The sequence below is a fragment of the Afifella sp. H1R genome, assembly GCF_021462425.1.
GTDB lineage: Bacteria > Pseudomonadota > Alphaproteobacteria > Rhizobiales > Afifellaceae > Afifella > Afifella aestuarii.
Genome location: NZ_JAKEDY010000001.1, coordinates 1,187,505 through 1,639,784 on the forward strand (window position 1 = coordinate 1,187,505; position 452,280 = coordinate 1,639,784).

Sequence of the window (452,280 nt, forward strand, 5' to 3'; positions counted from 1 at the left end):
CAGGCGCGTAGACCGCATGCACGAGCGGTGGCCCGGCTTCTGTCCCCGCGGCATTCTCGCCATGACAGGCGACGCAGTTCTCCTCAAAAAGCGCCCTGCCCGTCTCAGCGTCGGACGAAAGCTCCGGCACTTTGACGTTCGCGACCCGAACATCACCGTCCCCCGCCACGAACGCCCGGATGGCCAGGAAAGCGGCGATCGCAAGGCTCAGAACGACAAAGGAAACCGCCTTCGGCGTCATGTCCGGTCCCCGGCCAGATCCTGCAGGATCGGGCAATCGGGCCGATGGTCGCCATGGCAGGCCTCGACGAGGTTCGACAGCGTATCGTGCATTGCCTGAAGTTCGGCGATCTTGCGCTCGATCTCACCGATATGGCGGATCGCAATCGCCTTCACGTCGCCACTCGCCCGGCAGCGGTCTCCGTAGAGAGACAGAAGCTGACGGCATTGCTCGATGGAAAACCCCAGAGAGCGGGCGCGCGCCAGGAATTGCAGATTGTGGACGTGGGTATCGGAATAGTCGCGGTAATTGTTGCCGCGCCGGTCCGGCTGTACGAGCCCGATATCCTCGTAATAGCGGATCGTTTTGGGGGGCAGGCCGGAGGCCTGCGCCGCATCGCCGATATTCATGCGCCAACTCCCACGCTTTCCTGCTGGATAAGGGTTCCAGCCACTGGAAAGTCAAGGGAGCGCCGCGTGCCCCACAATCCCTTTCGAGATTAGTTGAGCCGCCCTTCGAAGGTCGCGAGACGCCATTCCGAGGGCTTGATCAGACGCTCATGGGCAATCTCAACCGAATGGATGGCCGCATCGATCTCGCGGCGCCAGTAGTCGAGGAAGCGCTCCAGCCGCGGATGGTCAGGTGCCACATCGTAGAACTGCCAGACGAAGCTTTGAATGAGCTTCGGGCGCTCCGGCATGTAGTAGAGAACGTTGGCGGTGGTCAGGCCGTAACCGGCGAGCTGAAGGCCGAGATCACTCTCCTCGCGACTTTGCTGCATGCTCTCCTCCTGGGTCAGGAGGTGCAATGATTGCGTCTCATAGATTAAAAGTCTACTAGCCCTTGGTCGAAATCATGATATCGAACAATGGCTTAGCAGCTTTCACTCAGGAGTGCTGCCAGCAGCCGGACCGTCCTCCGACGGCTGGATCGAGGTGATATAGCCAAGAATGTCGTCGATATCGGCGGGCGGCCAGCGGAATTCCGGCATGGCCGGGTGGCCGGTCACGATACCCTCGGCAAGCGCTTCCCATAATGTGTCGATCGGATAGCGCTCGGACAGATCGCGGAAGGCTGGTGCGGGCGGCATCGGGCTCGTGCCCGTCGATCCGACGGCGTGACAGCGAGAGCAATACTCTTCGGCCAGCGCTTCGCCGCGGGCGATGTTCTGGCCCGCAGCGCCCTGCGCCGTTGCCAGCAGAAGCAGGCCCGCCAATGCGATCGATCCCCTCATGAGCGCACGATAGTCGCAGCTCCGAACCGCGCCATGACCAGGATCAACCTTCGCGTGCCGGATCGATCACGCCACCGGCAGCCTCAAGTGCCTCGGGCGTGTCGACGTCGAGCCGCGCGGCCGCGCCGATCTCGACCTCAAAGACGTCGTCGGGATAAAGCCCGATCACATGCCGACCGCCGGTGTCACCGCTCACCTGCAACAACTCGTCAAAATAGCGGCGCGCCCACAGAACCGGATTGCCGCGTTTTCCCGACGCGGTCGCAAGCACGATGCTGCGGCTGGCGTCGGGCTCGAAGGCGGCGAGCATCTGGCCAATCGCTTCGCGTGTCAGCCCCGGCATATCGGCAAGGACGATGAGCGCACCCGACACGCCCTCAGGTAAGGCGCGCAACCCGACCCGCAGAGAGCTTGCGAGCCCTTCGGCAAAATCGGGATTGTGAACGAGGCGCGCTCCGCTTCCTTCCAGCGCCTCTTCCACCGCCTCGCGCATATGGCCGGTGACCACCACGACCTCCGAGACGCCGGACGATGTGACCGTCTCCACCGTGCGACGCACGAGAGGCACGTCGTCGAACCGGGCGAGAAGCTTGTTCGGACCGCCCATACGCCGCGAACGCCCGGCCGCAAGCACAATGGCGGCCACACCGCCATCCCCCTCGGACGGCTGACGAGGTTGCGGCCGCGATACGATCTCCGACAACAGACCCCCGACGCCCATCCCCATGATGTCTTCAGGCTTGACCTCAAGTCCCGCCAGGAAGCGATTCACCACAAAGTCGAATCCGTTCTCCTTCGGGCTGCGGGCGCAACCGGGAGCCCCGATCACCGGGCGGCCGCCAAGCTCGCCAATGAGGAGAAGATTGCCTGGATCAACCGGCATGCCGAAATGCAAAACGCGACCGCCGGCCATGCGGAGCGCAGCCGGGATGATGTCGTCCTGATCGGTGATCGCGGAAGCCCCGAAGACGACGATCATATCCGCACCTTCCGACGCCGGCTGCCGCAACGCCTCCGCCAACGCCTGGGTCACATGCGCGACGCGCGTCTCGTCGGTGAGGCTCGCCCCCGCCTTCTCGAGCCGGGCTTCCAGCACGCGCCGCGTCTTGTCGAGCATCTTCGCCTGCGTCGACGGCAGGCATGTCGACACGAGGCTGACCCGGCAAGGACGGAACGCCGCCACGGATAAGGGCGGTTCATGGCTCGCGAGAAGCCTCTCGGCCGTCTCGAGAACCGCCTCGGAGAGTGCGAAAGGGATGATCTTCACCGTCGCGATCATGCGGCCCGCTTCGACCACTTCGAACGGCGCAAGCGTTGCCACCGTCAGCCCCGGATCGATCCGGTTGAGGGCGTCGATCAGATCTTTGTCGACTCTAAAGACTCCAGAGACTTCGGCGTGAAGATTGCAGCGCCCTGTGAACGGTGCCTCGATGCGGAGATGCCTGCCGGCAATCGCGCGGGCGATGCGTTCGGCGGCCTGATCTTCATGGACGTCGCCGGCATCGAGCCGCGCCGCAATGACCTCAGAGATCCCGGCAGCTTGAAGCCGCGCAACGTCCTCGGCACTCAACCGCGCGCCCTTCTTCAGCGACAGATCGCCGGCCCGGACCTTATGGGCCAGGATGGCACCTTCGGCCTCTGCGACCGCAATCGGGCCGAACTTCAAGCGGCCTCACGTACCATCGACGGGCCCTTGCGGAGCGCCGCGATCACTTCCGCAAGAACGGCGACGGCGATTTCGGCCGGCGAGGCCGCAGCGATGTCGAGACCGATCGGCGCATGAATCCGCTCGACATCGGCTGAGCCGACACCGGCTTCGAGAAGCCGCTCCACACGCTTGCCGTGCGTCTTCCGGCTGCCGAGAGCCCCGACATAGAAACAGCCGGCGGCGAGCGCCTCCCGCAGCGGGAAATCGTCGATCTTCGGATCATGGGTGAGCGCCGCGACCGCCGTATAGGCATCGAAGGGGATCTTCTTGAGCGCCTCTTCAGGCCATTCCGCGATGAGCGAAACACCCGGGAACCGCTCTTCCGTCGCAAAGGCCGTGCGCGGATCGATGATCGTGACGTCGAGGCCCGCAAGTTTCGCCATCGGTGCCAGGGCCTGGCTGATATGCACGGCCCCGATCGCGACGAGCCGTGGTGGCGGCACCGCGACGGTCAGAAAAGTCCGGCCATCCTCCAGCATCCCGGATCGGCCGGAGCGAAGACGCCGTGAAATCTCCCCCGCGAGCGGATCTCCCGCAGCCTCGCTCTCTTTGACGAGACGTGCCTCGCCGCTTGCCGTGTCGGTGACGAGGATGGCGGCGCGGCGGGCTGCGCGCTCTTCGTTGAGCGCCTTGAGAAGCGACAGCTCCATCACGCCACCGGTTCGACGAAGACGCGGATGCGGCCTCCGCAGGAGAGACCGACCCGCCAGGCCGTCTCATCGGCGACGCCGAATTCGAGCATTTTCGTCGCCCCGCTCTCCAGAAGCTCGAGCGCTTCGCCGACGACGGCGCCTTCGACGCAACCTCCCGAAACCGAGCCTTCGAAATTGCCCTCTTCGTCGATGACGAGGTGACTGCCGACAGGCCGCGGCGCCGAACCCCAGGTCTCGACGACGGTGGCGAGCGCCACCTTCCGTCCGGCCGCGCGCCAGGCTTCAGCTGTGGCAAGCGCGTCGTGTTCCAACATCTCTGCCATGGTCCTCTCCCTCAGGCGGCTCGGCTCAATGCCGGGCGCGGCCTCTTGGCCGGTGTCGACAAGGCCTTCACCAGATCCTCAATCGCCTCCAACGAATGCACCGGCCGAAAGTCATCGACATGGGGCAGGATCGCTCGAATGCCACGGGCCTTGGCCTCGAATTGCTCAAAACGCAGGAGCGGATTGAGCCAGATCAGACGACGGCAGGAGCGGCCGAGCCTCGCAGCCTCCGCCGCGAGATCCGCCCCCTCTTCGCGCTCCAGCCCATCGGTGATCAAAAGCACCGTCGCGCCCTGCCCCAGCACCCGCCTGGACCAGTCGCGGTTGAAGACGTGCAACGCATCGGCGATGCGCGTGCCGCCCGACCAGTCGACGACCGCGTCGGAGCAGCCCGCAAGCGCCTCGTCGGGATCCTTGTAGCGCAGCTGCCGCGTCACGTTGCTGAGCCGTGTGCCGAAGAGGAACGAGTGAACCTTCCGGCGCGACGACAGCGCATGCAGGAAATGCAGCATCACACGGGAGTATTCGCTCATCGAACCGGAAATGTCGGCAAGCGCCACGAGCGGCGGCTCCTGCACCTTGCGCTTGCGCGCCTGCGGCAGGATCAGATCGCCCGCCGAGCGCATGGTGGCACGGACCGTGCGGCGCGGATCGACCTTGCCCCGTGTCGCAGCGACAAGCCGCCGGGTTACGATCTGATCGTCGGGAAACTGCAGAGAGGCGAGCGCACGCATCGCGGAGGCGATCTCCTCGGCGCTCATCTGCGCGAAATCCTTGCGGCGCAAAATCTCCTTCTCGCTCACCGTCATGCGTGCATCGATCTCGATTTCGGGAAAGACCTCTTCCTCGCGACGCTCTTTCAGCGCCTGCATCGCCTCCTCGACGCGCTGCTGCCCAGGCTTCGGCTTTTCGGTCTCCGCGGGCCGTGGCGGGGCCACCGGCGACAAGAGCTCGAGCATCTTCTCCACGAGCCCGCGCTCGCGCCAGAAAAGCTCGAACGCTTCATGGAAGACCGGGCGATCGGCACGCTTGTTCACGAAAACCGCATGCAGGGTCCAATAAAAGTCGTCGCGCGAAGAAATGCCCGCGACCTCGACCGCACGGATCGCATCGACGACCGCGGCGGGGCCGACCGGCAGGCCCGCGCGCCGCAGCGCCCGTGCGAAATAGACGATGTTGTCGGCGATCTTGCCGCCTGTCTCCGTCACGGCGCTACCCGTCCCTCACTCGGCAGCGGCGAGCTCGGCCCGCGCCTCGTCCAGAAGCTGCTTCGAGCGGCTTCCCTCGATCCGGCCGATATCGTCCTGGTATTTGAGAAGCACGCCAAGCGTATCGGAAATCATCTCCGGATCGAGCGCCACCATATCGAGCTCGGTGAGCGCACTCGCCCAATCGAGCGTCTCCGCCACCCCCGGCTTCTTGAACAGATCTTCCCGACGCAGCCGCTGAACGAAGCCGACGACCTCGCGGGCAAGCCGCTCGCGAACGCCCGGCACGCGCTCGTTGACGATGCGCAATTCCCGCTCGGCGTCCGGATAATCGACCCAATGATAAAGGCAGCGCCGCTTCAAAGCGTCGTGGATCTCACGTGTGCGGTTGGTGGTGACGACGACGACCGGCGGTTCGGGTGCGCGGATCGTCCCGATCTCGGGGATCGTGACCTGATTGTCGGACAGAACTTCCAGGAGAAAGGCTTCGAATGCCTCGTCGGCACGGTCGAGTTCGTCGATGAGAAAAATCGGCGGCCCGTTCAGATCCGGTTCTAACGCCTGCAGGACCGGACGCTTGATGAGAAACCGCTCGGAGAACACATCCTCGGCAAGCATCCGCCGGTCGCTGTCGCCGGCGGCCTCCGCGAGCCTGATCTCGATCATCTGCGCCGTGTAGTTCCACTCGTAGACGGCGCTCGCGACATCGAGGCCTTCATAGCATTGCAGTCGGATCAGGCGGCGATCGAGCGTCTGCGACAAGACCTTGGCGATTTCCGTTTTGCCGACGCCTGCCTCCCCCTCCAGGAAAAGAGGCCGGCCCATCTTGAGAGACAGGAAGAGGACGGTCGCGAGCGAGCGGTCGGCGACATATCCGGCACCGTTCAAAAGCTGGAGCGTCTCGTCGATCGATTGCGGCAAGGGTCGGACGGACATGGGGCTCCTATCGGCTTGGGCTCTCGCTATCAGTATAGATCAAGCCGCTCACCAGACCATCCGCCTGATGAAAACGCCCCAGCCGCCTTTCCTCTGCCGCAGGCGAAGCCTAAGTCTGCGACCGGCCCGAGCGACGAGAGGAATCGTTTCGCCGGCGGCTGAAAGCGGAATCAAACTCTCAGACCTGCCCGCCAAACCCCTCTCGTTCCACGACAATCGCGCAAAGGAGAATCCGAATGCCGTTTTGTGAGTTAAGCGATGGAGCCCGCATCTGGTATGAGGAAGCCGGCAACCGCTCGGCGCCGCCCCTCGTCTTTTCCAATTCGCTCGGCACCAACCTCGCCATGTGGGACGCCCAGGTCGACGAGGCGGAGACCAGTTTTCGGGTCATCCGCTACGACCAGCGCGGTCACGGCCGCTCTCCCGTCCCGGCAGACGCCTTCTCCATGGAACGCCTCGGCCAGGACGTCGTCGAGCTCTTGGACTTTTTGAAGATCGACAAGACCGATTTCTGCGGCCTCTCGATGGGCGGTATGACCGGCATCGTCCTGGCGCGCGATCATCCGGCGCGATTTGGCAAACTCGCTTTGTGCAACACCTCCGCCCATATGCCGCCGGCCGACCTCTGGAACGCGCGCATCAAGGCCGTCACCGACAACGGCATGGAAGCCCTGGTCGACGGTGTCACCGAACGCTGGTTCACGGCCGCCTTCCGGCGCGACTGTCCGGATGAAGTGGAGCGTATCGCGGAACAGATCCGGGCAACCGAACCCGATGGCTATGCCGGCTGCTGCGCCGCGATCCGCGACATGGATCTGCGTCCCACCCTGTCCGCGATCGAGGCGGACGTTCTCATCCTCATCGGCGACAGTGATCCCTCGACACCTCCGCAGGACGGCGAACTTATTGCCGACAACATCGCAGGCGCTCGCAAGGAAATCGTGCACGCAGCGCATCTGTCGGCCGTCGAAGCGCCAGCGGAATTCAACCGCGCTGTCTTCTCGTATCTGCGCGGAAACTGATCGAAGGCCTCCACGAATGCGGGCGCTCCGACCTCGGGGCTGAGAAGACCGCACGCACCTCCCAGCCCTGAGGACCAGCGCCGAGGACCCGCCCGAAACATTCATCGACCGGCCTCCCCGGTTTCTATGGCCGATCGGCAACACCGTTTCGTGAACTGTGCCCTGGCAGGTCCGCTCAATTGACGCCTGGCATTTCGGGGAGATAGCTGCCCTCCATTGCGACATTCGCGGAAGCTCGAGGTGATTTGGATGCGTGGTCTTGGAACAGCCGTCTTCGGCATGGTCGTCCTCGCAAGCCCCGCTCTCGCCGCCGATCTTCCAGAAGCGCCCGCACCCTATGTTCCGGTCACATCTCCGGTGTCCGTGTCGCAATGGGAGGGCTTCTACACCGGCATGCATTTCGGCTGGTCGTCGGACAATATCGACGGTCGGACCCCCGCGGGCACCGACTTCTCCATGAGCGACCATGGCGGTTTCTCCGGCGGCGGACTGCGCGGCTACAACTGGCTCTTCGGCAATATCGTCCTCGGCCTGGAAGGTGACATCACCATCCACGAGACCAAGACGGAAAATGCGTCCGTCTCAGTGGGCAGCGATTACATCTGGGATGCCGGCGTCTATGGGCGCCTCGGCTATACGTGGGGCCGCTTCATGCCGTACGTCATGGCCGGCGGCCGCGTGGCCGAGATCCATGGCCATTCGCTCGCGCCGATGACCCAGGGCGATGTGACCCGCCATCTCGGCTGGTCGGTCGGCGCCGGTCTCGAAGTTGCGGTCTACTATCCGATCCGCGTGCGCGCAGAATACCTCTACACCCGCTTCGGCGCCGAGGATTACGTGTTCAGCGGCGGCTCGACGAAGTTCGAGCCGGAGGCCCAGCAGTTTCGTGGCGCCATCATCTTCGCTCTCGGCAACGGCTTTAAGGACTATCCCGAAAGCTTCCTGACGAAGCCCGGAAACACCTGGTCGGGCTTTTACGGCGGTGCGATGGTCAGCGCATCGATGCTCCAGGACGACGCAGAGATCGCCGGCCTGGGCAGCGATGATGCGAGCGACGGAAGCTTCGGCACGGGCATGTTCCTTGGTGCGAACTACCAGTTCGGCAATGTCGTCACGGGCCTCGATGCAGATCTCAGCCTCCGCCAGGGCGAATCGACCTCGACCATCGCGGGCGTGAGGCTCGATAAGGAGCCGATGTGGGATGCGCATGTGCGTGGCCGTATCGGCTACGCCTGGGACCGGTTCCTGCCCTACCTCGCGGGCGGTTTCGCCATCACGCAAGTCCACTTCCAGCAGGAAGGCACCTCTTCGCTCAATGTCGAGCCCGCGAAGGGCTGGACGGTCGGTGCTGGCGTCGACGTTGCGATTACCGATCACGTGTTTGGGCGGCTCGAGTATCTCCACGACGAATTCGAAGACGTGACCGGCGACGTCGTTGCAGGTGCGGCGAGCTTCGAACCCTCTGTAGACACGGTTCGCGCAGGTCTCGCCGTTCGTCTTCCGTGATGTGAATATTTCAGACTTTCGTCGAAACCGTCACACCGTCCACAGCCACATATTGTGCACAGTGTGACGGCTTGCTAAACGATTGACCTCTTTGGCGTTCGAGTGTTCCGCACTCGATCGTGTGCCAATAATAAAATAATGGCCATAAGAGGGGTACAATTAAAGAACGATGGAATATTTCGTTCAGCAGCTGATCAACGGCGTCACGCTCGGTTCGATCTACGGCCTTATCGCCATCGGCTATACGATGGTCTACGGCATCATCGGCATGATCAATTTCGCCCATGGCGATATTTTTATGGTGAGCGCCTTCATCGCTCTCACTGTTTTCTTGATTATGCTCGCAATCGGAGTGACGGCACTGCCGCTCATCCTGCTTGCAGTCCTCATCATCGCGATGATCTTCACCTCCGTCTGGGGATGGACAGTCGAGCGCCTGGCCTACCGGCCGCTTCGCGGTTCCTTCCGCCTGGCGCCGCTCATCACCGCCATCGGCATGTCGATCACGCTGCAGAACTTCGTGCAGCTGACGCAGGGCGCGCGCGTCAAGCCGCTGCCGCCGCAGATCACCGGAGGCGTCACCCTGATGCAGGGTGATGCGGAAGCCGGCAACATCGTGGTGCAGCTCTCCTACATGCAGATCATCATCATCGTCACGACCGTCGTCTTGATGGCCGGCTTCTCGATGCTGATCTCCAAGACCTCGCTCGGACGGGCTCAGCGGGCTTGCGAGCAGGATGCCAAGATGGCCTCGCTGCTCGGCGTCAACGTCGACCGGACGATCTCTTTGACCTTCGTCATGGGCGCCGCACTTGCGGCCGTCGCAGGCGTCATGTTCCTGCTCTACTACGGCGTGATCGACTTCTACATCGGCTTCATCGCCGGCGTGAAAGCCTTCACAGCGGCGGTTCTGGGCGGCATCGGCTCCCTGCCGGGCGCCATGCTCGGAGGCCTCGCCATCGGTCTCATCGAGACCTTCTGGTCCGGATACTTCTCGGTGGAGTACAAGGACGTGGCGGCGTTCTCGATCCTGGCGATCACGCTCATCTTCCTGCCCTCCGGGCTCCTCGGCAAACCGGAAGTCGAGAAAGTCTGACATGTCCAACATAAACCAGGCAGGCAGCGCCGACGAACAGCAGGCGCCAGGCGCCTTGGTGGAGTGGGAACAGCGCGTCGCCGGCTATGCCGGCGAGCCCCCCTTCGTCGAAGAACCGCAGCGTCTTTCCGCAATCGCCGCTGCTTTGAAGGATGCCGCCATCGCCGCCGCGATCGCAGCAGCTCTCTTCCTCTTTTTCATCGGCTTCCGCACCGACATCGCGATCGGTGGACTGGACCTGTCGACCCGCTGGCAAGCCTTCGGCACCGCCATCGTCGTCGTCTTCGTCGGCCGTCTCCTCTTTCGCATTCTGCTGTGGCGGCCGGCCACCAAGGCCGGAACGAGGCCGCTTCTTCTGCGCGCCTTCGGCTCCGGCGAAGGCACACCGTTATCTGAGCATTTCGCGCGCCATTCGAAGTCGGTCGGCGTCGTGGCACTGGTCGCGGCGGTCCTTTATCCGGTCATCATCCTCGCCCTCTTCCCGATGAAGGATAAGCAATTCATCGATCTGGGCGTGCTCGTTCTCACCTACATCATGCTCGGCTGGGGGCTGAACATCGTGGTGGGCCTCGCGGGCCTCCTCGATCTCGGCTACGTCGCCTTCTATGCGGTGGGCGCCTATTCGTTCGCCCTCTTCGCCCAGTTCTTCGAAGTCGGCTTCTGGTTCGCTCTTCCGATCGCGGGCATCCTGGCGGCCTGCTGGGGCCTCATTCTCGGCTTCCCGGTGCTGCGGCTTCGAGGCGATTATCTCGCCATCGTCACACTCGCGTTCGGTGAGATCATCCGCGTCGTGCTCTTGAACTGGTATACGTTCACCGGCGGGCCGAACGGCATTTCCGGCATTCCCGATCCGACATTCTTCGGGCTGGAATTCAAGCGGGGCGCGGAAAACCTGCCCGGCCTTCTCGGGATCGGCTACGATTCCGCCTACAAGCAGGCCTACTTCTTCTACATCATCCTGGCGCTCGCCATGATCACCAACCTGGTGACGCTCAGGCTCCGCAAACTGCCGCTGGGACGCGCCTGGGAAGCGCTGCGTGAAGACGAGATCGCTTGCCGGTCGCTTGGCATCAACACCACCAATACGAAGCTGACGGCCTTCGCCATCGGCGCCATGTTCGGTGGCTTCGCCGGCGCCTTCTTCGCCACGCGTCAGGGCTTCATTTCGCCGGAAAGCTTCACCTTCATGGAATCGGCACTGATCCTGGCGATCGTCGTGCTGGGCGGGCTCGGTTCGCAGATGGGCGTCGTCATCGCCTCGATCGTCATGATCGGCGGCTTCGAGCTCTTCCGTGATTTCGCCGAATACCGCATGCTGATCTTCGGTCTTCTGATGGTGATCATCATGGTCTGGCGTCCCCGCGGCCTCATCGCCACGCGCGAGCCATCCGCCATTTTGAAGGAACGTCAGACGATCAGCGCCGATATGGTCTCTCAAGGTGAGGGCCACTGATGTCTGCAGCACTCAAAGACAATGTCAGCGAGCCGGGACGCTGGGACGACAACCCGGTTCTCACGGTCGAAAACCTGACCATGCGCTTCGGTGGCCTCGTGGCCGTCGACGATCTCTCCTTCAATGTCGGTCGGGGCGATATCACCGCCCTCATCGGACCAAACGGTGCCGGCAAGACGACGGTCTTCAACTGCGTCACCGGGTTCTACAAACCGACCGAAGGGCGCATCATCATGCGCCACGGCAGCACCATCTCCGACGCGGAGGTCCGCAAGCTGACGGAAAGCGGTGAGCAATCGATGAGCACCGCCGAGGGAGCGATCTTCCTGCTGGAGCGGATGCCGGACTTCTGCATTTCACGCGATGCAAAGGTCGCCCGCACCTTCCAGAACATCCGCCTCTTCGGCGGCATGACGGTTCTGGAAAATCTGCTCGTCGCCCAGCACAACGCGCTGATGGCCGCCTCGGGATTCACCATCGGCGGGATCTTCAACCTGCCGGGGTTCCGTAAGGCAAGGCAGAAGTCGATCGACAAGGCCGTCTATTGGCTGGAGCACATTCGCCTGAAGGAGCGCGCCGACGAACCCGCGGCCGCCCTGCCCTATGGCGACCAGCGCCGGCTTGAGATCGCCCGTGCAATGTGCACCGACCCGCAGCTTCTCTGCCTCGACGAACCGGCGGCGGGACTGAACCCGCGCGAATCGAGCGAGCTCAACGAGCTTCTTCAGTTCATTCGATCGGAAGCCGGCACCTCCGTGCTCCTGATCGAACACGATATGGGCGTGGTGATGGAGATTTCCGACCATGTCGTCGTGCTCGATTACGGCGAGAAGATTTCCGACGGCTCGGCCGATTACGTCAGAAACGATCCTTCGGTGATCGCCGCCTATCTCGGCGTCGAGGACGAGGAGGTCGCCGAGGCGGAAGCCGAAGCGGCAGCCGCAGCAGCGGCCGGACAGGCGGCGTCTGCCGGAGAGCCCGCAGGCGAGCAGGAGACGAAGCCATGACGGGCCAAAATCCGCTTCTCGCCGTTGAAGGCGTCGAGACCTATTACGGCAACATCATCGCCCTGCGCGGCGTCGATATCGCCGTCTTCGAAGGCGAGATCGTCACCCTCATCGGAGCCAACGGCGCCGGCAAGTCCACCTTGATGATGACGATCTGCGGCAACCCGCAGGCCCGCAAGGGACGCATCGTCTATGATGGCGAGGACATCACCCATCTGCCGACGCATGACATCATGCAGCGCTCCATCGCACAGTCTCCGGAAGGGCGCCGCATCTTCCCGCGCATGACGGTGATGGAGAACCTGCAGATGGGCGCTCTCGTCACCGACGGCGCGAGCTTCGATGCCGATCTTCAGCGGGTGTTCGACCTTTTCCCGCGCCTCAAAGAGCGTCAGCATCAGCGCGGGGGAACGTTGTCGGGCGGCGAGCAGCAGATGCTCGCGATCGGTCGCGCCTTGATGAGCCGGCCTCGCCTGCTGCTTCTCGACGAACCCTCCCTCGGCCTCGCGCCGATGGTGGTCAAACAGATCTTCGAAGTCATCAAGGAGCTGAACCGAGAAGAGGGCCTGACCGTGTTCCTCGTCGAGCAGAACGCGTTTCACGCCCTCCGCCTCGCCCATCGCGGCTATGTCATGGTCAACGGACAGATCACGATGTCGGGCACGGGGGTAGAGCTTCTGGCAAGGCCGGAAGTTCGGGCAGCCTATCTCGAGGGCGGCAGAAAAGAGGCGGCCGAATGAACCTGATCTGGGAAGTTTCGCTCACGGAATTCGCGCTCGTCACGCTCGTGCTCGGCGGGCTCGCGGCCTGGATGACAGGGCGTGCCGTCGCGCTCACCTGGGGCTCCTGGCTGCGTCTTGCCGTCTATATCGCGCTTCTGTCTCTCGCTGTACGCTTCATCCATTATAGCCTGTTCAACGGCACGTTTCTCTTGCCGCCCGCAGGCTTTGCGACGGGTCTTCACTATTATGTCGTCGACTTCATCGCATTGATGCTGATTGCAGCCGCGGCCCGGCAGATGAATCGCTCGCACCAGATGAGCGAGCAGTATAGTTTCCTTTACCACCGTTCAGGGCCGTTTGGCTGGAAACGCAAGGTCTAGGCATAGATCCGGATGTCAGCAAAAGCCGTACCATCCGGGAGGAGAATGGGCTTAGATCGAGACAATTGAGGTTCGCCTCAATCACCCGCACGGGCACCGCGGGTCTTTTAGATCATGGTGCCATCTAAGAAAGAGGGAGAATCCATTGAAAAAAGCAATGTTGGCAGGCGTCGCTTTGAGCTTCGCAATGACGGGTGCGGCATGGGCCGACATCACGATCGCCACGGTCGGGCCGATGACCGGCCAGTACGCCTCTTTCGGCGAGCAGATGAAGGCTGGCGCCCAGCAGGCGGTGGAAGACATCAACGAGAAGGGCGGCGTCCTCGGCGAGAAACTCGTTCTTGAAATCGGCGACGACGCCTGCGACCCGAAGCAGGCTGTGGCCGTCGCCAACCAGATGGCCGGCAAGGGCGTCGTCTTCGTAGCAGGCCATTTCTGCTCGGGATCGTCGATCCCGGCTTCCGCAGTTTACGCGGAAGAAGGCATCGTCCAGATTTCCCCGGCTTCGACCAATCCGACGTTCACGGACGAGCGCCCGAACCCGGACGGCGGCACCTACCGCGTCTGCGGCCGTGACGACCAGCAGGGCAAGGTCGCGGGCGAATTCATCGCCGAGCATTATCCGGACAAGAAGGTCGCCGTCATCCACGACAAGACGGCTTACGGCAAGGGCCTCGCCGACGAGACCAAGGCGGCGATGGAAGCGGCCGGCAAGAAGGCCGACATGTACGAGGCCTACACGGCCGGTGAAAAGGACTACACGGCCCTCGTTTCCAAGCTGAAGCAGGAAGGCATCGGCGTCCTCTATGTCGGCGGCTATCACACCGAAGCCGGCCTGATGGCGCGCCAGATGAAGGATCAGGGCATGGATGTGCAGCTGATCTCCGGCGACGCCCTCGTCACCGACGAATACTGGGCGATCACCGGCGATGCCGGCGAAGGCACGATGATGACCTTCTCGCCGGATCCGCGGAAGAGCGAGACGGCCGCCCCGATCGTGAAGAAGCTGGAAGATGCCGGCAAGCCGACCGAAGGTTACGTCCTCTACACCTACGCCGCGATTCAGGCATGGGCTCAGGCAGTCGAGACGGCCGGCGCGGCCGATTATGACGAAGTCAACGAGGCTCTGAACACCGGAACCTTCGACACGGTTCTCGGCGAGCTCTCCTTCGACGACAAGGGCGACGTGTCGCTGCCGGGCTACGTCTTCTACGAATGGCACGACGGCAGCTACGATTACCTCAACGCGGGCGACGAAAAAGCTACCGAAGAGAAGAAATCGTAAGCGCGTTAACCCGCTTTTTCGATCGGCCCCGGCGGCATCTCCGCCGGGGCTTTTCTTTTGCCTGCCGCTGCGTTTTGATCCGGCATGAATCGTTATCCGGTACCCTTTTCTGGAATGCCGGCAGGTCTGCGCATTGGCCACGCTTCCGATGAAACTCTGAAATCGGGCGTCACTGTTCTCCTGCCGGATGAACCTGCGGTGATGAGCGCGCATATCGGCGGCGGCGCGCCCGGAACGCGCGAGCTCGGCCTTGCCGAGCCGGAAGCGAGCGTGTCGAAAGTCGACGCGATCGTCCTGTCAGGCGGCTCCGCCTTCGGACTTGCGGCAGCAGATGGTGCCATGTCCTTTCTTGCGGAGAACGGTCGCGGCTTCGAGGTGGCGGGGCTTCGCGTCCCGATCGTGCCGACAGCAATTTTGTTCGATCTCGCCAATGGCGGGGACAAGAGCTTTCTCCCGGCAAAAGAACGCGCCGCTGCCGCCAACCCCTACCCCGGATTGGCATATCGAGCCTGCAGCTCCGCCCTGGAAGCGATACAAGGCGGGGCGGTGGAAGTGGGAACTCTCGGAGCCGGCACGGGGGCCACGACCGCCAATCTGAAGGGCGGGTTCGGCCATGCCGGGGAGCAACTCTCCTCGGGAGCGACGATCGCCGCCTTCGTCGCGGTCAATGCCGTGGGTGCCGTGACGTTCGGCGACGGCCCTCATTTCCGCGCCGCCCCTTTCGAGGTCGACCACGAATTCGGCGGCCTCGGTTTGCCAGCCACGGCCAGTCCGGAGACGGCCGCGCGCATCACGAAATTCGATCCGGCGCCGGCCGCCAATACGACGATCGCCGTCATCGCGACCGATCAGCCTTTGACGAAGGCTGAGGCGAAGCGCCTTGCTATCGTCGCACATGACGGGTTTGCTCTGTCGATCTATCCGGCCCACACACCTTTCGACGGCGACACGGTCTTCGCATTGTCCACAGGCAAAGCTGAAACAGATCCGAACATGGAGCCCCTTTCCATGATGCTGGAGCTCTGCGCAGCAGCCCCGGGGGTCCTGGCACGGGCCGTTGCGCGCGCCGTCTACTGGGCGACAGATACACAAAGCGATCGCCTCCCGACCTGGAAAGGGCGTTTTGGCGATACGGCTTGAGCGGCCGGAGACCTGAAAATTAGCTTCCGCGGCGGGAGGAGAAAATAACGTGCAGAGGCCTCAGGAAATTGAACTTGACCCAGGCGAGATCCGCATTCTGCGGATCATGCAGCGCGATGCGTCCCTGTCGGTGGCAGATATCGCGCGCGAAGCGGGGATGAGCCAGACGCCGGCCTGGCGGCGCATCAAGCGACTGAAAGAAGAGGGCATCATCCGCGCCGTCGTGGCGCTGGTGGAGCGCAACGCGGTCGGGCTCGATTTCGTCGCTTACGCCTTCGTCAAGCTCGGCGTACCGAGCCGTCAGAACATGGAAAAATTCGACAAGCTGGTGAATTCCTGGCCGGAAGTGCTCGTCTGCGAGCGGGTGACGGGCGCGGTCGACTATCTGCTCAAGATCGTCACCAACGACATCCACACCTATGACTGGTTCCTGCGCTCCAAGCTCCTCGACAACGAACTCGTCACGGATGTCCAGTCGCGCATCGTCGTCGCCACCGTGAAAGACACCCCCTCCCTGCCGATCCGGGAGGCGTGAGGGCAACCGCCCCTGTCTTCGCGTCCAACCATTCCCTGGCTTCCATCTGAACTTCGCAGCCCTCCATCCTTCTCGACCGTCCTCGTGACAGAGCCTGGACACGGCACCGACAGATGCGCAGCTTTGAAAGCTCATCCGCTCCGAGACCGGTCTTGCCGCCACTTCGGTTGCGGCTGATCTGGCCCGACAAAGGAAGCCGGAGACCCGCGTGATCGTCCAAGCCTGTTTGAACGGAGCACGCCCCGTCGATTACCACCCCCGCCTGCCGTTATCGGCCGACGCCATGGCGCAAGATGGCGCGGCCTGCATTGCAGCCGGGGCGGCCGAACTCCACATCCACCCACGCGGGCAAGACCGCCAAGAGAGCCTCGTAGCGGTCGGCGACACCATCCGGGCGGTACGTCGCGCCTGTCCGGGCACGCTCATCGGCGTCTCGACCGGCGCGTGGATTACGGGCGATGAGAGACGGACACGAGACGAAATCGCCGCCTGGCAGGAGCTGCCCGATTATGCCTCCGTCAATCTCGCCGACCCCGACGCACCTGCGGTCATCGCGTTGCTCCAGCGCATGGGTGTGGGCGTCGAAGCGGGGCTCGCCAGTGTCGCTGATGCCGAGCGGTTTGTCGCTCTTCAGGAGCGCAAGCGGGTCTTCCGCATTCTGATCGAGATCGAGGAACAAGAGACCGAGGAGGCGGACGCTGTCGCAACCGGAATCGTGCAGGTTTTGGAAGCGGCAGATGTTCACCGACCGCTTCTGTTGCATGGCTTTGATGCCACCGTCTGGCACTTTGTCGAACGCGCCTTTGCGATGAACGTCTCGACGCGCGTTGGGCTGGAAGACGGATGCACCCTCCCGAACGGCGACATTGCCGACGGGAATGCCAGCCTGGTCTCACAAGCCATGGAGTTTCGCCGGGCTCGCTGACCGCAGGCTCAGACCTAGGCGACGCAGGCGCACTCGGCCTCAAGGAGGCCGACGAGGCTCTTGCCGCGTGTCCACTGGATCGCCATCCAGCCGGCCTCACGCGCCGCTTCGACATTTGCGCGCATATCGTCCACGAGAACGGTGTTCCGCGCGACCGACCCGCTCTGCTTCAGAGCGGCGTCAAAAAAGGCCCGGTCGGGCTTCCTGACGCCCACGGCGGCCGAGTAGACGATCCCATCCACATGTTCGCCAAGGCGAAGATGCTCCATCAGGTAGCGCGCCCGCATATGCTCCTGGTTTGTCGCAAGAAACACGAGCATGCCGTGGCGGCGCAGATTGTCCGCCTCCGACAAGAGAGCCTCGTCGAGCAGACTGTCGTGGGCAAACCAGTAATCGACGAAGTCCTGCGGTGCGAGCCAGGGCGCCACGGGCGGCAGACACCTCTCCAGCACGTCCAGAAGCTGCTTTTTGCCGACGATGACATCGGCCCAGTGTGGCTCGAAAAAGCAGGTCTCCAGGATCGCAGGCGTGACACCGAGATCGCGCTCCACGTTCTCGACCCAGGAATCTCCCTCAGGATGCCCGTGAACCAGAACGCCGTCGACGTCGAGCATGAGACACGGCTTCACACTTTTCCTCCTTCAAGCAGCCGACTTGCTGCCCGCACCTCCGCCTCTACCATCTCATGCCGTCCTCGCAAGAATCGCAGCTTTCATTTTCCCGTGCAGGCGCAATCCCATCGGTCACCCGCCCGCCCTCATACCTATTGCGAGGCCGGAAGCGCCAGCAAGCGGCGCCGTTGCCGTTGCCCCAGCCCCATACCCTCATTAAACGGAAGGGCGATTGAAGGAGCCTTCCCATGATTCCGCGCTATGCACGCCCCGAGATGGTGGCGATCTGGTCGCCCGAGACGAAATTCCGCATCTGGTTCGAGATCGAGGCGCATGCCCTCTCCGCCATGGCCGAAATGGGACGCGTGCCCAAGGACGCTGCGGAAAAAGTCTGGGAAAAGGGCGGCTCCGCCACCTTCGATGTGGAGCGCATCGACGAAATCGAGCGCGAGGTGAAGCATGACGTCATCGCCTTCCTCACGCATCTTTCGGAGATCGTCGGGCCGGAGGCGCGTTTCGTCCATCAGGGGATGACCTCGTCCGACGTTCTCGACACCTGTCTCTCGGTGCAGCTTGCGCGCGCGGCAGATCTTCTGCTCGCGGATCTCGACCGTTTGCTCGACGCTCTCAAGGCCCGCGCCTACGAGCACAAAGACACGCCGACGATCGGCCGCTCGCACGGCATCCATGCCGAGCCGACGACCTTTGGGCTGAAGCTCGCCCAGGCCTATGCGGAGTTTGCCCGCAACCGCGAGCGCCTCGTCGCCGCACGCGCGGAGATCGCCACCTGCGCCATTTCCGGCGCCGTCGGCACCTTTGCCAACATCGACCCGAAGGTGGAGGAATACGTCGCGGAGAAAATGGGGCTGAAGCCGGAGCCCGTCTCCACGCAGGTGATCCCGCGCGACCGCCACGCCGCCTTCTTCGCCACGCTTGCCGTCATCGCCTCCTCGATGGAAAGGCTCGCGACCGAAATCCGCCATCTGCAGCGCACCGAAGTGCTGGAGGCGGAGGAGTATTTCTCGCCAGGCCAGAAGGGCTCTTCGGCGATGCCGCATAAGCGCAATCCGGTTCTTTCGGAAAACCTCACGGGCCTCGCCCGCATGGTGCGTGCCTTCTCCGTGCCGGCCATGGAGAACGTGGCACTCTGGCATGAGCGCGACATCTCGCATTCTTCCGTCGAACGCATGATCGGTCCCGACGCCACGATCACGCTCGATTTTGCTCTCGCCCGCCTCGCCGGCGTCATCGAGAAGCTCGTCGTCTATCCCGAGCGCATGCAGCAGAACCTCGACAAGCTTGCCGGCCTGCACAATTCGCAGCGCGTGATGCTCGCCCTCACCCAGGCCGGCATGTCGCGAGAAGATTCCTACCGCCTCGTCCAGAAGCACGCCATGAAGACATGGGAGCGCGGCGCCGACTTCTTGTCCGAGTTGAAGGCCGACCCGGAGGTGACCCAAAAGATTCCGGTTTCCGAGCTCGAGGCGATGTTCGATCTTGGCTACCACACCAAGCATGTGGACACGATCTTTGCCCGCGTTCTCGGCGCAAACTGAGCTGCACGACGCCCTCCCACCGCTTCACCAAGTCACGAGCGCATGAAAGCCCGCGAAGCCGATATTTTGATCCATCCCGGCCTCTACGGTCCGAAGCCCGACAATTGGTATGCGCGTTGGGCGAGACAGATCGGGACTGCGGAGATGATCGAGCAGGACTGGTCGCGACCCGACCGGTCTGATTGGACCGCCAATCTGATCGCCGCGGTGAAGCTCGCCAAACGACCGGTCGTGCTCGTCGGCCATTCCGCCGGCGCGCTCACCATCGTGCATGCGGCTGCGCATCTCGCGGGTACGGCAGTGCGCGCGGCTTTTCTGGTGACCCCGCCAGACTTTGATCTCTGCGGCGACGAGCTCCCCGAGGGGCGCACGTTTCTCCCGGTTCCAAGAGAGCCAATGCCCTTCCCCACCCTGGTCGTCGCAAGCCGCAGCGATCCCTATTGCGCCTTCGAGACGTCGGAAGACTGGGCCGCTGCCTGGGGCGCTCTTTTCATCGACGGCGGCGAGTCCGGGCACATGAACTCAGATTCCGGCCACGGGCCCTGGCCGGAGGGTTTGATGGTCTTCGCCCGCATGATGGGACAGCTCTGACGACCTCCCGGTCGCAAAAACCGCGACCGGTCATTTTCTGGCAACCCGAAACGGCGAAGCTCTGCGGACGAAACGAAGCTGCGCCACCAGGGAGGCCGACATGCCCCTCCACCACCAGAAGCCTCGGCACAAAATCTCCTCGTCGGAGATCGACGACATCTATGCCTCGGCGGATTCGATCCGCGAGCTTCCAAAAATGCGGTTGCCGGAGGGCGAGCACGATCCCCGCCACATCTATGCGGCGATCCGCGACGAGCTCGTGCTCGACGGCAATTCGCGCCAGAATCTCGCGACCTTCTGCACCACCTGGATGGAGCCTGAAGTCGCCCGCCTGATGGCCGAAACGGCCGACAAGAACATCATCGATAAGGACGAGTACCCGCAGACGGCCGAAATCGAAGGTCGCTGCGTCCGCATGCTGGCCGATCTTTGGAACGCCCCGGACGGCGCCGCCGTGGGCTGCTCGACCACAGGTTCGAGCGAGGCGGCAATGCTCGCCGGCATGGCAATGAAGTGGCGCTGGCGTGAAAGACGCCGACAAGCCGGCCGGCCGACGGACCGCCCCAACCTCGTCACCGGTCCGGTGCAGGTCTGCTGGCACAAATTTGCCCGCTATTGGGATGTGGAACTGCGCGAGATCCCGATGCAGGGCGATCGCCTGATCCTCTCCCCCGACGAGGTGATCACGCGCTGCGACGAGAACACGATCGGTGTCGTTCCGACCCTCGGCGTCACCTTCACGGGCCAGTATGAGGATGTCGTCGGAGTCTGCGCAGCACTCGACGCGCTGGAGGTCAAAACCGGGCTCGATATTCCCGTGCATGTCGATGCGGCGAGCGGCGGCTTTCTCGCTCCCTTCGTGGTGCCGGGTCTCGCCTGGGACTTCCGTCTTGCGCGCGTGAAATCGATCAACGCCTCCGGCCACAAATTCGGGCTCTCCCCGCTTGGCGTCGGCTGGGCTCTCTGGCGCACGGCCGAAGACCTGCCGGAGGACCTCGTCTTCCGGGTCAACTATCTCGGCGGCGACATGCCCACCTTCGCGCTCAACTTCTCCAGGCCCGGCGGCGAGGTCATCTGCCAGTATTACAATTTCCTGCGCCTCGGCCGCGAGGGTTACCGCCGCGTGCAAGAGGCGTGTTACGCCAATGCTGCGGCTCTCGCCGAAGCGATTGCGGGCTTCGACCTCTTCGACATGATCCACAAGGGTGGCACCGACGGCATCCCGGCCGTCTCCTGGTCGATGAAGAAGGATATCAATCCCGGCTTCACGCTCTTCGATCTCGCCGATCGCCTGCGTACGCGCGGCTGGCAGGTTCCGGCCTATTCCATGCCACCCGACCGCGAAGACCTCGCTGTGCAGCGCATTCTCGTCCGCCACGGCTTCAGTGCCGATCTCGGCAGACTTCTCCTCCGCGACATCAAAGACGCGCTGGCGTTTTTCCAGAAGCATCCGGTTGCCGCTCCGATGACGGGGGCCGAGGCCGGTGGCTTCGACCACAGCGGACGCGCTGTCTCTTAAGCCGCGAAAGTATTTTCATGCGCCACATCAAATCAGACGTCACACGCATGTAATCTCCGGCCGCTTAGTCCTTTAAGCGGCGACAACTCGTGACGAATATTGGGGTATTTCTCCTCGCAAACGGTCGCCGGAAAGGCAGAGCGACCGGATGGCGACCGAGATTCACACAGGTGAGCCGCAGACCCGATTGCGCGACGAGCTTTCCTGGCTCAGCACCGTCTTCCTCGTCCTTCTCGTCGGCGTAACCGGATACTTTCTCTTCTGGGCGACAGGCTATACGGACGGCCATCGCAGCACCGTTCTCGTCGCAGCCACGCTCTTCGGCGTTTTCATGGCCTTCAATATTGGCGGCAATGACGTCGCCAATTCGTTCGGTACCAGCGTCGGCGCCGGCACTTTGACCATCCGCCAGGCGCTTGCTGTCGCTGCGATCTTCGAAGTCAGTGGCGCGGTCATCGCCGGCGGCGCCGTCACCGACACCATCCGCGACGGCATCGTCGAACTCGGCAATCTCGACGTCGCCCCATCGGACTTCGTCTTCATCATGATGTCGGCCCTGATCGCGGCCGCACTCTGGCTTCTCTTCGCCACCATGCGCGGCTATCCGGTCTCGACGACGCATTCGATCGTGGGCGCGATCGTCGGCAGTTCGATCACACTCGGCATCCTGATGAGCGGGCCCGAGGCCGCCTTCTCTCTCGTCCAATGGACGAAGGTCGGCCAGATCGTGGTCTCCTGGGTGCTCTCACCGCTTCTCGGCGGCGCGGTGGCCTATCTGCTGTTCTGGCAGATCAAGAAGCGCATCCTGTCCTTCAACGACACGATGACCGCCAAGCTCGATCAGATCCGCCAGGCAAAGATCGACCACAACAAGAAGCACAAAGAAGCCTTCGAACGCCTGTCGGAGATCCAGCAGCTCTCCTACACCCACGCTCTGACGCGCGACATGAACGTCGTCGCCGACAAGGATCTGGGGCCGGAGAACCTCGAGACCGATTATTACCGCGAGCTGCAGCGCATCGAGGAGCGGCGCGAACAGCTCCGGCCCCACCGCGCGCTCGAAAAGCTCGTCCCGCCGATCGCATCTTTCGGCGCCATGGTGATCGCCGCCGTGCTTCTCCTGAAAGGGCTGGAGAACCTGCATCTCGGCCTCAGCCTCGTCGAAGATCTCCTGATCATCGCAATGGCCGGGATCGCCGTGTGGATGGCCGTCTTCGTCGTCGCCAAACTCCTGAAAAGTCAGCCGCTCGGACGCGCGACCTTCCTCTTGTTCAGTTGGATGCAGGTCTTCACCGCCGCCGGCTTCGCCTTCAGCCACGGCTCCAACGACATCGCAAACGCCATCGGCCCCTTCGCCGCGATCCTCGACGTTTTACGCAGCGGCTCGATCGAGCAGAATGTGCCGGTGCCCGCGATTGCCATGATCACCTTCGGCGTCGCGCTCGTGGCCGGTCTCTGGTTCATCGGCAAACACGTCATTCAGACGGTCGGGCACAACCTGACGACCATGCATCCGGCTTCGGGCTTCTCCGCCGAGCTGTCCGCGTCCGCCGTCGTCCTGCTTGCCTCGATCTTCGGCCTGCCGGTGTCGAGCACGCATATCCTGATCGGTTCGGTCCTGGGGATTGGACTCGTCAACCGTCAGACGAACTGGAAGCTCATGCGGCCGATCGCCTTTGCCTGGGTCGTGACCCTGCCGGCAGCCGCGATTCTCTCGGCAATCGGATTTATCATCCTGCGTCAGGTTCTTTAGGCAGGCGTGCCCCGAAGCGGAGCCGACCCGAACGTCTCGTACGAGTCTTTAGTGGCGGGCGCCAGAGTGCCGGCGTGCCGGAGGCGAGCGGCTTTATTCCGCCTTCGCACGTTCCAGAAGCGTCGCTGCCCCCAAAACCAGACTTTCCGTATCGGACGCGGTCGCCACGAGCCGGTACCCCATCTGGCGGTAGCGCCCGGCAAGGCCGGGATCTGCCGCATAGATGGCGGCGAGCTTGCCGCTCCGATCCGCAGCCGCTGCGATCGCCTCGATCGCCGGCATCATCTCCTCGAGGCGGGGATCGACCTTGGCCCCCTCGCTCCAGGCGATGGAAAAATCCGCCGGTCCGACGAAAACGCCGTCGATCCCGTCGACGTCCAGAATGTCGTTGAGTCGGTCGAAGGCCTTGCGGGTCTCGATCATGGCGAAGGAAAGCGTCTCGCCATCCGCCGTCCGCATGAACGTCGAGACGTCCCCATGTCGCGAAAGTTGCATGGCCCGATGCGGCCCCCACGAGCGTTCGCCGAGCGGAGGAAACTTCGTCGCCGCCGCAAAGGCACGCGCATCGTCGACATCGTTGATCATCGGAGCAATCACCGCCGCAGCGCCCATATCGAGCGCGCGGCTCGCCATGTCGAAGCGGCCGACCGGGATGCGGACAATCGCAGGCTTGCCGGCGAGCGCCGCACCGGCGATTCCCCGCAGCACGCTTTCGGTCGAATGAAAGCCGTGCTGCATATCGAGCGTGACCGCATCGAAGCCGAGCCTTGCGAGCGTCTCGGCGACGAGCGGATCAGGAAGGCCGGACCAGGCGGAAACGAGTTTCTCGCCCGCCCGCAGTCGTCCCGCGAGCGTTGGCTGCCCCCTGGCGTTATTGTCCTCGCTCAGCGTGCTGCCTCGATCTGCTCGGCCGCTTCCACCAGGAAACGGCGCATGAGCTGACGCAGCTCTTCATCGGAGCAGGCCACGCCGCCCGCCTCCAGATCGGTCTTCACCTTGAGGAAGACATCTTCTTCACCAGGCTTGGCGAAATCTGCCCTCACCACCTCGCGAGCGTAAGCCTCCATATCTTCGCCATCTTTTCCGAGCTTTTCAGCAGCCCAGAGGCCCAGAAGACGGTTACGCCGCGCGATCGACTTGAACTTCAGCTCTTCGTCATACGCGAACTTATTCTCATAAGCGTTTTCGCGATCGTCGAATGTTGTCATAGCCGCTCACTCCCTCCCACGACTATGGCTCTGTTAGCGGGAGAGTATGCGCTCCGCAATGCCGCCAACCGCCGCCGTTAACACGACATTGTGCTTCCTCGAGCTTTCGGCTAGGTTCCGACAGCAAATGGCGGATCGCCGCTTCGGAGCCGACACTCGCCAGCCCATCTTTCCTCATCATGATCGTTAGACTGAAACCTATGAACCGTCGTCGCCGCATCTACGAAGGCAAGGCCAAGATCCTCTACGAGGGGCCGGAGCCGGGAACGCTCATTCAGCATTTCAAGGATGACGCGACCGCGTTCAACGCCAAGAAACATCAAATCGTCGATGGCAAGGGCGTCCTGAACAACCGCATCTCCGAGTATATCTTCAACAATCTCAATGACATGGGCATCCCGACCCATTTCATTCGGCGTCTCAACATGCGCGAGCAGTTGATTCGCGAGGTGGAGATCATCCCGCTCGAGGTCGTTGTCCGGAACGTTGCCGCAGGGTCGCTTTCGAAGCGGCTCGGCATCGACGAAGGCACGCCGCTGCCGCGCTCGATCATCGAATTCTACTATAAGAACGATGAACTCGACGATCCGATGGTGTCGGAAGAACACATCACGGCCTTCGGCTGGGCGACGCCCCAGGAGATGGACGACATCATGTCGCTCGCGATTCGTGTGAACGACTTCCTGTCGGGCCTTTTCCTCGGCGTCGGCATCCGCCTCGTCGATTTCAAGATGGAATGCGGCCGCCTCTTTGAGAACGACATGATGCGCATTGTCGTCGCCGATGAGATCTCGCCGGATTCCTGCCGTCTGTGGGACATGAGCTCCAACGAGAAGCTCGATAAGGACCGCTTCCGCCGCGATCTCGGCGGCCTCCTCGAGGCTTATCAGGAAGTCGCCCGCCGGCTCGGCCTGTTGAACTCCAACGAGCGTGTCACCGGCACGGGCCCTGTCCTGGTTCAGTAGGCTCGGCACCGTCCGTGGGCCTCAAAAAGACATGTTGATCGCGCGGCGCGCGGGCTCGCCCCGGCGCCGCGTTTTTGTTTATTCAGACGGAGCCGGCACAGTCGGCAGCACCGCAGCATAGAGGGGCCGCCCGGCCGAGCCGGCGCGGAAGATGGCATGAAAGCCCGCATTTTCGTGACGCTGAAGGACGGCGTGTTGGACCCGCAGGGCCAGGCCATTCAGGGCGCGCTCGGCGCTCTCGGTTTCTCCGGTGTCGAATCGGTGCGCCAGGGCAAGGTGATCGACATCGAACTCGCCCCGGACGGCGCCTCCGAAGAGCGCATTCGAGAAATGTGCGAGACGCTTCTCGCCAACACAGTGATCGAAAACTACCGCATCGAGATGCTGTGACGGCAGCGTAGCGGCGGCGACACGCCGCGGACGCCGTCACACGCCTGCCAGGTTGAGCTGAGACAGAGCGGGCGCCCAGTTAGGAGTTGTCCGATGACCTGTCTCATCCCCTACGAGCCGCTCAACGCTCTCAAGCCCATCGCCGAGAATGTGTGGATCGTCGACGGGCCGGAGATCGCCATGAGCTACGTGGTCGGCACATTGCCGTTCACGACCCGCATGACCGTGATCCGTCTTGCAGACGGCGCCCTTCTCCTGCACTCCCCGACGCCACTCAGCGAAGATCTCGTCGAAGCCCTCGCGGCGCTCGGAGAGATCCGCTTCCTCATCGCCCCGAACCGTCTGCATTTTTGGTGGATCGGCGAGTGGAAGGCGCGCTTCCCGAACGCGATCGCCTATGCCGCGCCTGGCGTGCGCGAGGCCGCAAAAGAGCGGTTTTCAGGCTTCGATGCGGAACTCTGCGAGGAAGCCCCGGCGGCATGGGCTGGTGAAGTCGAGCTGTTTCCGCTCATCGGCAGCTTCATGACGGAGCTCGAGCTCTTCCATGTTCCGTCAAAAACGCTCGTGCTGACCGACATGATCGAGAACTTCGAGCGCGACCGCGTCACCTGCCGCCACATGCCGCCGCTTCTGAAGATCGGCGGCGTGCTGGATCCGAACGGTTCGACGCCACGCGACGTTCGCCTCACCTTTCTCGGCCACAAAAAGAAGCTACGCCAGACCGTGAAAGAAATGCTGGAGCGCAAACCGGAACGGGTTCTTATCGCCCATGGCCGATGCTATCTAACGAACGCGGAGGCGGAGCTTCGTCGCGCCTTTCGCTGGCTTCTTTGACAAATCGGATACACGCATGAAAGCCGCCATCATCCAGTTTCCCGGGACCAACCGCGAAGGCGACATGGCGGCGGCACTCCGCCTCGTCTCCGGGCGCGATGCCGACATCGTTTGGCACGGCGAGACGAGCCTGCCTTCGGGCGTCGACCTGATCGTGCTCCCTGGCGGCTTCTCTTTCGGCGATTATCTGCGCTCGGGCGCGATCGCCGCCCATTCTCCGGTGATGCGCGACGTGGCCAAACGCGCCGATGACGGCGTCATGGTGCTCGGCGTCTGCAACGGATTTCAGGCCCTCTGCGAAGCGGGCCTTCTGCCCGGCGCATTGATGCGCAACGCCTCGCTCAAATTCGTCTGCCGCGAGGTCAAGCTCAAGGTGACGAATACGGCCACCCCCTTCACGAGCCTCTATCGCCCCGGCCAGGTGATCCGCTGCCCCGTGGCCCATGCCGACGGAAACTATTTTGCCGACGCGGAGACTCTCGATCGGCTCGAAGCCGAGGATCGGGTCGTGTTCCGCTACGCCGACGGCACAAATCCCAACGGCTCGCAGCGCGACATTGCCGGCATCACCAATGAACGCCGCAACGTGCTTGGCATGATGCCCCACCCGGAAGATCTCGTGGAAGCCGCACATGGCGGCGACGACGGGCTCGCTCTTTTCAAGGGGCTCGTGGAAGGTCTGCAGGAGAAAGCCGCTTGAGCGGCTCATCTGGCCGAAAGGCTCGGCCGTTCCGCTCCCGATTGCGCGGATTTGCTGGCATCGCCATCGCCACGCTCGTTGCGGCCGGCTGCACCCAGGCTCAAAAAGACTATCTGAGCTATTCGGCCAGCGATCGGCCGCTCGATGCATCGACGCGCATCGCCCGCGCCATGGGGCAATGCTGGTTCGCGGGCGATGCAACCTTCGCCTCCTACATCTACGCGCCGGAACTCAATTCCTATTCGGGCCAGCCGCGCATTCTCGTCCTGCCGAAGAACGAGCCCGGCGGATTACCGCGGCTCGTCGTCCAGGCGCAGGAGGACGGCCGCGGCGCCGAAGTCAAACTCTTCGGTCCGCTCCTCGCCACCGAGGCGGCCCCGAGGATACGCGCCGACATCGCCCGCTGGTCGGCCGGTTCCAGCGCCTGCACAGCCTGATTCGATATCTCAATCAAAGCGCGGAAGCCTCTCAAAAGACTCCCGGTTTCCACTGACGCGGCAGCGTGCGCCCGCCGAGCGGCGACGCGCCTACCAGGGCGCGAGCGCGACGCTTAGACGTCCCAGGGACGGCGAAGTCCCTCGCGATACGCATCGGCTCTTGAGACGCCGATATCCTTCAACTGGTCGTCGGTCAGCGACAGGAGCGCCCGCCTCGTGCGCCGCCGCTGCATGATCAGCACAAGCCGAGTCGACAGGCGCGCCACAGCAATTCGCATGCCCAGCTGCGCCTGCTGAAAGCGGGAAAGCCTGACACCGGAAAATGTAGCAATTGAACCCATCGTTCGTCTCCATCGGTACGACTTGCGACAGGCAATGTTCTGATTGACCCCGCTCAATGGTGCAATATACAACATTGACACCATGACAAGTTGGCTTCCCGATCTCTCCACCGGCCAGGGGCCGCTTTATGTCCGCCTCGCCGATCAGCTCGAGCGGGCGATCGACGCGGGTCAGCTCGCTGCGGGCACGAGGCTGCCGCCGCAGCGCAATCTCGCCTTTGATATCGGCGTGACCATCGGCACGGTGAGCCGCGCCTATTCCCTCGCCCGGGAGCGAGGCCTCGTGTCCGGTGAAGTCGGTCGCGGCACCTATGTGCAGGCCGCGCATGCGCGCCAGGCGCCTCTGCCGCCGACAATCACCTATGCCACCGGCGATCGGCCGGGGCCGGAGGGCGCCCTCAGATTCGACACGACGGCGGCGCCCGAGAACGGCGCAGCGGCTGTGATGGCACGGCTGACCGGCGAGATATGCCGGGAATACCCGAATGCGGTCTCCAACTACATTCGGGAGGTGCCGCAAAGATGGGCCGAGGCAGGGGCCCGCTGGCTCACACGACACGACTGGGAGCCGTCTCCCGAAGACGTCGTCCCGACATTCGGCGCCCATGCCGCCATCATGACCATCGTCGCCGCGGTGACGTCGCCGGGCGATCGCATCGCCTTCGAGCCCCTCACCTATGCCTCGATCGCGCGCAGCGTAGCGCTCCTTGGGCGACGCCCCGTCCAGGTGGCCGCCGACCGCGAAGGCCCGATAGCGGAGGATTTCGAGCGCCTCTGCGCACAGCAGCACCCGAAAATCCTGTTCGTCATGCCGGCCTTGCAGAACCCCACTCTCGCCGTGATGGGGGAAACACGCCGACGGGAGATCGCCGACATTGCCTATCGCCATCAGACCTACATCATCGAAGACGCGGTCTATGGGGTTCTGTCGCGCGGAGGGCCACCGCCGATTGTATCGATTGCACCCGAGCGCGTCTTCTATGTGAGCAGCCTGTCGAAGGCCGTCGCGGCCGGGCTGCGCGGCGGCTTCGTCGCCTGCCCTCCGCATTTCGCCAATCGCATCAACATCGCCCACAAGATGCTGACCGGCGGAAAGCCCTTCCTGATGGCCGAGCTCGTCGCCCGGCTGATCGCCTCCGGCGCGGCTTTCGAGTTGATGGCGAAGACCCAGGCGGAAATCGCACGGCGCGTCGGCCTGGCGCGCGAGATTTTCTCAGGCCTCGATGTCTATCTGGACGACGTGTCCCCGTTCCTGTGGCTCAATCTTCCGGAGCCGTGGCTTTCCGGCACGTTCAAGAATGCCGCGTTGGGCGAGAACATCCGCATCGACGAGGAGGACGAGTACAAGCCGGTCCGCTCCGACACCTCCTTCCATGGCGTACGCGTCGGTTTTACCACCGTGCAGGATAGCGACCGCACGGCCGAGGGTTTCCGCACGCTCCGCCGCCTTCTGGATCAGGGCCCGGCCGCCTACGACAGCTACAATTGAAACGGCGCCCCTACCTCACGTACGGTCAGGCATAGCCAACCCAGCCGCGCCAGGTGAAGGCGGCAAAAAACAGACTCACATCCCGGAAGCCGGCCGCATTGAGAATGGCAGCATCCTTGTCGGGGTTGAAAAGGTCGAGACTGGCCGCCACCGCCGCACGAGCGTTTTCAGCATCGCCAGGATCAGCCCCCGAGGCTTTGGCATAGGCCGCGTAACGCGCCAGCCAGTGATCCCTCTCGCCTTCGCCTTGCGGGAAGCTCGAATGCGCGACAACCAGCGGTGCGCCGGGCCGCAGACGTCGGCGGATCGCCTCCGCGGTCTGCTGGCGCTCCCGAGCATCGAGAAAATGCAGGGTCAAAAGGCAGGTCGCGCCATCGAAAGGCCCCTCCGGCGCATCTTCGATCGTGCCGGTCACAAATTCGACCCGGGACGCGAGGGGGCCCAGCGTCCTTTCGGCGAGATCCAGCATCTGCTGTGCCGGGTCGACACCCACGAAGCTCCAGTCGGGATATGCCTTCGCCAGCGCCCTCGTCTCCAGGCCACCGCCGGCGCCGAGAACAAGGATCTTGCCCCCTTCCCTGACGCGCTCGGCAAGGAGGATGCCCGCCATCCGGTGTAACACATCGAGAGCCGGCACGAAGCGCCGCACGCCTTCCTCGTATTGGGCCATCGCCTGCGGATCGGAGAACCGCTCGAGGAATTGCTTGGGACCCGTCTCAGACGGCATGGCACACCTCCGCGTCCCTTTTGTCCTTCGGAAGGCCGGCATGGAATTCGGCTGAAAGCATCGCGAGCGTCACCGTATCGAGGCGCGTGAGGATGAGAGCCTCGGCTTCGCTCAGGGTCTGATCGAGGGCTGCATTGACCGCCCTCTCCACGAGGCACGTCGATTCGTTGTTTCGGTTGCCCATGGCGAAAAACGACGGGCGCCCAAGAGCTTCGTAGACGTCGCGCAGCGAGATCTCCTCGAGCCGGCGGGCGAGCTCCCAGCCGCCGCGATGGCCCTTCGTGGAGCGCACGTAACCCTGCTCGCGAAGTCCCGCCATCACGCGCCGAACGACCACCGGGTTGGTCGACATCGCTTTTGCCAGCACCTCGGAGGTGACCGGCCCCTCGTGCTCCGCCATGTGCAGGAGCACATGCAAAACGCTCGACAATCTGCTATCCAATATCATGTAACTTCTAACATTACATATTCGTTGTGATGTCAAGATGACTGCCGGTCTCCGGAAATCGTGACAACGGTGCTGCCGCCGCCCCCGACCGTCAGCATGGGGCCGTCTGCATGGGGATTTTTCGTAAGGAAGGGTGTGTCGCGCGCCATCACGCGCTAAGACACGGCGGCCAGAAGCATCAGGCAGAGACATGCATCCACAGAACGCGCCCGAGATCACCGAAGACCTCATTGCCGCCCACGGGCTCAAGCCCGACGAATACGAGCGGATCCTGGAACTGATCGGGCGCACGCCGACGATCACCGAGCTCGGCATCTTCTCGGCCATGTGGAACGAGCATTGTTCCTACAAGAGCTCGAAGAAGTGGCTGAAGACGCTTCCGACGAGCGGACCGCAGGTCGTCTGTGGCCCTGGCGAGAACGCCGGCATCGTCGATATCGGCGATGGTCTCGTGGCCGTCTTCAAAATGGAAAGCCACAATCACCCCTCCTACATCGAGCCCTATCAGGGGGCTGCGACCGGCGTCGGCGGCATCCTGCGCGATGTCTTCACCATGGGCGCACGGCCCGTGGCGGCGATGAACGCGCTGCGCTTCGGCGAGCCGGACCATGAAAAGACGCGCCACGTCGTGGCGGGCGTCGTCGCCGGTGTCGGCGGCTACGGCAATTCCTTCGGCGTGCCGACGGTCGGCGGCGAGGTGAATTTCCATCCCCGCTACAACGGCAATTGCCTCGTCAACGCCTTCGCCCTCGGCATCGCCCGGAAGGACGCGATCTTCTATTCCAAGGCGGAAGGCGTCGGCCTTCCCGTCGTCTATCTCGGCGCCAAGACCGGACGCGATGGCGTCGGCGGCGCCTCGATGGCCTCCGCCGAGTTCGGCGAAGAGACGCAGTCGAAGCGCCCGACGGTCCAGGTCGGAGACCCCTTCACCGAAAAACGTCTTCTGGAAGCCTGCCTCGAATTGATGACGACGGGCGCCGTCGTTGCCATCCAGGATATGGGTGCCGCCGGCCTCACCTGTTCCGCCGTCGAAATGGGCGCGAAGGGCGATCTCGGCATCCGTCTCGACCTCGACAAAGTGCCGACCCGCGAACGCGCCATGACGGCCTATGAGATGATGCTGTCGGAAAGCCAGGAGCGCATGCTGATGGTGCTGCGCCCCGACAAACGCGACGCGGCCGAGGCGGTCTTCAAAAAATGGGGCCTCGACTTCGCCGAGGTCGGCGAAACCACCGACGATCTCCGCTTCCGTGTGTCGCGATACGGCGAGGAAGTGGCGGACCTGCCGATCAAGGATCTGGGCGACGAAGCTCCGGAATACGACCGTCCCTGGGTGGAGCCCGCCAAGGCCGCACCGCTCGACCTCGCCTCCCTTCCCGCTCCCGGCGATCTCGGCCTCGCCCTCATCCAGATGATGGGCACGCCGGACCTCGCGTCAAAACGCTGGGTGTTTGAGCAATACGACCACCTCGTCCAGGGCAACACCGTCGTGCGGCCGGGCGGCGACGCTGCCGTCGTCCGCATCGACCGGAGCTTCGGCGCGAAGGGCGACAAGGCGCTCGCCCTCTCCTCCGACGTGACGCCGCGCTATGTCGAGGCCGACCCCTTCGAGGGCGGCAAGCAGGCGGTCGCCGAATGCTGGCGCAACATCACGGCCGTCGGCGCGACACCGCTTGCCGTCACCGACAATCTGAATTTCGGCAACCCGGAAAAGCCGGAGATCATGGGCGTCTTTGTCAAGGCGCTGCAGGGGCTCGGCGAGGCCTGCAAGGCACTCGCCTTCCCGATCGTCTCCGGCAATGTCTCGCTCTACAACGAGACCTCCGGCCAGGCGATCCTGCCGACCCCGACGATCGCCGGCATCGGCCTTCTCGATGATTGGAAGAAGGCCGCCACCATCCCCTTCAAACAGGAGGGAGATACCATTCTCCTGATCGGGGGCGATGAGAAAGACTGGGGCAGCCATCTCGGCCAGTCCGTCTATCTCAGAGAAATCTTCGGCCGCGAGGAAGGTGCCCCGCCCCCCGTCGACCTGGCGAAGGAAGAACGCCACGGCGATTTCGTTCGCTCTCTCATCGATGACGGCCGCGTCACCGCCGTGCACGATTGCTCCGACGGCGGCATTGCGGTGGCGCTCGCTGAAATGGCGCTCGCCGGCAATCTCGGTGCGGAGATCGACGAGGCGCCCGGACGCGCCGATTGCGCGCTCTTCGGCGAAGACCAGGCCCGCTATCTCGTCACGACGCGCCCGGAAGATGCCGAGGCCGTCTTGAAATCGGCTGCGGAGAACGGCGTGCCGGCGGCGCAAATCGGCATCGTGACGGGCGATGCGCTCACCTTCGTCAATGCCGGTTCCGCCGCCGTCCCTGCCCTGCGCGAAGCGTTCGAGGACTGGTTTCCCAAGTATATGGCACAGGTCTGAAGCCCAGCCGTCCCAAAGGTCGGATTGACCTTTCAGGATCGATTGACCACATTCGGCGCCATAGGATGAGGAGCAGCCACGAATGCCAATGAATGCGGGGGAGATCGAGCGTTTGATACGCGAAGCGTTTCCCGATGCGAATGTGACGATCAGGGATCTCGCCGGCGACGGCGACCATTTCGCCGCAGAGGTTGTATCCGAAAGCTTTCGCGGCAAGAGCCGCGTGCAGCAGCATCAGATGGTCTATGAGGCGCTCAAGGGAGACATGGGTGGCAAATTGCACGCCCTCGCCCTGCAGACCAGCATCCCGGAATAACCGACGAGACTGCGCGGCCGCGCCCGCAGTCTGGAGGACCAGCGATCATGTCAGCGATCAACGAATGGATCGATAGCCAGGTGAAGTCCAACGATGTCGTCTTGTTCATGAAAGGCACGCCGACCTTTCCGCAATGCGGCTTCTCGGGGCAGACCGTTCAGATCCTCGATTATCTCGGCGTCGCCTATCAGGGCATCAATGTCCTGGAATCCGACGATCTGCGCCAGGGGATCAAGGACTACACCAACTGGCCGACCATCCCGCAGCTTTACGTGAAGGGCGAGTTCGTCGGCGGTGCCGATATCATCCGCGAGATGTTCCAGGCGGGCGAGCTGCAGAACCTGATGGAAGAAAAAGGCGTCGCCAAAGCGGCGTAAGGGCGAGCGGAGGTCGCACTCACACGTCTTCGATCACCGCTCAGAGATGCCTGACGGGAGCTGCGGCTGGATAAGCGAGGCTCCCGATCGCAGGCCGGATCGGGCTGCGGATTATCTCATTTGCAAAGACCGAGCCGGCCGAAAGCCGGCTCTTTCATTGTGAGGCGACCCGCTTCCCGGCGGAGGGAATGGGCATTCGGCTCATCCCGTGACCTTGCAGGGGTCCGCCGCCGGCCCTAGAACCCGGTCTCCCAACAATTCTGCCGCACTCGTTCCGCGCGGGACTGCGTCCTGCCCGGGGAGACCGTTTCAATGCCATCCTCCACGCCTGCCGCCTCCCGGCTGACAATTCCCTATGTCGAGTTCGTCGCTCTCGCCGCCTCGATGATGGCGCTCAATGCCATGGCGATCGACATCATTCTGCCCGCCCTCGACAACATCGCAGGCAGCTTTTCGATCGCGGATCAGAACTCCCGGCAATTCGTCGTCACGGCCTTCGTGGTGGGCTTTGGCATCGCCCAGCTCGTCTTCGGTCCACTGGCCGACCGCTTCGGCCGCCGTCCAATCCTGCTCGCGGGCCTGGTGATTTATGTCGTCGGGGGCACGGCCTCAGCGCTCGCGCCCGATTTCGGCATTCTGCTCGCCTGCCGGACGGTGCAGGGAATGGGCGCAGCCGCAACCCGCGTCGTCGCAATCTCCGTGGTGCGCGACACCTTCGGCGGACGGCAGATGGCGAGCCTCATGTCGCTGGTCATGATGGTCTTCATGGCCGTGCCGATCTTTGCGCCGACCCTCGGCCAGCTCGTGCTCTTCGTCGCAAGCTGGCACTGGATCTTGTTCTTCACGGCAATCTTCGGCGCCATCGTCCTGTTGTGGTCTGGAATGCGCCTGCCCGAAACGCTTGCCGACGAGAACCGCCGCCCTCTCAACGGACGCAAGGTCATCGAGGCCTTCCGCATCGTGCTCACCAACCGGCAGGCCTTCGGCTACGCCTTTGCCACGGCTCTTGCCTTCGGCGGCTTGTTCTCCTACCTCAATTCGTCGCAACAGATCTTTGTCGAGGTCTTTGGCCTAGGCCCCTGGTTTCCCGTGGCTTTCTCCGGCAGCGCCATCCTGATCGCGGGCGCCTCTTTCGCCAATTCCCGCCTTGTCGGCCGTTTCGGCATGCGCCGCCTCGCTCACACGGCGCTGATCAGCTTCTGCGTCTTGAGCTTCATCACGGCCATCCTGTCGGTCATTTATGCTGGCCCGATGCCGTTCTGGCTGTTTTTTCCGCTGATCAGCGCAGCCTTCTTTTTCTTCGGCTTCGTCGGCACCAATTTCAACGCACTCGCCATGGAGCCGCTCGGCCATGTCGCCGGAACGGCCTCCTCCGTGCTCGGCTTCATGCAGACCTTCGGCGGCGGCTTTTTCGGGGCGTTCGTGGGCTACCTTTACAATGGCAGTGTCACGCCCTTCGCCTTCGGTCTCACCATTCTTTCCGGTTTGGCGATCGCGACCGTGCTCGTCGCCGAACACGGCGTTCTGTTTCGCCAGCGCTATTCGTAACGAAAAAGCGCGCAGAACCGAGCGCGCCATGGCCTGAGCGCAAGAAGCGCCCCTCACTTACAAAGCGGAGAAATCGAAGCGGGTTGGATCGTGCAAATGCGAGGGACGCAGATGCGCGAGCGCTCGCAGCATGTTTGCCTTGGTGCCGGGCCGCTCGCGCTCCCATTCGGCCAGGATGTCTTTCACCCGCTGGCGCTCCAGCCCGTCCTGCGATCCGCAGAGATTGCATGGGATGATCGGCGCTTCGAGGCCTGCAGCGAAACGCTCCAGATCCGCCTCGGCCGAGCGAATAAGTGGCCTCAGCACCAGGAGATCGCCCGCGTCGTTCTTGAGCTTCGGTGGCATCGAGGAAAGCCGGCCGCCGTTCAGCATGTTCATGACGAAGGTTTCGAGCGCATCTTCCCGGTGATGGCCGAGAACGACCGCCTGACAGCCTTCCTCGCGCGCGATCCGGTAAAGATGACCGCGCCTGAGGCGTGAGCACAGCGCGCACATCGTCTGCCCCGGCGCGATCTTCTCCGTCACCACCGAATAGGTGTCGCGCCGCTCGATCCTGTGGGGAATGCCGTGTCCCTCGAAATAGCCGGGCAGGATTTCGGCTGGGAAACCCGGCTGGGCCTGATCGAGATTGCAGGCGAGCAGATCGACCGGCAAAAGCCCGCGCCATTTGAGGTCGAGAAGCACGGCAAGAAGCCCGTGCGAATCCTTGCCGCCGGACACGCAGACGAGCCACCGGGCGCCCTCTTCGACCATCCCGTAGGTCGAGAGCGTCTCGCGCACTTCGCGCAGGAGCCTTTTGCGCAGCTTCTTGAAGGCGACGCTGCCCGGCGCATTGCGGAACAGCGGATGTGTCGCCTCCGAAGCTTCCTCGGGCTCGGGCTGAGGCGCAGCCCCGTCCAGCACGTCGTCGATATCGTCCAGAACGTCGGTCATCGCCGCACCTTCACCGAAGCCGACCCCTCGCTCAAGCCCATGGATACAAAAAGGGCCGCCCGAAGGCGGCCCTTGAAAAACTTTGTGATCGCAACCGTTTACTGGCGCGAATAGAACTCGACCACGAGGTTCGGCTCCATCGTCACCGGATACGGCACTTCGGAGAAGGCCGGCACGCGGGTGAAGGTGGCCGTCATCTTGTTGTGGTCGGCATCGATGTAATCCGGCACGTCACGCTCGGCGAGATCGGTCGCCTCGAGCACGACGGCGATCTGCTTGGAGCGCTCGCGCACTTCGATCACGTCGCCCGGCTTGCAGCGATAGCTCGGGATGTTGACCTTCTGGCCGTTGACGCGGACATGACCGTGATTGACGAACTGGCGCGCCGCAAAGACCGTCGCCACGAACTTCGCGCGGTAGACGATCGCGTCGAGACGGCTCTCCAAAAGGCCGATCAGCTTCTCCGAGGTGTCGCCCTTCAGGCGCGCGGCCTCGTCGTAAATCTTGCGGAACTGCTTTTCACGGATCTCGCCGTAATAGCCCTTCAGCTTCTGCTTGGCGCGCAGCTGCACACCGAAGTCCGAAAGCTTCGACTTGCGGCGCTGGCCGTGCTGGCCCGGGCCGTACTCACGCTTGTTGACTGGGCTCTTCGGGCGACCCCAGATATTTTCGCCCATGCGGCGATCAAGTTTGTACTTGGCGCTCTGGCGCTTGCTCATAACGCTGATATCCTTACCGTTTCGCGTTTCGAAACGCGCCCTCCTCTGCCGCCCGTGCCGCACATGCGGACAAACGACTGACAGGGGCTCGGCGAAGCGCTCGCCGAAATTCCGATCCGAACAAGAGTTGGCGGAAGTGACCCCACGGGTGCGGGCCCCGCGCGCTGAAAGCGCCGAGCCGCGGCTCACTTATGGGTTTTATCGCCTGCTGTCAAACACCAACCGCGGCGGCGAGCCTTCCTGGGCCCTTCATCGTCGCTTCATCCGCCCGTCAACGGCCTGCAACGAAAGCCGTCTTCATGGAAGAGCCTGGCGCGCCCAGGCGCACCCGAAATGAGAGGCCACATTGATGATGCGCACATTCCTTCTGGCGGCAACCGCGTCCGCCGCCCTTCTGAGCCACGCGAACGCGCAGGAGAAGGCGTTCCCGGCCAAGCTCGAAGCGCATGCCGTGCTGCCGGCAGCCACTTTCGTCGAGCCGCCGAAGGACGCTCCGGCGAGCCTCGCCACCTCCGCAAAGTTCACCTCCTCCGATTTCCATCGCGCCGGCGACACAAAGGTCGCGGGCAAGGACGGCACGCGACCGACCGGCCTCGACATGCCGTTCGACGGCCAGCCGATCCAGGGTTTTTCCGGCATCAAGAAAATGGACGACGGCACCTTCTGGTCGCTCTCCGACAACGGTTTCGGCTCCAAGATCAATTCGGCCGATGCGGCCTTGATGATCCATCATCTGTCGTTCGACTGGGACGCGAACAAGGTGAACCGGCTCGACACCGTCTTCCTGTCCGACCCGAACGGGGTGGTGCCCTTCCCGATCGTCAACGAGGGCACGGAAACCCGCTATCTGACCGGTGCCGATTTCGACGTCGAATCAATCCAGCCGGTCGAAGACGGCTTCTGGATCGGCGAGGAATTCGGCCCCTATCTCCTCAAATTCAACACGGACGGAGAACTCGAGACGCTCGTCGAGACGAAAATCGGCGACAAACCGGTCACCTCGCCAGACAATCCCTTCCTGCGCCTGCCTGGCAATCCGGCGACCGAAATGCCGGCCTTCAATCTGAAGCGCTCCGGCGGTTACGAGGGTCTCGCCTCCTCCCCCGACAAGTCGAAGCTCTACGGCCTTCTGGAGGGCCCGATCTATGTCGACGGCGAAGTTGAAAAGGTCGACGGCCATCCGGCATTGCGCATCATCGAATTCGATGTGGCGAAGGGCGAATGGACCGGCCGCTCCTGGCTCTATCCGCTGGCCGAGGGCGGCGAGGCGATCGGCGACTTCAACATGATCGACGACACGCACGGCCTCGTCATCGAGCGCGACAACGGCGCCGGCTCAACCGACGAGGCTTGTGACGATCCGAAGTCGACGGCAACCGACTGCTTCGCCAATCCGGCCAGGCTGAAGCGCATCTACAAGATCGAGATGACCGACGAGATGGAGGGCGGGCCTGTCCGCAAGATCGGCTACATCAACCTTCTCAAGATCGACGACACCGACGGCAAGAAGGTGCAGGGCGGCGGCGAAGGCTTTTACGACATGCCTTTCGTGACGATCGAGAATGTGGATGTGGTCGACCCGACGCATATCATCGTCGGCAACGACAACAACCTGCCCTTCTCGGCGGGCCGATCCGTCAACAAGGCCGACGACAACGAATTCGTGCTCCTGGACGTCGGCGACTTCCTCAAAGCCGAATAATCCCCTTTGAAGCCGAGCAATCGGCATCGCCGGCGCGTCCGTCTCCCTGCGGGCGTGCCGGCGAAAAATGCCGCCCAGATTTAAGCTGGAGCCAATCGATACTGCCGCAGGATCTCCAATACCGGCGCCGGTACCGGTCGGCCGCTCGTAAATGCGGCACTCCCCGGCCCGCCACCCACCCGGCGGCCTTCCAGAACACTCGCCAGCCGACGCGCAATGGCCGGTGCCGGATCGATGAAACACACCGCCCACGGCGCATGCCGATCGAAAAGATCGGCCAGGAACGGATAATGCGTGCAGGCGAGGACGACCATATCGGTGCGCCGCCCCTCGAGCTCCACGAAGCATGGTTCGATCTGCTCTGCGAGCGCCCGCTCGTCGATCCCTTCGCCCCGCATCCGCGCTTCGGCGAAAGCCGCCAGCAACGGCGCGCCGACGAGCCGCACATGAACGAGCGAGGCGAATTTTCGGATGAGGTCGCGCGTATAATCGCGCCGCATCGTGCCCTGCGTTGCAAGCACCGCGATGATCCCGGTCTTGGTCTGTTCGGCGGCCGGCTTGATCGCCGGGACCGTACCGACGAACGGAATGTCGTATCGGGCCCGCAGCGCCGGCAGAACGAGCGTCGACGCCGTATTGCAGGCAATGACGACGGCCGTCGGGCGATACTGCGCGATGAGGCGCCCCATCAGCTCGACGATATGCGTGCGCAGCTGGTCGTCTTCCCAATCCCCGTAGGGAAAGGCTGCATCGTCGGCCACATAGACGAGACGGATGCGAGGTATTTGTTGGCTGATCGCCCGAACGACGGAAAGTCCGCCGAGGCCGGAATCGAACACCAGCACCGGGCCGGCGTCATGCATTCTCGTCACTCATCCTCTTCGCCGGCCGCTCTCGCGATATCGCGCTTCGTTTTGCGGCCCTCGAGCGCGGCCACCACGCCGCGCAACGCACGGATTTCGGTGGTCGTGAACCCCGGCCTCTGCAGCATGGCGCGCAGATTTCGGACCATCACCGGGCGCTTCTCTTCGGTGCGATAATAGCCCGTCGGCTCGAGCGCGCTCTCCAGATGCTCCATCAAACCGACCAGCTCCGCTTTCGGCGCCGGCATCTCATCGAGCTCCGGAAGCCCCGCCCGCGTCGGAAGCTCGCCCTCACCGAGGCCGGATTGCAGCCATTCGTAGCTCATCAGAAGCACGGATTGCGCCAGATTGAGGGAAGCGAAACTCGGATTGACGGGAAACGTCACGATCTTGTCGGCATAGGCGATCTCTTCGTTGACGAGCCCCCAGCGCTCGCGACCGAACAAGAGGCCGGTCTCCTGACCGAGGCTTTCGTGTTCGCGCAAGGCAGCTGCAGCCTCGCGCGGACCCAGGACCTCTTTTGGAATCTCGCGCGTGCGGGCTGTGGTCGCGAGCACGAAGCGAAGCTCTGCGACCGCATCGGCGACATTGTCATAGACCCGGACCGCCTCGATCACATGATCGGCCCGGCTTGCCGCGGCGCGCGCCTTTTCGTTCGGCCACCCGTCGCGTGGCGCAACGAGGCGCAGATCGGACAGGCCGAAATTCGCCATCGCCCGGGCCACCATGCCGATATTCTCACCAAGCTGCGGCTCGACGAGGATGATCGCAGGCCCAGGGACTTGGGTGATTTTTGCCCCGCTTTCGCCGCTCACGCGCCCCTCCTTTGACCCAATGGGCCAAGAAATCCGCGGAACCATGTCGCAAAGCAGGAATTGTCACCGCAAAGCTGAATTGAACGCACACTGAGAGAGGGCATGATGCGAAGCATTATCTATATCGTTGGTCTGATCGTCATCGTCGTGGCGGTTCTGTCGCTGCTCGGCCTCGCCTGAGCGGCACCTTCGACGCAACAGCGCTTATAAGCCTCAACAGCCACGGAGCCACCCGCCATGCGCAATATTGTCTACCTCGTTGGACTGATCGCCATCGTCATCATCATCCTCTCTCTTGCGGGTCTCGTATGACCTGAACGGGGCAGGCTCGCGACGAGCCTCATGAGAGAATCGATTTCTCGCCCTTCGCCGTGTTTGCGCGGCGAAGGGCGTTTGCTATACGCCCGTTGATCTGAATGTGCGGAAAAGCCGCTCCGGCCCCGCACAGCACCGAGCAACGCAGACAGGAAAATCCATGGCGAAGATCAAGGTGGAGAACCCCGTCGTCGAACTCGACGGCGACGAGATGACACGGATCATCTGGCACTACATCAAGGACAAGCTCATCCACCCCTATCTCGACCTCGATCTCCAGTACTACGATCTCGGTATCGAGAACCGTGATGCCACCGAGGATCAGGTGACGGTGGATGCGGCCGAGGCGATCAAGAAGGTCGGGGTTGGCGTCAAATGCGCCACGATCACGCCGGACGAAGCCCGTGTCGAAGAATTCGGCCTCAAGAAAATGTGGCGTTCCCCGAACGGCACGATTCGCAACATTCTGGGCGGCGTCGTCTTCCGTGAGCCGATCATCTGCTCGAACGTCCCGCGGCTCGTCCCGGGCTGGACGAAGCCGATCGTCATCGGCCGCCACGCCTTCGGCGACCAGTACAAGGCGACGGATTTCGTCGTCCCGGGCGCCGGCAAGCTCACGATGCGCTGGGAAGCCAAAGACGGGTCCGATTCGCAGGAATACGAGGTGTTCGATTTCCCCGGTGGCGGCGTCGCCATGGGCATGTACAACCTCGACGAATCGATCCGCGATTTTGCCCGTGCCTCCCTCAATTACGGTCTGATGCGCGGCTACTCGGTCTATCTTTCGACCAAGAACACGATCCTCAAGGCCTATGACGGCCGCTTCAAGGACCTCTTCCAGGAAACCTACGAGGCCGAGTTCAAGGAGAAGTACGAGGCGCGCCAGATCACCTACGAGCACCGGCTGATCGACGACATGGTCGCGGCGGCGCTGAAATGGTCCGGTGGCTTCGTCTGGGCGGCGAAGAACTACGACGGCGACGTGCAGTCCGACACCGTCGCGCAGGGCTTCGGCTCCCTCGGCCTGATGACCTCTGTGTTGATGACGCCGGATGGCAACACGGTCGAAGCGGAGGCCGCACACGGCACCGTCACCCGGCACTTCCGCCTGCATCAGCAGGGCCGCGAGACCTCGACCAATTCGACGGCTTCGATCTTCGCCTGGAGCCGCGGTCTCGCGCACCGCGCCAAGCTCGACGACAACAAGGAGCTGAAGCACTTCGCCGACACGCTCGAACGCACGGTGGTCAACACCATCGAATCGGGCGCCATGACGAAGGACCTTGCCCTGCTCGTCGGCCCCGACCAGCCGTGGCTGTCGACGACCGGCTTCCTCGACAAGATCGACGCCAATTTGCAGAAGGCCATGGGCTGACAGCCCGGTCTTTCTGACAGGTTGAAGGGCGGCGGCGAGCCGCCCTTTTTCTTTGGAGGCTCGTCAGCGCTCTGACGCGTTGGGCGAGAGGCGGGCTTCCAGACGCGCCCGGCGCCGTCCTTCCGCATCTGGCAGGAAGGCTGCAAGAAAACCCATCGCCGGCAGGAAAGCGCAGATCTTGTAGACGAACTCGATGCTCGTCCAATCGGCGAGAACACCCACCAGCGCGGCCCCGATCCCGCCCAGACCGAAGGCAAGGCCGAAGAAGAGGCCGGAGACCATCCCGACACGCCCGGGCATCAATTCCTGCGCGTAGACGACGATCGCGGAGAAGGCCGACGAGAGAATGAGGCCGATCAGAACGCTGAGGACGGCGGTGGCGGGAAGCCCGACATAGGGCAGAACGAGCGTGAAGGGCAGAACGCCGGCGATCGATGTCCAGATCACCGCCTTGCGCCCGATGCGGTCGCCCACCGGCCCGCCGATCAGCGTGCCCGCCGCCACAGACGCGAGGAACACGAACAGGTAGAGCTGCGCCTCGCCCTGCGGCAACCCGAAGCGATGCATCAGGTAGAAGACGTAATAGCTCGTGAAGCTCGCGAGATAGAAATACTTCGAGAGGATCAGACCGAAGAGGAGTGCCAGCGCACGCGCGATCTCGCGACGGCCGAGCCCGCTCTCTTCGCCACTGCCCCGCCGCGCCACCGGTCGGCGCTCGGCATGACGCTTGTACCAGCCGCCGAGCCGCGTCAGCACGATGATCCCGCACAGCGCCACGAGCGCAAACCAGGCAATGCTCTCCTGCCCGCGCGGCAGAACGAAAAACGCGACGACGATGGGGCCGAGCGAGGCGCCGGCATTGCCGCCGACCTGGAAGATCGACTGCGCGAGCCCGTGCGCACCGCCGGAGGCGAGACGCGCCAGACGCGACGATTCCGGATGAAAGATCGAGGAGCCGACGCCGAGAAGCGCGCTGCCGACGAGAAGGCCCGGATAGCTCGACGCGAAGGCGAGCGCGAGGAGGCCGCACAACGTGGAGCTCATCCCGACAGGTAGCGAATAAGGCTGCGGCCGGCGATCGGTATAGAGACCGACGAGCGGCTGCAGCATCGACGCGGTCGCCTGATAGGTGAGCGTCAAAAGGCCGAGCTGCGCAAAGCTCAAGTCGAACTCCGACTTGAAGATCGGATAGGCCGCAATCACCAGCGACTGCATCATGTCGTTGAGAAGATGGCAGAAGCTCGCCGCGCCCAGCACCGCAAAGGCGGTACCGCCGGAACCGGAACGGGAGGCAGTGACGGAGGTCATTCAAGGGGCCTTTCGAGCCTGTGCGGATTTCAGCCGGCGACTGCCGGCTTCTGGGGAGACCGCCTAGCAAGCCCCATCGACGGCGGCCCGCCACCGCATTAGGGTCATTGTCCTACGAGACTGGGCCACGATCTTGAAAAATCCTCCCCTTCTCCCTTTCGCGGATGACATTCCGCGCCGCGTGATCGCTCTCGGCACCGAGTATCGGGACGGCCAGATCATCGCGCCGCACAATCATCGCAGAGGCCAGCTCCTCTACGGCTCGACCGGCGTCGTGATGATGGTCACCCGCGACGGAGCCTGGGTGATGCCGCCCGAGCGCGGCATGTGGATCCCACCCCAGGTGGTCCATGAGGTTCACATGCTGGGTCGAGTGAAGATCCAGAGCCTCTATCTCCTCCCCGAGGCCGCCGAAGCGATGCCGGCCCGCTGTCAGGTCGTCGGCATCTCGCCCCTCATGCGCAACCTCCTCGCCGAAGCGGTGGCACTGCCGCGGCACGGCGAGCTCGACGAGCGGGACGCCGCGCTCATGCGGCTCGTCGAACACGAAATGCACCGCCTGCCGGCCTTGCCGCTGTCGCTCCCGCTGCCCAAGACCGACCCTTTGCTGCGGCTCTGCCGCACCTTCCTGCTTCATCCGACGCCGCACAGCACGATCGATGAATGGAGCGAAGCTCTCGGCCTGTCGCGGCGGAGCTTCACCCGCCTTTTTCGCCGTGAGACGAGCTTGAGTTTCGTCGCCTGGCGCCAGCAGGCCTGTCTGATGGCGGCCTTGCCGCGGTTGGCCGCCGGCGAGGCCGTGACGGCCGTCGCGATCGATCTCGGCTATGACAATCCGGCCGCCTTCACGACGATGTTCAAGCGCGTTCTCGGCACGCCGCCTCGAACCTATCTGGAGCGTCAGGCGGCTCCCGCCGAAGGAAGCCTCGGCGCGACCAACTGAGAGAGCGGCGAGAGGTCGTCGTGAGGGCTCCCTGTCCGATCCGACCTCCCCTTCCGCAATTTGCCGAAGCGCAAAGACGTTCTGTCCGCTCCCGCTAGTCTTGGCGCAAGCAAGCGAGAGACGATCATGTGCCCGATCACCGACAGGATTAACGCCACCCTCATCGACCGTTCCGTTCCGCGGCGCGAACGGGCGGGGGGCGTCAGCAACAAAGACACGCGCGGCCGCAGCCTCGACGTCGCCCCCATCCTGTCGTACGGTTTCCGGCCCTTCTTTTTCGCCGGCACCCTCTTCGCTGGCCTCGCCATCCCCTTCTGGCTGTGGATGTATTTTGCAGGCGGCAGCCCTGCCGGTCCCTTCGACGCGCTCTCCTGGCACGAGCACGAGATGATCTTCGGCTATGTCGGCGCCATCATCGCGGGCTTCATTCTGACGGCTGTGCCCAACTGGACGGGCCGCCTCCCTTTGAGCGGAAAACCGTTGCTCGGCCTCATCGCGCTTTGGCTTCTCGGGCGCATCGCCTCAGCCTTCGTGGCCATGCCTGCACTCGCGTTTGCGCTCGACCTCGCCTTTCCCCTGGCACTTGCATTTGCCATCGTCCGCGAAGTCGTTGCCGGCAAGAACTGGAAGAACATGCCGGTCGCCGTCATTCTTTCCGTGTTCGCGCTCGCCAACGCGCTTTTCCATGCAGAAACCGCAGGGTTCATCTCCTCCGGCTACGCCGTGCGTCTGGCACTCGGCCTTATCGCGCTTCTCATCGCCCTCATCGGCGGCCGCGTAACTCCGAGCTTCACCCGCAACTGGCTCGTAAAGAATGGCGACAAAAGCCTGCCCGCGCCTTTCGGCCGGATCGACAAGATCGCCCTCCTCGCAACGCTTGCGGCCATCCCCGCCTGGGTCATCTTCCCCTATGCCCTCGTGACCGGCATCCTCTGGCTCGCGGCAGGCCTCCTTCTCGGTCTGCGCCTGTCGCGCTGGCGCGGACACGCCACCTTCGGCGAGCCGATAGTCCTCGTCTTGCATCTCGGCTATCTCTGGCTCGCAATCTCGCTCGTCCTCGTCGGCGGCTCCATTCTTGCACCGACGCTCATCACGCAGAGCGCCGCCATTCATGCTTTGACGGCCGGCGCGATCGGCACCATGACGCTCGCCATCATGACGCGCGCAAGCCTCGGCCATACGGGCCGCGCGATCCACGCGGACCGCTGGACGCGGGCGCTCTATGGAGCCGTCAGCCTAGGCGCCGTCCTCCGAATCGCCGCGACCTTCGCGATCAGCCTCTATGCCGCGCTCATCACGCTCGGCGGCGTCGTCTGGAGCCTCGCCTTTCTCGCCTTCGCGCTTCGCTACGCACCGATCCTGTGGGGACGACGCCGACACGCGACACCGTGAGGCCGTCAAACGAGCTGTGTTCCCCTCGCCTGCCCCGCATTGTCTTCCGATGCGGCAGAACTTCTTCGCGAACCGCTTTTCCTCAGCCGCTCAAGCCGTTTAGAACGGAGACCGGCACTGCGTTCCGCGGTTTGCGAGGGAGACCTGTTTGCCCGCTCTCGATCGATCGCTCATCCAGGATCTGCCGCTCTTTGCAGGGCTGCAGCCGGATGATCTCGACGTCATCCTCAAAACGGCTCGCTCCGCCCGCTATCCCCGCGAGACGACGATCTTCGAGCAGGAGGCGGAGGCGCATTCCTTCCACCTTCTCCTGAACGGCCATGTGCGCGTGGTCCGCACCACGCCCGGCGGCGACCAGGTGATCACCCGCTACATCAACGACGGAGAGCTCTTCGGCATCGCGCCGGCGATTGGCCGCAAATCCTATCCCGCCAGCGCCGTGGCCGCCGTCGATTGCGTGGTGCTGACCTGGCCGACCCATCTCTGGGCCGATTTTGCGGCGCATTTTCCGGCCTTTGCCGACAACGCCTCGCGCACGGTCGGCGCCCGCCTGCAGGAAACGCAGGCCCGTGTCGTGGAGATGGCCACCCAACAGGTCGAGCAGCGCGTGGCACAGGCGCTTCTGCGCCTCACCGAACAGGCCGGACGCCCGACCAAAGACGGCGTGGAAATCGATTTCCCCATCACCCGCCAGGACATTGCGGAGATGACCGGCACCACGCTTCACACGGTCAGCCGGCTCTTGAGCTCATGGGAAGAAGCAGGCTTCGTCAAGAGCGGGCGCCAGAAGGTGACGATCGTCGATCAGGAAGGTCTTCGGCAAATCGCCGAAAACCGCCGCCACAAATAGCCTGACGACAACAGCCTGAAAGACGGGGCGGAGATCTTCAACGGCGCCGCGCCCGCCCTTTTAACAAAACAGGCCTATGCCGCGAGTTCTTCGACCCGCGCGGTGATCGCCGCGAGTGCGGCTTCGGCCTGGCCGGCATCCGGACCACCGGCCTGCGCCATATCCGGGCGCCCGCCACCGCCTTTGCCGCCCAGGGCCTCAGACCCGAGCCGCACCAGGTCGATGGCGTTGAACGTGTCCGTCAGATCGCTCGTGACGCCGACGGCGAGACCCGCTTTGCCGTCGTTGACACCCACGATGGCGACGACGCCGGATCCGACGGCCTGCTTGCCCTCATCGACGATGCCGCGCAGATCCTTGAGCGCGACGCCTTCGACGAGGCGCGCCATCAGCTTGATTGAGCCGATTTCTCTGACGGGCTCCGCGCCCGCCTTGCCGCCGCCCATGGCCAGCTGCTTCTTCGCTTCCGCGAGCTCGCGTTCGAGCCGCCTCCGCTCTTCCATGAGACCATCGACACGCTCGACAAGCTCTTCCGGGCGCACCTTGAGACGACCGGCGAGATCCTTCACGCGCCTGTCCTGCTCGGCGAGATAGCGGCGTGCCGCCTCGCCCGTCAGAGCCTCGACGCGGCGCACGCCCGCGGCGACCGCCCCCTCGCTCAACACCTTTACGAGGCCGATTTCGCCCGTCGCGCCGACATGGGTGCCGCCGCAAAGCTCCACCGAATAGGGTTTCGTCTCGTCGCCATTCTCGCCGACTTCCGTGCCCATGGAGACGACCCGCACTTCATCGCCGTATTTCTCGCCGAAGAGCGCCATGGCCCCGGCGGAAATCGCTGCTTCGCGATCCATCAGCCGCGTCGTCACCGGCGCATCCTGCAAGATGACGGCATTGGCACGGTCCTCGACGAGCCGCAGCTCCTCCTCGCTCATCGGCTTCGGATGCGAAAAATCGAACCGCAGCCGGTCAGGAGCCACGAGAGACCCCTTCTGAGCCACATGCGGACCGAGCGTGTCACGCAGCGCCTTGTGCAGAAGATGCGTCGCCGAGTGGTTGGCACGGATCGTCGTACGGCGCTTGCCTTCGATGATCATGCGGACATTGTCGCCGACGGAGAGCCTGCCCTCCTCCATCCGCCCGAAATGCACGAAAAGCCCGTCCGCCTTCTTCTGCGTATCCTCCACGCGGAAGACGCCGCCCGCCTCGCTGCGAATGACGCCGGTGTCGCCGACCTGGCCGCCCGATTCGCCATAAAACGGCGTCTGGTTGACCACCACCGCACCCGCATCGCCGGCATCGAGCTCGGACACGCGCTCACCCTCCTTGACGAAACCAAGGGTGACGGCCTCCGCCGTTTCCGTGCCGTAGCCGAGGAATTCCGTGGCGCCATGCTCTTCCTTGAGCGCCATCCAGACTTCTTCCGTCGCCGCCTCGCCGGATCCGGCCCAGCTTGCCCGGGCCTCGGCGCGCTGGCGCTCCATCGCATCGTTGAAGCCGGCGAGATCGACGCTGATGCCGCGGTTCTTGAGCGCATCCTGCGTCAGGTCGAGCGGAAATCCATACGTGTCATAGAGCTTGAAGGCGGTCCCGCCGTCGAGCATGTCGCCTTTGTGAAGCGAGCCCGCCGCCTCGTCGAGAAGGCTCAGCCCGCGCGACAGCGTACGCTGAAAACGGCTCTCCTCCAGACGGATCGTCTCGGTGATGAGAGCCTCCGCGCGCATCAGCTCCGGATAGGCGCCCCCCATCTCGCGCATGAGCGTCGGGACCAGCGAATAGATCACCGGCTCCTCGGCCCCGAGAAGATGCGCGTGCCGCATCGCCCGCCGCATGATGCGCCGCAGCACGTAGCCCCGCCCATCGTTCGACGGCAGCACACCGTCTGCGATCAAAAAGCTTGTCGCCCGCAGATGATCGGCGATCACGCGGTGGCTCGCACGGTTCTCCAACGTCGCCTTGGCGCGCGTCGCCCCTTCCACGGCCTCGATCAGATGCCGGAAGAGGTCGATATCGTAATTGTCGTGCACGCCCTGCAGAACGGCCGCGATTCGCTCGAGCCCCATGCCCGTATCGATCGACGGCCGCGGAAGGTCGTGGCGCTCTCCGCCCGCCACCTGCTCGAACTGCATGAAGACGAGGTTCCAGATTTCGATGAAGCGGTCGCCATCCTCGTCGGGCGAGCCCGGAGGCCCTCCGGGGATCTCGGCACCGTGATCGTAGAAAATCTCCGAACAGGGGCCGCAGGGTCCCGTCTCGCCCATCTGCCAGAAATTGTCCGAGGTCGCGATGCGGATGACCTTTTCTTCAGGCAGACCCGCAATCTTGCGCCACAGCGAGAACGCCTCTTCGTCGTCGGCATAGACGGTGACGAGAAGCCGCTTCGGGTCGAGCCCGAATTCCTTGGTGACGAGGTTCCAGGCAAGCTCGATCGCGCGCTCCTTAAAATAATCCCCGAAGGAAAAATTCCCGAGCATCTCGAAAAAGGTGTGATGGCGCGCCGTATACCCGACATTGTCGAGATCGTTGTGCTTGCCGCCCGCCCGCACGCATTTCTGCGAGGTGACTGCGCGCTGATACGGTGCCTTCGCCCGCCCCGTGAAGAAGTCCTTGAACGGGACCATGCCCGCATTGGTGAACATCAAGGTCGGGTCGTTGCGGGGCACGAGCGGGCCGGAAGCGACGATCTCGTGGTCGTGCTTGGAAAAATAGTCGAGGAACGCAGAGCGGATCTCGTTGACGCCGATCATCTGGCGAAACACCTGTGGTTGGACCTCATGGCCACCGAACATCTACGGCCGGCACCGAAGTAATGGAATTTCCGGGCTGTCGTCGGGTCACCACCGTCACCGGATCACCGAAAGCCCGCAGGCGGTGGTTTTAGCGATGGGCCAGAGAACTGTCCACATGGCTCGACCCGGCGCCAAACGACATCGAAACGCCGCAAGCCGTGCAACTCACGCGTCAGTCCGAGACGACGCCGCAAATGCCCGCTCTCGTCCCTTGAGAAGCCGACCAGCCGCAAACATCGGCGTCCATCGGCCGCGCCCGACCTCTCGTGACATTCCGGACGGTCCGCCCCTCGGAAGCAGCCCGAAGAGCCCGCACCCCGGGGAGAGAAACAACCGCGGCATCGCGGCCCATCACATGGGTCTAAGCCGAAACCGGAAAGACCGAAGATGCAATAGCCCAAAAACCAGAAAGCCCGCCAGAAGCGGGCTTTCCTTATGAAGACATCTTGATGAAGAGATCCCTCTCGTTCATCCCGCCGGCTCGCCGATACGGGCGAAGCCAAGAGGACGAACGGCAGACAAAACTCAGGCCTTCGCCGCCTTGCCGCCCTCGTCCTCCTGGCGCGGGCCATCCAGAAGCTCGTCTGCGATGAGACCGGCATTCTCGCGAATCGCCTTTTCAATGGCGTTGGCGACGTCCTCGTTTTCACGCAGGAAGTTCTTCGCGTTTTCCCGGCCCTGACCGAGACGCTGGCTGTCGTAAGAGAACCAGGATCCGGACTTTTCGACGATCCCGGCCTTCACCCCGAGATCGAGCAGCTCGCCAGTATGGGAAATGCCTTCGCCATACATGATGTCGAACTCAACCTCCCGGAACGGCGGCGCGAGCTTGTTCTTCACCACCTTGACCCGGGTCTGGTTGCCCACGACCTCGTCGCGGTCCTTGATGGCACCGATCCGGCGAATATCGAGGCGCACGGAGGAATAGAACTTCAAGGCATTGCCGCCCGTCGTCGTTTCCGGGCTGCCGAACATGACGCCGATCTTCATGCGGATCTGATTGATGAAAATGACCATCGTATGCGAGCGCGAGATCGAGGCCGTCAGCTTTCTGAGCGCCTGGCTCATCAGCCGCGCCTGCATGCCGGGCAACGAATCGCCCATCTCGCCTTCGAGCTCGGCCCGCGGCGTAAGGGCCGCGACCGAATCGACGACAAGCACGTCTATGGCGCCAGACCGCACCAGCGTATCGGCAATTTCGAGTGCCTGCTCGCCGGCATCCGGCTGCGAAATCAGGAGATCATCGAGTTTGACGCCGAGTTTGCGCGCATAAATCGGATCGAGCGCATGCTCGGCATCGATAAAGCCGCAGATGCCGCCCTTCTTCTGCGCCTGCGCCACGGTGTGCAGCGCCAGCGTCGTCTTGCCCGAGGATTCCGGCCCGTAGATCTCGACCACACGCCCGCGCGGCAGACCGCCGACCCCGAGCGCGATATCAAGTCCGAGCGAACCAGTCGGGATCGTGGCAACTTCCACGACCTGTCCCTCCTGGCCGAGCCGCATGATCGACCCCTTGCCGAAGGAGCGCTCGATCTGGCTGAGAGCAGCGTCCAGAGCCTTGGTTCGATCCATGGATTCTTTGCCTCCTTCGACTACGCGCAACGGATTCGCCATCGGACTATCCTCTAAAGTTCAGCGGATGACCACCCGCTCCTCAGAGAATTTCGTACTCTATTTGTTCTATAGCGTCAACACCGCCGGATCCCCTCTCGATGGGCCAAAAGAGGCGCGCCGGAAAGCCTACTTTCCCGGCGCTGCGGCACCTACGGGCTCGAAGACATCGCTGTCTGGACGCCGCACCATCAAAAGTCCGGTCGCGACGGCAAAATAGGCCGCATGGAGTTGGAGCGAGCCCTCTTCCACGCGCCGTTGCACGAACGGAAACGTCATCAGATTGTCGAGTGTCTTCACCGCCGACACCTGCTCGAGCCGCTGCAGGTAGTCGTCGAGAGGCGCCGCATCGCGCGGGCCGAGCTCTTCGGCGGCAGGTGCGATCAAAGACATCCACTTGCCGATGAAGTCGCCGGGGGAAAGCGGGCCAACCTCGTCGTCGGCGAAAGCCCGAATGCCGCCGCAGCGGGCATGTCCGAGAACGACGATGTGCTTCACCTTCAAAGCCTCGACGGCGAATTCGATCGCCGAGGAAACACCGTGCTGCGAAGCCGACGGAGAGTAAGGCGGCACGAGATTGGCCACATTGCGGACCACGAAAAGTTCGCCGGGCCGGGCATCGAAGATGACTTCCGGCGAAACCCGCGAATCGCAGCAGCCGATGACCATGATCTCCGGGCTCTGCCCAACCTCTGCGAGCTCGGCATATTGATGCTGCTCGATGGGCAGCCGGCCATCGCGGAACGATTGATAGCCCTGAAGGAGACGCTCGGGAAAACGCATGTGACACACCTCTCGGCCGGCGGATTCGCCGAAAACATATGAACAGGCAAGGGAGAACGTCAGCTCACCCTATCCGCCCCCATCCAATCGAACGGCCTCCGCCCGGCACCTTTCCGCCCGTTAAGGCTGCAGGACACGCTTCACCGTGATCGCCAGATCCTTGAGCGAGAACGGCTTCGGCAGGAAGTGGAAGTCCTCGTTCTCGGGCAGATGCCGTGCGAAAGCGTCCTCGGCATATCCGGAGACGAAGATGATCTTCAAGGCGGGATTGGTCTTGCGCAGCTCTTTCAGAAGCGTCGGCCCGTCCATCTCCGGCATGACGACGTCGGACACGACGAGATCGATGGCGCCGTCCATGTCCTTCATGATGCGAAGCGCCTCCGGTCCGGACGCGGCCTCGTGCACCTCGTAGCCGCGCGCAGCGAGCGCGCGAGAGGCGAAGGCGCGCACGGCCTCTTCGTCCTCGACGAGAAGGATCGTGGCGCTGCCGGTGAGATCGGTCGGCTCGGACTTGGGCGAGGCCACCTCCTCCTCCGCTTCCCGCTCCGCCACGTAGCGCGGGAGAAGCAGCGAAAAGGTCGTGCCTTTTCCAAGCTCGCTGTCGACGAAGATGAATCCGTCCGTCTGCTTGATGATGCCGTAGACCGTGGAAAGGCCGAGGCCGGTTCCCTTGCCGATCTCCTTCGTCGAAAAGAACGGTTCGAAGATCTTTTCCATCACCTCCGGCGTCATGCCGGTGCCGGTGTCGGTGATCTCGATCAGCACATAATCGGCGGGCCGGAATCCGTCCTGGCGGAAGCGATGGCTCTCGGCCTCCTCCAGATTGCTGGCGCGGATCGTAAGCATGCCGCCGTTCGGCATGGCGTCGCGCGCATTGACGGCGAGATTGACCACCACCTGTTCCAGCTGGTTGAGGTCCGCCTTGACGGGCCACAGCCCGCTCTTGTGATCCGTCTTGAGCTCGACGGTCTCCCCGAGGAGGCGATCCAGCAGCACGGTGAGATCCGACAACACTTCTTCGAGGCGAATGACGCGCGGCTGCAGCGTCTGCCGGCGGGAGAACGCCAAGAGCTGCCGCACCAGACCCGCGGCACGATTGGCGTTCTGCTTGATGTTCATAATGTCTTCGAACGCCGGGTCGGACGGCCGATGGTTCGACAAAAGCAGGTCGGAAAAGCCGATGATGGCGGTCAGCACATTGTTGAAGTCATGCGCGATGCCACCGGCGAGCTGTCCGACCGCCTGCATCTTCTGGCTCTGCGCGAACTGCGCCTCGAGCGCCCTCTGCTCGGTCGTCTCAAGCGCATAAACGATCGCCGCGTCCTCGCCGGGTTCGCCTTCGACGATCGGGCTGACGAAGAAGCGCGCGCTTCTTTCCTCGTCGCTCTCAAACTGCGCGTCGACCGGAGAAATATCGCTCTGCCCGTTGATCGCCGCATGGAGGGCGGCCTTGAGCGCAGGGCGGTCGGCGGCCTTCACCACGCTCGTCAGCTCGATGCGGGCGGGACCGCTCTTGCGGAAGAGTTTCAGGAACCGCGCATTCGAAAGATTGATCGCTCCGCTATGGTCGACGGAGGCGATCGCCATCGGCGTGTTGTTGAAGAAGCGCGTGAACCGCCGTTCGGCCGCAAGCCCGGCATCCCCGTCGGCAAGCCCCACTTCCAGAACGAGCGTGCGTGAGGCGCCCACTGTGCCGTCGGCCGAAACCGGCACGCGGTGCAGCAGACGCACGGGCTTGCGTGTCCCGTTCGCCCGAACGAGGTCGATTTCGAGCCGCTCCGTCGCGGTTTCGCCGCGCTGACCCGAAGCCTCCAGAACCGAGAGGCTCTCGGCCGTGACGAAATCGCCGATCTCTGCCGCCCCCGGCTCGAAATCCGCAAGATCGATGCCGAGCCACTCCGCCAGGGTGGCATTGACATATCGGATGCGGCCGTCCGGCTGCATGGAGAAGAAACCTGCGGGAGCGTGATCGAGATAATCGATCGCGTTCTGCAGTTCCTGAAAAATGTTCTCTTGATGCTCCCGCTCGCGCGTGATGTCGGAGATGAGCCACAAAGCGAGCTCCGGGCGTCCGGCAATCGGGTTCACCTTGACCCGGTACCAGCGCGCCGAGCCGGACTGCCCGCCGATCCCGCCCGGCATGCGGATCTCTTCCATCGCCCGACGGCCTTTTTCGGCGGCTCCGGAAAGCCGATAGATCGCCTCCGAAGCATCGGGGCTTTCCGCGAAAAGCCGCTCGATGGAGCGCAGATCGCCGCTCTCCTCACCATAGAGGCGATAATAGGCACGGTTGGCCTTGATGGCGCCCGCAGCGCTGTCGGCGATCAGGGCACCCTCGCCGATCGCCTCGAAGAGCTGTTCGGGAAGACCCGGCACGCGCGCGTCGGCGACCCGGGAGCGCACGAAGCGGATGAGGCCCCCGGCCGCCATGAACAGGCACATGACGCCGACGGTTGAAAGGATACCGAGGCACACGAGCACAACGGTATCGGTCCATTCCGGCGGGACGAAGAGGTAAGAGCCTGCCACGACGAGAAGTCCGAGCGACAAGAGGAAAATACGAATCATGCTGTCGCGCCGCTCTCCGGCTTCTGCAGCCTCGGTGCTCTGCCTGTCTGCCATGGGATCGCTGGTTACGGCCATTAAGTGAGATTAGCCGATTCGGCGAACCACGCCGCAGGCCTTTGCGTGACTTGTGACAGCCTTGACGAGAGCTCGCAACTGACTCGCAAGGCACAGCTTCGTTTGAAAAGCCTTAATATCCGGGCTATCGTGCCATATCGACCGCGTGGGTTGAGTGTAGCGTAAGTCAAGGAGGCGTCCATGCGCGGTTTAACCGATCTTTCAACAGGGGCATTTGCGGGCCCCATTCTCCTCGCCATAGCCGTCCTTCTCGTCATCCTGGGACTTGTCGTCTGGATCACCCGGCGCGGCATCGTTCCGGGGCGCGGCGCCGGTGCGCAGCGGGTTTCCCGGCTGCAGGTCATGGAAACGCACGCCGTCGACCAGAAGCGCCGCCTGCTGCTGATCCGGCGCGACCAGGTTGAACATCTCGTGATGATCGGCGGCCCGGCGGACATCGTCGTCGAATCGCAGATCGTGCGCGGCCGGCCGACGGCTCAGCCGACACCCCGACGGCCAGGCGGTCCTTCGGTTGCTCCGCAGATGCCAGACTACCAAGCGTCGCATCGCCCGCCCGCACCAACCAGTGGCGAATATCCCCCCACATCGAGTGCACCGCAGCCGATGGGGCAGCTTCCTGTTTCCCCGGCCGAATCCCGCGCCCCATCGCCCGCCCTCGGGCGAACCTCAGGAGATGGGCCCGGACATGGCCCCGAACACGGTCCCGGGCATGGCGTTGCGCAGGCAGCGCCGCTTGCGCCGAATCTTTCGAGGCCACGCCCAGAGGCGGCAGAGGTTCCGGAAGCTGAGACGGAACCGGTTCGCACGAGGCGTGCCGTGCCTGAGGCCTATCGCTTCGGAATGGACGAGGACGACAGCCCGGCTCCCTCCTCGGCAGAGCTTTCAAGCAGGACCGCGGACGCCAGGGCAGAGCCGCGTCATGACGCGTCCGAAGCGAAAGACCGCGAGACAAGGAATGCGCCGGCCCAGACCCTCCCGGCAGGCGCCTCGAAAGACGAAACCAAGGCCGCGCAAGAGACACCCTTCGGCGACATGCCGCCGGCACTCAGGGCGCGGATGCTTTCGGGTCTGTTCAGTCCCGCCCCGAAACCGGGACAGCCGGTGCCGGACGAGACGCCGGCGGTTCAGGCGCCCTCCAACACCCTTCCGTTTGCAAAGCGTGCTGTCCCGCAGCAGGACAAAGCTCCAGTCAGCAGAGCATCCGCCGACCTGGAACCGGCAGAGCAGGAACCGGCCGACCCGAAACCGGAGCTGGTGGCGACCCCTCAGGAAACCGCAGCGATCGAAAAGGCGACCGTCAGCTTCTTCCAGAACATCCGCCGGGTTTCGAAGGAAGCAACCGAAGAGGTCGCCCCGGCCAAGACCGAGACGTCGCAGCCCGATACCCGCTCGCTTGAAGAGGAAATCGGCGAGGCTTTCGGCGAGATCGCGGCCCAGCGCAGCGACGCGGCCGATGCGAGACCGGCTGGAGCAGACCGCTCCGCGCTCAACGTTCCCCCTGCCCTCAACGAGGATCAGGGAGAGGCACAGACGACCACCGCTCATGTGACCTGGCCGACGATTTCCTTGGCCGGAGAAAAAGGGGAAGGCACTCCTGTCGGACTGACCGAGGCCCAGAGCCCGAGAGATGCACAAAGCCCGAGAGATGCACAAAGCCCGAGAGATGCCCAAAGCCCAAGAGATGAACGTCCGCAGCCAACGACGATTGCAGACATCGCAAGTCAGCTGGAAAGCGCACTGTCCGACCATGTGACGGCGCGCATTCCCGCGAGCGAACAGGTGACGGCGGGTGCGCAACCGGAAGGCCCGGGCGTTTCACCAGCAAAACCTGAGACGGTTTCGAAGGCCGAAAGCGGCGGCGACGACATCTCGGTGACGGCAACAGCGCCGGAAATCCACCGGGACGACGATCGCATCGAAACAAGGCTCGAACCGGAAGCGCCTGCGATCGCGTCAGCCCCCCTCTCCGCCCCGTCAGAGATGCGAGAGATCCCAGGTCAGAAAAGCGACGAGAATCAGCGGGAGCGTCGCTCGACCGCCAATCTTGAAAACGACGAATCGGCGAGCGTCGTGGCCTTCGAGCCGAAGCGCAAATGGGCGTCGGAGCAGGAACAGCTCGAAGACGAGATGGCGCGCCTTTTGGGCGAGCTGACAGGCGATCTGAAGAACCGTTGAGCCCTGGACGCCCGCAAGGGTGCCCGCGCTGTCGCGCAATCCAAAACATAAACACCCGGCTGATCACTCAGCCGGGTGTTTGATTCTCATGCCTTCGAAGAAAAATCCGTCTCCGCCCAGACCTCAGTCGTCGCGGTAAACCCTTTCCCGACGCTCATGACGTTCCTGCGCTTCGACCGACAAAGTGGCGATCGGCCGGGCGTCGAGCCGCTTCAGGCTGATCGGTTCGCCGGTTTCTTCACAAAATCCGTAACTCCCATCCTCAATCCGCCGCAGCGCAGCATCGATCTTGGCGATCAACTTGCGTTGCCGGTCGCGGGCACGGAGCTCGATCGAGCGGTCCGTCTCCGACGATGCCCGATCCGCAAGATCGGGATGATTCTGGTTTTCCTGCTGCAAAGCCTGCAGAGTCTCCCGGCTCTCGGCCAGAATCTCCTCTTTCCAGGCCTGCAGCTTCTTACGGAAATATTCGCGCTGGCGCTCGTTCATGAACGGCTCATCTTCGCTTGGCGAATAGATTTTCTCTGCCTCCAACACCATCGGTCTTCCCCGCAGTGCCGCGTGTGCCATTGGCGTGCCCTATACGGTCAAGACCACTGGCGTGCAAGCGTTCGAATATGAACCTTTGATATGACGTAGGGTCAAAGCCCATGGCTAACCTGACGTTAACCGTGTCATCGGCATTCTCCCTTTATGGACAATCAGGCGAACTCTTCTGCGGCTCATTTGCACGCCATGGCTGTAGCCGAAGCGATGGTCACGGATGCGATCGCGCAGCAGCGCGCGGCCTTGCGGGCGGGAAGAAAGCTCGCAGCCAAGGCCTACGGCACGGCCCTCAACGAGGCCGCACGAACCTATATCACGACGCTTCGCGCCGTGCGGCGCATGGTGACGAGCGAAGCCGAGTTCGAACGTCTGGACGCGCAACGTCGGGCTTTCGCGAATCTCCTGCGCGTCGAGCTCGCGGCTCTCGCCACGGCCCGCTTGAGTTCCGAGGCCGGCCTCGTCTTCAAGACGCCAGCTCCGAACGGAAAAAAACTCCCGCCCCAGTCCGAGAGGCCGGCGCGCACCCAGCCGCCAAAGATCCCCGGTCAGCGCGCCCGCGCCGCCTGACATTTTCACAATCTGCCCCGGGATTCCTGCCAGCGGTCCATGAGGCGCAGCTGCCAATAGACCAATTGCGTCGCGGCCTGCCCGAAGATGTTGCGGCCACCGACGAGACGGTCGATCCAGGCCGGCAGGAACGGCTCGAACACCCGCCAGCTCTCGTCGCCTGAGGCAATCGCCGCGGCAATGAGGTTGCCGCCCGTAGCGGTCGCCCCCATGCCATGGCCACCGAATGCCGTCACGCCCCAAAGACCGGCATCGCGGGCGCCTGCCAGGAGCCCGATGACCGGCATTTTGTTGCGCTGATAGCCCATGAGGCCACCCCAGGCATATTCGATGCGGAATGCGCCGAGTTGGGGATAAATCGACAAGATGTCCCGTGTCAGCATTCGCGCAAGCTCTTTCGGCTCGCTGCGCGCCGTGGTGATGCGTCCGCCCCACAGGAGACGGCGATCGTCGCCAGAGCCGACGATTCGGTAGTAGTCGCTCGACCGGCGCGTATCGCCGATGCAGCCGGAAAAATGGATCGCCTTGTCGAGGCGGTCGCCCAGAGGTTCGCTGGTGACGACGTAGGTCGAGACCGGCAGGACGGCGTGTTCGAGCGGCGGATAGAGGCCGACCTGCGTCGCATTGCCGGCAAGCACGACGTGGCGCGCGCGAAGCGTCCCCTTGGGCGTGGTGACGCGCCAGCCGCCGTTTTCGCGCGACAGGCCGGTCGCCGGGCTCGCCTCGTAGATTCTGGCCCCGCTGTCGGCTGCGGCGACAGAGAGAGCGCGGCTGTAGGCGAGCGGGTCGAGATGAAACGGTTCCGGATCGTGAAGCGCTCCGAAATAACGGTCGGTCTCAAGCGTCTCGCGCACCGCTTCGCGCGGCCACACCTGGTAATGAACGCCATAATCCCGCGCCATCCGTTCCGCGCGCTCTTTCAGCGCGTCTTCAGCCGGATAGCGCACGCATTTGAGCCAGCCGCGACCGCCGACGAGATGCTGCAGCCCGAACTCGTCGAGCCGTTCCGCCACGAACTGCGTCCCGGCCCGCCCCATGTTGAACAGCGTTCTGGCCTTCGGAAGACCGAGCTTGGCTTCGACGGCGAAGATCGACTGGGCATAGCCTGGCGAGACAAAGCCGCCATTGCGGCCGGAGGCACCCCAGCCGACCCGGTTCGCCTCCAGAAGAGCAACGCTCTTGCCCATACGCGCAAGGCAGAACGCAGTGGTGATGCCCGCAAGACCGCCGCCGACGACCACGGTCTCGACGTCCTCTTCTCCTTCCAGGACCGGGAAGACCGGCCCTTCTTCCTTGCTGGCGTACCAGCTCTCGGCATGCGGTTGGGCACCGATCGTCATCGTCTCACCTCATCTGCGGCTGGCGCCATCGGTCTGGATTGCCTCTTTGCGCGGCAGCCGGCAGCTTTGCGTTCTTTTAAGGCAGCTCCTACTGCCGCAACCCCCTGCCTGGCAAATCGAAAGCTTGCGGCGAATGCGCTGGAGGGCGCCGATGGAGCGTTTGTTCCACCAGCTCTGGAAGCCGATCCTCTTCGGCCCCAGATAAACCGCAGCCACAGAACACGTTTCGTTCGCGTCGCACGGGCCCTCGGCCGGAATATGCGGCACCGTCTATTTTGCGACAAAGGGGAAGCCGCATGGCGCGAGCTCTGCGCGAAAGCATCGACCGCCTCGAACTCACCACCAAGGTCACCCTCGCCGTCCTGGCGCTGGCCTCCGGCGTCTACACCTATCTGGGTGTGCGCGGGCTCCTGGACGGCTCCGCCTCGATCGTCTTCTTCGGGGCGATCATCTATTCGGCGGCGGTCTCCGTCGGCATCTACGCCTTCTGGACCTATCTCATGCGCTTCCTGCCTCTCATGCGAGAACGCGGCGGCCGGCGGGCTCTATGGGCCGCGATGGGCATCGGCTCGATCATGATCGTCGCCATGTCGTCCTGGCTGAACGCCGCGGCACTCGCAGGTTCAGCGGCGCTGGAACAGCACCTCGCGAACACGGTCGAGGATTACACGCAGGATCTCGACGCGGCGCACAACAATGCGCTCGCGGCCCAATCGCTTCTGCCCGACATCCAGATGGCCGCCGAAAGGTTCTCGCGCCTCGCCGATGAAGAGCGTTCATCCGGCGCGCTCACCGGCACCTCAGGCTCCGGAACGGTGGTCCAGCTTCTCAACCAGATGTCCCAGCAATTGCGCGGCCTTGCCGATGAGGTGGCGGCGTCGCGCGAACGTGTGAAAAGCCTGTTCGATCAGGGCAGCGAGCATCTCGCCTCGATGCGCCGTCTGGTCTCGGCCTCCGGACCGATCGATCCGCGGGCGAATTCCTTCGCCGAAGAGGCCGTGTCGCTGGCCGGCGTCATCGCATCTTTGCAGCAGACCTCGGTCGCCCCCGCCGTGAAACGGGCTGCAGAGGATCTGTCGCTGTCTTTCATCGCCCCCGTGGCCGACGGCGATGATGCGGACCTTCGCCAGCGCCAGACGGCGGTCGTCGGCAATGTGGCGCAGGCCGTACAGGCGCAATCGGCGGCGCTCGCCACGGCGGCCGACAACATCCTCTCCGAGCCGCCCGTCCAGCCGAAGCGTTTCGTGCCTTTATCGACGCCTGAAGCGGTCCTGCTTTACGCGAGCGACTTCCTGCCCTCCTGGGCGGGCGCGATCTCCATCGACCTTTTGCCGGCCGTCCTCGTCCTGATGCTCGTCGCGGTGCACGGCGCAATCCGCCATCACGAAGACCCCGACGTCGACGAACACGCCATGACTGCCGGAGACATGCTCGTGGCCATGCGGCTTTACGAGCGCATGCGTGCCGCCGACCCCGCCCGAGCGGCCGAGCCGGCCGTTTTCGCACGGGCGGAAGGGAACGCTGTGCCCACCCGCGACACCGAGACGACAGAACCGCGCAACATCACCACTCTGACACCGAAAGGCGGAGCACCCTCGCAGCACGGCGGCCACGGCAATGTCACCTCCTGAGCCCTCGAACGCAGGCGAAGCCGTCGTGCCCGAGACCGGGTTTGCGGAACGCATCCGGCAATTGCCGGAAGGCACGATCCTCAAAGGCGTCTTCTTCGGCCTCGTGGCACTTTCCGTGGCAATGGTCGGCTTCGATCTGAAATCGATCGTCGAGGAACGTCGTGCCGATCCTTTCGTCAATCCGGCGAGAGAGCCGGTCACGATGCCGCGGCCCGCTCCCGGCGATCAGGTCCGCCCCTATCTGCCTCAGACGCGGCCGGTCTCCCCCGATCGCGACGGAGTACCGAGGCGGCAACCTCCCCGCAGTTTCGAGGAGGCCGAACCGGTTCGCTTCCGCGCACTCAATGACGAGACGATCTCCATGGAAGGCACGATCGTTCCCGGCAGTGCCGGAGAATTCGAGCGCTTCCTCCAGGACAATGAGTTCGCCGCAGGGACGGAGGTCTTGCTTCACTCGCCGGGCGGCTCGGTCGCCGACGCCATGTCGATGGCCCGCCAGATCCGCGAGCATGAATTCAACACCCGGATTGCCACAGAGGGGTATTGCGCCTCCTCCTGCCCCCTCGTTTTTGCATCAGGCGTTGAACGCCATGCCGGCAAGAAGGCCTGGATCGGCGTTCACCAGATCTACGCGATGAAGGGCGCAGATGCGCTCGGTTCGCTCTCCGATGGATTCGATCAGGCACAGCGGGTTTCCGCCGAAGCCCAGGCCCTCTTGATCGATTTCGGCGTCGACCCGCGCGTCTGGATCCACGCCATGGAAACGCCGAAGAACCAGCTTTATCTCTTCACTCCGGAAGAGCTCGCCGACTACCGTCTCGTCACGGATGCGCCAGATACGGACGCAAGCGAAACTGCGGCTGCGCGACAATAGACGCCGCACCATGAACGAGGTGATGCTTGCCCCTGCCTCCGCGTTTCGTCTAAGTCGCAATGATGCCGAAATTGCTCCTCCTACGTCACGCCAAGTCGGATTGGCATTCCGGCGCCCGCACGGACTTCGAGCGCCCGCTCAATGCGCGTGGCCGCGAAGCCGCCGAGGCGATGGGCGCCTTTATGGCTGCGGAGGGGTTGGCGCCTGATCTGGTGCTGTGCTCCCCGTCCAAGCGCACCCGCGAAACGCTCGAACTCGTCGCCAAAAGCCTGCAGCTTCCGGAAGACGTGCGTTTTCCGGAAATTCTCTATGAAGAGAATGGCAGCGATTATCAGGCGGTTCTCCGAGACGAGGCGGGCGAGGCCGAGTGCTGTCTCCTCGTCGGCCACAACCCGATGACCTATGAAGCGGCCTTGAGCCTTGCAGGAGATGGAGCCTCGCACGACATGGCGCGTCTTGCGGTGAAATATCCGAGCGGCACCCTCTCGATCCTGGAATTCGACGCGCCCTGGGCGGAACTGAAAACGGGCTCGGGACGCCTGACGGGATATGTCAGGCCGGCCGATCTGACGTCGTGATGGCACGCTTTGCACCAGCGACCGCCTCTGCCCATATAAAGCGCGCAAAACGAGCCTGAACCTCAGTGGCATCCATCATCACCCTCGCCGACGAAGCCAGATATGCGTTCGACAATCTCCTGGAAGGCGTGCTCGGCGGCCCGTCGACCCTGAGGCTCGGCGTCACCGGCCTGTCGCGCGCCGGCAAGACGGTCTTCATCACCGCACTCGTTCACAATCTAATCCACGGCGGCCGGCTTCCGCTCTTCGACGCCTACGCCTCTGGCAGGCTCGCCGGAGCCAAGCTGCAGCCGCAGCCCGACGACGCCGTCCCGCGTTTCGATTACGAATCGCATGTGCGCAATCTGGTCGATGCCCGCATCTGGCCGCGTTCGACGAGACGCATCAGCGAACTGCGCGTCACCCTGGAATACGAATCGGCGAGCACCTGGAAACGGACCTTCGGGCCGGGCCGTCTCGATCTCGACATCGTCGATTATCCGGGCGAATGGCTTCTCGATCTCGCTCTTCTCAACAAGAGTTACGGCGAATGGTCGGCCGAGGCTGTCGCCATGTCGCGCGAACCGCATCGCCAGGAGCTTGCGGCCGAGTGGCATCACCGTCTGCAGGGCGTCGATCCTGACGCGCCGGCCGATGAATTGAAGGCGCAGGAGCTCGCCGGCGCCTTCACCTCGTATCTGCGCGCGGCCCGTGCCGACGAATATGCGCTTTCGATGCTGCCACCCGGTCGCTTCTTGATGCCCGGCGATCTCGAAGGCTCGCCCGCCCTCACCTTTTCGCCGCTCGATATTTCGCCCGACCGCGAGCCGGTGCAGGACAGCCTCGCCGCCATGATGGCGCGTCGTTATGAATCCTACCGGACGCATGTGGTGAAGCCGTTCTTCCGGAACCATTTTGCAAGACTCGACCGGCAGATCGTGCTCGTCGACATGCTCGCCGCCCTCAATGCGGGTCCAGCGGCCTTGCGCGACCTCGAACAGGCGCTGGCGGACGTCCTCGCCTGCTTCCGGCCGGGTCGCGCGAGCTGGCTGACATCGATCTTGAGCCGCCGGATCGACAAGATCCTGTTTGCGGCGACGAAGGCCGACCATGTCCATCGCTCCGATCACGACAATCTCGGTGCCCTGCTCGCACGCCTGACGGACAAGGCTGCGAAACGCGCGGAATTTGCCGGCGCCGAAGTGCGCGTCATGCCGATGGCGGCAGTCCGCGCCACCCGCGAGGTGACGGTAACCCGTGGCGGCCGCAGGCTTCCAGCGATCGCCGGAGTCCCGCTCGAAGGTGAAGAAGTCGCCGGCGAAGTCTATGACGGCGCAAGCGAAATCGCCTTGTTTCCCGGGGACTTGCCGAAAGATCCGGAATCGATCTTCGAAGCCGCCCGGCAGTTCCAGTCGAAGCCGAGGGACCTTGCAGAGGAAGCCCACGACGACACGCTGGCGCTGCGTTATCTGCGCTTCCGCCCGCCCCGGGTGGAGCGGAGTGAAACCGGCCTGAAACTCTCACTGCCGCACATACGCCTCGATCAGGCCCTGCAATTTCTTGTCGGAGACCGGCTGCAATGACCGCCTCGGAGACCCGCCGCGCCCCGGAAGCCTTCCGCCTCGACGAGCCCGGGGAAGCCGAGATCGAAGAGGAGGTCTGGGAAGAGCTCGATCCTGAGGAAACGGATGCGGACCGGGCCGTCTCGACCATCATCGAGCCGAAGAAGAATGGCATCCGCTGGGGTCGGCTCGCAGTCGCCTCGGCGGGCGCGCTTCTGTCGCTCGCCGTCGGCATCGCCATCGACGATCTCATTCGCAGTCTTTTCACGCGCGCCGACTGGCTCGGCTGGGTCGGCCTCGTCTGTCTTGGTCTTTTTCTTCTCGCGCTCGGCGCCATCGTCGGCCGGGAGATCCTCGGGCTCGCGCGCCTCAAGGCGATCGCCCGCCTGCGCCTGACAGCAGACGCCGCCTACGAGGAAAACGATCCCGACAAGGCGCGCAAAGTCGTTAAAGAGCTGATCCATCAATATGCCGACCGGGCAGATACGGCGCAGGGTCGCCGGCAGCTCAACGAGCATCTCGGCGCGGTCATGGATGGTTCCGACCTCATTCGCCTTGCCGAGCGCGACCTCGTCGCAACGCTCGACCAGCGCGCCAAGCAGGCGATCTCGAGCGCCTCGCAGCGCGTCTCCGTGGTCACGGCCGTCAGCCCCCGTGCCCTCATCGACGTCGCCTATGTGTTGATCGCCTGTCTCGGCCTCATTCGCCGCGTCGCCGCCATTTACGGCGGCCGACCAGGAATGATCGGTCTGATGCGCCTGACGGGTGCCGTCGTCAGCCACCTCGCGGTGACGGGAACGATCGCCATCGGCGACACGCTGCTGCAGCAGGTGGTGGGCCAGGGCCTCGCGGCGCGCCTCTCCGCGCGGCTCGGAGAAGGCGTCGTCAACGGGCTCATGACGGCCCGCATCGGTCTCTCCGCGCTCGACGTTTGTCGGCCGGTGCCCTTCGTGGCGCAGCCGCGACCCCGCCTCAAGGATCTGGCGGGCGATCTGATTTCGTTTTCCGCCTCCCGCCAGGAGGTCGTGACAACATCCCCACGAAATGCTCGTAGGGTTAACGAATGATTGGCATTTGGCTCCTAGGCTGATCGTCAGTTCAGGCCACGCCACATTCGGAGCCATTGATGTTGCGCGCTTTTTTCGTTGCAGCTCTTGCAATCTGCATCCCTGCGCTTGCCCCTCAGCCGGCCGCAGCGGCCGATGAGGACGCTGTCGCCTTCATGGAGCGCTTCGGGGGTGAATGGCGCGGCAGCGGCCGTCTTTTGATCGGACCGGAAAGCGGCCTCCGCTTCCATTGCGCGCTCAACGGTGATCCGAGCCGCAGCATGATGGCCTTCGGCATGACCGGAAAATGCTGGACCGGTTCACTCTCCGCCCCGGTCTATGCAAAGCTGCGCTACAATGGCGATCAGAAGCGCTTTTTCGGCTCCTTCATGGACGGCGCGGAAGGCGACGGTGCCAATATCGTCGGCGAGCGCGACGGCGAAGGCTTCATGTTGAAGCTGATGCGCGGCGAGCTGCAAGGTCTCCTGAATGCCGAGCCGGCAGGCGACGGCAAGATGACCATCCTCCTTTCGCTCTATGATCCGAACTCGCGACGCTCTATTCCTGTCGCTGCGATGGGATTTGCGAGAGCCGGCTCCGATTCGCTGCCGATCTACGATCCGGCCATCACAGGCTCGATCGAGCCCGGTAACAAATAGCGGACCGCGAGCCCGGTTTTTCGGGAATCTTCACGTTTCACCCTCACCTTCGGGCCGTCGGAGGGGGAAGCCGTATGTCAACCGCACAATCGTTGGAACGCGTCGTTAAGTCGGAATCTGAAGACCAGGCCGAGCCTCCCGCTCCAACAACCGCGCCAGCGCTCGACGCGACGATCGTGGAAGGCGCGGCCGCGCTGCTGTCGCTCACGTCCGATTGGCAAAGACTGATCGATGCCTCTCCTCGCGGCCGCATTTTCCAAACCCCGCAGCATCTGGCGATATGGGCGGAGCATTTTGCGAGCGATCCCAAGGTCGGCTTCAAATGTGTCGTTGTTCGCCGCAACGGTAAGGTTGCGCTGATCTGGCCTCTCGCCTTCTGGAAGATCGGCCCATTGCGGCTGGCGCAGACCGCCGGCGCACCCATCGCGCAATACGAAGACATTCTGGTCGAGCACAACGACGAAGCCACCTCGCTCTTCGCTGCGGCCCTCGCCGAAGTCGAGCGAGCCGGCATCGACCTCATCCTGATGGAGCGCGTGCGGGCCGATTCCGCGCTTGCCTCGGTGCTGCCGCCTCAGACAGTCGCACTGGGTGAGGAAGACGGCGCGCCATTCGTCGACCTTACCTCAGGCGACGTCGAGACGGCGCTTGCCGGACGCAAGGGGAAAGTCAAACGCCACCAGAGACGGCGCATCGCCGCGCTCACCGAAGAAGGCGAGCTCCGCCTCGAAGTGGCACCCGACGGTCCGACGACGCGGCAATGGCTGCGCGAGGCGACAGAGATGAAGCGCGCATGGCTGACGGAGAAAGGCTTCCTAAGCCGCGCATTCCTGGACGAGCGCACCAATCAGTGCCTGGAAGCCTTCGCCGAACGCCATGGTGGAGCTGGTGTGAAAACCGGCATGACCGCCTCGCGGCTGACGGTCGGAGGCCGCCCCGTCGCCACAGAGATCGCCTACCGCCTGGGAAGCGATTACCTCCTCTTTCTCGGAGCCTTCGCGCCGGAATATGGCCGCTTCGGCCCCGGCAACGTGCTGACGGAGATGGTTCTGCGCTGGTGCGTTCAGAACGGCATCACGCGCTACGACATGCTGCCACCACGCTACCGCAACAAGCACGAATGGGAGACGGGTGAGGTCGTCGTGCACGATTTCGGCGTGCCGCTGAGCCGGCGTGGCCGGTTCTACCTGCGCGCCGTCCTGGGCTACGGCAAGCCGCGGCTGAAGCGCTTGTATTACGCCCTGCCTCTGCCGGTGCGCTCGCGCCTGGCCAATCTGATGCTGCGCCTCTAGCGGGCTTCCCACCCGGTCGGCAAGGCCACCCGGCGGAACAGAGATCAGGTCACAAAAAAGGCGGCCGAAGCCGCCGATTGTCTTCAATCAAAAAACTGCTGATCGCCGGCTCCGCAGCGGCAATCAGCAGACCGTCTCAGATGACGCCGAGCTTCTTCTGCAGTTTCGACGAAGACGTCGTGTACTGGAAGACGACGCGCTCGTCCGGGGAGATGTAGTGCTTGGCGGCCTGCGCCATCAAAGCTGCCTCGTGGAAGCCCGAGAGGATCAGCTTCAGCTTGCCCGGATAGGTGTTGATGTCGCCGATGGCAAAGATGCCCGGCTCGGAGGACTGGAACTTCTCCGTATCCACCGGGATCAGGTTTTCGTGGAGATTGAGACCCCATTCCGCGACCGGGCCGAGCTTCATCGTCAGTCCAAAGAACGGCAGCATGCGCGTGCAGGAGACCTCGATCTCCCCATCCGGCGTTTTGAGGACAGCCGCTTCCAGACTTCCCTCCCCGCCCTTGAGCGCAGTCACCTGCCCCTGCTGGAACGTCAGCTCGTGCTTTTCCTGAAGCGCGAACATCTTGTTGACGGAATCCGGCGCGGCCCGGAATTCCGGGCGCCGGTGGACGAGCGTCACGCTCTTTGCGATCGGATGCAGGTTCAAGGTCCAGTCGAGGGCCGAATCGCCACCGCCGACGATCAAGAGATCGTGGTCGCGGTAGTCCTCCATGCGCCGCACCGCGTAGAAGACGGAGCTGCCTTCATAGGCTTCGATGCCCGGGATCGGAGGACGCTTCGGCTGGAACGATCCGCCGCCGGCAGCAACGACGACGGCCTTGGCCTTGATCGTCGTCGCGGCATCGGTCCTGAGAATGAAACCGCCATCTTCGGTGCGCTCGAGTTCGGAGACCATCTCGCCGAAGTGGAATTCCGGATTGAACGGAGCGATCTGCTCCATGAGCTTTTCGATGAGGCCCTGCGCCGAAATCTCCGGCCAGCCCGGAATGTCGTAGATCGGCTTCTCAGGATAGAGCTCGGCGCACTGGCCGCCCGGACGATCGAGAATGTCGACCAGATGGCATTTCAGATCGAGCAATCCGAGCTCGAAAACGGCGAAAAGCCCGACGGGTCCCGCCCCGATGATGGCGACGTCGGTTTCAACAAGCGTTCCAGTCATGCTTGACGCTCCGGAATGGTGACGACGAGTCCGTCCAACTCGTCACGAACTCTGATCTGACAGGACAAGCGCGAGGTCGGCCGAACATCGTAAGCGAAATCCAGCATGTCCTCTTCCATCGGCTCCGGAGAGCCAGTGCGCTCGAACCATTCCTCGGCGACATAGACGTGGCAGGTCGCGCAGGCGCAGGCGCCGCCACATTCCGCTTCGATTCCGGGGAGGCCCTGCTTGAGAGCGGCTTCCATGACAGTGGAGCCATTTTCGGCTTCCACCTCGTGGCGGTCGCCGTCCAAACCGATAAAAGTGATTTTTGGCATGATCGATCCGTGTTGCGCCGCACGGGTTTAGGGACGCGGCGGGCGATGTCAAGAAGGGCACAAAACGGGTGCCCGCGTGTCGCAGGGAGCCCTGGCTCAGGTTCGGGCGAGATATCGCACAACCTCTTGCACGGCGGCTTCGAGCGGCGCAAGGTCGCAGCCCTGCGCTTTCAGCCGTTCTTCGGTGAGAGCAGCCGCCAAAGCCAGTCTTTCGGCGCCGACATTGCGGGCAAGGCCCTTGAGGGCGTGCACCCTCTCGCCGCGTGCAGAAGAGGTCTTCGCTTCCTTGACCTGATTGAAAAGCCGGTCCGCCTCGGTGACGAAAAGCGCCAGGATCTCAACCTTCAAGGCCTCGTTGTACATCGTCTGCCGGTCGAGATGGGCCTCATTGAGGATCGCAGCATCCTCCGCCATGGCCTGTTCCTTCGTGGAAGCGGATGGTTTTGCCCCTAAGGCCCCGGTGGCGTCCGCTTCCGCCACGCATGTGCCCCAAAATAGCCCGAATCTTAGCTCGCTACATGCACGACAGGCTGCAGCACATTCATATTATTCATGAAACAAGTGCACAGAAACGGGAAATCCCGTGATTCCGGCTTCTCAGGCCGTTACATAAATATTAGGATGCATTCACCCATTTTGATGGGAAGGCGCAGCTGTGTCCTGGTCGACACGGCTGCGTTCGGTATCGGGCGGCGGCGGTTCTACAGCCAAGGGGGTGGCAGGAATCGTCCAGAACGGGTGGCCCCTTTATATGTCACCCTCGCATGCCGGCAGAGACTGGCACGGCGTCCGTTGGAGTGGTTGCGTACGGACCGGAGCGAATGTCATGGGTAAAATACCAAAAGCGGAATCGACCGAAGCGGCGCTGTCGGCGGTCGAAGAAGCGCTGAGGATCGACTTCGGCGCCGCGGCGAACAGTCCTGCGAGAGCTTCCGGAGGTGCGGCGGCGGCGAAGCCCGTGCCGGCCAACAACGGCCGCTCCAAAAAGACGGAAGCGCCCACCAAGGCTGAAAAGCGTGCCGAGACGGAATCGTCCCGCAGCAGCGAGCGCAAGGCGCGTCGCGCTGCCAATGACGACGTTCGTTCCATCGGCAATCTTCTTTACGCCCTGCAGCGACGGCCTTCCTACGCGCCTTTCTGGACCGCGCTTCTCATGTCGGCCATATGGGCCGGCCTTGGCACGGCCTTCGGCATGGCGCTCTGGCGCGACCAGATTGCAGCCCTCAATTCGATCGAACAGCTCCGCGAGGCGCCGCATCTCGTCGCCCTCGGTGTCGCGATCGTCGTCCCGGTCCTCCTCTTCTGGGTGATGGCGCTGATGATCTGGCGCTCTCAGGAGATGCGCATCGTGTCGCGCACCATGACAGAGGTGGCGCTTCGCCTTGCCGAGCCTGAAAACATCGCCAAGGAATCGATCGTCACCGTCGGCCAGGCGATCCGCCGTGAAGTCGCCTCCATGGGGGACGGCATCGAGCGGGCATTGGCGCGCGCCAGCGAACTCGAAGTGCTGGTGCAAAACGAGGTCGCCTCCCTCGAGCGCTCCTATACCGACAATGAGATGCGCGTCCGCCGTCTCGTCGACGAGCTCGTCAACGAGCGCGAGGCGATCCTGCAGAACGCCGACCGCATCAAGGCGGCGATGGGCGGGGCGCACGAGACGCTGACCTCAGATCTCGCCAAGACCAGCGACCAGATTCTCTCCACCGCCGATGAAGCGGCGCGCCGCATTGCCGACCTTCTCGTCGAGCGCACCAAGAACGTGACCGTCGATCTCTCCCGCGCGGGAGACGATTTCGCTACCTCCATTTCGAGCCGTACCGAGAGCCTGCTGGAGCGCATCAATCAGGTGAGCGGCCAGATCGGCGATACGATCGACCACCGCGGCGAAGAACTCGTCGGCCGGCTGAACCGCAGCCAGTCGGAAGCCACCGAGAGCTTCACGGAACGCGGCAGCGAGCTTCTGGAGCGCATCCGTGCCGCCAGCGAAGGGCTGAACGAGCTCATCGCCTCCAAGGGCGGCGAACTCAACGACCGCATCGTCGAGGCGCAGGACCGGCTGAATTACACGCTGACGGAACGCTCCACGGCCCTTCTTGAGAATCTCGGCCAGTCGAGCCAGCGCATCGAAAACGCCATCCTGGTCGATGGGCCCGCACTTGCTGAACGTATGTCGAGCCGCGGCGAAGAGCTTGCCGAACGTATGACCTCGAGCAGCGACCGCCTCACCCGCCAGCTCACGGAGAGCGGCGAAGCGATGACCGGCCGTCTCGTCACGAGCAGCGAAGAACTGACCGGCCGCCTCCTCTCCAGCAGCGAAGAGCTGAGCGGGCGGATCACGACATCGAGCAGGCAGTTCACCGACCGGATTTCTTCAACTGGCGAAGAGCTCATCTCACGCCTGGAGACCGGTGGCGAGGATGTGGCCGCTCGCATCACGGCGAGCGCCGATGCGCTGAATGACCGGTTGGGCACCACGGGAGCCGATATCGCCGGGCGCATCACCATCCGCGGCGACGAGCTCGTCGAACAGCTCGGCGCGCGTGGCGATGCCATCGCCGACCGCATCGGAGAAAAAACCGAGGAAACGGCGAGCCGCCTGGAACGCGCGAGCGACATCGTCGTCAACACGCTCGATACCCGTTCGCGCAATGTCATCGACCAGCTCGGTCAGACCGGAAAGTCGATTTCGGTTGCCATGCACACCGAGCTCGAAGGTGTCACGCAGCGCCTGACGGATGCGGAGCGCAGGCTGTCGACGACCGGCGAACGTGTCGCCGGCACCGTGGAAGAGCAGGTTGGCCGCATCGAGACCGGCTTCGACCAGAGCGCAGATCGCCTCAAGGGACGTCTGTCGGAGATCGAGGAGACCGTCAAAGGCTCCGCCATTCGCCTGGAAGAAGCCGGCGACAATGTCGGCGAACGCCTGCGCCAGAACATCGACGTCAACGTCGAGCGTCTCGCAGGCCGCCTCTCCGAAATGGAAGATTCGGTACGCGGCTCGGCCGAGCGCCTGGTGGAAACCGGCGACGATGTCGCCCGCCGCCTCGGCGCCAGCATCGACGGCAATGCCGACCGGCTCGCCGGCCGTCTTTCGGAGATGGAGGATTCCGTCAGGAGTTCTGCCGATCGCCTGGAAGAAGCTGGCAACGGCGTGGCCGAACGCCTGCGCCAGAACATCGACGTCAATGTCGAGCGTCTCGCAGGCCGCCTCTCCGAAATGGAAGGCTCGGTCCGCGGCTCGGCCGACCGTCTGGTAGAGACCGGCGACGATGTCGCCCGCCGCCTCGGCGCGAGCCTCGACGGCAATGCCGATCGACTCGCCGGACGCGTTGCGGAGATGGAAGACGCACTGCGCAACTCCGCCGGCCGTCTCGAGCAGGCGAGCGACGGCGCGGGCCAACGTCTGCGTCAGAATATCGATGTCAACGTCGAGCACCTCGCTGGCCGTCTCTCCGAGATGGAGACGTCTGTTCTCGCCTCGGCGACCCGGCTTGAGGACGCTGGCGAGCGCGTGTCGGAGCGGCTCGGCTCAAGCCTCGACAGCAATGTCGACCGCCTGACGGGCCGCCTGTCCGACATCGAAGACACGTTGCGGGCCTCGGCCGGACGTCTCGAGGAAACTGGCGAGCACGTCTCAGAGCGTCTGCAGCGCAGCGTCGACGGCAATGTCGAACGCTTGAATGTCCTCTTCGACGATCGCGGCAACACGATTTCGGAAACGCTCGACCAGAAGACGGCGATGCTGTCGACGGTGCTCGGCGAGCGTGGCCAGGCCCTCGGCGCCATGATCGACGGTCACGTCGCTCAGGTCGGAGAGACCCTCGACGGCCGCCTCGGCGGATTCGAGACACGCCTCAAGGAAAGCGCCGAGAACGTCGCGATCCGCCTCGCCTCCTCGGCCGAGACGATCGAGATGGCCGTGTCGGCGCGACTGTCGAACTTCGAAAACCGCGTCACGGCGCGCATCGGCGAAGTCACGCAGGAATTCGGCGAACGCGCCGACGGCCTGTCTGAGACGCTCGACGACCGCCTCGGACGCATCAACACGGCGCTCGACACGCGGGCACGCCAGATCAGCGACACGCTGGTGGCGCGCACCCGCGAAATCGCCACGGCCTTCAACGAAGGCCAGTCGGAGATGACGACGAGCCTCGACGCACGCCTCGGCGAACTCGGCGAAACCCTGACCAGCAAGACGCAGGAGCTGACGGAGACGATCGCCAGCCGCATGATCGACGTCAATGCGAGCTTCGGCGAGCGCCTGATGGCCGTGGAGCACAGTTTTGCCGACCGGGCGAACTCGCTGCAGGCGACGCTCACCGGCACCAGCGACGCGCTCAACGAGAAGACCGAGACGCTGAACAACATGCTGACCCAGCGTCAGAGCGAACTCGCTTCGGTCATCGATTCGCGCTCGTCGATCCTGGTGGAGACGATCGAGAACCGCGGCCGCTTCGTCATCGACGGCCTGGAGAACCAGAACCGCATCCTCACCGACACCTTCGGCACGCAGGCGGAGAGCTTCGTGGAAGGCCTGGAGGGACGCACCCGCGACCTCACCGAGGCGCTGGACAGCCGTCGCTCCGGTCTCATGGAAGATCTCGAACGGCAGCGCGACAACCTCTTCGAGGGCATGGAGGATCGCAGCCGCAACACGGCCGATGCCATCCGCGCGACGAGCGAGGAATCGCTTGCCCGCCTGGACGACAGTGCCCGCGCGCTTCTGTCCAACCTCAGCACGCATTCCCACAACATCATCGATGCGGTCACTGGCACCAACGCCCGCTTCCGCACCGATATCGATTCGCTGCTGACGCGGATGGAAGAAACCAACGCACAGCTGACCGAAGTGCTGGGATCGAGCGGAGAGCAGCTCTCCGCGATCGAAAGCAACCTCGCCGGCCAGGCGGAGAGCTTGCGCAACGCCCTCTCGGCGGCAGCGCAGGACACCTCCACCTCGACCTCGATCCTCTCCGACCAGATCAAGACGTTGCGCGACGTGTCGACCCACGTGCTGCGTGACATCACGGCCATCGCCTCGCAGTTCGACAGCCAGTCTGAATCGCTGTCGGAAGCCGGACGCATGCTCGACGAGGCCAACCGCACGATGGAAGGCCGCATCAGCGGCTCCACCGAGGCGTTGGAAGCGATGGCGCAGGGCCTCACCGGTCAGGCCTCTTCCGTCGAAGAGCAGCTCACGCGGCTCACGGCGATGCTCTCCGATACCCTTGGATCGGCCGAAGAGCGCATCAATTCGGTCGCCGATTCCTTGAGCTCGCGGGCCTCTCTGTCCGCGCAGCGGGCGACCGAAGAGCTGGCCCAGAGCCTCGGCGCGGCGGAAGAGCGGGTGAGCGCCATCGCGAACTCTCTCACCTCCACGGCGTCCGATTCGGCTCGCCAGGCCGCAGAGGAACTCGCCGCGAGCCTCGCAGAGGCGGAGGAGCGCATCAACGCCATCTCCGGCTCGCTCAGCACGCGCGCGGCCATGTCGGCCCGTCAGGCCGTGGAGGAGCTCGCAGAGAACCTTTCGCAGGCGGAAGAGCGCATTGCCGCCCTCACCGGCTCCCTGTCGTCTGCAGCCTCCGATACGGCCCGCAGCACGTCGGAGGAACTGGATCGGGCGATCGGTTCGGCCGAAGAGCGCGTTGCCTCTCTCGCGGAATCGTTGAGCGCCAAGACCTCGATGTCGGTTCAGACCACCTCGCAGGAGCTGGAAACCACGCTGACCGCGGCCATGCAGCGGATCAACGAGGTCGCCGATGCCCTGAGCGCCCGCGCGGCCCAATCCGCCACCGGCGCTTCGGAAGAGCTGGAGCAGACCTTGAGCTCGGCCGAGCAGCGTGTGGCGCAGATCGCCCAGGCGCTTGGTCGCCGGGCCGAGGAAGCCGCCCGCGCTGCCATCAGCCAGTTCGAGACGATGCGGCTTGCCGCCATCGCCGAAGGCCAGCGGACGGTGGAAAGCGTGGAACAGGCCCGCGCCGAACTGACGGAACGCCTCGCCGACGTGACGACCGGGTCCGACGAAAAGGTCCGCGCGGCGAGCGAGCGGCTCATGTCGGAAATCTCCGAGGCCGTCGAAAGCGCCACGGAGCGCTTCGCCGAAACCGCGGAGAAAATGCGTCATGCCGCCCGCGACATGAAGAGCGAGCTTGAATCGGCACGCGAGGATCTGCGTCGCGGCGTCAAGGACATGCCGGAAGAAGCCCGTCACGCTTCGGAAGCGATGCGCCGCGCCATCACCGAGCAGATCGAGGCAATCTCGGCTCTGACCGACATCGTCTCGCGCCGCGAAGGTGCCGCAAAGCGCACCGCCCAGCCGGCAGCGGCGACGCCCCGGCGGGAAGAAGCCGTCGAGGCAGCACCGCAGCCGCGCAGCCTGCCCCGTGCGGCCAATCTGGAGACGGAAAGCGCGTCCGACCGCGCCCCGATCGCACCGCGCTCGACGGGACCGGCTCCGGCCAGCGCCCCTTCGGCACCTGCAGCAGCGCCTCAGCCTGCCCCGGCTCCGCAGCCGGCGGCTCAACAGCCCCCGGCCCAACAGCCCGCAGCACAGCAGACGCAGTGGAGCGAGCGTTTCGCCCGTCCCGCGGCACAGCCTGAGCCGAAACAGGAAGCGCGCCCGCAAGGCGAGCGTCGCGGTTGGGTGGCGGATCTCTTGCGGCGCGCCTCGAGCGACGAGAGCGAGTACGACACGGGACCGGAGCCCGCCTCCGCCCCGACACCGCAGCCCGCTCCCGCGACGCAGAATGCGACGCCGGGCCGTTCGCCCTCGCAGATGGTGGAGAGCCTCAACTCGCTGTCCGTCGACATCGCCCGGGCGATCGACCATCAGGCCGCGCTCGAGCTGTGGGAGCGCTACCGCAAGGGAGAGCGCAACGTCTTCACGCGGCGCCTCTACACGATCCAGGGCCAGAAGACGTTCGACGAGATCCGGCGCAAATACGAGCGCGACGGCGAATTCCGCCGTGCGGTCGATCATTACATCGCCGATTTCGAGAAACTTCTCGACCAGCTGGCGAAGCGTCAGAAGGACCCGGCGATGGCGCAAAGCTACCTCGCCTCGGATACGGGCAAGGTCTACACCATGCTCGCGCACGCGGCGGGCCGGCTGAGCTAAGCCAGTCGATCACGGACAAAAGAAAGGGCGGCCGCGAGCCGCCCTTTTTTGTTGTCTCCAAATGGCCATGAGAACGCTGAGGAGAGCCTCACAGGTCTCATCCCGGGCTTGAACCGCCGAGACGCAGCAGGACCGTCAGCCCGGCAGCGTCACAATGATCGGATCTCGATCAGTCGCGACGATCGTGTGCTCGTACTGCACCACGGGGGCGGAGGGCTCGCTATAGAGTGTCCATCCATCGTCACCCTCGGCCGCCCAGAGACCGCCTGTCGACAGGAACGGCTCGACGGTGAGCACGAGCCCCTTATTGATACGCCGCCGGTCGCTCAGCGTGGGCCAGGTCGCGATCTCTCCCGGATATTCGTGCAGGGAACGCCCCACCCCGTGGCTGGCAAGATTGCGGATGAGCGTGTAGCCGCGCTGCGAAGCGAAGCGCCCAATGGCAGCTCCGATGGCCGCGAGCGGCCGGTCGCTACCGACCTGTGCGATGCCGATCTGCATGGCGCGCTTACCGTCTTTGCAGAGGCGTTCCAGCGAAGGCTCGACGGGACCGACGCGAAACGTCGCCCCGGTATCGGCAAAATAGCCGTTCTTGGACGCCGAAACGTCGATATTGACCAGATCGCCTTGAGCGATCACCCGGTCGCCGGGGATCCCGTGGGCGATCTCCTCATTCACGCTGATGCAGGTGGCGCCGGGAAAGTCGTAACAGCTTTGCGGTGCGGAGACGGCGCCTTGCCGATCGAGAAACACCCGGCCGATGTCGTCCAGTTCTCTGGTCGTCATCCCGGGCTCCATCGCTTTCGCCATCAAGCGCATGGCATTGGCGACGATGCGCCCGATTTCCTTCAGCCCGTCCAGTTCGTCTTGTTTGGTGACCGTCACGCTTCGGATCTCGCAGGGAAGTAAAATCACACGGCCGCAGCACCGGCGATCTCCCGCCGGCAGGAGTGAGAGCCGCGGCGACCGCCTAAACGCTCGTCAGCGTCCAGCTGGCGATCTCGGCGAACGCCTGATCCATCGCGCGGTTCAGTCCGGCGACGATCGCGGCGTTGTCGTTGCTTCCGACCGGGCTTTCCGCATGGACGACGCGCGAGGCGACGACACGGCCGTTGCGGTCGTTGAGAAGCTTGACGCTGAAGTCTGCGACAGCGACGCCGTTCCTGAGCTCGAAGGCGCGCACGTCGAGGACGATCTGATAGTCGATCAAAAGCCCCTGCCCCGGCAGGCCGACGGCTTTCACACGCCCCGTATTCTGCAGCGTCTCCATGAGCCGCGCCTGCAGCAGCCGCGGCAGCGTGTCGGGCCAGGAAGCTCCCGGCAGGTAGGCGAGCTCGGCGGGCGTCGGACGCGCGGCAATGCGCGTCGTGTCGAGGCTTGCGAGCGCGGCAGGCACCGGAACCAGAATCTGAGCGGATGTCCCGGCGCGCACAGAAACATCCTGCGGCGCGGTCAGATCATAGATGGAATCGGGTGTCTTCGGCAGCACGGCGCAACCGCCGAGCAGCAACAGCGAGACGAGCGCCGCGGCCCCGGCCGTGCCTCCGAAGCGGCGCCGGCGCCGAGAGTGGGCCTTACCGATGTCCTTGCGCATGTTCATCCAATCGCCCTTGCGAGCTCTGCCCCAACCGGACTTTGCCATCATCGTCGCCATTACCGTCTTTGGCCGCGATAGGTGGGCGCGTTGTCTCCGCCGAAGATCAAGCGGCCCGGATTCTGTTCGAGATCGGAAATCAGCGAATCCAGCCGTGACACGGTTCGCCGACCCTCGTTCACGAACTGGCGGATATCGGCAAGCCCCCGGCTGGAAAAATCCGAAGCCCCGGAGCCGATCGTCTTCGCCTGCTCGTTGAAGGTCGCCGCGGCCGTCTGGATTTCGGCGAGCGTTGCCCGCGCCTGGGCGATCAGCCCCTGCCCCTCCTCGCTCGAGGCGGTGTCGTCGAGCGTGCCGAGAAGCCCCTCGGCCTTGGCACTCAGAATGCCGAGCCGGTCCGAGACCTGACGCGCATTGGCGAGGATGACGCGAATGTCCTCTCGCGATTCGTCGACCGTCGTCGCGACCCGGTTGATGCTGTCGACCGTGTCGGTGATCTTCTGCGGATCGACGCTCGCAACGACCTCGCTCGCATCGTTGACCATCGTCTGCACCTTTTGCGGGTCGACGGCGGCGAGCACCTTGTCGGCCTGAGTGCTGACGGAGGCCAGACGCGTCACCAGCTCGTCGATCTGTTCGCGCCGCGCCTTGAGCGTTGCGGCGAGGTCGGAGACACCTTCGACGGTGGTGCGGATACGCTCAGGATCGATGGCCGCGCTGATCCGGTCGACATTGTCCACGGTTGAGGAAATCTTCGCGGGATCGACGCTCGCCACGATCGTTTCTGCCTGATCGACGACACTGCGCACGCGCTCTGGATCGACCGCTGCCAGCACCTCGTCGAGGCGCGTGCTGACGGCGGAAAGCCGGGTGACGAACTGGTCGATATCGGCCTGTCTGGCGCTCAGCGTCGCCGCAAGATCGGACGCGCCCTTGACGGCGGTGCGCACCTCTTCCGGATCGATCGCTCCACTCACCCGGTCGATATTGTCGAGCGTGCGGGCGAGTTTTTCCGGATCGACGGCTTCGAGAATGGGGCCAGTCTTCGCCTGGACTTCGCTCACCAGGAGGTCCGCTTTCTCGCCGACATTGCGCATCCGATCGGAGAACTCGCGCACATCGTCGGAAACGCCGGAGAGATTCTCGACGAACTTGCGCACTTCCGCGCTCGTATCTCCGAGCGACTGGCTGAATTCGGCGACATTGTCGACGGTCTGCGAGACTTTGTCGGGCTGCACCGCGGCGACGATCGAGTCCGCCTTGGCGATGATGCCATCGAGCTTGCCCGACATCCCGGCCATGCCTTCGGCCGCACTGGAGACGGATTCGATCAGCCTCGAGATCTGCTGCGAGTTGTCGCTGAGCGCCCCGGAAAAGGTGTCGACATTGGAGATGATCCGATTGATGCCGTCGCGGTTGTCGGCGACGATCTTGTCGATGGCGTCGAGAGTTGATTCCGCACGTCCGGCAATCTCGCGTGCCGAGGCCATGAGATCCTGCATGTTGGACTGCTTGGCCACGAGCACGGGGACGTCACCGTCCGTCTGCTCCCACACGTCCGGCTCGTTGGCGGAGCCCCCGACCATCTCGATATAGCCGACGCCAGTCACACCCTGGAAGCCAAGCGAGACCTCGGTGTCCGACTTGATGGGCGTATTGGCGCCGACAGAAACGCGGGCATAGACGCGCGAGGGGTCCGACGGATCGATCTCCAAAGCCTTCACGTCGCCCACCTTGATGCCATTGAAGAGCACCAGTGCCCCTTTGGTGAGGCCGGTGATGGAGCCGGAGAAGACGATGCGCAGCGGCTGCTGCTCCTGCGAGCCCTCCCCGGCCGCCATCCAGTAGATGAAGCCGAAGGCCGCAACCAGGACAGCAAGGGTGAAGGCGCCGATGACGGCTGTATTGGCTTTGCTTTCCATGTTTATCGGCTCACTTCCGAAAGACCGGCCGCCCGCGCGCGCTCGCCGCTGAAGTAATCACGGACCCAGGGATGGTCGAAGCGCTCCATCGTTGCGATGTCGCCTTCGACAAGAATGCGTTTTTCACCGACCACGGCAATGCGATCGACGATGGCATGCAGAGTATCGAGATCGTGGGTTACCATGACGACGGTCAAACCCAAAGTCTCGCGAAGATCGGCAATCAGTTGATCGAAAGCTGCCGCCGAAATGGGATCGAGCCCCGACGTCGGCTCGTCCAGGAAAACGATCTCCGGGTCAAGTGCGAGCGCGCGGGCAAGAGCCGCGCGCTTGATCATGCCGCCGGAAAGTTCTGACGGATATTTGATGCCGTCGGCGGCCCGCAATCCGACGAGTTCGACCTTCATCGTCGCCAGAGATTCCATCAAAGCGTCCGGAAGATCGAGGTATTCGCGCATCGGCACCATGATGTTGTCGGCAACCGTCAACGCCGAGAACAAGGCGCCGTGCTGGAAGAGAACGCCCCACCGCCGTTCGAGCTCGGGATTCGCCCCCTGGCTCAGATCGTGTCCAAAAGCCATGATGCGGCCTTCCCGGTGCGGCAGGAGACCGAGAATGGCACGCGTCAGCACCGATTTGCCGGCGCCCGAGGCACCCACAACCGCCAGCACCTCACCGCGATAGATATCGAGGTCGAGGTTTTGAAGGATCGGCTTGTCGCCGAAGCCGACGGTCAGGCCGCGCACCGAAATGATCGGCTCTTTGCCCTTGCCGCTGGTTCGTCCGTCGGACCCGTTCCCGCTTTTGTTGGTCGTCTGCTCCATCAAGACCTCAAAAGCCGATCGCGGCGTAGAAGACGGCAAACAGACCGTCGACGACGATCACCATGAAAATCGCCTTCACCACGGAGGCGGTCGTCCGTCGACCGAGCGATTCCGCGCTGCCCCCGACCGCCATGCCTTCGGTGCAGGCGATGAGACCGATGATGAGCGCCATGAAGGGCGATTTATAAAGACCCGCCAGCAGGCTCGTCATATCGACGGCATCATGCAGGCGGGCGATGAAGGCATCAGGCGTAATACCTGAATACAGCCACAGCATCATCATGCCGCCGGCGAGCGTCGCCAGCGCGGCGATGAAGGACAGCAGCGGCAGGACGATCAAAAGCGCCAGGATGCGCGGCAATATGAGGACATTGACCGGATCCATCCCCATCACGCGCAACGCGTCGATTTCCTCGCGCATCTGCATCGAGCCGAGCTCCGCGGTGATCGCACTGCCCGAGCGGCCGGCGACCATGATGGCGGTCAACAGCAGCGAGATTTCGCGCAAAGCGAGGATGCCGAGAAGATCGACGGAGAAGACTTCGGCGCCGAAATAGCGCAGCTGGAAGGCCGATTGCTGGGCGAGGATGGCGCCGATGATGAAGGACATCAACACCACGATCGGCACCGCGCGAAGCCCGATCATCTCCATCTGGGTGATGATCGCATAAAACCGCGCCGAGCCCGGATGCAGGATGACGTGCAGGATTTCCAGGATCACCGAGCCGAGCATGGTGACGATGCGTCTCGCATCCGCGATGATCGACAGGACTGTCTGCCCGACATCGGCAAAAACGTTCGATTTCTTGGGGTGCGGCAGGCTCTCGCCGTCTTTGAGCGCCACGCGCACCCGCTCGATCAGGGTCTCGCGCCCGTCCTCTGCGCCGACATAGGTGACGTCGCGGCCAGATTCCCGCCAGGCTTTCTCCAGCCGCACGAGGAGAAAAGCGCCCGCAGTGTCGAGCGTCTCGAGATCGGACAGATCGATTTCCAGACGGCGCGCACGGCTCTCCTTATCGCCCGCCGCCTTCTGCAGCGAACGGTCGAGATTGGCGGCCTGGTCGATCGCCCACACCCCCTTGGGCCGCAGGACAAAACGCTCGCCGACCAGTTCGTAAGAGAGATCGGACGTCATAACCTCACGTGACGTAACAACAGCTGACGCTGCCCTTGCAGCGTGCTAACGGTGCGGCCTTCATGGCGCGGACTTTGCCCGCACCGACCAGGCATCACAAGCGCAACGAGGCCACACATTTCAAATGATTGAGCGTCCTTATCTTATTTTCCTCGGCGACGTTCCGGACAAGCTCGCGGCCAAGACGGCCTATGGCGTCGTCGACTGGAGCCGAGAATGGTGTGTCGGTCAGCTGCGTCTCCCCGGCTGCCAGGCCGATACGGGTCTGAAGGATATGACGATTGCCAAGGCGACCGAAGCTGGCGCCCGCACCCTCATCATCGGAGCCGTCAATCCCGGCGGAGTGCTGCCGGAGCATTGGACGTCGACGATCGTGGAGGCGATCGAAGCCGGCATGGATATCGCGAGCGGCCTGCATGTGCGGCTTGCCTCCGTCGACGCGATCCGCGAGGCGGCCGAGCGCAAGGGCGTCAAACTCCACGACACGCGCCACGCCGATCGTCGCTTTGCCACGGGCAAGGGCACGAAGCGCCCGGGCAAGCGGCTTTTGACCGTCGGCACCGACTGCTCGGTCGGCAAGAAATACGCGGCGCTCGCGATCGATCGCGAACTCAACGGACGCGGCCTCAACTCGACCTTCTGCGCGACCGGCCAGACCGGCGTCATGATTTCGGGCCGAGGCGTCGCGATCGACGCCGTCGTCGCCGACTTCATATCGGGTGCGGCTGAGTGGCTGTCACCTGCGACCGAGCCGGACCACTGGCAGATCGTCGAGGGCCAAGGCTCGCTCTTCCATCCCTCGTTTGCCGGCGTCAGCCTCGGCCTTTTGCACGGTGCCCAGCCGGACGTCTTCGTCGTCTGCCACGAGCCGACACGCACCAAGATGCGCAATGTCGAAGCCCCGATTTCGACGATCGAGGCGGTGATCGAGGAAACGATGCGGCTCGGTCGGCTCACCAATCCGGACATTGCCCCGCTCGGCATCTCGATCAACACGCAGGCACTCTCTGACGACGAGGCGAAAGCCTGTCTCGCAGAGGCGGAAGAACGCTACGGGCTGCCGGCCTGCGATCCGATCCGCACCGGTGTCGCCAAACTCGTGGACCGCCTTCTCAAAGAGTTCGTGGCATGAGCCTGTCGCTCGATCTCGCCGTCGAATCCTGGCCGATCGCCGGCAGCTTCACGATCTCACGCGGTTCGCGCACCGAGGCGAAGGTCATCGTCGCGCATCTGAAGGACGGGCCGCATACCGGCCGGGGAGAATGCGTCCCCTATCCGCGCTATGGCGAGACGGTTGAAAGCGTCGCGGAACAGATCCGCGGCGTCGACCTCGACGGGCTCGATCGCGAAACGCTGAGACAGCGGCTGCCGGCCGGTGCCGCGCGCAATGCGATCGATTGTGCCCTCTGGGACCTTGAGGCCAAGCGCGACGGCACCTCCGCCGCGGATCGCTGCGGCCACATGGTCGCCCGCCCGCTCGAAACCGCCTACACCATCTCGCTCGGCAGCCCGAGCGACATGGCAAGCGCGGCTCACCGTGCGGGTCACAATCATGTGCTCAAGCTGAAGCTCGGCGGAGAAGGCGATGCGGAGCGCGTCCGCGCCGTCCGGGCGGCCATGCCGCGCGTGCCGCTCATCGTCGACGCCAACGAATCGTGGAGCGAGCACAACATCCTCGAAAACATGCGCGCCTGCGCCGAATCTCACGTCCAGCTGATCGAGCAGCCACTGCCGGCCGGTGAAGACGAGATGCTGCGGGAGATGCCGCATGTGGCGCCCATCTGCGCCGACGAGAGCCTTCACACACTCGCCGATCTCGACGGCCTCACCGGCAAGTACGACGCCGTCAACGTCAAGCTCGACAAGGCCGGAGGCCTGACCGAAGCGCTGGAACTCGTCCGCGAGGCACGCCGGCGCGGCTATCTGATCATGATCGGCTGCATGGTGGGCACGTCGCTCGCGATGGCGCCGGCCGTCATCCTGGCCCAGGATGCCGATGTCGTCGATCTCGACGGCCCTCTCCTCCTGGCGCGGGATCGCCAGCCCGGCCTTGTTTATGTGGGCTCGCTCGTCGAACCCCCGACGCCGCAGCTCTGGGGCTGAGCCTTCAGAAAAGCCCTGAGAGACGGCTCTAGGCTTTGAGGCCACGCGGAAGGCGCCATGCAATCGCAAGTGCGCAGGCGCCGAACGCGGCCATGAGCAGGAACGGCAGAGACGGTGCAATGCCGTAAAGCATCCCGGCCGCCAGGGTGCCGCTGCCGATCACCAGCCCGGCGCTCAGCTGGTAGGCGGCCTGAAGCCTCGCCGTATGCCCTGCTTCGGCGACTGCGGCGAGCGCCATCATCGCCCCGAGATGCGTGGCCGCAAAGGTGAGCCCATGCAGGACCTGCAAGACGAAGGCCCATGACACGTCGGTCGCAAAGGCGAAGAGCGACCACCGCAGCAGCGCGCCCGTGGCACCCGCGATGAGAAAACGTCGCGCGCCCCAGCCGACGAAATGCCGTGCGAACCAGAACAGCGCGATTTCGATGACCACACCGAGCGACCACAGGGCCGCAATGACGAGGTCCGAGAAACCGAGCGAGCGCCAGTAGAGGCTGCCGAAGGCGTAGTAAGCGCCGTGGCTGCCCGTCACGAGGCTGGCCGCAGCGATGGTCAGAACGAGCCGCCGGTCCCTTGGGAAACCGATCATCCCGCCCCCCTTGGCAAGCTTTGCGGCCCGCCCGACGAGCGGCAGCGACAGCGCGGCGACAATCCCGAAGGCGAAAGCCGCGAGCTGCAGCCCGTAGACGGCATCGACCGAAACGCTCGAAATGATCTGACCGGCGGCGAAATTCCCGACGATGAACGCGACCGAACCCCACAGCCGGATGCGCCCGTAATCGTTGCCGTGCCGGCGCACCCCGGTGAGCGCCACGGCATCCCCCAGGGGGATGAGCGCGTTCCAGAAGATGAGTGCGGCAGAGGAAATCAGAAGCAGTGCCGCCGCACCGCCGGCAAAATTGAGAGCAAAGAAAACGAAAGTCGCGATGCCGGCATAAAGTGCTGCGGCGACCCGCAATTCGCCGAGACGGTCGGCAGCCGCTGCGAGCGTCCCGCTCAGGACCGCACGCACCAGCAACGGCAAAGCAACGGCCACGCCGATCTGCCCGTCGGAAAGCCCCTGCGCCTCGAGCCACACCGGGAAGAAGGGCAGATAAACGCCGAGCGCGAAGAAGACGGCTGCGAGGAAGCCTGCGCTCTTCAGTCCGAAAACGCGTCGTGCACGGCGCTTGCCGTCGCCATTAGCTCTTTCTAAGCTCTTCCGGTCCATCTTCGGACCCGTCAACGCGATCGCGTTCTGGAAGAGGAAAAGGCATGGCGCGCCTGATCGAAAAGGGCCTGACGGACATCGAGTACGAGACGATGCTGTCGGCACTGACCAGCACGTCCAAGGGACGCGCTTTCCTCGACGAATATGTGCGCCGTTCGCGGCGCACCGAAACCCGCTCGCTGATGACGGCGATGACGCGCCTTGCGATGAACGTCAGCACCCTGCGCACCCAGCTGAAGCCGAGCCAGATCGCCCGCGAATTGACGCGGATTGCCGGCGAGGTGCCGCCGGGACGCGCGCGTCAGGATCTGATGGTGCTCGCTGCGGGTTTGCACGACGCAGCACCCGATGCCGCGGCAACCGCGGGACAGACGGCCGACATTCTGGAGCGTCTGAAGCAATTCCGTCCCTTCGGCACCGCTTCGGAGGAAAGCCGGGACGACCGCGACCGGGCGTCGGAAGAAAACCACTAAGCGGCCGAGCGATAACGAGCGAGCGCCTGCGCCAGGACTGAATCGTCGACATTGCCGCCGGAGAGAACCAGAACGACCACCGTTCCGCGCACATCGACCGAACCCGACAACAGCGCAGCAAGCGCGAGCGCGCCGCCCGGCTCCAGCACCAGCCGAAAACGCTCATAGGCAAAGGCAACGGCATTGAGCGCCGCATCGTCGCTCACCGTGCGTGTTCCCGACAAACGCTCGCGATTGATGGCGAAGCCGATCTCCCCGGGTGCAGGCGCCAGCAGCGCGTCGCAAATGGAGCCGCTGGTACGCTCGTTGCTGACGATCTGGTCGGCGGCGAGCGATCGCCCATAATCGTCGAAGCCTTCAGGCTCCATCGCAAGAACGCGGCAGTTCGGGGCACGCTCGGTCACCGCGAGCGACACGCCGGCAGCGAGTCCGCCGCCGCTGCAAGGCACCATGACGATGTCTGGCACAAGCCGCATATTGGCAAGCTCAGAGGCGATCTCGAGCCCGATCGTTCCCTGCCCGGCGATGACCTTGGTGTCGTTATAGGGATGGATCAGAAAGCCGCCCTCGCGGCGGATGACGTCCGCAAGCACTTCCTCGCGGTCTTCGCGCGCACGATCATAGGTGATGATGCGGGCGCCCGCCGCGCGCGTGCGATTGACCTTCACCGCTGGCGCGTCTTCCGGCATGACGATCGTCGCCGGCACGCCTGCGAGACGCGCCGCCTCCGCCACGCCCTGGGCGTGATTGCCCGACGAACAGGCGACCACGCCGCCCGCAGCGGCGTCGCCCCCCGCCATCAGCGCATTATAGGCTCCGCGAAATTTGAAGGAGCCGGTCCGCTGCATGCATTCCGGCTTCAGGAAGACGCGGGCGGCGAATTGCTCCGACAGAGCTGGCGCAGCAATGAGAGGCGTCCGCATGGCTCGCCCTTGCAGGCGGGTGGCAGCAGCCTCGATATCGTTGAGAGAAACCGGCAGGGTCATGGATCGCCCTTAAGGCCTTTTTCATCCGCTTTGAAGAGGTAGAAAAGTATCGTATCCGCTATTCTACGACGTCACGCGGCGAGCTGGCAGTCCGGTCCCTGTGCCTTGACGAGATTCTCGCGAAATTCTTGCACGCTCGCATCCCAGCTGAAGCGCGTCGCATAGGCACGCGCCGCCTCTCTCGAAAGATCGAGGCACTGAAGAGCGGCCGCACGCAGATCCTGGCTCAAAACCCCGATCTCCGGTTCCACGATCACATCGCTCGGGCCGGTGACGGGGAATGCGGCAACCGGCAGACCGGAGGCCAGCGCCTCCAGGAGAACGTTGCCAAACGTGTCCGTCAGGCTCGGAAAGACGAAAACATCCGCAGCCGCGTAGGCATGGGCGAGCTCCTCGCCTTCCATGGCTCCAAGGAAATGCACATCCGGATGGCGCGCCTTCAGATCGGCAAGGGCCGGCCCGTCGCCGACGACGACCTTGGAGCCGGGCAGGTCGAGCGAGGTGAACGCCGCGAGGTTCTTTTCCACGGCGACACGGCCGACATTCAAGAACACCGGGCGCGGCAATCCGAGATCGGCCCCCGGGCGCGGATGGAAGAGATGGGAATCGACCCCGCGCGACCAGCGCATCAGATTGCGGAAGCCGCGTTCGGTGAGCTCGGCCTCCAGAGAAGGCGTCGCGACCATGCAGCCGGCGGCGGCATTGTGGAACCAGCGCATCATCCCGTAGAGCGCCCCGAGCGGCACCGGCGCCCGCGCACGCACATATTCGGGAAACTTGGTGTGGTAGCTCGTGGTGAAGCGCTGCCCCGTCTTCAGGCAATGGCGCCGCGCCAGAAAACCGAGCGGACCCTCGGTCGCGATGTGAATGCAATCGGGGCGCGCCGCCTCGATCATGCGGCCGACACGCGTCTTCGTCGTCACGGAAAGACGGATGTCCGGATAGGTCGGCATCGGCAACGTGGAAAAGCGCTCCGGCGCGATCACGGTGACCTCGTCCCCGCCCTCGGTCAGAATGTCGACGACCCGCTTGAGCGAGCGCACAACTCCGTTGACCTGGGGGAACCAGGCATCGGTGACAATGACAAGCCTCATCGGATCATGCTCAGGCAGCAACCGGTGTCGGAGCGTGATGCAGCTCGTTCAAAGGGGCGGCCCGCATGATCTCCGACCAGCGGATGATCTCCATCCGCCCGTCGTGATGCTCGGCCACCGCGGTGCAACTTTCGACCCAGTCGCCGCAATTGACGTATTTGATGCCATTGCTGTCGTCGCGAATGGCCGCATGGTGGATATGCCCACATACGACCCCGTCGGCGCCCTGGCGCTGCGCCTCCGCCGAGAGCGCTTCTTCGAACGCACCGATGAAGTTCACGGCGTTCTTGACCTTCAGCTTCGCCCAGGCCGACAGCGACCAGTAAGAGAAGCCGAGAGCGCGCCGCAGCTGATTGACGTAGGTATTGACGGCGAGAGCCGTGACATAGGCCCAGTCGCCCAGGAAGGCGAGCCATCTGGCGTGGCGCACGACGACGTCGAACTGGTCGCCGTGGATGATCAGGAAGCGGCGCCCGTCGGCCGTCTCGTGGATGACGCTGTCACACACTTCGATGCCACCGAAATGGCTGCCGAGATAGCCGCGCAAGAATTCGTCGTGGTTGCCCGGGATATAGACGAGCTTAGCGCCCTTGCGGCCCTTGCGCAGAAGCTTCTGCACCACATCGTTGTGGTTCTGGGGCCAGTACCAGCCCCGGCGCAGGCGCCAGCCGTCGACGATATCTCCGACGAGATAAATCGTCTCGGCGTCATGCACCTTCAGAAACTCCAACAACAGCTCGGCCTGGCATCCGCGCGTGCCGAGATGAATGTCCGACAGAAACAATGTCCGGAAATGATTTGGCGGAGCCATCGCCGTGCTTCCCATGTCTTTCAAGCATGAAAAACCCGATTCAGGTATCAGTTGTGTGACATTGGCCGCCGCAAAGCTGCGGCAGGGCGTCCCGCGCTGGAATGAAAAGCCGCCTCCCCCTAGAAAACGGCAACAAACATAGGAGAAAGCCATGGATCTCGGCATCGAAGGACGGACAGCTGTCGTATGCGCCTCAAGCCGCGGGCTGGGGAAAGGCTGCGCGGAAGCTCTCGCCAAAGCCGGCTGCCGGCTCGTCATCAATGGGCGCAACGAGGAGAGCCTGGAGGAAACGGCAAGCGACCTCCGCCGTCTGGGCGCCGACGTCACGGCGGTCGCCGCCGATATCGGCAGCCGTGAGGGGCAGACACGTGTCCTCGCCGCGGCGAAGACGGTCGATATCTTGATCAACAACAATGGCGGCCCGCCCCGCCGCGGCTTCCGCGAGCTGACGCGTGCGGACATGTTGGAGGGCGTCACCCAGAACATGGTGACACCGATCGAACTCATTCAGGCCGTCGCCGACGGCATGGTCGACCGCGGCTTCGGGAGGATCGTCAACATCACCTCCCTGTCGGTGCTGATGCCGATCCCGGGGCTCGACCTTTCCTCCGGCGCCCGGGCCGGCCTGACGGCCTTCCTCGCCGGGGTGTGCCGCGAATTCGTTCCCCACAACGTCACCATCAACAATATCCTGCCCGGCAAGATGGACACGGACCGCCTGCGCGCGGGGATCTCCTGGCAGGCAGAGAAAGCCGGCATCACCGAGGACGAGGCGGCAAAGCGCGAGGCCGCCGCAATCCCCGCCGGGCGCTTCGGAACGCCGGAAGAATTCGGCGAGCTCGCCGCCTTCCTCTGCTCGGCGCAGGCCGGCTACATCACGGGACAGAATTTCCGGGTCGACGGAGGTCTCCTCCCGATCGCCTTCTGAGCGCGACGACGCGGCCTGGCTCAAGGCGGTTTCGGGGAGGAAGGGATCGTCGGCAACGGCTGCGCTTTGGACGGCCGCCACGACGAAAGCAGCAGCCACAAAAAAGGGGCCGGTCACCCGGCCCCTTCCGAATTCCAGGACTTCGACGAAGTCTCAGTATTTGGCGACGATCGGCTCTTCCGTGCGCGGGCCGCCGAACTTCATCTTCAAAGCCGCCGACAGGATGTGCACGGAGCCATCCGAGGTACCGCTAAAGGGGCCATTCGAGAGCGGGCCTCCGGCGGCCGCCGGAACGAGATCGGTATCGTCCGCCGTGATGTAAGAATAGCCGACGTCGAAGGAGAAACGCTCGGTCGCCTGGTAGCTCGCGCCGGCGGAGAACCACCACCGATCGTTGTCCGGCAGGCGGAAGGAGCGGTTGGCATTGTCGTTCGGCGACAATTCACGCGCCACACCGGCACGCACCGTGAGGTCCGGATTGACGTCGTATTCGCCACCGAGAGCGAAATACCAGCTGTCTTCATACTCGAAGCCCAGCGGGATCGGAGCGGGCGCGCCACTCAGCGTCACAGTTTCGAAACGGCTCCAGTTCGCCCATTCGAGACCGGCCGTCAGGCGGAAACCGTCCACGATGCGCTGACGCAGACCCACACTCACTTTGTCCGGCAGGTCGAAGCCGTCTGCCTCGACATTGAACGTACCGATCTGCGTGACGAGCGGACCTTCGATGTCATGATCGATGCGGGAGCGGTAACCGATACCGATCTCCGTACCGTCCATCGGCTTCAACTGAATACCGGCGGTGATGCCGAAGCCGAAATCGTCCGCATCGTCGAGTGCGGAGACACCGAAGACCGGGAGCGCCTGTCCGGTCAGACGGACATTGGCATATTCCACGACTGCGCCGACGGCGACGGTGAGATAGTCGTTGAACTGATAGGCGACGACCGGGTTGGCCGCCATCGTGAAGACTTCCGTCGTTCCCGCGATACCGCTGGTGCGCACGAGCGAGTTGTAATCGTATTTCGTCGCAAGCCCGAACGGCGCGTTGATGCCGAGACCGAGGATGATTTTGTCGTTCACCCGGTAGCCATAATAAGAAGCAGGCACGGGCGCGTTCTCGGCAATATCCCCTTCGTTCTGCGGGAATGGCGAGAGAACATCGACATCAGAGCGCGGCGCGATATAGGAAATCACGCTCTCACTCTGGAAGCCCATGACGGCGCTCAATGTCGCCGGGTTCCAGAACATCGACGACAGGCTGCCCCCAGCGGCCATGCCGGCAAAGGCCATACCCTGGCCATAAGCACTCTGCTCACGCAGCGCGAATGCGCCTGCATGCGCCATGCTGCTCGTCGTCACCGCGATGAGTGCGGCGGCGGCCACGCTATGGCCGAGATGCCTCTTCAGTTTGTGCATTCGCTCCCTCCCCCGATTCGTTTGGCTCACATGTGGCAGCACTAAGCCATGCGTCTTTAGGACAAGCAATCGCGGAACGCTGACACCGGACCTGCTCCCCGTCTTCGGTAAGCGATTGTGACAAAACCGCCACGATTGCCGTTGCGGAAGTCTAGTGAAACAGTATTTCTTGGATATCTCCGCCTTGAGCTCCGCAGATCTCTACACCTCGACAAGAAGCTTCACACACATACAACCTGGCTTCGAAAAGCCGGAAGTGTGCCGGCGAAGCGCCCCCCGGAATGCCTCGCTGCGAGCGAGCGAATAACTTTCTCCCGATTGTCCACTCGGCAGGACAGAGATGCGCTCTGTCGCCGCAAGGCGCATCGGCATGCTTTGGGAGGAGCCTGTCTCCGCCCTACATTGAGAACCGTTCTCAGTTTCCGTCATCACAGATGACGCTGGTGGCGCCACTCTTCCCCCCGGGTCGGCGCCACGTCACATTTCGGAGGTCGCATGACCCATCATCGCCTTTTCGGCCGGCTGGTTCCCGTGGAACTGGCAGCCGCCATCATTCTCACGGCCGCAGCATGCTTCAGCTTTGTCGGCCACGCCCACGCCACCGACGTTCCCGGGCCTCTCGTGGACGTCGACTGGCTCAAGACCAATCTCGACCAGCCGGATCTCGTCGTTCTCGATACGAGGGGCGAGGCGGACGGATCCGATCCCTATGCGGAAGGCCACATTCCGGGCGCCGTCCACGCACCCTATCCGGGCGGCTGGCGCGCGACGCGTGACGGCGTTCCCGGTCAGCTTCCGGAGCTTTCGGCTCTCGAGAAACATATCGGCGGCCTGGGAATTTCCGGCGACGAGACCATCGTCATCGTCCCGGCTGCCTCGAGCTCCAGCGAGTTCGGCGGCGCGACGCGCATCTATTGGACGCTCAAGCTCGCGGGCCTCGATCACCTCGCCATTTTGAATGGCGGCTACCGCGCCTGGAATGCCGATCCGAGCACGACGCTTGCAACGAATACGCCCGAAATCGTTGCCGCCGACTTCAAGGCGCAACTGCAGCCCGAACTGCTCGTCTCGAGCGATGACGTCCGGTCGCATCTCGATGACGGCTCTACGGTTCTTCTCGACGGCCGTCCGGCCGAGCAGTTCAAGGGCAAGGAAAAGCATCCGGCTGCGAAGCGCTTCGGTCATCTTCCCGGCGCCATCAATCTTGACCAGTCGGTCTTCTTTGATCCGGAAACGGGCAAGGTCGTGCCGCAGACAGTCGCCGCATCGCTTCTGCCGGAGGCTGCGGCGCAGTCGAAAGCCGAGGTGGTGAGCTACTGCAACACCGGGCACTGGGCCTCGATGAACTGGTTCGTCCTGTCGGAAGTTCTCGGCCATAAGAACGTGACGCTCTACGACGATTCCATGGTGGGTTGGACGGAAAACCCCGACAATCCGGTCGAGAGCGAGCGCAGCCGCCTCGACGACATCAAGGCCTGGTGGAACGGCAACGGCTAAGCCCGCCGTTTCCTGTCGACATCACAACCTGAGAGATCGAATGTCCGTCTCCGCTGAAACGGCGCGGGGAAGCGGGGCTCCCGCATCCGCTGCCGAAATCGTCGCCGCGATCGACCGCTCTGCCCTCGCCTTCGCGGCAGCCGCGCTCCTGCTCGGCACGCTGATCATCGGCTACGAGGTTTCGCCAAAGATGGCCTCGCTGTTCCTGATCGGCGCAGGCCTTGGTGCGGCGCTTCTTCATGGCGCTTTCGGCTTCACCGCCGGATGGCGCAATTGCGTGACGAAGAGCGATGGGCGCGGGCTCCGAGCTCAGCTCTGGGTGATCGCCTTCACGGCACTCTTTTTCATTCCTTTGATCAACGGAATGGTGCCCGGCTTGACCGTCCAGGGCGCGATCGCACCGGTCGGCACCTCGCTCATTGTCGGCTCGTTCCTCTTCGGCCTCGGCATGCAGCTCGCCAATGGCTGCGGCTCAGGCACGCTTTTCACCCTCGGTGGGGGCTCAGGCCGGATGCTGATCACGCTGGTCGCCTTCATCATCGGCTCGGTCGTGGGCTCCATTCAGCTCCCCTGGTGGCTCGACCAGCCGGGCTTCGATCCGGTCAACCTCGCCGAGCTCCTGACCGTGCCGGGTGCGCTGATCGCAATCTTCGTCGGCCTTGCGCTCGTTGGCGCCCTCACCTTCGCCATGGAAAAGCGGGCGAACTTCATGGCCCCGGCCAGGAAGCCCGGCCATTTCTGGCGCGGACCCTGGCCGCTTTTGTGGGCTGGTGGGGCGCTCGTCGTGCTCAACCTGTTGACGCTCCTCATCGCCGGCCATCCTTGGACGATCACCTATGGTTTCGCTCTGTGGGGCGCGAAGGCGGCACAGGCGATCGGCATCGACATGTCGGCGTACGAGTTCTGGCAATGGCCGAAAGGCGATCAGGCGCTGCACACCTCGCTTCTCGCAGACGTCACCTCGGTGATGAATATCGGCCTGGTGCTGGGCGCAATGGCGGCCGCCGCACTTGCGGGATCTTTCGCCAAGGCGCCTCTGCCGAGCGCGAAATCCGCACTTGCCGCCGTCATCGGCGGCCTTTTGATGGGCTACGGCGCCCGCCTCGGCTTCGGCTGCAACATCGGAGCCTTCCTCGGCGGCATCGCCTCGGGTTCCCTGCACGGCTGGATCTGGTTCGCGTCGGCCTTTCTCGGCACTCTGATCGGGATCCGAATGAGGCCTGCCTTCGGTCTGGCGAATTGAGGCGGTGATGGCGCGTTATCTTCTTTTCGGCTTCGTGACGCTCGGGCTCCTGCTCGTTCTTGCCGACCATCTCCTGTCACCGCCTCTGCATCAGACGGGAACGAGCGACGTCGTCGCCTGCGCCCCCTGCGGCGCGCCCTGCCCTTCGACGCGTTAGGCGAGAGCGCTTAAATCAACGGCGGGCGGCGAGAAGCGCCGCCTCGCTCACTTCCGACCAGGGCTGCATCCGTGCCCGCGCCGAGCGGTAGCTTTCGACGATCTCCACCTGCACGCCGCCGGCGTCTGCAAGCTCGTCGAAGACCTCGTCGGACGCCTGACGCGCTGCAGCCAGGAAATCGTCGGGAAACCGCCGGAGCACCACGCCCTTTTCCTGCGTGAGCTGTTCCAGAGCCCGAGCATTTTCCCATTCGGCCTCGCCCAGACCGCGAATGTTCTCCACCGCAAGGACATGACGCACGATCGCCTTGAGATCGTCCGGCAGCTTCTCCCACGCGGAGATCGAGACGAGGCCCTCGCCGGTTCCGTTCGGCTCGTGGAAGCCCGGCCAGTAATAGTTCTTCGCGACCTGCCAGAATCCCATGGCGAGATCGGACCAGGGCCCCAAAAACTCCGTCGCGTCGATCGTCCCCGACTGGAGTGCCGGCAAAATCTCCGATGCCGGCAGCGAAACGGGCGTTGCCCCGAGCCGGCGCGCGACCTCACCGCCGAGGCCCGGCATGCGAATCTTGAGGCCTTTGAAATCGTCGAGCGAGGCGATCTCGCCGCGATACCAGCCGCCCATCTGAAAGCCGGTGTTTCCGGCCATGAACGGCTTCACCCCGAACGGGCGATAAAGCTCGTCCCACAGCTCCTGACCGCCGCCATGGTCGATCCAGGTAATATGCTCCAGAGGGGTCAGGCCGAAAGGCGCCGCGGTGAAGACGGGAGCGACCTTCGCCTTGCCGGCCCAGAACAGAGAGGCGGTATGCGCCATCTCGGCTGTCCCTTCCGACACCGCATCGAACACGGCAAGAGCCGGGACGATCTCACCTGCCGCATGCACCTGCACGACCATGCGCCCGCCGGACGCGGTCTCGATATCGCGTGCGATCCGTTCCGCCGAAACGCCGGGACCCGGCAGGTTCTTCGGCCACGACGTGACCATCGACCATTCGATGCGGCTTTGGGCGACTGCCGGTCGGGCAAGTGCGCCAGCACCTGCGACCGCCGCCCCTCCGGTGAGAAGGCCGCGCCGGCTGAGGCTGTGGCCGGAGCTCATCCATTCCTCCACTGCCGGTAGAAATGGTGAACCGGTCCATGCCCCTTGCCGATCTCCAGGAGGTCCGCATTGACGATGGCGTTGTGGACATAAGCTTTGGCGGCATCGACCGCCTCCGGCAGGCCGAGCCCGTTGGCAAGCCCCGCCGCAATCGCCGAGGACAGCGTGCAGCCGGTACCGTGTGTATTCTTGGTGTCGATGCGCGGCGCGCTGAACCAATGGGCCTCGCCTTCGAACCACAACAGGTCCGCGGCTTCATCGCCGTTGCCATGCCCGCCTTTGAGAAGGACCGCCCCGGCGCCGAAATCGGCAAGCGCCTGCGCCTGGCGCAGCATGGTGTCGGAATTGTCCGCAGGCTCCTCGTCGAGCAGGCGGGCCGCTTCCATCAGATTGGGCGTGATCACGGCGGAAAGCGGGAAAAGTCTCTCGCGCAGGCTCGTCACGGCCTCATCGGCAATGAGCGGATCGCCGGAGGCCGCCACCATCACCGGGTCGAGGACGACGGGACCGGGCTCCCACCGCGTCAGCCCCTCCGCCACGGTCTCGATGACCTCCGGCTTCGAGAGCATGCCGATTTTGGTCGCACCGACGGCGAGGTCGGAGAAGACCGCATCCATCTCGGCCGCCACGAAATCCGCGGGCACGTCGTGAATGGCCCTCACACCGCACGTGTTCTGGGCGACCAGCGCCGTGATCACCGTCGCGCCATAGACGCCAAGGGCGGAGAAAGTCTTGAGGTCGGCCTGGATGCCGGCGCCGCTGGTCGGGTCTGTGCCTGCAATCGAAAGTGCGATGGCCGTCATTGTGTGTCCTTCGCTGTACGAATTTCTTCAAGAAGCGCCTGGGCGGCGGCTTGTGGATCGTCCGCCCCCATGATGGCGGACACGACGGCAACGCCCTCGGCCCCGGCAGCGATGCATTCAGCGGCATTGGAAGCGCCGATGCCCCCGATGGCAACGGATCGAAGCCCGACATCCCTCGTGACCGTGGCAAGCCCCTCCAGGCCGATCGCCGCACCGGCATTGGGCTTGGTGGCCGTGGTATAGACCGGCCCGACCCCGATATAATCGGCGCCAGAAAGAGCGTCCCGGGACGCCTCGTGCTCGGTCACACTGCCGACGGAAATGCCGAGGATGCGTTCCTCGCCGATCAGCCGCCTTGCATCCGCGCCGTCCATATCGCTCTGGCCGAGATGCACGCCGTCAGCCTCGGCCGCGAGCGCCACATCGATGCGGTCATTGACGATGAGAGGCACGCCCATGGGCTCCAACAGCGCCTTCAGGCGACGCGCAATGGCAACGAGTTCGCGCGTGCCGGCGTCGGGGTCGCGCAGCTGCACCAGCGTCACGCCACCTTTGACGGCCGCAGCGACGGTCTCGAAAAAATTGCGCGGACCGCAAAGCTTCGGATCGGTGACGAGGTAGAGCGAAAGATCGAACGGATGACGCATCATTTCGCCTCCCCGCTTCCGGCGCCAATACCGGAATGAGCGGCAAGAAGATCCTTGTCCATGCGGAAAAGCGCGTCACAAAGCTCGGCCGGAAGATGGCCAGGCCCGTTGCCGCATCGCTCACCGGCGATCCGGCCGGCAGCGGCATAAACGGCAAGCCCGGCGATCGCCGCTTCGAGCGGCGGCCGCACGGCCGAGAATGCGGCGACACAGGCGGAAAGCGCACAGCCGAGGGCGGTCGAGCGCGGCATGAGATCATGCCCGCCGGTGACCGAAACGACCTCATCGCCATCTGTCGCGTAATCGGTCGCGCCAGTCACGGCAACGACACTTCCCGATGTCCGCGCCAGCGCCTTCGCCGCCGCAACGGCCTGATCGGAGGCGGCAAGAGAATCGACCCCCCTGCCGAGTGCGCCCGCCTCGCCTGCGAGACTCATGATCTCGCTCGCATTGCCGCGCACGATCGTCGGCCGCAGGGACAGGAGTGTGTTCGCGGCCTCGCTTCGGTATGGCGTCGCGCCCGTCGCCACCGGGTCGAGCACCCAGGGCTTCTGCTGCTCCCCCATGGCCTCGGCGGCTTTTTTCATGGCGCGCAGCCAGGCGGGCGACAACGTGCCGATATTGACGACGAGGGCGTCCGCGAGCTTGGCGAAATCGCCGACCTCTTCTTCCGCATGCACCATCGCGGGCGACGCGCCGAGGGCGAGAAGCGCATTCGCGGAGACGCTCATCGAAACGAAGTTGGTGATGTTTTGGACGAGAGGCTGGCGCGCCCGCAGATCCGTCAGCGCCGCAAAGACCTCGTCGATCGTCATAGGCATGAAATTCTCCCACTTCGGACCCGGCCCGAAGCGGAAGCAAATGAACGACGAGGATCTCTCGGCATCATCCCATCCCTCCGCCGGTGTTAACCGGATCAGGTTCGAGGGGTTGGCCGGATCGCCTCTCAGCCACCTACAGATTGCAGCGGCACCCCCTGAGACGTCTTCCGATCTAGTGGTCTCGGAACCGCTTTGCAAGCATCGGCCGCTTGGCCCTTGCCGCGACCGGACAGTTGCGGTTTTCTCCCGGCCAAGGAGACTGCCATGACCCCGTTTTTCGTACTCATCAAATGCCAGCTCGGCCAGGCCTACCAGGTCGCAACCGCCCTGGCCGACGCCGAGATCGCGTCTGAAATCTATTCCACAGCAGGCGATTACGACCTTCTGGCAAAGTTCTATCTGAGCCCCGACGACGACATCGGCCGCTTCGTGCAGGAAAAGGTGCACGTCATCGAAGGCATCCAGGACACCAAAACGATTCCCACCTTCAAGGCGTTCTGAGGCTCATCCGCCTCACCCCTGCGGCGTCGACAATTTGCGCATCTTTCGCCGCTCCAGCCCCAATTGATGCTCGCGGTAGATGATGAAGATGCCGGCAGCGATGACGACCGCTCCGCCCACGGCAACGTTGATCCCGGGAATTTCATTGAAGAGCAGATAGCCGGCGATCGTGCCCCAGATCATCGAGGCATACTCGAAAGGCGCGATCGTCGACGTCTCGGCATAACGATAGGCGGCGGTCAGGGAGATCTGCCCGAGACCGCCGAAGAGCCCGCACAGGGTCAGAAGGATCAACTCTTCCGTATCGGGCATGACCCATCCGAACGGGATGGTGAAAAGCGCCACGACCGTGCACGTGACGGAAAAATAGAAGACGATGGCGGAGGTCGATTCCGTCGCCGTCATCTTGCGGATGAGGATCGCGACCACCGCCGTCAGCACCATGGAGCCGAGCGCGCAGAGCGAGCCGACGAATTCCCGCCCGCCGAGTTCACCGCTTGAGAGAAGATCGAAGCGCGGCCACAGCACGATCATGATGCCGACGAAACCGACCGCAACGGCGGTCGAACGATAGATGCGCACCGTTTCGTGCAGGATCAGGGCGCCCAACACGACGATCATCAAAGGCGCGCCGTAGCTGATCGCCATGGACTCGGGCAGAGGCAGGCGCTGGACGCCGGCAAACCACAGCATCATCGTGGTCACCCCGATGAGGCCGCGACGGGCATGGCTCCAGGGATCTTTGGTGCGCACGGCCTCCTTGAGCTTGTTCTGCCAGGCGAGCATGCCGAGGAGCGGAACGAGCGCAAAGGCGGAGCGAAAGAACACGATCTCGCCGGTCGGCACACGCTCGCCGACGAGCTTGATGCAGGAAAGCATCAGCGCGAAGGCAATGGTCGAGCTGACCTTGAGAATGATGGCGCGGGTCGCTGTAGTCACGATTGCCCACCGCCTCGGCTCTGCCGCGCGTTACGCCGGCAGTCCGCTTCGTCTTTGGTCACCCTAGCCTCGTTGTTCGGGGAGCGCCGCCTTTGCGGCTTGAATGGCATTCCACACCCGCAGCGGTGTCGCCGGCAGGTCGAGATGGCGGATCCCGTACTCTCGATAAAGCGCATCGACAACGGCATTCATGACCGCGGGCGTCGCGCCGATCGTTCCCGCCTCCCCGGCACCTTTGATGCCGAGGACGTTGTGCGTCGAAGGCACGTTGCGCGTCTCGAAATGGAAGGAAACCGTGTCCCACGCGCGCGGCATGGCGTAATCGCTGAAGCTTGCGGTCAGAAGCTGCCCGTCTTCGTCATAAACCGTGTTCTCCAGAAGCACCTGGCCGATGCTCTGCGCCACACCGCCATGCACCTGACCCTCGAGCAGCAGCGGATTCACGCTCACCCCGAAATCGTCGACGATGGTGTAGCGATCGATACGCGTGCTGCCCGTCTCCGGATCGATCTCCAATTCGCAGACATGCGTGCCGTTCGGATAGGTCGCTTCCGCCTGTTTGAACTCTCCGATCGCCGTCACTTCGGCGCGGTCGCCTGCTTTGGCGGCGAGGTCGGCGAACGAAATCGCCCGGTCGGTCCCGACGATCCGCGCCTCTCCGGCGGCAAGCTCGATATCGCCCGCAGCCGCTTCCAGCGCATCGGCCGCCAGATCCTTGAGCTTTTCCGCAAGATTGTCCGATGCGATGCGCACGGACGGACCCCCGAGCGGGATGGAGCGTGAGCCGCCCGTGCCGCCGCCCGTTTCCAGCGCATCGGTATCGCCCTGATGCACCCGGATCTGATCGAGATCGAGGCCGAGCCGCTCGGCCACGAACTGGGCATAGGCCGTGCGGTGTCCCTGCCCTGTCGCCTGCGTGCCGATGAAAAGCGCGACATGGCCGTCGTCTTCGAGCACGATTTTCGCCGGTTCGGAGCCGGCAAAAGCGCAGGCCTCGACATAGCTCGCCATCCCGATGCCTCTGAGCCGTCCGCGCGCCCTGCTCTCTGCAGCGCGCGTCTCGAAACCGGCGTGGTCCGACACCTCCAGCGCCCGATCCAGGTGCCCAGCGAATTCGCCTGTATCATACAGCCGTCCGGTGACGGTCTCGTACGGCAATTGCTCCGGCCGGATAAAATTGCGCCGCCGGATTTCATCTGGAGCCAGACCCGCTACGCGCGCGGCCTCGTCGATCAGCCGCTCCAACAGGAATGCCGCTTCGGGACGCCCGGCACCACGATAGGCGTCGACCGGCACGGTGTTCGAATAGACGCCTTTGACGCTCACATGGGCGATCTCGATGTCGTAAAGACCGGTCGTCATCGAGACCCCGACCCAAGGGATATACGGCCCGAACTGCGAGAGATAGGCACCCATATTGGCCGTGAGATCGACCTTCATGGCGAGGATGCGGCCGTCTCGATCGAGCGCCATGGCCGCCTCCGCGAAGTTGTCGCGGCCTTGCACATCCGACTGAAAATGCTCGTTGCGATCGCAGACCCAGCGCACCGGCTGACCGAGCACGAAGGCCGCTTTGGCCGCGAGTGGATATTCCCGGTAAGCGAAGATTTTGGGGCCGAAGCCGCCGCCGACCTCCGGCGTGACGACACGAAGGCGCGACGGATCCACCTGCATCGCTTTGGCGACCGCCTTGCGCATGCCGTGCACGCCCTGCGAGCCGACCGTCAGCGTCCAGCGTTCTTGCCCCGGATCGTATTCGGCAACGATCGCGCGCGGCTCGATATAGTTGCAGACGAGGCGGTTGTTGACGAGGCTGAGCCGGGCGACCTTGTCGGCCCTGGCGAACGCGTCATCCGTCGCGGCCGCGTCTCCCACCTCATACTCGAAGGCGAGGTTGGTCCCGTGCTCCGGCCATACGAGCGGCGTGTCCGTCTCGAGCAGCCGATCGGTGCCGACCGCAACCGGCAGAGGTTCATAATCGATCTCGATCAATTCCGCCGCTGCGCGCGCATTCTCGATTGTATCGGCGACGACAAAAGCGACCGCATCCCCCACATGCCGAACCACGCCTTCGCAGAGAACAGGCGCCTCGGCCTTGCGCATTTCGCCCTTGGCCGGCCCCGATCCGAGACAGGGCATGGCGGCCATGTCGGCGACATCGGCTGCCGTCCACACGAGCTTCACGCCCTCCGCCTTTCGCGCCGCCTCAAGACGCGGCGTGTCGAAGCGCGCATGCGCAAGCGGCGAACGCAGGACAAAGGCGGCCAGCGTGCCGGCCGGCTTCACATCGGTCGTGTAGCGGCCCTCACCGCGAATGAGAGCCTCATCCTCGACACGGCGCACCCGTGCCCCCATGCCAAACTTTGGCGGTGCCAGATCGGTCATTAGCGCAATTATCCGTCGTGAAAGCAGGAGAGACAGGCGCGAGCGGGGAGCCTGCGCCGACGAACGAAAGACCGCCCACAGCTTGACGGAGAATGCGACGAAGCGTCAATAGACGCCATGGATGGAACGGGCCGGTTCGGCGAAACATCTGCCGGACTGACGAAACGGTTTCAGGCTCTGCCTGGCAATCTTCGTGGTGCCGCCTGGATCATCGTCGCCACCGTTCTCTTCACCATCATGATGACGCTGATCAAGCTCATCGGCACGAGGCTGCCGGTCGCTGAAATCCTGGTCGTTCGTCAGTCGGTGATGTTTCTCGCCGCCCTGCCGCTGATCATCCGGGGCTTTCCGGGTTCGCTGACGACGCGGCGCCCTCTCCTTCACGCGGGACGCATCCTCTTTGCCGTCATTGCGATGTTCTGCGGCTTCACAGCGGTTGTTCATCTGCCGCTCGCTGATGCAACCGCGATCGCCTTCGCCAAGAGCTTTTTCATCCCGCTCTTTGCCATCGTCATCCTCAAAGAGGCGGTCGGACCTCGCCGCTGGGGCGCGATCATCTTCGGCTTCATCGGCGTCATGGTGATGCTCAACCCGACCGGCGCAGGCATCGACGGCTACGGCCTTCTCGCCGTGGCGGGCGCCGCCTCGGCGGCCCTCGTCATGGTGATCATTCGGCTCCTGTCACGCTCGGATCTCGCGATCACCATCCTCGCCTATCAGACGGTCTTCGTGGGTGTTTTGCTGACACCTCTCGCCATCTGGCAATGGGTGTGGCCGACCTGGACGGAATTCGGCCTGCTCGTCGCCATAGGGCTCGTCTCGGTCACGGCACAAAGCTGCAACATACAGGCATTTCGCGCCGGCGAAGCGACCGTGCTGGCGGCGCTCGATTACGCCCGCCTCCTTTGGGCGACGATCCTCGGCATCCTGATCTTCAGCGAGATCCCCGCCATGCGCACCTTCATCGGCGCCGGCATCGTCATCGCGGCCGCACTTTACACCATCCATCGCGAAGCGAGACGTGGCCAGAGGCTGGCGCGTTCACCGGCCGGCCGCGGCTATACGAACTGAGCGAACCGGCCCAATCTTGGCAAACCTCTGATAAACATAGGGTTGCCGGCTTAGGAAGCTCTGCGCTCAGCCGAGGAACCAGGGCTCTCTCCTGCCCGTTTCGTGCCCGTCCTTTGGAGGCACGATGGCCGACACGCTTCAGGAACGAGCCGAATTGTGTGGGCTCAACTACATCTGCGCGGAAAATCTCACAATCGAGCGCCGCCGCAGCGGGCGTGGCTTCACTTATAGGCGTGCCGGCAAGACCATCCGCGATCGCCGCCTGCGCCAGCGCCTGGAAGACCTCGTCATCCCGCCAGCCTGGACCTCGGTCTGCATCGCCGAGGATCCGCATGCACATCTGCAGGCCGTCGGACGTGATCAGGAAGGTCGCCTGCAATACCGCTATCACGAGGATTGGACGGACGTCCGCAACGCCATCAAGGCCGAGCGTCTTTTGCGTTTCGGCCGGGCGCTACCGAAAATCCGTGAACGGATTGCCCGCGATCTCGCCCGCCGCCAAACAGACAGATGCTTTTCCGCCGCCGTCGCGGCACGCCTCGTCGACCGAGCCTTGTTGCGGTCGGGCCACCGAGGCGATACGGCAGATTGCGAAAGCGCCCGCGGTGCCACCACGCTTTTAAAAAAAGATGTGCGGCTGAACGGCCGCGCCGTGACGCTCGATTTCATTGGCAAATCGGGCAAGAGAATCCACAAGGTGATCCCGGACACCTGCCTTCCGTCACGACTTCGTAAGCTCAAGGCGATCGGCAAGCGCCGCCTCTTCGCCTATCGCGAGAGCGACGGTCGCCGCGCTTATCTGAACGCCCGGGACTTGAATCAATATCTGAAGAACGCCGCCGGAGCGCAGGTGACGTCGAAGGATTTCCGCACCTTCGCCGCGAGCGCGGCGGCCCTTGAGCTCTTCGTCGAAAACGAAAGACCGGAAAGCGACGCTGGGCGCAAACGTGCCATCGCATCCGTGATGCGCGAGGTCAGCGACAAGCTCGCCAATACCATGGCCGTATGTCGCTCCAGCTACGTGCACCCGCTGGTCGTCCAGGCCTTCCAGGAGGAACGCCTGCGCGCCGATCTTCTGCGCGGACCGCACCGCACACATCTCTCCGCGGCGGAGACCGCCCTCATGCGATTCTTGGAGGCCGAAGAGGCGCGCGTGAAGCGGGAACACGAGCCGGAGGCCCGGCGTTGAATCGTCCGAGAAACAAGGAGACACGCCGATGACAGATGCGCCGATCGAGGAGTTCTTCGATCTCATCGAAGACGTGACCGTCTGCATGCTGACAAGCCGAGACGGCAGCGAGCTGCGCTCTCGCCCGATGGGCTTCGATGTCGACAAGTCCACCCACGAATTCCATCTCCTGACACGGAAATCGTCGCACAAGGCCGATGCGCTGGCCGCCCATCCGGAGGTCAATCTCTCGTTCGCGCGACCCGGGCGCCGGGAATATGTTTCGGTGTCGGGCCAGGCCTACCTCACCACCGACAAGCGCCTCATCGATGCGGTCTGGTTCGACGACGCCGACAGCTGGTTTCCAGGCGGCAAGGACGACCCGGATGTCGCCGTCATCCGCGTGGTGCCCTCGAGCGGCGAATACTGGGAAGGTTTCAACTCCTTGCGCAGGCGCTGGAACCTGATCAAGGCGAAGCAGACGGGTGAAGAACCGCGTCTCGGCGAGAACCGGAAGGTCGCTCTTTAGGGGAACGTCGGTTCGCCGGAGCGTGAGATACAAAAAGGCGAGACACAAAAAAGGCCGCTCCGGTTCGGAGCGGCCTTTTTTCGTTGTCGAGACAGGATCAGCTGAAACTGCGCGTGATCACCGTTGTCGCCATCGGATCGGAGCCGTAGGTCTCCCCCTCCTCCAGAGCGAGGAGTTCGGCGAGCCGCGTGCGTGCACGGCTGACCCGGCTTTTGATCGTGCCGACCGCACAATCGCAGATCTCGGAAGCTTCCTCGTAGGAGAAACCGGATGCGCCGACGAGCACCAGGGCTTCACGCTGATCGTCGGGCAGCTGCGACAGCGCCTCGTTGAAGTCGCGAAGATCCATATGCCCGTTCTGGGCCGGCTGCGATGCGAGCTTGGCGGCATAGGCGCCTTCGGCGTCTTCGACCTCTCGACCCTTCTTGCGCACCTGCGAATAGAATTCGTTGCGCAAGATGGTGAAAAGCCAGGCCCGCAGATTGGTGCCTTCCTGGAAGGTGTGAAACTTGGCCCATGCCTTCATGAGCGTCTCTTGGACGAGGTCGTCCGCACGCTCGCCATTGCCGCAAAGCGAAACGGCAAAAGCACGAAGATTGGGAATTGCTGACAGGAGCTCCTGTCGAAGAGCCTCGGATACGGCCATATTGGGAGCGGCCTAACTGCGACGGTTCTTGGTTGTGGATTCTTCCAGCTGCTCCAGGAGATCGAGGAAGCGCTGAGGAACTGGCTCGTTCACCACATCGTCGTACACGGCGCGCAAATGCTTCCCGATCTGAGACTGAACCAGAGGGTGCATTCCATTTTCGCGGCCGTTGCTGTCCGCCAACATCATATCCTCCTGCGAGCGACCGCTGCCCTCCCGGTCAGATTGATCCATGTCACTTCAACTCCGTCACGAGGTTAATTCGGATGCTCGGGTTTTGTTCCGGCAAAGCAATTTCTGGTGCGAAACGCCGCAGCCGACGCTCGGGCCGGATGCAAGGGTGCCGGACGGCCGCGTCGCATCCCGTCGGAAAGCGACATCAACCACAGTCTTGAACCTGTAAGGCATTTACCATGATCAAGGTTAGCAGGCCGTTTATCGCCTCGGCTTCCACGACTTCACGCCGCTTGTCAAACACAAATGCGGCCGAATTTGGCGTTGCAGCAAAGGCGTCTGGCCAGAGAATGGAACCCGCAGCTTTGAGAAAAGGGAAGGCCTAAAGCCCGAACCACAGCGCAATCGCGCCCAGAGCAACGATCGCCAACAGCGTCCCCCAGACAAGGACATGGCGGTTGGTGTTTCTCTCCTCCGCCTGCGTCACTTCGACTTCATTCATGTCATCCCGGGGCATACGCGCTCCTGAAAAGTGCCGTGGGTTGCAAAGGGTCGAGCTCTCTCCGTCTGCGCCCTTTCGTACGGTGCGAAACTAGTGATTGCGGAGGGCGTCAATGAGCTCGGATTTGTCCATCTTCGAGCGCCCCTCGATGCCGAGCTCCTGCGCCCGATCGTAAAGGTCGTCCTTGCTCCACTCCTCGTAGGCGGGATTCTTTCCGCCCTTCTTGGAAGGATGCATGGACGGATTGGCACGCGCATTGGCGATCCTTACGGCTTTCTCCTTGGATTCGCCGCGCTCGCGCAGATCCTCATAAAGCTTGTCGTCTTTGACCTGGTTTCCGTGATTCTTCGCCATCGCTCCGCTCACGTTGCCGTTTGAGGACACAACGGCGAAGGCGCCCATGCGTTGCGAAAGAAATGTGACAACGTGCACCGGCGCGCCAAGGAACCCGTGATGCCCGGCGACCATTCCCCAGAAAGCTGCAACCCACAGGGAGATAACAATGAAACGCGACTGGATACGCGACCTGGCGGAGCGCACGGGCTTTCCCAAGATCAGCATCTACCTGCCGATGGAGATGCGCAGCGCCGAAACTCTGCAAAATCCGACGCGCCTCAAAAACGCTCTCGCAGAAGCACGGCGCAACCTGCACGCGGTCGACGAAGGAAAAGACGTCGACGCGCTGTTGCGACCGGCAGAAGAACGGCTGGACGATTTCGACTTCTGGCAGCACCAGGACCAGTCGCTGGCCGTCCTCATCGACGAAAGCGGCGTGCATTGGATCAAGCTGCCGGGCGAAGTCGAAGAGCTCTCGCTCGTCGGCGAGCGCTTTTATCTCCGCCCTCTGATCCGCATCTTCTCATCCGCGGGCCACGGCTACCTTCTGTGCGTCACGCGTGACGACGTACAGCTCTATAAAGTGCGCAAGCACGACCTTCGCCCTGTCGACGTTCCGAACATGCCAAAAAGCCTCGCGAAATTCCGCGGCATGACGGAGTTTGACGGCAATGTCGGCTTCCATTCGAACGCATCCGGCGGCCAGCAAGGCGGATCGGCCGGCGTACCGCAATACCATTCGCTCGGGCCGAGCCCGGACGATTACAACGAGGTCGAGCTTGACGAATATCTGGGGCAGATCGCCAAGGCCGTCGATCACAAGCTGGGAGGTGCAGGCGCGCCTCTGGTGATCGCCGCCGAGCCGCGCACCCTGGGCCACCTGCAGAACAAGCTCCACTACAAAGGCGTCTCGGAGGAGAACCTCAAGGTCGATCCAGCCTCCAAGAGCGAGCCGGAATTGCACCAGACCTCCTGGTCCTTGATGCAGCAGGAAGTCGAGGGCGATCGGCGTGATGCGCTGGAGCGTCTCAAGGCACGCCTCAAGGACAAGAGCTCCAACGGCGCGCTACGCGACATCAACGAGATCGCTCGTGCGTCGATCGAGGGGCGGCTGGAAGCGGTCTTCATCGCCCGCTCGGCCCATCTTTGGGGAACCTACAATTCCGACGAACACGCCGTGCACGTGGTCGATGAACCGGGTCCCGAACAGTCCGATCTCATTGATTTCGTGGCGGTGAGAGCGCTCCAGGCAGGCGGCTCGATCTACAGCATGGAAGGCGAGACGGCCGAAAACCTCGGCCCTGTCGCAGCGCTGACCCGCTACTGAGCCACGGAGTCCTTCGCGACATGTCCCGCGGGCGCCAGCACGGTCAGCCCGCGGGGATATTGCCGGATTTTGAGCGGCGGTCTGAGCGTCACCACTTCCCCGTCGACGGAGGCTCGCGCCTCGGAGCGCTGCATGGAAATCGTAACGGCCTGAGACCGTCGCATCGACAGAATCGGATTGTCGCTCATGCGCCCGAGCGCGAAAGCCGCTGCGAGTTCCAAAAGGTCGGTCCATTTGCGCGACGTGGCGAAATAGATGCCGAGCGTCTCGGCGCAGGGATCATCGGCGTAGGGAAGATGCCCGTCCCCAAGAGGTCCGTTGCTGACCACGAGGGCCGCAGTTTCGACGTCGATCTCCTCATCGGCGAGGGAGAGACGGGCGCGAATGATCGGTGGCCGCCGCAACGCAAGGCGGAGAGCCTTGGCGCTCGCCATGAGCTTGCCGAAACGCGATCCGTAATCGAGTTCCTGGCGCAGCCGGATCATCTTCGGATGCAGCCCGAGCGTGACATGGTGGACGAAGAGCCGCCCGTTCACATCCGCGATATCGACGCGAGAGACTTCACCCGCAGCGAGCACCCTCGCCGCCTCATACATGTCGAGCGGAACGCCCAGGGCGCGGGCGAAAAGGTTCATCGTGCCGAGCGGCAAGATGCCCAGTACTTTGCCGTTCTGGTAGGCTTGTGAGGCGGCAAACGACACGCTGCCGTCCCCGCCGCCGATGATCACCGTGTCATAAGCGTCGTCGGCAAAAGCGGCCTCGATGGCGGCAATCGCCTCCTTGCCCGCCTTCCAGTGAAGGGTCACGTCGTGCCCGGCCTGCCGGAAAATATCCGCGATCTGTTCGCCTGCAGACGGCTCGCACGTGCGCAAGGTCCCGGAATCGCTGTTGAGAACGAGAGCCAGGCGCATAGCCGCACTCGAGGGTCCGGGCTGTTCGGACGCCTCGGCGGAGTCTCTTTCATTCCCGGTCATTGCGACGCTCGCCCCCAACGCCAGCGCCTGGTGAGACGCTCAAATTGTCTCTCAGCGAAGGCCGCTCAGTTCGCAATGCGACTTCATCACCCGGCTCTCGTCGTCCTGCTCGATCAGGTAGGCCGGGTTCTCGGCATCCGCATTGCGCACGATTTCATGGCCTTCCAGGCTGCGCACGACGGGACGCGTGAAGACTTCCACGATCCGGCCTCGGCTGGTCCAGCCACCGAACCGCCACTCAACGCTCTCACCCTTGCGATAGGTTTGCGCCATTTTCTTCTTCAAAACCTCTTTCGTCTCCGCCGGCATGGCGGTCATCTTCACTCGCGTTCTGCGCCTTCTTCCTTGACCGAGTCTTGCGCCCGCTCCAAAATTTCATCCGGCTGATCTAGCCGGTCTTCCGGAGCAAAGCCAAAACCCTCTGGATCTCCAGTTTCGACAGACGAGACCGGAGAGGTTCCCCAAAGAGACTTAAGCAGATCTCGGCCGTAGGCGATGACGCCGTCGACATCGTGGGAAACATCCATGGACCGGCGTGCCTCGAGTTCATCGAGCGCTCCGCGAAGCGCTTCGCGGCGCTCCTCGACCGTTCCACGCGCAGAATGCGCAAGTGCATCGAGATCGTCCGTGGTGATCGGCTGGGCCAGGCCCGGCTCGTCCGCATCCCCGCCGACGTCGTAGTCCGACGAGAACGGCACTCCAGGCCCATCGAGACGGTTTATCATTTCGTCCTCCATGACCAGTGAATGTCCCCGAAGGCTGGTGAGTTCCCACACCGGATAGCGCGGCCCTTCGCTCGTGGTGGATTGGCCACGCCACCTTGAAGCGCGCTCTTGCAGCGCAATCTTGATCCACCGGTGACGGGATTATGGCGAGAAGCGGAATCGAGCGAAGATGAACGAGATTCAAAGCGACAGGCAGGCGAGACGCAGCGAGGAACGCGAGCACAGAGGGGCCGAGCGCGCCCAGGATTCGCGTGGCCTCACCCAGCGTGAAGCCAAGACCGTCGAGAAGAGACTTCGCCTGTCTGTGCCCGCAATCTACGAAGTGGTGCGGCAGGAAGGCGAGGAGGAGATGCAGCGCCCCACCTCCTCTCTCTGGTGGTCGGGCATCGCGGCGGGGCTGTCGATCGGTTTCTCGCTCGTGGCGGAGGCGGCCCTGCGCTACCACCTGCCCGACGCTCCCTGGCGTCCGCTGATCGACAACTTCGGCTATTGCGTCGGCTTCCTGCTCGTCATCCTGGCGCGCCAGCAACTCTTCACCGAAAACACCATCGCTCCGATCCTGCCGCTCGCAGCGGAGTTCACACGCAAAAATGTTCTGTGTGTCTTGCGGCTATGGAGCGTCGTCTTCGTCGCCAACATGGTCGGAACGCTGGGTGTCGCGCTCTTCAATGCAGCTCTTCCCGGAACTCATCCCGAAGTCTTCCAGGCAATGCTGGAGATCAGCCAGGAGATGATGGACAAGAGCTGGTTCATGATGTTCGTGCGCGCCATCGGGGCCGGCTTTCTGATCGCGGCGATCGTGTGGATCCTGCCGAGCGCGTCCGGAAGCGAGTTCCTCGTGATCGTGCTTTTCACCTATATCATCGCAATCGCCGAGTTCACTCACATTATTGCCGGTAGCGTCGAGGCATTCCTGCTCGTTGCGCATGGAGATATCAGCATCTTCACAATGTTATGGCACTTCACTGTGCCCGTATTAATTGGCAACATCCTGGGCGGTACAGCGCTTTTCGCTCTCCTTGCCTACGCGCAGGTAAAAGAGGAAATCAAATAGCGATCCTTCATTAGCCGGGGTATGAAATTTTCTTCACCAACGGCGGGCGCCGGGAACCGCGCGACATCGATCCTCGTTTTCCTGTCATCGAAATCAACAGGAGAAAGTCATGAATTGGGACCGTGTTCAGGGCAACTGGAAACAGTTTAAAGGCAACGCTCAGGCTCAGTGGGGCAAGCTCACGGATGACGAGCTCGACCAAGTCGAGGGCAACCGCGAGGTACTCGCCGGCAAGATCCAGGAACGCTATGGCGTCGCCAAGGATCAGGCCGAGCGTGAAATCGACGACTGGCTCGCCCGTCACTAAGACGGTCGAGGTATAGGACAAACAAGTCCGGGGCCGGCTTCGTGCCGGCCCTTTTTGTGTCTTTCTCGCAATTGCAATAACCGCCTCGACGTGGCTTAAGAGCCGCGTTCGCGAGGAAGACCGCCATGCGCATCACGATGATTGGGACCGGCTATGTGGGCTTGGTCTCCGGTGTCTGCTTTTCCGAGTTTGGCTTCGACGTCACCTGCGTCGACAAAGACCAGGCAAAGATCGCGGCTCTGCAACGGGGCGACGTGCCGATCTATGAACCCGGCCTCGCAGAGCTGATGGTCAAAAACGCCAGCCGGCTGACCTTCACCACCGACCTTCCGGGTGCTGTCGAGAACGCCGACGTCATCTTCATCGCGGTCGGCACACCGACCCGCCGAGGCGACGGCGAGGCCGACCTCTCCTATGTCTATGCTGCGGCTCGCGAAGTCGGCGAAGCCATGCGCTCCGGCTCCGTCGTGGTCATCAAATCGACGGTCGTCGTGGGGACCTGCCGCGAAGTCCGACGCATCATCGAAGAGACGGCCCCGGACAAGGAATTCTCCATCGCCTCCAATCCGGAATTCCTCCGCGAAGGTGCGGCGATCGAGGATTTTCTCCGCCCGGACCGTGTTGTCGTGGGCGTGGAAGACGAGCGCGGCGAGCAAATCTTGAAGGCGCTTTATCGCCCACTCAACTTGCGCCAGACGCCGATCGTCTTCACCAGCCTTGAGAACGCGGAGATCACGAAATACGCAGCGAACGCGTTCCTCGCGATGAAGATCAGCTTCATCAACGAGATCGCCGATCTTTGCGAAACCGTCGGCGGCAACGTGCAGGACATCGCCCGCGGCATTGGTCTCGACAATCGTATCGGACCGAAATTCCTGCATCCGGGGCCGGGCTATGGCGGCTCCTGCTTTCCAAAGGACACGCGGGCGCTGGCTGCCACCGCGCGCCGTCTTGGCAGTCCGATCCGGCTGGTCGAAACCACGATCGCCGTCAACGAGGAGCGCATGCGCTCGATCCCCGAACGGGTGATCGCCGCACATGGCGGCAGCGTCGAGGGCAAGACGATCGCCGTGCTCGGCATCGCCTTCAAGCCCAACACCGATGATATCCGCGAGGCTCCGAGCCTGACCGCCATTCCCGCGCTGCAGGCCGCGGGAGCCACCATTCGCGCCCACGATCCCCAGGCGGCCGAGGCGGCAAAACCGCTGCTTCCGGGCGTGACCTGGTGTGCTTCACCCTATGCCGCCGCAGAAGGGGCCGACGGCCTCGTCATCATGACGGAGTGGAACGAGTACCGTGCCCTTAATCTCGCCACGCTTTCGCGGACGATGCGGGGCGATGTGTTAATCGATCTGCGAAACATCTATCCGCCCGAAGAAGTGGCACCTCACGCCTTCAACTATCACAGCGTTGGCCGCAAACCGCGGGTTGCCGAGCCCAAGAGCCCGGCACGTCCGCGTCTTGTATCCTCCTGAGATTTCTCGAACTGTAAGACCCATGTCCGCAAATCTGTCCCACCTTGACCGGTTGGAAGCAGAAAGCCTGCACATTTTCAGGGAAGTGGCAGCCGAATGCCGCAACCCGGTGATGCTTTATTCGATCGGCAAGGATTCGTCGGTCATGCTGCATCTCGCGCGCAAGGCCTTCCATCCGGCTCCGCCTCCCTTCCCGCTTCTGCATGTCGACACGACCTGGAAGTTTCGTGACATGTACGCCTTCCGCAACCGAATGGCGGCCGAGGCGGGCATGGAGCTCATCGTCCATGTCAATCAGGAAGGCGTCGCCGCCGGCCTCAACCCGTTCGACCATGGCGCCAATTACACGCGCGTCATGAAGACGGAGGGTTTGAAGCAGGCGCTCGACAGGCATCATTTCGATGCAGCCTTCGGCGGCGCCCGCCGTGACGAGGAAAAGTCACGCGCCAAGGAGCGGATCTTCTCCTTCCGCTCCAAGAGCCATGGCTGGGATCCGCGCAATCAGCGCCCGGAGATCTGGCGGCTCTACAACACCCTCATCCATGAGGGCGAATCGATGCGCGTCTTCCCGCTCTCCAATTGGACCGAGCTCGATATCTGGACCTATATCGAGCGCGAGAACATTCCGCTCGTGCCGCTTTACTTTGCGGCCGAAAGGCCGGTCGTGAAGCGCGACGATCAATGGATCATGGTCGATGACGAGCGCATGCGGCTGATGCCGGGCGAAGTCCCGCAACAGCGGCTCATCCGTTTCCGCACGCTCGGATGCTATCCCCTGACCGGCGCCGTGGAATCGTCGGCAACCACACTTGCCGAAGTGGTCATGGAGACCATGGGCGCGACCCAGTCGGAGCGCGGCGGCCGTGCCATCGACCGGGAGGCCTCGGCTTCCATGGAGCGCAAGAAGCGGGAAGGCTATTTCTGATGGATACCGCCCACACCAATCCCGCGAGCTTGCAGACGCTCGCCGGCGCGCTTGCCGCGCCCGACACACTGCGCGTCCTGACCTGCGGCTCCGTCGATGACGGCAAGTCGACCCTGATCGGTCGCCTCCTTTACGATTCCAAACTGCTCTTGCAGGACCAGATCGCCGATCTGGAGCGCGACAGCCGCCGCCACGGCACGACCGGCGGCGACATCGACTTTGCGCTTCTCGTCGACGGGCTCGAGGCCGAGCGCGAACAAGGCATCACGATCGACGTCGCCTGGCGTTTCTTTGCGACACCACGCCGGCGTTTCATCATCGCCGACACGCCGGGCCACGAGCAGTACACCCGCAACATGGCGACCGGCGCATCGACCGCCGAGCTCGCCATTCTCCTGGTCGACGCCGAAAAAGGCCTGTCGCGACAGACACGCCGCCATGCCCTGATCTGCTCGCTGATGGGCATCAAGCAGGTCGTGCTGGCCGTCAACAAGATGGATCTCGTCGGCTACGATGAAGCCGTTTTCGAGAAGATCGCGGCAGATTTCGCAGCTTTTGCCGAGCGGACGCGCATCGAAAGCGTCACGCCGATCCCGCTCTCGGCCCGCGAAGGCGACAACGTCACGGGCCCGAGCCCCCGCCTCCCCTGGTGGAAGGGTCCGGCGCTCCTGCCGTTCCTGGAAGAAGCGCCGTCGGCTCCGGGCCTCGTCGAAACGCCGTTGCGCTTTCCGGTGCAATGGGTGTGCCGGCCCGATCATACCTTCCGCGGCTATGCGGGCACGATCTCATCCGGGCGCATCGCCGTTGGCGATGAAGTCGTGGTGGCTGCCTCCGGCAAAAAGAGCCGCGTGACGGCGATCGACATCGGCGAGAATTCACTCGAGGAGGCCGTCGCCGGCCAGTCGATCATGCTACGGCTTGCCGACGAGGTCGATATCGCCCGCGGCGACGTTCTGGTGCCGGCGGAAAATCGGCCGGAAGTGACCGATCAAATCGCCGCCCATCTCGTTTGGATGGCGGAGGAGCCGCTTCTGCCGGGCCGGCCTTATTGGCTGAAAGCCGCCAACCGCATGGTCTCGGCGCAGGTGAGCGAACTGAAGCATCACCTCTCCGTCGACACGCTTGAAGAGACGGCCGGCAAGGTCCTGGAATTGAACGAGATCGGGTTTGCCAACCTGTCGCTGGCGCATCCGATTGCATTCGATCCGTACGGCGAGAACCGCGAAACCGGCGGCTTCATCCTGATCGATCGGTTCACCCATTCGACGGTCGCCGCAGGCATGGTCGATTTCTCGCTGAGACGTGCCGCCAACATCCATTGGCAGTCGCTCGACGTCGACCGCAATGCCCGGGCGCGTCTCAAGAACCAGAAGCCGACGGTGTTGTGGTTCACCGGCCTCTCCGGCGCCGGCAAGTCGACCGTCGCCAATTGGGTCGAAAAGAAACTCTATGCGGCCGGCCGGCACACGATCACGCTCGACGGCGACAATGTCCGCCATGGTCTCAACCGCGATCTCGGTTTCACCGATGCCGACCGCGTGGAAAACATCCGCCGCGTCGCCGAGACGGCAAAACTGATGACGGACGCAGGCCTTATCGTGCTCGTCTCCTTCATCTCGCCCTTCCGCTCCGAACGGCAGATGGCGCGTCAGTTGATGATGGAGGGCGAATTCGTCGAGGTCTTCGTCGACACGCCTCTCGACATTGCCGAAAAGCGCGACCCGAAGGGGCTCTACGCAAAGGCGCGGGCCGGGCAGCTGAAGAATTTCACGGGCATCGATTCGCCCTACCAGGTGCCGGAAAACGCCGAAATCACCGTCGACACGACCTCGGCTTCCCCGGAAGAACTGGCCGACGAGATCATCGCTTACCTGCGCCAGAACGGCCGATTGAGCTGAACGGAGACTGCGGCGGCGCTCCAAAGGGCCGCACCCTGAAGGACAGAAAGAGCCGTTGACCCTAGTGTCAACGGCTCGTTACACCGGGCCAATCTTGCAATACAAATACCATCGGCGCCGCCCACAGCTCGGCGACAGCATGATGGTTATGGTCGATGCGATGACCCCGGAAAAACCGTCTCCTTTCGCCATCTGGTGGTATGCCATCCGTCCGCGCACGCTGGCGCTCTCCGTCTCGCCGGTCGTCGCCGGCCTGACGCTGGCATGGGCCGAAAACGGCGATTTTCACGTTCTTCTGGCGCTGGTGACCCTGATCTCGGCCGTGGCCATCCAGATCGGCACCAATCTCAACAACGACGCCGTCGACGCTTTGAACGGGACAGACGATTCCGGCCGCATCGGCCCGCCTCGGGTCACGCAAAAGGGATGGGCGACGGCGCGCGAGGTCTTCCACGCCACGCATCTCGCCTTTTTCATCGCAGCCCTCGGCGGCCTTTATCTCATCCAGGCCGGTGGCATTCCGATCCTCATCGTCGGCATCCTGTCGTTGATCGCAGGGTACGCCTATTCGTCCGGACCCTGGCCGATCTCGCGCAGCCCCTGGGGCGAAGCCTTCGTCATCACCTTCTTCGGTCTCGTGGCCGTCGACGGGACCTTCTATCTGCAGACGGGTTTCATCGACTTCCCCGCCATCCTTCTCGGACTGGCGATCGGATTGCCGGCAGCCGCCGTTCTCCTCGTCAACAACACGCGCGACCGCGAAACCGACACGCTGGCTGGCCGCCAGACGCTCGCGATCCGCGTCGGGCCTCTCGGTGCCGGACGCCTTTACGGCCGTCTGCTCGCCGCAAGCTTTGTGATGATCACCCTTCTGGCCCTCGTCGGCGAACACCTGACAGGCGCTCTCCTCGGCCTCGTCTGCATTCCGCTTGCCTGGAAGGCTCACGTGGCTTTCCGCAATGCGACGACGCCCGCCGATTTCAACGGCTGTCTCGGACAGACCGCCTCGGTTCAGGCCGCGCTCTGTCTCACCGTCAGCCTTGGTCTGATCTTCACCGCCGCCTGACCGCTTCGGGCTCTGCCACATCCTGCGTCTGCAGAAAGCGCCGCTCGTCCCCTTCCAGAACGAGGCAGGTCAGCCGGCCGGAGGCAAAGGCGCGCGTATCGATATCGATGCGGTTGGGGCGAATGTCGACCTCGTCGCGAGGTGTGTGCCCATGCACGACACAGAAGCCGAAATCTCGTCCGCTTGAGAGAAACGGCTCGCGGATCCACACCAGATCCTCCTCCCGCTGCGCCCGCATGGGACGTCTGGGATCGATTCCGGCATGAACGAAGAAATAATCGCCGACGCTCTCACTGAGAGCGAGCGAACGTAAAAACTGTTCGAAGCCACCGCTCAGCGCCTGCAGCAAAGCCTGATGGCAGGTGACGAGCGAGCGCTGATCTCCGCCCGAAGGAGGCGCAACGCCGAACGACCGCAACGTCGCCGATCCGCCCTGCCCGCACCAATAGGGCAGCATGCTCGGATCGGAGAGAACCTCAAGAAGCACCGCCTCATGGTTGCCCTTGAGGCAGACGCGGCGGTCGCAGAGCTTTTCGCCCGCGAACAGATATTCAAGGACCGCGCGGGAATTGGGTCCGCGATCGATGTAATCGCCGAGAAAGATCTCGACGCTCTCTTCCGGAGGGGACGCCGCGAGATCGGCTTTGATCTGCTCTTGAAGATCGAGAAGCAGATCGAACCGCCCGTGAATGTCGCCGATCGCATAGACGCGACATCCGTCTGGGACGGCGTGTTGCGGGTCAGTGCGTGCTGCGGAGAAAAAGGCCATGCCCGCGATATAGGGTGAGGGTCCGCAAAATCAGCCGCCCCACCCTCTCAGGCCCCGCCCGTGTCAGCGCCGCGCGCAGAAAAGATAGGCAGGCTGCATGTCCGGCCGAAGCCCCCTGGCACCGTCCATGACAGCCTGCCCGGCCGAGGCGAGCCTCAGCCGAACTTGAACAGGACGCCGAAACCGCCGCGCGGATAATTCCACTCGATGTCGTGCGTATCGGCGCACACGATGCGGCAGGTGCCGCATTCCATGCAGCCGTCGGGCGTCACCTCGACCTGCCCCTTGTCGTTGAGGGCATAGCAGCCCGCCGGGCAGATCTTCGTCAGCGCCAGAAGGGCCTGAGACGGCACCTCATGCGGGCGGATCTTGACGTGCGGACGGCCCGCATCCACCACGTAACGGTTGTAGTAGAGCTTCTCCTCAACCTTCACGCCATCTGTCTCCGTGCTCATCGCCAGGCCCTCGCCAGTTTGAACGCGTCACCAATCATGCCCCTCAACGTCCGCGCCTGGCGGAACGAGGAGACGATCGCTTTCTCTTTCGCCTTCTTGTCCAGGCCGTCGACGCGGAACCATGTCTGCGCCGCCTTGCTCAAGAGACGCGGATAGAGGCCGAAGAGTGTTTCCTTGTTGCCGTGCAGGAAGGCCGGGATCTTACGATATTTGCGCATATCCTTGAGGACGAAAGTCTTCTCCAGCCGCTCCTGATATTCGGCGAGATTGGTTTTCGACATCTCCTTGCGCATGCGGTGCAGCCGCACGACGGTTTCCGCGGCAACCCGGCCCGTCGTCATCGCAAGGTTGGAACCCTCCCGGTGGACGGCATTCACGAAATGCCCGGCATCGCCCACCATCAGCCAGCCATCGCCGAAGAGCGAAGGGATGGCGTTGTAGCCGCCTTCCGGGATGAGATGAGCGGCATATTCCTTCACCTCCGAGCCCGCCAGAAGCGGCGCGATCGCCGGATGCGACTTGAATCTCTCAAGGAGTTCGTAGGGCTTTGCGCCCGTCTCTTTGAAATCGGAGACGAGGCAGCCGATGCCCACGGAGATCGATTCCTCGTTGGTGTAGAGGAAAGCGGTCCCGGTCATGCCGAGCGTCACGCTGCCCATCGCCTCGATGACGACGCCTTCGTCGCCCTTGAGGTTGAACCGGCTTTCGATCACGTCGCGCGGCAGGAAGTGCATTTCTTTGACCGCAAGCGCCACGGTGTCCGGCTTCAGCTCATCGCGCAGCCCCGAACGCTGGCCAACGAGGCCGTTGACGCCTTCCGCAAGGATGACGACATCGGCCATCACCGCACCATCCTCGCGGTCGGTCTGCACGCCGATCACCTTGCCCGACGTGTTGCGAATGAGCTCCTTGACCGTCGTCTCATAAAGGACGGTCGCGCCGGCATCGCGAACCTTCTGGCTGAACCATTTGTCGAACTGCGCGCGGATGATCGTGTAGCGGTTCGGCTTCTCTTCGTTGAACTCCTCAGAGCGGTAATGCATCCCGGTGTAGGACGCGTCGTCGAGCATCCACAGACGCTGTTCGATGACATGCCGCTCGAGTGGCGCATCCTCGCGAAAGTTCGGGATGAGCTTTTCGAGCGCGTCGGAATACAGGATCGCGCCCTGAACATTCTTGGAGCCGGCATATTCCCCGCGCTCCAGCTGCAGGACGTTCAATCCCTCCTTCGCCAGGGTGTAGGCGGCGGCGTTGCCCGAGGGCCCTGCACCAACAACGATCGCATCGAAACGCTGTTCGACCATGGCTGCCTCCTTAGCCTGCCAGGCGGTTGACGGAGAGGTGCTTTGCGAATGCCCGCGTCAGCGCCGGAAGCACTTCCAGGGCATCGGCCACCACGCCGAGATGAGCAAAATCGAAAATGGGAGCATTCGGGTCGCTGTTGATGGCGACGATGAGATCCGCCCCTTCCACACCGACACGGTGTTGGATCGCGCCCGAAATGCCGGCGGCGATGTAAAGCTTCGGCCGGATGGTCTTGCCGGTCTGACCGATCTGGCGCTCGGCCGGCACCCACCCCTTCTGCACGAGCGGCCGTGAGCAGCCGTATTCGGCGCCGAGAACTTCGGCGAGATCCTTCACCAGCTGAAAATTCTCAGCCGAGCGAAGCCCGAGCCCGCCGGCCACGACGATGTCGGCGAAGGCGAGCTGCACCTTGTTGGAATCACGGTCGGCGACGAAGCGCAGAACCTTGGTGACGACATCCTCCTCCGCCATGTTGAGCGGATGCTCGATCAGGCGTCCCGTGCGTCCCGGCTCGCGTTTCGGCATGGCCATGACGCGCGGCCGCACCGTCGCCATCTGCGGGCGGAAATTCAGCGTATAGATCGTGCACAGCAACGACCCGCCGAAGGTCGGCCGCGTCGCCGCGAGCGAACGATCGTCGTCGATCGCGAGCTCCGTGCAATCGGCCGTCAGCCCCGTTGCGAGCGTCGTCGCCACAGAGCCCGCGAGATCGCGGCCGAGCGTCGTCGCCCCGAGCAGCAGGATCTCCGGCTTGTAGGTGTTGACGAGATCCGTCAGACACTTCGTGTAGGTCTCGTTGCGGTAATGCGCGAGCATCGGATCGGCGACCTGATAGAGGACGTCGGCACCGTGCTCGTAGACTTCGGCTGCAGCCGCCTCGAGCTCGCTCTTGTCGCCGCCGAGAAGAACGCCGGCGAGCTCCACATCGAGCTTCTCAGCAAGCTTTCGCCCCTCTCCCAGAAGCTCCAGCGACACGGGATGCACGTGCCCGTGCTCGTATTCGATGAAGACCCAGACATGCCGGTAGGCTTTGAAATGCTCCGGCAGTTCCTTCTTCATGCCGGCCCGACCGCCTGCGGGGCGGGCTTGCTGCTTTGGCGCGTTTGCCATCGGCTTTGCCTCCTACTGCCCGGCCGCGAAATTCATCAGATCGTCTTCGATCGTCTGATGCCGGCTGAAAATCTCGTTCATGAGCGTGTCCGCGATCTCGTCAGGGCCCTTGCCGCTGACGGGAAGCTGCTCGGCTTTCTCTTCACGCGGCGTCGGCGCGAAGACGCGCTTGACGACCGTCGGCGAGCCGCGCAGGCCGCATTTGGTGACGTCCTCGATGCCGATATCCGCGGCGTTCCACACCGTCACATCGGCCTTGGCCGCCGAGAGCGCGGCCGAAAGCGAGCCGCGCCGCATCTCGTTGGTGCCTTCGAGCATGGTGATGAGAACGGGAAGCTTGGTCTGTAGAACCTGCACACCCCCTTCCGCACGCCGCTCGACCTCGATCGTGCCGCCCTCACGGTCGATCGGCCCGATCTTCGCGACATAGGTGAGCTGATTGAGGTTGAGGCGCGTCGCAATTCCCGGCCCCACCTGAGCCGTATCCCCATCGATCGTCTGCTTGCCGGTGAACACGATCGAGGGCGCGCCCCAGACCTCGCCGATCTTCTTGATCGCCTGCGACAGGGAAAAACTCGTCGCCAAAGTGTCGGAGCCCGCAAAGAAGCGATCCGTCAGGAGCACCGCGCGATCGGCCCCGAAAGTCAGCGCCTTGCGCAGCGAATCCTCGGCCATCGGCGGGCCCATGGAGAGAACGGTCACCTCCCCGCCGGACTTGTCGCGCAGCCGCAACGCCTCTTCGAGCGCGAAAAGATCGTAAGGGTTGATGATGGTCGGCACGCCCTGGCGCATGATGGTGTTGGTGACCGGATGAACGCGGATCTGGGCGCTGTCCGGAACCTGCTTGATACACACGACGATCTGCATCGTTCCTGCCTTCCTCATGCGCACCGGAGCCAGCTTGCGTCTGGGGGCCGGTGCCGAATTCAAGACCTCATCAGGTCTTTCGCAAGCAGCGTGCCAATCTCGAAAATCTCGTAACTATATGATATTAATGTGCTTTTACGAATTGTCGGGTTTGCGCGACACGGCCAAAAGCGGACGGTAGCTGTCGCAAACCCGACAGAAGTGTCACTGGCTGGCGCGTCCTGTCAGGGTGTTGAGCGCCACGAAGGGCTTCGATTTCGGCTTCGGGCCACCCGCGGCCTGCTTCAGCACCTTGAAGACGCGCTGTTCGAGCGGCGACGACCGTGTGAAGTCCTCATAGGCCTGCGCCAGATGCGTCCGGCACGCTTCGCGCGCGGCCTCATCATCGAGGTCGTCGAGATGGTCGGCGGCGAGATATTCGCCCATGCGTCGCAGAATGTGCAGGCGCGCGACATGCACCACCTTCGGATCGTACGGCACGCCGAGACACGCGAAAAACTCTTCCGCGGCCGACAGCTCCCGCAATTCGTCCAGAACGCCCATGATATCCTCCGCAGCGGCGGCCTCAGGGCCGCGCTTTCTCTTGAGAACCGGTCAGGCCGCGAGTTCGCGTGCCGTCAGCGCCGCATGGAGGGCGGCAACTTCGTGAAGGCCGACTGCGCGCTTGGCCTTGGCGGCCTCTGCCCGCACCAGATCGAGCAGCGTGCGCGTCTGCGCGTCGTCGGCGGCGAGTCCAAGAGTCTCGAGCGCATGGCGCATCGAGGAGATGCCGGAATGCTTGCCGAGAACGATGGTGCGCGCGCGCCCGAGCCGCTCCGGATTGAGGCCCTCATAGGTTGCCGGATCGCGCAGAAGGCCGGAAACGTGGATGCCGGATTCGTGCATGAAAGCGGCGGCGCCGACGATCGGCTTCGATTCCGGGATCGGACGGCCTGCCGCCGCCGCAACGAGCTCCGCGAGCCCCGTCAGATGCGTAAGGTCGACCCGGCTCTTATGCGCACTGATATGATCGAGCGCGGTCGCCACCTCTTCGAGCGCCGCATTGCCGGCACGCTCGCCGATGCCGAGAACGCAGACGGAGGCATGCGTGGCTCCCCCGCGGATCGCGGCCAGCGTGTTGGCCGTGGCAAGGCCGAGATCGTCGTGGCCATGAAATTCCAGATCGAGATCGCTCATCGCCCGCAGCCGCTGAAAGACAGCAAAGGTCGTGAACGGGTCGAGGATACCGACCGTATCGGCGAAGCGGAATTTGACGGCGCCCGCCTCCTGCGCGACCGCAATGGCCCGACGAATGAAATCCAGATCGCCGCGGCTTGAATCCTCGCCGCCGAGCGCGACCCGGAGCCCATGCGCGCGGGCATAAGGGATGACGCTGCGAATACGGTCGAGAACGTCCGCACGATCAGTGCCGAACTTCGCCTTGATCTGCCGGTCCGACATCGGCACGGAGAGATTGACCTCTTTGAGACCGGTCTTCAGCGCGGCATCGACATCGCCCTTGGTCATCCGGCACCAGGCGATGACGCGCGAACCCGTCACCGCCTCGCCGATCGCCGCAAGGCTCTCGATCTCGGCCTCCCCCATCGCCGGCGTGCCCGCCTCGATCTCGTCGACACCGGCCGCATCGAGGGCCCGCGCAATTGCCACCTTCTCGTCGATCGAGAAGGCGACGCCCGGCGCCTGTTCACCATCGCGAAGCGTCGAATCGTTGAAGGCGATGTGGCGGGGGACGATGCGCTCCTCAAGCATAGAGACGCTCCTGTGGCTTTGCGGGCTGCCGTGCCTTTCGCCAGAACGGCGACACGGCGCGCAGTTCTTCGATGATGTCGGGAAGGATCTCGATCAGCCGATCGACATCGGCTTTCTCGTTGTCGCGCGACAGGGAGAAACGCACGGCACCATGCGCCGCCGTAAAGGGAAGACGCATCGCGCGGATCACATGCGAGGCGTCCATGCCGCCGGAGCTGCACGCCGAGCCGGACGAAACGGCGACCCCATCCCGCGACAGAAGATGCACGATCGCCTCGCCTTCGACGCCATCGAAAGCGATGTTGCTCGTATTCGGCAGGCGATTGTCCACGTCACCGGTCACGATGCATTTGTCGATCACCGACAAGACGCCGGCTTCCAGATGGTCGCGCAGCTCCCGCACGCGCGTCTGTTCGTCATAGAGATGGAAGGCGGCAAGCTCCGCGGCCTTGCCGAGGCCGACGATGGCCGGCACATTTTCCGTGCCGGCGCGGCGTCCCCGCTCCTGCCGCCCGCCGCGAATGAGCGGCTGAAACGGCACGCCGCGACGGACATAGAGCGCACCGATCCCCTTCGGTCCGTGCAGCTTGTGTCCCGAGAGCGACAGCATATCGATCGCGCCGGATTGGAGGTCCATCGCGATCTTGCCGACCGCCTGCACCGCATCGGTATGGAAGAGCGCGCCGGCCTCGTGCGCCATCGCAGCCAACCGCTCGACTGGAAAGATCGTGCCGGTCTCGTTGTTCGCCCACATGATGGAGACGAGAGCCGTCTGACGGCCGAGCACCTTCTCATAGGCATCGATATCGAGCCGGCCCCGCCCGTCGACCGGTATGACATGGACGACCACACCGGCCCGTTTCGCCAGATCCTGAGCGAGCGCGAGGACCGCCGGGTGTTCCACCGCCGAGACGATGAGTTCGTTGCGGCCCTCCTGCGTGGCGAGTGCCGACAGGATGGCGGTCGTATCGGATTCCGTCCCGCCGGAGGTGAAGGTGATTTCCTGGTCCGATTCGGCACCCAGCAGCGACTGAAGCTGCCCGCGCGCCCGCTTCACGGCCGCGGCAACCACCGAGCCGAAGCCATGCAGCGAAGAAGGATTGCCGAAATGCTCCGTGAAGAACGGCAGCATCGCCGCCAGCACGTCGGGATCGACGGGTGTGGTTGCGTTGGCATCGAGATAGACGGGCCGCATCACCGCCTCCTCAATGTCTCGGGTGAACCGGGATGACGCGGACGGGCGCGCCGAGCTTCGCCATCAGCCGCATCTGGATGCCGCCGATGGTCACGCCGGCAAGCTGGCAGCCGACGCAGGCACCGGTCAGCCGCACCATGATCTTGTTGTCTTCGATATCGACGAGCTGGCAGTCGCCGCCATCGCCCGCAATGTAGCGGCGGATATCCTCCAGCGCCTCTTCGACGAGAGCGAATTTCTCCTCACGGCTGAGACCGAGCCCAAACGCCGCCGCCTTGCGCGAGCCGGCCTCGCCCTCGGCGCTCTCAACGCGCGCCTCGGGCGACGACGCAGGCCTCTTCGGCATCTGCGTGCGGTTGAGAAGCGTCAGCCGCACCATCGGCTTCTCACCCGGGCCGGCCGCACCTTCGCAGCGTTCCTCTCGCTCTTCGGCGGCCGCCTCCAGAAGCTCATCCTGATAAAGGGGGGTAAAATCAGTCATGGGGCTCTCCATCATCCGAAGGACTTGCCGCAGGAGCAGCTCCAGGTCGCCTTCGGATTGTCGAAGGTGAACCCGGCGCCCTCCAGGCTTGTGACGAAATCGACGGTGGTGCCTTCGAGGTAGGCGATGCTCATCGGGTCGACGAAGACCTTGATGCCCGCCTGCTCCACCAGCACATCGCTCGGCTCGGCCTCGCCGACGAGGCCCATCATGTATTTGAGGCCGGCACAGCCGCCGCTCTCGACCATCAGGCGCAGGCCCTCGACCGGTTCTTCAGACCCGGCGATCGCTGTGCGCAGCGCATCCACGGCGGCCTCGGTCAGCTGGATCATGCCTTGCTCCTTCGTTGCCAGGAGCGCAGCAAGCCGCATGCCAAACCATAAGATTTTGTTTTTAAAGGATATTCAGAGATTGACGGAATGTCGCATTCCGCACCAATGTCACAAAGCCGACAGGCGCCTTCGCAACAGCGGGAAGGATCGATGCGCCCTCAGGAAGCCTTCTCGGCATCGCGCTTGACGCGGGCAAGCAGGCTTTCGCCGCTCTCATCGCCGAAGCACGTCTCGAAGTCGTCGCATTCGTTGCAGGTCGGCGCGGTGCAGATCTGATAGCCCGTGTCGCGGCAGATCATGCGGTAGAAGAACTTCTTCCACTTCATGTCCTGGCTGTTCGCCTCCGACAGCATTTCAAAGTGCCGCTCCATCAGCCAGCCGAGTTCGCGTCGGTTGCGGAGACCGAGATCCTGCCAGAGATGGTTCGGCCGCTGACAGCGCCGCGCGATGATCTCCGCAAACCGCATTTCGAGTAAGCTGTCCTCGGTCGTGCCGCTCATCAAGAGGTCGAGAAGGCAGGCCTCGTCTTCGCTTCTCGCCGGCGCGACATCGGCCGGCAGGCCGTCGAAAATCGCTGCCGCATGCGGAAAGAGCGCGCCGACGAGGTCTTTGAGATTGTCGCTGTCGAGGCCGAGCGTCTCGACGACGCTCACCTCGTCCCTGCGGCTTTCCGAAATGGCGAGCGCCAGCACGGAGGCGATGACATGCGCGTCGAACGCATTGCAGAGCGGCCGCTCGCCGCCCTCCATCAGAAAATCGTAGACCTCCGCCGCGTCCATCGTCTCAGGCCGCGAGCGCCTCGGCCCCGTGCGTCTGGCTGCCCGTCGGGCAGACCCTGGCGCAGGCGCCGCAGCCGATGCAATTGCCGGCATCGCCGAGCACCATCACCTTGCGCTCCAGCTCGTCGTCATCCTCGTCCTCGAGGTCGACGAATTCACCGTCCTCGGTGACGCCGCGAAGCGTCATCACGCTGCGCGCACAGACTTTGTAGCAGCGACCGCAGCCGATGCATTTCTTCGGATCGATCGAAAGAAGATATTCCGGCGTCCAGTCCCGGCCGTCACGTGTCACGAAGCTCATCATGTCCCCCTGGGCTCGCCCAAGCCCCTCTCATCGGCCACGCCTCAGGCGCGGGCCACGTCTGGATAGGTATCGATCGTCTCGCGCGCCTGGCGCACGACTTTCATGCCGGCCTCGGCAAGGTCACTGAGGCTTTCGAAACCGAAGCGGTGCACGTCGCGCAGCGACTTCGCGAAGATCACGAGCTTGCCGGCCGTCAGGATGACGCGCCCGAACCCTTCCCAATGCATGCTCATCATCGGCGAGGCCATGAGCCCCGTCTCACGCTCCACGGTCAGACCGACGGCGCGATAGAACTTGTCCACCCGGTCGAGAAGGTCGGGATCGGGATCGTCGATGATCGGCTTTGCCCGCCGCTCTTCGGCGGTGACGATGAACTCCTCGAGAAGCTCGGCATCGCTCTTGCTTTCCCAGGCGCCGTAGGAATCCTCCGCCCGGTAGAGCGCGACGAGCGATTTGAGGAAGGGCGAGCCCATGGCCTTCTCGTCCGCGTCGCCCGCCGACATCAAAGCTTCGGCCATGCTCAATCCTCCTCGTCGAGAAAATCCATCGACCGCGGCTGCGCCGTGCCCATGACCTTTCGCAGCCAGGGCGGCGGATTGGTCGACATCATCGTCTGCACGCGCCCGATGAGGCCGTCGATCGGCTCCGGCGCCGGCAATTTGACGGGATGGATGCGCGCATTGATGACTTTCGCGGCCGAAGGCCCACCGATCGCCAGGCAGAAAAGAAGGTGGCAGCCATTCAAGGCCTCGATCTTCGGTCCGATGCGGTCATCGCCCTCGCGGCGGTGGCTGCCGCTTTCATCGGACACGTCATCGAAGGCGGCGGCGGAGACGAAGCGCGAAGCCGTCGGCGTCACATCGTAGATCGCGAACTTGCGGGCCGAACCAAAATGCGCGTTGAGCCCCTTCATATCCTGCGTGGCGATCGCGACACGCAGCTTCGGCTCGTCGCTCTCAGCGGTCACCGACATGACTTCCTCCCGTTCAACCAATTGCAAGTGTCTGACCGACATCGCGCTTCTCCTGAACCTTGAAGGGAGGCACTTTGGCCGAGGCGAAATCCTCGGGCTTTTTCTCCTTGATGAGGCTGAGGAAGATGTTTCCGACCTCGTAGAGAAAATCGCGGCTTCCCGCATAGCCGATCATCGCGCGGTGCTGGACGCCGAGCCGGTCGAAGATTGGGAACCCGACGCGCAGATGCGGCAGGCCGAGCCGTTCCGCAGCCTGCCGTCCGTGGCTGTGCGTGACGAGGAGATCGGCCTTTGCCGCGGCCGCCCGTTCTTCGAAATCCATGAGATCGCCGACGACGACCTCCTTCGCCGGCACCTTTTCGAGAAGCGCCGAATGATTGGTGGTCGTCACCGCCGTGACGATCTCCGCGCCGAGGCTCTTGAAGAAGACGGCGAGCTGATAAACGAGGTCCGGATCGGCCGCGATCGCGATCCGCTTGCCGCCGAGATAAAAATGGCAGTCGAGCATGGCATCGACGAGTTGGCTGCGGCGCCTCTTGAGGTTTTCGGGGACCGCGACGCCCGAGATGCGCGACAGCAGCGCCACGAGGTCATCGGTCGCGGCAAGCCCGGTCAGATTTGCGAAAACCGTGCTCGGCACGCCGGTCAGCCCTTCGAGGGCCTCTGCCGCCGGGGTCATATGCTGGCCGATCGCGATGGTGGCGAGCGCCTCGCCCATGTCGGCAATATCTTCGAGCTTGGTGCCGCCGGAGGTGATCGGCGTGAACTCGGCGTTCACATGCCCGTCGAGCGAACCGGAAAGGTCCGGCAGGACGACAGCGTTGAGCCCGAAAGCCGCCGCCATATCGCGCAATTGGTCGATATCGGCCGCCGTCTGATGCACGCCTGGAAGAATGTTGATCTGCCGCAGGCTCTTCTGCCGACGTTCGCCCGGAACGACGAGGCCTTCGATGATCGCCGTCACCGCCTTCGCCCAGCCGTCTTCGAGCGCGCCGACATAATCCGGCGTCGAGGCGTAGACGATGGCCGTGCGTGCCAGTTCGTGGCGGCGCTGCATGATGGACAGGAGATCGCCGGTGATATCCTCGCCGCGCGTCTCGATGAGTGCCGTCGAGGCGATGCCGATGAACTTCGGGTTCATCCGCGACTGCAGATTGATGAGCGCCTCCTCCAGATTGTCGGCGCCCCCCAAAATCGTCTCGACCTCAGCGATCGCCGTCGTCTGCATCGGCATGTCTTCGCGGAAATGACGGACGGCGAGCGTCAGAGCGAAGGAGGTGCACCCTTGCGCACCATGAAAGAGCGGCACGGCGCCATCGACGCCGAGATAGGCAAGCGCCGCCCCGAGCGGCGCCGAGGACTTCAAAGGATTGATCGAGCCGCTTTTTTTCGGCTGCAGAAGCGTGGCCATTCAAGCCTCCCCAAGGCTGGAACGCGATTGCGGTCCGCAATCGAGCGGCACGATATCGGCGGAGATTTCCCAGGGCGCAGGCCGGCGGATCTCGTCCCAAACGGGATTGGACAAGGATTTCGCGAGCTCGGCGACGAGCGCCACGGTGCCGTCATAGCCGGCATAGGCGTAATTGCGCTCCTGGTTGATATCTAGCCAGGGCCTGCGCGCCTTCAGGCCGACATATTGCGTCTTGCCGCCCGACAGAAGAATGTCCGCCTCGTCATTGGCAAGTTTCGCATACATCTCGCGGGCCGGCACGGAGCCGACCATATGCGGATCGTCCATAATCTCCCGGATCCGCTCCTTGTCGCCTTCGGTCGATTTGCGCACCGAGGTGGCGACGATCTTCATGCCGACTTCCTGGAGCGCGGAGACGATCGACCAGGATTTGACCCCGCCCGTATAGAGGATGACGCGCTTGCCCTTGAGGATCTCGCGGTAAGGTTCGATGCGTGCCCAGGCCCGCGCCTCCTCCGCCGCGATGAGCATTTCCGTGCGCTGCAAAAGATCTTCGGGAGCTCCGCGCTCGACCAGCATCCGGGCAAGCGTGCGCAGCGCCGCCGATGTATCGGCGATGCCATAGAAAGACCCTTCGAAATACGGGATGCCCCAGCGCTCTTCCATCTGACGCGCCAGATTGATGAGGGCCGCCGAGCACATCATCATGTTGACGCGGGCGCGGTGCGCCCCGGCGAGATCGCGGTAGCGCGCATCGCCGGTGATGTTGGCGAGAAGCCGGATACCGAGTTTTTCCAGAAGCGGTTTGATCTGCCAGATCTCGCCGACGATATTGTATTCGCCGAGAATATTGACGTCCGTCGGCGTCGTATATTCAGGCTCGATGGTGCCGATGACGTGCTTAAAGAGCGCCTCACCGGCGAGCTTGTTGCCGAAATTCTTCTTGCCCGAAAATCCGGCCGACAGGACCGGGATGCAGGGCGTGCCGGTCTTCTCCGCCGCATGCCGGCAGACGGCCTCGATGTCGTCGCCGATCATCGCCGGCACGCAGGTCTGATAGACGAAGACGGCCGGCGGGTCGTATCGGGCGATCGCGTCCTTGATCGCCCGATACAGTCGCTTTTCTCCGTTGCCCATGACGATGTCGAGCTCGGAGAGATCCGTGGTGAGGCCGAGCCGATAGGTGCTCGGCCCCGAAGTGGCAGCATGGCGGTTGTCCCAGCTGTTGCCTTCGCACGCCGACGGCCCGTGCGTCAGATGCACGACGTCGACGATCGGCTCCAGCGCGATCTTGGCACCGTCGAAGGCGCAACCGCCTGCGGCGGCGCCCGGCACCAAAGGCTTGGAGCAACCCTTTTTGCGCTCCTTTTCGCTCTTGGCCTGGTTTTTCGCACAGCCCGGCTCGTTGAAGAGTTCGGCTGTTTTCGACCTCAAGACTTCGCCCATGATCGCCTCCCGGCGCCGCCCGCCTTTAGCGGGTCAAATCGAAGGAAATGTCACCGCCCGGCTCGAGCCCGGCCGCATCGAGCGTGTCGAACGCCTTGTCGAGCAGCGTCACCAGAACCCGCAATCCGCCCTGGTAGCCCCAGACGGGGAAGCGGTGGTGATGGTGCCTGTCGAAGATCGGGAAGGTCAGCCGGATGAGCGGCACGCCCGTGTCGCGCTCCAGGAACTTGCCGTGCGAATTGCCGATCAGGAAATCCGTCGGCTCGGTGGCGAGAAGCGACCGCATATGCCACAGATCGTTGCCCGGATAGGCCTTGCATTCCGCACCGAAGGGCGAGGAATCGAAGAGCGCCTGCATCTTCTTCGCCCACGGCTTGGTGCCGTTGGTCGCCAGGCAGTGGCGCGGCTCGCCGCCGAATTCCAGCACGAAGCGGGCCATCGCGTAGACGAAGTCCGGATCGCCGTAGATGGCGTAGGTCTTGCCGTGCAGGGTGGCCTGGCTGTCGGCCATCGCATCGACGAGACGGCCCCGCTCCATCCTGAGCGCTTCCGGGATCTCCTTGCCCGTGATCTCCGACACCTTCATCAGGAATTCGTCGGTCGCCGCCACGCCCATCGGGTAGTGGAAGCTCGCCGTCTCCTGATCGAAGGACTTCGCGTATTGCAGCGTCTTCGTCGAGCAGTAATGCTGCAGGCTGATCGTCGCCTTGGCATTGACCGCGTTCTTCGCCGCTTCCAGCGTCGTACCGCCGTCATACATGCGGAACTCGCCGTCTGAAGGCGTGTCGAACTGATCGGAGACGTCGGAGAGGATCGTATACTCCACGCCCATCAGGTCGAGGATGCGCTTCAGCTCGCGGTTGTTGCCGACCGCGAACCCGTCGAAGCCCGGCACGATGTTGATCGTCTCGGTCTTCGTGACCTCGGCATCCGCCCAGAAGCCCTCGAGAATGCCGCGCAGCATGTTGTCGTAGCCGGTCGTGTGGCTGCCGACAAACGCCGGAGTGTGGGCAAAGGGCACCGGGAAATCCTGCGGCACCGACTCCTTTTCTTTGGCGCCGATGATGAACGACTGCAGATCGTCGCCGATCACCTCGGCCATGCAGGTCGTCGACACCGCGATCATCTTCGGCGAGTAGAGCGCATAGGCGTTCTTCAGGCCTTCGACCATATTGTTGAGGCCACCGAACACGGCCGCATCTTCCGTCATCGACGAGGAGACCGCCGAGCACGGCTCCTTGAAGTGGCGGGAGAGATGCGAGCGGTAATACGCAACGCAGCCCTGGCTGCCGTGCACGAAGCTCAGCGTCTTCTCAAAGCCCGCCGCCGCAAAGACGGCGCCGAGCGGCTGGCAGGCCTTTGCCGGGTTGATGGAGAGGGATTCGCGGGCAAAATTCTTCTCGCGATACTCCCAGCTCTTCGTCCAGTCGGCAGTTTCCTGCACCTTCTCGGCGGCAGGCATGTTTTCCATGTCCGCACGCTTCTTGGCGAACATCTCCTTGTATTCCGGCTCCCGGAACAGAAGGCTGTGGTCGAGGACTTTCTCTGCAGATTGTGGCATGGGTCCATTCCTTCTTGAGGCTCGGCGCGCGCGCTATTCGGCGGCGACCGCCAGCGGCTCGGTCTTGGTCCAGGGAGCGTCGAACAGATCCCAGACGGGGTTGTTGATGGCGAGGTCCATGTCGCGGGCGAAAACCGCGAAACCGTCGTAGCCGTGATAGGGGCCGGAATAGTCCCAGGAATGCATCTGACGGAACGGGATGCCCATCTTCTGCACCGGGTACTTTTCCTTGATGCCGGAGCCGACGAGATTGGGCCGGATCTGCTCGATGAACTTCTCCAGCTCGTAGCCGGTCACGTCATCGTAGATGAGCGTGCCTTCTTTCACGTAATGGCCGGTGCGCTGATAATCGTCGTTGTGGGCGAATTCGTAACCCGTGCCGACGATTTCCATGCCGAGGTCGTCATAAGCATTGACGATGTGGCGCGGACGCAGGCCGCCGACATAGAGCATCACCGTCTTGCCTTCGAGGCGCGGCTTGTACTTGGCGATGACGGCATCGACGAGCGGCTGGTACTTGGCGATGACGCGCTCGGCACCTTCCTTGATGGTGTCATCGAAGTAGCTGGCGATATGGCGCAGCGATTGGGCGATCTGCGTCGGGCCGAAGAGATTGTACTCCGTCCACGGCACGCCGTGCTTCTCTTCCATGTGCCGGCAGATGTAGTTCATCGACCGGTAGCAATGGATGAGGTTGAGCTTTGCCTTCGGCGCCTGCTCGAGCTCGGCAAGCGTGCCGTCACCCGACCAGCTGCCGATGACCCTGAGGCCCATCTCTTCCAGGAGCCGGCGCGAGGCCCAGGCGTCGCCGCCGATATTGTAGTCGCCGATGATGGTGACGTCGTAATCCGTCGCCTCGAACTCGCGTTCGCTCTTGTCGAGCACCCAGTCGCGGATCGTGTCGTTGGCGATGTGGTGGCCGAGCGACTGCGACACGCCACGGAAACCCTCGCAGCGCACCGGCACGACAGTCTTGCCGGTTTCGCTCTTCTTCTTGCGTGCCACCGCCTCGATATCGTCACCGATCAGGCCGATCGGGCATTCCGACTGCACGGAGATGCCATTGGCGAGCGGGAACAGCTCGTTGATCTCGTCGATCACCTTTTCGAGCTTCTTGTCGCCGCCGAAGACGATGTCGCGCTCTTGGAAGTCGGTGGTGAACTGCATCGTCACGAAGGTGTCGACGCCCGTGGTGCCGGTGTAATAATTGCGGCGCTGGGCCCAGGAATACTGGCCGCAGCCGACCGGACCATGGCTGATATGGACCATATCCTTCACCGGGCCCCACACCACGCCCTTGGATCCGGCGTAGGAGCAGCCGCGGATCGTCATGACGCCCGGGATCGACTTGATGTTGGATTTGACGGCGCATTCCGACAGATTCTGTTCGCCACCCTCTTCAGGGGCCTCCGCGGGCTTGGCGACACTCAGATGCCGGCTCCGCTTCTTCTGGGCCTTGTCCGGATAGGCCTTCAACACCTCCTCAATGAGGCTGGCGTGGAACTCGGCGTCGTTCTTGTGGTCGAGGCTCATAGCGCTCTCCTCATCGAACAATGTTGAAGATGAGCCCGGCCACCGCCTCGCGGCGGCCGGGCGGGACAATTAGGCCGCGGCTTCGGCGGCCTTTGCGGCTTCCTTGGCCTGGAGTTCGGCGAGCGCCTGCTCCTCGGTCTTCATGATGCCGAAATCGAGCAGCATCTGCTCGAGCTCATCCATGGAGACCGGCGTCGGGATCGTGCCCTGCCCGGAATTCGCGTGGATCTTTTGAGCGAGCGTCCGGTACTCCTTCGCCTGCTGCGAATCCGGGGCGTACTGGATGACCGTCTGGCGCCGCAGTTCGGCATGCTGGACGATGTTGTTGCGCGGGACGAAGTGGATGAGCTTGGTGTTGAGCTTCTCCGCCAGCGCTTCCGACAGCTCGACTTCGCGATCGGTCTGACGCTCGTTGCAGATGAGGCCGCCGAGCCGCACGCCGCCCGAATGGGCGTACTTCAGGATGCCCTTGGCGATGTTGTTGGCGGCGTAAAGCGCCATCATCTCGCCGGACATGACGATGTAGATTTCCTGCGCCTTGTTTTCGCGGATCGGCATCGCGAAGCCGCCGCAGACGACGTCGCCGAGCACGTCGTAAGAGACGTAGTCGACATCGTCGTAGGCACCGTTTTCTTCCAGGAAGTTGATGGCGGTGATGACGCCGCGGCCGGCACAGCCGACGCCGGGCTCAGGACCACCGGATTCCGTGCACTTGATGCCCTTGTAGCCGATCTTGAGCACGTCTTCGAGCTCGAGATCTTCCACCGAGCCCGCCTCGGCCGCGAGGCTCAAGACGGTATCCTGCATCTTGGTGTTGAGGATGAGGCGGGTGGAATCCGCTTTCGGATCGCAACCCACAATCAGAATCTTCTGCCCCATTTCGACAAGTGCCGCGAGGGTGTTCTGAGAAGTGGTCGACTTGCCGATGCCGCCCTTCCCGTAGAACGCAATCTGGCGAAGTGAACTCATAGTGTCTCTCCAGGTTGTCCGGTTCAAAACTGTTCCAGCGGGCGCTCTCGGCCGCGTACCCTCAGTTACGCAAAGGGCGTGCCAACTTGGAGAAAACAAAACTTTCCTTATTTATAAGTGACTTACGTGATTTTCGGACAAGCCGAACGTCCGACAGTCGCTGTCCGATCTCCGACAAAAGACGACAGTGGGACACGGTGAGAACACCCGACAAAACCGACACGACATCGCGCATGTCGCGTTTCGCCGTGACCTGGCGCAGCGACAGCCCAAAGGTGCCGCGAGCGATCGGCCGCATGAAAATCGTGTCAGGAAAGGAAGAAGGTCAGGCGAGTTCGGTGAGGCGTTCGGCCAGTCTTGCCGGAGAAGCGGCAAGTGGCGTGATCGCTTCCGTCTCGAAGAAGCGCAGCTCGTTGCGCGTGAGCCCATCGGGCTCCACCAGGGCGAAATAAGGCCCCTTGGAACGCTTCATGATCTGCCGGGCATAGAGCCGGAGCATCTGGTCGTCGAAGCGACACCCGATGAAGAGAAACCCGCAATTCGTCCGTCGCGCGCGCACGATCTCAGGGATCGGCGTCTGGATATCGATTTCCGTCAGCACTTCGACATAGTCGGAATCGGCAATGAGATAATTGTCGGCCGGCGCCACGCCGCCATGCGGTTTGTAGAGAAGCGTCCGCCATTCATCTTGCGGCGCGCTCACCTCCCCGCCTTCGGCATCGTAAAAGCGGAACCACAAAAACTCGCCGATGCCGGCGCGGGTGATCCCCTGCACCTCGCCCCAATCAGCAGCTCGCTCAGGGCCCTGACCAGCACTCCGATTGCGGCGTTGGGCGAACGCAGACCGCATCGCCCCATCGTACCAGCTGTCGACGATCATCGGGATTTGCGGACATGAGGCGAGCGCCTCGTGAAGCGGCGTCGGTGCCACCGGTTCGGCGAACGCCGCTGCCATCAGGGCGTCGAGTGTCTTGCGATGCTTGCGCCCCTCGATGAACTGCGCGGAGGCCCAGGGATTGCCCCGGGCGCGTCTCGGCAGGGCGACTTTTGCGGAGAAGAACTCGGCCAATGCCGCATAGCTTGTCGGGACGCCCGCATCGGCGGGCAACACACCGGGACCGAGATAAGGAATGAGGCCGCCGCCCTTCAGGCGACGGACGATATCGTCAAGAATCGGCTCGGCGTTGCGGACAACCACCTCGTCCAAAGCCGCAGCAGCACTCATGAAACGCTTTCCGGACGGCGCCGCGCTTCGACCGTGATCGGGAGCTTGGTGTCGGTCTCCATCTCCGGCAGCTCGAGAATCCAGCCGTTCTTCAGCTTCACCCAGCCACCCCACAGCGCCTCGTGCTCGCATTCGATGATCGGCTCTTCGAGATCCTTCTTGGCGACATAGGCGGAAAGCCCCTTGGGCGTGCTGCGGATCATCACTTTCATGCTGCTGTCTCCTGCTCGTCCGAAATGTCGCCGACCGCTCCGTCGACCGCATCGACGGCAGTCAGCTCGCGCCCACGCATGCCGACGATCCTGCCGCAATCGAGAAACTCGACCGCGTAGATGTAAAACCGCTGCAGATAGGTGCCGACGTCGCGCACATATCCTTCGTCACCTTTGCGCACGACGATCTCGCCGATCTCGCAGCCGGGCATCGTCCCGTCGTTCTTGACGGCCTTGCGGGCACGCACCTTGGCGCCGGGCATGAAGAGAGGCTGATCGTAGATCTCCACCTCTTCTTCGCGGGCAAGTCCCATCGCAGTCTCCTTCACGACATGGCGAATGTCAGGTCGGGGGTGATCCGTCCGGGGCGCAAAAGACAGCGCCGGCGGGCCGAACCCGACCCGCCGGCGGCCAATTCAACTCAGGCCGGCACGCACGTGTCCGGGACCGGGCAGACGGCGACGCATTGCGGGGCATCGAAATGTCCCTCGCATTCCGTGCACTTGTCCTGATCGATGATGTAGGTGTCGCCCTTGAACTTGATCGCCGCGTTCGGGCATTCGAATTCACAGGCGCCGCAAACGGTGCACTGGGACTTGATGATCTTGTAGGCCATTTGATTTCTCCTCTCGGTTAGGCTGTCAGCATTGCAGGCTGGGTGCCGTATTCGGCGGCGTACCAGGCAGCAATCCCTGCCTCGATCCAGTCAAAAGCATGGGCGTCGCTCGCCTTGATGCCGACCTTCTCCAGTCGATCTTTGGGGGCTTCGCCAATCTTCGCGCACAAAACCGTGGAGACGCCTTGCAGCGTTTCGACAATGCCGTCGAAGGCCCTCTCCTCGCCGTGTCCGCCATGGCAATATTGCTCGACTTTGCGATGCCCCACGAAGGTCACGCCACCAGGTGAAACTTCGAAAACCTGGAATTCCTGTGCATGACCGAAGTGTAGATTGATACGCCCGCCACCTCTTGTTGCCACCGCGACAAGAAGCGCCGGCGCATCCCGCACTTCGGCAAGATCTGCTTTGGCCGCCTCTTTGGTCGCGGCATGCTCGCCACGCACCGTCGCGACCACGGAGCGATACTCCTCGCGTCGCGCCGGATCGTAGGACACCGTCTCGGGCAGCTGATCCATGGTGAATTCCTGGCCGCGATCCTCACCAAGGATACCGACGGCATCGGCGCGGCACTGGCGGCAATGGCGCATCAGCTTGGTGCCGCCCTCCACCTTGTCCTGCAGCGCCTTCACCTCCATCGGCGTCGGCCCGCGCTGACCCGTCAGCCCGAAATGCGTGCCGTGGGCGGGGTCGGAAATGAGCGGCATGATGTTGTGGAGGAAGGCGCCCTTCGCCTTCACCGCCTTGTTCACCTCGATCAAATGTTCGTCGTTGATCCCGGGGATCATGACGGAATTGACCTTCACCAGGATGTCGCGGGCCACGAGCATCTCCAGGCCGAGCATCTGCCGCTCCAGCAGAATCCGGGAGGCCTCCACGCCCGTCCAGCGCCGGTGATCGTAGAAGACCCAGGGATAGATCTTCGCACCGATCTCCGGATCGATCGCATTGATGGTGATCGTCACATGATCGATCGCCATCTCGGCGATCTCGTCGACGTAATCCGGAAGCGCCAGACCGTTGGTCGACAGGCAGAGCTTGAGGTCCGGAATTTCCTTGGAAACGCGCTCAAACGTCTCTTTCGTCTTGCGCCAGTCGTAGCAGGCGTCGCCGGGACCGGCGATGCCGAGGACGGAAAGCTGCGGCACCTCGTTGGCGACCGCGATGACTTTCTTGACCGCCTGATCGGGGTCGAGCCGCTCGGAGACGACGCCCGGCCGGCTTTCGTTGGCGCAATCGTACTTCCGATTGCAGTAATTGCACTGGATGTTGCAGGCAGGCGCGACGGCGACATGCATGCGCGCGAAATAATGATGCGCCTCTTCCGAATAGCAGGGGTGATCCTTCACCCGCTCCCACAATTCCGGCGACATGTCGGCGGGGCCGTCGGAGGAGCCGCAGCTCGAGGAGGCGCAGCCGGACTTGGCGAGCGATGCCCGCATTTTGGCGGCAGATGTCGGCGCCTTCAGGCTGCCAAGCGAGATGAGCTGAGCCAATCGATCCCTCCGCGACACACGTCCAAAGCGTCTTTCAGGAACCGTTGAGCAAGCCCCATGCCAGAACGAAAATGCCGTGTTTACAAGGGGTTGGTATCATCCCGGCAGAGACAAAACCCTGTCGCAGCTCCGACATCGTGTCGGGTCTCCGACATTGGCCGGCCCTGCCGTCCCGCTCAGAAGCGCTTGATCGGAATCGAATGCTTGCGAAGCGCATAGCCGATCTGGCGCGGCGTCATGCCGAGAATGCGCGCCGCCTTCGCCTGCACCCAGCCGGCCGTCTCCATCGCCTCGATCAGCCGGTCACGCTCCGAGCGCGTATCCCCTCCAGGCACTGGGCAGGCGCCGGGCGACGGGCAGGCTTGCGGCGTTGAAACAGGGCTTTCCGCCTCGGCAAAAACCGTCCCGCCCATCTGCGGCTGCGGTTGGATGACTGGCAGCGGCTGGAAGCCGGGCGAATGGGTCGCCCTCTGGCTTCCCTGCCAGAGAACGGAGGACAGGCATCCATCATTCTGGCAGGCGAGATCGTGCGCCACGATGGTCCGGTCGCGCGCCAGTGTCGCCGTGCGCCGGATGCAGTTTTCCAGTTCCCGCACATTGCCGGGGAAGTAGCAGCCGGAAAGCGCCCGAAGGGCCTCGCCCGTCAAGGTGAGATCGGTGCCATGCTCCTTGTTGAAGCGTTGCAGGATCTCCTGCGCGAGAAGCGGGATGTCCCCGGTCCGCTCGCGCAATGGCGGCAGGAAAATCGGCACGACGCTGATGCGATAATAGAGATCCGCGCGGAATTCGCCCTTGCTGACGGCGGCCTCCAGATCCCGGTTGGTGGCGCATACGAGCCGCACATCGACCTTCAGCGAGCGCGTGCCACCGACACGTTCAAACTCGCCCTCCTGCAGCACCCGCAAGAGCTTCGCCTGAAAGGCGGCGGAAATCTCGCCGATTTCGTCGAGAAAGAGCGTGCCGCCATGGGCGAGTTCGAAGCGGCCCTTGCGCTGCTGGATGGCCCCGGTGAAGGCCCCCTTCTCGTGGCCGAAGAGCTCCGATTCCAGCACGCTTTCCGGCAGCGCCGCACAATTGAGTTTGACGAAGGGGCCGGAACTGCGCGGCGACAGATCGTGGATCGCCGAGGCGAAGAGCTCTTTGCCGGTGCCCGATTCCCCACGCAGCAGCACGGTCGAACGACTGCGGGCGACGATCCGGACCTTGTCGAGGGCCGCACGCAAGGCCGGGCTCTCACCGACGATGCCTTCGATCTTGCCGGAGGCCACACCGTCGTCTCGCCCCGCCGACAATTGCTTTTCGAGCCGGCGTTGTTCGGCCATCAGCCGCTCGCGGTCGCGCGCCACCGCCTTGTGCAACCGCAACGTCTGGCCGAGAAGGTTGGCGACAAGTGTCAGAAAACGGACATCCTGATCGAACGGTGTCTGATCGGCGAATTCGTAGCTGCGGTCGATCGTCAGCGTGCCGACGACCGCCTCGCCGTTTTTGATCGGCACACCGATCAGAGAAAACGGCTTTCCGTCCTCCGGTCCCCAGCCGTCGAGATCCGTCCCGGCGAACAGCTGGTCGCTGCGCACATCCGGCACCACGAGGGGCATGCAGGTGGCCACGATCTGACCGATCGCCTGCTCGGGCAGGCGCTTGAAATAGCGCTTGGCGTTCTCCTCGCTCCATCCCGAACCGACGACGATCTCCGGCTCCCCATCGCCGTCCAGAAGAGCAATCAAACCATGGCGCATATCGAGAAAGCTGGAGAGCAGCGTGAGCACGCCAGCGAGCGTCGTCTCCAGCCGGTTCGGCGCGCTGAGGAGCTTTGAGATCTCATAGATCCCAATAAGCTCGATATCGGCGCGGCTTGTCCGCCCATGTGTACCGTTGCCGGGGCTGTGCACTGTCACGGTCTCCGCCCTCCATGACGATCTCGATGCGCATGCATCGAATACGCAGGCTGAAAGGCCCCCAAACCTTCCAAGAATCCGCCTACCTATGTTGCATCTGCTAAATAGTTAGACCAATGCGAAGGCTCGCACAGGTTCGACTTTTGTCGGACCCTAAAGAAAACTGCGAAAACAGGCTTTGCATAAGAGCCATGCGTCTTCCATAGAGCCATTCTACGGATCTTCTTTGCATATTCCGTGCCAGACGCAGGAAGACTTCGGAAGCGCCTGTAGATAGGCGTTTTTCTGCACATAGGCCGAAATGCTCGCACCGGGACGGAGGCGAAAACGATTCTTTTTCTGAAGGACGTCACTTCGTAAAAATTTTCGCCGCCGCGAGCAGAATTCCGGGCACAAGGAGAACAGATTTTTCGGAAAGCCGGCAGAATCCGGCCTAATTCGCCCCGTCGGTAGACAGCACCACATGCGCGGGTGCATGACCGCTCCTCACCGGATTTTGCTTTTAGAAGCAAGCCATTGGCAGCTCCCGCAGCATTCGCTGCCATCAGGAGGAAACAGTGAGAGCTATTGCGCTTGTGTCCGCGTTCTTTGGGCGCACCTTTGCCTTGTGGGTCATTGCCTTCGCGGTCCTCGGATTCGTCCTGCCCGACGTCTTCCGAACCCTTGTCCCCTATATCGTCCCGCTCCTCGGCATGATCATGTTCGGCATGGGGCTGACGATCTCGCTGAAGGATTTCCGCGAGGTCGTCCGTCGGCCGAAGGACGTGGCGATCGGGGTCGGCGCGCAATTCCTCATCATGCCGCTCGTTGCGGTCGCCCTCACATCGATCATTCCGATGTCGCCGGAAGTGGCGGCCGGCGTCATCCTGGTCGGCTGTTGCCCGGGCGGCACGGCCAGCAACGTGATGACGTATCTGTGCCGCGGCGACGTAGCGTTGAGCGTCGCCTGCACCAGCGTCACGACCTTGGCAGCACCGATCGTCACGCCCTTCCTCGTCTGGCTTTTCGCCAGCCAGTATCTGCCGGTCGATGCCGTGAGCATGTTCATCTCGATCGTGAAGATGATTCTTCTGCCGCTCGGTCTCGGCTTCGTCATGCAGAAGCTGGCGCCGGCACTGGTGCGCGCCGCGATTCCCGCGCTGCCGCTCGTCAGCGTCACCGGCATCGTCCTCATCATCGCGGCCGTGGTTGCGGTCAATCAGGAGAAAATCGCCACGACCGGTCTTCTCATCTTCGCGGTCGTCGCCCTCCACAACGGCATCGGACTGGCGCTCGGCTATTGGCTCGCGCGCATGAGCGGCATGCCGGTGGCCAAGCGCAAGGCGATCTCGATCGAGGTCGGCATGCAGAATTCCGGCCTGGGGGCGGCGCTCGCCAGCGCCCATTTCTCGCCCCTCGCCGCCGTGCCGAGCGCGATCTTCAGCGTCTGGCACAACATCGCCGGCGCGATCGTGGCAAATATCTATGCGAAGCTCGACGACGGACGCGCGCTGCGCAGCGAGATGGCGCCTGCCCGATCAAGCTGATCGGCGTCGAAGAAGCCCCAAAAAGCGAAAACCCGGCCGCGAGGCCGGGTTTTTTGTGCCGAGGCGCGCCAGCCGGAGAAGGCTCTCCACAGCGCGCTCTGTCGTTTTTGAAAGATTGGTGGGTGAGCAGGGACTCGAACCCTGGACCCGCTGATTAAGAGTCAGCTGCTCTACCAACTGAGCTACACACCCGAAGCGTGGGCGCTGTATAGTGGCGCCAGCCGCGCTGTGCAAGCCATCAGGCGCGGCATCGGTGCAGAATTGCACAACGCATCGATTTTCGTCAGGATATTTGTCCCCTGCCGGCACCCGCCTGAATGACGGCGACGCCGGCTCGCGCCCCTTCCACCCCCAAAGACCGTGTGATGCCGATGACCGCGCCCGATACGCTTATGCCCGACCTCGCCTCCCATATCGCCGGAGAAAAGGTGGCCGGCGGTGGCGAGAAGATCGCCACGATCAATCCTGCGAACGGCACGATCCTCGCCCGCTTCGCGGCCGCCGACAGCGCGACAATCGACCGCGCCGTCGCCGCAGCCCAGACCGCACAGCGCGAATGGCTGGCGATGGCGCCGGCCGAACGCGGCCGCGTCCTCAACCGCGTCGCCCATCTCCTGCGCGCCCGCACGGACGAACTCGCGCGTCTCGAAGTCCTCGACACCGGCAAGCCCATCCAGGAAGCCCCGGAGGCCGATATCGGCTCGGCCGCCGATTGTTTCGAGTTCTTCGCCGGCCTGACGCAGATCGTCCATGGCGAGCACATGCCGCTCGGCGAGGACGCCTTCGCCTATACGCGCCGCGAACCGCTCGGCGTCTGCGCCGGCATCGGAGCCTGGAATTATCCGATCCAGATCGCCTCCTGGAAGACAGCGCCGGCGCTTGCCGCCGGCAATGCCATGATCTTCAAGCCGAGCGAATTGACGCCGATCACCGCGCTCAAGCTGGCCGAGATCGTCGAAGAGGCCGGTGCCCCGAAAGGTCTCTTCAATGTCGTCCTCGGCGCCGGCGAAACGGGCGCCGCCATGACGGCCCATCCCGGCATCGCAAAAGTGTCGCTGACCGGCTCCGTGCCGACGGGAAAGCGCATCATGGCGGCCGCGGCCGAGACGCTCAAACACGTCACGATGGAGCTCGGCGGCAAGTCGGCACTCATCGTCTTCGAGGACGCCGACATCGATGATTCGGTTTCTGCGGCGCTCCTTGCAAACTTCTATACGCAGGGCGAAATCTGCTCCAATGGCACGCGTGTCTTCGTGCATGAATCAGTTCGCGAGGAATTCCTCGCAAGGCTCACGGAGCGCACGGAAAAAATCCGTCTCGGCGATCCGCTCGATCCGGACACACAGATGGGCCCGCTCATCTCCGAAGCGCATCTGCAAAAGGTCCTCGCCTATGTCGAAAAAGGCGTCGCGGAAGGCGCGAAGCTCGTCACCGGCGGCGAGCGGCTGACGACGGGCGAGTTCGAAAACGGCTTCTTCATGCGCCCGGCGATCTTCGCCGAGACACGCGACGACATGACGATCGTCTGCGAAGAGATTTTCGGCCCCGTCATGAGCGTCCTCTCCTTTTCCGAGGAGGAAGAGGTCGTCGCCCGCGCCAATGCGACGCCCTTCGGTCTCGCGGCCGGGCTGATGACGCAGAACCTCGCCCGCGCCCACCGCGTCGCGGCGGCGCTGCAGGCGGGCACGATCTGGGTCAATTCTTACAATCTGACGCCGATCGCCATGCCCTTCGGCGGCACCAAGCAATCCGGCATCGGCCGCGAGAACGGCCTCGCCGCGCTCGATTTCTACACCGAGCGGAAGAGCGTCTACGTCAATCTCGGAAAGGTCGAAGCGCCCTACTGAGAGGACCGTAGGCGACCGGAGAAATCAGGCTGCACCTGCGGGTTTGCGCCAGCCCTTCAGAGCGGATGGCGCAGGCCCTCCACGCCTTCGCCGGCAAAGGGGAGCGCTGCCTCACCCAGCATCGGCAGAACCTCGCGAATATGATCGGCGAAGGCATTCACGATCGAGGATGGCCGTTCGTCCGCGAATTCGAGGGCGATGCCGATCTCCGGCAGAGGCGGCAAGCCTTCCGTGACGATTGAGAGATCGGACGGAACGGCGGTGCGGGTCAGAACGCTGATCGCATGGCCGGACCGGGCGATGGCGATGAGGCCCGCGAGACTGTTGCTGGCATAGGCGACCCGGTAGCGGCGATCGACGGCATCCATCGCATCGCACGCTGCGCGGTAGTCGAGCGTGACCGGGGCAGACAGCGCCAGCGGCAATGTGCTGCTTTCAAGAATGGCCGGCGCTTCGGAATCCGCGACCCAGACGAAGCGCTCCTTGCGGATCACCGCGCCATTCTCCGGATCCGCAAGAGACACCATCGCCATGTCGATCTGGCGCCGACGCAGCATCGGGCGCAGCTCGAAGGTCGGCGCGCAGATCATGCGCAGTTCGACCTCGGGGTGAAGCGCGCAAAAGCCGTTGAGGAGAGCCGGCAGAAAGGCGATCGAATAATCCTCCGGGCAGCCGAAGCTCAAGCTGCCCTTCAAGGCCGTTCCGTTCATGTCGGCGAGGATCTCGTCGTGCTGCGCCAGCAGGGCTTCCGCATGCGCGAGAAGCTGCTCGCCTGCCGCCGTCAGCCGCACCCCCTGCCCCGTCCGGCGCATCAGCCTCTGCCCCAAAAACTCCTCGAGCCGGTGCATCTGCATGCTGAGGGCCGGCTGTGTGCGCCCGACCTGCTGCGATGCGAGGCTGATCGAGCCCGCACGGGCGCAGATGACGAAATTCTTCAGGAGCGCGAGGTCGAGCAAGGAGGGCATCAATCAGATTGATATCGGAATGAAATAATATCAATTCGCTGAGGCTCGCAAGCTTCTGCTAGCCTTCTCCGCAACGCTGCCGAAGGAGAGCCGCATGTCGCTCAATGACGATCCCGCCTTCTGGGCCTCCGCCCACAAGCATCTGACGCGCTACGGACCGAACTTCGAGACGATCATCGCCGAGCGCGCCGAGGGAAGCTTTGTCTATGACGCCGACGGCCGCGCCATCCTCGACTTCACCTCCGGCCAGATGAGCGCCCTCCTCGGCCACACCCATCCCGACATCGTTGCGACGGTGAACCGTCAGATGGGCGCGGTCGCGCATCTCTTCTCGGGCATGCTGTCACGCCCGGTGGTCGCGCTCGCCGAGCGTCTCGCCGCGCTTGCGCCCGGCCTCGACCGCGTGCAGCTCCTCACCACGGGAGCGGAATCGAACGAAGCGGCAATTCGCATGGCGAAGCTCGTCACCGGTGGCCACGAGATCGTCGCCTTCGCCCAGAGCTGGCACGGCATGACAGGTGCCGCGGCATCCGCCACCTACAGCGCCGGGCGCGCCGGCTACGGCCCGGCCGCGATCGGCTCCTTTGCCATCCCCGCGCCCAACGCTTACCGCCCGCGCTTTGCGAAAGCGGACGGCACGAACGACTGGCAGGCCGAGCTCGACGACGCTTTCTGGCTGATCGACCGCCAGTCGACCGGCAATCTCGCTGCTTTCATCGCCGAGCCGATCCTCTCGAGCGGCGGCATCCTCGACCTGCCCCCGGGCTATCTCGCGGCGCTCAAAAAGAAATGCGAGGAGCGCGGCATGCTCCTCATCCTCGACGAGGCGCAGACCGGCGTCGGCCGCACCGGCCACATGTTCGCCTTCCAGCGCGACGGCGTCACGCCCGACATCATGACGCTGTCGAAAACGCTCGGTGCCGGCCTGCCGCTCGCCGCCGTCATGACCACCGAGGCGATCGAGGAAAAGGCGCATGAGCGCGGCTTCCTCTTCTACACGACCCACGTCTCCGACCCGCTGCCCGCCGCCGTCGGCGTCACCGTCCTCGATGTCGTCGCCCGCGACGGCCTCGTCGAGCAGGCAAGTGTGCGCGGAAAGCGCCTCACCGATGGGCTTTTCTCGCTCAAGCAGAAATTCGAATGCGTCGGCGACGTGCGCGGCCGCGGCCTCCTTCTCGGGCTCGAAATCGTCACCGACCGGCAGACCAAGGCGCCCGGCTTCGAGCTCGGAGCGAAAATCATGGAAGAGGCGATACAGCGCGGCCTCAGCATGAACATCGTCAAACTGCCGGGCATGGGCGGCGTCTTCCGCATCGCCCCGCCGCTGACCGTCTCGGAGGCGGAGATCGATCAGGGTGTAGAGATCATGTCGGACGCGATCGCAGCCGCCGTCGAGAGACACTGATCACCAGCGAGAAGGGGTCCGGGTAGCGAAGTCGGCGGCCGTGGGCCTCGATTTCTCCACCGAGCGAGAAAGCATCTTCGTCAATCTCGGAAAGGTCGGCGCCCCACTTCGAGAAAACCGCCGCCGACACCGCCCATTGATCGTGACCCGGGCGAAGCTGCTATGGAGAACGCTCCCACGATTCTCCATGCGACCTCACATGCCCACGAAAGCCGTCGAAATCCTCAAAGCTGTCTATGGCTATGATGCGTTCCGGGGCCCGCAGGCGCGCATCATCGAGCATGTGATTGGCGGCCATAACGCCTTCGTGCTGATGCCGACCGGCGGCGGAAAATCGCTCTGCTACCAGATCCCGGCGATCGCCCGACCCGGCATGGCGCTGATCGTCTCCCCGCTTCTGGCCCTGATGGCCGATCAGGTCGCGGCCTTGCGCCAGGCGGGGGTGAAAGCCGCCGCGCTCAACTCCGATCTTCCGCCGGAAGAGCGGCGCGCCTTGTGGAGCGATATCGAGGCCGGCGCGCTCGATCTCCTCTATGTCGCGCCCGAAACGCTCCTGCGCGGTGGGGTCTTGCAGCGGCTTGGGCAGACGACCCTGTCGCTGATCGCCATCGACGAGGCCCACTGCCTGTCGCAATGGGGCCACGACTTCCGCCCCTCCTACCGCCAGCTCGACGTGCTCGTGCGCCAGTTCCCGAAGACGCCGCGCATGGCCCTGACGGCAACGGCCGATGCGCCGACGCGCGCCGAGATCCTGTCGCATCTCGAGATCGTCGAAGCCGACGCCTTCATCGCCGGCTTCGACCGCCCCAACATCCGCTACGCCATCGCCGAAAAGGACAATCCCCGCGCCCAGCTGAAGGATTTTCTCAAGCGCCATCAAGGCGAGAGCGGCATCGTCTACTGCCTCTCCAAGCGCAAGTGCGAGGAGACGGCCGCCTGGCTTCGTGGCGAGGCTTACGACGCCCTCGCCTATCACGCGGGCATGGACAAGGCCGATCGCGAGGCGAACCAGCAGCGCTTCCAGCATGGCGAGGCGGTCGTCATGGTCGCCACCATCGCTTTCGGCATGGGCATCGACAAACCGGACGTGCGCTTCGTCGCCCATATCGATCTGCCGGGAAGCCTGGAGGCCTATTACCAGGAGACCGGCCGCGCCGGGCGGGACGGCCTGCCCGCCGAGACGCTGATGCTCTACGGTCCCGAAGACGTCGCGCTGCGCAACCGCTTCATCGAGGAATCGGATGCCCCGGACGAGCGCAAGCGGACGGAGCGGCAGAAGCTCGATGCGCTCCTGGGTCTGGCCGAGACGGCGGGTTGCCGCCGCCAGGTGCTGCTCGCCTATTTCGGCGACAATTGCGAGCCTTGCGGCAATTGCGACACCTGCGCCGCGCCACCACAGCTCTTCGACGGGACGATCGCGGCGCAGAAGGCGCTCTCCTGCATCTATCGCACCGGCGAGCGCTTCGGGCAGGCCTATATCGTCGATGTTCTTCTCGGCGTGGAGAGCGAGCGCATCGCGCAGTTCGGCCATGACCGCATCTCGACCTTCGGCATCGGCAAGGAGCACGACAGCCGCCTGTGGCGGGCCATCCTGCGCCAGCTGATCGCGCTGCGCCTCGTCGACGTCGACCTTGCGGGTCACGGAGGCCTGTCGATCTCGACCGCCGGTCGCAACTTCCTGCGCGACAAGCCGACGCTCATGCTGCGCGTGCCAGCCCCTCGCCGAAGCCGGCGCGGCAAGGGCGGACAAAGCACGGCTCAGTCCGTCGTGCCGGAAGCCGATCGGGCTCTCTTTCAGATGCTCAGAGAAAAACGGCTCGAGATCGCACGGCAGCAGAACGTGCCGCCCTATGTGATCTTTCACGACAAGACCCTGATCGAGCTCGCGGCGGCGCGTCCCCGCTCACGTGCCGAGATGGCCCATGTTCCCGGTGTCGGCGAGGCCAAGCTCGATCGCTACGGCAGCGCCTTCGTGGCGGTGATCGCCGATTTTGCAGAGCGTTCTTCTTAAGCCTCGGGGCCGAAGCGCAGATAAATCCCCTTCGGCCGATGCCCGTGATGCTGCTCCCGATAGCGAAACCGAAGCGCGCCTTGGCTCCGCTTCGCGCCCAGGCTCAGGGCCCAGGGCCCAGGGCCAAGAGCTCAGCGCATCGTCACCCACGCCGCCGCATAGACGAGGCCGAACAGCACCGGCTGATGGATGAGGTAGAAGGCCAGCGAATGGCGTCCGCCGAAGGCGAGCGCCTGCGAGATCGGATCGCGCGCGGGTTTTGCCAGGAGTCTCAGAACCTGCTGATTTTTCAGAAGCAGACGCCCACCGACGAGGCCCGACAGGACGACGCCGAACCACGGAAAAAGCGGCACGTAATCGTTGGTGAACGGGCGGTAGGTCATCAGCCCGAGAAACTGCAGATAGCGGCCGTTGAAAGCGGGGCCTGCGAGGAAATCCGCCCCGAACAGGAAGAACGCTGCCGCAGCTGCGACGAGCCATAACGGCGCCCGCAGGAAGAGGAGGCCGAGCACGCTCGCCAGTGCGATCTCGTGCAGAATGCCGAAGAAGATATAGGCCTCCGGGAAGACCAGATAGGTGACGACGGTAATCGCCGCCGCGCCGCCCGCGACCATCGCAAGACGCTTGAGGAAAGGCCGAAACCGAAGCCCGGAATGATGGGCAAGCGCGAGGCTCACGCCGACGAGAAACAGAAACGATCCGGCGATCATGCGTGCGAACAGGATCCAGCCCGGCGCACTCGCCACGCCCGCATTGGAAAACCCGAAGAAGGCAAGATCCCAGGAGCAGTGGTAGACCGCCATCGCCACGAGCGCGATGCCGCGAAAGACGTCGATCCAGATGAGCCGCGGCAGCCGCGCCCCGGCGGCCGGAGGATCGAGACGCCCGGCCTTTTCGCCGAGCGAGGCGCCCGTCCCGTCCAAAACATTCCGGCCCGGCGTTTCCGCCGGCCCGGTGATGCTGTCGTGCGTGTGTTCGTGTGCCAAGGGCAGCCGCGTCAGCCGGCCTGCGCGTGCAGCCGTTCGCCGCGCGCGATCAGCTTGTTGACCGCGGCGAGATAGGCTTTTGCGGAGGCAACCAGCGTGTCGGGATCGGAGGCACGCCCGGTCACCGCCCGGCCCTCGCGGTCTTCGACGCGCACAGAAACCTCCGCCTGCGCGTCCGTGCCGCCGGTCACCGCATGCACCTGATAGAGCGCCAGGCTCGCCTCATGCGGGACGAGCGATTTGATCGCATTGAAGGTGGCATCGACCGGGCCGTTGCCCGTCGCCTGGAAGGTGCGGTGCTGGCCATCCTGACTGACCGTCAGGGTCGCGGCCTGCGGGCCCATCGTACCGGCAATGATCGTCAGCGCTTCCAGCCGGATACGATCGGCCGCATTCGCCAGCTTCTCGTCGACCAGCGCCTCGATGTCCTCGTCAAAGACATGCTTCTTGCGATCGGCCAGCGCCTTGAAGCGGTTGAAGGCATCCTCGAACGCATTGTCGCCCAGGTCGTAGCCGAGCTCCTTCAGCTTGGAGCGGAAGGCATTGCGGCCGGAATGCTTGCCCATGACGAGCGAGGTCTTCTGAACGCCGACCGATTCCGGCGTCATGATCTCGTAGGTCTGGGTATGCTTCAGCATGCCGTCCTGGTGGATGCCGCTTTCATGCGCGAAGGCATTGCGACCGACGATCGCCTTGTTGAACTGCACCGGGAAGGAGGTCGCCGACGACACCATCTTCGAGGCGCGCGTCAGCATCTTCGTATCGATACCGGTGTGATAGGGCAGAACGTCCCGGCGCGTTTCGATCGCCATGACGATTTCTTCCAGCGCCGCATTGCCGGCCCGTTCGCCGATGCCGTTGACGGTGCACTCGATCTGGCGGCAGCCACCGACGACGCCGGCGAGTGAATTCGCCACCGCCATGCCGAGATCGTTGTGGCAATGGACGGAGAAGACCGCCTGATCGGAATTGGGCACTGCCTCGCGCAGGCGGATGAAGAGATCGCGGTATTCGTCGGGCGTGGTGTAGCCGACGGTATCGGGGATGTTGATCGTCCCGGCGCCGGATCGGATCGCCGCTTCGACGCAGCGACACAGGAAATCGAATTCCGTGCGCGTCCCGTCCTCGGCCGACCATTCCACGTCGTCGACCAGATTGCGCGCTCGGGCGACGGAATCGGTGACGAGCTGCAGAACCTGCTCCGGCTCCTTCTGCAGCTTGAATTTCATATGCACCGGTGAGGTGGAGATGAAGGTATGGATCCGCCCGCGCTTCGCGTGCCGCACGGCCTCGCCGGCCCGGTCGATGTCGCCCGGATTGGCTCTCGCGAGACCGGCGATGACGGAATTCTTCGAGCGGCGGGCAATTTCCGAGACCGCCTCGAAATCACCCGGCGAGGCGATCGGAAAGCCCGCTTCGATGATGTCGACGCCCATCTGGTCGAGGAAGGCAGCGACTTCGAGCTTTTCCTCAAACGTCATGGTCGCGCCGGGACATTGCTCGCCGTCGCGCAAAGTGGTGTCGAAAATGACGACGCGGTCGCCTTCGGATCGGACTTCGTCGGTAATGGTCATTTGAATTCTCCTTGCCGGTCTCCCGGCTGGCCTCATCGAGGCGCTGAACGTTTCGGCTTGTTCGCGTCTCCCCTGAGTGCCCGCCCTGTGCGGCTCGGTCGAAACCGGCCCGGGCTGTCGACGCTCAGGGGCGCCTAAGGAGAAGAAGGTCGAGGGGAAGAAGGGTAAGCGCCAGCGCCGCGCCCGAAGGGGCACGGGAGAAGGAAATGTCGCAATGCTTCGTCGGCGAGCGCATTCGAGCGGCGTTCCACAACGTCAACACGTCAGGCCTTTTAACCTCAGCGCGCCGCAAAAGCAAATGCCGGTGACGCCGCCGGGCGCCACCCACATCAAAGCCGCGCATGTGGCCGCGCATTCGGCATGACAAGCGAAGCCTCGTCAAACCTGGAGCACACCTTCCATCACCTGCACGGCCGCACCGCCGATTCGCACCGCCGTGATGGCGGAACGCGTGATGCTGACTTCGAGGCGAATGATCGAAGGCCGGCTCATCTCGAACCCCTGCTCGATGCGCACGGCATGATCGCCATCCGGCAATTGATCGAACTTCAGAAGCTGGCCGGCGAAGGCCGCCGCGGCCGAACCGGTCGCCGGATCTTCCGCAATCCCGAGCGAGGGCGCGAGCATGCGGGCCCGAAACTGGTTGTCCCGCCCCTCCGGATCGCGACAGTAGAGATAGACGCCGTCCTGGCTGAAGGTTTCGGCCCAGGCCGGATGCGCCGGATCCACGGCAGCGAGTGCGGCACGGTCCTGCACCGGAACGAAATGAAACGGCAATCCCGCCGACCACACCATCGGCTTGTGGTTTTCGAACAGCAGTTCGCCGGTCGTCAGCCCGCAGGCCGCGGCGATTTCGTCGATCTCACGGGCAGGTCCCATTTCCACGGGAAGTTTTGGACAGTCGAACTCGGCGAAGCCTGCCTGCTCGGAAAGCTTGACGCCGCACCGCACCGGCCCGATCCCTTCTTCCAGAACCACGACGGCGTCCTGTCCGCTCGGCTGTCCGCCGAAACGCGCCGAGGCGAGGCACACGGCCGCGCCGACGGTCGGATGGCCTGCGAAGGGCAGTTCGCTGAAAGGCGTAAAAATGCGGGCCCGCGCCGAATGCGCCGGATTGTCCGCGGAGAGAATGAAGACCGTCTCCGACAAATTGAATTCACGTGCAATCGCCTGCATCTGGCTGGTCTCCAGCCCGTCTGCATCGATAACGATCGCCAGAGGATTTCCGGCCAAGGCCTTGTCGGTAAAGACGTCGTAGATCTGATAACGGCGTTCCACATCCCCTCCTAAGTGAACACGACACGACGTATGAGGCTTCTGATCGTCAGACCCTGCACCACGATGGAGAAAATCACCACCGCATAAGTGGTCAGGAGAATCGGCTGCTTGGCGGGCACGTCCGGCAATGACAGCGCAAGCGCGACGGAAATGCCCCCGCGCACCCCGCCCCAGGTGAGCACGGCGATCGACCCGGCCGTGAAGGTGCGCTTCAAGGCAAGGAGCGTGATCGGCAAAAAGACAGAGACGAGACGCGCCAGAAGGACGAGAGGGATCGTGGCCACGGCAAAAAGCGCCAGCTCCGGATCGATCGCGACGATCAGAACCTCGAGCCCGATGAGGAGGAACAGGACCGAGTTCAAAAGCTCGTCGATCACCTCCCAGAAATGAAACAGATAGGTCTTGGTCTCTTCGCTCATCGCCGTGCGCTGGCCGCGATTGCCGACGAGAAGACCGGCCACGACGACGGCGATCGGCCCCGACATGTGCAGCGCGAGCGCGACGGCATAAAGCCCGGTCACGAGCGCGAGGCTTAAAAGGATCTCGACCGGATAATGGTCGATCGACTGCATCAGCCGGACGGCGATCCATCCGCCGACGAAGCCGAGAAGCGCGCCCCCGCCCGCCTCCAGAAGGAAGATCTCGCCGATATGGAGAGGCTCGATCTCGCCTCCCCCCGCCGCGATCGCGAGAAGCACGGTAAACACGACGATGCCGACGCCGTCGTTGAAGAGGCTCTCGCCGGCGATCTTGACTTCCAGAGTCTCGGGCACCCGCACGGACTTCAACAACGACAGAACCGCGACCGGATCTGTCGGGCTGATCAAAGCGCCGAAGACCAACGCCCAGGGAAGCGAAAGGTCGACGCCAAAGAAATTCGCCCCGAAATAGAAGCCGAAGCCGATGAGGACGGTGGAGATGAGGACGCCGAGGCTCGCCATCAGGCCGACGGCCCAGCGTTCCGACTTCAAAAGCCCGAAATCGACATGCAGGGCACCGGCGAAAAGCAGGAACGCCAGCATGCCGTGCATCAGCGTATCGAAGAAATCGATTTGCCGGATCGTCTGGGTAAAGGCTTCGCGCACATGCGAGCCGGGCATCACGATGTCGAAGGCGACGATGGCGAGCGAGGCGAACAACGCCATCAGCAGCATTCCGATCGTATGCGGCAAGCGAATGAAGCGCACATTGACCCACCCGAAGAGGGCCGACAGAACGAGCAGAAGGGCAGAAATATCAAAGAGGCTGAGCATCGGCTTTCCTGGCAATCGCACACCCGATCCGGTCAGCCAGATCCCTATCCGACCGTCGCGCGAGAGGGCTTGCGTTACGCCTGATGAACGGGTGAAAGGTATTTTTGGCCGGAGAAACCCTGGGTTGACAAGGATGGAAGATCAGGAAAAGCGGTCCGAGCACCGCGCACGGGCCCTCAAATCCGCGAAAATCGTACTGAACGACCGCCACTCCACGATCGATTGTGTGGTGCGGGACCTGTCGAAAGGCGGGGCAAAACTCAAAGTGACCAACCCGGTCGCCGTCCCGGAGAGCTTCGAGCTTCTCCTGGAATCGGACAATGTGATGCTGAAGGCCGAAGTGATCTGGCGCAAGGGCGACCAGGTCGGCGTGCAGTTCATCCGCGAACAGGCCGACTGAGGCACGAGAGACCAAAGCAAAAGGGGGCCGGCATGCCGACCCCCTCGAAACCGTGACGCAAGGCGAGGAGTATCCCCCTCGCCGCAGCCTCAGTTCTTCGCCTTGTCGACGAGCTGGTTCTCTTTGATCCAGGGCATCATCTCACGCAGCTTGGCACCGGTCGCCTCGAGCTGATGCGCGTCGTTCATGCGGCGGGTGCCCTTGAAGCGGGGCTGTCCGGCGCGGCACTCCGTCATCCAATCGGAGGTGAACTTGCCGGTCTGGATGTCCTTCAGAACCGCACGCATCGCCTGACGAGATTCGTCCGTGATCACCCGAGGACCGGACATGTACTCGCCGTATTCGGCGGTGTTGGAGATCGAGTAGTTCATGTTGGCGATGCCGCCCTCATAGATGAGGTCGACGATGAGCTTCATCTCGTGGACGCATTCGAAATACGCCATCTCCGGCGCGTAGCCGGCTTCCACCAGCGTCTCGAAACCGGCACGCATCAGCTCCACGACGCCACCGCACAGAACGGCCTGCTCGCCGAAGAGGTCGGTCTCGCACTCTTCCTTGAAGGTCGTCTCGATGATGCCGGCGCGGCCGCCACCGATGGCCGACGCATAAGCGACGGCAACGTCGTGCGCATTGCCGGTCGCGTCCTGCTGAACGGCGACGAGGCAGGGAACGCCGGCGCCGCGCTGATATTCCGAACGCACCGTGTGGCCCGGGCCCTTCGGCGCAATCATGATCACGTCGAGGCTCGCCTTCGGCTCGATCAGATTGAAATGCACGTTGAGGCCGTGGGCAAAGGCGATCGCAGCACCGTCCTTGATATTGGCGGCGATGTGCTCGTTGTAGATGTCGGCCTGCAGCTCGTCGGGCGTGCACATCATGATGAGGTCGGCCCAGGCGGCGGCATCGGCAACCGACATCACCTTGAGGCCCGCGCCTTCCGCCTTCTTGGCGGACGAGGAGCCTTCGCGCAGGGCGATGGCCACGTCCTTGACGCCTGAATCGCGCAGATTGAGCGCATGGGCATGGCCCTGGCTGCCATAACCGACGACGGCGACCTTCTTGTCTTTGATGAGATTCACGTCCGCATCGCGGTCGTAGTAAACGCGCATTTCCGGCACCCTTCCTGAAGATGAGAGGGGCTCGCGTCGCGGCGAGCCTCAAAAAGATAATCGCGGCGTTCTAGCGGGCAGAAGGGCGGCGGGCAACCACGCGCGCGCCCGATGCCGGGCCTGCACCGAATAAACCGGCAGAGAGCCCCGCAGAACCAGCATTCCCTTACGTCGCAAGGGCGCTCGAGCCAAACCGAAAATGACGGAAAGAAGAGGCTTATTCGAGCCCTGCATCGTGGCCGTAGCGCACGACCTCGACCTTCTCCAGCGTGACGAGACCGCTGCCCAGCATCGGCTCCGCAGCCCGAACGAAGCTTTCGATCTTTTCAGCCGTGTCGACGATTTCGATGATGAGCGGAAGATCTTCCGAAAGGCGCAGGATCTTCGAGGTATGCAGACGGCTCGACCGGCCGAACCCCATCGGGCCGCGCAGAACCGTCGCGCCAGCGAGCCCCATCTCGCGAGCCTTCAGAACAATCGCCTCATAGAGCGGACGGCCTTCATGCTCGTCGCTTTCGCCGATGAAAAGGCGCAGGAGGCGCGCATCCTTCGTGTCAGGCATGGCTCAGCTTCCTTTCAGACGGTTGAGGCGCGTGCCGATGCGGTAGCCGACCCAAACGGCCACGAGCCAGAGAAGGACAGAGGCGGCAACATTGAGTGCGGCAGCACCGAAAGCCTGGGCCTGAAGCAGGAGGAACGTCTCCAGGCTGAAAACGGAAAACGTCGTAAAACCACCGCAAAAACCGGTGAGCACGCCCTGGCGCAGGATCGGCCCCGCCATGATGCGCCCATCGGGCTCCGTCAGCGTCGAGTAAAACCCGATCAGAACCGAGCCGACGACGTTGACGAAAAGCGTGCCCCAGGCAAAGCCGGAGCCGAGAAGCGCGAGCGCAGCCAGCGAGGCGAGATAGCGCAGGAGCGAGCCGCTGGCGGCTCCAAGCGCAACGGCCATGAGGAGGCGCGCCTGCCGCGGCATGCTCTCAAGCCCCCACGAGCGCATGCGCTGCACCGAAGCCGGAGGCGACCGCGAGAAGACAGGCGGCAAGAGATACCGCGATGTTGAGGACGGCATCGAGTGGCTCACCGGCACGCGCCAGCGCCAGCGTCTGCAGCGCGAAGGAAGAAACGGTCGTGAAGCTGCCGAGTCCGCCGGTGACGAAGAGCGCCCAGAGCGGCAGGTTCGACGGGCCCTGCGTCGCTGGATCCAACATGAGCGCGGCGAGGATGCCGATCGCCCCGCAGCCGATCACGTTGACGGTGAGCGTGCCCCACGGAAAGGTCTCGCCAAAACGGCGGGCAACGAGGCCCGACAAGAAAAAACGACCGATGCCACCGATAGCGCCCCCCAGAAAGACGAGAACGCAGGACAAGAGAAAAGTCGTCACCACCACTGCCCTCTCAGGGCAGGCAGAGACATCCGGGGGATTGGCAAAAAGGACGAAGGCAAGACGGGGCCCGGGGATGGAGTCTTGAACCGGCGACGGCCCAACGACCGCCCCCTCCCCGGATAGAACAAAGCGCCCCGAAAAAAAAGCGGCGGGCCTCCTCGGCATCGAACGACGCAGACCATGCGGATCGAAACCTTGCGGCGGCGTAAAAGGAGTTCGACGCCCAGATGCGCGGAGGACCGATCGGAGACTGCCTTTCCTCACCCCAAGGCTGGAGTTTTTCTCCTCAGCGATGGTTCCCAAAAGCGAACCAACCCAAGCACGAAGCATAGCAACAAATACAATTTCAGATCCGACAAGACGCCTCCCGGAGCCGGATTTATTTTATTCATCCTTTGACCGGAGCTTGGATAATCCTAAACTTCTCTCAGTGAACCTGTGCGCAGCAAGCGCGAGCCATGACGCAGGGGGGCAGACATGGCAGCTACGGACGAACCCGCTACGGATGGTAACTCCGTCCTCGAACTTCTGCGACCGAAGGCGACGGGCGGTCTCGTCGTCTCCTTTGCCGAGCGCGCCGGCCGCGAGGAGGTGACCGCCCTGGAGAATGCCGTCGGCTCCGGTGTGCGTTCCGTCGGGCTGTCGGAGGCAGCCGAGATCAAGGCACTCGACGGCGAGCCTGCCCTTGTCTTCGAGGAACTCGGCGTCGCCTTCGTCTCCGAGCGCTTCGGACTGGAGGCGACGAGCTCGATCCGGGCCAAGCTGATGGACACCGAATGCGTGCAGAGCGTGCGACCGGAATTCTATATGTTCGCAATCGAGAGCTTTGGGGACACGGCCGAAGCGACCTGGGGTGTTCGCGCGGTCGGTGCCCTCGACAGCCCGCAGACGGGCCAAGATGTGCGCCTCGCAATCCTCGACACCGGCCTTGATCTGACGCATCCGGACTTTGCCGGCCGCAACATCGTCCAGCGGAGTTTCGTCCCGGGACAGGACGTGCAGGACGGCCATGGCCACGGCACGCATTGCGCGGGCACGGCTGCGGGTGGTCGGGCCGCGCAGAGCCGGTTTCGCTATGGCCTTGCTTCCAATGCCGAACTCTATGTCGGCAAGGTGCTCAGCAATTCCGGGTCAGGGCGCGAACGCGACATCATCGCCGGCATGATCTGGGCCATTCAGCAGCGCTGCGCCGTCGTTTCCATGTCGCTCGGCCGTCCTGTCCAGCCCGGCGAAGAACCGGCCCCCGAATACGAACGCATCGGCCGGCTGGCACTTCAGCAGGGCTCGCTCCTCATCGCCGCGGCGGGCAATGAAAGCTCGCGCCGCTATGGCTTCATCGCACCTGTCGGCGCGCCGGCGAATGCGCCGTCGATCATGGCCGTGGCGGCCGTCGACCAGTCGTTGGACGTGGCGGAATTCTCCAGCGGCGCCATCAACCCGGGTGGCGGCGAGGTCGACATCGCTGCCCCTGGCGTCGGCATCCTGTCCGCGGCTCCACAGCCCGAGCTCTACAGGAAGATGCAGGGAACCAGCATGGCTTGCCCGCATGTGGCGGGCGTTGCAGCCCTTTGGGCCGGGACCGACCCGGAACTGCGCGGCCAGGCTTTGTGGGACAAGCTGACGATGACGGCCCGCGGGCTCGACGCTCCGGCGCGCGACGTCGGGGCGGGCCTCGTTCAAGCGCCGCAGGGCCAAGCTGGCGTCTGAGCTGCCGCCGCCCTATGTTAGCGCGTAGCGAAAGACAGGTGGCGAGACGGCCATCTGATGCGAGGTCGCCATGGCGGACATTGCCTTGAAAGTCGTTGTCGACGAGGCGCATATCGGCAAGACCGATGTGGTGAGCCGGTCGGCCGTCAAGGCGGGCATGCGCGTGGAATCGATCGTCCCTGAGATCGGCGTCATCTACGGCTCGGGCGACGAGACGCTGCTGGCGAGCCTTGCCAAGGTCGAAGGCGTCCAGAAGGTGGACAAGGAAACGAGCTTCTGTCTGCCGCCATGCTCGGAGAAAGTGCCGCAATAGCAGCGCCCCCTCGCCCTGCCGACAGCTCTCACACCGGCGGGCACCGTCCCCTTTCCGCCACCGTCACTTCACGATGGTGATCTTCTCCGCCGCGCGGGTGATCGCGGTGTAGAGCCAGCGCTCGCGCGTATCGGGAAAGGCAAAACTCTCGTCGAAGAGCACGAGCTCGTCCCATTGCGAGCCCTGCGCCTTGTGCACGGTCAGGACATAGCCGTAATCGAAATCGTCAAACCGCCGCTTCACCGGCCAGCCGGGATCGGAATCGGGATCTTCGAAGGCCGATTTCAAGACCTTGATCTTGGCCGTCGGCGAGCGCGGCACTTCATCGACCGCCTTCACCATCAATTGCAGACCGGGACCGCGCGGCGTGCCGACGGAGGCGACGTCCCACAGCGAGCCGTTCAACAGGCCCTTTTTCGGATCGTTCCTGAGACAGACGAGCCGGTCCCCCGCCTCCGGCAACGCGCCGTCAAAGCCTTTCAGCGTCCGCAGGCGCTGATTGTAGAGGCGGCGCGTACGGTTGCGCCCGACGAGCACCTGATCGGCCGACATGACGATGTCCTGATCGACATCGTTTTTGGAGATGACGCGGCTTTCGCCATAAGAGCCGTAATCGATGCGCTCGCCCTCGCGCACCCGCATCGCGAGATCGATGATCGGGTTGTCGCGAGCCTGGCGATGCACCTCGGTGAGGAGCATGTCCGGCTCCGCCTCGGTGAAGAAGCCGCCGCCCCCCTCGCCCGCCTTGACCGGCGGCAGCTGCCCCGGATCGCCGAGCACCAGGATCGGCGTGCCGAAGGAGAGAAGATCGCGGCCGAGCGCCTCGTCGACCATGGAACATTCATCGATGACGACGAGCGCCGCCTGCGCCACCGGACTGCCACGGTTCAACGAAAAGGTCGGCGAGATCTTCGTCTTGCCGCTCTCCTCGTCCTCGACCGTCTCCTCACCGCGCGGCCGATAGATGAGCGAATGGATGGTGCGCGCATTCTCCGCGCCCTTGGCGCGCAAAACCTGCGCCGCCTTGCCGGTGAAGGCGCCGAACAGCACTTCGCCATCGACGCCTTCGGCGAGATGCTGGGCGAGTGTCGTCTTGCCGGTGCCGGCATAGCCGAACAGCCGGTAAATCTGCTGGTCGGGCTTCTTCAGCCATTTCGAAACGGCCTTCAGCGCCTGTTCCTGCTGCGGGGAAAACTGCATCGTCCTTCGGGTATCGCGGCTCTCGGGGGATTCTGCCGCGGACACTCGCATGCCATCGGACAGAAAACGACCCCAACGGCGAGACGCTAGCCCGACATCAACAAGAACACAATAAGAACACGCAAGGCACGAGAAACCGGCGCCTCACTTCTCACGGACGCAACAGCCCTTGCCGGTCACCTCTCGCGGCGTCGCCGTCTGCGCCCCCTGCTTGAACGAGACCATCACGGAAAAGTCCGTCGTCTCGCCGCTCGGTTCGGTGCAACTCTGGCCGACGATGCTGGCGATGAGGTCGAGAGGCGCCTCCGTCGTCAGCTCGAAATCGTTCGGCGCGCCCTGCTCCACGCAACCTTCGATCACCAGCGGGCTCCCCTGGTCGTCCGGGTTCTCCGGATCGGAGAACCGCACCACTTCGCGCCCCTCGGCATCGATGCCCGTCGTAAAACTCCAAAAAGGCTCTGCGCCGCGGCAGGTGAAAGCGATGTCGAGGCAGGGATCGCCGGCACGCGCGGGAGCAGCAGCAACGAGGCTACCCGCCGCAACCGCGCCCGTGATCATGACCGACGAAAGGATCTTGCCGAAAGAACTGCGCATCTCATTCCCCCACAGCCACGGCCCATGTCGGGCACGCCGATCGCGGGAAGCGTGATGCCGAAGAAATCCGCTTTCAAGATGACACGTATGTGCGAGATGACGCTTACTTTCGAAATCATACCGCGGCACTCACTTCAGCATCGGCCAGAGCGAGGCGACGAGCGCGAGCCCCATCGCGATGTTGAACCATTTGATACGGACGGGATGATTGAGCCAATCCTTCAGGGCTGACCCGAAACCTGCCCAGATCGACGCCGACGGAATGCCCACGAGGCAGAAGACGGAAACGACGATCGCGAGCGTCAGCGCATAATGGTCCGGATCTGTGTACGCGGCCATGGCCGCAAGCCCCATCATCCAGGCCTTCGGATTGACCCATTGGAAGAGCGCCGCTTCGAGAAAGGTGAGAGGCCCCTGCCCGGCGCTCTCCTCGTGCAGCGCACGCGACATCGCGATCTTCCAGGCGAGATAGAGAAGGTAGGCACCGCCCACGACCTTGAGCAGCGTGTGGAGCGCGGGAAAGCGCTCCACCAGAGCGCCGACACCGAGCCCGACGGCCGTCAGGAGAATGGCAAAGCCGACGAGAACGCCGAGAAGATGCGGGAGCGTCCGGCGGAAGCCGAAATTCACACCCGAAGCCAGAAGCATCAGGTTGTTCGGCCCCGGCGTCACCGAGGCAACGAGGGCGAAGACGATGAGGGCGGAGACGACTTCCGTCGACATGGCGCAGATCCCGAGCAGATTTCAAAAGGCGCCCGGGGCCTTACGCCCGCGGGCAGTGTTAGGAGGATTCAGGTCCGCGCGACAGCGCGGCAAGCCCCGTGCGGCATACTTCGATGAGGCCCATCGGCTGCATGATGGAGATGAATTGCTCCACTTTGGCGGACCGTCCCGTCATCTGGAAGACGAAATGCTCGCGGGTCGCATCGATCACCTCGGCCTTGAAGGCATCGGCGAGGCGCAAAGCCTCCACCCGCATCTCGCCGTGACCCGCGACCTTCACCAGCGCCAGCTCGCGCTCCAGGGGCTTTTCCTGATTGCGTGCCACCGCCACTTCGGTGAGATCCGTCACCCGATGGACCGGGACGAGACGCCCGAGCTGGTTCTTGATCTGCTCGAGGACCGCGACGCTGCCGCGCGTCACGATGGTAATGCGCGACAGGTGCTTCTCATGCTCCGTCTCCGAAACAGTGAGACTTTCGATATTGTAGCCGCGCCCGGAGAAAAGCCCGATGACACGCGCCAGGACGCCCGGCTCGTTGTCGACGAGAACGGAGAGGGTATGCGCCTCCTCCGGGTCCTGGCGATCCTCGATGAAATAGGTCGAGGCCGGCGGCGTCATGGCGGGCTTGCCGGTCATGGTCGAGGAATCGTTCATTGTCCTTCGTATCCTTCATCGAACGGCGAAGGCGCTTCTCGCAAAAGCACCTGCCGAATGTCATCCGCCTGGCGGTCCGCGGACGGGCCGCCGTCACCTCAAACCAGGGGCCTCTGAAGCTGGGCCCCTCCAACCAACAGCATCAAACCAGTGCTTTGCCGCCGGCGAAAGCCTCTTCGGCTCCCTCAGATTCAGCTGGCAGGATCATCTCGTTGTGCGCCTTGCCGGAGGGAATCATCGGGAAGCAGTTTTCGAGATTGGCCACGCGACAGTCGAACAGGACGGGCCGGCGCACGGAAATCATCTCTTCGATGGCGTCGTCGAGCTCGTCAGGCTTGTCCGCGCGCAGCCCGACGCAGCCATAGGCCTCGGCGAGCTTCACGAAATCGGGCAGCGATTCATTGTACGAGTTCGACAGGCGATTGCCGTGCAGAAGCTGCTGCCACTGCCGCACCATGCCCATATAGCAATTGTTCAAGATGAAGATCTTGATCGGCAGGTCGTGCTGCACCGCCGTCGACATCTCCTGCATGGTCATCAGCACGGACGCATCGCCGGCGATATCCACGACGAGACTGTCGGGATGCGCGACCTGCACGCCGAGAGCCGCCGGCAGGCCGTAGCCCATCGTGCCGAGCCCGCCGGAGGTCATCCAGCGATTGGGTGCGTCGAAATGATAGAACTGCGCCGCCCACATCTGGTGCTGGCCGACCTCCGTCGTGATGTAGGTGTCGCGGTCCTTCGTCGCCTGATAGAGCCGCTCGATCGCATATTGCGGCATGATCACGTCACGGTTCGTCCGGTAGGCCAGCGAACGCCGCCCCTTCCAGGTTTCGATCTGCGTCCACCAGGCCTTGAGATCGGGTTCGGGCGCACGCGCCTTCCACATGGCGAGCATGTCTTTCAGAACATGGGTGACATCGCCGATGATCGGCACGTCCACGCGGATGTTCTTGTTGACCGAGGACGGATCGATATCGACATGGATCTTCTTCGAGCCGGGCGAGAAGGCGTCCGTGCGCCCGGTGATCCGGTCGTCGAAACGGGCGCCGATGCACACCATCACGTCGCAATCGTGCATCGCCATATTGGCTTCGTAGGTGCCGTGCATGCCGAGCATGCCGAGCCAGTTCCGGCCCGATGCCGGATAGGCGCCGAGCCCCATCAGGGTCGAGGTGATCGGAAAGCCCGTCGCCGCCACCAGCTCACGCAAGAGCTGGCTCGCCTCCGGACCGGAATTGATGACGCCGCCGCCCGTATAGAGGATCGGGCGCTTGGCATGCGCCATCAGTTCGACGGCATGCGCAATCGCATTCTCGTCGCCCTTCATGCGCGGCTCGTAGCCCTGATAGCTCGAGCGTCCGTCCGGATCCGGGGTGTGATAGATGCCGGTCGCGAACTGCACGTCCTTCGGGATGTCGACGACCACCGGGCCCGGACGGCCCGTCGTCGCGACGTGAAAGGCATCATGCAGGATGCGTGAGAGATCGTTCACATCGCGCACCAGCCAATTGTACTTGGTGCAAGGCCGCGTGATGCCGACAGTATCGCATTCCTGGAAACCGTCGGAGCCGATGAGATGGGTCGGAACCTGCGCCGTGATGCAGACGAGCGGGATGGAATCCATCATCGCATCGGTGAGCGCCGTCACCATATTGGTCGCCCCCGGCCCGGAGGTCACCAGAACGACGCCGGGCTTGCTGGAGGAACGCGCATAGCCTTCCGCCGCATGGCCTGCGCCCTGCTCATGGCGAACGAGGATGTGCTGGATGTCCTCCTGCTGGAAGATCTCGTCGTAGATCGGTAGCGCAGCGCCGCCGGGGTAGCCGAAGATATGCTTGACCCCGTGGTCCTTCATCGCCTGCAGGACCATCTCCGCGCCGGTCATTTCCTTGCCCATCAATCCTCTCCGCCTGGCCGCTCGGGCTCACCGTTATCTCGTTTCTTGAGGCAATAAAAAAGGCCCCCGAAGGAGCCTTGGCACGCACCACCGTAATCGCGGCGACCTAAGAGGTCGCCCCGGTGGCGCGCAACATTACGATAAGCGACGAGATATACATGACGCGGCTTCTAGGGTGATGCGACCGCAAGGTCAAGCGGAAGAATCTTATGCCACAGCCACGCCCGCCGGCGCCTCGTCCTCCCGGGCCGCGAGAAGCCCCGCCGCCGTGCGCCGGAAAACCTCAGGATCGACCGGCTTTCCAAGGCGCGGACAATTCCGAAAGCTCGCCGGCCAGATGCGCTCTTCCGCGACATGCGCCGTGACGAACATGATCGGCACGCCTGCGGCCATGAGCGCCCGCGCCAGCGGAAAGACGCGCCCGTCCGCAAGCTGAACGTCGAGAACCGCGGCATCGGGGCTCGTTTCCTCGGCGAGCCGCAGCCCTTCCGTCAGCTCCCCGACGGGTCCGAGAACCTCGTAGCCCGCGTCGCAAAGAGCGAATTCGAAATCGAGTGCCACCAGCGGCTGGTTCTCTGCGAGAAGAATACGAGCCTGTTGCACCATCATAACACCGGCGAGATTGCCTTTGCCTCCCTGCTGCGGTTAAGCATTAGGAAACAACGCAATTTGTCTCGCCCCTTCCCTGTCATCTTTCCTTGTCATTATTGCCAATGGCGCGATGCGTGATGAGTTCCGCCTCAGACAAGGATGAGGGATGGCAGGCTCGGATGAGCATCGACGGAACGATGGACGTAACCATGACGCCCGAGCGCCAATCCAAATGGCGCGCAGCACTCGGCCGAGCTCGCAACCGCATCATGCTCGCACGTATGGCGCTTTTCGGCCTGCTGCTCCTGTCGGTGGGAGCAATTCTCTTTTTGACCGTACGGGCCGACCGCACCGATGACTGGGTCGAACACACCTTGCGGGTGCGCAGCGAGATCGAATCCCTTCTCGGCTCGTTGCGGGAGGCGGAAGGCGCCCAACGCGGCTATCTCCTCACCGGCGACCAGACGTATCTGAACCCTTATCGGCCGGCCGTGGCGCTATTGCCGGATCAGGTCCAGAAACTGCACGATCTTCTCTCCGACAATCCTCCCCAGACCGCCCGTCTCGACGCCGCGAACACTCTTATCCGGCAGCGCCTCGACCAGATGGATGAGACGATCGAGCTTTTTGCGGCCGGTCAGCGGGACGCTGCCCGCGCCCAGGTCGAACAGCAGGGGCGCACCATCTCCAATGGCATCGCGCAGCAGCTGCGTGAGCTCGATGCGGAGGAAGTCCGCCATCTCGCTCAGCGACAGGCGCTGCAGCGGCGCAACCGCAATCTGCTCCTTCTCGCCATCACCGCCTCCCTGCTTGCGACCGCGGGGCTTGCCACCGCCATCCAGCGCGTCGAGCGCTTGCACATCGCCGAATTGAACCAGACCAACGCATCGCTCGAAACGCGTGTGCGTGAGCGAACGGCGGAGCTCGAAATCGAGCGCCAGCGCGCCGAAGCTTTGTTGAGCGACGTCAATCACCGCGTCGGCAACAACCTGTCGATGGTGTCCTCCATCCTCGCCTTGCAGGCCCGTCAGAGCGACAACGAGGAAGCCAAAGCGGTGCTCGACGGCGCGCGCGAGCATATCGGTGCCATCGCCTCGGCACAGCGTCGCCTGCACCTTCTCGCCGGGCGCGACTGGGTTCGCCTCGACGGCTATCTGGAGCCGCTCGTGGAAGACCTGCAGGAATTGTCGGCGGGCAAGCCGATCACGCTGAAACTCGAGGCCGAACCGTTCCAATTGCCGAGCAAGGATGCCGTGTCGATCGGCATCATCGTCAACGAACTCGTCACCAATGCCATCAAATACGCGTTTCCCGATGGCGAGCGCGGCGAAATCCTCATTCGCTCCCATGCGGTCGAAGATCCGGCCAAGGGCTGCGTGATCGAAATCGTCGACAACGGCATCGGCTATGCGCTCGACGAGACCGAGGGGCCGGGCCTCGGTCGTGTCATCGTTTCCTCGATGTCGCGCAGCCTCGGCGCCGAAATGGAGGCGACGCCGGCGGCGCCGGGGGAAGCGCGCCCGGGCGCAAAACATCGGCTGTTCGTTCCGCGGAAAGCCACACCGCCGGCGACAGCCTGAGCACCGGCTGCCACCTGAGGAGCGAGATCAGGCGTGGATCTCGCACCAGCCCTCGCCGCATTGGTGGCGCAGCCAGGTCAGCTGCCGTTTGGCATAGCGACGGCTTTCCGTTTTTCCCCGCTCGACCGCAGCCGTGAGAGCGATCTCGCCCCGCAGATAGGCGGAAAGCGGCCGCACGCCGATCGCCTTCATCGCCGGCAGATCGGCCGGGAGATCGCGCGCCATCAACGCCTGGACTTCTTCAAGCGCACCTTCGTCGATCATCACACCGAAGCGCCTGTCGATCGCCCGGTAGACCGCCTCACGCTGCGGCAGCAGGATGAAGCGTTTCGCCTCGCTCACGAGCGCCGGCTCGCGCGTCTCGTTCTGCCAATCGAGGAGCGAGCGTCCTGTCGAAAGCTTCACTTCGACCGCCCGCACGGCCCTTTGGGTGTCGCCGGGCCTGACGGTCCCCGCCGCCCGCGGGTCGAGCGTCTCGAGCCAGCGGAGCATGGCATCGCTGCCTTCCCGCTCGGCACGCGCCCGCACCTCGTCGCGAATTTCGGGTTCAATCTCCGGGATCGGAGAAAGGCCTTCCGTCAGAGCCTTCAGATAAAGGCCTGTCCCGCCCACGAATATGGCGGTCGCGCCGTCCTCCTGCACGGCAGAGAGGACGTCACCGACCTCCGACAGCCAGCGACCGACAGAATAGCGGTCCGCCGCATCGACATGCCCGAAAAGTCGATGCTCCAGATTGCGCATCTCGGAAGGCTGCGGCCGCGCCGTCAGCACCCGGAGATCCCGGTAAACCTGCATGGCATCGGCGTTGATGACCACGGCTCGGCGGCCCCGAGCGTGAAGCCCCTCGGCCAAATCGAGCGCAAGCTGTGTCTTGCCGCTCGCCGTAGGCCCCGCTATCAGCACGACCTCGCCTTCCGCCACATGTTCAGGATCAATTCTCATGCAGTCCGTCCTAACGCTGATCGGCTCGAAACGGAAAGCGCCTGTCACCGAGGAGCTGATCGTCGCAGTGACGGCCGAGCTCGGCCGGGCCGGCCTTGCGGCGGGCAACCCGAAATGGCTGTGTGAAGGCGAAGCCTGTGACCTGCCTTTTGCCGGCATGAGCGCATCGGCCCTCGTCGCGGCACGGCAGGCGATCGGTCCGGCCACCATCGACGTGGCCGCCATCCCGGCAGCGAACCGGCGCAAGCGGCTTCTGATCGCCGACATGGATTCCACGCTCATCGACCAGGAATGCATCGACGAGCTCGCGGTCGAGGCGGGCATCGGCGAACATGTGGCCGACATCACGGCGCGCTCGATGGCCGGCGAACTCGCTTTCGAGCCGGCACTCAAAGAGCGGGTCGGCCTTCTCAAAAATCTTCCGGTCGACGTGGCAGACCGCGTTCTGGCGGAACGCATCACTCTGAAAACGGGCGGGCGGACGCTGGTCGCCACCATGCGCGCCGCGGGCGCTCACACCGTTCTCGTCTCCGGCGGCTTCACCATCTTCGCCGAGAAAATCGCCAAAATGCTCGGCATCGAAGAATTCCACGCCAACCGCCTCCTCCACGAAGACGGCCGTTTCACCGGCAAGGTCGCCGAACCGATCCTCGGCCGCAACGCCAAGGTCGAAACGCTGAAGGCGACCCTCGCCCGTCACGACCTCGCGGCAGAGGATGTCATCGCCGTCGGGGACGGCGCCAACGATATCGGAATGGTCGCCCATGCGGGGCTGGGCGTCGCCCTCCACGGCAAGCCGGCTCTGGTGCGGGAAGCGGATGCCGACATTCGCCATGGCGACCTCACCGCCCTTCTTTATCTCCAGGGTTATACGCGTGAGGAATTCCACGAGACGGAGGCAGGTGAGCCATGAGCAGACTTGAAACCGAGCGTCTGATCCTGCGCCCCTGGCAAGACAGCGACCGCGATTTCTGGGCCGATCTCAACGCCGACCCGGAGGTGATGCGCTTCTTCGAGAAGACCCGCAGCCGGGCGGAATCGGACGCCATCTTCGAAAAGCTGAAGGGCCATTTTCTGGTGCACACCTTCGGCTTCTGGGTGTTGGAGCGGAAGACGGACGGCGAGCCGGTCGGCTTCGCCGGGCTGCAGCACACGGATTTCGAGGCGCCGTTCACGCCGGCCGTGGAAGTCGGCTGGCGGCTGAAACGCGCCGAATGGGGCAAGGGCTATGCCACGGAAGCGGCGACCGAAAGCCTCGCCTATGCCTTCGGTCCGCTCGCCCTCGACGAGGTGATCTCGTTCACCGTCACGGCCAATGTGAAATCGCGCCGTGTCATGGAGCGGATCGGCATGTTGCGTGACCGAGCCAAAGATTTCGACCACCCGCGTCTGCCCGAGGATTCTGCTCTCAGGCGGCACGTGGCCTATTCGATCACGCGCGAGGCGTGGCAGGCTCGGCAACGCCAAACAGCCTGAGACTATTGCTCCGGGCTCTCTTCGTCAGGCGCATCGTCTGACGGCTGATCGTCGAGCCGGATCGCGACGAAGCGCAGGTCGCCATCCGGACTGGCGATCAGAAAGAGAGCCGACTGCCGGTCCTGAGCCCGCAGCCGTTCGATGCGCGCCGTGACGTCTTCCGGCTCCGCGACGGCCTCTTGGCTCACTTCGACGATGACGTCTCCGGCTGCGATCTGGTTTTCCTCCGCGACACTTCCAGGCTCCACCGCGGAAATGAGAACGCCTTCGATATCGTCGGCAATCCCGTATTCGCTCCGCGCGTCGTCGCTCAAAACCTCGAGCGTCAGGCCGAGCGTCTGGACCGCTTCGTCGCTGTCCATATCGGAGCCGGGCGTGTCGTCGCCGGAAAGCGTCGAGACCGTCTGCTCTTCCTCGAGCCGGCCCAGGCGGGCGGTGACCGTCAGTTTCTCGCCCTTGCGCAGAAGCGTGACATCAACATCCTTGCCGACAGGCGTATCGGCCACGATGCCCGGCAGTTCGCGCATCGAGGAAACCTGGCGGCCATCGAAGGTGATGATGACGTCGCCGGGCTGAATGCCCGCTTCCGCCGCCGGCCCGCCATCGGTCACGCCGGCGATCAGCGCACCTTCGGCCTTGTCCATGCCGAGGCTTTCGGCGATCTCGTCCGTGACTTCCTGGATCCGCACGCCGAGCCAGCCGCGGCGCGTTTCGCCGAATTCGCGAAGCTGCTCGATGACCGGCATGGCGATTTCGGCAGGAACGGCAAACCCGATGCCGATCGATCCGCCGGTCGGCGAAATGATCGCCGTGTTGATGCCGACGACCCTGCCGTCGAGGTTGAACAGGGGGCCGCCCGAATTGCCGCGGTTGATCGAGGCATCGGTCTGAATGAATTTGTCGTATGGCCCTGAATTGATGTCGCGTTCGAGCGCCGAGACGATGCCGACCGTGACGGTGCCGCCGAATCCAAACGGATTGCCGATCGCCATCACCCAATCACCGATGCGCAGATGCTCCGAATCGCCGAATTCGACCGCCTTGAGCGGATGCGGCGGATTCACCTTGAGAAGCGCGAGATCGGTCTTGGTGTCGCGTCCGACGACCTCGGCTTCGAGCTTCGTGCCGTCGGCGAAGTTCGCAACGATCTCGTCGGCGTCGGCGATGACGTGGTTGTTGGTGACGATGAGCCCCGACGAATCCAGCACGAAGCCGGAGCCCAGCGACTGCACCCGTCGCGAGGGCTGCTCGCCCTCGCTCTGATTGCGATTGAAGAAATCTTCGAAGAACTCCTGGAAGGGTGAGCCTTCGGGGACCTCCGGAACCGGAATGCCGCGTGAGGCGCGCACCCGTTGCGAGGTCGATATGTTGACGACGGAATCGAGGAGGCTTTCCGCCAGATCGGCAAAACTCTCCGGCACGGGTCGGGCGGCGGCGAGGCTGGCCGTCAGCGTCACCATCGCCGCAAGGACAAGGCCGATGCCGGTCCGCGCGACCATGCTGACCGAATTGCGCTCACCCATCAAACAACCTCCTCAAGCCGACGTTATGCCCCCGCCTCGCTTGCTCAACCTCGAGCCAACCAGACGAGGGCAACTCCGAAACCCGCCGAAACCAGGCCGACGGTTCTGAGCATGTCGCTCGGACTAGCCACCGCCTGTTCGGCCACTCGCTTCATGAAGTCAGGAAATAGCGCGTATAACGCACCTTCCAGGGCAAGAACGAGGCCGAAGGCGGCGAACAGGTCGCTCATTGCGGGATGGCGGTCGGCGTCGGTTCGCCCGTCGGCACACCCGGCTCGCCGGCGTCGCCATTGGAATCAGGGCTGGCGGGGCTCGTCCCGTCGCTGCCGGACTGAGACGAAGACGCCCCATCCGCGGCACCCGCAGACGCACCCGAAGGCGAGGTGTTGCTCCCCTCGTCTCCCGGCGCGGCTTGCGCCGCACCGTCATCGCTCTGCGCACCACTCTCGTCATCAGCCGGGGCAACGCCCGAATCCTGGCTCCCGTCCGTTCCGGTCGCATCCGCCCCGCCGGCCCCATTCGGGGTGGCGGCGGGCTGCGCCGGTCCAGGCTGGGGTGCGGGCAATGAACCGCTCGGCACAGCATCCTGGAAATAGCGGAAGAACTCCGAATCCGGCTTCAAGAGCATCGTCGTGCCGGTGCCCTGGATCGCGTTCTGGTAGGCCCTCATCGAACGATAGAACTCGAAGAAGTTTTCGTCCTGACCATAGGCGTTCGCGAAGATCGAGTTGCGCTGCGCTTCGCCCTCACCGCGGAGGATGTCGGCATCGCGGCTCGCCTCGGCGACCGTCACCTGCGCCTCGCGGTCCGCCTCGGCCCTGATGCGGGCCGCCTGCTCGGTACCACGGGCACGCAGCTCCGCCGCTTCGGCAAGGCGTTCCGCCTTCATCCGATCGAAGGTCTGCTGCGACACCTCGGGAAGAAGATCGGTCCGCTTGATGCGCACGTCGACGATTTCGATACCGAGATCGACGGCGAGCGGGCGGAGCTGATCACGCACTTCCACCATCATCGCGACGCGTTCTGCCGACAGAGCAGCCTCGAAGGAGCGCTGACCGTAGACCCGCCGCAGAGAGGCATCGAGCCGTGTCTGCAGGTTCTGCTGGGCGACTTCGAGCGAGCCCGAAACGTTTTCCCGGAATTTGCGCGGATCGACGATCTTATAGGCGAGGAAGGCATCGACGAGATAACGCCGGCCGTCACGCACCTGCACGCGGATGTTTTCGAGATCGAACGACAGGAGCCGATCCTCGATGATCTGCACCGTCTCCACGAAATTGGTCGGGATCTTGAAGTAGAGCCCGGGCTCCTTGATCACCCGGTTGATCTCACCGAAGCGCAGGACCAGGGCCTGCTGCCGCTCGTTGACGACGAAGACGGAGGAATAAACCAGGATCAGGATCACGATCGCGGCGACGAGGAGAATCCACAAACGCCTCATTGATTGCTCCCCTGCTGGCTCGTGCGCGAGCTGCTTGAATTGGACGATGAGGATCTACGCGCATTGCTGTTCGGCAGATCGTTCAGCGGCAGATAAGGCACGACGCCCGAGCCGTTTCCGTCCGTTTCCATGATGACCTTGTTGGAGTCCCGCAGCACGCCCTCCAGCGTTTCCAGATAGATGCGCTTGCGCGTTACCTCCGGCGCGAGCCGGTATTCGTTGTAGACGGAGATGAAGCGCTGAGCCTCACCCTGAGCTTCGGCGATCGTCGATTCCTTGAAGGCACGGCCCGCCTCGCGGGTCTTCGACGCCTCACCACGCGCTTCACCGAGCCGCTTGTTCGCGTATTGCTCGGCCTCGCGCTGGTAGCGATCGAGATCCTGCTGCGCGCGCTGCACCTCTTCAAAGGCATCCGCGACTTCAGACGGCGGATCGGCGCGCTCCAACTGAACACCGACGATGGTGACGCCAGCGCCATAGGTGTCGAGTGTCCCCTGCAACAGGGCGCGCACCTGGTCTTCGACTTCCGCACGGCGTTCCGTGCGCACATCCTCGGCGCGCGAACGGCCCACATATTCACGCATCGCGCTCTCGGCGATGCGCCGCACGAAGCCCTCGGGATCGGCGACGTTGAAGAGGAAATCCTTGGGGCTGCTCACCCGCCAGATCACGGTGAAAACCACGTCGACGATGTTCTGATCGCCCGACAGCATGAGGCTGTTGGGATCGTTGTTGCGCGCAGAACTCGTGCCGATCGTCTCGCGGCGCTGCCGGATGGTGACGATTTCCACGGTCTCGAACGGCCACAGATGGAAATGCAGGCCCGGTTCCTCGACCTGCGGCTTCGGCTTGCCGAACACCAATTCCTGGCCGAGCTCGTCCGGCTGCACCGTGTAGATGGCGTTGGTCAGCCAGATGGCGACCAGGATGATCGCGACGACCGCTGCGATCGCGAGATTGCCGCGGCCGCCATTCGGAAACATGCCGCGCAGCTTGTCCTGGCCGCGTCGAATGAGATCTTCAAGATCCGGCTGCTGTGGGCCGGACGGCTGCGGCCCGGACCCCCAAGGTCCGCCACGGTTGCCACCGCCGGGATTACCCCACGGGCCACCACCGTTATTGTTGTTACTCCAGGGCATTTAGCCTCCTCGTTTGACCCCATCCGCGCCTTGCGCGCGGTTATAGGCGAGCCCTGCCCGCCCATCAACGCCCGCCCGTCTGCGGATGCGAACCGCCAATCCGCTGGCCACCGTCATGCTGCTAGGGCGATCGCCGAAACCGATTTGCCATAAAGAGATGCGGGTGCCGCGGGCCACATGGGATAGCGGGAAAGCCAGCGCAAGCGTCGCCGAGGCGATTGCATCATCTCCGTTCCAACAGCCGGTAGATGGCTTCCGCCGTATCGCCCTCATGCGTAGGCAGCCGATCACAGGAAATCTCGTGCCACTCGGTGCGCTCAAAAGGCGGAAACGCAACGTCTCCCTCGGGTTCTGCCGCGATTTCCGTCCAGTGGAGCAGAGAGGCGTGCGGCAGCGCCTCGGCAAAGAGCCCGGCCCCGCCGATCACGCAGATTTCATCGGCGTTGAGCCGTTCCGCCGCATCTCGGGCGAGCGCAAGCGCGTCCTCGAGGGAGCGCGCCGTCGTCGCGCCCGGCGCCTCATAACCTTCCTGGCGGGTGACGACGAGATTGCTGCGGCCCGGCAGCGGGCCTTTCAGGCTCTCCCAGGTCCGCCGCCCCATGATGATGGGCTTGCCCATGGTGACGGCGCGAAAACGCTTCATGTCACCGCGCACGCGCCAGGGCAGCCCGCCATCTCGTCCGATGATGCCGTTGCGCGCCACCGCAACGACGAGAGAGATTTTGGGCGCCGTCACACTGCCACCTTCGCCGCGATATGCGGATGCGGATCATACCCCTCCAGGCGGAAATCGTCGTAAGTGAAATCGAAGATCGAGCCGACGGCGGGATTGAGGTCCATGCGCGGCAGCGACCGCGGCGTGCGCGACAGCTGCAGCTTCGCCTGCTCCACATGGTTGGCGTAGAGATGCGCGTCGCCAAAGGTGTGGATGAAATCGCCCGGCTCGAGCCCCGTCACCTGCGCCATCATCAAGGTGAGAAGCGCATAGGACGCGATGTTGAAGGGAACGCCCAGAAACACGTCCGCCGAGCGCTGATACAGCTGACAGGAGAGCTTCCCGTCGGCGACGTAGAACTGGAACAGGCAATGACAGGGCGGCAGCGCCATCTGATCGACATCGGCCGGGTTCCAGGCCGTGACGATCATCCGGCGTGAATCAGGATTCGAACGGATCGTCTCAACCACTTGAGATATCTGATCGATCTGGCGCCCGTCGGGAGCTGCCCAGGAACGCCATTGCCGGCCGTAGACCGGTCCGAGATCGCCGTTCTCGTCGGCCCATTCGTTCCAGATCCGCACGCCGTTGTCGTTCAGATAGCGGATGTTGGTGTCGCCAGCGAGGAACCAGAGAAGTTCGTGGATGATCGACTTCAGATGCAGCTTCTTCGTCGTCAGAAGCGGAAACCCCGCCGCGAGATCGAAGCGCATCTGGTGCCCGAAGACGGAGCGCGTGCCGGTTCCGGTGCGGTCGCCCTTGACGCTGCCCTCATCGAGCACGCGCCGGAGGAGATCGAGATATTGCTGCATCAAGAATACCTAGCGTGATTCTCAGGCCCCGTCCGAGCGTCGATCTTTCACGGGCCGTCACATTGGCTCAGTTCACAAGAGAATTCAGAACATCGGCAGCTGGTCGCCGTCCTTACGCCGCTTCACCAGGTCTTCGAGCCCGGCAAGGTGGCATTGGACGAGATGCTCGATGGTCGGCCGCACGCTGTCGAGGCGGATGGCGCCGAGACGGCCGGCGGCGGAAAGGATGAGAAGCCCGTGGACGGCCGCCCACAGGCCCCGCGCCGACTGGCTGGCAAGCTTGTCGTCGATGCGCCGGTCATGTGCGCGGATCGCCCGCTCCAGCGTGGCGAAGAGACGGTCGACCGTCGGCTGATTCGGCGGCTCGGCTCCGTCGGCGGGCATTTCCGTCTCGAACACGGCGAGCCAGCGGCGCTCGTTTCGATGGACGAAGTCGGCGTAGCGATCGGCGAAATCGAGCAGCACCTCGCGCGTCGCGCGGCCTTCGACCTTCACCTCCGACATCGTCTCGGCAAGGGCCGCAAAGGTACGGGCGTTCACGGCCGCGATGAGCGCGCCGAGATTGTCGAAGACATTGTAGGTGGTGCCGACGGCAACGCCGACTTCGGAGGCGACGCGTCGGGCCGTGACGGCCGATACGCCTTCCTCGCTGACGATGCGCTCCGCCGCGTCGATCATGGCGGACCTGATGTCGGCGCTCCGCCGCCGCGTGCCAGAAACCTCGGCCAAATGCGACCCTCCTGCCCTTCCGCTTAGCGCAGTTCGCACAATGCCGCCACCAGCACTTGAACAATGTTCACAGATCGAGTAGACGTGAACATTGTTCATGAACGGTGTTCAAGAATGGAGACGAGGATGATCACACAGACCCTGAAACGGCTCACGCTCGCGGCCGGCCTGGCACTCGGCGTCGTCGCCACAGCCCCGGCCGCCGATGCGGCCGGTCTGATGACGCCGAAGGACGGGACGCCCGCCCTCGATCTGCGCGACCAGGCGGTCGATGTGGTGGTGGAAGGCGGCTATGCCGTCGTCACGGTCGAACAGACCTTTGCCAATCCGAACGCTGAAGACATGGAGGCGATCTATTCCTTCCCGGTTCCGGAACGCGCGGCCGTGTCGGAATTCACCTACTGGATCGACGGCAAGCCGGTGACGGCCGAAGTCCTGGAGAAGGAGGAGGCCCGAAAGATCTACGAGAGCGAGAAGGCGGCCGGTCGTGAAACGGCAATTGCCGAGCAGGACGCCTACAAGACCTTCGACATGACCGTCTGGCCCGTGCGGGCGGGAAATGACGTCAAGATCCGCCTCGCCTACATCCAGCCGGCGAAGCTCGACACCGGCATCGGCCGCTTCGTCTATCCGCTGGAAGAAGGCGGCGTTGACGACGACAAGCTCGCCTTCTGGACCGCGAACGAAACCGTCACGGGCCGCTTCAGCTTCGATCTCCACCTGCGCACCGACTATACGGTCGAGGCCCTGCGCCTCCCGGCCCATCCGGACGCCGCCATCTCAAAGGATCCGGATGGCAGCTGGCGCGTCCATATCGACAACGCGGCCGCCGCCCCCAAAGCCGGTTCCGAACCCGTCGACGACGCCGGCCCAGCCGATGAGGACACGCCTGCCCAGGCGCCGGCACCAGCCGGAAAAAGCTTCGAACTCGACACCGACATCGTCGTCTATTGGCGCCAGGCCGAGAACGAGCCGGCCCGCGTCGACATGCTCGCCTACAAGCCGGAGAGCGATGGCCGCGGCACCTTCATGCTGACGCTGACGCCCGGCATGGACCTGAAGCCGATCACCGAAGGCCGCGACTTCATCTTCGTGCTCGATCGCTCCGGCTCCATGGGCGGCAAGATGTCGAGCCTCACGGAAGGCGTCTCGCGCGCCCTCGGCCAGCTCAATCCCGACGACCGCTTCCGCATCGTCTATTTCAATGACAGCGCCCGCGAACTCACCCACGGCTTCATGAATGCCAATGAGGAGAGCATTTCGCAGGCTCTCGAATGGGTGCGGAACGTCGACGCTGAGGGTGGCACCAATCTCTACGACGGCCTCAAGCTCGGCCTCGACGCGGCCGACGCCGACCGCACGAGCGCCCTCGTCCTCGTCACCGACGGCGTCGCCAATGTCGGCCCCACGGAGGTGAAGGATTTTCTCGCTCTGGTGAAAGAGCAGGATGTGCGCCTCTTCACCGCCATCATGGGCAACAGCGCCAACCGCCCGCTGCTTGAGCCGATGACATTGGAATCGGGCGGCTTCGCGAGCGCGGTCTCCAATTCCGACGACATCATCGGCGTCCTCTTGCAGGCGACGGCAAAAGTGACCCACGAGGCGCTTCACGGCGTGAAGCTCGATCTCGACCCGTCCGGCAGCGGCCTCACCATCGACGATCTCCGCCGCAAAGGCATCCGCACCCTCTATCGCGGCGAACAGATGGTTCTCTTCGGTCATTACCGCGGCGCGGGCAACGCGGAGCTGACGCTCTCCGGCGAGATTTCCGGCAAGGCGGTTTCCTATGAAGCCAGCTTCGCCTTTCCTGAGACGGCGAACCTCAACCCCGAGCTGGAGCGGCTTTGGGCCTTTGCCGAAATCGAGCAGGAGCTTCGCAAGCTCGACCTCTTGGGCAGCGACGCCGACGTCAAGCAATCGGTCATCGACACCTCCAAGGAATACGGCATCCTCTCCCCCTTCACCTCCATGCTGGTGGTGCGCGACGAGCGGTTCGAGGAGCTGGCGATCGATCGCAGCAACCGCGACCGGCTCGCTGTCGAGGAGACGGCACGCGAGAAGCGCATGAGCGCGCCGGCACCGTCGACCCGGATCGATACCCAAGCCCCGATGTTCGACGCCCCGCGCCCCTCCCATTCGGGCGGTGGCTCAGGCGGCTCCGGCGCCATTGGCCTGCCGGGCCTCATCCTCGCGATCCTCGTTCTCTGCGGCACGCTCCGCCTGCGCCGGCGGGAGACCGCCTGATGCATGCGCCCGCAAACGCGTTCCACGGCAGGCCTCGCCTGCCGTGGTTCACCCTCGGCCTCGCAGCCCTGACCGCCGCTCTCTACGCCCTCGCCGGCGGCGCGCCCTCCGGCCTCGTCTATGATCGGGCCGCGATCGAAGCTGGCGAGGTCTGGCGGCTCGTCACCGGCCATCTCGTTCATCTCGACCTCCACCATCTCGGCTACAATCTGGGTGCCCTTCTGGCGCTCGGCATCGCTTACGAGCTCGCACCTTTCGGCGGCCCGCGCCGGCTCGCCCTCCACATTTTCGGCTTCGGCGCTCTGGCGGTCACGGCCACCCTCCTCGCCGTCTTCCCCGACACGCTGCGCTATTGCGGCCTCTCGGCCGTCCTCAATACGCTCTATGCGACGCTCACCCTCGGCCTGTGGAAAGAGACGCGCGAAAAAATCTGGCTTTTCGCACTGGCCGCAAACGTCGCCAAGATCGCGTGGGAGGCGGCCTTCGGCCCGATCTTCTCAGCAGGTCTCGCCTGGCCCCCGCATCTCGGCGCCCATGTGGCGGGACTTGTCGCGGGCTGTCTCGTCGCTCTTTCCGGACCGTCACGAATTTCGGATGAAGATCCTGAATCTCTTTCGCAGCCGGTAGGCGCAAACGCCTGAGAAGACTCGGCGATCCCAGGGCCGGGCTCCAGAGAAATCCTGTCGCAACTCAGAAGTCGGTGCAGGCAAGCCTTTGAAATTCGGCAGGGACCGCTTATATTGGCTCGCGTCGGCGCAAGCCGACTATGGCGATAAATGGTCTACGGAATAAGCCTATCGGACCCGGGGGCGGTACCCGGCGCCTCCACCATCAACGGCCCAGGGCAGAGTGCCTGGAAAAGCCGGATTCCCTGCAAGGGGCCGCTGTTGATGGGGGCGAAATAGGATCGACGAGGGTGTAAAGGTAGAACTTTCGCTCGGTATGGTACCACCGTTATCGGACCAAAACTTGTAGTTGCGAATGACAACTATGCTGAGGCTCGTCTCGCTGCGTAATGCAGCCTGACTGCTTCGATTCAAGCCCTGGCGGTTAGCCCCGTCAGGCGGGGTCCGGAGGCACCTGGCAACAGAAGCCTCCATTTCGTTTTCCATGCCGTTGCAAATCGGTGTCAGAGGGGCCGAAACGTCCTGGCGCATATTGCCCGTCGCGCGCGGCCAACCTAATTTTGCTCAATGGCAAGCGACCTCATTCGTTACGACATTCTCACTCAGGACGCGCTGAGGCAGGTCATCCGCAAGGTGATCGGCGAGGTGGCGCAAACCGGATTGCCCGGTGAGCACCATTTCTTCGTGACCTTCGAGACCCGTCATCCCGGCGTGCGCATCTCCTCGCGCCTCAGGGCGCAGTACCCCGAAGAGATGACCATCGTCCTCCAGCACCAGTTCTGGGACCTCAACGTCACGGAGACGACCTTCGAGGTCGGCCTCTCCTTCAACGGCGTACCGGAACGTCTTCTCGTCCCCTTCCGCGCGATCAAGGCTTTCGTCGATCCGCATGCGAGCTTCGGCCTGAAGTTCGACGTGCCGGAGACGGAGGGCGAAAATCTCGCCGCCGCGGAGGCTGAGGCGATGCCAGGGCTGCTCCCTGGCGAAGAGGAACAGCCCGGCCTGATGCCGAGCCCTCTTCCGCCGGCGGTCGTGGAGCACAAGGAAGGAAGTGCGGAGACCGCAGAGGCGTCTGCCGAAGGCGAGGATGGCAAAGAGGGCGCCGAAGTCGTCTCTCTCGACGCATTCCGCAAGAAAAACGGCTGAGCGTCCGCGTCTTTTTCTGTTCTCCGTCGGTTGAAAGCCTCTTTCCCGCCTCCGGCTCTTGCCTGCGGCGCCCGCCAATGGGAAAAGGCCGAAAAACTGGCGGACCCGACCATGACAGAGAGCACGCGTACCGAGACCGATTCCTTCGGCCCCCTGGAAGTTCCCTCCGACAAATATTGGGGCGCACAGACCGCGCGCTCGCTCAAGAATTTCGAAATCGGCCATGAGCGGATGCCCAAGCCGCTCATCCGCGCCCTCGGCCTGATCAAGAGCGCGGCCGCGCAGGTCAACAAGGACCTCGGCAACCTCGAGCCCCGCCTCGCCGACGCGATTTCCGCAGCCGGCCAGGAAGTCGCCTCTGGCAAGTTCGACGACAATTTCCCGCTCGTCATCTGGCAGACGGGCTCGGGCACCCAGACCAACATGAATGCCAACGAGGTCATCGCCAACCGTGCGATCGAGATGCTCGGCGGCACGCTCGGCTCGAAAGATCCGGTCCACCCGAACGATCACGTCAATCGCAGCCAGTCCTCCAACGACACTTTCCCGACGGCGATGCATATCGCTGCGGCGGAAGAGATCGTGCACCACCTCATTCCGGCGGTCGAACATCTGCGCGAGGCTCTGCGCGACCGCAAGCGCGCCTTCGCCGACATCATCAAGATCGGCCGCACCCATACGCAGGACGCCACGCCCGTCACGCTCGGCCAGGAATTCTCCGGCTACGTCGCCCAGCTCGATTACGGTCTGCGCCGTGTGCGCGAAGGCGTCGACTATCTCTTCGAACTCGCCCAGGGCGGGACGGCAGTCGGCACCGGGCTCAACACCAAGCCGGAATTCGCCGAGAAATTCGCAGCCGCTGTCGCCGAATCGACCGGCCTGCCCTTCCGCACGGCGCCCAACAAATTCGAGGCCCTTGCGACCCACGACGCCTATGTCTCGGCCCATGGCGCCATCAACACGCTCGCCGTGTCGCTCTTCAAGATCGCCAACGACATTCGCTTTCTGGGTTCGGGGCCGCGCTCCGGTCTCGGCGAATTGATCCTGCCGGAAAATGAGCCGGGCTCCTCGATCATGCCGGGCAAGGTCAATCCGACCCAGTGCGAAGCGATGACCATGGTCTGCGCTCAGGTGATGGGCAACAACACCACGATCGGCATTGCCGGCAGCCAGGGGCATTTCGAGCTCAACGTCTACAAGCCGGTCCTCGCCTACAACATGCTGCAGTCGATCGATCTCCTCGCCGGCGCCTGCCGGTCCTTCGCCGACAAATGCGTCGTGGGCATTCAGGCGAATGAAGAGCGCATTTCGGAATTGATGCAGCGCTCCTTGATGCTGGTGACGGCACTTGCGCCGAAGATCGGCTACGACAACGCCACCAAGGTCGCCAAGACGGCGCACAAGAACGGCACGACCTTGAAGGAAGAGGCCGTCGGCCTCGGCTTCGTCACACCGGAGGAATTCGACCAGATCGTCCGCCCGGAAAACATGATCGGGCCGCGCTGAGCAGGAGCCTATGGCCGAGATCGTCAATCTGCGCACCGCCCGCAAACGGGCGGCGCGTCAGGCCAAGGAAAAAGACGCTGCGGAAAACCGCCGGCGGCACGGGCTAAGCACGGCCGAACGGCAGAGAGAGCGTGACGAGCTCGCCCAGGAGGCGCATCGTCTGGACGGCCATTTCCGCGGCAGACCGCCTGAGGGCGAGGAGAAACCATGAGGTTGCCATGCAGATGATGTCTCGCCTTGTCGCTTTGTCGCTTCTCGCCACACCGTCGATGGCGCTCGCGCAGGATCAGGCGCCCGGCACCATCCGGCAAATCCCCATGCAGGTGCCGCCTCAGACAGAGCCTTCACCCAGCCAGCAGACACAGCAGCAGCCGCAAGCGCAACATCAGACCGGAACCCCGGATCAGAGCGGCACACAGGCGCCGACGGCATCAGAGTCCACTGAGCCGAGCGGCGATTCCTATTCCTGGCGCTCCTCCCTCACCGACAGTGGGGCCGCCGCCTTCATCGCCGGCTGCGATCAGTGCGATAACGTGCCGCTCGACATCAGCTGCACGCTTGCGGGCAGCGACATCACCGTTCGCCCGACCATCGCCGTCGAAAGCGCACTCGAAGGCGATCTCGTCGAAGTCGCGTTCGAGGTCGATCGGGATATCTTCCGCCGCGATGGGCGTCTGCACCAGAGCGAGCTCTATGGCGGCTTCGTCCCGGAAGTGACGATCAAGGAGAGCGACCCGCTGCTCTACGCGCTGTCCGTCGGCGACAGCCTCAACGTCGCGGTCGGTCAGCAGCGCCTCGATCTCACCTTGAAGGGATCGGCAGCGGCATTGCGTACGATGCGCTCGGCCTGCACGAAGCCGGCATCCACGCCTGTGCCGCCGTCCTCGGAAGAACCGGCACCCCTGCAACCCGACAGTTCGGTGGAGCCGAACCCGACGATCCGCATCACCCCGCCGCCCCCGCCTGAGGCGCTTCTGCCTCTGCCCGGCTCCGGGAACTGAACGGAGCACGGCCCTGCCCGTCGTCACGATGTGAAAAAGCGCTCCGTCGTCATCGCCGGACATCGCACGAGTGTCAGTCTGGAGGATCCCTTCTGGACCGAGCTCAAGGCGATGGCCACAACGCGCGACATGCCGCTTGCCGCTTTGATCGAGGAGATCGATGCGCGGCGGGAGACCGACAACCTCTCCTCCGCGCTGCGCATTGCCGTTCTCGAAAGTCTTCGCCGCCGCCTGGCAGAGGGCGGCTGAAGCTCATTCCGACAGCGACGGCAGGAGATCGAGCGGCGCGCCGCTGCCGCTACGCTCCGGTGTGATCACCGTGGGGGCATCCGGAACCGGCTCATCCAGAATGCGGCCGAGCCGACGCCCAAACGTTTCCTGATCTGTTTCTGAGCCCTGCGGCTGCGGCGTCGAACCTCGCGCTTCGGGCTTTTCCGGGCGATCTTGGGTTCCATCCCCTTGCGTTCCATCCCCTGATGGGGCGTCGGGCCGAGCCGCGTCCGGCCCACCTTGCTGCACGCCGGGAGCCGTCTTCTCGGCCGCGTCTTCGGCCCGCTGAGCCGCCTCCTCCGCCGCCCTTTCTGCCGCCGCCTTCTCGGCGGCCTCCTTCTCTGCAGCAGCCTGGGCCGCCTTCTCGCGCTCCTGGCGCTGTTCCTCTTCGCGCTGGCGCTTCAGTTGCCGCCGCAGCCGCTCGCCTTCGAGGATTTCCGCCTGAAGCTTCTCGACCCGTTCCACCTCCTGTTCGAAGGCGCGCACCGTCAGAAAACCGAGGAAGGGCGTGATGTCGATATGACGGCCCGGATCGGCAAGAGGCCCGGAAAAGACGATCCCGACTTCGGGCTGCGCGCCCGTCACCGCATCCTGGCCGGGATCGACCTTCAAGGACCAGTCGGAGGCGAGCTGCATCCGGTTCAAGTCGATCGAAGCGTTGCCGAGAACGGTCGCGCTTTCGCTCCCTTCCACCTGCAGCGTCGACAACCGCGCCGTCCCGGAGGTGATGGAGAACGAGCCCGTCGCCTCATCGAAGGAAAGCGTCCCGGCATCGAGATGGCCGGAAAACGCGGCCGCAACCGGCTCGCTTTCAAGCTTCAGTCCGGCATCGGAGGCGCGAATGACCGAGCCGAAGGCCTGCGGGTTCAGATACCGCAGAAGACCGTCGCGCAGGGTGAAGGACCCGCTCCCGTTCAAGGCGGAGACCATCCCGGAGAAGGACCGGCCACGCCCCATCACTTCGAGCGACGAGGAAAGCCGCCCCGCGGCGACCGGACGGCCGTCTTCGCGCCAGACGAGTTCGGCGAGAACCGCATCCTTGAGAGACAGCTGCAACGTCAGGGGCTGTGCGCCCTCACCGCCACCCGCCGACAGAGCCCCGCTGAGCTCGCCGCCGGCAAACCCGCCGCTGAGTCGATCGAGGCGCAGACGTCCCCCATCGTAACGAAGCTTGAAGGCCGGATTGCGCAGAGGCATTGCGAGCCCCGTCGCCGCCTCCTGCGCCTTGACGGCAAGATCGAGAGAAATCCCGCCGGGCAGAGCCGGGGCGAAAGCCTGGGTCGGCCATGTCCCCTCCACATAGGCCGGCATGATCCCGAATGGCGCAGCCAGGAGAAATGGCAAAGAGACGTTCTGCAGACGAAGATCGCCGCCGATCGCCAGGCCGTCCTCCGCTTGAGCGGTCAGGACACCGCCAACCGACTGCCCATCGAAAGACGCATTCTCGAGATCGAGCTCGGCCGTGCCGCCCGAGAGCTTGAACGGCCCGCTCGCCGCCAGAGCGTGGCCTTCGCCGATCCCGGGCAGCGCCACACCGGCAAGAAGGAGGGTAGGATCGACATCGTCGGCCGAAAGCGTCAGCGGACCGGCAAGAGAGGGCGTATCGCCACCGAACTCGCCGCGCCCGTCAAAGCCGAAATCGATGCCGGCGACACGTCCCCTCGCCTCGAAATCGGCACCCTCGCCGGCCGATCCATTCATTTTCAGGCTCAACCGGGCCGGGCCACTCCCGGGCAACGGCACGACGTCGAGGCCGAGCTGTGCAAGCAGAGATGCCGAATCCTGCGATTGCACAAGGAGATCGGCCTGCCCGGAAAGCTCATCCGGATCGTTGAAGCCGCCACGCCCATCGGCTGTCAGCGTCAGGCGCGTTCCGGCAAAGTTGCCGGAAAGCTCCAGCGTCTGCGCTCCATCGGTCTCCGCGGTCGCGACCAGACTGGCATCGACCGGCGACAGCGCGTCGGCGCGCGCGACCAGACGTTCCGCAAGCGGGCTCTGCGGCAGAAGCCCCTGCAGAAAAGCTGCCGCGCCTGAAAGGTTCTCAGCCACGATATCGGCCGAAAGCCGCCCTCGCGGCGCCGCGAAGAAATTTTCGATCCGCCCCGAGGCGTTGATATCGGCACCGGCGAGATCGGCGATCGACAAGGTGGCAATATCCAGACTGTCGCCGGTCAAGACCCCTTCCAGGTTGACGGAGGCCGCCTCCGCCCCGCCGACAGAAAGGTTCTGCGCCGCAAGCGACATCGCCACACGGGCAAAATTGCCCTTGCGCAGATCGTCACCGGCGAGAAGGCCCGTGACCGCCTCCGCCTCTTCGAGCGCCACATTCTCGGCGCTCAGCGTCACGTCGGCAAACGTTTCTCCTGTGCGCGCGAAACGGCGCATGGAAATCGCCCCGTCGATCGTCCCGTCGTTGATCTCCGCGACCAGATTCTGCGCCGTCTGCCGGCGCTGCGACAGATCGAGATCCGCCTCCACCCGGAACCGGTCGAGGCGCACCGCCTCCCCCGCATCGCCGCGCCACCAGGCGGCAAAGGCCGCGGGACGCTCCGAGGCGATCCGGCCATGGCCGTGGAAAGTCGGCGTCGCCGTATCGATGTCGCCGCTCACATCGATTCGGGTCGCCCCCGGCAGCACCGCGGACAGGATGTCCACTCTCCAGCCGCTCTCCGTCGGATTTACATCGGTCCCGACCGCCTGAATGACGCTGCCACCGACGACGACGCCCTGGGCATCGAGGGTCAATGTGCCGGGAACCGAGGGCCTCGGCAGATCCGTAAGCCCCGCGACGAGCCTTTCGGCCGCTTTCTCGATAGCGATCGGTTTGCCTGCACCGCCCCCGAGCGCACGATCGAGGTCGATCTGACGCGCATCGAGAGCGATGGCGAAGCGCGGTTCCGGCACGAATGCGAGTTCGCCATGACCGGCCGCCTGAACCGCGTTCGCTTCCGGCCCGTAGGCAAAGGTGAAGTCCTCCGAGGCGAGCTTTTCGCTGGTGAGCTCGAAATCGCCCTTCGTCCGCAAAAGCGTGAGCGGCGATTGCGGTTGCTCGGGCGCAGTTTCCGTGTCCGGCTTGAGACCGGAAAGATCGAAGCTGCCCTTCAAGGCGAGCCCCTCGTCGCCATCCGTGACGAGATCGCCGGCGACCGTCAGCACCAGAGGTTTCGCTGCCGGTGTCAGGCTCGCTTTCAAAGGCATGCGGCCGTCGGCCAGCCGTCCGACCCCGACATCGATGCTGTAGGCGTCGCCGCCGAGCCGGAAGCCGCCCTGCAAATGCCCGGGCCCTTCGAGCGAGCGCGCCTGCATGAGCGCATTGATCTCGCCGATGCGCCAGGAGGCGCCGCGCCGGCTGTCCCTGAGGTCGACCTCGCCGTTGCGAATGTCCATCTCGTCGAGGGAGATCTGCTCGGGCCCGAAACGCCCGATCCGCATCCGTCCCCCCGTCTGAGCGAGATCGGCGACATCGAGCGACAGGTGTGGCCGATCGAGCTGAACCGAAATGATGTTGATCTCGCCCTTGAGGAGCCCCGTGAGCTCCACCTTGGCGCGCAGGCGCCCCAGCGTCAGGATCGGCGCGTCGGAAGGTCCGATACGCACGTCCGCGAGCCGCAAGGTAGGCGTGGGCAGGATTGAAAGGTCGGCATCGCCACGCACCTTGACCGGCACGCCCAGGCTCGCCGAGGCCTTTTCCTCGAACTCCTGCCGGTAGGCGCTCCAATCAACGAGATACGGCCCGATCAGTGCGGTGAAGAGCACCGCAATGATGGCGAGGCCTATCGCGACATAAAGCCTTCCCAGAACAAATCTCCCTCTCCGCCCGCCTCCGCGACGGTCTCGATCCGGCCTAGAGACGGATGATCTTACCCGGATTCATGATGTTCTGCGGATCGATCGCGCGTTTGACGGCACGCATGACATCGAGAGCGGGGCCGAGTTCCTGCTCCAGATAGGCGCGCTTGCCCTGACCGATCCCGTGCTCACCGGTGCATGTTCCGTCCATCCCGATGGCTCGGGCGCTGATGCGCGCCGAAAGCTGCTGCGCCTTGTCGAGTTCCGCCGGATCGTCCATGTCGATCAGCGCCGAAACATGGAAATTGCCGTCGCCGACATGGCCGACGATGGGCGCGATGAGGCCGAGTTCGGCGATGTCGTCCATCGTTCCACGCACGCAATCGGCAAGTCTTGAAATCGGCACGCAGGCGTCGGTTGCGAAGGCCCTCGTCCCAGGACGCAGCGAGATCGCCGCCCAATAGGCGTCGTGTCGCGCCTGCCAGAGCCTGGCTCTGTCCTCCTGACGCGTCGTCCAGGAAAAATTGCCGCCGCCGAATTCCTCCGCGATGTCGCCGAAGAGCTCCGCCTGCTCCTTCACGCCGGCCGTCGTGCCGTGGAATTCCAGGAAGAGCGTCGGCGCCTCGGGGTAATCGAGCTTGGAATAGGCGTTGCACGCGCGCATCTGCAGCGTATCGAGGAGCTCGATCCGCGCCATGGGAATGCCGCTTTGGATGGTGGCGATGACGGTGTTGCAGGCCGATTCCACATCCGGAAAGCTGCACACGCCGGCCGAGATCGCCTCGGGGATTCCCTGCAGCCGCAACGTCAATTCCGTGATGACGCCGAGCGTGCCCTCCGCCCCCACCAGAAGCCGGGTCAGATCATAACCGGCCGAGGTCTTCTTGGCCCGCTGCGCCGTGCGCACGATTGCACCATCCGGCATGACCGCCGTGAGGTTGAGGACATTGTCCTTCATGGTACCGTAGCGAACCGCATTGGTGCCGGAGGCGCGCGTCGAGGCCATGCCGCCGAGGCTCGCATCCGCCCCCGGATCGATCGGGAAGAAAAGCCCGGTATCGCGCAAATGCTCGTTCAGCTGCTTGCGCGTGACGCCCGGCTCGACGACGCAGTCGAGATCTTCGGGATGCACGGCAAGGATTCGGTTCATCGCGGAGAGGTCGATCGAGACGCCGCCCGCCGGGGCGTTGAGATGGCCTTCGAGAGACGATCCGGTGCCGAACGGGATGATCGGCACATGATGCTCGGCGCAGACGCGCACCACTTCGGCGACTTCTTCGGTGGAATGCACGAAGACCACGCCGTCGGGGGGCTGATTGGTGATCCACGTCGTGGTGTGGCCGTGCTGCTCACGAACCGCGGCGGAGGTGGAAAAGCGCTCCCCAAAACGCTGTGCGAGAATATCAAGCGCGGTAGCAATACCGTCTTCGTTGCGAGAAAGCGCGTCTGCGATGGCCATATTCGGCTCCCGATGCCGGAGCAAATCCTCAAGCTTGTTGAAAGCATAACAAGTTGCCGCGCTGGCTCTCGGGCGGCGCGACTATCCCCTGCAATGCGAAAAAAGGTGGCTTATGTCCAGGACAATTGAGGCTCCGTTCCAGGCGACGACACAGACCGTCGAGGACGCCTGGATCGATTACAACGGCCATATGAATGTCGCGTATTACGTCCTGCTTTTCGATCGCGGCATCGACGAAGCCTTCGAAGCTCTCGGCCTCGGCCCCGATTACCGGCGGGCCCATGACGCTTCCTTCTTCGCAGTCGAAATGCATGTGCGCTATCTGCGCGAACTCAAAGCCGGCGCGAAAGTCGCCGCGACCTGGCAGCTCCTCTCCGCCGACGACAAGCGGGTGCGCAGTTACATGGAACTCCGTGATGCGGACGAGGGCTTTGTGGCCGCCACGTCGGAGCACCTGCATCTGCATGTGGATATGACCGCACGGCGGGCGGCCGCTTTCCCGCCGGACATTCGGGCAAAGATCGACGCGACCTTCGAGGCCCACCGAAAACTCCCCTGGCCGGAAAGCGCGGGCGCCGCGATCACTCTCGATAAACGCTGATGGATCAGCCCTCTGGGATCGAGGGCTGAATCAATTTGTCAGGCGATCAGGAATAGTGATTGCGGATGACCGCCCCGGCGATCTCCGGAGAATCGATGATACCGACGACATCCTCCGGACGCGGCACCACCACGCCCGCCCGCACGACGATCGCGAAGGAGCGTGCGCGCCGGTTCATGCGCGTGATGATGGAATTGAGAATGTTGTTTTCCGGCGCGACGACGAAATCGTCGGAGATGATGTCGGCGAGCGTCTGATCGGCTCGGATCGACGGCGCATAGAGAACCGAGCCGAAGCGGGCATACCCGACGATACGGCCATCTTCGCTGACGACGACATGCCTGCGCTGCCCTTCCTCGCCGACGAGCTTGATCGCATCCCGCACGCTGGTCGCCGCAGGCAGCACGACGAAATTGCGGTTCATCAGATCGCGCGCCTGCTGCACCAGATACATATTGGTGTGGCGCACCGACGGAATCGGACGGCCGCGATTGCGCAGCTTGATCGTGTAAATGTCGGCCGCAATAAACCAGCGCCGCACGCCGACCGACAGCGCCACCGCCAGCACCAGCGGGACGATGACATTATAGTCGCGCGTCATTTCGAAGATCATGACGATCGCCGTCATCGAGGCCCCGGTCGCACCGCCCACGAGCGCGCCCATGCCGACGACGGCAAACTCCGCCATGTTGAAGCCCTCGCCCGGGAAGAGCCACGCGCCGAGCGCGCCGACGGCGCCGCCGAGCGTCGCACCGATGAAGAGAGACGGAGAAAAGACACCGCCGGAGGCGCCCGCGCCGAGGCTGACGCTCGTCGCCACCAGCTTGCCGATCAACAGGGCGACGAGAAGGAAGAGCGTGTAGCTGTAATTGCTCTCGCTCACGATCGACTGGATCGTGGCATAGCCGACGCCGGCCGTATGGTACTGCCCCGTCGTGACGAAAAAGCCGTAGGCGAGCAGCCCGATCAGCGTCATGCCGATGATGTTGCGCGTGTAATCGTTGCCCGGCAGTTTCGGAAAGAAATCCTCGCAGAAGGCGAGGAAGCGGATGAACGCCCAGGAGGCGACGCCCGCAAGGAGACCGAGGACGGCAAAGCCGACGAGCTCGGCGAGATTGATCGCGTGCTGGGGATCGACGGCCGAAAGCGCCACGAAGAATGCCGGATCGAGGCCAAGCGCGATGCGTCCGATATAGGTCGCCGTCGCCGTCGCCACGACGACCGGCAGAAAGGTGCGCCCGCTCACCTCCGGCAGCAGGAGTTCCACCGCAAACAGCACGCCGCCGAGAGGCGTGTTGAACGTGGCCGCGATGCCGGCGCCGGCGCCGGCGGCAAGCATCGTGATCTTCTGCCAACGCGGCAGCTTCAACGTCCGCGCAATCGTCGAGCCGAAGGACGCACCGATCTGGATGATCGGCCCTTCGCGGCCGACCGAAGCGCCGCTGCCGATGGAGATGGCGGAAGCGATCGATTTCACGATCGCCACGACGCCGCGCACATTCCCGTTGTTGTGGTAGACGGCGTACATCACTTCCGGAACGCCGTGACCCTTGGCCTCCGGCGCAAACGTCTTCACCAGAAAGACGACGATGAGGCCGCCGATGACGGGCGCGAGAATAATGAACGGGCCCCAGACGCTCGCCGCCTCGAAATGGTTGGCATCATAGAAAAAGCCGATGCGGCCGTTGAACGCCAGATTGTGCACGAAGGCGATCATGTAGCGAAAAAGCACTGCCCCGACGGCAGCCACCACACCGATTGTGAACGCGACCACACACAATGCGGGAGCGCTCAAGACGCGTTCCTGGCTCTCTTCTTCCGTACCGGACGCGGAAACTGGCGCTGAATTTGTCGGCTTCGCCTCGGCCGGAGTGTCGGTCACGATCTCGCTTCTTTCTATCTCGGGTGCCGCTTCCGAACGGAGCGTCACACTGAGAAGAACAAGAGGTTAATCTGTCGCGGGCACCGGGAAGCCCCCGTCTCCTGCACCCAAGCAAGCCGCAAGGTCAAGGTTGCGCGCCGGCTTTCTCCCATGCGCCCTCGTCCGCGCCCCCAAAAGCGATCAGCCAACCGAGCAGACCCAGACATCCCTCTCCCTCCCATGCCCGGCACGGCGGAGCGGAAGGGGAAGCGGCCGAAAAAACGTTGACCATGTGCCGAAACGGTTCCGTCCGAAGCGATCACATTTTGCGAGCCTTTCGCAACGTTATTTGAACGAACCCTTCAGCCGCCAGGGCATTGCCCTCCCACTACACACACGGGGCGAGCCGCCACCCAGGCGAACCCCCAACAGGGAGAGTGAGAATGTTGAAGAAGCTTTTGGCAACGACGGCCATCTCGGCAATGATGGCGACCGGCGCGATGGCGCAGTCGAATGACACCGACACCACCAACCAGCCGATGGCGGAACAGCCGGCAAGCCAGGACAAGGCGCCTGCCGGCGAGATGGAAGCGCAGCCGAACGACAGCATGAGCGCCCCGGCCGGCGAGACCGCTGAAGCTCCTGCGAAGCCGATGGACTCGTCCGTCTTCCTCACCGAGCAGAGCGAAGACCAGATCCAGGCGAGCAGCTATATCGGCCAGACCGTCTACAATCAGAGCGACGAGGCGGTGGGCGACATCAACGACCTCCTCTTCACGAAGGACGGCGGAGTTGACGGCGCGATCATCGGCGTCGGCGGCTTCCTCGGCATCGGTGAGAAAGATGTCGCCGTCAAGTTCAGTGAAATCGACGTGCAGACCGATGAAGATGGCGACCTGCACCTCGTGATCGACGGCTCGAAGGAGGCGCTTGAAGCCGCTCCGGACTTCGTCGACCTCGACGACCAGAAGGCGCAGGCTGATGCCGCGGCCCAGCAGTCGCAGACTGAGAGCGGCGGCATGGGCACCAGCACCGGCGGTGCCCCGGCGACCGGCGAACCGGCTCAGTCGAACTAAGCTAAAACCCTCTTAGGGTTTGAAAGATGCCGTCCGCACTCTGCGGGCGGCATTTTTTTGGGAGCGCGGTGTTTTTGCGGAGCGTTGCGCCCGCCGAACGGCTGACGCTCAAGCTTCGTTCTATTTCTCGCTGGTCGCGCCGGACTTGTCGGTGTCGCGCGTCTCTTCATGGATGTCAGAGGCATCGCGCGCCTCTTCGCCTTCGGCGGGCTCTTCATGCTCCGCAGAGGCGTCGGCGCCCACCTCCGCTGTACCGGCTTTCCAATACTGAAAGAGCGGACCTTCCCGCCCATAGATCGGATCGGTGTCGGGAAGCGGCACGCTTGCGGCCTTCTTCCTGGCGTCCTCGAAATCGATCTCTTCGGGCTTGGTAATGTCGCCCTCCTGCCCCGGCGGATAAGCGCCGACGACCGAAAAATCCTCTGTTGCCGACAGCTTTTTGTGGCCGACGCCGGCGGGAATGACGACCACGTCGCCCGCATTGAGATCGGTTTCGATACCGTCATCGCCGCCAAGCCCGACGCGGGCCGAGCCGCACACACACGCGAGCACTTCATGCCCCTTGGTGTGGAAATGCCAGAACGGATAGATCGACCAGACCCACACGCCCTGCCACATATTTCGCTTCAGGATCGTGTCGGCCGCCCCGGCCATACGGACCGGCTCGTCGAGACCGCCGCGATAGACGAGCGTCGGCAGCTTGCTGTTGGGAATGCCGCTCGAAGGTTCAAAATCATAGGATTCGACTGCGACGCTGAGATCGAGATCGTGCGTTGCCATGCGATGTCTCCGCTCTTGGGTTTCTCAACCCCAATGCAGAGGAAGGCGGATCAGTTCGCTAGGCTGTCTTGAGAAGCGCATCTCGGCGCGCCAGGCTGGCGGTCGGCCACACCTCCTCGAGATCGTAATATTCCTCAAAAGCCGGGACACCCGCCGGCAATTCGAGCCACGGGAGCTTCGAGCGCATGTAGATGTGCACGTCCGGCACGAGCACATGCGGATTATCGAGCGTTCCGACCCGCAGGAAGCTCAAGATTCCGCGGCGTCCGTAATCGCTCCAGAGCGCAATCTGGCAGTTCGGGCAGCGATAGACGTCATGAGGAAGCCCACTCGCCGTCGGCAGCGTCACGACGACCGGCTCTGCCTTGAAAAGCTCGATCCGGTCGCGCTCGATGAGCGCGTTGAGGACGAAAGCGCTGCCCGTCTCCCGCTGGCAATCGCTGCAATGACAGCAATGCACGAACATCGGTCGCGATGTCAGCCGGTAACGCACCTCCTTGCAGGAGCATCCTCCTTCAAGTTCCACAGGCATGTCTTTCCCCCCAAGCCCTCAACCTCGCAGGAGGTGGGCCGACGAAGAAGCTCGGAAGTTTCGTCGGCTCCATCCTCACGGTTCGATCATGAGCAAGAGCTGAGGCAAGCAACACGCATTTTTTTGCACAGCCCCCTTGCGACTTGGTCGGCAGACGCAGAGAACGAGACAAGAACAGCAGTACAATCCCGCAGCCAGGCCATCGCCTCGCAAGACAGGGATCGTTGCCCTATCTTGGGCTTAAGCGAATCGAAACCTGATGACCCATTCAAACGCCGACCGACACGACGATCCCTTGTTCGACCCGCAGACGCCCGCGCCGCGGCCGGGCGGGATCGCGGCCCGCGCCCAGGCGGCGCAGGTCTCCGCTCCCGCGCGCTACCTGCAAGGCCTCAATCCCGAGCAGCGCGATGCGGTGGAGACGACGGAAGGCGCGCTTCTTGTGCTCGCCGGCGCCGGCACAGGCAAGACCCGGGTTCTGACGACGCGCATCGCGCACATCCTCGCCTCACGCCGCGCCTTTCCCTCGCAAATCCTCGCGGTCACCTTTACCAACAAGGCCGCGCGCGAGATGAAGGTGCGGATCGGCGCCTTGATCGGCGGCGAACAGACGGAAGGCATGCCGTGGCTCGGCACCTTTCACTCGATCGGCGTCAAGATCCTGCGCCGCCATGGCGAACTCGTCGGCCTGCGCTCCGATTTTACCATCCTCGATACCGACGATCAGATCCGGCTGATGAAGCAGGTGATCCAGGCCGCCGGTCTCGACGACAAGCGCTGGCCCGCGCGCCAGCTCGCCAACCTCATCGATGGCTGGAAGAACCGCGGCTTGTCGCCTGACAAGATTCCGGATTCCGACGCTTACGCTTTTGGCAACGGGCGCGGGCGCGAGCTCTACACCGCCTATCAGGAGCGTCTGAAGACGCTGAATGCGGTCGATTTCGGCGATCTTCTGACAGAATGCGTGCGGCTCTTCCGCGAGCATCCCGATGTGCTCGAAAGCTTCCAGCAGCGCTTTCGCTACATTCTCGTCGACGAGTATCAGGATACCAACGTCGCACAATATCTCTGGCTGCGCCTCCTCGCCCAGCGTCCGGAAGGCGAGCGCGCCAATATCTGCTGCGTGGGTGACGACGATCAGTCGATCTATGGCTGGCGCGGCGCCGAAGTCGCCAACATCCTGCGCTTCGATCACGATTTTCCCGGCGCCAAGGTGATCCGCCTGGAGCGCAATTACCGTTCGACGGGCCATATCCTCGCCGCCGCGTCATGCCTCATCGCCCAGAACGAGAGCCGTCTCGGCAAGACGCTGTTTCCAGCAACCGACGAGATGGGCGCGCCGGTCATGGTCGCCTCCGGCTGGGATTCCTCCGAAGAGGCCCGCTCGATCGGCGAAGACATCGAAAGGAAACAACGCCAGGGCATCTCCCTCAATGAGATCGCCATCCTGGTGCGGGCGTCCTTCCAGATGCGCGAATTCGAAGACCGCTTCGTCACGCTCGGCCTGCCCTATCGTGTCATCGGCGGCCCGCGCTTCTTCGAGCGCATGGAAATCCGCGATGCGCTCGCCTATCTGCGCGTCACGCAAAATCCGGCCGACGGGCTCGCCTTCGAGCGCATCGTCAACACGCCGAAGCGCGGCCTCGGCGCGGCCACCATACAGCTCATCCATTCTCATGCACGCAGCCGCGACATCCCGCTTCTCGCGGCGGCCGGAGAGCTGGCGGCAACCGAAGAGATCAAGCCGCGCCAGCGCCAGGCGCTCGGCGATCTCGTTCGAAATTTCGCGCGCTGGTCGGAGATGCTGGAGCACACGCCGCATCCGGAACTCGCCGAAATCATCCTGGAGGAATCCGGCTACATCGAAATGTGGCAGCGCGACCGTTCGCCGGAAGCTCCGGGCCGGCTCGAGAACCTCAAGGAACTCGTCAACAACCTCGGTGAATACGATTCCCTCGGCGGCTTCCTGGAACATGTCTCGCTCGTCATGGACACCGAGGGCGGCGAGACGGAAGAAGCCGTCTCCATTATGACGCTGCATTCGGCCAAAGGGCTCGAATTCGACGTCGTCTATCTGCCCGGCTGGGAGGAAGGCCTCTTCCCGCACCAGCGCGCCCTCGACGAGAGCGGCAAGGCCGGCCTCGAAGAGGAACGTCGCCTCGCCTATGTCGGCCTCACGCGCGCCCGCCGCCACGCCACCATCTGGTTCGTCGGCAATCGCCGCGTGCATGGCCTGTGGCAGTCCACCCTGCCCTCGCGCTTCATCGACGATCTGCCGGAAGACCACGTCGAAGTGGCCGAGCCCGCAAGCTACGGCGGCTATGGCGGTGCCGGTCATTACGGATCGGGCGGCTATGGCGGCTCACGCTTCGAGCGGATGGAGCCGTTCGATTCCGCCTATCGGACGCCGGGATGGCAGCGCGCCAAGTCGAACCGCGATCGCGCCGATCCGAGAAACCGCACCGGCCGCGGCCCGACGACACTCGAAGGAGAGCTCGTTGCGAAGTCGGTGATCGGCGGCAAGAGCCGCTATTCGGTCGGCGAGCGCGTCTTCCACCAGAAATTCGGCTACGGCACCATCCACACGATCGACGGCAACAAGCTCACGATCGACTTCGAAAAATCCGGCCGCAAGCGCGTGGTCGACAGTTTTGTCGAGGCGACCTGAGGAGGCTGGCTCACGCTGCCCGGACACCCTCTGCGCGAGTGACTTTCGACGAAAGTTGCGCAAACGGCGCTTGAAAGCAGCCGCAGCTGCTCTTTAATCCCGCTCTTCCAGCGCAGAGCCGGGTCCATGCACGACATCATCACCGAGATTGCGCTGATCGGCGCCACCGGCATTGCCGCCCAATGGTTCTCCTGGCGTTTCAGCCTGCCGGCGATCGTCGTCCTGTCGCTCGCGGGCCTTCTGATCGGCCCGGGTCTCGGCCTCATCGATCCGGAATCGGATTTCGGCGATTTTCTGCGCCCGATCATCGCGGTCGCCGTCGCCATCATTCTTTTCGAAGGCGGCCTGACGCTGCATTTCCACGAAATCCGCGAAACCTCGATGGGGGTGCGGCGGCTCGTGCTGGTCGGCGGCCCGCTGGCGTTCCTGCTGGGCACGCTCGCCGCCCATTTCGTAGGCGATCTCAGCTGGCCGACGGCAACGGTTCTGTCCGGCCTCTTCGTGGTCACGGGTCCGACCGTCATCATGCCGCTGCTGCGCCAGGCCCGGCTTGCCCAGCGGCCGGCATCCCTTCTGCGCTGGGAAGCCATCATCAACGATCCCATCGGCGCCCTGTTTGCAGTCCTGGCCTTCGAAGTCATTCTCATCAACCATCACGAGCAGGCTTTCGCCGAATTCGCCATGTCGATTGGCGCGGCGGCCGTCGTGGCGCTGGCCGGCGCTTATCTTCTCGGCCGCGTTCTCGTCACCGTCTTCTCCCGTGGCTGGGTGCCGGAATACCTGAAAGTCCCGCTCATCCTGGCGGCCGTTCTCGTCGCCTATGCCGCAACCGACCTTCTGGTGGCCGAAGCCGGCCTCGTCGCGGTGACGGTGCTCGGCATCACGCTCGGCAATTCCCGCATTGCGAGCCTCGACGAACTGAAGCGCTTCAAGGAGACGATGACGGTCCTCCTCGTCTCGGGCGTCTTCGTGCTGCTCACGGCAACGCTCACCTGGGCGGATCTCACCGCGCTCAACTGGCGCCTCGCCGCCTTCATCGTCGTTCTGCTTCTCGTCGTCCGGCCGCTCTCCGTGCTCGTGGCGACGATCGGCAGCGGGCTCAAGCTTTCCGAGCGGCTTCTCGTCGGCTGGATCGCCCCGCGCGGTATCGTGGCGGTGGCGGTCGCGGGTTTGTTCGGAACGGAGCTTGCGGCGATCGGCATCGACGATGGCCCGCTAATGGTGCCGATCACCTTCGCCCTCGTCTTCGTCACCGTCGTCGTCCACGGCTTCACACTCCCCTGGGTGGCGCGCCACCTGGGTCTTGCAGCAGACAGGCGCTCGGGAATCCTCGTCGTCGGCGCATCGAACTTCACCAAGGCGCTGACGGCCCGTCTCAAGGAGATGAAGATCCCGACGATGGTGGCCGATCGCAACTGGTCGCGCCTGCGCCTTCTGCGGCAGACGGAGACGCCGACCTATTACGGCGAGATCCTCTCAGAGCCCGCGGAATTCTCCGTCGAGTTCAACCGCTACGACTATCTCATCGCGGCGACCGACAACGATGCCTACAACGCCCTCGTCTGCACGGACTTCGGCCCGCATTTCGGCCGCACCGACGTCTTTCAGATCGGACGTCAGCGCGACGAAGACTCCGGCAGCAAGAAGAACATGGCCGTCACCGTCGGCGGCCGGCCCCTGCTTGCGTCCGGAGCGTCCTACTGGGAGCTCGAGCGGCGCCTGTCGAGCGGCTGGACGATCCAATCGACCCCGCTTACGAAGGAATACACCTTCGAGGATTATCGCAACGAGCGCGGCGACGATCTGGAGATTCTGTTGTATGTCGCAGCCGACGGCAGCCTCTTCTTCGCCGAACAGGCGCAGGAGCGTGCCGCCTCCAATGCCGGGCGCATCCTAGCGATGGTGCCGCCCGAGACAGAAAACCAGGACCGCACGACGGAAAAATCCGTGCGTCGCAAGGTCCAGCGAGAGACAGACAAAGCCAAGACATGACGGCACGTATCAGTTTCACCGGCAGCCGGGAGGAAGCGGAGCTTCTCTCGGATCGGCTCGACGCGGCGTTTGAAGAGGAAGGCGGCGTCGTCGCCTTGAGCGAGGCCGGTCCGAACTGGCAGGTCGAACTCTATCTGGAAGGAGACGAGCTCGGCCCCCTCCAAACGAGGTTGAGCGACGCGCTCGGCGCCGACGCGACGAAGTTCGACATCGAAATCCTGCCGGAGACCGACTGGGTCGCCCAATCCCTGAAAGGGCTCGCGCCCGTCCCTGCCGGGCGTTTCATCGTTCATGGCGCCCATGATCGCGGCGCCGTTCCGGCCGGGCGGACCGGCATCGAGATCGATGCCGGCCAGGCCTTCGGCACCGGTCATCATGCAACGACGCTCGGCTGCCTGGAGACGCTGGACGAACTGGTGAAAGTCCGCCGCTTCGACCGGCCTCTCGACGTCGGCACCGGCACGGGGCTCCTGGCGATCGCGCTCGCGAAACTCTTGCGTGAACCCGTTCTCGCCTCCGACATCGATCCGATCGCCGTCGAGATCGCAGCTGAAAACGCCCATCTCAACGGCGTCGGCCATCTCGTCGAGACGATGACCGCCACAGGGCTCGGCCATCCGAGGATCGCCGCCTGCGCGCCTTACGATCTGATCGTCGCCAATATTCTGGCCGCGCCTCTGATCGCGCTCGCGCCGGCAATGGGACGCGCCAGCGAAGCCGACGGTGTCATCGTGCTCTCCGGCATTCTCAACACACAGGCCTCACGCGTTATGGCGGCCTACCGCAATCAGGGCTTTGCTCTGGAGACACATCGACGCTTCGGCGAGTGGAGCGTGCTCGTCCTGTCTCACCGCATCTGATCGAGTCCGAAGGAATGGCTCGGAACGAAAATCAGAACCGCGACGCGCGGTCGCGCGTCGCCGCAAGGTCGCTGCGGCGATAACCGAGACGTGCAAGCTCGTCATCATCGAGCTTCGACAGGCAGACGTTGACCGCGTGCTGCGCTTCGGCAAGCCGTGCCGCCATCAGACGATCCAGAATACGCCGCCACAGCGCTGGTCTGGCCCGATGTGCGAGATGACCGCTCTGGTCGAAGGTGAGAGACATGGTGCACAAGTCCCGGTTGCGCTTTCGAGAGTGAGATACGCCTCGACGCGGCAATCGAAAATGCCGTCAGCCGCATGTCAGCCCCTCGCCTGTCGCAGCTCTGCGGAGAGTGGCGCGTGACGGCGCCCGCTGGTAAGGAAAGCCATGTTTCAAACCTATGACGACAAGAGCGACGCCACCCATTCGGCTGAACGGTTGGCAGCGCTGCGCACCGCTCTCAAAGAGCAGAATCTCGCGGGCTTCATCGTTCCGCGGGCCGACGAGCACCAGAGCGAATACGTGCCGCCCTCGGCCGAGCGGCTGTCCTGGCTGACGGGCTTCACCGGATCGGCCGGCACCGCCATCGTGCTGGCCGACGAGGCGGCGCTCTTCGTCGACGGCCGCTACACCGTTCAGGCGGCCGCACAGGTCGACAAGGCGGCCTTCGAGGTCGTCTTCATCGGCGACAAGAGCCCGACCGACTGGCTCGTCGAAAAGATCAAGGAAGGCGACCGCATCGGCTTCGATCCCTGGCTCACGACGCGAAGCCAGCGCCGCTCGATGGCGGCGAAGCTCGAAAACGCCGGCGCCGAACTCGTCGCCCTCTCGGAGAATCCGATCGATCTCGCCTGGAGCGATCGTCCCGACACGCCGACGGGCGCCGTCCGTCTGCACCCCGACGAACTCGCCGGACGCAGCGCGGCTGACAAGATCGCCGAGCAGAAGGAAGCGCTTGCCAAGCGCCGGGCACAGGCGGTCGTCCTGACCGATCCCTCCTCGATCGCCTGGCTGTTCAACATTCGCGGCAGCGACGTTCCGCACACGCCGCTCGCGCTTTCCTTCGCGATCGTCCACCAGGACAAGGCGCCGGATCTCTTCATCGACGGGCGCAAGCTCTCCAATGCCGTGCGTGACGCGCTGGCAGATCTCGCCGGCCTGCACGAGCCGGGCGAATTCGCCGACGCCCTGCGCGCCCTCGGCAAGGGCACGAAGGTTCTTTACGACGCGGCGGGCTCGGCCGAAGCCGTCGCGCTGCTCGTCGAGGAAGGCGGCGCCGAGATCGTCGAAGCCTCCGACCCGATCGCGCTTCCCAAGGCCCGCAAGAACGCCGCCGAAATCGCCGGCAGTCGCGCCGCGCATATTCGCGACGGCGTCGCCGTCACCCGCTTCCTTGCCTGGCTCGACGTTCAGCCGGCCGGCAGCGTGAGCGAGATCGACGCGGCGAAGAAGCTCGAAGAGATCCGCACCGAGACGGCGGAGCTCGACGGCTCCAAGCTCGAAGACGTGTCGTTCGATTCCATCTCCTCGACCGGACCGAACGCGGCGATGAACCATTACCGCGTGACCGAAAAGAGCAACCGCACGCTTGAGGCGGGAGAGCTCTATCTCATCGATTCCGGCGCCCAGTATCGCGACGGCACGACCGACATCACTCGCACCGTGCTCGTGGGCGAAGCGTCATCCGATCGCCTGACGCTCTATCGCGACCGCTTCACGCGCGTCCTCAAGGGCCATATCGCGCTTGCCATGGCGAACTTTCCGAAGGACACCTCAGGCGCCCAGCTCGACGTCCTGGCACGCACCCCTCTGTGGCAGCCCGGTCTCGATTTCGATCACGGCACCGGCCACGGCATCGGCTCCTTCCTCGCCGTCCATGAGGGCCCGCAGCGCATCGCCAAGAGCGGCCATGTGGCGCTGGAACCGGGCATGATCGTCTCCAACGAGCCGGGCTATTATCGCCCGGGCGATTTCGGCATCCGCATCGAAAACCTGATCGTGGTGCGCGAGCCAAAAGTTCCGGTCGGCGGCGACAGGCCGATGCTCTCTTTTGAGACGATTTCGTTCGCGCCGATCGACCGCCGCCTGATCTCGCCGGCACTTCTGACGGCCGCCGAGATCGCCTGGCTCGATCTGTATCACGCGCGGGTGCGGGCAAGCCTCTCCTTCTGGCCGCACTACACCGATGCGGAACGCAAGTTCCTGGAGAATTCCTGCCGCCCGATCGTCCGCTAAGCGGCGGCCGGCGCGAACATCGCCTCAGCGGCCTTCGCGCCCTTGCAGGCCGCAACGAACCAGCGTGCCACCTGGCGCGCTGGGACGCTGAGCTCGGTATCGTCGCGCCAGGCAAGATAATAGGCGTAGCCGCTTTCATCGGCCGTGCCGAAAGGCGCCTCCACCCGGCCGTCATCAATCCAGCGATCGATCATCGGCCGGCGTCCGATGCCAAGCCCGACGCCGCCCGCCACCGCCTCGATGATTTGTTCGGTGCCGTCGAAAACCATCGCATTGTCGAGTGACGGCGGCTCGATCTGACGCGCCTGCGCCCATTCCACCCATTCTTCCTTGTGGAAGGCGTTGACGATGAGGCGGACCGATCGCAGCGCCTCCTGCGGATCGGCGTTCTTCGGCAAAAGGCCGGTCTTGCAGACCGGAAAAGTCTGCTCGTTAAAAAGATGCACCGAGGCGATGCCGGGCCAGCTCCCCTTCCCGTGCCGCAGGGCGAGATCGATCTGTTCCCGCTTCAGATCGATGATGCGGTTGGACGGCGCAAGCTGCAGCTTGATCTCCGGCAGCGCCGCCTCGAGCTCCATCAGCCGTGGGATCAGCCACATCGTGACGAGCGAGGTTGGCAGGGTGAGCGTCACGCGCCCACCGGGCCCTGCAAGCCTTTCGGTCGCCCGACGGATGGCGGCAAAGGGCGGATCGATATCCTCAAAATAGCTCGCACCGGCAGCCGTGAGCTGAACCGCATTGCCCCGCCTCTCGAACAGCCGCACCCCGAGATAATCCTCGAGCTTGCGCACCTGGTGGCTGATCGCCGATTCCGTCAGCCCGAGAGCGCTCGCGGCGTCGCGAAAGCGTCCGCACTGGGCCGCCGCATGGAAGCTTCTCAAAGCGTGCAAGGGCGGCAATGCCGTGAGCCTCGTCTCATCCATAGCGCCTCACATGAATCTCATTCAGGCTGTCATGCATTCTGCGCGTTCGAATAACCGCGCCAGTCCGACTACCTTAGCCTCAGTCGATCGGCACAGCCAGAAGGCAAGGCTGATCATTGTTCATGGAGGCAATGAATGAAATTCATCCAGCACCTTCTCCGCGCCCGCCGCAAGCGGAATGCCGCGCACGAGCTTCGGGGCCTCTCGCCCGACCTTCTCAACGATATCGGCATCAATCCGGCCGACGTCGACAAGGTGGCCGCGAAAATGCTGTCGAGCGACCAGCCGGCGCCATCGCAGCCTCACGCGCTTCTCTTCAAGACGGCGCTGTTCATGCCCATCGACTGGCCGGGTCAGGTGCCGGCGAGGCAGCCGACCTGCCGGCCAGCCTGACACGACAAGACAGGCTTTGCGGGCGGCGCAGCACCTCTCCGGACGAAAATCCGGGCCGCGCCGTCCGCTGACGCTTTTATCCGCTGGCGCTCTTACTCACCGATGAGCTTGAACCAGCCATCCTCGTCGATGACTTCGACGCCGAGATCGGCGGCCTTTTTGAGCTTCGAGCCGGCGCCCGGGCCGGCGACCACGAGATCGGTCTTGCCGGAGACGGATCCCGACACCTTGGCACCAAGGCGCTCCGCCATCGCTTTGGCCTCGTCGCGGGTCATCTTTTCGAGTGAGCCCGTAAAGACGACCGTCTTGCCGGCGACGGGCGAAGCCGAGGCGACCTTCTCCGCCTCTTCCGGCGTCACCTCGCGCAGGAGCCGCTCGATCTCATCAAGATTGTGCTCTTCGCCGAAGAACTGGGCGATAGCCTCTGCCACCACCGGCCCGATGCCGTCGATGTCGTTGAGCTCCTGCCAGGCCTGACCTTCCTGATCCGTTGCCGCGCGGGCTCCCTCCAGGAAAGCCTCGACGGTCCCGTAATGGCGCGCCAGGCGTTTGGCGTTGGTTTCGCCGACATGGCGAATGCCGAGCGCATAGATGAAGCGGTTGAGCGAAATCTGCCGCCGCTCGTCGATCGCCGCAAAGAGATTGCGCACGCTCGTCTCGCCCCACCCCTCGCGATCCTTGAGCTTCTTGAGTGAGCGCTCGTCGCGCTCGGAAAGCGTGAAGATGTCGGAGGGATGCATGATGAGACCGTCCCGCCAGAACGCCTCGACCTGTTTCGAGCCGAGTCCCTCGATGTCGAAGGCCTCGCGCGAGACGAAATGTTTGAGCCGCTCCACCGCCTGCGCCGGGCAGATGAGCCCGCCCGTACACCGGCGCACGGCATCGGTGCGCCCCGTCTTGGGATCGTGCTCGCGCACCGCGTCGGAACCGCATTCCGGACATTGGGTCGGAAACTCGAAAGGCTTAGCGTCTTGCGGTCGCCTCGAAAGGTCGACGTCGAGCACCTGCGGAATGACGTCGCCGGCCCGCTGGATGGTCACCGTATCGCCGACACGGATATCCTTGCCGTCACGGATCGTCTCGCCGTCACGACCGATCCCCTTGATGTAATCTTCGTTGTGCAGCGTCGCGTTCTGAACGACGACGCCGCCGACGGTCACCGGCTTCAGCTTCGCGACGGGCGTCAGCGCCCCGGTGCGCCCGACCTGGATCTCGATGCCCTCCAGAACCGTCGTCGCCTTCTCGGCCGGGAATTTGTGCGCGATCGCCCAACGCGGCGAGCGCGACACGAAACCGAGACGCTCTTGCAAATCGAGCCGGTTCACCTTGTAGACGACGCCGTCGATGTCGTAGCCGAGCAACGCCCGCTCCGCTTCGATATGACGGTAATGCGCGAGCGCCTCTTCGACATTGGCGCAGAGCTTCATGAACGGGTTGGTCGGCAGCCCCCAGTCGCGAAACACCTCCATCACGCCCCATTGCGTGTCCGCCGGCAGCGCCGTCACCTCGCCCCAGCTATAAGCGAAGAAGCGCAGGGGCCGGCTTGCCGTCACCCTGGCATCGAGCTGGCGCAGGGAACCTGCCGCGCCGTTCCTGGGATTGGCGAAGACGCGGTCGCCCGCCTCCTCCATGCGCTGGTTGAGGGCTTCGAAATCGGCGTGGCTCATATAAACCTCGCCGCGCACTTCCATCACCTCCGGCGCGCCCTTCGGCAGCCGTTCGGGAATATCCTCGATGGTGCGGAGATTGGCGGTGACGTCCTCGCCTTCGGTACCGTCGCCACGCGTTGCCCCGCGCACCAGAACGCCGTTTTCGTAACGCAGAGAGGCCGACAGCCCGTCGATCTTCGGCTCGGCCAGAACCTCGATCGCCTCTTCCGGCTTCATCCCGAGAAACCGCCGGATCCGCGCCGCGAAATCGTGCACGTCCTCATCGTAAAAGGCGTTGTCGAGCGACAGCATCGGCACGCTGTGGCGCACCTTGGCGAAGCGGCCGGAAGGTTTTGTGCCGACCTTCTCTGAAGGAGAATCGCTGCGCTTCAGCTCTGGAAAGCGAGCCTCGAGCGCCGCATTGCGCTGCCGGAGGGCATCATAGGCCGCATCGGAAACCGAAGGCGCATCGTCTTCGTAATAGCGCCGGTCATGCTCGGCGATCTCCGCCGCCAGCCGGGCGAGTTCCGCCTGCGCCTCGTCGAGGGTGAGCTTGTCGACAGGCTCGGCGGCAAGCGCCTCTTCGCCTTCGGACGACTTTTTGGAGCGGGGTGCCATGCCGTCCTGTCGCGCAAAGCCGCGCCAAGCTCAAGAGGCTTGCGTCTCACCCACGATGAGCCGTTCGGCCGCCGCCCGCGCCTCGTCGGTAATCGTGGCGCCCGCGAGCATGCGCGCAATCTCCTCGCGCCGATCCCCAGCCTCGACGCGGGTCACGGCCGTCGCCGTCTTACGCCCTTCGTCGGTCACGCGCTTGGAGATGACGAAATGGCCGTTGGCGCGGGCCGCAACCTGCGGCGCATGCGTGACCGACATCACCTGCACGCGCTCTGAAAGCCGTGCGAGCCGCCGTCCGATCGCCTCGGCCACTGCACCGCCGACGCCCGAATCGATCTCGTCGAAGACGAGCGTCGGAGCAGACCCGCGGTCGGCGAGCGCCACCTTGAGCGCCAGAAGAAAACGGGCAAGCTCGCCCCCGGACGCAACCTTCATCAAGGGCCCGCGCGCCGTACCCGGATTGGTCTGGACCTCGAAGGACACCGTGTCGAAGCCATCCGCACTCCGCCGCGCATCGTCCCGCTGCAGATGCACGTGGAAGGACGCAGCCTCGAGTTTGAGAGCGGGCAGTTCGGCAGTCACCGCATCTTCGAGACCTCGCGCGGCCTCTTCCCGTCGCTCCGACAGAATGCGCGCCGCCGCGACATAACTTTCCTCGGCCTCGCGCACCGCGTTCTGCAGCCGCGCCAGCCGGTCGTGACCGCTTTCGAAATCTTCGAGCTTCGCCGCAAAATCCGCCGCCACGCCCGGAAGCGCGTCGGCCTCGCAGCGATATTTGCGCGCCGCCGCACGAATGGCGAAAAGCCGCTCCTCGACGCGCTCGAGCTCGCCCGCATCATGGCCGAGCTCGGTGACCGCCGCGGCAAGGCCCGAACGCGCATCTTCAAGCCGGTCGAGCGCCTGACCGATCGCTTCCACGATCGCGTCCATCACCTCCGGCATCTCGGCGCTCTTGCGTTCCAGCCGGCGCATGAGAGCGGCCAGATCCGGCACGGGCGAGACGTTGCCGCCCAGGATATCCAGCGCCTCGTTGAGGTCGCCCGCAACCTTCTCCGCCTGCATGAGAAGCCGTCGGCGATCGGCAAGCCGTTCCTCTTCGCCGGGTTCGGCCGACAACGCTTCGAGCTCTTCCACGGCAGCGCGCAGAAAATCGGCTTCCCGCTCGGCCGCCTCGATGGAGGCTTGCAGCTCTTCGGCCTGCCGCTCCGCTTCTCTCAGCACCTGGGCGTGGCCGGCCACTTCCGCCCGATCCCGTTCCAGCCCGCCGAAAGCATCGAGGAGCCTGCGGTGCTCTTCGGGGGCGACCAGCGCGCGTTCGTCGTGCTGGCCGTGAATTTCCACGAGCTGATGGCCGATCTCGCGCAAGAGCGAAACCGACACCGGCTGATCGTTGATGAAGGCGCGGCTGCGTCCGTCGCCCGACTGCAGGCGGCGAAGAACGAGGGGACCGTCGACGTCGATGCCGTTCTCCTCGCACGTCCGGATGACGGCATGCGTCGGAACGAGATCGAAGACGGCCGTCACCTGCCCCTGGTTCGCGCCGGAACGCACCAGCGCCGCGTCGCCGCGCGCGCCGAGAGCGAGCGCCAGCGAATCGAGCAGAATCGATTTGCCCGCGCCGGTCTCGCCCGTCAGGACGCTGAGACCGGCGGCAAAGTCGATCGACAGGCGTTCAATGAGAACGATGTCGCGGATGGTCAGGTTGGCCAGCATGGCCGCCGGAAGCTATCAGGTGGCCTGCCCCGAGCGGAAGGCCCGCGAGATCCAAGATCCCTTGCTTTCCGACGGTTCGACACCCTTGTCCGCCAGAAGTCGGTAGGAATCCTTGTACCAGGGGCTGTCCGGGAAGTTATGCCCAAGCACCGCGGCCGCCGTCTGCGCCTGATCGACGAGACCGAGGGCGAGATAGCACTCGACCAGACGATGCAGCGCCTCTTCGACATGACGGGTGGTCTGATAGGCTTCCACGACCGACTTGAATCGGTTCACCGCAGCCAGATACTCCCCGCGCTCCTGATAGTAGCGCCCGGTCTGCATCTCCTTGCCGGCGAGCTGATCGCGGCCGACCTCGATCTTCCGGCGCGCGTCATCGGCATATTCCGAATCGGGATATTTGCTGAGGATCTGCCCGTAAGCGAGGATCGCGCGCTGCGTCATCTCCTGATCGCGCGTCACGTCGGGGATCTGCCGGTAATATGATTCGGCGATGATGTACTGCGCATAGGCCGCATCATCGCTGGCCGGGAAGAGCGTCACGAAGCGTTTCGCCTCGGTCACCGCATCCGTGTAATTGCCGCGCTTGTAGTTGAGGTAGGCCGACAGGATCATCGAACGGCGCGCATAATCCGAATAGGGATGCTGCTTGTCGATCTCGGCGAACTTCTCCTTCGCCTTGGTCGTCTCCCCTTCCTTCATTGCTGCGAGGCCCTCGTTGTAGAGGACGTCGGCAGGAATGGTCGGTTCCTCCTCGATGATCTTCGTACGATCGCCGAAATTCGAGCAGGCCCCGAGCGAAGCGCCGATCGAGGCAATGAGGAGACTGGCGGCGACGATGCGCAGCCCGGGCTTGGTAGCTTCAGAGAAAGTCATGCATCCACACGGAGCAAAAGGGCACGGGCTGCCTCCTTATCGAAGATCAGGCCGACTGCAAAGCCGCATGCACACCGCAATCGCAAATGTCGGCCGGCTGCGATGGGCACAGCACGCAAAAATGGCTGCCATATGGTGATGGCGCCATCATCTGGTGACGGCTACGAACGGTCGGGAGCGAAGGCGGGGGCGAAATAGCCGGGCAGGCCTTCCGCCTGCTCGCTGCGACGCGGCGCGGGATCGGAGGAAACGAGCCAGCTCCACGCGGAGCGATCTTCCAGAAGCGCCGCAAGCGCCATGGCATTAACCTTGTGGCCGCCGCGATAGGAACGATAATGGCCGATGATCGGCGCCCCGGCGAGAGCGAGATCGCCGACCGCGTCGAGCAGCTTATGGCGAACGAATTCGTCCGGGTAGCGCAGGCCTTCCGGATTGACGACCTTGTCGTCGGCAATCACCACGGCGTTGTCGAGGGAAGAGCCGAGAGCCAGCCCCTTGGCCCACAAGGCCTCGACGTCCTTCATGTAACCAAAGGTCCGCGCCCGCGAGATGTCGCGGCGGAAGCTGTTCGCGGTGATGTTGGCCGCATGCTTCTGCCGGCCGATGACCGGGCAGTCGAAATCGATCTCGACGGTGAAGCGACGCCCGCTATAGGGCAGAAACTCGGCCCAGGAGGAGCCGAGGTCGATGCGGACCGGCTTCAACACCTTGATCGCGCGCGCCCGTGCAGGCTGCGCCACGATACCGGCCTCGTCGATCGCCTCCACGAAGGCCGCGGCACTTCCATCCATCATCGGGATTTCGGCGCCATCGACCTCGATCACGAGATTGTCGATGGAAAGCGCGGAAGTCGCGGCCAGAAGATGCTCGACGGTGGCGACCGAAAGTCCGGCTCCGTCGCCCAGGATCGTGCACATCTGCGTGCCGACGACGGAGGAAGACCGCGCGGGAATGGAAACATCCTCGCCCGCCTCGTTGCGGCGAACGAAGACGATACCCGTGTCCGGGTCGGCAGGAGACAGCCGCAACGTAACCGGCTTGCCGCTATGCGTGCCGATGCCCGTAAGTGTCGCATCCCTGCGGAGCGTCTTTTGGGCGCCCTGAGCGGTCTTTGTCATCAAGCCATCTTTCATGTTGTCGTGCCGGTGGCATCGCGAATCGGAGCGGACCGGCCCTCACCCGACGCGCCGGAAGCTAGCAGCAGCGGTCACAGTTTCGCCAATCAAGCTTTCTTACCTTTTGTTACCGACTTGAGATCCGGCGTTACTCGGATTTCCCTCATGAAAACATAAGCTTACAAAAAACGCGGCCCCGGCGAAAAACGCCGGGGCCGCAAGAGCGTTACAGGCTGTGGGCGCCCATCAGCTGGTCTGGCGCCGCAGGAATGCCGGAATCTCCAGCTGGTCGTCCTCGCTGTGCCCAGCCGCTGCCGGACGGCCATGCGGATCGAGACCACCACGCGCCGCCTGCTCGACAGCACGCCGCTGCTGCGGCCGGCCGAAGGTCTCGGCGGCCGACGGACGGGCCGGCGCCCGCTCGGGGGCGGCAGCGATCCGCGGCTCGATTTCCATGTCGCGAGCCTGACGCGGAGCCTGGCCTTCCTCGCCCTCGCCGTGCTTGGCGAGGCCGTGCGTCAGACGCTGCAGGAGAGAACGCGGACGGCGCTCTTCTTCCTCATTGGCGGCACCCCTGCTGGCGTGGATCTGCCGCTGTGCGATGGCCGGAAAATCCTCCACCTTCGGCATCCGCGGCTGCACGCTCTCCGGCCGTTCCGCCGCCTGCGGAACGAAAGCCTCCTGACGGCGCACCGGGGCCTCGCGCGTCTCCATCTCGTCATGCGCATCACGCGGCGCGATCAGGGACGGTTCGGGGCGAAACGGGCCGATTTTGATGCCTTTCTCCTGGCGGACTTCGGCACGCGGCTGCTGGTTCGTGTGCGGCACGGCGGCGGCTGCGGCAGCGACCTGGCGCTCGACCTGCTGCTGGCGCGGAGCAGCGAGCTCACGCTCCAGATCCTCCGCCATCGCCTCCTCGAAAGAAGGGGCCTTCGCCGCCACCTGCTCGGGAGCCTGACGGGCATGACCTGCCGGACCGCCGACGCTCTTCAGGCGCTGCTTTAACTCCTGCATGCGCTGCTCGGTGTTCTCCGACTGGCGCTGTTCCTGGTCGATGCCGGTGGCGACGACCGAAACGCGGATGACGCCTTCCAGGCTTTCGTCGAAGGTCGCGCCGAAGATGATGTTGGCATCACCGTCGACCTCTTCGCGAACCCGGCTCGCCGCCTCGTCGACCTCAAACAGCGTCATGTCCTTGCCGCCGGTGATCGAGATCAGAAGACCCTGCGCACCGCGCATGGAGACCTCGTCGAGGAGCGGGTTGGAAATCGCCTTCTCGGCGGCTTCCACGGCGCGCTTGTCGCCAGAGGCCTCGCCGGTGCCCATCATCGCCTTGCCCATCTCGCGCATGACGGAGCGGACGTCGGCGAAGTCGAGGTTGATGAGCCCGTCCTTGACCATCAGGTCGGTGATGCAGGCGACACCGGAATAGAGGACTTCGTCGGCCATGGCGAAGGCGTCCGCGAAGGTCGTCTTCTCGTTGGCGATGCGGAACAGATTCTGGTTCGGGATGACGATCAGCGTATCGACGTGCTGCGTCAGCTCGTTGATGCCGGCCTCGGCGAGGCGCATGCGGCGCTGGCCCTCGAACTGGAACGGCTTCGTGACAACACCGACGGTCAGTATACCGGCATCGCGTGCAGCGCGCGCCACCACCGGTGCGGCGCCGGTGCCGGTGCCACCGCCCATGCCGGCGGTGATGAAGACCATGTGCGCGCCGGTCAGATGGTCGTTGATCTCGTCGATCGTTTCTTCGGCAGCGGCCCGCCCGATCTCCGGCTGCGATCCGGCGCCGAGGCCTTCCGTCACCGCGACGCCCATCTGCACGACGCGGTCGGCGCGTGACATCGTCAGCGCCTGGGCGTCGGTGTTGGCGACGACGAAGTCGACGCCCTGCAGGCCTGCTTCGATCATGTTGTTGACCGCGTTGCAGCCCGCCCCGCCCACACCGAAGACGGTGATCCGGGGCTTCAGTTCGGTAAGATCCGGCATATGCAAATTGATGGCCATCTGTTGTCCTTTCGCCGCTGTCCTCGCGTCGGGCATCTGCCTTGCCCACGCCTATTCTCAATTCCCGCTCGGCCCCGCGCCGCGCGTCAGAAACTCTCCCTGATCCATCGCCCCATGCGGGCGAAGTATCCATCCGTCCCGGTCATCGCGAACTGGCTCGGACGTCTCGTCCGGAACTGCTCGATGCGGGCGACCTGGGGATAGGTGATAAGGCCGAGCGCCGCCGCGAAGGCCGGTCCTTTGACCGCTTCAGGCAACGCATTCGCACCCTGCTGCGGGCGGCCGAGACGCACATTGCGTCCAAGCACCCGCCGCGCCGTTTCCGTCAGTCCGGTGAGCTGGCTCGCCCCGCCGGTCAGAACGACGCGTTTGCCGACGATCTCGGCAAATCCCGATTCGTCGATCATCGTGCGCGCCATTTCGAGGGTTTCCTCGATGCGCGGCCGGATGATGCGCGTCAGCGTCGAGCGTGGCACCGCATTCGGTGCGTCTCGCTCGTCCTCGCCGACAGGCGGGATCGTCAAAATGTCTTTCTCGTCGGAGATCGAAGGCAGCGCCGAGCCGTGACGCGCCTTCAGGCGCTCCGCATCGGCAAGCCGGGTCGAGAGGCCGCGCGCGATATCCATGGTGACGTGGTTGCCGCCGATCGGAACGCTGGCCGCGTGAATGAACTGGCCTTCGTAAAAGATCGACAGGCTGGTGGTGCCGCCACCGAAATCGAGACAGGCGACGCCGAGCTGCGCCTCGTCCTCGACGAGGACCGAAAGCGCCGACGCATAAGGCGTCGCAACCACGGTCTCCACTTCGAGGTGGCAGCGGTTGACGGCGAGTTCGAGGTTCGTCAGCGGCGCTTCGTCGGCGGTGACGACATGCATGTCCACCCCGAGCTCGCTGCCGAGCATGCCGCGCGGATCGGCAATTCCCCTGTGCCCGTCGAGCGCATAGCCGATCGGCAGGGAATGGACGACGACGCGCCCGTCGGCGATGGAATTGGCGCAGCCCGCGCCCAGGACGCGCTGAATATCGATCTCCGACACGCCCGAACTGGACAACTCGACTGTGGCAGAAAACGTATCGCTCTTCAGACGTCCGCTCGACACGTTGACGATGACGGAGCCGATCGTCATGTCGGCCATCCGCTCGGCCTGATCGACGGCGATCCGGATCGACTTTTCCGCCTCTTCCAGATCGACGACGGCACCGGATTTGATACCGCGCGAGCGCGTCAGCCCGAAGCCGATCACCTCGGCGTGATGCGTGCGGCCCGCCTGATGATCGCCCTCGAGCGGCTTCAGGCGTGCAATGAGGCAGGTGGTCTTCGACGAGCCGACGTCGAGCACGCTCACCACGGCGGTGCGGCGTGGCGACAGCGGCTTGATGCGGGAGCCGGCATTTTCAGTGATGGCGTTCAAATCTCGCCTCCAGCTTTGGCGAGGCGACGGATCACCGATTCATTCTCCTTGATGACGGTTTCGGCCATATTGTCCGCAAGGCCGATGCGGATGCGGTCCTTGAGGCGCAGATCGATGGTGACGATCTCGCGCGACAGGACGTCGTCCTTGTCCTGCAGGGCCTTCAGGCGATCGATCGCCTCGTCGACCCCGCTCTCGGGCAGCTGAACGGTGATGCCGTTCTTCGTGACGAGATCCCAGCGGCGCTCCGAGACGAGCACCGCCGTGCGCATGCGCTCCGCCAGGAACGGGTGCCGCTGCACCATGGTCATGAATCCGTCGGCGCGGCTGTCTGCGCCCTTGCCGACGACGAACGGAAGTGCGGCGAAGCGCACATCCTTGTACGGCCCGATGACCACACCGGCGCGGTCGATGATCGAGATCACCTCGTCGTTCTGCCAGAGCGCGAAGGGCGTGCGCTCGGTGAGCGTGATGTCGAGCCGGTTCGGATAGAATTTGCGGATGTCGGCGTCTTTGACCCAGGGCAGCGCGATGAGCCGCTCGCGCGCGTCGCTCGCGTCAAATCCGAGCAGCGACCCACCACGAATGTCGAGCTGATCGACAACCGCGGATTCGGGCGTTTCGATCTCGCCCCCGATGCGGATCTCCTGAATGCCGAAAAAGGCGGCGGCAACGGTGCGGTCGAGCAGCGTCAGCATGTGACCGCCGGCGATCAGACCGTAAAGAATGGTGGCGCCCAGGAAACCGATCGCGGCGACCTGGCCGTAATGGTGCTGCCGGCCGGTCTGCATCTTTTCCACGATGCGACGCAGGCGCGGCGGCACGGCGCGATTCAGGGTATGGCCGAGACCGGCGCTCAACGCGTCGACCCGAGCCCCCTGATCTGCCAGCCACGTCCCTATCGTCGGCACGATGCATCCTCCACAAGCCACGTCACCAGATCCCCGAAACTGCGGCCTGCATGGGCCGCCATGTCCGGGACCAGGGAGGTCGGCGTCATGCCTGGCTGTGTGTTCACTTCCAGCCAGATGAGCTCATCGCTTTCCTCGCAGTACCTGAAGTCGCTGCGAGACACTCCGCGACACCCGATGGCACGATGCGCCTCCAAAGCGAACCTGCGGATATTTTGGTAAACAAATGGTTTAAGATTGGCCGGGAGAATGTGCTTAGAGCCCCCCTGAAGATATTTTGCATCAAAGTCATAGAAGCCGTGGCCAACGGGAACGATGTCGATGACGTCGAAGGCCTCCTCCTCACCCGGCCGTCCCATAACGGCACAGGTGAGCTCCTTGCCGGCGACATAGTGCTCGACCAGCACCTCCTCGCCATAGGTCCAGGCATCGCCCAAAAGTGATTGCGGCGGATGCGCCTGATCCTCAGGTACGATCGTCACGCCGAAGGACGAGCCTTCGTTGATCGGCTTCACGACATAGGGGGGCGCCATGACGTGTTCGCGCGCCGTTTCCTCGCGGGTGACGACACGCTGTTCTGCGACCGGCACGCCGACATTCGCGACGACGGTCTTCGCCTTGACCTTGTGCATGGCGAGCGCGGAGGCGAGCACTCCGGAATGCGTGTAGGGAATCTCCAGGATTTCCAGGAGGCCCTGGATCTTGCCGTCTTCGCCGAAAGGCCCGTGCAGAGCGTTGAAGGCAACGTCCGGACGCAGATCGCTGAGAACTCTTGCGATATCGCGCCCGACATCGACGCGCGTCACCCGATAGCCCCGCTCCTCCAGGGCATCGGCACAGGATTTGCCGGAGGAAAGGCTCACCGATCGCTCCGACGACCAGCCTCCCATCAAGACGGCGATATGGGTGTTGCGGGTCACGGCAGCGCCTCCCTCTGCTCCAACCGACGCGCCTGGCGCTCGGTCCGCATTCGAACGAAGCCGCAATCTCGACCCGAAAGGGTTAGAAATCGTTAACTAAGAGGTGGATCGGCGATTCTTTGAAAGGCGCCCACTCAGGCACCCAGGAACGGCTCGACCTCGCCCGTCTCGCCGAACCGGCCGAGGCGCCGGACCTCCCAGTCGAGCCGCACGCCGGAATGGGCTAGGACCCGCGCCCTCACCGTCTCGCCCAACAATTCAAGGTCGTAGGCGCTGGCGTCATCCTCGTTGATGAGGAAGTTGCAATGCATCTCGGAAACGCGCGCCCCGCCGATCTTCAGCCCTCGGCAACCGGCGGCATCGATCAGCTCCCAGGCACGCTGGCCGGGTGGATTCTTGAAGGTCGAACCGCCGGTGCGGGTCTTGATCGGCTGCGCCTCTTCCCGGTGTTTCTGCACCGCATCCATCTCGGCTCGGATCTCGTCCTCGGGCCGTTTCTCACCCCTGAAGAGCGCTTCGACGAAGATGAGATCCTTGGGCGCGTCGCTGTGGCGGTAGGAATAGCCCATCTCCGGCTGCGTCAGCACATGGCGGTTGCCCTGGCGGTCGAGCGCCACGACCTCGATCAGCCGATCGCAGGTTTCGCCGCCATTGGCGCCCGCATTCATCCTGAGCGCCCCGCCGAGCCCGCCCGGTATCCCATGATAGAATGCGAAGCCGCCGAGGCCCGCATCGAGCGCCGCCTTGGCGAAGAGCTTGTCGGGAAGTGCGGTGCCGACGCGAATGAGATCACCATCGACCTCGATCTTACCCAGCCCTTTGCCGGAGAGGCGCACGACCACGCCTTCGATCCCGCCATCACGGATGAGGAGATTGGAGCCGAGACCGATCACGGTCACCGGCACCTCTTCGGGCAGAGCTTTCAGAAGAAAGGCGAGATCGTCGGCATCGGCCGGCATGGCGAGAAGATCCGCCGGCCCGCCAGCCCGCAGCCAGACGATCGGCGCGAGCGGCTCGTTCGCCTTCAGCCTGCCGCGGAAGCCTTCGAGCAGGCCCTCGAGTTCCTGAGCGCGCATCACAATCCCTGCCGATCGAGCTTGAGGCTCACGCGGCCTCGTCTCGCGCATTGAGCTCGCCCGGCAGAGCATTGGCCCATTTCGAGATCGAGCCCGCGCCGAGGCACAAGACCATGTCGTCAGGCTTCGCGACATCGGCGATCATGCGGGCAAGCTCGGCTTCGCTCGGAAGCGGTCGCACGTCGCGATGTCCGCCGGCCCGCAACCCGTCGACGAGACTGTCGCGATCGGCCCCTTCGATCGGGTCTTCGCCTGCCGGATAAACGTCCGCCACGATGACGGTATCGGCATCGTTGAAGCAGGCGCAGAACTGATCGAAGAGATTGTGGAGGCGGCTGTAGCGGTGCGGCTGCACGACGGCGATGACGCGGCCGCGGCAGCTCGCGCGGGCAGCCTTCAAGACGGCGGAAATCTCCACCGGATGGTGGCCGTAATCGTCATAGATGGCGACGCCGTTCCAGGTGCCCGTCAGCGTGAAGCGGCGTTTGACACCGCCGAACGAGGCGAGCCCCTTGCGCACATCCGCTTCCGAGACGCCGAGCGCCCGGGCGACTGCGATCGCAGCCGTCGCGTTCGAGACGTTGTGGATGCCCGGCATCGGCAGAACGAGGTCGGAAAGCGTCTCCGTTTCACCCGTCAGCCGGTCGCGCCGCTCGATCGAAAAATGCGATTCACCCGGCACGAAGCTCACCGAGTGAAACCGAACCTCCGCCTGGAGATTGGAGCCGTAGGTGATGATGCGCCGGTCTTCGATGCGCTTCACCAGCGCCTGCACCTCGGGATGATCGAGGCACATCACGGCAAAGCCGTAGAAGGGCACGTTCTCCACGAAGGCCATGAAGGCTTCCCGCACCTTTTCGAAGGAGCCGTAATGGTCGAGATGTTCCGGATCGATATTCGTCACGACGGCGACGTCGGCCGGCAGCTTGACGAAGGTGCCGTCGCTCTCGTCCGCCTCCACCACCATCCATTCGCCGTCGCCCATGCGGGCATTGGTGCCGTAGGCATTGATGATGCCGCCATTGATGACGGTCGGATCGAGACCTCCCGCGTCGAGCAGCGCCGCCACCATGGACGTGGTCGTGGTCTTGCCGTGCGTGCCGCCGATCGCAACCGCGGATTTGAGCCGCATGAGCTCGGCCAGCATCTCCGCCCGGCGGACCACCGGCAGACCCTTGGCGCGGGCTTCCTTCAGCTCGGGATTGTCGCGCTTGATCGCCGAGGACACGACGACGACGGCGGCCTCGCCGAGGTTCTCCGCCGCATGCCCGATCATCACCTTGGCCCCCTTGGCGCGCAGGCGGGCGACATTCGGGCTGTCGGAGACATCGGAACCCTGGACCTGACAACCCTGATTGATCAGCACCTCGGCGATGCCGCTCATGCCGATGCCGCCGATCCCCACGAAATGGATCGGGCCGATGTTGTAAGGCATTTTCATTGGCGATGTCCTCGCGTCAGGCTGACGAGCTCGTCGACCTGATCGGCGAGCCTTTCGGCCGCGTCCGGCCGGCCTGCCTTTTTCGCGGCGGCGGCCGCTGCGGCCAGTTCGTCGGGATGCGCTATCAGCTCCTTCAACCGCGAGGCAAGGGCTTCGGCGGTCAAAGAGCCTTCTTCCATCATCCAGCCGCCGCCGACATCGGCGAGAAGGCGGGCATTTTCAGCCTGATCCTGATCGATCGCATGCGGGAAAGGGATGAGGATGGCCGGACGACCGATAACGGCGAGTTCCGACACGGTCGACGCCCCTGCCCGGCTGATGACGAGATGGCTTGCGCCGATCTTCGCCGGCAGATCCTGAAAGAAGGAGGCAAGTTCCGCCGAGACATCGAGACGGCCGTAGAGAAGCCGCACCGTGTCGAGATCCTCCGGCCGGCATTGCTGCACGATCTGAAGCCTTGCGCGCAGCGCTCGCGGCAGAAGCGCGATCGCCTCCGGCACCAGTGACGACAGCGCGCGCGCACCTTGACTGCCGCCGAAGACGAGAAGGCGGAAGCTGTCGTCCTCGCCGGCTGGCTCATAAGTCGTCTTGCCGGCGTCGATGACGCTTTCGCGGACCGGATTTCCGGTGAATGCAAGGCGCTTCGCAGAGGCCGCACCTTTCGGATCGGGAAACCCGGTGGCAAGTGCTGCACCGGCCTTCACCAGCAGCCTGTTGGCACGGCCAAGAACCGCGTTCTGCTCATGCACGAGGGCGGGCACACGTGCCATACGCGCGGCAAGGAGCGGAGGCACGGTCGGGTAGCCCCCGAAACCGACGCAGATATCGGCACCAAGTTGCCGCAGCAGTTTTCGCGATTGCAGGACGCCGCGAGAGAGCTTCCACATGGAGGAGACGGCGCGCACCGGATTGCCGGCCGAAAGCGTCGCCGCATCGATGGCGTGGAGTTCGTCGGCCGGCAGATCGGCCGCGTATTGCCCCGCCCGCTTGTCGGTGACGATCGCGACATCATAGCCGCGCTTTTTCAGCTCGGCCCGCAAGGAGATTGCCGGGAAGAGATGCCCGCCGGTTCCCCCGGCGGCCAGCAAGGCCAGCGGCCTGGTCTTATCGCTCATAATTGCTCAGCAAAGCTCGAATGCGGCATGACGGTCACCTTCCGCTCCGCGCGCTCGCGCGACAGGGCGAGGATGAAGCCCATGACGACGGCGCTCGAAAGCAACGCCGAGCCGCCATAGGAGATGAACGGCAAGGTCATGCCCTTGGCGGGCAGAAGCTGCAGATTCACGCCCATATTGATGAAGGCCTGCAGGCCGATCTGGATCGAGAGGCCGGCGATCGCCATGCGCTCGAACGGCTGCTTGCGCCGCAGCGCATGCATGAGCCCCCGCATGACGATGAAGCCGAAGATGCAGATGAGGGCGAGGCACAGGATGATACCGAACTCCTCGGCGATCACCGCGAAGACGAAGTCGGTATGCGAATCCGGCAGGATCCGCTTCATGACACCCTCGCCCGGTCCCGATCCGGACCAGCCGCCGCGCTCGAAGGAGCGCATGGCGATATCGACCTGATAGGTGTCGCCGCCTTCCGGATCGAGGAACCGGTCGATGCGCGAGGTGAAGTGCGGAAACATGAAATAGGCCGCAAAGAGACCGGCGACAGCCGTGCCGGCAAGCCCGCCAACCAGAGGCAGCGAGACACCGGCCAGGAAGAAGACGGCACCCCAGACGGAGAAGATCAGGATGGTCTGACCGAGATCCGGCTCGGCCACGAGCAGCGCCGCCGTGATGATGAGCAGGATGACGGCAAGAAGCTTGCCCGGCACTTCCGGATGTTTGGAGCCTTCCGCGAACAGCCACGCCACGATGACGATGAAGGCGGGCTTCAAGAACTCCGACGGCTGCAACGACATACCAGCGACATAGACCCAGCGCCGCGAGCCCTTCACTTCGTCGCCGATGAAGAGCACGGCGACCATCATCGACAGAGAGACGAGGAGGATGAGAAGCGCGAGCCGCCGCACCTGACGGGGCGTGAGCAGCGAGATGCTGAGAATGATCGCCGTCGCGGTCGGCGCGTACATCGCCTGCCTGAGCGCGAAATGATAAGTCGAGAGGCCGAGGCGTTCCGCAACCGGCGGGCTCGCCGCAAAGGACAGGACGACGCCGGCCGCGAGCAGAAGAAGCACTAGGAAGAGCGTCGTGCGATCGACGGTCCACCACCATTCGGCAATCAGGGAACGATCGCGACGACTGATCATGACGCGGTCTCCGAGAGCGCAGCCTGCTGCGCGGATGCATCGTCCAGGGCGTTGACGGCGGTGACGAAGGCTCGCCCGCGCGCCTCGAAATCGGGGAACTGATCGAAGGAAGCCGCCGCCGGCGACAGCAGGACGACAGGCTCGTCCTCGGGATCGAGCGCCGCATCTTCCGCCGCCATCCGGACGGCGCGTGCGAGCTCTCCGGCGATGACATGCGGGACCCGCGCGGCAAGCGTGGCGGAGAATTCATCCGCCGCCTCGCCGATCAGATAGGCTTTCGCAACGCGCGGGAAGAAACCGGACAAGCCGTGAATGCCGCCCGCCTTCGGGCGTCCGCCGACGATCCAGTAAACGGGCTGAAAGGTCGCCAGAGCGGGCGCGGCCGCATCGGCGTTGGTCGCTTTGGAATCGTCGACGAAAAGCACCTTGCCGCGCCGCCCGACGATCTGCATCCGGTGTTCGAGCCCCGGAAAGCTCGCCATCCCCGCGGTGATCTGAGAGACCGGCACGCCGAGCTCTCGCACCGCCGCATAGGCGCAGGCAGCATTCTGCCAGTTGTGACGCCCGCGCAACGATGGGAACGCTGAAAGATCGAGCCTCTCGCCGTTGCGCGCATCCGTCATCTGCCCGGCATCGTCGACGTGAATGTCGGCCGCGTCCCGCTCGCGCACGGTGACGCGGGCAAGGCGTGGCGCCTGGGCTCGTCCGGAAAGCGCGGCGGCGACCTCTTCCATATCGGTCTCGTCGATGCCGAGGACCGCAAGATCGTCGGCCCCCATCTTCGCAAAAATCCGCTCCTTGGCCAGACGATAGCCGGCCATGTCGCCATGGCGGTCAAGGTGATCGGGCGTCAGATTGAGCCAGACCGCGACGTTCGGCCGAAGGCGGTGGCAGAGATCGAGCTGATAGGACGAGAGCTCCAGGACATAGACAAGCTCTGGAACATGGTCACGCGCCGAAGGTGCTGCGAGATCGAGCGCGGAGCGGCCGATATTGCCCCCCACCTCGACCGCAATTCCGGCCTCGCCGAGGAGATGGCCGATGAGCGCCGTCGTCGTCGACTTGCCGTTCGTGCCGGTGATGGCGACGAAGCGGGCCTGACCTTCGAGCTCGCGAAACAGAAGCTCCGCGTCGCACAGAATTTCGACGCCTGCGCCCCGGGCCATGCCGACGATCGGATGCGGCTCGGGATGCGTGAGGGGCACGCCGGGGGCAAGCGCCAGAGCGGCAAGCTCTTCCCACGGCCATTCAGCCGGCTCTTGCAGCGTGACGCCCTCGCCCGCCGCTTTTGCCCGCGCATCTTCCCGGTTGTCCCAGGCATAGACGCGCGCCCCGCCGCTGACAGCGGCCTTGACCGTCGCAAGCCCGCTGCGGGCGAGCCCGAAAACCCCGAGACTTTTTCCTTTGAGATGGGAGAGAGGGATCGACATCGCCGGCCTAGCGGAGTTTCAGCGTGGAGAGGCCGATCAGGGCAAGAACCACGGCGACGATCCAAAACCGGATCACCACCTGCGGCTCGGTCCAGCCGATCTGCTCGAAATGATGGTGAATGGGCGCCATCTTGAAGACGCGCTTGCCCGTGAGCTTGTAAGACGTGACCTGGATGATCACCGACAGCGCTTCCATGACGAAGATGCCGCCGATGATGGCGAGCACGACCTCGTGCTTGGTGGCGACCGCGACCGCGCCGATCATGCCGCCGAGCGCCAGCGAGCCGGTGTCGCCCATGAAGATTGCGGCAGGCGGGGCGTTGAACCAGAGAAAACCGAGCCCGGCGCCGATCATGGCGCCGCAGAGAACGGCAAGCTCGCCGGTGCCGGCGACGTAATGGATCTGGAGATAATCGGCGAAGCGGATATTGCCGGCGAGATAGGCGATCAGCCCGAAGGAGGCGGCAGCGATCATCACCGGAACGATGGCGAGCCCGTCGAGACCATCGGTCAGGTTCACGGCATTGCCCGCCCCAACGATCACGAAGGCGCCGAAGACGACGAAGAAGATGCCGAGCTGGATGACGGTCTCCTTCAAGAACGGCAACGTCAGCGCCGTCGCGCTCGCACCCTCGCCCGCACGCATCATCACGTAGACGGCGGCGCCGGCGATCAAAGCCTCGAACGCGAGCCGCGCCCGCCCCGAAAAGCCCTTCGAGGACGCGCCCTTCACCTTGAGATAATCGTCGTAGAAGCCGATCGAGCCGAAACCGAGCGTCACCAGAAGCACGCACCAGACATACGGGGAGGAAAGATCCGACCACAGGAGCGCGGAGACGACGACGCCCGTCAGGATCATCAGCCCGCCCATCGTGGGTGTTCCGGCCTTCTTGAAATGCGTTTGCGGTCCGTCGGCCCGAATCGGCTGACCTTTGCCCTGCCGAAAACGCAGAACCTCGATCATCATCGGACCGAACAGAAAAACGAAGAGCAGCGCCGTCATCGTCGCCGCCCCTGTTCGGAAGGTTATGTAACGGAAGATGTTGAAGACGGAGAAGTCATCCGCGAAGTTCTGCAGATAGGCCAGCATCCGTCTCAGCTCTCTTCTTTTTCGCTTGGATCTCTTGCGGGAAACCGCTCTTTCATTGCCGCAACCACTCTGCCGAGACCGGTGAGCAGGGAGGCTTTCACCATCACCACGTCGCCCGGCCGGATCGCATCGAGAAGAATCGGCTCAATTTCGCCCGCCGTTTCGGCATAGGCTCCCTGCACCCGTTCCGGCAAGTGATTCCAAAGATGATGCATGAGCGGTCCGACCAGAAAGATTTGATCGGCGCGGGCTGTTGCAAGATTATCAACAAGCTCGGCATGAAAAGCCGGCCCATGCTCGCCGAGTTCGCCCATATCGCCGAGAACGGCGATCCGGCGACCGTTCGGACCCGGCTCGGCCGCACCCAGGAGCGCGATCGCCGCACGCATCGACGCCGGATTGGCATTGTAGCTTTCATCGATGAGGGTGAAGCTTCCCTCGCCGACGCGAAGCTGCGTGCGTGCCCCGCGTCCGACGGGGGCCGCAAACTGCGACAGCGCTTGGCCCGCAGCCGACGGGCTCTCTCCAAGGACCGCAGCCGTTGCAAGAACGGACAGGGAATTGGTCGCCAGATGGCGACCGGGCGCGCCCAGCCGATACTGCACGCTCTCCCCGAAGACATCCGCGGTCACCCGGCTGCCCGAGGCTTCTTCGATGAGACCGACGAGACTGACGTCACAATCGGGATGGCTGCCGAAGCTGACGATACGCGCGCCCCGCGCCCGGGCCGCTCCGGCCAGACGGTCGAACTGACCGTTGTCGCGATTGAGGATCGCTGTTCCGCCCTCTTCGAGCCCCTCGAAAATCTCCGCCTTGGCATCGGCAATCGCTTCGACAGTCCCGAAGAACTCGATGTGCACGGGTTCGACGGTCGTGACGATCGCAACGTCCGGTCGCACCATCCGCGTCAGCGGCCGGATCTCGCCGGCATGGTTCATGCCGATCTCGAAAATCCCGAAAGCCGCCTTTTCCGGCAGGCGCGCGAGCGTCAGGGGCACACCCCAATGATTGTTGAAGGATCCGACCGGCGCATGCGTCTCGCCGAGAAGGGAGAAGGCGAGCCGCAGCATTTCCTTCGTGCCGGTCTTGCCGACCGAGCCCGTCACCGCGACGATCTTGGCATGCGAGCGCTCGCGTGCGGCAATGCCGAGGCGTTCGAGCGCCTTCAAGGGATCGTCGGGCACGACCACGAAGGGTCCGCCGGAGAGTTCCGCAAGACGATCTTCGGAGACGACCGCGAGCGCGGCACCTTGTTTCAGCGCCGCCTCGGCAAAATCGTGACCGTCGAAGCGATCGCCTTTGATGGCAAAGAAGGCCTCACCAGGACCGACCGAGCGGCTGTCGATGGAGATGCCGGTGATGGCCATGGGCGAGATCGCGCCAGCATCCTCGTCTCCGGCCAAGGCCGGTTGAGGCGCCCCACCTTCCAGCCGCCCTTCTGTGGCGGCCAGGAACTCGGCTATCCGCCACAAAGGGTTCATAAGGGCTGTTCCTTCGCCTCTTGCGGAGTTTCGCTGCCAAGTTCCGCCAGCGCCTTGCGCACCTCCTCCTGATCGGAAAAGGGCAGAACCTGATCGCCGACCGTCTGGCCCGTCTCGTGCCCCTTGCCGGCCACGAGCAGGATGTCGCCGGCTTCGAGACCGGCAATGCCCTGCCGAATGGCCTCGCGCCGGTCGCCGATTTCACGGGCCTTCGGCACCGCGGCCATGATGGCCTGGCGGATTGACGCCGGATCTTCACTGCGCGGATTGTCGTCGGTGACGATGACGCGGTCGGCGGCCTCCCGCGCGGCCTCGCCCATCAGCTCGCGCTTGCCGGGATCGCGATCACCGCCCGCCCCGAAGATGATGACGAGACGGTTCTGCGTGTGCGGACGCAGCGCCTGAAGCGCTGCCGTGATCGCGCCCGGCTTGTGTGCGTAATCGACAAAAACCTGCGCCCCGTTCGGATGGCTCCCGACGAGCTCCAGCCGCCCCGGCGCGCCTTGAAGCTCCGGCAGGGCCGCAAGCACCTGATCGACCGAAAGCCCGGCTCCGATGGCGAGGCATGCGGCCATCAAGGCGTTGGAGACCTGAAACTCCCCGATGAGCGGCAGCGGCACGTAACGTTTCTCGCCGTTCACTTCGAGGAGCAGACGAGCCCCGTCCGGCATGCGCGTGACCGAAAGGAGCCGAAGCGTCTCGCCCGCTTTGCCGATCGACAGATAGGAGAGATTGCGACGCCGGGCGATCGCCCTCACCCGCATCGCTTCCTTCTGATCGGCATCGGCCACGGCGGCCGCACCTTCCGGCAGAAGCACCTCGAAGAGCCTGAGCTTGGCGAGAAGGTACTCTTCGAGCGTCTTGTGATAATCGAGATGATCGCGCGACAGATTGGTGAAGCCGCCCGCCGCGAGCTTGACGCCGTCGAGCCGCCGCTGGTCGAGGCCATGGCTGGAGGCTTCGAGCGCCAGATGCGTGACGCCCGACTTGGCGAGATCGGCAAGCGTGCGATGCAGATAAACCGGATCCGGCGTCGTCAGGCCGGGCTTCGTCTGGCCATCCGACGTCACGAGCCCGATCGTCCCGAGGCTCGCCGCCTTCAGCCCCGCATGAGCGAAAATCTGCCGTGTGAAGACGGCGACCGAGGTCTTGCCGCTCGTCCCGGTGATGGCGACCACACGCTCCGGCTGCCGTCCGAAGAAATTGGCGGCCGCAACTGCGAGCGCGCGGCGCGGATCGGCGGCATGGATAACGGGCACGCCGGGGTCTTCCGGGAGCCGCTTCGTGCCGGTGAGGATTGCGGCGGCACCCTTCTTCACCGCATCCGGAATGAAGGAAGCGCCATCGGATTTCGTACCGGGCAGCGCAGCGAAGAGAGTCCCCCGGACCACTTCGCGACTGTCCGCGGTCAGTCCGGAGATCCACACCTCGGCGGCATCGTCGGCAACGGAAGCTTCGTCGCCGAAGAGCTTGCCGAGCCGGCGCGGTGGGTAGGCCTTGTCGGAAGCCATCGACCTGTCACCTACTCGATGGCTGCAATCGTCGTCGCCAGATCCTCTTCAGGATCGGTGAGGAGCGGCTTGATGCCGAGCATCGGGGCGATCCGGCGGATGATGGCGGCGGTCGTGGGGGCGGCATTCATGCCGGCCGTGGCGGGCAATCCAGGCTTCTCCGGGTTCGGTTCGTCGATGACCACCAGCACGAGATAGCGGGGATCGTCGATCGGAAAAGCCGACAGGAAGGCATTGCGGCGCTTGTCGTTCGCGTACTTGCCGTTCACCACCTTTTCGGCGGTCCCCGTCTTGCCGCCGACGCGGTAGCCAGGAACGGCGGCGCGGCGGCCGGACCCCTTGAGGACGTTGAGCCGCATCAGCTTGCGCATATCGGCGCTCGTCTCAGGCTTGACCACCCGGCGCGAAAGCTCGGCTGCGGTCCGCTCGTCGCGCGGCAGGAACGTCGGCGGAATATAATAGCCGCCGTTCATCAGCGCCGCACCGGCCGCAGCCGTCTGCAGCGGCGACACCGAAATGCCGTGACCGAAGGAAATCGTGACCGAGGAGAGCTTGGTCCACTCCCGCGGCTTCAGCGGTGCGCCGGCCTCCGGCAATTCGGTGCGCAACTCGTCGAGGAGCCCGAGCTTGCCCAAAAATTCCTGTTGCATGGGGATGCCGCATGCGAGCGCCATCTTCGCCGTGCCGATGTTCGACGAATAGATGAAGATCTCCGGCACGCTCAAAGCCCGGTGCTTGCCGTGGAAATCGTGAATGGTGAAGCCCGAGATGCGCAGCGGCTTGCTCGCGTCGAACGTGTCGTTCAGGTGCACCAGCCCTGAATCGAGGGCCATGGCCGTCGTAAACGTCTTGAAGGTCGAGCCCATCTCGTAGACGCCGACGGTGGCGCGGTTGAGCCGGTCCTTGTCGAGAGCCTGGGCCGGGATATTCGGATCGAAGTCGGGCAGCGAGCTCATGCCCACGACTTCGCCGGTCTTCACGTCGAGCACGATGCCGATGGCGGCTTTGGCGGTGTACTTGTCCATCGCCGTCTCGAGCTCGCTGCGGACCGCATGCTGGACACGCAGATCGATGGAGAGCTTGACTGGTTCGAGACCGTGTTCGGTCGCAAAGCCCGCCTGATGCAGGTCGGCAAGGCCGCTGTCGTCGATATACTTTTCGATGCCGGCAATGCCCTGATTGTCGACGTTGACCGCACCCAGAATGTGGGAAACGGTCGGGCCGCCAGGGTAGAAACGGCGATTTTCAGAAACGAAGCCGATGCCCGGCAGGCCGAGCTCGTGCACACGCCGGCGCTGATCCGGCGTGATCTCGCGCTTCAGCCAAAGAAAGCCGGCATTGGTGGCGAGATCGCGCCGCAGCCGCTCGCGATCGAAGTCCGGAAAAACCAGCGACAATTGCTCGGCCGCCTCGTCGGCATCGACGATGCGGCGCGGCTCCGCGTAAAGTGACGCCGTCTTGATGTCGGTGGCGAGTATCTCGCCGTTCTCGTCGACAATGTCGGGCCGCGCGGCCGCAACCGCGCTTGCAGCACCGGCGGTGCGCATATCATCGCCGTTGGCGGCGAGACCCAGATGCACGAGCCGTCCGGCGAGCACCGCATAGAGCACGCCGAACGCGGCCATCGCGAAAACGACGCGCCAGCGCAGGCGCTCATTGTCGCCGGCTCGGGTGATCGACGGCTGGCGTGGGCGCGAAGCGAGATGCCTCCAGCTGCTCTCCCGCCATGAATTGTCCGGCTTGAAGGCTTCGGTCGTGACGCTCACTGGAGTTTCTCCACAAGGTCGCCGGCGAGGCCGGTCAGGAGGTCACGGTCCTGCTCGCTCGGAGCGATGCTTCGCATGGGTATCTGCCTTGGATCAGCAAGTTGCGCCGGCTCGACGGGTGCGAGGTCGAGAGCTTCGGCATGCCGCGAGACGAGTTCCTCGACACGTTCCGGCTGGTTGAGGACGCTCCATTCGGCGCGCAGGAGCGACAGGCTTTCCTTCTCCTGATCGACCCGCCGCTGCAGCTCCGCGACCTCTTTGGCGACGCCCTCAGCCTGGTACTTCAGATTGAAAACGGAAAAGGCCGCGATGAGCGCCGCGGCGATGGCGACGATGTTGAGAACACGCATCATGCGAAGGCCTCCGGCCCGGCGACACCGACAAGACGCGGCACGCCGAGGCGCGTGATATCGAGAGGGTGAGCGGGAGCTGCGGTGCGTTCGGCCGCACGCAGAACCGCGGAGCGAGCCCGGGGATTGCGCGCAGTTTCCGCATCATCGGCCTTGAGGCCGCGATTGAGCGCCTTGAAGCTCGGCGCCGGGCCGACGTTCAGCGGCTGATGGCGCGAACCGCGCAGCTCCTCGCTGCGCAGACGCAGGAAGCGCTTGACGATGCGATCCTCGAGCGAATGGAAGGCGACGACGACCAGCCGGCCGCCCTCGCCCAGAACCTGCTCCGCGGCCGCAAGCGCTTCGACAAGCTCGTCGAGCTCACGGTTGACGAAGATGCGCAGCGCCTGAAAGGTGCGCGTCGCGGGATGGATATGGGCACCGGGAGCCCGGCCTCCGGCCGCCTTCTCGACGATGGCGGCGAGTGTCGCGGTGCGGGTAATCGGCTCGTCCTCGCGGGCCGCGGCGATCGCACGGGCGATGCGCCCGGCACGGCGCTCCTCACCGAGATGGCCGATGATGCGCTGAAGATCGCCGATCGAGGCACGGTTGACGACGTCGGCGGCAGACGCACCGTCCGCGCCCATGCGCATATCGAGCGGGCCATCGAAACGAAATGAAAAACCGCGCTCGGCCTGGTCGAGCTGCATGGAGGACACGCCGATATCGAGAACGACGCCATCGGCTGGCGTGAAATCGTTGTCTTTGGCGATCGCCTCGAGCTCGGAGAAACGGCCTTCGACGAGACGCAGGCGCGCCCCGTATTCGTCCAGAAGAGCCGCACCGCCGGCGATCGCACTCGGATCGCGATCGATCGCCAGAACCGCGCCGCCCGCCTCGAGGATGGCGCGGCTGTAGCCGCCGGCTCCGAATGTTCCGTCGATGTAGCGCCCCTCGGCGCGCACATTGAGAGCCTCCATGACCGGCTCGAGCATCACCGGGACATGCGGGGAATTGTTCGGCAGGCTTTCCGACCCGCCCATCACGCGTCGCCCTCGGACGGCCGCTTGCCGTCGAGCGAACGGATGATGCTGCGCAGTCTGGAGCGGGCGACCTGACGGCGCGCCTGGAACTTCTCCTGCTCCCAGATCTGAAATTTGAGGCCGAGACCGGCAAACACCGCCGCATCCTTGATGCCGGCGAATTCGATGAACTCCTCGGGAAGCATGATGCGGCCGTCCTGATCGATCTTCAGGAGACGGCTGTCGGCATAGAAGGCCGTGGAAAGGGTCTCGTAATCCTCCGAGAACGTCTCGAAGGCTTGCAGGCGCTTGCTGATCTCGTCCTGAAGACGAGCGCCGCCGCAATCGATCGCGTCCTGGTCGAGTGAGGGATAACAAAACAGCCCTTCCGTCCCTTCCCGCGCAAGCACCGCACGGAACTGGGCAGGCACCGACACCCGGCCCTTCGCATCGAGCCGGTTGGTGAAGGTTGCCACGAACCCGTCCATACGCCTGCACACCCCATAGCGGTCATCGAGCCGCCCACCCCGGCAAGATCACGGCATTCCGCAAACACGAAAGACGAAGCGCGCCGAGAACCCCACGCGCATCATCCCTACCGATCCATTCCGGGTATCCATGGGATAACATGGGATACCATGGTTTGCAATGGAATCCGGCGGGCCGGAGCACCGTTCTGATGGTCTGAAAGAGATGCGCTCACAAGGTAAACAGGCGGTAAGCGGAACCTTTCGCGATTGCCTAAACCCTTTGCCGGCAAGGATTTCCGGCAGCATGAAAGAGACGCACAGAGAGAGGCCGAGGCCGGAACGCAAAGCTCCCTGCGACCGTTACAGGACGAGTGGGCAAGGGATCGGCCGCCGGCCGATCGGGTGCCGGCCTGGCGGCCCGAGGCAGCGCGACGTTCGCGTCGCGCTGCCTTGCCCGCTCACTATCGGGTGCTCAGGCTCGCGGCGGGCGATGGAGGCTCAAGGCACCACGCCGGGCCTGGAGAAGCGCTGAGGAATTCGCTTATTCTTGCCTGGACACTTTTGCCCCGCTAGGGACACAAAAGCGGTTCCGACGCCGCTGACAGTTCGCTTCACCACCTCAGCAGGACATCCATGAGCATCTGGTCGCGTCTGTCCGACTTCCTCGACCGCACGGGCGCGGCGATCGCCGGCCTGCGCGACGTGCTGCTGCAGCTCTCGGGAAGCGAAAGGCGCAAGGAGATCGCCTTCACGATCGCGATGATCGCCCTGTCTGCAAAAATGGCGAAGGCTGACGGCATCGTCTCCTTCGAGGAGATCGAGACCTTCGAAAGGCTCTTCACCGTCCCGCCCGCGGACGAGAAGAACGTCGCCCGCATCTATCGTCTGGCGAGCGCCGACATTGCAGGTTTCGAGGCCTACGCGCAGGACGCCGCCCGCCTCCTGCAGGACGATCCGGCGATGCTGGAAGACATTCTCGACGCCCTCTTCGCCATCGCCAAGGCGGACGGCGCCGTGCATCAGCGCGAGCTCTCTTATCTGGAGCGGGTCGCAGCCATCTTCGGCTTCGAAGGCCGTGATTTCGAACGCATCCGGGCCCGCCATGTGCATATGGGTGAGGCCGATCCCTGGCTGGTTCTCGGCGCGGATCCCTCATGGGACGAAAAACAGTTGCGAGATCGCTACCGACAGCTCGTCCGCGAGAACCATCCCGATCGCTTGATCGCACGCAACGTGCCCGAAGAATTCATCGCGATCGCCAATGACAGGCTGGCCGCGATCAACGCGGCCTGGGAGGAGATCGACCGCGGACGCTCCTTCGCCTCGCGAGGCTCGGCCGCCGATCAATGAGCAACACTCCCCTCGCCGAGTGGCAGCCGTCGCCCAATTTCAACTCTCGGAACGGCGAGCCGATCGATGTCCTTCTCCTGCATTATACAGGCATGGAGCATGAGGACGCGGCACTCGCTCGGCTGTGCGACCCAGACGCGCAAGTCTCCTGCCACTATCTCGTTCGCACGGACGGCACGCGCCTCCAGCTCGTCGACGAGAAAGATCGCGCCTGGCATGCCGGCCGCGCCTCATGGAACGGCGCGTGCGATATCAATGCCCGCTCGATCGGCATCGAGATCGCCAATTGGGGCCATGCGGCACTCGAAGAAGGCAAGCCATTGCCGCCGTTCGGCGCTCGACAGATCGACAGCGTCATCGCCCTGTGCCGGGATATCCTGAAACGCCACGAAATCCCGGCCCGACGTGTTCTGGGCCATTCCGACGTCGCACCCGAGCGCAAGCTCGATCCGGGCGAACTCTTTCCCTGGCACCAACTTGCGAAGGCGGGGATCGGTCATTTCGTGTCGCCGGAGCCCGCCTCCTCCGAACCGCTCTTCGCTCTCGGCGCTGAAGGCGAGCACGTCGCCGACGTCCAGAGCCTCCTCGCTCTCTATGGCTACGGGGTCACGGTCAGCGGCGTTTATGACGACCGCACCCGGACGATCGTGGCCGCCTTCCAGAGGCACTTCCGCCCCGAGCGCATCGACGGCATCGTCGACCGTTCGACGCTCCAGACACTGCGCAAGCTCCTCGCCACGATCGACGAAGCTTAGTCGGTTCAGGGACTTGCCCGCCGCTGCGTCACATGTCGTGTTCCATCAAATGACCTTGGAACCCGCACATTGTGGCCATCTGGGCTTTTTACCCGCCCCGCCCGGAAGAGACCGGCAAAGGGGTCAAAGTTGAAGAGAACGATTGCAGCGGTCCTGCTTGGAGCCGCTTTCATCCAGCCTGCTTTCGCAGATGATGCCTCCAAAGATCTGATCATCGGCGCACAGCGGCAGGCCGCATCCGAAACCACCACCGAAAAGAGCGACACCGCCGCGCGGAAGACCGCGCATACGCCCCGGGCCAGCTCAGGTGACAGCTCGAAAGCCTTCATCATCGCCCGGGCGCACGACGCAGCGCCGAAAAGCACCGGCAGCACGGACGCCGTCGCGAGCCCCGAGAAAACGGCCGAAGCGAAGAAGGACACGGCCGGCAAGACCGCAAAGCCGGCCAGCGATCTGCATGCGCTCGTCGCCAAGGCAGCCGCAAAGCATGGCGTCCCGGTGGAACTCGCAAGCGCCGTGGTGATGGTCGAAAGCCGCTTCAATCCGCGCGCCACCGGCAGCGCCGGCGAGATCGGCCTCATGCAGATCAAGCCGGCGACGGCCCGCGGCCTCGGCTATACCGGTTCGATCCAGGCGCTCTACGATCCGGAAACGAACCTCGAATGGGGCATGCGCTATCTCGCCCGCGCCTATGAGCTCGGCGGCGGCACGACCTGCGGCACGCTTCTGCGCTACAACGCCGGCCATTACGCGACGCGGATGACCTCCGGCGCCACAGCCTATTGCGGTCGCGTCAAGACGGCCTTGGCCTCCGTCGGCCCAACCGTCTGATTTTTCAGCGGAAAATATGCCAGCCGGCCTGTAAGCCGGGTTCTGTACGGCCGCGGTTGCCCGCGACGTGACGACCATTCATCTGGAGCGCCGGTTGCCCGGCGCTTCTCGCGACCTACCCGAGCGGCTGGCCTGAAAACCGGCCTGGACGCAAGCGCCCGAAGACGTTCGTCCCTGCCGCCCCTTCTCGGTCTTGCTCCCGACGGGGCTTGCCGTGCCGTCCGCATCGCTGCGTCCGCGGTGGGCTCTTACCCCACCCTTTCACCCTCACCTCTCGGCCGAAGCGGAGAGGCAGACTGCTCTCTGTGGCGCTTTCCCTGAGGTTCGTCTGCGCTTTGCAGCGCAGCTTCCCTCGCCGGGCGTTACCCGGCGTCGTGTTTCCATGGAGCCCGGACTTTCCTCTCCGCCGCCCTTTCGAGACTTGGCGAAGCGGCCGTCCGGCCGGCTGGCGCGCGACAGGTGGCATTGGCGGAAGGCGGCGTCAATGCCGCCGGCGTGACTACAATGACACGGCTGACCGCGCCGCCTGATCGTAATGGCCGGAGAGCGCCCTGAGCAGCGCGGCGAGCCGGCTCATCTCCGCTTCGTCGAGGCCGAGCGATTTCACCGCCTCCACGAGCAGCGTCTCACGGATTTCGCGGTAGCGCAGGCACGCCGCCTCGCCTTCGCGTGTGACGGCGACCGCCTTCTCCTTGCCGCGCCGGCTGGAGGAGACGAGGCCGAGCCGCTCGAGCTTCTTCAGCGTGTAGGTGACGGTGTGCGTGTCCTCGATGTTGAGAACGAGGCAGATGTCGGCAACCGTCTTCATCCGTGCGCGATGCGCGACGGTGTGAAGAACGAGAACGTCGAGCGCCGACAATCCGTCCACACCGGCGGCGGCCATGCCGCGCACCATCCAGCGCGAAAAGGCGTTGTTCGCCATCTCTAGGGCGAACTCGACTTCCGACAGCGCGGGCATCCCCCCTTCCGCGAGATGCGCGGCCGACACGATCGGGCCGATCTCCGTGCTTCGTTTAGGGGTCGCCGCCATGGATCACCTTGCGAGCATCGTGCGCGGCAGGAAGAGCGCGATATCCGGGAATGCCGCGATCAGCGCCACTGCCACCACCATGATGAGAAAGAACGGCAGCGCCATCACCGCCACTTTGAAGATGTTGTGCCCCGTAATGCCCTGCAGAACGAAGAGATTGAAACCGACCGGCGGCGTGATCTGGCTCATTTCCACGACAAGAACGAGATAGATGCCGAACCAGATGAGGTCGAAGCCCGCCGCCTCCACGATCGGCAGGATGACGGAGGTCGTCAGCACCACCACCGAAATGCCGTCGAGAAAACAGCCGAGCACGATAAAGAGGAGCGTGAGCGCCGCCAGAAGTGCGGCGGGCGACAAATCCATCGCGCCGATCGCCGAGGCGAGCTCCCGCGGGATGCCCGTAAATCCCATCGCGACCGTCAGCACCGCCGCCCCCACGAGAATGAAGGCGATCATGCAGGAGGTGCGCGTGGCGCTCATCAGCGCTTCGGCAAAGCTTGCCCTCGTCAATGTGCCCGTCACCCAGGAGAGCAGAAGCGCCAGCATGACGCCGATCGCAGCCGCCTCCGTCGGTGCCGCAAGACCCGCATAGATCGAGCCGATGACGCCGACGATGAGAAGAACGACAGGCAAAAGCCGGCGCGCCGCCGAAAACTTCTGCCGCATGCTCGTCGAGGGATCGGCCTCCGGCATGCCGGACCGGCGCACGAGCGACCAGACGACGACATAGCCCATGAAGAGACAGGCGAGCATCGCACCCGGCAGGATGCCGGCGATGAAGAGGCGCGCGATCGATTGCTCCGTCGCCGCACCATAGACGATGAGGATGATCGAGGGCGGAATCAAAAGCCCGAGCGTGCCGGACCCGGCGAGCGTCCCGATCGCCATCTTCTCGTCGTAGCCACGGCCCCGCAGCTCCGGCAGCGACATGCGCCCGATCATGGCCGTGGTGGCGGCCGAGGAGCCCGAGACGGCGGCAAAGATGGCGCAGCCGACGATATTGACGTGCAGAAGCCGCCCCGGAATGCGCCGCATGAAGGGCGAGATGCCGGCGAACATGTCCTCCGACAGGCGCGTGCGGAACAAGATCTCGCCCATCCAGATGAACATCGGCAGCGCCGTCAGATCCCAGGAATTCGACGCGCCCCAGGCCGCCGTCGCCGTCACGGCGCCGGCCGGCACGTTGGTCATCAGAAGAATGGCGACGAGCGCCACGCCGAGAAGCGACAGCGCCACCCAGAGGCCGAGAGCGAGCGCACCCAAAAGCCCGAAGGCAAGAAGCGCGGAGATTGTGGCGAGACCCATCACTCGCGTCCTTCCACCAGATCCTCGCCCTCATGCTGGGCGAAGACCGGAACCTGTCCGCGAAGCAGCACGAGGAGATCGTCGAGGAGCGCGATCGTCAGGATGACGAGGCCCGCCGCCATCGTGGTCTGCGGGATCCACAGCGGGATCGGAATGATGCCGAAAGACACCTCCCCAAACCGATAGGATTCAAGCACGAGGTTCACCCCCTGAAAGGCGAGGAAGCCGGAGAGCGCCGTGCCCGCCAGGAGGACGAGAGCATTGAGCGGCCGCTGCGCCGCCTCCGGCACCGACTGCAGGAGAAGATTGACGCGGATATGCACGCCGTGGCGAAGCGTCGAAGCGAGCGCCAGAAAGGATGCCGCCACCAACAGGAAGCCGCAGATTTCCGCCAGCGACGGGATGAGAAAGCCATAAACGGGATAGCCAAAAAGCTGCAGCGCCTTGTCGGCCACGCGCCCGAGCACCTGAACGGAAACAAGCACCGCAATGGCGACGATCGCGGCAGCCGCGGCAACCCCGGAGGCGGCATAGAGCATGTCGAGCGCCTTGCGCATCGTTGTCCTCCGCTCGAATGGAAGCGGCCGGCTCAGATCTGAGCCGGCCGTGTTGCCTCACATGCTCTTGTAGTTATCGAGCACGGCCTTGCCGGGATCGCCAGCTTCCTCGCTCCATTCCGAGGCCATCGTCTCGCCGATCTTCTTCAGGCCGCTCATCAGCTCGTCGGTCGGCTCTTCGACCGTCATGCCGTTGTCCTTGAGCTCCTGGGTCTTTTCCTCGGTCTCCGTCTTGGAGGCTTCCCAGCCGCGCGTCTCCGCGGCGGCAGCGGCTTCCATCACCGCCTTCTGATCTTCCTCCGAGAGGCTCTGGAAAGCCCGCTTGTTCACGAAGACCATGTTCTTCGGCAGCCAGGCCTGCGTGTTCGTATAGATTTTGACGTAATCCCAGGCCTTGGAATTGGCGCCCGTCGAGGGAGACGTGACCATGGCCTCCACGCGTCCGGTGGAGAAGGCGGTCGGCAGATCGGGCACTTCGACCTGCGTCGGCACTGCGCCCGCAAGCTGGGCGAGCCGCTCTGTTGCGGCATTGTAGGCACGCATCTTCAGGCCGGCGAGATCTTCGACCTTCGTCACTTCCTTGGTGGTGTAAAGCCCCTGCGGCGGCCACGGCACGGAATAGAGAAGCGTCAGGCCCTGCTGATCGAGCACCTTTTCGAGCTCCGGCTTCTGCGCGTCGTAGAGCTTCTTGGCGTCGTCATAGCTCGTCGCCACAAAGGGCACGGAATCGAGCCCGAAAATCGGATCTTCGTTGGACAGGCGCGAGACGAGCACCTCACCGATCGGCACCAGCCCCTTGCGCACCGCGTCCTTGATCTCCGGATGCTTGAACAGCGATCCGGCCGAATGGACGGTGATGGTGAGATCGCCGTCCGTCGCCTCTTTCACATCCTCGGCGAACTGGGCGATGTTCTGCGTGTGGAAATTGCTGTCGCCATAAGGTGTCGGCATGTCCCAGGCGGTCTGCGCCTGGGCACCCGTAACAGCTAAGCCATTAGCGACGAAGCCGGCGAGCGCGAGCGCCCCCAGAAATGTCTTGTACATCGATGCTCTCCCTCTTGGTTTTTCGCGAGAGCCCGAGCCGGCGTCCCGCAGCTGTGCCGAGACTGTTCGCACCCCGACGATTTGTCAACGTTGTGTTGACGTTTTCTTCCCGACATGCTTCCGATAGCCAATCGAGCGACGGGAGAGACGATCGTGGCACAATCGGAAGCCGGCGGGAAATGGGACTTCTGGATCGATAGGGGCGGCACCTTCACGGATGTCGTGGCCCGCAATCCCACGGGCGCACTCTCTGCGATGAAGCTCCTGTCGGAAAATCCCGGCGCCTATGACGACGCGGCGATCGAGGCGATCCGCCGCTTTCTCGAGGTTCCGGCTGGCGAGAAAATGCCGTCGGAGAAGATCGGCGCGGTCAAGATGGGCACGACGGTCGCCACCAACGCGCTCCTGGAACGCAAGGGCGAGCGCACGGCCCTTTTGATCACCAGAGGTTTCCGCGACGCGCTTCGCATCGGCTACCAGGCGCGCCCCGATATCTTTGCGAAGAAGATCGTCCTGCCGGACCTCCTCTATGATCGCGTCGAAGAAATCGACGAGCGCGTGCGCGCCGACGGCACGGTCGAGGCGGCACCTGATGCAGCCGCGATCCGCAAGACGCTTCAGGCCTTGAAGGACGACGGCTTCGACGCGCTCGCGATCGTCTTCATGCATGCCTGGAAATACCCCGAGCACGAGGCAACCGTCGCGGAAATCGCCCGCGACATGGGCTTCACCCAGGTCTCCGTCAGCCACGAAACCTCACCGCTCGTCAAACTCGTCGGCCGTGGCGATACGACGGTGGTCGACGCCTATCTCTCGCCGATCCTCGCTCGCTACATCGCCCGCGTCGCCCGCGATCTCGGCATCAAGGAAACGGCGGACCCGGCCGAGCCGCACGATCCCGATGCGCCCCGCCTCATGTTCATGATGTCTTCAGGAGGTCTGACGGCGGCCGAACTCTTCGCCGGCAAGGACGCGATCCTGTCAGGCCCCGCCGCCGGCGTCGTCGGCGCGACCGAGACCGCAAAGATGGCCGGTCTCGACAAGATCATCGGCTTTGACATGGGCGGCACCTCGACCGACGTCTCGCATTTTGCGGGCGACCTCGAACGCGCCTTCGAGACGGAAGTGGCAGGGGTCAGAATGCGCGCCCCGATGATGCGCATCCACACGGTGGCCGCCGGCGGCGGCTCGATCCTCTCTTACGCCTCGGGCCGCTTTCAGGTCGGCCCCGCCTCGGCCGGCGCCGATCCCGGACCGGCCGCCTACCGCCGCGGCGGTCCCCTCACCGTCACCGACGCCAACATCATGGCCGGCAAAATCCGGGCGGAGAATTTCCCGGCGATTTTTGGCCCGAACCAGGACGAGCCGCTCGATATCGCAGCGGTCAAAAAGGGCTTCGAAGCTCTCGCGGAGGAGATCGGAGCGGACGAGAACGGCAGGCACCGAACGCCTGAGGAGATCGCCGACGGCTTCCTCAAGATTGCCGTCGAAAACATGGCGAACGCCATCAAGAAGATCTCGGTCGAGCGCGGCCACGACGTCACCCATTACGCGCTCTCCTGCTTCGGCGGCGCCGGCGGCCAGCACGCCTGCCAGATCGGCGACCGGCTCGGCATGCAGAAGGTACATATCCACCCGCTTTCGGGCGTCCTCTCCGCCTACGGCATGGGCCTCGCCGATGTGCGCGCCAACAAGAGCCGCGCCACCGTCCTGCCGCTCGAAGCGGATTCTGAATCAGAACTTCAACGCGTTGAATCAGAACTTGAGGAAGAGGCCCGCAAAGAGCTTCAAGACCAGGCGATAAGCGATTCAGAGATCACGATTATCGCCAAGGCGCATCTGCGCTACGAGGGCACCGATACGCCGATCCCGGTGCCTTTCGGCAAGGCGGCTGAAATGCGATCCGCCTTCGAAGATGCCCACCGCGCCCAGTTCGGCTTCATCTACGACGACAAGCCCTTGATCGCCGAGCAGGTCGAGGTGGAAGCCGTCGGCGGCGGCGCCGACATCGACGAGCCGGAAACGGACACGATCTCTGAGGACGTGCGGCCGGAAGCGACGACCCGCTTCTTTTCGGCCGGCGACTGGCACGAGGCTGCGATCGCGCAGCGCGCCGAGCTCTCCCCCGGCGCCCGCCTCAAGGGCCCGGCGCTCATCATCGAGGACCATCAGACGATCGTCATCGAGCCCGGCTGGTCGGCGGAGATCACGGCGAAGAACCACGTCATCCTGACGCGCACCGAAGCGATGGCGCGCGACCACGCGATCGGCACCAGGGCCGATCCGGTGCTTCTCGAGATCTTCAACAACCTCTTCATGTCGATCGCCGAGCAGATGGGCGTGACGCTGCAGAACACCGCCTATTCGGTGAACATCAAGGAGCGCCTCGATTTCTCCTGCGCGGTCTTCGGGCCGAACGGCACGCTCGTCGCCAACGCCCCGCACATGCCGGTGCATTTGGGCTCCATGGACCGCTCGGTGGAGACGGTGCGCGAGAAGAACCCGGACATTCGCCCCGGCGACGTCTACGCCCTCAACGCCCCCTACAACGGCGGCACGCACCTGCCCGACATCACCGTCGTCACACCGGTTTTCGCCGAAACTGGGAAAGAGGCGGGCAACGAGATCCTCTTCTGGGTCGCCTCGCGCGGCCACCATGCCGATGTCGGCGGCGTGGCGCCGGGCTCGATGACGCCGCGGGCAACCAACGTCGACGAGGAAGGCGTCCTCATCGACAATTTCAAACTCGTCGATCAGGGCCGTTTTCGCGAAGACGCGCTCCGCGAGCTTTTGACCGACCATGCCTATCCCTGCCGCAACCCGGACCAGAACGTCGCCGATCTGAAGGCGCAGATCGCCGCCAACGAAAAGGGCGTCGCGGAGATGCGCAAGATGGTGGCGGAGTTCGGGCTCGACGTCGTGCAGGCCTATATGCGCCATGTGCGCGACAATGCGGCCGAAAGCGTCCGCCGCGTCATCGAGAGCCTGAAGGATTCGGAATTTTCCGTCGAAACCGACCAGGGCGCCGTGATCAAGGTGGCGATCACGGTCGACAAAGAGAACCGTTCCGCCAAGGTCGATTTCACCGGCACGTCGGCGGCGAAGGAGAACAACTTCAACGCCCCTGCCCCGGTGACGCGCGCCGCCGTGCTTTACGCATTCCGCGTCATGGTGGAGGCCGACATCCCGATGAATGCCGGCTGCCTGGAGCCGATCGAAATCGTTCTCCCGAAAGGTTCGATGCTGTCGCCGGAATATCCGCGCGCCGTCGTCGCCGGCAATGTGGAAACGAGCCAGCAGGTGACGAACGCCCTCTTCGGCGCGCTCGGCGCCATGGCGGCCTCCGAAGGCACGATGAACAACCTCACCTTCGGCAACGCCACCTACCAGTATTACGAGACGATCTGTTCGGGCTCACCGGCCGGCACGATGAACGACGGCACCGGCTTCGACGGCACGGATGGCGTCCATGTGCACATGACCAATTCACGCCTCACCGATCCGGAAGTCCTGGAGATGCGTTATCCGGTGCTGCTTGAGGATTTTCATATTCGCCACGGCTCGGGCGGACGCGGCACGTTTTCGGCCGGATCAGGCACGCGCCGCACCATCCGCTTCCTGGAAGAAATGGACTGCGCCATCCTTTCCTCCCACCGAAAAGTTGCCCCGCACGGGCTCAAAGGCGGCGCGGCCGGGCAAGTCGGCAAAACCGAAATCCGCCGCCTCGACGGAAGCCTTGAAGAACTCGAAGGCGCCGACCAGACGGTTCTGAAGGCCGGAGAAGCGGTGATCGTAACGACGCCGACCGGCGGGGGATTTGGGGCAGCCTGACGCTCATACACGGACGGCGCGGAACACCTCCGCGCCGTCTTGAAAGAAAACCTTGCGACCGGCTCAGCTGCCGCCGCCGTCGCCACCACCCGGCGCAGGCGCCTGGATGTCGACGTTCACGTCCGGCCCACCGCCGCCGCCACCCGTGAAGAGGTTCACGCCGCCGAGTGCCAGGAAGAGGATGACGACGAGGACGAGAAGCGCCCCGACGATGAAGGCGAGGAAGGTGTTGCCGCCTGAGCTTTCAGCCATTTCGTTCTCCGTCTTATGTTCCGTGCCACAATGCGGGGCGCACAGGGTTCGTTCCCGCCGCCAGGCGCCTCTCCTCCCCCCGCAGGATCGGCGTTGATCGACCCGCGCATCGACCATTCTCATGTCCAGAAGATGCAGCCGATCGCCAGGCACCGTCTTCGCAGCCGGCAATCGCTCCCTATATCCCTCTTCAAACAGGGAGATCTCTCATGACCGACACCGCCGCCCAGACCGATGGCCAGCATGTTTCGCAATCCGGCTATGATCTGACGCCGATCCGCGGCGCCGAACGCAACAGGCTCGCCGAAAAGCTGACGCCGGAAGAGCGCCACATCATGCTCGACCACGGCACGGAGACGCCCTTCTGCGGCGGTCTTCTCACCAACAAGGAGGATGGCGTCTACACCTGCAAGCTCTGCAGCCTCCCGCTCTTCCGCTCGGTGACGAAATTCGAATCCGGCACCGGCTGGCCGAGCTTCTACGAGCCCTTCGATCCGGAACATGTGCGCGAGATCGAGGACACGTCCCACGGCATGCGCCGCATCGAGACGCGCTGCGCCCGCTGCGACAGCCATCTCGGTCACGTCTTCCCCGACGGGCCGCGCCCGACGGGTCTGCGCTATTGCATGAATTCGGCCGCGCTCGAATTCGAGACGGAATGACCGGCGCGCCTGCGAGCTGACACGGCACGATGTCGAAGACGCTGATCCTCATCGGGCTCGCCCTCGTCGCGGCGGGCCTCCTCTGGCCGCTCCTTTCGAGGTTCGGCCTCTTCCGCCTGCCCGGCGACATCGCGGTGGAGCGGGAGAATGTCTCGTTCTATTTTCCGATCACCACGATGGTGATCGTGAGCCTCGTCCTCTCGCTCATCCTGTGGTTCTTCAACAGGTAGGCCGGCAAAGAGCGGAAAAGGCCGCGACCAACGCGGCCGAAAACCTGCCTTGCGCTCAACCACAAGCTGCCCCATCCTGCGCTTCGGTCGAGGCTGTGCCGGGGGGAGGCAGATCTCATGCGAACCGCCATTCTTGGGCTGATGTTGGCTGTCATCGCGCCCGTAGCAGCCGAAGCGCAGGTCCCCGCCTTGGAGACGGATGGCACCGTCGTCTACACCACGACCAACCGACAGACGCGGCTCGGCGAGGGACGCCGTCTCACCGCCATCGTCCAGAAGGGCATCATCAAGGACAAGAGAGAGGCGAGCCCGCTGCATCTGAGCGCGCAGGATTGTGTGGGAACGCTCTATACGGCCGAAGGCGAGACGCCGTTTGGCGCCGGGATCTGCACGACCATCGACCATGACCGCGATCTCTGGTGGCTCTCCTGGACCTCGGACGGAGAACGCGCCGGCGAGTGGGTCGCCATCGATGGCACCGGCAAATATCGAGGCCTGAGCGGCGGCGGCACCATCCGTGTCATTCTCAACATGAAGGATCGGACGGCACTCGAATATACTGGCTCGCTCACCCTGAAGCCGCGGCCGCGCCGGCCCTCTAGCGCTGCAGAGACGTCGTCTCCACCTCCCGATACGGATAATGACGAACGACGGCATTGAAATAGGCGCCCGCCGACTGCGCCTCCGTGAGCCCGGTGAAGATCGCTTTCGGGACATGGTCGTAGCGGTAAATGCGACCCGTCTGGAAAGCGATGAAAAGCGCTTTCTCCGCCGGCACGTAGAGCGCCTGCTTCAATGCCTCCGATTGAAAGACATGCTCCAGAACCTCCATGCGAGCACGTATCTAGGCTTGGCCCCCTGGCCGGCGAGACGGAGGAAGCGGCGAAGCGTCCGCTGAAGAATGCCGATCTGCGGTTTAACATGCGCAAGGTGCCAAGAAACTCTTCGGAGGCCCTCATGTCCTCGTCCCTGCATCACTCGGCCTGCGCTCTCGCGGTGCTTTTGTCTCTCGCCCCACCGGCCTTGGCGGCGGGAGATGTGCAGGAGGGACAGGCGATCGCCCAGAAATGGTGTGCCGCCTGCCACGTCGTCATGGAGACGCAGACGAGCGCCACGCCCGCCGCACCGAGCTTCGCCGCAATCGGAGAGAAATATCGCGGCAAGGGCCTCGCGGCGCTTGCCGCCTTCCTCGCCGACCCGCATCCGGTGATGCCGGATATGAGCCTGACGCGACAGGAGATCCGCGACCTCACCGCCTATATCGACGCGCTTCGCGGCTGAGACCTGGCCAAACGCGGCAGTCGGAATCGAAACGGGCCGCACGCGGCGGCCCGTCCATGGAAAAGTCTTCGATCCCCGAAACCGGGGCTCCGCCTCAATTGAGGGCGGTCAGATCCGTCGCCGTCGGTGCGCCATCGCGCATCTCGACGTCGAAGAAGACGATCTGGTCGGGCTGAAGCGTCGCCAGCCCGGCGCGCTCCAGCGCGGTGCGGTGAACAAAAATGTCGGCGCCCTCATCGGGGCGGATAAAGCCGAAGCCTCGGCGGGTGTCGAACCAGACAACGTTGCCTGTGTGCATAATTCGGGTGTCCTTTGACTCACTTTCGCGCCGCGCTCCGCGGCTGCGTTCAGCGATGTGATGGATTGATTGGGAATATGCGCCGCCCGGCTTTCGCGGGGCTTGTGGCGCGGGCGCCCATGAAGTCGCCCTGGATGACGGGAATATGGAGAACGAAGAGGGCCGTTTCAAGGCCGTGTCAGAACGCCGAAATCGGCTTCCGCGGTCTCCGGCATTGAAATCCGCTTTTCAGCCAGTCTCAGCGCGCGGCTGGAATGTCGGCCGTCTGCGTCCAGGGCTTCAAATCGATGATCGGCGTACCATCAAGACAATCGAGGGCATCGACGACGATGATCCCCCTCTCCTGCTCCACCTCCAGGATGGAGACGAGCGACAACCCGATCGGATTGGGCCGCACCGGCGAGCGCAAAGAGAAGACGCCGGCCGGCCTTTCGCGATGCTTCGGCGCCTGGACGATGAGATCGCGTCGCGCCCCGTCCATCCACATGAGCACGAAAACCACCTGACCCGGTCGATAATCGGCAAGGCCTGGCCGGTAGGGCTCGTCGATCTGCAGCGAAAAGCCGAGACCCGCTTCGGCCTCCGCTCGCTCGCGCGCCTGACGGATGTTGCGCGGGCATTCGCCGGGTCCAACCCACGGCGTCTTGGCATGACCGATATAGACGAGACCCGCGTCAGGCGTTCGTTCGCCCGGATCGAAAGCGAGTGCGATCTCCCCCTTCCGCGTCGGGTTTTCCCACGAACGGGCCCTGGCATCCGATTTTTCCTGTTGCGAGCCGGAGCCCACCGTCCCGGAATCGTTCCTGTCGTCCGCCATGTGCCTCTCCTTTCGAAGGAGTTAGGCAAAGGTCGCGGCGCGGTTCAAGCGTGAGAGCGTCGCAAGCACGAGGCTGCGAGACGGCGGCTGCGGGTGGCATTCGCGGGATAGCGGTGGCGAGACGGCGGCTGCAGGACGATCGGCCCCGGCAGGCAGACGAACGCCGACCGTTGCACCACACTCCAAAAAGATATAATGCTATCTTTATATCTTTTTGAAAGAGGTCTCGATGGGCCTGACGAAACTTGCGCGCGCCGCCCAGGCGCTTGCCGATGAAACCCGGCTCCGCCTTGTGGCGCTGCTTGCCGAGGGCGAGCGCCCCGTCAAGGAGCTCGTGGAAATCCTCGGCCAGTCGCAGCCGCGCATCTCCCGGCATCTGAAGATCTTGACGGAGGCCGACATCATTCGCCGGCTGCCGGAAGGCGCGCATGTCTATTACCGGCTGGCCTCCGACGGCGAAGCGGCGGCGTTGGCGCGGGCGGCCCTGGCCGCCATGCAGGCCGATCCCTTGCGCAACGAGACGGATTTGCGCCGCGATCGCGACAGGCTGGAGCTCATTCGCCGCCGCAACCAGGAAACGGCAGAACTCTATTTCGCGCGCCATGCCGAGGAATGGGATCGGCTGCGTTCCCTGCACGTGCCCGAAAAGGAGGTCGAGGCGGCAATCCGCGCCGCGCTGAGCGGCCACCATCCCCGTTCTCTCCTCGACATCGGCACCGGCACCGGCCGCATGCTCGAACTCCTTGCCGATTGCGCCGAGCGGCTGACGGGCATCGATCGCTCGCCGCAGATGCTGGCGCTCGCACGGACGAGCCTGGAACGCGCGGGCCTCTCGCATGTGCGGCTGCGCAGCGGCGATGCGCTCAATCTTCCCCTGCCGCGCGCGTCCTTTGACGTCGTCGTCATCCATCAAGTTCTGCATTTTCTGGAAGATCCGAGGGCGGCACTTTCGGAGGCGGCTCGGGTTCTGGCTCCGGGCGGGATGCTGCTCGTCGTCGACTTCGCGCCCCATCATCTGGAATTCCTGCGCCAGAACCACGCGCATCTGAGGCTCGGCTTCTCCGACGAGCAGCTCACGCAATGGCTGTCGGCCACCGCCCTCGAGCAATTCTCCATCCAGCACCTCGCCCCCAAGTCTCCGGCCAGAGAGGACGAGCATTTGACGGTCACCATCGCGACAGCCTTCAAGGCCGAGGCCGACGAAGACGCGGAACCCCTCCAGGAAGGAGCGCTCGCATGACGCCTGCAGCCCACCACGCCGCCGGACCGAAGAGGCTCGAGCTCTCATTCGAGTTCTTTCCGCCCAAGAAGCCCGAGCAATTCGCCGCCTTCAAAGACACGGCAGAGCGGCTCAAAGCCTTTGCGCCGGATTTCGTCTCCGTCACCTATGGCGCCGGCGGCACGTCGAAGGACCGCTCTTTCGCGGCGGTGGAGATGCTGACGCAGGAAGTCGGCTTGCCGACGGCCGCGCATCTCACCTGCGTCTCTGCCGCCTGCTCCGCGACGAACGAGGCGATCGCGACCTTTCAAACCTTCGGCGTCAGGCATTTCGTGGCCCTGCGCGGCGACCCGTCCGAGGGGCCTGGCACGCCTTACGCCCCGCATCCGGAGGGCTACACCGATACGGCCGACTTGATCCGCGGCCTTCGCCGCATCGACGATTTCGAGATCTCCGTCAGCGCCTATCCGGAGCGCCATCCGGAAAGCCCCGACTGGGACACCGAAATCGACATCCTGAAGCGCAAGGTCGATGCCGGCGCGACCCGTGCCCTGACGCAGTTCTTCTACGACAATGACGATTTTGAACGGTATGTGGAGAAGGTTGCGGCCGCCGGCATCACGATTCCGATCGTGCCGGGCATCCTGCCTGTGCACCGCTTCGCCGCCGTGCATTCCTTTGCCGGCCGCTGCGGCGCGCGCATCCCGGAGCATCTTCTGCCGCTATCGGAGCTTTCAGGCGAGGCGCATTTCGAAGCCGCGGTCGACCTCGCCGCGCGCCAGATCGACGATCTCGCGCAGCGCGGCGTCTCCGGCTTTCATATCTACACGATGAACCAACACCGCCTCGTCTCGGCGGTCTTGAAAGCGGCAGGAGTTTTCGAAGGGGAAAGGACATGCTGCGCGGCATGAGCCCGCCGCGCAGCCGGAGAAGAGTTGGACGTCGCCGATATCACACCGCGCCCAGCACGATCGCGCAGATAAAGACAAAGGCAGATATCAAGGCGATCATGTTGATTGATTTCGCCAGGTTCATGGCATCCTCCCGCATCTTTTACGCCTAAAGTCTAACGCCAAACATTGCTGACAGGAATGTTTTTCGTCATTGCGACGCATTGTTCTCTTCATGCGGCAGGTCGCCGCAGCCAGATTCTCTCTGAAATACCAGCGGCTTAGGCATGCTGCGGCGCGACATTCCCGCTAAGCCGGCATAGATTTTTTTTGTTTCCGCACGCCTCCAAGGGCCTGAAGAGCCGCTCTCCGACACTGTTTTCGCATCTGGATATGAACTTAGAAGTATTATAGAATACCGTTTTTGCGGAGGACGCGACCTTGCCCCATCTGTTTCGCTTCCTGTTCGTGCACATCGCGCTTGGCGCTCTCGTCGGCTGGTTGTTCCTGGCGATTCTGCTGGGCTTCGACACCGGCGGTTTGTGGACGCTGATCTCTCACTCATCCACGCCCCTTCTGCCGCTCGCCCTTCTGGCGGCTTTCTTTGCCCTCACCTTCGGCGGCGCGGTGACCGCAAGCGGCGTCCTTCTGTCGGCGGAGGAAGGCGACGAGCCGCCCATCGGCCCGAAACGGCGCCGGCGCCTGCGCCTGATGGCGCTCCCGTCTCTGTCTCCGCGCCCGGCCCCCCGCCCAGCCGTGGCCGTCGCGGGCGCACGGCGCAGACCCCGCATCCACGATATGGACGAACTGCACCGGAGCTGATCGAAAAACCTGCGCCGAGACGGGAAAGACGACGCGGATAATATGCCGGCGGGTCTTCGCCCGGCCGCCCTGTCCTGCTAAACACCGCCAACGGCGATTCCTGAAGACGACGGGGCCAAAACGATCAAAACCTTCACCGACGCACGCGAGGCTGCGCTGGAGATGCGGCCGGATGTTCCGGTCTATTGTTTCCATCCACAGGTCCTCGCCGAGGACGTTGCGCATTTTGCGCAGGCGTTCCCTGGCAAGACGGCCTATGCCGTCAAAACCAATGGCGAGCCCTTCGTTCTCAAGGCGATCGCCGATGCCGGCGTGAAAACCTTCGACGTCGCCAGTCCCGCCGAATTTGCGGCCGCGCGCGAAGCCTCGCCCAACGCCGAACTCCTCTACATGCACCCGGTGAAGGCGCAGTCGGATATCCGCCTGGCGCTCGAAAGCTACGGCATCCGCACCCTCTCCCTCGACCACGAGGATGAGGTGGCCAAAATCCTGCGGATCGTGCGGGCGCTCGATTTCGATCCGGCAGATCTGACCTTGTTCGTGCGTCTGCAGACCAAGGGTTCGGCCACCTACGAATTGTCGAAGAAGTTCGGCGCCACCCCCGCCCATGCGGTGGAGCTTTTGCAGCGCATCGCCGGCATCGGCTTCAAGCCGGCCCTTTGCTTCCATGTCGGCAGCCAGATCGAAGACCCGGAAATCTACGAGCGCGCCCTCGGCTCGGCGGATTGGGTGCGTGCCCGCTCCGGTGTCGAGCTGACGGCGCTCGATGTCGGCGGCGGATTTCCAGCGCCCTATGGCTACGATCCGCGCCGCAAGAAGCGCATCATGCCGGACCGCGACGAGATCATGGCGCGGCTTCGAAAAGATCTGACGGAATGGGGTTTTGCCGACCTGCCGCTCATTGCCGAGCCGGGTCGCGTCATCGTCGCCCGCTCCATTTCGCTGATCGTCCGCGTGCTCCTGAAAAAGGGCAAACGCATCTACATCAACGACGGCATCTGGGCGTCGCTCTCAGATTCCTGGACGGGCAAGATCACCCTTCCCGCCCGCTTCATTCCCGATCCGGCCCGCAAGCGCCGCTCCGGCAATCCGCACGAGATCGTGCCGTTCAAGGTGTGCGGCGCCACCTGCGACAGCGTCGACATTCTCTCGCGCCCCTTCTGGCTGCCGGAGACGGTCGATACCGGCGACTGGATCGAAATCGGCCATATCGGCGCCTATTCCCTGTCGCTTCGAAGCCGCTTCAACGGCTTCTATCCCGACACGGTCGTCGAGGTGGAAACGCCCTTCGACGAAGGCGATAAGCCGGAAGGCTTTGCCGCGATCGAGACCATGGCCGACTGAGCTCCTCCGGCCTTACAGACCGATTTCAGCTTTGGGGCGGATATCTTCATTGTCCGCGGTCCGGGCGATCGCGATGAGCACCTCGATGACCTCCAGCGTCAGCGAGCGCAACGAAAGGTGCGACAAAGGCATGGGTGGACAGGTCCATCCAGAGAGCATCCTCGGCCGCTGCCGGGTTTTCGGCCAGGGCCTGGCGCATGCGCCCGAGCGCTTCCACCGCCTCGACGAATTCCCCGCGCTCCTCGTTATCGTCGCGCTTCATGTCGACCCAGAAGAAACCTTCTGAGAACAAGAAAAGAGCGCCGGCGAGGTGGACGGCCGGCGAAAGACCTTCGATATCGCGGATCCGACGGTAGAAGCGCTTATCCAGACGTATCTCGTCAGTTCCATCCCACTGAGCGCGGACAAGGTCATCGGCGACCTGAAGCAACAATTGACGGTAGAGGTTCCTTATTTCTTGGTCAGGCAAGCGGTTCTCCAGCGCCGCCCTGTCGGGAATGAAAAAACGATTGGTCAACGACCAGACCAAGCTCATAGCCCCATCATCGAAGGCTCGGGTGGCCAACGACTGCAATGCGACGAGTGGCAGGAAGGGGCGCCGCACCTGTTTGTTGGCCTCGCGAAAGGCTTTGAGGCGCTGGAACTCGTCCCTCGAAAAGAGCGGTGAAAGATCCTGATCCACCAGCATGTCGTCGATCCGGTCATAGCCGCAGGCCAGGGCGAGATAGACGGCCTTCAGAGCCGGCTGATGGTCGCCCGCAGCGACATAGGCGCAGGCTGCATGATGGAAGACATAGGGGTTCCACCAGGCATCTGCCGCGACACGCTCATAAAGCTCCACGATGTCGTCGCCGCGGCCGAGGGTCCAGCAAGCGTAGAAATACTTCACCATCAGCCACCAGAAGCGATCGTCAAAAGGCCGTTCGGCGAGAAACGCTTCCGTGTTTCTGGCAAACCAGCCGGCCCCGAACTCGGCGATCAATTGAAGTTGAGCCGGATCGGGATCGTCCTTGGGACAGATCGCCTCGAATTCGTGCAGCTCTCTTGGGAGAGGCGGCAGCAGCGTCTTTTCATCAGCCTCCTTCAACGCATCCCACAGCGCTTCCGGGTCATCCGTCCGCTGCCACTCCGGTTCTTTGAACGCGCTGATCACGTCATGAATGATGAGGGCGCCATCCCGGTCGACAAGCCATCCAAGGCTATGCTCGCGCATCCCTCTTTGCCGGACGCGTTCGAGCCGGACCACCTCGACGCTGCCTGGATCGACGGGTAGGGGCTTCCCGCCGAGATAGACCGCCCGTTCGCCGATCAGCAAAGCGTCGCGCGTATAGTAGAGCCGGGTGTCGACATGCCCTTCCTTGCCGACATCGTCCAGCACGGTTCCCTCGATCGTGTACCAGCGGCGCTTGTCGCGCGCGTAGCCGCCACCGACATATTCGAAGCTTTCAGGATCCGCGCCCGAAATCACCTCGCCCGTGGGCGTGTAGACCTGTCGATCATCGCGATAGAGGCATCGCTCCATTTCGGGCTCGGTCGGGATGGCCCGGAACGAAGCGGGATCGGTCTCGATCAGGCGACGGCCGACCACGGCATGGCGCGCATCCTTGGCACCCCACGACGTCTGTTCGGCCGTAAAGGCATCGAACCCCGGCAGCGGCCATAGCCTGCCGGTGTCGTAATGCGTCGTGAAGTGTCCGTTGTAATGGAAACCTTCAAACAGGCGCACCGGCCTCAAAAGCGTCGCCTGAGGCAGGCGCTCCCTGGCGATCTCACGACGCCGCGTCTCGATCAGCGTGCGAACTCTCCTGCGAATGCGCGCGCCGAGAACGGTACTTCGCCCAATCGCCTCTTGATAGGGCTGCTCGTAGGGCTTGGAGCCGAACATGTATTTGTTCAGCAGGGCGTCGAAGCGCTTTTTCTCGTCCTCGTCGAGCCCGTCGTCATCCCGACGCGCACCGCCCTTCTTTGTGAGCGTGAAGGCCGCATCGATCGGATCCGTCAGGAAGTTCATCGCTCCTGCCGAGATTAGCAGCCGGCCGCTTGCGCCTTCTGGCATGAAGTCCGCGATCTTCAAGAAGGCGTCGAAGTAAGGCCGTGCCATGATCTCTTCGCCCGTGTCGCCCCAATTGTAGATGAAGGCGAGGAAAGCCGCCGCCTCACTCTTCAGATAGCGCAGGATGAGCCAGTCTTCGCTCCGATCGACGATGATGCTGGCTGCAGGCTCGGCAAAGACTGGGGCTATGGTTTTCAGGAAGCGGTCGAAAGCATCCTTTTCGAGCGGGACATGAGCGGCGAGCAACGACGGTTCGGTCATGGGCGACAGCTTCCGATATACCCCTGAGTGAGCGCCTGGTTGTAACTTGCCCACCCATCCTTGCTGGTAATCCTACTAGCGTGACGTCGACTGCGCCGAGCGCTCCCAATAATCCCGGATCGCCTTTTCCAATTGATGCTTCACGTAATTCACGTGAAGGCGTGCGCCCCATAGGCTGAGATCCTCTGGATAGGCTGAAATGCTGGCAAAGCCGACGATACGATCCTTGTTCACGGTCACGAGGGCGCTCGCCGCGCTTGCGCGTGGGAAATCCTTGATCGTCACCTTAAACGTGTAATAGCCGGTGAAATCGGTGAGATCACCGAAATCGGCGTAGCGGCCGCCCGCAAGAGGCTTCAGGCCGGGCTCGCGGCCGGGCAGCATATTGGTAAGCAGGACCTCCACGAGAACCGATGCGAGCCGTCCTCCGTCCTCGACCCCGTGCGGCACCCTCCCCTCAGCAAGACGAAACGAAAATGGCATGACCCCGGTATTTTCCAGCGGATCGGCATCATCGACGAGGAAACGGATATCGCCTTTACCGTCCAGGGCGGACGCGGAGAGATTGAGGTCGCGCCAATGCGCCGGAAAAACGATCTCCAGCGTCTCGATCTCACCAGCCTCTGCGGGGGCATCGAGGCGCACCGTCTTGGCATCTTGAAGGGCGGGATCTTCAGCCGCCGGCTCCACAAATGAAATGGAGCCGACAAAGGTGGCGATCTCCGTCTCAAAACCCGACCAGTCGTCTTCCTCCGCCTCTGCGCGAACAATCAGAAGCGCCTTTCCTCGCCGAAAGACGGAGATGCGCATTCTTAAGCCCGGTTCTGTCGCTTCGCTCGTTCCGAGCGCCTCGCCGAAGACAGCGCTATGCGAAACCGCATCACCGTTGGAAGGAGCCCAGACCGCGGCTAGCAACCGGGCGTAATCGATACCAAGCCCAACCCTTTTCAGGTCAATCTCTGCCGCATAGACGTGGATCTCAGCCCGCCTCTCATCAGAATGCCGGCCAGCCAGCACCTCGCGGAAGACGGGGAAGATTTCTGCGGCCTTGAAGTCGTCTCGTCCCACATTGAGACGCTCCCATTCGAAGCCCTCGGGAGATGCCGATCGGAAGGTAAGCGCGGGAAAGCCATCTGGCTCGAAGGTGAGCTCATCCACTGGGCGTTCAAGCAAAGAAAAGCCCGGCTTTTCCCGAGCAGCGCTGGAAGAAGCTCCCACCAAGGCAAACGCCAAGGCGACAAGAAAGAGCCCGACAAAGCGGCGAAGCGGACAGAGGGATTTGCTCCATCCTGCCACTTTTTTCTCCACCTTCCGCACCTGATGGCGGCCCTCTTTCAACAGGAAAGCCACAACCAATCCACAGCTCTTATACAATCTGCCCACAACCCGCATGCGAACTCTTACGCGAGCATGAGCTTGTCGTCGTCGAGCTGCTTTCCGATCGCGCGTCCGAACAGGCTCGAGAGATCCTGAACGGTGAGTTTCGCCCGCTCCTCTTCGGTGAAGTCGAGGACGATGCGGCCGGAATCCATCATGATGGTGCGGTGGCCGACGGCCAGCGCATCGCGCATCGAATGCGTCACCATCAACGTCGTGAGCTTGCGCGTCTCGGCGATCTCTGTGGAAAGCGCCAGGACTTTCGCGGCAGCCCCCGGATCGAGCGCGGCCGTATGCTCGTCGAGAACGAGGATCTTCATCGGCAGAAGCGTTGCCATCAACAGGCTGATCGCCTGGCGTTGCCCGCCCGACAGAGTGCCGACCGGCTGCGTCATGCGGTCTTCCAGCCCGATCTCGAGCTTCGCCACCTGGTCGGCGAGCCATTTGCGGTTCTGCCGCGTGCCGAGTGCGCCCTTGAGGCCCCGGCTTTTGCCGCGCGCCGCCGCGAGCGCAAGGTTTTCTTCGATCGACAGGGACGAGCAGGTGCCGAGCCGCGGCTCCTGAAAGACCCGGCCGACATGCATCGCCCGACGGTGCGGAGACCAGGCCGTCACGTCCTCGCCATCGAGATGCACGCTGCCGCGTTCGGGCTTCACCGTGCCGACGACGACCGACAGAAGCGTCGATTTCCCTGCGCCGTTCGAGCCGATGACGGTGACGAACTCGCCATCCGCGATCTTGAGGTTGATGTCGCTGAGCGCCCTCACCTCCGTCGGCGTGCCGGCGTTGAAGGTGACGTGGATGTTATTCAACGACAGCATCAGCCGGCCCTCTTGGCGGCGGCCGCACGGCGCGGCGTCATGCCGGCCCTGCGTCGGTTTCTTTGCGCGCGCCCCTTGGACAGGACGACGGCGATCGCAACGACGATCGCCGTCACGAGATTGAGGTCCTGCGGCTGAATGCCGATGAAGCCGGCACTGAGCGACAGGGCGATAAAGAGACGATAGACGAGCGCGCCGACGATGCAGCCGAGCGTGGCGACGAAGACCATGCGCCGGCCGAGGATCGCCTCGCCGATGATGAGGGCGGCAAGGCCGGTCACGATCGTGCCGATACCCATGGAGACATCCGCCACACCCTGAAGCTGCGCGAACAAGGCGCCGGCGAGCGCGACGAGGCCGTTGCTGATCGCCATGCCGACGAGCGCCATGCGCCCGACCGCAATGCCCTGCGCCTCCGCCATGGCCGGGTTCTCACCGGACGCGCGCAGGGCGAGCCCCAGCTCGGTCTTCAAGAACCAGTCGACGAGGAACTTCGCCGCAAAGGCCACGATCGCAATCAGGACCGTGTTCGTCCAAAGCCCGAAATCGAACCAGGATTGCGCCACGTCGAACACCGTATCGACGTTGTAGAGGGGCACGTTCGGCCCGCCCATGATCCTGAGATTGATGGAGAAAAGCGCCACCATCGTCAGAATGCCGGACAGTAGGTTCATGATGCCGAAGCGCACGTTGAGAAGCGCTGTGACGAGCCCTGCCCCCCAGCCTGCGACGATCGCAAGCCCGGTTGCAAGAAACGGATCGACACCGGAGGCGAGAGCGGCGGCCGCAACCGCCGCTCCGAGCGGAAAACTGCCGTCGACCGTCAAATCGGGAAAGTCGAGCACGCGGAACGAGAGAAACACCCCGAGCGCGACGAGCGAAAACAGAAGTCCCGATTCAAGGGCGCCAGCGAAGGCGAAAAGGCTCATAATTAGCGAACGACCTTCTTCGCCTTGGCCAAAACGTCGTCCGGAATGGTGACGCCCATTTTCTCGGCCGAGGTGGCGTTGAGATAAAGATCCTGGCTGTCGGAAACGGCCACCGGGATATCGGCCGGTGATTTGCCGTCGAGGATATCGGCCGCCATTTCGCCGGACAGGACGCCCATCTTGTAATAGTCGAAGCCGAGGGCTGCGATGGCGCCGCGATTGACGGAATCGACGTCGGAGGCAAACACCGGCAGACCGGCGCGTTCGCCGACCGTGACGACACCTTCAAGCACCGAGACGACGGTGTTGTCGACGGGAAGAAGCACGGCGTCCGCCCGTCCGACGAGGCTGCGTGCCGCATCGGCGACGAGCGTCGACTGCGCTGCAGGCGCCTCGACCAGCGTCATGCCGAAAGGCTCGACCGCGGTCTTCAGATCTTCCACCTGTTTGGCCGCATTGGCCTCGCCGGGATTGTAGATGACACCGAGTTTCGTGGCGTCGGGCATCAGCTCTTTGATGAGCTCGAGCATCGGCTCGTAGGGCTGCTGGTCGCTCGTGCCGGTGACGAGACCGCCCGGCTTCTCGCGGCTTTCCACAAGGCCAGCACCGACCGGGTCGGTGACGGCGGCGAAGATCACCGGGGTGTTCTTGAGCGCGTGTTTGACGGCCTGTGCGGAAGGCGTGGAAATGCCGACGGCGAGATCGGGTTCAAGCCCGGCGAATTCGGAGGCGATCTGGGCCTGCGTCGCCATATTGCCCTGAGCCGAGCGCGAAACGATTTTGAGGTTTTCACCTTCCTTGTAGCCGCGTTCCGCGAGGCCTTCGATCATCCCATTGCGGACGGCGTCGAGCGCCGGATGCTCGACGATATAGGTGATGGCGACGGTCTTCGTGTCCTGCGCCTTGGATTCCTCGAAGGTCGCGGCGCTGGCAATGCCGAGTGCGAGCGCGGCCAAAGCGAAAGCTTTGAGGGTCTGCATATGAACGCCTTTCGAGATTGAGAGAACGGAAATCTGCCTCATGGCCCCGTGGCAGATCCGATGCCGGCAGATAAGCCGCCGCCCCCCAAGGCGGGCACATCGAACGTCCTGCCAAAGAGTTCGATTTTCAAGATTTTACGCAATAGCACGGCAGAAGCTGCGATCAACGCCTTCCGCGACCAAAGCCTGCGGTTGTTCGTCCGATCGTGGATTATGCGGACGCGTCTGTCATTGAGGCGGCCGCAGCATATCGGGCCGGCGGGCACAGAAAAGGCTTGGTCACCCGTATTGCTGTGACCTGCGCCCATCAGAGAGTTCTCGGCGCATCAATGAGGCTTGGCAGCTCGCAAAAAAATCAAAGATACACGTCGTCGGACAGATAGCCGTTGCCGCCGATGACGGCCTTGATGTCGGCAAGGCTCCGGTCATCGGGACGCAGATCGACGGCGAGTGGCCACTCCGCGTTCTCCGCTGCCTGGCGGTAAACGTTGCCATCACGGAAGGGACGCGGCAAAGCCACGACCTTGTCGGCAAGAAGCGCGCCACCCACCATCCAGATGTGCTGCCCGTCATCGGGCGCCCGGTAAAAGAGCGCATCGCGACCGATGATCACGAGCTTTCCGGCCGTGCCGTAGCCATCCGGGCGCACGCTTTTAAAAGACCTCTCGGAATAATACGCCGCATCCCAGCGCGGATGCGGCTCATATTGTCCGGAGGATTGAGGCGTCTCTCGAACGACAGCGCATTTCGTCATCCGCATGAAGCCGAGAAGAAAGCGATCGAGATCCTCTTCGGTTGCAACGCCCTCCGGCCCGCTTCCGTAATCTTCGGCACGCTCGGCCCGACACACGACGCTGTGCTTGCAGGCACCCTTCCAGTAATCGACTGAGACGACCTGCGCCTTCTGCAGGGGCGTAAACTTCCCCGTGAGCCGCACGATCACGAACTGACCGGATTCCACGGCGTATTGGCAATTGACGGGATAGGCCTTGCCGCCCTCTGAAAAGCGCACCTGCGCGACCCGGTATTCTGGCAATTGGCGCCCCCCCAAACTCTCTCGGCCAAACGGCCTCGTTCGCGCATCGCTGCAGAGGTCGTTTAGCCGTGAGGTCGTGAAGGGTTTGTTTCGCCGCGACAGATCGCGGGCCGGCACCGCGACAGAAAAGCTCAGCGAATCTTGGCGAGCAGCTCTTCCGTCGGCCAGGCATCGGCCGGCAGGCCGAGACGCAGCTGTTCAGAGCGCACGGCGTCACGCGTCATCGCGCCCAGAATGCCGTCGACCTTGCCGACCTGATAACCCTTGTCGAGAAGCGCCTGCTGCAACTGCTTCATCTGCGCCGATGACAGACCGGAGGAGGCATTGCCCATATCGGCACGCGGAGCTCCATCCAGGCGCGTGGCGAGATAGGCCGCCGTCGTGGCGTAGACGAGCGACTGATTCCATTCCAGGAAGACATGGAAGTTCGGATAGGCGAGGAAGGCCGGCCCGTTGCGTCCCATCGGCAGGACGAGAGAGGCGGGCAAAGAACCGCCCGGCAGATTGCCGGAGCGCGCCTTCACGCCCCAGGATTCCCACTTGCTCACCGGGATTTTGTTGTAGAGCCCGGCCTCCGCCCAGGGCAGATCGGCCGGAATCACGACCTCTTGCAGCCATGGCTCGTTCGCACGCCAGCCGAGGCGGTTCAGGAAATTGCCCGCGGTCGCGAGCACGTCGGGAACGCTCTTCTTCAGGTTCACATGTCCGTCGCCGTCGAAGTCGACGCCGGAAGCGAGATAATCGGAAGGAAGGATCTGTGTCTGGCCGAGCTCACCCGCCCAGGCACCCTTCATCTCCGAGCGTGCGAGATCGCCGCGATCGAGGAGCTTCAAGGCGGCGATGAGCTGCGGCCTGAAAAGCTCCGGCCGCCGGCAATCATGCGCGAGGGTCGCAAGCGCGTTGAGCGTATCGAAATCGCCCTGATTGGCGCCGAAATCCGTCTCCAGCGCCCAGAACGCCGAGATCACCGGCCCCGGAACGCCATATTTCTGCTCGATGCGCGAGAAGGTCGAGGCATATTTGTTGAGAAGCGAGCGGCCGTTCTTCAGCCGGTAATCGTTGACCATACGGCCCGCGAACTCGGCAAACGTCTGTGTGAACACGCCCTGCGCGCGATCGCGCGAAATGACCCGCCGATCGAATTGCACACCGGAAAGGGCGGAGAGGCCCCGATCGGAGACGCCGGCTGCGGCCGCCTCCTGCTTCACTCCGTTGAGCCAGGTCGAAAAATCGCCGCCGCATTGCTGAGCGGCAGCCGGCGTCGCAAGGACGAGACCGAAAACGGCCGCCGTCCATACACATTTCGCGCGCATGAGATCTCCTAATGATTCCCGCGCCCCGCATTCTGGCGCGGCCCTCAAACGATTCAAGAAGTGGGCCTTTTCAAGAAGCGGAGCGCGGATCGGTCAAAACTTTCGCTCAGGCCGATTCCGTCTCGGCGGAGAGGGTCGGATAGTCCGTATATCCGTGCTCGTCGCCGCCATAGAACGTCGCCTGGTCCGGCTCTGCGAGCGGGGCATTCCGCTTGAGCCGCTCCACGAGGTCGGGATTGGAGATGAACGGCCGTCCGAAGGCCACGAGGTCGGCCTTCCCCTCTTCGACGGCTGAGATCGCGAGTTCGCGCGTATAGCCGTTGTTGCCGATGTAGAGGCCGGCAAAATCCCGCTTCAACGTGGTGACGTCGAACTGACCGTCCGGCTGGCGGGCACCGCGCGTCTCGCCTTCGATGACGTGCAGATAGACGAGCCGTCTTTCGGAGAGTTCACGCACATAGGCGCGGAAGAGCATCTCCGGATCGGAATCGGCGATGTCGTTCGCGGGACTGACCGGCGAAATCCGGATGCCGACCCGCTCCGGACCCCACACATCGACGACGGCATCAACCACCTGCAGCGGAAAACGCATGCGGTTGTCGAGCGAACCGCCATAGGTGTCATGGCGCCTGTTGGTCTTGTCGCGCAAGAACTGGTCGAGCAGATAGCCGTTGGCGGAATGGATCTCCACGCCGTCGAAACCGGCACGCTGAGCATTCGCGGCCGCCTTGCGGTAATCCTCGACGATGCCCGGCAGCTCGTCGGCGCTGAGCGCCCGCGGCTCCACGGCGTCCTTGAAACCCTCCTCGGTGAACGCTTTCACGTTCGGCTTCACCGGAGACGGTGCGACCGGCAGCTGACCGTTCGGCTGCAGATCGGGATGCGAGATGCGCCCGACATGCCACAATTGCAGGACGATCTTGCCGCCCGCGTCGTGCACGGCGTCGGTGACCGCACGCCAGCGCTCCACCTGCAGGTCGGAATGGATGCCAGGCGTCCAGGCATAACCTTTGCCCTGCTGCGTGATCTGCGTCGCTTCCGCGATGATCAGGCCGGCCGAGGCACGCTGGCGGTAATATTCCACATGCCAGTCCCTCGGGGCATCGTTCTCGTCGGCGCGGCTGCGCGTCAACGGCGCCATGACGATGCGATTGGCAAGCGGTACGGGGCCGAGATCGATCGGCTGAAAGAGCTTCGACAATGTCTCAGACATAAACTTCCCTTCTCAAAACGGCGGGCGGGTGTCGTTGCGCATCTAACTAGGTGCGGTGCAAAATCTCGCCAGTCATGACGGCCGCGCAAAATCGCCTACTCGCCAGGCCGGCATCAACAAAGGCCGCAAGGTTTGGGTTCGGTCAAGTTGCCGTGTAGTGGCGCAGCCGGCGTTGCGGCACATGCAACTCCCGCTAAACTCATTCAGATGAAGGCTTGATGGGAGAGAGGGCCATGCCGCCGCCTTCGCCACTCCGCCGGCTGCGGATGAGGGGACGCGCCTCCCCTGCCATCACCCGCCCAGTCGCCCGCTCGATTGCCCACACAATCAGTGCCGCCATCATTGCCCTTGCAGCTTCGATCGGCCCCTTTGGCACAGCGGCAAACGCCGCGCCCTTGCCCGTTCAGGAGCGGACGGAAGGTCAGACGCCGAGCCGCTGCCTCGCGATCGCAGAAGCCGCCCCACCCACGCTTCATGCAGCCTATCGCCGCCTCGACGCGCCCGCACGGCACCTCGTCCAGGGCAAGCCCTTCGCCTTAAGACCGCCCGAGCAGGGCGAGGTGACGATCCGCTTCGTCGGCCACGCCACCTTCCTCATCGAAAGCCCAGAGGGCGTGACGATCGCCACCGATTACGACGGCTGGGCCGGCGGCGTGACACCGGACGTCGTCACCATGAACCACGCCCATTCCTCGCATTACACCGACCAGCCCGATCCGGCGATCGCCCATGTCCTGCGCGGCTGGAACCCGCAAGGCGGCGAAGCCCACCACAACCTCACCGTCGGCGATGTCCTCATCCGCAACGTGCCGACCGACATTCGCAGTTTTGGGGGACGCGAGACGGCCGGCAATTCCATCTTCATCTTCGAGATTGCGGGCCTTTGCATCGGCCATCTCGGCCACCTCCACCATGTGCTGGCGCCCGAAGATCTCGGCGTCATCGGCCAGCTCGACGTCGTCATGGTGGCGGTCGACGGCTCCTACACGATGAGCCAGGACGCGGTCGTGGAAACGCTGAAAGTGCTGAAGGCGCGTCTCATCCTGCCCATGCATTATTTCGGCATGGGCACGCTGCAGCGCTTCCTCTCCCGCCTCGGCGAGGATTTTGCCGTCGAGATCAACCCGAGCGCAGAAACCACGGTCTCGGTCGCCACCCTTCCGCTCGACCCGAAAGTGCTGGTTCTGCCGGGACACTGAGACCGCCACCGTCAAAACCGTCTCGGCCCTTGCCTCTCCCCTCCTCCGGCGCGACCACTTGCCGAGGGGCGCAGCAGCTGCAATTGCTGGCAAACGGACAAGATGGCGCAAAAATCGGAAAAACTCAGTCTCGTCGAGGTGACCGCTCTCGGCATCGGCGGCATGATCGGTGGCGGCATCTTCGCCGTTCTCGGCCTGGCGATGGCGACGGCCGGCCACGCGGTTGCGCTAACCCTCGCAGGTGGCGGCGCGATCGCACTTCTGACGGGCCTCTCCTACGCCCGTCTCGGCCTCACCTTTCGCGATGACGGCGGCAGTTTCACCTATATCGAGAAGGCGTTCGCCGCGCCTGCGATCGCCGGCGTCGCGGGCTGGCTGCTGGTGGCTGGCTATGTCGGCACGCTCGCCCTTTATGCGAGCGCCTTCGGCGAATATGGCGCAAGCCTTCTGCCCAAGACCATCGATCCCGCCTGGGCGCCGGGTGCCTTGGGCGCCTTCGTCCTCGGGCTCTTCCTCGCCATCAATCTCGTCGGCGCGAAAATCTCCGGCGGCGTCGAGCTCGGCGTCGTCGCGATCAAGCTCGCCATTCTGGCGCTGTTTGCCGCCGTCGCCATGGGCGGCATCAAGGCCGACCATTTCGTGCCGGTCTTCAATCTCGGCATCACCGCGCCGATTGCCGCGATCGCGCTCATTTTCGTCGCCTACGAAGGCTTCGAACTCATTCCGAACGCCGTCGATGAAATGGCAAACCCGGAGCGAAACCTGCCGCGGGCGATCGTGATCGCGATCCTCGTCACCGCCGCGATCTATGTCGTCGTCGCGATCGCGGCTCTCGGCAATCTGACGCCCCAGGAGATCCAGAAGGATCAGGAATACGTGCTCGCCGTCGCCGCCCGCCCGACACTCGGCGCGGCGGGCTTCACGCTGATCGGCATCGCCGCCCTCCTTTCCACCGCCTCGGCCATCAACGCCACACTCTTCGGTGCGGCGCGCCTCGCCATGGTGATGGCACGCGAACATGCCCTGCCGAAAATCTTCTCCATGCGCGAGCGCACCCGCCCGGTGCCCTTCGTTTCCCTGATCGTCCTGACGGTGCTTGCGATCGCCTTCACGCTCGCCGCACCGCTGCAGGTCATCTCCACCTTTGCGAGTGCCACCTTCCTGGTGATCTTCACGGCGGTGAACCTCGCCGCGTTCCGCCTCGCACGGCGGATCAAGATGTCCCCGCTCCTGCCGCTCACAGGCAGCGTGCTCGCCGCGGCGAGCTTCGCCGTCCTGATGTGGCACACCTGGCAGGAGGACAAGGTGAGCCTCGCCTGGCTCGCGGCGGCTTACGGGAGCGCGATCCTCGTGGAAGCGGCCCTCATCTGGCGCCGCGGCCCACGCCGACACACGGGCTTGCCGGTCGAGACAAAAGCCTGACCGAAAGCCTCAAAAAGCAAGGGGCGCCGAAGCGCCCCAAACCAAGACCGTATCTGAACCTCACCGCGTCAGCGGCTTGTATTTGATCCGCCGCGGGTTTTCGACGGCGTCGGTGCCGAGGCGCCGCTTCTTGTCCTCTTCGTAAGCCTCGAAGTTGCCTTCGAACCATTCGACATGGCTGTCGCCTTCGAAGGAGAGGATGTGCGTCGCGAGCCGGTCGAGGAACATGCGATCGTGGCTGATGACGACGGCGCAGCCGGCGAAATCTTCGAGCGCCTCTTCAAGCGCCGCGAGCGTCTCCGTATCGAGATCGTTGGTCGGTTCGTCGAGCAGCAGAATGTTGGCGCCCGATTTCAGCATCTTCGCGAGATGCACACGGTTGCGCTCACCGCCGGAGAGCTTGCCGACCGGCTTCTGCTGATCGCCGCCCTTGAAGTTGAAGGCGCCGACATAAGCGCGCGAATTCATCTCGCGCTTGCCGAGCTGGATCACCTCCGCCCCGCCGGAAATCTCCTGCCAGACGGTCGAATTCGGGTCCATGTCGTCCCGGCTCTGATCGACATAGCCGAGGATGGCCGTATCGCCGAGACGGATCTCGCCCGCATCCGGCGTCTCCTGCCCCGTCAGCATGCGGAAAAGCGTCGTCTTACCGGCGCCGTTCGGGCCGATGACGCCGACGATGCCACCCGGCGGCAGCTTGAAGGAAAGGTCTTCCATCAAAAGCTGATCGCCGAAGCCCTTCGTCAGCCCCTCCGCCTCGATGGCGACGTCGCCAAGCCGCGGGCCCGGCGGAATAACGATCTGCGCATCGCGGCTTGCCATGCGTTCCTGATTCGCTTTCAGAAGCTCGTCATAGGCCTTGATGCGGGCCTTGGACTTCGCCTGCCGCGCCTGCGGCGAGCGGCCCATCCATTCGCGCTCGCGGGCGATCACCTTCTGGCGTGCCTCGTCCTCGCGCTGCTCCTGCTGCATGCGCTTCGACTTGGAATCGAGATAGGCGGTGTAATTGCCCTCGTACGGAATGCCGCGGCCGCGATCGAGCTCGAGAATCCAGCCCGTGACATTGTCGAGGAAGTAGCGGTCGTGGGTGACGATCAGGACGGCGCCCGGATACTGCTCCAGATGCTTTTCGAGCCACGCCACCGTCTCCGCGTCGAGATGGTTCGTCGGCTCGTCGAGGAGGAGAAGGTCTGGCTCTTCCAGAAGCAGCTTGCACAGCGCCACACGGCGGCGTTCACCGCCGGACAGAACGTTGACGTCCGCGTCGCCCGGCGGGCAGCGCAGCGCCTCCATGGCCATGTCGACCTTTGAATCGAGATCCCAGAGATTGGCGCTATCGATCTGATCTTGCAGCTTTGCCGCCTCTTCCGCCGTCTCGTCGGAATAGTTCATCATGAGCTCGTTGTAGCGGTCGAGAATCGCCTGCTTGGCGGCGACCCCTTCCATCACGTTGCCCTTGACGTCTTTGGCCGGGTTGAGCTGCGGCTCCTGCGGCAGGTAGCCGACGCGTGCGCCGTCGGCCGCCCAGGCTTCGCCGGTGAACTCCTTGTCGAGCCCGGCCATGATGCGCAGGAGGCTCGATTTACCCGAGCCATTCGGGCCGAGGACACCAATCTTGGCATCCGGGTAGAAGGACAGATGGATGTTGTCCAAAACCTTCTTGCCGCCGGAATAGGCCTTGGACAGGCCGGACATATGATAAATGAACTGGCGCGCCATGGTCGCCGATCTCCGTTGTCTTCGGGATGCGAGGGAATTTCAGCCCACATAAGCGAGGCGGCGGCCGGGAGCAATGGCGTCGCAGTCAGCGCCTGCGCCCCATCTCTGCCACATCTTCTTCCTATCGACCCGCCAGAGACCTTGCTTCGAAGCCTTTCACCGCGCGCATAACCATGCTGCAACGCCAAAAAAAGCATGTTTCCGTGGCAACCGAGTGCTATGAGGCGCGTTAGGAACGCGGGCGCTCGGCCCGCGTCTTTTCCGACAATATGAGTTGAGTATGGACAGGCGGGCCTTCCTCGTTGCTTCTCTGGCAGCCGCGGCATCAAGTGCGAGCGGCAATGCATTCGCCCAGAGAGGCGCTTCATCAGACAACCCCGAAAATCCGGCACCCGATATCGCCGCACCTCCCCCAAGCAACAACGCATTTACCTGGGATGGTCTGAAATCGCAGGCGCGCGCGCTCGCCGAGCGCCCGTTCAAAGAGGCTGACGACGATCTGCCGGCCCAATATGCCGATCTCAACTATGCGCAGTTCCGCGAGATCGAATACCGGCGCGAAGCCCGCCTTTGGCGCGACGAAGGCCTCGCCTTCCAGCTGGACTTTCTCCATCGCGGGGCGCTGTTCAAAGAGCGGGTCAACATCTTCATCGTCGAGAACGGCGAGGCCCACCAGGTGGCCTACGACCCGGCGATGTACAATTTCCGCCAGGCGCCACAACCGCCCGAAGGTGTCGATATCGGCTTCTCCGGATTTCGCGTCCACAACCCGATCAACAGCCCGAATGTGTGGGACGAATTCCTCGTCTTCCAGGGCGCGACCTACTTCCGCGCCGTCGGCCAGGGCCAGTATTACGGGTTGTCCGCGCGCGGCCTCGCGCTCAAGACCGGCGATCCGGAAGGCGAGGAGTTTCCCCGTTTCACCACCTTCTGGATCGAGAAGCCTGAGGCTGGCGAAGAAGTTCTGAACATCTACGCGCTCCTCGACAGCGTCTCGACGACGGGGGCCTATCGCTTTGTCGTGCGTCCGGGCCGCGACACGGTGATCGAGGTCACGGGCGAGCTCTTTCCGCGCCAGCCTCTGCACCATATCGGCCTGGCGCCGCTCACCTCGATGTTCCTCTTCGGGCCGCTCAACCGCACGGGCTTCAACGATTACCGCCCGCAGGTCCACGACAGCGACGGTCTGCAGATGCTGACCGGCAACAACGAGTGGATCTGGCGGCCGCTCGCGAACTATCCGACGCTGCAATCCTCGTCCTTCATGGATCCCGCCCCGCGCGGCTTCGGCCTCGTCCAGCGCGCCCGCGATTTCCAGGATTTTCAGGATCTGGAAGCCCGTTACGAGCGCCGCCCGAGCGTCTGGATCGAGCCGATCGGCACCTGGGCCAACGGCCAGGTGGAGCTTCTGGAGATCCCGACCGACAAGGAAATCCACGACAACATCGTCACCTTCTGGCGACCATCCTACGATGTGAGCCCCGGCGCGCCCTATTCGTTCGCCTACCGCATGCGCTGGACCGACCGGCCGAAAGCTCCCGCCGGTTCGCTTTATGCCGCCGACAGCCGCGCCGGGCGGAACTTTCACGACACGAGCAACCTTTACGTCATCGATTTCATTCCCGAAGAGGGCACTCTTCCGGCCTTTGACGGCCTGTCGTTGGAGGTCTCCGCCAATCACGGCGCCATCAAGGGGCAGGTATTGCAGCCGAACCCGCTTGTTGGCGGTGTCAGAGCGACGTTCCTCTTTGAGCCGGAGGATCAGTTGACGGAATTCCGCGTGCGTCTCGTCGCCAATGGCGAGCCCGCCAGCGAAACCTGGCTCTACCGTTGGGTCCCCCAATGAGCGACCAGAAGCACGACCATCCTGACGAACGTGTCTTGAGGCCCTTCGGGCCGATGCCGCCGCAGCATCCGCTGGCGATGCCGCATCAAGACTTTTCGAAGGAGCCGGTCGATGCTCTGCCGCGCAGCAATCCGGCCGCGGCGCGTTATGCGCGGCTGATCGCGATCCTGACGGCGGGCGGCCTCATCTATTACGGCGTGCACGAGATGATCGCCGTCGTCTCGGCGGGCGGCATCACGATCCTGGAAGGGATCATGACGATCCTCTTCGCGATTACCTATTCCTGGATCGCGATGTCGACGAGCTTTGCTGTCGCCGGCCTTCTCGCCCCGCGCCCCCTGCCGACGCCGCCCGTTCCGAAGCATCCGCTGAAGAGCCGAACGGCGATCGTCATGCCGGTCTATAACGAAGATGCCGACATGGTCGCCGCCAGCCTTCAGGCGATGGCCGAGGACATCGCGCGCGCCGGTCAGGCGCACGCCTTCGAGATCGTCGTCTTGTCGGATTCCAATCGCGCCGAATCCCTGGTGCGTGAGACGCTGGCCATGCACCGCCTCACCGATGCGCTCGCCGGCACCCTGCCGGTCTGGTATCGCAGGCGGGCGATCAATTCGGCCAAGAAGGCCGGCAACATCGAGCAGTTCGTCGCCAATTGGGGCGGACGCTACGACTTCATGCTCGTCCTCGATGCCGACAGCCTGATGCGGGCGGACACCGTGCTGCGCATGGTGGCGCGCATGGAAGAGGATCCCAATCTCGCCCTCTTCCAGAGCGTGCCGCGGCTCTTCGACGGAAACTCGTTCTTCGCGCGGATGCAGCAGTTTGCCGGTGCGGTCTATGGCCCGGTCGTCGCCGGCGGAATGGCAGCCTGGCAGGGCTCCGACGGCAATTACTGGGGCCACAATGCGATCATCCGCACGCGCGCTTTCGCCAAGGCTTGCGGCCTCCCGCCCCTGCCGGGCGATCCGCCCTTCGGCGGCCATATCCTGAGCCACGATTTTGTCGAGGCGGCGCTTTTGCGCCGTGCCGGCTACAAGGTGGAGATGGCGACGGACCTCGTGGATTCGTGGGAGGAGAGCCCGCCGTCTCTGTTGGCGACGGCCGTGCGCGACCGGCGCTGGGCGCAGGGCAATCTGCAGCACTCCAAGGTGATCGGCGCCAAGGGCCTTGCCGGTCCCTCGCGTCTGCACTTCTTCATCGGTATCATGAGCTACCTCTCCTCGCCCTTGTGGCTGCTCCTGATCCTCGTCGGTCTGGTTCTCGCCGTGCAGGCGAAGCTCGTCACACCGGTCTATTTCGGCGACGACCATCAGCTCTTCCCGAACTGGCCGGTCTTCGATTCAGAGCGCATGTTGACGCTCTTCGTCTTCACGCTCGTGATTTTGTTCATTCCGAAGATCTTCGGCACGCTGCGCGTGATTTTCTCCAGGCGCCTGCGGCGCGCCCATGGCGGCGCTGTGGCCGTCACGCTCAGCATGCTCCTCGAAATCGTCGCCTCCACCCTTTACGCCCCGATCATGATGCTCCTGCAGAGCCGGCATGTCTGGGACATCCTGCGGCGCAAGGATTCCGGCTGGGCACCGCAAAGCCGCAAGGGCGGCAGCGCCGAGGCCTGGTCGGCACTCTGGGGGACACACCGCACCCACGTTCTCTTCGGCATTTTCCTCACCGCCGTCGCCATCTTCGTCTCGCCCGCCATCCTTGCCTGGCTGTCGCCGATCGTCATCGGTCTCGTCTTCTCGCCGCTTCTGTCGCGTTGGAGCGCCAGCGAGGAGATCGGCAACGCCCTGCGCGGCATGAAGCTTCTCCTCATTCCGGAAGAGGTCGAGCGGCCCGCGATCGCGTGCGTGCGCGATGAAATTCTCGCCGAACGGCCCGAGCTCGGCGATGATCCGCTGGCGGCAGTCGCGCAATCGTCCGATCTGCGTCAGGCCTATTTCGCATGGCTGACGCCCCCGGCCCCCAAGGACCGCGGTCAGGTCGACCGCTTCCTCCTGAGCGCCGCCAAGAAGATCTCGGATGCCACAAATCTGTCCGAAGCGCTTGCCTGGCTCGACCCGCAAGAGCGTCTCGCCGTCGCCGCGCATCCGTCAGAGATGGAGCGGCTGGCAAAGCTCGCAGCGGCAAGCCGCTCCCGCGAAGAAGCAGCAGCCTGACCCCACCCTGATACCGGACTATGCCATGAAGGCGCCTTCCGTGCCGGGCCACACCGGCCCTGCCGATCTCCGCAATTGCAGATCGCGCGCGCGGTCGTGATGGAGTTTCTGCACGCCAACCAGGCCGTCGTCGCTCTGGCGATCCTGGCGCTGATGTTCGTCTTCTTCATGTGGGAGCGCTTCTCTCCGGAAGTCGTCGCAACGCTCGGCGCCGCCGCGTTTCTCGCGCTCGGCATTCTCGACACGAACACGGTGTTGAGCGTTTTCGCCAATCCGGCTCCGATCACCATCGGCGCGATGTTCGTCTTGTCCGGTGCGCTCGTTCGCACTGGCGCGCTCGATGCCATGTCCCGCTTCATTCTGAGCCGGGCGACGCGGCGACCGGTTTACGCGATCGTCGGCGTTCTGGGCGCGACGATCGCCGCCTCCGCCTTTCTGAACAACACGCCGGTGGTGATGGTGCTCATCCCGGTCGTGATGGGCCTCGCCCGCTCGGTCGGATCGCTTCCCTCCAAGCTTCTCATCCCCCTGTCCTATGCCGCCATTCTCGGCGGCACATGCACGCTCATCGGCACCTCCACCAACATCCTGGTCGACGGTGTGGCACGCGATCTGGGGCTCGAGCCCTTCACCATCTTTTCGCTCGCGCCGGTCGGGCTCGTCGTCGCCGCCGTCGGCAGCCTCTATCTCTTCGTGACGCAACGGTTTCTGCCGGAACGTCCGACCTTCGGCGACGTCATGGGCGCGCAGGAGGGTGCGGCCTTCATCAGCGATTTCAGCATCCCAGAAGATTCCGCGCTGATCGGGCGGACGCTCGGCGACGTCGCAAGCCTCAACGAGCCTGGCGTGGCCTTGCTCGCGATCCGGCGCGGCGGCCGGGTCCTGCGTCGCAATTTGCAGAAGGAACCGTTGCAGGCGGGTGACCGCGTCGCCGTCAGCGCCTCCCTCAGCGAACTCCTCGGCATTCGCCAGACCTCCGGCATTCGCATGGGAACGAGCGAGCCGCCGCAGCCGGACGAAGAAGGCAAGCCGCCGGAACTCGTCGAAGCGCTGATTTCACCCGATTCCCAATATGCCGGCCTGCGCATTCCCGATCTCGCCTTGCGCAGCCGCTATGGCGTATCGGCTCTCGCCGTCAGCCGTCACCGCCACTGGCTCGGCCACAATCTCAATGCGGTCGCCCTTCAGCCGGGCGATGCCCTGCTTCTGGAAGGCAATACGAAGGGTCTCGCGGAGCTCGTCAGGGAAGGCGGCATCTTCAACATCGATCAGCCGGAGGCGCGCCCCTATCGGCGCACCAAGGCGCCGGTGGCCGGGCTCGTCCTTGCCGTCGTGGTCGCGGCCGCGGCCTTCGATCTGATGCCGATCGCCGGTCTCGCCATCCTCGGCGTCGCGGCGGTCCTCCTCAGCCGCTGCATCGACCCCGATGAAGCCTTCGGCGCCATCGACGGGCGCATCCTCATCCTCATTTTCGGCATGCTCGCGGTCGGCGAAGGCATCGACAGATCGGGTGCCATCAAACTGATCATCGACACCACGCTGCCCTATCTTCAGGTGCTTCCGCCGATCGTCCTGTTGGCGGCAGTCTATGCGCTGACCTCGGTCCTCACCGAGATGGTGACGAACAACGCCGTGGCGGTCGTCATCACCCCCATCGCTGTGGGGCTCGCGGCGCAGCTCGGGCTCGATCCTCGCCCGTTTGCGGTGGCCGTCATGTTCGGCGCGAGCGCGAGTTTCGCCACGCCGATCGGCTATCAGACGAACACGCTCGTCTATGTGGCGGGTGGCTATCGCTTCACGGATTTCGTCAAGATCGGCCTGCCGATGAACATCATCGTCGGCTTGGCGAGCATCTTCACCATTCCGCTGATCTGGCCGCTCGAAGGCTGATCAGCGGGCCTGAAAGCACGTGAAGGCTCGGGAGGGGGGCCTCAGGCGACCCCCGCCCTTAGAAGATCGAGCATATGCACGATGCCGATCGGGCGGCCCTCGTCGACGACGAAGAGCACGTTGATCTTCTTGCCTTCCATCTCGCGCATGGCGGTGGCGAGAAGCGCATCCGCCGCAACCGTCTTCGGCGTGCGCGTCATCACGTCATCGACCTTCTTGTCGACGAGCCGGTCGGCCATGTGGCGGCGGATATCACCGTCGGTGATGATCCCGACGAGCTTGCTCGCCTCATCGACGACACCGACCGTGCCAAACCCTTTTTCGGTGATGGTCAGGATCGCATCGCCCATGCCGGAGCCGAGGCGGCACAGGGGCAGGCTCGCCTCGCCATGCATGATCTCCGCGACCTGGCGCAATTGCGCCCCGATCTGCCCGCCCGGATGAAAGACCTTGAAATCCTGCGCTCCGAACGAGCGCGCCTCCAGGAGCGCCATGGCGATCGCATCGCCCACGGCAAGCTGAATGAGCGTCGACGTCGTCGGCGCGAGCCCGTGCGGACAGGCCTCCGTCACCTTCGGCAGGACGATCGGGATCGTGGCCGCCTTCGCAAGCGTCGAATGTCCGCCCGAGGTGAGCGCGATCAAAGGAACGGAGAAGCGTTCGGAATAGGCGAGAAGGCTCGCGAATTCTGAGGTCTCTCCCGACCAGGAGAGGCCCAGGATCGCATCTTCGCGCGTGATCATGCCGAGGTCGCCGTGGCTTGCCTCGGTCGGATGCACGAAATAGGCCGGCGTTCCGGTCGAGGCGAGCGTCGCCGCGATCTTGCGACCGATATGGCCGCTTTTGCCGATGCCGGCCACCATAACACGGCCTTTGAGAGACAAGATCAAACGCACGGCGCTTTCGATCTGGTCGCCGAGCGGCCCCTCGGAAATCTGGTTCTGCACCTCGCCGAGACCTGCGGCAGCGATCTCGATCGTCTTCTTGATCGAGGCATCGAGCGCGTCGTGGGAGGTGGCTGCGAGCTTCAACATAGGTACTCCGCCGATCCTTTTCGTCGCTCTATTGCGCGGCATTGAGCGGGTCAATGGCACGGGTGTGCAGAGCGGCCCTGCAGACCGCGGCAACCACCGCGCATCGAGGCTACCTCAACTGCCATGCGATAAGCATCCCGGTTGAAAGGTTTCGCGTGATCCACCCTGTTGCGGGCCATCCCTTTCGTCCCCGCCGCAACGTCCGGTACCGCTTGCGAGATCAGCCCGCACGAAAACCCGTCTCCGACGAAAATTGGATTGCGGAGGCCGCCCAAGGGCGTATGCAGGGCCCTTTCACCAGCCGCGTTCCATGACCACACCCGCCGACAAGCGCATTCCCGTCGATTTCGCCGAGCCGAGTTTCGCCGAATTGTTCACGCCGAAGCTCATCACCGTTCTGCGTGAAGGTTACGGGCTGACGGCGTTCAAGAGCGACCTCGTCGCCGGCCTCACGGTTGCGATCGTCGCCCTGCCGCTCTCGATGGCGATTGCGATCGCCTGCGGCGTCACCCCGGACCGCGGACTCTATACGGCGATCGTCGGCGGCTTCCTCATTTCGATACTCGGCGGCAGCCGCTTTCAGATCGGCGGCCCGGCCGGGGCCTTCATCGTTCTCGTCGCAACGACCGTGCAGCAGCACGGCATCGACGGGCTCCTCCTCGCCACGCTCATTTCCGGCATCTTTCTCGTCATCGCCGGTTTTCTGCGCCTTGGCACCTACATCAAATTCATTCCCTACCCGGTCACGGTCGGGTTCACGGCTGGCATCGGCATCATCATCTTCACGAGCCAGCTGAAGGATTTCCTGGGTCTCACCCTCTCCGGCCCGGAGCCCGGGCCGATCCTCGACAAGCTCGAAGTGCTCGCAGCCGCGGTACCGACGGCAAGCCCTGCAGCCCTCCTTCTCGCGGTCGTGACGGTGGCCATCATCGTTCTGGCGAAGCGCTGGCGGCCCGGCTGGCCCGGAATGCTCATGGCGGTGGTCATCGCATCGCTTCTGGCGCTCGCCATCGGCCTTCCCGTCGAGACGATCGGCAGCCGCTTCGGCGGCATTCCGCGGACGCTTCCGATGCCGGCCCTGCCGTCGCTGTCTATCGAGAAAATCCAGGCCGTGCTGCCGAGCGCGCTTGCCTTCGCGCTTCTCGGAGCGATCGAATCCCTTCTTTCCGCGGTCGTCGCCGATGGCATGACCGGGCGCCGCCACCGCTCCAATTGCGAGCTTGCCGCGCAGGGCACGGCCAATATCTTTGCAGCCCTCTTCGGCGGCGTGCCGGCGACCGGCACGATCGCCCGCACAGCCACCAATGTCCGCGCCGGCGCGCGCGGTCCGATCGCCGGCATGGCGCATTCGGTCTTTTTGCTTCTTTTCATGCTGCTGGCCGCCCCGCTCGCGGCCTATATTCCGCTGCCGGCCCTTGCCGGTGTGCTCGTCGTCGTCGCTTGGAACATGATCGAGAAGCACGCTTTCGCGGCCTTGATCAGATCCTCCCGGGGCGACGCCCTCGTTCTGCTGGCGACGTTTCTTCTCACCGTCTTCCGCGATCTCACCGAAGGCATCGTGGTCGGCTTCGCGCTCGGCGCCATGCTGTTCATCAACCGCATGGCCAAGACGATCACGGTGGAATATCAGACGCCGCTCATCGATCCGGATGTGGCGGACAGCTCTCGCGAACGCGTTCCCTACGATCCGAGCCTCGTCACCGATCCCGACATCGTCGTCTACCGCATCTCGGGCGCCTTCTTCTTCGGCGCGGCATCGACCGTCGGCGCCGTCCTCGACCGCATCGCCGATCAGCGCAAAGCGCTCATCCTCGATTTTTCGGCCGTGCCCGTGCTCGATTCAACGGCCGCCAACACCATTGCCGGCGCAGCACGCAAAGCGCATCAGGCGGGTGTCGAACTCTTCATCACGGGCACCTCTCCGGCAATCCGGCGCACACTTTTCACCCACGGCGTTCGACCGCCGCAGACACGCTTCGGTCGCACACCGGAAAGCGCCGTTCGCCACCTGCAAGCACGAAGCGCCGACAGCACCAAAGATGCCGGCGAGACAGCGGGAAGCGATCCCCGGTCATAGAGCGGCACAGCCGGCTTCATACTTCGTTTACCTTGAAGCGCACGAGTTTTGATCACTCCAGCCTCAGGCAACGTTCCCGCAAGAACACGTTGCCTGCAAAACTCCATCCTTCCGGATCGTGCCCTTCATGCCCGCCCTTTCACGATCAGACGACTATGCCGAGCGCAGCGACCGCGAAGACGCCGAACTGGCTTTGAGCGTCCTCGACAACATTCCCTGCGCGCTCGCGGTCTTCGACCGTGGCGGTCGACTGACGATGACCAATCACGCCTTCGACAGAAGCTTTCCGCACAATTGTGAAAGGATCCGCCTCGAAGCCTCTGCTCTCCTGGCGTCGGGCGAAAGCCGCTCCTTCGAGGCCGACGACGGCCGCACTTTTGTTTTGGAGCGCAAGCCGCTCCCCGATGGCTGGCTCGTCATCGCTCAGGATACGTCGGAACGCATGGCCGAGATCGCCAAGGCGGCCAAAGTCGCTCGGACCGACCCGATCACGGGCCTCGGAAACGGTCTTGCCATGCGCGAAGCTCTCACGGCCGAGCTGTCATCGAGCGCGGCAGCATCGGGTGAGCAGAACTTTGGCACCGCCGCCGTCATCGCCATCGACCTGGAACGCTTCAAGGCGATCAACGAATCCCTGGGCCAGTCTTTCGGCGATGCGCTTCTCAGCCTGTTGGCGGAGCGCCTCCAATCGGCGCTCGGCGAGGATGACCTTGCCGCCCGGCTCGGAGGTGACGAGTTCGTGGTGCTGCAGCGAAAGGTGGTGCAACCGGCCTCGGCCCACAGACTGGCCAAGCGTCTGGTCGATCTCCTCGGTCGCTCCTATCTCATCAACGGACATCTGATCGACATCGACGTCAGCATCGGCATCGCGCTTCTGCCGACCGACGGCAGCTCCGCCGACGACGTTCTGAAAAACGCCCATCTTGCCCTGCGCCGCAGTCGCACCACGGGAAGCCGGAGCTATTGCTTCTTCGAGCCGGAGATGGATCGGCAGATGAAAGCCCGCCGCGAGCTGGAGACCGACCTGCGCCGCGCGCTCGGCCTGCGTCAGTTCTCGCTCGTTTATCAGCCGCAGCGCGATCTCGCGTCCGGCCGCACCAGCGGTTTCGAGGCTCTCTTGCGCTGGAACCACCCGACGCGTGGCCCCGTATCGCCATCGGAATTCATCCCGATCGCCGAGGAATTGCGGCTGATCGTCCCCATCGGGGAATGGGTCCTGCGCACAGCCTGCCACGAAGCCGCCGGCTGGCAGGAGCCGCTCACCGTCGCCGTCAATGTCTCGGCCATCCAGATCGGCATGCCCAATTTTGCCGATACCCTCAAACAAGCCCTTCATTCCTCGGGGCTTCCCGCCAGCCGCCTGGAGCTGGAAATCACCGAAAGCGCCCTCATCGCCGACCATCCGGCGGCTTTGGAAACCCTGCATCTCGCCCGCAAGATGGGCGTGCGCGTCTCCATGGATGATTTCGGCACGGGGTATTCGTCCCTGTCCTATTTGCGCAGTTTTCCGTTCGACAAGATCAAGATCGACCAGTCTTTCGTCCGCGCCGACCCACACGACTCGAACTGCACCGCAATCGTCAGCGCAATTGCAGCGCTCGGGCGAAGCCTCGGCATGATGACTCTTGCAGAAGGTGTGGAATCGCAGGAACAATGGCGGCGGATCATGGCCTCCGGTTGCACGGCGGCGCAGGGTTTCCTCGTCAGCTATCCGCTGCCTCCCGAGAGCATCGGAGATTTCCTGGCGGAGGAAGCAAAGCGAAACTGCACCATGCGGGCCGATCGACCTGAAGGAAGCGCCGGTTGAGCTGAATGCGAATGACCCCAGACACTCGGGACCTTTATCGTCTCGTCTATTACAGCCGCAATCGCATTGAAGGCCCCGACGATGTCGTGAGCCGAGAAATCGCGGCGATTCTGGAGATCTCGCAACTCAACAACACCGCAGACGAGATCACGGGAGCCCTGATCTTCAACTCCGGAATTTTTGCGCAGGTGCTGGAAGGGCGAAGAGACGTCCTGGAACAGGGGTTCGAACGCATCCAGCGCGATCCCCGCCATAGCGACGTGCACGTGCTCTTCTTCTTTCCCGTGCCCGAACGCGCCTTTCCGAACTGGTCGATGGCTTTTATCGGCCGGTCTCGCAGAGGTCAGAACCTCTTTGCACATCTCGGGGACAAGACCGGCTTTGAGGAAGCGCGTATGCAGGGCGAGCGGCTCTTCTCCATCATGCGCGAAATCGCGATCGACGAGGAACTGATCGAGGCCTGACGCCGCCAGACGTCTCGAAAAGACAAGCGAACCCGCCTTCCATGCATGTCACCGACCATCGCCTGAGAGATCGCCTCGGCCTCAAATGGCCGATCATTCAGGCGCCGATGGCCGGCGTCTCCACGCCCGCGATGGCGGCGGCCGTCTCGAATGCTGGAGGCCTCGGCTCGCTCGGCATCGGCGCGACCGACACGGATACGGCACGCACGATGATCGCCGAAACCCGCGCCGCCACCCGCGCACCCTTCAACGTCAACGTCTTCTGCCACCGGCCTGCACGAGCCGATCCGGCGCGCGAAAGCGCCTGGCTCGACCGTCTGCGACCGGAATTCAGCCGCTTCGGCGCCGAACCGCCGCAGGCGCTGCGCGAGGTCTATCGGAGCTTTGCCGCAAATCCCGACCTTCTCGCCATGCTCGTGGAGGAGCGCCCCGCGGTCGTCAGTTTTCATTTCGGCCTGCCCCCGGCGGAATTCATCGCCGCGCTGAAAGGCGCCGGCATCGTGCTCTTCGCCTCCGCCACCTCTCTGTCGGAGGCGCAATCCGCCGTGGACGCCGGCATCGACGTGATCGTGGCCCAGGGCTACGAGGCGGGCGGCCATCGCGGTATCTTCGATGCCGACGGCGCAGACGAATGCCTGCCGACCTCCGTCCTCACGCGCCAGCTTGCCGACACGTTCGGCGTGCCCATCGTGGCTTCGGGCGGCATCATGGACGGGGCGGGCATCCGCGCGGTCCTGGAGCTGGGCGCCGCGGCGGCTCAGCTCGGCACCGCCTTCATCGCCTGCCCGGAATCATCCGCCGACGCGGCCTATCGCGCAGCGCTTCTGAGCGACAAGGCTCATCACACGATCATGACACGTGCCATTTCGGGCCGCCCCGCGCGCTCCATGGCGAACGGCTTCACGACGCTTGGCGAGAGCGTCGCGCCCGGCGATATCCCAGATTATCCGATCGCCTACGACGCCGGAAAGGCGCTCAATGCCGCCGCCAAGAAGGCCGGAGAGACGGGCTTCGGCCCACATTGGGCCGGCCAGGGCGCGCCGCTTGCCCGCGCTCTCCCGGTCTCCGACTTGATGGCCGACCTCGTCCGCGACCTGGACGGCTGAGCGCGAGAGCCTCGCCAAGGCGCCTCGCAGGCGCGATCGACGTCACGGATACGCGCGGGTCTTGAAATAGCCCGCAATGCTCCACTCTACTCAAAGACTTGTCACCCCGCCGATTCCCTTTCGCGTCCTCTCCTCAAGGCGCGGCCAAGGCCGAACCCATCATGCCGCAGCGCCCCCGCCCGTTCCGATTTCCCCGCCTGGCAGGGTGGCCGCCCTCGGCGCAATGGCTGACGCTCCTCGCCATCTCCCTTCTCCTTGCGGTCGGCCTGGAGAGCCTCGATCTTGCCGCCGGTGTTTTGATGGGGGCGATGGCCGGCGCCATTCTCCTGGCCGCCGCCGGGGCCGATCTCGCCGTGCCGCGCACGGCCTTCTATCTCGCGCAAGGCGCCATCGGATGCCTGATCGCCACGAGCATCACGCCCCCGCTTCTGCGCGAGATGCTCTTCAACTGGCCGGTCTTTCTGGTGACGCTCGTTGCCGTGGTTGGTGCGAGCGTCGCGCTCGGTGCGGCGCTGACATGGTTCCGGATCCTTCCCGGCACCACGGCGATCTGGGGCGCGTTTCCTGGAGCCGCCACGGCCATGGTGCTGATGGCCGATGCCTATGGCGCCGATTCCCGCCTCGTCGCCTTCATGCAATATCTGCGGGTCGTCTGCGTCGTGGTCGTGGCGTCTCTGGTGGCGGAAATCTGGGTGCCGCAGGCGGCTGAAGCTGCGCTTGCCGGAAAAGTCTGGTTCCCGGCAATCCACTGGCTGGCTTTTGGCGAAACCCTCGCCCTGGCTGTCGTCAGCGCGGGCCTCGCGCTCGCCTTCAACATTCCGGCGGGAGGCCTCATCCTGTCGATGCTCTTCGGCGTCCTCCTGCAGGATTTCGGCCTGTTGGAAATCGAGCTGCCGCCCTGGCTTCTTGCCATCAGCTATTTTCTCGTCGGCTGGGGGATCGGCCTGCGCTTTACGCGGCCTCTTCTGCTCTACGCGCTGCGCGCCCTTCCCTGGCTGATCGCAGCCATCGTGGCACTCATCACGCTGTGCGGCCTCTTCGCTCTTGTGCTGTCCTTGGCAACCGGCATCGATCCCCTGACGGCCTATCTCGCCACCAGCCCGGGCGGCGCCGATTCCGTCGCCATCATCGCGGCCTCGACCGACGTCGACATGCCCTTCGTCATGGCCATGCAGATCGCCCGCTTCATCGCGGTCTTGCTGGTCGGTCCAAGTCTCGCGCGGCTGATCGCCGAGCGCATCGACAAAAGAGGAAAGACGGCACCGCCTGTGGCCTAAAAAGGAAGGCCGCGGAGATTGCTCTCCGCGGCCAAAGGGCTCTTCGGGGGGCGTGAAGAGCCTTATCGGGCTGAAATCTTCGGCCTGCTCCATCGATCGATCAGGCATTCGGGTCTTAGCCTGGCTCGCCTTCCTGAAGCTTGCACATTTTAACTGTTCTTATGAACCCAGATCGCCATAATGTCCAATGCTTAATCCAAGAACGCCGATTAGATTTCCCTATCGATGATCACCCTTCGCCAACTGCGCTATCTGCAAGCACTTTCAGAGACGGAACACTTCGGCCGGGCCGCCGGACGCGTCGGCGTCACGCAGCCGGCGCTGTCGGCGCAGATCCGCGAGCTCGAAGAACAGCTCGGCCTCGACCTCGTCGAAAGACTGTCCTCCGGCGCGCGTCTGACGGGCTTCGGGAAGGAGGTCGTGGAGCGTGCCGCTTCGGTCCTCGCAGAGGTGCGCGCCATCGAGGGCCTGTCTGAGCGCTATCGCGGTCCGCTCTCGGGTGAGATGCGCCTCGGGATCATCCCGTCCGTCGGTCCTTATCTTCTGCCGCGCCTTCTCCCCTTCATGAAAGAGAACCTGCCGGAGCTGAAACTCCGCCTGCGCGAGACGATCACCGAAACCTTGATGCGCGAGCTTCTCGACGACCGGCTCGACTGCATCATCATCAGCCTTCCGACCGGCGAGCCGCGGCTCGAAGCAGCGCCCCTCTTCAACGATCCCTTCTATCTCGCCGTCGCCGCCGACAGCCCTCTCGGGAGAAAGCAGGCCGCCGATATGGCCGCGCTCGAAGATGTGGAGATGATCCTGCTCGAGGAAGGCCATTGCCTGCGCGATCAGATCCTCTCCTTCTGCCGCATTCCGCCGGACACGGAGCAGCTCAGCGTCACCAATCTCGCGACCATCATCGAACTTGTCGAAACGGGCGGCGGCGTGTCGCTGTTGCCGGCCCTCTTCACCTCCTCGAACGGGCTCGAGAGCCGCCGCGTGCGCCTGCTTCCCTTCGCCGAGCCGGCACCGAAGCGCCAGATCGGATTGGCCTGGCGCGCAAGCCATCCGGGCGCGGCACAGTTTCGCGAGCTTGCCGCACAGATCGCCGGATGGCATGCGGGCTTGAGCGCAAGCGCCGCTTCGGCCACCGGTTGAGCGGAACGCGCGGCAAGGCTATAGAGCCGCTTCCTTTCTCCTTTTTCGAACCCCGCAAGGACATGCACCGATGGCGCTAGAACGCACCTTTTCGATCATCAAACCCGATGCCACCGCCCGCAATCTCACCGGCGCGATCAACGCCATGATCGAGGCCGCCGGCCTCAGGATCGTCGCTCAGAAGCGCGTGAAGATGACCCGCGAGCAGGCCGAGACCTTCTACGCCGTGCACAAAGAGCGCCCGTTCTTCGGCGAGCTCGTCGATTTCATGATTTCGGGCCCGGTCGTCGTCCAGGTTCTCGAAGGCGAAGGCGCGATCGCCAAATACCGTGAGGTCATGGGCGCCACCAATCCGGAGAACGCCGCCGAAGGCACCATCCGCAAGGCGCATGCGAAATCCGTCGGCGAGAACTCGGTGCACGGCTCCGACGCGCCGGAGACGGCCGCCGTCGAGATCGCCCAGTTCTTCGCCGGCAACGAGATCGTCGGCTGACGCCAGACCGCTCTCCAGAACGGCAAAGGGCGAGGCCGCGGCCTCGCCCTTTTTTGTTTGCGGCCGGAGCGCGCGAGGGCGCTTCCCCTCTTCTCCCCGTCGGGGAGAAGGTGGCGCCGAAGGCGCCGGATGAGGGGGGTCTGTCCATCAGGCGTACGGGTCTTGGGCTCTCTCACCCCTCACCCACCGCTTCGCGGCGACCTCTCCCCAGCGGGGAGAGGAATGGAGCCTGCCGACAGGATCACCCATCAGATACGGTCGCCCTGCCCGCTGAGAGAGGCTCGGCACCCCCCGCGAACAGGCATAGCAACCTCGGAAATCGGCCTCAGCCGGTCGCCTAAGCGCCCTTCGCCAGCGCCTGCTCCAGATCGGCGATGATGTCCTCGACATCCTCGATGCCGACGGAGATCCGCACCGTATCGGAGCCCGCACCCGCCGCGCGAAGCTGCTCTTCGGCGAGCTGGCTGTGGGTGGTCGAGGCCGGATGGATGATGAGCGAGCGCGTGTCGCCGATATTGGCGAGATGCGAGAAGAGCTTCACGCTTTCGACGAGCTTCACGCCCGCATCGTAGCCGCCTTCGAGGCCGAAGGTGAGGACGGCGCCCGCCCCTTTCGGCGCGTACGTCTTCTGCAGATTGTGATAGCGGTCGCCCGGCAGGCCGGCATAGGAGACCCAGGACACCTCCGGCCGACCCGACAGCCATTCCGCCACCTTGAGCGCGTTGTCGCAATGGCGCTGCATCCGGAGCGGCAGCGTCTCGATGCCGGTCAAAATCAGGAAGGCGTTGAAGGGCGACAGCGCCGGTCCGAGATCGCGGAGGCCGAGCACGCGGCAGGCGATGGCGAAGGCGAAATTGCCGAACGTCTCGTGCAGCACGAGGCCGTGATATTCCGGCCGCGGTTCCGACAGCATCGGATAGCGGCCTTCGCGCGACCAGTTGAACGACCCGGCATCGATGATCACGCCGCCCATGGAATTGCCGTGGCCGCCCATGAACTTCGTCAGCGAATGCACGACGATGTCGGCGCCATGCTCGATCGGCCGGCAGAGATACGGGCTCGCCAGCGTGTTGTCGACGACGAGCGGCACGCCGGCCCGCTTGGCGATCGCCGAGATCGCCGCGATGTCGGTGACGACGCCGCCCGGATTGGCGATCGATTCGATGAAGATCGCCTTGGTGCGCGGCGTGATCGCCTCTTCAAAACTCTGCAGATTGTCGGTGTCGGCCCATTTCACCTTCCAGCCGAAATTCTGGAAGGAGAAGCCGAACTGGTTGATGGAGCCGCCATAGAGCTTCTTGGCCGCGACGATCTCGTCGCCCGGCTGCATCAGCGTGTGCATGACGAGCATCTGCGCGGCATGGCCGGAGGCGACGGCAAGCGCGGCCGTGCCGCCCTCGAGCGCGGCGACGCGCTCCTCCAGCACCGCCGTCGTCGGATTCGTGATGCGGGTGTAGATGTTACCGAAAGCCTTCAACCCGAAGAGGTTGGCGGCCTGCTCGGCGTCATCGAAGACATAGGAGGTCGTCTGGTAGATCGGCGTCGTACGCGCATGCGTGGTGGGATCCGGCTGCGCTCCGGCGTGAATGGAGAGTGTGTGAAAGCCGGGCGTGCGGTCTTCGGACATGATCTTCCCCGTTTCGTTCTCGTTGATTGCGGTCGGCCGATTTAGCGGCAAGCGAGGCGCGGAGCAAAGGACGGATTTTCTGTGAGAGGCTGCCGCGAAGAGGAAATGTTGCTAAGTCTGCCGAAATTGGGGGCTTGGGAGCAAAAGATGACCGTCACGATCCGCCGTGCCGAGGAAACCGACACCGAGACGCTTCTCCCGCTCTTCATCGAAATGCAGCACCATTACGAGGGGGCAGCCGCCATCGACGCCGAGACGGCACGGCCACGCCTTCGTGCCGCGCTGAAGCCCCTGCCCGGCCGCGCCATCCTCGGCGCCTTCGAAGACGAAGCGCTCGGCCTTGCCTGCCTCTACGAGCTCTTTCCCGGCCCGGACATGCACCCGGCCTGGCTGTTGAAGGAACTCTACGTCGCGGCGTCAGCGCGCGGACGGCGTATCGGTGAGGCCTTGCTGCGCGAAGCCGCCCGCGTCGCTCTGGCGGAAGGCGGGGCCCGGCTCGACCTGACGACAGCGGGTGAGAACGAGGCGGCACAACGCTTCTATGCGCGTGTCGGCATGACGCCGATCGCAAAGGTCTATTATCGCTCGGAAGGCGCGGCCCTTCTCGACCTTGCCGAAGACCGCGGCTGATCGCGCCGCATAGAGAGGAAGCTCAGCCGAGGAGGCGCGGCCACTCGATCTTCGGGCACCGATCCATCACGACCTTGATGCCGGCAGCTTCCGCGCGCGCGGCCGCCGCGTCGTCGCGCACCCCGAGCTGCATCCAGATCACCTTCGGCAGCGGCTGAAGTTTCAGGATTTCGTCGACGACACCACCAACGGCCTCCGAGCGGCGGAAGACATCGACCATGTCGATCGCGACCGGCATCTCGGTGAGCGAGGGCAGAAACGCCCGCCCTTCGATCGTCTCGTCCGGCTCGCCGGGATTGATCGGATAGACCTCATAGCCCTGACGGATCAGGAATTGACTGACGCCGTAACTCGGCCGCACCGCCTTCGGCGAAGCGCCGACGACGGCGATCGTCTTCGTATCCGTGAGGATGGAGCGGATGAAATCGTCGGAATAGGAAAGCTGGCTCATGCGCCTTCATCTGTTCCGTCCGGACGCCACGGCAAGCCCGACCTCGCCCCCAATGTGACTTTGCCTGTGGGACATGGCGCGCCGCGTCGCGATTCGATCGCGCCTTCCGCCAGGATCGCCGCTGGCGCGTCCCCGCTGTCGTGACCTACTCTGCTTCTGAAAAGAGAGAGCCGAAGGGGAGGAAGAATGACGTTTGCGCCGGTGATGAATGAAGCGGAGGTGGAAGCCTTCCTGGAAAAGGAATTCCCGCAGATCCACCTGCATGGCCGCGCCTTCACGGTCGTCAAAGTCGCGCCGGGGGAAGCGGTCATGCGTCTCGACGCATCGGAAGCTCACCTCCGACCGGGCGGCACAGTGTCCGGTCCGACGCTTTTTTCGCTCGCAGATCTCGCCGCCTATGCCGCGATTCTCGCGCATATCGGTCCGGTCGCGCTCGCCGTCACCACCAACCTCTCGATCAATTTCCTGCGCATGCCGTCGCCCGGCGCACTCCTTGGCACTTGCCGGATTCTCAAGCTCGGCAAACGACTTGCCGTCACCGAGATCGCCATCGCCCCACCCGATGACGAGGCTCTTGTCGCACACGCCACCGCCACCTATTCGATTCCGCCCGACCGCGCTTGAGGTATAATAATACCACCTCCGCAAGCTTCTGATTTTTGGGCTTTTTCTCCAGCAGCGCTTGACAATGACAGGCCTCTCCGCCTATCTGCCGCGCGATCGGGCGCCAGCCATCGGCTCACCGGCCGGCTGAGGTCGCCCTTACCTCATTGCTGAGGTTCCCCGAAAGAGGACGAAGATGAAAACCTATTCCGCAAAAGCGGCGGACATCGAGAAGAAGTGGATCGTCATTGACGGCGACGGCCTGGTCGTCGGTCGTCTGGCGACCCTCGTCGCGATGCATCTCCGCGGCAAGCACAAGCCGAGCTACACGCCGCATATGGATGACGGCGACAATGTCGTGGTGATCAACGCCGACAAGGTCGTTTTCACCGGCAAGAAGCTCGACCAGAAGAAGTACTATTGGCACACGGGTTATCCGGGCGGCATCAAGGAGCGCACCGCGCGCAAGCTGATCGAAGGCCGTTTCCCGGAGCGCGTCGTGGAGAAGGCCGTGGAGCGCATGCTTCCGAGCGGCCCGCTCGGACGCCAGCAGCTGAAGAATCTGAGGGTCTATGCAGGGCCGGAGCATCCCCATGCCGCCCAGCAGCCGGAGACGCTCGACGTCGCCGCCCTCTCCAAGAAGAATGTGAGGGTTTTCTAAATGGCTGAAACGCTTCAAGACCTCTCGGAGCTCAGCGGCACCGAGGCTGCGGCCCAGCCGGAGGCTCCCGTCCATGTCCAGAAGCTGGACGAGTACGGCCGCGCCTATGCCACGGGCAAGCGCAAGGACGCCGTCGCCCGCGTCTGGGTGAAACCGGGTTCCGGCCGCATCACCGTCAACGACAAGGACTACACGGATTACTTCGGTCGTCCGGTGCTGCAGATGATCATCGAGCAGCCGATCCTCGTCGCCGACCGCAACGGCCAGTACGACATCATGGCGACCGTCTCCGGCGGCGGCCTGTCGGGCCAGGCGGGCGCGCTGCGTCACGGCATCTCCAAGGCGCTCACGCATTATGAGCCGGAGCTGCGCGGCATCCTGAAGAAGGTCGGCTTCCTCACGCGCGATTCCCGCGTGGTCGAGCGCAAGAAGTACGGCCGTGCCAAGGCGCGTCGTTCGTTCCAGTTCTCCAAGCGCTAATCGGCATTTCTCTTTTGGGTTCTCAAAGGGCGGGTCTTCGGACCCGCCCTTTTTGTTGTGAAGACTTCCCCTTCGCCTGCTATTCATCCACAACGAAGGCTCAAGGCGGAGGAAGGAAGTGTCTGATCTCCCGCTCTGGCCGCCGATTGCGGCCGTCATTTTTGGGTTTGTTGGCCTGTTCGTTTTCTGGGTCTGGGGCCGCCGGCTCGACCGGCGCGAGGCAGAGCTGCGCCATCGCCACGGCCCCGCCGAATAGTCGGACGGACATCCCGCGTTGGACCGAAACAAAGCTTCCGTTTCCGGTTTCCTCTCTCTTGGCGGCGCCGCCGCTGGTTTCCGGCGCCCACACCTGCTAGAGGCGAGCCATGTCTGAAAAGCCTGCAATCGACCACGCCTTCCGCGCCAAAGAGCTCAAAGGCGGCGCTGCCGACCCGACTTATGCCGGCGCCCTCTCCTTCATGCGGCGGAAGTATTCCCGCGACCTCACAGGCGTCGATGTCGCCATCCTCGGCATTCCGCTCGACGTCACGGTGACGAACCGCCCGGGCGCCCGTTTCGGCCCGCAGGCGATCCGCCGCGCCTCGGCGATCTTCGACGGCGATCCGCAATATCCGTGGGGCATCGACATTTTCGAAAATCTCGCCGTCGTCGATTACGGCGATGTCGATCTGCCGCTGCATCATCCGGAGAAACTCACGGCCGCGATCGAGGCGGAGATCGGGACGATCCTGTCGGCCGGCGTGCATCTCTTCACCCTCGGTGGCGATCATTATTCCACCTGGCCGCTCCTGAAGGCGCATGCCAAACGCCACGGGCCGCTCGCCCTCATCCAGTTCGACGCCCACCAGGACACCTGGGACGACGACGGCTCGAAGCTCTCGCATGGCTCGTTCGTGCTGCGCGCCGTGCGCGAAGGCATCATCGACCCCGAACGATCGATCCAGATAGGCATCCGCACGCACGCGCCGGAGACCTGCGGCATCGAGATCATCTCCGCCTATGACTGGCAGCGCATGCATGCCGACGAGACGGCGGATCGCATCGCCGAGCGCGTCGGCGACCAGCCGGCTTATCTCACCTTCGACATCGACTGCCTCGACCCGGCCTTTGCGCCTGGCACCGGCACCCCGGCCTCGGGTGGACCGAGCTCCGCGCAGGCGCTGATGACGCTTGCGGGCCTCAGAGACGTGAATTTCGTCGGTGGCGACGTCGTAGAGGTCTCACCGCCCTACGACCACGCCGACATCACGGCGATCGCCGCCTCCACGGTGGCCCAGCATTATCTCGGCCTGCTGGCATTGAAGCGTGCCGGGCGCTGAGCGCCCGGGCCCTCAAAACCGGATCGACAGACAGGACAGCCCGCCATCGAGAAGCTGCGCCTGGCTCACCTTCGTGGTGCGAACATTGTAGCCCCAGCGATTGAGCAGCTCCTCGGTGCGCGGGTAACCGGCGGCGAGAAGCACGATGTCGTTGACGCGGATGGCGTTGGCCGCCGCCTCCTCGCCTTCCGGCAGCGTCAGAACACGAAAATCTGAAAACGTCGCCTTGAGCGGCTCCACCGCCAGGATCGTCTCTTCGTCGAGAAGTGCGCAGCCGGTCTTCAGGTGCAAGAGCCCCTCCGGCATGTCGACGCCGACGAGCTCATAGCCCCAGCCGGCCACGATCGCGCCCATCGCATCGAGCCCTTCTTTGTCGGTGCGCTTCGACAGGCCCGCAAAGATCTTGGGCCCGGTGACGAGGATGTCGCCGCCGTCCACATGCCCGTTTTCAAGCGGCGTCACCGGCACGAACTTCTGAAGCGCCTCGCGCACCGTTTCCGGCTCGCCGGCACGGCTCGGCGCCGCCATCCGGAAGAGAATGGCGCCTTCCGGCAGCACCATCGCGGGATCCTCGATGAAGACGGAATCCGGCCAGTCGGCAAGCGCCGGCAGGAGATGCGTCTCAAGTCCCGCATTCTCGAGGATGGCCCGATAGGCGGCATGCTCGAGATGGAAAAGTTCAAGGCTCGGGTCGCCGCGGTCGACCGCACGCAGACCGCAGACGACGCTTGCCGCCGGCTCGCGCAGAAGCGCGCGAGAGAAACGGTAAGCAGGGAAAGGATCGTGTGACATGCAAGGGCGGTAGCCGCGGCTCATGCGCATTGCAAGCGCCAAGAGCGCGCGTGACGCGAACCGCTTGCCTTTCGCCCGGCGGAGCCTCTATGCCCTCGCCATGCTGCAGCTTTCAAACATCACGCTCCGCATCGCCGGGCGCACCCTCATCGACAAGGCGAGCCTCAACCTTCCCGCGGGCTCGAAGGTGGGCTTCGTCGGCAAGAACGGCGCCGGCAAGACCACGCTGTTTCGCGCCATCGCGGGCGACATCGCGCCCGATGAGGGCGAGATCATCCTGCCCAAGCGCGCCCGCATCGGCCGCGTGCTGCAGGAAGCCCCAGGCGGCCCGGAGACACTGATCGAAACCGTGCTTGCCGCCGACGAAGAGCGCAGCCGGCTTCTGGCCGAGACGGAGACGGCCAAGGAAGGCGCCCGCATCGGCGAGATCCACACCCGCCTAGCCGAAATCGGCGCCCATGAGGCGGAAGCGCGTGCCGCCCGCATTCTGAAAGGCCTCGGCTTCGACGAAGAGGCGCAGAACCGTCCCTGCTCGGAATTCTCCGGCGGCTGGCGCATGCGCGTCGCCCTCGCCGCCGTTCTCTTCACCGAGCCCGACCTTCTCCTCCTCGACGAGCCGACGAACTATCTCGATCTCGAAGGTTCGTTGTGGCTGGAGCGCTACATCGCCCGCTACCGGCATTCGGCGATCCTGATTTCCCACGACCGCGATCTCCTGAACAACGCCGTGCGCATGATCGTGCATCTGTCTGAGCACAAGCTCACCACCTATTCCGGCGGCTACGACAGTTTTGAGCGCCAGCGCGCCGAGCGTCAGGCCCTGCAGGCGAAGCTCAAGGACAAGCAGGAAGCGCAGCGCAAGCACATGGAGGCTTTCGTCGACCGCTTCCGCGCCAAGGCGTCGAAAGCGCGTCAGGCGCAGTCGCGGCTGAAGGCGCTCGCCAAGCTGCAGCCGGTCTCCACGATCGCCGACGAGACGGTCCTGCCCTTCCGGTTCCCGGATCCGGAAAAGCGCGCCGCCCCGCCGATCCTGCAGCTCGAAGGCGTTTCGGTCGGCTACGAGCCCGGCCACCCGATCCTGACGAACCTCAATCTCAGGATCGACGACGATGACCGCATCGCGCTCCTGGGTGCCAACGGCAACGGCAAATCGACCTTCGCCAAGCTGATTTCAGGCCAGCTCGAGGCCGAGGCCGGAACCTTCAAGCGCTCCAACAAGCTCAAGATCGGCTTTTTCGCGCAACACCAGCTCGACGAGCTCATTCCGGGCCAGTCGGCCGTGGAGCACATCCGCGCGCGCCTCCCCGACCTTTCGGAGCCGCAGCTTCGCGCCCGCGTCGCGCAGATGGGGCTCGCCACGCAGAAGATGGACACCAAGGCGAAGGACCTCTCCGGCGGTGAAAAGGCGCGTCTGTTGATGGGCCTCGCCACGCTCGGCCGGCCGCATCTCCTCATCCTCGACGAGCCGACCAACCATCTCGACGTCGACAGCCGCGAGGCGCTCATCCATGCCCTCAACGATTATTCGGGCGCCGTCATCCTGATCAGCCATGACCGCCATTTGATCGAGGCCTCCGTCGACAGGCTCTGGCTGACCTCGAAAGGCACCGTCGCACCCTATGACGGCGACATCGAAGACTATCGCCGCGAAGTGCTCGAAGGCCCGGCGAAAAAGCCGGTAGCGGAAAAGGTCGTCGCAGCACCGGCAGCCGGCCGGCAGAAGCAGGCAGACAAGCGCCGTGCTTCGGCACCCCTGCGCCAAAAACTCAAGGAATGCGAGCGGCTGATCGACGTCTTCACGAGCGAGATCGAAGCCCTGGACGAGGAACTCGCGTCACCCGCTCTGCATCGCGCCATGCCCGAAAAGGCCGCTGCACTCGCCAAGAAGCGCGGCGAGAAAGCGGCCATGCTGGAACGGCTGGAAGAGCGCTGGATCGAGCTTGGGGCCATGCTGGAGGAACTCGGCCGCGAACCTGACGCGGCCTGAGCCACCATTGCCCACGCCAAATCCAGATCTTCGTCGCAGCGTGTTCGACGAAGGCAAGACACCTGGCGCGCCTCGGCAGGGACAGCGTTCGCGGCGGCGATAGCGGAAGACGTTGGGGTCGGGCGTGTTCAGCCCGATTCCGCCCCGCAAAACGAATACGATGATTCACGCCCTGTGCGGCAGCCAGCGTGCGCCGTTTCGCGGCTCGAAACATCCCCATCATCCCGACATCCTCAGGGGCGACGGAGCTGTAATCGATGCTCCACCACGCGAGCTCGGCCACCCTCACGCACCGCCAAGCCCTTGCAAAATCAACATATCATGCGCTCGGCATAAAATACGCCAAAATATTCCATATATAATCCCTGTAATAATTCTAATTTACTTGCAGGACTCACGTAAAACTCCATTTTGCACTTGCGAACATACAAAATTTTCTAATTTCATAATTGACAATTCCAAATTACGCCCCTTACCCTGCAATGAAACGGCAAATGTATCCAGGAACAACCGTGACTGGACTATGCGTTTTGCGTAGTTCTCCGCGGATACAATAAATCTGGGCGGAATTGCCCTAGCGCTCAAGCGCTAGATGAGGGGGGAAATCGATGATACTAGCCAGCGGTGTAGGCCGCGCGATCTCTATTGCCTTATCGGCAGGTCGGCGACCGACGATTGCTATTTTCCTGATTCCGATCGTCTTGCTGGCTGCCACGGTCTTCGTTCCCGATTCTGCCAAGACGCAGACGGCGGACACCGCCCAGATGGCCATGGATCTTCTGTCGCGGGAAGATACGCTGAAGGGCCTGCCGCGCCAGGACGTGCTGCAGGTCACGGCAAGCGGGGCCGCGGTCGGTGCCCATTACGTCGGCTCAGAGCCATGCCGCGTGTGTCATGCGGGCTCCTTCGACGAGTTCAAGCTGACGGTGATGGGCCGTCTCCTGGAGACCGGGCATCACACCATTGGCGGCAAGATGGAATGCGAGAGCTGCCACGGACCCGGCTCCTCGCACGTCAACGCCGGCGGCGGTCGCAACGACATCGGCACCGGCGTCATTCGTTCCTTTCGTCCGAACGACCCGCGTTCCTCGGCGGCCGACATCAACGGCATCTGCCTGACCTGCCACGAAAAGGGCGACCGGACCTACTGGCGCGGCTCCGTCCATCAAACCCGCGGTGTCGCCTGCACCAGTTGCCACACGGTGATGCGCCGGACCTCGCCCCGCATGCAGATGGCCAAGGGCAACGTCATGGACACCTGCTTCCAGTGTCACAAGGACCGCCGCGCCCACTCGGTGCGCACCGCCCATATGCCGATGCGCGAGGGCAAGATGGATTGCGGCAGCTGCCACAACCCGCACGGCGGCCCGCACGACAAGATGCTGAAGGAAGCGACCGTCAACGACGTCTGCTACACCTGCCATGCCGACAAGCGCGGGCCGTTCCTCTTCGAGCATCCGCCGGTGCGCGAGAACTGCCTCAACTGCCACGAACCGCACGGCTCCATGAACCGCAACCTTCTGACGGTGATGCGGCCGCGGCTGTGCCAGCGCTGCCATACGCCGGGTCGCCATCTCGGCAACCCCGCGCTCGGCATCAGCTCCAACCGCTACATGGTCAACAGCGCCTGCCAGAACTGCCACACGAACATCCACGGCTCCAACAGTCCGTCAGGGAGGCGCTGGCACCGCTAGCCATAGGGGGGGAGGCGCGGGGCGCGTGCGGGTTTCGCAAGCACCGCCCCGCAGCCACCCAAAAAGCAACGACACGCAAGGAGCTTCGCTCACACGCCAAGGCCTGAAGACATTTCTCTGGGGGGAGGAAACGATGAAGGTTCAACGCCGATTGACGCTGGCCACGATGGCGCTCCTCGCCGGTGGCGCGGCGCTGCCGCAGGCAGCCAAGGCACAGGACGACAAAGACACCGAGGCGGTCACCTGGGGCGAGATCGAAATGGGCGCCCGCGTCTTCATCGACGAGCCGCCCGATCACGCGTCCGTCTGGGACACGCCGAGCATCCTGGCACCGCAGAAATACAGCTCCGCCAAGTTCGAGGAATATGGCGATGTGCCTTCGGGCCTGCTTCTCGAAAAACTGATGTTCGGCTGGCAATCGGGAGACGGCCTCTATTCCGGCGAGGTTCGCGCCGAGAACATCGGCCAGAACAACGGCCGCTACATCTTCGACTGGTCGCGGACCGGGCTCCTCGACGGCACCTTCATGTGGGACGAGATCCCGCATCTCTACTCGACGACCGCGCAGAGCATCTGGCAGGGCGTCGGCACCGACTTCCTGTCGACCGACGTGTCGTTTCCGGAAAGCCCGCCAAGTCCCGCAGAATATGATGCGGCGATCTCAGGCGCCGTCCATCCGATCGACATCGGCATCGACCGCCGCCGCATCCAGTACGACCAGACCTACACGCCGAGCCCGAGCTGGGAGTTCGAGGCGAGCTATCTCAACGACCACCGCGAAGGAACGCAGCCCGCCGGCATCCTCATGAACGGCTTTGGCGCCGGCGAAGTGCACCGCGTCGACGTTCCCCGTCCGGTCGACGACGTGACGCAAAACCTCAAGGCAAGCGGCGAGTATTTTTCCAAGACACCTTGGGGCGGTCGCTTCAACGTTTCCGTGACGGGTCACGCTTCGACTTACGAGAACAAGTACGATTCCTACACATTCCAGAATCCGTACTATCAAGTGCCCGGCACCACCTTCCCGCAATTCGGCCGCGTCAGCCTTGCTCCGGACAATGAGGCCTATTCGCTCGGCGTCACGACCGGCGTCGACCTGCCCTGGAAGAGCCGCTACATGGGTACGGTCTCCTATACGACGATGGAGCAGACCGACACGCTCATCCCGTATACGATCAATCCCAACGCCCCGGCGCTGTCGCTGCCGACCACGGATGCCAGGGCGAAGATCAACACGCTCCTCATCAACAACAAGATCAGCACGCAGATCGCCGAGGATGTCTCCACGACGCTGCGCTACCGCTATTACGACCTCGACAATCGCACGCCCGAATGGCTGATCGACCAGTACATCATGGGCGATTCGACGACGGCCACCCCGGCCACCGGCGGCCTGAGAGCCCTCGCCTATCAATACACCAAGCAAAACGCCTCAGCCGAGGTGAGCTGGCTCGCGACCAGCCGGATCACGCTCGGCAGCGAGTTCGGCTGGGAGCGCTGGGACCGCGACAGGCGCTCCGTCAACGTGACGGACGAATATCTGGGCAAGATCACGCTCGACGCCCGCATCACCGATCGCGCGCAGCTGCGCTCCAGCTACCAGTATTCGCAACGCCGCTACGACAGCTACGATCTCGGGCCGGTGCTCGATGCCATGGTGAGCGACCCGCTCGGCACCAATGTCGATCCTGGCGTGCGCAAATACGACATGGCCGATCGGGACCGTCACAAGGCGAAGGTCTCGCTGGAATACGAAGCGCTTGAAAATCTCGTCATCACGCCGTCCTTCGGCCTGCGCTTCGACGATTACCTGACCGATCCCGCCATCCCGGAATACGGGCTCTTGAAGGACAACAGCTGGGACGGTGGCCTCGAAGTGGCGTTCTCGCCCGCTCCCGGCATCAGCCTGATGGCCGCCTATGTCTACGAGGACTTCGACCGTGACATGGTCGGCGCCAGCATCACCGGCGGCGGCACGGACGTCGTCACCGGCGGCTGGGACAGCAAGATGACCGAACAGGTGCACACGCTTGTCGCCGGCGCCAACATCGAGATCATCCCCGGCGTTCTCGATCTCGAATTCTATGACAGCTTCGCCCGCGGCGTCTCCAAATGGACCGCGACCGCAAGCTCGCGCACGCCGATCGCCACGCCTCTTTGCCCGGGAGACACCAACTGCCTGCCCTTCCCGGACATGGTGACCAATTACAATCGCTTCGACGCAGCCCTGAACTACCACCCGGAAGCGGGCGGTATTCTTGGCCTCGACGGCGATTTGACTTTGACCCTCAAATATTCCTGGGAACGCAATTTCGTCGACAACTGGCAGGACGAGCTCGACACGCCCTATCAGCATTTGATCGAGGACGGCGTGACCACGAGCTACGCGATGGGCTTCTGGGACACCAACTACAACGTCCACGCCGTCATGGCCTCGCTGGTCTACCGCTGGTGAGGAAAGACCCCTGTGCCGTCGACGCGACGCATCCGGGGCACATTCAAAGAAAAACCAAGGAGGGAACCCAAAATGAGCGACAATTCGAAGACATCGAACACTGGCATGTCCCGGCGTGAGCTTCTCGGGGCCTGTGCGATCGCAGCCGGCTCTTTGGCTCTGGTCGGGACGGGGTCGGCGGATGCGCAAATCGCCAACAAGGCCAAGCAGAGCATCGCCGGCTACCAGACGACGCCAAAGGGGCGGCAGGAGTGCGACAATTGCCGGCACTTCCAGGCGCCGGACGCCTGTCAGGTCGTGCAGGGGCCGATTTCACCGAAGGGCTGGTGCCGCCTCTACGCCAAGAAGTAGCGCGGGCCGCACCCGGAACGGGCGAGAAAACCTCTTCAGGGGTTCCCGCCTCACCATTCAATCCATGCGGGACTTTACGTCCCGCATTTTCATGTCCGCCGTCCGCGTTTCGCCGTCAGCCCCCCTCGCCGCTCATCCCCGCAGGAGGCTCACCGCGATCACGCCCATGATGATGCCGATCACCAGATCGAGCACCCGCCAGGCGCGCGGATCGGCAAAGACCGGCCGCAGGAGCCGCGCCCCATAGCCGAGCGCGAAGAAGAACGAGAACGACGCCGTTACTGCGCCCAAAGCGAAGGCCGGTCTTTCCCCTTCATATTGCGAGGACACCGAGCCGAGGAGCACCAGCGTATCGAGATAGACATGCGGATTGAGCCAGGTGAAGGCGAGACAGGTGGCGATCGCCGCGCCGAGGCTCCCTCCGTCGGCATCGAGCGGCTGCAAGCCGAGCCCCGGCTTGAGCGCAGCGTGAAAACTCTTCAGCGCATAGACAATGAGAAACAACGCGCCGCCGTAGCGCATCACCGTCTCGATCCACGGCAACGCCTTCATGAGACCTGATGCACCGGCAACACCGGCCGAGATCAGAACCGCATCGGAGAGCGCGCAGACGAGGCAGACGGCGAAGACGTGGCGGGCGACCAGCCCCTGCCGCAAGACAAAGGCATTCTGCGCACCGATCGCCAAGATGAGACCGAGCCCCAGCGAGAAACCAGCAAGTGCTGCATTCATGGAGAGGACTGATCGGGTAAGCGCCCCTGCATTTCCGAGACGTAGAGTTTTTGCAGCTCGACCGGCCGCACTTCTCCCGGCTCCGAATAGGGATAGGCGAAGGCGATGACGAAAAACACGATCAGCCCGGTATAGGTGCCGAAGATGGACAGAAGCAGAAGGTTCGGCACCGTCGGCGGAAAAGCGAAATAGGCGGCAGCCGTCAACGCCACGCCGAGCAGCGCGGCCAGCATGAACAGCCCGTTCACACCATCCTCTGCGGCTTCCTCACGTTTCAGCCGAAGCTGCGAAATCTCGTGCACGTTCTTGATGAGCAACGGCTTCAACGCGACCTGGCGCACATTCTGCGGCTCGAGATCGAGAATGGCATCATAGACATCGTCCCAGCTCTCCCAGGCTTTGCGAAGCAGAGGCTCACCGTCCGCCAGCGCCGGAAGCTCCTCGTTGAGAACGATCCCCGTATAGGTCGCAAGATCGTCCCGCGCCTTTTGGGTAATGTCCGCATCGAAGCGTTCGAGGTCGTAGAAGACATCGCCGATGAGCGCCGCCTCCGTCGAAAGCCCGTCTCCGATCTGGTCGAAATTCGCCAGCTCCTGGGCAAAGACCAGTGCCAGGATAAGGCCGTGAAGCGCAGAAACCCGGATCACCACGGAACCGGCGAGATCCTTCGAGTCCTCCGGCCCGCGCGAGGACAGCAAAGTGCGCGCAAGAAAATAGCTCGCGAAAGCGATCGCCACCGTCCCGACAACCACAATCAGCCCCATGAGCGGGGCGGGAACGAAGCCGATCATCCCAATCCTTGTTCGGTCATGCACACTCACCTCATTCCATAACCAGCGCGTGGATGAATTTCCAACCGAATGGCGTATTCTCGCGTTCAGGTCGGTTCGGCGAGCATCCGATCGTCCGCCAACATTTCGGCGCGACGAATCGTCAATTAAGGGAACCGGCAGGGCCCATTTGAGCTTGCAGAGGCATGGCACTCGAAATCGAACGCAAATTCCTTCTGGCCAGCGATGACTGGCGGAAGTCCGTCAACGAAACCCGGCATATCCGGCAGGGTTATCTGTGCAACGACGAGCGGGCGAGCCTGCGCGTGCGCATCGTCGACGACGAAAAGGCGTATCTCACCATCAAGAGCGGCAAGGCGGCGATCAGCCGCGACGAATACGAATACGCGATCCCTCTCGAAGACGGCGAAGAACTGATCGCCAAATGCGCCGGCCGCCTGATCGAAAAAACCCGTCACATCATCCGCCATGGCCATCTCGCCTGGGAAATCGACGTGTTCGAAGATCGCAATGCCGGCCTCGTCGTCGCCGAAATCGAGCTCGACCATCCGGACCAGGAATTCGAGCATCCGGAATGGCTGGGCGAAGAGGTCTCTGGCGACGGCCGCTACACCAATGCCTCTCTGTCGCAGCACCCCTACCACGACTGGACATGACTTGAGGCGCACTGGGTGCGCACCCATATGGATGCCATGAGCTTTTCTCTCGATCCGTCCGCGTCCATTGCCGAAGAACTGAAGCGGGCCGCCGCCGAACAGATCGAGCGGGCGCGCGCCGAACTCGCTGACGAGGCCGAGGATCGCCACGAAGCGGTGCATCTGGCGCGCAAACGCTTCAAAAAGATCCGTGGCCTCTTGCGCCTCGCCCGGCCCGGCCTCGGCGAGGATTACGCGATCGAAAACGCCCGCTGGCGCAATATCGCACGCGAGCTCTCCGTCATCCGCGACGCGACGGCGCTCCTTGAGACGCATGACGCCCTCACCAGCCATTTCGGGGATCGCATCGAGGACGGCATTCTCTACAGCACCCGCCAGCGGCTCGACGAGCGCCGGGCGGAGATGACCGACGAGGTCACCGATCTCGACGAGCGCATAGACGCCACGATGAAGGCGCTCGATGCCGGTGAGAAGCGGCTCGACGAGCTTTCCTTCCCCGATGATTTCGAGACGATCGCAGAGGGGTTTGCCAAGACCTACAAGCGCCTCGACAAGGGCTACCACAAGGCCAGGACCGCAGAAGATTCAGCAGTGTTCCACGATTGGCGCAAGCGCGCCAAATATCACTGGGTACATCTCAAACTCCTGCGCAAAATCTGGCCGGAGCCGATGAAGGCGCGCCGCGCCGAAGCCAAGGCGCTCGCCGATATTTTGGGAGACGAGCATGATCTCGCCGTCTATCGGGGCACGCTGATCGAAGAGCCGAAGCTCTTCGGCAAGAAGAAGGTTCAGGAGCTCCTGCTTGCACTCCTCGACCGCCGGCAAAGCGAGCTGCGGTCCGCCGCGCTCGACATCGGGGCAAAGCTCTGTGCGGAATCCCCCGACGCTCTCTCAGCCCGTATGACCTCCTACTGGGAGGCCGCAGAAGAGGAAGCGCAGAAGCCGCGCGAACATCTGGCGACATCGGCCGTGCAGGACGAACGCGCCGAGAGCAGCTGACGGACGAACACCGCCAGCCCCCGTCAGCTCAGCCCTGCTTGTTCCAGCGGCCGTCGGAATCCTGTTTCCAGTAGGTCATCTCGGCGCCTTCGGCCTTCAGGCGTTTCCAGGCCTGCCGCGCCCATTGCATGGTCGCTTCGTTCGCCGCCTCGAAAAGATAGACGACGCGCTGATAGGCCGAAAAATCGCCCTCCTCCGCACAATCGAGGAGAAAGCGGACCGCAGCCCCGTTCGGGTTCTCCGGCTTCGTGGTGAGAAACACCGGCTGATCTTCGGGGCGGCCGTCCTCCGCCATCCCGTGGGGCAGAAACGACGCGTCGTCGAACGTCCAGAGCGCCGCATCGAGCGAAGCCAGCCGCTCTTCGCTCCCGGCCTGCACGACTGCCCGCCAGCCGCGATCGAGCGAGCGCTGCAAAAGATCCGGAAGCGCCTTGTCGAGAGGCCTCGTCTCCAGATGGTAGAAGAGGATCTCAGGCAAGGCGCTCCCTCACATCATCACCCAGGGCCTCAGGCCTTTTCGTAGCTCGACTTCACCAGCTGATCGAGAAGCCGGACGCCGAAGCCCGAACTCCACGAATCGTTGGTGTCGCTCGAAGGCGATCCCATCGCCGTTCCGGCGACGTCGAGATGCGCCCAGGGCGTGTCGTTCTCCACGAAGCGCTTGAGGAATTGCGCGGCTGTGATCGAACCACCCCAACGCCCGCCGACATTCTTCATATCGGCGTTCTTGGAATCGATGAGCTTGTCGTATTCCTCCCCGAGCGGCATGCGCCAGACCTTTTCGCCGGTCGTCTTCCCGGCATCGAGAAGAGCCGATGCGAGCGCATCGTCGTTGGAGAAGAGCCCGGCATAATGGTGGCCGAGCGCCACGATGATGGCACCGGTCAAGGTCGCCAGATCGATCATAGCCTTCGGCTTCGCGACATTCTGCACATGCGTCAGGATATCGGCGAGCACCAGCCGGCCTTCGGCGTCGGTGTTGATCACCTCGATCGTCTGGCCGGAGAGCGACGTCACGATATCGCCCGGGCGCTGCGCATTGCCGTCGGGCATGTTCTCCACGATTCCGACGATGCCGACGGCATTCACCTTGGCCTTGCGGCCGGCGAGCGCCAGCATGACGCCGGAGACGGCGGCCGCCCCGCCCATATCGCCCTTCATGTCCTCCATGCCGGCTGCCGGCTTGATGGAGATGCCGCCCGTATCGAAGACGACGCCCTTGCCGACGAAGGCGATCGGCGCCTCGTCGCCGGCTCCGTTCCAGCGCATGATGACGACCCGCGGCGGACGCACCGACCCCTGCGCCACCCCCAACAGCGCGTTGAGCTTCAAATCCGTCAGCGCCTTCTCGTCGAGAACGTCGATGTCGAGCCCCTTCGCCTTGAGCTCGCCGAGCCGCTCGGCGAATTCGACCGGGCCCAGAATGTTGGCCGGTTCATTGACGAGATTGCGCGCAAGTTCGACGCCCTCGGCGACGGCAGCAGCCTCTTTCCAGGCCGCCTCGGCAGCCTCCGGATTGTCGACGCCGATCGTGACGGTGATCGGCCCGCGCGGCGCATCTTCATCGCTCTTCCGGCTCTTGTAGCGATCGAAGCGATAGCGGCGCATGACGAGGCCGAGAGCGAAAGCGGCCGCGTCTTCGCCGTTCGGGCCGCGGCCTTCCGGAGCCTGCAGAACGACGGTCACCTCGCCCTCGTCGGGCAAGGCCTTGGCCGTCGCGCCGCCGAGGCGCAGCCAGTCGATATCGGGATCGACGTCGCCAAGGCCCACAAAGATGATTCGCTCCACGTCGACGCCGGACGGCGCGACGAGTTCGAGCGTTTTGCGCAGGGCGCCTTTGTAGCCTTTGATTTTCGCCGCCACCGCGAATCGCGAGCCGGCGGCCTCGTCGAGCGAGGTCGCGATCGGCCCCAGAGCGAGCTCTTTGCCGGTCAGAAGGACGGCGGTTCCCTTTTTGGGAACGGCGGGTTTCTCAAAAGTGATGGTGGTGTTGGCGACCATGCTGTTGCCTCGATCCTCGGCTTTTGTCATGGAAAGTAGGGGTGCGACTGGATTAGCCGTGAGAGCTTGGCCGTCAAGGCCAATTGCCGTTAACCATGCTTGTTGGGTGAATTTTATCCATGCCTGCGTAAGGCTTGAGCTCGCAAGCCCGATCTTGCCGAACAAGGACCGGATGCAAATCTTCAGGCTGCCCCTTCTGGAACGCTACGTTTTTCGTCGCGCATTGATGCTGCTCCTGCTCGTTCTGGGGGCGCTGGTCGCCACCATGTGGATGACCCAGGTGCTGCGCGAGCTCGACGTGGTGACGGCCAAAGGCCAGGCGATCTGGATGTTCGTCTTCATGACGCTTCTGGCCCTGCCCGCCCTCATTCAGGTGATCGCACCGATCGCCTACCTCATCGCGGCGACGGTCACCTTAAACAATCTCAATGCCGACAGCGAATTGCCGGTGATGGCGGCGGCGGGCGCATCGAGCCGGGTCGTCGCCCGGCCGATCATCGCCTTGGGCGCCGTCATTTTCGTCGCCGTCACCCTGCTCTATCACGTCGTCGCGCCGGCAAGTCTCGGCGCCTTGCGCGAAATCGTGGCGCATGTGCGCGCCGATCTTCTCGCCACTCTCGTCAAGGACGGCGGCTTCCGCACCGTCGACAACGGCCTCACCCTCCACATCCGCGCCAAGGCGCCGGACGGGAGCTTCAAAAACATCTTCGTCAGCGACGATCGCATCCCGAGCGATTCCACCCAGTACATCGCCAAAACCGGCGTGCTCGTGGAAAGCGGCGGCAACGCCTATCTCATCATGAAGGATGGCGAACTCGTCCGCGACAACCGCATGAAGGGCGAGACGAGCGTCGTCGAATTCGACACCTACGGTTTCGACCTCAGCCAGTTCAAGGCGGGCGAGGTCAACGCCACGCGCAAGCCGCGCGAGCTGACGACACGGGAACTCCTCAACCCGGCGCCGGACAATCCCTACCGCGAGGAATTCCCGACGCGCTGGAAGGCGGAGCTGCATGACCGCATCACCGCGCCGCTCTACACCATCGCCTTTGCGTTCATCGCGCTTTTGTTTTGCGGGCGCGCGCGCACCAACCGACAGGATCGCGGCTATGCGACGGTGCTTGCGGTGGTTTCGGGCTTCACCCTTCGCGGCCTCGGCTTCGGGGTCCTCGCCGCGGCAACCAACGACGCGACCCTCATTCCGCTTCTCTACGCGGTGCCCATCGCCGGCATCGTCGTGTCGGCACTCGCGCTCAAGCGCGGCTATCGCTGGCGCACCCCGGTCTTCATCGCGCGCGTTCTCGACACTCTCGCCCGGCTGGGCCACAAGCTCATGAAGCTTTCCCCCCTTGCCTTGTTTCAACGCAAGAGCACCGGCCACGCATGATCCTTGCAACCTATATCGGCCGCCGTTTCCTCGTCTCCCTGGGCACGATTCTGATCGCGCTTCTCACCCTCGTCTTTCTGGTCGACTACGTCGAACTCTTGCGCCGCTTCTCCGATGCGGAGGCCTTCACCTCCCTGCTCGGGCTCAAGCTCGCTCTGATGCGTGCGCCGGCCTTGCTGGAAGATATCCTGCCTTTTCTTTTCCTTTTTTCGGCAACGATCTGTTTCCTCAATTTGTCTAGAAAGCTGGAACTCGTGGTGGCGCGCGGCGCCGGGGTCTCCGTCTGGGGCTTCCTGCGTGCGCCGTTCTTTCTTGCTCTGGTGATCGGTCTGGCATCGACGTTTCTCTTCAACCCGCTCGCCACGGAGCTCAAGGAGCGCTCGGATCGAATCGAGGCCTCGCTCTCCGACGGCATCGCGGCGAGTTCCGCCGACGCCATCTGGTTTCGCCAGGAGGGTCTGGACGGGCCGTCGATCATCCGTGCGGCGAACTACGACAGCTCCGCGAAGGAATTGCGGGGCGTCACCGCCTTCCTGTTCAATCCCGACGGCAGCTTCCAGGCGAAGCTCGTCAGCCTCTCCGCCAGCTATCGTCCGGGCCGCTGGATCTTTGCCAAGACCCGCTACATTTCCGGCGAAGGCGCCTCGGATCGATTCGACCGCTACATCCTGCCGACCTCGCTCACGCCCGATCAGGTCAATTTGACGCTTCTGCGCCCCGACCGGCTCTCCGTCTGGACTTTGCGCCGCTTCATCGACACGGCCGCACAGACCGGATTGAACACCGCTCGCTTCACCCTGGCATTCCATAGCCTTCTCGCCCGGCCTCTCTTCCTGATAGCCATGGTCACTGTCGCCGCCACCGTCAGCCTGAGGCTTTCGCGCTACGGTGGCGTAGGAAAGCTCGCCCTGACTGGCATCATCATCGGCTTTCTGCTTTATGTCGCGACCGAGATCGTCAGCGATATGGGCAGCAACGGGATCCTGGATCCTGTCCTCGCGGCCTGGAGTCCTGCGGTTCTCGCCATGTTGTTCGGAGCCACGGCGCTGCTTTATCAGGAGGACGGATGATTCCCGTCCACACACGAGAAAGAGTGACGCGCAGGCGCGCAGGCTGGGGGCTTGCGCGGCGGCTGGCGGCCGTCTCCGCTTTGGCTTTGGTCGCGTTTGCGGCAAATCCGTGGACACCCGCCGCCCTTGCTCAGGATTTGAATTTCGAAGAGCAGGTCACGCAAAATCCGAACGCCAAGATGCTCTTGGAGGCGGACGAGCTCGTCTACGATTTCGACCGGCACATCGTGACCGCCCGCGGCGGCGTCGAGATCTATTACGAAGGCTATACGCTGCGTGCGCCGCAGGTGACCTATCGTGAAAGCGACAGCCGGCTCATCGCCTCGGGCGGCGTCAGCATGACGGAGCCGGGCGGCAACATCATCACCGCCCGCGAAATGGACATCACGGACACGTTCAGCGACGGCTTCATCGAGAGCCTGAACGTCCTCACGGTGGACCGCGCGCGCTTCGCCGCCAACAGCGCCGAGCGGCGCGGCAACAACCTCTTGATCTTCCGCCAGGGCGTCTACACCGCCTGCGAGCAGTGCCGGGAAAATCCGGACCGGCCGCCGCTGTGGCAGATCAAAGCCTCGCGCATTGTCCACAACAAGGAAGAAAAGACCGTCTACTATCGCAATGCCCGTCTGGAGTTCTTCGGCATTCCGATGGTCTACATTCCCTATTTCTACCATCCGGACCCGACGGTGAAGCGCAAGAGCGGCTTCCTGCCGCCGCGCTTCCATCAAAGCTCGGCCCTCGGCTATGGCGTCGGCACGCCGTATTTCTGGAACCTTGCTCCCAACTACGACATCACCTTCGCCCCGACCGTCTATTCCAAGCAGGGCCTGCTTGCGGAGACGGAATGGCGCCACCGGCTGATGAACGGCTCCTACAGCATTCGCCTCGCCGGGATTTTGCAGCAGAACAAGGACGAGTTCGAGCTCGGCAATTTCGTCTCGTCGGGCGTCAGGGACTTCCGCGGCAGCGTCGCCACGAAGGGACGCTTCAACATCAATTCCCGCTGGAACTGGGGCTGGGATCTCGCCACGACCACGGATCGTACCTTCGGGCGCGATTACGACATTCGCGGCCTGACCGACACGGAAGTGGTCAACACCATCTTCCTGACCGGCCTCAGCGATCGCAACTTCTTCGACCTGCGCGGCTATGCGTTCCGCATCCAGCGCAACGACCCGGTGGATTCCACCCGCAATTATCAGGACGAGCAGGCTGTCGTGCACCCGGTGCTCGACCACAATTACATCTTCGACCAGCCGATTTTGGGCGGCGAACTCAGCCTGACCTCGAATCTGACAAGCCTCACCCGCGGCGACACGGATGAGCGCGCCTACTTCCAGTATGACGATGCGGGCAATCGGACGCAGAAAGAATACTACGCCGGCGTCGCGGGCACCTTCACCCGGGCGAGCACCGACGTCACCTGGAAGAGCAAGATCGTCGGCCCTCTCGGGCAGGTCTTCACGCCCTTCGCGTATCTCAAGGGGGACGTCTACAACGTCCAGGCCGACGACACCGAGACGGGTCTCGCCGGTGACGAAACCTATCTGCGCGCCATGCCGGCGGTCGGTTTGGACTACCGCTATCCGTTCCTGGCGCAGATGGGGCCGATCTCGCAGACGTTCAGCCCGGTCGCCCAGATCATCGTTCGTCCCGACGAACAGCACATCAACGACCTGCCCAACGAAGACGCGCAAAGCCTCGTCTTCGACGACACCAACCTGTTCGAATGGGACAAATTCTCCGGCTATGACCGCCAGGAGGGCGGCACGCGCGCCAATGTGGGCTTCACGTATCATGCGATGCTGGGCAAGGCGAGCATCGACGCCCTCTTCGGCCAATCCTTCCAGCTCGCCGGAGCGAACTCCTTCTCCAAGAGCAACGTCACGCTCACAGGCATCGGCTCGGGGCTTTCCACCGACGATTCCGACTATGTCGGACGCGTCACGCTGGATTCCGGCGAAGGGCTGACGCTGACGGCCCGCGGCCGCTTCGACAACGACACCTTCGACGTCAACCGTGCGGAAGCGACGGCGCGCTTCTCCAAGGGTCGGCGCAACAGCGCGGCCCTCACCTACTTCTATCGTCGCGAGATTCCCGAGCTCGGCATCGACGACGATCAATCGGAAATCTCCACGACCGGCCAGTTCGCCGTCAGCGATTTCTGGTCGGTGAAGGGTGGCGTCACCTTCGACATCGACCAGATGAGCCGCGTGAAGCACGCCGTCGGCCTTGCCTATGACGACGAATGCTTCAATCTATCGGTGGTCTACAGCGAGACGCGTGACCGCTACACGGACATCGTCTCTGGCCGCGAGGTGTTTGTGCGCTTCAATCTGCGCACCCTGGGCGACAGTGAGGTGAGCTTCGCGGCATCGGGCGACGATTACGACGACGATGACGAGGAAGACCTCTACTCTGGGCTCTTTTAAAAATTAGCGCCATAATTCGCGCTTAAGAGCGCCATCAAAAGCTGCAACGGAACGATGCGAATATCGATGTTTAAAACCCTCACGCAAACCGCTTGGCTTGTTGCGGCAAGCGCCTTGATGGCCATGGCCACATTGCCCGTCGCCGACAGCGCGCGGGCTCAGAGCTCCATCAAGATCCTGGTCAACGACCAGCCGATCACGACCTACGACATCAACAACCGTGCCAAATTCCTTCGCCTGACCTCGCGCGGTCAGGCGGGTGCGAAGCAGGCGACGGACGAGTTGATCGAAGAAGCGCTGAAAATGCAGGAAGCCAAGCGCCGCAATGTCAGCGTTTCGCAAAACGAAGTCGAGCGCGCCTTCGCCAGCATTGCGAGCCGCGCCAAGCTGCCCCCTTCGAAGCTCGAAGCGGCCCTGCGTCAGAACGGCGTCAATCCCGACACCCTCAAGGACCGCATTCGTGCCGAGCTCGCCTGGCGTGACGTGGTGCGTGCCCGCTTCCGCGCCACGGTGCGCATCACCGAGTCGGATGTCGCCCAGGCCATGCTTGGCCGCGACGAGGACGCCGAGGCGTCTGGAACCGTCACCGAATACGACGTTCAGCCGGTTCTTTTCATCGTCCCCAAGAAGGGCAAGGCCGGCATCGCTGCTCAGCGCAAGCGTGAAGCCGAAGCCTTCCGCAGCCGCTTCAGGAACTGCGACGCAACGCTGGAACAAACCCGCGGCATGGCAGGCGTCTTCGTGAAACCGACGGTGCGGCGGGAGAGCAGCGATTTTCCCGATTCCCTGCGTGACAGCCTCGGCAAAGCCAAGGTTGGTACGGCTCTACCTCCGACGCAGGTAGATGAGGGGTTCCAGGTGCTCGGCATCTGCAACAAGAAGGCTGTCGCCGGCAAATCACAGGCGGCCGACGAGGTCCGCGATGAACTGACCAATGAACGGGGTCAGCTTCTTGCCCGACGCTATCTGCGCGACCTGAAATCCGACGCGATAATCGAGTACCGTTAGGAACCGATGCTTCCAATTGCACTGACCCTCGGAGAGGCGGCCGGCGTCGCCCTCGACATCACCATTGCTGCCTGGGCTCGGCGCGAGCGCGAACGCCTGCCGCCGTTTATTTTCCTCGGCTCGGCCGCGAACATTGCCGAGCGGGCGATTCTCCTCGGCATCGACTGCCCGACGCGCGAAGTGGAGCCGGAAGAAGCCGCTCTCGTGTTCCCGATGGCGCTGCCGTGCCTGCCGGGTTTCCCGGAGGCGAAGGCCGAGCCAGGGCTTATCGCCCGCGAAGACGCAGCGCTGACGATCCAGTCGATCCGTCAGGCCGCTGAGTTCGTGGCCGATGGCCGCTGCTCGTCGATGGTGACCAATCCGATCGCCAAACACGCGCTCAACGAAGCGGGCTTCGCCTATCCGGGTCACACCGAATATCTCGCCGACCTCGGCGAGCAGCTCTTCGGGGAAAAGCGCCGGCCGGTCATGATGTTGGCCGGGCCCGACCTGCGCGCCGTGCCCGTCACCATTCATGTGCCTCTTTGCGAGGTGCCGCGTCTTCTGACCACCGAACTCATCGTGGAAACCGGAAAGATCGCCGCGGAGGAGCTGAAGCGCCGCTTTGCCATTTCCTCCCCCCGCATCGCCGTGTCGGGCCTGAACCCGCATGCCGGTGAAAAAGGCGTCATCGGCAAGGAAGACATCGAGGTCATCCGTCCGGCCGTCGACCTGCTCTGCCAGGCTGGCATCGAAGCGGAGGGGCCGCTGCCCGCCGACACCATGTTCCATCCGGCGGCCCGCCGCCGCTATGACCTGGCGCTGTGCATGTACCACGACCAGGCGCTCATCCCGGTCAAGGCCCTCGCCTTCGATCATGCGGTCAACGTGACGCTCGGTCTGCCTTTCGTGCGCACGTCGCCGGATCACGGCACGGCCATGGAGATCGCCGGCACAGGCCGTGCCCGTCCGTCGAGCCTGATGGCGGCGCTGCATATGGCAGCCGAGATGAGCCGTTCTCCCGTCCTGGCGTGAGCGACGTCATCGAACGCGTGGCGGCCCTTCCGCCGCTGCGCGACGTTCTCGCAAGACACGAGCTCTGGGCGCAGAAGTCTCTCGGCCAGAATTTTCTGCTCGACCTCAATCTGACGCGCCGCATCGCCCGCGAGGGGAGCGCCAGCGGCGAGACGATCGTCGAGGTCGGCCCGGGACCGGGTGGCCTGACAAGGGCGCTGTTCCTTGAGGGCGCAGCCCGCGTGATCGCCATTGAACGCGACCACAGGGCGCTTCCGGCGCTTGAGGAAATCGCGGCCGCTGCGCAGGGTCGCCTCGAGGTGATCGAGGGCGATGCGCTTGAAGCCAATTATCCGGATCTCGTCGGGCCAAATGGCGGCCGCATCATCGCCAATCTCCCCTACAACGTCGCGACGCCGCTTCTCACCGGCTGGCTGACCCCGCCCACCTGGCCCGCCTGGTGGCGCAGCCTGACGCTGATGTTCCAGAAGGAGGTGGCAGAGAGGATCGTCGCGGAGCCAGGTTCCAAGGCCTACGGACGCCTCGCCGTGCTCGCCCAGTGGCGTTGCCACGCCCATATTCTCTTCGAAGTGCCGCCGCGTGCCTTTCTGCCTCCGCCGAAGGTCACCTCCGCGGTCGTCCGGCTGGAACCGCGGCCCGATGCCGTCGACGTCGCGCCCAAAGCCGTTGAGGCCGTCACCGCCTCTGCCTTCGGCCAGCGACGCAAGATGCTGCGCCAAAGCCTGAAACAGGCCTTTCAACAGCCGGAAGCGGTTCTGGAAGCTTGCGGCATCGCACCGACGCGGCGTGCCGAAGAAATTCCGGTCGCGGGCTTTCTCGATCTTGCCCGGATTTACGAGGAGCTCGGGCGCTCTTCGTCCTGAGCCTGAAGGTGATCGACGAGGTCGCGCCCCTCGGACAGAAGCTGGCTGACGAAGGAACGCAGACCAAGGACGCGGTCCCGCTTCAACCTTTCGGCCGTCAAAATCCCCTTCACCGCCTCGAAGGCCCGCTGCAGATCGTCATTGACGATGACGTAATCGTAGCGGCTCCACTGCTCGATTTCCTCCAGCGATCCGACCAGCCGCCGGCCGATCGTCTCGTGGGAATCCTCGGCTCGCCGTTCCAGCCGCGCCTTCAATTCGCGCATGGACGGCGGCAGCACGAAGACGCGCACGAGATCGTCGGGCAGCTTCTCGGCGATCTGTGCGGTCCCCTGCCAGTCGATGTCGAAAAGCACGTCCCGCCCCGCAGACAAGGCATCTTCGACGGGTTCGATCGGCGTGCCGTAATGGTTGCCGTGGACCGTCGCCCATTCCAGAAGATCGCCGCGCTCCACCATGCGGTTGAAATGCACGTCGTCGATGAAATGGTAGTGGACGCCTTCGCGCTCGCTTCGCCGGCGGGGGCGCGTGGTCACAGAAACCGACAATTCCAGGCCGCTGTCGGCTTCAAGGAGCTGCCGCGCGAGCGTCGACTTGCCTGCCCCCGAAGGCGAGGACAGGACGAACATGAGGCCACGACGGACAAGCTTGATCGGGTCGGCGGTCATTCGAGATTTTGCACCTGCTCGCGGAACTGATCGATCGCGGATTTGAGATCGAGGCCGATCGCCGTCGTTTCGTGGTCGCTCGACTTGGAGCACAACGTGTTGGCTTCGCGGTTGAACTCCTGCGACAGAAAATCGAGCCTGCGCCCGATGACGCCGCCTTCCGCAAGCCGCGTGCGCGCCTCCGCGATATGCGCCTTGAGACGGTCGATCTCCTCGCGGATATCGGCTTTCGTCGCGACCATCAGCGCTTCCTGATAGAGACGCCCCTCGTCGAGCTGCGTCTCGGAGGAAATGAACTCCACCTGCTCGCGAATCCGCGCACGCAGACGCTCCACCATGCCGCCGAGACGGGCCTCCGCTGCCTCGACCAGCGCTTCGATGCGGTCGATGATCTCCGTGAGATGCGCCCGCAGCCTCTCGCCTTCTTCGAGCCGCGTCGTCACCAGCGCCTTGAGCGCCTCGTGCAAAGCCGCAACCGCCGCCTCGGCGACCGGCCCCTCGGCAGCCCTTTCGCTGTTGCTGCCCTGGACGATCACGCCGCGCAGCGACAGAAGTCCATCAGCGCGCGCCGGTTGCACTTCGTCTTCCTGCGCCAGGCGCTTTGCCCGCTCCAGGACGAGACGCAGAGCCGCCTCGTTGATCGTGACCCCGGCTTCCGCACCGCCGCCGTCTTCCTGCAGGTTCAGATAGCACGAGCCGCGGGAAAGATGGCTGCGCACGGCTTCGCGCGCGGACGGTTCGAGACCGTCAAAGCCGGGCGGCAGACGGAAGCGCAGCTCCAGACCGCGTCCGTTGACGCTCTTCAGTTCCCAGACATAGCTCGACGAGCCGACGGTGAAGACCTGACGGGCAAAGCCCGTCATGCTTTGAATGCGCATGTGCCGTAATCAGCTGTAAGTGTGGAAGGGGCGTAGCGCGGGCGCGCCGCCCGGACAAGCCTTGCCCCTCATTCCGGCTCTGGTCGCGGACGCGGGACGAGGTTTTCCGCCCCTGGCATCGGCTCCTCTTGCAGAACCTCCGCCTCGGCCTCCGCCGCCTCGGCCGCCCGCTGCGTGCGCTCGATGCGCCGCCAGCGCGCCACGTTGCGATTGTGGTCGGCGAGCGTCGTGGAGAAGACATGGCCGCCGGTTCCGTCGGCGACGAAATAGAGATCGTCCGTGCGCGACGGATTGGCGACGGCTTCGAGTGCCGCGCGCCCCGGATTGGCGATCGGCCCGGGCGGCAGACCGCTGATCTGGTAGGTGTTGTACTCGGTTTCCTTCTCCAGATCGGAGGCAAGAATCGGCCGGTCGGACGGTTTTCCCGCACCGCCGAAGAGCCCGTAGATGATCGTCGGGTCGGACTGCAGGCGCATGCCGCGCTTCAGGCGGTTGATGAAGACCGCAGCAACGCGCGGCCGTTCGTCGGCCTTGCCGGTCTCCTTCTCCACGATCGAGGCCAGCGTCACGAGCTCTTCCGGCGTTTCGATGGGGAGATCCGGCGAGCGGCGTCCCCAGACCTCGTCCAGAAGCCGGTCCTGTGCCCGCTCCATCTGCTCAAGAATCTGCTGGCGCGTCGCCCCACGCGTGAATTTGTAAGTCTCCGGCAGCAGCGAACCCTCGGGCGGCACCGTCTCGATCTCGCCAACGAGCACATCGTCGGCCCGAAGCTTGTCGACGATCTGCTGGCTGGTGAGCCCTTCCGGAATCGTCACGGCATGCAGGATCGATTTGCCCGAGGTGAGGATCTCCATCACCTCCCGCATCGAGACGTGCGGCTGAAAGAGATATTCGCCGTATTGCAGGCGGCTCGCAGCCTCGTTGAGGCGCACTCCGACGTTGAAGATGAGCGGACTGTCGATGACGTTGTTGCGCTTCAGCTGCGCGGCGATCGCGTCGACGCCCGAGCCGCGGGTGATCAGCACCGTCCGCGGCTCTTCCAGCGGCCCGTCCGCAACGAAGCGCTGCTTGCCGAAATAAAGCGCGCCGCCCACGAACAGGACAGCGAGCACTGCCGTCATCAGAAAGAAATTGAGGGTCACCACGACCGGGTGCTTCGCCTGCTTGGAGCGCGGCGGAGGTGGCGGTGCCGGCTCAGGCTGGATCGCCTGGCGCGGGCTCTTCGGATTGATTCGGCGGCCGGAGCGCGCACCGTTGTGCTCCGCAGGCCGCGCTTCGCCGTTGGCAGCGTCAGCCGCAGGAATCCCTGTTTGCTCGCTCGGCACTTTTTCGTTCATTGCCCGCTTTTCCCACGTCGCCGTCGATCCGACAACTAAGCTCGAATATGGCGAAAGAGGGCCGCTGCCGGCCGATCAGCTAATTGAAACGCCGGAAGACGAGCGAGGCGTTCGTGCCGCCGAATCCGAACGAGTTGGAAAGCGCGACATTGATCGGCTTTTCCTTCGGCTGATGCGGCACGAGATCGATCGGCGTGTTGACCGACGGATTGTCGAGATTGATCGTCGGCGGCGCGACGTTGTCGCGAATGGCGAGGATCGAGAAGATCGCTTCGACCGCGCCGGCAGCTCCGAGAAGATGACCGATCGCCGACTTCGTCGACGACATCGTCATCCCCGGGGCATGCTGTCCGGTCAGGCGCTCCACGGCGCGCAGTTCGATCTCGTCGCCGAGGGGCGTCGAGGTGCCATGCGCGTTGATATAGTCGATCTCGTCGGGGCTGACGCCGGCCCGCTTCAAAGCGGCGGTCATGCAGCGATAGGCGCCATCCCCATCTTCGGCCGGAGCCGTGATGTGATAGGCATCGCCCGACATGCCGTAGCCGACGATCTCGCCATAGATGTGCGCGCCGCGCGCCTTGGCGTGTTCGAGCTCTTCCAGAACGACGACACCCGCACCCTCGCCCATGACGAAGCCGTCACGGTCGCGGTCATAGGGTCTCGACGCCTTCGTCGGCGCCTCGTTGAAATTCGTCGATAGCGCCCGGCAGGCGGCAAAGCCCGCCACCGAGACGCGATTGAGGGGTGATTCGGTACCGCCAGCCACCATCACCTCGGCGTCGCCCAGCGCGATGAGGCGCGACGCGTCGCCGATGGCATGAGCGCCCGTGGAACACGCCGTCACGACGGCATGATTCGGGCCCTTCAGATTGTGCTGGATGGAGACGTAACCGGCCGCAAGGTTGATGAGGCGGCCTGGGATGAAGAAGGGAGACACGCGACGCGGCCCCTTCTCCTCCAACAAAAGCCCGCCTTCGACGATGCCGCGGATCCCGCCGATACCGGACCCGATCAGCACGCCCGTGCGGATCTGGTCCTCGTATTCGTCGGGCTCCCACTCGGCATCTTTCAGCGCCTGGGCAGCAGCGGCCATGGAAAAGGTGATGAATTCATCGACCTTGCGCTGCTCCTTCACCTCCATCCAATCGTTCGGATTGTAGGTGCCCTCGGAGCCGTCGCCACGCGGGATCTGGCAAGCGATCTGACACGCGAGATCGTCGACCTTGAAGGCCTCGATGCGTGCTGCACCACTCTCACCAGCAAGAAGTCTCGACCAGGTTTCCTCCACCCCGCAACCGAGGGGCGAAACCATGCCGAGACCCGTAACGACGACGCGCCTCATTCCACTGTACCGCAAATCACGAGAGAAGGTCAGCCGGCGTTCTTCTCGAGGAACGACACAGCATCGCCCACCGTCAGGATGGTCTCAGCGGCATCGTCCGGAATTTCCACGCCGAACTCTTCTTCGAACGCCATCACAAGCTCGACCGTGTCCAGGCTGTCGGCGCCGAGGTCATCAATGAAGCTGGCTTCCTTGGTGACCTTTTCTTCTTCAACGCCAAGGTGCTCCACGACGATCTTTTTGACGCGCTCCTCGATATTGCTCTCACTCATAGCCTCAGCTTCCTCGATTGCCTGGTCTGGTATGACCGTGAAAAACAGTCCTTATCCCCTGAAAAACCCGGATTGCCGCGCGGTCGAGGGGTCGAACGGGGATGGTCGCGCGGTCCGTTATCATGTTTCTATGGCCTTGACCAGCAGTCGAAAGACGGTGGTCGTGCGGTTCTTTGGCGTCAGATCATCGCCATGCCGCCATTGACGTGCAGCGTCTGCCCCGTGACGTAGCCGGCTTCCTGGCTCGCCAGGAAAACCGCAGCCGCAGCAATGTCTTCGCCGCTTCCAAGCCGGCCGGCCGGAATGCTCGACATGATTCCTTCGCGCTGCTTCTCATTGAGCTGGTCGGTCATGGCGCTGGAGATGAATCCGGGGGCGATGCAATTCACGGTAATGCCGCGGCTCGCCACCTCCTGAGCCAGCGCCTTCGACATGCCGATGAGACCGGCTTTCGAGGCCGCGTAATTCGCCTGACCAGCATTGCCGGTCACCCCGACCACCGAGGTGATGTTGATGATCCGCCCGGCCCTCTGGCGCATCATGCCTTTGAGCGCGGCGCGCGACAGGCGGAAGGCCGCCTCCAGATTGACCTTGAGAACGATCTCCCAATCGGCGTCCTTCATGCGCATGGCGAGGCCGTCGCGCGTCAGCCCGGCATTGTTGACGAGAATGTCGAGCCCGCCCATCGCCTTCTCGGCCTCACCGATGAGCCCGTCGACGGCCGCCGTATCGGAGAGATTGGCAAGAAGCACATGCGCGCGGTCGCCAAGTTCGGCGGAGAGCGCATTCAGCGGCTCCTCACGGGTGCCCGACAGGGCCACCGTCGCGCCCTGGGCATGAAGCCCCCGCGCGATCGCGCCGCCGATTCCTCCGCTCGCGCCGGTGACGAGCGCGCGTTTTCCCTCAAGGCTGAACATGCCCTCTCCCCTCTTCTTTCTGACTATTCTTTCGCCGCTTTCAGCGCCGCCACGGCAGCCTCGATCTCCTCGGGCTTGCCGACGGTCAGCGCGCTCATTCCAGGCGCAATACGACGGACGAGACCGGAGAGGACACGCCCGGCACCAATCTCGGCCAGGAGCGTCACACCGTTCTCACCCATCCAGGCGACTGATTCGCGCCAGCGGACGGCCCCCGTCACCTGCTCGACGAGCCGTTGACGAATTTCCGAAACCGCCGTCAGCGGCCGCGCCGTGACATTCGCCACGACCGGCACCGACGGCGGCGCAATCTCGGTCTGCGCGAGCGCATCGGCCATGCGTTCGGCCGCCGGCTGCATCAAGGCGCAATGGAAGGGTGCGGACACCGGCAGAAGCATGGCGCGCTTGGCGCCTTTGGCCTTGGCGATCTCCGCCGCACGTTCGACGGCCGCCTTGCTTCCGGAGACGACCACCTGTCCCGGCGCATTGTCGTTCGCCGCCTCGCAGACATCGCCCTGCGCGGCCTCGTTGGCGATCTCGCGCACCGCCTCGATATCGAGACCGAGGATCGCCGCCATGGCCCCCTCGCCGACCGGCACCGCCGCCTGCATGGCATCGCCGCGAATGCGCAGGAGCCTCGCCGCATCGGCGATCGAAAGGCTTCCGGCCGCCGCCAGCGCGGAATATTCGCCAAGCGAATGCCCGGCGACGAAATCGGCATGTGCCGAAACCGAAATCCCCTGCGTTTCGAGCGCCTTCAGAGCCGCCATGGAAACCGCCATCAGCGCCGGCTGCGCGTTGCGGGTCAAAGTGAGCGCGTCGTCCGGCCCCTCGAAAATGGTCTTCGAAAGAGCCTCGCCGAGCGCGTCGTCCACTTCCTGAAAAACCGCGCGCGCTTCCGGAAAAGCGTCTGCGAGCGCAGCTCCCATGCTGACGGCCTGGCTGCCCTGCCCCGGGAAAGCGAACACGGTGGCCATGGCTTCTCCTTTTTGTTCTTGCCGCGTTTGTTCTTGTGGCCCAAAGGGCCGCGACGTCAGTTGAGCGGGTGTGATCACGCTGCGCGTGGACTGTCAAGGCGCCATGACGCCCGTCGCGGCACCCCACAAGAACATCCTGCGCGCCTCTATTCGTCGTCAGAATCCTGTGTCGGTTCCGGCAGCTTCGGTTCGTCCTTGCGCCGGCGACGCGGTCTGCGGCTGCGATTTTGCGAACGCGACCCCTTCGTGCCCTGCCCGCCGGCGCGGCGGCTCGCGGGGGTCTTGTCGGACGTCTTTTCGTTGCGCCCCTCCCCGGCCGGCTTCTCCCCAGACGGCTTGTTCTTGGCCGCCTCGTCCTCGGCCGGCTGATCGACGGAAGCGGCGGCTTTGCGCGAATCCTCTGGATCGGGCAGCTGATCCTCCGTGAACTGGTCCGCAAACGGCTCACCTTCCGCGACCTTTCCGCCGGAGAGGGCGGCAGCCTTGAGGGCTGCGGCCTTCGCCTGCCCCTCTTCCGCGGGCAGGTCCTGGGTCGGTGCCGTGTAGGGCTCGGAAGCGCTCGAGCCTTGAGCCGGTTCGGATTTTTCGTCCTTCTTGCCGCCGTCCTTCTTCTCGCCGTCCTCAGAAACCACCTTTTCTTCGATCTGAGGTTTCGCAGCCTCTTTCAGCGCTTTGCGGCGGGCCTGCTCTTCGATCGCGATCGGCAAGGTGTCGATATGCCCGTCCTTGTGGACGCCCAGATAGAGCGTGCGATGCGGGAACGGGATCTCGATATCGCGCTCGTCGAAGACCTCTTTCATGATCTCCGTATAGGCGCGGCCGACCGCCCATTGGCTGCCCGGCAGCGTCTTGATGCGCCCGCGCACCATGACCGCCGAATCGGCGAGCCCGGTCACGCCATGCATCTCGAAATCGTCGATGATGTCGGTGCCGTATTCGCTCGCCTTGAGACGATCGAAGGCCTCGCGCATCGCCTCTTTCACCTCGCGGATATTCTCGCGGTAGGCGACGCCGACCTCGGCCAGATGATAGGCGAATTTGCGCATCGAGTTGGAGACGGCATCGACCGACGAGAACGGCACGATGTGATAGACGCCCGCCAGATCGCGAATGCCGACGGAGCGCACCGTCAGCTTCTCCACGACGCCGGAAATACCGGCGACGGTGACGACGTCGCCTTCGTTGATGGCGTTCTCGAACTGGATGAAGGCGCCCGTGATGACGTCCTGGACGAGCTTCTGGGAGCCGAAACCGACCGCGAGGCCAAGGACACCGGCACCGGCGAGAAGCGGCCCGATATTCACACCCAGTTGCGACAAAGCGAGCATGCCGGCGATCACGAAGAGCGTGATGGAAAGCCCGTTGCGCATGAGAGAGAGGATCGTGCGCGCACGCGCGCTCGGCATCGCCCCCTGCTTGCCGTAGTTGAGCCTGTGCTCGATCCAGGACGAGATGCCGATCCACAGAAGATAGGTGACGACGACGATGATGAGGGCGCTGATGACCCGCGCGACGAGATCGGCCCCCCGCTCGGTCGAAATCCACCCGGAAATGTCGAGCACCTGCCAGGCGTCGATGATGGCGAGGATCACGGCGACGATCACGAGCGTGCGCACGATCTTCAGAATTGCCGGGATGAGCGTGTTCATCCGCCGTTCCAGAACCGGCACTTCGCGCGCCATCCATTGCGGCAGACGCACGCCGCGCTGCAGCGCGAGCTTCACCAGCGCCACGAGCGCCACGCCGATCCCGATCGCCACCGCCGTGCGCACGGAGGCGCCGACCACGAACGAGACGAGCAGGTAAGGCCGGGTGATGCCGATGGAGAGGACGGCGAGCACGTAGAGCGTGCCGATCCAGGGCCAGAGCTGCACGAACATGGTCACGACCTGGCCGCCCATGCCCTGCGTATCCGGGTCGCGCCGCTCCTTGATGCGCGCGGCGAGCGTCCGCATCGAGGTGAGAGCCACGAAGGCCGCCACCAGCATGACGGTGACGCGCAGCCCGCGCCCGGCCACGAAGGAGAGGCTGGTGTTGACGACGGGCACCAGGAAGGCGATGCCGGTGATCAAGAGCGCCGCCACGACCATCAGCCGGGTATAGGCATAATCGGTGATGCCTTCCCGGTAGGGAATGAGAGAGGTCGTCTCCGTCGTCGAAGCCACGATCGCCCGCAGGAAGACACGCACGCCGCCGACGATGAGGAAGGCGTTGAGATAAAGCGACTGCTCGATCTGCATCTGCCCGCCATCGCCGAAGACGCCGACGGCAAGCCCGCTGCCGACCGCATAGGCGATCGCCAGGGCCAAAATGTCGGCGAGCGTTTCGACGACGAAAGCAATGCTCCTCACGACCGCATGCGGCCCCGATATGCGCCGCGTCACGAGATGCGTGAGCTTTTGTAGAAGGTAACTGAAGACGACGAGGCCCACTCCGGTGACCGCGATCGTTCCGAAGAGCCGCAAAATGGCAACCTGAAGGGCGCCCCAATCGAGATCGCCCGCCTGCTTGGCGAGCGCGCCAAGACCTTTCAGGTCGCGGAACAGACGCTCGACCACGCCGTAGCTTGCCTCGGCCGCGCCCTTGGTGGCATCGGCAAGCTGCCGGGCAAGCGACTGGTCTTCCTCCTGCTGCGGCGCCGCGGCCTCCGCCGCCGGCGACTGCGGGTTCGCAAGCTGCTCGAGCTGATCGATGAGCGCCTGACGCGCTCTCTCGTCCTTCAAGATGTCGGCGAGCAGCTTGGCACGGAGCGCACTGTCGCCGCTCGTCTCGCCCTCGCCCTCATTCGCCGTATCCGAAGAGCCCGACGTGTCGGAGGTGCCAGACACGGTCGGCAGCGGCAGGGATTGCGCGCCAGCGCCGCTCGGCGCCAGACCCGCGAGCGTGAACAGCACCAGCAGAACGGCGGAAAGGCGCAAAAGACGTGCGGGAAAGAGATCGGTCAAAAGCATCGGTGTCCGGTCGGAAAGAGCATCAGCGAGTGGCGGAACGCCGCCTCATGGGCGTTGGATGGGACTAGAATGAGGCAGCCCGGCGCAAGGGCAAGAGCACGAATGGGCGAGATTGGGCGCTTTTCCCGGCATTCATCGGCGCGTGCTCCCCACAGGCTTGCACGGGAACGAAAAATCCCTATAACGCAGCGACGCGACCGGCTTCGGCCGGGGGCTGAATGGGAACGGCTGCCCAAAAGGTGGCCGAGACCGGCAAGACCGGTCGGTTCCCGGTGTCTCCGCTCCTGAAGACGCACTCTTGAGCCTTTCTCCGGTTTTCGAAAGATCCGGCTGAGGCTTCGGTGAGGCTCCGCGCCAGGCAGGTCGCTGAATGGAAAGGCCAGTTATGTCACTTTATGAGCACGTATTCCTGGTCCGACAGGATGTGTCGGGCCAGCGGGTCGATGAGCTCGTCGAACACTATAAGGGTGTCGTCGAGCAGGGTGGTGGCTCCGTCGGTAAGACGGAGAACTGGGGCATGAAGTCCCTCACCTACCGTATCGAAAAGAACCGCAAGGCGTATTTCGCGCTGATGAACATCGACGCCCCCTCCCCGGTGGTGGCGGAGATGGAGCGTCAGATGCGCTACAATGAAGACATCATCCGCTTCATGACGATCCGCGTCGACGAGCACGAGGAAGAGCCCTCCGTGCAGATGCAGAAGCGCGAGCGCGACGAGCGTCGTCGCCGCGAACGCGAACGCCGCCGCGAGGATGGAGAATAAGCACATGGTCGATATCGCACAGCTGCCGACCCGTCGGCCCTTTCACCGTCGCCGCAAGTCCTGCCCGTTCTCGGGTGAAGATGCGCCGCGCATCGATTACAAGGACGTCAAGCTTCTGGAGCGTTATGTCTCCGAGCGTGGCAAGATCGTTCCCTCGCGCATCACGGCGGTTTCCGCCAAGAAGCAGCGCGAGCTCGCCAAGGCCATCAAGCGCGCCCGCTTCCTGGGCCTGCTGCCTTACGTCCTGAAGTAAGATCCAACCCGTTGGGGCGTCGGCCTGCCTGACGCCTCTAACCGCCGGCCACGGCCAGGCGGGACAGCAAGGAGATAGAAATGCAAGTCATTCTTCTGGAGCGCGTAGCCAAGCTCGGCCAGATGGGCGACGAAGTGCGCGTGCGTGACGGTTACGCCCGCAACTTCCTCCTGCCCAAAGGCAAGGCTCTGCGTGCCACCGAGGCCAACAAGGCCCGTTTCGAGCGTGAGAAGACGCATCTCGAAGCGCGCAACCTGGAAGCCAAGAAGGAAGCCGATGCGGTGGCCGAAAAGCTCGCCGGCAAGACCTTCAGCGTGATCCGCTCCGCCGGCGAAACGGGCCAGCTTTACGGCTCCGTCTCGACCCGCGACATCGCCGAGATTCTGGGCGAGGACGGCTTCACGGTCGGGCGCAGCCAGGTCTGGCTCGATCGTCCGATCAAGACGCTCGGTCTGCATCCGATTCTGATTTCGCTGCATCCCGAGGTCGAAGCTCCAATCACGCTCAACGTCGCCCGCAACGCCGATGAGGCCGAGCGTCAGGCACGTGGCGAGAACCTCTCCGGCCGCGATCGCTTCGATGACGAAGAGACCGAGGATGCAGAGGCCGCAGCGCTCGAAGAGGTCTTCGAAAATCCCGAGGATCTGCAGCTCGAGCCGACCGAGGTCGACGCGGAGGCCGAGGAGCGCGAATAATCGCCTTCTCCTGAGGATTATCGAAAGGGGCGCTTGCGGGCGCCCCTTTTTTGTTGCTCTTTTGTTCGGTATGAGTCGGCGTGCGACAACGAGATCGCGGTCAAGCCCGAACGGGTATTTTGTCGTTCCTGACAAGGAACAACTAGGAAAAGACTCATACCCTGCACCGTCTCGCCCCGACGCCCGGCAGGCTTGCTAGTAAGGGGCGATTAACCAACGACGGTCCCATGACAGCCGCAGCCCGTTTACGCGAAGCCGAGCCCATTTCGCCTCGCCAGGTGCCTCATAATATCGAAGTCGAGCAGGCGCTTCTCGGCGCCATCCTGATCAACAACGACGCGCTCGACCGGGTCTCCGATTTCCTCGAACCCGTTCATTTCTACGACCCCCTGCACCAGCGCATCTACGAGGTCGCGCGCCAGCTGATCCGTGTCGGCAAGATCGCGGATCCGCGAACCCTCAAGAGCTTCCTCAACGAGGAGCAGCGGGTCGGCGAGATCACCATCGCGGAATATCTCGCCCGCCTCGCCTATGAGGCGGCGACGATCATCAACGCCCAGGATTACGGCCGCACCATCTACGATCTGGCGCTCCGCCGCTCGCTGATCACCATCGGCGAGGACATGGTGAACGTCGCCTATGACGCGCCGGTCGACATGACGCCCCGCCACCAGATCGAGGAAGCCGAGAGATCGCTCTTCGAACTGGCCGAGAAGGGGCGCGGCGCGACTGGCTTTCAGGGTTTCGGCGACGCGCTGAAGACCGCGATCGACATGGCGGCCGCCGCCTACGAGCGAAACGGCCACCTGTCGGGCATCGCAACAGGCCTCGACGACATGGACCGCCTCATGGGCGGTCTGCAATCTTCGGACTTGATCATCCTCGCCGGTCGCCCGGGCATGGGCAAGACGGCGCTCGCCACCAACATCGCCTACAATGTTGCGCGCGCCTGGCGCGGCGAGCAGCAGGGCGACGGCACGATGAAGACCATCGATGGCGGCATCGTCGGCTTCTTCTCGCTGGAAATGTCGTCGGAACAGCTCGCCACCCGCATTATCGCCGAGCAGGCCGCCGTCCCCTCATCGAAGATCCGGCGCGGCGACATCCACGAGGAAGAGTTCGACAAGATCGTCGTCGCGGCGCAGGAAATGCAGAAAATGCCGCTCTACATCGACCAGACCGGCGGCATCTCCATCGGCCAGCTCATGGCCCGCGCGCGGCGTCTCAAACGCCAGCGCGGCCTCGATTTTCTGGTCATCGACTATCTGCAGCTCATTCAGGGGTCCTCGAAACGCTCCTCCGACAGCCGCGTGCAGGAAATCACCGAGATCACCACGAACCTGAAGGCTCTCGCCAAGGAGCTGAACGTTCCGGTGCTCGCCCTCTCCCAGCTCTCGCGTCAGGTCGAGGCGCGCGACGACAAGCGCCCGCAGCTCTCGGATCTGCGCGAATCGGGTTCGATCGAGCAGGACGCCGACGTCGTCATCTTCGTCTTCCGCGAGGAGTATTACCTGAAGAACAAGAAGCCGAAGGAAGGCACCGAGGAGTTCTTCAAGTGGCAGGCCGAGATGGAGGGGGTCGCCGGCCGCGCCGAAGTCATCGTCGGCAAGCAGCGCCACGGCCCGACCGGGACGATCGATCTCGCCTTCGAGGCCGACGTGACGCGCTTCTCGTCCCTGGCCCACGAAGAGCGCCTTCCGGTACGTTATGATTGAGCCTTGATGATTCCAGTTTGCGCGAGGTTGGAGACGTGAGCCAAGAGGCGGCCGCCGGTCTTTGCCTGACCATTGATTTGAACGCCCTCGTCGGCAATTGGCGCCGGCTGAAAGACCTCGTCGCGCCGGCCGAATGCGCAGGCGTCGTCAAGGCGGATGCTTATGGCACGGGCATCGCGATGACCGGGCCGGCCCTGTTTGCAGCGGGCTGCCGGACGTTTTTCGTCGCTGTCCCGGAAGAAGGGGCTGCCCTGCGTGCCGCTTTGGCAGCCTACGATCCCTCCGAGACGGCCGCGATCTATGTGCTTGCCGGCTTCTTCGCGGAAGCGGCGGAGCTCTACCGCGAGGCCCGCCTTTCTCCGGTCCTCGGCCATTTCGGCGAGCTTCAGAGCTGGCGCAAATGGCCCGGTCGCGACAAGGCCGCGCTTCACGTCGATACCGGCATGAACCGCCTCGGCCTGTCGCTTGCCGACACCGAAGCGCTTGCCGAGGCTGGCGGCCCGGGACCCGGCATCGATCTCATGATCAGCCATCTCGCCTGCGCCGACGAGCCGGAAAAGCCCTTGAACGAGAGGCAGCGCGAGCGCTTCGCACATGCCAAGGCGCTGCTCCGGCTGCCGCGCGCCTCGCTCGCCAATTCGGCCGGCATCCATATGGGGCGCGCCTATCACCACGAGCTCTGCCGGCCGGGCATCGCCCTTTATGGCGGCGCCTCGCATCCGGAGGCGGTTTCCGACCCGGTGGTCACGGCAGAAGCGCGCATCCTGCAGGTGCGCACCGGCCATCCCGGCGAGACAGTGGGCTACGGCGCCCTCGAAACCCTGCGGCGGACGACGCGCATCGCCATCCTTTCCGCCGGTTACGCCGACGGCTATCTGCGCGCCGCCGGCTCCTCGGACATGGCGTCGGGCGCCCTCGTTTCCATCGCCGGGCATCTTGCGCCCTTGCTCGGGCGCATCTCCATGGATCTCATTTCGGTCGACGTCACCGACATTCCGGAAGGCCTCGCGCTTCCCGGCAAGACGGCCGAGCTTTTTGGCCCGAACGTCGATATCGATGCTGTCGCGCGCCATGCCGGCACCATTTCCTACGAGCTTCTGACCAATCTCTCCCGCCGCGCCCATCGCCGCTACATCGGCGGCGTCGAAAGCGGCGGCCCCTCCTGATGGCGCGCCCGAAAACGCAATATGTCTGCGTGAATTGCGGGGCCGTCTGGCCGCGCTGGCAGGGGCGTTGCGACGCCTGCGGAGAATGGAACACGCTGCAGGAGGAAGGCCCGGCCGCCCCCGCCTCGACGGCCGCAGGACGCGGCAATGTCGTCGCGCTGCGTCCGCTCTCGGGCAAGACGGAGAGCCCCCCGCGCTTGACGAGCGGCATCGCCGAACTCGACCGCGTCACCGGCGGCGGCTTCGTGCCGGCCTCGGCCCTTCTCGTCGGCGGTGATCCGGGCATCGGCAAGTCGACCCTTCTCCTCCAGGCCGCCGCCTCGCTCGCCCGCGACGGAAGGCATGTCGTGTATATCTCCGGCGAGGAGGCGATCGACCAGGTGCGTCTGCGCGCCGAGCGTCTCGGCGTCGTCGATGCGCCCGTGCAGCTCGCCGCGGAAACCCATATCGAAGACATTCTGGCGACGCTGAAGACCGGGCCGAAGGTCGATGTCGTCATCGTCGATTCCATCCAGACGATGTGGACGGATCTCGCCGAAAGCGCGCCCGGCACGGTCACCCAGGTGCGGCTTGCCTCGCAAAATCTCATCCGCCTCGCCAAATCGACGGGCGCCGTCGTCGTTCTCGTCGGGCACGTCACCAAGGACGGCCAGATCGCGGGACCGCGCGTCGTCGAGCACATGGTCGACGCGGTGCTTTATTTCGAAGGCGACGCCGGCCACCGCTTCCGTCTTTTGCGGGCCGTCAAGAATCGCTTCGGCCCGGCCTCGGAAATCGGCGTCTTCGAGATGGCCGGCGACGGCCTGCGCGAGGTCGCTAACCCGTCCGATCTCTTCATCGGCGAGCGCGATGCGAGAAGCCCGGGCACGGCGATCTTCGCCGGCATGGAAGGCACGCGGCCGCTCCTCGTGGAGGTACAGGCGCTCGTCTCGCAATCGAGCCTCGCCACGCCGCGGCGCGCCGTCGTCGGCTGGGACCCCAACCGCCTCGCCATGCTTCTGGCTGTGCTCGAAGCGCGCTGCGGCCTTCGTTTCGGCCAGTTCGACGTCTATCTCAACGTCGCCGGCGGGCTTCGCATAGCCGAGCCGGCCGCCGATCTGGCGATTGCGGCCGCGCTCATCTCCTCGCGCACCGGGGTTGCGACGCCGCCCGACAGTATCTATTTCGGCGAGGTCAGCCTTTCGGGCACCATCCGTGCCGTCGCACAAAGCCAACAGCGGCTGAAGGAAGCGGAAAAACTTGGCTTTCGCACAGCATTTCTGCCCGAAGCGGGCAGCGAGGACACAGTGACCGGGCTGGCTCTGGACAAGATCGCGACCTTGGCCGATATGGTGGCCGCCTTTGCGGCACGCGCCCAGGAACAAAGCGGCCGGGACCGCAACCATCAGTGAGCTCGGCGATGCCACGACGCGCCGTCATCTATCGCGGACGAGGGAACCACCTGCAATGCCGATAACGCTACTCGACGGCGTTCTCCTGCTGATCATGTTCATTTCTGCGGTTCTTGCCATGATCCGCGGCTTCACCCGTGAGGTCTTCTCCATCGCCTCTTGGGTGGTGGCAGCGATCGTCACCTATATGTTCTGGCAGGATCTCCTGCCCTACACCCAGCAATATGTGGATGACCGCACGGTGGCGCTCGGCCTGACGGTGGCCGGCATCTTCTTCATCACCTTGATCGTCGTCTCGCTGGTGACGATGCGCATCTCCGACTTCATTCTCGATTCCAAGGCCGGTCCTCTCGACCGCACCTTCGGCTTCGTTTTCGGAGCGGCGCGCGGCCTCCTCCTCGTCGTGATCGCGGTGCTTTTCCTCAACTTCTTCATCTCGCCCGAGCATCAGCCGACCTGGATCGCCGATGCGCGCTCCAAACCCTGGCTCGATTCCATGGGTCAGGATCTGATGAACGCGCTGCCGGAAGATCCGGAAGCGGAGATCATCGAACGCTTCCGTCAGGAAGACGCCGAGCGCCGTGCCCAGCCCGCAGGCAACGCCAGCGATGCCACCGGTTCCGCCGGCTCCTATGATGCCGACGATCAGAACGCCCTCAACCGCCAGCTCTCGCAATAGGCCATGCAGATCCTTCCCGCACATCCCTTCCAGGGCACCGGCGACGACAAGTTCCACGAGGAATGCGGCGTCTTCGGCATTTTCGGTCATCCCGAGGCTGCAGCGCTGACGGCGCTCGGCCTGCATGCGCTCCAGCATCGCGGCCAGGAGGCGGCGGGCATCATCTCCTATGACGGGCGCCAGTTCCATGTGGAGCGCCACATCGGCCATGTCGGCGACAACTTCACCGCGCCGGAGGTGATCGCACGCCTGCAGGGCGACAAGGCGATCGGCCACAACCGCTATTCCACGACCGGTGCCCCGGTTCTGCGCAACGTCCAGCCGATGTTTGCGGAATTCGCCGGCGGCGGCTTCGCGGTCGCCCACAACGGCAACATCACCAATGCCCGCACCTTGCAGCGCGACCTGCAAAACCGCGGCTCGATTTTCCAGTCGACCTCCGACACCGAGACGATCATCCATCTGATCGCCACGAGCCAGAAGGCGCCGCTGATCGACCGCCTCATCGATGCGCTCACCCAGATCGAGGGCGCCTATTCGCTGGTCGCCCTGTCGGAAAAGAAGATGATCGGCTGCCGCGATCCGCTCGGCGTGCGCCCGCTGGTTCTCGGCGATCTCGACGGCGCCCATGTGCTCGCTTCGGAGACCTGCGCGCTCGACATCATCGGCGCGCGGTTCGTGCGCGAGATCGAGCCGGGCGAGATGATCGTCATCACCGACCATTCGATCGATTCGCTGCGGCCCTTCAAGCGGGAGCGCCCGCGCTTCTGCATTTTCGAGCACGTCTATTTCGCCAGGCCCGATTCTGTCATCGCCGGGGCGTCGATTTACGAATCGCGCAAGAAGATCGGCATGGAGCTCGCCCGCGAAGCACCAGCCGAGGCCGACCTCATCGTTCCGGTCCCGGATTCCGGCAATCCGGCCGCCATCGGCTTCGCGAAAGAGAGCGGCATCCCCTTCGAGCTCGGCATCATCCGCAACCATTACGTCGGCCGGACCTTCATCGAGCCCTCCGATTCGATCCGGCATATGGGCGTGAAGCTGAAGCACAACGCCAATTCGGCGATCCTCAAGGGCAAGCGCGTGGTGCTCGTCGACGATTCCATCGTCCGCGGCACGACCTCTCTCAAGATCGTGGAAATGGTGCGCGATGCCGGCGCCGCCGAAGTGCATATGCGCATCGCGAGCCCGCCCACGACCAATCCCTGCTTCTACGGTGTCGATACGCCGGAAAAGGCGAAGCTCCTCGCCTCGCGCATGTCGATCGAGGAAATGGCCGATTTCATCCGCGTCGACAGCCTCGCCTTCCTGACCATCGACGGGCTTTATCGGGCCGTCGGCGAAGAGGCCCGCAACGCGGCGCAGCCGCAATATTGCGACGCCTGCTTCACGGGCGAATATCCGACGCGCCTCACCGACCGCGAATCGGTCGGCACGGTCCGCCAGCTCAACCTGTTGTCTGAAGCCGGATAATCATGACTGACCAAAAACCGCTCGCCGGTCGCATCGCCGTCGTCACCGGCGCGACGCGTGGCATCGGCTATTTCGCCGCCAAAGCCATGGCCGAGGCCGGCGCCCATGTCGTTGCCGTCGCCCGCACGCAAGGCGCGCTTGAAGAGCTCGACGACGAGATTCGCTCCGCCGGCGGCGCTGCCACGCTCGTGCCGCTCGACCTGACCGACGGGCCGGGCATCGACCGTCTCGGCGGCGCCATCAACGAGCGCTGGGGACGCCTCGACATTCTCCTCGCCAATGCCGGCATCCTCGGCACCCTGTCGCCGCTCGGTCACGTTCAGGCGAAGGACTGGGACAAGGTGATGGCGATCAACGTCACCGCCAATTGGCGCCTCATCCGCTCGCTCGATCCGCTTCTGAAGCGCTCGGAGGCCGGACGGGCGATCTTCATCTCATCGGGCGTCGCCCACAGCCTGAAGCCGTTCTGGGGCCCCTACGCGGTCTCCAAGGCAGCACTCGAGGCCCTGGCGCGCACCTATGCGCACGAGACGCAGAATTCCCCGATCAAGGTGGTGATGGTCGATCCGGGCGCCATGCGCACGGCGATGCGGGCACAAGCGATGCCGGGCGAAGATCCCGAGACGCTGCCGCATCCGTCCGAGATCGCACCGCATCTCGTGAAGCTCGCTGCACCCGATTTCGAGCGGACCGATGTCCTCTTCGACTTCCGCTCCAAGGCGTTTCAGGACTTCCACGCCCCGGCCTGAGCCTCGGGCCTGAGATCTGCACCGAAGTTTGAATAAAGGCCGGAGGCGTTCAGCCTTTCCGGCCCCTTCCCTCATACGGATTTTTGGCGCCGCGCGTCATCAGCCGGATCGGCACGCCCTTGAGGTCGAAATCCTCTCTGAGGCCGTTCACGACGTAGCGCTTATACGCCTCGGGCAGAGCCTCGGGCCGCGAACAGGCGAGAAAGAACGTCGGCGGCCGGGTCTTCGACTGCGTCAGATATTTGATCTTCAGACGCCGGCCGGCCACGGCAGGAGGCGGATGGCGCGCGATCAGATGATCGAGCCAGCGATTGAGCGCCGCCGTCGCCACACGCCGGTTCCACGTCTCGTAGATCCGGCAGACACCTTCCAGAAGCTGATCGATGCCGGAACCGGTGAGCGCCGAGATCGGGATGAGCGGCACGCCGCGCACCTGAACGAGCGTCTCGGCGAGATCGGCCTGCAATTCGCGGCGCAGCCCGTCTGGATCGCGCACCTCGTCCCATTTGTTGAGCGCGAGAACCAGGGCCCGCCCCTCGCGCGCCACGAGATCGGCGATCTGCAGATCCTGCTTTTCGAACGGCATCGTCGCGTCGATGACGATGATGACGACCTCGGCAAAGCGGATCGCGCGCAGCGCGTCCCCGACAGAGAGCCTTTCGAGCTTGTCGATGACCTTCGCCTTGCGCCGCATCCCGGCCGTATCGATGAGCCGGAACGGCCGCCCGCGCCAGGTCCAGTCGACGGCGATCGAATCGCGCGTGATCCCGGCTTCCGGTCCGGTCAGAAGTCTCTCTTCGCCGATCATCCGGTTGATCAGCGTCGACTTGCCGGCATTCGGCTGTCCGACGATCGCAACGCGGATCGGTTTGAGCGTGCGGGTTTCCTCGCCCGTGCCCTCGGCTGCCTCGTCCTCGCCATCCTCGTCCGTCTCTTCCTTGGGAAGATAAAGGGCGGCCTTCTCACCGAGCGTCGCAACGACGGCCTCATAAAGGTCCGGAAGCCCGACACCATGCTCGGCCGAGACCGCGACAGCCTCGCCGAAGCCGAGCGAATAGGCTTCGAGGAGCCCGGATTCCGCCGCACGTCCCTCGGCCTTGTTGGCGACGAGGACGACGGGTTTGCCGCCCTGGCGGATCAGCCGGGCGAAATGCTCGTCGTCCGGGGTGATCCCGACGCGCGCATCGACCATGAAAACGGAGATATCGGCATCGATGATCGCCCGCTCCGTTTGCGCACGCATGCGCCCCTGGAGCGTCTCGTCGGCGGCGTCCTCGAGGCCGGCCGTATCGATCAGGATGAAATCGAGATCGCCGAGCTTGGCCGGAGCCTCGCGGCGATCGCGCGTGACGCCGGGCCGATCGTCGACGAGCGCGATCTTCTGCCCGACGAGGCGGTTGAAGAGCGTCGATTTGCCGACGTTCGGGCGCCCGACGAGGGCGACGGTCAAAGACATCGCAGAAGCCGCCCCGTCTCTCTTATTGCAGCGCGGACAAGGATCCGTCGCTGGTCACGATATAGAGCCTGCCGCCGGCCGCGATCGGGCGCTGGAGACCCTTTGCCGGGATGGAGCGCTCGCCGACGATCTTGCCACTCGCGGGATCGACCGCGATCAGCTTCTCGTCGTTTGAAACCGCCCACAGCGTCCCGCCCGCGAGCATCGGCCCGACCCAGGTGGAGAAGAAGCGCTTCTTGCGCACCACCGGCAGCTCGGTCTCCCAGAACAATTTGCCGGTGCGCCGGTCGAGCGCCACCATGTGATCCTGCAGATCGATCAGGAAGAGCGCGTTGCCGGAGACGACAGGCGTCGACGAACCGCCGAGATTCTGTTCCCAGAGCCGTTCGCCGTTGGAAAGCTTGACGGCGATCGTCCGCCCGGACACGCCGGTGGCGTAGACGACACCGTCGGAAACGACAGGGCTCGCGGCGACATCCGTCAGGCCGGAGACGGCGAGCGTGCGCGTCGAGCGAATGACCGCATCGGCCCATTTGAGATCGCCCTTATTGGCATCGAACGCGATCACCTCGCCCGACGAATAAGGCACGACGACCGTGTTGCCGACAACGGCCGGGCTTGCGCCCGAAAGCACGCCGGCATTTTCCGGAATGCCCGGATAGGTCCAGGCTTCGGAACCGTCGGCCAGATTGACGGCGTGAAGAACGTTGGTGGAAGTGACCACATAGGCCTTGCCACCTGCCGCGGTCGGGGCCGAGCGTGCCGGCGCCTTGAGGTCATAAGACCAGGCGCGCCCGCCGGTCGCGGGATCGAGAGCCACCATCTCGCCATAGCCGGTCGCGGCAATCACCATGCCATTGGAATAGGCGATACCGCCGCCCGGCGAACGGCTCTTTTCCTTCTCAGGTGCAAGCGAGACCGACCAGGCTTTGCCGCCGCCCGTCGAAAGGGCCGTCACGGTGCCAGCCGCGTCGTAGACGTAGATGTTGCCGCCGACGATGAGCGGAGCGGCCGAGGCACGCGCCGCGCGCTTGCCGGTGCCGAACACCCGCGCACGGAAGACCGTCTGTGAGGCATTGCCGGAAAGAGCCACATTGCCGGGCGCATTGGCGGCGTTGCCGCCGGGCTGCGTCCAGTCCTGCATCGCGCTCGCCCCGCCGACCGCTGGCGAGCCGGCGGCTCGGTCTGCGTCGTCGACACCGGCGATCGCGCGGCGTTCGCCCGGCAGAATCTCTTCCTTGCTGCTGAAGGGATTCGTGAAGTTGCTGCAGCCTGCAAGCAGTGCTGCCGTCAAAGCGATGCCCGCAAGTCGGACCGCGAATTTCGTTTGCGTGGTCATGATTCCCGCCCGCTTTCTCGCTCGCTCAAAACGGCTCTATTGCGTCGATTGTGTGTCGGATGCGCCGCTGTTCGCGTCGGCAGACCCGTTTTCGGTATTTTGCGCGCCCTCGTCCGCCGATGCGGGCCCGCTTGCGTCACCCGTTGCGTCCCCGGAGACAGGAGCCTCCGCCTCGGGTGCGTCGTCGCCGGACGCTGCGTCCGCCGAAGGAGAAGGCGCAAGCTGCCCGTCGATCACGCTGATCATCAGGCCGGCGCGATTGCGCACGCCCTGCGGGGCCTGCACATCCTGGTCGATCGCCACGAAATAATCGCGGGCCTTTTCGAGCGCGTCCCGCTGATAGGCGACCATGCCGAGGATTTCCCGCGCCGTGTGGCGCCAGGCATTGCCGGCTTCGTCGAGAGACGCGACGCGGCTTTCCGCACCGTCGAGGTCGCCCGCATCGAGGGCGAGGAGCCCGGCCCGCACCCGCGCCAGATCGCGCATCACCGGCGCGACGCCGCCGTCGTTCGCCACCTCGTCGTAGGCGGCGATCGCGGCCGTCTCGTCGGTCTTGGCCAGAATCTCGGCGTTGCGCAGACGAGCGAGCATGCCGTAGCCGCCGCCGTCCTTCGCCAGGGCCGCAAGCGTCTCGCGCCCCTCCGCCTCATTGCCGGCGTCGATGGCTTCGAGCGCCGTCAGATACCGGTCGCCTTCCTCGGCCGCCTTCTTCGACTGCCACCACACATAGCCGCGATACCCCGCGGTGATGGCGACGATCAGAATGCAGACGCCAATGATGACGAAGCCAAAACGCTCCCAAAGCGTCTTCAGCTGCTCGCGGCGCAGCTCCTCATCCACTTCACGGATGAAGTGGTCAGATGTACGGTCGTCGTGGGTCATCTACCTCTTCGGGGAATCGTCCCGGCCTGCCGATTATTGTTCCGTGGATTGACGTTGAGCCTTGCGAAGCGCGCCGGAACCTAGCCACTTTGCGCACACCGCGCAACGGCCGTCCCGGATCGCCCTCAGGCCTCTTTCTTGGTCTCTTGGTAGACGTGCTCCGGCCCCGGGAAGCGCTCTTCACGCACGGCCTCGGCATAGGCCGTCACCGCTTCCTCGATATGCGTCCTGAGCGAGCCGAATTTCTGCACGAATTTCGGCACCCATTCGTTGAGGCCCAGCATGTCTTCGAGCACGAGCACCTGCCCATCGCAGGCGGGCGAAGCGCCGATGCCGATCGTCACCGCCGGCACCTTTTCGGTGATGCGGCGCGCCACCGGCTCTACGATGCCTTCCATGACGATGGCGAAAGCACCGGCGTCGGAGATCGCCATCGCGTCGTCCTCGAGCGCCTTCTGGCCCTCTTCGGAACGCCCCTGCACGCGGAAGCCGCCCATCGTGTTGACCGATTGCGGCGTCAGCCCGACATGGCCCATCACCGGCACGCCGCGCTTGGTCATGAAGGCGACCGTTTCGGCCATATGGACGCCGCCTTCGAGCTTCACGGCCCCGGCGCCGGTTTCTTTCAGGATGCGCGCGGCGTTGTGAAACGCCTGCTGCGGGCTTTCCTCATAAGAGCCGAAAGGCATGTCGACGACGACGAGCGCCCGCTTCGAGCCGCGCATCACGGCGAGCCCCTGCAAAATCATCATGTCGAGGGTGACGGGAACCGTCGTCTCCAGCCCGTGCATGACGTTGCCGAGCGAATCACCGACGAGGATGAAGTCGACCAAAGGATCGACGATCCCGGCCGTATGAGCGTGATAGGCCGTGAGCGAGACGACCTTCTCGCCGCCTTTGCGGCGCGCGATGTCGACCGCCGTCAGACGGCGCGAAACCGTATGTTTGGACAAGCTGCCTCCTCAATCCGTCACTGTCTCTTCGGGCGCCCTATCAGAGCACCGGCATGGCCCGTGCTCATCCGAGCGGAGAGACGCCGAACAGCCATTGATGCAGGAAGAGCAGGAACACAAGCCAAAGCGCAAGCCCGATCGCCATACGAATGAGCTCCGGCTTCCACGGACCGGCCATGCGCACGATGCCTTCGCGCTTGTCACGACGACGCGACCCTGCGTAATCGACGATCGCCCAGACCATGAAGGCGCCGAACAAGAGGATGTCGCCGAGACGCCCGTTGGCGAGGAGATGGGCGAACGCCCAGACCTTGACGCCGAGCACCATCGGATGCCCGACGGCGGCGCGGATCGGCCCCGGAGAGCCGTTGAGCGCCACCAGGGCAAAGGCGACCGCGTTGAGCAGAATGGCAAGGTGCCGCGTCCAGACCGGCGGATACCAGACATCGATCGGGTTGAGACGCGTCAGGCCGTATCCCCAGACGATGAGCACGAGCCCGACGATAGAAGCGAGCGAGTAGAGGCCCTTCCACATCCCATCGCCACGCTCGGCGATCATGCGGTCACGAAAATCCTCGCCCCAAAGGCGCACCGAATGGGCGCCGAGAAAGAGGATGAGGCCCAGGATAAGGACAAACATGTGACGAGGCTCCCCAACGCCCAAGGAAACGGACCGCCGGCGCGGCCCGCAGAGAAGGGCCCGCATGGAACGGTTCAAGAAAGGGCTAGCTTCTTTGGCCGCGACAAACAATGAGGCGGGGTGTCTCCCTGACGCATGCGCCCCACCCGCGCATCGGAAAACGCTCGCCTCCACCAAAACTACTTGCCGTGAGTGGAGCGCGTCGGCGCCTGCGTTCGCACGTATCTGCCGGCCCCTGAAATCGCCATTCCAGATCCCGCGGCGAAGCCGAAAACACCCGCCCTGCCAATCATTTGACACATTCCCTGGCGGAGTTCCGGCCTCTCACGACGGCTAAACGAAAAACGCCTCTGCGGTCGGAACGAGCCACCACGCCACAAGGTTTTCCTGGTGACTTCTTCATAACGAAGACAGGGAGACACCAATGGCTATGCAGAATCTGCAAGAACTCTTCGTTCACACGCTGAAGGACATCTATTTCGCCGAGAAGCAAATTCTCGAAGCGCTGCCGAAAATGGCCGACAAGGCGACAAACAAGGACCTGAAGAACCTCTTTGAGACGCATCTCGAAGAAACCAAGGGCCACGTCGATCGCCTCGAGGCTGTCTTCGGCCTCGTCAGCGTCAAGCCGGAAGGCGAAACCTGCCAGGCGATCCAGGGCATCATCACCGAAGCCGAAGAGCTGATGAGCGAGATCTCGGACGGTGACACGCGTGACGCGGCGATGGCTGCGGCGGCGCAGGCCGTCGAGCATTACGAGATCGCCCGCTACGGCACTCTGGAGGCCTGGGCCAATCGTCTCGGCCACAAGGAAGCCGCGAAGCGGCTCGGCGAAACCCTTGCGGAAGAAAAGAGCGCCGACGCCAAACTCAGCAAGGTTGGCGAGAGCGAACTCAACAAGAAGGCGGCTTAATCCACCACGCCTTCGTCCGGCATCTGCCGGACCCTGCAAAGCCCCGGCTCAGCCGGGGCTTTCTGCGTCTGCGTTCACCCTGCCTTCTGGGTCTCAGGAGGCCTTCTGATAGAGAATATGCGGCGAGACGGGCGCCTCGGCCGGGCGCTCGAGTTCGGCGAAGCCTGGCAATTCGAGAGGCCTGTCGCTCAGCACATAGCCGCCATCCGCCGCCCAGGCCGCCACCAGCGGGGACAGCCATTCCCGCGTCGCAAGATCGGCCGTTGGATCCCCTGCCCCCATATCCGCATGGATGAGCACGGGCTTGGCCGGCACGCGCGGATGCACGAGCCGCAGCGTGTCGCGCATATCGCCCACCACCATATGCTCCGCATCGGGGATGCAGCCCGCATGCGCGCGGATCGCGCGATCGAAGGCAAAAATATCCCGCTGCGGAAAAATCTGGCGCAGATGATCGAACGTGCGGCCATTGCCGAGACCGAGCTCGAAGACCGGTCCTTCGCGCGCGCCGATCAGCCTGGCGACATGATCGAGCAGCACCTTTTGCGCGATCAGGCGGTTGATGGTGCTTTCCAGGCGGCTCATCGACTTTGTCCTTCAGTTCGGCGTCCTTCAGTTCGGCGCAAGCCCGCTGTGGCATGAACGGGGCTCGACGCCAAGTCGGCAAAACCGGCGACGACGCGCGGGTCTCCTCGGGAACCGGAGCGGCCCCGCCGCCATTGCCCATGAAGACCTGCAACCACAGGACCATCATGAGTGATTTTCAGATTCCGCAAGTCGGTCGTCTGCACCACCCAGAAGCCTTCGTCACCGGCATTTTGCGCAATTTCGACTTCGCCTCTCAGGCGCTTGGCGCGGCGACGGACACATTGCAGCTTCGCCTGGTGAAGACCGAACACGGGCTCGATCCGAATTATCAGATCGGCACGACCGACGGCATCGATGCGGCGGCCTTTTCCGGCACGACGCACGAGCTTCTCTTCGACGATATCACGGAACGCATCGACGAGAACGAGCTCAGCCGTGAGGCCTACACCCAAGAACATGTCCGCGCCTGGCTCGACCAGATCAACGGACAGACGGGTCAGGAGGAACCGCTCTTTCCGGGCATGGCAGGAGAAGGCTGAAACGAGGAAAAATTTTCCGCGCGAGAAGCCTCACGATCAGTGTTGGAAAGGGAACAGCATGAAGACGACGCAGACATTTCTCACGGAGCGATCCACCCGTTTTGACGGCAACAACGCCGACCGGCAGCTGGCAGCCAGCATCCCCCCGGTCGTGTCGCGGGCAAAAGGCCGGGCGCCGGCTGGTTCGGCAAAGGCTGCGCAGGGTCTGACGAGCGGCAAGCCGGGCCTCTGAGCCTTTTCCGACCGAGCACCCGCTCCGGATCGCGACGGCCCAAAGTGAGGTAAGCTGGACGCCCGGATCAGCCGGGCGGATGATCCGGCTTCCGATGGTTCGGCCATAATTGTCTTTCTAGCTTCTCCCGGCACAATTCGACGAGAGTCGGCCAGCAGGCGCGGGTCGCGCCGCCGGCCTCTAGGTTTCGCGCCGCAAGCCCTCCTCTAGAGAAGCTCGCGCAGCCGTCCGGGCTCCGGCAGGCCGCTGACGACGATCTCCGGCTCATCGCCGGCGGAATAGATCGTCACCTTGGCGGCGCCGACGATCCGGTCCACGAACGACTGGTCGACATTCACAGAGCGCACGGAACTGCGCTTCATCTCTTTGATCTGCTTGGAAAAGAGCCCAACCTCGTACTGCACCTCATCGGCGGTGATCGTGAACAACTCCGACCGCGTCTTGATGTACCAGCCGATGATCACGATCAGGCCGACGAGAACCGGAATCGTGACGACGCAGATGATGAAGAGAAGCGGGCTCGACTTGAACATCGAGGGATGGGCGGAATAGAGCGGCTCGGCCTGGCTTGGCATTCTGGTCTCCGGGGCAGGATGTCGCAAAAAGCGGTGGGTCCCAGGAAAAACGGCCCGATTTGCGGCATGTTCCGCGATCGCTGCTTATGCCGCAGCTTTCTTCCTTACCAAAGCTTCACTGGCTGACATTCGCGTTCAGATATATGACAGCCGCATCGCCATTCCTTAGGGGAAGCACGCGTATGCAGGTTGAAGATACTCGAAGCGGTTATGGCGCGCTCTCGCTCGCCATCCATTGGCTTGCAGCCGCGGGCATCATCGCCCTCTGGCTCCTTGGAAATCAGATGGAAGACCTGCCCCGCGGACCGGAAAGGACCGCGGCGCTCGATCTGCACGTATCGGTCGGTGTCGCCCTCTTCGTCATTCTGGCGGGGCGGGTTCTCTGGCGGCTCTACAGCACCCTGCCCGACAGTCCGGACGAAGCGCCCGCCTTGCGCATTTTCGCACGGGTCGTGCAGGTCGGCCTTCTCCTCTGCCTGACCATCCTCATCATCTCCGGCCCGATGACCATCTGGACCGCGGGCCGGCCGCTGCCGGTCTTTGGCTTGTTCACGATCCCGAGCCCGCTCACCGAGAACCATTCCCTGCACGAGGTGTTCGAGACGGTGCACGTCGTCACGAGCAAGGTGATCCTCGTTCTCTTCCTGGTGCATGTCCTGGGGGCTCTGAAGCTCTGGGTCACGCGCCCGTCTCTTTTGCGCATGGTGGCGCCCGGCCGCTGAGGGCGCCCCTCTTTCCGATATCCCTTTTCATTGGACCAACTTGAGCCGGATGACCGACCGTCATCCGGCTTTCTTTTTGATATTATTCCATTCGAACGCGTGAATAAGACGCAGAACGCCTTGCCTTCCGTCAAGGCAATGCCACGCAGAAGGTGTATGTAGGCCTGAGGGGGCACGTGTCGGAAGGAGAGCGAAAATGAGAAACGATCGCACCGCACCGAGACGGGCATTTGTGCAGATTGCGGCGCCCGCTGTGCTGGCTGCTGCAATGGCATTGTCGCCCGCATGGGCACAACAGGGTCCCGGCGCAGGCATGGGTCAAGGCATGGGCCAGGGTATGGGCCAGGGCCAAGGCATGGGACGCGGCATGGGCCAGGGTATGGGTCAAGGTATGGGCCGCGGCATGGGTCAAGGCATGGGACAGGGCATGGGACAGGGCATGGCCGCCCGCGTCGACGCCATGGATACCAATGGCGACGGCGTGATTTCGCTGGACGAAGCGACCGCCTGGCACCAGTCCGTCTTCGATACGATGGACAGCAACGGCGATGGCCAGCTGACGAAGGACGAATACATGTCCGTCCGCTTCGCCTTCGGTCCGGGCGGCGGCCAGGGCCCGCGTGCGGCCCAGATGACGCAGCGCAAGGAAGCGCGCTTCACCCAGGCCGACACCAACAAGGATGGTCGCCTGTCGCGGGACGAATTCATGGCCTCAGGCAAGAGCCGTTTTGCCGCGGCGGACTACAACAAAGACGGCCGCGTGACGCCGGCGGAGTTTGCGGCATCACGCAATTTCTGAGCGTCGAAACGGCTCCATCTGACGCCGATCCTGCCGCCCACGCGGCAGGATCCAAATCTCGACGGACACTTCATCGCCCTCCCCGCGGAGCATGGCGCCATTTGAAGTGTTGACCCCGGGTCAACACTGCGTCCAAGGCATCCCATGTTTCGTTTCGCCCTCACCTCTGCTCGTGCCGTTGCGTTTGCGCTTCTCCTCGCCTTCGCCGGCGTCTTCGATACGGCTGCGGCCCAGACACCGGCCCAGACACCGGTCAGAACACCGGCCGCGAGACCGAACGAGATGGATGCTCTGCGGCAGGAAAGCCTGCGCCTCGTCAACGAGGCCCGCAGCGAGGCCCACCTCCCGCCACTCACGCTGAGCGAGATATTGGACCAGGCGGCGCAGGCGCATGCCCGCGACATGCTGGAGCGCAAGTACTACAGCCACACCACGCCCGAGGGGCGCACCGTCATGGATCGCTATCAGGCGGCCGGCGGCAATCCCGGGCGGCTCGTCGCCGAAAACATTGCAAGCTGCCGCGGCTGCCCGGTTCCGGCCGATCGGGCCGCGGTTGAAAAGCTCCACGAAGGCTGGATGCAAAGCCGCGAACACCGCGCCAACATCCTGCGCAAAGGCCTCACGGAATACGGCTTCGGCCTTGCGGAGAATCTGGACGGGCGCCGCTACGCGGTGCAGGATTTCGCCGGTCCGGGCACGCCGCAAACGGCTGAGGGCAACGGGGAGACGACGGAAACGACGCCGCTCGCCCCAGAAGCCCAATCGGAACTGGCCGCAGACCTCATCAACGCGGCCCGCTCCGACGAAAAGAGCGTCTTCGCCGACAAGTCTCTGGTTGCGACCGCCTCCGAGATGATGCCCGAGACACTGAAGGGCGCATCGCTCGACGATCTCCGCAACCTCCAGACCGCCTTACCGGACGAAACGACCTTCCGGCGTTTCCGGGTGGTGGCCGGGAGTTGCAGCGGATGCGGGACGGAGGCGACGGACGCGGACGTCCGCTTCTTCCTCGGACAATGGCTCAAGAACGACGACTACCGGGCCATGCTTCTCAACAATGACTTGACGGGGATTGGCCTCGTCATCGCGGCCGATGGCGAAGGCAAGAAGATGGCCGTTGCGGTTCTTGCTGGAAAATAGGCTTTTTGCGCAACAGAAAGACAATTCGGAAGATCGTTGCCTTAGCGTCAAGCCCCGCACCAGCTTTCGCGGGCAAATCCGGTGGGTAGAAAAACCGAATGGCAACCCATGGCTTTCCTTCGCAACATGAACGCTTTGAGCGACCAGTTCGCCGCCCTCAGCCGCTCGCAGGCGATCATCGAATTTGAGCTCGATGGCACGATTATTCGCGCCAACGACAATTTCTTGAAGACGATGGGTTATACCCTCGACGAAATTAAGGGCCGCAAACACGCGATCTTCGTCGACGAGAAAGAGCGCGAGAGCAAAGCCTATCGGGAATTCTGGGATCGCCTGCGGGCTGGAGAATTCTTCTCCGCCGAGTACAAACGCAAAGCCAAGAGCGGCAACGACGTCTGGATCCAGGCTTCCTACAACCCGGTCATGGGTCGCGACGGCAAGCCCTATCGGGTGATGAAGCTCGCGAGCGATATTACGGCATCGAAGCTCAAAAGCTTCGATCATGAAGGTCAGCTCGCCGCCATTCACAAAGCCCAGGCGGTCATCGAGTTCGAAACCGACGGCACCATCATCACTGCCAATCAGAATTTTCTCAAAGCTCTGGGCTACGAGCTCTCCGAGATTGTGGGCAAACATCACAGAATCTTCATGGAGGCCTCCGAGCTCGCCTCCCCGAGCTATCAGGCCTTCTGGGAAGCGCTGCGCCGCGGCGAGTTCCAGGCGGCTGAGTTCAAGCGCATCGGCAAGGGCGGCAAGGAAGTCTGGATCCAGGCCTCGTACAATCCGATTTTCGACAGCGAATGCCGCGTCATCAAAGTGGTGAAATTTGCCACCGACCGCACGGCGCAGGTCAAAGATCGTCTCCGCCGGGCCAAGGCGCAGGAAGTCATCGACATCGACCTCGGTGAAATCCTACAGGCCGTCGAGCACACCAATCACCAGGCATCGACTGCCGCGTCCGCATCCGAAGAAACCTCGACGACCGTTCAGGCCGTGGCCTCCGGCGCCGAAGAGATGGCCGCCTCGGTCGCGGAGATCAGCCGCCGCGTCACCGATGCGCTCGCCATTTCGATCGAAGCGGTCAAGCAGGCGGACGAGACCAACCGGATCGTGTCCGGCCTTGCCACCTCCGCCCAGAAGATCGACCACATCGTCGACCTCATCAACAATATCGCCGGCCAGACGAACCTTCTTGCCCTCAACGCCACGATCGAAGCAGCGCGCGCCGGTGAGGCCGGCAAGGGCTTTGCCGTCGTCGCTGCCGAAGTGAAGGATCTCGCCGGCCAGACCGCCAAGGCGACGGGCGAGATCAGCACGCAGATCAGCGAAGTGCAGGGATCGACCTCGAGCGCCGTCAGCGCCATCGAAGCGATCTCCCAGATCATCAATCAGGTGAAGGAAATCTCGTCCGGCATCTCGGCCGCCGTCGAACAGCAGGCCTCCGTGACGCGCGAAATATCCTCCAACATGCACACGGCAGCTCAGGGCGTCTCGGAGATCACGCAGTCCATGTCGCAGATCGCATCGAGCGCCGCGCAGATCGACCAGGCCACCCGCCAGGTCAAGGAAATCTCGCAGTCGATCGCCGCCTGATCGCCGCAAGCCGCCAAGAATCGTCTGAAAGCCGCCTCGTTCGCGAGGCGGCTTTCATATTTCAGCGCCGAGGAACCAGCAAAAATCATCTCATGCCGGACGCGGCAGGCGTTCGCGCGCGACGAGAAGACCGTCACGAAGGCTGAGCCCGATCAGAGCGAGGTTGAGCCCACCCGCCAAAAGCTCGATCCCCTGGACGGCGATGAACGAGCCGGAGAACTCGCCGGCCGCCGCCTTCGCCTGCAGAAAGAAGGCGCACGGCACGAGCACGAAAAGGCCGTTTGCGGCGATCACCGGCATGCGTCGGCGTTTCGCCGCAATCCTTGGATGGCGCGACGTTCCCCCGAGTCGGAAACCCGACATCCCGACCGCCGCCATCGCCGGGATCAGGGCAAGCATGCCCCACAGGATGGCCGTCTTGACGGCGAGGATCGTGGCCGCGCTGCCAAAGAGCTCGGCGAGAACCGTCGACGTCCAGAACGTCAGAATGATGAGGAAGGCGGCCCCTCCCGCCACGGGGTGCAGTTTGCGGATCATCGTCCCTCTCCAGAAAGCGGCCCCTCTTCCAGCCGGGCCCTGAGTTGCGCCAGAAGTTCCGTCAGCCGCGTAAGTTCGCCGGGGGCGAGAACGGCGGCGAGGTCGTCGGCATGCGGCCGCCAGCGCGCAGTCGCCTCCTCGAACAACGCTTCCCCCTTTTCGGTCAGGCGCACGAGCTTCGCCCGCTTGTGATGCGGGTTGTCGGCAAGCTCGAAAATGCCGTCGCCGACCAGCTCGTCGACGATGCGCTGCACCGATTGGCGCGTGAGGCCCATGTTTCGGGCAAGCTGCGCCACGGAAAAACCGCCCCTCCCCTGCGCCACCGATCCCATCACCTGCCAGCGGGCACTCGTCAGACCGAGCGGCCGGACGAGCGCATCGCCTGAGGCGATGAGCGCCCCGTTCAACCGGAAGACTTCCAGCACCAGGGCGTTGAGCGGATGTTCGAAGGGATAAGGAGCTTTTTCAATCATGACAGCATACATACATTATAGCAGCATGCTGTCAATATGCGATTGCCCCCTCGCGCCGCTTGCATCATGGGGTTCATGGCCTATATGAATCGTGCACGATTTAATCTAACACGAGCAATATCATGAAAATCATGTACGAAACCGAAGCCCGTGCCGTTGGCGGCCGCCAGGGCCACGCCGAGACGCCGGATGGCCTCCTCAGCGTCGATCTCGCAACGCCGAAAGAGATGGGCGGAAAAGGCGGGGCGACGAATCCGGAGCAGCTCTTTGCCGCCGGCTATGCCGCCTGTTTCGAAAGCGCCATGCGCTTCCTCGCCGGCAAAAAGAAGCTTCCCTTGAAAGGCGCATCGGTCACCGTCAAAGTGCGCCTGGGTGCGGCGTCGGAGACCGCTTTCGGGCTCGACGTCGATCTCATCGCCGAGACGGAAGGTCTGGACCGGAAAACGGCCGAGGATCTCGTCGCGGCGGCGCATGAGGGATGCCCTTATTCGCGGGCCATCAAAGGCAATGTGAACGTAGCGATCACCGTCGAGGCGAAGTGAGCGGCAAGCACAAAACCTCTGAGAACGGATTGTCGCCCGACGCGCTTCGGGCGACGATCCTCGATGCGCAGATATGCTTTGCGCTCTATTCGGCATCGAGCCGGATGACGAAGCTCTACCGGCCGCTCCTGGAGCCTCTCGGCCTCACCTACCCGCAATACATCGCCATGCTCGCATTGTGGGAAAAGGCGCCTCGTTCCGTGGGCAGCCTCAAAGAGGCGCTCGGTCTCGATTTCGGCACCCTGAGCCCGCTCCTGAAGCGGCTGGAGGCGCAGGGCCTCGTCGACCGCCGCCGCGATCCGGAAGACGAACGCCGTGTCATCGTCGACCTCACCGAAGCCGGGCGGGCTCTGCGCGTGCCGGCCTCGAAAGTGCCCGAAGAAATCGTCTGCCGCGTCGGCCTTCCGCGCGAGACCATGGTGTCGCTGCGCGCCGCTCTGAGGCAGCTCAACGCAGCGCTCGACGAAAACGACGCGCCAAAAGCCTGACCGGACTCACCTCAGCCAGGGGCAAAGTCGCGAGCCCATCGCGCAACCCTGACCGCCTCATTCAGCATATCAACTTTCGGACAAGGCGTCTTGTCGCCGCATTGGTGACGCATTAGATAGCGGTAACACAATTAGCTTGCTATCTATTATGCCGCCTTCCCAGAACTCTCCCACGCATGACGCGTTCATCGAGGCCGTCACCAACGTCACGCGCAAGCTGCGCACCCGCTTCGACGCCATGGCCAAGAGCCGAGGCCTCACCTTTTCCCGCGCCCGGCTCTTCGTGCTTCTCGCCCGTCACGAGGGGGCAAGCCAGGCGGAGCTTGCCGACCTCCTCGAAGTCGAACAGCCGAGCATGGTCCGCCTCGTCGACGGTCTGGAAAAATGCGGTCTCATCGAACGACAGGCGGCCGAAGAGGATCGTCGTTCCAAGCACATCTATCTGACCGAGGCCGGCCGCGAAAAAGCCGGTGAGATCCTCCCCTTCGCGCGCGAATTGAAAGCCACGGTCCTGGAAGGCATCGACGCGGAAGAGCTGCGGCAGGCGACGCTCACGCTGCAGAAGGTCGCCGCCAACATCGCGGCGCAATCGTGAGCCCCCATGCCTGAAAGACGTGCGAGCGACCAAGGCCCGGACCCCCTCGTACGAGGCGCGGCCCGCACGCCGGCACCGCGGGCCGAACAGCTCGACCGCCGGCGGCCTTTCGGCAAAAGCAGCGGGATGGATGCCGCGCGCGGCGAGCCGCAGGCCGCACCGCCTCCGCCGGCGGAGCCCGAGCGCCCGCCCGTGGTCCAGCCCATGCCCTATGTGCCGAAACATCCGGCACGGGCGGCCGCCTATATCGCGACCTCCGCACTTCTCGGCATCACCCAGGGCCTCGGCACGCAAATGGTCGGGGCCAATCTTTTCCAGATCCAGGGCTCGATCGGCGCGACGCAATCGGAGACGATGTGGCTGATGGCCGCCTATATGGCGCCCTACGCCTCCCTGTCGCTTGCTCTCGTAAAACTGCGCCGCCAGTTCGGCCTGCGCCGCTTCGCCGAACTTTCGATCCTCGTCTTCGTCGTCGTGGCGCTTCTCAATTCCTTTGCCCGCGATCTTCAGAGCGCCGTCATCCTGCGCTTCATCGCCGGCATCTCGGCCGCACCCCTCTCCGCCTTGAGCTTCCTCTACATGATGGAGGTGCTGCCGCGCGAAAAGAAGCTGACGATCGGCGTCTCCTTCGCGATGACCAACCTCACTCTGGCGATGCCGATCGCCCGGCTGATTTCGCCGACGCTCTTCGACATCGATCAATGGCACGGCCTGACGACGTTTGAGCTCGGCCTGTCGATGCTCTGTTTTTGCGGCGTCTACATGCTGCCGCTCACCTCGCCGCCCCAGGCAAAGGTCGTCGATCCTCTCGATTTCATCAGCTATCCGCTGATTGCCGTCGGCTTCGGCTGTATGGCTGTCTTCCTGACGCTTGGCCGCGTCTATTGGTGGTTCGAGCGCGACTGGCTCGGCTGGCTCCTGGTCATCTCGCTCGCCTCGCTCACCCTGGCGACCGTCATCGAGCTCAATCGCAAATACCCGCTCGTCGATATCCGCTGGATCTGCAGCCCGCCGATCCTGCATTTCGCCGCCGCGCTCATCATCTTCCGCACCATCCTCGCCGAGCAATCGGCGGGCATTCGCGGCCTCTTCAATCAGCTCGACATCACCAACGATCAGGCGATGCCACTTTATTGGATGGTCTTCGCCTGCGTGCTCGCCGGCGGCTGGGTCTCCGCCATGGTTCTGAAACCGGGGCGCGAGCCGGCCATTCATGCCGTTGCCCTCAGCGCCCTGTGTGTCGGCGCCTATCTCGACGGCCAATCGAGCAATCTCACCCGGCCCGAGCAATTGATGGTGAGCCAGGGGCTCATCGCCTTCGGCGGCGCTCTGTTCCTGCCGGCCGCGATGGCCCGGGGCATTATCGCCGCGTTCACCAAGGGCCCGAACTACATCTTGAGCTTCGTCGTCGTCTTCCTGTCGACGCAGAGCCTCGGAAGCCTCTTCGGATCGGCGCTCTTCGGAACCTTCGTGCAGATCCGCGAGAAGTTTCACTCCGAAGCGCTGATCGAAGGTCTGAAATCGACCGATCCGCTCGTTGCCGATCGCATCTCGCAGCTTGCCGGAAGCTATGCCGGTGTGCTCGGCGATCAGACGCTTCTCAAGGCCGAAGGTGCCGCCCTTCTCTCCAGAGCGACGTCCCGAGAGGCCTACATCCTCGCCTACAACGATGCCTTTTTGGCCGTGTCCGCGCTCGCCGCGACGGCTCTTCTGGCGCTCACGATCCACGTCGCCGTGGCCTGGCTGATGAAACAGCGGCAGCCCGCCCCGGCACTTCAAACCCAGACTTCATAATCCCGATGTTCAATTTCCTGCGCTCCTTTTCGACAATCCTCGCCGTCACCATCGGCCTCCTCGGCATCTGCGTCGTGCTCTACGCTTGGCGGCTGCCCCCCTTCACCAGCGCCGTGGAGGTGACCGAGAACGCCTATGTGCGGGGACCGGTGACGATGATCGCCCCGCAAGTGGCCGGCTACGTCACCGAGGTCCCGGTGCAGGATTTCGAGACCGTCGAAAAAGGCGATCTCCTCGTCCAGCTCGACGATCGCATCTACCGGCAGAAGCTCGAACAGGCGCGCGCGGAACTCGATGCGCAGAAGGCGGCACTCGCCAATTCCGAGCAGAGCCGGCATTCGGCGGAAGCGAAGCTCCGCTCCACGCAGGCGCAGCTCGCCGGCAAGAAGGCGGCTCTCGAACAGGCGAAGGCGGATTGGCAGCGGGTCGAGCCCCTCGTTGATCGCGGCGTCGTCAACAAGGCGACGGGCGATGAAACCCGCTCGAAGCGCGATCAGGCGCAGGCCGCCTACGATCAGGTCACGGCCGAGATCGAAGTGGCGCGACAGGAGCTGCAATCGACCATCGTCAACCGCGCGTCTCTGAAGGCCGCGGTGGAAGGCGCGGAAGCCGCCGTACATCTTGCCGAGATCGACCTCGACAACACCCACATCACCGCCCCGGCAGGCGGGCGTCTCGGCCAGGTCGGCACGCGCATCGGCCAATATGTCTCTGCCGGCACCCAGCTCGTGGCCCTCGTGCCGGAGAGCATCTGGGTCGTGGCGAATTTCAAGGAAACGCAGGTCGCCAAGATGCGCATCGGCCAGCCTGTCACCTTCACCGTCGACGCCCTCGAAGGCGCAAGTCTCGCAGGCCATATCGAGCGCTTTTCGCCGGCCACGGGATCGGAATTCAGCGTCATCAAATCCGACAACGCCTCCGGAAACTTCACCAAGGTGGCGCAGCGCCTGCCCGTGCGCATCGCCATCGACCCGGACCAGCCCCTGTCTGAACGCCTTGCGCCCGGAATGTCGGTGGTGGCGACGGTCGACACCGCAGCCAAGAGCGCGCCCGAAATCGCCGACGAAGGAGATCGACCAACCTCGGGAAACACCTCCGGCAAAAAGCCCGTCCGGCTCGGCCGCACGGAATCCAGAGCCGGAGGGGCGCACCTGGAAACCAATTGAGCTCGGCACGCTGAAGGCCAGCCGCAGCCCTCGGCGTGCCTGGTCTCGACCTGGAGCGGACCTCCCTTCGCGTCGAGGCCTGGATCGGCCGGCTCGCCATGGGCCGGCCGATCTCATTTTTGGTCCTATGCGCCTCGCCCAAAAAGCAACCGCAAACGGTTAGCGTCAGGCCGCGCGCCGAGAGGCGGTCTCGCTTTCCCCGTAAAGCCGGAATTCACGCGGGCGGAAGATCACCTCGCTTCCCGTCTCCACGCCATGGCTCGTCTCCGCGAGCGAAGGCACGTCGATCTCGACAGGATGGTTGCCGCCGACCGCAATCTCGAGCCGCCTGCGATCGGTGAGGCGGCGGCTTCCCGTCACCACGCCCGCAATGCCGCGCTCGCCCGGCCGGAGCATCTCCACATGGCCAGGGCGGAAGAAGAGCCGTGCCGCGCCCGCCCCTGCGCCGACAAGCCCGCTCGGGCGACCTGCAACGAGGATGGCCCCGCCCGACAGAGTCACCGGAAGGCTTGAGGATTCGCCGATGAAGCCGTGCACGAAGGGCGAAGCCGGCGCGTCGTAGATTTCGTCGGCCGTGCCGACCTGCTCGACACGCCCGGCATTCATCACCACGACGCGGTCGGCAAGCTCCAGCGCCTCTTCCTGATCATGCGTCACGAAGACCGTGGTATGGCCGGTCTGCTCATGCAGATCGCGCAGCCAGCGGCGCAGCTCCTTGCGCACCTTGGCATCGAGCGCGCCGAAAGGTTCATCCAGCAGGAGAACGGCCGGCTCGATCGCGAGCGCCCGCGCCAGCGCCACTCTCTGCCGCTGCCCGCCGGACAGCTGCATCGGAAAGCGCTTTTCGAGCCCCGAAAGCTGCACGAGATCGAGAAGCTCCAAAGCGCGACGCCGGATTTCCGTTCGGCCGGGCCGGCTCGCGCGCGGGCGCACCCGAAGCCCGAAGCCGACATTGTCGGCGACATTCATCTGTTTGAAGAGCGCGTAATGCTGAAAGACGAAGCCGACATTGCGCTCCTGCACGCTCTTGGCCGAGGCATCCTCTTCGCCGAAGAGGATGCGGCCGCGATCGAGAAATTCGAGCCCGGCGATGAGGCGCAGAAGCGTCGTCTTGCCGGAGCCCGAAGGCCCGAGCAGCGCGATGAGCTCGCCCGAGCGAATGGCGAGCGAAATATCGTGCACCGCCGGATAATCGTCGAACGCCTTGGAGATGTTTTGGAGAACGATGTCCATCTGGTCCTCAATGCGCGCGTTCAGCGGCGATCGCACCGGCGAAACGCCATTCCAGGAAGGTCTTCAGGGCAAGGGTGAAAAGCGCCAGGAGGGCGAGCAGCGAGGCGACGGCGAATGCGGCCGCAAAACTGTACTCGTTGTAGAGGATCTCCACATGCAGCGGCATCGTACTGGTGAGGCCGCGAATATGCCCCGAGACGACGGAGACGGCTCCGAACTCACCCATGGCGCGGGCGTTGCAAAGGAGCACGCCGTAGAGAAGCGCCCATTTCACGTTCGGCAGCGTGACGAGCAGAAAGGTCGTAAAGCCCGACGCGCCGAGCGAAAGTGCAGCTTCTTCGTCGCCGCTCCCCTGCTCCTGCATGAGCGGAATGAGCTCGCGCGCCACGAAGGGAAAGGTGACGAAGATCGTCGCGAGAACGATCCCCGGCACCGCGAAGATGATTTCCACGCCATGCGCGTCGAGAAAGGGGCCCAAGACCCCCTGCGCCCCGAAGAGAAGCACGTAGACAAGGCCGGAAATCACCGGCGAGACGGAAAACGGCAGATCGATCAGCGTGACGAGCAGGCTCTTGCCCTTGAAGTCGAACTTGGCGACGGCCCAGGCGGCCGCGATCCCGAAGACCATGTTGGCGGGCACCGCGATCGCCGCCACGATCAGCGTCAGCCGGATGGCAGCGAGCGCATCCGGCTCGACGATCGCCGCGAGATAGGTGGAGATTCCCCCGCGCAGCGCTTCCACGAAGACGGCGACAAGCGGCATCACGAGAAAGAAGCCGAGAAAGACGAAGACGAGGCCGATCAGAGCCGCGCGCACGGCGGGCGCCTCCGTCGTGGCCGGTCGGCCCCGCCGCACCGGCCTCGAGACCCTCAACGACGCGCCCGACAATTCAGCTGCCATAGCCGAACCTCCTGCGGCTCCACGCCTGAAGCAGATTGATGACGAAGAGCATGACAAAAGCAATCGCAAGCATCACCGCGGCGACCGCCGTCGCGCCGGCGTAATCGAATTCCTCCAGTCGGATGACGATCAGAAGCGGCGCGATCTCAGATACATAGGGAATATTTCCGGCGATGAAGATGACGGAGCCGTATTCGCCGACAGCCCGGGCGAGCGCGAGTGCGAACCCGGTCAGGAGCGCCGGCACCAGGGCCGGCACGATCACCTTGAAGATCGTCTGCCGCCGCGTGGCTCCGAGCGTTGCGGCAACCTCTTCGAGCTCGCGGTCGATCTCTCCGAGGACCGGTTCGACGGTGCGCACGACGAAGGGCAGGCTGACGAAGGTGAGCGCCACCACGATACCGGCCGGCGCATAGGCGATTTTGAGCCCGAGCGGCTCGAGAAACTGCCCGACCCAGCCATTGGGTGCGTAGAGCGAGGTGAGCGCAATACCGGCCACCGCCGTCGGCAGGGCGAAAGGCAGGTCGATGACGGCATCGAGAAACCGGCGTCCGAAAAAGCGGTAGCGCACCAGCACCCAGGCAATCAGGGCGCCGAAGACGGCGTTGATCGAGGCGGCGACGAGCGCCGCGCCAAAACTCAAGCGCAAGGCCGCGAGCGTGCGTGGATCGGTGGCGAGACGCCAGAATTCGGCCGCGCCCAGACCCGCGCTTTTGATGACGAGAGCCGCGAGCGGCACCAGGACGACGAGCCCCAGATAGGCGATCGTGAAGCCGAGTGAGAGACCGAAACCCGGCAGAACGCTCCGCTTCCGCCAGGTTCGAGCGCGCCCGCGCATCCGCAGCCGTCCCTATCGCGCAGGCTGATAGATCTGGTCGAAGACGCCGCCATTGCCGAAATGAGCCGGCTGCGCCTTCTCCCATCCGCCGAAGAGCGGGTCATCGATGGTGACGAGCTTGAGATCGGGAAACCGCGCCATGTCCGCGGTATCGGCGAAGGCCGGCTCCGCCGGGCGATAGAAGTTCTTCGCCACCAATCTCTGCCCCTCGGGCGAATAGAGATAGGCGAGATAGGCTTCCGCCGCCTGGCGTGTCCCGTCCTTGTCGACATTGCCGTCGACCAGCGCGACCGGCGGTTCGGCCTTGATGGAAATCGACGGCGCCACGATCTCGAATTTGTCGGGACCGAGCTCCTTGAGCGCCAGAAACGCCTCGTTCTCCCAGGTGATCAGGACGTCGCCGATGCCCCGCTGCACGAAGGTGGTGGTGGCGCCGCGCGCGCCCGTGTCGAGCACCGGCACATGCCGGAAAAGCTCGCCCATGAAGTCGCGGGTCGCCTTCTCGTCGCCATGAAAAGCCTCATTGGCGTAGGCCCAGGCCGCGAGATAGCTCCAGCGCGCACCGCCAGAGGTTTTCGGATTGGGCGTGATGACCTCCACGCCCTCCTTCACCAGGTCCGGCCAGTCTTGGATCCCTTTCGGATTGCCCTTGCGGACGAGGAAAACGATGGTCGAGGTGTAGGGCGCGCTGTGATTGGGAAGCCGATCGCGCCAGTTCGCGGGGATCTTTCCGGTCGTCTTGGCGATCGCGTCGATATCGGCTTCGAGCGCCAGCGTGACGACATCGGCTTTGAGCCCGTCGATCACCGCCCGCGCCTGCTTGCCGGAGCCGCCATGCGACATCCGCACCGAGACGGTTTCACCGGTTTCGGCTTTGAAATGCGCGGCGAAGGCGGCGTTGAACGCCTCGTAGAGCTCGCGCGTCGGATCATAGGAAACGTTGAGGAGCGTGGTGTCGGCGACGGCCGGTGCCGCCATCGCCCAGAGAGCGGCAAAGCCCACCGCAAGAGATCGTTGCATCCTTCGCATGCCAACCTCCATCACCTACCGATCTGGTAGAGATCAATAGCCTACCTGTTTAGTAGACTATGTCAACGGAGGCAAAACGACCGCGACAACGACGCTGCGACAGGGGGCGCCACGACAGAACACCCAGTGACAGAGAGGACCGCGAAACGGCTCAGGCGGCGTCGACCGAGAGCCCGGCAATCCAATCCACACCATCCGGATCGGCGATCGCGTCGGCGAGCGTGGTCTGGTCGAGAACCGCACGCGCGGAATTGGCGACATGGGCGAAAACCCGGCGCACACGGCACGCGCCTTCGTCCTTGCAATCGGCGCAGCGGCGATAGGCCACCCGGCTGAGACAAGGAAGCGGGGCGATCGGCCCATCGAAAAGCCGCAGAACATGCCCAAACGTGATCGTATCGGCCGGCCGCTGCAGGAAATAGCCGCCGTTCACCCCGCGCCGGCTCTGGATCAGGCCGTCACGCTTCAATTCCATCAGAATCTGCTCCAGGAACTTGCGCGGGATGCGCTCCCCCTTGGCAAGCTCGCCGGCGGAAATGGAATCGCTCTCCATCTCTGCGAGCGCAAGCAGCGCCCGCAGGGCGTATTTGGCCTTCTGGGAAATCATCCGCGCGGGCACCTCTGGGCTGGGCTATTTCCTATTAATTCGATAGTATATTGAAGCCGTTGCGGCAAGCTTGCAGGCGGCATCGGCACGGTCGTTCCAGTCAGCTCTGCGGCGGCTCGGCGCGCGCTTGGTCGGGGTGCATTTCCTCGACGAGGGCAAGCCAGGCCCGCGCCGCATGGGACAGATAGGCGCCACGTCGCCAGATTATGGCGATATGCCAGGCAGTCTCCGGCTCGTCGAGAAGCACCGAGGCAGCACGGCCCGCCTCCGAGCGCGGTGCAATGATCTGCGGCAGGAAGGCGATGCCGAGGCCCGCCGCCGCAAGGCCGACGATGAACTCGATCTGGCTGCTGCGCGCGGCGACCGCGGGCGAAAACCCATGTCGGCGGCAGGCGTCCCCGATGATCCGGTTCAAGCCGAAACCGGCCTCGAAAAGGATGAACGGCTCCTCGCGCACATCCTCGATCTTTATCGTCCGCCGCCCGGCAAGCGCATGGGCCCGTGGCATGACCGCCATCAGCGGCTCGCGCCGCACGCCCTGCCATTCGAAATCCTCCCCGAAAGGAAGAAGCGAGGCGGCCATTTCGATTTCGCCCGTCCGCAGCATCTCCTCCAGCCGGTCGCTGCCATGCTCGACGAGGCGCACATCGATGCCCGGAAAGCGCTGGCGATAGATCGCGAACAGGGGCGCAAACAACGCGCTGCTCGCCACGGGCGGCAGGCCGAGAGACAAAGACCCCTGCTTCAGGCCGCGGATCTCGTCGAGCTCGCGCGCGAGATCTTCGCGTTCCGCCAGAAGCTTCACGGCTCTTCGATAGACCACCTCGCCCGGCGCGGTCAGGTGGCTGCGATGGCCGATGCGATCGAGAAGCGGCAGGCCGATCTCGTCTTCGAGCTGCCGCACGGCCTTTGAGATCGTCGATTGCGTGGCGAAAAGCGCCTTCGCGGCGGGCGTGAAACCGCCTTGGCGGACCACTTCGACGAAAGCCCGCAGATTGCGAAATTCCATATTATTCCGATACGGAATGAAGCCTATTCAGTCAATTCATTTTGTCGATTGATCAGGTGCAACTATATGCCGCTCCTTCCAGGAGAGATCGATGACCCCCCGCAGCCTCGCGCTTCGCTTCCGCCGCAGCCTTCACAACAGCCGCCTCGCCCAGATCGCGGCGATCTTCGTGTTCTGGGGCATCGGGGAGACGATCGTGCGCCTTTCGGGGCTTCCGGTGCCCGGCGGCATCATCGGCATGGCGCTCGTCCTCGCCCTTTTGATCTCCGGCCGTCTCAGCCTTTTCAGCATGCGCCGCGGCGCCCAATGGTTTCTGGCGGAGATGATCCTGTTCTTTGTGCCGGCCGTCCTCGCCGTCGTCGATCACCGCGAATTCGTCGGCCTGCTCGGCCTCAAGATCCTGTTCGTCATCCTGGCCGGAACCGCCTCCGTCATGGCGGTCACGGCGCTGACGGCGGACCTCTATTATCGCCGCCGCCTGGCCGCGGAGGACCGCAATGCTCTCTTCGAGTGAAATCCTGCTCCACGGCCTCTTCTGGTCGGCTCTGACCATCGGCACCTATTTTCTGGCGAAGCGCATCTATCTGCGCTGGCGGCAGCCTTTTTTGATGCCGCTCGCGATCACCCCGGCGCTTCTCATCCTGATCGTCGTCACCGCCGACGAGACCTACCGCGATTATATCCGCTCCACCGGCTGGCTCGTCAGCCTGCTCGGGCCCGCCATGGTCGCCTTCGCCGTGCCGATCTACGAGCAGCGTGCCCTGATCGCGCGCCACTGGCCGGTCCTCGTCGTCGGCATGCTGGCGGGCACGACCACGGCCATTCTCTCCGGCTGGACCTTTGCGAGCCTCGTCGGTCTCGACGACGCCCTGCGCCTCAGCCTTCTGCCGCGCTCCGTTTCGACCCCCTTCGCCATGGTCGTCTCCTCCGACATCGGCGGCGCCCCCGACCTCACCGCCGTCTTCGTCGTCCTGACCGGCGTCTTCGGCGCCATCCTCGGCGAGTTGATGCTGACCATCCTGCCGGTCAAATCGGCTCTTGCCCGCGGCGCCCTCTTCGGCGTCGCAGCCCATGCGAGCGGCACTGCCAAGGCCCACGAAATCGGTCACGAGGAAGGCTCGGTTGCCGGCCTCGTCATGGTGCTCGTCGGCCTTTTGAACGTCCTCGTCGCACCGCTGATCGCCCACGGCCTGCCCTATCTCTGAGCCCCTTCCACGGGCAGCCGCCTCAGGCCGGCTCCTCAAATCGGCTCTTCAGGCCGCCTTCAGTCTCTCGCCCGCAATCTCCCGCACCTGCCGAAGGTCATCGACGAAGGCACGGTAGGCACTCGCCTTGGCCTCCGCATCCGGCAGTCGCAGAAGATAGGACGGATGCACGGTGAGGAAGCCGGCAAAAGGCGGAAACTCCTGCCGGCCGCGCATCTTCGTCACGGAAACCTGTCGTCCCGAAAGCGCCAGCGCCGCTGTCCCGCCGAGCGCCACGACGAGGCGCGGCGATAGAAATTCAAGCTCCGCCATCAACCACCAGCGATAATGCTTCACCTCCGACAAGGTGGGCTTCTGGTGGATGCGCCGCTTGCCGCGCATCTCGAACTTGAAGTGCTTCACGGCATTGGTGAGATAAACCGAGCCGCGCCCGATCCCGGCCTCCGCCATCGCCCGATCAAGAAGCTGGCCGGCCGGCCCGACAAATGGCCTTCCCTGACGATCCTCCTGATCGCCCGGCTGCTCGCCGACAAAGACGATGTCGGCATCTAGAGGGCCCTCGCCGAGCACCGCACGCGTCGCTCCCGGCACCGCCCCCGACACCAATGGCTCCGAGGCAGCGATCCGCGCGTTGAGGTCTTGCAGGCTCTTCGGACGATCCTCACGCATTTTGTGGAGCGCCTTCTCCGGCGCGCGCCTGGGCGACGCGGCGGCCTCGCGCGCGATCATCTCGCGCACACGTGTCGGCGCGGAGCTGACGAGTTCCGGGATCGCCGCCACTTCCGGCATGTCGGCCCAGTAGCGCCGCGGCATATGCTGCGCCATCAATTTGGGATTGGCCCGCGCCGGGTTGAACGTCGCCGCATAATACGTGCGCCACCCCTCTTCGAATCCGTCGCCGGCGGCGGCCGGGTCGCGGCGCGCCGGCGGCCCTTCGACGAGCTTTTTGCCGTCCCAGTGGAGCGAACCGTCGGGCGTCAGGATCGACCAGGCCATATTGGCGAAGCGCTCGGCGAAAAAAGGCGCGGCCGCAGCCAAGGTGAAATGCGCCGGCTCGAAATAGGCGACGAAGCGTTCGTTTTCCTCGCTGCCCGAGCTCGCAGTCTCGCCCGCCGTGACACCCCCTTCCGTCACCACACGGCGAAAGCGCAGAAAGCCATGCATATGGTGGATGTCGCGCCGCACCTCCTGCTGCATGCGCGCAAGACGGTAGACGAGCGGATCGCTCGCCACCTCGAGAAGCCCGCGCTCGCCGCGCAAAATTCTCCACACGAGCCGATAGAGAAGCCCATAGCGCTCGTGGTCGCGGTGACAGACGACATCGGCGATGAGCCGTGTCACGGCGCGCGGCAACACGACCGGCGGCGCCTCTCCGGCAAGCGGCGCGCCGAAGAGATCCTGGGCACCCTCCGCCGCGAAGACGACATCCTCCGGCGCGACCCGGTCGCGCACGAGGACGCGCAGTGCCCGGCGAAAACCGTCGAGATCTGCCCCCGCCTTCATATCGATGCGCACGCGGGTCATCAGAACAGGCTCATTTGCTGGGCCGGCTCGGCGAGCCTTTGCCGCAGATCGAGCCGGTCGATGAGGGAGACGGGCCGGTGGTCCGGCGTGACGAGAAACGGCAGCGCCCGCTTCAGGCCCGCCGTCAGCCGCGCGAGATCTGGAAGTCGCAGCTTCTGGTGCCGGCGCGAGGTGAGAATGCGCTCCACCGCGCGCTGCCCGAGCCCCGGCACCCGCAAAAGCATCTCCCGCTCCGCCCGATTGACGTCGACCGGAAAGCGCTCGCGATGCTTCAGCGCCCAGGCGAGCTTCGGATCGACATCGAGCGCCAGCATGCCGTCCTCGCCGCTTTCCGCGACCTCGTCGGCCGAAAACCCGTAAAACCGCATCAGCCAGTCCGCCTGATAAAGCCGGTTTTCCCGGCGAAGCGGCGGCGCCTTCGCCGGCAGAAGCAGGCTCGCCTCGGGGATCGGGCTGAAGGCGGAATAATAGACCCGCTTCAACGCGTAATCGTCATAGAGCCTGGCGCTCGCCCGAATGATCGCGACATCCTTCACATCGTCTGCCCCGACGATCACCTGCGTGCTCTGCCCGGCCGGCGAGAAACGCCGTCGCTCGTCGCGCGCCTCCAAGATGCGCTCATGCATCTGCCCCATCGCCTCGGTGATCGTCCGGTCGTTCTTTTCCGGCGCGAGCGCTTTCAGGCTCGCCCCGCTCGCAAGCTCCAGATTGATCGACAACCGGTCGGCGTACCGCCCCGCCTCCTCGATCAGCCACGGGCTCGCCTCGGGGATCGCCTTGAGATGGATATAGCCCTGAAAGCCGTGGACGCGCCGGAGCGTCTTCGCCACCCGCATCATCTCCTCCATCGTCCGGTCGGGCGAGCGCGCGATGCCGGAGGAGAGGAAGAGGCCTTCGATATAGTTGCGTTTGTAGAATTCGAGCGTGAGCCGCACCACCTCCTCGACCGAGAAACGCGCCCGCGGCACGTTCGAGGAGCGCCGGTTGATGCAATAGGCGCAGTCGAACAGGCAGTAATTCGTCAGAAGGATTTTCAGAAGCGAGACGCAGCGCCCGTCCGGCGTGAAGGCGTGGCAGATGCCGGACGGCGCCGTCGCGCCGAGCCCGTTCTTGCCAGCCTTGCGCTTCGGCGCGCCCGACGAGGCGCAGGACACGTCATATTTGGCCGCGTCCGCCAGAATGCCGAGCTTGGTTGCGAGCTTCTCATCCATGCCGGGATGATGCCATGTTCTACTTTTGTTCGCAACAGGCTTAATTGGCGCCCGGTCTGAATCAGCCGGTCTGAATCACAACCTCCGAAGTTCAGCCCATCCGCTTCAATCGACTCGGGAATTTTCGGCCCGCGCCTCCGTCTCCGCATCCAGCACCGCGCGGATCTCTTGAAGCAAAGGATGAGCGTCGGTCGCGCGCCTCCCATAATCGAGATTGAATCGATAATCGAAGTCGGGCGGGTTAAGCCCCTGATTGTGCTGCAGGATCGTCTCGAGCTTATCGAGCCCCTTGGCGAGCCGCGCCTCCGCCGTCGCCCCCACCTCGTACTCCTCCCAGAGATCGAGGATCGCCTGCCGCCGCGCTGGGTCGAGCGGTGCGGTCAGTTGCAGAAGATCGGCGCGCTCCTGCGCCGCCTTCTCTTCGCCTGGCATCTGCACAACCGCCGGCACGTCGCCCGACAGGGTTTCGCCGAGATCGTGCACGATCAGGATCTTGAGAAGACGCGAAAAGTCGATCGTCCCAAAATCCTTTTCGAAAACGATCGCCATCAGGGCGAGCCGCCAGGTGTGCGCGGCTGTGCTCTCCGGCCTCCCCTCCGCCGTGAAGCCGGAGCGGAACGTGTCCTTGAGCCGCTCCGCCGCGCGCAGAAAATCGAGCGCGCCGGAAAGGTCCTCCTGCCTCATCATCCCCTCACAGCATGCCCGGACGGAAGAGCGCGCTCTTGTCGATGATCTCGCCGGACACCATGAAGATGCCGCCGCCCTTGTAATGCAGCGTCTCGGGATGTTCCGGCTCCGGCGCCACATGCGCCTTCACCACCTCGAAAACGAAGAAATTGTAGCGCCCGACGAGCGCATCCTCGAACAGCCGGCATTCGAAATTGGCGTGGCATTCGCCGATCATCGGCGCGCCCACCATCTCGGCCGGCTCGGCCGTCAGACCGAACTCCTCGAACTTGTCGATCCGTTCCCCGGAGGTGTTGCCGATCTTGACGACGGTATCGGTGAGCGCCGTCGTCGGCAGATTGATGACGCATTCGCCGCTCGCACGGATGAGCTCGAAGGAATGGTTGCCGGCGGAGATCATGCAGCCGACGAGTGAGGGCGAGAATTCCATGATCGTGTGCCAGCCCATCGTCATGATGTCGTGCTCGCCTTGATGGGCGGACGAGACGAGCACGACCGGCCCGGGCTCGAGATAGCGCCGCACATCCGACACGTCGAAATCGATTTTCCTCACCGCCGTCATCCTCCGCCTCCCTGAAATGGTATGGCTCCGTCCCGCCGCCGAATGCCGTCTGAGACCCGGTGAGGCCTCGCCAAGGCACGCATGCGGCATAGATGGAGCAACAGATCCACTCACATCTCAATCAGGTTCATTCCATGACAGAAAGCACGCAGATCCTCCTCGCGTCACGCCCCGAGGGCCGGCCAACGCCAGAGAATTTCCGCACGGAGACCGCACCCGTGCCGGCGCCGAAGGAGGGTGAAGTCCTCCTCAAGGTCCGCTACCTCTCGCTCGATCCCTATATGCGCGGGCGGATGAGCGCGGCGAAATCCTACGCCGCCCCGGTCGAGGTCGGCGCCGTGATGGAAGGCGGCACCGTGGCGGAGGTCGTGGAAAGCCGCGACCCGAATTTCGCAGCCGGCGACATGGTCCTCTCCTATTCCGGCTGGCAGACCCATGCGGTCGCGAAGGCATCTCATCTGCGCAAGCTCGATCCCGAAAAAGTGCCCGTCACCACCGCCGTCGGCGTGCTCGGCATGCCGGGCTTCACCGCCTACGCAGGGCTTCTGACGCTCGGAAAGCCGAAGGAAGGCGAGACGGTCGTCGTTGCCGCGGCGACCGGACCTGTCGGCTCCGCCGTCGGCCAGATCGCCAAGATCAAGGGCGCGCGGGCCGTCGGCATCGCCGGCGGACCGGAAAAATGCCGGGCGCTCACGGAAGACTTCGGCTTCGACGCGGCGATCGACCATCGCTCCGAAAGCTTCGCGGAGGATCTGAAAGCCGCCTGCCCGGACGGCATCGACGTCTATTTCGAAAACGTCGGCGGCCCCGTCTTCGAGGCGGTGCGCCCGCTTCTCAACTTTTATGCGCGCATGCCCGTCTGCGGCCTCGTCTCGCAATACAACGCCACCGGCCCGTTCGAGGGCCCGGACAAGCTGCCGGGCTTGATGCGCGATATCCTGACGAAGAGCCTCACCATCCGCGGCTTCATTCAGACGGAATTCAAGGATCAGATGCCGGACTTCCTCAAAGAGATGGGCAGCTGGGTCGCGGACGGACGCATCCGCTACAAGGAAGATATCGTCGAAGGTCTGGACAAGGTGCCGGACGCCTTCATCGGCCTTCTGGAAGGCAAGAATTTCGGCAAGCTGATCGTCAAAGTCGCCTGAGCCGACGAAAACACGCCATCACGAAAAAAGCCCCCGCCGCGGCGGGGGCTCAATCATCACGGAAAGACGCTGCGGCCGAGACCGCAGCGCCTGAAAAATCACACGGCGGGCGTGCGCGCCGCCGCGGCATAGGTGGACACGACGCGGTCGATATTGGCGAGGATCAAGGCCTCGGGCGTCGCCGCAAGCCGTCCGTCCGCCACCGCCGGGTAGAGCGCGCCGAGATACTGGCTGATGAGCGGCAGCGGCAATTGCCGGCCCTTGAGGCGCGTCAGGAGCGTCGTCACCGCGGCAACGGCCTTCGGCTGCGGCCAGTAATAGCGGATGCGGTCGGAATAGCTGAAATGGCGGTTGATGCGCTTCTCCGCGTCGCTGCCGTGGTAATATTTCGCCCATTCGCGCGGATCGCCGACGAGCACCTCTTCCATCGCGTGCTTCAGCGTCTCTTCAGGCGAAAGCCCGTCGAGCTCGACCGCAATCTGGTCGAGCCCGTAAAGCGCCTCGCGATAGGCGAAGGTGAGCGCCGGCCCGACCTTCAGGATCGGAAAGCCGTCATCGACCAGGCCCGCCAGAAGCTCCACCGGCTGATAATCGGTCGAATGCGCCTCGAAGACGAATTGCGGCATCTTCGACAGGACCGCACTCAACGAGGCCGCCTTCGCCCGGTCGTAGAAAACGATGTTCTCGTTGCCGTATTCGACACCGGGCTGCACCACGACGCCGATGGCGCGCGCGAACGCGTCTTCGAGCCCACGCGCCGCAAAAGCCGCACGATGCACCTCGACGGTAGCAAGTGCCGCTTCCGGATCGGTGACGGCCAGCTCTTCGATCTCTTCCATCGCCCCGCCCGGGATCGGCACTTCCGTGCCGATGACATAGACGGGAAGATCGAAGCCCGATGCCTTCGCCGCCCTTTCCGAGACGGCAGCAAGCCGCGCCGCCCGCTCCGCCGTCACCTCGTCGGCGAGTGCCACGCTCTCCCCGGCACATCCCATCGAGGTGTCGAGATGGATCTTGGTGAAACCGGCCTTCACGAAGGCCTCCACCATGGCCTCGGCCTTGCCCATCGCCTCTTCGGCCGGAAGGCTCTTCCAGGGATTGGGACCGAGATGATCGCCCCCGAGGATCAGCCGGCTCGTGTCGAAGCCGACCTTTGCGGCGATCTCTTCGACGAAGCGGCGGAAATCCGCCGGCGTCATGCCGGTATAGCCACCCTCGTGATTGACCTGGTTGCAGGTCGCCTCGATCAGAACCGGCCCGCCGGCCTTCAGGCCATGGCGAAGCGTCGCCTCGATGACCATCGGATGCGCCGAGCAGATGGAGGAAATGCCGACATTCTCATGTGCCTGATGCCGCCTTGGCAGGCTCGCCAGATAGGCCGTGCTCATGCCCTTGTGCCTTTGTGTCGTTCGATGAAGTCTTCAAGCTCGGCGCCCGTCGACGTGCCCGACATCGGCCCTTTGACGCCGACGGCGCGCGCCCCGCTCGCATTCGCCATCAACAGCGCGTCTTCGGGCGAGACGCCGCGCAGCCAGAAGGTCACGAACGTGGCACCGAAACTGTCGCCGGCGCCCGTCGGATCGATCTCCTCGACGGCAAAAGCCGGCACGCGCGTCTCGCCGGAGGCATCGAAATAGCTCGCTCCCTCGGCGCCGCGCTTGATGACCACGGCCTTGGTGCCGCGCGTCAGGATTTCGGCGATCGCCGCTTCCTCCTCCTTCGCCTCGGTGAAGAGGAAGAGCTCGTCGCCGCTCGGCAGGAAGATGTCGGCATTCTCGAAGATATGGACGAGTGCCTCCCGCATGCCCGGAAAATCCAGCATCTCCTTGCGGATATTGGGATCGAAGGAGACGCTGCCGCCTTTCGCCTTCACCCGCTCGACCGCGGTGCGGATCAAGGAAATGATCTCGTCGGAGAAGAGCGACGAGCCCATCACATGCAGATGGTCCACCTCGCCCAGCATCTTTTCGGCGCCGTGATCGAGGCTCACCTGCCCGCAGGCCGAGTGCCGGATATTGAAGATGAAATTGCGGTTGCCGTCCTCACGGTAGCGCACGAAGGCGGAGCCGGTGACGGCATCGGGAATGACGGCGATGGCGGAGACATCGACCCCGTCCGCCTTCAGCCGCTCCACATTGACGGTGCCGAAATCGTCCGGACCGACGGCGCTGATGAGGCCGCAAGGCTGGCCGAGCTTTGCGACCTGATCGATGAAGATGGCGGGCGCGCCGGAGGGAAACGGGCCGACGAGCGTGATCGGCTCCAGAAAGCCGTTGCCGCGCTCCTCGGCCATGATCTCGACGAGCACCTCGCCGATGGTGACGATCTTTTTCATGAGATGAGCGGACTTCAGCCGCGGTTGGTTTTGGAGCGCACGTCGATCCACACCGCCAGCAGAATGACGAGGCCCTTGACGATGAGCTGGTAGAAATACGGCACCGACAGAAGGCTCATGCCGTTGTTGATGATGCCGATGATGAGCGCGCCGAGAAGCGTGCCGACCATGGTGCCGACGCCGCCGGCAAGGCTGGTCCCGCCGAGCACCGCAGCGGCGATCGCATCGAGCTCGTAGCCGAGGCCGGCATTGGTCTGCGCCGAGCCGAGACGCGACGACAGAAGAATGCCGCCGATGGCCGCCATCACGCCGGAGATGGTGAAGATGATCACCTTGATGCGCTTCACCCGGATGCCGGAATAGACGGCCGCTTCCTTGTTGCCGCCGGCGAGATAGGCGCGCCGGCCGAACACGGTTTTGGCGAGAAGCACGAAATTGAAGGCGAAGAGCGCGAGCACGATCCAGATGATGATCGGCAGGCCGAGCCAGTTCTCAGCCCCGATCGCAAGCCACGCATCGTTGTTGATCGGCGCCGGCAGGCCACCCGTCGGCAGCGACACGAGCCCGCGAAAAATGCCCATCGTCGCCACCGTCACGATGAAGGACGGCAGCAACAGATAGGCCGCGAGCACGCCGTTGAAGGCACCCATGATCGCGCCCGAAAGAAGCGTCAGCCCGAGGGTCGGCCAGAAGCCCAAACCGATGGCGAAACATTGCGCCGCCACCATGCCGGCGACCGCCAGGATCGAGCCGACAGAGAGATCGATCTCGCCGAGGAGGATGACATAGGTCATGCCGAAGGCGAGCACCGCCACCACCGACACCTGCTGCACGATGTTGAGCAGATTGTAGAAGACGAGAAAGCGCGGGCTCAGCACCGAAAAGACGACACAGAGGACGATCAGCGATGCGACGATCCCGCCATATTCGCGAACGGCCGGCGCCGAGGTGAATTTCGAGACGAAGCTCTTCATGATTGCATTCCTGCGGCGTAGGTCATGACGGTCTCAGGCGTGAGCCCCTCCCCGTCGAGGATGTTGGCGACCTTCTTGTCGTGCATGATGACGAGCCGGTCGGAGAGGCCGAGCACTTCCGGCAGATCGGATGACACCATCAGGATGGCGGCCCCATCGGCGGCCAATTGCCGGATAATCCGGTAGATCTCGAATTTCGCCCCGACATCGACGCCGCGCGTCGGCTCGTCGAGGATCAGGATGCGCGGCTTGATACGCAGCCATTTGGCGAGCACGATTTTTTGCTGGTTGCCGCCGGAAAGGTTCGCGGCCGGCGTGTCGATCGTGTCGGTCTTGATCGTCAGCCGCGCGACCTCGTCTTCGGCCGCACGGCGCTCGGCGGAGCGCCTCGCAAAGCCGAAGGCGTTCGAGATATCGCCGAGCGACACCATGTTGATGTTGCGCTCCACCGTATGGGCGAGAACGAGCCCCTCTTCCTTGCGGTTTTCGGTGAGGAAGGCGATGCCGTGCCGGATCGCATCGTCGGGCGAGCGCGGCCGGATCTTCCTGCCATCGAGAAAGATCTCGCCGCCTTCCGGCCGCTTCACGCCGAAAAGCGCATTCATGACGTCGGAGCGACCCGAGCCGACCAGCCCGAAGAAGCCGAGCACCTCGCCGGGGCGGGCATCGAACGTCACGTCGTGGAAGAGATGCCCGCCGTTCAGCCCATCGACACGCAGGACCGGCTCGACGTCTGGTCCCGGCTTCGGCGCCACGCGCGGCGGGTAGATGTCGTGCATCTCGCGTCCCACCATCATGGCGATCAGCTTGTCGATGCTCGTCTCTTCGCGCGCCATCGTGCCGACGAGCTCGCCGTCGCGGATGACGGTGATGTCGTCGGAAAGCCGCATGATCTCTTCCATGCGGTGCGAGATATAGATGACCGTGACGCCCTTCTCCTTGAGGCGCCCGATCAGCGAGAACAGGATTTCCGCTTCGCTTTCCGACAGCGACGAGGTCGGCTCGTCGAGGATGACGAGATCGGCCGGATAGCTCAGCCCCTTGGCGATCTCGACGAGCTGGCGGCGGGCGATCGAGAGCTGGCTCACTTTGGCACGGGCCTTGATCGGCAGGCCGAGCTCTTCGATCAGCTCTTCGGCCTTGCGCACCAGTTCCGCGTCATCGATGAAGCCGAAGCGGTTCGGCTCGTGCGTCGCGAAAATGTTCTCCGCCACAGTCATGTGGCGGCACAGGCTCAGCTCCTGGAAGACGATCGTCAGGCCCGAAAGCCGCGCCTCGCGCGGGCTCTTCGGGCGATAAGGCTCGCCTTTGAAGGTAATCTCGCCCGAGGTCTGCGGATGCACCCCGGCAAGAATCTTCATCAAGGTGCTCTTGCCGGCGCCGTTTTCGCCGATGAGCGTGTGGACGCGCCCCTTCTTCACCGAGAGCGTCATGTCTTTGAGCGCCGTGACCGGCCCGAAGGTCTTGGTCACGTTGCGGATGTCGAGAACCGTCTCGTCTTGGGGGGCGGTCATGGCGAAAGCTCCGCCGAAGCTGGCAGGAAGGCTGACAGGAACGCTGTCAGGGGGCGAGGAAGTGCCCGCGCCCACCAGATGAGAGGGTGGGCGCGGGGCACAGGAGGAGAGAGTGGGGGGCGGCTCTCTCCTGACCTCTTCTCGCTACTTGGTCTCGCCGTCCTTGGTGACGACGCCCGGCTCGATCGGCTGCTCGGCCGCAACCTCTTCGCCGTTCATGACCTTGACGGCCGTCTCGACCGCGACCTTGCCCATCTCGTCGGGATACTGGGCGATCACGCCCACCATGACGGGATTGCTGGCGACCGCGTCGCGGGCCTCTTTCATGCCGTCGAAGCCGATGACCTTCACCTGGTCCTGAAGCCCGGCGGAGGCGACAGCCGAAGCCGCAGCCAGAGCCGCGTCATCGCCAAAGCCGAAAATGCCGTCGAGATCGGGATGCGCCTGCAAAATGTTCTGCGCGGTCGTCAGCGCTTCCGAGCGGGTGATGCCGGCCTGCTGCGCCACGATCTCGATGTCGGGATGCGATTCCATCGCCTTCTTGAAGCCATCGGTGCGGGCGACGACCGAGGCGACCATCGGATAGTCGATGATGGCGACCTTGCCCTTGTCGCCGATCATCTTGGCCATGAGCTCGCCGGCCTTCACGCCGCCGGCATAATTGTCGGTGCCGACATAGGAGGTGACCTCGACGTTCTTCGCCGGCACGTCGACGGTGATGACCTTGATGCCGGCCTTCTGGGCCCGCCCGATGACGGTGCGCACGCCGGTGGAATCGACCGGGGAAATGATGAGGACGTCGACGCCCTTGGTGATGAAATCCTCGACGTCGGCGAACTGCTTGTTGAGATCCTGGTTGGCGATCTTGATCTCGAGCGGCACGCCTTCGGCCTGCGCCTCGGCGCGCATGGCGTCAGCGAGCGCGATGTAGAACGGATGCTGCTGGGTCAGGAGCGAAGCCCCGATCCCCTCGGCAGATGCCGGACCGGCGAACCCGGCGAGCGCGATCCCGGCGGCGAGCAGGGACTTCGAAACGAAACTTTTGAACATAGGCTTCCTCCTGATTATCGGGCGGTGCGCTCCGCCTTTCCTGATGGCGAGCATGAACGGCGCCCGATCACTGGCTTTGTCGCGAACGGCTTTTCTCGTCACGCCGAGGCGCCAGCTTCCGATCTTCGGGTCATCTCAGCGTGCGTCACCGGCAGCGGCGAAAGCCGTGCCTAGAGAGGCGAAAACGGGACCGCGAGAAATCTGAACCGGCACATGCGCGGGCACGGGCCGCGCCTCCTTTCATCAAATTGTTATTGACGCCAGATGACACTTCATGGGACAAAATGTCAATTTAAATTTGTCGCGCGTAAAGAATTGAAATGTCGCGTGCCAGATAACTTGTCCGTGACCGCCCTCCTCTCGTCACGGCAAAAAGGAGCGTGGCCGATTGTCTTCGTTTTGGATTGAGCCGGAAATCGGTTCAATCATGCCGAATTCCTTCGCCGTCCGAATCTCCTGGCCGGCCCAAAGCAACGCCAACCTCGACAGAGACAGCTGCGGAACCTCCCGATGAGCGGCAAGAAAATCAGGAACATGGAGGATTTCGCGGTCGCCGCCGGCATCTCCCGTCCGACCATCTCCAAATACTTTCAGGACCCGAGTTCCGTCCGCACTTCGACCCGGCAGCGCATCGAGGAGGCGCTGGCCCGCCACAATTATCAGCCGAACATTTTCGCGGTGAACCTGAACCGCCGCAATCCGCGCAACATCGGCGTCATCGTCCCCCACATCTCCGACCCGTTCTATGCGGAGATCGTCAGGCAGATCGAGATTTCGAGCCTTCGCCAGGGCTATTGGGCGATCGTGTTGAGTTCGCACGGCGAGCCGGATCTGGAGGCGAAAGCCATCCAGATGCTGCAATCGCTGAAACTCTCCGGAGCCATCGTCGCGCCGCTCGGCTACGAATCCGATGCCGGCCTCATCCGCGAGCTGCGCCAGGCGATGCCGCTCGTCTTCCTCGATTCGCGCGCTGCCGAAGACCAGCCCTTCGTCGGCACCGACAATGCGCAGAGCATCTCCTTGATGGTGGAATATCTCTGCCGCACCGGCGAGCGCCCCTGCTTTCTCGAAATGCCGCGCGTCAACCGCAACGCCACGGAACGCCGCGCCGCCTATGAACGGGCGATGGCCAATCTCGGCTTCGAGGCGCATGTGCTCTCCGTCGAATCCGCCGACTGGGATTTTGAAACCGTCGGCTTTGAGGAAACCAACAAGATCCTCGCTCGCGGCGGCTTTCCGACGCGCTCGGTCCTCTGCGCCAACGACCGCCTCGCCTTCGGCGTCATGGCGGCCGCCTATCAGCGCGGTCTCAAGATCGGCCGCAGCGCCGACGCCGATCTCCGGGTCGCGGGCCACGACGATCATCCCTTGAGCCGCTACACCTGCCCCGCTCTCACCACGGTTGCCCAGGATTATTCGGGTCTTGCGACCACAAGCCTGAAACGTCTCCTCGATATGATCGGCAAATCCGACGAGGCGCCGCCGAAAACGGAACCGGCCGGACCGACGCTTCTTGAAGCAAAACTGATCATGCGCGATTCCGCCTGAGGCACGCGCTCACGGTCCTGAGCACCGGGGCCCACGCACATTTCAATCTCTCACCCAGACGAGGCCATCCTGTCCCCTTCCCGCTCGCACAAAGGCGCTCTCCTCATCGACCTCGACGGCACGGTGATGGACAGCGACCCCTATCATTACGAGGCCTTTCAGAAGATCGGCGAGAAATACGGCGCCGAGATCGACGAGGAGATCTTTCGCACCCGCATCTCCGGGCACACCAACGACGAGATCTGCGCCGAGCTCTTCCCCCATATCGACACCTCGCGGCACGCCGACATCGCCGATGAGAAGGAAGCGCTGTTCCGCGAACTTCTGGAGCGGGGTGCGGAGCCGATCGCCGGCCTGCCCGAGCTTCTCTCCTGGGCCCGCAAGAAGAGCTGGGGGCTCGCTCTCGTCACCAATGCGCCGATCGCCAATCAGCAGGCGATCCTCGCCGGTGTCGGGCTGTCCGACGCCTTCGACCTCCTGATCTCCGCCGACGAGCTTCCCCGTGGAAAGCCGGATCCGCTGCCCTATCAGACGGCGATGCAGCGGCTCGGTGTCGATGCGCGACACGCGGTCGCTTTCGAAGATGCGATTCCGGGTCTGACGGCGGCCGTGCGCGCCGGCGTTCCGACCATCGGCCTCCGCTCGAGCCTTGAGGAAAAATCCTTGCTGGAGGCCGGGGCGGCACTTGCGATCCGCGACTACCACGATCCGCGCCTGCGGCCCTTCCTGCTCTCCCACATCGAAGGATGAAGCACCGCACCGCGGGCATCTCGCGAGGCGTCCTCAGTCAAGACCTCTTCGACCTTTACTAAGCCGGCAAATCTTTAGTTATTTACGAGACTTACCCGTCTTTTTTTAACCGCAACTGCGTATGCCTGTCGTGGTGGCCCTGCTGTTTGGGCGATGGCATCCAAAGAGAGACATTCTGGCAGGCAGCGTCTCCGCCAGCCAGCGCCATAGACCCAACAGGCGAGACACCGTCTCCAGGAGCGCAGATGTCGGGCCCCACTTCCGGATCGATCCACAACCGCTTTCGCAAGCGCTGCCGGCGCGAGCACGACTGGATCGACGAACTCATCAATCGCATTGAGCCGCTCTCCTCCGACGAAGAGGCGGAGCTGATCCTGCGCGTGCATTCGCTCGCCGGGGCGGGCGGAACTTTCGGCTATCCCGAAATCAGCGAGCGCGCCTTGCGTGCCGAGCAGACCATGCGGGAAACCTCCTGCACCTGCGCAGAAAGCCGCGAAGCCCTCAAAACCCTGCTTCAGGCCCTCGAGGCTGCCGCGGAAGAATAGACGGCAGCGCCGGACGCCGTCTCGTTCAGCTCAAGAAATCCCGGGCCTGCTCGGCGAGCGTCATCGGATCGAAGGGTTTCCGGATGACGCCGGCTGCACCGATCGCCAGAAAGCGAGCGATCTCGGTCGTCTGCGTCTTCGCAGTGACGAAGACGATCGGCACATCGGAGGTGCGCGGATCGGCTTTCAGCTGCTTCAGGGTTTCCGGCCCGTCCATACCCGGCATCATCACATCGAGCAGAATGAGATGCGGCTCGAACTTCGGAGCTTCGACGAGCGCTTCGGTTCCCGACGAACAGGTGCGCACCGTGAATGCCTCGTCGAGTTCGAGCGACAGCGCTGCCACCTCGCGGATATCCGGTTCGTCGTCGACATAAAGCACACGAAAATTCATTTGACGGCTCCCATTTCGCGGCGTTGCGCGGCCGCATCCTTCTCGCGGTGCTCGAAGGCCAGCTTGCGCACCATATTGGCGATTGCCTTCTCCGACGTCCGGGTCTTCGTCATCGCTGCCTGCACCCGTTTTGCGACATCCTTTTCCGCATCGGCAGCGGAAAAGATGATCACCGCCGTCCCGCTCGGGATCGTGCCGAGAAGGCAGGCGCCCTGTCCGTCCGGCAGGCCGAGATCGAGGATGACGAGATCGAACGTCGTGCGCGACAGAGCGGTCTTCGCTTCCGCAATCGTGCGCGCCTTGACGACCTGCATCTCCTCGCCGAGTTCGGCCGCCATCACCTCGAGAAGGCTGTCGTCGTCTTCGACATGCAGGATGGAGGGACGCCGCTGCGACAGACGCGCCGCGATGACGGCCGCTGCCCGCCGCAGCTCCTCCATGTTCCTGGGCCGCTCCAGCCAGGCGGCGACCCCGACGGCGGAGCCGTTGAGCACCCTTTGCGCGTCGTCGATGCTGGCCGAAATCATGATGACCGGCATGCCCCTGTCGGCGGTCGCATCGCAGAGTTCGCGAATGAGCGACAACCCGGCCTCGTTCTCCAGATCGAGGTCGACGATCACGGCGAGATAATCCTTGGCGGCAATGTCGCGGCGCGCCGCAGCGACATTGCGGGCGATCATGCTCTGGAAGCCTTCCTGCTGCAGGTTTTCCGCAATCAGTTCGGCGACGTCTTCGGCATCTTCGCAGATCAGAACCGTCCTCGACATGTCAGCCTTGAGAGGCTTCTCGATCGCCTGCGATGCCTGACGCGTGAGGTGCCATTCGGGAAGATCGACATGGAAGACGGTGCGGATGTCCGGCTCGCTCTCGAAGGTGATGTCCCCGCCGGAGCGCTCCACGATGGCTTTCGCAATATTGAGGCCGAGGCCGGTGCCGCCCTTCTGGCGTGTCGCCGAGGAATCGGCCTGCTCGAAGCGGCGGAAAATGCGGTTTCTGAACGCTTCGGGAATGCCCGGCCCGTTGTCGATGACGGAGATGCGCAGACTGTCGCCATGGCGGCACAGATTGACGACGACGGTCCCATCTTCCGGCGAGTACTTGATGGCGTTCGACAAGAGGTTGGCGAGCACCTGATGGAGCCTGTCGGGGTCGACATAGACATTCGCATCCGGCGCATCGTCGACGACGCTGATCTCGACGTTCCGGTCCGCGAGATAGTCGCGGCTCGCCTCCACCGCCTGCTCGACGGCAGGGCGAAGCCCGACGGGTATCGGCTCGAAGGGCATGCGCCCCGATTCGATTTTTTCGATGTCGAGGATATCGTTGATGAGCCGCACGAGCCGTTCCGAATTGGAATGCGCGATGTTGATCAAACTCGCGGCCTTCTTCGGCAGCTCGCCGGCCGCACCGCCGGCGACGAGGCCGAGAGAGCCGCGGATCGAGGTGAGCGGCGTGCGCAATTCGTGGCTGACCGTTGAGATGAAGTCGTTCTTCATCTGCTCCATGCGCTTGCGGTCGGTGATATCGAAGAGCGAGCCGTCCCAGATCACCTTGCCGCTCGGATCCATGCGGGGTTTGGCGGCAATGCGCACCCAAACCTTGCCGCCGCCGCGCACCGAAAGCTCCGCTTCCATCACCCAGGACTGCATGCTGCTCGCCGAAGTGGCGAGCTTTTCCCTCGCCCGGGCCAGATCGTTGGGCGAGAACAATCGTTCGATATGCGCGGAATCCTCCAGCAATTCCTCGACCCCGACCCCGAGGAACCGCTTCACGCCCGCCGACACATAGGTGAAGGAGGCAGATCCCGGCCGCTCCTCCTTGAGCTGGAAGAGAACACCCGGGGCGTTGTTCACCATCGCCTGCAGCAACAGCCGGCTTTCGCCGTAGGCGGCGATCGCCCAGCGTCTCTGCAGATCGCCGAGAAACAAAAGCCCGAGCACGATGACAGCGACGAAGTTGGTCGGCACCAGCAGCAACAGGAGCGAGAAGGCCGTTTGCCCCGACAGATTCGGGATGAAGACGAGCGTGAGCATCGGCACCACCCCGGCGATCACGGCAAGTGCCAGGAGTGAGCCGATGCTGAGCCGCCCCTGATATCGCCTGTTGACGACAAACCAGAGAGCCGTCGAAGCGCCCCCGACGAGCAGGACCGCAAAGATACCGGCCACCATCCCGGCCCCGCCGAACCAGACGCGCATGGCGATGAGCATCGCCGCGGTGATGATGGCGCTGATCGGGCCGCCGAGACCGCCCGAAAGCGCCATCACGACATTGCGCGCATCCACCACGATACCCGGCGCGAGCTCGATCGGCGCCGCCATGCTCAGCAATCCCGTCAACCCGAAAATCAGACCGGTGACACCGCCCTTCAGCCAACGCGACTGGTCGAGCCTCGGTCCGAGAAACGACAGCGCCAGGATAGCGAGCGTGACGAGAGCCGCACTCTCGATCATATGGATAAGCTGGAGCATTCTGAACGCCTTCGCCGCGTGGGCATCTTCACCCGTCAAGGTTGATGGAAAGCGTTAAGAATACAAGGCCGGCTTCGCTCTATCCGCCAATCTCGTAAACTGCGTGCGAACAAGGCTCTGGCCGACGGCGTTCTCTCAGCGGCACAGACACGCGAAAATCTCGACGCGGCGTGCCGCGACGCATAAAAAACAACGACAGGGTGTAGAACGAGCGCGACAGGCGCAAAGCCGCACACACGGGCTTCGGCGCGCAGTTCCTAACGGGACGCTGGAACCTTGCCGAAGGCGCTCTCGACATGCACGAAAACGCGGTCGAAGGAGGCTTCCGCCCCCGCCACGGCCCGGGCCTCCTCTGCCGGCGAAAGCTCGACAGCGTCGAGCGCATTCGTGAAGGCTCGCCAGGACCGGGCCCGGCCCTCTTCCGCACCGGCGAGATGGCGCGCCCCGAAACTCTCCGACAGACCGATCTTCTTGGCTTCCTTGATGAGGAAAGCGGCGCCGAGATTGGAGCCTTCGGTGACGTAGAGATAGCCGAGCGCCGTCGGCACATCGATCGCGCCCTCGCCGAAGACGGGCTCCAGTTCCGGCGGCGGCAGGACGAGCCCGAGATCGGCGAAATCCTGCTCGACGAGATGCAGCTGCCGCCGTTCGGGAAGGTCGGGCACGAGAGCGATGAGCTCGGGATGAAAACACAGCGCGTCGACGTCGAAGAAGACGCGGTGCTGCATCTTCAAGAACAGCCGATAGCGTTCAAGGCTCGAAAACGGATCGCAGGCCATGACCGTCTGGTCGAGCCGCTGATGCGTTTCGTCCGTCGCGGCCTTGAGCCGTTTCGCCCGGCTTGGTTCCACACATTGCGCGAAATCGGTAGCACTCATGAGATCGGCCATAACATGTGCGTGCCGTCGCGTCCCCCTTCAACTCGCCCGACCCGGGAGGACCGGCTGACGCAGCGCCGGCAGCTCACTGCGCCCGCCCCGCCTCATGGGACATCCCAGAACCCCTCGGCCGCGCTGAGCTTCGGCGCATTCGAAAGCGCCGCGAGGTCGGGGCCTTTCGGCGCCAACCCCGACAGACCGGCAATCAGAGCTTCGAGTTCGGCCGCGACGGCAAGAAGCCGCAGATCGTCATGCCGTCGCCCGATGATCTGCAGACCGAACGGCATGCCGTTCTCGTCCCGCCCGCACGGGATCGTGATCGACGGACACCCGGCGATCGTCGAGGCATAAGCGCAAGCCAGCCAGTGATAATAGCTCGCAGTCGGCCGCCCATCGATCTCCCTCGGATAGGCCTCATGCCAGTCCCGAGGCTGCGCCGTGACCGCCGGCGACAGGATGAAATCGCACTCGTCGAAAAAACGCTGCCAGCGCCGGTCGTAATTGCCCTGCATGACCAGCGCCTGCGCCACGTCTTCGGCGCTGTAGGACCGTCCCTCGCGGACATTCTCCGTCACGTTCTCGCCGACGAGCTCGCGGCTCTTGTCGACGGAGGCCGCATGGGTCGACAGGAAGATGACCGACCGCAGCACGGCAAAGATACGATCGGCATCCGTGCAATCGGGGCTCGTCTCCTCGCACGAGCGTAGAAACGGCAAAAGGGCGTTGACCCCTTTGCGGAACACGCGCCGGCTCGCCGCCTCGACCGGAGCGAAACCGAAATCCTCCGTCACCGCAAAGCGGAGCGCGGCGAGATCGCAGCGCGGCGTATGGGCGAAATCATCTGGCTTCCACGCCGTCTTGCCGCCCACAACGGCCGTAAACGGATCGCGCGGATCGGGACGCGCCATGACTGACAGCATCAAGCCGCAATCGGCGACGTTGCGCGCCATCGGCCCGGAGGTCGCAAGCGGCAACAGGCTCGTGCGGCGCGCGTCTCCCGGCACCACGCCGAAACTCGGGCGAAACCCGACGACCCCACAGAAGGCGGCCGGCGTACGCAGCGAACCGCCGAGATCCGACCCAGAAGCGAGAGATGCGTAGCCGCAGGCGAGCGCCACGGCGGACCCGCCCGACGATCCGCCGCAATTGCGGGTGAGGTCATGCGGATTGGCCGTCGTGCCGTAGACGCGGTTGCGCGTATTGGCGCCGGCGCTCCATTCCGGATTGTTGGTCTTGCCGAGCGGCAGCGCACCCGCGTGTCTGAGCCCCGCGACGAGCGCATCGTCGCTCTTCGGCACGTTGTCGCGAAAAATCTCGGAGCCGAACGTCGTCGCAAGACCCGCGACGTCGTTCATATCCTTGATGGCGACAGGCAGACCGTGCAGAGGACCGAGAGCGTTCCCGGCCGCCCTGTCCCGGTCCGCCTTTCGCGCACCTTCGATCACGGCGTCGAAATCGCGCGCCACCAGTGCATTCACCGCCGGATCGATCGCTTCGACGCGGGCGATGCAAGCCCGCGCAAGTTCTTCGGCGGAAAGCTCTCCCCGGCCGATCAATCGCCGCGCCTCGATGGCGCTGAGATCGGCCGGATCGGACACGTCAGGTCCGGAATTCGCGACCATGGCCACGGCTCACTCCCCCTCGGCGACGGCGTCGCCCCAGGCGCTCATCGTCTCCGTCATGCCGAAGCGCCTGTCGCCCTCATCCATCACCGCCGACGGACAGGCGAAAGGATAAGGCAGCATCGACCGGCGCACGGCTTTGACCGGCGCGATAGCCTCCAGAGCCGCGACGATTTCCGCCGGCAGCGCCGCATCGGCGACGATCTGCTCCCCGCTCGACGCATCGATGCGCGGCTGCCGAAACGCCGCGCCGACATCCATGCCGAAATCGGCCATGAGAGACGCAAGCTGCGTCACCGCCGAAACGATCTTGCGCCCGCCAGAGGCGCCGAGCGCAAAGCGCCGCCCCTTCGCCTCGCCCAGCACCGGACAGACATTCATCAGACATGTCTTGCCGGGTCCGAGCGAGTTCGGTCGCCCCGCGACCGGATCGAACCACATGATGCCGTTGTTCATCAGAAAGCCGGTCGACGGCGACACCACGCGCGAGCCGAAGAGCGACAGCAAGGTCTGGGTGTGGGCCACCATATTGCCGTCGCGGTCGACGACCGAGAAATGCGTGGTCGAGCCGGCGCATTCGGGAATCTCTCCGTCATGCCCCATATGTTCGAGCCGGTCGCGATAGGCCGCAAAGAGGGCGCGCGCATAGGCGAGATAGGCCTTATCCGGCGACGGCAGCTCCGTCTTGGCGAGCCCGGCGATGGCGCCGGCAAAGGTCGCCCCGCCGGTGAGCCCGGGCACGGCGTGAAAGAGCGCATCGCGATAGGCGACCGACAGCGGCGCTTTGAACGCGGCACGGTTGCCGGCGAGATCATCGCGCGTGAGATAGCCGCCCTTGTCGCGGATATCCTGCGCCATCGCGGCGCCGAGATCGCCGCTATGCATTGCCGCCGCGCCCTCTCGCGCGAGAATGTCGAGACTGTCCGCCATGCGGCTCTGGTCGATCCGGTCTTCCCCGATCCCCGTCCAGGAGAACGGCCGCGGCCACTGCCCGTCGGCGAGAAACATCGCCGCCGCATCCGGATCACGCGCCAGATCGCGGGTGGCCGTGGCGATGATGAGCGCCGCATACCAGTCGACCCTCATCCCCTCGCGGGCATGGGCGATGGCGGGCGCCAGCAATTCCGCCCAGGGCATGCGCCCCCAGCGCCGATGCGCCGCTTCCAGCCCGTCGACGAGCGCCGGCACCGCCACGGCTTTCGCACCGATGACGTTGCGGTCTTCGACGACGCGCTCCCACGGGAACAGGTCGGCGGCCGCCCCCTCGCCCGACAGAGGAAAATCCTCGATCTTCAATCCCGACGGCGCACGCATGCCGAAATCGAGCGCATGCGCCTCGCCGCTGTCGGCACGCCAGTGCATGGCTGCACCGCCGCCGGCCGGGCCGCTCATCCACGGTTCGAGCACGCCGCAGACGAAGCTGCAGGCCACCGCCGCATCGACGGCATCGCCGCCGGCCCGCAGCACTTCGGCACCGGCCTCCGACGCCAGACGATGCTGCGAGGCGACGACGCCGCGGTCCGTCTCAACGACATGTTTGCGGATCTCCATCGTCCGCGACAGAGCTTCCGACATCACGCACCCAGCCGGCAGTAGAGCGCCGCGGCGAGCCTTGCCCGCTCGACGAGGCTGTCAACATAGATATGTTCGTTGAGCGTGTGCAGATCCTTGCCGCGCACGCCGATCGAATCGAGCGTCGGCAGGCCGAGAAAGCCCGTGAAATTGCCGTCCGAACCACCGCCGGCCGAAGCGGCGCTCAGCTCGAAACCGATCTCGCCGGCGATCTCCTTGGCGAGCCCGAACATCTCCATCGTGCCCGCTTGATCCGGCTCCCAGACCGGCCGGGTGACGCCGCGTGTGACGTCCAGCGTCACATCGCCGTCGGAGGAGTTGAAGGCCATCATCTTGGCGATGCCTTCGTCGAGAAGCTCCTGCGTCTTCGCCATGCTCAGAACCTCGGCATCGCAGACGGAGGAGACGCAATTCACCCATCGCCCGGAATTGAAGACGCCGACGGAAAACGTGCAGTCTTCCGTCGTCATGCCTTCGATCTCCGCGACCTTCTTCGCCATCGCGGCGATCGCCGAACGCCCTTCGGCGAGCTGCCAGCCCGCATGGCTCGGCTTGCCGCGCGCCGTCAGGTTGAAGCGTGCGATGGCATAGCGCCCGATCACCGCGCCGCCGTCGGGGCGCGCCGGTTCCGGAACGAGGATATATTTGTGGCGCTTCGCCTCGGCCTCGATCAGCTCGCGCGTCGAGGGCGTGCCGATCTCCTCGTCGGGCGTGAACAGGACGGTGACCGGCAGGGGCGTCTCGATCCCGGCGGCAAAGAGCTTCCGAAGCGCATCGAGATAGACGTAATTGCCACCCTTCATGTCCATCAGGCCCGGGCCGTAGCAGATCTCGCCCTCCCGCTTGAACGGCAGGACGTCGATCGTGCCGAGCGGATGCACCGTGTCGAGATGGCCGAGAAGCAGGATGCCCCCCTCGCCCGCCCGCGCATGCGGCATCGTCGCGCGCACGCTGTCGCCGAGCCCCATGCGGCCCGGAATGCGTTCGACCTTGCCCCCGAGCGCTGCCAGCTCGTGCTGCACGACGTCCATCATGCGATTGACTGCCGCCGCATCGAAGGTCGGGCTTTCGGTCTCGATCCAGGGCTTCAGGCCCGCGAGCATCTCCTCCGCATGGAAGGGCAGATCGAGCGGATTCATCATCAGACAGCTCCTCTACCGGCCGCCGCTTCGGGCGGGCCGGGCTGGTTGAATATCGGAGAAGGAAAGTGCGTCGGCTGTGTCAGGCGCCGCGCTTCAGAGGCCGCGCTTCAGGCGGTTTTCGACGATGCGCGCATAGATCGAGGCACCGACGGGAAGGATCGCGTCGTCGAGCACGAACGCCGGGTTGTGCAGCCCGATCGACCCCGCATGCCCCACCCGGCAATAGGCCCCCGGCACCACCTTCAGCATGTCGGCGAAATCTTCCGAACCGGTCATCTGATCGCTGGTTTCGAAGGCCATGTCGGCACCCACCACCTCTTTCGCCGCATCGACATAGGCGGTGGAGAGTTCCGGGTCGTTCATCAAAACGTCGAAGACGTTGCGCAGATCGGCCGTGATCTCGATGCCATAGGCCTGGCTCAGCCCGGCGCAGAGATCCTTGATCCGCTGATGCGCCATCTCCGCCACGTCGTCGTGGAAATAGCGGATCGTGCCGGAGATCGTCGCCGTGTCCGGCACGACGTTGTAGGCGGCGCCGGCATGGAACGTCGTCACCGAGATCACCACCGGCTTCGTCGGCGGCGCGTTGCGGCTGACGACGCTCTGCAATTGCTGCACCAGCGCCGTGCCGATGACGATCGGATCCTTCGACTGATGCGGCATGGCGGCATGGCTGCCGGTGCCCTTCACGGTGATGTCGAAGAAGCTCGCCCCCGCCATCGCCGGCCCCGGCGCGACGGTGACGATCCCGGGCTCGGCATTCGGATCGTTGTGCATGCCGTAGATCTCGTCGCAGGGGAATTTCTCGAAGAGACCTTCGGCGATCATCCGTCGTGCCCCGCCGAGCCCTTCTTCCGCCGGCTGGAAGATCAACACCACGGTGCCGTCGAAATCGCGCGTTTCGGCGAGATATCGCGCCGCGCCGAGAAGCATCGTCGTATGCCCGTCATGGCCGCAGGCATGCATCCGCCCCGGGTTTTGCGAGGCATAGGGGACACCCGACGCCTCCTCGATCGGCAGAGCGTCCATGTCGGCGCGCAGCCCGACCCTGCGGTTGCCGCCGCCCTCTCCCTTGATCAGCGCCACGACACCGGTGCCGCCGATGCCCTCGTGCACCTCGTCGACGCCATAGGCGCGTAGCTTTTCCGCAACGATACCGGCGGTGCGCGTCTCCTCGAAGCCGAGCTCGGGATGCGCATGAAAGTCGTGCCGAATCGCAGTCAGCTCGGCAGCGAATTCTTCGATCTTCGGGATGACGCTCATGCGGAGGCTCCTTCGTTGAACGGCGGCGTGCCGAGCGCACGGAAATTGGCGAAGTCCCATTCCCGGCCGGGCGCGGCCTCGATCAGATTGCGTGTGTAGGGATCATGCGGGTTCTGCAGGACGGCGCCGGCGGCGCCATGCTCCACCACCCGGCCTTTCTGCATGACGAGCACCTCGTCGCAGATCTGTGCGGCGACCCGCAGATCGTGGGTGATGAAGAGCATCGCGATCCCGAACCTCTCCTGCACATCGTCCAGGAGGTCGAGCACCTGCGCCTGCACGCTCACATCGAGCGCGGAGACCGCCTCGTCGGCGATCAACAAATCGGGCTTCATGGCGACGGCGCGGGCGATCGCAATGCGCTGCCGCTGTCCTCCCGAAAACTGGTGCGGATAGCGTTTCAGGGCATCGCGCGGCAGGTCGACGAGCTCCATCAGCTCCGCGGCATGCTCCATCGCCGCAGCCTTCGACGTGCCGAAATTGATCGGCCCCTCGCAAAGGCTGCGCGCCACGGTCCAGCGCGGATTGAGCGAGCGGTAGGGATCCTGGAAGACGATCTGCAGATGCTTGCGATGCGGCCGAAGCTGCCGGCGCGACAGCGTCGAGATATCCGTGCCGGCGACCTTCACCTGGCCGCCCGTCGGATCGATCAGGCGGATGATGCAGCGCGCCACCGTGGACTTGCCGGAGCCGCTTTCGCCGACGATGCCGAGGGTGCGGCCCGGCGCAATGGTAAAGCTGACCTCCTGCGCCGCCTTCACGCCGCCCTGGCGCTTGAGAAGGCCGCCGCCGCCATAGACCATTTCGAGATCCTGGACGTCGAGCACGTCCTTGGCCGAGGCAGCCGGCCGCGCCGGCCGCGGCGCCAGGTTCGGAACGGCGGTCAGGAGTTTTTTGGTGTACGCCTCTTTCGGGTTCGTCAGCAGCTCGCGGATCGGGGCCTTCTCCACGATCCGGCCATTCTGCATCACGCTCACCGTGTCGGCGATTTCCGCCACCACGCCCATATCGTGCGTGATGAAGAGAAGCGCCGTTCCCTTGCGCTCCTGCAATTCCGCGATGAGCTTCAAAATCTGCAGCTGCGTCGTGACATCGAGCGCCGTCGTCGGCTCGTCCGCGATCAGCAGATGCGGATCGAGCACGAGCGCCATGGCGATCATGATGCGCTGGCGCTGACCGCCGGACAGCTGGTGCGGATAGGATTGATAGATCCGCTCAACGTCCGGAAGATGCACCTGCTCCATGATGTCGAGCGTGCGTTTCTTGGCTTCCGCCTGCGACAGATCGGTGTGCATGTTGAGCACCTCTTCGATCTGTTCGCCGACCCGCAGCACGGGATTGAGCGCCGTCATCGGCTCCTGAAAGATCATGGCGATCCGCCGGGCCCGCAATTCGCGCAGCTGCGCATGTGTCGCGGTGGTGATCTCGAAGCCTTCGACGTCGATCTCGCCGCCCTGCACCTCGAGCGCCCCTTTCGGCAGAAGCCCCATAACGGCGAGCGAGGTGACCGATTTCCCCGAGCCGCTCTCGCCGACCAGGCAATGGGTTTCCCCCGCCCGGATATCGAGATCGATGCCGTTCAAGACCGGTGCCGCATTGGGGCGTCCCGTCAGGGCGACCTTCAGCCCGCGGATTTTGAGGACGCGGTGCGCGTTCGAAAAGTCTCGCGATGAAAGCTGCATCTCAGCCCTCCCGCTTCTTCATCCGCGGATCGAGGAGATCGCGCGCGGTGTCGCCGAGGAGGTTGATCGCCAGAATGCACAGCGACAGGAGAAGTCCCGGCCAGAAGATGAGCCCGGGCTTCACCTGAAAATAGCTTCGGCCCTCGGCCATGATGTTCCCCCAGGTCGGGATCTCGGTTGAGACGCCAGCGCCGAGAAAGCTCAGGATCGCTTCGATCAGGATCGCCGAGGCGCAGACATAGGTTCCCTGCACGATGAGCGGCGCGAGCGTGTTCGGCATCAGATGCTGGACCAGGATCTTCGGCATCGACGAGCCGAGCGCGATGGCGGCCTCCACATAGGGCTCCTCGCGCGCCGACAGCACGACGGACCGCACCAGGCGGACGACGCGCGGCACTTCGGGAATGGTGATGGCGATGATCACCGAGCCGAGGCTCGGACCGTTGAGGGCGACGAGCGCGATGGCGAGAAGGATCGCCGGGATCGCCATCAGGCTATCCATGATGCGCATGATGATGCCGTCCGCGGCGCGGAAGAAGCCGGCGACCAGGCCGATGATGAGGCCGATGACGACGCTGACGAGAGCCGCGCCGACGCCGATGAGGAGCGATACGCGCCCGCCGGTCATCACCCGGCTGAAGGTGTCGCGGCCATACTGGTCCGTGCCGAGAAGGTGCGCCTCCGAAGGGGGCTTCAGGCGGGACATGGAATCCATCGCCAGCGGATCGTAGGGCACGTAAAGCGGTGCCAGCAGCGAAGCGAGCACGATCGCGACAAGGATGACCGCCGCGATCATCGGGCCCGCGCCCAGACGCGCTCCGGCCGGGAGCGAAAACACCCCGGTCAAGACCTGGAAGGCGCTATGGCGGGATGGGGAAATCTCAGCCATGTCAGTAGCGGATCCTCGGGTCGAAGAAGGAATAGGAGACGTCGACGATGAGATTGACGAAGACGTAGATGCCGGCGGTGAACAGGATCATCGCCTGGATCACCGGATAGTCCCGCGCCAGGATCGCATCGACGGTGAGCCGGCCGATGCCGGGAATGTTGAAGACGCTTTCCGTCACCACGACGCCGGAGATGAGGAGCGCAAAGCCCGTGCCGATGATCGTCAGGATCGGCACCGCGGCGTTGCGCAGCGCATGGCGGAAAAGCACGACGTTCTCCCGCACGCCTTTGGCGCGGGCGGTGCGCACGTAATCCTCGCCCAGAACTTCCAGCATGGAGGCGCGCGTCATGCGCGCGATCAGCGCCACATAGATCGTGGCGAGCGTCAGCGACGGCAGGATCGCCCGCGTCAGGAACGGACCGATGCCCGAGGAAAGCGGCGCGTAGCCCTGCACCGGTACCCAGCGCAGCTCGATCGCGAAAATCTGGATCAGGATGTAGCCGATCACGAAGACGGGGACGGAGAAGCCCAGCACCGAGAAGGACATCACCAGGAAATCGACCCAGGTGCGATGGCGCCACGCCGCGATCACGCCCATCGGCACGGCCAGCATCACCGAGATGATGATGGTCATGATGGCGATGCTGAGCGTCGGCCCGAGCCGGTCTCCGATCATGCCCGCAACCGGTGTGCTGGAAATGAGGGAGGTTCCGAGATCGCCGTGCAGCATCTGCCCGATCCAGGTGAAGAACTGGATATGCAGAGGATCGTTGAGGCCGAGCCGGTCACGGATGCGCTCGAGCTGCGCAGGCGTGGCGGCATCGCCGGCGAGAATCGCCGCCGGATCGCCGGGGGTCAGGCGAAGCAGAAGGAAGACGAAGACCGCGACGATCGCCATCACGGGGATCGTGGCGAGGATCCGCTTCAGGATATAGCCGAACATGATCGGTCTCCTTGCCGCGAGGCCTGTTCGAACCTCAGCGCAAATTGCGAGACAGGACGGCCGGAGACGCGCGCAAAGGCGCGTCTCCGAAGGTGGATCACTCCGCCTCTTTCGTCATGTTCCAGAAGACCGGAACCGGCGACGGGATCATGTTCTGGATCGAATTCCGCCGCGCCTGAGGCATGTTGTATTCGCCGAGATGGATGTAGTTCACATTGTCCATCACATGCTTCTGGATCGCGACGGCGGCCGCTTTGCGGGCCTCCTGATCCTCAGCGAGCGCGAAGTCGTCACGCAGCTTTTCGATCTCGGGATCGTCCGGCCAGCCGAACCAGGCATCGTCGCCACGACCGTTCACCATCACGTTGATGAGCGGATCGGAAATCTCCGGCACCATCCAGTTCGTGAAGAAGATGTTCCAGCCGCCCTCGGCAGGAGGGTTCTGCTGCGCCCGCCGCTGCACGACCGACTGCCAGTCCATGGCCTGCATATCGACGTTGAAGCCCGCCTGGCGAAGGGCCTGTGCGGCGACGACCGGCTGATTGGTCAGGCTGACGACGTCCGTCGGCTGCATGAGCACCACGGGCGTGCCGTCGTAACCGGCCTCTTCCAGAAGCTTCTTGGCCTCTTCCGGATGCGTGCCGGAGGTGATCGGCTCAGAGCCCGATTCATCGCCGAGCGGCGTTCCGCACCCGAAGATCGCACCGCAGACTTTGTAGTACTTGTCGGAGCCCATCATGGTGGCGAGCACGTCTTCCTGGCTCAGAGCCAGAAGGGCCGCCTGGCGCACCTTCTTGTTGTCGAAGGGCGGATGCAGGAAGTTCGGCCGCCCGATCGTGACGAAGCCGAGCGGGTCACGCATCTCGACCGTCACGTCCGGCGCGTTCTCGATCACCGGCAACAAATCGACCTGCACCTGTTCCAGATAATCGATCTCTCCGGCCGCGAGCGCGTTCATCGCGGTCAGATTGTCGGGCATCGTCGTCCAGACGACATGGTCGACATTGACCTTTTTGCCGCCGGCCATCCAGGAGGGCGGCTCGTCGCGCGGCACGTAATCTTCGAACTTGTCGTAGGTGACCGAAGCGCCCGGCTCGTATTTGTCGTTGTTGAAGACGAACGGGCCGGAGCCGGTGTAATCGGTGATCGGCTCGTCCGGCGAGGTTTCCGCCACCCGCTCCGGCATGATGAAGGGCGGCACGGCTGATTGCTTGGAAATGACGTTGAGGAGCGGCGGAAAAGGCTCTGAGAGCTTCCACACGATGGTCTTGTCGTCCGGCGCCTCGAGGCTTTCCGTCACGTCGAAGATCATCTGACCGCCGGAATCGCGCTTGCCCCAGCGGGTGAGCGAGGCGACGACGTCCTTGCCGGTGACCGGCGCTCCGTCATGAAACTTCAGCCCGTCGCGCAGGGTGAAGGTGTAGGTCAGTTTGTCGTCGGAGACGTCCCAATCCGCCATCTGCGGCTGAGGCTCGAAATTCTCGTCCACGGCCGTCAGGACGTCATAGATCATATAGCCGTGGTCGCGGGTGATGTGCGCGGTGGTGATCACGGGGTCGAGCACGCGCAGACCCGAATGCATCACCGCCGTGATGGTCTTGCCATCATCCTGCGCGTTGGCGACAGCGGGTGCGGACAGCACGCCGCCTGCAAGAAGCGCGGCGGCGAGGCTACGCTTCATGCAAGAAAGTGGTTTCAAGCTCTGCATACATCCCTCTCTCGGATTCGATCTGTTGGTGCTTTGTCGTTATTGGACCGCGGCGATGTTCTCCCCGCCTGGGTCGGAATGCGCCTTTGCGGCGCTCGCTTCACCGAACAGAGGTCCGTTCGGGAAGAGTTTCATGTCGGCCGGAAGCCGCGTGAACGGCAGATCGGCAGGATTGAACGGCATCGGGCCGGGCGACAGGGCCACCAGAATCTCCGAGGCGATGGGCGCGAAATCGGCGCGGAAATGCGTGGAGCTTTTCACCACCAGGATCGCCTGCTCCTCCGGGACAACGCCGACGAAACGGAACATTTCGCGGTCCGCCATCTGCGCGATGCCGCTCGTCACGACGACGCGCACGCCGCCGATGCGCAGGCACGCCGATCGCCCGAGGTCGAGCCGTCCGCCGCCGTAATAGGGACCCGTCGCGTGAAGCCGCCCATCGGAGAGACGCTCCACCACCGCCTCCGTCTCGACCGGATGATCGCCTGGCACCCCGGGGTGACTGCCGATCGCAAAATGCGCCGTCGCCCCCTCGCCGAGCTGATGCGCCTTTTCCGCGCTCGCCGGATCGACGATGAGGCCGATCGCGGCATTTTGGGCATCGGCCGCGATGAGTGCCCGCAACATCCCGGTCGTCGCCGAAACGCCGCCCGCCCCGGGATTGTCCTGCGTATCCGCGATGATGACCGGACCCGTTTTGACGGCGGCGATGCGCGCCGCCTCCGCCACGGCTTCCCCGGCCGTAAACGTGCGGTTGTCGAAGAGCGGCTCGGCCGCCTCATAGGCGGCGGCGATACGGTCGGCGGCACGCTCGGCCTCCGCCTGCGTCGCCGCGAAGGCCATCGCAGTCGGGCCGCAATCTGGAATATCCGCCGCCGGAAACCCCATGAAGAGCGAGGCTGACAGAACGCCCTCCCGCTCCAGCGCATCGATCTCGGCGTAGAGCGCGTCCCCCGGCGCCATCTCCGTCGCCTGAAACGGGATCGGCACGAGATAGGACATGCGCCGGAAGGCTTTCGCGGGCCGCCTGCCCGTTGCCATCATCTCATGGAGAAGCCGGGCCGCCCGCGCGCCGGTCGCGGCCATATCGACATGGGGATAGGTGCGGAAGGCGACGAGCGCGTCGACCGTGTCGACAAAGGCCGCCGAGATATTGCCGTGCAGGTCGAGCGCCGATGTGATCGGGACGGCGTCGCCGACCACCGCGCGGACGCGGCGGGCGATCTCGCCTTCCCCGTCGTCGACATGCTCAGCCACCATCGCGCCATGGAGATCGAGAAAGACGCCGTCGAGCGGCCCCGCCTCGGAAATTCGCTGCACGATCTCGCCGGCGATCGCCTCAAACGCCTCGCGCGTCACATAGCCGGAGGGGATCGCCCCGGCCCAGAGCGTCGGCACCACGTCCCAGCCCTGCTCCCGGGCAACATCGAGCGCGCCGGCAATGCCGAGATTGACCTTCTGCGCCGCATCGAGAAGCGCGGCCCCCCGCGTCATCCCGATATAGCCTCCGCCGACCCGGAAAGCTTCGAGATCCGCCCGAACCGGAGCGAACGTATTGGTTTCGTGGAGGAAGCCCGCCACCGCGACCCTGAACGTCATCTCCGCCTGCCCCCACCCATCGGCACACACCGTTAAAAGAGGTTGTGTATCGCTATGCAATACAACTATATTGCACAACGATCATAGTAACCCCCTCGAACGAGCCGTCAAGCTATCCATGAATAAGCGTCTACGGGCTGACCCCTCCCAACCGATCGATTCCCTTCCCTATGAGGACGACAGCCTCTTCGTCCGCGCGGCCGGCCGGGCCATGCAGGTTTTGAGCGCCTTTCATCACGCGCCCGGCCCTCTCAGCCTTTCGGAAATCGCCCTTCGCGCCGGCATCGACAGATCGGCCGCCCAGCGCCTCGTCCACACCCTCTCGAAACTGGGATATCTTCGGCGCGGCCCGGGCGATCGCGGCTATCTCCCCGGCATCCGCCTTCTCGACCACACGCTCGACGTGCTCCGGCTCGATCCCGTCATACAGAAAGCGACGCCCGTGCTCCTGGAGCTGCGCAAGACGATCCGAGAGCGCGTCGATTTCAGCCTCTATGACGAGACCCGCATCATCTACGCGCTGCGCATGCAGAGCAAACGCGAGACCTTCCACGCCACCCTCGTCGGCCACAGCGTGCCGACCTATTGCACGGCAGGCGGCCGGGCCCTCCTCTCGCTCCTTCCGGACGAGGCAGCGCGCGAGATCGTCCTGCGCACGTCTTTGCACAAATACACGGCCAAGACGGTCGTCGAGCCGGACGCGATCATGAAGCGGATCAAGCAGGCCCGCACCGACGGCTATGCTGTCGTCGTGGAAGAGTTTCTGCAGGGCGAAGTGGCGCTCGGCGTGGCGATCTCGCGTGGCGACGGTGTCCCCCTCGGCGCAATCCACGTGGCGGGATCGCTGTCGGAATGGACGCCCGAGGATTTCGTCAAACGGGCCTCTCCGCTCGCCATGGAGGCGGCGCGGGCGATCATGGGGAGTCTTTGAGGACGTCTCGAAAGCTCAGAAGCGGACCCAGACGGCGGAGAAAACGGCCCGCTCGCGAAGCGCGTTCTCTCCCCGAACGGTCGCAAAGCTGCCGGCCTGCACGGAGAGACGCGCGTTGATGTCGTAGACGGCGCTCACCTGCAGCTTATGCTCCCGTGTCGGCCGAAAGACGCCCTCGGCCGCGCCGACGCTCACCGTATTGAAGGACTGCGCCAGCAGAAGAACGTCCGGCCATACCCGGTAGCCGAACGTGAGATCGCCCCGCACTTCGTCCGCCGGTCCGGCCGTCCGGAACCGGTAGCCGGCCTGAATGTCGACGAACGCGTCATTCTCGCCGAGCTTGAAGCCGTAGCCGAAGAGACCACGCAGATCATATTCCGCGTTGGTGTAGCCGAGATTGGCCGACACCGTCGGATCGGAGGCGCCCGGAATGCGTGCGATCCCCTGAACCGATGCGACCGCCGCGCCTTTCCTGAAGACCTGATAGCGCGCCCCGAGATCGAAATATCCCGGCCCGCTGCTCGTCGAAGCGCCGACCGAAGCACGTCGAAAACCAGGTGCCGCAATCAAAGTCAGATCGCGCGTCACGCCATATTCGGCAAAGAGCGTGACTTCCGTTTTCGCGGTGTCGTGAAGCTGGCGGCCGAAACCGCCAGAAAGATCGGCATCAAGACCGGCGGGGCTCTTCGAAAACATGACGGACCAGATCACCTGACCCGCCCCCTCCTCGAGCGTCCATGCGCCGGCCAGAACCTCACAATCGGGGATGAGGCAAGACAAGACGAGCGAGACGGCGAAGAAGCTCCCAACACATGGGCCACCCGCCCGCGACGTCCCCGCGCCTCCTCGGCCGCCCGTCAGGCGACACATGCGCGGGAATTCGCGGGCAAACTCCCGCCCTTCACCTCCGCCAGATTTGAAACGGCGACCCACGAGACGCGATGAACTCAAAGAACTACGAATTCCGACATCACCACCCGCCACATCAAGGGAGGGATTCAGGTAGAGCTCGGACACAATTCCAATAATATTTGCAAAATTCAATTATTATTTAATGTGAACTATAGTACAAATCCGCCTTCACGTCAGATCACACAAACATCTCCATCGAGGTCAATCCGCACCCGGAGGAGAGCCTGATCGGGGTAGCGCTTCCCGCCGTCACGCCGGAGGAGCTGAAAACCTATGTCGGCAGAAAGACATGACGGCAGGCAGACATGTCGGCAGGTCGAGCGGCACGCGCCCGGCGGATATGCGTCATGTCACGGACGACCTTGGCCGGACGCAGATGCAATCCGATTAGATCGTTTTCGCGTCGATGAGCACTCGCAAGCGCTCGGCGTCCGCGGGCGATGCAGGGTTGTAGACGATCATGCCGAGCTCTGGCCGCCCCTCGACGGCGAAGGAGGAGAATTCCAGATCGAGCAGTCCGGCCTCCGGGTGGTGAATGCACTTCACGCCCTCGCCGTGCGCCACCACGTCGTTGTCCCGCCACAGCGCCTCGAACTCCGAGCTCATCTCGCACAGCTCGGCAACGAGCCGCATCACCTCGGCGCTGCCGCTCGCCCCCGCTCGCGCCACGTCCGCCCGGAACGCGCCGACGACGAAGCGAGCGACGCTCTCCCAATCCTCCTGTTTGGCGCGCACGCGGCAGCTGCTGAACATGAGACGGAGGATGTTGCGTCGCTCGCGCGGCAGCTTGGAATAGTCGGTCAAAAGCGCCGCCGCAGCCCTGTTCCAGCCGACCACGTCCCACAGCGCCGTCTTGATGATGGCGGGGCTGAGCGGCATCGCGTCGAGCACGCGCTGGAGCCGCGGGGTGACGCCTTCGACCGGCTGGTACCGCACTTCCGGCGGATGGCCGAGGGCGAGCATATAGAGGTGCTCGCGCTCAGGCTCCGTCAGCATCAGACCCTTGGCGATCCGGTCGAGCACGTCGGCCGAGGGCGCGCCGCCGCGGCCCTGCTCGAGCCAGGTGTACCAGGTCGGGCTGATGTTCGCGCGAGCGGCGACCTCCTCACGGCGCAGCCCAGGCGTGCGGCGCCGGCCTCCGACGAAGCCGAACGAGGTCGGATCGAGCCGGGTACGGCGATCGCGCAGGTACATGCCGAGCTGATTGGGCGTTTCGTCGGGCACGGTCGAACCTGTTGTGAATTATACCATGATAAGCTCACTACTTTAACAGGTAGCGGCAGATCGCGAAATACGCATCCTCTCAAAGAGGAAGAACCAGATGCGTGTATTTCTGACTGGCGCAACCGGCTTTATCGGCTCGCGAATCCTGCCCAATCTGCTTGCGGAAGGGCACCAGGTGCTTGGCAACGCCCGCTCCGAAGCGGGCGCTCGCCGGCTGCAGGAGGCTGGCGCCGCAGTCCACCGCGGCGATCTCGACGACCCGGCAACGCTTGCAAAGGGCGCCGAGGGAGTCGACGCTGTGATCCACACGGCATTCGACCACGATTTCTCGCGCTTTGTGGAGAATTGCGACAAGGACCGGCGGGTGATCGAGGCGATCGGCGACGTGCTTGCCGGTTCGGATCGTCCGTTCCTCATCACCTCGGCCGTCGCGATGGGCAGTCCCGGGCCGGGACAGTTCGCCCGCGAGGATATTTTTGATCGCGAGCATCCCCTGCCCCGGATCAAGAGCGAGCTCGCGGGCGTCGCCGTCGGGGAACGCGGCGTCTCCGTCGGCGTCGTGCGGCTGCCCCAGGTCCATGACCCCGTCAAACAGGGCCTGATTTCGCCACTGATCGACATCGCCCGCGAAAAGGGCGTGTCGGCCTATGTCGACGAGGGCAGCAACCGCTGGTGCGCCGCCGCCGTCGAAGACGTCGCCCGCCTCTATGTCCTGGCGCTCGATCACCACGAGCCGGGCATCCGCTGGCACGCCGTCACCGAGGAAGCCATTCCGATGCGCACCATCGCGGAAGCGATCGGTGCCGGTCTGGGTGTGCCAGTCCAATCCGTAACGAAGAACGAAGCCGAGACCCATTTTGGATGGCTGGCAGGCATCGCTTGTCTCGACATGCCGGCCTCCAGCGCCCTCACCCGCGAACGGCTCGGCTGGAAGCCGACGGGACCGGCGCTTTTGGAAGACCTCGCTCGCATGGATTACGCGGCCAGCGCCGGTTGATCCACGAACGATCGCGCCGTCTCGCAGCATGATACTGATCGATCCCGCCGGCCTTCATGTCGGCGGGATTCAGGCCGGCGGAGTTCAGGAAAAGCTGACCATCGCATCGACCTCCCCGCCGGACTCAAAACCGTCGGCGTCGCGCCCAGCGACGCCAAGACGGCGAAGGTCACGAATGCACAAGCTGCCAAAGACGACAGCCGCGGCGTCGATCATGGATGCAGCTTCGCTCCCTTTGTCGCCTTGTCGACGTCCTTCTTCGGGCCGCGGATCGCGATCCCGACGAGATCGGGGGCATCTGCGGGTTCGGCCTTGAACACCTCGCGGTTTGCCGCGTCGTGGCCCGTCGAGAACATCGCCCTGACATAGGCGGCCGTGAGAAGCCCTTTCTCTCCCGAAATGCGGTGGGCGCGCTTGAGCGCGCTTTCTCCCGCCGCGAAAATCAGCATCGGCTGTCCGAGGAGACTGGCGAACCGTCGTCCCGTCGCATCCTCGTAGGGCTCGCCGATCGCCTCCGGAGCCATGGCGGCCACGCCGGTGGCGAGGAACGCGGTGACGTTCAGCTTCTGCCAGGTCGCGAGATCGTCCAGCACCAGAATGGCGACCTTCGTGTCGAACATGCCTTATTTTCCTTCAGACTAAGCGGGTATTTATTGCATTTCGTAAGATCCAGACATCATAATGCCGAATGATATTCCGCACCAAAGGCATTCCGGGCGATGACGAAAGATACGAACCACGTTCGGCAGCGGCTCGCACCGCCGGCCCGTTTGGACGACAAGGACCGAACCCTGTTAGGTCTTCTGGCTGAGGATTCCACGCGGAGCTATGCGGAGCTGGGCAAGCTGCTCCACCTCTCGCCCCCGGCCGTGCACGAGCGCGTCAAGCGCCTGCGGCAGGATGGCGTGATCAAGGCCAATATCGCCGTTCTCGACGGCGCAAGGCTCGGAAGACCCCTTCTGGCCTTCGTGCATATCGACACGACGAGCTGGGCGGTGACGCGCCAACTCCTGGCGCTCAAGGAGCTTCCCGAAGTGGAAGAGATCCACACTGTGACGGGCGAGAGCGCCATGCTCCTCAAGGTGAGGACGCGCGACACGCAGGCATTGGAGGAGCTTCTGGAGCGGATCCATTCCATCGAGGGCTTCAAGGGCACCCGCAGCTACATCGCTTTGTCGACCTATCTCGAACGCGGACCGAGCCCGGTCGCGGACGACTAGAAGCATCGGCCGATAGGAATACCGCGCGGAGTTCCCAAAGCACGGAAATGCCGGCCGCCGGCCGGCACCCGTTCCATCCGCAAGGGGGCGCGCATCTCGCCCGTCCCCTCGCCTGTCATCCCGGCAAAGCCGGATGTCCCTACATCAGGCCGTTGATGAGGATCGCCAGGATCGCGACCGGGGCGACGAAGCGCAGGATGAAGATCCACAGCGTCAAGAAGACGCCGGGATGCTCGCCATCCACGGTCACCTCGTTGGCGGCCCGCGGCCCCAGCACCCAACCGACGAAGATCGCCACCATCAGGCCGGAGATCGGCAGCATGATGTTGGCGGTCAGGAAGTCGAGGAGATCGAGGAACCCCATGCCGAACAGCTTGTAATCGGCCCAGATGCCTTGCGACAGCGAGGACGGAACGCCGAGCAGGAAGGTGACGGCGCCGATGGCGATGGTCGTCGGCACCCGGCCGAAACCGCGGTCGCAGAACAGGGCGACGAGCGGTTCCAGGAGCGAGACCGAGGAGGTCAGCGCCGCAATCAGCAACAGCACGAAGAAGGCGGGTCCGAAGATCGCGCCGCCGGGCATGGCCTGGAACACCGTCGGCAGGGTGATGAAGGTGAGCGCCGGACCGGCTTCCGGATCGAGACCGAAGGCAAAGACCGCCGGCAGAATGGCGAGGCCGGCCAGCACCGCCACCATCGTGTCGAGGGAGACGATGTACCAGGCCGAGCGGCCGATGCGGGTGTCGCGGTCGAGATAGGAGCCGTAGGTCAGCATCGCCGCCATGCCGATGGAGAGCGAGAAGAAGGCCTGGCCGAGGGCGGCCATGAAGACCGTGCCGTTGATCTTGGAAAAGTCCGGCGACAGGAAGAATTTCAGACCTGCTTCCGCGCCCGGCAACGTCATCGAACGGGCGACGAGGGCGAGCAGGATCAGGAACAGGACGGGCATGAGGATCTTGCTGACCCGTTCGATGCCGGAGGCGACGCCCTTCAACACCACGAAGACGGTGAGGACGACGAACACCGCCTGATAGATCAACGGCTGCCAGGGGTCGGAGATGAAGCCGACGAAAGAGTTTCCGATCCCGCCGATGTCGAGACCGCTGAAGGCGCCGTCGGCGGACTTGATCACATAGGCGATCGTCCAGCCGGCGATGACCGAGTAAAACGACAGGATCAGGAAGGCGACGGTCAGGCCGATCGCACCGACCACGGTCCAGCCCTTGTGGCCGAGCACCTTGAAGGCCGACAGCGCATCGCTCTGGCTCGCGCGCCCGACGGCGACTTCAGCCAGCAGCACGGACAGGCCGATCGTGAAGACGATCGCGAGATAAAGCAGAAGGAAAGCAGCACCGCCGTTCTCGCCGGTGATGTAGGGAAACTTCCAGATATTGCCGAGGCCGACGGCGGAACCGGCAGCGGCGACGACAAAGCCGATGCGGGAATGCCACTTTTCTCGCGGAGCGTTCATGAACCGATCCTGTGGGGCTCTTGGCATGCCGACCGGCCGTCTTGGGGCCGAAACGGATGCGCTGGTGTGAGTTGATGCCGGCACAGGGAAGGATCATCGCGTGACCGGCTCAGGCTGGCGGACTAAAAACCCGGTCCGGAGCCGAAAGTCGATGACCGAAAGCAAAAAAGTTCGGCGATCCCCGCTTTCGAGGGGCATTTTTGCCGGGTCGCGACGATTGGGCACATCGTCCCATGTCGGCTGTCAAAGGGCCGGCAGTGGGCCGGCAGCCGGCGCATCCAGCGGACGCCTGAGCCGCAGTTCACTCGGCTCGCTGCCCGCAGCCCTGAAGCCAGACATCCGAAAAACCCGAAGGCGCGCACGCCCCCGCCACCAAACGCTGGATCCGGGCCACCCGCTCGTCCAGTTTGGCGTCGCTTCCAGCGAGATCATAGGATGCCGGCGCGATCAGCACCGCCACGAGCCTGATGAACTCGGCTTCGGTCAGTTCGGCTGGAGGCCGCCCATAAATCGCTGAGCTTGCCGAATGAAAGCCGGCCATCCAGCCATCGGGACCGTTGCCCATTTCCAGCGTCTCCAGCCACAGGGCAAGGATCTGCTCCTTGGAAAGACGGCTCTCCATCCCGAGCGCATAGCCGGTCTGGCGTATCTTTCCGAGGCCGGGGTGAAATTCCTCAAAGGCAAGCCGTTTGGCTGCCGATTGGGTGATGGTGGTCAAGCCGGCGCCCGGGGTGGAGAAATCCACGCCGGGATGCGTTGAAAAATTCGGGTCTTCGACAGCGAGGAGGATAGCCCGGCGGGCCGGCCCCAGAGAGCCCCCGCCTCGCCCTTGAGCAATCGCCGCGTCAGCCTGAGCACGCAAGCCCTCGGCACCCGAGACCGCATCCCAGTATCCTTTGGCGCCATAGCCCACGAGACCGACAAGCAGGAGAGCAAAGACAATTCCAAAATATTTCAGAATGCGCATCATCCGATATGCTTGCCCCAAACACAATTTCGATGATTTCGACCCGAATGAATTCCTGAGGTAATTTACAATAAGCTCTTTCGACTTCTTATTCGGTATTCAGAGATTGACGCCAAAACACCAGGGAGCCGGCGCCCACCGCAGCCAAGAGCCATGCGAGCAGCGTGCCAAGCCCTGTGAGGCCATATGCCCGCTCGGCACCGGCAAAAAGCCACGCCCGCGCAGCGTCGGCGGCAAAAGAGGGCATAGGAACGGTGGCTACGGCCGCACCAAAATAGGCCTGCACCATCGCGCACGCGATCCCGACGAGAAACACGGGAACGACTGCCGCGATCATACTCCGGAATATGATCGTGAGCGTCGCAACGATCGCTGCGACACTCGCCAGTTCGAGAAAAGCGATCACAAACGCTCCACCGAGCACGAAAACGCCGCTCGCATGAATCGACGTCCTATTGCCGGTGCCGAGAAGGCCAAGTGCCGTGTTGAGGATCATATCTCCGGCGATTGTCAGAACAAGACCGATGACCATGCACAGGAGGCAGACGACGAACTTCGCGGCGAGGAGAGGAATACGCCCTGCGCGGGGCACGAGGTTGCGCCAGGCCGAAAACCGGTATTCGACATAGAATACGGAGGACACACCGATCGCATAGAGAAGCTGCGCAATCGGGTTCCCTGCGATGCTCAGCGATTGCGCAGCCGACAGAAGCGCATCGGCCCGTGCCGGCGGGAGGTGTCCTGATCGAAGGAAGAAAAAGCTCTCCAGCGTGATCTTGAAGGCGAGAGCGGCTGCGGGAACTGACAGAAATCCCCAAAACAGCATTCCTGGCTGGCGCAGGAGCTTCAGAACCTCCGCCGAAATGAGAGCGTTCATGGGAGCTCCCGTCGCGTTTCAGACAGGAACACCGATTCCAGATCGGGTTTCACCCATTTGGCCTCGAAAATCCGTATGTTGGCGTTTGCCAGCGTACGGATGAGGTCAGGAGCCTCATCACGCCCAACGCGAACATAAACCCCACCGTCACCGACATCCGCTTGCGACGGCAAGCGTTCCACGACGGCTTGCGGCAGATCGACGTTGAGCCAGAAGCGGGCTTGGCTGTCCAGCAACTCGGCGACCCGCCCCTGCGCCGCCAATCGGCCATTCCGCAGGATCGCGACACGGTCGCAAACGCGTTCGACTTCATCGAGGAGATGGCTGGAAAGCAGCACGGTGATGCCATCCCGCCGGGCGAGATCGGCAATCAGAGAACGCATTTCGAGGATGCCGTCCGGATCGAGACCATTGGTTGGCTCATCGAGAACGATCGCGTCTGGGTGCGTGACGAGAGCACATCCGATCCCCAGCCGTTGCTTCATGCCGAGCGAGAACTCAGCCACCCTCTTATCGGCGGCGTATTCAATGCCGACGCGCCGCAGAACAGGCTCGACCATCGTGATGGTGTCGCTCAATCGAGCGAACATTTCCAAATGCTCGCGTGCCGTCAGGAACGGGTAGAAGGCCGGGGCCTCGATCAACATGCCGAGGCGCCGGCGCGATCGCCTGCAGGCATCCTCTCCGAAAATGGCGATCGAGCCGCGATCAGGACGCACGAGGCCGGCGATGATCCGCAGCAATGTGCTCTTGCCGGCTCCGTTCGGACCCAGCAGGCCATATACGCAGCCTTGCGGAACACCGAGAGAAAGCCCATCGAGTGCTTTGAAAGCACGGCCTCCCCATCCGAATGTTTTTTCGACGCCCGAGACTGTAATGGCGTCTTCCCGATCTCCGTCGCTCACAAAACGATCCCATCTCGAGCCTCGCTTCCGAAGCGGCGTTGCGACGCGGACTCATGTTCCGGCTAGGCTATAGGCGATTGTCGGCCATCTCTGGCACCAGAATATGTCGAGGGCGAGAGCCGCAGGAGACGTTCGAGACGGCTTTCCCGGCATCGCCTCGCCCCCTTCGTCACGGGCGGAAAAGCGATACACAGCGATGCGCACGAGATTCCGCCAATTCCCACCACGCCGGCTTCCGCCTGAAAGGCGCAAATCGGGGACGAAATGTAGCTCGTCACAAAGGGTGACGACACGTCCCCAAGGTGCTTCGCCGGCGACCTCGGGATCGCGATCGACCAGTGGGTTGCAGCTGCTGGTTTCGTCTCAACTACGGATGCAGAGCTCTGGAGAAAAATCGCTGCCGCTCGGGCAGGCCGAACTCACTCCCACTCGATCGTTCCCGGCGGCTTCGAGGTCACGTCGTAGACGACGCGGTTGATGCCCTTCACCTCGTTGATGATGCGGGTCGCGGCCGCGCCCAGGAAGTCCATGTCGAAGTGGAAGAAATCGGCCGTCATACCGTCGACCGAGGTGACGGCGCGGAGCGCACAGACGAAATCATAGGTGCGCGCATCGCCCATCACACCGACGGTCTGCACCGGCAGAAGCACGGCAAAGGCCTGCCAGATCGCGTCATAGAGCCCGGCCTTGCGGATCTCGTCGAGATAGATCGCATCGGCCTTACGCAAAATGTCGAGCTTGTCGCGCGTCACACCGCCCGGGCAGCGGATGGCAAGGCCCGGCCCCGGGAAGGGATGGCGTCCGACGAAGCTTTCAGGCAGTCCGAGCTCGCGCCCGAGCGCCCTGACCTCATCCTTGAAGAGCATGCGCAGCGGCTCGACGAGCTTCAGATTCATCCGCTCCGGCAGGCCGCCAACATTGTGGTGCGACTTGATCGTCACCGAAGGCCCGCCGGTAAAGGACACGGATTCGATCACGTCCGGGTAGAGCGTGCCCTGCGCCAGAAATTCCGGCGCCTTGCGTCCGTCGGCCGCAAGCTTCTCCGCCTCCGCCTCGAACGTCTCGATGAAGAGGCGGCCGATCGTCTTGCGCTTCGTCTCCGGGTCCGCCTCGCCTTCGAGCGCCGAGAGGAAGATGTCCTCGGCGCGCACATGCACGAGCGGGATATTGTAATGGTCGCGGAAGAGCGAGACGACCTCCTCGCCCTCGCCGAGCCGCATCAGCCCGTGATCGACGAAGATGCAGGTGAGCTGATCGCCGATCGCCTCATGCAGGAGAACCGCGGCAACGGAGGAATCGACGCCGCCGGAAAGCCCGCAGATGACGCGGCCGGAGCCCACATCCTCGCGAATGCGCGAGATCGCCTCCTCACGGAAGGCCGCCATCGACCAGTCGCCTTTGAGGCCCACGACCTTGTGCGCGAAGTTCGCGATGAGCCGCGCCCCGTCCGGCGTGTGCACCACTTCGGGATGGAACTGCACGCCGTAGATCTTGCGGCTCTCATCGGCGATCGCGGCAAAGGGCGCCCCGCTCGAGGCGGCGATGACGCGAAAGCCCTCAGGGATGGCCGTCACCTTGTCGCCGTGGCTCATCCACACCTGGTAGCGCGAGCCTTTGTCCCACACGCCTTCGAACAGCGGCGAGGCCTCTTTCACCTCGACGAAGGCGCGGCCGAATTCGCGATGGTCGGAAAGCTCCACCTCGCCGCCGAGCTGCCGGCAGATCGTCTGTTCGCCGTAACAGATGCCGAGCACCGGCAGGCCGGCCTCGAAGATCGCCTGCGGCGCGCGCGGCGTGTCGATTTCCGTCGTGCTGGCCGGGCTGCCCGACAGGATGATGCCGCGGGGATTGAGCCGCTTAAGCGCCTCTTCGGCCTTCTGAAAAGGCACGACTTCGGAATAGACGCCGGCTTCGCGCACCCGCCGCGCAATGAGCTGGGTGACCTGCGAACCGAAATCGATGATGAGCAGCGTATCGTGCTGTTCGGAGGGATGCTCTTTCATGGCACGCCTTTAGGCGCATGTGCGCGTGAGCTCAATAACCCAATCGCCGGAGAAGGCCTCAGTCCAGAAAAAGCTTGTAGCCGCGATGCGTGTTCTGAAACCCGAGGCGCTCGTAGAAGCGGTGCGCATCGCGACGGGCGTTGTTCGACGTGAGGGAGAGCGAATGCGCGCCCTTGCGCCGCGCCTCGGCGATGGCAAAGCGGACGAGCTTGCCGCCGATTCCCTGCCCCCGCTCGGCGGGGCGCACCTGGACGGCTTCGAGCGTGGCTTTCAGAGCGCCGCGATCGGGCAGCGAATAGCGAAATCCGAGCTGGAAGGTGCCGATCACCTCGCCGTCCTGTTCGGCGACGTAAAGACATTCATCGGAGCTGCCCGCCAGCTCCTCGAACGCCTTCTGGTAGGACGGCAAGGCCGCAGGATGCAGCGTGTCGCCATGGCCGCCGATATCATCGGCCGCAAAGATGGCGATCAACGCCGCAAGGTCACCCCGTTTGGCTCGGCGGATAGAAAGTCCAGACATTCCCGTCGCTCAACCTCGTTTTCGAATGCCGGCGCAGTCTGCGCACAGCAGCTTGAGCGGGACATGCGTTCCTCCGCGCCCGCACCGGCCGACGACCGCGCCGTCTCGTTCAGATCGCGCAGCCCGTCGGATCCCGGGCGTGCTTAAGGCCGATTCCGGCCGAAGCCAACATCCCCGATTGCACAAGATGAGAGCGTTCGCACGCGCCGTGAGGGCGCCCGTTCGGCCGCCCACGCCGGCCACTCACGAGGGTCGCTCACGACGGCCGGCCGCCGCGCCACCCTTGTCGCGATGGAGCAGCGGAAGAGAGCGGCCCTGCCGGCATCCGCGCCTCAGCGCGGCGTCTGGCCGCAACAGCAAACATATGCGCGAAAACAAGAACGATGATATATTTTCAGGCAATTCGAACGGCGCGCAAAGTCGTCTTTGCGGCCGAGATGGGCTTTTACTCTTTGAAGAGAGATAAGTTTCGCCCTGGACGATAAGAACACTCCGAGGGAGGAGCGAGATGACGGCTCCCCAGACGCTCTTTCGGGATACCTGCAAGATATTTCTTGCGATGAAAGACACATACCCGAAGATCGTCACCGGCACAGCGACACAAAGTGAAATCAACAACTTCGTCGCTCAGAGCAGTGTCGCCGCCGACAAGACAGAGGAGCTGATGACTGCCCTCGGCCGGCAGGATGACGCCGGAAAAGCCGCCGCTCTCACACAGTTCTACGACGAGATCGCCGCCCTCCTTCGGGGCGATCTGAAGCATGCAAAGCCGCTCTGCCGCGATCTGGTGCGCCAGTTCACAGAGATCGCCACCTTCCATGTCCTCCACGAGGAGGGCGACCTCGCAGCCTGGAGAGCGCTGGCGGACCGCTATCGCCGGATGCTCGACGCCCTGCCCAAAAAGTGAGTGAGGCGCAGAAGATGCTCGATCATTCCCACATTCCGGAAACCGGCCACTTCCTCTGGATCGACAAGCCGGGCGCCAGCTTCACAATCGACGTGCATGTCGGCAAGGGCGGCATCGCCTCGGCCGCGGCCCTCGCGCATCGCAAGGCGAAAACCGGCAAGAGTTTCGCCATCAACGGCACCTTCTTCTACGCCGGACGGCTTCTCGGAGACGTCCTGACGCTCGCCGGCCATCTCCATCTCACCTCGGAACCGAAGGCGAGAAAACGCTTCGGCTTCGCCATCACCCTCTTCGACCAGCCGACGATCTATGAGCGCGCCCTGCTCCCGGAGGCTCCGAGAGAGCTCGAAGCCAGCTATCGCGCCACCTACCACGCAGCTTTGGGTGGTCTCGGGCGCCTGCTCGCCGGCGGCAAGAATGTCGCCGACGCCGCGACGCTGAAAGACACGTCCGGGCAGTTCTTCCTCGACGATGCGATCCGGAAAACCTCCCGGCCGGCGCTCGGCATCGACAAATCCGGCCGCCTTCTCGTCTTCGTCGCGACCGAAAAGGAAACACCCGCCCATAAGGGCATGAGGCCCGCCGAAATGGCCGACGCCATGCAGGCGAGAGGCGTCACCGATGCGGTCTTCCTCGACGGCGGCGGCTCCACCTCGCTTGCCGTCAACGGCAAGGTCCTCGTGAAAGGGGGCAACGACAGCTCCATCCCCTGCTGGGTGATCGGCTATGGATAAAGCGCCTGTCGTCTCGCGCGGCACCGCCTCCCCGGGTGGCGCCTCCCCAGGTGCCGTCTCCCCGGCTGCCGTCTCCCCGGGTGGCGCCAACCCGCACCGGCTCGTCTTCGCGCCTGGCGTCAAAGCCATCCGGGATTTTCGCACGGGCCGCTTTGCGCTGTTCAACGATTGCGAGGTGCCGGTTTCGCGGTATCTGGTCTTCGACGCCGACGAGAGCGACGTGCTCGCGCTCAGGCGGGGCCTCGACGAGGAGGCGTTCCACGCCGCGCTCCCGCGACAGGCGGAGGACTATCTCGCGGCTTTCGACGAGGAAGGCTTCTTCGCCCCGCCCGAGCCGGCCGCAGACCGCATCCGCCACGTGCGCCGAGGCTACGATGCCGCGATGCGGGCGCGCGAGAAGGCCTTGCGCCAAAACCTGGAAGAAAAGCTGGAGAGCTTCCGGCGCGATGGCACCAGGCCCTGGTCGACCTTCGCTCCGCCCGATTCCGCTCCCTTCGTGGAAGTGTCGCTCCTCATCACCGATGCCTGCAATCTGCGTTGCCGGTACTGCCATGTGATGGACAATGCGCCCGACCTCCCGTCCGACAAAGCCGTCGGCGTCATGTCGGAGGCGACGCTTGCGGCCTTCGCCCGCACGTTCGTCGATTACATCCGCCAGCGCTGGGGCATGGGCTGCCTCAACGTCGTGTTCTTCGGGGGCCAGCCATCGCTGAAGGGCAAGGTGCGCGCCTTCCTTTGTCACGCGGCCGCATATCTGAGCGCCTATGCCGCCCGCGAAAGAATCTTCATCCGCTTTGCGATCGACGACAACGGCACGCAGGTCGACGACGACCTCATCGCCTTCTTCAAGACGTACGATGTACGCGTCGCGCTCTCCTTCGATCCGCCCGTGGAGGTGAACGACTGGCAGCGCCCCTTCCCCGGCCACGCGTCAAAGAGCGGCAAGACGGTCGAGAACGGGCTGCGGCGGCTTCTCGATGCGGGCGTGCGCGTCGGCCTGCGCGCGACGGTGAGCGATCAGAACCAGAGCGCCGTACGCCGATCGATCGAAAAATATGCCGCCTGGGGCCTCACCGCCGCCTCCTTCATCCCGATGCAGGATGTCGCCCATGGCCGGCGGGTCACAGGCGTCGCAGCGCCCGATCCCGCCATCCTGAAGCGGGAATATCTCGACGCCTTCGAGGCGGTGCTGAAACTCTATGACAGCACCGGCCGCGTCTTCGATTTCGGCCCCATCACCTCGATCCTCCACCGTGTGGCCCGCGGCGGCGAACGCCAGACCTGCGGCATGGGCGACATCTATTTCGCCGTCGATCCGAAGGGTCGCGCGTTTGCCTGTCACCGCGACCTCATCGACCGCTATCTCATCGGCGATGTCGCCTCACCCGACTGCGCCCGGCGCCTGCTCGACGCACCGCTACGGCAGACCTGCCCGCAGGTGACGAGCTTTTATGATCCCGACCTTTTCTGCGAGCATCCGAACGCCTGTGCCGCGGAGGCGAAAAACGAGGTCTCCTGCGCCGCCTGCCCCATCCTCGCTTTCTGTGGCGGCTCCTGCCCGGCCGCAAGCCTCGCCCATTACGGCTGCACCGACATCGGCGTCTCCGTCCTCGTCGATTCCGATCCCGCCCGCGGGACGGAAAGATGCCGCGTCAGCCGCGAATTGGTGGAAGAGCTCTTCTGGCGCTTCATCGACGAACCGCCGGCATCGCCTTTCAGGCGCTATTGCACGGCCCTCTTCGGCGAGGTGCCGGCATGAACCTCCTCCTCATCGAACGCTGCAACCTCACCTGCGCCTATTGCTTCTTCGCCGGCAGCCTGAATGCCCGCCCGGCGGAACGCGGCGGTCACGACATCATCACTGAGGAGAATTTCCGCGTGGCCCTGCACTACGGGCGAGACTTCGTCGCCACGGGGCTTCGCGACAGCGTCAATCTGCTCGGCGGCGAGCCGACGCTGCATCCGCGCTTCCGCGAGCTCGTTGCGATCGCCCGCTCGCGCGAATTCGCCCTGCCGAACGGTGCGCCGCTGCCCGTCAGCGTCTTCTCCAACGGCGTCTTCGAGCCTCAGATCGCGGAATTCCTCAGCGAGACCCCGTGCGGGCTGATGCTGAACATCAACCATCCGTCGAGCTACAGCGGCCGCCTGTGGCAAAGGCTCACCGCCAATCTCGACATCATCGCTAGCGCCCGCGGGGAAGAGCCGTTCAGTCTCAGCCTCAACCTCTTTGCGCCGGATCAGGAGGTCGACTTCGTCTTCGATCTCCTAAAACGCCATGGTGCGCGGCATCTGCGTGTCGACGTCGCCAAGCCCAATTCCGCGGCGACCAACACGCATGTCGGCTTCGAGGCCCTGCCCGCCATGATGCCGCTCTTCGAAAGGATCGCCGTACGCTGCCGACACGATGGCATCGCCCTCAACACGGATTGCTGCCTGCCCGTCTGCGCGGTCGACAACGACCGTCTGGCGCGCCTGAAAGAGGCCGGCATATTCCTGTCGTTTGCCTGCCCTGGCGCCATCGACGTCACGCCCGCGCTTCAGCTCTTTTATTGCGGGCCTTTGAAGCATCTGAGCTTCGGCCGCATCGACGGCTATGCCGGCGCCAAGGAGATTGTCGAGACGATCGAAGAGACGGTCCGACCGCTGCGCTGGGAGGTCGCGACCCGGAAGGCGTGCGAGACCTGCAAATGGCGCACCCTCGACATCTGCCAGGGCGGCTGTCTCGCCTTCAAGCCGCCGGCCACAGCCGAACGGAGGAGCCACGATGAAGAACAAATACACGCTGAGCGCCTATGGCCAGAGCCGCAGGCGGGATGATTTCGCCGAGCCCGCGCCGTCGCAAACGGCCACGGAGGCGGATGATCGTCACGTGCGCGCGAGCTGCTACGTCAAGGATCCCTGTTATGTGAAGGACAGCTGCTACGTGAAGGATAGCTGCTACGTCAAAAACACCTGCTACGTGAAAGACACGTGTTACGTGAAGGGCTGAAGATCGCGCTCTCGCCCACCCGCAGCAGCGTGGCTCGCGACACCCGTCGGCCCGCGATCCAGCCCATTCATTCGCCGGCGCAAAGCCGCGGCATTACCTTCACGATGCCTGATTTGCGCCGCATTTTCGCCTCAACGCGGACACAAGTCAAAAACAAGATTTCATCTATCGACGGTGAGCTCTAAAGGCCAATTCCGGCCCAGCCAACACCGCCGATGCTTTCAGGATAGAGACGATGGCAAATACTCCGAAGCCGGGCCCGAAGGATCCGAAGGGCGGTAAGGGCGGCAAGAAGTAATCTCTTCCAGTCCAGGTATTGTCGAGGCGGCTGCACGCAAGTGCAGTCGCCTTTTTGTTCTTCAAATCTTAGAATAACGGGAGCATCCGCGCAGAGATCGCGAGATGCCCGCACATCGACTTTTTCCTACTCCCCGCCGTCACGCATTTGCCACGAGCTTGGCGCGCTTTGCTGCCGCTTCGGCGATGCCGATGGCGGCAAGCGCAACCGCCACATGCACGAGCTTCAGGAGCCAAGGCGCACTCGCGATCGGCATGTGGAGCTGCGCCAGCCCGACGACGGGCAGAAGAAGGCCGAGCACGAAAGCTCCTGCAGCCACCCCCTTCGAAACCGGCATCACCTTGAAGGCGAGCGCCCACAGGGTCAGCACGAAAAGCCCGCCGAAGGTCATGTGCAGGTGGATGGGCAGTTCGTAATAGCCGAACCACCACGCCGCCCCGAGGGCGAGCGCAACGAGGGCCAACACCCGTGCGGCCATGATCAGCATTTTCGTCATCGTTCGCTCTCCAATTCAGAATGTGATGTCTGTCGGATCGGCATGTGAGCCGGCGCTCATCGCGCGCCAGCCGCGCAGGAAGGTCTGATCCGCGTGAGGCATGGGACGGGAAAGACGGTTGCGGCGGACCTGCAGGCGGTCCGGAATCTCGCGCTCAAGCCGCAAGCTTCAACCGTTTGGCGGTCATCTCCGCGACACCGATCGCGGCGACGGCGAGCAGGAGATGTAAGGCGCCGGCCATCCGCCCGTCGATCAAAAGAAGGATCGGCGCAATGCCGGCAAGCACGACGAGGGGGATGAGAATGAAGCCCGCTGCCGAAATCCAGGGCCTCACCGTCAGCAGGCGGCGGCTCAGGATCCACAAGGCGGCGAGAAAAATGCCCCCGGCGATCATGTGAAAGTTGAGAACGAGGTCGGAAGCGCCCTCCGCCCAGATCAGCACGCCGAGAAGGAACGCGATGACAGAACAAAAGCGCGCGGTCATCGCGAGAGCCTGCGAGTTCATGCGAAATGCGCCCCCGGGACAGGCGGACGGCGGGCGCCGCCGCCGCTCCGCTCTCGTTTCGAGCTCAACCTATTCGATGCCGAGCTTCTCCTTCAACAGGGCGTTGACGGCCTGCGGATTGGCCTTGCCCTGGCTCGCCTTCATCACTTGGCCGACAAACCAGCCGATCATCGTCGGCTTGGCCTTCGCCTGCTCGACCTTGTCCGGGTTGGCCGCGATCACCTCGTCCACCACCTTCTCGATGGCGCCGGTGTCGGTCACCTGCTTCATGCCCCGCGCCTCGACGATGTCGCGCGGATCCCCGCCCTCGCTGTAGACGATCTCGAAGAGGTCCTTGGCGATCTTGCCGGAGATCACCTCTTCCTTGAGCATGTCGAGAATTTCGCCGAGCTGCGCCGGAGAGACGGGTGATTCCTCGATCGTCCGGCCGTCCTTGTTGAGCGCACCCAGAAGATCGTTGATCACCCAGTTCGCCGCCTGCTTGCCGTCACGGCCCTCGGCGACATGCTCGAAGTAATCGGCGATGGCGCGCTCGGAGACGAGGATCGACGCATCATAGGCGGACAGGCCGAAAGCCTGGATCAGCCGTACGCGCTTGTCGTCGGGAAGCTCCGGCAGATCCGCGGCCAGCGCCTCGACATAAGCGGCGTCGATCTCGAGCGGCAGAAGGTCGGGATCGGGGAAATAGCGATAATCATGCGCCTCTTCCTTGGAGCGCATGGACCGCGTCTCGCCCTTGTTCGGGTCGAAGAGCCGCGTCTCCTGATCGATCGTGCCGCCGTCCTCGATGACCCCGATCTGGCGGCGCGCCTCGTATTCGATCGCCTGACCGGCGAAGCGGATCGAGTTGACGTTCTTGATCTCGCAGCGCGTGCCGAAAGGCTCGCCCGGCCGCCGCACCGAGACGTTGATGTCGGCGCGGAGATTGCCCTTGTCCATGTCCGCGTCGGACGTCCTCAGATACCGCAGGATCGAACGCAATTTGGCGAGATAGGCCTTGGCCTCGTCGGAGGACCGGAGATCGGGCTTGGAGACGATCTCCATCAGGGCCACGCCCGAGCGGTTGAGATCGACGAAGCTCATCGTCTCATGCTGGTCGTGCAGCGACTTGCCGGCATCCTGTTCCAGATGCAGCCGCTCGATGCCGACCGTGATCTCTTCGAACTCGCCCTTCTTGTCCGGACCGACCTCGACGATCATCTCGCCCTCACCGACGATCGGCTGGTCGTACTGCGAGATCTGATAGCCCTGAGGCAGATCGGGATAGAAGTAGTTCTTGCGGGCGAAAACCGAGCGGTGATTGATCTCAGCCTTGAGGCCGAGCCCCGTACGCACCGCCTGCGCCACGCATTCCTCGTTGATCACCGGCAGCATGCCGGGCATCGCCGCATCGACGAGGCTCACATGATCGTTCGGCTCGCCCCCGAACGCCGTGGCGGCGCCGGAAAAGAGCTTCGAGTTCGAAGCGACCTGGGCATGGACTTCCATGCCGATGACGATTTCCCAGTCACCGGTCGCACCGGCAATGAGGTTTTTCGGATTTGTATTGCGGTTTTCGGCGATCATTCGCAAAGGCTCCAGCGTTGCGCCCGCTATAGACCACCGTTTCGCCGAAAGGAAAGAGGCCAGTCGCCCGCCGCCGGCCGCGCATCGGATCGCAAAGCCGCCACCGGCATGCCGGTAAGGCTCAGCCCCCAAGATGGGACATCAGAAGTCCGACATCAGAGGCCTGACCCCCAGAGGCCGAACCTCAGTAGCAGCAATATTCCGGCGGCGGCGGGATCTCGCCCGGCAGGAGCGTCTCGCCGGTGGCGCAATAGAAATACGGTGTGCGCGCCGGAACGGTCGGCCGCCCTTCTTTGTCGAAGAGCTTCACGGTCTCCCCGCCGATCGGACACACCACGACCTGCGGCTGCGGATTGACCGGGGGATAATAGCCGACATCGAGATCGGCGGCCCTGGCCGCGGAAACGCTCGCCGCCAGCATTCCGATGGCCGCCGCCGACAATGCAGCCACAGCGAGCATCTGCCGCGCCGTACGCCAGTGTTCTCGTCTCATGCTACTCCCCAGCGCTCGATCAACCTTGCCCAAATTGAGGCAAATCGAGCTGGAAATGGTTAACAGGACGAAGTGTTCCCGGCCGAGTTGCTGCCATCGTAAATTTTCAGTTAACACGCGCAGGACCCGCCAATTGATCCTGATCAATGTTGGGCTGCCGCCATGGCCATAATTTCGCCATACGCGGGCAGCCCGCAGCACGGCGGAGGCGAGTATGGCACTCAAGAAGCGCTACCTCGAACACCTGAACCGGATGCGCCGAATGATGGCGATCTACGGTTTGGGCCCGAGCGATGTCACGAACATGCTCGGCGACAACGAGACGCGCAACGCCCTCGGCCGCTGTATCACCTGCGACTCTGTATGCCCTTGCGAAGCATACCTTGCAGACGGTGAGAATGCGGACGCGCCTGCTTTTTGCCCGAACCTGCAACTTATCGAGGCACTCGCCGCCCAGTTAGACGGCGATCCGAGACAGGCCCGGTCCGAAAGCGCCGATGTGAGTGCCTGGCACTCGATTGATCGGCGCGGCGTCCGCTTCGGCGCCTCTGCCTGAACCTCGGAGGGCAGCCAAAGCGAATACGCCCACCGGATGGGGGCCGGGGTAGGCGGCGACGTGAGCGGCTTGGGGGGAGCTCGGGACTTCGGTCTCGTGCCAAGGATCCGCTCCGTCTCCGCCTGCCCCATCAGCTTGGGGCGCATTTCGCCTGAGCTCCATTCTGCTGGAGGCGTGAGACAGGGGCGACCTGGCCGTCGTCCGAGAAAACCGCCACACCGCACCTCACTGACGAGCCTCGCGCACAACCTCCGCGAGATTTCTTCTGCGCCAGACTGATTCTCGCCGCACGCGCTGCACCCTCCCGGTGATGGCATAACCCTCGCCGTCAGCTCCCGCAGGTCAGGCATTCCGCCTTCCCTCCTGCATTGAAAAGATTGCGCCCTGCGACAAAACGCGGGAATAAGACCTCCGTCCCAGCCTTTCTTTTTCAATGCCCGCCCACCGTCTTATCCCGCTCATCGTCGCGGTCGCGCTCTTCATGGAGAACATGGACGCGACCATGATTTCCACCTCGCTCCCGCAGATCGCGGCCGACATCGGCACCACGCCGATCGCGCTCAAGCTCGCCCTGACCGTCTATCTTCTGTCGCTCGCGATCTTCATCCCGGTCTCCGGCTGGGCGGCCGACCGTTTCGGCGCGCGGCGGGTTTTCACCTCGGCGATCGTCGTCTTCATGATCGGCTCGCTCGCCTGCGCCGCGTCCAATTCGCTCATGAACTTCGTCGGCGCGCGTTTCCTGCAGGGGCTGGGCGGCGCCATGATGACGCCCGTCGGCCGCCTCGTGATCATGCGCACGGTGGAAAAGCGCGATTTCGTCAATGCGATGGCGTGGTTTTCGATCCCCGCTCTGCTTGGGCCGATCTCCGGTCCGCCGCTCGGCGGCTTTATCACCACCTATTTCTCCTGGCACTGGATCTTTCTGATCAACATTCCGATCGGCGTTCTGGGCATCTTCTTCGCGCTCCGCTTCGTGCCGGAATTGAAATCGGAGGAGACGCGCCCGCTCGATTCGCTCGGCGTCGTGCTGATGGGGCTCGCGAGTTCAGGCCTCGTCTTCGGCTTTTCGGTCGCAAGCCTCGGCGTGCTGCCGGCGATCGCCTGGCAGACGATGATCGTCATCGGCGGCGTGTCCGCTCTCGCCTATCTCCGCCACGCGCGGCGCGTCGCCTATCCGGTGGTCGATCTCTCCCTCATCCGCGTGCCGTCTTTCGGCTTGAGCCTCGGCGGCGCCACGCTCTTCCGCATCGGCGTCGGCGCCATGCCCTTTCTCCTGCCCTTGATGCTGCAGATGGGTTTTGGCCTCAGCCCGTTTCAGAGCGGCCTCATCACCTTCACCGGCGCGGCCGGCGCCCTGTTTATGAAGTTTCTGGCGCAGCCCATTTTGCGCCGCCTCGGCTTTCGCGCCGTCCTCGTGGCCAACACGCTGATCGGCGCGGCCTTCCTCGGCGTCATCGGCTTCTTCACCGAGGAAACCCCGGCGCTCGTCATGATGGGGCTGCTGCTTGCCGGCGGCTTCGCCCGCTCGCTGCAATTCACCTCGCTCAACGCGCTCGCCTTCGCCGATATCGACCACGAGCGCATGAGCCATGCGACGAGCCTCTGGGCGACGGCCCAGCAGATTTCGCTCGCGACCGGTGTCGCCGTCGGCGGCACACTTCTGGAAGTCTCGATGCTCAGCCACGGCGGGGGGATCGAGATCGGCGATTTCCACTTCGCCTTTTACGGCGTGGCGATCGTCTCCGCGCTCTCGATGCTCTTCTTCTTACGCCTGCCGGACGATGCGGGCTCTGAGATGAGCGGCCATATCGCTGGCCCCGCCTCCGGCAGCGGCGGCGGCCTCAGCAAGCTCTGAGCGACCTGTTTATTCGGAGATTACCGCCTCGAACTCGATCTCGACGAGCCAGTCGGGATCGATGAGCCCCGCGGTCACCACCATCGTCGAAGCCGGGCGGATCTCGCCGAACGCCTCGCCATGGGCGCGTCCGACCGCCTCCCAATCCATGCGGCGGGTCAGAAAGATGCGCGTGCGCACCACATCGGCAAGGCTCGCCCCCGCGTCTTCGAGCCCGATCCTCGCAATCTCGATCACGCGCCTCGTCTGCGCCGCCGCATCGCCGACGGCGAACGCCTTGCCGTCCTCGCCGATCGGCGCCGTGCCGCCGACGAGAACGCGGTTGCCGACCCTGACCGCCCGCGAAAAGCCGATGATCGGCTCGAACGGGCTCGCCGAGGAGATGTTCTTGCGGCTCACCACCAGCGTTCCGGCTTGAACGCGCCAGCCGCGTCTTCGATCACCTGCCCGGCCTTGAACAAGGTCGCCTCGTCGAAGGGACGGCCGATGAGCTGCAGGCCGAGCGGCAGGCCCTTGGCATCGAGGCCGGCCGGCACCGAAATGCCCGGCAGCCCGGCCATGTTCACCGTCACCGTGAAGACGTCGTTCAGATACATCTTCACCGGATCGGAGTTCATCTCCTGATCGGCGATGCCGAAGGCGGCCGACGGTGTCGCCGGCGTCAGAATGGCGTCGACACCCGCGGCAAAAACATCCTCGAAATCGCGCTTGATCAGCGTGCGCACCTTCTGGGCGCGCAGATAATACGCGTCGTAATAGCCGGCGGAGAGCACATAGGTGCCGATCATGATGCGCCGCTTCACCTCGCGGCCGAAGCCCGCCGCGCGCGTCTTCTCGTACATGTCGATGATGTCGTCGCCGTCGACGCGCAGGCCATAGCGCACGCCGTCATAGCGCGCGAGGTTCGAAGAGGCCTCGGCCGGCGCCACGATGTAATAGGCCGGCAGCGCGTATTTGGTGTGCGGCAGCGACACTTCGACGATCTCGGCGCCTGCGTCGCGGTACCAGTCGATGCCCTGCTGCCAGAGCTTTTCGATTTCCTCCGGCATTCCCTCGACGCGGTATTCCTTCGGCACGCCGATTTTGAGCCCCTTGACGCTTTCGCCGAGCGCGGCCGGATAATCCGGCACGGCGATGTCGACGGAGGTGGAATCCTTCGCATCGACCGAGGCCATGGATTTCAGCATGATCGCCGCGTCCTTGACGGTGCGCGCGATCGGCCCCGCCTGGTCGAGCGAGGAGGCGAAGGCGACGATGCCCCAGCGCGAGCAGCGCCCATAGGTCGGCTTGATGCCGACCGTGCCGGTGAAGGCCGCCGGCTGGCGGATCGAACCGCCCGTATCCGTCGCCGTCGCGCCGGCGCAGAGATTGGCGGCAACCGCGGCCGCCGAACCGCCCGAGGAACCGCCCGGCACGAGATCGGTGTTCGACCCCTTCGCCCGCCACGGGCTGACGACCGGGCCGTAATACGAAGTCTCGTTGGAGGAGCCCATGGCGAACTCGTCCATGTTGAGCTTGCCGAGCATGACCGCGCCGTCGGCCCACAGATTGGCGGTCACCGTCGATTCGTAGCGCGGTTCGAAGCCGTCGAGGATGTGCGAGCCCGCCTGCGAATGCACGCCTTCGGTGGCGAAGAGATCCTTGATGCCGAGCGGCACGCCTTCGAGCGTCCCACCCTCGCCCCTGGCGAGGCGCTCATCGGAAGCTTTCGCCATCTCGCGCGCCTTGTCGGGCGTGACGGCCACATAGGCGTTGAGCGCATCGTTCGCCGCGTCGATGGCGGACAGATACGCCTCCGTCAGCTCCACGGCGGAGAACGACTTGGCGGCGAGGCCATCGCCGATCTCGGCGATGGTAAGGGAAGTAAGATCGGTCATCGAAATCGGCTCAGTTGGAAAGGCGTTTTTCCATGAAGATGGAGACGCCGTCATCGGGATAATCGAGATAGGGACCGCGGACGGCAAAGCCGGCCGAACGGTAGAGATTGAGGGCGGCCGGTTGCTGGTCGCCGGTTTCCAGAAGAAGCGTGGCAAGCGCCATGTCGCGGGCACGCGCTTCGATCGCCGTGAGGATCAGCCGGCCGAGGCCCCGCCCCTGCTGGCCCGGCGCCACATACATCCGCTTCACCTCGCCCTCGTCCTCAGACAGAACCCGCAGAGCACCGCAGCCGACCGCCTTTCCCCGCTCACGGGCGACGAAGAAGACGATATTGGGCTCCGACAGTTCCGCCACCGTCATGTGGTGGCAGGCCTCGGGAAGATAGAAGGACAGAAGATAGGCGTTGAGGTCGGCGATGAGCGCATGCACCTCCGGCTGATCGGGAGGCTCCGCAGCGATAGAAACCGATTGTTCCAGAACCGCCGTCACGGCTCATTCCACGACTTTGGGAACCAGGAAGAAATTGTCCTCGCTCAAAGGCGCGTTGGCGACGATGTCGATGGCCTTGGCGCCGTCGGTGATCTCGTCGGCGCGCATCTTGAGCGTCATCGCGGCGACGGAGGTCATCGGCTCGACGCCCTCGACATCGACTTCCTGCAATTGCTCGACGAAGCCGAGAATGGTGTTGAGCTCGCCGCGCAGGCCCTCGGCCTCTTCCTCGGTGACCTTGATGCGGGCGAGATGCGCGACGCGTTTGACGGTGGAAAGATCGACGGACATAAAAAACCCCTCTTCTCCGGCCCGCTATAGACCGCAGAAACCGGCGCGGCAACGCCCCGCGCCCCGGCATTCCAACCATCCGATGCCGGCAGGAGATTGCAGGGGCGGACAAAAACGCCGCCCCGCCCTCTCAGCCGTTCACAACCACCAGGCCTCAGACCTCCATCGTCTCTCCGACCTGGGGCACCAGCACCTTGCCGGCATCGTCGCCGAGCGCCGCCAGGAACTTGTCCGGTGCCTGATCGACCAGCGGGAACGTCCGATAGTGGCAGGGAAAGATCTTCGAGAAATCGAAATAGCGCTGGCAGGCGAGCGCCGCCGTTTCGCCACCCATCGTAAAACGATCGCCGATCGGCACGATGCCGATTTCCGGCTTGTGCCGCTCATGAACGAGCGCCATGTCGCCGAAGATGTCGGTGTCGCCCATATGGTAGAGCACCTTCTCGCCCGGCGCCTTGACGACGAGACCCATCGGATTGCCGAGATAGACCGGGGTGCCGTCGACCATCGTCGAGGAGGAATGCAGCGCGTTGACGAAGGAGACGGTGAAGCCGCCGCAATCGACGGTGCCGCCGTGGTTGCCGGGATTGACGTTGTCGCCGTTGACGCCGTTCTGCGCCAGATACATGCACACTTCGAAGGAAGAGACGAACTGCGCGCCCGTCGCTTTGCAGATGTCGACCGTGTCGCCGATATGGTCGTCGTGGCCATGCGTCAGCAAGACATGCGTCGCGCCCTTGGCGGCCTCCAGCGGATCGCCCTCGAAGACCGGCGAGCCTGACAGGAACGGGTCGATCATCACCACCTTGTCGGCGAAGTCGAGACGGAATGCGGAATGTCCGAGCCAGGTTACTTTCATGAGATAAGCCTCCCTTGTTCGGCGATAACTCTAGCGGGCTTTCACGACATGACGAGGGCGCCGGATAACGCGCGCGGCATGATAAGACCCGGCACGGCAACGTTCACGGTCGCGCCAGCGCCGTGCGGATAAAGGCCTGGCGCATCTCGGGCAGGCCGAGACCCCTGGGCGCCAGCACATGCCGTTCCAGAAAAAGCCCGGTCATGGCAAAGCCTGCCGCCAGATCTTCCTCGTTGGGCAGCGCCTCGCCGCCGCCTGCGCGCAAAAAGGCCGGCAGAGGCAGCAATCGGTCCCGGTAGGGCGCCCCCGCCCCTTCGCTCACCGCACGGCCGGATTTCGGCGACACATAGACGAGCCGCTCCGTCGTACCCGTTGCGGCACAGGCGGTGAGATCGAGCCCGACGCCGAGCTCCTCCAGCAGCATGATCTCGAAATGCACCATCCCCGCGGCAAAGCCCTCGCGCGCGGCATCGGCGCTGAGCGCCCCGTCGAGGAGCGTCCTGAGCGCCGCATGCAGGGCCGGATGCGGGTCCCGCTCCGGCAGGAGCCTGAAATGCGCGGAGAGAAGCTGCATGCCGTAGGACGCGGTCCGGTCGGCCATGATGGCAGCGGCACGTTCGGTGATCGGTTCGGCGCGAAAATTGCCGAGATGCGCGTCGAGCCGCGCCCGCCAGGTGAGGGACAGGGTATTGCCCGGCTGCAGGATCGGCCGCTGCCGGCGCGAGCGCCCGCCCTTGACGAGGCCGAGATGACGGCCGCGCGTTTCCGTCATCACCTCCAGGATGATGTCCGCCTCGCCATGCCGGCGCGTGGACAGGACGATACCGTGCTCCGACCATTCCATGGCGCAGGCTTAGAGCGTTTCATCCGGTGACGGAAACACTTCTCGTTCGCCTGCGATGGGGCGATCCGGCGGAAACGCAGGCAAGCGCGACACGGGCATGGAGCAAGCGACGCGACGCACCGGGCATCGCGCCGCGTCTTGGTAGTGCTTACTTTTCGGCGGCCTTGGCCTTGGCGCGCTCGATGCCTTCCAGGACGAGCTGTTCGGCCCCTTCGGTGTCGACCCAGCGGCCGACATCGACCCACTTGCCCTTCTCCAGATCCTTATAATGCTGGAAGAAGTGGGCGATCTGCTCGCACATGATCTGCGGCAGATCGAGATAGCTGCGCACGCCGGTATAGAACGGATGCAGCGCGTCGACCGGCACGGCGATGATTTTCTCGTCGCCACCCGATTCGTCTTCCATGATCAGCGCCCCGACGGGGCGGCAGCGGATGACCGCGCCCGGCACCACCGGCACCTGGCTCACCACCATGATGTCGCAAGGATCGCCGTCCGGCGACAGCGTGTGCGGGATGAAGCCGTAATTGCCCGGATAGAACATCGCGGTGTGCAGAAAGCGATCGACGAAGATCGCGCCCGACTTCTTCTCGAGCTCGTATTTCACCGGAATGCCGCCGAGCGGAATTTCGACGATGGCATGAAGATCCCGGGGCGGGTTCTTGCCGACAGAGATATGACGTAGGTCCATGAAGATCCTCGCAGCGGGCTGCTCGTGCTGCCCTTCTTAAAGTAGATTCATAAGTTTGAAATCGCCCGCCAGCCCTTTGAGACGATTCAGGAAGATTCCGGAGCGCAGCGTCTCTTGGCGAAAGCTGCGCCGGCAAAGCCAAGCGCGAGATGGCCTTACCGCTGAAAGAAATGCGCTCTGCCATGCCGGCAGATCGGGCTCAATGCACCTTTCGGCTGGGATCGGCATCATCGACTGGAAGAGCTTATAGGCTGAGGAAAGTGAATTTCGCTTTACGACAAGCGCCGCAGCGCCCCTATTTCGGAAATTCCAGCCCCATCTCCCGGTAGCGTTCCGGATCGTTGGTCCAGCCCTCGCGCACCTTCACGAACAGGAAGAGATGCACCTTGCGCTCCAGCATGTGGTGCAGCTCGCGGCGTGCGGCGATCGAAATCTGCTTGATCGTCTCGCCACCCTTGCCGAGGAGGATCTTGCGATGGCTTTCGCGCTCCACGAAGATCACCTGGCTGATCCTCACCGATCCGTCGCGCTTCTCTTCCCAGCTTTCCGTCTCGACCGTCGCCGAATACGGCACCTCCTGATGCAGGCGCAGCATCAGCTTCTCGCGCGTCACCTCGGCCGCGATCGCGCGCATCGGCAGGTCCGACACCTGATCTTCGGGATAGAGATACGGCCCCTCCGGCATCGCCCCGGAGAAAAACTCCAGGAGGTCGCTGACGCCGTCGCCGTTCGCCGCCGACACCATGAAGGTGCGCGAGAACGGCAGCCGCGCATTCGCCTCCGCCGTGATGGCGAGAAGCGCGTCGCGGCGCACGAGGTCGATCTTGTTCAAGATCAGGACGCGCTTGTCCTCGCGGGCCCCGGATTCGCCCAGGCGATCGATGATGCCGAGCGCGGCTTCGTCGAGACCGACACGTGCATCGATGAGAACGGCGGTGATGTCGGCATCGGCCACCTGCGCCCAGGCGGTGCTCACCATCGCCTTTTCCAGACGCTTCTTCGGCGCGAAGATGCCGGGCGTATCGACGAAGACGATCTGCGCACCCTCGTGCATGGCAATGCCGCGGATGACGGAGCGTGTCGTCTGCACCTTGTGCGTGACGATCGCCACCTTGGTGCCGACGAGCTGGTTCAACAGCGTCGACTTGCCCGCATTCGGCGCGCCGATCAGGGCAACGAAGCCCGCCCGCGTTCGCTCTTCGCTTTCAGATGATGCCGGGCTCTCAAGCTCGGTTGTCACAGCCATACCCCCTCGCGACGCAGAATGGCGGAAGCGGCCGCATGTTCGGCCTCTCGCTTCGACGGGCCTCGGCCCTCTGCCCCTTCGGCGCCTTCGATCAACACTTTGACGGAGAATTCCGGCGCATGGTCCGGTCCTCTGCGTCCACTCTCTTGATAGCGCGGCGTGCCGTGCCCGTTGCGATGCGCCCATTCCTGCAATTCGGTCTTGGCGTCGCGCAGCGGGCCCTGCATCGTCCGCAGCCGCTTGATCCAGAAACGGTGAATGATGACTTTGGCCGCATCCAGGCCGGCATCGCGGAAGACCGCGCCGATCACCGATTCACACGTATCGGCGAGGATCGACCGCGCCGTGCGCTCCGTCGCCCGCGCCAGGCTCTCGCCGACGCGGTAATGCTCGGCGAGATGCATCTCCTCCGCCACTTCCGCACAGGCGTCGCGATTGACGAGTCGTGCGAGCCGGCGGGACAACTCGCCCTCCGGCGCCTGCGGATATTCTTCGATCAACAGATCGGCGATCACGAGGCCCAGCACCCGGTCGCCCAGGAACTCCAGCCGTTCATAGGTATTCAGCGGATCGCCGCGCCGCTCGTCACCGATGGCGCTCGCATGCGTGAGCGCGCGCTTCAGCAGGTCCGGGCGGGCGAAATGATGGCCGATCCGCTCTTCAAGATCGCCGAGCGAAGCCTTGCCGCTCATAATGCTTCAAGCAACCGGTTGTAACGCAACGACCACGGCCACCGCCAGAATTCCCAGACATGGCTGTCCTCCTCGACGGAGAAGAAGATGACCTCGGCGCGTCCGACGAGATTTTCTTCCGGCACGAAACCGACGAAATTCAGAAAGCGGCTGTCGGAGGAATTGTCGCGATTGTCGCCCATCATGAAATAATGGCCGGCCGGCACTTCGTAGACGCCGGTATTGTCCTTCTCGCCGTTCGGCGTCAGGTCGAGCGTCATATAGCTGACGCCGTCCGGCAGCGTCTCGCGGTACTGCGCGACCTTGATCTCCTGACCGAAGGCGTTCTCGCCGGTGTAATCCTCGACGCGTTCGCGCTCCACCGGCGTGCCGTTGATGTAGAGGAGGCCGTTCTTCATCTGGATCTTGTCGCCCGGCAGGCCGATGACGCGCTTGATGTAATCGGTCTTGGGATCGCGCGGCAGCCGGAAGACGGCGACATCGCCGCGCTTCGGCCCGTCGCCTTCCCAGATGCGGCCATGGATGAACGACAGATCGATCGGGAAAGAGTAGCGCGAATAACCGTAGCTGAACTTCGAGACGAAGAGATAATCGCCGACGAGAAGTGTCGGCATCATCGATCCGGAAGGAATGTTGAAAGGGTGATAGAGAAAGGTGCGGAAGACGAGCGCGATCAAGAGCGCCTGGATGACGACCTTGAGCGTTTCGCCCAGGCCTCCGCTCGATTTGGCTTTCTCGGATTCGGCGCTGCGTTCGGCCACGTTCATGGCTCCGTCCTTGGGAAATTGCTCGCGGGTTTAACGGCAGCGTCCCCCGCCTGCAACGCCGGGCCGTCTCCGCTGCGCATTAATTCTGTCTTTGAGGCCTGAATGCGGCAGCGCCGTCAGTCTGCGCGCACCGCCTCGATCACCACGAAAGCCTGCGCCAGCGGGCCGTCGTCGGTGATGGTGAGATGGATGAGCGCTTCGTAGCCTTCGGGCGTCATGCGGGCAAGCACTTCCGCCGCCCCGCCGGTCAGCCGCATGGTCGGCTTGCCGGATGGGAGATTGACCACGCCCATATCGCGCCAGAAGACGCCCTGCCGAAGCCCTGTCCCGAGTGCCTTCGAGCAGGCCTCCTTGGCGGCGAAGCGCTTGGCGTAAGAGGCCGCCCGCATCCGCCGGCGTTCCGATTTCGCGCGCTCCACCTCGGTGAAGACGCGTTCGACGAAGCGCGTGCCGAAGCGGTCGAGCGTCTGTTCCACCCGGCGAATGTCGATGAGATCGGAGCCGAGGCCGATGATCATGCCGCCTCTCCCGCCTCCGCGCGGGCGGCATCCATCAGCCGGCGCATCTCGCGGATGCTCTCGCCGAGCCCGACGAAGATCGCCTCGCCGACGAGGTAATGGCCGATATTGAGCTCGCGGACTTCGGCAAGCGCAGCGATCGGCGCCACATTGTCGTAGCCGAGCCCGTGGCCGGCATGCACTTCGAGCCCGATCGAAGCGCCGTAGCGCGCCATCTCCGCGATGCGCTGGCGCTCTTCCTCGGCGCCGGCCTCGTCGCCCTCGCGCCAGAGATCGCAGAAGCGCCCGGTGTGCAGTTCGACGACGGGCGCGTGAAGCGTCCGCGCCGCATCGAGCTGTGCCTTCGCCGGCTCGATGAACAGCGAAACGCGCACGCCCCGTTCGTTGAGCGCGCTCACGATCGGCCCGAGCCGCGTGATGCTGCCGGCCGCGTCGAGCCCGCCTTCCGTGGTGCGTTCCTCGCGCCTTTCCGGAACGAGGCAGGCCGCATGCGGGCCGTGCTTCAGCGCGATTTCGAGCATCTCGTCGGTCGCCGCCATCTCCAGATTGAGCGGCAGCGAGATCTCGCTCATGAGCCGGTCGATATCGCCGTCGCGGATATGGCGGCGATCTTCGCGCAGATGCGCGGTGATGCCGTCGGCGCCAGCCTCCTCGGCGATTTTCGCCGCTCTCAGGGGGTCTGGATGGTCGCCGCCGCGCGCATTGCGCACCGTTGCCACGTGATCGATGTTGATGCCGAGCCGAAGCGAAGAGGTCATTGAATTCCGTTGAAGCTTGCACCGTTCTGCGGGGCATCGCTCGCCGCCGGCTTGCGCCGCGCCACGAAACGTTCCCGCCGGGCCGCCTGATAGGCCGCAACGAGCCTGTAGACAATCGTGTAGGTGATGATCCCGGCGACGAGCCCGAGCGGCACCGCCCCGATCGTCATCGGCTTCAGGATCGGCAGGAGCTGGTCGAAGGATTTCTCCACCAGATCGTGACCGAGACGGGCGGGCGGCATTTCGTGCTGCCCCCGCCACAGGAGATGGCCGAGCTTGTAGGTCGCGGCCCAGATGAAGGGGAAAGTGAGCGGATTTCCGATCGAGGTGCCGAGCGCCGCGGCGATGAGGTTGCCGCCGATGAGCCAGGCGATCGCGAAGGAAATCACGAAATGCAGGCCGAGAAACGGCGTGAACGAGGTGAAGACGCCGGCCGCACAGCCCGCGGCGATCGCATGCGGCGTCGCGGAGAGCCTTAAAATCCGCTTCATGAAATAGAGAAACGACCGCCGCCAGCTCGAACGCGGCCAGAGCCAGACGCGCAAGCGCTGAAAACGACCTTCCTCTATACGTCTGCGAAACAGCATCTTTCGCCTTCTGATCTCTCCGCCCGCATGACGCAGCGGCCCGAAATCCACTCTATCCGTTGACGCGCACCACGCCGCTCACCACCGATTTCGCCCTCAAGTTGCGCATGATGTGGTTCAAATGCTTGAGGTTCCAGACTTCTAGATCGATTTCAAGCTCGGTAAAGTCACGACGGCGCTGCAGCATCCGAAGATTGTCAATATTTCCGTCACTGCGACCGATCGAATCTGCAATCTCGGCAAGAGACCCGGGCTCGTTGAGCGTCGACACGCGAATCCGCGCCGGAAACCGCTCCGCAGAGCCCTCAGGGATATCCCAGCGCACATCGACCCACCGATCCGGCTCGTTCTCGAACTCCGTCAAAGCCGGAGAATGGATCGGATAGATGGTAATCCCCTCGCCTGGTGTGAGGATGCCCACGATGCGGTCGCCGGGCACGGCACCGCCTTCCGGGTCGAAACGGATCGGCATGTCGCCGCTCGCGCCGCGGATGGGCAGAGCGTTGTCGTCATGCGCGCCGCGCCGGCCTTCTTCGTCGAGGTTGAAGCCGAGGCTCGCCCGCGCGCTATCGTGCCAGGTATTGGTGCGCGTGCCCGCCTGCGCCACGGTCATGCGCTCGGGGAAGACGGAGTTCATCACCGCATCGGCGTTGACCTGGCCGCGCCCGACGGCGGCGAGGAGATCCTCGACGTCTTCGAAGCCGAAATGGCCGACATGCTCCTTGAGGCGCGCCTCCGACCACGGCTCCTCCAGCCGCTCGAAAGCGCGGTGCAGCGTGTGGCGGCCAAGCCCCGCATATTGCTTGCGCACATGCGCACGCGTGGCACGCCGGATGGCGGCGCGTGCCTTGCCGGTGACGACGACGGATTCCCAGGCGGGCGGCGGCCGCTGCGCTTCGGAGCGCACGATCTCCACCTCGTCGCCGTTTTCCAGAGGCGTCACGAGGGGCGTCAGCTTGCCGTTGACCTTGGCCCCGACGCAGGTGTCGCCGATATCGGTGTGCACCGCATAGGCGAAGTCGATCGGCGTCGCGCCGCGTGGCAGCGCGATGAGGCGGCCCTTCGGCGTGAAGCAGAAGACCTGGTCCTGGAAGAGCTCGAGCTTGGTGTTTTCCAGAAACTCTTCCGGCGCGTCGCCATGGGCGATGTGTTCGACCGTCTGCCGCAGCCAGGCATAGGCGGAGGATTCGCGCGCCAGCCGGTCCCGGTCGGCGGCGATGCCGTCCTTGTAGAGCGGATGCGCGGCGATGCCGTATTCGGCGATCCGGTCCATCGCATAGGTGCGAAGCTGCAGCTCGACGCGCTGCTTGCCCGGCCCGACCACCGTCGTATGCAGCGATTGATAGCCGTTCTGCTTGGGCGTGGAGATGTAATCCTTGAAGCGCCCCGGCACCATCCGCCATTCCGTATGCACCGCACCGAGCGCCCGGTAGCAGTCGCTCACGTCGTGGAAGAAGATGCGGAAGCCGAAAATATCCGACAATTGCTCGAAGCCGACGGCCTTGCGCTGCATCTTGGCGAAGATGGAATAAGGCCGCTTCTGCCGGCCCCGGATCTCGCCCTTGATGCCGCTGTCCTGCAATCTCTTTTCAAGCGCCACCTGGATCGTCTCGATGTCGCCACCGGTGCGCTCGCGAAGATCGACGAGCTTCGCCGCGATCGTCGCATAGGCTTCCGGATTGAGCGTACGAAAGGACAGTTCTTCCAGCTCCTCGCGCACGGCCTGCATGCCCATGCGCCCGGCGAGCGGCGCATAGATTTCCATCGTTTCTTCGGCGATGCGGCCGCGCTTCGCCTCCGGCACGTATTGGATCGTGCGCATATTGTGCAGACGGTCGGCGAGCTTGACGAGAAGCACGCGCACATCGTCGGCGACGGCGAGAAGCAGCTTTCTGAGGCTCTCAGCCTGCCGCGCCTCGCGCGACATGAGATCGAGCCGGTCGATTTTCGTCAGCCCGTCGACGAGGCGGCCGATCTCGGTGCCGAAGAGCTTGTCGATCTCGTCGCGCGTGGCACTCGTGTCTTCGATCGTGTCGTGCAGAAGCGCGACGGCGACGGAGGCGTCGTCCATCCTGAGTTCGGTGATGATGGCCGCGACTTCGAGGGGATGGGAAAAGTAGGGATCGCCGGAGGCGCGCTTCTGCGTGCCATGCTTCTTCATGGCATAGACATACGCGCGATTGAGCAGATCTTCATTGACGGCTGGATTGTAGGCGGCAACCCGCTCGACCAGCTCGTATTGGCGCATCATCCCCAGACGTCCTCGCGGCCTTGTAGCCCTGCGCGGCTAGTGAACCGCTTTCAATGCATTTTGCCGGATATAGGCTTTACAAAGGCTGAGCGCATCCGTGCGACAAAAAAAGCCCCGCATCGGCGGGGCTTTATCGTCGCGACGGGGAAGACCCCGCCGCCGATGTCGCTGAGGCCGTTCTCAGTCGTCGCGCCGCTCGGGCGGATCGAGGCTCTCCAGACCGCGCAGGAGCTCTTCTTCGCTCATGCGGTCGAAGGTCACTTCGTCTTCCGCACCGCTCTGGGATTCGATCTCTTCCGGAGCCGGCTCCGGCTCGTCGACCTCGACGAACTTCTGCAAGGAATGAATGAGATCTTCTTTCATATCCTCGGGCTGAATCGTCTCGTCGGCAATCTCCCGCAAGGCAACGACGGGGTTCTTGTCGTTGTCCCGGTCCACCGTCAGCGGCGAACCGTTCGAGATCGTGCGCGAGCGGTGCGCCGCAAGAAGCACGAGATCGAACCGGTTATCGACCTTGTCGACGCAATCTTCCACGGTGACGCGCGCCATGGATGCACCTCCTCAAAAATCATTCGAAAAAGGGAATTGGGCTTCCCATAGGCCTTTTTCAACAGTCCCGCAAGGTTTACGAACAGCCTGCCTTGAAAGCGCCGAATCCCTCGCATAGGCGTTGGCAACTTTCTTGGTGCGGCAAAAATTTCCAAGAAAACACATTGTCTTAGAGGAGGTTCACGATGTTCGATGCGCGTGAAAAAGTCGCCTTATTTCTGGATGGAGCCAATCTTTACGCGACATCCCGCTCGCTTGGTTTCGACATCGACTATCGTCGTCTTCTCGATAGTTTTCGCAAGAAAGCCTATGTCTTGCGCGCGGTTTATTATACTGCGCTCGCCGAAGATCAGGAATATTCTTCAATCCGCCCCTTGATCGATTGGCTCGATTACAATGGTTACCGCATCGTCACCAAGCCTTTGAAGGAATTCACCGATGCGCAGGGCCGGCGGAAGGTCAAGGGCAATATGGACATCGAGCTCGCGGTCGATGCCATGGAAATCGCCGAGCACATCGACCATCTCATCCTCTTCTCCGGCGACGGAGACTTCCGCTATCTGGTCGACGCCTTGCAGCGCAAGGGCAAGAAGGTGACCGTTGCCTCCACCTTGAAATCGCAGCCGCCGATGATCTCCGACGAACTGCGCCGCCAGGCCGATCATTTTCTGGAGCTTGCCGACATGTCGGCCGAATTCGGCCGTGCCGGCCCCGCCCGCACGCGTCCCGCCTCCGATGACGAGAGCGAAGGCAGCCCCGGCTCCTATGAGGACGACGAGTTCGATTATTACGACGACGATGATGAAGTCGACACGAGCGCCCGGTGAAATACGCTGAAAACCCGGCCGCGGGGGAATTGCCGTCTTCGTCAAAAACCTCCCGCGGCGCCTGTCCGCCCGCGAACCCGCCCCGCGATTGCCCGCCCCCCGATTGCCCCCTTTGCCCGCGCCTCGTCGAATTCCGCAACGAGTGGCGGACCAAAGAGCCGTCCTGGCACAACGCGCCCGTGCCGACCTTCGGCCCCTCTTCGGCCAGGCTCTTGATCATCGGTCTGGCGCCGGGCCTGCGCGGCGCCAATCGCACGGGGCGTCCCTTCACCGGCGATTATGCCGGTGATCTCCTCTACGACACGCTGATCGAATATGGCTTCGCGCGCGGCGAATACCGCGCCGATCCCAACGACACGCTCGAACTGGTCGATGCGGCGATCGTCAATGCGGTGCGCTGCGTGCCGCCGCAGAACAAGCCGGTCGGCGCGGAGATCAACAATTGCCGGCCATTCCTCGCCGCGACCATCGCCCGCCACACCGATCTTGCGGCCATCCTGGCGCTCGGGCGCATCGCCCATGACAGCGTCGTGCGCACCCTCGGCCTGCGCCTCAAGGACGCGCCCTTCGGCCATGGAGCGGTGCACGAAATCCCACACGAGACGTCAGGCGGCCTCCGCCTTTTCGACAGCTACCATTGCTCGCGTTACAACACGAACACCGGTGTTCTGACGGAAAAAATGTTCAAAGGCGTGTTCGCGGAGATCCGCAATCTCTTGGAGTAAGCCGCGTTAATCGTTCGCTAACCAAGAAATTCCAGCCGGCATTCAGACATCGGCGCAACCTTGCCGCGACATTGATTGAAAGGCTACGCCATTCATCGAAATGGGGGGGAAGGGCATGGCCGAGCCGACACAAGATCTGACGACGATCGCGTATGTCTATGGTCCGAGCCAGACATCGCTCGCCATCTCCATGCTTAAGGCCCACGGCATTGTCGTGGTGCCGGTGGCGCAGCAGCACACCTCCGTCGCTTGGCATTACAGCGTTGCACTCGGCGGCGTCGCCTTGCGCGTGCCATCGAGCCAGGCCGAGGAAGCTCTGGAAATTTTGAAGGATTTCGGCGCGCCGGTGCGGCGCTTCAATCTGATGGCCGCAGCTTTTATGGTGTTCGCATTCCTGCTCGCCGGCGTCGCCGTTCCGCCCCGGGCGCTTTATCTCGCCGAAAGACGCGCAAGCTCAAGCGAGCTCCTCTCCTGAGCCGCCCCTGAGCCTCAGCAGGAGCCCGGCTAGCCGAGCTCCTTCAACAACCGGTTCTTCTCGCGCTGCCAGTCGCGTTTCTTCTCGGTCTCGCGCTTGTCGTGGGTCTTCTTGCCCTTGGCGAGCGCGATCGCGAGCTTGGCGATGCCGCGATCGTTGAAATAAAGCCGCAGCGGCACGATGGTCATGCCTTCGCGGTCGACGCTCTGCGACAGCCGGTCGATCTCGCGTTGATGCAAGAGCAGCCGGCGTTTGCGTCGCGGATCATGGTTGAACTGGTTCGCCTGGACATATTCCGGGATGTTGCCGTTGATCAGCCACACCTCACCGCGTTCCGGGCTCACATAGGATTCCGCGATATTGGCTTTGTTCTGCCGGAGGCTCTTCACCTCCGTTCCGACGAGCTGCAGGCCAGCCTCGATCGTCTCGCCGATTTCGTAATCGAAACGAGCGCGCCGATTGTCGGCCACAACCTTGTTGTTCGTCGTCGTCTTCTTCGCCATCGAAATCCAACTGCAACCTTGCGTTAATTGAGGAGCCCGGCATGGCGAAGCGCGTCTTGCACCTCGCTCTTGGTCTCCTCTCCGATCGTGGTGATCGGAGAGCGCACTTCCTCGCTCATCTTTCCGAGCGCCGAGAGTGCATATTTGGTGGGTCCCGGGCTCGGCTCAAGGAACAATGCGCGATGGAGCGGCATCAGCCGGTCCTGATAGTTGAGCGCGGTCGAGAAATCGCCCGCCATGCAGGCCTTCTGGAATTCCGAACAGAGCTTCGGCGCGACGTTCGCCGTCACCGAAATGCAGCCATGCCCGCCATGCGCCATGAAGCCGAGCGCCGTCGGGTCTTCGCCGGAGAGCTGATTGAACTCCGTGCCGATCTCCTGGCGCTGCAGGCTGGCGCGCACGAGGTTGGCCGTCGCGTCCTTGACGCCGGTGATGTTCGGGCAATCCTCGAAGAGCTGCTTCATCGTCTCCACGCTCATGTCGATCACCGAGCGCGGCGGGATGTTGTAGATGATGATCGGGATGGAGATCGCGTCCGCCACCGCCTTGAAATGCGCGTAGAGGCCCTTCTGGCTCGGCTTGTTGTAATAGGGCGTCACCACCAGCACGGCATCGGCACCCGCCTTCTCCGCATGTTCGGCAAGCTCGATCGCCTCGCGCGTATTGTTGGAGCCGGCCCCGGCGATCACCGGCACCCTTTTGGCCGTGACCTCGACGCACAATTCCACCACCCGCTTGTGCTCGGCATGCGACAGCGTCGGTGATTCGCCGGTCGTGCCGACGGGCACGAAGCCGTGGCTGCCCTCACCGATCTGCCATTCCAGGAAGCTTCGGAACGCCTCTTCATCGACATTACCGTTGCGCATGGGCGTCACCAGCGCCGGAATTGACCCCTTGAACATAACTTGGCCCAAAAATTCTGTCCTTTTGACTGTGGCGGCGGACGATAGTGGCGCATCCTGGCAAGAGCAAGCGCACCGCCTCCGCTCTGGGGCCGCAAGGAAGCAGAACCGAACACGTGATCTTGCCGAGCAGGAAACTCGCGGCGATCGCCGCAGCGTTCGCCCTGGCCATCGCGGCTGGGGAGTTTCTGCTCGTGCTTGCCGCCCCCGTGGCGACCGCCGCACCCGCAACGCCGATGCTGCCGAAGCCGCGCCCGGTGGAAAAGGCCCCGGCGAGCGTTGAAGCCATGCCCGCGCCTCGCCCTGCCGCAGACGCCACCGCCACCGGCACCGCAACCTCAGACGCAAAGCCGGGCGATGTCGCGGAAGCGAAGGCGACACCCGCCTCGGCGTCCGAAGATTCGACCGCCGAGAATGCGGCCCCCGAAAACGCTGCGCCTGAAGAAACCGCCGCTGCCGACACCGCATCCGTCGGCGCCGATGAAAACCCGGCCCAGGAGACGGATGGGGACGCCTCGGCCAGCGTCGAGCCCGAAACGACCACCGGCTCGATCGGAACCGGCGAGACGCTCTCGGCCGAAACGGAGAAGCCGGCCCCGTCACAAGAGAACGCTGCAGAGAAGACCGGATCGCAGGAGCTCGCCTTTCTGGCGCCGCGCCCGCGTCCGATTCCGATGGGTGTCGCGGCTGAGCGGTTGAACCGGATGAAGAACGATCGCCCGCCTTACGGCTTTTCGCAGGCCGACCTCCTGAAGCGCGGCCTCGATCTCGTGACGGCCGATGCCTATACGAGCGCACTCGCCTTCTCCGAGACCCTGCCGAACGCGTTCGACCGCGAACTCATTCGCTTCTTCGTCGCCCGCGCGCCCTTCTCCGGCCTCGCCCCGGCCACGATCGAGGAAGTCGCGCGCGACCACCCGGACTGGCCCGATCCCGACCTCCTCAGGCTGCGCGCCGAACAGGCGCTCCTGCGCACGCATCCGACGGGCGAAGCCCTTCTCGCCTTCTACGCCGAAGGCGCGCCGATGACGGATGATGGCTGGCTGCGGCTCGCCGACATCTATTCGGAGCGCGGCTGGCACAAGCGCAGCCGGAAAATCGTTCGCCGCATCTGGCGCGAGGAATCGCTGTCGAGCACGCAGATGGCGCATATTCTGGCCGAGCATGCCGACGCGCTCTCAAAAGAAGACCACCTCTACCGCTTCCGCAGACTTCTCCTGCACAAGCGCACCGGCGAGGCGATCCGTGTCGGCCAGGCGATCGGTCCGGGCTACGACCAGCTGGCGCGTGCCGTCGCCGCCGCCGTCGACCGCGGCGGCTCGACCGCGAGCCTGATGGCCATCAAGACGCGTTTCCGTGGAGAGCCCGCCTGGGAATACGCCCGCATCCTCATGCTCATTCGCAAAGACCAGCTTGTCGAAGCCGCTCTGCGCATGAGCCTGGTGGAGCGCGACGGCACCAGGCTGGGTGATGCCGACCGGTGGTGGGAGCTGCGCAAGGATCTGGCGCGCATGCTTCTGGAAGAAGGCTACCCCGCCCTCGCTTATTCCGTCGCCGCCACCCATGCCGCGCAATCGCCGGAGGCGATCGTCGAAGCGGAATTCCATGCCGGCTGGCTGGCACTGCGCTATCTCGATTCCCCGCGTGCCGCGCGGGCGCATTTTGCGAGGATCGCCGCCGTCGCCACGCAGCCGCGCTCCATCGCGCGCGGCTATTACTGGCTCGGTCGCGCCCATGCCGCGAGCGGCCATGCCGATCAGGCGGCCAAGGCCTATTCCGTCGCCGCCCGCCATGGCGCCACATATTATGGTCAGCTGTCGCGCGAAGCTCTGGGCCTCACCCATACGGGGCTCGAACTCCGGCCGCGCCCGACCGCCCTCGACAGGCTGCGCTTTGCCGCAAGGCCGGAAGTGCACGCCATCAAGCGCCTCGCGGCGGCACAGCACAATTTCCGCACCCGCGCCTTTTTCATGGCGCTCGGCGACAAGGTCGAGAGTCCGGGCGAGCTTTCCCTTCTCGATACGCTGTCCCGGCGCATCAACGAACCGCATTACGGCATGCTCGCCGCCGCCCGCGCCGATGCCCGCGGCGTCGAGGTCGGGGCCCTGCGCGCGCCGCTCATCGTCGTCCCGCCGGACATTCCGCAGCCGGCGATCGTCGATCGCGCACTTCTCTATGCGGTCTCCAAACAGGAGAGCGCCTTCAATCCGTCGGCCACCAGCCATGTCGGAGCGCGCGGGCTGATGCAGTTCATGCCGGCGACCGCGCGCTCTACGGCGCGGCAGATCGGCCTTCCCTTCTCTCTCGTGCGCCTGTCGAGCGACCCCGCTTACAACGCCACCTTGGGCGCCGCCCATCTCGGCGAACTTCTGACCAATCTGCGCGGCTCATATATAATGACTTTTGCGGGCTATAATGCCGGGCCCGGCCGCGCCATCGACTGGGTGAAACGCTACGGCGACCCCCGCGGTGCGGAGACCGATCCCGTCGACTGGGTGGAGCGCATCCCCTTCGACGAGACGCGCAACTACGTCCAGAAGGTGATGGAAAACCTCCAGGCCTATCGCAGCCGCCTCGGCCACACGCTCTCCATCTCCAAGGATCTGGCGCACGGCGACCCGGTCCGTTAGCCCTTTCACGCGCCGCCCCTCACCCGCACCCTCACTGCACCCTCTGCCGCCAGCAACCGGCCTTCCGAGACGGGCAGCATCGCCCCAAAACGGGCTCGCACGCTGTGCTTGCGATGCGACGCTCGCCGACCGGCATCGGCCCGCGTGCCGCCGGGCCTCAAAATTATCGAGCGACGTGATAATCGTACAAAAGAACAATTGATAGGCGAGTAGAACCTGTTTTACATTTGCAGGTGGAGACAATACAAATACTCGGTCAGAATTAACATTATATTCACCCACTAACCAAACAGGTTCAGGTCGCGCCATTCCTCTAGGGAATTGGTCATAAGCCTGGGGGAATCTGCGCTGGTGGTTGGAGAGGACGAGCCGATGGGGGAACAAGCGGCGAGTGCGAGGGCTGTCGGGGATTCTGAGCCGCCTCCGCGTTCCGCCGCGCGCCCGCAGGCGAGTGGGCCGCAAACGAGCGCGCCTCAGTCGAATGCGCTTCAGACGAGCGCACCGGCCTCTCTGTTCGATCAGAACGTCGTCGCCGCGGCTCAGATCCGTTTCACCGACGGCGGCTTCACCCGCATCAACCACCGCTGCGCCGCCCTGCTCGGCTTCGAGCCGGAGGGGCTCGCCGGCCGCTCGCTGATCTCTCTCGCCGTTCCAGAGGAGCGCAATATCTGGGGCGAGCGCCTGACGAGCCTCAGCTGCGGGGCTCTTTCGGAATGCAGCGGCGAAATGCACTGCATCGGCGGCAATGGCTGTCCCGTGCGGGTCAATCTCACGCTGAGCGCCTTCACGAGCGGCGGCACGCGTGCCGATGAATGTGTCGCCATCCTTCACGGCATCTCGCCCGAGGCCGCGCAGGCCCCGGCTCCCCGGATCGAGCAAGAGCCGGAGGCGACGTTCCGCGCCATCTACGAGAACATACAGGAGGGCGTGTACCGCTCATCCATCGACGGCCGCCAGCTCGCGGCAAATCCCGCCCTCGTGCGCCTCAACGGCTACGACAGCGAGGCGGAGATGTTGGCGAATGTCCACGACATCGCCACCGAATGGTACGTCGACCCGACGCGGCGGGCCGAGTTCCAGACCGCCCTGCGCGAACATGGTCGGGTGGAGAGGTTCATCTCCGAGGTCTACCGTCACAAGACGCGCGAGCGCATTTGGGTGGAGGAGAACGCCCATCTCGTACGCGACCCGGCGACCGGCGAGACACTCTATTATGAGGGGACCGTCCGCGAGGTGACCGGAACGATCGAACAGCTAAAGCTGCATGAGCGCCTGCAACGGATCGGCGCCGTCATTTCGGCCTGTCTTTTTCAACTGCGGCGGCGGCCGAACGCGACCAGTGCGGTCCCCTATGCCGGTCTCGGCCTTGAACCGCTTTTCGGGGTCGCCCCTGAGGACGTGCGCAACGACGCCTCTCCTCTCCTCGCCGCCGTCCATCGCGACGACCGCCTGCGTCTGTCGGCGAGCCTGTTGCGCTCGGCAACCCGCATGACGCCCTGGGCGCTGGAATTTCGCGTCAATCATCCCTATCGCGGCACGATCTGGCTTTCCGGTCGCGCCGTGCCCGACCGCGAGCCCGATGGCTCCGTCCTCTGGCACGGCCTCGTTTCGGATGTCACCGCCCTCAAGACCAATGAGCGGCAGATCTATGAGCTCGCCTATTTCGATTCGCTGACCGGCCTGCCGAACCGGCAGATGCTGCGCGACAGGCTGGCGATGGCGCTCGCCGCGAGCCGGCGGCGCAAAAGCTTCGGCGCCCTCCTCTTCATCGATCTCGATAATTTCAAGGTCATCAACGACAGCTACGGCCACGATGTCGGCGACCTGCTCCTTGCCAGCACCGCCCAGCGTCTGCGCCTGTGCCTGCGCGAGCTCGATACCGTCGCCCGGCTCGGGGGCGACGAGTTCGTCGTGCTCTTGCAGGATCTGGGGGATACGGAAGCGCAGGCGATGCACCACGCCGACAGGGTGGCGCGGAAAGTGCTGCAGGCGGTCGACCAGCCCTGCCTCCTCAACGAGCAGCGCTTTCAGACCACCTGCTCGATCGGCCTTACCTTGCTGGACGGACGCGAGAGCGATCCGGAAGAACTCCTCAAACGCGCCGATCTCGCGATGTACGAAGCCAAGGCCGCCGGCCGCAACGGCCTCAGCGTCTTCAGCGCCGCAACGCGAAACCCCGCCCGCGAGCATGTCGGCGCAATCGCCGACTTTCGCCGTGCGATCGACAGCGGCGACATCGAGTTCCTGCTCGACGCTCAATATGATGTCGACGGCAACTGCCGTGGCGCCGAGCTCCTGCCCTCCTGGCACCATGAAAGATGGGGGACTTTCCGACGTCAGGAGCTGGCAAGCTTCGCCGAAGAGGCCGGGCAGGCAGAAGCCCTGACGCGCCAGGCGATCGCTCAGGCCTGCGCGCTCCTCGGCAGATGGGGCACAAGGCCGGAACTCTGCCGGCTGTCGCTTTCCGTGGGTGTCAGCACGCGCATGCTGCACGAACGCGGCGCCGTCAGACGGATCAACCGCTTTCTTCTGGATGCCGGCGCTGATCCCAGGCGCCTCACGCTCGAATTGCCGGAGATCATCGTCGGCAAGAACGATGTGGCGCTCGCCGACAAGATGCATCGGCTGCGCCGTTCCGGCGTGCGCTTCACTCTCAAGAGTCTTGGCGCCCGCCTCACGCGCCTCGCCCAGCTCAAAGCGCTGCCCTTCGACGAGATCAAGATCGATCCGGCGCATATGCGCGATATCGCAGCCGAGCCGCCTCCCCTCATCCGCAAGGTCATGCGCATCGCCGACAGCCTCAACCTCATGGTCATCGCCGAAGGTGTCGAGACGGAGGCGCAGCGGCGGGCTCTGGCAGCCGCCGGTTGTGACCGCCTTCAGGGTCCTTTGTCCGGAGCACCGATGCCGCCCCAGGTTTTCGAAGAGAGATTCGCCTCCCCGGTGATTCCCCTCCACGCGGCCCCGCTGACGCAACAGAGATTCGCCTGATCCGAATCTGAGCCCATCCAAAATGTGTGGCTTCGGCGCACGATTCTCTCCGTCACCACCCCGAACGGGATGCGCGTAAGGCCCCCAGAGGCGGGAAAGAGCCGCGAAACGGCGTCCACGTTAAGGCTTTCTTAGGGTTTGGGGCCTGCTTCGTGGCAATTGTGCAACATCGATTGCCAAAGCCGGCAGCGCGGGCATTCTGATGTTGCCTGTGCAGGGCGGATGAATAGTGTGGCCTCAGGCAGCCACGAGGCAGCCCACTTCTTCGAAACGGAGAAGGTTGAGGGGCGGGGGACGCCACTCAGAACCGATGCCAACAACGGCGCGGACTGGAACGCAACTCCCCCGGCTCGTGCAACTTGGACTGGAGGTCTACAAATGAAACTCAAGAGCCTTCTTTTCGGCTCGGCGGCTGCTGTGATGGCCGTCACCGGAGCACAGGCCGCCGATCTGCCGGTCGCGGAGCCGGTTGAATACGTGCGGATTTGCGACGCGTTTGGCGCTGGATTCTACTACATCCCGGGCACCGACACCTGCTTGAAGGTCGGCGGTCGGGTGCGCGTTGAAGCGCACTACGTCAATGGCGACGACCAGGGCGACACGTTCAACGAGTTCACCTCGCGTGCTCGTGGCTATGTCCGCCTCGACGCTCGTACGCAGACCGATTTCGGTCTTCTGCGCGCCTATGTGAGCTCTTCGCTCCAGATTGGCCCGTCGAGCTTCGCCGACAACTACGATGAGGGCCAGTACCTCGAGAACGCTTTCATCCAGCTCTCGAATGACATGGGCACGCTCACCGTCGGTCATGCCTCGTCGTTCTTCGACTTCTTCGGCACCTACGGCTACGGCACGCGTATCGGCATCGACGATAACACGACCGAGCAGACGCTGTTCGCGTACACCTTCAACGTCGGCAATGGCGTTTCCGCCACGCTGTCGTTCGAAGACGCCGCTTCCGGCGGCCGTCGTGCGCACTTCGATGGCGTTGTCATCGACGGTCAGGAATTCCCGGACGTCGTCGCCAACGTGCGCGTCGATCAGGGCTGGGGTTCGGCCCAGATCATGGGTGTCCTTCACGACACCGGCGTCGACTCCGTGTCTGACGACCTCGGCTTGCTCGACGACGACGACAGCGATCTCGGCTGGGCCATCGGCGCTGGCGTGACCGCCGGCATCCCGGGCACGGGCTTCGAGGCTTCGGTTCAGGCCAACTACACGCAGGGTGCTGTTTCCTACATCACCGCCGGCGTGAACAGCCTCATCCTCGAGAACACGCTCTCTGACGTGACCATCGACGAAGACGGCTCCCTCGAGCTGACGAAGGCCTGGAACGTCCGCGGCGGCATTTCGGCTGACTTCGCCACGCAGTGGACGGCGTCTCTGAATGCGTCCTACACGGACATCGACTACGAAGCCCTTGGTGACCTCGACTTCTACGGCATCTCGGGTAACGTCGCTTGGACGCCGGTTTCTGGCTTCCTGATGGGCGTCGAAGTTGCCTACAACAACGTCGATTGGGAGTTTGCGGACTCCTCCGATCCGGACGACATCTGGGGCGTGATGTTCCGCGCACAGCGCACGTTCTAATCGCTTCAAGCGATCGGAATTGGGAAGGCCCGGCGGCAACGCCGGGCCTTTTCTTTTGAGCCAGCGGCTCGGCTTCTCTCGACTCTGCGGATTTTCGGAGCGTCAAAGGGCAGCACCCTTTGCGTGAAATCCTATAAGGCTTGCGGGACAGGCCTCAGCTCCCCCCCATTCGGACGAACATGCAGGCTCGGCCAGGGCCCAATCGGCCCGGCTGATCGGAACTGCGCGAAACGAACTTGGCAGAGCGACAGAAGGCCGTGCGAACGGGGCAGAGTTCGGCGGGCTTCTCAGCCTGCCCAATGATGAAGCCTCAAGCGCCGCCGCTGCCCTCTCCCGAAGCCAGGACATGAGCCACCCCGACCTTTATCGCGACGGCACAGGTGCTTCACGAAAGTCTCAGGGAGAGTCCGGCGACGCCTCTATGGCTTCGCAGGCTGATGGAGATCGCAACGGCGCGCGAACGCCGCGATCCGATCGAGCGTCGGCTGATCGCGCAGCAGAGGCGCATGCCCCTGCCCTTCGACCGTCAGCCGCTCCATGCCGGGATGGCGCCAGGCCATCTCTTCCACGGTCGCAGCGGTCAACAGATCGGAATTCTCGCCACGGATCGACAACAGCGGCACGTGCCGCAGGCTGTCGAATTGCGGCCAGAGCGTCGGAACCGCCTCTTCGAGATCGAGCGTGGCAACGGTCTTCAGAAGCTTCGGATCGTAATCCGGCTTGATCGCCCCATCGCGCTCCACGAACAGCGCCTCGGTATAGGCGCGCCAATCGTCATCGCTGAGGCTGGTGAAGGAATGGCCGGCGATCTTCCGAACCATCTTCTCGGCGTCCGCCATCGATTGCGGCGTGCGCATATTGGAGAGGTAGTTCTTGATGCGCGCGAGGCCAGTTCCCTCGATCTTGGGGCCGATATCGTTGAGGACGACACCCGCGATCAGGCCGGGGCGCATGGCGCCCATGATCATCGTAATGATGCCGCCGCGCGAGGTTCCGACGAGGATCGCCCTCTCGATGCCGAGCGCCGTCGTGACGGCGAGAACGTCGTCGGCCTCCACCATCGGCGTGTAATGCGTCCAGTCGGGATCGTAGCCGGACAATCCGCGTCCGCGGTAATCGAGCGCCGCGACCAGCCGCGGCGTGTCGGCATGGGCCGAAAAGAACCGCGCCAGTTTGTCGAAATCGCGCCCGTTGCGCGACAGACCCGGCAGGCAGACGAGCGGCAGCGCCGGGCTCTGCCAGTCGCCATAAAGGCGCAGGGCGAGCTTCAGCCCGTCCTGCGCCTTCACGTATAAGACGCGTCCTTCACGCTCGCCTGTCCCGGCCATCGCTTCGTCGTTCATAGGGACAGGCAATAGCGCCTTTCATCCAATCCGTCCAAGGATTGGGGCGTCGTCAGCCAAGGCACTCCTGAAGCGCCGCGGCATTCTCCTCGAGCAGCTCGAAATAGAGGTCGGGTCCCGCCTTGAGGTCGGCGCCGAGCGGATCGAGCACGCCGCTCTTGGCGTCCGTGCCTTCTGTGACGACCGCAATCAGCTTCGGCGTGAACTGGGGCTCGGCAAAAACACAGACGACCCCGAGATTGCGGATCTTCGCAGCGATCTCCGAAACCCGCTGCGCGCCGGGAGAGACTTCCGGGCTCACGGTGACGGAACCGGCCGCTTCCAGCCCGAACCGCTTCTCGAAATACTGATAGGCGTCGTGGAAGACGATGAAGGGCTTGCCCTTCAGTCCGGCGAGTTCGTCGGAAAGCTCCGATGTGAGGCTGTCGAGCCGCTCGCGCGTTTTGTCGGCGTTCCTGGCATAGGTCGCAGCATTGTCGGGATCGATGTCGGCAAGCTCCGTCTCGATCTCGTTCACCATCGCCTTCGCATTCTCCGGATCGAGCCACAAATGCGGGTCGATCTCGCCTTCATGGTCATGCCCGGCATGATCATTGTCCGCATGCTCGTCGCTGGCATGCGCGTCGGCCTCATGGTCGTGCCCGGCCTCCTCATGAGCGCCATCCGCGTCATGCTCATGGTCATGGTCGTGGTCGTGGTCGTGGGGCTCGAAAGCGCCATTTTCGCGCGGCGGCAGAAGCGTGACGCCGGGCGCCCGCGACAGCGCAATCTTCTTGGCATCGGGCGCGATCGTCTCAAGCGGCTCCGTCAGAAACGCCTCGATTTCCGGTCCGACCCAGAAAACGATGTCCGCCCCCTCCAAGGCCCGTGCATCCGACGGCTTCAGGGCATAATCGTGCGGCGAACCGGTCGCGACGATGAGATGCGGACTTCCGACCCCCTCCATGACGGCCGCGACCAGCGAGTGCACGGGCTTGATGGAGACGGCGACATCGGGAGCCGCGGCCATCGCCTGCGTGCCCCAGGATAGAACGAGTCCTGCCGCAAGCCCCTGAGCGAGGGATGCAAGAGGATGCCTTTTGCGCATGAAATCGACCTCTGAATTGTACAAGTCAGATATGTTATTACATTACATACCTTGCGTAACCCTATAACATGGGCCATAGAGCGCGGCAACCGGAGACGATGATGCGCAGCGAAAAAAACGGAAAGGACGCCGACCTCCTCGTCGAGATCGAAGGTCTCGGCGTGCGCAGGGGCCGCAAATGGCTGGTGCGGGGCGTCGATCTCTCCATCCGTCGCGGCGAAATCGTCACGCTCATCGGGCCGAACGGCAGCGGCAAGAGCACTACTGCGAAATCGCTCCTCGGCGTCATCGCGCCTGACGAAGGCGAGATCCGCCGCGCCCCGAAACTGACGGTCGGCTATGTGCCGCAACAATTGACGATCGACCGCACCATGCCCTTGTCGGTCAGCCGTTTCATGGCCTTGACCGCCCGTTTTCCGGCCGATGCGATCACCTCAGCCCTCGCCGAAACCGGCGTGGCGCATCTCGCCGGCGCCGCCCTGCAGCAGCTCTCCGGCGGGGAATTCCAGCGTGTCCTGATCGCCCGCGCGCTCATTCGCAAGCCCGACCTCCTCGTTTTCGACGAGCCGGTTCAGGGCGTCGATTTCACCGGCGAGATCGCGATTTACGATCTGATCGGCCAGATCCGCGACCGGCTCGACTGCGGAATCCTGTTGATTTCCCACGACCTCCACATCGTCATGGCGCAGACGGACAGGGTTCTGTGCCTGAACGGCCATGTCTGCTGCTCGGGTCCGCCGGAACAGGTGGCCGCGAGCGAAGCCTATCAGCGTCTTTTCGGGCCGCGCGCCTCCGAAACGCTCGCGATCTACCGCCACCATCACGCGCATACTCACGACGCCGCCGCCCCCCAGTCGGCCAACAGCGACGATGTGGAGGACAACACTCTCTCTCGGCCGGTCCGCACCGGCACGGAGGGAGGCCACCGCCATGCTTGATGATTTCTTCGTCCGCGCCCTCCTCGCCGGCATCGGCGTTGCACTCGTCGCCGGCCCGCTCGGCTGCTTCGTCGTGTGGCGGCGCATGGCCTATTTCGGCGACACCATGGCCCATTCCGCCCTTCTCGGCGTCGCCATCGCCTTTCTCTTCGACATCAACCTGACCTTCGGCGTCTTCGCCGTCGCCACCTCCGCCTCGCTCGGCCTCGTGGCCCTGTCGCGCAACCGCTCGCTCCCCGCCGATGCGCTTCTCGGCATCCTCGCCCATTCGACGCTCGCTTTGGGTCTCGTCTTGATCGCCTTCATGACCTGGATCCGCATCGATCTGATGAGCTACCTTTTTGGCGACATCCTTGCCGTTTCGCGCACCGACGTGATGCTCATCTACGGCGTCGGCGCTGTCGTCCTCGCCATTCTCGTCGCCATCTGGCGCCCGCTTCTCGCCGGCACGATCTCGCCGGAAATCGCCGTCGCCGAAGGCCTCGCGACCGAGCGCGCCCGCCTCGTCTTCATGCTCTTGATGGCGGCCGTCATCGCCGGAGCGATGAAGATCGTCGGCGTCCTCCTCATCACCTCGCTGCTCATCATTCCGGCGGCAACGGCGCGCCGCTTTGCCTCGACGCCGGAGCGGATGGCGGTGATCGCGGCGATCGTCGGCGCGCTCGCAGCCTCGGGCGGCCTCTTCGGGTCCCTCGAATTCGACACCCCCTCCGGCCCCTCGATCGTCGTCGCCGCATTGATCCTGTTCCTGGCAAGCCTCACATGGAAGATGGTCGAGCCGGAGCGCAGCCAGGCCGAAGAAGTCACGGGAACGGAGTGAGACAATGCATGAAACGCCCGCCCTGACCAAAAACCAGTCGCTGGTGATGTCGGTTCTGACCCACGCCAAGAGCCCGCTCAGCGCCTACCAGATCCTCGACGAATTGCGTCCCGAGGGGCTGCGGGCCCCGCTCCAGGTCTATCGCGCCCTCGACAAGCTGACCGAGCACAAGCTCGTCCACCGCATCGAATCGCTGAACGCCTTCGTCGCCTGTTCGCATGCGGCCGAGCATGGCGGCGAAACCGTCGCCTTCGCCATCTGTGAAGCCTGCGGCCGGGTGGAGGAATTCTGCGACCCGGTCCTGCAGAGCCGGCTCGCCGCCTGGAGCCGCGAGCACGATTTCGTTCCGACCCGCACCACTTTGGAAATCAAGGGGCGCTGCGCCGCCTGCCACTGAGACGTTTCCCGGCGGCGCCCCCTCGCCACGCTCCCCGGCGGCGCCCTCCTCAGGCCGCCGGCTGCCGCACCCGCGCCTCTTTGGCGAGCCGCACCAGCATCGGCTGCAAATCCTGTGGGGACGCCAGTCTCTCCGGAAAGACGAGCCGCTCCACGAGATCGCCGGAGACGAGATCGGCCCCTTCCGGATCGAGAGAAGCCATCCACCATTCATCGGCCGGGGCTTTGCCTTTGCACAGAACCGTCGCGTAGAGCCCGATCGCCTCGCGGTGATCCTCGTTCATATGCTTGACGGCCCCATACTCGACCGGCTCCAGCTCCTGAACGAGGTCCGCCGGCAGCACGAAATCCGCGCGGTCGAGCAGAAACGCCTTGCCGAAGCCGCCGTTGAGGCTCGCCCGCTCCGGCTCGATGCGGAAGAAGGCGAAATCGGCGAAATCCACGTAAAGCTGCGCCTTCGGCTGGCGTGCGAGATAGCGGCGCTTAAGCCGCGGATGCGCCGGATCGTCCGCATCGACCCGCCGCGCCTTGCCCATCATGGTCAGCCTGGGATGCGCCAAAGGGTCGCCCCTGCCGGGTTCGCCCACCATCAGCGAGCAGCGCGGATCTGACATGAGCGCCTGGCGATGCGCGGAGAGTTCCGAGATCAGAATGATCGGTGTACCATCCATATCGGTAGCAAGCGCCGTGCGGGTGGCAAGCGGGTGACCGCTTTCCGCCTCGAGCGTCGCCAACGCGCCGAAACGGGCCATACGGATGAGCCGCTTGGCGAGGCTCCGTGCCTCGTCGTCCGTCGGCCGGATCACTTTGTTCTTGTCGTTCATAGGCCTGCGGCCCTCCGCTGTCTCCCACCATCGCGACGTCTTGCGCGACGGACATTTGGTCGCTGCAAATCAATGTTGACTCTAAAAGTCAAGAAGAGCTAACCCCAAACTGTTCTTTGGACGAGGTCTTAAATGCTGTCGGAAACGCAACCCCTGCCGCTTGCGGCTGTCGCACCCGATCGCAGTGCGTTTCCCGACGCCGGCAGGCGAAAGATGAAGGCACGCCCCCCGCTTTCGTCTTTTGCCTGGCCGGCGCTCCTGGTTGTGCTTCTGCTCGCGGCCTTCTTTGCCGCGCCGTCTTATGCCGCCGAACCCGACTATCGCGGCCTGGTGAGCAAGATTGAAGAGCGCCTGGCGAAAGCTGCCGACAGCTATGACGCCGGCGATGCGGACACCGCCAAAGATCTCGTCCAGGGTTCTTACTTCGAAATCTTCGAAAATCTTGAAGGCCCCATCCGCATCAACATCTCGGCCAGGCGCAGCTACGAGCTGGAGGCGGAATTCGGCGACATTCGCAAGGCGATCATCGACGGCGTCCCGGCAGCCACGGTGCGCGAGCGCATCGAAGCCCAGATCGCAGCTCTCGAAGAGCTCGTGCCGCAGCTCGAAGAGGGCGTGCACATCAAGGCGGAGACGGGCCATGCCGCAACCACGGCCGACGCCTCCGCAAATCCCCCGGCAGACGCCGCACCCAAGACGGTCGAACCCTACTGGCAGCAGGCGGTCGATCATGTCGGCAAGCTGATGTCGGACGCGGCCGGCGCCTATGAAAACGGCAATGCCGACAAGGCCAAGGCGCTGATCACCCAGGCGCAGTTCGAAGGCTACAAGAATTCCCTCCTCGAAACCGTCATCCGCCGTCACGTCTCGCAGCGCCAGGACGCCGAGTTCAACGCCGAATTCACCCGCATCCTCGGTCTCGTCGAAGACGGCAAGCCGGCGCGCATGGTGCGTGCCTCGGGCGACATTCTTGTTGCCGACATCGAAGACGACCTTCCGGGCCTGCCTCTCCTGCCCGGCATGGAAAACCGGGCGACGGCCGCCTCGTCCGCAAATTCCAAGGACTGGCAGAGCGTCATCGGCACCATCGACGAGCGGCTCGCGGCAGCAATCGAAACCTACCACGCCGGCGACACCCGCAAGGCGATCGGCGAGGTTCAGGACACCTATTTCGACGTCTTCGAAGGCAGCGGCATGGAAGCCGCGATCGGCGCCCGCGACACGGCGTTCAAGACGAAGCTCGAAGGCCATTTCACCAAGCTCGTCGGCGCCATGCGCGGCGGCCTCGAGCCGGCAGCGCTCGAAGAAGACCTCGCCACGGCAAACACGGATTTCGCGACTGCCGCGGAACAGCTCGGCGGCGGCACCGCCGATTCCCCGTGGACGCTCTTCGTCTATTCGCTCACCATCATCCTGCGCGAAGGCTTCGAGGCGATGCTCGTGGTCACCGCGATGCTCACCTATCTGGAGAAGATCGGCCACCGCGAGAAGAAGCGCGTCGTCTACAATTCCGTCGTCGTCGCCCTCGTCCTCAGCGTCGCGACCGCCATCCTCGTGCAATGGGTCTTCGACATCGCCGCCTCGCAGCAGGAGATTCTCGAAGGCGCGACGATGCTGATTGCCACCGTCGTCCTCTTCACCATGAGCTACTGGCTCATCTCCAAGGCCGAAGCGCAGAAGTGGACCGCCTATCTCAAGGGCAAGATCGGCGATTCCCTGTCGACCGGTTCCCTGACGGCGCTCTGGCTCGCGGGCTTCCTCGCCGTCTACCGCGAGGGTGCGGAAACCGTCCTCTTCTACAAGGCACTCGCCGTCGGCGCCGATGCGAGCGGCGGCTCGTCGATCCTCGCCGGCTTCATCATCGGCCTCGGCCTCCTCGCGATCATCTATTTCGCCATGAGCTACGGCGCCCTGAAGCTGCCGATCCGGCCCTTCTTCATCTTCACCAGCGCGCTCCTCTACTACCTCGCCTTCGTCTTCGCCGGCAAAGGCGTCATGGAGCTGATCGAAGGCAAAGTTCTGGAGCCGACGCTCATCGCCTGGGTGCCGCAAGTGCCGCTCCTCGGCATCTTCCCCTACGTCCAGACGCTCGCGCCCCAGCTTTTGCTGATTGCCCTTGCGCTTCTGGCCATCCCCCTCGTCCGCCGCTCCGGGAGGCCCGCCCATGCCGGCTGACCTCCGCTGCGGCGCCGAGCGCGGACATTCGTCCGCCTGACAACGACCAAGCTTCTCACCCGCCAGACAGGAGAATTGGCGATGATTGCAAGATGTACCAAGTTATTGACTGCGGTGGTTTTCGCCGCCGGCATGGCCAGCGCCGCCCATGCCGAATTCAAGGAATATCCGGCCGGCGAGGCCAAAGAGATGGCCAACATGGAGATCGCGGCCGTCTATCTCTCGCCGATCGACATGGAGCCGCGCGGCATCGACCTTCCGGCCGATCAGGCGGACATTCATATCGAGGCCGACATCCACGCCACGCAGGGCAACCCGAACGGTTTCGGTGCCGGCGAGTGGATTCCCTACCTCACCATCGGCTATACGCTTGAGAACCTCGACACCGGCAAGGTGACGAGCGGCAACCTGATGCCGATGGTGGCCATCGACGGGCCGCATTACGGCTCCAACATCAAGATGTCGGGCCCCGGCAATTACCGTCTCAGCTATCACATCGATCCGCCGTCGCGGCAGGGCTTCGGCCGCCACACCGACGAGGATACGGGCGTCGGCCGCTGGTTCGAGCCGCTCGACGTCGAATACGAATTCAGCTTCGTCCCGCTCAAGGACTAAGCAAACAACGACATGACACGTGTCAGGCTCCGCTTTTCGAAGCGGAGCCTGGGGCGTGAGTGAGGGATGACGTGAGTTTTTATCTCGCCGATATGTTTCGCGCCTTCGGGCCCGCCACGTTCATAGCGGCGCTTTATGCGGGCCTTCTTCTGAAAGCGGCAAGAACGACGCTCGCCGCAGAAGAAAGGCTGCGTCGTCACCTCACCTTCATCGCCGTGCCGGCGCTGATCGCAGGAATTGCGATCGGCGCTTTCGCCTTTTTCTGGGCGGACGGCGCGGCGGCGTTGACGGAAGCGAAGATGGTCATGGAGGGCGCGTGTCTGGCCGCCGCCCTCCTGGCCCTTCTTTCCGCCCCCTTCGCCTTGCGCTTTTCGGCGGCGCGCTTCGTCGCGCTGCCGATCTTCGCGCTTCTCGTCGCGATCCTGACGGCACAGGCGGCGCTCGTCTTCGCCGACGACACCACCACCCATGCCTTGACGGCGACGAGCGTCCTCAACACCGAACTCATCCTCAACGTCCTTGCCGTGACCATCGCGGCGGCCGCCCTCGGCGCCTTCGCCGCCGCCGTCAGCCATGCCGCGAGCCGCACGCCGCTCATCGGCCTCGGCCTCCTCGTTCTCGCCGTCCTCATCGAGGCGGCGGTCTGGGGCGGCGATGTCATGCTGGGGCTTCTGCAGGTCGGTTGGCTGCAGGTCACGTCGGCCCGCGTCTCGCTCGTCGCCAAGGCCGATTATTATGCTGAAGCCGCCGTTTACGCCGAACTCGTCCTGGCCCTCGTCCTCGGAGCCGTCTTCCTCCTGCGCGCGCCGCGCCCCGCCACGCTGAGCGACGATCTCGCTGGCCAGGCGCGCACCGAGCGGCGCAAGCTGAAGGCGTTTGCGCTCGGCGAGCGGCGCTGGTTCCGCGGACTGGCCGCGGCGATGACCTTCATCGTCGCCTCGATGCTCTATTACGACCTTTACGCCTCGCAGCCGCCCCGCCTTTCGGAGGCGACGCCCGTCACCGTCGACGACGACGGCACCGTCCGCATCCCGGTCGATCAGGTGAAGGACGGCACGCTGCACCGTTTCGCCTACGTCTCCAGCGACGGCCACCGCGTGCGGTTCTTCCTCATCAACCGCTTTGACGCAGAGCATGTCGCCATCGGCGTGGTCTACGATGCCTGCATGATCTGTGGCGACAAAGGCTATATCCAGCGCGGCAACGAAATCATCTGCATCGCCTGCAACGTGCGCATCTTCGTCCCCTCGATCGGCAAGGCCGGCGGCTGCAACCCGATCCCGCTGAAGCATGAGGAAGCAAACGGCGACATCGTCATCGCACAGCTGGAGCTCGAGAAAGGCGCCCGCTTCTTCTCCGAGGTCGTCTCCACCGATGTGACCGATCCCGTCACCGGCGAGACCCTCGTCAACACCGACGCCCCCTTCAGCTTCGAATTCGAAGGCCGGACCTATTATTTCACCGGCGAGGAATCCTACGACACCTTCCGCGACGCGCCCGAGAAATACAGCCACGAGCCGCTCGCACCTGCCCGCGTCAGCTGGCAGCCGGAGGACTGATCATGTTCACACGCCTCCTCCAGCAATCCTTCCGCCGCGACTGGCGCCGCAAGCTTCTGGCGATCTTCACCATCGTTCTCGCCACCACGCTGATGACGGCGCTCGCCAGCCTGTCGATCGACGTCGGCGACAAGATGGCCCGCGAGATGAAAGCCTACGGCTCCAACATCAAGGTCGTGCCGAAGAGCGATTCCATCCCGCTCACGATCGGCGGCGTCAATTACAACCCCCTGAGCGGCCGTGATTATCTGAACGAGGCCGACCTGCCGAAGATCAAGGACATCTTCTGGCGCAACAACATCACCGGCCTCACTCCCTTCCTCACATTGCCCGTCACGCTCGGCAGCGCCGAAGACGACCATGTGCCCCTGATCGGCACCTATTTTCACAAGCTGATGCCGGTCGAAGGCTTCGACAATTTCTTCACCGGCGTCACCGTCACGCATCCGTTCTGGCAGGTGACGGGCACCTGGCCGGAAGAGGATTCTCTCGATCAGGTTCTCGTCGGCGAAACGCTCGCGGACAGGCGAGGTCTGAAGCCCGGCGCGACGCTCACGCTCACCTCCGCCGACGGCCAGAGCCGCAACGTCACGGTGAGCGGCATCGTCGCGGCGAGCGAAGAAGAAGCCGGCGGCATCGTCGCCCCGCTCGCTCTCGCGCAGGATCTCGCAGGCCTTTCCGGCAAGGTCGGCTCGGTCAGCGTCAGCGCGCTGACGATCCCGGAGAACTCGCTCTCCCGTCAGGCGCGGAGCGATCCCTCCTCGCTCGACGCGCAGCAATACGACACCTGGTATTGCAGCGCCTATGTGAGCGCCATCGTGCACCAGATCGAAGAGGCCCTGCCCAACGCCTCGGCGCGCCCCATCTGGCAGGTCGCCGACAGCGAAGGCGTCGTCATCGGAAAAATCCAGCTCCTGATGGCAGTCGTGGCGCTCGCCGCCTTCGCCTCCTCGGCGATGGCCATCTCCTCGCTTCTCAACACCTCCGTCATGGAGCGCAGCCGCGAGATCGGCCTGATGAAGGCGCTCGGCGCATCGGAGACGGCGATCCTGTCGCTCTTTCTCGGCGAGGCCGTCATCATCGGCATCATCGGCGGGCTGATCGGCGCCGCCCTCGGTGCCGGCCTCTCGCAGATCATCGGCCTCACCGTCTTCGGTGCCACCATCACCTTCCCCGGTGTCGTCGTCCTCGTCGTCGTCATCGCTTCGATCCTGATCGCGCTCGCAGGCTCCGTCCTGCCCTCGCGGACCATTGCCGCTCTGGCTCCCGTGGAGACGCTTTATGGCCGCCGCTGACCGTCCAACCACCACCGTCCGCCGTGGCGGCATGGGCGCGCGCCTTCTCTGGCGGGCGCTTCTGGTGCGCCGCAGCCGCGTTCTCGCCGCCGTCACGGCGATTGCCGTCGGCGCGGCCGTCATCGCGGCGCTCGCGAGCCTTTATTTCGATATCTCCGCCAAGATGAGCCGCGAGCTCAGAGCCTATGGCGCGAACTTCATCGTCGCGCCGGACACTGCGGAGGGCGACAAGACGTTCAGCGAAGCGACCTACCGCAAGCTCATCGCCGAACTCCCGGCCGACCGGCTCGTCGGCGCCTCGCCCTTCCTTTACGGCGTCGCCCGGGTCGAGGACCGCGAAGCCGTCATCGCCGGCCTCGATTTTGCCGGCGCGCAGAAGATTTCGCCCTACTGGCAGGTCGAAGGCAATTGGATCGGCGTCGATTTCGACGAGCGCCGCTGCATGCTGGGCGAACGTCTCGCCGCAAGTCTCGGCCTTCACCCGGGCGATACCATCGAGGTCTCCAACGACGACGGCTCCTTTAAGACCGAGCTCACCGTGCGCGGCATCGTGGAGACCGGCGAAGCGGAGGACGATCAGATCCTCGTCAACCGTTCGCTCGCCCAGAAACTCCTCGGCATGCCGAACGTCATCAACCTCGCCATGCTGAGCATCCAGGCGGAGGGCGAGGAGGCCGATAGGCTGGCGAGCACGGTCGAAGCCGATTTCCCCGGCCTCGACATCCGCCCCATCCGCCAGGTGTCGCAATCCGACGGCGAGCTTCTCGACAAGATCAAGGTGCTGATGGCCTTCGTCGCCGGCATCATTCTCGTCATCACCGCCGTCTGCGTGAATTCCACCCTGACCGCGATGATCGTGGAACGGCGGCGCGAGATCGGTCTGCAGAAGGCGCTCGGCGCCGATGATTCCGCCATCATGCGCCAGTTCCTGATCGAAACCGTCACCCTGTCCCTGATCGGCGTCGCGGCCGGCCTCGTCATCGGCTTCGGCCTCGCCCAGCTTCTCGGTCAGGCGGTCTTTTCGACGGCGATCTCGTTCCGCGCCATCGTGGTGCCGGCAACGCTCGCCATTTCGCTTGTTGCGGCGCTTGCCGCCGCCATCGTCCCGATCCGCAGAGCGATCCGCATCGTTCCTGCGCAAGTGCTGAAGGGAGAGTAGACCATGCTCCAGGCTTCGAGCGACGAGCTGGAGGAGTTCGAGACGAACTCCGAAAGCCATGCCCGTCCCGTAATCGAGACGCGCGGCCTGACCAAACGCTTCGGCACGGTCACCGCGCTCGATCACATCGACCTCACCATTCGCGCCGGCGAGTTCGTCTCCGTCATGGGCCCGTCGGGTTCGGGCAAGACGACCTTCCTCAATCTCATCTCCTGCCTCGACACGCCGACGGAGGGCTCCTACCTCCTCGACGGCATCGACGTGTCCACCTTCACGGAGAAGGAGCGCGCGGTGATGCGGCGCGAGCGCATCGGCCTCGTCTTCCAGCAGTTTCACCTGATCCCGTATCTCAACGCTCAGGAAAACGTCATGCTGGCGCAGCACTACCATTCGGTCGTGGATCCAGAGGGGGCGACGCGGGCACTCGAACGTGTCGGCCTCGCCGACCGCGCCCACCACCTGCCCTCGCAGCTGTCCGGCGGCGAACAGCAGCGCGTCTGCATCGCGCGCGCGCTCATCAACGAGCCGTCCCTGATCCTCGCCGACGAGCCGACCGGCAATCTCGACGCCAAGAACGAGCACCTCGTCATGGAGCTCTTCTCCGAGCTTCACCGTGAAGGCCGCGTCATCGTCCTCATCACCCACAATCCGGAACTCGGCCGCCGCACCGATCGCACCATCTGGTTCGAACACGGCCGCCGCGTCCGCCGTGCCTCCGAGGTGGCGTGATGATCCGGCTCCTCTCCGCCCTCGCCTTGTCGACGACCGTCGCCCTTTGCGGCTGCAACAAGAAGGACGAGACGGCGGAAGTCGGCCAGGAAGCCCCGGCGATCGCCGCGCTCAACGACGACAGCGAGCCGGTCGATCTCGCCGATTACCGCGGCAAGGTCGTGCTCGTAAATTTCTGGCGGGCCGAATGCGGCCCCTGCCTGCGTGAGATGCCGGAGCACGACAAGGTCTATCAGCGCCTGAAGAAGGACGGCTTTGAAATCCTCGCCGTCAATGTCGGCCAGAGCCAGAAGGTCATCCATGACGCGCAAAGGCGCATCGGCGTGAGCTTCCCGCTCCTCTCCGACGAGCTCGAAATCACCTCGCGCCGCTACCGCGTCATCGCCGTTCCGACCTCCGTCATCCTCGACCGCGAGGGCATCGTCCGCGCCTGGAAACCCGGCCCGATGACCGAGGACGAGCTCGAAGAAAAGGTCGAAGCGCTGCTCTGATCCGCAATCTGTGCGGGAGCGTCGCACGTCTCTGCCATTGCCCTTGCCCGTCACCGCGACAGGTTCAACGGCAAAGCGACCTTTTCGGGCGGTCGCGACAGCGGGAGGCGGAATGGAAATCGGATCGACGCGAGGCCAGCATGCAAGGCGCACGGCCTGGATCACGGGTGCGAGCACCGGCATCGGCCGGGCCCTGGCGCTCCGGCTGGCGCGCGAAGGCTGGAAGGTGGCCGTCAGCGCCCGCAGCGCCGACAAGCTGGAGGCCCTCGCCGCCGAAGCGGAGAGCCTGAAGGGCGACATCCTCGCCTTCCCCCTCGACGTCACCGACAAGGAGAAGACCGCCGAGGCCGTCGCCGCGATCGAAGAAGCGCTCGGCCCCCTCGATCTCGCCGTTCTGAACGCCGGCACCTACAAACAGCGCAAGGCGGAGAATTTCTCAGCCGACGAATTCCGCCAGACCGTCGAAGTCAATCTGATGGGCGCAGTGCATGGGCTCGCGCCCCTTCTGCCGCGGTTCATGGAACGCGGCCGCGGCCATGTCGCGATCGTCGCCTCCGTCGCCGGCTATGTCGGCCTGCCGACCGCGGCCGCCTATAGCGCCACCAAAGCGGGGCTGATCGCCCTGGCGGAATCGCTCCAGCCGGAGCTGAAGCGCAAGGGCGTCGCCATCACCGTCATCAATCCGGGCTTCGTCGACACGCCGCTCACCGAAAAGAACAGCTTCCCGATGCCTTTCCTGATCCCGGTCGACCGCGCCGTCGATGCCATCGTCACAGGACTCGAGAAGAAGCGCTTCGAGATCGTCTTCCCCTGGCAGATGGCGCTCTCGATGAAATTCCTGCGCGCGCTCCCCTACCCGCTTCTCTTCCTTTTGACGCGTTTCATGATCCCCAAATGAGGCTCATCCGCGCGCCAAGAGGAACTGGCCGACATCGACGCGCCCGCCTTTGAAGCCGACCGCGCAATAGGTCAGATAATAGCGCCACAGCCGGCGGAAGCGCTCGTCGAAGCCGAGCTCGGAAATCGCCGGCCAGTGCGCGAGAAACGCCTTCTCCCAGCGCCGCAGCGTCTCGGCATAATCGCGCCCGAAAAAGAAGGCATCGCCAATCTCGAACCCCGCCTCGCGCGCATGGCGTTCGAAAGCGGAGCGCGGCGGCAGCATCCCGCCCGGAAAGACGTAGCGCTGAATGAAATCGACATTCTTGCGGTAATGCTGGAAACGACCCTCGTCCATGGTGATCACCTGGATGAGCGCACGGCCGTTCTCCTTCAGCCGCCGATGGACGACGTTGAAGAAGGTCGCCCAGTTCGCCTCACCGACCGCTTCGAACATCTCGATCGAAACGATCTTGTCGTAGGAGCCGGCCGTATCGCGGTAATCCTCCAGACGGATCTCCGTCTTCCCGTCGAGTCCCGCACCGGCGAGCCGCTCGCGCGCAAAGGCCGCCTGCTCGCGTGACAAGGTGAGCCCGGTCACATGACAATCGGCCTCCTTCGCGGCGATCTCGGCAAAGCCGCCCCAGCCGCAGCCGATCTCGAGCACCCGCTCGCCGGGCTTCAGCTTCAGAATATCGATGATGCGGCGGTATTTCGCCCGCTGCGCCTCGGCGAGATCCACATCGGGGCGCGCGAATAACGCCGCCGAATAGGTCATCGTTTCGTCGAGCCAGCGTCGGTAAAACTCGTTGCCGAGATCGTAATGCGCCGCGATGTTGCGCCGGCTGCCGCGGCGGGTGTTCGCCCGGCCGAGATGGCGCAGGCGCTCCCACGCCCCCTGCAGGCGGTTGAGCGCCACGGCATCGCCGACGGCCGGCTCGTTGAGGAGCGCGAGCTCCAGCACCGCTTCAAGGTCGGGCGACGACCAATCCTCGGCGAGATAGCCCTCGGCGAGCCCGATCGCGCCTGAGTTGAGAAGGCGCAGAAAGAACCGGCCGCGATGGATATGCATGACGGCGTGCGGGCCTGCGGTGGCGCCGGCGGCCGTCATCTGGCTGCCGTCCGGGAAATGCAGTGTCAGCTCGCCGACCGCAATTCGGTCGACGATCTGGCGGGCAAGGCGCGACCAAAGAGCGGCGGGGAGCGCCGGCCATGCGGAGGACCGGCGTTCGGCGTGGCTCATTGCGGATTGTCTCCCTTTTGGGCTTGCGGCAGGACGATCGTGGACGCGTAGCGCTGCGGCGCCTTCTCGTGGCGGAAGAGCGGCATGCCTTTCCACCACAGGCGCAGCGCCTCGTAATGGATGCCGACCGTCACTTTCCACGTCATCAGCGGATAGGACAGGAAGGCGCGCAACAGCGCCTTGTCCGAGATGGCGCGCCGTTCCCCCGCGAACGAGGCGATGAGAAGCGGCCCCTCGCGATCTTCCTCGGCGATGCGCACGAGAACGCGTTCCTCGGGCGGCGCGATGCGGAAATGATAGCGGCAGTCCATCGGAATGAACGGCGACACATACATGAGCTTGTCGCAGGCCTGCTCGATCGTCTCCTGCGCCTCCCCCGTCACCGGGATCACATAAGTGTGCTTTTCGGAAAACGTGTTCGACACTTCGTGCAGGATCGCAACGAGCCGATCGTTGGCATCGTAGCAGTAATAGACGCTGAGCGGGTTGAAGACATAGCCCAGAACCCGCGGATAGGTGAGAAGCGCGACCCGCCCGCCTTCGGCCTCGATGCCCGCCTCCGTGAGCCGTTCCGACACCCAACGGCGCAAGCCACCGGTCTCTCCACGACCATGGTCGGCATCGTAAAAGCTGAACAAAGAGAAGCGGTTATAGCCGAAAAGACGCAAGCGCCGGCTGAGGCTCTCGAGCTCGTCGAGATCGACGAGCAGCGAGAACACGCGATAATGCAGGCGGTGGCGGCGGGGCCGCATCCGGCTGTGCACCACATCGCCGGCATAGATGGCGGATCGAAAGGTCATTGCGCCATCTCAAGATGGGGCGAAAGTGTGATCCGACCAGATTGTGCGGCCACGTTCCACGGCCGGCGCGCCCCGGAAAGCGCCTCTGCGGCGGCAAGCCCGGCCTGCAGCCCGTCCTCATGGAAGCCGTAACCGAAATACGAGCCGCAGAAGAAGGTGTTGCGGCGCCCCTGCAGACGCCAGAGCTCACGCTGCGCCTGCAAGGCGGCCGCATTGAACAGCGGATGCTGATAAGAAAACTCTTCGATCACGCTCTCGGCCGCCGGCTCGCGCACCGGATTGAGCGTCACGAACAGCGGACAGGCCGGATCGAGGTTCTGCAGCCGGTTCATCCAATAGGTGACGCAAAGTTTCGGGTCTGCTCCCTCCGCCGTCTCCGCAACCGTCTCGCCGACATAGTTCCAGCTCGACCACACGCGCTGGCGGCGCGGCATCAGGCGCGCATCCTGGTGCAGAACGGCGCGGTTCTGCGTGTAGGAGAAGGCCGACAGCGTGGCGCGCTCCTCCGCATCGGCATCGCCCAGCATGTTGAGAGCCTGGTCGCCGTGACTTGCGATCACGACGGCCGCAAAGCGGTCCCGGTTGCCCGTGTCGTCGACGACGGTGACACCGTCCGCCTGCCGCGTCACCTCGACGACCGGCGTGCCGAGCCGGAGATCGGCGCCGAAGCCGTCGAGCATGCGCGCCACATATTCGCGGCTGCCGCCGCTCACCGTGCGCCAGGCCGGCCGGTCCTTCAGCTGCAACAGGCCGTGGCTCACGAAGAAGCGCACGAAGGCGAGAACCGGATAGGCGCGCATTTCCTCCGCCGTCGTCGACCAGATCGCCGCCGCCATCGGCAGAAGATGGTCTTTGACGAAAGGCTCGCCGTAACGCTGTTCGGACAGGTAATCCCCGAGCGTCAGAGAAAGCGCCCGCTCCTGCCCGATCAGCGCCGGCGCCTCGCGGTAGAAGCGCAAGAGATCGCGCAGCATCGACCAGAAGCGCGGCTTCACGAGATTGCTGCGCTGGCCGAAGAGCCCGTTGAGACCCGTGCCGGAATATTCGAGCCGCCCCCCGTCGAGCGAGGCGGCAAACGACATGTCGGAGGCCTCCGTCGCCACGCCGAGATACTCGAACATGGCGACGAGATTGGGATAATTGGCGGCGTTGTAGACGATGAAACCGGTATCGACCGCGATCCCACCCTTCTCCGGCGGCAGCACCACGGTGTTGGAATGTCCGCCCGGCCGACCCTCGGCCTCATAAAGCACGACCTGCCGCCCGCTCCGGCGCAAGAGCCAGGCGGCCGAGAGGCCCGAAATCCCACTGCCGATCACCGCGACCTTGCCGCCCTCGGCCTCCCCGGTCGCCGTTTCCGGCCCGTCATCCACGAATCGCTGCATGTCCGCCCCTTCCGTGTGGCCACGATAACGGCTTCAGGTAAAAATCCTGCGTCCGACTTTCGTGGCCCAGGCAAAAGTCGGTCAATTTTCCAGGAACGCCTGAACTGGAACGGACCGCGGCGCCTATGTATTCTGAAGATCGCACATCAAATCATGTCGCCCCACCTGCCAGGCCGTCCCGAAAGGATCGTTTCATGCCCACATCTCTCACCGCCTACATTGCGACGGCAATCGTCTTCTTCGGCCTCGATTTCGTGTGGCTGAGCCAGATGGGCGGCACCTTCTACAAGGACCGGCTGGGCGACCTGATGGCGGCAAAGCCCGATCTCGCCGTCGCCGGGCTCTTCTATCTCGTCTACGTCTTCGGCATCATCTATTTCGCCGTCTGGCCCGCCATCAACGGCGGCGGCTGGACGACGGCCCTCGTCGCCGGCGCCATCCTCGGCTTCATCGCCTACGGCACCTACGACATGACCAACCTCGCCACCCTGCGCGACTGGCCGGCCTCCGTCAGCATCGTCGACATCTGCTGGGGCACCTTCCTCACCGGCTTTTCGGCGCTGATCGGCTATCTTCTGACCCGCTGGATCAGCTGAGCCACCCACAGCCATGTCTGCGGTCGCCGGCGGAGCTTTTGGGAGTGCCCCGCCGCGGCTCGGATGCGACAGCTTTCCTCCCGCGTCATGAGAAAGACACGAATCTCGAAGTCGGAAGAACGGCTTCGAAATTTCAACTGTGACGAATTGACAGCTCCCTGAGCCGCGATGCTACACAGCCGGCCCTTCCATAGTGCCGGCGCGCCGGTGCGTTCATCTTTCCATTCGACCGATGTCGTTCCGTGTCTGCGGAGGCGTCGGCATGACCGGGAGAGCCCATGACCTGCGCCAGGCTTCGCGCCTCCGTTCTCGTTGCGGCCGCCCTCGCCGCATCCCCCGCTTTCGCGCTCGACAATTGGCCGGTGAGTTGTGACTGGCAGAAGGACGTGGCGGGCTGCTTCCACAGCTTCCACGAGGGGCTGGCGCTCGTTCCCACCGGCCCGCTCGATGGCGCGCCCGTCTACGGCTATCTCGACCACGACGGCAACATGGCGATCGCCCCGCGCTTTCCGGAAGCGGCGCCCTTCGCCAACGGCCTCGCCGCGGTGAAACTCGACGGCAAATGGGGCTATGTCGACAAATCCGGCGCCTTTGCGATCGAGCCGCAATATGACGCCGCCCATTCCTTCAACGCCGCCGGCGTCGCCATCGTCGAAAAGGAAGAAGCGGTCAGCCTGATCGACAAGGCCGGCACGGTGGTGAAGCGCTTTCCGCTCGGCGCGCGCTATGTCGAGCCGGCGAACCAGGCGGAAGTGCAGCTCACCCCCATCGAGGCGCCGCTTGCGCCCGTCGTGTGGGACGCAGCGACCACGAAATCCCTCTCCCTGCCCGACGGCACCATGCGGGTGGAGCCGGCCCCGTTCATCGAGGACGGCGTCTTCGTCCAGATCCGCGAAAGCCGCTATCTCGGCTCCTGGGGCCTTCTCGGCATGGACGGCAAATGGATCGTCGCGCCGGAGGTGCTCGGCACGCAAAAACTGCCGATCACCGACGGAAAATCCTTCGCCGTCGACCGCGAAGACGGCTGGCAGATGGTGGATGCCACCGGCAAGCCCCTGAACGACACCTTCTTCCGCGGCCTCAGGCTGATCGCACCGGGCACCTGGCGCGCCAGGACCGAGGACCGCACCGAGCTGCTGCTCGACGCGGCGGGCAACACGCTTGCCGAACTCGGCAAGGGCACGCGGGAGATCAAGTCCGACGAGACCTCCACCTATTTCCAGACCGAAGACGGCGTGATCATCGCCCGTGCCGGTGGCGAGGTCGTCGAAAGAGACTTTCCCGACATCGGCTATGCGCGCGAGCAGGGCGATACGCTGTGGATCTACGACAACGACAACAACGAGGTCCAGGCGCTCGGCCCGGATGGCACACCTCTTCTCGACGAGGAGACGCTGGCAAAGCTTGATGCCTATTCCATCTCGCCGGTGTCCGCCGCCGACGGCAAGGCGGAAAGCCTGCCGCTTGCGACCTTGCGCCCGACCGATCGCAACACGCCGCCTGCGATCCTCACCCACGAGGGCGAGATCGTCACCCGCGCGGACTGGTCCGACATCGATGCCTATTATGCGGACGAAGGTCCGCTCGTCGTGCGCGCCGACAACGATCTTTACGGCGCCATCGCGGCCGATGGCGACTGGGTGGTCGAGCCGGCCTACCGGCAGCTTGCCTCCTTCCACGACGGCTATGCGCTCGCCCAGAAACCGTCCGAGGAGGACGGGCTGATCGTCGCCGCCGATGGCAGCGAGCATCCGGTGCGGCGCGCCGTCTTCCGCGGCCGCGACAAGATGGCGGATGGCATCCTGACCTATCGCGAGCGCGATCCCGACACCCGGAGCACGCGTGCGGGCCTCTGGGATATCGCGGCGGGCAAGACGGTGGGTGAGCCGAAATTCGTCGAGATCGGCGAGTTCGCAGACGGCTTCGCCCCGGCGAAGAAGGCCGCGCCAACCTACGGAGGGCGTCATTGGGGCATCATCGACCGCAATGGCGGATGGGTGATCGATCCGGACGAGACCATCTCGCGCGAGCCCAAACGCCTCGCCTCCGGCCTCTATCTTCTCGAGCACCGGGTCGACGGCGAGCAGACCTATGCCCTCGCCTCCCCCCGCGAAAAGCGGGTGATCGTCGAAGGCCTCGGCGAGAGGCCGACCGAGATGCCGGGCGGAGGCTTCCTGGTTCGCCCGGCGGACGGCGGCGCCCTTCTCCTCGACGAGGCCGGCGAGACGCGCATGCAGGCGGACGGCAATCCGGAAGACGTCACGACCGCAGGCAATTTGGCGATCCTGACCTTCCGCTCCGGCCAGGGCGCCGTCGATGCGAGCGGCGCATGGCGGGTCCCCCCGCGTTTCAGCGAGCGGCTGGACTTCGTCCTGCCGCAGCGTGTGGCGCGCGCCTATGACCGCAGCGAAACACTGCTCGTCGGTGCCGATGGCAACATCCTTTCGCTCGATGCCGACGCGACCGTGCCGATCCCGGGCATGGACCGCTATGCCCGCACCTTCGACAACGAGGGCGAGACCGCGCTCATCGATCGCGACGGCAAGGAATTCGCACGCATCGAGGGGCGTTACGCCCTGCGCGAGAAAACGGGCGGCGAAGGTCTGGTCGCCTATCGCGACGAAGAGGCCCGGAAGGTCGGCTTCATGGACGCCGACGGCAACAAGGTCATCGGTCCGTTCTTCGAAACGCTCGGGCCGATGAGCGAGGGGCTCGCCTATTTCCGGCGCCTCGACATTTCGGGCAACCGGCTCGGCTACCTCCGCCGCGACGGCACGCGCGCCATGCCCGCCATCTACCTGGACGCAAAATCCTTCAGCGAAGGAAAGGCCCTGGTGGTCGATCGCGACGGCGATCTCTTCTTCATCGACAAGGAGGGCGAGCCGACGATCCGCTTCGCCGCCCAATGCGGCAGCATCATCGTCCAGGATGCGGACGGCAACCGCACCTGGCCGGACGAAGTGACCTGCGAAACCGACGCGAGCGGCGATGCGCCCGACGACGGGGCCTCCGAAAACGATGCGTCCGAGCAACGTGCAGACGACAAAGGCAGCAAGCAGTGAGGCGGCCCATCATGAGCAAGACGGCATCCTTGACGACACTTAGCGCCGCCCTCCTCGCGAGCGCCCTCGCCGCACCGATGGCGCATGCGCAGACGCGAACCTGCGACGTCATGGGGAGCTCCATCCTCTTCTCCGCGCTGGATCCGAACTCCGGACAGACGCCGAGCCGCAGCAACGACTGCCTGTCGGCGCTCGGCGAAGGCATGGCCGCGGTGCAGCTTCCGAGAGCCGACAGAAACATCGATGACATCGCGGCCGGCCAGAGCCAGGGCTACGGCCTGAGCGATCACAAATGGGGCTTCGTCGATCGCGACGGCAGGCTTGCCATCCCGCCGAAATTCGACGCCGTGCAGCCCTTCGCGCATGGCCTCGCCGCCGCCAGGGACGGAAGCCATTGGGGCTTCATCGACACATCGGGAGACTGGGTGATCGAGCCCGGTTTCGGCGAGGCCAAGGCTTTTGCCGAAATCGGCGTGGCGCCGGTCTGGAAACTCTATGAATGGGTGCTGATCGGGCGCGACGGAAAGCGGCTCGACGTCGATCTCGGGGGGCATCTCGCCTCCCTCACGGTCGGGTCCGGCGAGCCCGCTCCGGTCCGGACCACGTACGCCCCGGTCTACAAAAGCCCGGACGGCAAAGAGATCAGCTGGATGCCGGATCTGGAGATCGTCGGCGGGTTCGGCGCGCCAGAGGCGAACCTCTTCCTCGTCCGCGCCCATGGCGCGCTCGGGATCGTCGATAGCGACTTGAATATTCTGGTGCCGCCGCTCTTCGATTACATCGACCCACCGCGGAAGGACGGCGGATTGTGGACGGCGGCTGGCGGCGCGACCTATCAGGCGCTCCTCAAGCCCGACGGCACCGTCGTCGGCTCCGAATACCGGGAGATCCGGCAAATCAGCGACGATCTCTGGTGGGCCTCCGGTGATGACGGAGAGGTCTTCATCATCAATCGCGCAGGCAAGACGCTCGCCGAGATCGACCGGCCGGGCCGCACCTCGATCGGCCAGTTCGGCCCCTTCGTCACCTATCGCGCGGAGGATGGCACACAGGTCTTCGCGCCTCAGGCGGATGCGCCGGTGGTCCTCGAAAAGGGTTTCCTCGCCGAGCGGACGATCCAGGACGAACTCCTGCTCGTTCAGGACGAGAACGGCGCCGTCGCCGGGCTCATCTCGCGCGACGGACATTATCTCTCGCGCGAGGATCATGACTGGGTCGGCCAGATCGATTCCGTCGAGATCAGAGGCGGCTGGTACTGGCCGAACGACATCGACGGCCGGCTCAACATCCTCGGGCCCGACCTTAGACCCCTGCTCACACCCGAAGCGGTCGAGGAGCTCGACGGCTTCGGCGTCGAGATCATCCCGCGCGTCGACAAGGCCGAAGGCCCGGTGCCGGTCGCGATCCTCGGCCAGACCTGGTGTCAGTGCAACGAGGAGGGCACCGGCCTCCTCCTCTCCGACGGCAGCATCGTGGTCGACAAATCGTGGGGCAACGTGAGCCTCCTGGAGGACGAGCCGCTCACGACCGACGAACCCCGCTTCGCCATCGCCACGGCCGAAGGCGTCGGCATGATCGACGAGACGGGCAAAGTGCTGCTCGAACCGTCACAGGATCACATCAGCCGCTTCCACAATGGCTACGCGCTCACCTCCCGCAACGGCGACATCCAGGCGCTCGGCCGCGACGGCACACTCCACGACATTCCCTCCAGCTTCGGCCTGAAGATCGTCTCACCCGGCCTCGTCACCTATCAGGAGACGGCCGCGGCCGATGATCTCCTCAGGCTTTACGACATCGCGGCCGGCGAGCCGGTGGGCGAGGCCCGCTTCCGCACGGTGCAGGACTTCGTCGAGGGACAGGCGATCGCCAAAACCGCCGAGGGCCGGCTCGGCGTCATCGACCAGAGCGGAGCCTGGATTCTCGATCCCGATTACGCCGAGATCGAGCGCATCAACGGCAAGCTCTGGGCGGTGCGCGACGAACCCTCCGACGAAATCTTCAGCACAAAGCCCAAGGCGATCGTGAATGCCGCGGGCGAGACGGTCGTGGCGTTCACGCCCTCCCTCAAAGCCACGACCTGGCCCGACGGGCGTGTCGAAGTGGTGTCCCACGAGACCGGTCTCCATCTCCTCCTGTCGGAGGACGGCGACATTGAAATCGATGGCCGCGAGACGCAATTCGCCCGCGTCGGGCATTGGCTGCGCACCATCCGCCGGCCCGCGACGGGCTATCTGACAGCCGAAGGCGAATGGGCGCTGCCGCTCCGCCGCGGCGTCGGCTCGTCCTTCCACGGCGATCGCGCCCTCTTCGCCACCGCCGAGGGCGCCCATCTGATCGATCGCGACGGCGAGACGGTGGCCGATCTCCCCACCGCGCAATGGGCGTGGCCCGCGGACGCCGACTGGCTCGTCGGCTGGAACGAGGACGAGGACAGGACGGTCTATGCCGACGCGCAAGGCGATGAGACGCTCAGCGTCGAGGGCCGCGGCGGCTCCTTCCGCAACGGCGTCGCGCTCAATCGTCCGAACCGGAACGCAAAGCCCGGCTGGATGGACCGTTCCGGCGAGCGCCTTGAGATCGGCCGGTACCGCGATCTTTCACGCCCTGACGAGGAGGGCCTCGCCTATGCGGCCGCGCAGGAAGGCCTCTACGGCTATATCGACAGCGAGGGCCGCTATCTCATCCCGCCCGTCTACCGCGATGCCTCGCGCTTCTCCGACGACAGGGCGATCGTCACGACCGGCGCCAACGCCATGATGATCGACAGAGACGGCCGCCCCCTCGCCCGCGTCAACGAAACCTGCGGCGTGCGCGTCCTCTACGGCCCGGACAACCGCCGTCTCTGGCCCGAAAGCCTCCCCAAACGCTGCCGCTGATATAAGCAGTGCCGCCGGACCATCCCGGCGGCGCAGAAGCGCTCGGCCTTGAATGTGGCGTCCTAGACGGCTCCCAGACGCGACGTATTCCCGGCCGTGCGCGCTCTCATCCCTTCGATGTCGCGCTTCGGCGGAGCCCCGAAGAGGCGGCCATATTCGCGGCTGAACTGCGACGGGCTCTCATAGCCGACCGTAAAGGCGGCCCCCGCCGCATCGAGATATTCGTTCAGCATCAGCCGCCGCGCTTCGTTCAAGCGCAGCCATTTCTGATACTGGAGCGGGCTCATCGCGGTGAGCTGCCGGAAATGGTGGTGCAGGCTCGACGGGCTCATCTGCACATGCCCCGCCAGTTCGTCGATGCGCAACGGCTCGGCGTAGTGTGTCTTCAGCCAGTCGATCGCCCTGGCGATGCGGTGGCTCTGACTGCCCACTGACGCGATCTGCAACAGCCGCGCCGCCTGATCGCTCATCAACAGCCGGTAATGGATCTCCCGCTCGATCAGCGGCGCGAGCACGGGCACGGCATCGGGCTCGTCGAGAAGCGCGAGCAACCGGCCGAACGGTTCCAGCAGCGCCGGGGTGATCGTGCCGAGCGCCGCACTGCCCTCGCACATGCGCTCCCGCGACACCGGCAGCCGCACCTGCGCGATGAGCTCTGCGATGACGCGGAGATCGAGCCGGAGCGCCAGCCCGAGGCACGGCGTCTCCCGGCTCGCCTGAAGAACCTGCGAATTGGCGGGAAGATCGAGCGAGGCGAGCAGGAAACGCTCCGTATCGTAGGGATAGGCGCGCTCGCCGATCAGCAATTGCTTGGCGCCCTGCGCGACCAGAATGACGCTCGCCTCCACCAGACACGCGCAGGGCTCGGTCAGGCTTTCGCGCCGGAAAAAGGTGAGGTTCGCGATCGGGGTCGCGCAATCCTCCTGTCCAACGGTCCATCGTCCGATGATCTCGGCGAGGGTCGCGTGGATTGAGAGAGGCGCCTGGGGCTGGTCTTGCACGGACATGGGCGTTTTCCGGGACATCATGCGCAGACCCTAACCCGGCGCCAGGGCCAGTGTCGCGGAAAAATCCGCGCTCCTGGAGGATCAGGCAAGAAAACCGCCGGATATTTCTACCGGCCGACAAGCCTGACGTGGAATGTTGCATTCCACCATCAACGAACTCAGGGTACCGACATGATCAAGGACAAGGTTGTCATCATCACCGGCGCGTCTTCGGGCATCGGCGAGGCGACTGCCAGGCTGCTCGCAGAGAAGGGCGCCAAGGTCGTCCTCGGCGCGCGCCGTGAAGCAAAGCTGAAACAGATCGTCGACGAGATTAAAACGGCTGGCGGCCAGGCCGCCTACCAGGTGCTGGACGTCACCAGGCCGGCCGAGAACGAGGCCATCGTGAAGCTCGCCAAGGATAGCTTCGGCGGCGTCGACGCCATCCTCCTCAACGCCGGTCTGATGCCGGTGAGCCCCGTCTCCGCCGTGAAGACGGATGAGTGGAAGCAGATGGTCGACGTCAACATCAACGGCGTGTTGAACGGCGTCGCGGCCGTCATGCCGACCTTCACCGAGCAGAAATCCGGCCATATTCTCGCGGTTTCCTCGGTCGCCGGCCTCAAGGCCTATCCGGGCACGGCCGTCTATGGCGGCACCAAGTGGTTCGTGCGCGATTTCATGGAAGTCCTGCGCATGGAATCGGCGTCCGAAGGCACGAACATCCGCACCGCGACGCTCTATCCGGCCGCGATCAACACCGAGCTTCTCGACACGATCACCCATAAGGGTGCGGCCGAAGGCATGCAGAGCACCTACGAGTCCTACGGCATCTCGCCGGACCGCATCGCCGACGTCGTGGCCTATGCGCTCGACCTGCCGGATGACGTCACCGTCAACGAGTTCACCGTCGGGCCGGCCAACCAGCCCTGGTAAAAGCCAAACTGACAAGACGGGGCGGTGTTGCACCGCCCCGCGAATTCCCGATCGATCGAACGCGTGGCGGAGGGAGACCTCCGCCACTTTTTCATGCGCGCGAGAACCAAGCCCCCGCCGGCTTCCGTCGGATCGTGAAGCGCCTTAGGGAAGGTCGAATACGGAGCGAGCGCACCACCTCTCTGGCCACCACCATCGTCTTTGCGACGGGCGTCCTGTGGGGATTTCATTCTCTTGATGGCGGATGGTCTCGTCGGGGCGGCCTCGGCCGCTGTGCTCGCCGGCGAGGCTCTGCAGCCGCTCGAAATCACCGGCGGCGCCCTCGTCCTCGTCCCGGCATTTGGAGATCTGGCCGGTGCGCGGATTACGCCAGGAGACCGAAAGCCAAAGACGGTGAGCGGCGCCCACGCCGGAACCAGGCCATCACCCGTTTTTCCGGGCCGAATACTCAGAAAATGGTGACCCCGACAGGATTCGAACCTGTGACCCTCGGATTAGGAATCCGATGCTCTATCCTGCTGAGCTACGGGGCCTGATCGATCGCACCCGAGCCCCGGCACGCGGCCGACGGGCACAGGCGCCAAGCTCCTGCTATCTACCGTCTCGAGGAAGAGCGAACAAGCCCCGCGGCCTTCGTCTTCTGTCGCGCCCCCCTTCTGTCGCCCCGGCAAGTTCTGCAGGCGCCTCTCATCGGTCGACATCGCCCCACAGCACTCGGGCGCCGCCTCACCTGACACCCTAAGTCAATCAGTTTACGAGTTAAAGAAACCGTCAGTTATCTTAGAAATCAGATCCGCAAAATTTGCCTTTCAAAGTCTCGCTTCACCGCCCTGTGACGCTGTCTTTCTACATCCATTCAAGACTTCTACTTGAACTCAGACGTTTTCCAGGCTCAGATATGCCGGCAAGCAAAAGACCGGCGACAAAAGCCGGAAACGACATCCGGGAGGAAACATGTCTGAGAACAAAACGCCCGTATCGCGCCGATCTTTCTTGAAAGCCGGAACCCTCGCCGCGGGGAGCGCGGCAGGCGCGCTTGCCGCTCCGGCCATCGTCTCCGCCCAGGGCACGCAGACCTTGAAGATGCAGTCGTCCTGGCCCGCCTCGGACGTTTTTCAGGACATGGCGAAGCAATATGCCGACCGCGTCGAGGCAATGTCCGGAGGTCGGCTCAAGATCGATCTTCTGCCGGCGGGTGCCGTGGTCCAGGCCTTCCAGGTCCAGGACGCGGTTGCCGACGGCGTCATCGACGCCACCCACACCGTGACCGCCTATTGGTACGGCAAGAACAAGGCCGCCTCGCTCTTCGGCACCGGCCCGGTCTTCGGCGCCGACGCGTCGCAGATTCTGGCCTGGATCCATTTCGGCGGCGGCAAGGATCTCTACCGCGAGCTCGTCCAGGACGTTCTCGGCCTCAACATCGTCGGCTTCTTCGCCCTGCCGATGCCGACCCAGCCGCTCGGCTGGTTCAAGGAGGAAATCACCTCCGCCGATCAGATGAAGGGCCTCAAATACCGCACCGTCGGCCTCGCCACGGACATCATGCAGGGCATGGGCCTGTCGGTGACGCAGCTTCCAGGCGGCGAAATCGTCCCGGCGCTCGAGCGCGGCGTCATCGAAGCCTTCGAGTTCAACAACCCGACCTCCGACCGCCGCTTCGGCGCCCAGGACGTGTCGAAGAATTATATGCTCGGCTCCTATCACCAGGCGGCGGAGTTCTTCGAAATCGCCTTCAACAAGGATCTCTTCGATTCCCTCGATCCCGATCTCCAGGCGATCCTGGAATACGGGGCGGAGGCGGCGAACACTGCCAATTACGGCCTCGCCATGGATCAGTATTCGAAGGATCTGCAGGGCCTCATCAACGAAGACGGCGTCACCGTCTCGCGCACGCCGGACTCCATCATGGCGGCCCAGCTTGAATCCTGGGACACCGTCCTCGAAGGCCTGATGCAGGACGAGTTCTTCGCCAAGGTGGTCGACAGCCAGAAAGAATGGTCGGAGCGCGTCGCCTTCTACAGCCTGATGAACCAGGCGAACTACAAGCTCGCCTACGAGCATTACTTCCCCGGCAAGCTCGGCTTCTGAGACCTCTCGGCGGGGGTTTTGGGCCCCCGCCCCTTCCCCGTTTCCCAGCCCGATCCCGAGCGGTTTTCCGATGGAAGCCTATATCCGTTTCGCCGACAGGGTCTCCGCGTGGTTCGGCAAGGCCTTTGCCTGGTCGATCCTCGTCATGACGTTCGGCGTCGGCTACGAAGTCTTCGTGCGCTATGTGCTCGGCGCCCCGACGAGCTGGGCCTTCGACATTTCCTACATGATGTACGGCGCGCTCTTCATGATGGGCGGCGCCTACACCCTGTCGCGCGACGGCCATGTGCGCGGCGACGTCGTCTACAGGCTCTGGCGGCCGCGCACCCAGGCGATCGTCGAGCTCGTTCTTTATTTCCTGTTCTTCTTCCCGGGCATCCTCGCCCTCATCTTCGCCGGCTGGAAATACGCCTCGCGCTCGCTCCGCTACATGGAGGTGAGCGTGATGAGCCCGGCCAACGTGCCGATCTTCCAGTTCAAGCTCATCATCGTCGCCGCCGGCATCCTGCTCTTCCAGCAGGGCATCGCCCAGGTCTTCCGCTGCATTCTGTGCATCCGCCGGGGCGCCTGGCCGCAGCACGAAAGCGATGTGGAGGAACTCGAAGAGCAGCTCATCAAGGAGCATGAGCGCGACATCCTCCACCATGGCGGCGAGGCGATCGACATCGTTCTGCCCGCCGGCCAGACCCGCAAGACCTTCCACCGCGACGACCCTGGCCACCGCGATCCGCACGACGATGACGGGCCGCCCGACCGATCGCGACACAGCCCCGGCACGAAGGGCGAAAGATGACCGACCCGCAAATCGCCGTGGCGATGCTCGGCATCTTCATCTTCACCATCATGCTGGGCTTTCCGATCGCCTTCACCTTGATGGCGCTCGGTGTGGGCTTCGGCTACTACGCCTATTTCGACGCCGACCGGCAATGGCGCCTCTACGAGCGCGCCCTCACCGACGGTGCGGATCTGTGGACGCGCATCGAAACCTGGCTCGGCGGCTTCTTCAACAACCGCATCTTCGATCTCTTCGTCAATCAGACCTACTCGGTCATGTCGAACGACGTTCTGACCGCCGTGCCGCTCTTCCTCTTCATGGGCTACGTGGTGGAGCGCGCCAACATCGTCGACCGCCTCTTCTCCACGCTGCAGATCGCGGCAAAGCGCATCCCGGGCTCGATGGCGGTCGCCGCCCTCATCACCTGCGCGCTCTTTGCGACTGCCACCGGCATCGTCGGCGCCGTCGTCACGCTGATGGGGCTCCTCGCCTTCCCGGCGATGCTCAACGCCCGTTACAACACGAGCTTCGCCTCGGGCGTCATCTGCGCCGGCGGCACGCTCGGCATCCTCATCCCTCCCTCGATCATGCTGATCGTCTATGCGGCGACCTCGGGCGTCTCGATCGTCCGGCTCTATGCCGGCGCCCTCCTGCCGGGGCTGCTGCTCGCCGGCCTCTACGTCCTCTATGTCGTCGGCCGCGCCTGGCTCAATCCGAAGATCGCGCCACGCCCGCCCGAGACCGAGGAGACGCAGATCTCGGGCCTCGCACTTCTCTGGCTGCTCGTCACCTCGTTCTTTCCGCTGGCGATCCTCATCCTCTCCGTGCTCGGCGCCATTCTCTTCGGCCTGGCGACGCCGTCGGAGGCTGCAGCGGTCGGCGCCCTCGGCGGCCTCATCCTCGCTCTCGCCTACCGCGCCCTCACCTGGCAGCGGCTGCAGGAATCCGTCTATCTGACGGTCAGAACCTCGGCGATGGTGTGCTGGCTCTTCGTCGGCTCGTGGACGTTTTCCTCCGTCTTTTCCTATCTCGGCGGCGAACAGGTCATCTCCGATTTCGTCACCGGCCTCGACATCTCGCCGATCGTCTTTCTGATCCTCGCCCAGATCATCATCTTCCTGCTCGGCTGGCCGCTCGAATGGTCGGAGATCATCATCATCTTCGTGCCGATCTTCCTGCCGCTCCTGCCGCATTTCGGCATCGATCCCCTGTTCTTCGGCATTCTCGTCGCGCTCAACCTGCAGACCTCCTTCCTCACCCCGCCGATGGCGATGTCGGCCTATTACCTCAAGGGCATCGCGCCGCCGCAGGTGCAGCTCGTCGAGATCTTCAAGGGTTGCATGCCCTTTCTCGGCATGGTCATCCTCGCCATGGCGCTCATCTACGTCTTCCCGGGGGTGGTCTACTGGCTGCCGAATCTCGTTTACGGACGGTGAGCGAATGGGGAGAACGAGATGACGGCCGAACGAACCTTGGATGCCTGCGAGTTGCGCGACCACCTCGCCCGCGGCGAGATCAGCGCACTTGCCGTGGCGGAGGCCTGTCTCGCCCGCGTCGCGGAGAAGGAAGGCGAGATCGAAGCCTTCGCCTTTCTCGATGCCGACCATGTCCTCGCCCAGGCACAGCGTCTCGACGATTGGCGCAAGGCCGGCAAGCCGATCGGCCGCCTGCACGGCCTGCCGGTGGCCTTGAAGGACATCATCGACACCGCCGATATGCCGACGGAAAACGGCACCGTGCTCGATGCCGGCCGTCGCCCGCGCCAGGACGCTTTTGTCGCCGCAAAATTGCGGGCGGAAGGCGCCATCCTCTTCGGCAAGACGACGACGACCGAGCTCGCCTATTTCGCCCCGACCAAGACCCGCAATCCGCATGACACGACGCGCACGCCGGGCGGCTCGTCGGCCGGCTCCGCCGCGTCCGTCGCCGCCGGCATGGTGCCGCTCTCGGTCGGCACCCAGACCAACGGCTCGATGCTGCGGCCGGCGTCTTATTGCGGCGTCGTCGGCTTCAAGCCGGGCCACGGCGTCATCCCGCGCACCGGCCTCATCGTACAGTCCGAGCCGCTCGACACGATCGGCGTCTTCGGCCGCTCGGTGGAAGATGCGGCCCTCCTCGCCGAGGTGCTCCAGGGCTACGACGCCGGCGACCACGACACGCATCCGATCGCTCGCGACCGGCTTCTTGAGGCGGCGCGGAGCGCGCCTCCCGTCAAACCGCAATTCGCCTTCATCAAGACGCCCGTCTGGGACCAGGCCGATGCCGACATGCAGGGCGCCATGCAGGAGCTCGCAGGCCTCCTCGGCGATCAATGCGACGAGGTCGAGCTTCCCGCCGCCTTCGCCAACGCCCATCCCGCCCATCGCCGTCTCATGATGGCGGGCTTTGCACGCAATCTCCGCCCCTGGGCCGAGCGCGGATGGGATCAGCTCAGCCGGCACATGCAGGACGCCATCGAAGAAGGCCGCGAGATCAAGGCCGTCGACTATCTCGCCGCGCTCGACTGGCGCAACATCCTCAATGCCGGGCTCGACCGCGTCTTTGCCCGCTACGACGCCATTCTGACGCCGGCCGCGCCCGGCGAGGCGCCTGCGGATCTTTCAACGACCGGCGATCCCGTCTTCAACACCATCTGGTCGCTCTGCGGCGTGCCGGCGCTCAGCCTCCCGCTGGCGAACGGGGCAAACGGCATGCCGCTCGGCATCCAGATCGTCGGCGCCCGCGGTCAGGAAGGGCGTCTCCTGCGCACCGCGCGCTGGCTGATGGATCATGTCGCCGCATCGCCGGAGCCGGAGGACCGCCCATGACCGATTGGAGCAACCGGATCCTGGCCTTCGTGGCCCTTGCGGGTTTCGCTCTCTTCCTCTTCATCATCGCCTGGTGGGTCCGCGAGCCGGACCTCGTCATCGTCCTCGCCGTTGTGGTGGCGATGGCGGCCTATGATTTCTGGGGGCATCCATGGCGGCAGCGGCGAGCCGAAGAGCGCGCGCAAGGCGAGAGCGACACCTGAGGTTTCGGGCGCGCCGCGCCCAATTGTGCGGCGCCTTCCTCTGCCTGTCGCTCATCGTCTCGCCCCTGCCGGCCCGGGCGGACACCTGCGAACTCGCGGGCGGCGAACGTCTTTTGGCCGCGCACGCCGAAGAGCCGCGCACCATCGTCACGCCAACCAAGAGCTTCGCGCTCGCGGGCATCGCTCCGCCCTCGCTTCTCGATGAGCGCCTGCCGGTCGAGCCGATGCTCGCCGCAATCAACGACTTTCTGGTCGCTCAACCCGCCCGGGCGGTCCCGCTCTCCCAAAAGCCCGACCGCTGGAACCGCATCCCCGCCTGGATCATGACCGACAGCGTCCTCCTGCAGGACGAGCTTCTCCGGCAAGGCCTTGCCGTCGCGGTTCCTTTTGCCGGTGACGCTCTCGGTGAGGCCTGCGCCACACGCCTCTTTGCGGCGGAAGAAGAGGCGCGAAAAGCCGCCCGTGGCATCTGGAAAACCCCGGGCCTTGTGCATCAGGCCAAGGACGCGGCGGCGCTTTCGTCACAATATGGCCGTTACGGCATAGTGGAAGGAACCATCATTTCTGTTGGGAACCGGCCTTATCGCACCTATCTGAATTTCGGACGCGACTGGTCGCACGATTTCACGGCGGAGATTGACGGCCGGGACGTCCCGGTCTTCGGCGGGGAGCAGCAACTTCTGGGCCTTGTCGGAAAGACCGTCCGTCTGCGTGGCTTCCTTGAGGAGAAAGGTGGCCCGATGCTTCTTCTGCGAAGGTCCTCGCAGCTTGAAATGATGGACGCGCTGCAACACCGCTGAGGTTTCGCAACAGAGGGCCCCAAGGCTGATGTTCAAGAGCTTGATTTGCGACCGAAAGACGCGCATGGGCGTTGGTATGCGCAGGTCGTTGCTCTCTCTGTTCGTCGTCGCCTTGCTCGGCGGTTGCCAATTGGGACCGTCTCCGAGCCAGCTCGGCCGTGTCGAGCCGGTCGCCGCTCTGCCTCAGCCGGGTCCGACGGTGTCGCCGGCCGAGAGCGCCATCGGCGCGCGTGAGCATCAGCGCGTCCTCGCCCAGTATGGCGGCGTCTACAGCGATCCCGACGTGCAGCGCGAGACCGAGCAGATCGTCAAACGCCTCGTCGAAGCCTCCGACGAGCCCGGCCGCAGCTATCGCGTCACCATTCTGAACTCGCCCGTCGCCAATGCCTTCGCGCTGCCCGGCGGCTATGTCTACGTCACCCGCGGCCTGCTCGCGCTTGCCGACGACCGCGCCGAGGTTGCCGCCGTCCTGTCGCACGAAATGGCGCATGTCATCCTGAAGCACGCCATTGCGCGCGCCCAGAAGGCTCAGACGAGCGAACTCGTGGAACGCGTCGCAACCGACGTCCTCTCCGATTCCAAGGCCGGGCAGTCCGCGCGTCTCAATTCGCGCATGACGCTTGCGAGCTTCTCCCGCGATCAGGAGGCCGAGGCCGACAGAGCCGGCGTGCAGATCGCCGGCCGCGCCGGTTACGACCCCTTCGCGGCCTCCCGCTTCCTCGACAAATTGCAGCGCTATGCGGCCTTCCGCTCGGCGAGCGGCGAGAAGGACGATGCGCAGAACTTCCTGTCGTCGCATCCGGCGGCGCTTGAACGCCGCGCGCTCGTCGTCAAGGCGGCCCGTCAGTTCGGGGCGCCGGGTGTCGGCGAACAGGGCCGCATTCCCTATCTCAAGGCGATCGACGGCCTCGTCTACGGCGACGATCCCTCGGAAGGCTTCGTGCGCGGCCGCGAATTCCTGCATCCGCGCCTCGCGATCGGCTTCAAGGTGCCGCCGCAATATCGCCTGGAAAACACCCGCGAGGCGGTTCTCGCCGCCGCAGGCCGCGATACGGCGATGCGCTTCGACGGCGTGAAGGCCACTGAAAACCAGAGCCCTGAATCCTATCTCGCCTCCGGCTGGATCAACGGTCTGGAAGAAGGATCGATCGAGCCGCGCACCGTCAACGGTCTTCCCGCCGCCGTCGCCACGGCCGTCGCGGGCGACTGGCAGTTCCGCATCGGCGCGATCCGGCTCGGCAGGTCCATCTATCGCTTCATCTTTGCCCAGCGCGGCGGTTCCGGCGACATCGACGCGGCCTTGTCGCAGACGCTCGCAAGCTTCCACCGGCTCGACCCGGCTGAGGTCGCGCGCCTGCGCCCGCTCAGGATCGATCTCGTCATCACCAATCCGGGCGACACGGTGCAGAGCCTCGCCACCCGCATGAAGGGCGTTGAAAGAAGCGAAGAGCTGTTCCGCATCCTGAACGGCCTCTCCGACGACGAGCCCCTCGGCGCTGGCCGCATGGTCAAGGTCATCTCGGACTGAGGCGCCGGATTGCGGCACGGGCGCCGCTCCCGGTCTCCCGGCAGCTTCGTCCCGTGCTTCAAGCCAGCAATCGTTCGGGGAACGCCGTCCAGCCCGGACGGCTGCAGGGATCAGGCCGCGGCGAAAGCAGCAAAGGCTGAGGCGACCCGCTCATAGACGTCGCGCTTGAACGGCACGATCAATTCCGGCGTCCGCTGCAGCCGCTCCCAGCGCCATTTCAGGAATTCGGCCTTGTGGCCGTCGCGCGGACCGACATCGATCTCGCTTTCGTCCCCCTCGAAGCGGAAGGCGAACCATTTCTGCGTCTGACCGCGGTAGCGCCCCTTCCAGGCGGAGCGGCAGAGTTCTTCCGGCAGATCGTAGTGCCACCAGACCGGAGATTCGGCGAGAAGCGACACGGAGCGCATCGCCGTCTCCTCGTAGAGCTCGCGCTTGGCCGCCTCCAGCGGCGTCTCTCCAGGGTCCATGCCCCCTTGCGGCATCTGCCAGGCATAGCCGGACGAAACGCTCTCCTCGCCGCCGGTCCTGCGTCCGACGAAGACGAGTCCGTCGGCATTGAACACGGCCAGGCCCACGCACGGACGATAACCCTCGAGCGGCTCCGCAAAGCCGGTTTCATGCAACATTTTTTCGTTCATTCCTCTTGCTGCGCCAGAGCGCTCACCGGCACGAACGCGATCCCGCGCGCCTCCGCCTCGGGGATCCATTCCGCCAGCGCGGACACCGTCGACGGGAAGGCCGAGGCAACGCCGACGGCCCGCCCCTTCTGCCGCGCGATCGCCTCCAGATCGTCGAGCGCCTTTGCAATCAGGGCCGGCTGCCTTTGCTCGTCGATGATCCGGTCGGCCACCACGACGGGCGTGCCGAGCGACGGGCCGAGCCGGGCCGCAACGCTCAGATCCGAGCTGCCGTCGTCGACATAAAGAAGACCGCGCTCGCCGAGATTGGCGAGAAGCGGCCGCATCGCATCCGCCTCGGCCGTGAACCGGCCGCCGAGATAATTCATGATGCCGGTATAGCCACCGGCCCGGCTCAAAATCCACGCCAGACTGTCGGCATTCGCCCCGCTTTTCGCACTGACGAGGAGCGTGTGCTCGCCCGGATCGGTGCTCGGATAGCCGAAAGGCTCCATCGGCGCCTGCAGCAGGATTTCATGGCCGTCGGCGCGCGCATCGCCGGCCCAGCGATTGAGGCTCGATCCGGTTGCGGCGAAGGCGAAGGTGACGTCGCTCGGCAGGGCCCGGATGGCGCGCTGCGTGCCCGTCTGGCTGATGCCGAGCCCGCCGACAACGATGGCGATATGCGGCTGGTCGGGCGCCAGATAGGCCGGGCGCGCATAGGCTTCGCGCGGCAGCGTGCCATCGTCGCCGATGCGCGGCAGCGGCCCGTAGGCGGAGCTTTCCTGCAATTCCGGAAGCGGCGCGCCGGCGAAGAAGGCGGTGCTCGACGGCGCCTGCTGCAAGGCCGCCTGCATGCGCTCGAAATCCGTTTGCGGCTCGGAAGAAGACGCCGTCTCCGGTTCCGCGGAGGCGGGAAAGAGCGAGCCCATATTGGACGGGGCGTTCACGCCCGCCTCCATCTCCCAGCCGGGCGCCGCAAGCGCCTGGCGGCGCGCATTCGCGACGGAAGTCTTGTCGATGCTGCCCGTCGTCTCGGGTCCTGCGCCTTTCACTTCGGCGACCGCGACGGCACGCCCGCCATCGGGATCATCGACGAGCGCCGTCCACATCAAGGCGGTGACGAACACCATCCCGGCGAGAACGAGCGGAACATAGAAAAGCCAGCGCAGCCGTCCTTTTCGGACCGGCCGCGCCGGGCGTTTCAAAGGTGCATTGAGCTCATCGGCCGCCATCGATTCCCGTCGGCTGGCTCATGCAGCGGGGCGAAATGCCCCGCTGATTCGTCAGTTAGGTATACCCTGTGACGGGTCTGCCGGAAACCGGTTGTTGACCTGGATGCCGCGCAGAAGATCGAGCGCATATTGCAGCTGCTTGTCGTCCTTGGCGTCCGCCGGGACATAGGCCGACGCGGCGGAGACCTTCTCCTCCTCGCCGTCCTCGCTCGACAGATGGCCGCGCAGATTGGCCTCGCCCGTCGCTTCCTCGCTGCCCTTCAGCTCTTCCGGCAGCTCCTGCACGACCTCAATGTCCGGCTCGATACCCTTCGCCTGGATCGAGCGGCCCGAAGGCGTGTAGTAGCGCGCCGTCGTCAGCCGGATGGCACCGTTGCGGCCGAGCGGAATGATCGTCTGCACCGAGCCTTTGCCGAAGGAGCGCGTGCCGACGATCGTCGCGCGGCGGTGGTCCTGCAGCGCACCGGCCACGATCTCCGAAGCCGAAGCGGAAGCGCCGTTGACGAGGACGATGACCGGCTTGCCGTCGGCCTTGTCGCCGGCCCGCGCCGTCGCGCGCTGCACGTCGTCTTCCTTGCGGCCGCGCGTCGAAACGATCTCGCCCTTGTCGAGGAAATCGTCGGAGACGGCGATCGCCTGGTCGAGAAGCCCGCCCGGATTGTTGCGCAGATCGAGGATGTAGCCCTTGAGCTTGTCCTTGCCGATTTCCTTCTTCAGCTCGCTGAAGGCGTCGTTGAGGCCGTCGGCGGTCTGCTCGTTGAACTGCGTGATGCGGATATAACCGACATCGTCCTCGGCACGGTCGCGGACCGAGCGCACCTGAATGATGTCGCGGATGATCTTGATCTCGAGCGGCTTGTCGACGCCCTCGCGGCGGACCGTGAGCGTGATCGGGGAATTCACCGGACCGCGCATCTGATCGACGGCCTCACGCAGCGACAGACCGGCGATCGGCTCGCCGTCGAGATGCGTGATCACGTCGCCGGCGCGCACACCCGCTTTGTCGGCCGGCGTATCTTCGATCGGCGTCACGACCTTGATGAGGTCGTTCTCCTGCGTCACCTCGATGCCGAGCCCGCCGAATTCGCCGCGCGTCTGCACCTGCATGTCGCGGAAGCTCTTCGGATCGAGATAGCTCGAATGCGGATCGAGCGAGGTCAGCATGCCGTCGATCGCCGATTCGATCAGATCCTTCTCCGAAGGCTCTTCGACATAATCGCTGCGCACCCGTTCGAAGACGTCGCCGAAAAGGTTGAGTTGGCGGTAGGTTTCAGAGGAAGCGGCCGTCGCCGAACCGGTCTGCCCGACTTGCACGACAGCGCCCATGGCCACCGCGCCAACGACCGCTCCTGCGGCCAGCAGGCCCATCTTACGCATCATCCTCGAACCTCTTTTTGCTCGCGCCGGTCCCACCACGGATCCGGGTCGATCGACCGTCCATCCTTGCGAAACTCGACATATAGAACGGGCTGGGCGGAAGTGTGGTCAATATCACTTAGGCTTGCAAGCCGCTCCGCGCCCATAACCGCGACCGGCTCCCCAGCCAGCACGAACTGGCCAAGTGCCACATCTATGTGCTCAAGCCCAGCCAGAACAACATGATATCCGCT

427 protein-coding genes, 2 tRNA genes, 2 other RNA genes and 1 riboswitch (2 of these 432 running past the window's edge) are annotated in these 452,280 nt (G+C 64.1%); of the genes, 190 read left to right on the top strand and 241 right to left on the bottom strand.

What is annotated here, in order from left to right:
• From L0F51_RS05675 to L0F51_RS05715, 9 genes are all read right to left on the bottom strand, one after another.
• Positions 1-241, bottom strand: the 5' portion of a protein-coding gene (locus tag L0F51_RS05675; RefSeq protein ID WP_234628294.1) for a cytochrome c. 164 nt of this gene lie to the left of the window's left edge; only the first 241 of its 405 coding nucleotides appear in the window; its start codon is at positions 239-241; its stop codon lies off the left edge, out of view.
• The gene (gene cueR / locus L0F51_RS05680; RefSeq protein WP_234628295.1) at positions 238-630 is read right to left on the bottom strand and encodes a Cu(I)-responsive transcriptional regulator; all 393 of its coding nucleotides are present in this window, start codon (positions 628-630) and stop codon (positions 238-240) included. Before cueR ends, L0F51_RS05675 begins: the two co-directional genes overlap by 4 nt.
• An 89-nt stretch (positions 631-719) precedes the next feature.
• Positions 720-1,001, bottom strand: a complete 282-nt coding sequence (locus tag L0F51_RS05685) for an usg protein (protein WP_234628296.1) — start codon at positions 999-1,001, stop codon at positions 720-722.
• 102 nt (positions 1,002-1,103) lie between these two features.
• The gene (locus L0F51_RS05690) at positions 1,104-1,436 is read right to left on the bottom strand and encodes a cytochrome c (protein WP_234628297.1); all 333 of its coding nucleotides are present in this window, start codon (positions 1,434-1,436) and stop codon (positions 1,104-1,106) included.
• Positions 1,437-1,497: 61 nt separating this feature from the next.
• Positions 1,498-3,120 (bottom strand): NTP transferase domain-containing protein, encoded by a 1,623-nt coding sequence (locus L0F51_RS05695; protein WP_234628298.1) that lies wholly within the window; start codon positions 3,118-3,120, stop codon positions 1,498-1,500.
• A complete protein-coding gene (locus L0F51_RS05700; protein WP_234629348.1) occupies positions 3,117-3,812 on the bottom strand; it encodes an XdhC family protein in 696 nt (231 codons plus the stop codon). The genes L0F51_RS05695 and L0F51_RS05700 overlap by 4 nt, the downstream gene beginning before the upstream one ends.
• On the bottom strand, positions 3,812-4,138 hold the full coding sequence (locus L0F51_RS05705; protein ID WP_370642313.1) for an XdhC family protein: 327 nt from the start codon (positions 4,136-4,138) through the stop codon (positions 3,812-3,814). The genes L0F51_RS05700 and L0F51_RS05705 overlap by 1 nt, the downstream gene beginning before the upstream one ends.
• 11 nt (positions 4,139-4,149) lie before the next feature.
• Positions 4,150-5,346 carry a VWA domain-containing protein gene (locus L0F51_RS05710; RefSeq protein ID WP_234628299.1) on the bottom strand — a complete coding sequence of 399 codons (1,197 nt, stop codon included), beginning with the start codon at positions 5,344-5,346 and terminating at the stop codon, positions 4,150-4,152.
• A 15-nt stretch (positions 5,347-5,361) separates the two neighbouring features.
• Complete coding sequence (locus L0F51_RS05715) at positions 5,362-6,282, bottom strand: MoxR family ATPase (protein WP_234628300.1); 921 nt, start codon at positions 6,280-6,282, stop codon at positions 5,362-5,364.
• A gap of 236 nt (positions 6,283-6,518) precedes the next feature.
• Here L0F51_RS05715 and pcaD point away from each other — a divergent pair, with 236 nt between their 5' ends.
• The 11 genes from pcaD to L0F51_RS05770 all read left to right on the top strand — a co-directional run bounded on the left by pcaD (position 6,519) and on the right by L0F51_RS05770 (position 17,353).
• A complete protein-coding gene (pcaD, locus tag L0F51_RS05720) occupies positions 6,519-7,304 on the top strand; it encodes a 3-oxoadipate enol-lactonase (RefSeq protein WP_234628301.1) in 786 nt (261 codons plus the stop codon).
• A 249-nt stretch (positions 7,305-7,553) separates the two neighbouring features.
• The gene (locus L0F51_RS05725; protein WP_234628302.1) at positions 7,554-8,810 is read left to right on the top strand and encodes an outer membrane protein; all 1,257 of its coding nucleotides are present in this window, start codon (positions 7,554-7,556) and stop codon (positions 8,808-8,810) included.
• Positions 8,811-8,979: 169 nt separating this feature from the next.
• The gene (locus L0F51_RS05730; protein WP_234628303.1) at positions 8,980-9,906 is read left to right on the top strand and encodes a branched-chain amino acid ABC transporter permease LivH; all 927 of its coding nucleotides are present in this window, start codon (positions 8,980-8,982) and stop codon (positions 9,904-9,906) included.
• A 1-nt stretch (position 9,907) separates the two neighbouring features.
• Positions 9,908-11,359, top strand: a complete 1,452-nt coding sequence (gene livM / locus L0F51_RS05735; RefSeq protein WP_234628304.1) for a high-affinity branched-chain amino acid ABC transporter permease LivM — start codon at positions 9,908-9,910, stop codon at positions 11,357-11,359.
• Entirely contained in the window at positions 11,359-12,366 is a 1,008-nt protein-coding gene (locus tag L0F51_RS05740) for an ABC transporter ATP-binding protein (RefSeq protein ID WP_234628305.1), read from the top strand. The genes livM and L0F51_RS05740 overlap by 1 nt, the downstream gene beginning before the upstream one ends.
• Positions 12,363-13,106 (top strand): ABC transporter ATP-binding protein, encoded by a 744-nt coding sequence (locus tag L0F51_RS05745; protein ID WP_128291689.1) that lies wholly within the window; start codon positions 12,363-12,365, stop codon positions 13,104-13,106. Before L0F51_RS05740 ends, L0F51_RS05745 begins: the two co-directional genes overlap by 4 nt.
• Complete coding sequence (locus L0F51_RS05750) at positions 13,103-13,468, top strand: DUF6867 family protein (RefSeq protein WP_128291688.1); 366 nt, start codon at positions 13,103-13,105, stop codon at positions 13,466-13,468. The genes L0F51_RS05745 and L0F51_RS05750 overlap by 4 nt, the downstream gene beginning before the upstream one ends.
• 145 nt (positions 13,469-13,613) lie before the next feature.
• A complete protein-coding gene (locus L0F51_RS05755) occupies positions 13,614-14,753 on the top strand; it encodes a branched-chain amino acid ABC transporter substrate-binding protein (protein WP_128291687.1) in 1,140 nt (379 codons plus the stop codon).
• 84 nt (positions 14,754-14,837) lie between these two features.
• The gene (locus tag L0F51_RS05760) at positions 14,838-15,893 is read left to right on the top strand and encodes a P1 family peptidase (protein ID WP_234628306.1); all 1,056 of its coding nucleotides are present in this window, start codon (positions 14,838-14,840) and stop codon (positions 15,891-15,893) included.
• Positions 15,894-15,942: 49 nt separating this feature from the next.
• Entirely contained in the window at positions 15,943-16,428 is a 486-nt protein-coding gene (locus L0F51_RS05765; RefSeq protein WP_280139967.1) for an Lrp/AsnC family transcriptional regulator, read from the top strand.
• Between the two features lie 208 nt (positions 16,429-16,636).
• Positions 16,637-17,353, top strand: a complete 717-nt coding sequence (locus L0F51_RS05770; protein WP_234628307.1) for a 3-keto-5-aminohexanoate cleavage protein — start codon at positions 16,637-16,639, stop codon at positions 17,351-17,353.
• A gap of 14 nt (positions 17,354-17,367) precedes the next feature.
• Here the strand turns inward: L0F51_RS05770 and L0F51_RS05775 are convergent, their stop codons facing one another.
• The gene (locus tag L0F51_RS05775; RefSeq protein ID WP_234628308.1) at positions 17,368-17,982 is read right to left on the bottom strand and encodes an HAD-IA family hydrolase; all 615 of its coding nucleotides are present in this window, start codon (positions 17,980-17,982) and stop codon (positions 17,368-17,370) included.
• A 230-nt stretch (positions 17,983-18,212) separates the two neighbouring features.
• Between L0F51_RS05775 and purB the strand changes: the two genes are divergently transcribed.
• From purB to L0F51_RS05795, 4 genes are all read left to right on the top strand, one after another.
• Entirely contained in the window at positions 18,213-19,520 is a 1,308-nt protein-coding gene (gene purB / locus L0F51_RS05780; RefSeq protein WP_234628309.1) for an adenylosuccinate lyase, read from the top strand.
• A gap of 42 nt (positions 19,521-19,562) precedes the next feature.
• Entirely contained in the window at positions 19,563-20,111 is a 549-nt protein-coding gene (locus tag L0F51_RS05785; RefSeq protein WP_128291683.1) for an alpha/beta hydrolase, read from the top strand.
• Between the two features lie 100 nt (positions 20,112-20,211).
• Positions 20,212-21,630, top strand: coding sequence for a glutamate decarboxylase (locus tag L0F51_RS05790; RefSeq protein ID WP_234628310.1), 1,419 nt, complete (start codon positions 20,212-20,214; stop codon positions 21,628-21,630).
• A 148-nt stretch (positions 21,631-21,778) separates the two neighbouring features.
• Positions 21,779-23,383 carry an inorganic phosphate transporter gene (locus L0F51_RS05795; RefSeq protein WP_234628311.1) on the top strand — a complete coding sequence of 535 codons (1,605 nt, stop codon included), beginning with the start codon at positions 21,779-21,781 and terminating at the stop codon, positions 23,381-23,383.
• 93 nt (positions 23,384-23,476) lie between these two features.
• On the opposite strand, the gene L0F51_RS05800 is transcribed toward L0F51_RS05795, so the two are convergent.
• Positions 23,477-24,271, bottom strand: a complete 795-nt coding sequence (locus L0F51_RS05800; RefSeq protein WP_234629349.1) for an HpcH/HpaI aldolase/citrate lyase family protein — start codon at positions 24,269-24,271, stop codon at positions 23,477-23,479.
• On the bottom strand, positions 24,268-24,591 hold the full coding sequence (locus L0F51_RS05805; RefSeq protein ID WP_234628312.1) for a DUF1476 domain-containing protein: 324 nt from the start codon (positions 24,589-24,591) through the stop codon (positions 24,268-24,270). The genes L0F51_RS05800 and L0F51_RS05805 overlap by 4 nt, the downstream gene beginning before the upstream one ends.
• A gap of 200 nt (positions 24,592-24,791) precedes the next feature.
• On the opposite strand from L0F51_RS05805, the gene purC reads away from it, so the two are divergent.
• From purC to L0F51_RS05830, 5 genes are all read left to right on the top strand, one after another.
• Entirely contained in the window at positions 24,792-25,556 is a 765-nt protein-coding gene (purC, locus tag L0F51_RS05810; RefSeq protein WP_128291678.1) for a phosphoribosylaminoimidazolesuccinocarboxamide synthase, read from the top strand.
• A 156-nt stretch (positions 25,557-25,712) separates the two neighbouring features.
• The gene (gene purS / locus L0F51_RS05815) at positions 25,713-25,946 is read left to right on the top strand and encodes a phosphoribosylformylglycinamidine synthase subunit PurS (RefSeq protein ID WP_234628313.1); all 234 of its coding nucleotides are present in this window, start codon (positions 25,713-25,715) and stop codon (positions 25,944-25,946) included.
• A 93-nt stretch (positions 25,947-26,039) separates the two neighbouring features.
• A complete protein-coding gene (locus tag L0F51_RS05820) occupies positions 26,040-26,780 on the top strand; it encodes a DUF4336 domain-containing protein (protein WP_234628314.1) in 741 nt (246 codons plus the stop codon).
• Positions 26,781-26,796: 16 nt separating this feature from the next.
• Complete coding sequence (gene purQ, locus L0F51_RS05825) at positions 26,797-27,480, top strand: phosphoribosylformylglycinamidine synthase subunit PurQ (RefSeq protein WP_234628315.1); 684 nt, start codon at positions 26,797-26,799, stop codon at positions 27,478-27,480.
• Positions 27,477-27,917, top strand: coding sequence for a hypothetical protein (locus tag L0F51_RS05830; RefSeq protein ID WP_234628316.1), 441 nt, complete (start codon positions 27,477-27,479; stop codon positions 27,915-27,917). Before purQ ends, L0F51_RS05830 begins: the two co-directional genes overlap by 4 nt.
• A gap of 113 nt (positions 27,918-28,030) precedes the next feature.
• Here L0F51_RS05830 and L0F51_RS05835 read toward each other — a convergent pair whose 3' ends face one another.
• Positions 28,031-28,258 (bottom strand): DUF1127 domain-containing protein, encoded by a 228-nt coding sequence (locus tag L0F51_RS05835; RefSeq protein ID WP_370642314.1) that lies wholly within the window; start codon positions 28,256-28,258, stop codon positions 28,031-28,033.
• An 82-nt stretch (positions 28,259-28,340) separates the two neighbouring features.
• Between L0F51_RS05835 and L0F51_RS05840 the strand changes: the two genes are divergently transcribed.
• Positions 28,341-29,747, top strand: coding sequence for a PLP-dependent aminotransferase family protein (locus L0F51_RS05840; RefSeq protein WP_234628317.1), 1,407 nt, complete (start codon positions 28,341-28,343; stop codon positions 29,745-29,747).
• A gap of 25 nt (positions 29,748-29,772) precedes the next feature.
• Here the strand turns inward: L0F51_RS05840 and L0F51_RS05845 are convergent, their stop codons facing one another.
• A complete protein-coding gene (locus L0F51_RS05845; protein ID WP_234628318.1) occupies positions 29,773-30,474 on the bottom strand; it encodes a class I SAM-dependent methyltransferase in 702 nt (233 codons plus the stop codon).
• Positions 30,464-30,922 (bottom strand): Rrf2 family transcriptional regulator, encoded by a 459-nt coding sequence (locus L0F51_RS05850; protein WP_234628319.1) that lies wholly within the window; start codon positions 30,920-30,922, stop codon positions 30,464-30,466. Before L0F51_RS05850 ends, L0F51_RS05845 begins: the two co-directional genes overlap by 11 nt.
• Before the next feature lie 190 nt (positions 30,923-31,112).
• Here L0F51_RS05850 and purL point away from each other — a divergent pair, with 190 nt between their 5' ends.
• From purL to L0F51_RS05870, 4 genes are all read left to right on the top strand, one after another.
• Positions 31,113-33,344 carry a phosphoribosylformylglycinamidine synthase subunit PurL gene (purL, locus tag L0F51_RS05855; RefSeq protein WP_234628320.1) on the top strand — a complete coding sequence of 744 codons (2,232 nt, stop codon included), beginning with the start codon at positions 31,113-31,115 and terminating at the stop codon, positions 33,342-33,344.
• An 82-nt stretch (positions 33,345-33,426) separates the two neighbouring features.
• Positions 33,427-33,660 (top strand): BolA family protein, encoded by a 234-nt coding sequence (locus tag L0F51_RS05860; protein WP_234628321.1) that lies wholly within the window; start codon positions 33,427-33,429, stop codon positions 33,658-33,660.
• A gap of 47 nt (positions 33,661-33,707) precedes the next feature.
• Positions 33,708-34,037 (top strand): Grx4 family monothiol glutaredoxin, encoded by a 330-nt coding sequence (gene grxD / locus L0F51_RS05865; protein WP_234628322.1) that lies wholly within the window; start codon positions 33,708-33,710, stop codon positions 34,035-34,037.
• 312 nt (positions 34,038-34,349) lie between these two features.
• Positions 34,350-35,585, top strand: coding sequence for a multidrug effflux MFS transporter (locus tag L0F51_RS05870; protein WP_234628323.1), 1,236 nt, complete (start codon positions 34,350-34,352; stop codon positions 35,583-35,585).
• 57 nt (positions 35,586-35,642) lie between these two features.
• Here L0F51_RS05870 and ttcA read toward each other — a convergent pair whose 3' ends face one another.
• The gene (gene ttcA / locus L0F51_RS05875; protein WP_234628324.1) at positions 35,643-36,518 is read right to left on the bottom strand and encodes a tRNA 2-thiocytidine(32) synthetase TtcA; all 876 of its coding nucleotides are present in this window, start codon (positions 36,516-36,518) and stop codon (positions 35,643-35,645) included.
• Positions 36,519-36,616: 98 nt separating this feature from the next.
• On the bottom strand, positions 36,617-37,237 hold the full coding sequence (gene rpsD / locus L0F51_RS05880; RefSeq protein WP_092816678.1) for a 30S ribosomal protein S4: 621 nt from the start codon (positions 37,235-37,237) through the stop codon (positions 36,617-36,619).
• A 352-nt stretch (positions 37,238-37,589) separates the two neighbouring features.
• Between rpsD and L0F51_RS05885 the strand changes: the two genes are divergently transcribed.
• The gene (locus tag L0F51_RS05885; RefSeq protein WP_234629351.1) at positions 37,590-38,939 is read left to right on the top strand and encodes an esterase-like activity of phytase family protein; all 1,350 of its coding nucleotides are present in this window, start codon (positions 37,590-37,592) and stop codon (positions 38,937-38,939) included.
• Between the two features lie 80 nt (positions 38,940-39,019).
• Here L0F51_RS05885 and murI read toward each other — a convergent pair whose 3' ends face one another.
• Positions 39,020-39,802, bottom strand: a complete 783-nt coding sequence (murI, locus tag L0F51_RS05890; protein ID WP_234629352.1) for a glutamate racemase — start codon at positions 39,800-39,802, stop codon at positions 39,020-39,022.
• A gap of 5 nt (positions 39,803-39,807) precedes the next feature.
• Positions 39,808-40,617, bottom strand: a complete 810-nt coding sequence (locus L0F51_RS05895; protein WP_370642315.1) for an RNA methyltransferase — start codon at positions 40,615-40,617, stop codon at positions 39,808-39,810.
• A gap of 475 nt (positions 40,618-41,092) precedes the next feature.
• Here L0F51_RS05895 and L0F51_RS05900 point away from each other — a divergent pair, with 475 nt between their 5' ends.
• Positions 41,093-42,307, top strand: coding sequence for an NADP-dependent isocitrate dehydrogenase (locus tag L0F51_RS05900; RefSeq protein ID WP_234628325.1), 1,215 nt, complete (start codon positions 41,093-41,095; stop codon positions 42,305-42,307).
• Positions 42,308-42,370: 63 nt separating this feature from the next.
• Here the strand turns inward: L0F51_RS05900 and L0F51_RS05905 are convergent, their stop codons facing one another.
• Positions 42,371-43,615 carry an MFS transporter gene (locus L0F51_RS05905; protein WP_234628326.1) on the bottom strand — a complete coding sequence of 415 codons (1,245 nt, stop codon included), beginning with the start codon at positions 43,613-43,615 and terminating at the stop codon, positions 42,371-42,373.
• 133 nt (positions 43,616-43,748) lie between these two features.
• Here L0F51_RS05905 and L0F51_RS05910 point away from each other — a divergent pair, with 133 nt between their 5' ends.
• The 3 genes from L0F51_RS05910 to L0F51_RS05920 all read left to right on the top strand — a co-directional run bounded on the left by L0F51_RS05910 (position 43,749) and on the right by L0F51_RS05920 (position 46,800).
• Positions 43,749-44,558 (top strand): helix-turn-helix domain-containing protein, encoded by an 810-nt coding sequence (locus L0F51_RS05910; protein ID WP_234628327.1) that lies wholly within the window; start codon positions 43,749-43,751, stop codon positions 44,556-44,558.
• Between the two features lie 126 nt (positions 44,559-44,684).
• Positions 44,685-45,950 (top strand): NnrS family protein, encoded by a 1,266-nt coding sequence (locus L0F51_RS05915; RefSeq protein ID WP_234628328.1) that lies wholly within the window; start codon positions 44,685-44,687, stop codon positions 45,948-45,950.
• A 148-nt stretch (positions 45,951-46,098) separates the two neighbouring features.
• Entirely contained in the window at positions 46,099-46,800 is a 702-nt protein-coding gene (locus L0F51_RS05920) for a Crp/Fnr family transcriptional regulator (protein ID WP_234628329.1), read from the top strand.
• 74 nt (positions 46,801-46,874) lie between these two features.
• Here the strand turns inward: L0F51_RS05920 and alaS are convergent, their stop codons facing one another.
• The 5 genes from alaS to L0F51_RS05945 form a co-directional block, all read right to left on the bottom strand.
• A complete protein-coding gene (gene alaS / locus L0F51_RS05925; protein ID WP_234629354.1) occupies positions 46,875-49,544 on the bottom strand; it encodes an alanine--tRNA ligase in 2,670 nt (889 codons plus the stop codon).
• A 567-nt stretch (positions 49,545-50,111) separates the two neighbouring features.
• Complete coding sequence (recA, locus tag L0F51_RS05930) at positions 50,112-51,200, bottom strand: recombinase RecA (protein WP_128291660.1); 1,089 nt, start codon at positions 51,198-51,200, stop codon at positions 50,112-50,114.
• A 126-nt stretch (positions 51,201-51,326) separates the two neighbouring features.
• On the bottom strand, positions 51,327-51,980 hold the full coding sequence (locus L0F51_RS05935; protein ID WP_234628330.1) for a carbonic anhydrase: 654 nt from the start codon (positions 51,978-51,980) through the stop codon (positions 51,327-51,329).
• A 120-nt stretch (positions 51,981-52,100) separates the two neighbouring features.
• Entirely contained in the window at positions 52,101-54,623 is a 2,523-nt protein-coding gene (gene cckA, locus L0F51_RS05940; RefSeq protein WP_370642316.1) for a cell cycle histidine kinase CckA, read from the bottom strand.
• A gap of 201 nt (positions 54,624-54,824) precedes the next feature.
• Positions 54,825-55,031, bottom strand: coding sequence for a hypothetical protein (locus tag L0F51_RS05945; protein WP_234628332.1), 207 nt, complete (start codon positions 55,029-55,031; stop codon positions 54,825-54,827).
• Between L0F51_RS05945 and L0F51_RS05950 the strand changes: the two genes are divergently transcribed.
• Positions 54,957-56,798: a hypothetical protein gene (locus L0F51_RS05950; protein WP_370642371.1), complete on the top strand. Its 1,842-nt coding sequence runs from the start codon at positions 54,957-54,959 to the stop codon at positions 56,796-56,798. The genes L0F51_RS05945 and L0F51_RS05950 overlap by 75 nt on opposite strands.
• A gap of 123 nt (positions 56,799-56,921) precedes the next feature.
• On the opposite strand, the gene dksA is transcribed toward L0F51_RS05950, so the two are convergent.
• Positions 56,922-57,338 (bottom strand): RNA polymerase-binding protein DksA, encoded by a 417-nt coding sequence (dksA, locus tag L0F51_RS05955; RefSeq protein WP_092811269.1) that lies wholly within the window; start codon positions 57,336-57,338, stop codon positions 56,922-56,924.
• 195 nt (positions 57,339-57,533) lie between these two features.
• On the opposite strand from dksA, the gene L0F51_RS05960 reads away from it, so the two are divergent.
• Positions 57,534-57,911, top strand: a complete 378-nt coding sequence (locus L0F51_RS05960) for a hypothetical protein (RefSeq protein ID WP_234628334.1) — start codon at positions 57,534-57,536, stop codon at positions 57,909-57,911.
• Positions 57,912-57,916: 5 nt separating this feature from the next.
• Here L0F51_RS05960 and L0F51_RS05965 read toward each other — a convergent pair whose 3' ends face one another.
• Entirely contained in the window at positions 57,917-59,251 is a 1,335-nt protein-coding gene (locus L0F51_RS05965; RefSeq protein WP_234628335.1) for an FAD-binding oxidoreductase, read from the bottom strand.
• A 296-nt stretch (positions 59,252-59,547) separates the two neighbouring features.
• Here L0F51_RS05965 and L0F51_RS05970 point away from each other — a divergent pair, with 296 nt between their 5' ends.
• From L0F51_RS05970 to L0F51_RS06000, 7 genes are all read left to right on the top strand, one after another.
• The gene (locus L0F51_RS05970; protein ID WP_234628336.1) at positions 59,548-60,882 is read left to right on the top strand and encodes a hypothetical protein; all 1,335 of its coding nucleotides are present in this window, start codon (positions 59,548-59,550) and stop codon (positions 60,880-60,882) included.
• Positions 60,869-61,756, top strand: coding sequence for a hypothetical protein (locus tag L0F51_RS05975; protein ID WP_234628337.1), 888 nt, complete (start codon positions 60,869-60,871; stop codon positions 61,754-61,756). Before L0F51_RS05970 ends, L0F51_RS05975 begins: the two co-directional genes overlap by 14 nt.
• 71 nt (positions 61,757-61,827) lie before the next feature.
• The gene (locus L0F51_RS05980) at positions 61,828-62,334 is read left to right on the top strand and encodes a histidine phosphatase family protein (RefSeq protein WP_234628338.1); all 507 of its coding nucleotides are present in this window, start codon (positions 61,828-61,830) and stop codon (positions 62,332-62,334) included.
• Positions 62,335-62,399: 65 nt separating this feature from the next.
• Entirely contained in the window at positions 62,400-63,896 is a 1,497-nt protein-coding gene (locus L0F51_RS05985; RefSeq protein ID WP_370642317.1) for a YcjX family protein, read from the top strand.
• Complete coding sequence (locus L0F51_RS05990) at positions 63,893-64,942, top strand: YcjF family protein (protein ID WP_234628339.1); 1,050 nt, start codon at positions 63,893-63,895, stop codon at positions 64,940-64,942. The genes L0F51_RS05985 and L0F51_RS05990 overlap by 4 nt, the downstream gene beginning before the upstream one ends.
• Positions 64,943-65,001: 59 nt before the next feature.
• Positions 65,002-65,580, top strand: a complete 579-nt coding sequence (locus L0F51_RS05995; protein WP_234628340.1) for a hypothetical protein — start codon at positions 65,002-65,004, stop codon at positions 65,578-65,580.
• A 74-nt stretch (positions 65,581-65,654) separates the two neighbouring features.
• Positions 65,655-66,872, top strand: a complete 1,218-nt coding sequence (locus L0F51_RS06000) for a GNAT family N-acetyltransferase (RefSeq protein WP_234628341.1) — start codon at positions 65,655-65,657, stop codon at positions 66,870-66,872.
• Positions 66,873-67,008: 136 nt separating this feature from the next.
• On the opposite strand, the gene L0F51_RS06005 is transcribed toward L0F51_RS06000, so the two are convergent.
• The 3 genes from L0F51_RS06005 to L0F51_RS06015 form a co-directional block, all read right to left on the bottom strand.
• Positions 67,009-68,037, bottom strand: a complete 1,029-nt coding sequence (locus L0F51_RS06005; protein ID WP_234628342.1) for an NAD(P)/FAD-dependent oxidoreductase — start codon at positions 68,035-68,037, stop codon at positions 67,009-67,011.
• Complete coding sequence (locus tag L0F51_RS06010) at positions 68,034-68,354, bottom strand: 2Fe-2S iron-sulfur cluster-binding protein (RefSeq protein WP_234628343.1); 321 nt, start codon at positions 68,352-68,354, stop codon at positions 68,034-68,036. Before L0F51_RS06010 ends, L0F51_RS06005 begins: the two co-directional genes overlap by 4 nt.
• Positions 68,355-68,450: 96 nt before the next feature.
• Positions 68,451-68,768: an Hpt domain-containing protein gene (locus L0F51_RS06015; protein ID WP_234628344.1), complete on the bottom strand. Its 318-nt coding sequence runs from the start codon at positions 68,766-68,768 to the stop codon at positions 68,451-68,453.
• 412 nt (positions 68,769-69,180) lie between these two features.
• Here L0F51_RS06015 and L0F51_RS06020 point away from each other — a divergent pair, with 412 nt between their 5' ends.
• Positions 69,181-75,471: a hypothetical protein gene (locus L0F51_RS06020; protein WP_234628345.1), complete on the top strand. Its 6,291-nt coding sequence runs from the start codon at positions 69,181-69,183 to the stop codon at positions 75,469-75,471.
• 135 nt (positions 75,472-75,606) lie between these two features.
• Here L0F51_RS06020 and map read toward each other — a convergent pair whose 3' ends face one another.
• The 5 genes from map to L0F51_RS06045 form a co-directional block, all read right to left on the bottom strand.
• Positions 75,607-76,356 (bottom strand): type I methionyl aminopeptidase, encoded by a 750-nt coding sequence (map, locus tag L0F51_RS06025; RefSeq protein WP_234628346.1) that lies wholly within the window; start codon positions 76,354-76,356, stop codon positions 75,607-75,609.
• A gap of 85 nt (positions 76,357-76,441) precedes the next feature.
• Positions 76,442-77,071: an ABC-type transport auxiliary lipoprotein family protein gene (locus L0F51_RS06030; protein WP_234628347.1), complete on the bottom strand. Its 630-nt coding sequence runs from the start codon at positions 77,069-77,071 to the stop codon at positions 76,442-76,444.
• 53 nt (positions 77,072-77,124) lie between these two features.
• The gene (locus L0F51_RS06035) at positions 77,125-78,987 is read right to left on the bottom strand and encodes an MlaD family protein (protein WP_234628348.1); all 1,863 of its coding nucleotides are present in this window, start codon (positions 78,985-78,987) and stop codon (positions 77,125-77,127) included.
• A gap of 2 nt (positions 78,988-78,989) precedes the next feature.
• Complete coding sequence (locus tag L0F51_RS06040; RefSeq protein WP_234628349.1) at positions 78,990-79,811, bottom strand: ABC transporter ATP-binding protein; 822 nt, start codon at positions 79,809-79,811, stop codon at positions 78,990-78,992.
• Between the two features lie 7 nt (positions 79,812-79,818).
• A complete protein-coding gene (locus L0F51_RS06045; RefSeq protein WP_234628350.1) occupies positions 79,819-80,946 on the bottom strand; it encodes an MlaE family lipid ABC transporter permease subunit in 1,128 nt (375 codons plus the stop codon).
• A 124-nt stretch (positions 80,947-81,070) separates the two neighbouring features.
• Here L0F51_RS06045 and dgcN point away from each other — a divergent pair, with 124 nt between their 5' ends.
• Positions 81,071-82,078 (top strand): N-acetyltransferase DgcN, encoded by a 1,008-nt coding sequence (dgcN, locus tag L0F51_RS06050; RefSeq protein ID WP_234628351.1) that lies wholly within the window; start codon positions 81,071-81,073, stop codon positions 82,076-82,078.
• Positions 82,075-83,049 (top strand): N-acetyl-D-Glu racemase DgcA, encoded by a 975-nt coding sequence (gene dgcA, locus L0F51_RS06055; protein ID WP_234628352.1) that lies wholly within the window; start codon positions 82,075-82,077, stop codon positions 83,047-83,049. The genes dgcN and dgcA overlap by 4 nt, the downstream gene beginning before the upstream one ends.
• 28 nt (positions 83,050-83,077) lie before the next feature.
• On the opposite strand, the gene L0F51_RS06060 is transcribed toward dgcA, so the two are convergent.
• Positions 83,078-84,259 (bottom strand): MFS transporter, encoded by a 1,182-nt coding sequence (locus L0F51_RS06060; RefSeq protein WP_234628353.1) that lies wholly within the window; start codon positions 84,257-84,259, stop codon positions 83,078-83,080.
• A gap of 44 nt (positions 84,260-84,303) precedes the next feature.
• Between L0F51_RS06060 and L0F51_RS06065 the strand changes: the two genes are divergently transcribed.
• Entirely contained in the window at positions 84,304-84,732 is a 429-nt protein-coding gene (locus tag L0F51_RS06065) for a hypothetical protein (protein ID WP_234628354.1), read from the top strand.
• Here the strand turns inward: L0F51_RS06065 and L0F51_RS06070 are convergent.
• The 3 genes from L0F51_RS06070 to L0F51_RS06080 all read right to left on the bottom strand — a co-directional run bounded on the left by L0F51_RS06070 (position 84,729) and on the right by L0F51_RS06080 (position 87,623).
• Positions 84,729-85,718: a threonine/serine dehydratase gene (locus L0F51_RS06070; RefSeq protein ID WP_234628355.1), complete on the bottom strand. Its 990-nt coding sequence runs from the start codon at positions 85,716-85,718 to the stop codon at positions 84,729-84,731. The genes L0F51_RS06065 and L0F51_RS06070 overlap by 4 nt on opposite strands.
• A gap of 71 nt (positions 85,719-85,789) precedes the next feature.
• The gene (locus tag L0F51_RS06075) at positions 85,790-86,812 is read right to left on the bottom strand and encodes a glycosyltransferase family 1 protein (protein ID WP_234628356.1); all 1,023 of its coding nucleotides are present in this window, start codon (positions 86,810-86,812) and stop codon (positions 85,790-85,792) included.
• 10 nt (positions 86,813-86,822) lie between these two features.
• Positions 86,823-87,623, bottom strand: a complete 801-nt coding sequence (locus tag L0F51_RS06080; protein WP_234628357.1) for a UDP-2,3-diacylglucosamine diphosphatase — start codon at positions 87,621-87,623, stop codon at positions 86,823-86,825.
• A gap of 151 nt (positions 87,624-87,774) precedes the next feature.
• On the opposite strand from L0F51_RS06080, the gene L0F51_RS06085 reads away from it, so the two are divergent.
• Positions 87,775-88,551, top strand: a complete 777-nt coding sequence (locus tag L0F51_RS06085; RefSeq protein ID WP_234628358.1) for an SDR family oxidoreductase — start codon at positions 87,775-87,777, stop codon at positions 88,549-88,551.
• Between the two features lie 153 nt (positions 88,552-88,704).
• On the opposite strand, the gene L0F51_RS06090 is transcribed toward L0F51_RS06085, so the two are convergent.
• Positions 88,705-89,970, bottom strand: a complete 1,266-nt coding sequence (locus L0F51_RS06090; RefSeq protein ID WP_234628359.1) for an OmpP1/FadL family transporter — start codon at positions 89,968-89,970, stop codon at positions 88,705-88,707.
• A gap of 495 nt (positions 89,971-90,465) precedes the next feature.
• On the opposite strand from L0F51_RS06090, the gene L0F51_RS06095 reads away from it, so the two are divergent.
• The 3 genes from L0F51_RS06095 to L0F51_RS06105 are packed head-to-tail and all read left to right on the top strand — an operon-like array spanning position 90,466 to position 92,867.
• Positions 90,466-91,467: a sulfurtransferase gene (locus L0F51_RS06095; RefSeq protein ID WP_234628360.1), complete on the top strand. Its 1,002-nt coding sequence runs from the start codon at positions 90,466-90,468 to the stop codon at positions 91,465-91,467.
• A 40-nt stretch (positions 91,468-91,507) separates the two neighbouring features.
• Complete coding sequence (locus L0F51_RS06100; RefSeq protein ID WP_234628361.1) at positions 91,508-92,710, top strand: YeeE/YedE family protein; 1,203 nt, start codon at positions 91,508-91,510, stop codon at positions 92,708-92,710.
• Positions 92,711-92,717: 7 nt separating this feature from the next.
• A complete protein-coding gene (locus tag L0F51_RS06105) occupies positions 92,718-92,867 on the top strand; it encodes a hypothetical protein (RefSeq protein WP_164879583.1) in 150 nt (49 codons plus the stop codon).
• A 15-nt stretch (positions 92,868-92,882) separates the two neighbouring features.
• On the opposite strand, the gene L0F51_RS06110 is transcribed toward L0F51_RS06105, so the two are convergent.
• The 4 genes from L0F51_RS06110 to thiM are packed head-to-tail and all read right to left on the bottom strand — an operon-like array spanning position 92,883 to position 96,239.
• Positions 92,883-93,968 (bottom strand): TRAP transporter substrate-binding protein, encoded by a 1,086-nt coding sequence (locus L0F51_RS06110; RefSeq protein WP_234628362.1) that lies wholly within the window; start codon positions 93,966-93,968, stop codon positions 92,883-92,885.
• Positions 93,965-94,771 carry a bifunctional hydroxymethylpyrimidine kinase/phosphomethylpyrimidine kinase gene (gene thiD, locus L0F51_RS06115; protein ID WP_234628363.1) on the bottom strand — a complete coding sequence of 269 codons (807 nt, stop codon included), beginning with the start codon at positions 94,769-94,771 and terminating at the stop codon, positions 93,965-93,967. The genes L0F51_RS06110 and thiD overlap by 4 nt, the downstream gene beginning before the upstream one ends.
• Positions 94,768-95,421 (bottom strand): thiamine phosphate synthase, encoded by a 654-nt coding sequence (gene thiE / locus L0F51_RS06120; RefSeq protein ID WP_370642318.1) that lies wholly within the window; start codon positions 95,419-95,421, stop codon positions 94,768-94,770. The genes thiD and thiE overlap by 4 nt, the downstream gene beginning before the upstream one ends.
• Entirely contained in the window at positions 95,418-96,239 is an 822-nt protein-coding gene (thiM, locus tag L0F51_RS06125; RefSeq protein WP_234628364.1) for a hydroxyethylthiazole kinase, read from the bottom strand. The genes thiE and thiM overlap by 4 nt, the downstream gene beginning before the upstream one ends.
• Positions 96,240-96,294: 55 nt before the next feature.
• Positions 96,295-96,405: riboswitch (TPP riboswitch) on the bottom strand.
• Positions 96,406-96,503: 98 nt separating this feature from the next.
• Between thiM and L0F51_RS06130 the strand changes: the two genes are divergently transcribed.
• Complete coding sequence (locus tag L0F51_RS06130) at positions 96,504-96,740, top strand: Lrp/AsnC ligand binding domain-containing protein (RefSeq protein WP_234628365.1); 237 nt, start codon at positions 96,504-96,506, stop codon at positions 96,738-96,740.
• A 12-nt stretch (positions 96,741-96,752) separates the two neighbouring features.
• On the opposite strand, the gene L0F51_RS20130 is transcribed toward L0F51_RS06130, so the two are convergent.
• A complete protein-coding gene (locus tag L0F51_RS20130; protein WP_234628366.1) occupies positions 96,753-97,679 on the bottom strand; it encodes a DMT family transporter in 927 nt (308 codons plus the stop codon).
• Between the two features lie 63 nt (positions 97,680-97,742).
• Positions 97,743-100,064, bottom strand: a complete 2,322-nt coding sequence (locus L0F51_RS06140; protein WP_234628367.1) for a xanthine dehydrogenase family protein molybdopterin-binding subunit — start codon at positions 100,062-100,064, stop codon at positions 97,743-97,745.
• A gap of 117 nt (positions 100,065-100,181) precedes the next feature.
• Here L0F51_RS06140 and L0F51_RS06145 point away from each other — a divergent pair, with 117 nt between their 5' ends.
• The 3 genes from L0F51_RS06145 to L0F51_RS06155 all read left to right on the top strand — a co-directional run bounded on the left by L0F51_RS06145 (position 100,182) and on the right by L0F51_RS06155 (position 102,832).
• Complete coding sequence (locus L0F51_RS06145; RefSeq protein ID WP_234628368.1) at positions 100,182-101,135, top strand: DMT family transporter; 954 nt, start codon at positions 100,182-100,184, stop codon at positions 101,133-101,135.
• A 124-nt stretch (positions 101,136-101,259) separates the two neighbouring features.
• Positions 101,260-102,324, top strand: a complete 1,065-nt coding sequence (locus L0F51_RS06150; protein ID WP_234628369.1) for a DNA topoisomerase IB — start codon at positions 101,260-101,262, stop codon at positions 102,322-102,324.
• 28 nt (positions 102,325-102,352) lie between these two features.
• Positions 102,353-102,832, top strand: coding sequence for a pyridoxamine 5'-phosphate oxidase family protein (locus L0F51_RS06155; RefSeq protein ID WP_234628370.1), 480 nt, complete (start codon positions 102,353-102,355; stop codon positions 102,830-102,832).
• Between the two features lie 97 nt (positions 102,833-102,929).
• On the opposite strand, the gene L0F51_RS06160 is transcribed toward L0F51_RS06155, so the two are convergent.
• The 3 genes from L0F51_RS06160 to L0F51_RS06170 all read right to left on the bottom strand — a co-directional run bounded on the left by L0F51_RS06160 (position 102,930) and on the right by L0F51_RS06170 (position 104,508).
• Positions 102,930-103,478 carry a sigma-70 family RNA polymerase sigma factor gene (locus L0F51_RS06160; RefSeq protein WP_092811201.1) on the bottom strand — a complete coding sequence of 183 codons (549 nt, stop codon included), beginning with the start codon at positions 103,476-103,478 and terminating at the stop codon, positions 102,930-102,932.
• Between the two features lie 12 nt (positions 103,479-103,490).
• Entirely contained in the window at positions 103,491-103,712 is a 222-nt protein-coding gene (locus tag L0F51_RS06165; protein ID WP_234628371.1) for a NepR family anti-sigma factor, read from the bottom strand.
• Positions 103,713-104,244: 532 nt separating this feature from the next.
• Complete coding sequence (locus L0F51_RS06170; protein ID WP_234628372.1) at positions 104,245-104,508, bottom strand: Rho termination factor N-terminal domain-containing protein; 264 nt, start codon at positions 104,506-104,508, stop codon at positions 104,245-104,247.
• A 148-nt stretch (positions 104,509-104,656) separates the two neighbouring features.
• On the opposite strand from L0F51_RS06170, the gene L0F51_RS06175 reads away from it, so the two are divergent.
• Positions 104,657-105,817 (top strand): hypothetical protein, encoded by a 1,161-nt coding sequence (locus tag L0F51_RS06175; protein ID WP_234628373.1) that lies wholly within the window; start codon positions 104,657-104,659, stop codon positions 105,815-105,817.
• Here the strand turns inward: L0F51_RS06175 and L0F51_RS06180 are convergent.
• From L0F51_RS06180 to L0F51_RS06190, 3 genes are all read right to left on the bottom strand, one after another.
• The gene (locus L0F51_RS06180; protein ID WP_234628374.1) at positions 105,811-106,728 is read right to left on the bottom strand and encodes a diacylglycerol kinase family protein; all 918 of its coding nucleotides are present in this window, start codon (positions 106,726-106,728) and stop codon (positions 105,811-105,813) included. The two genes, L0F51_RS06175 and L0F51_RS06180, sit on opposite strands and share 7 nt — an antisense overlap.
• Positions 106,729-106,842: 114 nt before the next feature.
• Complete coding sequence (locus L0F51_RS06185; RefSeq protein WP_234628375.1) at positions 106,843-107,109, bottom strand: DUF2945 domain-containing protein; 267 nt, start codon at positions 107,107-107,109, stop codon at positions 106,843-106,845.
• A gap of 2 nt (positions 107,110-107,111) precedes the next feature.
• Positions 107,112-107,516, bottom strand: coding sequence for a hypothetical protein (locus L0F51_RS06190; protein WP_234628376.1), 405 nt, complete (start codon positions 107,514-107,516; stop codon positions 107,112-107,114).
• 169 nt (positions 107,517-107,685) lie between these two features.
• Here L0F51_RS06190 and L0F51_RS06195 point away from each other — a divergent pair, with 169 nt between their 5' ends.
• From L0F51_RS06195 to menA, 6 genes are all read left to right on the top strand, one after another.
• A complete protein-coding gene (locus tag L0F51_RS06195; RefSeq protein ID WP_234628377.1) occupies positions 107,686-108,570 on the top strand; it encodes a formate/nitrite transporter family protein in 885 nt (294 codons plus the stop codon).
• A gap of 109 nt (positions 108,571-108,679) precedes the next feature.
• Positions 108,680-108,877 (top strand): CsbD family protein, encoded by a 198-nt coding sequence (locus L0F51_RS06200; RefSeq protein ID WP_234628378.1) that lies wholly within the window; start codon positions 108,680-108,682, stop codon positions 108,875-108,877.
• 125 nt (positions 108,878-109,002) lie between these two features.
• Entirely contained in the window at positions 109,003-110,352 is a 1,350-nt protein-coding gene (locus tag L0F51_RS06205) for a UDP-glucose/GDP-mannose dehydrogenase family protein (RefSeq protein WP_234628379.1), read from the top strand.
• Between the two features lie 22 nt (positions 110,353-110,374).
• On the top strand, positions 110,375-111,277 hold the full coding sequence (gene cysD, locus L0F51_RS06210; RefSeq protein WP_092811185.1) for a sulfate adenylyltransferase subunit CysD: 903 nt from the start codon (positions 110,375-110,377) through the stop codon (positions 111,275-111,277).
• The gene (cysN, locus tag L0F51_RS06215; protein ID WP_234628380.1) at positions 111,277-113,175 is read left to right on the top strand and encodes a sulfate adenylyltransferase subunit CysN; all 1,899 of its coding nucleotides are present in this window, start codon (positions 111,277-111,279) and stop codon (positions 113,173-113,175) included. The genes cysD and cysN overlap by 1 nt, the downstream gene beginning before the upstream one ends.
• 139 nt (positions 113,176-113,314) lie before the next feature.
• A complete protein-coding gene (gene menA, locus L0F51_RS06220; protein WP_234628381.1) occupies positions 113,315-114,241 on the top strand; it encodes a 1,4-dihydroxy-2-naphthoate octaprenyltransferase in 927 nt (308 codons plus the stop codon).
• Here the strand turns inward: menA and L0F51_RS06225 are convergent.
• From L0F51_RS06225 to nifA, 25 genes are all read right to left on the bottom strand, one after another.
• Positions 114,228-115,010, bottom strand: coding sequence for a metallophosphoesterase family protein (locus L0F51_RS06225; protein ID WP_234628382.1), 783 nt, complete (start codon positions 115,008-115,010; stop codon positions 114,228-114,230). The two genes, menA and L0F51_RS06225, sit on opposite strands and share 14 nt — an antisense overlap.
• Positions 115,011-115,165: 155 nt before the next feature.
• Entirely contained in the window at positions 115,166-115,465 is a 300-nt protein-coding gene (locus L0F51_RS06230) for a ferredoxin family protein (protein ID WP_234628383.1), read from the bottom strand.
• A complete protein-coding gene (locus L0F51_RS06235; protein ID WP_234628384.1) occupies positions 115,462-116,769 on the bottom strand; it encodes an FAD-dependent monooxygenase in 1,308 nt (435 codons plus the stop codon). Before L0F51_RS06235 ends, L0F51_RS06230 begins: the two co-directional genes overlap by 4 nt.
• 10 nt (positions 116,770-116,779) lie before the next feature.
• Positions 116,780-117,880 carry an electron transfer flavoprotein subunit alpha/FixB family protein gene (locus tag L0F51_RS06240; RefSeq protein ID WP_234628385.1) on the bottom strand — a complete coding sequence of 367 codons (1,101 nt, stop codon included), beginning with the start codon at positions 117,878-117,880 and terminating at the stop codon, positions 116,780-116,782.
• Between the two features lie 12 nt (positions 117,881-117,892).
• On the bottom strand, positions 117,893-118,747 hold the full coding sequence (locus L0F51_RS06245) for an electron transfer flavoprotein subunit beta/FixA family protein (protein ID WP_128291605.1): 855 nt from the start codon (positions 118,745-118,747) through the stop codon (positions 117,893-117,895).
• A gap of 204 nt (positions 118,748-118,951) precedes the next feature.
• Entirely contained in the window at positions 118,952-119,293 is a 342-nt protein-coding gene (gene nifW, locus L0F51_RS06250) for a nitrogenase stabilizing/protective protein NifW (protein WP_370642372.1), read from the bottom strand.
• A gap of 48 nt (positions 119,294-119,341) precedes the next feature.
• Positions 119,342-120,496, bottom strand: a complete 1,155-nt coding sequence (gene nifV, locus L0F51_RS06255; protein WP_234628387.1) for a homocitrate synthase — start codon at positions 120,494-120,496, stop codon at positions 119,342-119,344.
• A complete protein-coding gene (gene nifS, locus L0F51_RS06260) occupies positions 120,489-121,691 on the bottom strand; it encodes a cysteine desulfurase NifS (protein WP_234628388.1) in 1,203 nt (400 codons plus the stop codon). Before nifS ends, nifV begins: the two co-directional genes overlap by 8 nt.
• A 10-nt stretch (positions 121,692-121,701) precedes the next feature.
• Positions 121,702-122,172 carry a NifU family protein gene (locus tag L0F51_RS06265; protein ID WP_234628389.1) on the bottom strand — a complete coding sequence of 157 codons (471 nt, stop codon included), beginning with the start codon at positions 122,170-122,172 and terminating at the stop codon, positions 121,702-121,704.
• A gap of 11 nt (positions 122,173-122,183) precedes the next feature.
• The gene (locus L0F51_RS06270; RefSeq protein ID WP_128291600.1) at positions 122,184-122,504 is read right to left on the bottom strand and encodes an iron-sulfur cluster assembly accessory protein; all 321 of its coding nucleotides are present in this window, start codon (positions 122,502-122,504) and stop codon (positions 122,184-122,186) included.
• A gap of 158 nt (positions 122,505-122,662) precedes the next feature.
• The gene (locus L0F51_RS06275; protein WP_234628390.1) at positions 122,663-123,283 is read right to left on the bottom strand and encodes a nitrogen fixation protein NifQ; all 621 of its coding nucleotides are present in this window, start codon (positions 123,281-123,283) and stop codon (positions 122,663-122,665) included.
• Positions 123,284-123,287: 4 nt separating this feature from the next.
• Positions 123,288-123,584, bottom strand: coding sequence for a ferredoxin III, nif-specific (fdxB, locus tag L0F51_RS06280; protein ID WP_234629357.1), 297 nt, complete (start codon positions 123,582-123,584; stop codon positions 123,288-123,290).
• Positions 123,585-123,628: 44 nt separating this feature from the next.
• The gene (locus L0F51_RS06285; protein ID WP_234628391.1) at positions 123,629-124,105 is read right to left on the bottom strand and encodes a NifX-associated nitrogen fixation protein; all 477 of its coding nucleotides are present in this window, start codon (positions 124,103-124,105) and stop codon (positions 123,629-123,631) included.
• 2 nt (positions 124,106-124,107) lie between these two features.
• A complete protein-coding gene (gene nifX / locus L0F51_RS06290; RefSeq protein ID WP_370642320.1) occupies positions 124,108-124,602 on the bottom strand; it encodes a nitrogen fixation protein NifX in 495 nt (164 codons plus the stop codon).
• Positions 124,574-125,971 carry a nitrogenase iron-molybdenum cofactor biosynthesis protein NifN gene (gene nifN, locus L0F51_RS06295; RefSeq protein WP_234628392.1) on the bottom strand — a complete coding sequence of 466 codons (1,398 nt, stop codon included), beginning with the start codon at positions 125,969-125,971 and terminating at the stop codon, positions 124,574-124,576. Before nifN ends, nifX begins: the two co-directional genes overlap by 29 nt.
• Entirely contained in the window at positions 125,972-127,417 is a 1,446-nt protein-coding gene (gene nifE / locus L0F51_RS06300) for a nitrogenase iron-molybdenum cofactor biosynthesis protein NifE (RefSeq protein ID WP_234628393.1), read from the bottom strand.
• 25 nt (positions 127,418-127,442) lie between these two features.
• Positions 127,443-128,978: a nitrogenase molybdenum-iron protein subunit beta gene (gene nifK / locus L0F51_RS06305; RefSeq protein ID WP_234628394.1), complete on the bottom strand. Its 1,536-nt coding sequence runs from the start codon at positions 128,976-128,978 to the stop codon at positions 127,443-127,445.
• 33 nt (positions 128,979-129,011) lie between these two features.
• Positions 129,012-130,511, bottom strand: a complete 1,500-nt coding sequence (gene nifD / locus L0F51_RS06310) for a nitrogenase molybdenum-iron protein alpha chain (RefSeq protein WP_234628395.1) — start codon at positions 130,509-130,511, stop codon at positions 129,012-129,014.
• A gap of 69 nt (positions 130,512-130,580) precedes the next feature.
• Positions 130,581-131,480, bottom strand: a complete 900-nt coding sequence (gene nifH / locus L0F51_RS06315) for a nitrogenase iron protein (RefSeq protein WP_234628396.1) — start codon at positions 131,478-131,480, stop codon at positions 130,581-130,583.
• Between the two features lie 325 nt (positions 131,481-131,805).
• A complete protein-coding gene (locus tag L0F51_RS06320; protein ID WP_234628397.1) occupies positions 131,806-132,705 on the bottom strand; it encodes an SIR2 family protein in 900 nt (299 codons plus the stop codon).
• Positions 132,702-132,917, bottom strand: coding sequence for a putative nitrogen fixation protein NifT (gene nifT, locus L0F51_RS06325; RefSeq protein WP_234628398.1), 216 nt, complete (start codon positions 132,915-132,917; stop codon positions 132,702-132,704). Before nifT ends, L0F51_RS06320 begins: the two co-directional genes overlap by 4 nt.
• Positions 132,914-133,231 carry a nitrogen fixation protein NifZ gene (locus L0F51_RS06330; RefSeq protein WP_234628399.1) on the bottom strand — a complete coding sequence of 106 codons (318 nt, stop codon included), beginning with the start codon at positions 133,229-133,231 and terminating at the stop codon, positions 132,914-132,916. Before L0F51_RS06330 ends, nifT begins: the two co-directional genes overlap by 4 nt.
• A gap of 107 nt (positions 133,232-133,338) precedes the next feature.
• Positions 133,339-133,533 carry a 4Fe-4S dicluster domain-containing protein gene (locus L0F51_RS06335; protein ID WP_092811139.1) on the bottom strand — a complete coding sequence of 65 codons (195 nt, stop codon included), beginning with the start codon at positions 133,531-133,533 and terminating at the stop codon, positions 133,339-133,341.
• Between the two features lie 17 nt (positions 133,534-133,550).
• Positions 133,551-134,975: a nitrogenase cofactor biosynthesis protein NifB gene (gene nifB, locus L0F51_RS06340; protein ID WP_128291866.1), complete on the bottom strand. Its 1,425-nt coding sequence runs from the start codon at positions 134,973-134,975 to the stop codon at positions 133,551-133,553.
• A gap of 230 nt (positions 134,976-135,205) precedes the next feature.
• On the bottom strand, positions 135,206-136,927 hold the full coding sequence (gene nifA, locus L0F51_RS06345; protein WP_234628400.1) for a nif-specific transcriptional activator NifA: 1,722 nt from the start codon (positions 136,925-136,927) through the stop codon (positions 135,206-135,208).
• A gap of 557 nt (positions 136,928-137,484) precedes the next feature.
• On the opposite strand from nifA, the gene L0F51_RS06350 reads away from it, so the two are divergent.
• Positions 137,485-138,453, top strand: coding sequence for a bile acid:sodium symporter family protein (locus tag L0F51_RS06350; protein ID WP_234628401.1), 969 nt, complete (start codon positions 137,485-137,487; stop codon positions 138,451-138,453).
• A gap of 116 nt (positions 138,454-138,569) precedes the next feature.
• Here L0F51_RS06350 and L0F51_RS06355 read toward each other — a convergent pair.
• Positions 138,570-138,645 (bottom strand) — tRNA-Lys (locus tag L0F51_RS06355).
• Between the two features lie 173 nt (positions 138,646-138,818).
• On the opposite strand from L0F51_RS06355, the gene betB reads away from it, so the two are divergent.
• Positions 138,819-140,300: a betaine-aldehyde dehydrogenase gene (betB, locus tag L0F51_RS06360; RefSeq protein ID WP_370642321.1), complete on the top strand. Its 1,482-nt coding sequence runs from the start codon at positions 138,819-138,821 to the stop codon at positions 140,298-140,300.
• A gap of 56 nt (positions 140,301-140,356) precedes the next feature.
• Here betB and L0F51_RS06365 read toward each other — a convergent pair whose 3' ends face one another.
• Entirely contained in the window at positions 140,357-141,265 is a 909-nt protein-coding gene (locus tag L0F51_RS06365; protein WP_234629359.1) for a LysR family transcriptional regulator, read from the bottom strand.
• Positions 141,266-141,359: 94 nt separating this feature from the next.
• On the opposite strand from L0F51_RS06365, the gene L0F51_RS06370 reads away from it, so the two are divergent.
• Positions 141,360-142,670, top strand: coding sequence for an aspartate aminotransferase family protein (locus L0F51_RS06370; protein WP_234628402.1), 1,311 nt, complete (start codon positions 141,360-141,362; stop codon positions 142,668-142,670).
• Positions 142,671-142,869: 199 nt separating this feature from the next.
• Positions 142,870-144,681 (top strand): DNA helicase RecQ, encoded by a 1,812-nt coding sequence (gene recQ / locus L0F51_RS06375; protein ID WP_234628403.1) that lies wholly within the window; start codon positions 142,870-142,872, stop codon positions 144,679-144,681.
• Positions 144,682-144,812: 131 nt separating this feature from the next.
• On the opposite strand, the gene L0F51_RS06380 is transcribed toward recQ, so the two are convergent.
• From L0F51_RS06380 to L0F51_RS06395, 4 genes are all read right to left on the bottom strand, one after another.
• Entirely contained in the window at positions 144,813-145,667 is an 855-nt protein-coding gene (locus L0F51_RS06380) for a DUF1624 domain-containing protein (RefSeq protein ID WP_234628404.1), read from the bottom strand.
• An 11-nt stretch (positions 145,668-145,678) separates the two neighbouring features.
• Positions 145,679-147,241: a 2-isopropylmalate synthase gene (locus tag L0F51_RS06385; RefSeq protein ID WP_234628405.1), complete on the bottom strand. Its 1,563-nt coding sequence runs from the start codon at positions 147,239-147,241 to the stop codon at positions 145,679-145,681.
• A 378-nt stretch (positions 147,242-147,619) separates the two neighbouring features.
• Entirely contained in the window at positions 147,620-148,519 is a 900-nt protein-coding gene (locus L0F51_RS06390; RefSeq protein WP_234628406.1) for a PhzF family phenazine biosynthesis protein, read from the bottom strand.
• A gap of 8 nt (positions 148,520-148,527) precedes the next feature.
• Positions 148,528-149,772 carry a sodium:proton antiporter gene (locus L0F51_RS06395; RefSeq protein WP_234628407.1) on the bottom strand — a complete coding sequence of 415 codons (1,245 nt, stop codon included), beginning with the start codon at positions 149,770-149,772 and terminating at the stop codon, positions 148,528-148,530.
• Positions 149,773-149,905: 133 nt separating this feature from the next.
• On the opposite strand from L0F51_RS06395, the gene L0F51_RS06400 reads away from it, so the two are divergent.
• The gene (locus tag L0F51_RS06400; RefSeq protein ID WP_128291865.1) at positions 149,906-150,172 is read left to right on the top strand and encodes a PilZ domain-containing protein; all 267 of its coding nucleotides are present in this window, start codon (positions 149,906-149,908) and stop codon (positions 150,170-150,172) included.
• An 89-nt stretch (positions 150,173-150,261) separates the two neighbouring features.
• Here the strand turns inward: L0F51_RS06400 and ilvC are convergent, their stop codons facing one another.
• The 4 genes from ilvC to crcB form a co-directional block, all read right to left on the bottom strand.
• Positions 150,262-151,281, bottom strand: coding sequence for a ketol-acid reductoisomerase (ilvC, locus tag L0F51_RS06405; RefSeq protein WP_234628408.1), 1,020 nt, complete (start codon positions 151,279-151,281; stop codon positions 150,262-150,264).
• A 217-nt stretch (positions 151,282-151,498) separates the two neighbouring features.
• Entirely contained in the window at positions 151,499-151,843 is a 345-nt protein-coding gene (locus L0F51_RS06410) for a DUF190 domain-containing protein (protein ID WP_128291581.1), read from the bottom strand.
• A gap of 3 nt (positions 151,844-151,846) precedes the next feature.
• Entirely contained in the window at positions 151,847-152,233 is a 387-nt protein-coding gene (locus L0F51_RS06415; RefSeq protein WP_234628409.1) for a CrcB family protein, read from the bottom strand.
• Positions 152,234-152,261: 28 nt separating this feature from the next.
• Positions 152,262-152,666 (bottom strand): fluoride efflux transporter CrcB, encoded by a 405-nt coding sequence (gene crcB, locus L0F51_RS06420; RefSeq protein ID WP_234628410.1) that lies wholly within the window; start codon positions 152,664-152,666, stop codon positions 152,262-152,264.
• Between the two features lie 480 nt (positions 152,667-153,146).
• On the opposite strand from crcB, the gene L0F51_RS06425 reads away from it, so the two are divergent.
• The gene (locus L0F51_RS06425) at positions 153,147-154,376 is read left to right on the top strand and encodes a S8 family serine peptidase (protein ID WP_234628411.1); all 1,230 of its coding nucleotides are present in this window, start codon (positions 153,147-153,149) and stop codon (positions 154,374-154,376) included.
• Positions 154,377-154,446: 70 nt separating this feature from the next.
• Positions 154,447-154,689 carry a hypothetical protein gene (locus tag L0F51_RS06430; RefSeq protein ID WP_128291578.1) on the top strand — a complete coding sequence of 81 codons (243 nt, stop codon included), beginning with the start codon at positions 154,447-154,449 and terminating at the stop codon, positions 154,687-154,689.
• Positions 154,690-154,752: 63 nt separating this feature from the next.
• On the opposite strand, the gene L0F51_RS06435 is transcribed toward L0F51_RS06430, so the two are convergent.
• From L0F51_RS06435 to L0F51_RS06460, 6 genes are all read right to left on the bottom strand, one after another.
• A complete protein-coding gene (locus tag L0F51_RS06435) occupies positions 154,753-155,889 on the bottom strand; it encodes an ATP-dependent RecD-like DNA helicase (RefSeq protein WP_234628412.1) in 1,137 nt (378 codons plus the stop codon).
• 144 nt (positions 155,890-156,033) lie between these two features.
• The gene (locus L0F51_RS06440) at positions 156,034-156,483 is read right to left on the bottom strand and encodes a hypothetical protein (RefSeq protein WP_234628413.1); all 450 of its coding nucleotides are present in this window, start codon (positions 156,481-156,483) and stop codon (positions 156,034-156,036) included.
• 129 nt (positions 156,484-156,612) lie between these two features.
• Positions 156,613-157,206, bottom strand: a complete 594-nt coding sequence (locus L0F51_RS06445) for a LysE family translocator (RefSeq protein WP_234628414.1) — start codon at positions 157,204-157,206, stop codon at positions 156,613-156,615.
• Between the two features lie 58 nt (positions 157,207-157,264).
• Positions 157,265-157,825: an acetolactate synthase small subunit gene (gene ilvN, locus L0F51_RS06450; RefSeq protein WP_307155704.1), complete on the bottom strand. Its 561-nt coding sequence runs from the start codon at positions 157,823-157,825 to the stop codon at positions 157,265-157,267.
• A gap of 178 nt (positions 157,826-158,003) precedes the next feature.
• Positions 158,004-159,761, bottom strand: a complete 1,758-nt coding sequence (locus L0F51_RS06455; RefSeq protein ID WP_234628415.1) for an acetolactate synthase 3 large subunit — start codon at positions 159,759-159,761, stop codon at positions 158,004-158,006.
• Between the two features lie 207 nt (positions 159,762-159,968).
• Complete coding sequence (locus tag L0F51_RS06460) at positions 159,969-160,370, bottom strand: hypothetical protein (RefSeq protein ID WP_234628416.1); 402 nt, start codon at positions 160,368-160,370, stop codon at positions 159,969-159,971.
• Between the two features lie 119 nt (positions 160,371-160,489).
• Here L0F51_RS06460 and L0F51_RS06465 point away from each other — a divergent pair, with 119 nt between their 5' ends.
• A complete protein-coding gene (locus L0F51_RS06465; RefSeq protein WP_234628417.1) occupies positions 160,490-161,932 on the top strand; it encodes a sensor histidine kinase in 1,443 nt (480 codons plus the stop codon).
• A 27-nt stretch (positions 161,933-161,959) separates the two neighbouring features.
• Here L0F51_RS06465 and miaA read toward each other — a convergent pair whose 3' ends face one another.
• Complete coding sequence (gene miaA / locus L0F51_RS06470) at positions 161,960-162,874, bottom strand: tRNA (adenosine(37)-N6)-dimethylallyltransferase MiaA (RefSeq protein WP_234628418.1); 915 nt, start codon at positions 162,872-162,874, stop codon at positions 161,960-161,962.
• Between miaA and serB the strand changes: the two genes are divergently transcribed.
• Together serB and L0F51_RS06480 are read left to right on the top strand one after the other, a co-directional pair.
• Entirely contained in the window at positions 162,873-163,787 is a 915-nt protein-coding gene (gene serB / locus L0F51_RS06475; protein ID WP_234628419.1) for a phosphoserine phosphatase SerB, read from the top strand. The genes miaA and serB overlap by 2 nt on opposite strands.
• Positions 163,784-164,350 (top strand): GNAT family N-acetyltransferase, encoded by a 567-nt coding sequence (locus L0F51_RS06480; RefSeq protein WP_234628420.1) that lies wholly within the window; start codon positions 163,784-163,786, stop codon positions 164,348-164,350. The genes serB and L0F51_RS06480 overlap by 4 nt, the downstream gene beginning before the upstream one ends.
• A 2-nt stretch (positions 164,351-164,352) precedes the next feature.
• Here L0F51_RS06480 and L0F51_RS06485 read toward each other — a convergent pair whose 3' ends face one another.
• From L0F51_RS06485 to L0F51_RS06515, 7 genes are all read right to left on the bottom strand, one after another.
• Positions 164,353-165,873, bottom strand: a complete 1,521-nt coding sequence (locus L0F51_RS06485; protein ID WP_370642322.1) for a DegQ family serine endoprotease — start codon at positions 165,871-165,873, stop codon at positions 164,353-164,355.
• A gap of 44 nt (positions 165,874-165,917) precedes the next feature.
• Positions 165,918-166,103, bottom strand: coding sequence for a DUF2065 domain-containing protein (locus L0F51_RS06490; protein ID WP_092811084.1), 186 nt, complete (start codon positions 166,101-166,103; stop codon positions 165,918-165,920).
• Positions 166,100-167,314 (bottom strand): protease modulator HflC, encoded by a 1,215-nt coding sequence (hflC, locus tag L0F51_RS06495; RefSeq protein WP_370642323.1) that lies wholly within the window; start codon positions 167,312-167,314, stop codon positions 166,100-166,102. Before hflC ends, L0F51_RS06490 begins: the two co-directional genes overlap by 4 nt.
• Positions 167,311-168,453 carry an FtsH protease activity modulator HflK gene (hflK, locus tag L0F51_RS06500; RefSeq protein ID WP_234628421.1) on the bottom strand — a complete coding sequence of 381 codons (1,143 nt, stop codon included), beginning with the start codon at positions 168,451-168,453 and terminating at the stop codon, positions 167,311-167,313. Before hflK ends, hflC begins: the two co-directional genes overlap by 4 nt.
• 223 nt (positions 168,454-168,676) lie before the next feature.
• Positions 168,677-169,189, bottom strand: coding sequence for a dihydrofolate reductase (locus L0F51_RS06505; RefSeq protein ID WP_234628422.1), 513 nt, complete (start codon positions 169,187-169,189; stop codon positions 168,677-168,679).
• Positions 169,186-169,980 carry a thymidylate synthase gene (locus L0F51_RS06510; protein ID WP_234628423.1) on the bottom strand — a complete coding sequence of 265 codons (795 nt, stop codon included), beginning with the start codon at positions 169,978-169,980 and terminating at the stop codon, positions 169,186-169,188. Before L0F51_RS06510 ends, L0F51_RS06505 begins: the two co-directional genes overlap by 4 nt.
• Positions 169,981-170,064: 84 nt before the next feature.
• Positions 170,065-170,709 (bottom strand): TetR/AcrR family transcriptional regulator, encoded by a 645-nt coding sequence (locus L0F51_RS06515; RefSeq protein WP_234628424.1) that lies wholly within the window; start codon positions 170,707-170,709, stop codon positions 170,065-170,067.
• Between the two features lie 126 nt (positions 170,710-170,835).
• On the opposite strand from L0F51_RS06515, the gene L0F51_RS06520 reads away from it, so the two are divergent.
• The 8 genes from L0F51_RS06520 (at position 170,836) to L0F51_RS06555 (ending at position 177,481) form a co-directional block, all read left to right on the top strand.
• The gene (locus L0F51_RS06520) at positions 170,836-172,953 is read left to right on the top strand and encodes a VIT and VWA domain-containing protein (protein ID WP_234628425.1); all 2,118 of its coding nucleotides are present in this window, start codon (positions 170,836-170,838) and stop codon (positions 172,951-172,953) included.
• Positions 172,953-173,594 carry a rhombosortase gene (gene rrtA, locus L0F51_RS06525; protein ID WP_234628426.1) on the top strand — a complete coding sequence of 214 codons (642 nt, stop codon included), beginning with the start codon at positions 172,953-172,955 and terminating at the stop codon, positions 173,592-173,594. The genes L0F51_RS06520 and rrtA overlap by 1 nt, the downstream gene beginning before the upstream one ends.
• 68 nt (positions 173,595-173,662) lie before the next feature.
• Positions 173,663-174,054: a transfer-messenger RNA gene (gene ssrA / locus L0F51_RS06530) on the top strand.
• Between the two features lie 92 nt (positions 174,055-174,146).
• A complete protein-coding gene (locus L0F51_RS06535) occupies positions 174,147-174,725 on the top strand; it encodes an SspB family protein (RefSeq protein WP_234628427.1) in 579 nt (192 codons plus the stop codon).
• A gap of 111 nt (positions 174,726-174,836) precedes the next feature.
• Complete coding sequence (gene fumC, locus L0F51_RS06540; protein ID WP_234628428.1) at positions 174,837-176,231, top strand: class II fumarate hydratase; 1,395 nt, start codon at positions 174,837-174,839, stop codon at positions 176,229-176,231.
• Positions 176,232-176,241: 10 nt separating this feature from the next.
• Complete coding sequence (locus L0F51_RS06545) at positions 176,242-176,442, top strand: DUF4169 family protein (RefSeq protein ID WP_234628429.1); 201 nt, start codon at positions 176,242-176,244, stop codon at positions 176,440-176,442.
• 7 nt (positions 176,443-176,449) lie between these two features.
• Positions 176,450-177,232, top strand: coding sequence for a hypothetical protein (locus L0F51_RS06550; protein ID WP_234628430.1), 783 nt, complete (start codon positions 176,450-176,452; stop codon positions 177,230-177,232).
• 30 nt (positions 177,233-177,262) lie between these two features.
• Complete coding sequence (locus tag L0F51_RS06555; protein ID WP_234628431.1) at positions 177,263-177,481, top strand: ribbon-helix-helix domain-containing protein; 219 nt, start codon at positions 177,263-177,265, stop codon at positions 177,479-177,481.
• A gap of 3 nt (positions 177,482-177,484) precedes the next feature.
• Here L0F51_RS06555 and L0F51_RS06560 read toward each other — a convergent pair whose 3' ends face one another.
• Together L0F51_RS06560 and L0F51_RS06565 are read right to left on the bottom strand one after the other, a co-directional pair.
• Positions 177,485-181,372 carry an AsmA family protein gene (locus L0F51_RS06560; RefSeq protein WP_370642374.1) on the bottom strand — a complete coding sequence of 1,296 codons (3,888 nt, stop codon included), beginning with the start codon at positions 181,370-181,372 and terminating at the stop codon, positions 177,485-177,487.
• A complete protein-coding gene (locus L0F51_RS06565; protein WP_234628433.1) occupies positions 181,347-182,750 on the bottom strand; it encodes an FAD-binding oxidoreductase in 1,404 nt (467 codons plus the stop codon). The genes L0F51_RS06560 and L0F51_RS06565 overlap by 26 nt, the downstream gene beginning before the upstream one ends.
• Before the next feature lie 112 nt (positions 182,751-182,862).
• On the opposite strand from L0F51_RS06565, the gene L0F51_RS06570 reads away from it, so the two are divergent.
• Entirely contained in the window at positions 182,863-183,351 is a 489-nt protein-coding gene (locus L0F51_RS06570; protein WP_234628434.1) for a thioesterase family protein, read from the top strand.
• Between the two features lie 46 nt (positions 183,352-183,397).
• On the opposite strand, the gene L0F51_RS06575 is transcribed toward L0F51_RS06570, so the two are convergent.
• Positions 183,398-185,233, bottom strand: coding sequence for a chloride channel protein (locus L0F51_RS06575; protein ID WP_234628435.1), 1,836 nt, complete (start codon positions 185,231-185,233; stop codon positions 183,398-183,400).
• Between the two features lie 422 nt (positions 185,234-185,655).
• On the opposite strand from L0F51_RS06575, the gene L0F51_RS06580 reads away from it, so the two are divergent.
• On the top strand, positions 185,656-186,288 hold the full coding sequence (locus L0F51_RS06580; protein ID WP_234628436.1) for a PRC-barrel domain-containing protein: 633 nt from the start codon (positions 185,656-185,658) through the stop codon (positions 186,286-186,288).
• Positions 186,289-186,408: 120 nt separating this feature from the next.
• Here L0F51_RS06580 and L0F51_RS06585 read toward each other — a convergent pair whose 3' ends face one another.
• Both L0F51_RS06585 and L0F51_RS06590 read right to left on the bottom strand, forming a co-directional pair.
• Positions 186,409-187,068, bottom strand: a complete 660-nt coding sequence (locus L0F51_RS06585; protein ID WP_234628437.1) for a cupin domain-containing protein — start codon at positions 187,066-187,068, stop codon at positions 186,409-186,411.
• Between the two features lie 58 nt (positions 187,069-187,126).
• Positions 187,127-187,600: a GFA family protein gene (locus L0F51_RS06590; RefSeq protein WP_234628438.1), complete on the bottom strand. Its 474-nt coding sequence runs from the start codon at positions 187,598-187,600 to the stop codon at positions 187,127-187,129.
• 259 nt (positions 187,601-187,859) lie between these two features.
• On the opposite strand from L0F51_RS06590, the gene L0F51_RS06595 reads away from it, so the two are divergent.
• From L0F51_RS06595 to L0F51_RS06605, 3 genes are all read left to right on the top strand, one after another.
• Positions 187,860-190,268, top strand: coding sequence for an ATP-dependent helicase (locus L0F51_RS06595; RefSeq protein WP_234628439.1), 2,409 nt, complete (start codon positions 187,860-187,862; stop codon positions 190,266-190,268).
• A 126-nt stretch (positions 190,269-190,394) separates the two neighbouring features.
• A complete protein-coding gene (locus L0F51_RS06600; protein WP_234628440.1) occupies positions 190,395-192,260 on the top strand; it encodes a sodium:proton antiporter in 1,866 nt (621 codons plus the stop codon).
• Positions 192,257-193,120, top strand: a complete 864-nt coding sequence (locus L0F51_RS06605; RefSeq protein WP_234628441.1) for a 50S ribosomal protein L11 methyltransferase — start codon at positions 192,257-192,259, stop codon at positions 193,118-193,120. The genes L0F51_RS06600 and L0F51_RS06605 overlap by 4 nt, the downstream gene beginning before the upstream one ends.
• Positions 193,121-193,151: 31 nt before the next feature.
• On the opposite strand, the gene L0F51_RS06610 is transcribed toward L0F51_RS06605, so the two are convergent.
• A complete protein-coding gene (locus L0F51_RS06610) occupies positions 193,152-193,367 on the bottom strand; it encodes a hypothetical protein (protein ID WP_234628442.1) in 216 nt (71 codons plus the stop codon).
• A gap of 144 nt (positions 193,368-193,511) precedes the next feature.
• Between L0F51_RS06610 and L0F51_RS06615 the strand changes: the two genes are divergently transcribed.
• The gene (locus tag L0F51_RS06615; RefSeq protein ID WP_234628443.1) at positions 193,512-195,359 is read left to right on the top strand and encodes an aminopeptidase P family protein; all 1,848 of its coding nucleotides are present in this window, start codon (positions 193,512-193,514) and stop codon (positions 195,357-195,359) included.
• Here the strand turns inward: L0F51_RS06615 and L0F51_RS06620 are convergent.
• Complete coding sequence (locus L0F51_RS06620; protein WP_234628444.1) at positions 195,356-196,282, bottom strand: LysR substrate-binding domain-containing protein; 927 nt, start codon at positions 196,280-196,282, stop codon at positions 195,356-195,358. The two genes, L0F51_RS06615 and L0F51_RS06620, sit on opposite strands and share 4 nt — an antisense overlap.
• Positions 196,283-196,417: 135 nt before the next feature.
• Between L0F51_RS06620 and L0F51_RS06625 the strand changes: the two genes are divergently transcribed.
• A complete protein-coding gene (locus L0F51_RS06625; protein WP_234628445.1) occupies positions 196,418-196,675 on the top strand; it encodes a DUF1127 domain-containing protein in 258 nt (85 codons plus the stop codon).
• A 92-nt stretch (positions 196,676-196,767) separates the two neighbouring features.
• On the opposite strand, the gene ligA is transcribed toward L0F51_RS06625, so the two are convergent.
• The 20 genes from ligA to L0F51_RS06725 all read right to left on the bottom strand — a co-directional run bounded on the left by ligA (position 196,768) and on the right by L0F51_RS06725 (position 221,778).
• The gene (gene ligA, locus L0F51_RS06630; protein WP_234628446.1) at positions 196,768-198,942 is read right to left on the bottom strand and encodes an NAD-dependent DNA ligase LigA; all 2,175 of its coding nucleotides are present in this window, start codon (positions 198,940-198,942) and stop codon (positions 196,768-196,770) included.
• Between the two features lie 30 nt (positions 198,943-198,972).
• The gene (gene recN, locus L0F51_RS06635) at positions 198,973-200,652 is read right to left on the bottom strand and encodes a DNA repair protein RecN (RefSeq protein WP_234628447.1); all 1,680 of its coding nucleotides are present in this window, start codon (positions 200,650-200,652) and stop codon (positions 198,973-198,975) included.
• Positions 200,653-200,667: 15 nt separating this feature from the next.
• Complete coding sequence (locus L0F51_RS06640; RefSeq protein WP_234628448.1) at positions 200,668-201,528, bottom strand: outer membrane protein assembly factor BamD; 861 nt, start codon at positions 201,526-201,528, stop codon at positions 200,668-200,670.
• 161 nt (positions 201,529-201,689) lie between these two features.
• Complete coding sequence (gene lpxC, locus L0F51_RS06645) at positions 201,690-202,646, bottom strand: UDP-3-O-acyl-N-acetylglucosamine deacetylase (protein WP_234628449.1); 957 nt, start codon at positions 202,644-202,646, stop codon at positions 201,690-201,692.
• 243 nt (positions 202,647-202,889) lie between these two features.
• Positions 202,890-204,653, bottom strand: coding sequence for a cell division protein FtsZ (gene ftsZ, locus L0F51_RS06650; protein ID WP_234628450.1), 1,764 nt, complete (start codon positions 204,651-204,653; stop codon positions 202,890-202,892).
• Between the two features lie 86 nt (positions 204,654-204,739).
• Positions 204,740-206,065 (bottom strand): cell division protein FtsA, encoded by a 1,326-nt coding sequence (gene ftsA / locus L0F51_RS06655; RefSeq protein ID WP_255701285.1) that lies wholly within the window; start codon positions 206,063-206,065, stop codon positions 204,740-204,742.
• Positions 206,062-206,976, bottom strand: coding sequence for a cell division protein FtsQ/DivIB (locus L0F51_RS06660; RefSeq protein WP_234628451.1), 915 nt, complete (start codon positions 206,974-206,976; stop codon positions 206,062-206,064). Before L0F51_RS06660 ends, ftsA begins: the two co-directional genes overlap by 4 nt.
• Positions 206,964-207,896, bottom strand: a complete 933-nt coding sequence (locus L0F51_RS06665; protein ID WP_370642325.1) for a D-alanine--D-alanine ligase — start codon at positions 207,894-207,896, stop codon at positions 206,964-206,966. The genes L0F51_RS06660 and L0F51_RS06665 overlap by 13 nt, the downstream gene beginning before the upstream one ends.
• A gap of 134 nt (positions 207,897-208,030) precedes the next feature.
• Positions 208,031-208,972 (bottom strand): UDP-N-acetylmuramate dehydrogenase, encoded by a 942-nt coding sequence (gene murB / locus L0F51_RS06670; protein WP_234628452.1) that lies wholly within the window; start codon positions 208,970-208,972, stop codon positions 208,031-208,033.
• Positions 208,973-209,000: 28 nt separating this feature from the next.
• Positions 209,001-210,413, bottom strand: coding sequence for a UDP-N-acetylmuramate--L-alanine ligase (murC, locus tag L0F51_RS06675; protein ID WP_234628453.1), 1,413 nt, complete (start codon positions 210,411-210,413; stop codon positions 209,001-209,003).
• A complete protein-coding gene (gene murG / locus L0F51_RS06680; RefSeq protein WP_234628454.1) occupies positions 210,410-211,528 on the bottom strand; it encodes an undecaprenyldiphospho-muramoylpentapeptide beta-N-acetylglucosaminyltransferase in 1,119 nt (372 codons plus the stop codon). Before murG ends, murC begins: the two co-directional genes overlap by 4 nt.
• Positions 211,525-212,673 carry a putative lipid II flippase FtsW gene (gene ftsW / locus L0F51_RS06685; RefSeq protein WP_234628455.1) on the bottom strand — a complete coding sequence of 383 codons (1,149 nt, stop codon included), beginning with the start codon at positions 212,671-212,673 and terminating at the stop codon, positions 211,525-211,527. Before ftsW ends, murG begins: the two co-directional genes overlap by 4 nt.
• Entirely contained in the window at positions 212,670-214,103 is a 1,434-nt protein-coding gene (murD, locus tag L0F51_RS06690) for a UDP-N-acetylmuramoyl-L-alanine--D-glutamate ligase (protein ID WP_234628456.1), read from the bottom strand. The genes ftsW and murD overlap by 4 nt, the downstream gene beginning before the upstream one ends.
• A 7-nt stretch (positions 214,104-214,110) precedes the next feature.
• Positions 214,111-215,193 (bottom strand): phospho-N-acetylmuramoyl-pentapeptide-transferase, encoded by a 1,083-nt coding sequence (gene mraY, locus L0F51_RS06695; protein WP_234628457.1) that lies wholly within the window; start codon positions 215,191-215,193, stop codon positions 214,111-214,113.
• Between the two features lie 5 nt (positions 215,194-215,198).
• Positions 215,199-216,674 carry a UDP-N-acetylmuramoylalanyl-D-glutamyl-2,6-diaminopimelate--D-alanyl-D-alanine ligase gene (locus L0F51_RS06700; RefSeq protein WP_234628458.1) on the bottom strand — a complete coding sequence of 492 codons (1,476 nt, stop codon included), beginning with the start codon at positions 216,672-216,674 and terminating at the stop codon, positions 215,199-215,201.
• Positions 216,671-218,185 carry a UDP-N-acetylmuramoyl-L-alanyl-D-glutamate--2,6-diaminopimelate ligase gene (locus L0F51_RS06705; protein ID WP_234628459.1) on the bottom strand — a complete coding sequence of 505 codons (1,515 nt, stop codon included), beginning with the start codon at positions 218,183-218,185 and terminating at the stop codon, positions 216,671-216,673. The genes L0F51_RS06700 and L0F51_RS06705 overlap by 4 nt, the downstream gene beginning before the upstream one ends.
• Positions 218,186-218,196: 11 nt before the next feature.
• Entirely contained in the window at positions 218,197-219,810 is a 1,614-nt protein-coding gene (locus L0F51_RS06710) for a penicillin-binding protein 2 (RefSeq protein WP_234629363.1), read from the bottom strand.
• 137 nt (positions 219,811-219,947) lie between these two features.
• On the bottom strand, positions 219,948-220,304 hold the full coding sequence (locus L0F51_RS06715) for a hypothetical protein (RefSeq protein ID WP_234628460.1): 357 nt from the start codon (positions 220,302-220,304) through the stop codon (positions 219,948-219,950).
• The gene (rsmH, locus tag L0F51_RS06720; RefSeq protein WP_234628461.1) at positions 220,301-221,323 is read right to left on the bottom strand and encodes a 16S rRNA (cytosine(1402)-N(4))-methyltransferase RsmH; all 1,023 of its coding nucleotides are present in this window, start codon (positions 221,321-221,323) and stop codon (positions 220,301-220,303) included. Before rsmH ends, L0F51_RS06715 begins: the two co-directional genes overlap by 4 nt.
• The gene (locus L0F51_RS06725; protein WP_234628462.1) at positions 221,323-221,778 is read right to left on the bottom strand and encodes a division/cell wall cluster transcriptional repressor MraZ; all 456 of its coding nucleotides are present in this window, start codon (positions 221,776-221,778) and stop codon (positions 221,323-221,325) included. Before L0F51_RS06725 ends, rsmH begins: the two co-directional genes overlap by 1 nt.
• 627 nt (positions 221,779-222,405) lie before the next feature.
• Here L0F51_RS06725 and L0F51_RS06730 point away from each other — a divergent pair.
• The 3 genes from L0F51_RS06730 (at position 222,406) to L0F51_RS06740 (ending at position 224,708) form a co-directional block, all read left to right on the top strand.
• The gene (locus tag L0F51_RS06730; RefSeq protein WP_234628463.1) at positions 222,406-223,122 is read left to right on the top strand and encodes a TerB family tellurite resistance protein; all 717 of its coding nucleotides are present in this window, start codon (positions 222,406-222,408) and stop codon (positions 223,120-223,122) included.
• Positions 223,119-223,877, top strand: coding sequence for an N-acetylmuramoyl-L-alanine amidase (locus L0F51_RS06735; RefSeq protein ID WP_234628464.1), 759 nt, complete (start codon positions 223,119-223,121; stop codon positions 223,875-223,877). The genes L0F51_RS06730 and L0F51_RS06735 overlap by 4 nt, the downstream gene beginning before the upstream one ends.
• A 129-nt stretch (positions 223,878-224,006) precedes the next feature.
• Positions 224,007-224,708 carry a lytic transglycosylase domain-containing protein gene (locus L0F51_RS06740; RefSeq protein ID WP_234628465.1) on the top strand — a complete coding sequence of 234 codons (702 nt, stop codon included), beginning with the start codon at positions 224,007-224,009 and terminating at the stop codon, positions 224,706-224,708.
• 15 nt (positions 224,709-224,723) lie between these two features.
• Here L0F51_RS06740 and rnpB read toward each other — a convergent pair.
• The 5 genes from rnpB to L0F51_RS06765 all read right to left on the bottom strand — a co-directional run bounded on the left by rnpB (position 224,724) and on the right by L0F51_RS06765 (position 228,647).
• An RNA gene (gene rnpB, locus L0F51_RS06745) (RNase P RNA component class A) lies at positions 224,724-225,157 on the bottom strand.
• Between the two features lie 50 nt (positions 225,158-225,207).
• Positions 225,208-225,738, bottom strand: coding sequence for a winged helix DNA-binding protein (locus L0F51_RS06750; RefSeq protein WP_234628466.1), 531 nt, complete (start codon positions 225,736-225,738; stop codon positions 225,208-225,210).
• A 3-nt stretch (positions 225,739-225,741) separates the two neighbouring features.
• Positions 225,742-227,046, bottom strand: a complete 1,305-nt coding sequence (locus L0F51_RS06755; protein ID WP_234628467.1) for a TRAP transporter large permease — start codon at positions 227,044-227,046, stop codon at positions 225,742-225,744.
• On the bottom strand, positions 227,046-227,603 hold the full coding sequence (locus L0F51_RS06760; protein WP_234628468.1) for a TRAP transporter small permease: 558 nt from the start codon (positions 227,601-227,603) through the stop codon (positions 227,046-227,048). The genes L0F51_RS06755 and L0F51_RS06760 overlap by 1 nt, the downstream gene beginning before the upstream one ends.
• 57 nt (positions 227,604-227,660) lie before the next feature.
• Positions 227,661-228,647 (bottom strand): TRAP transporter substrate-binding protein, encoded by a 987-nt coding sequence (locus L0F51_RS06765; protein WP_234628469.1) that lies wholly within the window; start codon positions 228,645-228,647, stop codon positions 227,661-227,663.
• 114 nt (positions 228,648-228,761) lie between these two features.
• Between L0F51_RS06765 and L0F51_RS06770 the strand changes: the two genes are divergently transcribed.
• Positions 228,762-232,478, top strand: a complete 3,717-nt coding sequence (locus tag L0F51_RS06770) for a hydantoinase B/oxoprolinase family protein (RefSeq protein ID WP_370642327.1) — start codon at positions 228,762-228,764, stop codon at positions 232,476-232,478.
• Between the two features lie 63 nt (positions 232,479-232,541).
• Here L0F51_RS06770 and L0F51_RS06775 read toward each other — a convergent pair whose 3' ends face one another.
• On the bottom strand, positions 232,542-232,730 hold the full coding sequence (locus L0F51_RS06775) for a hypothetical protein (protein WP_234628471.1): 189 nt from the start codon (positions 232,728-232,730) through the stop codon (positions 232,542-232,544).
• Between the two features lie 209 nt (positions 232,731-232,939).
• Here L0F51_RS06775 and msrB point away from each other — a divergent pair, with 209 nt between their 5' ends.
• From msrB to L0F51_RS06790, 3 genes are all read left to right on the top strand, one after another.
• On the top strand, positions 232,940-233,392 hold the full coding sequence (gene msrB, locus L0F51_RS06780) for a peptide-methionine (R)-S-oxide reductase MsrB (protein ID WP_234628472.1): 453 nt from the start codon (positions 232,940-232,942) through the stop codon (positions 233,390-233,392).
• Between the two features lie 29 nt (positions 233,393-233,421).
• The gene (locus tag L0F51_RS06785; RefSeq protein ID WP_234628473.1) at positions 233,422-233,622 is read left to right on the top strand and encodes a DUF2905 domain-containing protein; all 201 of its coding nucleotides are present in this window, start codon (positions 233,422-233,424) and stop codon (positions 233,620-233,622) included.
• Between the two features lie 117 nt (positions 233,623-233,739).
• Positions 233,740-234,282: a hypothetical protein gene (locus L0F51_RS06790; RefSeq protein ID WP_234628474.1), complete on the top strand. Its 543-nt coding sequence runs from the start codon at positions 233,740-233,742 to the stop codon at positions 234,280-234,282.
• Here L0F51_RS06790 and L0F51_RS06795 read toward each other — a convergent pair.
• Entirely contained in the window at positions 234,221-234,454 is a 234-nt protein-coding gene (locus tag L0F51_RS06795) for a KTSC domain-containing protein (RefSeq protein WP_234628475.1), read from the bottom strand. The two genes, L0F51_RS06790 and L0F51_RS06795, sit on opposite strands and share 62 nt — an antisense overlap.
• 125 nt (positions 234,455-234,579) lie before the next feature.
• On the opposite strand from L0F51_RS06795, the gene L0F51_RS06800 reads away from it, so the two are divergent.
• Complete coding sequence (locus tag L0F51_RS06800) at positions 234,580-234,903, top strand: c-type cytochrome (RefSeq protein ID WP_234628476.1); 324 nt, start codon at positions 234,580-234,582, stop codon at positions 234,901-234,903.
• A gap of 94 nt (positions 234,904-234,997) precedes the next feature.
• Here the strand turns inward: L0F51_RS06800 and L0F51_RS06805 are convergent, their stop codons facing one another.
• The gene (locus tag L0F51_RS06805) at positions 234,998-235,201 is read right to left on the bottom strand and encodes a cold-shock protein (protein ID WP_092810980.1); all 204 of its coding nucleotides are present in this window, start codon (positions 235,199-235,201) and stop codon (positions 234,998-235,000) included.
• A gap of 238 nt (positions 235,202-235,439) precedes the next feature.
• A complete protein-coding gene (locus L0F51_RS06810) occupies positions 235,440-236,018 on the bottom strand; it encodes a TrmO family methyltransferase (RefSeq protein ID WP_234628477.1) in 579 nt (192 codons plus the stop codon).
• Between the two features lie 229 nt (positions 236,019-236,247).
• On the opposite strand from L0F51_RS06810, the gene L0F51_RS06815 reads away from it, so the two are divergent.
• From L0F51_RS06815 to L0F51_RS06830, 4 genes are all read left to right on the top strand, one after another.
• A complete protein-coding gene (locus L0F51_RS06815; RefSeq protein ID WP_234628478.1) occupies positions 236,248-237,258 on the top strand; it encodes a metalloregulator ArsR/SmtB family transcription factor in 1,011 nt (336 codons plus the stop codon).
• On the top strand, positions 237,255-238,148 hold the full coding sequence (metF, locus tag L0F51_RS06820) for a methylenetetrahydrofolate reductase [NAD(P)H] (RefSeq protein WP_234628479.1): 894 nt from the start codon (positions 237,255-237,257) through the stop codon (positions 238,146-238,148). Before L0F51_RS06815 ends, metF begins: the two co-directional genes overlap by 4 nt.
• Positions 238,149-238,568: 420 nt before the next feature.
• Positions 238,569-238,949: a hypothetical protein gene (locus L0F51_RS06825; RefSeq protein ID WP_234628480.1), complete on the top strand. Its 381-nt coding sequence runs from the start codon at positions 238,569-238,571 to the stop codon at positions 238,947-238,949.
• Between the two features lie 162 nt (positions 238,950-239,111).
• The gene (locus L0F51_RS06830; RefSeq protein WP_207145344.1) at positions 239,112-240,293 is read left to right on the top strand and encodes an alanine racemase; all 1,182 of its coding nucleotides are present in this window, start codon (positions 239,112-239,114) and stop codon (positions 240,291-240,293) included.
• A gap of 46 nt (positions 240,294-240,339) precedes the next feature.
• On the opposite strand, the gene L0F51_RS06835 is transcribed toward L0F51_RS06830, so the two are convergent.
• The 8 genes from L0F51_RS06835 to L0F51_RS06870 all read right to left on the bottom strand — a co-directional run bounded on the left by L0F51_RS06835 (position 240,340) and on the right by L0F51_RS06870 (position 250,276).
• Positions 240,340-242,607 (bottom strand): DKNYY domain-containing protein, encoded by a 2,268-nt coding sequence (locus L0F51_RS06835; protein WP_234628481.1) that lies wholly within the window; start codon positions 242,605-242,607, stop codon positions 240,340-240,342.
• Positions 242,608-242,682: 75 nt separating this feature from the next.
• Entirely contained in the window at positions 242,683-243,765 is a 1,083-nt protein-coding gene (locus tag L0F51_RS06840) for a hypothetical protein (RefSeq protein WP_234628482.1), read from the bottom strand.
• Positions 243,766-244,007: 242 nt separating this feature from the next.
• Positions 244,008-244,805: an ABC transporter ATP-binding protein gene (locus L0F51_RS06845; RefSeq protein ID WP_234628483.1), complete on the bottom strand. Its 798-nt coding sequence runs from the start codon at positions 244,803-244,805 to the stop codon at positions 244,008-244,010.
• A complete protein-coding gene (locus L0F51_RS06850) occupies positions 244,805-245,734 on the bottom strand; it encodes an ABC transporter permease (protein ID WP_234628484.1) in 930 nt (309 codons plus the stop codon). The genes L0F51_RS06845 and L0F51_RS06850 overlap by 1 nt, the downstream gene beginning before the upstream one ends.
• 2 nt (positions 245,735-245,736) lie before the next feature.
• The gene (locus L0F51_RS06855) at positions 245,737-246,690 is read right to left on the bottom strand and encodes an ABC transporter substrate-binding protein (RefSeq protein WP_370642375.1); all 954 of its coding nucleotides are present in this window, start codon (positions 246,688-246,690) and stop codon (positions 245,737-245,739) included.
• Between the two features lie 379 nt (positions 246,691-247,069).
• Complete coding sequence (locus L0F51_RS06860) at positions 247,070-247,750, bottom strand: hypothetical protein (RefSeq protein ID WP_234628486.1); 681 nt, start codon at positions 247,748-247,750, stop codon at positions 247,070-247,072.
• Between the two features lie 131 nt (positions 247,751-247,881).
• Positions 247,882-249,063, bottom strand: a complete 1,182-nt coding sequence (locus tag L0F51_RS06865; protein WP_234628487.1) for a lytic murein transglycosylase — start codon at positions 249,061-249,063, stop codon at positions 247,882-247,884.
• A gap of 106 nt (positions 249,064-249,169) precedes the next feature.
• On the bottom strand, positions 249,170-250,276 hold the full coding sequence (locus tag L0F51_RS06870) for an alkene reductase (protein WP_234628488.1): 1,107 nt from the start codon (positions 250,274-250,276) through the stop codon (positions 249,170-249,172).
• Between the two features lie 233 nt (positions 250,277-250,509).
• Between L0F51_RS06870 and L0F51_RS06875 the strand changes: the two genes are divergently transcribed.
• Both L0F51_RS06875 and L0F51_RS06880 read left to right on the top strand, forming a co-directional pair.
• On the top strand, positions 250,510-251,475 hold the full coding sequence (locus L0F51_RS06875) for an MBL fold metallo-hydrolase (RefSeq protein WP_234628489.1): 966 nt from the start codon (positions 250,510-250,512) through the stop codon (positions 251,473-251,475).
• Between the two features lie 102 nt (positions 251,476-251,577).
• Positions 251,578-252,897 (top strand): APC family permease, encoded by a 1,320-nt coding sequence (locus L0F51_RS06880; protein ID WP_234628490.1) that lies wholly within the window; start codon positions 251,578-251,580, stop codon positions 252,895-252,897.
• A 60-nt stretch (positions 252,898-252,957) separates the two neighbouring features.
• On the opposite strand, the gene ettA is transcribed toward L0F51_RS06880, so the two are convergent.
• Positions 252,958-254,616: an energy-dependent translational throttle protein EttA gene (ettA, locus tag L0F51_RS06885; RefSeq protein ID WP_234628491.1), complete on the bottom strand. Its 1,659-nt coding sequence runs from the start codon at positions 254,614-254,616 to the stop codon at positions 252,958-252,960.
• A gap of 280 nt (positions 254,617-254,896) precedes the next feature.
• Here ettA and L0F51_RS06890 point away from each other — a divergent pair, with 280 nt between their 5' ends.
• The 3 genes from L0F51_RS06890 (at position 254,897) to L0F51_RS06900 (ending at position 260,508) form a co-directional block, all read left to right on the top strand.
• Complete coding sequence (locus tag L0F51_RS06890) at positions 254,897-256,462, top strand: glucan biosynthesis protein (protein WP_234628492.1); 1,566 nt, start codon at positions 254,897-254,899, stop codon at positions 256,460-256,462.
• Positions 256,459-258,618, top strand: coding sequence for a glucans biosynthesis glucosyltransferase MdoH (gene mdoH, locus L0F51_RS06895; RefSeq protein ID WP_234628493.1), 2,160 nt, complete (start codon positions 256,459-256,461; stop codon positions 258,616-258,618). The genes L0F51_RS06890 and mdoH overlap by 4 nt, the downstream gene beginning before the upstream one ends.
• Positions 258,619-258,717: 99 nt before the next feature.
• Positions 258,718-260,508: an SLC13 family permease gene (locus L0F51_RS06900; RefSeq protein WP_234628494.1), complete on the top strand. Its 1,791-nt coding sequence runs from the start codon at positions 258,718-258,720 to the stop codon at positions 260,506-260,508.
• A 41-nt stretch (positions 260,509-260,549) separates the two neighbouring features.
• Here L0F51_RS06900 and L0F51_RS06905 read toward each other — a convergent pair whose 3' ends face one another.
• Positions 260,550-261,542, bottom strand: a complete 993-nt coding sequence (locus L0F51_RS06905) for an SIS domain-containing protein (protein ID WP_234628495.1) — start codon at positions 261,540-261,542, stop codon at positions 260,550-260,552.
• Positions 261,543-261,852: 310 nt separating this feature from the next.
• On the opposite strand from L0F51_RS06905, the gene L0F51_RS06910 reads away from it, so the two are divergent.
• From L0F51_RS06910 to ndk, 7 genes are all read left to right on the top strand, one after another.
• A complete protein-coding gene (locus tag L0F51_RS06910) occupies positions 261,853-263,619 on the top strand; it encodes a SulP family inorganic anion transporter (RefSeq protein ID WP_234628496.1) in 1,767 nt (588 codons plus the stop codon).
• A gap of 127 nt (positions 263,620-263,746) precedes the next feature.
• Positions 263,747-265,426 carry a bifunctional diguanylate cyclase/phosphodiesterase gene (locus L0F51_RS06915; protein WP_234628497.1) on the top strand — a complete coding sequence of 560 codons (1,680 nt, stop codon included), beginning with the start codon at positions 263,747-263,749 and terminating at the stop codon, positions 265,424-265,426.
• A gap of 11 nt (positions 265,427-265,437) precedes the next feature.
• On the top strand, positions 265,438-265,890 hold the full coding sequence (locus L0F51_RS06920; protein ID WP_234628498.1) for a BLUF domain-containing protein: 453 nt from the start codon (positions 265,438-265,440) through the stop codon (positions 265,888-265,890).
• Between the two features lie 41 nt (positions 265,891-265,931).
• Entirely contained in the window at positions 265,932-266,996 is a 1,065-nt protein-coding gene (locus L0F51_RS06925; protein ID WP_234628499.1) for a nitronate monooxygenase family protein, read from the top strand.
• Between the two features lie 161 nt (positions 266,997-267,157).
• Entirely contained in the window at positions 267,158-268,273 is a 1,116-nt protein-coding gene (locus L0F51_RS06930) for an AbrB family transcriptional regulator (protein ID WP_234628500.1), read from the top strand.
• 225 nt (positions 268,274-268,498) lie between these two features.
• Positions 268,499-269,416, top strand: coding sequence for a hydrogen peroxide-inducible genes activator (locus tag L0F51_RS06935; protein WP_234628501.1), 918 nt, complete (start codon positions 268,499-268,501; stop codon positions 269,414-269,416).
• Between the two features lie 70 nt (positions 269,417-269,486).
• Positions 269,487-269,909 carry a nucleoside-diphosphate kinase gene (gene ndk / locus L0F51_RS06940; protein ID WP_128291487.1) on the top strand — a complete coding sequence of 141 codons (423 nt, stop codon included), beginning with the start codon at positions 269,487-269,489 and terminating at the stop codon, positions 269,907-269,909.
• Positions 269,910-270,246: 337 nt separating this feature from the next.
• Here ndk and L0F51_RS06945 read toward each other — a convergent pair whose 3' ends face one another.
• A complete protein-coding gene (locus L0F51_RS06945; RefSeq protein ID WP_234628502.1) occupies positions 270,247-271,536 on the bottom strand; it encodes an O-acetylhomoserine aminocarboxypropyltransferase in 1,290 nt (429 codons plus the stop codon).
• A gap of 147 nt (positions 271,537-271,683) precedes the next feature.
• Between L0F51_RS06945 and L0F51_RS06950 the strand changes: the two genes are divergently transcribed.
• On the top strand, positions 271,684-272,166 hold the full coding sequence (locus L0F51_RS06950; protein ID WP_234628503.1) for a GNAT family N-acetyltransferase: 483 nt from the start codon (positions 271,684-271,686) through the stop codon (positions 272,164-272,166).
• Positions 272,167-272,188: 22 nt separating this feature from the next.
• On the opposite strand, the gene L0F51_RS06955 is transcribed toward L0F51_RS06950, so the two are convergent.
• A complete protein-coding gene (locus L0F51_RS06955) occupies positions 272,189-272,617 on the bottom strand; it encodes a CoA-binding protein (RefSeq protein ID WP_234628504.1) in 429 nt (142 codons plus the stop codon).
• 186 nt (positions 272,618-272,803) lie between these two features.
• On the opposite strand from L0F51_RS06955, the gene L0F51_RS06960 reads away from it, so the two are divergent.
• From L0F51_RS06960 to speB, 5 genes are all read left to right on the top strand, one after another.
• Positions 272,804-273,241 (top strand): PaaI family thioesterase, encoded by a 438-nt coding sequence (locus L0F51_RS06960; RefSeq protein ID WP_234628505.1) that lies wholly within the window; start codon positions 272,804-272,806, stop codon positions 273,239-273,241.
• Between the two features lie 175 nt (positions 273,242-273,416).
• Complete coding sequence (gene rplM / locus L0F51_RS06965) at positions 273,417-273,881, top strand: 50S ribosomal protein L13 (RefSeq protein WP_234628506.1); 465 nt, start codon at positions 273,417-273,419, stop codon at positions 273,879-273,881.
• The gene (rpsI, locus tag L0F51_RS06970) at positions 273,882-274,361 is read left to right on the top strand and encodes a 30S ribosomal protein S9 (RefSeq protein ID WP_234628507.1); all 480 of its coding nucleotides are present in this window, start codon (positions 273,882-273,884) and stop codon (positions 274,359-274,361) included.
• 118 nt (positions 274,362-274,479) lie between these two features.
• Positions 274,480-274,617 carry a hypothetical protein gene (locus L0F51_RS06975; protein ID WP_234628508.1) on the top strand — a complete coding sequence of 46 codons (138 nt, stop codon included), beginning with the start codon at positions 274,480-274,482 and terminating at the stop codon, positions 274,615-274,617.
• A gap of 109 nt (positions 274,618-274,726) precedes the next feature.
• On the top strand, positions 274,727-275,680 hold the full coding sequence (gene speB, locus L0F51_RS06980; protein ID WP_234628509.1) for an agmatinase: 954 nt from the start codon (positions 274,727-274,729) through the stop codon (positions 275,678-275,680).
• A 12-nt stretch (positions 275,681-275,692) separates the two neighbouring features.
• Here speB and L0F51_RS06985 read toward each other — a convergent pair whose 3' ends face one another.
• Complete coding sequence (locus L0F51_RS06985; protein ID WP_234628510.1) at positions 275,693-276,472, bottom strand: dimethylarginine dimethylaminohydrolase family protein; 780 nt, start codon at positions 276,470-276,472, stop codon at positions 275,693-275,695.
• A gap of 100 nt (positions 276,473-276,572) precedes the next feature.
• Here L0F51_RS06985 and L0F51_RS06990 point away from each other — a divergent pair, with 100 nt between their 5' ends.
• The 4 genes from L0F51_RS06990 to L0F51_RS07005 all read left to right on the top strand — a co-directional run bounded on the left by L0F51_RS06990 (position 276,573) and on the right by L0F51_RS07005 (position 282,959).
• Entirely contained in the window at positions 276,573-278,459 is a 1,887-nt protein-coding gene (locus L0F51_RS06990; RefSeq protein WP_234629364.1) for an ABC-F family ATP-binding cassette domain-containing protein, read from the top strand.
• 701 nt (positions 278,460-279,160) lie between these two features.
• Positions 279,161-280,153 (top strand): DmsE family decaheme c-type cytochrome, encoded by a 993-nt coding sequence (locus tag L0F51_RS06995; protein WP_234628511.1) that lies wholly within the window; start codon positions 279,161-279,163, stop codon positions 280,151-280,153.
• Between the two features lie 133 nt (positions 280,154-280,286).
• On the top strand, positions 280,287-282,608 hold the full coding sequence (locus tag L0F51_RS07000; RefSeq protein ID WP_234628512.1) for an MtrB/PioB family decaheme-associated outer membrane protein: 2,322 nt from the start codon (positions 280,287-280,289) through the stop codon (positions 282,606-282,608).
• Positions 282,609-282,680: 72 nt separating this feature from the next.
• A complete protein-coding gene (locus L0F51_RS07005) occupies positions 282,681-282,959 on the top strand; it encodes a twin-arginine translocation signal domain-containing protein (RefSeq protein ID WP_234628513.1) in 279 nt (92 codons plus the stop codon).
• A gap of 132 nt (positions 282,960-283,091) precedes the next feature.
• On the opposite strand, the gene L0F51_RS07010 is transcribed toward L0F51_RS07005, so the two are convergent.
• Positions 283,092-283,691, bottom strand: coding sequence for a LysE/ArgO family amino acid transporter (locus tag L0F51_RS07010; protein ID WP_234628514.1), 600 nt, complete (start codon positions 283,689-283,691; stop codon positions 283,092-283,094).
• Positions 283,688-284,482, bottom strand: coding sequence for a hypothetical protein (locus L0F51_RS07015; RefSeq protein WP_234628515.1), 795 nt, complete (start codon positions 284,480-284,482; stop codon positions 283,688-283,690). Before L0F51_RS07015 ends, L0F51_RS07010 begins: the two co-directional genes overlap by 4 nt.
• Positions 284,483-284,667: 185 nt before the next feature.
• Here L0F51_RS07015 and L0F51_RS07020 point away from each other — a divergent pair, with 185 nt between their 5' ends.
• A complete protein-coding gene (locus L0F51_RS07020; RefSeq protein ID WP_128291473.1) occupies positions 284,668-285,138 on the top strand; it encodes a CYTH domain-containing protein in 471 nt (156 codons plus the stop codon).
• 36 nt (positions 285,139-285,174) lie between these two features.
• Positions 285,175-286,137, top strand: a complete 963-nt coding sequence (locus tag L0F51_RS07025; protein WP_234628516.1) for a CHAD domain-containing protein — start codon at positions 285,175-285,177, stop codon at positions 286,135-286,137.
• 28 nt (positions 286,138-286,165) lie between these two features.
• Here the strand turns inward: L0F51_RS07025 and L0F51_RS07030 are convergent, their stop codons facing one another.
• Entirely contained in the window at positions 286,166-286,615 is a 450-nt protein-coding gene (locus tag L0F51_RS07030; RefSeq protein ID WP_234628517.1) for a DNA polymerase III subunit chi, read from the bottom strand.
• 29 nt (positions 286,616-286,644) lie between these two features.
• Positions 286,645-288,138, bottom strand: coding sequence for a leucyl aminopeptidase (locus L0F51_RS07035; RefSeq protein ID WP_234628518.1), 1,494 nt, complete (start codon positions 288,136-288,138; stop codon positions 286,645-286,647).
• A 172-nt stretch (positions 288,139-288,310) separates the two neighbouring features.
• Between L0F51_RS07035 and lptF the strand changes: the two genes are divergently transcribed.
• The 6 genes from lptF to rsmA all read left to right on the top strand — a co-directional run bounded on the left by lptF (position 288,311) and on the right by rsmA (position 295,912).
• A complete protein-coding gene (lptF, locus tag L0F51_RS07040) occupies positions 288,311-289,525 on the top strand; it encodes an LPS export ABC transporter permease LptF (RefSeq protein WP_234628519.1) in 1,215 nt (404 codons plus the stop codon).
• Entirely contained in the window at positions 289,522-290,595 is a 1,074-nt protein-coding gene (gene lptG, locus L0F51_RS07045) for an LPS export ABC transporter permease LptG (RefSeq protein WP_234628520.1), read from the top strand. The genes lptF and lptG overlap by 4 nt, the downstream gene beginning before the upstream one ends.
• Positions 290,596-290,618: 23 nt before the next feature.
• Entirely contained in the window at positions 290,619-293,027 is a 2,409-nt protein-coding gene (locus tag L0F51_RS07050) for an LPS-assembly protein LptD (RefSeq protein ID WP_234628521.1), read from the top strand.
• Positions 293,028-293,093: 66 nt separating this feature from the next.
• Complete coding sequence (locus L0F51_RS07055; RefSeq protein ID WP_255701287.1) at positions 293,094-294,035, top strand: SurA N-terminal domain-containing protein; 942 nt, start codon at positions 293,094-293,096, stop codon at positions 294,033-294,035.
• 6 nt (positions 294,036-294,041) lie between these two features.
• Entirely contained in the window at positions 294,042-295,049 is a 1,008-nt protein-coding gene (gene pdxA, locus L0F51_RS07060; RefSeq protein ID WP_234628522.1) for a 4-hydroxythreonine-4-phosphate dehydrogenase PdxA, read from the top strand.
• Between the two features lie 8 nt (positions 295,050-295,057).
• The gene (gene rsmA / locus L0F51_RS07065) at positions 295,058-295,912 is read left to right on the top strand and encodes a 16S rRNA (adenine(1518)-N(6)/adenine(1519)-N(6))-dimethyltransferase RsmA (RefSeq protein ID WP_234629366.1); all 855 of its coding nucleotides are present in this window, start codon (positions 295,058-295,060) and stop codon (positions 295,910-295,912) included.
• Here the strand turns inward: rsmA and gmk are convergent.
• The 8 genes from gmk to L0F51_RS07105 form a co-directional block, all read right to left on the bottom strand.
• Entirely contained in the window at positions 295,882-296,580 is a 699-nt protein-coding gene (gene gmk, locus L0F51_RS07070; RefSeq protein ID WP_128291464.1) for a guanylate kinase, read from the bottom strand. The genes rsmA and gmk overlap by 31 nt on opposite strands.
• On the bottom strand, positions 296,577-297,458 hold the full coding sequence (locus L0F51_RS07075) for a YicC/YloC family endoribonuclease (protein WP_234628523.1): 882 nt from the start codon (positions 297,456-297,458) through the stop codon (positions 296,577-296,579). Before L0F51_RS07075 ends, gmk begins: the two co-directional genes overlap by 4 nt.
• A gap of 68 nt (positions 297,459-297,526) precedes the next feature.
• Positions 297,527-298,795: an endolytic transglycosylase MltG gene (mltG, locus tag L0F51_RS07080; RefSeq protein WP_234628524.1), complete on the bottom strand. Its 1,269-nt coding sequence runs from the start codon at positions 298,793-298,795 to the stop codon at positions 297,527-297,529.
• A 79-nt stretch (positions 298,796-298,874) separates the two neighbouring features.
• Entirely contained in the window at positions 298,875-300,137 is a 1,263-nt protein-coding gene (fabF, locus tag L0F51_RS07085) for a beta-ketoacyl-ACP synthase II (RefSeq protein ID WP_234628525.1), read from the bottom strand.
• A 29-nt stretch (positions 300,138-300,166) separates the two neighbouring features.
• On the bottom strand, positions 300,167-300,409 hold the full coding sequence (locus tag L0F51_RS07090; RefSeq protein ID WP_092810884.1) for an acyl carrier protein: 243 nt from the start codon (positions 300,407-300,409) through the stop codon (positions 300,167-300,169).
• Positions 300,410-300,588: 179 nt separating this feature from the next.
• Positions 300,589-301,326 carry a 3-oxoacyl-[acyl-carrier-protein] reductase gene (gene fabG / locus L0F51_RS07095; RefSeq protein ID WP_234628526.1) on the bottom strand — a complete coding sequence of 246 codons (738 nt, stop codon included), beginning with the start codon at positions 301,324-301,326 and terminating at the stop codon, positions 300,589-300,591.
• 23 nt (positions 301,327-301,349) lie between these two features.
• Entirely contained in the window at positions 301,350-302,303 is a 954-nt protein-coding gene (gene fabD / locus L0F51_RS07100) for an ACP S-malonyltransferase (protein WP_234628527.1), read from the bottom strand.
• Positions 302,304-302,449: 146 nt separating this feature from the next.
• Positions 302,450-305,254 carry a mechanosensitive ion channel domain-containing protein gene (locus tag L0F51_RS07105; protein ID WP_234628528.1) on the bottom strand — a complete coding sequence of 935 codons (2,805 nt, stop codon included), beginning with the start codon at positions 305,252-305,254 and terminating at the stop codon, positions 302,450-302,452.
• Positions 305,255-305,639: 385 nt separating this feature from the next.
• Here L0F51_RS07105 and rpsF point away from each other — a divergent pair, with 385 nt between their 5' ends.
• From rpsF to L0F51_RS07150, 9 genes are all read left to right on the top strand, one after another.
• Positions 305,640-306,017: a 30S ribosomal protein S6 gene (gene rpsF / locus L0F51_RS07110; protein WP_092810875.1), complete on the top strand. Its 378-nt coding sequence runs from the start codon at positions 305,640-305,642 to the stop codon at positions 306,015-306,017.
• A gap of 4 nt (positions 306,018-306,021) precedes the next feature.
• The gene (gene rpsR, locus L0F51_RS07115) at positions 306,022-306,270 is read left to right on the top strand and encodes a 30S ribosomal protein S18 (protein ID WP_026379016.1); all 249 of its coding nucleotides are present in this window, start codon (positions 306,022-306,024) and stop codon (positions 306,268-306,270) included.
• A gap of 80 nt (positions 306,271-306,350) precedes the next feature.
• Complete coding sequence (rplI, locus tag L0F51_RS07120) at positions 306,351-306,965, top strand: 50S ribosomal protein L9 (protein ID WP_234628529.1); 615 nt, start codon at positions 306,351-306,353, stop codon at positions 306,963-306,965.
• Between the two features lie 227 nt (positions 306,966-307,192).
• On the top strand, positions 307,193-308,680 hold the full coding sequence (locus L0F51_RS07125; RefSeq protein ID WP_234628530.1) for a replicative DNA helicase: 1,488 nt from the start codon (positions 307,193-307,195) through the stop codon (positions 308,678-308,680).
• 35 nt (positions 308,681-308,715) lie between these two features.
• Positions 308,716-309,846: an alanine racemase gene (gene alr, locus L0F51_RS07130; protein ID WP_234628531.1), complete on the top strand. Its 1,131-nt coding sequence runs from the start codon at positions 308,716-308,718 to the stop codon at positions 309,844-309,846.
• Positions 309,846-311,237, top strand: a complete 1,392-nt coding sequence (radA, locus tag L0F51_RS07135; protein ID WP_234628532.1) for a DNA repair protein RadA — start codon at positions 309,846-309,848, stop codon at positions 311,235-311,237. The genes alr and radA overlap by 1 nt, the downstream gene beginning before the upstream one ends.
• Positions 311,238-311,292: 55 nt before the next feature.
• Complete coding sequence (locus L0F51_RS07140; RefSeq protein WP_128291453.1) at positions 311,293-311,916, top strand: CvpA family protein; 624 nt, start codon at positions 311,293-311,295, stop codon at positions 311,914-311,916.
• A 3-nt stretch (positions 311,917-311,919) separates the two neighbouring features.
• On the top strand, positions 311,920-313,389 hold the full coding sequence (purF, locus tag L0F51_RS07145; RefSeq protein ID WP_128291452.1) for an amidophosphoribosyltransferase: 1,470 nt from the start codon (positions 311,920-311,922) through the stop codon (positions 313,387-313,389).
• A gap of 2 nt (positions 313,390-313,391) precedes the next feature.
• Positions 313,392-314,138, top strand: coding sequence for an SDR family NAD(P)-dependent oxidoreductase (locus tag L0F51_RS07150; protein WP_128291451.1), 747 nt, complete (start codon positions 313,392-313,394; stop codon positions 314,136-314,138).
• A 49-nt stretch (positions 314,139-314,187) separates the two neighbouring features.
• On the opposite strand, the gene der is transcribed toward L0F51_RS07150, so the two are convergent.
• From der to L0F51_RS07175, 5 genes are all read right to left on the bottom strand, one after another.
• Positions 314,188-315,594 (bottom strand): ribosome biogenesis GTPase Der, encoded by a 1,407-nt coding sequence (der, locus tag L0F51_RS07155; protein WP_234628533.1) that lies wholly within the window; start codon positions 315,592-315,594, stop codon positions 314,188-314,190.
• 22 nt (positions 315,595-315,616) lie between these two features.
• On the bottom strand, positions 315,617-316,933 hold the full coding sequence (locus L0F51_RS07160; RefSeq protein ID WP_234628534.1) for a PQQ-binding-like beta-propeller repeat protein: 1,317 nt from the start codon (positions 316,931-316,933) through the stop codon (positions 315,617-315,619).
• A 36-nt stretch (positions 316,934-316,969) separates the two neighbouring features.
• Positions 316,970-317,815: a tetratricopeptide repeat protein gene (locus tag L0F51_RS07165; protein WP_234628535.1), complete on the bottom strand. Its 846-nt coding sequence runs from the start codon at positions 317,813-317,815 to the stop codon at positions 316,970-316,972.
• 125 nt (positions 317,816-317,940) lie between these two features.
• A complete protein-coding gene (panB, locus tag L0F51_RS07170) occupies positions 317,941-318,768 on the bottom strand; it encodes a 3-methyl-2-oxobutanoate hydroxymethyltransferase (RefSeq protein WP_234628536.1) in 828 nt (275 codons plus the stop codon).
• A gap of 64 nt (positions 318,769-318,832) precedes the next feature.
• On the bottom strand, positions 318,833-319,408 hold the full coding sequence (locus L0F51_RS07175) for an NnrU family protein (RefSeq protein ID WP_234628537.1): 576 nt from the start codon (positions 319,406-319,408) through the stop codon (positions 318,833-318,835).
• A 424-nt stretch (positions 319,409-319,832) separates the two neighbouring features.
• Here L0F51_RS07175 and L0F51_RS07180 point away from each other — a divergent pair, with 424 nt between their 5' ends.
• Positions 319,833-320,321 (top strand): ferritin-like domain-containing protein, encoded by a 489-nt coding sequence (locus L0F51_RS07180; RefSeq protein ID WP_234628538.1) that lies wholly within the window; start codon positions 319,833-319,835, stop codon positions 320,319-320,321.
• 93 nt (positions 320,322-320,414) lie between these two features.
• Here the strand turns inward: L0F51_RS07180 and L0F51_RS07185 are convergent, their stop codons facing one another.
• Positions 320,415-320,906, bottom strand: coding sequence for a class I SAM-dependent methyltransferase (locus L0F51_RS07185; RefSeq protein ID WP_234628539.1), 492 nt, complete (start codon positions 320,904-320,906; stop codon positions 320,415-320,417).
• A gap of 167 nt (positions 320,907-321,073) precedes the next feature.
• Here L0F51_RS07185 and L0F51_RS07190 point away from each other — a divergent pair, with 167 nt between their 5' ends.
• Entirely contained in the window at positions 321,074-321,448 is a 375-nt protein-coding gene (locus tag L0F51_RS07190; protein WP_234628540.1) for a hypothetical protein, read from the top strand.
• Positions 321,449-321,506: 58 nt separating this feature from the next.
• On the top strand, positions 321,507-321,680 hold the full coding sequence (locus tag L0F51_RS07195) for a hypothetical protein (protein ID WP_234628541.1): 174 nt from the start codon (positions 321,507-321,509) through the stop codon (positions 321,678-321,680).
• A 206-nt stretch (positions 321,681-321,886) separates the two neighbouring features.
• Here the strand turns inward: L0F51_RS07195 and L0F51_RS07200 are convergent, their stop codons facing one another.
• Positions 321,887-322,255: a PH domain-containing protein gene (locus tag L0F51_RS07200; RefSeq protein WP_234628542.1), complete on the bottom strand. Its 369-nt coding sequence runs from the start codon at positions 322,253-322,255 to the stop codon at positions 321,887-321,889.
• Positions 322,256-322,437: 182 nt separating this feature from the next.
• On the opposite strand from L0F51_RS07200, the gene L0F51_RS07205 reads away from it, so the two are divergent.
• The 4 genes from L0F51_RS07205 to L0F51_RS07220 all read left to right on the top strand — a co-directional run bounded on the left by L0F51_RS07205 (position 322,438) and on the right by L0F51_RS07220 (position 326,509).
• Positions 322,438-322,977 carry a cytochrome b gene (locus tag L0F51_RS07205; protein ID WP_234628543.1) on the top strand — a complete coding sequence of 180 codons (540 nt, stop codon included), beginning with the start codon at positions 322,438-322,440 and terminating at the stop codon, positions 322,975-322,977.
• Between the two features lie 196 nt (positions 322,978-323,173).
• Positions 323,174-323,776 (top strand): EF-hand domain-containing protein, encoded by a 603-nt coding sequence (locus L0F51_RS07210; protein WP_234628544.1) that lies wholly within the window; start codon positions 323,174-323,176, stop codon positions 323,774-323,776.
• A gap of 144 nt (positions 323,777-323,920) precedes the next feature.
• Positions 323,921-324,916, top strand: coding sequence for a CAP domain-containing protein (locus L0F51_RS07215; protein ID WP_234628545.1), 996 nt, complete (start codon positions 323,921-323,923; stop codon positions 324,914-324,916).
• A gap of 108 nt (positions 324,917-325,024) precedes the next feature.
• Positions 325,025-326,509 (top strand): PAS domain-containing methyl-accepting chemotaxis protein, encoded by a 1,485-nt coding sequence (locus L0F51_RS07220; RefSeq protein WP_234628546.1) that lies wholly within the window; start codon positions 325,025-325,027, stop codon positions 326,507-326,509.
• Positions 326,510-326,599: 90 nt separating this feature from the next.
• On the opposite strand, the gene L0F51_RS07225 is transcribed toward L0F51_RS07220, so the two are convergent.
• Together L0F51_RS07225 and L0F51_RS07230 are read right to left on the bottom strand one after the other, a co-directional pair.
• Entirely contained in the window at positions 326,600-327,046 is a 447-nt protein-coding gene (locus L0F51_RS07225; protein WP_234628547.1) for a hypothetical protein, read from the bottom strand.
• Positions 327,043-327,519: a MarR family winged helix-turn-helix transcriptional regulator gene (locus tag L0F51_RS07230; RefSeq protein WP_234628548.1), complete on the bottom strand. Its 477-nt coding sequence runs from the start codon at positions 327,517-327,519 to the stop codon at positions 327,043-327,045. The genes L0F51_RS07225 and L0F51_RS07230 overlap by 4 nt, the downstream gene beginning before the upstream one ends.
• A gap of 122 nt (positions 327,520-327,641) precedes the next feature.
• On the opposite strand from L0F51_RS07230, the gene L0F51_RS07235 reads away from it, so the two are divergent.
• From L0F51_RS07235 to L0F51_RS07255, 5 genes are all read left to right on the top strand, one after another.
• A complete protein-coding gene (locus L0F51_RS07235) occupies positions 327,642-328,061 on the top strand; it encodes an organic hydroperoxide resistance protein (RefSeq protein WP_234628549.1) in 420 nt (139 codons plus the stop codon).
• Between the two features lie 29 nt (positions 328,062-328,090).
• A complete protein-coding gene (locus L0F51_RS07240; RefSeq protein ID WP_234629367.1) occupies positions 328,091-328,549 on the top strand; it encodes a MarR family winged helix-turn-helix transcriptional regulator in 459 nt (152 codons plus the stop codon).
• 148 nt (positions 328,550-328,697) lie between these two features.
• Positions 328,698-329,144 carry a MarR family winged helix-turn-helix transcriptional regulator gene (locus L0F51_RS07245; protein WP_234628550.1) on the top strand — a complete coding sequence of 149 codons (447 nt, stop codon included), beginning with the start codon at positions 328,698-328,700 and terminating at the stop codon, positions 329,142-329,144.
• A gap of 204 nt (positions 329,145-329,348) precedes the next feature.
• Positions 329,349-330,938 carry an MFS transporter gene (locus L0F51_RS07250; protein WP_370642377.1) on the top strand — a complete coding sequence of 530 codons (1,590 nt, stop codon included), beginning with the start codon at positions 329,349-329,351 and terminating at the stop codon, positions 330,936-330,938.
• Positions 330,939-330,943: 5 nt separating this feature from the next.
• Positions 330,944-332,104, top strand: a complete 1,161-nt coding sequence (locus L0F51_RS07255) for an HlyD family secretion protein (protein ID WP_234628552.1) — start codon at positions 330,944-330,946, stop codon at positions 332,102-332,104.
• Between the two features lie 165 nt (positions 332,105-332,269).
• Here L0F51_RS07255 and L0F51_RS07260 read toward each other — a convergent pair whose 3' ends face one another.
• The 6 genes from L0F51_RS07260 to L0F51_RS07285 form a co-directional block, all read right to left on the bottom strand.
• Positions 332,270-333,337, bottom strand: a complete 1,068-nt coding sequence (locus tag L0F51_RS07260; protein WP_234628553.1) for a sulfate/molybdate ABC transporter ATP-binding protein — start codon at positions 333,335-333,337, stop codon at positions 332,270-332,272.
• A gap of 7 nt (positions 333,338-333,344) precedes the next feature.
• The gene (gene cysW / locus L0F51_RS07265) at positions 333,345-334,238 is read right to left on the bottom strand and encodes a sulfate ABC transporter permease subunit CysW (protein ID WP_234628554.1); all 894 of its coding nucleotides are present in this window, start codon (positions 334,236-334,238) and stop codon (positions 333,345-333,347) included.
• On the bottom strand, positions 334,228-335,076 hold the full coding sequence (cysT, locus tag L0F51_RS07270; protein WP_234628555.1) for a sulfate ABC transporter permease subunit CysT: 849 nt from the start codon (positions 335,074-335,076) through the stop codon (positions 334,228-334,230). Before cysT ends, cysW begins: the two co-directional genes overlap by 11 nt.
• 12 nt (positions 335,077-335,088) lie before the next feature.
• Positions 335,089-336,096, bottom strand: coding sequence for a sulfate ABC transporter substrate-binding protein (locus L0F51_RS07275; RefSeq protein WP_255701288.1), 1,008 nt, complete (start codon positions 336,094-336,096; stop codon positions 335,089-335,091).
• Positions 336,097-336,256: 160 nt separating this feature from the next.
• The gene (locus L0F51_RS07280; protein ID WP_234628556.1) at positions 336,257-336,712 is read right to left on the bottom strand and encodes an Rrf2 family transcriptional regulator; all 456 of its coding nucleotides are present in this window, start codon (positions 336,710-336,712) and stop codon (positions 336,257-336,259) included.
• Positions 336,713-336,812: 100 nt separating this feature from the next.
• The gene (locus L0F51_RS07285) at positions 336,813-337,721 is read right to left on the bottom strand and encodes a LysR family transcriptional regulator (RefSeq protein WP_234628557.1); all 909 of its coding nucleotides are present in this window, start codon (positions 337,719-337,721) and stop codon (positions 336,813-336,815) included.
• A gap of 91 nt (positions 337,722-337,812) precedes the next feature.
• Here L0F51_RS07285 and L0F51_RS07290 point away from each other — a divergent pair, with 91 nt between their 5' ends.
• Both L0F51_RS07290 and L0F51_RS07295 read left to right on the top strand, forming a co-directional pair.
• Entirely contained in the window at positions 337,813-338,235 is a 423-nt protein-coding gene (locus L0F51_RS07290; RefSeq protein ID WP_234628558.1) for a CidA/LrgA family protein, read from the top strand.
• Complete coding sequence (locus L0F51_RS07295; RefSeq protein WP_234628559.1) at positions 338,219-338,926, top strand: LrgB family protein; 708 nt, start codon at positions 338,219-338,221, stop codon at positions 338,924-338,926. The genes L0F51_RS07290 and L0F51_RS07295 overlap by 17 nt, the downstream gene beginning before the upstream one ends.
• 48 nt (positions 338,927-338,974) lie before the next feature.
• Here L0F51_RS07295 and L0F51_RS07300 read toward each other — a convergent pair whose 3' ends face one another.
• The 4 genes from L0F51_RS07300 to L0F51_RS07315 form a co-directional block, all read right to left on the bottom strand.
• Positions 338,975-340,450, bottom strand: coding sequence for a UdgX family uracil-DNA binding protein (locus tag L0F51_RS07300; protein ID WP_234628560.1), 1,476 nt, complete (start codon positions 340,448-340,450; stop codon positions 338,975-338,977).
• Complete coding sequence (locus L0F51_RS07305; protein WP_234628561.1) at positions 340,450-341,661, bottom strand: putative DNA modification/repair radical SAM protein; 1,212 nt, start codon at positions 341,659-341,661, stop codon at positions 340,450-340,452. The genes L0F51_RS07300 and L0F51_RS07305 overlap by 1 nt, the downstream gene beginning before the upstream one ends.
• A 105-nt stretch (positions 341,662-341,766) precedes the next feature.
• Positions 341,767-342,345 carry an HD domain-containing protein gene (locus L0F51_RS07310; protein ID WP_370642378.1) on the bottom strand — a complete coding sequence of 193 codons (579 nt, stop codon included), beginning with the start codon at positions 342,343-342,345 and terminating at the stop codon, positions 341,767-341,769.
• A 7-nt stretch (positions 342,346-342,352) separates the two neighbouring features.
• A complete protein-coding gene (locus tag L0F51_RS07315; RefSeq protein WP_234628563.1) occupies positions 342,353-342,910 on the bottom strand; it encodes a flavin reductase family protein in 558 nt (185 codons plus the stop codon).
• A gap of 134 nt (positions 342,911-343,044) precedes the next feature.
• Between L0F51_RS07315 and L0F51_RS07320 the strand changes: the two genes are divergently transcribed.
• Positions 343,045-344,058, top strand: a complete 1,014-nt coding sequence (locus L0F51_RS07320) for an NADP-dependent oxidoreductase (protein WP_234628564.1) — start codon at positions 343,045-343,047, stop codon at positions 344,056-344,058.
• Positions 344,059-344,156: 98 nt separating this feature from the next.
• Here the strand turns inward: L0F51_RS07320 and L0F51_RS07325 are convergent, their stop codons facing one another.
• From L0F51_RS07325 to L0F51_RS07345, 5 genes are all read right to left on the bottom strand, one after another.
• Complete coding sequence (locus L0F51_RS07325) at positions 344,157-345,446, bottom strand: D-tagatose-bisphosphate aldolase, class II, non-catalytic subunit (protein ID WP_234628565.1); 1,290 nt, start codon at positions 345,444-345,446, stop codon at positions 344,157-344,159.
• Positions 345,443-346,393, bottom strand: coding sequence for a sugar kinase (locus L0F51_RS07330; RefSeq protein WP_234628566.1), 951 nt, complete (start codon positions 346,391-346,393; stop codon positions 345,443-345,445). Before L0F51_RS07330 ends, L0F51_RS07325 begins: the two co-directional genes overlap by 4 nt.
• A gap of 14 nt (positions 346,394-346,407) precedes the next feature.
• Positions 346,408-347,367: an ABC transporter permease gene (locus tag L0F51_RS07335; protein WP_234628567.1), complete on the bottom strand. Its 960-nt coding sequence runs from the start codon at positions 347,365-347,367 to the stop codon at positions 346,408-346,410.
• The gene (locus L0F51_RS07340) at positions 347,364-348,881 is read right to left on the bottom strand and encodes a sugar ABC transporter ATP-binding protein (RefSeq protein ID WP_234628568.1); all 1,518 of its coding nucleotides are present in this window, start codon (positions 348,879-348,881) and stop codon (positions 347,364-347,366) included. Before L0F51_RS07340 ends, L0F51_RS07335 begins: the two co-directional genes overlap by 4 nt.
• Before the next feature lie 144 nt (positions 348,882-349,025).
• Entirely contained in the window at positions 349,026-349,931 is a 906-nt protein-coding gene (locus L0F51_RS07345; protein ID WP_234628569.1) for a substrate-binding domain-containing protein, read from the bottom strand.
• 510 nt (positions 349,932-350,441) lie between these two features.
• Here L0F51_RS07345 and L0F51_RS07350 point away from each other — a divergent pair.
• From L0F51_RS07350 to L0F51_RS07360, 3 genes are all read left to right on the top strand, one after another.
• Positions 350,442-351,479: a LacI family DNA-binding transcriptional regulator gene (locus L0F51_RS07350; RefSeq protein WP_234628570.1), complete on the top strand. Its 1,038-nt coding sequence runs from the start codon at positions 350,442-350,444 to the stop codon at positions 351,477-351,479.
• 105 nt (positions 351,480-351,584) lie between these two features.
• Entirely contained in the window at positions 351,585-352,229 is a 645-nt protein-coding gene (locus L0F51_RS07355; protein WP_370642379.1) for an HAD family hydrolase, read from the top strand.
• Positions 352,230-352,474: 245 nt separating this feature from the next.
• Positions 352,475-352,774, top strand: a complete 300-nt coding sequence (locus L0F51_RS07360) for an Hpt domain-containing protein (RefSeq protein ID WP_234628571.1) — start codon at positions 352,475-352,477, stop codon at positions 352,772-352,774.
• Between the two features lie 25 nt (positions 352,775-352,799).
• Here the strand turns inward: L0F51_RS07360 and L0F51_RS07365 are convergent, their stop codons facing one another.
• From L0F51_RS07365 to L0F51_RS07420, 12 genes are all read right to left on the bottom strand, one after another.
• Positions 352,800-353,168: a response regulator gene (locus L0F51_RS07365; RefSeq protein WP_234628572.1), complete on the bottom strand. Its 369-nt coding sequence runs from the start codon at positions 353,166-353,168 to the stop codon at positions 352,800-352,802.
• Entirely contained in the window at positions 353,165-355,639 is a 2,475-nt protein-coding gene (locus L0F51_RS07370) for an ATP-binding protein (protein ID WP_234628573.1), read from the bottom strand. Before L0F51_RS07370 ends, L0F51_RS07365 begins: the two co-directional genes overlap by 4 nt.
• 257 nt (positions 355,640-355,896) lie before the next feature.
• A complete protein-coding gene (locus L0F51_RS07375) occupies positions 355,897-356,517 on the bottom strand; it encodes a biliverdin-producing heme oxygenase (RefSeq protein WP_234628574.1) in 621 nt (206 codons plus the stop codon).
• Positions 356,518-356,621: 104 nt separating this feature from the next.
• Positions 356,622-358,139: an amidase gene (locus tag L0F51_RS07380; RefSeq protein ID WP_234629370.1), complete on the bottom strand. Its 1,518-nt coding sequence runs from the start codon at positions 358,137-358,139 to the stop codon at positions 356,622-356,624.
• A 9-nt stretch (positions 358,140-358,148) separates the two neighbouring features.
• Complete coding sequence (locus tag L0F51_RS07385) at positions 358,149-359,714, bottom strand: gamma-glutamyltransferase family protein (RefSeq protein ID WP_234628575.1); 1,566 nt, start codon at positions 359,712-359,714, stop codon at positions 358,149-358,151.
• Positions 359,714-360,850 (bottom strand): M20/M25/M40 family metallo-hydrolase, encoded by a 1,137-nt coding sequence (locus L0F51_RS07390; RefSeq protein ID WP_234629371.1) that lies wholly within the window; start codon positions 360,848-360,850, stop codon positions 359,714-359,716. The genes L0F51_RS07385 and L0F51_RS07390 overlap by 1 nt, the downstream gene beginning before the upstream one ends.
• 96 nt (positions 360,851-360,946) lie before the next feature.
• Positions 360,947-362,116 carry a M20 aminoacylase family protein gene (locus tag L0F51_RS07395; protein ID WP_234628576.1) on the bottom strand — a complete coding sequence of 390 codons (1,170 nt, stop codon included), beginning with the start codon at positions 362,114-362,116 and terminating at the stop codon, positions 360,947-360,949.
• Positions 362,113-363,798, bottom strand: a complete 1,686-nt coding sequence (locus L0F51_RS07400; RefSeq protein WP_234628577.1) for an ABC transporter ATP-binding protein — start codon at positions 363,796-363,798, stop codon at positions 362,113-362,115. Before L0F51_RS07400 ends, L0F51_RS07395 begins: the two co-directional genes overlap by 4 nt.
• Before the next feature lies 1 nt (position 363,799).
• Entirely contained in the window at positions 363,800-364,594 is a 795-nt protein-coding gene (locus L0F51_RS07405; protein ID WP_234629372.1) for an ABC transporter permease, read from the bottom strand.
• 94 nt (positions 364,595-364,688) lie between these two features.
• Positions 364,689-365,630, bottom strand: a complete 942-nt coding sequence (locus L0F51_RS07410; protein WP_234628578.1) for an ABC transporter permease — start codon at positions 365,628-365,630, stop codon at positions 364,689-364,691.
• Positions 365,631-365,727: 97 nt separating this feature from the next.
• Entirely contained in the window at positions 365,728-367,311 is a 1,584-nt protein-coding gene (locus L0F51_RS07415; RefSeq protein WP_234628579.1) for an ABC transporter substrate-binding protein, read from the bottom strand.
• A 66-nt stretch (positions 367,312-367,377) separates the two neighbouring features.
• Complete coding sequence (locus L0F51_RS07420; RefSeq protein ID WP_234628580.1) at positions 367,378-368,937, bottom strand: M81 family metallopeptidase; 1,560 nt, start codon at positions 368,935-368,937, stop codon at positions 367,378-367,380.
• A gap of 118 nt (positions 368,938-369,055) precedes the next feature.
• On the opposite strand from L0F51_RS07420, the gene L0F51_RS07425 reads away from it, so the two are divergent.
• Entirely contained in the window at positions 369,056-369,868 is an 813-nt protein-coding gene (locus tag L0F51_RS07425) for an IclR family transcriptional regulator (protein ID WP_234628581.1), read from the top strand.
• Positions 369,869-369,883: 15 nt separating this feature from the next.
• On the opposite strand, the gene L0F51_RS07430 is transcribed toward L0F51_RS07425, so the two are convergent.
• Positions 369,884-370,579: a hypothetical protein gene (locus L0F51_RS07430; RefSeq protein ID WP_234628582.1), complete on the bottom strand. Its 696-nt coding sequence runs from the start codon at positions 370,577-370,579 to the stop codon at positions 369,884-369,886.
• Positions 370,580-371,167: 588 nt separating this feature from the next.
• Positions 371,168-371,974, bottom strand: a complete 807-nt coding sequence (locus L0F51_RS07435) for a helix-turn-helix transcriptional regulator (protein WP_234629373.1) — start codon at positions 371,972-371,974, stop codon at positions 371,168-371,170.
• A 127-nt stretch (positions 371,975-372,101) separates the two neighbouring features.
• Here L0F51_RS07435 and L0F51_RS07440 point away from each other — a divergent pair, with 127 nt between their 5' ends.
• On the top strand, positions 372,102-373,001 hold the full coding sequence (locus L0F51_RS07440) for an SDR family oxidoreductase (protein WP_234628583.1): 900 nt from the start codon (positions 372,102-372,104) through the stop codon (positions 372,999-373,001).
• 84 nt (positions 373,002-373,085) lie between these two features.
• Here the strand turns inward: L0F51_RS07440 and L0F51_RS19935 are convergent, their stop codons facing one another.
• Together L0F51_RS19935 and L0F51_RS07445 are read right to left on the bottom strand one after the other, a co-directional pair.
• On the bottom strand, positions 373,086-373,217 hold the full coding sequence (locus tag L0F51_RS19935) for a hypothetical protein (RefSeq protein ID WP_255701289.1): 132 nt from the start codon (positions 373,215-373,217) through the stop codon (positions 373,086-373,088).
• Entirely contained in the window at positions 373,214-373,621 is a 408-nt protein-coding gene (locus L0F51_RS07445) for a DUF2000 family protein (protein ID WP_234628584.1), read from the bottom strand. Before L0F51_RS07445 ends, L0F51_RS19935 begins: the two co-directional genes overlap by 4 nt.
• Positions 373,622-373,720: 99 nt before the next feature.
• Between L0F51_RS07445 and L0F51_RS07450 the strand changes: the two genes are divergently transcribed.
• Complete coding sequence (locus L0F51_RS07450; protein ID WP_234628585.1) at positions 373,721-374,221, top strand: Lrp/AsnC family transcriptional regulator; 501 nt, start codon at positions 373,721-373,723, stop codon at positions 374,219-374,221.
• A gap of 139 nt (positions 374,222-374,360) precedes the next feature.
• Here the strand turns inward: L0F51_RS07450 and L0F51_RS07455 are convergent, their stop codons facing one another.
• The 6 genes from L0F51_RS07455 to L0F51_RS07480 form a co-directional block, all read right to left on the bottom strand.
• Positions 374,361-375,692, bottom strand: coding sequence for a sodium-dependent transporter (locus L0F51_RS07455; RefSeq protein ID WP_234628586.1), 1,332 nt, complete (start codon positions 375,690-375,692; stop codon positions 374,361-374,363).
• A gap of 301 nt (positions 375,693-375,993) precedes the next feature.
• Positions 375,994-376,662 carry a transglycosylase domain-containing protein gene (locus L0F51_RS07460; RefSeq protein WP_370642329.1) on the bottom strand — a complete coding sequence of 223 codons (669 nt, stop codon included), beginning with the start codon at positions 376,660-376,662 and terminating at the stop codon, positions 375,994-375,996.
• Positions 376,663-376,747: 85 nt separating this feature from the next.
• Positions 376,748-377,536, bottom strand: a complete 789-nt coding sequence (locus L0F51_RS07465; RefSeq protein ID WP_234628588.1) for a hypothetical protein — start codon at positions 377,534-377,536, stop codon at positions 376,748-376,750.
• Positions 377,533-378,441, bottom strand: a complete 909-nt coding sequence (locus L0F51_RS07470) for an ABC transporter ATP-binding protein (RefSeq protein ID WP_234628589.1) — start codon at positions 378,439-378,441, stop codon at positions 377,533-377,535. The genes L0F51_RS07465 and L0F51_RS07470 overlap by 4 nt, the downstream gene beginning before the upstream one ends.
• A gap of 419 nt (positions 378,442-378,860) precedes the next feature.
• Positions 378,861-380,444, bottom strand: a complete 1,584-nt coding sequence (gene guaA / locus L0F51_RS07475; protein ID WP_234628590.1) for a glutamine-hydrolyzing GMP synthase — start codon at positions 380,442-380,444, stop codon at positions 378,861-378,863.
• A 58-nt stretch (positions 380,445-380,502) separates the two neighbouring features.
• Positions 380,503-380,964 carry a GNAT family N-acetyltransferase gene (locus L0F51_RS07480; RefSeq protein ID WP_234628591.1) on the bottom strand — a complete coding sequence of 154 codons (462 nt, stop codon included), beginning with the start codon at positions 380,962-380,964 and terminating at the stop codon, positions 380,503-380,505.
• Between the two features lie 559 nt (positions 380,965-381,523).
• Here L0F51_RS07480 and L0F51_RS07485 point away from each other — a divergent pair.
• Genes L0F51_RS07485 through L0F51_RS07505 form a run of 5 tightly spaced genes read left to right on the top strand, consistent with a single transcriptional unit; the run spans position 381,524 to position 385,594 of the window.
• Positions 381,524-381,871: a hypothetical protein gene (locus L0F51_RS07485; protein ID WP_234628592.1), complete on the top strand. Its 348-nt coding sequence runs from the start codon at positions 381,524-381,526 to the stop codon at positions 381,869-381,871.
• A 14-nt stretch (positions 381,872-381,885) separates the two neighbouring features.
• On the top strand, positions 381,886-382,605 hold the full coding sequence (locus tag L0F51_RS07490) for a phosphodiester glycosidase family protein (RefSeq protein ID WP_234628593.1): 720 nt from the start codon (positions 381,886-381,888) through the stop codon (positions 382,603-382,605).
• Positions 382,598-384,364, top strand: coding sequence for a radical SAM protein (locus L0F51_RS07495; protein ID WP_234628594.1), 1,767 nt, complete (start codon positions 382,598-382,600; stop codon positions 384,362-384,364). Before L0F51_RS07490 ends, L0F51_RS07495 begins: the two co-directional genes overlap by 8 nt.
• Positions 384,361-385,422: a radical SAM protein gene (locus L0F51_RS07500; protein ID WP_234628595.1), complete on the top strand. Its 1,062-nt coding sequence runs from the start codon at positions 384,361-384,363 to the stop codon at positions 385,420-385,422. The genes L0F51_RS07495 and L0F51_RS07500 overlap by 4 nt, the downstream gene beginning before the upstream one ends.
• The gene (locus L0F51_RS07505) at positions 385,370-385,594 is read left to right on the top strand and encodes a hypothetical protein (RefSeq protein WP_234628596.1); all 225 of its coding nucleotides are present in this window, start codon (positions 385,370-385,372) and stop codon (positions 385,592-385,594) included. Before L0F51_RS07500 ends, L0F51_RS07505 begins: the two co-directional genes overlap by 53 nt.
• Before the next feature lie 437 nt (positions 385,595-386,031).
• Here L0F51_RS07505 and L0F51_RS07510 read toward each other — a convergent pair whose 3' ends face one another.
• The 4 genes from L0F51_RS07510 to L0F51_RS07525 form a co-directional block, all read right to left on the bottom strand.
• On the bottom strand, positions 386,032-386,388 hold the full coding sequence (locus tag L0F51_RS07510; RefSeq protein WP_234628597.1) for a hypothetical protein: 357 nt from the start codon (positions 386,386-386,388) through the stop codon (positions 386,032-386,034).
• A gap of 154 nt (positions 386,389-386,542) precedes the next feature.
• Positions 386,543-386,893 (bottom strand): hypothetical protein, encoded by a 351-nt coding sequence (locus L0F51_RS07515; protein WP_234628598.1) that lies wholly within the window; start codon positions 386,891-386,893, stop codon positions 386,543-386,545.
• A gap of 69 nt (positions 386,894-386,962) precedes the next feature.
• Positions 386,963-388,459 (bottom strand): Asp-tRNA(Asn)/Glu-tRNA(Gln) amidotransferase subunit GatB, encoded by a 1,497-nt coding sequence (gene gatB / locus L0F51_RS07520; RefSeq protein ID WP_234628599.1) that lies wholly within the window; start codon positions 388,457-388,459, stop codon positions 386,963-386,965.
• Positions 388,460-388,643: 184 nt separating this feature from the next.
• Positions 388,644-388,952, bottom strand: a complete 309-nt coding sequence (locus L0F51_RS07525; RefSeq protein ID WP_234628600.1) for a hypothetical protein — start codon at positions 388,950-388,952, stop codon at positions 388,644-388,646.
• Between the two features lie 214 nt (positions 388,953-389,166).
• Here L0F51_RS07525 and L0F51_RS07530 point away from each other — a divergent pair, with 214 nt between their 5' ends.
• Positions 389,167-389,508 carry a DUF6455 family protein gene (locus tag L0F51_RS07530; RefSeq protein WP_234628601.1) on the top strand — a complete coding sequence of 114 codons (342 nt, stop codon included), beginning with the start codon at positions 389,167-389,169 and terminating at the stop codon, positions 389,506-389,508.
• A gap of 433 nt (positions 389,509-389,941) precedes the next feature.
• Positions 389,942-391,363, top strand: a complete 1,422-nt coding sequence (locus L0F51_RS07535) for an MFS transporter (protein WP_234628602.1) — start codon at positions 389,942-389,944, stop codon at positions 391,361-391,363.
• Positions 391,364-391,372: 9 nt separating this feature from the next.
• On the opposite strand, the gene L0F51_RS07540 is transcribed toward L0F51_RS07535, so the two are convergent.
• From L0F51_RS07540 to rpoZ, 15 genes are all read right to left on the bottom strand, one after another.
• Complete coding sequence (locus tag L0F51_RS07540) at positions 391,373-391,762, bottom strand: RidA family protein (RefSeq protein WP_234628603.1); 390 nt, start codon at positions 391,760-391,762, stop codon at positions 391,373-391,375.
• Positions 391,759-393,240: an Asp-tRNA(Asn)/Glu-tRNA(Gln) amidotransferase subunit GatA gene (gene gatA, locus L0F51_RS07545; protein WP_234628604.1), complete on the bottom strand. Its 1,482-nt coding sequence runs from the start codon at positions 393,238-393,240 to the stop codon at positions 391,759-391,761. The genes L0F51_RS07540 and gatA overlap by 4 nt, the downstream gene beginning before the upstream one ends.
• A 10-nt stretch (positions 393,241-393,250) precedes the next feature.
• A complete protein-coding gene (locus L0F51_RS07550; RefSeq protein WP_205649834.1) occupies positions 393,251-393,730 on the bottom strand; it encodes a GNAT family N-acetyltransferase in 480 nt (159 codons plus the stop codon).
• 3 nt (positions 393,731-393,733) lie between these two features.
• Positions 393,734-394,021 carry an Asp-tRNA(Asn)/Glu-tRNA(Gln) amidotransferase subunit GatC gene (gene gatC / locus L0F51_RS07555; RefSeq protein WP_234628605.1) on the bottom strand — a complete coding sequence of 96 codons (288 nt, stop codon included), beginning with the start codon at positions 394,019-394,021 and terminating at the stop codon, positions 393,734-393,736.
• Positions 394,022-394,175: 154 nt separating this feature from the next.
• Positions 394,176-394,880 carry a metal-dependent hydrolase gene (locus L0F51_RS07560; RefSeq protein ID WP_234628606.1) on the bottom strand — a complete coding sequence of 235 codons (705 nt, stop codon included), beginning with the start codon at positions 394,878-394,880 and terminating at the stop codon, positions 394,176-394,178.
• 103 nt (positions 394,881-394,983) lie between these two features.
• Entirely contained in the window at positions 394,984-395,724 is a 741-nt protein-coding gene (gene recO, locus L0F51_RS07565; protein ID WP_234628607.1) for a DNA repair protein RecO, read from the bottom strand.
• Positions 395,725-395,872: 148 nt separating this feature from the next.
• Positions 395,873-396,415, bottom strand: coding sequence for an inorganic diphosphatase (ppa, locus tag L0F51_RS07570; RefSeq protein ID WP_128291383.1), 543 nt, complete (start codon positions 396,413-396,415; stop codon positions 395,873-395,875).
• Positions 396,416-396,710: 295 nt separating this feature from the next.
• A complete protein-coding gene (gene era, locus L0F51_RS07575) occupies positions 396,711-397,661 on the bottom strand; it encodes a GTPase Era (protein ID WP_234628608.1) in 951 nt (316 codons plus the stop codon).
• Complete coding sequence (gene rnc / locus L0F51_RS07580) at positions 397,652-398,353, bottom strand: ribonuclease III (RefSeq protein ID WP_234628609.1); 702 nt, start codon at positions 398,351-398,353, stop codon at positions 397,652-397,654. The genes era and rnc overlap by 10 nt, the downstream gene beginning before the upstream one ends.
• Entirely contained in the window at positions 398,350-399,120 is a 771-nt protein-coding gene (gene lepB, locus L0F51_RS07585; RefSeq protein ID WP_092810699.1) for a signal peptidase I, read from the bottom strand. The genes rnc and lepB overlap by 4 nt, the downstream gene beginning before the upstream one ends.
• Before the next feature lie 116 nt (positions 399,121-399,236).
• Complete coding sequence (gene acpS, locus L0F51_RS07590) at positions 399,237-399,638, bottom strand: holo-ACP synthase (RefSeq protein WP_128291379.1); 402 nt, start codon at positions 399,636-399,638, stop codon at positions 399,237-399,239.
• Positions 399,635-400,396, bottom strand: a complete 762-nt coding sequence (locus tag L0F51_RS07595; RefSeq protein ID WP_234628610.1) for a pyridoxine 5'-phosphate synthase — start codon at positions 400,394-400,396, stop codon at positions 399,635-399,637. The genes acpS and L0F51_RS07595 overlap by 4 nt, the downstream gene beginning before the upstream one ends.
• A complete protein-coding gene (locus tag L0F51_RS07600; protein WP_234628611.1) occupies positions 400,393-400,983 on the bottom strand; it encodes a DUF2062 domain-containing protein in 591 nt (196 codons plus the stop codon). Before L0F51_RS07600 ends, L0F51_RS07595 begins: the two co-directional genes overlap by 4 nt.
• A gap of 52 nt (positions 400,984-401,035) precedes the next feature.
• Positions 401,036-403,234 (bottom strand): bifunctional (p)ppGpp synthetase/guanosine-3',5'-bis(diphosphate) 3'-pyrophosphohydrolase, encoded by a 2,199-nt coding sequence (locus tag L0F51_RS07605; RefSeq protein WP_234628612.1) that lies wholly within the window; start codon positions 403,232-403,234, stop codon positions 401,036-401,038.
• A 180-nt stretch (positions 403,235-403,414) separates the two neighbouring features.
• On the bottom strand, positions 403,415-403,783 hold the full coding sequence (rpoZ, locus tag L0F51_RS07610; protein ID WP_234628613.1) for a DNA-directed RNA polymerase subunit omega: 369 nt from the start codon (positions 403,781-403,783) through the stop codon (positions 403,415-403,417).
• 185 nt (positions 403,784-403,968) lie between these two features.
• On the opposite strand from rpoZ, the gene L0F51_RS07615 reads away from it, so the two are divergent.
• The 3 genes from L0F51_RS07615 to L0F51_RS07625 all read left to right on the top strand — a co-directional run bounded on the left by L0F51_RS07615 (position 403,969) and on the right by L0F51_RS07625 (position 405,810).
• Positions 403,969-404,610, top strand: coding sequence for an NYN domain-containing protein (locus L0F51_RS07615; protein ID WP_234628614.1), 642 nt, complete (start codon positions 403,969-403,971; stop codon positions 404,608-404,610).
• Between the two features lie 29 nt (positions 404,611-404,639).
• Positions 404,640-405,335: a uracil-DNA glycosylase gene (locus L0F51_RS07620; protein ID WP_234629374.1), complete on the top strand. Its 696-nt coding sequence runs from the start codon at positions 404,640-404,642 to the stop codon at positions 405,333-405,335.
• Positions 405,336-405,450: 115 nt separating this feature from the next.
• A complete protein-coding gene (locus L0F51_RS07625) occupies positions 405,451-405,810 on the top strand; it encodes a hypothetical protein (protein WP_234628615.1) in 360 nt (119 codons plus the stop codon).
• A gap of 29 nt (positions 405,811-405,839) precedes the next feature.
• Here the strand turns inward: L0F51_RS07625 and smpB are convergent, their stop codons facing one another.
• Both smpB and dapA read right to left on the bottom strand, forming a co-directional pair.
• Complete coding sequence (smpB, locus tag L0F51_RS07630) at positions 405,840-406,313, bottom strand: SsrA-binding protein SmpB (RefSeq protein WP_128291372.1); 474 nt, start codon at positions 406,311-406,313, stop codon at positions 405,840-405,842.
• Positions 406,314-406,336: 23 nt separating this feature from the next.
• A complete protein-coding gene (dapA, locus tag L0F51_RS07635) occupies positions 406,337-407,215 on the bottom strand; it encodes a 4-hydroxy-tetrahydrodipicolinate synthase (RefSeq protein WP_234629375.1) in 879 nt (292 codons plus the stop codon).
• Between the two features lie 116 nt (positions 407,216-407,331).
• On the opposite strand from dapA, the gene L0F51_RS20065 reads away from it, so the two are divergent.
• The 3 genes from L0F51_RS20065 (at position 407,332) to L0F51_RS07650 (ending at position 414,423) form a co-directional block, all read left to right on the top strand.
• On the top strand, positions 407,332-409,845 hold the full coding sequence (locus L0F51_RS20065) for a transglycosylase SLT domain-containing protein (protein ID WP_370642330.1): 2,514 nt from the start codon (positions 407,332-407,334) through the stop codon (positions 409,843-409,845).
• Positions 409,846-410,217: 372 nt separating this feature from the next.
• The gene (locus L0F51_RS07645) at positions 410,218-412,836 is read left to right on the top strand and encodes a diguanylate cyclase domain-containing protein (RefSeq protein ID WP_234628616.1); all 2,619 of its coding nucleotides are present in this window, start codon (positions 410,218-410,220) and stop codon (positions 412,834-412,836) included.
• Between the two features lie 378 nt (positions 412,837-413,214).
• Complete coding sequence (locus tag L0F51_RS07650; RefSeq protein ID WP_234628617.1) at positions 413,215-414,423, top strand: porin; 1,209 nt, start codon at positions 413,215-413,217, stop codon at positions 414,421-414,423.
• Between the two features lie 419 nt (positions 414,424-414,842).
• Here L0F51_RS07650 and L0F51_RS07655 read toward each other — a convergent pair whose 3' ends face one another.
• Both L0F51_RS07655 and znuA read right to left on the bottom strand, forming a co-directional pair.
• Complete coding sequence (locus tag L0F51_RS07655) at positions 414,843-415,766, bottom strand: alpha/beta fold hydrolase (protein ID WP_234628618.1); 924 nt, start codon at positions 415,764-415,766, stop codon at positions 414,843-414,845.
• 52 nt (positions 415,767-415,818) lie between these two features.
• Positions 415,819-416,853 carry a zinc ABC transporter substrate-binding protein ZnuA gene (gene znuA, locus L0F51_RS07660; RefSeq protein ID WP_255701291.1) on the bottom strand — a complete coding sequence of 345 codons (1,035 nt, stop codon included), beginning with the start codon at positions 416,851-416,853 and terminating at the stop codon, positions 415,819-415,821.
• A gap of 98 nt (positions 416,854-416,951) precedes the next feature.
• Between znuA and L0F51_RS07665 the strand changes: the two genes are divergently transcribed.
• From L0F51_RS07665 to L0F51_RS07675, 3 genes are read left to right on the top strand one after another with little or no spacing between them, the layout of a single operon-like run.
• The gene (locus L0F51_RS07665; protein WP_304504495.1) at positions 416,952-417,791 is read left to right on the top strand and encodes a metal ABC transporter ATP-binding protein; all 840 of its coding nucleotides are present in this window, start codon (positions 416,952-416,954) and stop codon (positions 417,789-417,791) included.
• The gene (znuB, locus tag L0F51_RS07670) at positions 417,784-418,611 is read left to right on the top strand and encodes a zinc ABC transporter permease subunit ZnuB (RefSeq protein ID WP_234628619.1); all 828 of its coding nucleotides are present in this window, start codon (positions 417,784-417,786) and stop codon (positions 418,609-418,611) included. Before L0F51_RS07665 ends, znuB begins: the two co-directional genes overlap by 8 nt.
• A 4-nt stretch (positions 418,612-418,615) precedes the next feature.
• The gene (locus tag L0F51_RS07675; RefSeq protein WP_234628620.1) at positions 418,616-419,008 is read left to right on the top strand and encodes a Fur family transcriptional regulator; all 393 of its coding nucleotides are present in this window, start codon (positions 418,616-418,618) and stop codon (positions 419,006-419,008) included.
• Positions 419,009-419,057: 49 nt separating this feature from the next.
• Here the strand turns inward: L0F51_RS07675 and L0F51_RS07680 are convergent, their stop codons facing one another.
• Complete coding sequence (locus L0F51_RS07680) at positions 419,058-419,831, bottom strand: HugZ family protein (RefSeq protein ID WP_234628621.1); 774 nt, start codon at positions 419,829-419,831, stop codon at positions 419,058-419,060.
• A gap of 213 nt (positions 419,832-420,044) precedes the next feature.
• On the opposite strand from L0F51_RS07680, the gene L0F51_RS07685 reads away from it, so the two are divergent.
• The 8 genes from L0F51_RS07685 to L0F51_RS07720 all read left to right on the top strand — a co-directional run bounded on the left by L0F51_RS07685 (position 420,045) and on the right by L0F51_RS07720 (position 428,752).
• Entirely contained in the window at positions 420,045-422,006 is a 1,962-nt protein-coding gene (locus L0F51_RS07685; protein ID WP_234628622.1) for an FTR1 family protein, read from the top strand.
• An 81-nt stretch (positions 422,007-422,087) separates the two neighbouring features.
• Complete coding sequence (locus L0F51_RS07690; protein ID WP_234628623.1) at positions 422,088-422,621, top strand: iron transporter; 534 nt, start codon at positions 422,088-422,090, stop codon at positions 422,619-422,621.
• A 71-nt stretch (positions 422,622-422,692) separates the two neighbouring features.
• Positions 422,693-424,180 (top strand): Fe-S-containing protein, encoded by a 1,488-nt coding sequence (locus L0F51_RS20135; RefSeq protein WP_234628624.1) that lies wholly within the window; start codon positions 422,693-422,695, stop codon positions 424,178-424,180.
• Between the two features lie 2 nt (positions 424,181-424,182).
• The gene (locus L0F51_RS07700; RefSeq protein WP_234628625.1) at positions 424,183-425,475 is read left to right on the top strand and encodes an ABC transporter permease; all 1,293 of its coding nucleotides are present in this window, start codon (positions 424,183-424,185) and stop codon (positions 425,473-425,475) included.
• Positions 425,462-426,634, top strand: coding sequence for an ABC transporter permease (locus tag L0F51_RS07705; RefSeq protein WP_234628626.1), 1,173 nt, complete (start codon positions 425,462-425,464; stop codon positions 426,632-426,634). The genes L0F51_RS07700 and L0F51_RS07705 overlap by 14 nt, the downstream gene beginning before the upstream one ends.
• A 3-nt stretch (positions 426,635-426,637) precedes the next feature.
• Positions 426,638-427,363, top strand: coding sequence for an ABC transporter ATP-binding protein (locus L0F51_RS07710; RefSeq protein ID WP_234628627.1), 726 nt, complete (start codon positions 426,638-426,640; stop codon positions 427,361-427,363).
• Positions 427,363-427,854 (top strand): TlpA disulfide reductase family protein, encoded by a 492-nt coding sequence (locus L0F51_RS07715; protein ID WP_234628628.1) that lies wholly within the window; start codon positions 427,363-427,365, stop codon positions 427,852-427,854. The genes L0F51_RS07710 and L0F51_RS07715 overlap by 1 nt, the downstream gene beginning before the upstream one ends.
• A 112-nt stretch (positions 427,855-427,966) precedes the next feature.
• Positions 427,967-428,752, top strand: a complete 786-nt coding sequence (locus L0F51_RS07720; protein WP_234628629.1) for an SDR family NAD(P)-dependent oxidoreductase — start codon at positions 427,967-427,969, stop codon at positions 428,750-428,752.
• 3 nt (positions 428,753-428,755) lie between these two features.
• On the opposite strand, the gene L0F51_RS07725 is transcribed toward L0F51_RS07720, so the two are convergent.
• The 3 genes from L0F51_RS07725 to L0F51_RS07735 are packed head-to-tail and all read right to left on the bottom strand — an operon-like array spanning position 428,756 to position 432,158.
• Positions 428,756-429,973: a cyclopropane-fatty-acyl-phospholipid synthase family protein gene (locus L0F51_RS07725; protein WP_234628630.1), complete on the bottom strand. Its 1,218-nt coding sequence runs from the start codon at positions 429,971-429,973 to the stop codon at positions 428,756-428,758.
• Positions 429,970-430,773: a DUF1365 domain-containing protein gene (locus L0F51_RS07730; protein ID WP_234628631.1), complete on the bottom strand. Its 804-nt coding sequence runs from the start codon at positions 430,771-430,773 to the stop codon at positions 429,970-429,972. Before L0F51_RS07730 ends, L0F51_RS07725 begins: the two co-directional genes overlap by 4 nt.
• Positions 430,770-432,158, bottom strand: a complete 1,389-nt coding sequence (locus tag L0F51_RS07735) for an NAD(P)/FAD-dependent oxidoreductase (protein WP_234628632.1) — start codon at positions 432,156-432,158, stop codon at positions 430,770-430,772. Before L0F51_RS07735 ends, L0F51_RS07730 begins: the two co-directional genes overlap by 4 nt.
• A gap of 194 nt (positions 432,159-432,352) precedes the next feature.
• Between L0F51_RS07735 and L0F51_RS07740 the strand changes: the two genes are divergently transcribed.
• The 3 genes from L0F51_RS07740 to L0F51_RS07750 all read left to right on the top strand — a co-directional run bounded on the left by L0F51_RS07740 (position 432,353) and on the right by L0F51_RS07750 (position 438,695).
• Positions 432,353-432,754, top strand: a complete 402-nt coding sequence (locus tag L0F51_RS07740; protein WP_128291353.1) for a DUF2177 family protein — start codon at positions 432,353-432,355, stop codon at positions 432,752-432,754.
• Between the two features lie 278 nt (positions 432,755-433,032).
• Positions 433,033-435,816, top strand: a complete 2,784-nt coding sequence (locus L0F51_RS07745; RefSeq protein ID WP_234628633.1) for a WG repeat-containing protein — start codon at positions 433,033-433,035, stop codon at positions 435,814-435,816.
• A gap of 11 nt (positions 435,817-435,827) precedes the next feature.
• Complete coding sequence (locus L0F51_RS07750) at positions 435,828-438,695, top strand: WG repeat-containing protein (RefSeq protein WP_234628634.1); 2,868 nt, start codon at positions 435,828-435,830, stop codon at positions 438,693-438,695.
• A 62-nt stretch (positions 438,696-438,757) separates the two neighbouring features.
• Here L0F51_RS07750 and L0F51_RS07755 read toward each other — a convergent pair whose 3' ends face one another.
• Positions 438,758-439,702 (bottom strand): AraC family transcriptional regulator, encoded by a 945-nt coding sequence (locus tag L0F51_RS07755; RefSeq protein ID WP_234628635.1) that lies wholly within the window; start codon positions 439,700-439,702, stop codon positions 438,758-438,760.
• Between the two features lie 171 nt (positions 439,703-439,873).
• Between L0F51_RS07755 and L0F51_RS07760 the strand changes: the two genes are divergently transcribed.
• Positions 439,874-440,617: an SDR family oxidoreductase gene (locus tag L0F51_RS07760; RefSeq protein WP_234628636.1), complete on the top strand. Its 744-nt coding sequence runs from the start codon at positions 439,874-439,876 to the stop codon at positions 440,615-440,617.
• A 456-nt stretch (positions 440,618-441,073) separates the two neighbouring features.
• On the opposite strand, the gene L0F51_RS07765 is transcribed toward L0F51_RS07760, so the two are convergent.
• Positions 441,074-441,150: transfer RNA gene (locus L0F51_RS07765), tRNA-Arg, on the bottom strand.
• Between the two features lie 421 nt (positions 441,151-441,571).
• On the opposite strand from L0F51_RS07765, the gene L0F51_RS07770 reads away from it, so the two are divergent.
• From L0F51_RS07770 to L0F51_RS07800, 7 genes are all read left to right on the top strand, one after another.
• A complete protein-coding gene (locus L0F51_RS07770; protein WP_234628637.1) occupies positions 441,572-442,705 on the top strand; it encodes a TRAP transporter substrate-binding protein in 1,134 nt (377 codons plus the stop codon).
• Positions 442,706-442,775: 70 nt separating this feature from the next.
• Positions 442,776-443,498: a TRAP transporter small permease subunit gene (locus L0F51_RS07775; RefSeq protein ID WP_234628638.1), complete on the top strand. Its 723-nt coding sequence runs from the start codon at positions 442,776-442,778 to the stop codon at positions 443,496-443,498.
• On the top strand, positions 443,495-444,916 hold the full coding sequence (locus L0F51_RS07780) for a TRAP transporter large permease subunit (RefSeq protein WP_234628639.1): 1,422 nt from the start codon (positions 443,495-443,497) through the stop codon (positions 444,914-444,916). The genes L0F51_RS07775 and L0F51_RS07780 overlap by 4 nt, the downstream gene beginning before the upstream one ends.
• An 18-nt stretch (positions 444,917-444,934) precedes the next feature.
• On the top strand, positions 444,935-446,287 hold the full coding sequence (locus L0F51_RS07785; RefSeq protein WP_234628640.1) for an amidase: 1,353 nt from the start codon (positions 444,935-444,937) through the stop codon (positions 446,285-446,287).
• Complete coding sequence (locus L0F51_RS07790; RefSeq protein ID WP_128291344.1) at positions 446,284-446,490, top strand: hypothetical protein; 207 nt, start codon at positions 446,284-446,286, stop codon at positions 446,488-446,490. Before L0F51_RS07785 ends, L0F51_RS07790 begins: the two co-directional genes overlap by 4 nt.
• A gap of 23 nt (positions 446,491-446,513) precedes the next feature.
• Positions 446,514-447,290: a thermonuclease family protein gene (locus L0F51_RS07795; RefSeq protein ID WP_234628641.1), complete on the top strand. Its 777-nt coding sequence runs from the start codon at positions 446,514-446,516 to the stop codon at positions 447,288-447,290.
• A 76-nt stretch (positions 447,291-447,366) separates the two neighbouring features.
• Positions 447,367-448,818: a M48 family metalloprotease gene (locus L0F51_RS07800; RefSeq protein ID WP_234628642.1), complete on the top strand. Its 1,452-nt coding sequence runs from the start codon at positions 447,367-447,369 to the stop codon at positions 448,816-448,818.
• A 110-nt stretch (positions 448,819-448,928) separates the two neighbouring features.
• Here L0F51_RS07800 and L0F51_RS07805 read toward each other — a convergent pair whose 3' ends face one another.
• The 4 genes in view from L0F51_RS07805 to L0F51_RS07820 are tightly spaced (at most 51 nt apart) and all read right to left on the bottom strand, a layout consistent with a single transcriptional unit that may run on beyond the window.
• Positions 448,929-449,456 carry an RNA pyrophosphohydrolase gene (locus tag L0F51_RS07805; protein WP_234628643.1) on the bottom strand — a complete coding sequence of 176 codons (528 nt, stop codon included), beginning with the start codon at positions 449,454-449,456 and terminating at the stop codon, positions 448,929-448,931.
• Entirely contained in the window at positions 449,453-450,670 is a 1,218-nt protein-coding gene (locus tag L0F51_RS07810) for a divergent polysaccharide deacetylase family protein (RefSeq protein WP_234628644.1), read from the bottom strand. Before L0F51_RS07810 ends, L0F51_RS07805 begins: the two co-directional genes overlap by 4 nt.
• Positions 450,671-450,721: 51 nt before the next feature.
• Positions 450,722-452,050, bottom strand: a complete 1,329-nt coding sequence (locus tag L0F51_RS07815; RefSeq protein WP_234628645.1) for a S41 family peptidase — start codon at positions 452,048-452,050, stop codon at positions 450,722-450,724.
• Positions 452,047-452,280, bottom strand: partial view of a peptidoglycan DD-metalloendopeptidase family protein gene (locus tag L0F51_RS07820; protein WP_234628646.1) — the end only. The gene runs 1,218 nt beyond the window's last position; the window shows 234 of its 1,452 coding nt (coding positions 1,219-1,452); the start codon falls outside the window, past its right edge; its stop codon occupies positions 452,047-452,049. Before L0F51_RS07820 ends, L0F51_RS07815 begins: the two co-directional genes overlap by 4 nt.

Excerpts from the sequence above, each read along its gene's own strand:
- cueR (WP_234628295.1), bottom strand. The coding sequence starts at position 630 with ATGAATATCGGCGATGCGGCGCAGGCCTCCGGCCTGCCCCCCAAAACG.
- L0F51_RS05685 (WP_234628296.1), bottom strand. The coding sequence starts at position 1,001 with ATGCAGCAAAGTCGCGAGGAGAGTGATCTCGGCCTTCAGCTCGCCGGT.
- L0F51_RS05700 (WP_234629348.1), bottom strand. The coding sequence starts at position 3,812 with ATGGAGCTGTCGCTTCTCAAGGCGCTCAACGAAGAGCGCGCAGCCCGC.
- L0F51_RS05705 (WP_370642313.1), bottom strand. The coding sequence starts at position 4,138 with ATGGCAGAGATGTTGGAACACGACGCGCTTGCCACAGCTGAAGCCTGG.
- L0F51_RS05715 (WP_234628300.1), bottom strand. The coding sequence starts at position 6,282 with ATGTCCGTCCGACCCTTGCCGCAATCGATCGACGAGACGCTCCAGCTT.
- pcaD (WP_234628301.1), top strand. The coding sequence starts at position 6,519 with ATGCCGTTTTGTGAGTTAAGCGATGGAGCCCGCATCTGGTATGAGGAA.
- L0F51_RS05725 (WP_234628302.1), top strand. The coding sequence starts at position 7,554 with ATGCGTGGTCTTGGAACAGCCGTCTTCGGCATGGTCGTCCTCGCAAGC.
- L0F51_RS05730 (WP_234628303.1), top strand. The coding sequence starts at position 8,980 with ATGGAATATTTCGTTCAGCAGCTGATCAACGGCGTCACGCTCGGTTCG.
- livM (WP_234628304.1), top strand. The coding sequence starts at position 9,908 with ATGTCCAACATAAACCAGGCAGGCAGCGCCGACGAACAGCAGGCGCCA.
- L0F51_RS05740 (WP_234628305.1), top strand. The coding sequence starts at position 11,359 with ATGTCTGCAGCACTCAAAGACAATGTCAGCGAGCCGGGACGCTGGGAC.
- L0F51_RS05745 (WP_128291689.1), top strand. The coding sequence starts at position 12,363 with ATGACGGGCCAAAATCCGCTTCTCGCCGTTGAAGGCGTCGAGACCTAT.
- L0F51_RS05750 (WP_128291688.1), top strand. The coding sequence starts at position 13,103 with ATGAACCTGATCTGGGAAGTTTCGCTCACGGAATTCGCGCTCGTCACG.
- L0F51_RS05760 (WP_234628306.1), top strand. The coding sequence starts at position 14,838 with ATGAATCGTTATCCGGTACCCTTTTCTGGAATGCCGGCAGGTCTGCGC.
- purB (WP_234628309.1), top strand. The coding sequence starts at position 18,213 with ATGATTCCGCGCTATGCACGCCCCGAGATGGTGGCGATCTGGTCGCCC.
- L0F51_RS05785 (WP_128291683.1), top strand. The coding sequence starts at position 19,563 with ATGAAAGCCCGCGAAGCCGATATTTTGATCCATCCCGGCCTCTACGGT.
- L0F51_RS05790 (WP_234628310.1), top strand. The coding sequence starts at position 20,212 with ATGCCCCTCCACCACCAGAAGCCTCGGCACAAAATCTCCTCGTCGGAG.
- L0F51_RS05795 (WP_234628311.1), top strand. The coding sequence starts at position 21,779 with ATGGCGACCGAGATTCACACAGGTGAGCCGCAGACCCGATTGCGCGAC.
- L0F51_RS05805 (WP_234628312.1), bottom strand. The coding sequence starts at position 24,591 with ATGACAACATTCGACGATCGCGAAAACGCTTATGAGAATAAGTTCGCG.
- purC (WP_128291678.1), top strand. The coding sequence starts at position 24,792 with ATGAACCGTCGTCGCCGCATCTACGAAGGCAAGGCCAAGATCCTCTAC.
- purS (WP_234628313.1), top strand. The coding sequence starts at position 25,713 with ATGAAAGCCCGCATTTTCGTGACGCTGAAGGACGGCGTGTTGGACCCG.
- L0F51_RS05820 (WP_234628314.1), top strand. The coding sequence starts at position 26,040 with ATGACCTGTCTCATCCCCTACGAGCCGCTCAACGCTCTCAAGCCCATC.
- purQ (WP_234628315.1), top strand. The coding sequence starts at position 26,797 with ATGAAAGCCGCCATCATCCAGTTTCCCGGGACCAACCGCGAAGGCGAC.
- L0F51_RS05835 (WP_370642314.1), bottom strand. The coding sequence starts at position 28,258 with ATGGGTTCAATTGCTACATTTTCCGGTGTCAGGCTTTCCCGCTTTCAG.
- L0F51_RS05840 (WP_234628317.1), top strand. The coding sequence starts at position 28,341 with ATGACAAGTTGGCTTCCCGATCTCTCCACCGGCCAGGGGCCGCTTTAT.
- L0F51_RS05845 (WP_234628318.1), bottom strand. The coding sequence starts at position 30,474 with ATGCCGTCTGAGACGGGTCCCAAGCAATTCCTCGAGCGGTTCTCCGAT.
- L0F51_RS05850 (WP_234628319.1), bottom strand. The coding sequence starts at position 30,922 with ATGATATTGGATAGCAGATTGTCGAGCGTTTTGCATGTGCTCCTGCAC.
- purL (WP_234628320.1), top strand. The coding sequence starts at position 31,113 with ATGCATCCACAGAACGCGCCCGAGATCACCGAAGACCTCATTGCCGCC.
- L0F51_RS05860 (WP_234628321.1), top strand. The coding sequence starts at position 33,427 with ATGCCAATGAATGCGGGGGAGATCGAGCGTTTGATACGCGAAGCGTTT.
- grxD (WP_234628322.1), top strand. The coding sequence starts at position 33,708 with ATGTCAGCGATCAACGAATGGATCGATAGCCAGGTGAAGTCCAACGAT.
- L0F51_RS05870 (WP_234628323.1), top strand. The coding sequence starts at position 34,350 with ATGCCATCCTCCACGCCTGCCGCCTCCCGGCTGACAATTCCCTATGTC.
- ttcA (WP_234628324.1), bottom strand. The coding sequence starts at position 36,518 with ATGACCGACGTTCTGGACGATATCGACGACGTGCTGGACGGGGCTGCG.
- rpsD (WP_092816678.1), bottom strand. The coding sequence starts at position 37,237 with ATGAGCAAGCGCCAGAGCGCCAAGTACAAACTTGATCGCCGCATGGGC.
- L0F51_RS05885 (WP_234629351.1), top strand. The coding sequence starts at position 37,590 with ATGCGCACATTCCTTCTGGCGGCAACCGCGTCCGCCGCCCTTCTGAGC.
- murI (WP_234629352.1), bottom strand. The coding sequence starts at position 39,802 with ATGCATGACGCCGGCCCGGTGCTGGTGTTCGATTCCGGCCTCGGCGGA.
- L0F51_RS05900 (WP_234628325.1), top strand. The coding sequence starts at position 41,093 with ATGGCGAAGATCAAGGTGGAGAACCCCGTCGTCGAACTCGACGGCGAC.
- L0F51_RS05905 (WP_234628326.1), bottom strand. The coding sequence starts at position 43,615 with ATGACCTCCGTCACTGCCTCCCGTTCCGGTTCCGGCGGTACCGCCTTT.
- L0F51_RS05915 (WP_234628328.1), top strand. The coding sequence starts at position 44,685 with ATGTGCCCGATCACCGACAGGATTAACGCCACCCTCATCGACCGTTCC.
- alaS (WP_234629354.1), bottom strand. The coding sequence starts at position 49,544 with ATGATCGGCGTCAACGAGATCCGCTCTGCGTTCCTCGACTATTTTTCC.
- recA (WP_128291660.1), bottom strand. The coding sequence starts at position 51,200 with ATGGCGAATCCGTTGCGCGTAGTCGAAGGAGGCAAAGAATCCATGGAT.
- L0F51_RS05935 (WP_234628330.1), bottom strand. The coding sequence starts at position 51,980 with ATGCGTTTTCCCGAGCGTCTCCTTCAGGGCTATCAATCGTTCCGCGAT.
- cckA (WP_370642316.1), bottom strand. The coding sequence starts at position 54,623 with ATGGCCGTAACCAGCGATCCCATGGCAGACAGGCAGAGCACCGAGGCT.
- L0F51_RS05945 (WP_234628332.1), bottom strand. The coding sequence starts at position 55,031 with ATGTTCAACCTGGTCGCGCCGGATCAGCAGCAGGCGGCGCTTCTGGTC.
- dksA (WP_092811269.1), bottom strand. The coding sequence starts at position 57,338 with ATGGTGTTGGAGGCAGAGAAAATCTATTCGCCAAGCGAAGATGAGCCG.
- L0F51_RS05960 (WP_234628334.1), top strand. The coding sequence starts at position 57,534 with ATGGCTGTAGCCGAAGCGATGGTCACGGATGCGATCGCGCAGCAGCGC.
- L0F51_RS05965 (WP_234628335.1), bottom strand. The coding sequence starts at position 59,251 with ATGACGATCGGTGCCCAACCGCATGCCGAGAGCTGGTACGCCAGCAAG.
- L0F51_RS05970 (WP_234628336.1), top strand. The coding sequence starts at position 59,548 with ATGGCGCGAGCTCTGCGCGAAAGCATCGACCGCCTCGAACTCACCACC.
- L0F51_RS05975 (WP_234628337.1), top strand. The coding sequence starts at position 60,869 with ATGTCACCTCCTGAGCCCTCGAACGCAGGCGAAGCCGTCGTGCCCGAG.
- L0F51_RS05990 (WP_234628339.1), top strand. The coding sequence starts at position 63,893 with ATGACCGCCTCGGAGACCCGCCGCGCCCCGGAAGCCTTCCGCCTCGAC.
- L0F51_RS05995 (WP_234628340.1), top strand. The coding sequence starts at position 65,002 with ATGTTGCGCGCTTTTTTCGTTGCAGCTCTTGCAATCTGCATCCCTGCG.
- L0F51_RS06000 (WP_234628341.1), top strand. The coding sequence starts at position 65,655 with ATGTCAACCGCACAATCGTTGGAACGCGTCGTTAAGTCGGAATCTGAA.
- L0F51_RS06005 (WP_234628342.1), bottom strand. The coding sequence starts at position 68,037 with ATGACTGGAACGCTTGTTGAAACCGACGTCGCCATCATCGGGGCGGGA.
- L0F51_RS06010 (WP_234628343.1), bottom strand. The coding sequence starts at position 68,354 with ATGCCAAAAATCACTTTTATCGGTTTGGACGGCGACCGCCACGAGGTG.
- L0F51_RS06015 (WP_234628344.1), bottom strand. The coding sequence starts at position 68,768 with ATGGCGGAGGATGCTGCGATCCTCAATGAGGCCCATCTCGACCGGCAG.
- L0F51_RS06020 (WP_234628345.1), top strand. The coding sequence starts at position 69,181 with ATGGGTAAAATACCAAAAGCGGAATCGACCGAAGCGGCGCTGTCGGCG.
- L0F51_RS06030 (WP_234628347.1), bottom strand. The coding sequence starts at position 77,071 with ATGAACATGCGCAAGGACATCGGTAAGGCCCACTCTCGGCGCCGGCGC.
- L0F51_RS06035 (WP_234628348.1), bottom strand. The coding sequence starts at position 78,987 with ATGGAAAGCAAAGCCAATACAGCCGTCATCGGCGCCTTCACCCTTGCT.
- L0F51_RS06040 (WP_234628349.1), bottom strand. The coding sequence starts at position 79,811 with ATGGAGCAGACGACCAACAAAAGCGGGAACGGGTCCGACGGACGAACC.
- L0F51_RS06045 (WP_234628350.1), bottom strand. The coding sequence starts at position 80,946 with ATGACGTCCGATCTCTCTTACGAACTGGTCGGCGAGCGTTTTGTCCTG.
- dgcN (WP_234628351.1), top strand. The coding sequence starts at position 81,071 with ATGATTGAGCGTCCTTATCTTATTTTCCTCGGCGACGTTCCGGACAAG.
- dgcA (WP_234628352.1), top strand. The coding sequence starts at position 82,075 with ATGAGCCTGTCGCTCGATCTCGCCGTCGAATCCTGGCCGATCGCCGGC.
- L0F51_RS06060 (WP_234628353.1), bottom strand. The coding sequence starts at position 84,259 with ATGGACCGGAAGAGCTTAGAAAGAGCTAATGGCGACGGCAAGCGCCGT.
- L0F51_RS06065 (WP_234628354.1), top strand. The coding sequence starts at position 84,304 with ATGGCGCGCCTGATCGAAAAGGGCCTGACGGACATCGAGTACGAGACG.
- L0F51_RS06070 (WP_234628355.1), bottom strand. The coding sequence starts at position 85,718 with ATGACCCTGCCGGTTTCTCTCAACGATATCGAGGCTGCTGCCACCCGC.
- L0F51_RS06075 (WP_234628356.1), bottom strand. The coding sequence starts at position 86,812 with ATGAGGCTTGTCATTGTCACCGATGCCTGGTTCCCCCAGGTCAACGGA.
- L0F51_RS06080 (WP_234628357.1), bottom strand. The coding sequence starts at position 87,623 with ATGGCTCCGCCAAATCATTTCCGGACATTGTTTCTGTCGGACATTCAT.
- L0F51_RS06085 (WP_234628358.1), top strand. The coding sequence starts at position 87,775 with ATGGATCTCGGCATCGAAGGACGGACAGCTGTCGTATGCGCCTCAAGC.
- L0F51_RS06090 (WP_234628359.1), bottom strand. The coding sequence starts at position 89,970 with ATGCACAAACTGAAGAGGCATCTCGGCCATAGCGTGGCCGCCGCCGCA.
- L0F51_RS06095 (WP_234628360.1), top strand. The coding sequence starts at position 90,466 with ATGACCCATCATCGCCTTTTCGGCCGGCTGGTTCCCGTGGAACTGGCA.
- L0F51_RS06100 (WP_234628361.1), top strand. The coding sequence starts at position 91,508 with ATGTCCGTCTCCGCTGAAACGGCGCGGGGAAGCGGGGCTCCCGCATCC.
- L0F51_RS06105 (WP_164879583.1), top strand. The coding sequence starts at position 92,718 with ATGGCGCGTTATCTTCTTTTCGGCTTCGTGACGCTCGGGCTCCTGCTC.
- L0F51_RS06110 (WP_234628362.1), bottom strand. The coding sequence starts at position 93,968 with ATGAGCTCCGGCCACAGCCTCAGCCGGCGCGGCCTTCTCACCGGAGGG.
- thiD (WP_234628363.1), bottom strand. The coding sequence starts at position 94,771 with ATGACGGCCATCGCACTTTCGATTGCAGGCACAGACCCGACCAGCGGC.
- thiE (WP_370642318.1), bottom strand. The coding sequence starts at position 95,421 with ATGATGCGTCATCCGTTCGATCTTTCGCTCTACCTCGTCACCGATCCG.
- thiM (WP_234628364.1), bottom strand. The coding sequence starts at position 96,239 with ATGCCTATGACGATCGACGAGGTCTTTGCGGCGCTGACGGATCTGCGG.
- L0F51_RS06130 (WP_234628365.1), top strand. The coding sequence starts at position 96,504 with ATGACCCCGTTTTTCGTACTCATCAAATGCCAGCTCGGCCAGGCCTAC.
- L0F51_RS06140 (WP_234628367.1), bottom strand. The coding sequence starts at position 100,064 with ATGACCGATCTGGCACCGCCAAAGTTTGGCATGGGGGCACGGGTGCGC.
- L0F51_RS06145 (WP_234628368.1), top strand. The coding sequence starts at position 100,182 with ATGGATGGAACGGGCCGGTTCGGCGAAACATCTGCCGGACTGACGAAA.
- L0F51_RS06150 (WP_234628369.1), top strand. The coding sequence starts at position 101,260 with ATGGCCGACACGCTTCAGGAACGAGCCGAATTGTGTGGGCTCAACTAC.
- L0F51_RS06155 (WP_234628370.1), top strand. The coding sequence starts at position 102,353 with ATGACAGATGCGCCGATCGAGGAGTTCTTCGATCTCATCGAAGACGTG.
- L0F51_RS06160 (WP_092811201.1), bottom strand. The coding sequence starts at position 103,478 with ATGGCCGTATCCGAGGCTCTTCGACAGGAGCTCCTGTCAGCAATTCCC.
- L0F51_RS06165 (WP_234628371.1), bottom strand. The coding sequence starts at position 103,712 with ATGGATCAATCTGACCGGGAGGGCAGCGGTCGCTCGCAGGAGGATATG.
- L0F51_RS06170 (WP_234628372.1), bottom strand. The coding sequence starts at position 104,508 with ATGGCGAAGAATCACGGAAACCAGGTCAAAGACGACAAGCTTTATGAG.
- L0F51_RS06175 (WP_234628373.1), top strand. The coding sequence starts at position 104,657 with ATGAAACGCGACTGGATACGCGACCTGGCGGAGCGCACGGGCTTTCCC.
- L0F51_RS06180 (WP_234628374.1), bottom strand. The coding sequence starts at position 106,728 with ATGCGCCTGGCTCTCGTTCTCAACAGCGATTCCGGGACCTTGCGCACG.
- L0F51_RS06185 (WP_234628375.1), bottom strand. The coding sequence starts at position 107,109 with ATGACCGCCATGCCGGCGGAGACGAAAGAGGTTTTGAAGAAGAAAATG.
- L0F51_RS06190 (WP_234628376.1), bottom strand. The coding sequence starts at position 107,516 with ATGATAAACCGTCTCGATGGGCCTGGAGTGCCGTTCTCGTCGGACTAC.
- L0F51_RS06195 (WP_234628377.1), top strand. The coding sequence starts at position 107,686 with ATGAACGAGATTCAAAGCGACAGGCAGGCGAGACGCAGCGAGGAACGC.
- L0F51_RS06200 (WP_234628378.1), top strand. The coding sequence starts at position 108,680 with ATGAATTGGGACCGTGTTCAGGGCAACTGGAAACAGTTTAAAGGCAAC.
- L0F51_RS06205 (WP_234628379.1), top strand. The coding sequence starts at position 109,003 with ATGCGCATCACGATGATTGGGACCGGCTATGTGGGCTTGGTCTCCGGT.
- cysD (WP_092811185.1), top strand. The coding sequence starts at position 110,375 with ATGTCCGCAAATCTGTCCCACCTTGACCGGTTGGAAGCAGAAAGCCTG.
- cysN (WP_234628380.1), top strand. The coding sequence starts at position 111,277 with ATGGATACCGCCCACACCAATCCCGCGAGCTTGCAGACGCTCGCCGGC.
- menA (WP_234628381.1), top strand. The coding sequence starts at position 113,315 with ATGATGGTTATGGTCGATGCGATGACCCCGGAAAAACCGTCTCCTTTC.
- L0F51_RS06225 (WP_234628382.1), bottom strand. The coding sequence starts at position 115,010 with ATGGCCTTTTTCTCCGCAGCACGCACTGACCCGCAACACGCCGTCCCA.
- L0F51_RS06230 (WP_234628383.1), bottom strand. The coding sequence starts at position 115,465 with ATGAGCACGGAGACAGATGGCGTGAAGGTTGAGGAGAAGCTCTACTAC.
- L0F51_RS06235 (WP_234628384.1), bottom strand. The coding sequence starts at position 116,769 with ATGGTCGAACAGCGTTTCGATGCGATCGTTGTTGGTGCAGGGCCCTCG.
- L0F51_RS06240 (WP_234628385.1), bottom strand. The coding sequence starts at position 117,880 with ATGGCAAACGCGCCAAAGCAGCAAGCCCGCCCCGCAGGCGGTCGGGCC.
- L0F51_RS06245 (WP_128291605.1), bottom strand. The coding sequence starts at position 118,747 with ATGCAGATCGTCGTGTGTATCAAGCAGGTTCCGGACAGCGCCCAGATC.
- nifV (WP_234628387.1), bottom strand. The coding sequence starts at position 120,496 with ATGCTTGAGGAGCGCATCGTCCCCCGCCACATCGCCTTCAACGATTCG.
- nifS (WP_234628388.1), bottom strand. The coding sequence starts at position 121,691 with ATGCGGCCCGTCTATCTCGATGCCAACGCAACCACACCCGTCGATCCC.
- L0F51_RS06265 (WP_234628389.1), bottom strand. The coding sequence starts at position 122,172 with ATGACTGATTTTACCCCCCTTTATCAGGATGAGCTTCTGGAGGCGGCC.
- L0F51_RS06270 (WP_128291600.1), bottom strand. The coding sequence starts at position 122,504 with ATGATCCAGCTGACCGAGGCCGCCGTGGATGCGCTGCGCACAGCGATC.
- L0F51_RS06275 (WP_234628390.1), bottom strand. The coding sequence starts at position 123,283 with ATGGACGCGGCGGAGGTCTACGATTTTCTGATGGAGGGCGGCGAGCGG.
- fdxB (WP_234629357.1), bottom strand. The coding sequence starts at position 123,584 with ATGAGCTTCGTGACACGTGACGGCCGGGACTGGACGCCGGAATATCTT.
- L0F51_RS06285 (WP_234628391.1), bottom strand. The coding sequence starts at position 124,105 with ATGGCCGAAGCTTTGATGTCGGCGGGCGACGCGGACGAGAAGGCCATG.
- nifX (WP_370642320.1), bottom strand. The coding sequence starts at position 124,602 with ATGTCGGTCAGACACTTGCAATTGGTTGAACGGGAGGAAGTCATGTCG.
- nifN (WP_234628392.1), bottom strand. The coding sequence starts at position 125,971 with ATGGCCACGCTTCTGCAGCCGAAAAAAAGCGGCTCGATCAATCCTTTG.
- nifE (WP_234628393.1), bottom strand. The coding sequence starts at position 127,417 with ATGGGCGAAGTCTTGAGGTCGAAAACAGCCGAACTCTTCAACGAGCCG.
- nifK (WP_234628394.1), bottom strand. The coding sequence starts at position 128,978 with ATGCCACAATCTGCAGAGAAAGTCCTCGACCACAGCCTTCTGTTCCGG.
- nifD (WP_234628395.1), bottom strand. The coding sequence starts at position 130,511 with ATGAGCCTCGACCACAAGAACGACGCCGAGTTCCACGCCAGCCTCATT.
- nifH (WP_234628396.1), bottom strand. The coding sequence starts at position 131,480 with ATGAGTTCACTTCGCCAGATTGCGTTCTACGGGAAGGGCGGCATCGGC.
- L0F51_RS06320 (WP_234628397.1), bottom strand. The coding sequence starts at position 132,705 with ATGAGTGCTGCTGCGGCTTTGGACGAGGTGGTTGTCCGCAACGCCGAG.
- nifT (WP_234628398.1), bottom strand. The coding sequence starts at position 132,917 with ATGAAAGTGATGATCCGCAGCACGCCCAAGGGGCTTTCCGCCTATGTC.
- L0F51_RS06330 (WP_234628399.1), bottom strand. The coding sequence starts at position 133,231 with ATGGGACTTGCCCGCGAAGAAGAGGTGGAGATCTACGATCAGCCTCTC.
- L0F51_RS06335 (WP_092811139.1), bottom strand. The coding sequence starts at position 133,533 with ATGGCCTACAAGATCATCAAGTCCCAGTGCACCGTTTGCGGCGCCTGT.
- nifB (WP_128291866.1), bottom strand. The coding sequence starts at position 134,975 with ATGCGGGCATCGCTCGCCAAGTCCGGCTGCGCCTCCTCGAGCTGCGGC.
- betB (WP_370642321.1), top strand. The coding sequence starts at position 138,819 with ATGCCGATGACCGCGCCCGATACGCTTATGCCCGACCTCGCCTCCCAT.
- L0F51_RS06365 (WP_234629359.1), bottom strand. The coding sequence starts at position 141,265 with ATGCCCTCCTTGCTCGACCTCGCGCTCCTGAAGAATTTCGTCATCTGC.
- L0F51_RS06370 (WP_234628402.1), top strand. The coding sequence starts at position 141,360 with ATGTCGCTCAATGACGATCCCGCCTTCTGGGCCTCCGCCCACAAGCAT.
- recQ (WP_234628403.1), top strand. The coding sequence starts at position 142,870 with ATGCCCACGAAAGCCGTCGAAATCCTCAAAGCTGTCTATGGCTATGAT.
- L0F51_RS06385 (WP_234628405.1), bottom strand. The coding sequence starts at position 147,241 with ATGACCATTACCGACGAAGTCCGATCCGAAGGCGACCGCGTCGTCATT.
- L0F51_RS06395 (WP_234628407.1), bottom strand. The coding sequence starts at position 149,772 with ATGCTCAGCCTCTTTGATATTTCTGCCCTTCTGCTCGTTCTGTCGGCC.
- L0F51_RS06400 (WP_128291865.1), top strand. The coding sequence starts at position 149,906 with ATGGAAGATCAGGAAAAGCGGTCCGAGCACCGCGCACGGGCCCTCAAA.
- ilvC (WP_234628408.1), bottom strand. The coding sequence starts at position 151,281 with ATGCGCGTTTACTACGACCGCGATGCGGACGTGAATCTCATCAAAGAC.
- L0F51_RS06410 (WP_128291581.1), bottom strand. The coding sequence starts at position 151,843 with ATGCCTGACACGAAGGATGCGCGCCTCCTGCGCCTTTTCATCGGCGAA.
- L0F51_RS06415 (WP_234628409.1), bottom strand. The coding sequence starts at position 152,233 with ATGGCCGTTGCGCTTGGAGCCGCCAGCGGCTCGCTCCTGCGCTATCTC.
- L0F51_RS06425 (WP_234628411.1), top strand. The coding sequence starts at position 153,147 with ATGGCAGCTACGGACGAACCCGCTACGGATGGTAACTCCGTCCTCGAA.
- L0F51_RS06430 (WP_128291578.1), top strand. The coding sequence starts at position 154,447 with ATGGCGGACATTGCCTTGAAAGTCGTTGTCGACGAGGCGCATATCGGC.
- L0F51_RS06435 (WP_234628412.1), bottom strand. The coding sequence starts at position 155,889 with ATGCAGTTTTCCCCGCAGCAGGAACAGGCGCTGAAGGCCGTTTCGAAA.
- L0F51_RS06440 (WP_234628413.1), bottom strand. The coding sequence starts at position 156,483 with ATGCGCAGTTCTTTCGGCAAGATCCTTTCGTCGGTCATGATCACGGGC.
- L0F51_RS06445 (WP_234628414.1), bottom strand. The coding sequence starts at position 157,206 with ATGTCGACGGAAGTCGTCTCCGCCCTCATCGTCTTCGCCCTCGTTGCC.
- ilvN (WP_307155704.1), bottom strand. The coding sequence starts at position 157,825 with ATGACGCCGCCGGCCTCGACCTATTTCATCGAGGATCGCCAGGACCCG.
- L0F51_RS06455 (WP_234628415.1), bottom strand. The coding sequence starts at position 159,761 with ATGGGCAAGGAAATGACCGGCGCGGAGATGGTCCTGCAGGCGATGAAG.
- L0F51_RS06460 (WP_234628416.1), bottom strand. The coding sequence starts at position 160,370 with ATGATGGTGCAACAGGCTCGTATTCTTCTCGCAGAGAACCAGCCGCTG.
- L0F51_RS06465 (WP_234628417.1), top strand. The coding sequence starts at position 160,490 with ATGAGTTCCGCCTCAGACAAGGATGAGGGATGGCAGGCTCGGATGAGC.
- serB (WP_234628419.1), top strand. The coding sequence starts at position 162,873 with ATGCAGTCCGTCCTAACGCTGATCGGCTCGAAACGGAAAGCGCCTGTC.
- miaA (WP_234628418.1), bottom strand. The coding sequence starts at position 162,874 with ATGAGAATTGATCCTGAACATGTGGCGGAAGGCGAGGTCGTGCTGATA.
- L0F51_RS06480 (WP_234628420.1), top strand. The coding sequence starts at position 163,784 with ATGAGCAGACTTGAAACCGAGCGTCTGATCCTGCGCCCCTGGCAAGAC.
- L0F51_RS06485 (WP_370642322.1), bottom strand. The coding sequence starts at position 165,873 with ATGGGTGAGCGCAATTCGGTCAGCATGGTCGCGCGGACCGGCATCGGC.
- L0F51_RS06490 (WP_092811084.1), bottom strand. The coding sequence starts at position 166,103 with ATGAGCGACCTGTTCGCCGCCTTCGGCCTCGTTCTTGCCCTGGAAGGT.
- hflC (WP_370642323.1), bottom strand. The coding sequence starts at position 167,314 with ATGAGGCGTTTGTGGATTCTCCTCGTCGCCGCGATCGTGATCCTGATC.
- hflK (WP_234628421.1), bottom strand. The coding sequence starts at position 168,453 with ATGCCCTGGAGTAACAACAATAACGGTGGTGGCCCGTGGGGTAATCCC.
- L0F51_RS06510 (WP_234628423.1), bottom strand. The coding sequence starts at position 169,980 with ATGCAGCAATATCTCGATCTCCTCCGGCGCGTGCTCGATGAGGGCAGC.
- L0F51_RS06520 (WP_234628425.1), top strand. The coding sequence starts at position 170,836 with ATGATCACACAGACCCTGAAACGGCTCACGCTCGCGGCCGGCCTGGCA.
- rrtA (WP_234628426.1), top strand. The coding sequence starts at position 172,953 with ATGCATGCGCCCGCAAACGCGTTCCACGGCAGGCCTCGCCTGCCGTGG.
- L0F51_RS06535 (WP_234628427.1), top strand. The coding sequence starts at position 174,147 with ATGGCAAGCGACCTCATTCGTTACGACATTCTCACTCAGGACGCGCTG.
- fumC (WP_234628428.1), top strand. The coding sequence starts at position 174,837 with ATGACAGAGAGCACGCGTACCGAGACCGATTCCTTCGGCCCCCTGGAA.
- L0F51_RS06545 (WP_234628429.1), top strand. The coding sequence starts at position 176,242 with ATGGCCGAGATCGTCAATCTGCGCACCGCCCGCAAACGGGCGGCGCGT.
- L0F51_RS06550 (WP_234628430.1), top strand. The coding sequence starts at position 176,450 with ATGCAGATGATGTCTCGCCTTGTCGCTTTGTCGCTTCTCGCCACACCG.
- L0F51_RS06565 (WP_234628433.1), bottom strand. The coding sequence starts at position 182,750 with ATGGCCATCGCAGACGCGCTTTCTCGCAACGAAGACGGTATTGCTACC.
- L0F51_RS06570 (WP_234628434.1), top strand. The coding sequence starts at position 182,863 with ATGTCCAGGACAATTGAGGCTCCGTTCCAGGCGACGACACAGACCGTC.
- L0F51_RS06580 (WP_234628436.1), top strand. The coding sequence starts at position 185,656 with ATGTTGAAGAAGCTTTTGGCAACGACGGCCATCTCGGCAATGATGGCG.
- L0F51_RS06585 (WP_234628437.1), bottom strand. The coding sequence starts at position 187,068 with ATGGCAACGCACGATCTCGATCTCAGCGTCGCAGTCGAATCCTATGAT.
- L0F51_RS06590 (WP_234628438.1), bottom strand. The coding sequence starts at position 187,600 with ATGCCTGTGGAACTTGAAGGAGGATGCTCCTGCAAGGAGGTGCGTTAC.
- L0F51_RS06595 (WP_234628439.1), top strand. The coding sequence starts at position 187,860 with ATGACCCATTCAAACGCCGACCGACACGACGATCCCTTGTTCGACCCG.
- L0F51_RS06600 (WP_234628440.1), top strand. The coding sequence starts at position 190,395 with ATGCACGACATCATCACCGAGATTGCGCTGATCGGCGCCACCGGCATT.
- L0F51_RS06605 (WP_234628441.1), top strand. The coding sequence starts at position 192,257 with ATGACGGCACGTATCAGTTTCACCGGCAGCCGGGAGGAAGCGGAGCTT.
- L0F51_RS06610 (WP_234628442.1), bottom strand. The coding sequence starts at position 193,367 with ATGTCTCTCACCTTCGACCAGAGCGGTCATCTCGCACATCGGGCCAGA.
- L0F51_RS06615 (WP_234628443.1), top strand. The coding sequence starts at position 193,512 with ATGTTTCAAACCTATGACGACAAGAGCGACGCCACCCATTCGGCTGAA.
- L0F51_RS06620 (WP_234628444.1), bottom strand. The coding sequence starts at position 196,282 with ATGGATGAGACGAGGCTCACGGCATTGCCGCCCTTGCACGCTTTGAGA.
- L0F51_RS06625 (WP_234628445.1), top strand. The coding sequence starts at position 196,418 with ATGAAATTCATCCAGCACCTTCTCCGCGCCCGCCGCAAGCGGAATGCC.
- ligA (WP_234628446.1), bottom strand. The coding sequence starts at position 198,942 with ATGGCACCCCGCTCCAAAAAGTCGTCCGAAGGCGAAGAGGCGCTTGCC.
- recN (WP_234628447.1), bottom strand. The coding sequence starts at position 200,652 with ATGCTGGCCAACCTGACCATCCGCGACATCGTTCTCATTGAACGCCTG.
- L0F51_RS06640 (WP_234628448.1), bottom strand. The coding sequence starts at position 201,528 with ATGACTTTCTCTGAAGCTACCAAGCCCGGGCTGCGCATCGTCGCCGCC.
- lpxC (WP_234628449.1), bottom strand. The coding sequence starts at position 202,646 with ATGACAAAGACCGCTCAGGGCGCCCAAAAGACGCTCCGCAGGGATGCG.
- ftsZ (WP_234628450.1), bottom strand. The coding sequence starts at position 204,653 with ATGGCCATCAATTTGCATATGCCGGATCTTACCGAACTGAAGCCCCGG.
- murB (WP_234628452.1), bottom strand. The coding sequence starts at position 208,972 with ATGCGCGCTCAGGAACTCGAGGGCCTGCTCGAAGGCTTCCGCGGCAGG.
- murC (WP_234628453.1), bottom strand. The coding sequence starts at position 210,413 with ATGAAAATGCCTTACAACATCGGCCCGATCCATTTCGTGGGGATCGGC.
- murG (WP_234628454.1), bottom strand. The coding sequence starts at position 211,528 with ATGAGCGATAAGACCAGGCCGCTGGCCTTGCTGGCCGCCGGGGGAACC.
- ftsW (WP_234628455.1), bottom strand. The coding sequence starts at position 212,673 with ATGATCAGTCGTCGCGATCGTTCCCTGATTGCCGAATGGTGGTGGACC.
- murD (WP_234628456.1), bottom strand. The coding sequence starts at position 214,103 with ATGTCGATCCCTCTCTCCCATCTCAAAGGAAAAAGTCTCGGGGTTTTC.
- mraY (WP_234628457.1), bottom strand. The coding sequence starts at position 215,193 with ATGCTGGCCTATCTGCAGAACTTCGCGGATGACTTCTCCGTCTTCAAC.
- L0F51_RS06700 (WP_234628458.1), bottom strand. The coding sequence starts at position 216,674 with ATGAACCCTTTGTGGCGGATAGCCGAGTTCCTGGCCGCCACAGAAGGG.
- L0F51_RS06705 (WP_234628459.1), bottom strand. The coding sequence starts at position 218,185 with ATGGCTTCCGACAAGGCCTACCCACCGCGCCGGCTCGGCAAGCTCTTC.
- L0F51_RS06710 (WP_234629363.1), bottom strand. The coding sequence starts at position 219,810 with ATGGCCGCGTTCGGCGTGCTCTATGCGGTGCTCGCCGGACGGCTCGTG.
- L0F51_RS06715 (WP_234628460.1), bottom strand. The coding sequence starts at position 220,304 with ATGATGCGTGTTCTCAACATCGTCGCCATCGCCGCGGCGCTCATCGCG.
- rsmH (WP_234628461.1), bottom strand. The coding sequence starts at position 221,323 with ATGGGCGGGTCGGAAAGCCTGCCGAACAATTCCCCGCATGTCCCGGTG.
- L0F51_RS06730 (WP_234628463.1), top strand. The coding sequence starts at position 222,406 with ATGAGCATCTGGTCGCGTCTGTCCGACTTCCTCGACCGCACGGGCGCG.
- L0F51_RS06735 (WP_234628464.1), top strand. The coding sequence starts at position 223,119 with ATGAGCAACACTCCCCTCGCCGAGTGGCAGCCGTCGCCCAATTTCAAC.
- L0F51_RS06750 (WP_234628466.1), bottom strand. The coding sequence starts at position 225,738 with ATGGCGGCGACCCCTAAACGAAGCACGGAGATCGGCCCGATCGTGTCG.
- L0F51_RS06755 (WP_234628467.1), bottom strand. The coding sequence starts at position 227,046 with ATGGGTCTCGCCACAATCTCCGCGCTTCTTGCCTTCGGGCTTTTGGGT.
- L0F51_RS06760 (WP_234628468.1), bottom strand. The coding sequence starts at position 227,603 with ATGCGCAAGGCGCTCGACATGCTCTATGCCGCCTCCGGGGTTGCCGCG.
- L0F51_RS06765 (WP_234628469.1), bottom strand. The coding sequence starts at position 228,647 with ATGTACAAGACATTTCTGGGGGCGCTCGCGCTCGCCGGCTTCGTCGCT.
- L0F51_RS06770 (WP_370642327.1), top strand. The coding sequence starts at position 228,762 with ATGCTTCCGATAGCCAATCGAGCGACGGGAGAGACGATCGTGGCACAA.
- L0F51_RS06775 (WP_234628471.1), bottom strand. The coding sequence starts at position 232,730 with ATGGCTGAAAGCTCAGGCGGCAACACCTTCCTCGCCTTCATCGTCGGG.
- msrB (WP_234628472.1), top strand. The coding sequence starts at position 232,940 with ATGACCGACACCGCCGCCCAGACCGATGGCCAGCATGTTTCGCAATCC.
- L0F51_RS06785 (WP_234628473.1), top strand. The coding sequence starts at position 233,422 with ATGTCGAAGACGCTGATCCTCATCGGGCTCGCCCTCGTCGCGGCGGGC.
- L0F51_RS06790 (WP_234628474.1), top strand. The coding sequence starts at position 233,740 with ATGCGAACCGCCATTCTTGGGCTGATGTTGGCTGTCATCGCGCCCGTA.
- L0F51_RS06795 (WP_234628475.1), bottom strand. The coding sequence starts at position 234,454 with ATGGAGGTTCTGGAGCATGTCTTTCAATCGGAGGCATTGAAGCAGGCG.
- L0F51_RS06800 (WP_234628476.1), top strand. The coding sequence starts at position 234,580 with ATGTCCTCGTCCCTGCATCACTCGGCCTGCGCTCTCGCGGTGCTTTTG.
- L0F51_RS06805 (WP_092810980.1), bottom strand. The coding sequence starts at position 235,201 with ATGCACACAGGCAACGTTGTCTGGTTCGACACCCGCCGAGGCTTCGGC.
- L0F51_RS06810 (WP_234628477.1), bottom strand. The coding sequence starts at position 236,018 with ATGGCGGACGACAGGAACGATTCCGGGACGGTGGGCTCCGGCTCGCAA.
- L0F51_RS06815 (WP_234628478.1), top strand. The coding sequence starts at position 236,248 with ATGGGCCTGACGAAACTTGCGCGCGCCGCCCAGGCGCTTGCCGATGAA.
- metF (WP_234628479.1), top strand. The coding sequence starts at position 237,255 with ATGACGCCTGCAGCCCACCACGCCGCCGGACCGAAGAGGCTCGAGCTC.
- L0F51_RS06830 (WP_207145344.1), top strand. The coding sequence starts at position 239,112 with ATGCGGCCGGATGTTCCGGTCTATTGTTTCCATCCACAGGTCCTCGCC.
- L0F51_RS06835 (WP_234628481.1), bottom strand. The coding sequence starts at position 242,607 with ATGACCGAACCGTCGTTGCTCGCCGCTCATGTCCCGCTCGAAAAGGAT.
- L0F51_RS06845 (WP_234628483.1), bottom strand. The coding sequence starts at position 244,805 with ATGCTGTCGTTGAATAACATCCACGTCACCTTCAACGCCGGCACGCCG.
- L0F51_RS06850 (WP_234628484.1), bottom strand. The coding sequence starts at position 245,734 with ATGAGCCTTTTCGCCTTCGCTGGCGCCCTTGAATCGGGACTTCTGTTT.
- L0F51_RS06865 (WP_234628487.1), bottom strand. The coding sequence starts at position 249,063 with ATGCGCGCGAAATGTGTATGGACGGCGGCCGTTTTCGGTCTCGTCCTT.
- L0F51_RS06870 (WP_234628488.1), bottom strand. The coding sequence starts at position 250,276 with ATGTCTGAGACATTGTCGAAGCTCTTTCAGCCGATCGATCTCGGCCCC.
- L0F51_RS06875 (WP_234628489.1), top strand. The coding sequence starts at position 250,510 with ATGCCGCCGCCTTCGCCACTCCGCCGGCTGCGGATGAGGGGACGCGCC.
- L0F51_RS06880 (WP_234628490.1), top strand. The coding sequence starts at position 251,578 with ATGGCGCAAAAATCGGAAAAACTCAGTCTCGTCGAGGTGACCGCTCTC.
- ettA (WP_234628491.1), bottom strand. The coding sequence starts at position 254,616 with ATGGCGCGCCAGTTCATTTATCATATGTCCGGCCTGTCCAAGGCCTAT.
- L0F51_RS06890 (WP_234628492.1), top strand. The coding sequence starts at position 254,897 with ATGGACAGGCGGGCCTTCCTCGTTGCTTCTCTGGCAGCCGCGGCATCA.
- mdoH (WP_234628493.1), top strand. The coding sequence starts at position 256,459 with ATGAGCGACCAGAAGCACGACCATCCTGACGAACGTGTCTTGAGGCCC.
- L0F51_RS06900 (WP_234628494.1), top strand. The coding sequence starts at position 258,718 with ATGGAGTTTCTGCACGCCAACCAGGCCGTCGTCGCTCTGGCGATCCTG.
- L0F51_RS06905 (WP_234628495.1), bottom strand. The coding sequence starts at position 261,542 with ATGTTGAAGCTCGCAGCCACCTCCCACGACGCGCTCGATGCCTCGATC.
- L0F51_RS06910 (WP_234628496.1), top strand. The coding sequence starts at position 261,853 with ATGACCACACCCGCCGACAAGCGCATTCCCGTCGATTTCGCCGAGCCG.
- L0F51_RS06915 (WP_234628497.1), top strand. The coding sequence starts at position 263,747 with ATGCCCGCCCTTTCACGATCAGACGACTATGCCGAGCGCAGCGACCGC.
- L0F51_RS06920 (WP_234628498.1), top strand. The coding sequence starts at position 265,438 with ATGACCCCAGACACTCGGGACCTTTATCGTCTCGTCTATTACAGCCGC.
- L0F51_RS06925 (WP_234628499.1), top strand. The coding sequence starts at position 265,932 with ATGCATGTCACCGACCATCGCCTGAGAGATCGCCTCGGCCTCAAATGG.
- L0F51_RS06930 (WP_234628500.1), top strand. The coding sequence starts at position 267,158 with ATGCCGCAGCGCCCCCGCCCGTTCCGATTTCCCCGCCTGGCAGGGTGG.
- L0F51_RS06935 (WP_234628501.1), top strand. The coding sequence starts at position 268,499 with ATGATCACCCTTCGCCAACTGCGCTATCTGCAAGCACTTTCAGAGACG.
- ndk (WP_128291487.1), top strand. The coding sequence starts at position 269,487 with ATGGCGCTAGAACGCACCTTTTCGATCATCAAACCCGATGCCACCGCC.
- L0F51_RS06945 (WP_234628502.1), bottom strand. The coding sequence starts at position 271,536 with ATGTCCGAAGACCGCACGCCCGGCTTTCACACACTCTCCATTCACGCC.
- L0F51_RS06950 (WP_234628503.1), top strand. The coding sequence starts at position 271,684 with ATGACCGTCACGATCCGCCGTGCCGAGGAAACCGACACCGAGACGCTT.
- L0F51_RS06955 (WP_234628504.1), bottom strand. The coding sequence starts at position 272,617 with ATGAGCCAGCTTTCCTATTCCGACGATTTCATCCGCTCCATCCTCACG.
- L0F51_RS06960 (WP_234628505.1), top strand. The coding sequence starts at position 272,804 with ATGACGTTTGCGCCGGTGATGAATGAAGCGGAGGTGGAAGCCTTCCTG.
- rplM (WP_234628506.1), top strand. The coding sequence starts at position 273,417 with ATGAAAACCTATTCCGCAAAAGCGGCGGACATCGAGAAGAAGTGGATC.
- rpsI (WP_234628507.1), top strand. The coding sequence starts at position 273,882 with ATGGCTGAAACGCTTCAAGACCTCTCGGAGCTCAGCGGCACCGAGGCT.
- speB (WP_234628509.1), top strand. The coding sequence starts at position 274,727 with ATGTCTGAAAAGCCTGCAATCGACCACGCCTTCCGCGCCAAAGAGCTC.
- L0F51_RS06985 (WP_234628510.1), bottom strand. The coding sequence starts at position 276,472 with ATGTCACACGATCCTTTCCCTGCTTACCGTTTCTCTCGCGCGCTTCTG.
- L0F51_RS06990 (WP_234629364.1), top strand. The coding sequence starts at position 276,573 with ATGCTGCAGCTTTCAAACATCACGCTCCGCATCGCCGGGCGCACCCTC.
- L0F51_RS07000 (WP_234628512.1), top strand. The coding sequence starts at position 280,287 with ATGAAGGTTCAACGCCGATTGACGCTGGCCACGATGGCGCTCCTCGCC.
- L0F51_RS07005 (WP_234628513.1), top strand. The coding sequence starts at position 282,681 with ATGAGCGACAATTCGAAGACATCGAACACTGGCATGTCCCGGCGTGAG.
- L0F51_RS07010 (WP_234628514.1), bottom strand. The coding sequence starts at position 283,691 with ATGAATGCAGCACTTGCTGGTTTCTCGCTGGGGCTCGGTCTCATCTTG.
- L0F51_RS07015 (WP_234628515.1), bottom strand. The coding sequence starts at position 284,482 with ATGATCGGCTTCGTTCCCGCCCCGCTCATGGGGCTGATTGTGGTTGTC.
- L0F51_RS07020 (WP_128291473.1), top strand. The coding sequence starts at position 284,668 with ATGGCACTCGAAATCGAACGCAAATTCCTTCTGGCCAGCGATGACTGG.
- L0F51_RS07025 (WP_234628516.1), top strand. The coding sequence starts at position 285,175 with ATGAGCTTTTCTCTCGATCCGTCCGCGTCCATTGCCGAAGAACTGAAG.
- L0F51_RS07035 (WP_234628518.1), bottom strand. The coding sequence starts at position 288,138 with ATGGTCGCCAACACCACCATCACTTTTGAGAAACCCGCCGTTCCCAAA.
- lptF (WP_234628519.1), top strand. The coding sequence starts at position 288,311 with ATGCAAATCTTCAGGCTGCCCCTTCTGGAACGCTACGTTTTTCGTCGC.
- lptG (WP_234628520.1), top strand. The coding sequence starts at position 289,522 with ATGATCCTTGCAACCTATATCGGCCGCCGTTTCCTCGTCTCCCTGGGC.
- L0F51_RS07055 (WP_255701287.1), top strand. The coding sequence starts at position 293,094 with ATGTTTAAAACCCTCACGCAAACCGCTTGGCTTGTTGCGGCAAGCGCC.
- pdxA (WP_234628522.1), top strand. The coding sequence starts at position 294,042 with ATGCTTCCAATTGCACTGACCCTCGGAGAGGCGGCCGGCGTCGCCCTC.
- gmk (WP_128291464.1), bottom strand. The coding sequence starts at position 296,580 with ATGACCGCCGACCCGATCAAGCTTGTCCGTCGTGGCCTCATGTTCGTC.
- L0F51_RS07075 (WP_234628523.1), bottom strand. The coding sequence starts at position 297,458 with ATGCGCATTCAAAGCATGACGGGCTTTGCCCGTCAGGTCTTCACCGTC.
- mltG (WP_234628524.1), bottom strand. The coding sequence starts at position 298,795 with ATGAACGAAAAAGTGCCGAGCGAGCAAACAGGGATTCCTGCGGCTGAC.
- fabF (WP_234628525.1), bottom strand. The coding sequence starts at position 300,137 with ATGAGGCGCGTCGTCGTTACGGGTCTCGGCATGGTTTCGCCCCTCGGT.
- L0F51_RS07090 (WP_092810884.1), bottom strand. The coding sequence starts at position 300,409 with ATGAGTGAGAGCAATATCGAGGAGCGCGTCAAAAAGATCGTCGTGGAG.
- fabG (WP_234628526.1), bottom strand. The coding sequence starts at position 301,326 with ATGTTCAGCCTTGAGGGAAAACGCGCGCTCGTCACCGGCGCGAGCGGA.
- fabD (WP_234628527.1), bottom strand. The coding sequence starts at position 302,303 with ATGGCCACCGTGTTCGCTTTCCCGGGGCAGGGCAGCCAGGCCGTCAGC.
- L0F51_RS07105 (WP_234628528.1), bottom strand. The coding sequence starts at position 305,254 with ATGCTTTTGACCGATCTCTTTCCCGCACGTCTTTTGCGCCTTTCCGCC.
- rpsF (WP_092810875.1), top strand. The coding sequence starts at position 305,640 with ATGTCACTTTATGAGCACGTATTCCTGGTCCGACAGGATGTGTCGGGC.
- rpsR (WP_026379016.1), top strand. The coding sequence starts at position 306,022 with ATGGTCGATATCGCACAGCTGCCGACCCGTCGGCCCTTTCACCGTCGC.
- rplI (WP_234628529.1), top strand. The coding sequence starts at position 306,351 with ATGCAAGTCATTCTTCTGGAGCGCGTAGCCAAGCTCGGCCAGATGGGC.
- L0F51_RS07125 (WP_234628530.1), top strand. The coding sequence starts at position 307,193 with ATGACAGCCGCAGCCCGTTTACGCGAAGCCGAGCCCATTTCGCCTCGC.
- radA (WP_234628532.1), top strand. The coding sequence starts at position 309,846 with ATGGCGCGCCCGAAAACGCAATATGTCTGCGTGAATTGCGGGGCCGTC.
- L0F51_RS07140 (WP_128291453.1), top strand. The coding sequence starts at position 311,293 with ATGCCGATAACGCTACTCGACGGCGTTCTCCTGCTGATCATGTTCATT.
- purF (WP_128291452.1), top strand. The coding sequence starts at position 311,920 with ATGCAGATCCTTCCCGCACATCCCTTCCAGGGCACCGGCGACGACAAG.
- L0F51_RS07150 (WP_128291451.1), top strand. The coding sequence starts at position 313,392 with ATGACTGACCAAAAACCGCTCGCCGGTCGCATCGCCGTCGTCACCGGC.
- der (WP_234628533.1), bottom strand. The coding sequence starts at position 315,594 with ATGTCTTTGACCGTCGCCCTCGTCGGGCGCCCGAACGTCGGCAAATCG.
- L0F51_RS07160 (WP_234628534.1), bottom strand. The coding sequence starts at position 316,933 with ATGACCACGCAAACGAAATTCGCGGTCCGACTTGCGGGCATCGCTTTG.
- L0F51_RS07165 (WP_234628535.1), bottom strand. The coding sequence starts at position 317,815 with ATGACCCACGACGACCGTACATCTGACCACTTCATCCGTGAAGTGGAT.
- L0F51_RS07175 (WP_234628537.1), bottom strand. The coding sequence starts at position 319,408 with ATGTTTGTCCTTATCCTGGGCCTCATCCTCTTTCTCGGCGCCCATTCG.
- L0F51_RS07180 (WP_234628538.1), top strand. The coding sequence starts at position 319,833 with ATGGCTATGCAGAATCTGCAAGAACTCTTCGTTCACACGCTGAAGGAC.
- L0F51_RS07185 (WP_234628539.1), bottom strand. The coding sequence starts at position 320,906 with ATGAGCCGCCTGGAAAGCACCATCAACCGCCTGATCGCGCAAAAGGTG.
- L0F51_RS07190 (WP_234628540.1), top strand. The coding sequence starts at position 321,074 with ATGAGTGATTTTCAGATTCCGCAAGTCGGTCGTCTGCACCACCCAGAA.
- L0F51_RS07195 (WP_234628541.1), top strand. The coding sequence starts at position 321,507 with ATGAAGACGACGCAGACATTTCTCACGGAGCGATCCACCCGTTTTGAC.
- L0F51_RS07200 (WP_234628542.1), bottom strand. The coding sequence starts at position 322,255 with ATGCCAAGCCAGGCCGAGCCGCTCTATTCCGCCCATCCCTCGATGTTC.
- L0F51_RS07205 (WP_234628543.1), top strand. The coding sequence starts at position 322,438 with ATGCAGGTTGAAGATACTCGAAGCGGTTATGGCGCGCTCTCGCTCGCC.
- L0F51_RS07210 (WP_234628544.1), top strand. The coding sequence starts at position 323,174 with ATGAGAAACGATCGCACCGCACCGAGACGGGCATTTGTGCAGATTGCG.
- L0F51_RS07215 (WP_234628545.1), top strand. The coding sequence starts at position 323,921 with ATGTTTCGTTTCGCCCTCACCTCTGCTCGTGCCGTTGCGTTTGCGCTT.
- L0F51_RS07220 (WP_234628546.1), top strand. The coding sequence starts at position 325,025 with ATGGCTTTCCTTCGCAACATGAACGCTTTGAGCGACCAGTTCGCCGCC.
- L0F51_RS07225 (WP_234628547.1), bottom strand. The coding sequence starts at position 327,046 with ATGATCCGCAAACTGCACCCCGTGGCGGGAGGGGCCGCCTTCCTCATC.
- L0F51_RS07230 (WP_234628548.1), bottom strand. The coding sequence starts at position 327,519 with ATGATTGAAAAAGCTCCTTATCCCTTCGAACATCCGCTCAACGCCCTG.
- L0F51_RS07235 (WP_234628549.1), top strand. The coding sequence starts at position 327,642 with ATGAAAATCATGTACGAAACCGAAGCCCGTGCCGTTGGCGGCCGCCAG.
- L0F51_RS07245 (WP_234628550.1), top strand. The coding sequence starts at position 328,698 with ATGCCGCCTTCCCAGAACTCTCCCACGCATGACGCGTTCATCGAGGCC.
- L0F51_RS07250 (WP_370642377.1), top strand. The coding sequence starts at position 329,349 with ATGCCCTATGTGCCGAAACATCCGGCACGGGCGGCCGCCTATATCGCG.
- L0F51_RS07255 (WP_234628552.1), top strand. The coding sequence starts at position 330,944 with ATGTTCAATTTCCTGCGCTCCTTTTCGACAATCCTCGCCGTCACCATC.
- L0F51_RS07260 (WP_234628553.1), bottom strand. The coding sequence starts at position 333,337 with ATGGACATCGTTCTCCAAAACATCTCCAAGGCGTTCGACGATTATCCG.
- cysW (WP_234628554.1), bottom strand. The coding sequence starts at position 334,238 with ATGGCAGCTGAATTGTCGGGCGCGTCGTTGAGGGTCTCGAGGCCGGTG.
- cysT (WP_234628555.1), bottom strand. The coding sequence starts at position 335,076 with ATGCGCGGGCGCGCTCGAACCTGGCGGAAGCGGAGCGTTCTGCCGGGT.
- L0F51_RS07275 (WP_255701288.1), bottom strand. The coding sequence starts at position 336,096 with ATGCAACGATCTCTTGCGGTGGGCTTTGCCGCTCTCTGGGCGATGGCG.
- L0F51_RS07280 (WP_234628556.1), bottom strand. The coding sequence starts at position 336,712 with ATGATTTCCCAGAAGGCCAAATACGCCCTGCGGGCGCTGCTTGCGCTC.
- L0F51_RS07285 (WP_234628557.1), bottom strand. The coding sequence starts at position 337,721 with ATGGAATTTCGCAATCTGCGGGCTTTCGTCGAAGTGGTCCGCCAAGGC.
- L0F51_RS07290 (WP_234628558.1), top strand. The coding sequence starts at position 337,813 with ATGACCCCCCGCAGCCTCGCGCTTCGCTTCCGCCGCAGCCTTCACAAC.
- L0F51_RS07295 (WP_234628559.1), top strand. The coding sequence starts at position 338,219 with ATGCTCTCTTCGAGTGAAATCCTGCTCCACGGCCTCTTCTGGTCGGCT.
- L0F51_RS07300 (WP_234628560.1), bottom strand. The coding sequence starts at position 340,450 with ATGACCCGCGTGCGCATCGATATGAAGGCGGGGGCAGATCTCGACGGT.
- L0F51_RS07305 (WP_234628561.1), bottom strand. The coding sequence starts at position 341,661 with ATGGATGAGAAGCTCGCAACCAAGCTCGGCATTCTGGCGGACGCGGCC.
- L0F51_RS07310 (WP_370642378.1), bottom strand. The coding sequence starts at position 342,345 with ATGAGGCAGGAGGACCTTTCCGGCGCGCTCGATTTTCTGCGCGCGGCG.
- L0F51_RS07315 (WP_234628563.1), bottom strand. The coding sequence starts at position 342,910 with ATGACGGCGGTGAGGAAAATCGATTTCGACGTGTCGGATGTGCGGCGC.
- L0F51_RS07320 (WP_234628564.1), top strand. The coding sequence starts at position 343,045 with ATGACAGAAAGCACGCAGATCCTCCTCGCGTCACGCCCCGAGGGCCGG.
- L0F51_RS07325 (WP_234628565.1), bottom strand. The coding sequence starts at position 345,446 with ATGAGCACGGCCTATCTGGCGAGCCTGCCAAGGCGGCATCAGGCACAT.
- L0F51_RS07330 (WP_234628566.1), bottom strand. The coding sequence starts at position 346,393 with ATGAAAAAGATCGTCACCATCGGCGAGGTGCTCGTCGAGATCATGGCC.
- L0F51_RS07335 (WP_234628567.1), bottom strand. The coding sequence starts at position 347,367 with ATGAAGAGCTTCGTCTCGAAATTCACCTCGGCGCCGGCCGTTCGCGAA.
- L0F51_RS07340 (WP_234628568.1), bottom strand. The coding sequence starts at position 348,881 with ATGACCGCCCCCCAAGACGAGACGGTTCTCGACATCCGCAACGTGACC.
- L0F51_RS07345 (WP_234628569.1), bottom strand. The coding sequence starts at position 349,931 with ATGTTCAAAAGTTTCGTTTCGAAGTCCCTGCTCGCCGCCGGGATCGCG.
- L0F51_RS07350 (WP_234628570.1), top strand. The coding sequence starts at position 350,442 with ATGAGCGGCAAGAAAATCAGGAACATGGAGGATTTCGCGGTCGCCGCC.
- L0F51_RS07360 (WP_234628571.1), top strand. The coding sequence starts at position 352,475 with ATGTCGGGCCCCACTTCCGGATCGATCCACAACCGCTTTCGCAAGCGC.
- L0F51_RS07365 (WP_234628572.1), bottom strand. The coding sequence starts at position 353,168 with ATGAATTTTCGTGTGCTTTATGTCGACGACGAACCGGATATCCGCGAG.
- L0F51_RS07370 (WP_234628573.1), bottom strand. The coding sequence starts at position 355,639 with ATGCTCCAGCTTATCCATATGATCGAGAGTGCGGCTCTCGTCACGCTC.
- L0F51_RS07375 (WP_234628574.1), bottom strand. The coding sequence starts at position 356,517 with ATGAGTGCTACCGATTTCGCGCAATGTGTGGAACCAAGCCGGGCGAAA.
- L0F51_RS07380 (WP_234629370.1), bottom strand. The coding sequence starts at position 358,139 with ATGGTCGCGAATTCCGGACCTGACGTGTCCGATCCGGCCGATCTCAGC.
- L0F51_RS07385 (WP_234628575.1), bottom strand. The coding sequence starts at position 359,714 with ATGTCGGAAGCTCTGTCGCGGACGATGGAGATCCGCAAACATGTCGTT.
- L0F51_RS07390 (WP_234629371.1), bottom strand. The coding sequence starts at position 360,850 with ATGAATCCGCTCGATCTGCCCTTCCATGCGGAGGAGATGCTCGCGGGC.
- L0F51_RS07395 (WP_234628576.1), bottom strand. The coding sequence starts at position 362,116 with ATGAGCGTCATCCCGAAGATCGAAGAATTCGCTGCCGAGCTGACTGCG.
- L0F51_RS07400 (WP_234628577.1), bottom strand. The coding sequence starts at position 363,798 with ATGCAGCTTTCATCGCGAGACTTTTCGAACGCGCACCGCGTCCTCAAA.
- L0F51_RS07405 (WP_234629372.1), bottom strand. The coding sequence starts at position 364,594 with ATGATCGCGGCGGTCATCCTTGTCGCGATCGTGCTCGCTTCGCTGCTG.
- L0F51_RS07410 (WP_234628578.1), bottom strand. The coding sequence starts at position 365,630 with ATGTTCGGCTATATCCTGAAGCGGATCCTCGCCACGATCCCCGTGATG.
- L0F51_RS07415 (WP_234628579.1), bottom strand. The coding sequence starts at position 367,311 with ATGAAGCGTAGCCTCGCCGCCGCGCTTCTTGCAGGCGGCGTGCTGTCC.
- L0F51_RS07420 (WP_234628580.1), bottom strand. The coding sequence starts at position 368,937 with ATGACGTTCAGGGTCGCGGTGGCGGGCTTCCTCCACGAAACCAATACG.
- L0F51_RS07425 (WP_234628581.1), top strand. The coding sequence starts at position 369,056 with ATGAATAAGCGTCTACGGGCTGACCCCTCCCAACCGATCGATTCCCTT.
- L0F51_RS07435 (WP_234629373.1), bottom strand. The coding sequence starts at position 371,974 with ATGTACCTGCGCGATCGCCGTACCCGGCTCGATCCGACCTCGTTCGGC.
- L0F51_RS07440 (WP_234628583.1), top strand. The coding sequence starts at position 372,102 with ATGCGTGTATTTCTGACTGGCGCAACCGGCTTTATCGGCTCGCGAATC.
- L0F51_RS19935 (WP_255701289.1), bottom strand. The coding sequence starts at position 373,217 with ATGATCGACGCCGCGGCTGTCGTCTTTGGCAGCTTGTGCATTCGTGAC.
- L0F51_RS07445 (WP_234628584.1), bottom strand. The coding sequence starts at position 373,621 with ATGTTCGACACGAAGGTCGCCATTCTGGTGCTGGACGATCTCGCGACC.
- L0F51_RS07450 (WP_234628585.1), top strand. The coding sequence starts at position 373,721 with ATGACGAAAGATACGAACCACGTTCGGCAGCGGCTCGCACCGCCGGCC.
- L0F51_RS07455 (WP_234628586.1), bottom strand. The coding sequence starts at position 375,692 with ATGAACGCTCCGCGAGAAAAGTGGCATTCCCGCATCGGCTTTGTCGTC.
- L0F51_RS07460 (WP_370642329.1), bottom strand. The coding sequence starts at position 376,662 with ATGATGCGCATTCTGAAATATTTTGGAATTGTCTTTGCTCTCCTGCTT.
- L0F51_RS07465 (WP_234628588.1), bottom strand. The coding sequence starts at position 377,536 with ATGAACGCTCTCATTTCGGCGGAGGTTCTGAAGCTCCTGCGCCAGCCA.
- guaA (WP_234628590.1), bottom strand. The coding sequence starts at position 380,444 with ATGAAAGAGCATCCCTCCGAACAGCACGATACGCTGCTCATCATCGAT.
- L0F51_RS07480 (WP_234628591.1), bottom strand. The coding sequence starts at position 380,964 with ATGTCTGGACTTTCTATCCGCCGAGCCAAACGGGGTGACCTTGCGGCG.
- L0F51_RS07485 (WP_234628592.1), top strand. The coding sequence starts at position 381,524 with ATGAAAGACACATACCCGAAGATCGTCACCGGCACAGCGACACAAAGT.
- L0F51_RS07490 (WP_234628593.1), top strand. The coding sequence starts at position 381,886 with ATGCTCGATCATTCCCACATTCCGGAAACCGGCCACTTCCTCTGGATC.
- L0F51_RS07495 (WP_234628594.1), top strand. The coding sequence starts at position 382,598 with ATGGATAAAGCGCCTGTCGTCTCGCGCGGCACCGCCTCCCCGGGTGGC.
- L0F51_RS07500 (WP_234628595.1), top strand. The coding sequence starts at position 384,361 with ATGAACCTCCTCCTCATCGAACGCTGCAACCTCACCTGCGCCTATTGC.
- L0F51_RS07505 (WP_234628596.1), top strand. The coding sequence starts at position 385,370 with ATGAAGAACAAATACACGCTGAGCGCCTATGGCCAGAGCCGCAGGCGG.
- L0F51_RS07510 (WP_234628597.1), bottom strand. The coding sequence starts at position 386,388 with ATGACGAAAATGCTGATCATGGCCGCACGGGTGTTGGCCCTCGTTGCG.
- L0F51_RS07515 (WP_234628598.1), bottom strand. The coding sequence starts at position 386,893 with ATGAACTCGCAGGCTCTCGCGATGACCGCGCGCTTTTGTTCTGTCATC.
- gatB (WP_234628599.1), bottom strand. The coding sequence starts at position 388,459 with ATGATCGCCGAAAACCGCAATACAAATCCGAAAAACCTCATTGCCGGT.
- L0F51_RS07525 (WP_234628600.1), bottom strand. The coding sequence starts at position 388,952 with ATGAGACGAGAACACTGGCGTACGGCGCGGCAGATGCTCGCTGTGGCT.
- L0F51_RS07530 (WP_234628601.1), top strand. The coding sequence starts at position 389,167 with ATGGCACTCAAGAAGCGCTACCTCGAACACCTGAACCGGATGCGCCGA.
- L0F51_RS07535 (WP_234628602.1), top strand. The coding sequence starts at position 389,942 with ATGCCCGCCCACCGTCTTATCCCGCTCATCGTCGCGGTCGCGCTCTTC.
- gatA (WP_234628604.1), bottom strand. The coding sequence starts at position 393,240 with ATGACCGATCTTACTTCCCTTACCATCGCCGAGATCGGCGATGGCCTC.
- gatC (WP_234628605.1), bottom strand. The coding sequence starts at position 394,021 with ATGTCCGTCGATCTTTCCACCGTCAAACGCGTCGCGCATCTCGCCCGC.
- L0F51_RS07560 (WP_234628606.1), bottom strand. The coding sequence starts at position 394,880 with ATGAAAGTAACCTGGCTCGGACATTCCGCATTCCGTCTCGACTTCGCC.
- recO (WP_234628607.1), bottom strand. The coding sequence starts at position 395,724 with ATGGAATGGTCGGAGCACGGTATCGTCCTGTCCACGCGCCGGCATGGC.
- ppa (WP_128291383.1), bottom strand. The coding sequence starts at position 396,415 with ATGGACCTACGTCATATCTCTGTCGGCAAGAACCCGCCCCGGGATCTT.
- era (WP_234628608.1), bottom strand. The coding sequence starts at position 397,661 with ATGGCTGTGACAACCGAGCTTGAGAGCCCGGCATCATCTGAAAGCGAA.
- rnc (WP_234628609.1), bottom strand. The coding sequence starts at position 398,353 with ATGAGCGGCAAGGCTTCGCTCGGCGATCTTGAAGAGCGGATCGGCCAT.
- lepB (WP_092810699.1), bottom strand. The coding sequence starts at position 399,120 with ATGAACGTGGCCGAACGCAGCGCCGAATCCGAGAAAGCCAAATCGAGC.
- acpS (WP_128291379.1), bottom strand. The coding sequence starts at position 399,638 with ATGATCATCGGCCTCGGCTCCGATCTCATCGACATTCGCCGGGTGGAA.
- L0F51_RS07595 (WP_234628610.1), bottom strand. The coding sequence starts at position 400,396 with ATGACCTCTTCGCTTCGGCTCGGCATCAACATCGATCACGTGGCAACG.
- L0F51_RS07600 (WP_234628611.1), bottom strand. The coding sequence starts at position 400,983 with ATGCTGTTTCGCAGACGTATAGAGGAAGGTCGTTTTCAGCGCTTGCGC.
- L0F51_RS07605 (WP_234628612.1), bottom strand. The coding sequence starts at position 403,234 with ATGATGCGCCAATACGAGCTGGTCGAGCGGGTTGCCGCCTACAATCCA.
- rpoZ (WP_234628613.1), bottom strand. The coding sequence starts at position 403,783 with ATGGCGCGCGTCACCGTGGAAGATTGCGTCGACAAGGTCGATAACCGG.
- L0F51_RS07615 (WP_234628614.1), top strand. The coding sequence starts at position 403,969 with ATGTTCGATGCGCGTGAAAAAGTCGCCTTATTTCTGGATGGAGCCAAT.
- L0F51_RS07625 (WP_234628615.1), top strand. The coding sequence starts at position 405,451 with ATGGCCGAGCCGACACAAGATCTGACGACGATCGCGTATGTCTATGGT.
- smpB (WP_128291372.1), bottom strand. The coding sequence starts at position 406,313 with ATGGCGAAGAAGACGACGACGAACAACAAGGTTGTGGCCGACAATCGG.
- dapA (WP_234629375.1), bottom strand. The coding sequence starts at position 407,215 with ATGTTCAAGGGGTCAATTCCGGCGCTGGTGACGCCCATGCGCAACGGT.
- L0F51_RS07645 (WP_234628616.1), top strand. The coding sequence starts at position 410,218 with ATGGGGGAACAAGCGGCGAGTGCGAGGGCTGTCGGGGATTCTGAGCCG.
- L0F51_RS07650 (WP_234628617.1), top strand. The coding sequence starts at position 413,215 with ATGAAACTCAAGAGCCTTCTTTTCGGCTCGGCGGCTGCTGTGATGGCC.
- L0F51_RS07655 (WP_234628618.1), bottom strand. The coding sequence starts at position 415,766 with ATGAACGACGAAGCGATGGCCGGGACAGGCGAGCGTGAAGGACGCGTC.
- znuA (WP_255701291.1), bottom strand. The coding sequence starts at position 416,853 with ATGCGCAAAAGGCATCCTCTTGCATCCCTCGCTCAGGGGCTTGCGGCA.
- L0F51_RS07665 (WP_304504495.1), top strand. The coding sequence starts at position 416,952 with ATGATGCGCAGCGAAAAAAACGGAAAGGACGCCGACCTCCTCGTCGAG.
- znuB (WP_234628619.1), top strand. The coding sequence starts at position 417,784 with ATGCTTGATGATTTCTTCGTCCGCGCCCTCCTCGCCGGCATCGGCGTT.
- L0F51_RS07675 (WP_234628620.1), top strand. The coding sequence starts at position 418,616 with ATGCATGAAACGCCCGCCCTGACCAAAAACCAGTCGCTGGTGATGTCG.
- L0F51_RS07680 (WP_234628621.1), bottom strand. The coding sequence starts at position 419,831 with ATGAACGACAAGAACAAAGTGATCCGGCCGACGGACGACGAGGCACGG.
- L0F51_RS07685 (WP_234628622.1), top strand. The coding sequence starts at position 420,045 with ATGAAGGCACGCCCCCCGCTTTCGTCTTTTGCCTGGCCGGCGCTCCTG.
- L0F51_RS07690 (WP_234628623.1), top strand. The coding sequence starts at position 422,088 with ATGATTGCAAGATGTACCAAGTTATTGACTGCGGTGGTTTTCGCCGCC.
- L0F51_RS07700 (WP_234628625.1), top strand. The coding sequence starts at position 424,183 with ATGTTCACACGCCTCCTCCAGCAATCCTTCCGCCGCGACTGGCGCCGC.
- L0F51_RS07705 (WP_234628626.1), top strand. The coding sequence starts at position 425,462 with ATGGCCGCCGCTGACCGTCCAACCACCACCGTCCGCCGTGGCGGCATG.
- L0F51_RS07710 (WP_234628627.1), top strand. The coding sequence starts at position 426,638 with ATGCTCCAGGCTTCGAGCGACGAGCTGGAGGAGTTCGAGACGAACTCC.
- L0F51_RS07715 (WP_234628628.1), top strand. The coding sequence starts at position 427,363 with ATGATCCGGCTCCTCTCCGCCCTCGCCTTGTCGACGACCGTCGCCCTT.
- L0F51_RS07720 (WP_234628629.1), top strand. The coding sequence starts at position 427,967 with ATGGAAATCGGATCGACGCGAGGCCAGCATGCAAGGCGCACGGCCTGG.
- L0F51_RS07725 (WP_234628630.1), bottom strand. The coding sequence starts at position 429,973 with ATGAGCCACGCCGAACGCCGGTCCTCCGCATGGCCGGCGCTCCCCGCC.
- L0F51_RS07730 (WP_234628631.1), bottom strand. The coding sequence starts at position 430,773 with ATGACCTTTCGATCCGCCATCTATGCCGGCGATGTGGTGCACAGCCGG.
- L0F51_RS07735 (WP_234628632.1), bottom strand. The coding sequence starts at position 432,158 with ATGCAGCGATTCGTGGATGACGGGCCGGAAACGGCGACCGGGGAGGCC.
- L0F51_RS07740 (WP_128291353.1), top strand. The coding sequence starts at position 432,353 with ATGCCCACATCTCTCACCGCCTACATTGCGACGGCAATCGTCTTCTTC.
- L0F51_RS07745 (WP_234628633.1), top strand. The coding sequence starts at position 433,033 with ATGACCTGCGCCAGGCTTCGCGCCTCCGTTCTCGTTGCGGCCGCCCTC.
- L0F51_RS07750 (WP_234628634.1), top strand. The coding sequence starts at position 435,828 with ATGAGCAAGACGGCATCCTTGACGACACTTAGCGCCGCCCTCCTCGCG.
- L0F51_RS07755 (WP_234628635.1), bottom strand. The coding sequence starts at position 439,702 with ATGTCCGTGCAAGACCAGCCCCAGGCGCCTCTCTCAATCCACGCGACC.
- L0F51_RS07760 (WP_234628636.1), top strand. The coding sequence starts at position 439,874 with ATGATCAAGGACAAGGTTGTCATCATCACCGGCGCGTCTTCGGGCATC.
- L0F51_RS07770 (WP_234628637.1), top strand. The coding sequence starts at position 441,572 with ATGTCTGAGAACAAAACGCCCGTATCGCGCCGATCTTTCTTGAAAGCC.
- L0F51_RS07775 (WP_234628638.1), top strand. The coding sequence starts at position 442,776 with ATGGAAGCCTATATCCGTTTCGCCGACAGGGTCTCCGCGTGGTTCGGC.
- L0F51_RS07780 (WP_234628639.1), top strand. The coding sequence starts at position 443,495 with ATGACCGACCCGCAAATCGCCGTGGCGATGCTCGGCATCTTCATCTTC.
- L0F51_RS07785 (WP_234628640.1), top strand. The coding sequence starts at position 444,935 with ATGACGGCCGAACGAACCTTGGATGCCTGCGAGTTGCGCGACCACCTC.
- L0F51_RS07790 (WP_128291344.1), top strand. The coding sequence starts at position 446,284 with ATGACCGATTGGAGCAACCGGATCCTGGCCTTCGTGGCCCTTGCGGGT.
- L0F51_RS07800 (WP_234628642.1), top strand. The coding sequence starts at position 447,367 with ATGCGCAGGTCGTTGCTCTCTCTGTTCGTCGTCGCCTTGCTCGGCGGT.
- L0F51_RS07805 (WP_234628643.1), bottom strand. The coding sequence starts at position 449,456 with ATGAACGAAAAAATGTTGCATGAAACCGGCTTTGCGGAGCCGCTCGAG.
- L0F51_RS07810 (WP_234628644.1), bottom strand. The coding sequence starts at position 450,670 with ATGGCGGCCGATGAGCTCAATGCACCTTTGAAACGCCCGGCGCGGCCG.
- L0F51_RS07815 (WP_234628645.1), bottom strand. The coding sequence starts at position 452,050 with ATGATGCGTAAGATGGGCCTGCTGGCCGCAGGAGCGGTCGTTGGCGCG.